Origin of the sequence: Pectobacterium nicotianae (assembly GCF_023272715.1) — a bacterium.
In the GTDB taxonomy this organism is placed as follows: Bacteria; Pseudomonadota; Gammaproteobacteria; order Enterobacterales; family Enterobacteriaceae; genus Pectobacterium; species Pectobacterium brasiliense.
The window spans coordinates 3,921,664-4,383,036 of sequence record NZ_CP096821.1 but is presented as its reverse complement, the minus strand read 5'-3'; the positions used below and the strand labels follow the sequence as shown (position 1 = coordinate 4,383,036).

The 461,373-nt window shown below is 52.6% G+C and carries 382 protein-coding genes, 8 tRNA genes, 2 other RNA genes, 1 pseudogene and 1 riboswitch (1 of these 394 only partly in view); of the genes and pseudogenes, 221 read left to right on the top strand and 172 right to left on the bottom strand.

Annotation, left to right across the window (positions count from 1 at the left end):
* Positions 1-596: 596 nt before the first annotated feature.
* The 11 genes from MYB54_RS19440 to MYB54_RS19390 all read right to left on the bottom strand — a co-directional run bounded on the left by MYB54_RS19440 (position 597) and on the right by MYB54_RS19390 (position 16,876).
* A complete protein-coding gene (locus tag MYB54_RS19440; protein ID WP_014913962.1) occupies positions 597-1,079 on the bottom strand; it encodes a coiled-coil domain-containing protein in 483 nt (160 codons plus the stop codon).
* Positions 1,080-1,089: 10 nt separating this feature from the next.
* A complete protein-coding gene (locus tag MYB54_RS19435; protein WP_014913963.1) occupies positions 1,090-1,794 on the bottom strand; it encodes a coiled-coil domain-containing protein in 705 nt (234 codons plus the stop codon).
* A gap of 22 nt (positions 1,795-1,816) precedes the next feature.
* Entirely contained in the window at positions 1,817-3,352 is a 1,536-nt protein-coding gene (locus MYB54_RS19430; protein WP_080756839.1) for an SUMF1/EgtB/PvdO family nonheme iron enzyme, read from the bottom strand.
* Complete coding sequence (locus tag MYB54_RS19425; protein ID WP_248721241.1) at positions 3,342-4,574, bottom strand: ABC transporter permease; 1,233 nt, start codon at positions 4,572-4,574, stop codon at positions 3,342-3,344. Before MYB54_RS19425 ends, MYB54_RS19430 begins: the two co-directional genes overlap by 11 nt.
* A complete protein-coding gene (locus MYB54_RS19420; RefSeq protein ID WP_205593357.1) occupies positions 4,555-5,223 on the bottom strand; it encodes an ABC transporter ATP-binding protein in 669 nt (222 codons plus the stop codon). Before MYB54_RS19420 ends, MYB54_RS19425 begins: the two co-directional genes overlap by 20 nt.
* A gap of 17 nt (positions 5,224-5,240) precedes the next feature.
* The gene (locus MYB54_RS19415; protein WP_248721240.1) at positions 5,241-7,220 is read right to left on the bottom strand and encodes a vWA domain-containing protein; all 1,980 of its coding nucleotides are present in this window, start codon (positions 7,218-7,220) and stop codon (positions 5,241-5,243) included.
* Positions 7,221-7,229: 9 nt separating this feature from the next.
* Positions 7,230-8,222, bottom strand: coding sequence for a hypothetical protein (locus tag MYB54_RS19410; RefSeq protein ID WP_248721239.1), 993 nt, complete (start codon positions 8,220-8,222; stop codon positions 7,230-7,232).
* Positions 8,223-8,228: 6 nt separating this feature from the next.
* A complete protein-coding gene (locus MYB54_RS19405) occupies positions 8,229-10,895 on the bottom strand; it encodes a putative virulence factor (protein WP_248721238.1) in 2,667 nt (888 codons plus the stop codon).
* Complete coding sequence (locus MYB54_RS19400; RefSeq protein ID WP_014913970.1) at positions 10,895-13,897, bottom strand: virulence factor SrfB; 3,003 nt, start codon at positions 13,895-13,897, stop codon at positions 10,895-10,897. The genes MYB54_RS19405 and MYB54_RS19400 overlap by 1 nt, the downstream gene beginning before the upstream one ends.
* Entirely contained in the window at positions 13,898-15,307 is a 1,410-nt protein-coding gene (locus MYB54_RS19395) for an SrfA family protein (RefSeq protein WP_248721987.1), read from the bottom strand.
* 249 nt (positions 15,308-15,556) lie between these two features.
* Complete coding sequence (locus tag MYB54_RS19390; RefSeq protein ID WP_248721237.1) at positions 15,557-16,876, bottom strand: VWA domain-containing protein; 1,320 nt, start codon at positions 16,874-16,876, stop codon at positions 15,557-15,559.
* Positions 16,877-17,258: 382 nt separating this feature from the next.
* Between MYB54_RS19390 and MYB54_RS19385 the strand changes: the two genes are divergently transcribed.
* Together MYB54_RS19385 and MYB54_RS19380 are read left to right on the top strand one after the other, a co-directional pair.
* Complete coding sequence (locus tag MYB54_RS19385; RefSeq protein ID WP_248721236.1) at positions 17,259-18,380, top strand: ribosomal protein uL16 3-hydroxylase; 1,122 nt, start codon at positions 17,259-17,261, stop codon at positions 18,378-18,380.
* Between the two features lie 177 nt (positions 18,381-18,557).
* Positions 18,558-19,718 carry a lipase family protein gene (locus tag MYB54_RS19380; RefSeq protein ID WP_205592208.1) on the top strand — a complete coding sequence of 387 codons (1,161 nt, stop codon included), beginning with the start codon at positions 18,558-18,560 and terminating at the stop codon, positions 19,716-19,718.
* A gap of 174 nt (positions 19,719-19,892) precedes the next feature.
* On the opposite strand, the gene aspA (MYB54_RS19375) is transcribed toward MYB54_RS19380, so the two are convergent.
* The 3 genes from aspA (MYB54_RS19375) to MYB54_RS19365 all read right to left on the bottom strand — a co-directional run bounded on the left by aspA (MYB54_RS19375) (position 19,893) and on the right by MYB54_RS19365 (position 23,565).
* Positions 19,893-21,332 (bottom strand): aspartate ammonia-lyase, encoded by a 1,440-nt coding sequence (gene aspA, locus MYB54_RS19375; protein WP_014913979.1) that lies wholly within the window; start codon positions 21,330-21,332, stop codon positions 19,893-19,895.
* 236 nt (positions 21,333-21,568) lie between these two features.
* Positions 21,569-22,564, bottom strand: coding sequence for a LysR family transcriptional regulator (locus MYB54_RS19370; RefSeq protein WP_014913980.1), 996 nt, complete (start codon positions 22,562-22,564; stop codon positions 21,569-21,571).
* Positions 22,565-23,229: 665 nt separating this feature from the next.
* Positions 23,230-23,565: a hypothetical protein gene (locus tag MYB54_RS19365; protein ID WP_248721235.1), complete on the bottom strand. Its 336-nt coding sequence runs from the start codon at positions 23,563-23,565 to the stop codon at positions 23,230-23,232.
* 420 nt (positions 23,566-23,985) lie between these two features.
* On the opposite strand from MYB54_RS19365, the gene MYB54_RS19360 reads away from it, so the two are divergent.
* A complete protein-coding gene (locus MYB54_RS19360) occupies positions 23,986-24,339 on the top strand; it encodes a type II toxin-antitoxin system RelE/ParE family toxin (protein WP_180789609.1) in 354 nt (117 codons plus the stop codon).
* On the opposite strand, the gene MYB54_RS19355 is transcribed toward MYB54_RS19360, so the two are convergent.
* Entirely contained in the window at positions 24,336-24,653 is a 318-nt protein-coding gene (locus MYB54_RS19355; RefSeq protein ID WP_005971176.1) for a helix-turn-helix domain-containing protein, read from the bottom strand. The two genes, MYB54_RS19360 and MYB54_RS19355, sit on opposite strands and share 4 nt — an antisense overlap.
* A gap of 93 nt (positions 24,654-24,746) precedes the next feature.
* Positions 24,747-26,327, bottom strand: coding sequence for an RNA repair transcriptional activator RtcR (gene rtcR, locus MYB54_RS19350; RefSeq protein WP_248721234.1), 1,581 nt, complete (start codon positions 26,325-26,327; stop codon positions 24,747-24,749).
* Between the two features lie 191 nt (positions 26,328-26,518).
* Between rtcR and MYB54_RS19345 the strand changes: the two genes are divergently transcribed.
* The 5 genes from MYB54_RS19345 to MYB54_RS19320 all read left to right on the top strand — a co-directional run bounded on the left by MYB54_RS19345 (position 26,519) and on the right by MYB54_RS19320 (position 31,035).
* Positions 26,519-27,754, top strand: coding sequence for an RtcB family protein (locus tag MYB54_RS19345; RefSeq protein WP_371928251.1), 1,236 nt, complete (start codon positions 26,519-26,521; stop codon positions 27,752-27,754).
* Positions 27,755-27,770: 16 nt separating this feature from the next.
* Positions 27,771-29,114, top strand: a complete 1,344-nt coding sequence (locus tag MYB54_RS19340; RefSeq protein ID WP_248721233.1) for a HEAT repeat domain-containing protein — start codon at positions 27,771-27,773, stop codon at positions 29,112-29,114.
* 79 nt (positions 29,115-29,193) lie between these two features.
* Positions 29,194-29,478: a damage-inducible protein J gene (locus MYB54_RS19335; protein WP_039510147.1), complete on the top strand. Its 285-nt coding sequence runs from the start codon at positions 29,194-29,196 to the stop codon at positions 29,476-29,478.
* Positions 29,475-29,780 carry a type II toxin-antitoxin system RelE/ParE family toxin gene (locus MYB54_RS19330; RefSeq protein ID WP_248721232.1) on the top strand — a complete coding sequence of 102 codons (306 nt, stop codon included), beginning with the start codon at positions 29,475-29,477 and terminating at the stop codon, positions 29,778-29,780. The genes MYB54_RS19335 and MYB54_RS19330 overlap by 4 nt, the downstream gene beginning before the upstream one ends.
* Before the next feature lie 157 nt (positions 29,781-29,937).
* On the top strand, positions 29,938-31,035 hold the full coding sequence (locus tag MYB54_RS19320; protein WP_205532768.1) for a DUF1615 domain-containing protein: 1,098 nt from the start codon (positions 29,938-29,940) through the stop codon (positions 31,033-31,035).
* A 48-nt stretch (positions 31,036-31,083) separates the two neighbouring features.
* On the opposite strand, the gene MYB54_RS19315 is transcribed toward MYB54_RS19320, so the two are convergent.
* From MYB54_RS19315 to rhaB, 9 genes are all read right to left on the bottom strand, one after another.
* Complete coding sequence (locus MYB54_RS19315) at positions 31,084-32,553, bottom strand: SulP family inorganic anion transporter (RefSeq protein WP_039282610.1); 1,470 nt, start codon at positions 32,551-32,553, stop codon at positions 31,084-31,086.
* Positions 32,550-33,185, bottom strand: coding sequence for a carbonic anhydrase (locus MYB54_RS19310; protein ID WP_039482049.1), 636 nt, complete (start codon positions 33,183-33,185; stop codon positions 32,550-32,552). Before MYB54_RS19310 ends, MYB54_RS19315 begins: the two co-directional genes overlap by 4 nt.
* Before the next feature lie 615 nt (positions 33,186-33,800).
* On the bottom strand, positions 33,801-35,750 hold the full coding sequence (locus MYB54_RS19305; protein WP_248721231.1) for a methyl-accepting chemotaxis protein: 1,950 nt from the start codon (positions 35,748-35,750) through the stop codon (positions 33,801-33,803).
* 437 nt (positions 35,751-36,187) lie between these two features.
* Positions 36,188-38,899, bottom strand: a complete 2,712-nt coding sequence (mgtA, locus tag MYB54_RS19300) for a magnesium-translocating P-type ATPase (protein ID WP_248721230.1) — start codon at positions 38,897-38,899, stop codon at positions 36,188-36,190.
* A gap of 500 nt (positions 38,900-39,399) precedes the next feature.
* Entirely contained in the window at positions 39,400-40,977 is a 1,578-nt protein-coding gene (locus tag MYB54_RS19295; protein ID WP_248721229.1) for a methyl-accepting chemotaxis protein, read from the bottom strand.
* Between the two features lie 555 nt (positions 40,978-41,532).
* Positions 41,533-41,847: an L-rhamnose mutarotase gene (gene rhaM / locus MYB54_RS19290; protein ID WP_010285280.1), complete on the bottom strand. Its 315-nt coding sequence runs from the start codon at positions 41,845-41,847 to the stop codon at positions 41,533-41,535.
* 105 nt (positions 41,848-41,952) lie between these two features.
* Positions 41,953-42,777, bottom strand: coding sequence for a rhamnulose-1-phosphate aldolase (gene rhaD / locus MYB54_RS19285; RefSeq protein WP_248721985.1), 825 nt, complete (start codon positions 42,775-42,777; stop codon positions 41,953-41,955).
* Positions 42,778-42,781: 4 nt separating this feature from the next.
* A complete protein-coding gene (locus MYB54_RS19280) occupies positions 42,782-44,044 on the bottom strand; it encodes an L-rhamnose isomerase (RefSeq protein WP_248721228.1) in 1,263 nt (420 codons plus the stop codon).
* Positions 44,041-45,531, bottom strand: a complete 1,491-nt coding sequence (rhaB, locus tag MYB54_RS19275) for a rhamnulokinase (protein WP_248721227.1) — start codon at positions 45,529-45,531, stop codon at positions 44,041-44,043. Before rhaB ends, MYB54_RS19280 begins: the two co-directional genes overlap by 4 nt.
* A 336-nt stretch (positions 45,532-45,867) precedes the next feature.
* Between rhaB and rhaS the strand changes: the two genes are divergently transcribed.
* From rhaS to MYB54_RS19255, 4 genes are all read left to right on the top strand, one after another.
* A complete protein-coding gene (gene rhaS / locus MYB54_RS19270) occupies positions 45,868-46,707 on the top strand; it encodes an HTH-type transcriptional activator RhaS (protein WP_014913998.1) in 840 nt (279 codons plus the stop codon).
* A 24-nt stretch (positions 46,708-46,731) separates the two neighbouring features.
* A complete protein-coding gene (locus MYB54_RS19265) occupies positions 46,732-47,586 on the top strand; it encodes a helix-turn-helix domain-containing protein (RefSeq protein WP_039279287.1) in 855 nt (284 codons plus the stop codon).
* Positions 47,587-47,647: 61 nt separating this feature from the next.
* Positions 47,648-47,938, top strand: a complete 291-nt coding sequence (locus MYB54_RS19260) for a CopG family ribbon-helix-helix protein (RefSeq protein ID WP_248721226.1) — start codon at positions 47,648-47,650, stop codon at positions 47,936-47,938.
* Complete coding sequence (locus MYB54_RS19255; RefSeq protein WP_012822278.1) at positions 47,926-48,231, top strand: type II toxin-antitoxin system RelE/ParE family toxin; 306 nt, start codon at positions 47,926-47,928, stop codon at positions 48,229-48,231. Before MYB54_RS19260 ends, MYB54_RS19255 begins: the two co-directional genes overlap by 13 nt.
* 59 nt (positions 48,232-48,290) lie before the next feature.
* Here the strand turns inward: MYB54_RS19255 and MYB54_RS19250 are convergent, their stop codons facing one another.
* The 4 genes from MYB54_RS19250 to MYB54_RS19235 are packed head-to-tail and all read right to left on the bottom strand — an operon-like array spanning position 48,291 to position 53,406.
* On the bottom strand, positions 48,291-50,000 hold the full coding sequence (locus tag MYB54_RS19250) for a dipeptide ABC transporter ATP-binding protein (RefSeq protein ID WP_248721225.1): 1,710 nt from the start codon (positions 49,998-50,000) through the stop codon (positions 48,291-48,293).
* Entirely contained in the window at positions 49,997-50,863 is an 867-nt protein-coding gene (locus MYB54_RS19245) for an ABC transporter permease (protein ID WP_248721224.1), read from the bottom strand. Before MYB54_RS19245 ends, MYB54_RS19250 begins: the two co-directional genes overlap by 4 nt.
* Entirely contained in the window at positions 50,856-51,815 is a 960-nt protein-coding gene (locus MYB54_RS19240) for an ABC transporter permease (RefSeq protein WP_043901801.1), read from the bottom strand. Before MYB54_RS19240 ends, MYB54_RS19245 begins: the two co-directional genes overlap by 8 nt.
* Positions 51,793-53,406 carry an ABC transporter substrate-binding protein gene (locus MYB54_RS19235; RefSeq protein WP_248721223.1) on the bottom strand — a complete coding sequence of 538 codons (1,614 nt, stop codon included), beginning with the start codon at positions 53,404-53,406 and terminating at the stop codon, positions 51,793-51,795. Before MYB54_RS19235 ends, MYB54_RS19240 begins: the two co-directional genes overlap by 23 nt.
* A gap of 654 nt (positions 53,407-54,060) precedes the next feature.
* Between MYB54_RS19235 and MYB54_RS19230 the strand changes: the two genes are divergently transcribed.
* Positions 54,061-54,675, top strand: a complete 615-nt coding sequence (locus MYB54_RS19230) for a YagU family protein (RefSeq protein WP_039499285.1) — start codon at positions 54,061-54,063, stop codon at positions 54,673-54,675.
* A gap of 212 nt (positions 54,676-54,887) precedes the next feature.
* On the opposite strand, the gene MYB54_RS19225 is transcribed toward MYB54_RS19230, so the two are convergent.
* The 3 genes from MYB54_RS19225 to rhaT form a co-directional block, all read right to left on the bottom strand.
* Positions 54,888-55,235, bottom strand: a complete 348-nt coding sequence (locus MYB54_RS19225; protein ID WP_248721222.1) for an immunity protein Imm33 domain-containing protein — start codon at positions 55,233-55,235, stop codon at positions 54,888-54,890.
* Between the two features lie 81 nt (positions 55,236-55,316).
* A complete protein-coding gene (locus MYB54_RS19220) occupies positions 55,317-55,739 on the bottom strand; it encodes a DUF4265 domain-containing protein (protein ID WP_248721221.1) in 423 nt (140 codons plus the stop codon).
* A 335-nt stretch (positions 55,740-56,074) separates the two neighbouring features.
* Positions 56,075-57,109 (bottom strand): L-rhamnose/proton symporter RhaT, encoded by a 1,035-nt coding sequence (rhaT, locus tag MYB54_RS19215; RefSeq protein WP_010285298.1) that lies wholly within the window; start codon positions 57,107-57,109, stop codon positions 56,075-56,077.
* Positions 57,110-57,434: 325 nt separating this feature from the next.
* On the opposite strand from rhaT, the gene MYB54_RS19210 reads away from it, so the two are divergent.
* Both MYB54_RS19210 and curA read left to right on the top strand, forming a co-directional pair.
* Positions 57,435-57,941: a TIGR00645 family protein gene (locus MYB54_RS19210; RefSeq protein WP_010285299.1), complete on the top strand. Its 507-nt coding sequence runs from the start codon at positions 57,435-57,437 to the stop codon at positions 57,939-57,941.
* A gap of 94 nt (positions 57,942-58,035) precedes the next feature.
* On the top strand, positions 58,036-59,073 hold the full coding sequence (curA, locus tag MYB54_RS19205) for an NADPH-dependent curcumin/dihydrocurcumin reductase (protein ID WP_248721220.1): 1,038 nt from the start codon (positions 58,036-58,038) through the stop codon (positions 59,071-59,073).
* A gap of 50 nt (positions 59,074-59,123) precedes the next feature.
* Here the strand turns inward: curA and MYB54_RS19200 are convergent, their stop codons facing one another.
* From MYB54_RS19200 to MYB54_RS19160, 9 genes are all read right to left on the bottom strand, one after another.
* A complete protein-coding gene (locus MYB54_RS19200; protein WP_205593390.1) occupies positions 59,124-59,426 on the bottom strand; it encodes a DUF2645 family protein in 303 nt (100 codons plus the stop codon).
* A gap of 43 nt (positions 59,427-59,469) precedes the next feature.
* On the bottom strand, positions 59,470-59,901 hold the full coding sequence (locus MYB54_RS19195; protein WP_248721219.1) for a hypothetical protein: 432 nt from the start codon (positions 59,899-59,901) through the stop codon (positions 59,470-59,472).
* A 60-nt stretch (positions 59,902-59,961) separates the two neighbouring features.
* Positions 59,962-60,279 (bottom strand): DUF2645 family protein, encoded by a 318-nt coding sequence (locus MYB54_RS19190; RefSeq protein WP_205593392.1) that lies wholly within the window; start codon positions 60,277-60,279, stop codon positions 59,962-59,964.
* Between the two features lie 28 nt (positions 60,280-60,307).
* Positions 60,308-61,054, bottom strand: coding sequence for a hypothetical protein (locus tag MYB54_RS19185; protein WP_205593393.1), 747 nt, complete (start codon positions 61,052-61,054; stop codon positions 60,308-60,310).
* A gap of 6 nt (positions 61,055-61,060) precedes the next feature.
* Positions 61,061-61,540 carry an Hcp family type VI secretion system effector gene (locus MYB54_RS19180; protein WP_039510171.1) on the bottom strand — a complete coding sequence of 160 codons (480 nt, stop codon included), beginning with the start codon at positions 61,538-61,540 and terminating at the stop codon, positions 61,061-61,063.
* A 346-nt stretch (positions 61,541-61,886) separates the two neighbouring features.
* Positions 61,887-63,098: an FAD-dependent 2-octaprenylphenol hydroxylase gene (ubiI, locus tag MYB54_RS19175; protein WP_248721218.1), complete on the bottom strand. Its 1,212-nt coding sequence runs from the start codon at positions 63,096-63,098 to the stop codon at positions 61,887-61,889.
* Between the two features lie 28 nt (positions 63,099-63,126).
* Entirely contained in the window at positions 63,127-64,305 is a 1,179-nt protein-coding gene (gene ubiH, locus MYB54_RS19170) for a 2-octaprenyl-6-methoxyphenyl hydroxylase (RefSeq protein ID WP_205592233.1), read from the bottom strand.
* Between the two features lie 24 nt (positions 64,306-64,329).
* Complete coding sequence (pepP, locus tag MYB54_RS19165) at positions 64,330-65,655, bottom strand: Xaa-Pro aminopeptidase (protein ID WP_248721217.1); 1,326 nt, start codon at positions 65,653-65,655, stop codon at positions 64,330-64,332.
* Positions 65,656-65,712: 57 nt separating this feature from the next.
* On the bottom strand, positions 65,713-66,300 hold the full coding sequence (locus MYB54_RS19160; RefSeq protein WP_039548009.1) for a YecA/YgfB family protein: 588 nt from the start codon (positions 66,298-66,300) through the stop codon (positions 65,713-65,715).
* A 192-nt stretch (positions 66,301-66,492) separates the two neighbouring features.
* On the opposite strand from MYB54_RS19160, the gene zapA reads away from it, so the two are divergent.
* From zapA to MYB54_RS19145, 3 genes are all read left to right on the top strand, one after another.
* Complete coding sequence (zapA, locus tag MYB54_RS19155) at positions 66,493-66,822, top strand: cell division protein ZapA (RefSeq protein ID WP_010284667.1); 330 nt, start codon at positions 66,493-66,495, stop codon at positions 66,820-66,822.
* 74 nt (positions 66,823-66,896) lie between these two features.
* A non-coding RNA gene (gene ssrS, locus MYB54_RS19150) (6S RNA) lies at positions 66,897-67,080 on the top strand.
* Between the two features lie 39 nt (positions 67,081-67,119).
* Complete coding sequence (locus tag MYB54_RS19145) at positions 67,120-67,767, top strand: 5-formyltetrahydrofolate cyclo-ligase (protein WP_248721216.1); 648 nt, start codon at positions 67,120-67,122, stop codon at positions 67,765-67,767.
* Here MYB54_RS19145 and nadR read toward each other — a convergent pair.
* The 3 genes from nadR to serB form a co-directional block, all read right to left on the bottom strand.
* Positions 67,764-69,017: a multifunctional transcriptional regulator/nicotinamide-nucleotide adenylyltransferase/ribosylnicotinamide kinase NadR gene (gene nadR / locus MYB54_RS19140; protein WP_014914020.1), complete on the bottom strand. Its 1,254-nt coding sequence runs from the start codon at positions 69,015-69,017 to the stop codon at positions 67,764-67,766. The genes MYB54_RS19145 and nadR overlap by 4 nt on opposite strands.
* A gap of 118 nt (positions 69,018-69,135) precedes the next feature.
* Positions 69,136-70,518, bottom strand: coding sequence for a DNA repair protein RadA (gene radA / locus MYB54_RS19135; RefSeq protein WP_014914021.1), 1,383 nt, complete (start codon positions 70,516-70,518; stop codon positions 69,136-69,138).
* Positions 70,519-70,535: 17 nt separating this feature from the next.
* Positions 70,536-71,513, bottom strand: coding sequence for a phosphoserine phosphatase (serB, locus tag MYB54_RS19130; protein WP_205536729.1), 978 nt, complete (start codon positions 71,511-71,513; stop codon positions 70,536-70,538).
* Positions 71,514-71,669: 156 nt separating this feature from the next.
* Between serB and MYB54_RS19125 the strand changes: the two genes are divergently transcribed.
* A complete protein-coding gene (locus MYB54_RS19125; RefSeq protein WP_039555514.1) occupies positions 71,670-72,368 on the top strand; it encodes a YtjB family periplasmic protein in 699 nt (232 codons plus the stop codon).
* Between the two features lie 48 nt (positions 72,369-72,416).
* Here the strand turns inward: MYB54_RS19125 and MYB54_RS19120 are convergent, their stop codons facing one another.
* Positions 72,417-73,334, bottom strand: a complete 918-nt coding sequence (locus tag MYB54_RS19120; protein ID WP_248721215.1) for a hypothetical protein — start codon at positions 73,332-73,334, stop codon at positions 72,417-72,419.
* A 291-nt stretch (positions 73,335-73,625) separates the two neighbouring features.
* On the opposite strand from MYB54_RS19120, the gene prfC reads away from it, so the two are divergent.
* From prfC to MYB54_RS19085, 7 genes are all read left to right on the top strand, one after another.
* Entirely contained in the window at positions 73,626-75,215 is a 1,590-nt protein-coding gene (prfC, locus tag MYB54_RS19115; protein ID WP_039510188.1) for a peptide chain release factor 3, read from the top strand.
* Between the two features lie 505 nt (positions 75,216-75,720).
* Positions 75,721-76,329, top strand: coding sequence for a molecular chaperone OsmY (gene osmY, locus MYB54_RS19110; RefSeq protein ID WP_014914026.1), 609 nt, complete (start codon positions 75,721-75,723; stop codon positions 76,327-76,329).
* A 153-nt stretch (positions 76,330-76,482) separates the two neighbouring features.
* Positions 76,483-76,644, top strand: coding sequence for a DUF1328 domain-containing protein (locus tag MYB54_RS19105; protein ID WP_003019081.1), 162 nt, complete (start codon positions 76,483-76,485; stop codon positions 76,642-76,644).
* 151 nt (positions 76,645-76,795) lie between these two features.
* Positions 76,796-76,984 (top strand): CsbD family protein, encoded by a 189-nt coding sequence (locus MYB54_RS19100; protein ID WP_010284712.1) that lies wholly within the window; start codon positions 76,796-76,798, stop codon positions 76,982-76,984.
* A gap of 114 nt (positions 76,985-77,098) precedes the next feature.
* Positions 77,099-77,896, top strand: a complete 798-nt coding sequence (locus tag MYB54_RS19095) for a TatD family hydrolase (RefSeq protein ID WP_039282501.1) — start codon at positions 77,099-77,101, stop codon at positions 77,894-77,896.
* Positions 77,897-78,197: 301 nt separating this feature from the next.
* Positions 78,198-79,475, top strand: a complete 1,278-nt coding sequence (locus tag MYB54_RS19090) for a NupC/NupG family nucleoside CNT transporter (RefSeq protein ID WP_248721214.1) — start codon at positions 78,198-78,200, stop codon at positions 79,473-79,475.
* Positions 79,476-79,624: 149 nt separating this feature from the next.
* A complete protein-coding gene (locus MYB54_RS19085) occupies positions 79,625-80,341 on the top strand; it encodes a 4'-phosphopantetheinyl transferase family protein (RefSeq protein WP_014914029.1) in 717 nt (238 codons plus the stop codon).
* Positions 80,342-80,375: 34 nt separating this feature from the next.
* Here MYB54_RS19085 and MYB54_RS19080 read toward each other — a convergent pair whose 3' ends face one another.
* Both MYB54_RS19080 and MYB54_RS19075 read right to left on the bottom strand, forming a co-directional pair.
* Positions 80,376-82,337, bottom strand: coding sequence for a TonB-dependent receptor domain-containing protein (locus tag MYB54_RS19080; protein WP_248721213.1), 1,962 nt, complete (start codon positions 82,335-82,337; stop codon positions 80,376-80,378).
* 222 nt (positions 82,338-82,559) lie between these two features.
* Entirely contained in the window at positions 82,560-83,807 is a 1,248-nt protein-coding gene (locus tag MYB54_RS19075; RefSeq protein ID WP_248721212.1) for an MFS transporter, read from the bottom strand.
* 342 nt (positions 83,808-84,149) lie between these two features.
* On the opposite strand from MYB54_RS19075, the gene MYB54_RS19070 reads away from it, so the two are divergent.
* The 7 genes from MYB54_RS19070 to MYB54_RS19040 are packed head-to-tail and all read left to right on the top strand — an operon-like array spanning position 84,150 to position 100,209.
* Entirely contained in the window at positions 84,150-85,346 is a 1,197-nt protein-coding gene (locus tag MYB54_RS19070; RefSeq protein ID WP_014914032.1) for an isochorismate synthase, read from the top strand.
* The gene (locus MYB54_RS19065; RefSeq protein ID WP_014914033.1) at positions 85,343-86,968 is read left to right on the top strand and encodes a (2,3-dihydroxybenzoyl)adenylate synthase; all 1,626 of its coding nucleotides are present in this window, start codon (positions 85,343-85,345) and stop codon (positions 86,966-86,968) included. The genes MYB54_RS19070 and MYB54_RS19065 overlap by 4 nt, the downstream gene beginning before the upstream one ends.
* Before the next feature lie 10 nt (positions 86,969-86,978).
* A complete protein-coding gene (locus MYB54_RS19060; protein WP_014914034.1) occupies positions 86,979-87,854 on the top strand; it encodes an isochorismatase in 876 nt (291 codons plus the stop codon).
* A complete protein-coding gene (locus MYB54_RS19055; protein WP_248721211.1) occupies positions 87,851-90,994 on the top strand; it encodes a non-ribosomal peptide synthetase in 3,144 nt (1,047 codons plus the stop codon). Before MYB54_RS19060 ends, MYB54_RS19055 begins: the two co-directional genes overlap by 4 nt.
* Before the next feature lie 5 nt (positions 90,995-90,999).
* Positions 91,000-91,770 (top strand): 2,3-dihydro-2,3-dihydroxybenzoate dehydrogenase, encoded by a 771-nt coding sequence (gene dhbA, locus MYB54_RS19050; protein ID WP_052902228.1) that lies wholly within the window; start codon positions 91,000-91,002, stop codon positions 91,768-91,770.
* Between the two features lie 22 nt (positions 91,771-91,792).
* Positions 91,793-98,110 carry a non-ribosomal peptide synthetase gene (locus MYB54_RS19045; protein WP_248721210.1) on the top strand — a complete coding sequence of 2,106 codons (6,318 nt, stop codon included), beginning with the start codon at positions 91,793-91,795 and terminating at the stop codon, positions 98,108-98,110.
* Positions 98,107-100,209 carry an amino acid adenylation domain-containing protein gene (locus MYB54_RS19040; protein ID WP_248721209.1) on the top strand — a complete coding sequence of 701 codons (2,103 nt, stop codon included), beginning with the start codon at positions 98,107-98,109 and terminating at the stop codon, positions 100,207-100,209. Before MYB54_RS19045 ends, MYB54_RS19040 begins: the two co-directional genes overlap by 4 nt.
* 391 nt (positions 100,210-100,600) lie before the next feature.
* On the opposite strand, the gene MYB54_RS19035 is transcribed toward MYB54_RS19040, so the two are convergent.
* Positions 100,601-102,682 (bottom strand): DUF4034 domain-containing protein, encoded by a 2,082-nt coding sequence (locus tag MYB54_RS19035; protein ID WP_248721208.1) that lies wholly within the window; start codon positions 102,680-102,682, stop codon positions 100,601-100,603.
* A gap of 895 nt (positions 102,683-103,577) precedes the next feature.
* On the opposite strand from MYB54_RS19035, the gene aepX reads away from it, so the two are divergent.
* The 12 genes from aepX to phnP all read left to right on the top strand — a co-directional run bounded on the left by aepX (position 103,578) and on the right by phnP (position 113,906).
* The gene (gene aepX / locus MYB54_RS19030; RefSeq protein ID WP_014914040.1) at positions 103,578-104,510 is read left to right on the top strand and encodes a phosphoenolpyruvate mutase; all 933 of its coding nucleotides are present in this window, start codon (positions 103,578-103,580) and stop codon (positions 104,508-104,510) included.
* Between the two features lie 180 nt (positions 104,511-104,690).
* Entirely contained in the window at positions 104,691-105,845 is a 1,155-nt protein-coding gene (gene aepY, locus MYB54_RS19025) for a phosphonopyruvate decarboxylase (protein WP_248721207.1), read from the top strand.
* 52 nt (positions 105,846-105,897) lie between these two features.
* A complete protein-coding gene (locus MYB54_RS19020) occupies positions 105,898-106,791 on the top strand; it encodes an NAD(P)-dependent oxidoreductase (RefSeq protein ID WP_248721206.1) in 894 nt (297 codons plus the stop codon).
* Positions 106,792-107,235 carry a phosphonate C-P lyase system protein PhnG gene (gene phnG / locus MYB54_RS19015; RefSeq protein ID WP_014914043.1) on the top strand — a complete coding sequence of 148 codons (444 nt, stop codon included), beginning with the start codon at positions 106,792-106,794 and terminating at the stop codon, positions 107,233-107,235. It abuts the gene before it with no gap.
* Between the two features lie 6 nt (positions 107,236-107,241).
* The gene (phnH, locus tag MYB54_RS19010) at positions 107,242-107,823 is read left to right on the top strand and encodes a phosphonate C-P lyase system protein PhnH (protein ID WP_039515057.1); all 582 of its coding nucleotides are present in this window, start codon (positions 107,242-107,244) and stop codon (positions 107,821-107,823) included.
* Positions 107,823-108,926: a carbon-phosphorus lyase complex subunit gene (locus MYB54_RS19005; RefSeq protein ID WP_039515059.1), complete on the top strand. Its 1,104-nt coding sequence runs from the start codon at positions 107,823-107,825 to the stop codon at positions 108,924-108,926. The genes phnH and MYB54_RS19005 overlap by 1 nt, the downstream gene beginning before the upstream one ends.
* 107 nt (positions 108,927-109,033) lie before the next feature.
* Complete coding sequence (locus MYB54_RS19000; RefSeq protein ID WP_240345666.1) at positions 109,034-109,831, top strand: alpha-D-ribose 1-methylphosphonate 5-phosphate C-P-lyase PhnJ; 798 nt, start codon at positions 109,034-109,036, stop codon at positions 109,829-109,831.
* Positions 109,828-110,616: a phosphonate C-P lyase system protein PhnK gene (phnK, locus tag MYB54_RS18995; protein ID WP_039504289.1), complete on the top strand. Its 789-nt coding sequence runs from the start codon at positions 109,828-109,830 to the stop codon at positions 110,614-110,616. Before MYB54_RS19000 ends, phnK begins: the two co-directional genes overlap by 4 nt.
* A gap of 21 nt (positions 110,617-110,637) precedes the next feature.
* Complete coding sequence (gene phnL, locus MYB54_RS18990; protein WP_014914048.1) at positions 110,638-111,384, top strand: phosphonate C-P lyase system protein PhnL; 747 nt, start codon at positions 110,638-110,640, stop codon at positions 111,382-111,384.
* The gene (gene phnM, locus MYB54_RS18985; RefSeq protein WP_248721205.1) at positions 111,374-112,510 is read left to right on the top strand and encodes an alpha-D-ribose 1-methylphosphonate 5-triphosphate diphosphatase; all 1,137 of its coding nucleotides are present in this window, start codon (positions 111,374-111,376) and stop codon (positions 112,508-112,510) included. The genes phnL and phnM overlap by 11 nt, the downstream gene beginning before the upstream one ends.
* Positions 112,511-112,512: 2 nt before the next feature.
* Positions 112,513-113,082, top strand: a complete 570-nt coding sequence (phnN, locus tag MYB54_RS18980) for a ribose 1,5-bisphosphokinase (RefSeq protein ID WP_043901802.1) — start codon at positions 112,513-112,515, stop codon at positions 113,080-113,082.
* A 71-nt stretch (positions 113,083-113,153) separates the two neighbouring features.
* Entirely contained in the window at positions 113,154-113,906 is a 753-nt protein-coding gene (gene phnP / locus MYB54_RS18975) for a phosphonate metabolism protein PhnP (RefSeq protein WP_371928299.1), read from the top strand.
* An 81-nt stretch (positions 113,907-113,987) separates the two neighbouring features.
* Here the strand turns inward: phnP and MYB54_RS18970 are convergent, their stop codons facing one another.
* Positions 113,988-114,251, bottom strand: a complete 264-nt coding sequence (locus MYB54_RS18970; protein ID WP_012773200.1) for a DUF2798 domain-containing protein — start codon at positions 114,249-114,251, stop codon at positions 113,988-113,990.
* 128 nt (positions 114,252-114,379) lie between these two features.
* Between MYB54_RS18970 and MYB54_RS18965 the strand changes: the two genes are divergently transcribed.
* A complete protein-coding gene (locus tag MYB54_RS18965) occupies positions 114,380-115,282 on the top strand; it encodes a LysR family transcriptional regulator (protein ID WP_248721204.1) in 903 nt (300 codons plus the stop codon).
* 382 nt (positions 115,283-115,664) lie between these two features.
* On the opposite strand, the gene MYB54_RS18960 is transcribed toward MYB54_RS18965, so the two are convergent.
* The gene (locus MYB54_RS18960) at positions 115,665-116,594 is read right to left on the bottom strand and encodes a nucleotidyl transferase AbiEii/AbiGii toxin family protein (protein WP_014914053.1); all 930 of its coding nucleotides are present in this window, start codon (positions 116,592-116,594) and stop codon (positions 115,665-115,667) included.
* Positions 116,581-117,363 carry a type IV toxin-antitoxin system AbiEi family antitoxin domain-containing protein gene (locus MYB54_RS18955; RefSeq protein ID WP_014914054.1) on the bottom strand — a complete coding sequence of 261 codons (783 nt, stop codon included), beginning with the start codon at positions 117,361-117,363 and terminating at the stop codon, positions 116,581-116,583. The genes MYB54_RS18960 and MYB54_RS18955 overlap by 14 nt, the downstream gene beginning before the upstream one ends.
* Before the next feature lie 177 nt (positions 117,364-117,540).
* On the opposite strand from MYB54_RS18955, the gene MYB54_RS18950 reads away from it, so the two are divergent.
* Together MYB54_RS18950 and MYB54_RS18945 are read left to right on the top strand one after the other, a co-directional pair.
* Complete coding sequence (locus tag MYB54_RS18950; RefSeq protein ID WP_187290706.1) at positions 117,541-117,678, top strand: hypothetical protein; 138 nt, start codon at positions 117,541-117,543, stop codon at positions 117,676-117,678.
* On the top strand, positions 117,675-117,884 hold the full coding sequence (locus MYB54_RS18945) for a helix-turn-helix domain-containing protein (protein WP_014914056.1): 210 nt from the start codon (positions 117,675-117,677) through the stop codon (positions 117,882-117,884). Before MYB54_RS18950 ends, MYB54_RS18945 begins: the two co-directional genes overlap by 4 nt.
* Positions 117,885-118,116: 232 nt before the next feature.
* Here MYB54_RS18945 and MYB54_RS18940 read toward each other — a convergent pair.
* Positions 118,117-118,192: transfer RNA gene (locus MYB54_RS18940), tRNA-Phe, on the bottom strand.
* A 172-nt stretch (positions 118,193-118,364) separates the two neighbouring features.
* Between MYB54_RS18940 and MYB54_RS18935 the strand changes: the two genes are divergently transcribed.
* Both MYB54_RS18935 and MYB54_RS18930 read left to right on the top strand, forming a co-directional pair.
* The gene (locus MYB54_RS18935) at positions 118,365-119,210 is read left to right on the top strand and encodes an AraC family transcriptional regulator (RefSeq protein ID WP_014914057.1); all 846 of its coding nucleotides are present in this window, start codon (positions 118,365-118,367) and stop codon (positions 119,208-119,210) included.
* Between the two features lie 35 nt (positions 119,211-119,245).
* Entirely contained in the window at positions 119,246-119,836 is a 591-nt protein-coding gene (locus tag MYB54_RS18930; RefSeq protein WP_043901803.1) for a LysE family translocator, read from the top strand.
* Here the strand turns inward: MYB54_RS18930 and MYB54_RS18925 are convergent.
* The 5 genes from MYB54_RS18925 to aspA (MYB54_RS18905) form a co-directional block, all read right to left on the bottom strand.
* Positions 119,833-120,408: a transcriptional regulator gene (locus tag MYB54_RS18925; RefSeq protein WP_014914059.1), complete on the bottom strand. Its 576-nt coding sequence runs from the start codon at positions 120,406-120,408 to the stop codon at positions 119,833-119,835. The two genes, MYB54_RS18930 and MYB54_RS18925, sit on opposite strands and share 4 nt — an antisense overlap.
* Before the next feature lie 34 nt (positions 120,409-120,442).
* The gene (locus MYB54_RS18920) at positions 120,443-122,173 is read right to left on the bottom strand and encodes a protein-disulfide reductase DsbD (protein WP_248721203.1); all 1,731 of its coding nucleotides are present in this window, start codon (positions 122,171-122,173) and stop codon (positions 120,443-120,445) included.
* Entirely contained in the window at positions 122,149-122,481 is a 333-nt protein-coding gene (cutA, locus tag MYB54_RS18915) for a divalent cation tolerance protein CutA (RefSeq protein WP_248721202.1), read from the bottom strand. Before cutA ends, MYB54_RS18920 begins: the two co-directional genes overlap by 25 nt.
* Positions 122,482-122,612: 131 nt before the next feature.
* Positions 122,613-123,914 (bottom strand): anaerobic C4-dicarboxylate transporter, encoded by a 1,302-nt coding sequence (locus tag MYB54_RS18910; RefSeq protein WP_010286407.1) that lies wholly within the window; start codon positions 123,912-123,914, stop codon positions 122,613-122,615.
* A 319-nt stretch (positions 123,915-124,233) separates the two neighbouring features.
* A complete protein-coding gene (aspA, locus tag MYB54_RS18905; RefSeq protein WP_014914062.1) occupies positions 124,234-125,673 on the bottom strand; it encodes an aspartate ammonia-lyase in 1,440 nt (479 codons plus the stop codon).
* Positions 125,674-126,199: 526 nt separating this feature from the next.
* Here aspA (MYB54_RS18905) and MYB54_RS18900 point away from each other — a divergent pair.
* From MYB54_RS18900 to ubiA, 5 genes are all read left to right on the top strand, one after another.
* Positions 126,200-126,682 (top strand): FxsA family protein, encoded by a 483-nt coding sequence (locus tag MYB54_RS18900; protein WP_010282891.1) that lies wholly within the window; start codon positions 126,200-126,202, stop codon positions 126,680-126,682.
* A 253-nt stretch (positions 126,683-126,935) separates the two neighbouring features.
* Positions 126,936-127,229, top strand: a complete 294-nt coding sequence (locus MYB54_RS18895) for a co-chaperone GroES (RefSeq protein ID WP_005971295.1) — start codon at positions 126,936-126,938, stop codon at positions 127,227-127,229.
* Positions 127,230-127,274: 45 nt separating this feature from the next.
* A complete protein-coding gene (gene groL, locus MYB54_RS18890) occupies positions 127,275-128,921 on the top strand; it encodes a chaperonin GroEL (RefSeq protein ID WP_010282899.1) in 1,647 nt (548 codons plus the stop codon).
* A 263-nt stretch (positions 128,922-129,184) separates the two neighbouring features.
* The gene (gene ubiC, locus MYB54_RS18885; RefSeq protein ID WP_039282400.1) at positions 129,185-129,694 is read left to right on the top strand and encodes a chorismate lyase; all 510 of its coding nucleotides are present in this window, start codon (positions 129,185-129,187) and stop codon (positions 129,692-129,694) included.
* A gap of 34 nt (positions 129,695-129,728) precedes the next feature.
* Positions 129,729-130,592, top strand: a complete 864-nt coding sequence (gene ubiA, locus MYB54_RS18880) for a 4-hydroxybenzoate octaprenyltransferase (protein WP_039548101.1) — start codon at positions 129,729-129,731, stop codon at positions 130,590-130,592.
* Positions 130,593-130,731: 139 nt separating this feature from the next.
* Here the strand turns inward: ubiA and plsB are convergent, their stop codons facing one another.
* Positions 130,732-133,227: a glycerol-3-phosphate 1-O-acyltransferase PlsB gene (gene plsB / locus MYB54_RS18875; protein ID WP_248721201.1), complete on the bottom strand. Its 2,496-nt coding sequence runs from the start codon at positions 133,225-133,227 to the stop codon at positions 130,732-130,734.
* 127 nt (positions 133,228-133,354) lie between these two features.
* Between plsB and MYB54_RS18870 the strand changes: the two genes are divergently transcribed.
* The 3 genes from MYB54_RS18870 (at position 133,355) to MYB54_RS18860 (ending at position 135,098) form a co-directional block, all read left to right on the top strand.
* Positions 133,355-133,720, top strand: coding sequence for a diacylglycerol kinase (locus MYB54_RS18870; protein ID WP_039282393.1), 366 nt, complete (start codon positions 133,355-133,357; stop codon positions 133,718-133,720).
* Positions 133,721-133,830: 110 nt separating this feature from the next.
* Entirely contained in the window at positions 133,831-134,439 is a 609-nt protein-coding gene (gene lexA, locus MYB54_RS18865) for a transcriptional repressor LexA (protein WP_010282910.1), read from the top strand.
* Positions 134,440-134,888: 449 nt separating this feature from the next.
* Positions 134,889-135,098, top strand: a complete 210-nt coding sequence (locus tag MYB54_RS18860; RefSeq protein WP_010298839.1) for a CsbD family protein — start codon at positions 134,889-134,891, stop codon at positions 135,096-135,098.
* 57 nt (positions 135,099-135,155) lie between these two features.
* On the opposite strand, the gene zur is transcribed toward MYB54_RS18860, so the two are convergent.
* Both zur and MYB54_RS18850 read right to left on the bottom strand, forming a co-directional pair.
* Entirely contained in the window at positions 135,156-135,665 is a 510-nt protein-coding gene (zur, locus tag MYB54_RS18855) for a zinc uptake transcriptional repressor Zur (protein ID WP_039496818.1), read from the bottom strand.
* A gap of 147 nt (positions 135,666-135,812) precedes the next feature.
* Positions 135,813-136,511 carry a pirin family protein gene (locus MYB54_RS18850; protein ID WP_014914069.1) on the bottom strand — a complete coding sequence of 233 codons (699 nt, stop codon included), beginning with the start codon at positions 136,509-136,511 and terminating at the stop codon, positions 135,813-135,815.
* Positions 136,512-136,624: 113 nt separating this feature from the next.
* Here MYB54_RS18850 and MYB54_RS18845 point away from each other — a divergent pair, with 113 nt between their 5' ends.
* Positions 136,625-137,521 carry a LysR family transcriptional regulator gene (locus MYB54_RS18845; protein ID WP_014914070.1) on the top strand — a complete coding sequence of 299 codons (897 nt, stop codon included), beginning with the start codon at positions 136,625-136,627 and terminating at the stop codon, positions 137,519-137,521.
* An 82-nt stretch (positions 137,522-137,603) separates the two neighbouring features.
* Here the strand turns inward: MYB54_RS18845 and MYB54_RS18840 are convergent, their stop codons facing one another.
* From MYB54_RS18840 to MYB54_RS18795, 10 genes are all read right to left on the bottom strand, one after another.
* A complete protein-coding gene (locus MYB54_RS18840; protein ID WP_039282382.1) occupies positions 137,604-138,599 on the bottom strand; it encodes a glutathione S-transferase family protein in 996 nt (331 codons plus the stop codon).
* Between the two features lie 108 nt (positions 138,600-138,707).
* Complete coding sequence (locus MYB54_RS18835) at positions 138,708-139,103, bottom strand: DoxX family protein (RefSeq protein WP_010282928.1); 396 nt, start codon at positions 139,101-139,103, stop codon at positions 138,708-138,710.
* A gap of 274 nt (positions 139,104-139,377) precedes the next feature.
* Complete coding sequence (locus MYB54_RS18830; protein WP_014914073.1) at positions 139,378-139,668, bottom strand: YqjK-like family protein; 291 nt, start codon at positions 139,666-139,668, stop codon at positions 139,378-139,380.
* A complete protein-coding gene (locus MYB54_RS18825; protein ID WP_039282379.1) occupies positions 139,665-140,060 on the bottom strand; it encodes a phage holin family protein in 396 nt (131 codons plus the stop codon). The genes MYB54_RS18830 and MYB54_RS18825 overlap by 4 nt, the downstream gene beginning before the upstream one ends.
* A gap of 13 nt (positions 140,061-140,073) precedes the next feature.
* The gene (locus tag MYB54_RS18820; protein WP_005971326.1) at positions 140,074-140,379 is read right to left on the bottom strand and encodes an ElaB/YgaM/YqjD family protein; all 306 of its coding nucleotides are present in this window, start codon (positions 140,377-140,379) and stop codon (positions 140,074-140,076) included.
* 174 nt (positions 140,380-140,553) lie between these two features.
* Complete coding sequence (locus tag MYB54_RS18815; protein WP_248721200.1) at positions 140,554-140,943, bottom strand: DUF1090 domain-containing protein; 390 nt, start codon at positions 140,941-140,943, stop codon at positions 140,554-140,556.
* A 5-nt stretch (positions 140,944-140,948) separates the two neighbouring features.
* Positions 140,949-141,344 (bottom strand): EnvZ/OmpR regulon moderator MzrA, encoded by a 396-nt coding sequence (gene mzrA / locus MYB54_RS18810; protein WP_039504343.1) that lies wholly within the window; start codon positions 141,342-141,344, stop codon positions 140,949-140,951.
* A 2-nt stretch (positions 141,345-141,346) separates the two neighbouring features.
* On the bottom strand, positions 141,347-142,030 hold the full coding sequence (locus MYB54_RS18805; RefSeq protein ID WP_248721199.1) for a DedA family protein: 684 nt from the start codon (positions 142,028-142,030) through the stop codon (positions 141,347-141,349).
* 501 nt (positions 142,031-142,531) lie between these two features.
* Positions 142,532-143,308 carry a transcriptional regulator ExuR gene (exuR, locus tag MYB54_RS18800; protein WP_010282953.1) on the bottom strand — a complete coding sequence of 259 codons (777 nt, stop codon included), beginning with the start codon at positions 143,306-143,308 and terminating at the stop codon, positions 142,532-142,534.
* 209 nt (positions 143,309-143,517) lie between these two features.
* On the bottom strand, positions 143,518-144,819 hold the full coding sequence (locus MYB54_RS18795) for an MFS transporter (protein ID WP_014914077.1): 1,302 nt from the start codon (positions 144,817-144,819) through the stop codon (positions 143,518-143,520).
* A gap of 414 nt (positions 144,820-145,233) precedes the next feature.
* Here MYB54_RS18795 and uxaC point away from each other — a divergent pair, with 414 nt between their 5' ends.
* The 4 genes from uxaC to MYB54_RS18775 all read left to right on the top strand — a co-directional run bounded on the left by uxaC (position 145,234) and on the right by MYB54_RS18775 (position 150,424).
* Positions 145,234-146,643, top strand: a complete 1,410-nt coding sequence (gene uxaC, locus MYB54_RS18790) for a glucuronate isomerase (RefSeq protein ID WP_104212565.1) — start codon at positions 145,234-145,236, stop codon at positions 146,641-146,643.
* Positions 146,644-146,827: 184 nt separating this feature from the next.
* On the top strand, positions 146,828-148,294 hold the full coding sequence (locus MYB54_RS18785; RefSeq protein WP_039496831.1) for a tagaturonate reductase: 1,467 nt from the start codon (positions 146,828-146,830) through the stop codon (positions 148,292-148,294).
* A gap of 19 nt (positions 148,295-148,313) precedes the next feature.
* Entirely contained in the window at positions 148,314-149,804 is a 1,491-nt protein-coding gene (locus tag MYB54_RS18780; RefSeq protein WP_014914080.1) for a UxaA family hydrolase, read from the top strand.
* Between the two features lie 89 nt (positions 149,805-149,893).
* Complete coding sequence (locus MYB54_RS18775) at positions 149,894-150,424, top strand: YgjV family protein (RefSeq protein WP_014914081.1); 531 nt, start codon at positions 149,894-149,896, stop codon at positions 150,422-150,424.
* A gap of 83 nt (positions 150,425-150,507) precedes the next feature.
* Here the strand turns inward: MYB54_RS18775 and sstT are convergent, their stop codons facing one another.
* The 3 genes from sstT to MYB54_RS18760 all read right to left on the bottom strand — a co-directional run bounded on the left by sstT (position 150,508) and on the right by MYB54_RS18760 (position 154,315).
* Entirely contained in the window at positions 150,508-151,755 is a 1,248-nt protein-coding gene (sstT, locus tag MYB54_RS18770; protein ID WP_014914082.1) for a serine/threonine transporter SstT, read from the bottom strand.
* 354 nt (positions 151,756-152,109) lie between these two features.
* The gene (locus MYB54_RS18765; protein ID WP_014914083.1) at positions 152,110-153,063 is read right to left on the bottom strand and encodes a TerC family protein; all 954 of its coding nucleotides are present in this window, start codon (positions 153,061-153,063) and stop codon (positions 152,110-152,112) included.
* A gap of 253 nt (positions 153,064-153,316) precedes the next feature.
* The gene (locus MYB54_RS18760; RefSeq protein ID WP_248721198.1) at positions 153,317-154,315 is read right to left on the bottom strand and encodes a Gfo/Idh/MocA family protein; all 999 of its coding nucleotides are present in this window, start codon (positions 154,313-154,315) and stop codon (positions 153,317-153,319) included.
* Positions 154,316-154,476: 161 nt separating this feature from the next.
* Here MYB54_RS18760 and rlmG point away from each other — a divergent pair, with 161 nt between their 5' ends.
* A complete protein-coding gene (gene rlmG, locus MYB54_RS18755; RefSeq protein WP_014914085.1) occupies positions 154,477-155,616 on the top strand; it encodes a 23S rRNA (guanine(1835)-N(2))-methyltransferase RlmG in 1,140 nt (379 codons plus the stop codon).
* A 94-nt stretch (positions 155,617-155,710) separates the two neighbouring features.
* Here the strand turns inward: rlmG and MYB54_RS18750 are convergent, their stop codons facing one another.
* Positions 155,711-157,786, bottom strand: coding sequence for an NADPH-dependent 2,4-dienoyl-CoA reductase (locus MYB54_RS18750; protein ID WP_248721197.1), 2,076 nt, complete (start codon positions 157,784-157,786; stop codon positions 155,711-155,713).
* 215 nt (positions 157,787-158,001) lie between these two features.
* Between MYB54_RS18750 and MYB54_RS18745 the strand changes: the two genes are divergently transcribed.
* The 5 genes from MYB54_RS18745 (at position 158,002) to MYB54_RS18725 (ending at position 163,425) form a co-directional block, all read left to right on the top strand.
* Positions 158,002-158,298 (top strand): hypothetical protein, encoded by a 297-nt coding sequence (locus MYB54_RS18745; RefSeq protein WP_010282972.1) that lies wholly within the window; start codon positions 158,002-158,004, stop codon positions 158,296-158,298.
* A 186-nt stretch (positions 158,299-158,484) separates the two neighbouring features.
* Entirely contained in the window at positions 158,485-158,973 is a 489-nt protein-coding gene (spy, locus tag MYB54_RS18740) for an ATP-independent periplasmic protein-refolding chaperone Spy (protein WP_014914087.1), read from the top strand.
* A 316-nt stretch (positions 158,974-159,289) separates the two neighbouring features.
* Positions 159,290-160,759 carry a GGDEF domain-containing protein gene (locus MYB54_RS18735; protein ID WP_014914088.1) on the top strand — a complete coding sequence of 490 codons (1,470 nt, stop codon included), beginning with the start codon at positions 159,290-159,292 and terminating at the stop codon, positions 160,757-160,759.
* Positions 160,760-160,829: 70 nt separating this feature from the next.
* Positions 160,830-161,192: a CopM family metallochaperone gene (gene copM, locus MYB54_RS18730; protein ID WP_100017614.1), complete on the top strand. Its 363-nt coding sequence runs from the start codon at positions 160,830-160,832 to the stop codon at positions 161,190-161,192.
* Between the two features lie 316 nt (positions 161,193-161,508).
* A complete protein-coding gene (locus MYB54_RS18725) occupies positions 161,509-163,425 on the top strand; it encodes a beta-glucoside-specific PTS transporter subunit IIABC (protein ID WP_248721196.1) in 1,917 nt (638 codons plus the stop codon).
* 54 nt (positions 163,426-163,479) lie between these two features.
* Here the strand turns inward: MYB54_RS18725 and MYB54_RS18720 are convergent, their stop codons facing one another.
* Positions 163,480-164,883, bottom strand: a complete 1,404-nt coding sequence (locus tag MYB54_RS18720; protein ID WP_248721195.1) for a glycoside hydrolase family 1 protein — start codon at positions 164,881-164,883, stop codon at positions 163,480-163,482.
* Between the two features lie 376 nt (positions 164,884-165,259).
* On the opposite strand from MYB54_RS18720, the gene MYB54_RS18715 reads away from it, so the two are divergent.
* The gene (locus MYB54_RS18715; protein WP_043901805.1) at positions 165,260-165,763 is read left to right on the top strand and encodes a DUF1543 domain-containing protein; all 504 of its coding nucleotides are present in this window, start codon (positions 165,260-165,262) and stop codon (positions 165,761-165,763) included.
* Positions 165,764-166,181: 418 nt separating this feature from the next.
* Positions 166,182-170,396, top strand: coding sequence for a sulfite reductase subunit alpha (locus tag MYB54_RS18710; RefSeq protein ID WP_248721194.1), 4,215 nt, complete (start codon positions 166,182-166,184; stop codon positions 170,394-170,396).
* Between the two features lie 84 nt (positions 170,397-170,480).
* Here MYB54_RS18710 and MYB54_RS18705 read toward each other — a convergent pair whose 3' ends face one another.
* Entirely contained in the window at positions 170,481-171,242 is a 762-nt protein-coding gene (locus MYB54_RS18705; RefSeq protein WP_014914094.1) for a type 1 glutamine amidotransferase domain-containing protein, read from the bottom strand.
* A gap of 181 nt (positions 171,243-171,423) precedes the next feature.
* On the opposite strand from MYB54_RS18705, the gene MYB54_RS18700 reads away from it, so the two are divergent.
* Together MYB54_RS18700 and MYB54_RS18695 are read left to right on the top strand one after the other, a co-directional pair.
* Positions 171,424-172,326: a LysR family transcriptional regulator gene (locus tag MYB54_RS18700; RefSeq protein ID WP_014914095.1), complete on the top strand. Its 903-nt coding sequence runs from the start codon at positions 171,424-171,426 to the stop codon at positions 172,324-172,326.
* 407 nt (positions 172,327-172,733) lie between these two features.
* Positions 172,734-174,725 carry an acyltransferase family protein gene (locus tag MYB54_RS18695; RefSeq protein ID WP_248721193.1) on the top strand — a complete coding sequence of 664 codons (1,992 nt, stop codon included), beginning with the start codon at positions 172,734-172,736 and terminating at the stop codon, positions 174,723-174,725.
* 449 nt (positions 174,726-175,174) lie between these two features.
* On the opposite strand, the gene MYB54_RS18690 is transcribed toward MYB54_RS18695, so the two are convergent.
* Positions 175,175-175,250, bottom strand: a tRNA-Ile gene (locus MYB54_RS18690).
* Positions 175,251-175,390: 140 nt separating this feature from the next.
* Between MYB54_RS18690 and mug the strand changes: the two genes are divergently transcribed.
* Positions 175,391-175,894, top strand: coding sequence for a G/U mismatch-specific DNA glycosylase (gene mug / locus MYB54_RS18685; protein ID WP_248721192.1), 504 nt, complete (start codon positions 175,391-175,393; stop codon positions 175,892-175,894).
* Positions 175,895-175,992: 98 nt separating this feature from the next.
* On the opposite strand, the gene rpoD is transcribed toward mug, so the two are convergent.
* From rpoD to rpsU, 3 genes are all read right to left on the bottom strand, one after another.
* Entirely contained in the window at positions 175,993-177,828 is a 1,836-nt protein-coding gene (gene rpoD, locus MYB54_RS18680) for an RNA polymerase sigma factor RpoD (RefSeq protein WP_014914103.1), read from the bottom strand.
* 154 nt (positions 177,829-177,982) lie between these two features.
* The gene (gene dnaG / locus MYB54_RS18675; RefSeq protein ID WP_039313001.1) at positions 177,983-179,737 is read right to left on the bottom strand and encodes a DNA primase; all 1,755 of its coding nucleotides are present in this window, start codon (positions 179,735-179,737) and stop codon (positions 177,983-177,985) included.
* A 154-nt stretch (positions 179,738-179,891) separates the two neighbouring features.
* A complete protein-coding gene (rpsU, locus tag MYB54_RS18670) occupies positions 179,892-180,107 on the bottom strand; it encodes a 30S ribosomal protein S21 (RefSeq protein ID WP_001144069.1) in 216 nt (71 codons plus the stop codon).
* A 227-nt stretch (positions 180,108-180,334) separates the two neighbouring features.
* On the opposite strand from rpsU, the gene tsaD reads away from it, so the two are divergent.
* Complete coding sequence (gene tsaD, locus MYB54_RS18665; protein WP_205593081.1) at positions 180,335-181,348, top strand: tRNA (adenosine(37)-N6)-threonylcarbamoyltransferase complex transferase subunit TsaD; 1,014 nt, start codon at positions 180,335-180,337, stop codon at positions 181,346-181,348.
* Between the two features lie 110 nt (positions 181,349-181,458).
* Here the strand turns inward: tsaD and argR are convergent, their stop codons facing one another.
* A complete protein-coding gene (gene argR / locus MYB54_RS18660; protein WP_010283010.1) occupies positions 181,459-181,929 on the bottom strand; it encodes a transcriptional regulator ArgR in 471 nt (156 codons plus the stop codon).
* Between the two features lie 469 nt (positions 181,930-182,398).
* Here argR and mdh point away from each other — a divergent pair, with 469 nt between their 5' ends.
* Positions 182,399-183,337, top strand: coding sequence for a malate dehydrogenase (gene mdh / locus MYB54_RS18655; RefSeq protein WP_014914106.1), 939 nt, complete (start codon positions 182,399-182,401; stop codon positions 183,335-183,337).
* Between the two features lie 69 nt (positions 183,338-183,406).
* On the opposite strand, the gene MYB54_RS18650 is transcribed toward mdh, so the two are convergent.
* Positions 183,407-183,670, bottom strand: a complete 264-nt coding sequence (locus MYB54_RS18650) for a helix-turn-helix domain-containing protein (protein WP_010283012.1) — start codon at positions 183,668-183,670, stop codon at positions 183,407-183,409.
* Between the two features lie 187 nt (positions 183,671-183,857).
* On the opposite strand from MYB54_RS18650, the gene MYB54_RS18645 reads away from it, so the two are divergent.
* Together MYB54_RS18645 and MYB54_RS18640 are read left to right on the top strand one after the other, a co-directional pair.
* A complete protein-coding gene (locus tag MYB54_RS18645) occupies positions 183,858-184,244 on the top strand; it encodes a DNA-binding protein (RefSeq protein ID WP_248721191.1) in 387 nt (128 codons plus the stop codon).
* Positions 184,245-184,492: 248 nt separating this feature from the next.
* Positions 184,493-184,867: a DNA-binding protein gene (locus tag MYB54_RS18640; RefSeq protein ID WP_010283015.1), complete on the top strand. Its 375-nt coding sequence runs from the start codon at positions 184,493-184,495 to the stop codon at positions 184,865-184,867.
* 78 nt (positions 184,868-184,945) lie between these two features.
* Here MYB54_RS18640 and ispB read toward each other — a convergent pair whose 3' ends face one another.
* Entirely contained in the window at positions 184,946-185,917 is a 972-nt protein-coding gene (gene ispB, locus MYB54_RS18635) for an octaprenyl diphosphate synthase (protein ID WP_248721190.1), read from the bottom strand.
* 256 nt (positions 185,918-186,173) lie between these two features.
* Here ispB and rplU point away from each other — a divergent pair, with 256 nt between their 5' ends.
* The 4 genes from rplU (at position 186,174) to cgtA (ending at position 189,246) form a co-directional block, all read left to right on the top strand.
* On the top strand, positions 186,174-186,485 hold the full coding sequence (gene rplU, locus MYB54_RS18630; protein WP_010283026.1) for a 50S ribosomal protein L21: 312 nt from the start codon (positions 186,174-186,176) through the stop codon (positions 186,483-186,485).
* 19 nt (positions 186,486-186,504) lie between these two features.
* The gene (gene rpmA / locus MYB54_RS18625) at positions 186,505-186,762 is read left to right on the top strand and encodes a 50S ribosomal protein L27 (RefSeq protein WP_005971498.1); all 258 of its coding nucleotides are present in this window, start codon (positions 186,505-186,507) and stop codon (positions 186,760-186,762) included.
* Positions 186,763-186,851: 89 nt separating this feature from the next.
* Complete coding sequence (locus MYB54_RS18620) at positions 186,852-187,814, top strand: DMT family transporter (RefSeq protein WP_010283031.1); 963 nt, start codon at positions 186,852-186,854, stop codon at positions 187,812-187,814.
* Positions 187,815-188,073: 259 nt separating this feature from the next.
* Entirely contained in the window at positions 188,074-189,246 is a 1,173-nt protein-coding gene (cgtA, locus tag MYB54_RS18615; protein ID WP_039282291.1) for an Obg family GTPase CgtA, read from the top strand.
* A 69-nt stretch (positions 189,247-189,315) separates the two neighbouring features.
* Here cgtA and dacB read toward each other — a convergent pair whose 3' ends face one another.
* Entirely contained in the window at positions 189,316-190,749 is a 1,434-nt protein-coding gene (gene dacB / locus MYB54_RS18610) for a serine-type D-Ala-D-Ala carboxypeptidase (RefSeq protein ID WP_248721189.1), read from the bottom strand.
* 268 nt (positions 190,750-191,017) lie between these two features.
* Here dacB and greA point away from each other — a divergent pair, with 268 nt between their 5' ends.
* Positions 191,018-191,494, top strand: coding sequence for a transcription elongation factor GreA (greA, locus tag MYB54_RS18605; protein ID WP_010283037.1), 477 nt, complete (start codon positions 191,018-191,020; stop codon positions 191,492-191,494).
* Positions 191,495-191,622: 128 nt separating this feature from the next.
* Here the strand turns inward: greA and yhbY are convergent, their stop codons facing one another.
* Complete coding sequence (gene yhbY / locus MYB54_RS18600; RefSeq protein WP_010283039.1) at positions 191,623-191,916, bottom strand: ribosome assembly RNA-binding protein YhbY; 294 nt, start codon at positions 191,914-191,916, stop codon at positions 191,623-191,625.
* A 143-nt stretch (positions 191,917-192,059) separates the two neighbouring features.
* Here yhbY and rlmE point away from each other — a divergent pair, with 143 nt between their 5' ends.
* From rlmE to MYB54_RS18570, 6 genes are all read left to right on the top strand, one after another.
* Positions 192,060-192,689 carry a 23S rRNA (uridine(2552)-2'-O)-methyltransferase RlmE gene (gene rlmE, locus MYB54_RS18595; protein ID WP_012773268.1) on the top strand — a complete coding sequence of 210 codons (630 nt, stop codon included), beginning with the start codon at positions 192,060-192,062 and terminating at the stop codon, positions 192,687-192,689.
* A 56-nt stretch (positions 192,690-192,745) separates the two neighbouring features.
* Positions 192,746-194,686 (top strand): ATP-dependent zinc metalloprotease FtsH, encoded by a 1,941-nt coding sequence (gene ftsH / locus MYB54_RS18590; RefSeq protein WP_010283045.1) that lies wholly within the window; start codon positions 192,746-192,748, stop codon positions 194,684-194,686.
* A gap of 117 nt (positions 194,687-194,803) precedes the next feature.
* On the top strand, positions 194,804-195,637 hold the full coding sequence (gene folP / locus MYB54_RS18585; RefSeq protein WP_110163471.1) for a dihydropteroate synthase: 834 nt from the start codon (positions 194,804-194,806) through the stop codon (positions 195,635-195,637).
* Positions 195,638-195,644: 7 nt separating this feature from the next.
* Positions 195,645-196,982, top strand: a complete 1,338-nt coding sequence (gene glmM, locus MYB54_RS18580; RefSeq protein ID WP_010302570.1) for a phosphoglucosamine mutase — start codon at positions 195,645-195,647, stop codon at positions 196,980-196,982.
* A 249-nt stretch (positions 196,983-197,231) separates the two neighbouring features.
* Positions 197,232-197,564, top strand: coding sequence for a preprotein translocase subunit SecG (gene secG, locus MYB54_RS18575; RefSeq protein ID WP_248721188.1), 333 nt, complete (start codon positions 197,232-197,234; stop codon positions 197,562-197,564).
* Positions 197,565-197,588: 24 nt separating this feature from the next.
* Positions 197,589-197,675, top strand: a tRNA-Leu gene (locus MYB54_RS18570).
* A 61-nt stretch (positions 197,676-197,736) separates the two neighbouring features.
* Here the strand turns inward: MYB54_RS18570 and MYB54_RS18565 are convergent.
* The 8 genes from MYB54_RS18565 to MYB54_RS18530 form a co-directional block, all read right to left on the bottom strand.
* Positions 197,737-198,753 (bottom strand): NADP-dependent oxidoreductase, encoded by a 1,017-nt coding sequence (locus MYB54_RS18565; RefSeq protein ID WP_039496870.1) that lies wholly within the window; start codon positions 198,751-198,753, stop codon positions 197,737-197,739.
* A 52-nt stretch (positions 198,754-198,805) separates the two neighbouring features.
* The gene (locus tag MYB54_RS18560; protein WP_205564171.1) at positions 198,806-199,432 is read right to left on the bottom strand and encodes a hypothetical protein; all 627 of its coding nucleotides are present in this window, start codon (positions 199,430-199,432) and stop codon (positions 198,806-198,808) included.
* 64 nt (positions 199,433-199,496) lie between these two features.
* The gene (locus MYB54_RS18555) at positions 199,497-203,570 is read right to left on the bottom strand and encodes a non-ribosomal peptide synthetase (protein WP_248721187.1); all 4,074 of its coding nucleotides are present in this window, start codon (positions 203,568-203,570) and stop codon (positions 199,497-199,499) included.
* Between the two features lie 77 nt (positions 203,571-203,647).
* A complete protein-coding gene (locus MYB54_RS18550) occupies positions 203,648-209,149 on the bottom strand; it encodes a type I polyketide synthase (protein WP_248721186.1) in 5,502 nt (1,833 codons plus the stop codon).
* A 141-nt stretch (positions 209,150-209,290) separates the two neighbouring features.
* Positions 209,291-209,563, bottom strand: a complete 273-nt coding sequence (locus MYB54_RS18545; protein ID WP_227527678.1) for a hypothetical protein — start codon at positions 209,561-209,563, stop codon at positions 209,291-209,293.
* A 99-nt stretch (positions 209,564-209,662) separates the two neighbouring features.
* The gene (locus MYB54_RS18540) at positions 209,663-209,935 is read right to left on the bottom strand and encodes a phosphopantetheine-binding protein (RefSeq protein ID WP_010279676.1); all 273 of its coding nucleotides are present in this window, start codon (positions 209,933-209,935) and stop codon (positions 209,663-209,665) included.
* Positions 209,936-209,945: 10 nt separating this feature from the next.
* Entirely contained in the window at positions 209,946-211,457 is a 1,512-nt protein-coding gene (locus tag MYB54_RS18535; protein ID WP_248721185.1) for an amino acid adenylation domain-containing protein, read from the bottom strand.
* Positions 211,458-211,588: 131 nt separating this feature from the next.
* Positions 211,589-212,218, bottom strand: a complete 630-nt coding sequence (locus tag MYB54_RS18530) for a DUF2589 domain-containing protein (protein ID WP_039312967.1) — start codon at positions 212,216-212,218, stop codon at positions 211,589-211,591.
* 324 nt (positions 212,219-212,542) lie between these two features.
* On the opposite strand from MYB54_RS18530, the gene MYB54_RS18525 reads away from it, so the two are divergent.
* On the top strand, positions 212,543-215,641 hold the full coding sequence (locus tag MYB54_RS18525) for a non-ribosomal peptide synthetase (RefSeq protein WP_248721184.1): 3,099 nt from the start codon (positions 212,543-212,545) through the stop codon (positions 215,639-215,641).
* 262 nt (positions 215,642-215,903) lie between these two features.
* On the opposite strand, the gene MYB54_RS18520 is transcribed toward MYB54_RS18525, so the two are convergent.
* The 3 genes from MYB54_RS18520 to MYB54_RS18510 are packed head-to-tail and all read right to left on the bottom strand — an operon-like array spanning position 215,904 to position 217,439.
* Positions 215,904-216,335 (bottom strand): hypothetical protein, encoded by a 432-nt coding sequence (locus MYB54_RS18520; RefSeq protein WP_014914123.1) that lies wholly within the window; start codon positions 216,333-216,335, stop codon positions 215,904-215,906.
* A 56-nt stretch (positions 216,336-216,391) separates the two neighbouring features.
* Positions 216,392-216,853 (bottom strand): lysozyme, encoded by a 462-nt coding sequence (locus tag MYB54_RS18515; RefSeq protein WP_039282241.1) that lies wholly within the window; start codon positions 216,851-216,853, stop codon positions 216,392-216,394.
* On the bottom strand, positions 216,846-217,439 hold the full coding sequence (locus MYB54_RS18510) for a DUF2589 domain-containing protein (protein WP_248721183.1): 594 nt from the start codon (positions 217,437-217,439) through the stop codon (positions 216,846-216,848). Before MYB54_RS18510 ends, MYB54_RS18515 begins: the two co-directional genes overlap by 8 nt.
* A 431-nt stretch (positions 217,440-217,870) precedes the next feature.
* Here MYB54_RS18510 and MYB54_RS18505 point away from each other — a divergent pair, with 431 nt between their 5' ends.
* The 12 genes from MYB54_RS18505 to MYB54_RS18455 all read left to right on the top strand — a co-directional run bounded on the left by MYB54_RS18505 (position 217,871) and on the right by MYB54_RS18455 (position 231,096).
* Positions 217,871-218,485, top strand: a complete 615-nt coding sequence (locus MYB54_RS18505) for a response regulator transcription factor (protein WP_248721182.1) — start codon at positions 217,871-217,873, stop codon at positions 218,483-218,485.
* Positions 218,486-218,795: 310 nt separating this feature from the next.
* Positions 218,796-218,872 (top strand) — tRNA-Met (locus MYB54_RS18500).
* Positions 218,873-219,090: 218 nt separating this feature from the next.
* Positions 219,091-219,543, top strand: a complete 453-nt coding sequence (gene rimP / locus MYB54_RS18495; protein WP_010279686.1) for a ribosome maturation factor RimP — start codon at positions 219,091-219,093, stop codon at positions 219,541-219,543.
* 21 nt (positions 219,544-219,564) lie between these two features.
* Entirely contained in the window at positions 219,565-221,094 is a 1,530-nt protein-coding gene (nusA, locus tag MYB54_RS18490) for a transcription termination factor NusA (RefSeq protein WP_010279687.1), read from the top strand.
* A 25-nt stretch (positions 221,095-221,119) separates the two neighbouring features.
* Positions 221,120-223,819: a translation initiation factor IF-2 gene (gene infB, locus MYB54_RS18485; protein ID WP_010300008.1), complete on the top strand. Its 2,700-nt coding sequence runs from the start codon at positions 221,120-221,122 to the stop codon at positions 223,817-223,819.
* A gap of 74 nt (positions 223,820-223,893) precedes the next feature.
* Positions 223,894-224,292 carry a 30S ribosome-binding factor RbfA gene (gene rbfA / locus MYB54_RS18480; RefSeq protein WP_010279693.1) on the top strand — a complete coding sequence of 133 codons (399 nt, stop codon included), beginning with the start codon at positions 223,894-223,896 and terminating at the stop codon, positions 224,290-224,292.
* Positions 224,292-225,236 (top strand): tRNA pseudouridine(55) synthase TruB, encoded by a 945-nt coding sequence (gene truB / locus MYB54_RS18475; protein ID WP_014914130.1) that lies wholly within the window; start codon positions 224,292-224,294, stop codon positions 225,234-225,236. The genes rbfA and truB overlap by 1 nt, the downstream gene beginning before the upstream one ends.
* Before the next feature lie 122 nt (positions 225,237-225,358).
* Positions 225,359-225,628, top strand: coding sequence for a 30S ribosomal protein S15 (gene rpsO / locus MYB54_RS18470; protein WP_010279698.1), 270 nt, complete (start codon positions 225,359-225,361; stop codon positions 225,626-225,628).
* Positions 225,629-225,877: 249 nt separating this feature from the next.
* Positions 225,878-227,998, top strand: a complete 2,121-nt coding sequence (gene pnp, locus MYB54_RS18465) for a polyribonucleotide nucleotidyltransferase (RefSeq protein ID WP_014914131.1) — start codon at positions 225,878-225,880, stop codon at positions 227,996-227,998.
* Between the two features lie 140 nt (positions 227,999-228,138).
* On the top strand, positions 228,139-229,023 hold the full coding sequence (gene nlpI, locus MYB54_RS18460) for a lipoprotein NlpI (RefSeq protein WP_010279700.1): 885 nt from the start codon (positions 228,139-228,141) through the stop codon (positions 229,021-229,023).
* Between the two features lie 104 nt (positions 229,024-229,127).
* A complete protein-coding gene (gene yrbN, locus MYB54_RS22120; protein WP_099606227.1) occupies positions 229,128-229,205 on the top strand; it encodes a protein YrbN in 78 nt (25 codons plus the stop codon).
* On the top strand, positions 229,198-231,096 hold the full coding sequence (locus tag MYB54_RS18455; protein WP_039312954.1) for a DEAD/DEAH family ATP-dependent RNA helicase: 1,899 nt from the start codon (positions 229,198-229,200) through the stop codon (positions 231,094-231,096). Before yrbN ends, MYB54_RS18455 begins: the two co-directional genes overlap by 8 nt.
* 87 nt (positions 231,097-231,183) lie before the next feature.
* On the opposite strand, the gene MYB54_RS18450 is transcribed toward MYB54_RS18455, so the two are convergent.
* The 3 genes from MYB54_RS18450 to ubiU form a co-directional block, all read right to left on the bottom strand.
* The gene (locus MYB54_RS18450) at positions 231,184-232,191 is read right to left on the bottom strand and encodes a luciferase-like monooxygenase (protein WP_014914133.1); all 1,008 of its coding nucleotides are present in this window, start codon (positions 232,189-232,191) and stop codon (positions 231,184-231,186) included.
* Positions 232,192-232,357: 166 nt separating this feature from the next.
* On the bottom strand, positions 232,358-233,236 hold the full coding sequence (locus tag MYB54_RS18445; RefSeq protein ID WP_248721181.1) for a U32 family peptidase: 879 nt from the start codon (positions 233,234-233,236) through the stop codon (positions 232,358-232,360).
* An 11-nt stretch (positions 233,237-233,247) separates the two neighbouring features.
* The gene (gene ubiU / locus MYB54_RS18440) at positions 233,248-234,243 is read right to left on the bottom strand and encodes a ubiquinone anaerobic biosynthesis protein UbiU (protein ID WP_014914135.1); all 996 of its coding nucleotides are present in this window, start codon (positions 234,241-234,243) and stop codon (positions 233,248-233,250) included.
* 356 nt (positions 234,244-234,599) lie between these two features.
* Here ubiU and ubiT point away from each other — a divergent pair, with 356 nt between their 5' ends.
* Together ubiT and MYB54_RS18430 are read left to right on the top strand one after the other, a co-directional pair.
* Positions 234,600-235,124, top strand: a complete 525-nt coding sequence (ubiT, locus tag MYB54_RS18435; protein ID WP_014914136.1) for a ubiquinone anaerobic biosynthesis accessory factor UbiT — start codon at positions 234,600-234,602, stop codon at positions 235,122-235,124.
* A complete protein-coding gene (locus MYB54_RS18430; RefSeq protein WP_014914137.1) occupies positions 235,118-235,660 on the top strand; it encodes a GNAT family N-acetyltransferase in 543 nt (180 codons plus the stop codon). Before ubiT ends, MYB54_RS18430 begins: the two co-directional genes overlap by 7 nt.
* A gap of 24 nt (positions 235,661-235,684) precedes the next feature.
* On the opposite strand, the gene MYB54_RS18425 is transcribed toward MYB54_RS18430, so the two are convergent.
* Entirely contained in the window at positions 235,685-235,984 is a 300-nt protein-coding gene (locus MYB54_RS18425) for a GIY-YIG nuclease family protein (protein ID WP_039515169.1), read from the bottom strand.
* Between the two features lie 187 nt (positions 235,985-236,171).
* Here MYB54_RS18425 and MYB54_RS18420 point away from each other — a divergent pair, with 187 nt between their 5' ends.
* The 5 genes from MYB54_RS18420 to deoD all read left to right on the top strand — a co-directional run bounded on the left by MYB54_RS18420 (position 236,172) and on the right by deoD (position 242,511).
* Positions 236,172-237,650 (top strand): amidohydrolase, encoded by a 1,479-nt coding sequence (locus tag MYB54_RS18420; RefSeq protein WP_014914138.1) that lies wholly within the window; start codon positions 236,172-236,174, stop codon positions 237,648-237,650.
* A gap of 511 nt (positions 237,651-238,161) precedes the next feature.
* Positions 238,162-238,941, top strand: coding sequence for a deoxyribose-phosphate aldolase (deoC, locus tag MYB54_RS18415; protein ID WP_014914139.1), 780 nt, complete (start codon positions 238,162-238,164; stop codon positions 238,939-238,941).
* 161 nt (positions 238,942-239,102) lie between these two features.
* A complete protein-coding gene (gene deoA, locus MYB54_RS18410; RefSeq protein ID WP_205593092.1) occupies positions 239,103-240,431 on the top strand; it encodes a thymidine phosphorylase in 1,329 nt (442 codons plus the stop codon).
* An 89-nt stretch (positions 240,432-240,520) separates the two neighbouring features.
* Positions 240,521-241,744 carry a phosphopentomutase gene (deoB, locus tag MYB54_RS18405; protein ID WP_039502140.1) on the top strand — a complete coding sequence of 408 codons (1,224 nt, stop codon included), beginning with the start codon at positions 240,521-240,523 and terminating at the stop codon, positions 241,742-241,744.
* 47 nt (positions 241,745-241,791) lie between these two features.
* The gene (deoD, locus tag MYB54_RS18400; protein WP_010300039.1) at positions 241,792-242,511 is read left to right on the top strand and encodes a purine-nucleoside phosphorylase; all 720 of its coding nucleotides are present in this window, start codon (positions 241,792-241,794) and stop codon (positions 242,509-242,511) included.
* A gap of 42 nt (positions 242,512-242,553) precedes the next feature.
* On the opposite strand, the gene MYB54_RS18395 is transcribed toward deoD, so the two are convergent.
* The 5 genes from MYB54_RS18395 to MYB54_RS18375 form a co-directional block, all read right to left on the bottom strand.
* Positions 242,554-244,302, bottom strand: coding sequence for an ABC transporter ATP-binding protein/permease (locus MYB54_RS18395; protein ID WP_248721180.1), 1,749 nt, complete (start codon positions 244,300-244,302; stop codon positions 242,554-242,556).
* A gap of 48 nt (positions 244,303-244,350) precedes the next feature.
* Complete coding sequence (locus tag MYB54_RS18390) at positions 244,351-246,846, bottom strand: TonB-dependent siderophore receptor (RefSeq protein ID WP_205594980.1); 2,496 nt, start codon at positions 246,844-246,846, stop codon at positions 244,351-244,353.
* Positions 246,847-246,981: 135 nt separating this feature from the next.
* Entirely contained in the window at positions 246,982-247,944 is a 963-nt protein-coding gene (locus MYB54_RS18385) for a FecR domain-containing protein (protein WP_248721179.1), read from the bottom strand.
* Positions 247,941-248,483 (bottom strand): sigma-70 family RNA polymerase sigma factor, encoded by a 543-nt coding sequence (locus tag MYB54_RS18380; RefSeq protein ID WP_010279756.1) that lies wholly within the window; start codon positions 248,481-248,483, stop codon positions 247,941-247,943. The genes MYB54_RS18385 and MYB54_RS18380 overlap by 4 nt, the downstream gene beginning before the upstream one ends.
* A gap of 199 nt (positions 248,484-248,682) precedes the next feature.
* Positions 248,683-249,579: a LysR substrate-binding domain-containing protein gene (locus MYB54_RS18375; protein ID WP_205593097.1), complete on the bottom strand. Its 897-nt coding sequence runs from the start codon at positions 249,577-249,579 to the stop codon at positions 248,683-248,685.
* Positions 249,580-249,679: 100 nt separating this feature from the next.
* Between MYB54_RS18375 and MYB54_RS18370 the strand changes: the two genes are divergently transcribed.
* The gene (locus tag MYB54_RS18370) at positions 249,680-249,979 is read left to right on the top strand and encodes a carboxymuconolactone decarboxylase family protein (protein ID WP_012773310.1); all 300 of its coding nucleotides are present in this window, start codon (positions 249,680-249,682) and stop codon (positions 249,977-249,979) included.
* Between the two features lie 4 nt (positions 249,980-249,983).
* The gene (locus tag MYB54_RS18365) at positions 249,984-250,373 is read left to right on the top strand and encodes a tautomerase family protein (protein ID WP_205594978.1); all 390 of its coding nucleotides are present in this window, start codon (positions 249,984-249,986) and stop codon (positions 250,371-250,373) included.
* Positions 250,374-250,512: 139 nt separating this feature from the next.
* Here the strand turns inward: MYB54_RS18365 and MYB54_RS18360 are convergent, their stop codons facing one another.
* The 3 genes from MYB54_RS18360 to MYB54_RS18350 form a co-directional block, all read right to left on the bottom strand.
* Positions 250,513-250,992, bottom strand: a complete 480-nt coding sequence (locus MYB54_RS18360; protein ID WP_039496895.1) for a discoidin domain-containing protein — start codon at positions 250,990-250,992, stop codon at positions 250,513-250,515.
* A gap of 204 nt (positions 250,993-251,196) precedes the next feature.
* Positions 251,197-251,640, bottom strand: a complete 444-nt coding sequence (gene rimI / locus MYB54_RS18355; protein WP_205593099.1) for a ribosomal protein S18-alanine N-acetyltransferase — start codon at positions 251,638-251,640, stop codon at positions 251,197-251,199.
* Positions 251,609-252,022: a DNA polymerase III subunit psi gene (locus MYB54_RS18350; RefSeq protein WP_205593100.1), complete on the bottom strand. Its 414-nt coding sequence runs from the start codon at positions 252,020-252,022 to the stop codon at positions 251,609-251,611. Before MYB54_RS18350 ends, rimI begins: the two co-directional genes overlap by 32 nt.
* Before the next feature lie 159 nt (positions 252,023-252,181).
* On the opposite strand from MYB54_RS18350, the gene rsmC reads away from it, so the two are divergent.
* Positions 252,182-253,231 carry a 16S rRNA (guanine(1207)-N(2))-methyltransferase RsmC gene (gene rsmC / locus MYB54_RS18345; RefSeq protein ID WP_094433626.1) on the top strand — a complete coding sequence of 350 codons (1,050 nt, stop codon included), beginning with the start codon at positions 252,182-252,184 and terminating at the stop codon, positions 253,229-253,231.
* 2 nt (positions 253,232-253,233) lie between these two features.
* Here the strand turns inward: rsmC and MYB54_RS18340 are convergent, their stop codons facing one another.
* Positions 253,234-254,226, bottom strand: coding sequence for an aldo/keto reductase (locus tag MYB54_RS18340; RefSeq protein WP_039462289.1), 993 nt, complete (start codon positions 254,224-254,226; stop codon positions 253,234-253,236).
* Positions 254,227-254,339: 113 nt separating this feature from the next.
* Between MYB54_RS18340 and MYB54_RS18335 the strand changes: the two genes are divergently transcribed.
* The 4 genes from MYB54_RS18335 to MYB54_RS18320 all read left to right on the top strand — a co-directional run bounded on the left by MYB54_RS18335 (position 254,340) and on the right by MYB54_RS18320 (position 255,745).
* Complete coding sequence (locus tag MYB54_RS18335) at positions 254,340-255,245, top strand: LysR family transcriptional regulator (RefSeq protein WP_039282188.1); 906 nt, start codon at positions 254,340-254,342, stop codon at positions 255,243-255,245.
* 103 nt (positions 255,246-255,348) lie between these two features.
* A tRNA-Leu gene (locus tag MYB54_RS18330) sits at positions 255,349-255,435 on the top strand.
* Between the two features lie 75 nt (positions 255,436-255,510).
* Positions 255,511-255,597: transfer RNA gene (locus MYB54_RS18325), tRNA-Leu, on the top strand.
* Between the two features lie 61 nt (positions 255,598-255,658).
* Positions 255,659-255,745: transfer RNA gene (locus tag MYB54_RS18320), tRNA-Leu, on the top strand.
* 135 nt (positions 255,746-255,880) lie between these two features.
* On the opposite strand, the gene MYB54_RS18315 is transcribed toward MYB54_RS18320, so the two are convergent.
* Positions 255,881-256,171, bottom strand: coding sequence for a DUF1435 domain-containing protein (locus MYB54_RS18315; RefSeq protein ID WP_039496905.1), 291 nt, complete (start codon positions 256,169-256,171; stop codon positions 255,881-255,883).
* A 107-nt stretch (positions 256,172-256,278) separates the two neighbouring features.
* Entirely contained in the window at positions 256,279-257,181 is a 903-nt protein-coding gene (locus MYB54_RS18310; protein WP_039502160.1) for a LysR family transcriptional regulator, read from the bottom strand.
* Between the two features lie 129 nt (positions 257,182-257,310).
* Between MYB54_RS18310 and budA the strand changes: the two genes are divergently transcribed.
* The 3 genes from budA (at position 257,311) to MYB54_RS18295 (ending at position 261,392) form a co-directional block, all read left to right on the top strand.
* Positions 257,311-258,093: an acetolactate decarboxylase gene (gene budA / locus MYB54_RS18305; protein WP_205547549.1), complete on the top strand. Its 783-nt coding sequence runs from the start codon at positions 257,311-257,313 to the stop codon at positions 258,091-258,093.
* Between the two features lie 21 nt (positions 258,094-258,114).
* On the top strand, positions 258,115-259,794 hold the full coding sequence (gene alsS, locus MYB54_RS18300; protein WP_248721178.1) for an acetolactate synthase AlsS: 1,680 nt from the start codon (positions 258,115-258,117) through the stop codon (positions 259,792-259,794).
* Positions 259,795-259,928: 134 nt separating this feature from the next.
* The gene (locus MYB54_RS18295; protein WP_248721177.1) at positions 259,929-261,392 is read left to right on the top strand and encodes an alpha/beta hydrolase; all 1,464 of its coding nucleotides are present in this window, start codon (positions 259,929-259,931) and stop codon (positions 261,390-261,392) included.
* A gap of 43 nt (positions 261,393-261,435) precedes the next feature.
* Here MYB54_RS18295 and fucO read toward each other — a convergent pair whose 3' ends face one another.
* Complete coding sequence (fucO, locus tag MYB54_RS18290) at positions 261,436-262,587, bottom strand: lactaldehyde reductase (RefSeq protein WP_104209759.1); 1,152 nt, start codon at positions 262,585-262,587, stop codon at positions 261,436-261,438.
* A 564-nt stretch (positions 262,588-263,151) separates the two neighbouring features.
* Between fucO and gcvT the strand changes: the two genes are divergently transcribed.
* The 9 genes from gcvT to MYB54_RS18245 all read left to right on the top strand — a co-directional run bounded on the left by gcvT (position 263,152) and on the right by MYB54_RS18245 (position 273,645).
* A complete protein-coding gene (gcvT, locus tag MYB54_RS18285; protein ID WP_205564183.1) occupies positions 263,152-264,267 on the top strand; it encodes a glycine cleavage system aminomethyltransferase GcvT in 1,116 nt (371 codons plus the stop codon).
* Between the two features lie 59 nt (positions 264,268-264,326).
* Entirely contained in the window at positions 264,327-264,719 is a 393-nt protein-coding gene (gene gcvH, locus MYB54_RS18280; protein WP_248721176.1) for a glycine cleavage system protein GcvH, read from the top strand.
* A gap of 118 nt (positions 264,720-264,837) precedes the next feature.
* Positions 264,838-267,711, top strand: coding sequence for an aminomethyl-transferring glycine dehydrogenase (gcvP, locus tag MYB54_RS18275; protein ID WP_248721175.1), 2,874 nt, complete (start codon positions 264,838-264,840; stop codon positions 267,709-267,711).
* Positions 267,712-267,854: 143 nt separating this feature from the next.
* A complete protein-coding gene (locus MYB54_RS18270; protein WP_248721174.1) occupies positions 267,855-268,325 on the top strand; it encodes a GNAT family N-acetyltransferase in 471 nt (156 codons plus the stop codon).
* A gap of 178 nt (positions 268,326-268,503) precedes the next feature.
* A complete protein-coding gene (locus tag MYB54_RS18265) occupies positions 268,504-269,376 on the top strand; it encodes a carbohydrate ABC transporter permease (protein ID WP_039312887.1) in 873 nt (290 codons plus the stop codon).
* The gene (locus MYB54_RS18260) at positions 269,366-270,271 is read left to right on the top strand and encodes a carbohydrate ABC transporter permease (RefSeq protein ID WP_039555572.1); all 906 of its coding nucleotides are present in this window, start codon (positions 269,366-269,368) and stop codon (positions 270,269-270,271) included. Before MYB54_RS18265 ends, MYB54_RS18260 begins: the two co-directional genes overlap by 11 nt.
* Before the next feature lie 161 nt (positions 270,272-270,432).
* Complete coding sequence (gene gpdQ, locus MYB54_RS18255) at positions 270,433-271,257, top strand: glycerophosphodiester phosphodiesterase GpdQ (protein WP_014914168.1); 825 nt, start codon at positions 270,433-270,435, stop codon at positions 271,255-271,257.
* On the top strand, positions 271,257-272,345 hold the full coding sequence (locus MYB54_RS18250; protein ID WP_248721173.1) for an ABC transporter ATP-binding protein: 1,089 nt from the start codon (positions 271,257-271,259) through the stop codon (positions 272,343-272,345). Before gpdQ ends, MYB54_RS18250 begins: the two co-directional genes overlap by 1 nt.
* Entirely contained in the window at positions 272,338-273,645 is a 1,308-nt protein-coding gene (locus tag MYB54_RS18245; protein ID WP_039502181.1) for an ABC transporter substrate-binding protein, read from the top strand. The genes MYB54_RS18250 and MYB54_RS18245 overlap by 8 nt, the downstream gene beginning before the upstream one ends.
* Positions 273,646-273,690: 45 nt before the next feature.
* On the opposite strand, the gene MYB54_RS18240 is transcribed toward MYB54_RS18245, so the two are convergent.
* From MYB54_RS18240 to MYB54_RS18225, 4 genes are all read right to left on the bottom strand, one after another.
* Positions 273,691-274,953: an MFS transporter gene (locus MYB54_RS18240; RefSeq protein WP_248721172.1), complete on the bottom strand. Its 1,263-nt coding sequence runs from the start codon at positions 274,951-274,953 to the stop codon at positions 273,691-273,693.
* 92 nt (positions 274,954-275,045) lie between these two features.
* Positions 275,046-277,190, bottom strand: a complete 2,145-nt coding sequence (locus MYB54_RS18235; RefSeq protein WP_248721171.1) for an alpha-galactosidase — start codon at positions 277,188-277,190, stop codon at positions 275,046-275,048.
* 209 nt (positions 277,191-277,399) lie between these two features.
* On the bottom strand, positions 277,400-278,404 hold the full coding sequence (locus MYB54_RS18230; protein WP_014914173.1) for a LacI family DNA-binding transcriptional regulator: 1,005 nt from the start codon (positions 278,402-278,404) through the stop codon (positions 277,400-277,402).
* Positions 278,405-278,458: 54 nt separating this feature from the next.
* The gene (locus MYB54_RS18225) at positions 278,459-279,067 is read right to left on the bottom strand and encodes an HD domain-containing protein (protein WP_014914174.1); all 609 of its coding nucleotides are present in this window, start codon (positions 279,065-279,067) and stop codon (positions 278,459-278,461) included.
* A 430-nt stretch (positions 279,068-279,497) separates the two neighbouring features.
* Here MYB54_RS18225 and trhA point away from each other — a divergent pair, with 430 nt between their 5' ends.
* Positions 279,498-280,145, top strand: coding sequence for a PAQR family membrane homeostasis protein TrhA (gene trhA, locus MYB54_RS18220; RefSeq protein WP_010279833.1), 648 nt, complete (start codon positions 279,498-279,500; stop codon positions 280,143-280,145).
* A 54-nt stretch (positions 280,146-280,199) separates the two neighbouring features.
* On the opposite strand, the gene ygfZ is transcribed toward trhA, so the two are convergent.
* Positions 280,200-281,201: a tRNA-modifying protein YgfZ gene (gene ygfZ, locus MYB54_RS18215; RefSeq protein WP_248721170.1), complete on the bottom strand. Its 1,002-nt coding sequence runs from the start codon at positions 281,199-281,201 to the stop codon at positions 280,200-280,202.
* Between the two features lie 235 nt (positions 281,202-281,436).
* Here ygfZ and sdhE point away from each other — a divergent pair, with 235 nt between their 5' ends.
* The 3 genes from sdhE to rlmF all read left to right on the top strand — a co-directional run bounded on the left by sdhE (position 281,437) and on the right by rlmF (position 283,101).
* Positions 281,437-281,703 (top strand): FAD assembly factor SdhE, encoded by a 267-nt coding sequence (sdhE, locus tag MYB54_RS18210; RefSeq protein ID WP_005971623.1) that lies wholly within the window; start codon positions 281,437-281,439, stop codon positions 281,701-281,703.
* 19 nt (positions 281,704-281,722) lie between these two features.
* Positions 281,723-282,097, top strand: a complete 375-nt coding sequence (locus MYB54_RS18205; protein ID WP_010301815.1) for a protein YgfX — start codon at positions 281,723-281,725, stop codon at positions 282,095-282,097.
* A 68-nt stretch (positions 282,098-282,165) separates the two neighbouring features.
* Entirely contained in the window at positions 282,166-283,101 is a 936-nt protein-coding gene (gene rlmF / locus MYB54_RS18200; RefSeq protein WP_039470800.1) for a 23S rRNA (adenine(1618)-N(6))-methyltransferase RlmF, read from the top strand.
* A gap of 65 nt (positions 283,102-283,166) precedes the next feature.
* On the opposite strand, the gene MYB54_RS18195 is transcribed toward rlmF, so the two are convergent.
* From MYB54_RS18195 to MYB54_RS18180, 4 genes are all read right to left on the bottom strand, one after another.
* Positions 283,167-283,490 (bottom strand): hypothetical protein, encoded by a 324-nt coding sequence (locus MYB54_RS18195; protein ID WP_205564192.1) that lies wholly within the window; start codon positions 283,488-283,490, stop codon positions 283,167-283,169.
* A gap of 28 nt (positions 283,491-283,518) precedes the next feature.
* Positions 283,519-284,037 carry a flavodoxin FldB gene (fldB, locus tag MYB54_RS18190; protein ID WP_014914178.1) on the bottom strand — a complete coding sequence of 173 codons (519 nt, stop codon included), beginning with the start codon at positions 284,035-284,037 and terminating at the stop codon, positions 283,519-283,521.
* Positions 284,038-284,375: 338 nt separating this feature from the next.
* Positions 284,376-284,762, bottom strand: coding sequence for an acyl-CoA thioesterase (locus MYB54_RS18185; RefSeq protein ID WP_039282122.1), 387 nt, complete (start codon positions 284,760-284,762; stop codon positions 284,376-284,378).
* 205 nt (positions 284,763-284,967) lie between these two features.
* Positions 284,968-286,296, bottom strand: coding sequence for an MFS transporter (locus MYB54_RS18180; protein WP_039282120.1), 1,329 nt, complete (start codon positions 286,294-286,296; stop codon positions 284,968-284,970).
* Positions 286,297-286,607: 311 nt separating this feature from the next.
* On the opposite strand from MYB54_RS18180, the gene xerD reads away from it, so the two are divergent.
* From xerD to MYB54_RS18125, 11 genes are all read left to right on the top strand, one after another.
* Positions 286,608-287,507, top strand: a complete 900-nt coding sequence (gene xerD / locus MYB54_RS18175) for a site-specific tyrosine recombinase XerD (protein WP_039510710.1) — start codon at positions 286,608-286,610, stop codon at positions 287,505-287,507.
* A 137-nt stretch (positions 287,508-287,644) separates the two neighbouring features.
* On the top strand, positions 287,645-288,361 hold the full coding sequence (gene dsbC, locus MYB54_RS18170; protein ID WP_010279866.1) for a bifunctional protein-disulfide isomerase/oxidoreductase DsbC: 717 nt from the start codon (positions 287,645-287,647) through the stop codon (positions 288,359-288,361).
* 6 nt (positions 288,362-288,367) lie between these two features.
* On the top strand, positions 288,368-290,113 hold the full coding sequence (gene recJ / locus MYB54_RS18165; RefSeq protein WP_248721169.1) for a single-stranded-DNA-specific exonuclease RecJ: 1,746 nt from the start codon (positions 288,368-288,370) through the stop codon (positions 290,111-290,113).
* Between the two features lie 237 nt (positions 290,114-290,350).
* Positions 290,351-291,449 (top strand): peptide chain release factor 2 gene (gene prfB, locus MYB54_RS18160; RefSeq protein WP_100017573.1). Its coding sequence is split into 2 segments (ribosomal slippage): positions 290,351-290,425 and positions 290,427-291,449, totalling 1,098 coding nucleotides; the frame shifts between segments, so codons are not numbered across the junction.
* A gap of 8 nt (positions 291,450-291,457) precedes the next feature.
* Positions 291,458-292,975, top strand: a complete 1,518-nt coding sequence (gene lysS, locus MYB54_RS18155) for a lysine--tRNA ligase (protein ID WP_039275538.1) — start codon at positions 291,458-291,460, stop codon at positions 292,973-292,975.
* A gap of 419 nt (positions 292,976-293,394) precedes the next feature.
* Positions 293,395-294,150, top strand: coding sequence for an AraC family transcriptional regulator (locus MYB54_RS18150; protein ID WP_100017571.1), 756 nt, complete (start codon positions 293,395-293,397; stop codon positions 294,148-294,150).
* Between the two features lie 62 nt (positions 294,151-294,212).
* On the top strand, positions 294,213-294,896 hold the full coding sequence (locus MYB54_RS18145) for a LysE family translocator (RefSeq protein ID WP_248721168.1): 684 nt from the start codon (positions 294,213-294,215) through the stop codon (positions 294,894-294,896).
* An 81-nt stretch (positions 294,897-294,977) separates the two neighbouring features.
* Positions 294,978-295,051: transfer RNA gene (locus tag MYB54_RS18140), tRNA-Gly, on the top strand.
* A gap of 339 nt (positions 295,052-295,390) precedes the next feature.
* Positions 295,391-296,080, top strand: coding sequence for a PspA/IM30 family protein (locus MYB54_RS18135; RefSeq protein WP_119870598.1), 690 nt, complete (start codon positions 295,391-295,393; stop codon positions 296,078-296,080).
* A 69-nt stretch (positions 296,081-296,149) separates the two neighbouring features.
* Positions 296,150-297,922, top strand: coding sequence for a hypothetical protein (locus MYB54_RS18130; protein WP_248721167.1), 1,773 nt, complete (start codon positions 296,150-296,152; stop codon positions 297,920-297,922).
* Between the two features lie 57 nt (positions 297,923-297,979).
* Complete coding sequence (locus MYB54_RS18125; protein ID WP_205594964.1) at positions 297,980-298,372, top strand: YybH family protein; 393 nt, start codon at positions 297,980-297,982, stop codon at positions 298,370-298,372.
* 124 nt (positions 298,373-298,496) lie between these two features.
* On the opposite strand, the gene MYB54_RS18120 is transcribed toward MYB54_RS18125, so the two are convergent.
* Positions 298,497-299,567 (bottom strand): DUF1176 domain-containing protein, encoded by a 1,071-nt coding sequence (locus MYB54_RS18120; protein ID WP_205594963.1) that lies wholly within the window; start codon positions 299,565-299,567, stop codon positions 298,497-298,499.
* A gap of 376 nt (positions 299,568-299,943) precedes the next feature.
* Here MYB54_RS18120 and lpxP point away from each other — a divergent pair, with 376 nt between their 5' ends.
* Positions 299,944-300,867, top strand: a complete 924-nt coding sequence (gene lpxP / locus MYB54_RS18115) for a kdo(2)-lipid IV(A) palmitoleoyltransferase (protein WP_014914191.1) — start codon at positions 299,944-299,946, stop codon at positions 300,865-300,867.
* A 66-nt stretch (positions 300,868-300,933) separates the two neighbouring features.
* Here the strand turns inward: lpxP and MYB54_RS18110 are convergent, their stop codons facing one another.
* Positions 300,934-302,418 carry an NCS1 family nucleobase:cation symporter-1 gene (locus tag MYB54_RS18110; RefSeq protein ID WP_014914192.1) on the bottom strand — a complete coding sequence of 495 codons (1,485 nt, stop codon included), beginning with the start codon at positions 302,416-302,418 and terminating at the stop codon, positions 300,934-300,936.
* 151 nt (positions 302,419-302,569) lie between these two features.
* On the opposite strand from MYB54_RS18110, the gene MYB54_RS18105 reads away from it, so the two are divergent.
* From MYB54_RS18105 to puuE, 3 genes are read left to right on the top strand one after another with little or no spacing between them, the layout of a single operon-like run.
* Positions 302,570-303,292 carry a GntR family transcriptional regulator gene (locus MYB54_RS18105; RefSeq protein ID WP_014914193.1) on the top strand — a complete coding sequence of 241 codons (723 nt, stop codon included), beginning with the start codon at positions 302,570-302,572 and terminating at the stop codon, positions 303,290-303,292.
* Between the two features lie 44 nt (positions 303,293-303,336).
* Positions 303,337-304,026: an aspartate/glutamate racemase family protein gene (locus tag MYB54_RS18100; RefSeq protein WP_219606038.1), complete on the top strand. Its 690-nt coding sequence runs from the start codon at positions 303,337-303,339 to the stop codon at positions 304,024-304,026.
* A 14-nt stretch (positions 304,027-304,040) separates the two neighbouring features.
* On the top strand, positions 304,041-305,000 hold the full coding sequence (gene puuE, locus MYB54_RS18095) for an allantoinase PuuE (RefSeq protein WP_248721166.1): 960 nt from the start codon (positions 304,041-304,043) through the stop codon (positions 304,998-305,000).
* Positions 305,001-305,191: 191 nt separating this feature from the next.
* Here puuE and MYB54_RS18090 read toward each other — a convergent pair whose 3' ends face one another.
* Positions 305,192-305,608 carry a hypothetical protein gene (locus tag MYB54_RS18090; protein WP_248721165.1) on the bottom strand — a complete coding sequence of 139 codons (417 nt, stop codon included), beginning with the start codon at positions 305,606-305,608 and terminating at the stop codon, positions 305,192-305,194.
* 215 nt (positions 305,609-305,823) lie between these two features.
* Here MYB54_RS18090 and MYB54_RS18085 point away from each other — a divergent pair, with 215 nt between their 5' ends.
* The 23 genes from MYB54_RS18085 to MYB54_RS17975 all read left to right on the top strand — a co-directional run bounded on the left by MYB54_RS18085 (position 305,824) and on the right by MYB54_RS17975 (position 342,490).
* Entirely contained in the window at positions 305,824-307,179 is a 1,356-nt protein-coding gene (locus MYB54_RS18085; RefSeq protein WP_014914197.1) for an NCS2 family permease, read from the top strand.
* Between the two features lie 280 nt (positions 307,180-307,459).
* Positions 307,460-309,106, top strand: a complete 1,647-nt coding sequence (locus MYB54_RS18080) for a Na+/H+ antiporter (RefSeq protein WP_014914198.1) — start codon at positions 307,460-307,462, stop codon at positions 309,104-309,106.
* 357 nt (positions 309,107-309,463) lie between these two features.
* Positions 309,464-310,174: a response regulator transcription factor gene (locus MYB54_RS18075; RefSeq protein WP_010285248.1), complete on the top strand. Its 711-nt coding sequence runs from the start codon at positions 309,464-309,466 to the stop codon at positions 310,172-310,174.
* Positions 310,152-311,651 carry a sensor histidine kinase gene (locus tag MYB54_RS18070; protein ID WP_248721164.1) on the top strand — a complete coding sequence of 500 codons (1,500 nt, stop codon included), beginning with the start codon at positions 310,152-310,154 and terminating at the stop codon, positions 311,649-311,651. The genes MYB54_RS18075 and MYB54_RS18070 overlap by 23 nt, the downstream gene beginning before the upstream one ends.
* A gap of 314 nt (positions 311,652-311,965) precedes the next feature.
* Entirely contained in the window at positions 311,966-312,187 is a 222-nt protein-coding gene (locus tag MYB54_RS18065; protein ID WP_010285252.1) for a Flp family type IVb pilin, read from the top strand.
* Positions 312,188-312,194: 7 nt separating this feature from the next.
* A complete protein-coding gene (locus MYB54_RS18060; protein WP_014914201.1) occupies positions 312,195-312,746 on the top strand; it encodes an A24 family peptidase in 552 nt (183 codons plus the stop codon).
* Positions 312,747-312,792: 46 nt separating this feature from the next.
* A complete protein-coding gene (gene cpaB / locus MYB54_RS18055; RefSeq protein ID WP_039515221.1) occupies positions 312,793-313,743 on the top strand; it encodes a Flp pilus assembly protein CpaB in 951 nt (316 codons plus the stop codon).
* Positions 313,744-313,825: 82 nt separating this feature from the next.
* On the top strand, positions 313,826-315,265 hold the full coding sequence (locus MYB54_RS18050; RefSeq protein WP_248721163.1) for a type II and III secretion system protein family protein: 1,440 nt from the start codon (positions 313,826-313,828) through the stop codon (positions 315,263-315,265).
* Positions 315,266-315,286: 21 nt separating this feature from the next.
* Positions 315,287-315,973, top strand: a complete 687-nt coding sequence (locus MYB54_RS18045) for a CpaD family pilus assembly protein (protein ID WP_180774842.1) — start codon at positions 315,287-315,289, stop codon at positions 315,971-315,973.
* 14 nt (positions 315,974-315,987) lie between these two features.
* A complete protein-coding gene (locus tag MYB54_RS18040) occupies positions 315,988-317,187 on the top strand; it encodes a CpaE/TadZ family protein (RefSeq protein ID WP_014914205.1) in 1,200 nt (399 codons plus the stop codon).
* Between the two features lie 39 nt (positions 317,188-317,226).
* Positions 317,227-318,630, top strand: a complete 1,404-nt coding sequence (locus MYB54_RS18035) for a TadA family conjugal transfer-associated ATPase (protein WP_248721162.1) — start codon at positions 317,227-317,229, stop codon at positions 318,628-318,630.
* A gap of 18 nt (positions 318,631-318,648) precedes the next feature.
* A complete protein-coding gene (locus MYB54_RS18030; RefSeq protein WP_248721161.1) occupies positions 318,649-319,629 on the top strand; it encodes a type II secretion system F family protein in 981 nt (326 codons plus the stop codon).
* Between the two features lie 14 nt (positions 319,630-319,643).
* Positions 319,644-320,603: a type II secretion system F family protein gene (locus tag MYB54_RS18025; protein ID WP_039282085.1), complete on the top strand. Its 960-nt coding sequence runs from the start codon at positions 319,644-319,646 to the stop codon at positions 320,601-320,603.
* A gap of 90 nt (positions 320,604-320,693) precedes the next feature.
* A complete protein-coding gene (locus MYB54_RS18020; RefSeq protein WP_205549792.1) occupies positions 320,694-321,545 on the top strand; it encodes a tetratricopeptide repeat protein in 852 nt (283 codons plus the stop codon).
* On the top strand, positions 321,545-322,093 hold the full coding sequence (locus tag MYB54_RS18015) for a hypothetical protein (RefSeq protein ID WP_039502239.1): 549 nt from the start codon (positions 321,545-321,547) through the stop codon (positions 322,091-322,093). Before MYB54_RS18020 ends, MYB54_RS18015 begins: the two co-directional genes overlap by 1 nt.
* The gene (locus tag MYB54_RS18010; RefSeq protein ID WP_248721160.1) at positions 322,086-322,700 is read left to right on the top strand and encodes a TadE/TadG family type IV pilus assembly protein; all 615 of its coding nucleotides are present in this window, start codon (positions 322,086-322,088) and stop codon (positions 322,698-322,700) included. The genes MYB54_RS18015 and MYB54_RS18010 overlap by 8 nt, the downstream gene beginning before the upstream one ends.
* 195 nt (positions 322,701-322,895) lie before the next feature.
* Positions 322,896-324,515, top strand: a complete 1,620-nt coding sequence (locus tag MYB54_RS18005) for a Tad domain-containing protein (protein ID WP_248721159.1) — start codon at positions 322,896-322,898, stop codon at positions 324,513-324,515.
* A 57-nt stretch (positions 324,516-324,572) separates the two neighbouring features.
* Positions 324,573-334,274, top strand: coding sequence for a beta-propeller fold lactonase family protein (locus tag MYB54_RS18000; RefSeq protein ID WP_248721158.1), 9,702 nt, complete (start codon positions 324,573-324,575; stop codon positions 334,272-334,274).
* Between the two features lie 145 nt (positions 334,275-334,419).
* Entirely contained in the window at positions 334,420-336,210 is a 1,791-nt protein-coding gene (locus tag MYB54_RS17995) for a TolC family protein (RefSeq protein ID WP_248721157.1), read from the top strand.
* On the top strand, positions 336,210-336,965 hold the full coding sequence (locus tag MYB54_RS17990; RefSeq protein ID WP_248721156.1) for an efflux RND transporter periplasmic adaptor subunit: 756 nt from the start codon (positions 336,210-336,212) through the stop codon (positions 336,963-336,965). The genes MYB54_RS17995 and MYB54_RS17990 overlap by 1 nt, the downstream gene beginning before the upstream one ends.
* The gene (locus MYB54_RS17985; RefSeq protein ID WP_180774848.1) at positions 336,962-338,317 is read left to right on the top strand and encodes an efflux RND transporter periplasmic adaptor subunit; all 1,356 of its coding nucleotides are present in this window, start codon (positions 336,962-336,964) and stop codon (positions 338,315-338,317) included. Before MYB54_RS17990 ends, MYB54_RS17985 begins: the two co-directional genes overlap by 4 nt.
* A gap of 2 nt (positions 338,318-338,319) precedes the next feature.
* Positions 338,320-340,449 (top strand): site-2 protease family protein, encoded by a 2,130-nt coding sequence (locus MYB54_RS17980; RefSeq protein WP_248721155.1) that lies wholly within the window; start codon positions 338,320-338,322, stop codon positions 340,447-340,449.
* Between the two features lie 310 nt (positions 340,450-340,759).
* Positions 340,760-342,490 (top strand): polysaccharide lyase family protein, encoded by a 1,731-nt coding sequence (locus MYB54_RS17975; RefSeq protein WP_248721154.1) that lies wholly within the window; start codon positions 340,760-340,762, stop codon positions 342,488-342,490.
* A gap of 73 nt (positions 342,491-342,563) precedes the next feature.
* Here MYB54_RS17975 and MYB54_RS17970 read toward each other — a convergent pair whose 3' ends face one another.
* From MYB54_RS17970 to acs, 4 genes are all read right to left on the bottom strand, one after another.
* Positions 342,564-343,472: an Rpn family recombination-promoting nuclease/putative transposase gene (locus MYB54_RS17970; protein ID WP_248721153.1), complete on the bottom strand. Its 909-nt coding sequence runs from the start codon at positions 343,470-343,472 to the stop codon at positions 342,564-342,566.
* Positions 343,473-343,640: 168 nt separating this feature from the next.
* Positions 343,641-345,299 (bottom strand): cation/acetate symporter ActP, encoded by a 1,659-nt coding sequence (gene actP, locus MYB54_RS17965; protein WP_010295745.1) that lies wholly within the window; start codon positions 345,297-345,299, stop codon positions 343,641-343,643.
* Positions 345,296-345,607: a DUF485 domain-containing protein gene (locus MYB54_RS17960; RefSeq protein ID WP_248721152.1), complete on the bottom strand. Its 312-nt coding sequence runs from the start codon at positions 345,605-345,607 to the stop codon at positions 345,296-345,298. The genes actP and MYB54_RS17960 overlap by 4 nt, the downstream gene beginning before the upstream one ends.
* Positions 345,608-345,732: 125 nt before the next feature.
* A complete protein-coding gene (gene acs, locus MYB54_RS17955; RefSeq protein ID WP_248721151.1) occupies positions 345,733-347,694 on the bottom strand; it encodes an acetate--CoA ligase in 1,962 nt (653 codons plus the stop codon).
* Between the two features lie 901 nt (positions 347,695-348,595).
* On the opposite strand from acs, the gene MYB54_RS17950 reads away from it, so the two are divergent.
* The 5 genes from MYB54_RS17950 to MYB54_RS17930 all read left to right on the top strand — a co-directional run bounded on the left by MYB54_RS17950 (position 348,596) and on the right by MYB54_RS17930 (position 354,919).
* On the top strand, positions 348,596-348,988 hold the full coding sequence (locus tag MYB54_RS17950) for a hypothetical protein (RefSeq protein ID WP_010282300.1): 393 nt from the start codon (positions 348,596-348,598) through the stop codon (positions 348,986-348,988).
* 724 nt (positions 348,989-349,712) lie between these two features.
* Positions 349,713-352,106 carry a TonB-dependent siderophore receptor gene (locus MYB54_RS17945; RefSeq protein ID WP_248721150.1) on the top strand — a complete coding sequence of 798 codons (2,394 nt, stop codon included), beginning with the start codon at positions 349,713-349,715 and terminating at the stop codon, positions 352,104-352,106.
* 163 nt (positions 352,107-352,269) lie between these two features.
* On the top strand, positions 352,270-352,794 hold the full coding sequence (locus tag MYB54_RS17940) for a sigma-70 family RNA polymerase sigma factor (protein ID WP_039515238.1): 525 nt from the start codon (positions 352,270-352,272) through the stop codon (positions 352,792-352,794).
* Positions 352,791-353,738 carry a FecR domain-containing protein gene (locus MYB54_RS17935; protein ID WP_039282056.1) on the top strand — a complete coding sequence of 316 codons (948 nt, stop codon included), beginning with the start codon at positions 352,791-352,793 and terminating at the stop codon, positions 353,736-353,738. The genes MYB54_RS17940 and MYB54_RS17935 overlap by 4 nt, the downstream gene beginning before the upstream one ends.
* A gap of 170 nt (positions 353,739-353,908) precedes the next feature.
* A complete protein-coding gene (locus tag MYB54_RS17930; RefSeq protein WP_010282321.1) occupies positions 353,909-354,919 on the top strand; it encodes an AI-2E family transporter in 1,011 nt (336 codons plus the stop codon).
* A gap of 136 nt (positions 354,920-355,055) precedes the next feature.
* Here MYB54_RS17930 and MYB54_RS17925 read toward each other — a convergent pair whose 3' ends face one another.
* Positions 355,056-356,582 carry an MFS transporter gene (locus MYB54_RS17925; protein ID WP_039274273.1) on the bottom strand — a complete coding sequence of 509 codons (1,527 nt, stop codon included), beginning with the start codon at positions 356,580-356,582 and terminating at the stop codon, positions 355,056-355,058.
* A 383-nt stretch (positions 356,583-356,965) separates the two neighbouring features.
* On the opposite strand from MYB54_RS17925, the gene MYB54_RS17920 reads away from it, so the two are divergent.
* Complete coding sequence (locus MYB54_RS17920; protein WP_040032715.1) at positions 356,966-357,340, top strand: hypothetical protein; 375 nt, start codon at positions 356,966-356,968, stop codon at positions 357,338-357,340.
* On the opposite strand, the gene MYB54_RS17915 is transcribed toward MYB54_RS17920, so the two are convergent.
* Entirely contained in the window at positions 357,333-358,820 is a 1,488-nt protein-coding gene (locus MYB54_RS17915) for a mannitol dehydrogenase family protein (protein WP_248721149.1), read from the bottom strand. The genes MYB54_RS17920 and MYB54_RS17915 overlap by 8 nt on opposite strands.
* 321 nt (positions 358,821-359,141) lie before the next feature.
* On the opposite strand from MYB54_RS17915, the gene MYB54_RS17910 reads away from it, so the two are divergent.
* A complete protein-coding gene (locus MYB54_RS17910; protein ID WP_014914227.1) occupies positions 359,142-360,422 on the top strand; it encodes an O-acetylhomoserine aminocarboxypropyltransferase/cysteine synthase family protein in 1,281 nt (426 codons plus the stop codon).
* 63 nt (positions 360,423-360,485) lie between these two features.
* Here MYB54_RS17910 and MYB54_RS17905 read toward each other — a convergent pair whose 3' ends face one another.
* The 4 genes from MYB54_RS17905 to nifJ form a co-directional block, all read right to left on the bottom strand.
* Positions 360,486-361,556, bottom strand: a complete 1,071-nt coding sequence (locus MYB54_RS17905; RefSeq protein ID WP_014914228.1) for a L,D-transpeptidase family protein — start codon at positions 361,554-361,556, stop codon at positions 360,486-360,488.
* 184 nt (positions 361,557-361,740) lie between these two features.
* On the bottom strand, positions 361,741-362,538 hold the full coding sequence (locus MYB54_RS17900; protein ID WP_248721148.1) for a deaminated glutathione amidase: 798 nt from the start codon (positions 362,536-362,538) through the stop codon (positions 361,741-361,743).
* Between the two features lie 21 nt (positions 362,539-362,559).
* A complete protein-coding gene (gene cybB, locus MYB54_RS17895) occupies positions 362,560-363,096 on the bottom strand; it encodes a cytochrome b561 (protein ID WP_039487812.1) in 537 nt (178 codons plus the stop codon).
* Between the two features lie 320 nt (positions 363,097-363,416).
* Positions 363,417-366,950 carry a pyruvate:ferredoxin (flavodoxin) oxidoreductase gene (nifJ, locus tag MYB54_RS17890; protein WP_248721147.1) on the bottom strand — a complete coding sequence of 1,178 codons (3,534 nt, stop codon included), beginning with the start codon at positions 366,948-366,950 and terminating at the stop codon, positions 363,417-363,419.
* A 388-nt stretch (positions 366,951-367,338) separates the two neighbouring features.
* Between nifJ and MYB54_RS17885 the strand changes: the two genes are divergently transcribed.
* Complete coding sequence (locus MYB54_RS17885) at positions 367,339-367,764, top strand: hypothetical protein (RefSeq protein WP_039282041.1); 426 nt, start codon at positions 367,339-367,341, stop codon at positions 367,762-367,764.
* A gap of 73 nt (positions 367,765-367,837) precedes the next feature.
* Here the strand turns inward: MYB54_RS17885 and MYB54_RS17880 are convergent, their stop codons facing one another.
* Complete coding sequence (locus MYB54_RS17880) at positions 367,838-368,773, bottom strand: LysR substrate-binding domain-containing protein (RefSeq protein WP_180776095.1); 936 nt, start codon at positions 368,771-368,773, stop codon at positions 367,838-367,840.
* A 122-nt stretch (positions 368,774-368,895) separates the two neighbouring features.
* Here MYB54_RS17880 and MYB54_RS17875 point away from each other — a divergent pair, with 122 nt between their 5' ends.
* Entirely contained in the window at positions 368,896-369,378 is a 483-nt protein-coding gene (locus tag MYB54_RS17875; protein WP_039274311.1) for a GNAT family N-acetyltransferase, read from the top strand.
* Between the two features lie 43 nt (positions 369,379-369,421).
* Here the strand turns inward: MYB54_RS17875 and MYB54_RS17870 are convergent, their stop codons facing one another.
* The 4 genes from MYB54_RS17870 to MYB54_RS17855 form a co-directional block, all read right to left on the bottom strand.
* On the bottom strand, positions 369,422-370,048 hold the full coding sequence (locus MYB54_RS17870) for a LysE family translocator (protein ID WP_010282349.1): 627 nt from the start codon (positions 370,046-370,048) through the stop codon (positions 369,422-369,424).
* A 226-nt stretch (positions 370,049-370,274) separates the two neighbouring features.
* Positions 370,275-370,763 (bottom strand): hypothetical protein, encoded by a 489-nt coding sequence (locus tag MYB54_RS17865; protein WP_014914236.1) that lies wholly within the window; start codon positions 370,761-370,763, stop codon positions 370,275-370,277.
* Positions 370,764-370,976: 213 nt separating this feature from the next.
* The gene (locus MYB54_RS17860) at positions 370,977-371,759 is read right to left on the bottom strand and encodes a transporter substrate-binding domain-containing protein (protein ID WP_014914237.1); all 783 of its coding nucleotides are present in this window, start codon (positions 371,757-371,759) and stop codon (positions 370,977-370,979) included.
* Between the two features lie 368 nt (positions 371,760-372,127).
* On the bottom strand, positions 372,128-372,706 hold the full coding sequence (locus MYB54_RS17855) for a hypothetical protein (RefSeq protein ID WP_180776083.1): 579 nt from the start codon (positions 372,704-372,706) through the stop codon (positions 372,128-372,130).
* 871 nt (positions 372,707-373,577) lie between these two features.
* Here MYB54_RS17855 and MYB54_RS17850 point away from each other — a divergent pair.
* Together MYB54_RS17850 and MYB54_RS17845 are read left to right on the top strand one after the other, a co-directional pair.
* A complete protein-coding gene (locus MYB54_RS17850; RefSeq protein WP_080753784.1) occupies positions 373,578-375,224 on the top strand; it encodes an AAA family ATPase in 1,647 nt (548 codons plus the stop codon).
* 1 nt (position 375,225) lies between these two features.
* A complete protein-coding gene (locus MYB54_RS17845; RefSeq protein WP_248721146.1) occupies positions 375,226-376,077 on the top strand; it encodes an HNH endonuclease in 852 nt (283 codons plus the stop codon).
* Here the strand turns inward: MYB54_RS17845 and MYB54_RS17840 are convergent.
* Positions 376,074-377,269: pseudogene (locus MYB54_RS17840) on the bottom strand (integrase domain-containing protein). The gene MYB54_RS17845 and the pseudogene MYB54_RS17840 sit on opposite strands and share 4 nt — an antisense overlap.
* 483 nt (positions 377,270-377,752) lie before the next feature.
* On the opposite strand from MYB54_RS17840, the gene abiEi reads away from it, so the two are divergent.
* The 4 genes from abiEi to MYB54_RS17820 all read left to right on the top strand — a co-directional run bounded on the left by abiEi (position 377,753) and on the right by MYB54_RS17820 (position 380,466).
* Positions 377,753-378,298, top strand: coding sequence for a type IV toxin-antitoxin system AbiEi family antitoxin (gene abiEi, locus MYB54_RS17835; protein WP_039282029.1), 546 nt, complete (start codon positions 377,753-377,755; stop codon positions 378,296-378,298).
* A complete protein-coding gene (locus MYB54_RS17830) occupies positions 378,282-379,199 on the top strand; it encodes a nucleotidyl transferase AbiEii/AbiGii toxin family protein (protein ID WP_248721145.1) in 918 nt (305 codons plus the stop codon). Before abiEi ends, MYB54_RS17830 begins: the two co-directional genes overlap by 17 nt.
* Positions 379,200-379,397: 198 nt before the next feature.
* On the top strand, positions 379,398-379,889 hold the full coding sequence (locus tag MYB54_RS17825; protein WP_248721144.1) for a YhfG family protein: 492 nt from the start codon (positions 379,398-379,400) through the stop codon (positions 379,887-379,889).
* The gene (locus tag MYB54_RS17820; RefSeq protein WP_014914242.1) at positions 379,882-380,466 is read left to right on the top strand and encodes a putative adenosine monophosphate-protein transferase Fic; all 585 of its coding nucleotides are present in this window, start codon (positions 379,882-379,884) and stop codon (positions 380,464-380,466) included. The genes MYB54_RS17825 and MYB54_RS17820 overlap by 8 nt, the downstream gene beginning before the upstream one ends.
* Before the next feature lie 363 nt (positions 380,467-380,829).
* Here the strand turns inward: MYB54_RS17820 and ssrA are convergent.
* Both ssrA and smpB read right to left on the bottom strand, forming a co-directional pair.
* Positions 380,830-381,192: a transfer-messenger RNA gene (gene ssrA, locus MYB54_RS17815) on the bottom strand.
* A 50-nt stretch (positions 381,193-381,242) separates the two neighbouring features.
* Complete coding sequence (smpB, locus tag MYB54_RS17810; RefSeq protein ID WP_039281975.1) at positions 381,243-381,725, bottom strand: SsrA-binding protein SmpB; 483 nt, start codon at positions 381,723-381,725, stop codon at positions 381,243-381,245.
* Positions 381,726-381,880: 155 nt separating this feature from the next.
* On the opposite strand from smpB, the gene MYB54_RS17805 reads away from it, so the two are divergent.
* Complete coding sequence (locus MYB54_RS17805) at positions 381,881-382,327, top strand: type II toxin-antitoxin system RatA family toxin (RefSeq protein ID WP_010282427.1); 447 nt, start codon at positions 381,881-381,883, stop codon at positions 382,325-382,327.
* Entirely contained in the window at positions 382,317-382,598 is a 282-nt protein-coding gene (locus tag MYB54_RS17800; protein WP_010282431.1) for an RnfH family protein, read from the top strand. The genes MYB54_RS17805 and MYB54_RS17800 overlap by 11 nt, the downstream gene beginning before the upstream one ends.
* A gap of 238 nt (positions 382,599-382,836) precedes the next feature.
* On the opposite strand, the gene bamE is transcribed toward MYB54_RS17800, so the two are convergent.
* The 3 genes from bamE to nadK form a co-directional block, all read right to left on the bottom strand.
* Positions 382,837-383,172, bottom strand: coding sequence for an outer membrane protein assembly factor BamE (gene bamE / locus MYB54_RS17795; RefSeq protein ID WP_010282437.1), 336 nt, complete (start codon positions 383,170-383,172; stop codon positions 382,837-382,839).
* A 153-nt stretch (positions 383,173-383,325) separates the two neighbouring features.
* Complete coding sequence (gene recN / locus MYB54_RS17790; protein ID WP_014914244.1) at positions 383,326-384,987, bottom strand: DNA repair protein RecN; 1,662 nt, start codon at positions 384,985-384,987, stop codon at positions 383,326-383,328.
* An 81-nt stretch (positions 384,988-385,068) separates the two neighbouring features.
* Positions 385,069-385,947 carry an NAD(+) kinase gene (gene nadK / locus MYB54_RS17785; RefSeq protein WP_010282445.1) on the bottom strand — a complete coding sequence of 293 codons (879 nt, stop codon included), beginning with the start codon at positions 385,945-385,947 and terminating at the stop codon, positions 385,069-385,071.
* Between the two features lie 149 nt (positions 385,948-386,096).
* Here nadK and grpE point away from each other — a divergent pair, with 149 nt between their 5' ends.
* Positions 386,097-386,684, top strand: coding sequence for a nucleotide exchange factor GrpE (gene grpE, locus MYB54_RS17780; protein WP_119872289.1), 588 nt, complete (start codon positions 386,097-386,099; stop codon positions 386,682-386,684).
* Positions 386,685-386,942: 258 nt separating this feature from the next.
* Positions 386,943-388,181, top strand: a complete 1,239-nt coding sequence (locus MYB54_RS17775; protein WP_039274980.1) for an Nramp family divalent metal transporter — start codon at positions 386,943-386,945, stop codon at positions 388,179-388,181.
* A 66-nt stretch (positions 388,182-388,247) separates the two neighbouring features.
* Here MYB54_RS17775 and MYB54_RS17770 read toward each other — a convergent pair whose 3' ends face one another.
* The 3 genes from MYB54_RS17770 to MYB54_RS17760 all read right to left on the bottom strand — a co-directional run bounded on the left by MYB54_RS17770 (position 388,248) and on the right by MYB54_RS17760 (position 390,932).
* Positions 388,248-388,451, bottom strand: coding sequence for a 2-hydroxymuconate tautomerase family protein (locus tag MYB54_RS17770; RefSeq protein WP_010282462.1), 204 nt, complete (start codon positions 388,449-388,451; stop codon positions 388,248-388,250).
* 19 nt (positions 388,452-388,470) lie between these two features.
* A complete protein-coding gene (locus MYB54_RS17765; RefSeq protein ID WP_248721143.1) occupies positions 388,471-389,631 on the bottom strand; it encodes an MFS transporter in 1,161 nt (386 codons plus the stop codon).
* 203 nt (positions 389,632-389,834) lie between these two features.
* A complete protein-coding gene (locus MYB54_RS17760; RefSeq protein WP_039502304.1) occupies positions 389,835-390,932 on the bottom strand; it encodes a glycerol dehydrogenase in 1,098 nt (365 codons plus the stop codon).
* Between the two features lie 400 nt (positions 390,933-391,332).
* On the opposite strand from MYB54_RS17760, the gene nudK reads away from it, so the two are divergent.
* The 6 genes from nudK (at position 391,333) to MYB54_RS17730 (ending at position 398,176) form a co-directional block, all read left to right on the top strand.
* Entirely contained in the window at positions 391,333-391,914 is a 582-nt protein-coding gene (gene nudK, locus MYB54_RS17755; RefSeq protein ID WP_014914249.1) for a GDP-mannose pyrophosphatase NudK, read from the top strand.
* A 382-nt stretch (positions 391,915-392,296) separates the two neighbouring features.
* On the top strand, positions 392,297-393,562 hold the full coding sequence (locus tag MYB54_RS17750) for an ABC transporter substrate-binding protein (RefSeq protein WP_014914250.1): 1,266 nt from the start codon (positions 392,297-392,299) through the stop codon (positions 393,560-393,562).
* A 63-nt stretch (positions 393,563-393,625) separates the two neighbouring features.
* Positions 393,626-394,507: a carbohydrate ABC transporter permease gene (locus MYB54_RS17745; protein ID WP_039274971.1), complete on the top strand. Its 882-nt coding sequence runs from the start codon at positions 393,626-393,628 to the stop codon at positions 394,505-394,507.
* A 1-nt stretch (position 394,508) separates the two neighbouring features.
* Positions 394,509-395,321, top strand: coding sequence for a carbohydrate ABC transporter permease (locus tag MYB54_RS17740; protein WP_014914251.1), 813 nt, complete (start codon positions 394,509-394,511; stop codon positions 395,319-395,321).
* A gap of 36 nt (positions 395,322-395,357) precedes the next feature.
* The gene (locus MYB54_RS17735; protein WP_040032735.1) at positions 395,358-396,443 is read left to right on the top strand and encodes an ABC transporter ATP-binding protein; all 1,086 of its coding nucleotides are present in this window, start codon (positions 395,358-395,360) and stop codon (positions 396,441-396,443) included.
* 209 nt (positions 396,444-396,652) lie between these two features.
* A complete protein-coding gene (locus MYB54_RS17730; RefSeq protein WP_248721142.1) occupies positions 396,653-398,176 on the top strand; it encodes a glycosyl hydrolase 53 family protein in 1,524 nt (507 codons plus the stop codon).
* A gap of 70 nt (positions 398,177-398,246) precedes the next feature.
* Here the strand turns inward: MYB54_RS17730 and MYB54_RS17725 are convergent, their stop codons facing one another.
* From MYB54_RS17725 to rpiB, 7 genes are all read right to left on the bottom strand, one after another.
* Entirely contained in the window at positions 398,247-399,284 is a 1,038-nt protein-coding gene (locus MYB54_RS17725) for a LacI family DNA-binding transcriptional regulator (RefSeq protein WP_248721141.1), read from the bottom strand.
* A 227-nt stretch (positions 399,285-399,511) separates the two neighbouring features.
* On the bottom strand, positions 399,512-400,381 hold the full coding sequence (licT, locus tag MYB54_RS17720; RefSeq protein ID WP_010282486.1) for a BglG family transcription antiterminator LicT: 870 nt from the start codon (positions 400,379-400,381) through the stop codon (positions 399,512-399,514).
* A 147-nt stretch (positions 400,382-400,528) separates the two neighbouring features.
* Entirely contained in the window at positions 400,529-401,956 is a 1,428-nt protein-coding gene (locus MYB54_RS17715; protein WP_205564230.1) for a glycoside hydrolase family 1 protein, read from the bottom strand.
* A gap of 58 nt (positions 401,957-402,014) precedes the next feature.
* Positions 402,015-403,919: a beta-glucoside-specific PTS transporter subunit IIABC gene (locus MYB54_RS17710; RefSeq protein ID WP_248721140.1), complete on the bottom strand. Its 1,905-nt coding sequence runs from the start codon at positions 403,917-403,919 to the stop codon at positions 402,015-402,017.
* Between the two features lie 314 nt (positions 403,920-404,233).
* Positions 404,234-406,228, bottom strand: a complete 1,995-nt coding sequence (gene tkt / locus MYB54_RS17705; protein WP_248721139.1) for a transketolase — start codon at positions 406,226-406,228, stop codon at positions 404,234-404,236.
* A gap of 15 nt (positions 406,229-406,243) precedes the next feature.
* The gene (gene tal, locus MYB54_RS17700) at positions 406,244-407,194 is read right to left on the bottom strand and encodes a transaldolase (RefSeq protein WP_014914260.1); all 951 of its coding nucleotides are present in this window, start codon (positions 407,192-407,194) and stop codon (positions 406,244-406,246) included.
* A gap of 214 nt (positions 407,195-407,408) precedes the next feature.
* Positions 407,409-407,867 carry a ribose 5-phosphate isomerase B gene (gene rpiB, locus MYB54_RS17695; protein ID WP_014914261.1) on the bottom strand — a complete coding sequence of 153 codons (459 nt, stop codon included), beginning with the start codon at positions 407,865-407,867 and terminating at the stop codon, positions 407,409-407,411.
* A gap of 543 nt (positions 407,868-408,410) precedes the next feature.
* Between rpiB and MYB54_RS17690 the strand changes: the two genes are divergently transcribed.
* From MYB54_RS17690 to mtr, 8 genes are all read left to right on the top strand, one after another.
* Complete coding sequence (locus MYB54_RS17690; RefSeq protein ID WP_014914262.1) at positions 408,411-409,793, top strand: MFS transporter; 1,383 nt, start codon at positions 408,411-408,413, stop codon at positions 409,791-409,793.
* A gap of 1 nt (position 409,794) precedes the next feature.
* On the top strand, positions 409,795-411,567 hold the full coding sequence (lerK, locus tag MYB54_RS17685) for an L-erythrulose kinase (protein ID WP_014914263.1): 1,773 nt from the start codon (positions 409,795-409,797) through the stop codon (positions 411,565-411,567).
* On the top strand, positions 411,564-412,343 hold the full coding sequence (gene lerI / locus MYB54_RS17680) for an L-erythrulose-1-phosphate isomerase (protein ID WP_014914264.1): 780 nt from the start codon (positions 411,564-411,566) through the stop codon (positions 412,341-412,343). Before lerK ends, lerI begins: the two co-directional genes overlap by 4 nt.
* Positions 412,344-412,359: 16 nt before the next feature.
* Entirely contained in the window at positions 412,360-413,187 is an 828-nt protein-coding gene (locus MYB54_RS17675; RefSeq protein ID WP_014914265.1) for a sugar phosphate isomerase/epimerase family protein, read from the top strand.
* A gap of 27 nt (positions 413,188-413,214) precedes the next feature.
* Complete coding sequence (locus tag MYB54_RS17670) at positions 413,215-414,072, top strand: phosphogluconate dehydrogenase C-terminal domain-containing protein (RefSeq protein WP_010284305.1); 858 nt, start codon at positions 413,215-413,217, stop codon at positions 414,070-414,072.
* 199 nt (positions 414,073-414,271) lie between these two features.
* Complete coding sequence (locus MYB54_RS17665) at positions 414,272-415,234, top strand: sugar-binding transcriptional regulator (protein WP_010284307.1); 963 nt, start codon at positions 414,272-414,274, stop codon at positions 415,232-415,234.
* A gap of 258 nt (positions 415,235-415,492) precedes the next feature.
* Positions 415,493-417,772 (top strand): NADP-dependent oxaloacetate-decarboxylating malate dehydrogenase, encoded by a 2,280-nt coding sequence (maeB, locus tag MYB54_RS17660; RefSeq protein WP_014914266.1) that lies wholly within the window; start codon positions 415,493-415,495, stop codon positions 417,770-417,772.
* A gap of 194 nt (positions 417,773-417,966) precedes the next feature.
* Positions 417,967-419,241 carry a tryptophan permease gene (mtr, locus tag MYB54_RS17655; protein ID WP_248721138.1) on the top strand — a complete coding sequence of 425 codons (1,275 nt, stop codon included), beginning with the start codon at positions 417,967-417,969 and terminating at the stop codon, positions 419,239-419,241.
* 69 nt (positions 419,242-419,310) lie between these two features.
* On the opposite strand, the gene MYB54_RS17650 is transcribed toward mtr, so the two are convergent.
* Positions 419,311-419,763, bottom strand: a complete 453-nt coding sequence (locus tag MYB54_RS17650) for a YaiI/YqxD family protein (protein ID WP_010307164.1) — start codon at positions 419,761-419,763, stop codon at positions 419,311-419,313.
* A gap of 3 nt (positions 419,764-419,766) precedes the next feature.
* Entirely contained in the window at positions 419,767-420,699 is a 933-nt protein-coding gene (hemF, locus tag MYB54_RS17645; RefSeq protein ID WP_248721137.1) for an oxygen-dependent coproporphyrinogen oxidase, read from the bottom strand.
* Between the two features lie 181 nt (positions 420,700-420,880).
* On the opposite strand from hemF, the gene MYB54_RS17640 reads away from it, so the two are divergent.
* The 11 genes from MYB54_RS17640 to cysM all read left to right on the top strand — a co-directional run bounded on the left by MYB54_RS17640 (position 420,881) and on the right by cysM (position 435,806).
* Positions 420,881-421,306 (top strand): GNAT family acetyltransferase, encoded by a 426-nt coding sequence (locus tag MYB54_RS17640; RefSeq protein ID WP_039274944.1) that lies wholly within the window; start codon positions 420,881-420,883, stop codon positions 421,304-421,306.
* 335 nt (positions 421,307-421,641) lie between these two features.
* Positions 421,642-422,613: a TonB family protein gene (locus MYB54_RS17635; RefSeq protein ID WP_248721136.1), complete on the top strand. Its 972-nt coding sequence runs from the start codon at positions 421,642-421,644 to the stop codon at positions 422,611-422,613.
* A gap of 70 nt (positions 422,614-422,683) precedes the next feature.
* Positions 422,684-425,281, top strand: coding sequence for a TonB-dependent receptor plug domain-containing protein (locus MYB54_RS17630; RefSeq protein WP_014914270.1), 2,598 nt, complete (start codon positions 422,684-422,686; stop codon positions 425,279-425,281).
* A gap of 105 nt (positions 425,282-425,386) precedes the next feature.
* The gene (locus MYB54_RS17625) at positions 425,387-428,161 is read left to right on the top strand and encodes a M16 family metallopeptidase (RefSeq protein ID WP_248721135.1); all 2,775 of its coding nucleotides are present in this window, start codon (positions 425,387-425,389) and stop codon (positions 428,159-428,161) included.
* The gene (locus MYB54_RS17620; protein ID WP_039283731.1) at positions 428,158-429,831 is read left to right on the top strand and encodes an ABC transporter ATP-binding protein/permease; all 1,674 of its coding nucleotides are present in this window, start codon (positions 428,158-428,160) and stop codon (positions 429,829-429,831) included. The genes MYB54_RS17625 and MYB54_RS17620 overlap by 4 nt, the downstream gene beginning before the upstream one ends.
* Positions 429,832-430,019: 188 nt before the next feature.
* Positions 430,020-430,619, top strand: coding sequence for an RpoE-regulated lipoprotein (locus MYB54_RS17615; protein ID WP_248721134.1), 600 nt, complete (start codon positions 430,020-430,022; stop codon positions 430,617-430,619).
* A gap of 171 nt (positions 430,620-430,790) precedes the next feature.
* On the top strand, positions 430,791-431,690 hold the full coding sequence (locus MYB54_RS17610) for a Dyp-type peroxidase (protein ID WP_014914274.1): 900 nt from the start codon (positions 430,791-430,793) through the stop codon (positions 431,688-431,690).
* 429 nt (positions 431,691-432,119) lie between these two features.
* Positions 432,120-433,148, top strand: a complete 1,029-nt coding sequence (locus MYB54_RS17605) for a sulfate ABC transporter substrate-binding protein (RefSeq protein WP_104213398.1) — start codon at positions 432,120-432,122, stop codon at positions 433,146-433,148.
* Positions 433,148-434,002 (top strand): sulfate/thiosulfate ABC transporter permease CysT, encoded by an 855-nt coding sequence (gene cysT, locus MYB54_RS17600; RefSeq protein WP_039461993.1) that lies wholly within the window; start codon positions 433,148-433,150, stop codon positions 434,000-434,002. Before MYB54_RS17605 ends, cysT begins: the two co-directional genes overlap by 1 nt.
* On the top strand, positions 434,002-434,868 hold the full coding sequence (gene cysW, locus MYB54_RS17595) for a sulfate/thiosulfate ABC transporter permease CysW (protein WP_039274929.1): 867 nt from the start codon (positions 434,002-434,004) through the stop codon (positions 434,866-434,868). The genes cysT and cysW overlap by 1 nt, the downstream gene beginning before the upstream one ends.
* Positions 434,869-434,924: 56 nt before the next feature.
* Positions 434,925-435,806 (top strand): cysteine synthase CysM, encoded by an 882-nt coding sequence (cysM, locus tag MYB54_RS17590; protein WP_248721133.1) that lies wholly within the window; start codon positions 434,925-434,927, stop codon positions 435,804-435,806.
* A 3-nt stretch (positions 435,807-435,809) separates the two neighbouring features.
* On the opposite strand, the gene MYB54_RS17585 is transcribed toward cysM, so the two are convergent.
* Together MYB54_RS17585 and MYB54_RS17580 are read right to left on the bottom strand one after the other, a co-directional pair.
* The gene (locus MYB54_RS17585) at positions 435,810-437,762 is read right to left on the bottom strand and encodes a MacB family efflux pump subunit (RefSeq protein WP_248721132.1); all 1,953 of its coding nucleotides are present in this window, start codon (positions 437,760-437,762) and stop codon (positions 435,810-435,812) included.
* 3 nt (positions 437,763-437,765) lie between these two features.
* Positions 437,766-438,965: an efflux RND transporter periplasmic adaptor subunit gene (locus tag MYB54_RS17580; RefSeq protein ID WP_039312621.1), complete on the bottom strand. Its 1,200-nt coding sequence runs from the start codon at positions 438,963-438,965 to the stop codon at positions 437,766-437,768.
* Between the two features lie 250 nt (positions 438,966-439,215).
* Here MYB54_RS17580 and MYB54_RS17575 point away from each other — a divergent pair, with 250 nt between their 5' ends.
* Both MYB54_RS17575 and MYB54_RS17570 read left to right on the top strand, forming a co-directional pair.
* The gene (locus MYB54_RS17575) at positions 439,216-439,896 is read left to right on the top strand and encodes a response regulator transcription factor (protein ID WP_248721131.1); all 681 of its coding nucleotides are present in this window, start codon (positions 439,216-439,218) and stop codon (positions 439,894-439,896) included.
* The gene (locus MYB54_RS17570; RefSeq protein WP_248721130.1) at positions 439,896-441,263 is read left to right on the top strand and encodes an ATP-binding protein; all 1,368 of its coding nucleotides are present in this window, start codon (positions 439,896-439,898) and stop codon (positions 441,261-441,263) included. Before MYB54_RS17575 ends, MYB54_RS17570 begins: the two co-directional genes overlap by 1 nt.
* A 65-nt stretch (positions 441,264-441,328) precedes the next feature.
* On the opposite strand, the gene crr is transcribed toward MYB54_RS17570, so the two are convergent.
* From crr to cysZ, 5 genes are all read right to left on the bottom strand, one after another.
* Positions 441,329-441,838, bottom strand: a complete 510-nt coding sequence (crr, locus tag MYB54_RS17565; protein WP_010284368.1) for a PTS glucose transporter subunit IIA — start codon at positions 441,836-441,838, stop codon at positions 441,329-441,331.
* A gap of 148 nt (positions 441,839-441,986) precedes the next feature.
* Positions 441,987-443,714, bottom strand: a complete 1,728-nt coding sequence (gene ptsI, locus MYB54_RS17560; RefSeq protein ID WP_039557011.1) for a phosphoenolpyruvate-protein phosphotransferase PtsI — start codon at positions 443,712-443,714, stop codon at positions 441,987-441,989.
* 45 nt (positions 443,715-443,759) lie between these two features.
* Positions 443,760-444,017: a phosphocarrier protein Hpr gene (ptsH, locus tag MYB54_RS17555; protein WP_005971891.1), complete on the bottom strand. Its 258-nt coding sequence runs from the start codon at positions 444,015-444,017 to the stop codon at positions 443,760-443,762.
* A 432-nt stretch (positions 444,018-444,449) separates the two neighbouring features.
* Complete coding sequence (gene cysK / locus MYB54_RS17550) at positions 444,450-445,418, bottom strand: cysteine synthase A (protein ID WP_010284383.1); 969 nt, start codon at positions 445,416-445,418, stop codon at positions 444,450-444,452.
* Positions 445,419-445,580: 162 nt separating this feature from the next.
* Complete coding sequence (gene cysZ / locus MYB54_RS17545; RefSeq protein ID WP_014914285.1) at positions 445,581-446,411, bottom strand: sulfate transporter CysZ; 831 nt, start codon at positions 446,409-446,411, stop codon at positions 445,581-445,583.
* 203 nt (positions 446,412-446,614) lie between these two features.
* Here cysZ and zipA point away from each other — a divergent pair, with 203 nt between their 5' ends.
* Both zipA and yjeH read left to right on the top strand, forming a co-directional pair.
* Complete coding sequence (gene zipA / locus MYB54_RS17540) at positions 446,615-447,673, top strand: cell division protein ZipA (RefSeq protein ID WP_187290685.1); 1,059 nt, start codon at positions 446,615-446,617, stop codon at positions 447,671-447,673.
* A 112-nt stretch (positions 447,674-447,785) separates the two neighbouring features.
* Positions 447,786-449,039: an L-methionine/branched-chain amino acid transporter gene (yjeH, locus tag MYB54_RS17535; protein WP_014914287.1), complete on the top strand. Its 1,254-nt coding sequence runs from the start codon at positions 447,786-447,788 to the stop codon at positions 449,037-449,039.
* A gap of 108 nt (positions 449,040-449,147) precedes the next feature.
* On the opposite strand, the gene ubiK is transcribed toward yjeH, so the two are convergent.
* Positions 449,148-449,429: a ubiquinone biosynthesis accessory factor UbiK gene (gene ubiK, locus MYB54_RS17530; RefSeq protein WP_010284391.1), complete on the bottom strand. Its 282-nt coding sequence runs from the start codon at positions 449,427-449,429 to the stop codon at positions 449,148-449,150.
* Between the two features lie 201 nt (positions 449,430-449,630).
* Positions 449,631-449,807, top strand: a riboswitch (FMN riboswitch).
* Positions 449,808-449,934: 127 nt separating this feature from the next.
* On the opposite strand from ubiK, the gene ribB reads away from it, so the two are divergent.
* The gene (gene ribB / locus MYB54_RS17525; RefSeq protein WP_010284392.1) at positions 449,935-450,588 is read left to right on the top strand and encodes a 3,4-dihydroxy-2-butanone-4-phosphate synthase; all 654 of its coding nucleotides are present in this window, start codon (positions 449,935-449,937) and stop codon (positions 450,586-450,588) included.
* Between the two features lie 89 nt (positions 450,589-450,677).
* Here ribB and tehB read toward each other — a convergent pair whose 3' ends face one another.
* The 3 genes from tehB to norV all read right to left on the bottom strand — a co-directional run bounded on the left by tehB (position 450,678) and on the right by norV (position 454,333).
* Complete coding sequence (tehB, locus tag MYB54_RS17520) at positions 450,678-451,538, bottom strand: SAM-dependent methyltransferase TehB (protein WP_014914289.1); 861 nt, start codon at positions 451,536-451,538, stop codon at positions 450,678-450,680.
* Positions 451,539-451,656: 118 nt separating this feature from the next.
* On the bottom strand, positions 451,657-452,793 hold the full coding sequence (gene norW, locus MYB54_RS17515; protein ID WP_248721984.1) for an NADH:flavorubredoxin reductase NorW: 1,137 nt from the start codon (positions 452,791-452,793) through the stop codon (positions 451,657-451,659).
* Between the two features lie 10 nt (positions 452,794-452,803).
* A complete protein-coding gene (gene norV, locus MYB54_RS17510) occupies positions 452,804-454,333 on the bottom strand; it encodes an anaerobic nitric oxide reductase flavorubredoxin (RefSeq protein WP_248721129.1) in 1,530 nt (509 codons plus the stop codon).
* A 165-nt stretch (positions 454,334-454,498) separates the two neighbouring features.
* On the opposite strand from norV, the gene norR reads away from it, so the two are divergent.
* A complete protein-coding gene (norR, locus tag MYB54_RS17505; RefSeq protein WP_248721128.1) occupies positions 454,499-456,037 on the top strand; it encodes a nitric oxide reductase transcriptional regulator NorR in 1,539 nt (512 codons plus the stop codon).
* A gap of 210 nt (positions 456,038-456,247) precedes the next feature.
* On the opposite strand, the gene fumA is transcribed toward norR, so the two are convergent.
* On the bottom strand, positions 456,248-457,891 hold the full coding sequence (fumA, locus tag MYB54_RS17500; protein ID WP_039272718.1) for a class I fumarate hydratase FumA: 1,644 nt from the start codon (positions 457,889-457,891) through the stop codon (positions 456,248-456,250).
* A 493-nt stretch (positions 457,892-458,384) separates the two neighbouring features.
* The gene (locus tag MYB54_RS17495) at positions 458,385-459,263 is read right to left on the bottom strand and encodes a LysR family transcriptional regulator (protein WP_039272720.1); all 879 of its coding nucleotides are present in this window, start codon (positions 459,261-459,263) and stop codon (positions 458,385-458,387) included.
* Positions 459,264-459,403: 140 nt separating this feature from the next.
* Here MYB54_RS17495 and MYB54_RS17490 point away from each other — a divergent pair, with 140 nt between their 5' ends.
* A complete protein-coding gene (locus MYB54_RS17490; RefSeq protein WP_248721127.1) occupies positions 459,404-459,874 on the top strand; it encodes a multidrug/biocide efflux PACE transporter in 471 nt (156 codons plus the stop codon).
* Between the two features lie 9 nt (positions 459,875-459,883).
* On the opposite strand, the gene MYB54_RS17485 is transcribed toward MYB54_RS17490, so the two are convergent.
* Together MYB54_RS17485 and MYB54_RS17480 are read right to left on the bottom strand one after the other, a co-directional pair.
* Positions 459,884-460,546 (bottom strand): DNA-3-methyladenine glycosylase family protein, encoded by a 663-nt coding sequence (locus tag MYB54_RS17485; protein ID WP_039461960.1) that lies wholly within the window; start codon positions 460,544-460,546, stop codon positions 459,884-459,886.
* A 180-nt stretch (positions 460,547-460,726) separates the two neighbouring features.
* On the bottom strand, positions 460,727-461,373 hold the 3' portion of the coding sequence (locus MYB54_RS17480) for an L-threonylcarbamoyladenylate synthase (RefSeq protein ID WP_014914299.1). Its footprint extends 133 nt past the window's final position; the window shows 647 of its 780 coding nt (coding positions 134-780); its start codon lies beyond the right edge, outside the window; its stop codon occupies positions 460,727-460,729.

The following is a 461,373-nucleotide window of genomic DNA, read 5'->3' as shown; positions in this document are numbered from 1 at the left end:
GTTTTGTGCAAAATCTTTTTATTTTGGCTGAGTCATTATCATTATGTGTGTTCGGTTAGGATCCGTTGCACGGAATCGAATCCGGACGGATGATAATAAATATCATTTACAGGGTGTTTGCCTATCTCATTGATATATGGCTAAAAATCACTTGGGGGCACAAAAGGGGGCATAAATTATTTATTTTTTAATTTTATTGTTGATATTCAATATCTTATTTCTATACATGAGTCCGGCCTTCGCACCATTAGTATGAAAATTAAGTCACCTCAGGGTGGCTTTTTTTATGTCTGAAATCGTCCAGTAACCTCCATATGTATTTGTAATATAAATATTTTAATTTCATCCCCCTCCTGCGATTTTTTGAAAACTAACGCGATGTCTATAAGACGAAAGTGCTGAATGGTCGTTTAACGCGGTCCAGGAACATGCTCCTTCGACGGGATGTTTCCGACCAGATATTCCGAAGTCAACTGGACGAGTGTGCCAGAGTACTCCCATTCCGGTATGAAATCGGGTGCGGTGTTTCGAATCCTTGGGGAATGATATCAGGGGAAAAATCGGCCCGTAGACCTGACGGTCTACAGGCGTTTGGTTTACTGCGATGCTAACATGTTTTGAAGCGCAGTAAGCTGCCCTTGTAATTTCTGCAGTTCCATCTGTTTTTGCATTTCTGATTCGGAAGGGCGGTTTTGTGCCTCTTTCATGCTTTTTTCCAGTGCGGCGATCTCTTTTTGTGCCGTTGCGCGCCCTGCATTCTTTTTCTTCAGCTGTGCCACCAGATTATTCATCGAACGCTGTAACTCTTGTTGCGACTTACGTTTAGTGGCAACACTGGCATTACTTTGCGCCTTTTCCTGCTCAATAGCGGCATACACGGCATTGAACTCTTTATTCAATTCCTGTTCATGTTGCAGCGTCTGCTGTTTCTCTGTAACCCGTTGATCCCACGTTCCAGAATAGTTGCAGTTAAATTTAGTGACGATACTGACGTCACCGGTTGTCGGGTCACAGCTCTGCGGGTTGGTAACGCATCCAGCTAGCAGGAGTGTGGTGAATACTGGCAATAAAACGCGCATGGGAATTTCCTTAGCTAACTTTCAGGGCGGTACGCTGGTTATAAAGGCTATCCAGCTCGCTCTGTAATGAACCGATTTTGTCACGCATCTGGGCAATTTCTGTATCTAATTTTTTGGTGTTATCGCCGGACTTTTGCATATCTGTTGAGACGTCCTGCCACTGCTTCTCATGTTTTTTCATATCGGTAATCGTGTTACGCAAATAGGCGATGTTTGCATCTATCCCTTTGATCTGTTTTTGCATTTCCTCTTTTTTCACCGATTTTGTCGCAATTTCCTTCTCTATTTTGGCAATGGTTTGCTTATCACTGGCGATGACCGACTTCGCCACATCAGATGCGCCTTGAATTCGGGTGTTTTCAGCCTGGATATCTTTAATCGATGCATTTAACTGCTCTTCCTGAGTGGCGTATTTTTTACGCTGGTTATCCAGGTAAGCATTGGTGCCAACACCGATACCACAGCCAGCCACGGCTGCCGCCGCCATACACAATGTTTTATGTTCGGTGTCGCTGACTGCACAAGCCAGCATTCCTATCGCCGCACCGGCGGCACAAGCCTGCAACCCTGATTTGTTAAAGAACTCCATATCCTCGCTCTTCGACAGACGTGGATCGACGCCGCTACCCCCCAGGCTTGATGAATTTTGGCAGCCAGCCAGAAGTACAATTAATCCCGCGATTGTTGCTGTGCGTAATGCTTTAAACGTTACCATCACCTACTCTCCTTCATATTTATTAGTTATTGTTTTTGCATGCGTTAAGCCACGCATCCCGTGCCACTTTGCCATCCTTCCAGTACCCCTGAAGGTTTTTCCAATAGGTATCCAGATATCCGTTTAGATTAGTTTTGCCACGTGCCGCCATTAGCTGCTGTACGATGGCGATCTGTGGTTCGATAAGAGATTTGTTATAGGTCGAACCGATGTCCACTAGCGTGTCAGCGTAATAGCTGGTGATAAAATCGAGGGCTTTCTGATGCTGCCCTAACTGTTCCTGACGAAGAGAGCAGTTAGCATCTAGCTGATTACCCGCTGCGCAGGTTTTTGCATTGAGCTGATTAAGGCGATCAAGAAATTCGCCGTCATCTTTCATCTTTGTGCATAAAAATGCGCCTAACTGTAGTGATGTTCTTATAGCTTGATCGCGCTGTTCATCTCGCAACTGGCTGTTGGCGCGCAGTTCACCACGTAGTTGTTCCAGCTGTTTCTTTAGCACCTCATCTTGCACTTTGGCGGAAATTTCATTGAGATTTTGCAACGAGCCTGTCGCGCCTCCATCACTTGTGGTGCTTTTTTCCGTGCCGAGGGCCTGCCACTCTTTTTCAATTTCTTTGACACGATCGCGGGATGTGAGCGTTGTTGATACCAAAACCAGCCTCATGCCTGTCGTTTTACTGCCGTTCTCTCCCTTGGCGTCGTAATAGGGCTCTTCACCGCGCAGCGAGCTACGAATATCGCTCTGTACCGTTAAAATGCTTCCTCCGCGCACGATATAGCCACCGGCTTTACCATGTAAGCGGTCGAGCTTGTTAAGGCGAAAGGGTTCGAACATTATCTCGGCAGCATTGCCAAGCATATCGTGCAATCCGAGTGGGTTAGGCTGTAACAAGCCCGTTGGCTGGAGTTTCCCATTTGCTGATTGCGCGCCAGCGAACCAGGCATAGCCATTCATGCCTTCTGGCATTGGGAAATGCTGGTCGCGGAATTCTGATGATGACACTGATTGCCCGCCTCGGGCGGCAAATTCCCACTCGGTTTCGGTAGGTAAGCGGAGAAAGCCAGGTTGTCCGTCGTCTTTAGGCAAACTCGCCAGCTTCTCTTTCCGTAACCAGAGGTTGTAACGGTTAGCAAGGGACATCGCATCCATCCAGCCAATATTCACTTTTGGCAGACGGCCCTTTATATCTGGCGTCGGGCACTCGCCAGAGAGCGCCAAATACTGTAAATCGCTCAGCTCATACTTCGCCATCAAGTAGTAGCGGCTCTGTCCTTTTTTTTCAGGGAAACTGCCTGCGATATGCTCCTGACGGGCTTGCTCGACATATCCCCATTCATCACCTTCCTGTCCGACAACAATCCCGTAGTCATCCAGCAGGTTATTTTGCGGAATAATCACTTTCCTAAACGCCATCGCGCCATCGCAGGGGAGAGGGAGGATGACATCATCTGCCAGCGGTTTCGGGTTCCAGAATTTCTCATCCCAGGTTGCCTGCGCGGCGCAGGTATATCCCATACCCATCATAACCAGGCCCAGCACCAGTTTAAATTTCACGTAGACTCTCCGCAGGTTCGATTTTCAGCGCACGCAGCGCACCGATGGCGGCAACGCTTAACGCCACCGCCAGTACGCACAACAGTGCAGTAATAAAATGAATGGGATCGAGGTGGCAAACGAACATATGATCGGGAAGGGATGTGCCAAGCAGACGATTAAACAATTCGCTTCCCAATAGATAAATCGCTAACGCGATACTGAATGCCACACCCGTAAGGCAAAGCGCCTGGATCACGATAAATAGGGTGATTGCCTGACGGCGAAAACCGAGAAGGCGCAGTACGGCCATGTCGGTGCGTTTACGGTCGATATTGGCGATAAAAGCGCCGATCAGTGAGGCGATACAGCCGGAAGCCGAGATCCATGCGATGACCGCGAAAATGAGACCCAGTACGCGATCGATGGCGCGCACAGATTCGATCTGTGCCGCCTGAGTGACCGATTCGATATGCTGCGCTTCCAGCCAACGAGCCAGTGGTGCCACATCATCTAGCGTGCTGGCATAGAGTCGCGCTCGGGCAAAGCGTAGGCGCTGCCGTGGTGGCTCTCCATCGCTTACTTCAAGTAAAGAAACCTGAAAACCATCACGGTAATCTTCCAACGCGACCAGAAGCGGCAGGGAGATAAACGCAGCAGGACGAGTGAATTTGGCCTCATCAAGTACCCCACTGACAAATAGCTCAATGCTCGCACGCTGGTTCTGCCCTTCAAGATTGCGGTTGACCCGCAGGTGGAAGCGCCCCCCAACCTGAACCGCAAGGCGGCGTGCCGCACTGGCGCTTAATACCACTTGCGTATCTTGCTGTAGCGGAGGAATGCCCTGTAGTAACGGGTCGCCTTCTCCGGTGGGGATCACCTCAGCATTCGCGGCAAAATGCTGACTGTCGCGCACCAAATCTGCCTGCGTGTTCAAAGAGCGAGTGAGAGGAACAGTAAAACCGACTTCTGGGCGCTGTGCTAATTGTTCCAGCCAGGCGAGGTCGTAGTTGCCATTCCCGGTCATACGCACTTCCCGCGTGCGAGGATCGTCCAGCAGGTCATGGCGTAGCTGGTTGACGATGCCGTTCTTCAGGCCAAACAGTAATAATAATGGTGCGATGACTGCAATCAGCGAAAAGACAATACATAGCGTCACTTTGCGATCGTGCAATAAATCGCGCAGCGCCATACGCAGCAAAAGCATGCGAGCGGGTTGAAATTCAGGCAGGGAGGAAGACACTTTGCCCCTCCGTTACCGATGCTTTGTAACAGCGCAGGCCCAAATCCGCCACTCGCTGCCAGTCATGGCTGACAATAATGACGGCCATGTCTAGCGTTCGAACCATCTCAATCATCAGTGCAAAGAGCCGTTCTGCATTGTCGGGATCCAACGCCGCCGTTGGTTCATCGGCCAGAAGTAAACGTGGTCGGTGGGCAATCGCCCGAATAAACGCCACGCGTTGGCGCTCGCCAATCGAGAGTTGAGAAGGCATCTTGCCGAGTAATGCACGGATGCCTAATCGATCGATGGCGGTATCCAACCACTCTGCGTGAGTGGTCATCCCTACCAATTGTCGAGTCAGGTGGATGTTTTCCGCAACGGAAAACCACGGTAACAACCCGCCATGTTGAAGCATAAATCCCAACGTACGTGCCCGGATAGTGGATAACTGGACTTCATTTTCCGCCAATAGCGGCGTAGCGATATCCAGTTCGCCCAGCCGATACTCCTTGAGGCGTGCTGGACGCAGGAGTGTCCCCATCATTTCCAACAGCGTGCTTTTTCCACATCCACTGGGCCCGACAAGGGCGGCGATATCGCCACGAGACAGCACGAATTCAGGTAATGATACCTGGTAGCCATTTGCTCCGCCTCGGCGGATGTCCATATCGCAGATCCGTATCATTAGGGCAGATTTTCTAGAGGAACCGGGTAGACGTTATCCCGAGGGTCGCTGCCAGGTGCCAGTGCGATCCAGCGGTCAACATCCTGATTGTAGCGTTGGTAGTAGCTGAGTTTGGTGTTCAGGCGGCGAATAAACCGTTCCTGTTCGAGGCCATCCCAGCTTTTCCAGGTTTCTTCATCCAGGCTCAACACCTCACTCAGGTAGGGGAGGCTGTCGATGTATTCGCCCAGAAGCCCCATCTCACCAAGGCGGGTGGCACTCTTGCTTTTTGCCTGGTTCGGATCATTTCCCATGGTTGCTGCCAGCGAACGCAGACTGGCAAACATATCATCCGGCGAAATCATCCCTTCATTAGCCGCGTTGATGATTTTTTTCATCACATCGCTTAAATCGCTCAGTTCGCTCTTAGTGAGCAGTACCCGGACTTCTGTGGCTGGAATATTTTGTTTCACCAGATCGCGGTCGCTAATCCACGACTTAAATACGGGTGGCACCTGCGTCCCCTGTTTTTCGCCAAGGTAGGCAAGACGCATCGCATTGCTCAATTTTTCTGCATCGCTTAACAGTGGATTCGTTTGCTTGCCCGCGTATTCTGGGCTGGCACCGAGCGCACTGCCCACGGTATTCTCGCCACTCCAGGCTGTTTTTATCTGCCCGGTAATGGCGTTAGCCAGCCCATCGACCATTTTGCCAAAGTTGTTCACGTCACCAGAATCGATAGGGTAATACAAAGGCTTATGCAGAAAGGGGTTCAGCGTCAGATCCTGATATTGAGCTTCTGCCGAGGCGTGGTTTTTCTTTCCATTTGGGGCTTTCAGATGCATGGCGTAAAGTGCCACGCCACGGTACGCGGCTTCCTGACGCACCTGAGCAGCATCGAGTGACGTTGAGGATAAGCTATCTGACCCCTCAAGTGCCCCGGCATCGGTAATCAGTACGACATAACGGGCACCAAACTGGGTCCAGTCCACTTGGTCCAGCGCCATCATTACGCCACCGTAAGCATCTTCATCCATTTTGCTGCTTGATACCGTGGCCTGCTTAAGGTCATGCACTTTGGCGAGAAAGTCTTTACCGCTTTTCACCGTGTTGGGGTCAACATACATTTTGCTGTCGTACTCCAGACCCGGCACGACTTTGACGCTGGAGCGGTATGCGACCAAGCCAAACTTCACCTTATCCTGTAGCTGTTCTTTCTCAATGCGTTGATAAATCTTATCGATAGCCTCTTTAGTGCGTTCAATATAAGGCCCCATGGAAATGGTGGAATCGATCACGAACACCACTGACGCAGAGAAGCCTTTCATCATATTCTTTTCGTTCTGCCCATTTTTTTCGTCCGACGGGGAACCACCCGCCCCCGTTGTTGCATTGGCTTTTTCGCTAACCGATGCGACATTCAGGACACGAACCTGGAAGCCGGTGTCGGTGAAAATATCATCCGAACCGAGTACTGGCAGAAGATAGAAATTTTTAAGTTGATCAACCATGTAATCTGGCTCTCTGGCCAGAACTTGCGGTACGGGCTGATTATGCTTCAAACGTGTCAGAAGCGGATCCAACATGGCAGAGGGCTTCTTGCTATTAAGAATGGCTTCAACGTCACTCTTATCGCGGAAGAACAGCATCGGATGGCGGCCTGATGGGTTGGTAAAGGCCAGCGTCAGCTGCATCTTCCAATCCACGGTACAAGATGATTTCATCCAACCGGAAACGCGCCCTAAGCTATCCGGCCCTACCTGTAACCATTCATCCTGCCCATTTTGGCTGCGTTGATAAACGTAGAAACGGCTAAACGCAGGCTGCTCTTTGCCTGAATCGCCCATTTTATCCGCTAACTCACAGCCTGGATAAGTCAGCACGCGTTGGTACAGCGTGCGTTTTCCTTCCTGCAGCAGTGGCTTTTGATCGGCAGAGAGTGCTGGGAAGCTAAAGGCGGCGGCACAAAATAGGCCACTGAACCAGTGAACATAATTCATTCTTTTATCCTATTTTTTCAGCGCGGCTAAGCGGGCTTTAGCATCGTTGTTTTGCGGATCTTTATTGACGATGGTTTCGTACCAGTAGGCTGCTGTCTGTGCATCAGGGCTGAAACAACCACCGGCTTTCGCCGTTTGCGGATCGTATTCCTGGGCGTAGCGCATTGCCATTTGCGTATCTCCCGACTGCGCTTTGTAAGCGTATAAACGTTGGGCAATGTCGCAACGCTTACCTGCTTTGGCTTTGCTAATAACGTCAATCAGTTGAGCACTGCTCGGTTGGCTGCGCAGGCAACCTTTGACAAATTCCAGTTCATCGCTGTTTTTCATCTGATCATCACCGCAAGGCCCACTAACTTTGGCGACGGAGGGCGCGGTAGTGGTTGCCGCAGCAGGCGTTGGGCTGCGAGTAAACCACCACGCTGCGGCGGCAAGCAATATTAGGATGAGGATCACGATGGCGATCAGCACACCCGTTTTACCGGACTTGGGCTTATCGCTGGATGCATCGGTTCGTACCTGAGGTTGCGGTACGGGCGCAGGAGGCTCCGGAGTGGGTTCTGGATTAGGTTCTGGCTGTGGTTCAGGGATGGAAATTTCCTGAACGGGCGCTTCTTCCACTGGCTGGACAGTCGCTAATGGATTATTTTCACCGCTTGCCTGAGAACTCAGTAGACCATCGGTGATGGTGAGTACGCCAACATCACTTGTGGCGATATCTTTAACCGTAATCCTGTAAGCAGCTTGGCGATTTGCCAGCAGCGGGTCGAGAAACGTGGGTCCAACCTGCACGCCAGGTACATCGTCGTACTGTGCCAGAGGCGATAGGGTTAAAAAGACTTCACCGCTACTCCACTGCCCGTTGTTACCGAGATAAAGATGGTCCTGATTACGTAACACCGAGATCGTGACACCTTCCTCAGCCCCTTTCCATGCCCGTAACAGCAGCAGTGCATAGCCAGGCTGGACAGGTGTTAAGGGTTTTAGTTCTGGTTTGATCACGTCAGGTTACTCCTGTGCAGTTTTAATACGGTGAATGATTGCGCCGAGTTTTTCATTTTGTGCCACGCTGATCTCCCGACCCACTGAATGGCCTGCGTTCTCGGCGATCAACGCTTCCAGACCGATCAGCCAATCGATAATAAAAATGGCACTGTAGTTAAGCTGTTGCGGTGTCAGACATGTGAGACGCTCGTCATCCATCCACTGTACGCTGTCGCATTGCGTCGGGCGGGTGAAAATGGCCTGATCCGGCATGTTGGGGCGAACGGGGCGTTTTGCCTCGGGGACAGTCAAATAACCAAGCCAGGTGACAAAATTGCTCATCACGTGCAGTACGCGTGATACCTGACGTTCGACCATACGCTCGCGGCGAACACCTGCCTGCTCGGTGTTGGCCATTACGCCAACCAGCGCATCTTCTAGCTTCAGCCGTAATAAACCCGTGATCAGTTCATCTACCAATTGCACGATGATTGGCCTTGGCAGATTGATATAGTTCAACATTGCTGGCGTTTCTGGCAGGTCGCGCAGATGGTTAATCCAAAGCTGTAATGCCTGGCGAGCAAAGGTGGTTTCATGACTATGCACTGCCGCTACGGGGGTATCGAGACCAAAGGCATCGTCAACGCCGATATCAAAAAAGTCGGCCTCTTCCTCAGCAACGTCCTCCGTTTCCACCGAAATTTGCTGCAGGTAAAGCTCCTGTAGGGATCGCCGTGTGGGGACAAGACGTGCTAACAGCTCACCGTGCATGCCATTACGTTTTTTCAATGCGGCGAGAATCTCTTGAGCGATGAGATTTTTTTTCGCAACTTCTTCTTCACCTTCGGGCTGATACCATTTCCCTAATCCCCTTTCTACCAGTTCATCGCGCATATCCTGTAACTGCTCTGCAATGCGCTCCATCTTCACTTCTGGGCGAGCGACTTGAGAGAGGTAATCGGCCATCCGGCGCATCCCCCCGTCATTCAGGTTGAGCATGGCGTCCCAGGCGGCTTCCGGGTTGGCGATATAGCGCGTAACGGCACCATCCTCCAGGAAGGTTTTTCGCATCAGCGCCAGCTGCGCTTTGCTTTCTTCGCGGATGGCGTTTTCTTTCTCGTTCTCTATGTGGATGAACGGGGTTATCTGGCCAGGTTTACGTACTAGAAACGTGTTATTGAATGCCTGTCCCGGCTGCCACTCCTGCAGCCATTGATATTTACCAAAGCGTTCCGTTATCGCCATTTTGATCATCCCTCCAAGTCCCCAGGACTGACGAAGAATGGCTTCGTCATGGGATAGCCCTTGGCTGATGCGCAAATCAAACATGGTGAGCGCCCATATTAAACCGGGCAATCGGCGTCCGCGTGCCTCTGGGTCTGCGCCCTGCGTATAGTTGATCCACTCATTCAGTACATCACCAACTTCTTTTACATCAGACTGTTTGGTAGACGCGGTGCAAACAACTAATACGTTCATGTCCTGATTTTCAGTATATCGCTCAAAGAGATAGGCGACTTTCCCGCGAAGGATTAACTGCGCAAGCGGGTTACTGTCTTCACTTTTCACTTCCCGACGTATGTCATCCATCGACTCAACGCCCAGACGACCGCGATAACCAGGGAAATCGAGTAGATCCACCGATTCAAAGAGAGATTCACGAGGAGGCGCGAGCAGCGGAATATGCAGCTCAACCGTCAGAACGGCCAACTCTGCCAGAGAGATGTCAACGGACGTACCCGCTTGGCCATCCTTCACAGGCGTGACTTCAATACGGACATCAGGTTCTTTATTCAGACGTTCCAGCATATCAACGTTCATAATGCTGTCGTGCTGAACGAGTAAGCCATCTTTTTCCTGTACTAGCGCGTGTAGCGGAGCCCAAACTTCATGCGCGCCGCCCACGCGTTGCAACGTCTGCGCAAACTGGGTGTAGGCTTCGGTTAGCTCCGGTATTTCGCCCCATAGAACAGAAAAAAGCAGCCCGCGATCGTTCGGCGTCAGCCAGGGGGCCAGCACAATCGCCTGAGGCCAATAATGCAATGCCAAACGGCTTTGGCTCTTTCCTGCATGACGACTGAGGTAGTCCCACAGCGATACAACATCATCTTCTGTTACGCCAGGAACCCGAGAGGAACAGCGGCGCTTTGACAGTGCGGTCAGCAGGTTATGGGTTCGCTTTTCATCATACTGCCAGTTAAATTTTTCCTGATTAAAATCATAGATAAAAGCATTCGCCAGGATTTTCCCCATCTCTACTTCACTGAAGAGGAGAAGGGAAACGTGTTTATGTTCAGGCGTGTTAGCGGTGCGTCTGCTGAAACGCGTGACTAATCCCGTGGCTTCTTTCCCTCCACCTGGTGGATTGATGTGCTTCAGGAAATCAAGCTGTTTACCGGCAAGCTCTGTCTCCAAATTACCGTTTTCGCCTGCCGCCAGTGCGGAGATCAAATAGGATTTACCTGCTTGTGATAAACCAAAGAAGCCCACCGTCATCGGTTTCGCCGCCGCCTGCGCCAGCCTGCGGGCTTTGTTACGGCTGCGACGTAGGCTAAGCGTCAGGTGATCGGCTTCCTTATCCAGATTCTGAGCGTCTTCACGTACGGCCGCGATCCAGTCAATCGCCTGCTCTGCGCCAGCTTCAACATTGTGCCAGCCCTGAATAATTTGCTTGGAATTGATGGTATTCATTAGCTTTTAACGCTCCCGCTATCCAGCCAGTAATGGGTTTCTCCCATACCGTTACCGACCATAGTGTTCAATTGGAATGCCACATCTTTTCGGCTGTAGTTACGGCGTGCATTCTCCATCTCCAACGATTCAATGCGGAATCTTTCTGGACTGACGGCCTCTTCACCATTGCGGGGGCGTCCTTGCTCGGCCAGCAACTGCAGACGCATAACCGCATCGCCTGCGAGTTCACTGGCAAGATTGGGGTTGGTTATCTTCAAGGTGTACAGTGCCGATGCAGGCCAGCGCTCATTATCAAGCTGTCGGAAACCAATACGGACTTCACCACGGGACTCAAACCCTTGGGTTTGATTAAGCTGGAAGTTATCGGCATCCAGATCGATATCGCGGTAAAAGACGTTACTGTCTTTAATGACATTGTTACCGTCCAGCATGCCCAGATAGCGAATGGTGGAATAGGGCACAAAATTTGCTGTACGGAAGTAAAAATTATTCAGCCTGGAGTTTTCTGCCAGCAGACAGAGCATGGCTCCCACGACGGCGGTAGATTTGGGATCATCAATGCATCCCTTTTTGTTAAACGGATACCAGCCGCCAGTTTCATACCCATGTAGTGGAAGAACGCGTGACGGTGGCACGGGCTGTAGCTGGCGGATCAGTGCTTGAATACCGGGCAAGCGTGATGGACGACCGGTCAGCAACAAGATATCGCAGTTGTAATGCCACAGGACTTCACATAGCGCACGTAGGCTGTGACAAATGTTCATCCGCCCGCTACGCGGATTGATAAATTCGTTGTGCAGTTGGGATAAATCGACTTCTAACGGAACATCAAGGATCGAGAACGGGAGACTGTTATCAGACTGTCCAGAGCGAACAGCATCGTTCACATAGTCCTGCACTTTTTGCGTCGGTACGTTTATCTCCAGTAGTTCACGGAACGTGTAACTCAGAAGCTCACGTCCTTCATCCGGCTGATATTCTTCGTAGCGATGTAAAATCGCCAATGCCAACGGCGCGAAAATTTGCAACGTCAATTGCTGGCGCAATACCTGCTTGCCTGCCTCAATCGATTCGCTGCCAAACAGTTGTGACATGATTGATTCGGACGCAATATCGCTGTGTCCTACTTTCATCATCGCGGCTTTTACCGCTGGCTGCAGATAAAGGCGGATGACATCGAGCAGAATATCGTCTCCCGCGACTTTAAACCCTTCACGGAATAGCTGTTTGGGGATGATGCGTACGTTAATACCCTGGCCTTCATCCAGGGTATAGCGGGAAATCACCAGGTCTGTCGTTCCTCCACCAATATCGATCGAGGCCACTTTCAGGCTGCGTTTTTCCGTTCCTGATATCTGGTTATCTGGGCGACGGGTGGCGGAAAAAAATTCGTCGGTGCGCCCACCAAAATAATTTTGCGTCTCGTTATACAGGTAGACAAGTTGCCCACAGGTAGCCTCATCCCATTTGACATGTACGCCCGGGTGGGGATGCTTCAATTGCTGCGGATCGTTGCCTTCATATTCCATCGCTTCCCAGCCGAGAGATTTCCACACCAGACGAATCGCATCGTGCATGCTTTGTTCGAAAATGGCGCGCTCGGGTTTCGGCATGGCTGGTGGTACGGTCATAATGACATTACGCAACCGACGTGGCGTGCTGGCATGGTTCATTTTCAACCGTTGTGCTGGGCTGTTAATTTGCATTAGCGCCTGACTCAGCACTTCTGACAGCATCATGGTCATTAGCGAACTGCGGCTGTAGATCGGTGAAAATACGGGCATCCGCTCATCTTCGGGGACGCGGATTAATAATTTGCCCTGATCGTTAAGCATGTAGAGCAAGGGAGCGGCAGTCGCCAGCGGTTCACGATCTGATTTCACGAAGGCCTGACTGAATCGCCAGCCTGGCGAATAGGATTGATCGTCCCAGAGGTATCGCTTCGGACTGGAAATGCCCGTTGAGCCTTCGGTACCAAGACGTTGGGCCGCCATGCGAAATGCTTCACCGCCAACTCGACCGATTGTCGGCCAGGTAAAGGCATCGCTACGCCCACTCTTTAGAGAGAAATCCTGCTTACCAAATTCCGCCTGAGCAAACTCCAGACGGCTGTCAAACGGTTCATTATAGACATATTGGGGTTGACTGAGATCGCGCAACTGCAACTGGTAGAGTTGTGATAATCCCTTGTTATCATCACGATGCTCTTCAATAAGGATGCCGCAGCTTCGTGAGTTACCAATATCTAGCACCAAATCGACCGGGATTGCCGTATCGCGAATTTTGACGTCGTTAACCTGTACTTCCGGGATGTGAATGGTGTCGGCCAGTACACTGAGAAGATTCAGGTAATGCGCCTGATGTTCTTTAAGCGCCAGTTTTTCTTCATTGTCTTCATAGTGTTGGCGTAACCGCTCCTGAGCCTGAGTGGTGTAGACATCTTTCAACCACTCCTCTACCCATTGTTGGGAAAGAAAGTCGCCCATTTCGTGCACGTGTTTGGCCAACGCAAAACCCGCGCCAGAACGCACGTCATCCTCACTGGGAGCCAGATACTGGGTATTGGTGCGATCGGGGAAAATTTTGGTGTCAAAAGTCAGGATGGCACGCCAGGTGTTGCCTTTATCGTCCGGCTCGGCCAGTTCATGAAATTGAACGCGGGCCCAGTTTGCTGGCCCTTGTGAAAAGGCGCGTGGCGGGTTGAAACGGAAAAAGGGGAGAGGGAACCAGATTCCCTGATACAGCCGCAATGAGTCTTCAATTGCCAGAGAATACTCGGACTCGACGGAACGTGGCGCTTCGTTATCCTGCGTCGGAATGTGGTATCTATCTTCGCGCTCGTTATAGGCCAGTCGCAGAATAGGGCCGTCACCTTGTTGGCGTAGAAATTCACCGTACTCTTTGCGTGGAGGTAGCGTAAAAGCAAAATCAAGAAATTGGATCCCGCTGTCACGAATGAGTTTGACCTGTTTTTTAAAATCAGTGAGTTCAGCCAGCATTTAGTTACTTGCCTCCTGCTTCATCGAGATAGGGAAAAGAGTATTGGCATCGTAACGGCCTTTACAATCCGCGATATTTTTCGCGCCAGGCGTGCAGAGGATTTCTGGCATCTGATAAACCGATCCATCGGTGCACTGGGCTTCACCTTGGTTATTAATGGTGAGCTGACCTGAACGCGTCAGTGCATTAATTACCCCTTTGCAAGAGACGCCATCACCACGCACCATCCGTACTTCACCTTTGCCACCTTTGATCTGGTAGCTTAGGCTCAGAGGCTTACCCGTGCGCCCATCCTGAATACCCGCGCCGGCATGCCAGCGTCCGTTCAGAAAAGCCGTATTGCCTTGTGCAAGTGCCTCCTGTGGCAGGCTCAGCGGCGTTTGAGTTCCTGTCGTCGTATTTACGGCTCCGGAAGCGGCCGAAAGAGAGGGATCAAGTGCGGCAGTTGGAGCCTGTGTCGGTGGTGTACCTTCCGATAGTGTACCTTCCGATAGTGTACCTTCTGATAATGGTGTTCCTAACTGAGGGATATTTAGCTTCCCGGAGTCAGTATTGGCAGATATCGCTGTAGATATTTCGCCACTGACTGAACTGATACTGGATGCTGTCATGGTCAGGCTTGTGCCTTCCATCGTCGTGGAAGCCGCTGGCAGTTCAGGTTTATTCAGGTTTATTGCCGGTAACTCGGGTCCCTTCATGCTGAAGCTGGGGAGGGGAATCGTGATGCCCGGAACACAACCGCGCAGCAGAAGCAGCGCCAGTAATAGAAGCAGCAGCAATGGTAGTAACCAGTACAGCCAGACAGGTAGCCGCCGCCGTGCATTGTGCCGAGCAGGGGGAGTCGAGGCGTTAATGCCAGCATCCGTCGTAGCAGAGGGCATGCTTACCGTAGCGGCTGTGGTTGTAGCCGGAATGGTTGTAGCCGGAATTAATGGTGCCGCAGTACGTAAGCAGTCCAGCGGGTCGAGTCTGGATTGCTGCTGAGCGTTCACGAATCCCCAGAAACTGATCACAGGTTTTCCAGCCACGAGCCAGACGTGCTGCTGATCGGGAAACTGTAACGCTTTTTCCAATAATTGGCCGAATAACCGCTGTTCTGGTTGAGTATTTCTACGCTGCTCTTCGCTTAGCTGGCGTAATGCTGCCTGACTGACTTCTAGCTGGCTTAGCGCGGCCTGACGTTCACTGTCGGTAGCGGCAGACCATGGAATGATGTCACCCGAAAATGGCGCATACCAATCGATGCGATTGCCATGCTCATTGATTTGGGGGATAGCGAGGGTATCCGCTATAACGTGCTGTTTTCGCAAACGCAGTGTTTCACGAAGTTGCAGTGCTGAAATATGCACCGCTTGTCCGTTTTCGCCCATGGACTGATATTTATCGAGCTTATCACTACACAGAAACATCTCTTTCACGTTTGCAGGCCTTTGCTTGTGTTAATAAAAAAGTAAAAAGACGCGATATAATCTTTTCGAGATCGTTAAAAATGCCGCGTACGAGTAAGTTGATTAGCCTCTACGCTAAAAGCTATCGATGTTTCATTGGTATCGTTCAGGTAGAACACATCTATCCCACTGATTGGAATAGATGTGTTCTTTGGCACTGAATTGTTTTCTTTGCGACGACGCTTCCGTTGCTATGAGGACTCAGCCCTGCTATTCACACCCTTCAGGAATATACTCTTTCATGGCCTTATTCATGATATTGCTGAACTCCTGAGTATTGTTCACGGCAAAAACACTACCGCCAGTATTGGCGGCAATGCAATTTCCTGCGCCTGTACTGAGGATATCAACAACATTGATTTGTAGCCGAGGTTTGCTTTTTTTCAGTTGTTTAGCGACTGCACACGGATCGCCGCCACAGGTTTCCTCTCCATCGGTGACGAGCAGGATGATCGCATCACGATTGACACCATCGACCAGTTTACCAGCATGTACCAATGCTTCTGCCAGAGCCGTTTTGCCTAGCGGTTCAATGCGATTGATCCGGTTTTTCAATTCTGTACGCCGCGATGGCGGGAATGGCCCTGAGACGCTGACCTGACGGCAATCGGCTGCGGCTACCAGACTGATATTCATGTCGTTGGGTAATTTATCAATAATATTACTTGTTGAACGGCGTGCGAGGCTGATCCGGCGCGGTTCACGTTCAACATTCCCGAGGAGTGTCAAGCTTGCCACCCAAAGATCTATCTCATCCTGCGTGGCATCCATACTGACTGCCATTGAACCGGATGCATCAAGAACAACCACCACTTCTGGAGCCTGCTGAACGGTACGCTGTGCCGGACAAAGTGCCTTAGTGGATAGCGGAGGTGTTGGCGGTATGACTTTTTTGGGTGGCACGGGTTTTTGGGGTTGTACAGGTTCCGCCGGTGTTAACGGTTCGGGTGGTTGTTCGGGTTCTGCTTGCTTAACAGGCTCTGTTGGCGTGACAGGTTCTGCCTGCTTAACAGGTTCCGTTGGTGTGACGGGTTCTGCTTGTTGTACCGGTTCCGTCGGCGTCACTGGCAGGCAGCCGCGCAATAAGAACAGAGCCAATACGACCAGCAATAACAGCAGCAATAGCCACGGCCACCAGATACGGCGAGGTGTGACTACTGGGGGAGCTATCGTCACTGGCGGGGGCGACAGCTCCGTCATGACAGGCTGACCACCAATCACCCAAATGCTTGAATCAGCAGGTTGCTGGCTGGCAAAAGTCAGCAGCCGCAGCACATCTTCAGGTACACGACTGTCTTGAGCTAATCTATCCTTTAACTCACTGATTATTTGCTGTTTTTGTTTTAACAGCGCTTCTGCTCGCCCCCTTTCTGGTGCGGGCAGATCCGTCAACCGAATCGGCTGACCATTCATCTCGCTATACCATTCGATAGCACCGTCATCGGCCTGTACTGGGCGTGCAAATATATTTCTATGGGCCAGCGATAAATGTGGTTCAACGGCGGAAAGCATCGCGGAATAGCATGTCATCTGCCATTGTAAGTTCGATGATTGTTCAACAGTCCTTGTTATTCTTATCATTTGGGCAGCAACGCTATCGATGTAAGTAGATTGATCTGATTGAAAATGAAAGCCAATATAGCTTATATAAAGGATGTTAATAAGATTAATCTTACTTGGCAACCTCTAAAATTTGAGATAAGTCAATCCAATACACCATTGTTTGCTTAAGCTTACAAACGCTGTTGCATCGGGTTATTTGCTGCATTTTCTGGCTGGTGAGCGACGCAATGTTTCGCCACTACTCTACTTTTTACCCCGCTGAACACCCGCCCATTGACCAATGACAAGGTAGCGCTGGTAGCCCCTTCTTTATAATCAGGCCCGTTTCTCTTCTCACTGGTGTGGACGCATGGCTTACCAACTTAACTTTAATTGGCCTGAATTCTTAGAAAAATACTGGCAAAAACAACCTGTTGTATTGAAGAATGCTTTCCCGAATTTCGTCGATCCGATTACGCCGGATGAGCTGGCGGGTCTGGCGATGGAGCCGGAGGTCGATAGCCGTTTGGTCAGCCATAAAAATGGTCAGTGGCAGGCCAGCAACGGGCCGTTTGAGCATTTTGATAATCTGGGTGAAACCGGCTGGTCGCTGCTGGCTCAGGCGGTGAACCACTGGCATGCGCCGTCTGCTGAACTCGTGAGCCCGTTCCGCGTGTTGCCGGACTGGCGTTTAGATGACCTGATGATCTCCTTTTCCGTACCGGGCGGCGGCGTGGGTCCGCATATCGATCAGTACGATGTCTTCATCATTCAGGGGATGGGCAGCCGCCGCTGGCGTGTGGGTGACAAGCTGCCGATGCGTCAGTTTTGCTCGCATCCTGCGTTGCTGCATGTCGATCCTTTCCCACCGATCATTGATGAGGATCTTGAGCCGGGCGATATTCTCTATATTCCACCAGGCTTCCCGCACGATGGCTTCACGCATGAAACCGCACTTAACTACTCCGTGGGGTTCCGTGGACCGAACGGCAGAGACTTAATCAGCAGCTTTGCTGACTATGTGCTGGAGAACGATCTTGGCGGTGAGCACTATAGCGACCCTGATTTGACCTGTCGGGAACATCCGGGGCGGGTTGAGGACTATGAGTTTGACCGTCTGCGCGAGATGATGATCGACGTGATCAATCAGCCAGAAGCGCTGAAAGCGTGGTTCGGTCGCTTTGTGACGACGCCGCGCCACGAGCTGGATATCGCGCCGGCAGAACCGCCCTACAAGCCGGATGAGGTTGTGTGGGCGCTGATGGACGGCGGTGTGTTGACGCGTCTGAGTGGACTGCGCGTTCTTGAAGTCGGCGGTAGCTACTTCATCAACAGTGAACGGCTGGACACGGTCGATCCGAAAGCGGCGGATGCACTGTGCCGTTACACCGTTCTCGGTAAAAAAGAGCTGGGTGCGGCGCTGAAAAATCCGGCATTTGTGGTTGAATTAACCGGCCTGGTTAATCAGGGTTACTGGTTCTTCGACGAATAACACGCTTCTTAGTTGCGGCCTCCGAGAGCATTCTTGCATGGTGTGGTTTGAGGCCGCGTCCTATCGTATGAAGGGTCTTCTATTGCTAGCAATTAGTGATTTATTGAATTAATTGGTAATGGATAACTGAGCTATCTTCTAGGGGAATGTGAAATTCAATCACCCTGGAGAGATGTCATGTTCTATTTTCCTCAGATGCTGCGAAAACTCCTGACGTTATTTCTCATTATATCCGTTGGTATGATCCCTCTGCTTTCCTCGGCGGAAACAACGTCTCCTGGCTCGTTAGTAGAAAAAACGACGCTGGATGCGAAAAATGGCTTACAGGAGGCGGCAGAACAGTATCTGATTCGATACCGTTCGTTGAGTGGCGTGGATGGAAAAAGCCCACGGGAAGATACCGCTGCCGTTTTCATCCCGAAAGGCGAAACGCCAAAAGGGGGCTGGCCTGTCGTGGTATGGACGCATGGGACGGTGGGCGTGCAAACAACCTGTGCCCCTTCTCTTAATCCGCATTCAGGGCGTGATGGGCAGTATCTGAATACGTGGCTGTCGCTGGGGTTTGCCATCGTGGCACCAGACTATGCGGGGCTCGGGTCTGCTGGTTTGCATCACTACCTCAATGCGCGGGGAGAAGCGTGGAGCGTGTTGGACAGCGTGAAAGCTGCGCTTAGTGCATTCCCGCTACGCAATCAGTTGACCCTTGTGGGGCAGTCGCAAGGGGCACACGCGGCCTTTGCGAGTGCAGGCTACCAGCCTGACTATGCGCCGGATCTGCATATTGTCTCAACGGTGCTGACTGGCGTACCTTATTTTGACGATAAGACCTCTGCCGCGGCAATTTTTGCCGGGGATGCAGGGGTGAAAGAGGGCGGCGATCCTAAGATTCCCTATGCGATGTACATCTATCTGTCCGCTGCCGATACGACAAAAGGGCTGAATGTTGATGATTATTTTACGCCGAAAGCCGCTGCTGATGTGTCCGCCGCGCGTGAAATGTGTATCGACGAGTTAACGAAAAAAGTGATGAATGATGGCCTGAATGCGGGCAATAGCCTGAAGCCTGCAACACAGGGATTACTGGAAAGTCAGACGCCAAGTTTGCGCTATAGCACCCTAAAAATCGCCCATCCGGTATTCATTGGAACCGGCACGCAGGATATTGATGTGCCCACCATTATGCAGCGCGTATTCGCGCGTGACGTGGCTAAAGCAGGAACGTCGGTTGAGATGCATGAATATAAGGGGCTAGATCACACTGGAACCATGAATGTTTCACTGCGGGACTCGGTTCCTTTCGTACTGAGAAATTTGCACGCTGATGCGAAAAAACACTAAGCGACATCTTATGCCAACGCCGTGCTGCGACCGCCGGTTAGGATCGGAGGGGCAATAAGCCTTGGCATATCTGATCGCAAATATGCAAGCAGACAATCAATACTGGCGTACTGCAAATAATGCGCAAGAAAAAGCCCGAAGTTTCCTTCGGGCTAGCGCGACGGAAAACGAAAATTAAACGGCTTCGTTTTCGTCAGTGTAGCGTTTGGCTTTGTAGGCCGGGTGCATCAGATTCTGGATGGAGAAAATATCGTCCAGCTGTTCTTCGGTCAGCAGGCCGCGTTCCAGCACCACTTCACGCACGCTCTTACCTGTTTCGGCACAGATTTTCCCGACGATATCGCCGTTGTGGTGGCCGATGAACGGGTTCAGGTAGGTCACGATACCGATAGAGTTGAAGACGTAAGCTTCACATACTTCTTTGTTAGCGGTGATGCCGTCAACGCATTTTTCCAGCAGGTTGTAGCAGGCGCTGGACAGAATCTGGATGGATTCGAACATCGCTTGGCCGATAACCGGTTCCATAACGTTCAACTGCAACTGACCCGCTTCTGCCGCCATGGTGACACAGGTATCGTTGCCGATGACTTTGAAGCAGACCTGATTGACTACTTCTGGTACCACTGGGTTAACTTTGGCTGGCATGATGGACGAGCCCGCCTGCAGTTCCGGCAGGTTGATTTCATTCAGGCCAGTGCGCGGGCCGGAGGACAGCAGGCGCAGGTCGTTACAGATCTTCGACATTTTAACTGCGACGCGTTTCAGGGCGCTGTGCATCATCACGTAAGCGCCACAGTCGGAGGTCGCTTCGATCAGGTCTTCAGCCGGTACGCAAGGCAGACCGCTGACTTTTGCCAGATGTTGAACGGCCAGCTTCTGGTACTCATCCGGCGTGTTCAGTCGTGTACCGATGGCGGTTGCGCCCAGGTTCACTTCCAGCAGCAGCTCGGCGGTGCGCAGCAGGTTACGGTTTTCTTCTTTCAGCAGTACGTTGAACGCGTGGAATTCCTGACCGAGAGTCATCGGTACGGCGTCCTGTAACTGGGTACGGCCCATTTTCAGGATGTTTTCGAACTCTTTCGCTTTGCGCTCAAAGCCATCGCTCAACTGGGTAATCGCTTCGACCAGTTTCAGGATGGAAGTGTACACCGCGATACGGAAGCCGGTTGGGTAAGCATCGTTGGTCGACTGGCATTTGTTCAAGTGGTCGTTCGGGTTCAGGTATTGGTATTCACCTTTCTGGTGACCCATCAATTCCAGACCGATATTCGCCAGCACTTCGTTGGTATTCATGTTGACTGACGTACCCGCACCGCCCTGATAGACATCGACAGGGAATTGGTCCAGGCATTTACCGTTATTCAGCACTTCATCACAGGCTTGCAGAATGGTATCGGCAATTTTACGTGGGATGGTTTGCAGTTCTTTATTCGCCAGCGCAGCCGCTTTTTTTACCATTACCATAGCGCGGACAAATTCTGGAATATCGCTGATGGTGCTATTGCTGATATAAAAGTTCTCAATCGCACGCAGCGTATGGATACCATAATAGGCATCAGCAGGGACTTCACGGGTACCTAACAGGTCTTCTTCAATACGGATATTCGTTGACATGGTTCTTCTTCCTTTTTCTTGTTCGATGTACATAGCATCGTTTTCAATATTAAGACTATGATTTTTTTAGGGTTTGTCTTTCCTGTTTTTTGATTTTCAGGTAACACGAACCCATCACGATTTGTATAAAATCATGACTAAAAAGCGTTCTCGGGGAGACGAACATTGAATTAGCATCGTTAAATGGCTAGTGGTGGATATGTTCCTCCATTTTCTGTCTCCCAATCATAAATAGGTTATTCGGTATTATCCGGGTTGATCTCAACCAGCTTTTCTATTCCGCGGTTCAGCGTTTTCAATTTTGGAATAAATACGGTTTTAATAATGTCATGTGTGACATCACACGCTTCTTCAAAGAACGCGCTGTATTCATCACGGTGGCCGACAATATACAGCGAGCGCTTGATATTCAGCTGTTCCGGCATATGCGTTAGCACCTCACGGGAGTGTGCAACGGATTGCAGGAAACTGAGCGGAGTGGTTACCGCCCAACCGATACCTGCCGCCACCATCGACGTTAAGGTATCCGCATTATCAAATTCGAGCATGTTTGGTACGCGGACATCGATGCGTCGCAAGTAACGCTCAATCTGCATGCCAATCTGCGAGTTCCGGTTAAAGCGTACCAGCGGTAGTGCGGCGGAAAGCTCACGGATGTCCTCAACCGTTTTAATGCGTTTGCGGTAATCCGGCGGCGTGATAATGAAATAGCCTTCGGAAAACAGCTGGTGACGCACCACGCTATCGCTGTCGATCAGTGGGTCGCTGGTGACGATCAAATCCAGCTCGCGTCGCATTAACGCTTCACCCTGCTGCGGGCTGAGCCCGGTACGAATCAGCAACTGCGATGAACTCTTCATCAAACTCTTGGTAAACACCGAACCGCAGGTGATAGCAAACGAATCCACCAGGCCGATACGCAAGTCAGGTTTAATCCCTTTTCCCGCTTCCAACACCTGCGCCTTCAGGTTCGCAATCTCCTCCGTCAGGATTTCTCCCCGGTTTTTCAACGCAATGCCGTAAGGCGTCAGGACAAAGGGGCGACGAGCCCGGTTTACCAATTTGACGCCGAAATCTTCTTCCAATAACCGGATCGTTTGTGAAATGGCAGAAGGTGTCAGACCGAGCCGCGTCGCGGCTGCCGTCATGCTTCCTGCTTCCGCCATCGTCACAAAAACATAGACGGCGTACATATCGATCGATTTATTGGCGGACACTGTGCGTTTAACCATGTGAGTTTGCCTACGCTGCAAGGTGAATGTCGTCGAAATATGAAGCGTTAGTCTATCTCATCTCGTTGACTACGACCTCGCTAACTGATGTCAGAATAGTCGGCTAACTTCAGAAAAAATACAGGTTGCATCACTGATTAATTTTTTCTTATTTCTAGCTTTAGCGGATCTGAAGATGAAATGAATGACACGGTGTGGCTGCTAGAGCACCGATTGTATTCTCCCCCTTGTTAGTGTTGTTTTTATACATAAATACAGGGGATTGCGGATTTTGCTGTTATCCGGCGTAAAAAATTATGCTGAGGAGATAGCTGGCTTCGGATGAGCCGCAGGACGCGGCGAAAGCTTGCGCCACGTCGGACAAAAACGTCAGAGACGTTTTTGAACAGCACTCGTGCTGGCCCGAAGGGCGAGCCCCATTTATGGGGCGAGTAAACGTGTCGCAAGCGGTCCGCTAAGTCAGATACCGACGAAGATACCGCGTCAGCGGCATAATTTCCGCCGAAAGCCTGGGGTCACGGGGCGAGCGGCGTGTGAGCCGTCCCGTGTCGGGCGCGTGCTACGAAGTCGCATGAAAATGACGTCATTATCGCGCACGAAACTACCTCAACGGCAGCATAAAAATGTGGCTAAGACTCAACCTGAGTAGTCATAACGTATTGTTTTTACTGTGTGGTAAGAGGTACGCCACTCACTGCCGTTACTGTACGAACGTGGCGTTCAGCCTGTTCACACATTTCCAGCAGTGCCGGAATCAGGTGCGCGGTGGCGTTGAGACAGGCGCCGAGCTGACTGAGGCTTTCTTGCGGCAGTTCCACGTCGTTTTGTAGTGTGTCGCCGAGGTAATGCAGGCCGTGGCACAGGCCTTCAACTGATTCGGCGGCAATCGCGCCGAGGTCGCAGAGCTGAACGTCATCTAACTGCGCGAAAGGCAGGCTGGCGATCAGATCGCGGAAAATGGTAATGGTGCTGTCAGCGGGTGTGGCGTGAGTGTCCGTCATGGTCATTTTTTCCTTGAGATAATTAAGTCCGCCACCACACAAGGTTCCAAACTTGGGGGGTGACACAGACAGGATTGGAACCCCGGCTCTCAAGAAGACCGGTCAACCTTGCGGTTGCCCTGCCTGCGTCACCATAAAGAGTGTGCACGCAGCCCCTGAAAAAACAAAGCGTTTTTCAGTCTTGAGAGGTTCGGGGTTCCAAGCCCGGCTGCGGATGTTGCCGCAGCACAGAGACTCTATTCCAACGGCGGAAAACGTGGAATAGGGTGGATGGATTTACAGTGGAATTACAGCGTGTTTTGGAATGAAGGTCGCAGAAGTCGATTTGGTTTTGGAAATGAGCAGGATTGTTCTTTTATTTTAATTGGCTGTAGTAAAGGATATTTCGGTGTTTGCGGGAAATAGTGACAGGGGATTGTCTTGAAAAAGTTCGCATTTGTTAACGATGCTGCTGAAAGGGAATATCGATCGCTTCCTGCTGATATACAGGATGAATTTGGAAAAGACTTGCGCCTCATTCAGTATGGGCAAGATCCTAAATTGCCAATTGATTTCCTCGATGGGGTTGGTATCGGCGTTATCGAACTAAAGATAAACGGTAGTCCTGCATATCGATGTGTCTATGTTGCCAAATATCTTGATACCGTAGTGGTTTTGCATTCTTTTAAGAAAACGACCAACGGCGTTGATCGTAAAGCTAAGGAGGTGGCCGAACAACGGCTAAAAGCGCTTATGGCTGATGTCAGGGAGACTGAACGCTGTAAAAAACGTTAGCCTGCTGATTCGATTTCAGTTATCGCGATTGATGCCTGATGTAGGCTTGGCATCGACATCTTCGCGCGGAAACCGAGTGCATCCAGCATGTCGAACATGGCGTCAATAGTGAAAAGCTCAATCTTGGCATTTTTCAGTTCTGAAACGCGCGACTGGCTGATACCCAGTTTTTCCGCTGCTTCTTTTTGTGTCCAGCCTTTCTCTTTGATTAAATTAGTGATCATGATCGATAAATCCATTTTCATTGCCATCTTGCTGGCAATTTCAGCGTCATGCGTTACATGAAACGGACTTTCGTAGAATTTTAGCGCCATAATGCTTACCTCCTTATCTCAGTAAATGAAATATCTAATATTTTAGATATTTCGTCAAGTTTACTGGATGGAAAGTGTCCTGTTGATTTTGTGTTACCTGTCCCGTTTCAACTCCTCCCAGCTCAGCCCAAAACGCGCCAGATATTTACGCAGTCGGTCAGCGTCGTTGGGCTTCTGTTTTTGCTGGCGTGAGACGGCGAACAGCTGGCGGCCGGCTTCGGAGAGCGAATTGGCGGTACGACAGACGTCGAGCACGGTTTCAAGCTGGCGCTGTTCGAAGAGGTCGATGTTGGCGAGTTCTGGCGGTAGCGCGGTTGTCGGGGCATCGCTTTGCCAATTGGCCCGCAGGCGCGTGATTTCTTCCTCTACCAGTGCCACGGTGATGCGTCCTTGTTCTGCCAGCGTCGCCATGCGGGCGATGGAAGAGCCGAGTTCGCGGAAGTTGCCGCGCCACGCGGCCTGCGATGAGCAGGCAAACGTGAGATAGCGCTGCCGTGCGTCTTTATCGAAGCGGATCTGCGTTTGGTGATCGCGTGTGAAGCGCTGGAGTTCGTAGTCAATATTCGGTTCGATATCTTCTCGACGTTCCGCCAAGCCCGGCAGGGGAAAGGTCCACATGTTGATACGGGCGTAGAGATCTTCACGAAATTTTCCCTGTGCGATCCACTCGTGCAGGTTGCGGTGTGTGCCAGCGATGAGTTGGAAATCGCTGCTGACTTCTTTATCTGACCCAAATGGTAAAAAATGTTTTTCTTCAATGGCTTTGAGCAGCATGGCTTGTTCATCGAGCCCGAGTTCGGCGATCTCATCCAGAAACAGCATCCCGCCGTCCACTTCACGTAGCAGTCCGGTTCTCGCCTGCAACGCACCGGTAAACGCCCCTTTTACGTGGCCGAACAGTGTCGACATCGCGTTATCGCCACGCAGCGTGGCGCAGTTAACCGCGACAAATCGACCGCTGACCAGATGGCGGGACTGGCGTAGCTGATAGATACGCTGTGCCAGAAAGGATTTCCCCGCACCGGTTGGTCCGGTTAAGAGCATCGGCGCGGTGGAGCGCAGCGCGACGCGTTCAATCTGGTCGATCAGCGCGTTGAACGTGTTGTTGCGCGTTTCGATGCCCGATTTCAGGAACGAGACGGAGCGCTCCTGCTCATGCTGAAAGCGGCTGGTGAGAGTCGCGTAGCGGCTGAGATCCAGATCGATAACGGCATAGATGCCCTGCGGTGCGGGGCGATCCGCTTTCTCCCCCGGGGCGGTTTGCAGCAGCTTGGCGGGTAGATAGCGGGCTTCGGTCAGCAGGAACCAGCAAATCTGTACGACGTGAGTACCCGTGGTGATATGAACGAAATACTCTTCGTTCTCGGTATCGAACGGGTAGCGGCTTGCAAAGTCCAGAAAAGCGCTGTAGACCTCTTCCAGATTCCACGGATCGCGCAGCTCAACGGCCTGAAGCGTGACCCGCGTGGCGGGTGACACCACGGCGATATCCTCCGCCACCTGTTGTGCCATTCCTTCGTTGCGTGACTGGTGCAGCAGTTCCAGGCGGTCGACCGGAAAATCTGGCTGCTGGCACAGGCCGACGGTGGGCCGCCATTTGGTCCAGCGATTCTCCCGTTTACCTCGTTTGTCCAACGTGGTACCCAGCACACCAATGACGACGCGACGCTTCATGATATACCTTTATATAAATTATTATCCTATAGGATAAATTTACCTGTTCTTTTGTTTCGTTGCTAGTTTGCATGATTTGTTTTTTAACTATTAATTATCAATTGGTTATATTTTTATTTTGTTGTTTTCAGAAAACTGGCACGCCTTTGGCAATACCTATAGCGAATAATGACAAACAAAGAGAATGAAAAATGGAAGAAATGAAAACGCAGGATTACGACATGATGTCGCCCGTGAATAGCGCACCGGTAAAAATGTGGACGCAGGGCGTGCCTGTGGAACCAGAAGCCCGTGATCAACTGCTGAATACGGCCAAAATGCCGTTCATTTTTAAACATCTGGCGGTGATGCCGGATGTGCATCTGGGAAAAGGATCGACGATTGGTAGCGTGATCCCCACGCGTGGCGCGATTATCCCGGCGGCGGTCGGCGTGGATATCGGTTGCGGAATGATTGCGGTGCGTACGTCACTGGTTGCCAGCGACCTGCCGGATAATCTGCTGGGGCTGCGTAGCGCGATTGAACAGGCGGTGCCGCATGGACGTAGCGTAACGCGTTCCAAGCGTGATGTCGGTTCCTGGCAGAACCCGCCGCAGACGGTGGATGCGCACTGGTCACTGCTGGAACCGCGTTTTAAACGTTTGACGGATAAATATCCGAAGTTGCTGAAAACCAACAACTATCAGCATCTGGGGACGTTAGGAACGGGTAACCACTTTATTGAAATCTGTCTGGATGAAGTGGATCGCGTGTGGGTGATGTTGCACAGCGGGTCACGTGGTGTGGGGAACGCGATTGGGTCGCTGTTCATCAAGCTGGCGCAGGAAGATATGCAGCAGCACATTGCGAATCTGCCGGACCGTAATCTGGCGTATTTCGAGGAAGGTAGCCTGCACTTTGACGATTACATTGAAGCGGTTGAGTGGGCGCAGGATTTTGCTCGTCATAACCGTGAAGTGATGATGTCGCATACGCTGGCGGCGCTGTCCCGAATTGTGACGAAGCCGTTTACCACCCAGCAGGAAGGCGTGAACTGCCACCATAACTATGTGCAGCGTGAAACGCACTTTGGTGAATCGGTGCTGATCACCCGTAAAGGAGCGGTGTCGGCGCAGAAAGGTCAGATGGGGATCATTCCGGGGTCGATGGGGGCGAAGAGCTTTATTGTACGTGGGTTGGGGAACGAAGAGAGCTTCTGTTCCTGTAGCCACGGCGCGGGGAGAACCATGAGCCGTACCGCCGCGAAAAAACGCTTCACCGTGGAAGACCAGATTCGCGCGACCGCACACGTCGAGTGCAGAAAAGACAGCGACGTTATCGATGAAATCCCGATGGCGTACAAAGATATCGATAAGGTGATGGCGGCACAGTCATCGCTGGTGGAAATTGTGCACACGCTGCGTCAGGTAGTGTGTGTGAAAGGATAAGAAGAGGGCAGGGAATATGGCATCGTACGATTTACTCCTGCACCAGTTAGAAAAGCTGGTGGCCTCACCAGATAACTATTATCGGCCCGCGCAGGCTGATGCACTGGGGTCAGCGTCACACCTGATAACGCTCACGCGTCACTATAACGGGCATATTCGGCAGCGTGCGGTGCTGTGTCTGGGCTTCATGGACGAGATCTCGGCATTACCAGCGCTGATTGAACGGGTGAACGATTGGGCTGAACCGGTGCGCCGCGCGGCTAAACAGAGCGTGCGGCTGCTGTTAACGTCTGATAACACCGCGTCTTTTGTCGCCAACTTGCCTGCCATTTTCTGGTTGTTGCAGTGCCAGCGGGAAGATCATCAGCCGCTGGTGGATGAAATCGTGAGCTTTCTTTCTGAGGAGGCGCACGCGCCGTCGCTATTCGCGGGGTTGTGTTCGGAAGACAAAACTGTTGCCCGACTATCATTGGATATTCTGGCTGAGCGTGAGCGGTTCCCGTTGAAGCAGATCTTTGAGCAGGCAATGTTGCATCACGATCCGTTAGTCAGAGCGAACGCGGCGCGGTATCTGCTAAGTGCGGACAAGGACGTCGATCGCGATGTGTTGACCATTCTGTTGAAAGACTCGTTCGCCCCCATCAAGCAGGTGGCGTTGCAGTACGTGATAGACAATGCGTTCCCCGTGTCTGAGTCTCAACTGATTGCTTTACTGTTTGATAAGAATGCATTGGTGCGTCAGCGAGCCTCAGCGTTACTGCGCGAACGAAACGACGATCCGGTTGCGCATTATCTTGCTGCACTGGATCGGGCGAGTACCGTTACCGTGCGCAAAACCACGCTCTGGGGGCTGGATGAGCATCGCTATGACGGCATTGTGGCGCTGGCAGAGCGCAATCTGGACGAACGTTATCCCAGCCTTTACTACAGTGCGTTGCGCATTCTTATTCTGCGTACGGGTGACGATGCACGTGAGCGGCTGCTGGATTCTCTGCGCAATCCTTCGATTGCTATTACGAAGGTGGCACGGAAGCTGTTTTACCAGCAGAAAATTTATCTGTCGCTGTCTGAACTTCAATGTTGTCTGGACCGCGCGTCTTCCAGAGAACACGTTGAGGCGTACTACTTTCTAGCGCATAAGCTGAATAAATGGGATTGGCTGGTGTTCCTGCTGGATAACACTAAGTCAGAGAATACGGCACTCACGCAGACTGGCGTGGCGTACTGGGTACAGCGGTTCAACCGTTCGGGCATGTTACCAAATACCCGACAGCAGGCGCGTCTGCGGACGCTGCTTGATGAAAACCCACACGTCATCTCGCGCGACAGCCCCTATGTCGCCCTGTTTTTGTATCGTTGATTTTCGTATGAAAAAAGAACAGGAAAAAGTGGAGAGGATCGCGTAGAGTGACAACACAACTGACACCACGGAGGCGGAAATGAGTACCATCCATTTCAGAATCGATGAAGAAACCAAGCAACTGGCGATGCAGGCTGCTGAACGTCATCAAGTGAGCCTGACGGAGTTGATGCGACAACGAGCAGAGGAATTGGCAGAAGAAGAGCGTCAGTATCAGCGCAACGCGGGTGATGAATGGCTGGAAGCGCAGATTCAGGACGCGTTTTCTCGTTATGATGCGGGTGAAGGTGAGTTCGTCAGTAATGAAGACGTCAGCCAGAGAATGGATGCATTGAAAGCGCGGGCGGCGCGGGGTGAGCTGTGATATTTAAGGTCCGGTGGGAGAAGCGGGCACTGGCAGATCGCGAAGGAATATACCGCTATCTGTATAAAGAGGCGGGGTTGGATGTTGCGAATGCGGCGGATGAAAAGTTTATCTCATCGGTATCGTTGCTCGAAGCCACGCCAGAAGCCGGTCTTGATATCGGAAAATCGGGGGAACGGCGGAAATTGGTCCTGACGCGATTCCCCTTCATTATTATTTATGCACTCAAGCGAAAGATAAACGAAGTGCATATCCTGCGTATATTACATACCTCCCGCAAGCTATCGGCATCTTACCGATAACCTCTTTACCCCTGCGCCAAAAAAATATGCTCACGATGGAATGCCATCTGTGACAGGTTGGGCGGGTAGGCATAATGCATGTGCTTGCCTTCGGCTGGATAATTGGTGCGGGCTGCGCTAACGTTCTGACAGCCTTCCCATCATGATGCGAGAGACTATGTCCCGTTCTTCTATTCCCTTGTTTCGTCCCCTGTGCGCGTTGGCTCTGCTGGTGCTCGCGGGCTGTGCCAGCAAGACTGCGACGACACCGGAATCGCGGCCTGCTGATGTCCGTGCTCAGCTACTCAAGCTGTTGCCGGACAACGTGAAAGATCGTCAGGGCTGGGCGACCGACATCGCCACGGCGTTCACCACGCAGGGACTCGATCCCAGCAATGAAAATCTGTGTTCGGTACTGGCTGTAACCGAGCAGGAATCGACGTTTAATGCCGATCCGCAGGTGCCGAATTTGTCGAAAATCGCCTGGCAGGAGATTGACCGCCGTGCTGAGAAAGTTCATGTACCGGCGTTTCTGGTACGTACCGCACTGCTCATCAAATCACCGAACGGAAAAAGCTACAGCGAGCGGCTCGATAAAGTGCGTACAGAAAAAGAGCTCAGCGCGATCTTTGATGATTTCATCGACATGGTGCCGATGGGGCAGACGTTGTTCGGTCGGCTGAATCCGGTGCATACCGGCGGGCCGATGCAGGTGAGCATCGCGTTTGCGGAAGCTAACGCGAAGGGCTATCCGTATACCGTGGATGGCACGATTCGTCAGGAGGTGTTTAGCCGTCGTGGCGGGATGTACTTTGGCATCAAACACCTGCTGGGCTATCCGGCGAATTATCCGCAGTCGCTATACCGATTCGCGGATTTTAACGCGGGATGGTATGCCAGCCGAAATGCAGCGTTCCAGCGTGCTGTTAGCCGTCTGACGGGGATCAAGCTGGCGCTAGACGGTGACTTAATCAACTACGGTTCGGATAAAGCCAGTGCTACGGAGCTGGCGGTTCGCGCGTTGGGGAAGCGGTTGGACATGAGTGACAGCGCCATTCGTCGCGCGCTGGAGAAGGGTAATAGCCTCGATTTTGAAGACACCAGCCTGTATGAGCGCGTCTTTGCGCTGGCGGATAAATCGGGTACGAAGGCGCCGCGCGCCATCCTGCCGGGAATCACGCTGGAAAGCCCGAAAATCACGCGCAAACTCACCACAGCGTGGTTTGCCCAACGGGTCGATGATCGTCGCCAGCGGTGTTTGGTAAGAGCTAAATAGGCAAACGCCCCCACCGAGGGCGTTGCCGTTATTATGGTGAGTCGTGCGTCAAACCGGCCACTGGCTGAGTTTGATGCCGCGTTCTTGCGCATTCTCGCGGAAATCTTCCAGCATCGTGCGGACATCGGGGTCGATGTAGTCGGCGTTGTCGTGTTCCACAATCACGACGCTGTTGGCGGGGATCTTGTTGAGCAAGCCTTGCAGACGTGGGTTGTGTACAAACGTCAGGTTCTGCTGAAAGCTCAGGACAAAGTGATCGCCGTAGCGTGTGAGCTGCATTGCGTTGCGGTGGCTTTTGTAAATGCTGAAGGCCAACTGGGTCACGATGCCAATCCCGATGCCTGCCAGCATCCCAAACACAATGATCCCGACAACAGTCGCGGCGAAAGGCACGAACTGTTGTAAACCCTGACGCCACAGCAGCAGGAACTGTTGCGGAGAAGCCAACTTATAGCCGGTATACAGCAGCACGGCTGCCAGGCTGGCAAGCGGAATGACGTTGAGCAAGTCGGTCATAAACAGGCCGCAAAGCAGTAGCAGCACACCGTGTAGCAGGATGGAAAATTTGGTACGCGCGCCGGCATTGACGTTGACGGAGCTGCGTACGATCACGGCAGTAATCGGCAATCCGCCCAGAAAACCACTGAGCAGGTTCCCGATACCTTGCGCGCGCATCTCTTTATCCGGCGAAGGCGCAGGGTGCTGCGGACGAATTTTCTTCAGCGCTTCCTGACTTAACAAGGTTTCCAGGCTAGCCACCAGCGCCAGCGTTACCGCGACGACATAAACCGCCGGGTTCTTCCATGCCTGCCAGTCAGGACGCGTCATCTCCCCCATCAACTGTTCCAGACTGCCAAATTCCGGCAGGACAATACGCGGCAGGTTATCGACCATTTCGGAGGACAAGCGCTCACCGTAGACGGTAAAGAGTCCGCCAAAGAGCACGGCGACCAGCGGGCCGGGAAGCCAGCTAAATGCGCTGATTTTCTGCACGGGCTTGGTGGTCCAGAGCCAAAGAATTGCCAGCCCGACCAGACAGACGGTCAGCGCGCTGGCGGAGAATCCCGGTTCGGAGGCGTCGAAGAGCGATTTCAGGCTGTCCTCTCCATCCGAACCGAAGGCGAGTGGGATTTGCTGAATAATCAGCAGGATGCCGATAGCAGACAGCATGCCTTTAATCACGGTGCCGGGGATGAGCGTAATGAAACGCCCGGCGCGCAGCAGGCCCATAATGCATTGCAGCACGCCTGCGAGCATGATCGCCAATAGCAATGCCGAAAACGATCCCAGGCTGGCGATAGAGCCGGAGACGATAGTAACCAGACCGGCGGCAGGGCCGCTGACGGCGTAGCGAGATGGACTGAATAGGGTGACGACGATACCGCCGACGACGCCGGTCAACAGACCGACAAAAGGAGGAAGACCGCTGGCCTGCGCGATACCGAGGCTCAGCGGCAGAGCAACAAGGAAGACGACGAGCCCCGCGGGGATATCGTGTCGGAGTGTGCTCAGATTCATGGGGATGCCTCCTGTTTCTGGGCGTGACGGTGGATGAGTTCTTTTAGGTGACCGCTATGCAGGTCGTAGACGCAGCCGAAAACATCAAGCTCGACGCCATTGCGCCAGGCTTTCTGTACCGGTTCACAGGCGATCAGGTGGGCGAACTGTGCCAGCACGTTGGCTTCCACCAGTTGATTCTGGCGCGTACTTTCATCGGCATCGCTATCTTGCGAGGCAGCAATATGCGGCGAAAGTGCCTGACGTAGATCCGTGATGCGGCGGGAAAGGGCGGAATCCTCCTGAGCGAGTCCCATGTCGGGTAGGTTCACTGCCGCCTGAACACCGCCACAGCCATAGTGGCCACAGAGCACGATGCGGGAAACATGCAGGTATTCGAGGGCATATTGCAGCACGCTCATGAAATTATCGTCGTCTGCCACCACCATATTCGCGATATTGCGGTGAACAAAAAGCTCGCCGGGGGCAGAACCCGTCAGCACTTCGGCAGGAACACGACTGTCTGAACAGCCGATCCAGAGTGAGTGGGGCGTCTGGCCCTGCGTGTGCTTTCTGAAATAGTGGGGATGGCGCTGGCGACGCAACGTAGCCCAACTACGGTTTTTGGCTAATAGGGGTTTTAATGTTGTCAAAGTAAACTCTCTCTTTAGAAAACACAGGAATATTCCCGCCCAGTTGGGAAGGAAAACGGAATCATTAATTATTAGCCTTCACTTAATTAAGGTGGGCATAATTAAATTTAGTTCTGGTGTTTTCTAAATTGTGACGTTTATTGAGAATTTTCTTATATTTTAATTTTTTATTTATATAAATGAATGATTATTTAATTTATTTAAAAACAATGCCTTGTGATTTATTTCCTTATGATAAGAAAAAACTATTTTACTTAACCTTCTTTGAGGCTAGGTATTTAATGTTGCATCGATATTGCAATTTACATCCTTATTGCCAGGCCTTTTTATATAAAGTAATGCGTTATCGACATCCACTTTAATTAGTTAATTAAAGTGACGAGGGTACCAATTATAATTATGTTTGGAAATATAAAATAGATTTTACCTCTATTAACCCAATATAAAGTGTGGAAATAAATAGAAGAGATAGAGAGGAAATATAAAGGAGAGATAGAGGGGGAAGTGATGAGGGATATATCGTCTAAATAATGAAGTGGAGCCGGGCTACATCGCCCGGCTAAAAGGACAGCAGATATCTGCTGTCGGTCACCTCAGTTCGAGTGTCTTAATGCGCTACCTTGCTAACAGCGCTTGCCGCAAAGGCTGCTGCGGTGCGTTGTCGTTAACCTTGAAGCGGCTGACCAGCGATTCCATTTTAATCGCCTGTTCATCCAGTAACTGGCTGGCAACGGAAGCCTGAGAAACCAGCGTCGCATTCTGCTGCGTGACCATCTCTAGCTGGCTGAGCGCTTCATTAATTTGCGCGATGCCCAGCGATTGCTCATCGGCGGCGACCGCGATTTCATTCACCAGATCGCGCACTTTACGGGTGCCGGCGACGATATCGTTAATCCCCCGGTTCGATTGGTTCACCAGCTTTGTTCCTTCGCTGACGCTGGCAATGCTGTCGGCGATGAGCGCGCGGATTTTGCCTGCTTCGTCGGCACTGCGCTGCGACAGCTGACGTACTTCCGCCGCGACGACAGAGAACCCGCGGCCATGCTGCCCCGCTCGTGCGGCCTCAACCGCCGCGTTCAGCGCCAGCAGGTTGGTCTGAAAGGCAATCGCATCAATGGCGGAAACCACCGCGTTCACGCGCTGGCTGGCGTCCTGAATTCTTTCCATCGCACCGCTGGCCGATTCGGTAATGGTGCCGACACGATGAGCCTGATCGTCCACCTCGGTGGTCAACTGACGCGCCTGTCCGGCAAAGTCGGCGGTTTGTTTTACCGTAACGGTAATCTCTTCCATGCTGCTGGCGGTTTGTACCAGCGAAGCGGATTGCTCTTCGGTACGCTGCGCCAGATCCTGATTGCCGTTGGCGATCTCGCTGCTGGCTTGTCCGATTGTTTGCGAGCTGCGCTTAATACTCACCACCATATCGGCGATGTTTTCCAGTGAGGCGTTGTACGCCTGATTCAGCTGCGACAGTTCGTCGGTTCCCGGCACGCGCAGGCGGCGCGTAAGATCCCCACCCATCTCGCGAATGGTCGTCAGCGTTTGTTGAAGCTGCTCGTTGATGCTGCGCATGACCATGGAAGCAAGACCGAGTGCCATGAGCAGAGAAACCAGCGCACCGACCAGATAGCTAATCCAGGACTGACGGGCATTGGCGGCTAAGGTATTCACCTGTGCCGTCAGGTCGTTGGTGGCGAGCTGTTCAACCTTTTTCAACTCATCGATTTTTGCCGTTTGTTGGTTAAACCACTGGCTGGCATCGATACCAAAATTGCCGCCAGGAGAAGCGATGGCCTTATTACGCATCTGAAGTGCGCTTTGTGCAGAAGGATTGTTGAGGGCCTGCTCAAAAGCCTTACGCAGCTCGGGATTGGCGAACATATTATAGGCCGTGGTATAGGCCTCTCCTCGGCCAACCATCTGGTTCAGACGTTCGAACATACCGGCAGCAAAGCTATTGGCAGAGAACGTGTTGGAGAGCACGGCGCGTTCAAGTCCGGCCTGCTCTTTGACGTTCAGCAGGTTGTAGTAGGCAGCCAGCCGCTGGGCGATACCGCCATCGCTGACCAGATGAGTCATATCCCCGACGATATTCAGCAGATAGCTGACGGAATCGGAATAGTAGCCGATGGCTTGGGCAACGGGTATCGATATGCTATCGACACTGCGGCGATGCTCTCCGAGCTGTTGCATTTTCTGCGAGACGCGCCCGAGTTCTTCGCTGACGGCATCCCCAAGCTCGGCGCGGCTCAGGTTTGCGGCGGTTTGCTCAAGCACCTGCTGTGCCCGATCGGTGGCTTGCCGCTGCGTGGTAAGCTCCGGGCCAAAATTTTTCCCCTGACTGCCAAAATAGCCTGCGCTCAAGCCGCGCTCACGCTGTAACTGGTGAGCGTACTCGCCTGCATCGCGCGCCAGCGTGATGAGCTTCTCCATACGGATCATTTCATTTTCTGTACTACGGCGTTCCACCACACCCGAAAAACTGAACCAGAGGAGGGCAAGGATGGGCGGGAGAAGGGCAAGAATGAACTTACTACGGATCGAGATGTGATGAAGGGATTTCATAGGTGTGCTCCATAGCCTGCAAGTCGTCCGTTCCTGACATGTGCAGTTTGCAAAAGTAGACAGGGGTTTATTTTAGTTTCGGCCTAATAGGGGAATGGTTTAGCGCTGACCCCATGATTCCCTTAAAAAAACCATGCCTATTTTGCTTACCACCCCATTAATAAGAATATATTGCTTATTATTTAATTGTTTATATCTTTTTCTCTGTTTTTTTTGCGACAAGATCGTTAACTTATACTACATCTAAGGTGGTATGTATTTTTGCCACTGTATCGGTATTTTTACAGTCTAGATGACGGTAAGCAGCATTGTGACGTTAATCAGTGAAATCAGGGTAAGAAAGAAGACAACGATCCTGAATGCATGGCGAGAAGGTTTCATAGCGGCTCCTGATTTGGCGGGCGACAGCGCACCCGCCGGAAGAGGTGAAGAAGGGATCAGAACCACTGGCCGAAGCGGCGAATATAGGCGCGTTTGACCAGTTGAGCGACGGTGCAGTAGCCAATCAGCGTGGCAGCCAGCCACGGGAAATATTCCCACGGCAGCGGCTGTAAACCGACCAGCGGCCCCAGCGGGGAGAACGGCAGATAGATACCCAGCGCCATCACCAGCCCGGTCATCAGCATCACTGGCAACGCAGCTGTACTCTGAATGAACGGGATCTTCTGGGTACGCAGCATGTGGACCACCAGCGTTTGTGATAGCAACCCCTCAACGAACCAGCCTGACTGAAACAGGGCCTGATGCTCAACGCTGTTAGCGGCAAATACGAACCACATCAGCGCGTAGGTGGTGATGTCAAAAATCGATGATGTCGGCCCGATACACAGCATGAAGCGACCGATATTTTTGGCATCCCATTTGCGCGGTTTACGCAGGAATTCCTTATCCATTTTGTCCCACGGCAGCGACAGCTGAGAGATGTCGTACATCAGGTTCTGAATCAGCAGATGGATCGCCAGCATCGGCAGGAACGGAATAAAGGCGCTGGCGACCAGCACTGAAAATACGTTACCGAAGTTGGAGCTGGCGGTCATGTTCAGGTATTTGATGATATTCCCGAACGTCTCGCGCCCTTTGATGACGCCTTCTTCCAGCACCATCAGGTTCTTTTCCAGCAGAATGATATCGGCCGATTCTTTGGCGATATCCGTGCCGGTATCGACAGAAATCCCGATATCCGCATCGCGCAGGGCGGGGGCATCGTTGATACCGTCGCCCAAAAAGCCGACCGTATGGTTATTCCCTTGCAGCGCTTTCAGCACGCGAGATTTTTGTAGCGGCGTCAGTCGGGCAAAAATGGTGCGCTGCTCTACCAGCACGCCGAGCTGTTCATCGCTGAGCGCATCGATAGCGTTGCCTTCCAGCACCTCGCCCGGTTCCAGCCCGACATCGCGGCAGATCTTGCTGGTAATAATCGCGTTATCGCCCGTCAGAACTTTCACCGTCACACCGTTTTCATGCAGGGCGCGAATGGCGGCAGAGGCGCTTTCTTTCGGCGGATCGAGGAACGTCAGCAGGCCGCAAATTGTCAGGTCGCGTTCATCCTCGGCGCTCAGCGGCAGCGTGCTGCCCACCGGACTCAGTTCACGGGTGCCGATCATCAGCACGCGGAATCCTTGCTGGTTGTAGTTCTCCGCCAGCGTTTTCAGCGTACTGCGGCGCTCGTCGTCCAGTTCATACCGCTGCCCGTTTTCACTCACGTGCGTGGCGACAGCCAGCATTTCTTCTACCGCGCCTTTGCAAATCAGGCGTTGCTGGTTGTGTTCATCGGCAACGATGATGGACAGACGGCGGCGAATGAAATCAAACGGTAGCTCATCGATTTTGCGATAGCGACCCAGTGCGGCGATGGCCGGATTATGACGACCAAAATGCATGATGGCCTGATCCATCAGGTTTTTCATGCCGCTCTGGTGCGCGCTGTTGAGCCAGGCGAGCTGGAGTACGCTCGCGTCGACCTGACCCTGCGTATTCAGATGATGTTCAAGGATGATGCGATCCTGCGTCAGCGTGCCGGTTTTGTCGGTGCACAGGACGTCCATCGCGCCAAAGTTCTGAATCGCGTTCAGCCGCTTGACCACCACTTTACGCCGCGCCATGGCAATCGCGCCTTTTGCCAGATTGGAAGAGACAATCATCGGCAGCATTTCCGGCGTCAGGCCGACAGCGACCGCCAGCGCAAACAGGCTAGCCTCCATCCAGTCGCCTTTGGTGAGGCCGTTAATTAGCAGCACGACAGGCACCATTACAATCATAAAGCGGATCAGCAGCCAGCTTACGCTGTTAACGCCGCGATCGAAGGCGGTTTGGGAACGGGTGCCGACAATCGATTTTGCCAACGAGCCAAAGTAGGTGTGGCTACCCGTCGCCACGACGATGGCCGTTGCCGTACCGCTGGAAATGTTGGTTCCCATCAGACAAATGTTGGAGAGCGCCAGCAGATCGCTTTCGCCGCCGCAGCCTGCGGGCTGACAGCCTTTGGCGCTGATATCGCTGAAGACGTCGTATTTTTCGATCGGCAGCGATTCACCGGTCAGGACGGCCTGACTGACGAACAGATCGCGTGATTCCACCAGCCGAACATCCGCTGGCACCATATCGCCGGCGGAAAGCGTCAGAATATCGCCGGGAACCAACTGCTGAAGCGGAATTTCCTGCATGACGGCGGTGGCGCTGGAGTGAGGGCGGCGCAGCACGGTGGCCGTTGTCCGCACCATCGATTTCAGTGCTTCGGCGGCTTTATTGGTTCGAAACTCCTGCCAAAAGCGCAGCAGGCCGCTCAGGCTCACCATCACCAGAATGATGATCACACCAGTGAGCGACGTCTCTTCATTATGGCGCAGCGGTAGCCAGTAATCGGTGAAAAAGCTGATCGCGGCCAGCGCCATCAGTACGTAAATAAACGGGTTATTAAACGCGGCGGCCAACTGCACCAGCGCGTGCGGCGCTTTTTCATGGGCGACGCGGTTTTCGCCATAGGTTTGCTGGCGCTCAATGACGTCATCATGGCTTAAGCCGTGCAGATGCGTATTCAGGTTAGCCAGTGTTTGATCGAGGCTGTTTTGCGCCTCGCGGGCAATCGCAAAGGTGGCCGTGGGGGTCTTACGGGCGCGGCGATACCCCGTTTGCGTGATCATATCGGTCATGATGCTGCTCTCTTAATGTTGCCTGTCCGCCGCGCACGGGCGCGCATCCCGGATAAAGGGACGTAAAGCGGAAAAAAATGAAGGTATTAAGGGAGGTAAACGGCGCAGACGGAGAGAACAGAGAGGTCGGGGAAGAAGACGGTCCTTATTCTAACAGATGCGGTTTACCGGGCCATCGAGGGTGCTCGTCCATGTTGTCTCCTTATCGCCGTGCGGCGAGATGTAAAAATAGTCGTCAGCTGACGAAACCGAGTGCGTAGAAATAGATTGCGCAGAAACCTGATACGCAGAAAACGGGTACGTAAAAACACAGCACGTAGTGTAGTGGTGCAACTATAACCCCGTTTGCCTAAACCAGACGTCAACGTTTGTTCATGAAGCAAACAGGGTGAGTTAGCCGTTATTAGAAACAATAGTTATCAGAAACAAGAGAGCTCAGAAACAAGAGAGCTCAGAAATAGGTGGCTGCCCCGCCGGGTTGCTGGCGGGGCAGAGGAGAATTAATGAATTCTCAGCATGTGATCCTGATTAACTTTGAAGAAACGAACCGCATCACGCAGCTGTGCACCCTGTTCCGTCATGGCATGTGCTGCCGTGGCGGATTGTTCAACCAGCGCGGCGTTCTGCTGAGTGACCCGATCCATTTGTTCTACCGCCACGCTAATTTCTTTGATGCCGATATGCTGCTCGTTGGAGGCCTGAGAAATCTCCGCCACGATATCTGTGACCTTTTTCACCGACAGCACAATCTCCGACATCGCCTGGCTGGCTTTGTCTGCCCGCGCGGAACCGTCGGTAATCTTCTCGACGGTGCCTTCGATCAGCGTTTTGATTTCTTTGGCGGCGTTGGCGCTCTTCTGTGCCAGCGTCCGGACTTCGCCTGCTACGACGGCAAAGCCTTTCCCTTCGCTGCCCGCTCTTGCCGCTTCTACTGCGGCGTTCAGTGCAAGGATATTGGTCTGGAAGGCAATTCCTTCGATCACGGCGATAATATCGACAATCTTCTGCGAACTGTCGGAGATCTCATGCATACGCTTGAGCATGTCGTCCACGATAAGCCCGCCCTGAGAAGCCGTTTCGGAGGTTTGCTGCGCCAGTTGGCTGGCTTCTTTGGCGTTATCCGCATTCTGGCGTACGGTGTGCGTCAGCTGCTGCATATTAGCCGATGCCTGAATCAGCGAAGCCGCCTGCTCTTCGGTACGCTGCGACAGATCGCTGTTGCCCTGAGCAATCTCGTTGGACGCCAGCGAGATGGATTCACTGCCGCTCATGATGGTATGTACGATGCTCATCAACTGCTGGTTCATGTAGTTGATGGAGGCCAGCAGGCTGCTGTTGTCCCCTTGGCGCAGCTGGATTTGCGCCGTCAAATTACCGGAGGCAATCTCCGTCATGATTTCCTGAGCGTAATGCGGGTCGCCGCCGAGCTGGCGCGAAATATTACGTGAGATAACGGTCGCGATAATGGCCGTCGTCAGCAGGGCGAGCAGCAGCAATCCCCAGACATAGTACTGTGACGTCCGATAAGTCGAATCGGCACTGGCAACGATATCTTTTGCCGTCGCCACTTCCATATCTACCAGTCGGGCCAGATCTTTCATTAGCTGACTACGATATTTGGAAGAGCTTGCCCCGCTGATTTTACTCGCTTCAGCCAGATCGCCCCGATTGACGGTATCAACCAGCGTGGCGTTGACCGCGTTAAAGCCGGAGAAATTTTCGCCAATGACCTTAATCAGCGCTTTTTTATCCTCGCTGTTAGCTACGGTTTGGTAGTTCTTAAATGCAGCAAGAAAGGCATCGGCATTTTGCAGTAATTCTTTGCGATGACCTTCGCGCTCTTCAGGCGTTTTGGAGTCGATATATTGTATTTGCTGCAAACGCGTTTCAGACAACGCGCCGCGCATTTCCAGGCTATATCGCACGCCGGGCAGGCTGCTGCTGCTTAATCCATCAATACGGTTATTATTAACGCTAAGCTGAAGTAGTGAAACCACACCTAATAACAACATCATGGCTATCAGGACGGAAAAACCGAGTAATAACTTAGAGAACACTGTGAGTTGGGAAAATTTCATCGTTATTCTTATTGATTATAGAGAGAAGGTAGTAGTGATAACGGCAAAGAAAATAAGATCTTTATAATACCTAATTCGATAAAGAGAGGTTGGTGAATAAACGGAACTTAATAATAATCAGATTCATTATGGCGACACTAAATTCTGTTTATTTTTAAACTGGCAATGGATTATTTTTAAATGAAGGGCGGTTGTTAAGGATTGTTTTAATAAATGTTTTTATTTTTAATGTGAAAGATGGATATTTCACAAATAGGAAAAATAAAATGTGACTGCCATCAATAATCGATAATTATTTATACCCGTCATACTTCAAGTTGCATGTGCGTTGGCTGCGTTCAGTCACCCGAATCACTTACTCAAGTAAGCTCATCGGGATTCCTTCGCTTGCCGCCTTCCTGAAACTTGAATTATTTAGGGTATGTAACTTAAAAATAATAGGTAACGGGATTCATTAATTAAATGACACATTATTTCTTTTTTATAGCTTCAACAATAATGACACAGCGGTAATGTTATTACCGCTACACGATGATGCGTGGTTCAGAGAATGCGTTAGTCCAGATAGAACACCGGTTCCAGCGCATCGCTAACCGGGCTGTTATCAGGGTTGGCGGGCATGACGTCGCTCATGTGTTTCCACCAGCGCTGGCAGACGTCCGTTTGTGCAATCGCTTCCCAGCGTGCTTCGGATTCGACCTCGACATAGCCGAACAGCAGATTGCGCTGCTTATCCAGAAAAATGCTGTAGTGGTGTGCACCGTGATTCTTAAGCACCTCGGCCAGTTCCGGCCAGATAGGATTGTGGCGACGCTGATATTCATCGTGGCTGTCAGGAAAAACTGACATCACAAAAGCCTTACGCAACATGGATGAATCCCCCGTAGTCGTTGGCAGAACGCCACGGCGGTGAGGCCGTGGCGAGTTGAGGCTGAAGGTAATGTTATGCTGAAAGTAGTTTATGCTTAAAATCTGCTACACGCGCAGCGCGGCTTCCATTGGCGTGACGCCGAAACGTTTACCCAACGCGATCAGCTCTTCGGTTGAGATCGTCTGTTTCTTACCGCCCATCGATATCACTTTCACCATCACTTCGGCGGATTTCTCGGCGGTATCGATCAGGCCGAAAGCTTCATCCAGCGTCGGGCCAGTGCCGAAGATACCGTGGAAAGGCCACAGCACCAGCGAATGGCGCTTCATTTGTTCGGAGGTGGCATCGCCAATGGCATCGGTGCCCGGCACCATCCACGGCACAATCCCCACGCCATCCGGGAAGACGACCAGACACTCCGTGCTGCCTTCCCACAGTTCACGGGTGAACTTAGCGGTATCCAGCTCCAGCACATAGCTCAAGGCAATTAGATTGGTCGCGTGGCAGTGCATGATAACGCGGTCGCGTCCGTGAGTGACGCCCATACGGACAATGTGCGACTGGAAATGCGAAGCCAGTTCAGAAGTCGGCAGGCCGCCGTTGGTGAGCCCCCAGAAAATGCGGTAGCCTTTACCGTCGCTATCGACCTGCAACACCACCAGTGAATCTGCCGGATCCAACCGCACGTTGCGGAAGAATTTGCCGGAGCCGGTGACGATAAACCAGCAGTCAGCCAGCGCAGGCATCGGCTGCGAAAGGGCTTCATGACGCGGCTGCGGGTAGAAATCGCTTTCATAAGGCGTCACATCCTCAGCCGTCAGGCGCAGGCTGACGTTACCGCCGTTACGTTCGTCCCAGCCTTTGAGCCACATGTCGCTGGTGGCTTTAATCATTCCCTGTACAAACCAGGAAGAGAGAATTGCTTGCATAATCTTACCCTTGACGTTGAGTGAGGATGGTTTCTTCATACTGACGCACCTGTTGCAGCCATTCGCTGCCCGGGATGACGTCATGACGCTGGCAGTAGTGTTCCCACACGGCCTGCCACGGCAGCGATTTTTGCTCTTCCAGCAGGGCCAGACGCGCGGTGTAATCGCCGTTTTGTTCCAGTGTGCGCAGCGTTTCCGTGGGTTCCAGCAGCGCGCGCAACAGGGCTTTCTTCATATTGCGGGTGCCGATGACCCAGGCGGCGATGCGGTTGATCGAGGCATCAAAGAAATCGAGTCCGATATGCACGCGGTTGAGCAGTTTATGGCGCACAATTTCGTGTGCGATGGCCTGCGTTTCATCATCCAGCAGTACCACATGGTCGCTGTCCCAGCGTACCGGACGGCTGACGTGCAGCAGCAGACGCGGAACGTACAGAATCGCACTGGAGATCTTGTCGGAAATCACTTCGGTCGGGTGGAAGTGTCCGGCATCCAAACAGAGCGCGGTGCCGCGGCTGGCCGCGTAGCCGAGGCAGAATTCGCTGGAGCCGACGGTGAAACTTTCCGCGCCGATCCCGAACAGCTTGCTTTCCACCGCGTCGATATGATGTGCCTGATCGAGCGGCTCGGCGATGACCTCATCCAGTGCGCTGAGCAGCCGCTGGCGGAACGCCAGACGATCGATGGTCAAATCTTTCATACCGTCCGGCACCCAGATGTTCATTACAGACGGCGTGCCGAGCTCGCGTCCGAAGTAGGCGGAAATCCGGCGGCTGGCCTGACAGTGTTCAATCCAGAAGCGGCGTACTTTTTCGTCCGGGTGCGACAGGGTAAAGCCGTCCTCGCTCAACGGATGAGAAAAGCAGGTCGGGTTAAAATCCAGCCCAAGCTGGTGGCGCTTGGCCCATTCAACCCAGGTGCTGAAATGCTCGGGGGCAATCTCGTTGCGGGCGACGGGCTGGGCAGATTCCAGATAGATGGCGTGCAGGTTCAGCCGTTTGGGACCGGGGATCAGCGCAAAGGCCTGTTCCAGATCGGCACGCAGTTCATCCGGCGTGCTCGCTTTGCCGGGGTAGTTGCCGGTGGCCTGAATACCGCCGGTGAGTGGCCCGCCGGTGTTCTCGAATCCGGCCACATCGTCGCCCTGCCAGCAGTGCATTGACACCGGAATCTGGTCGAGCTGTTCCAGCACGGCCTCTACGTCAATATTCATGCTGGCGTAGCGCGCTTTTGCCAGTTGCCAGGCGGTTTCAATTGGTGTGCTCATTGCGTAGTCTCCTTTTTGCCCTGTGGGGCGGTTTCTGGCTGGCTGAGCGCCTGAAAACGACGCCAGTGCCCGGCAAAATCACTCTCCGCACGCGGGGTATAGCGATGCAGAGGGAAGTTATGAGTCAGCATGTGCCGGAATGCGGCAAGGTCGGTGACGGCGTCCAGCGCCATCAGTTGGCAGCCGATATTGCCAAGCGTCGAGGCCTCGACCGGCCCGGCCAGAACCGGAATCTGGCACACATCGGCGCACAGCTGGTTCAGGAAGGCGTTCTGGCTGCCGCCGCCGACAATATGCAACTGGCGGATTGGCGCGTGGCGCAGTTCGCCCAGTTCCAGTACCACCTGTCGGTAGAGCAGCGCGAGGCTGTCGAAGATGCAGCGTGCCAGTTCGGCATCGCTTTGGGGCACGGGCTGGCCGTGCTCACGGCAATAGTCGCGGATCGCCTGATGCATGGACGGCGGATTGATAAAGCGATCGTCATTCGGGTTAATCAGACTGACAAAAGCGGGCAGAGCGGCGGCGGACTGAATCAGCGCGCCTAAATCCTTGATGTCACGCTCCTGACAAACGCGCTGTAGCAGCCACAGCCCCATGATGTTTTTCAGTACCCGATAGGTGCCATCCACGCCACCTTCGTTGGTGATATTGGCGGCCAGCGCCTGCGGGCTGTTAAACGGCGTGTCGCTCTCGATACCCATTAGTGACCAGGTGCCGGAACTGAGGTAGGCGCTGTCGCGGCTCAGCAACGGTGCGCCGACCACCGCGCTGGCGGTGTCGTGCGTGGCGACAGCGGTGACGGGAATCTGCTGTCCGCTTGGCGCTGTCCAGTTCCCTACAGCGTGTCCCGGCTGCACCGGATCGCTCAACCAGCGGCGCGGGATGCCCAGATAGTCCAGCAGTTCGCTGTCCCAGGTTTTCTGCTCCAGATTAAGCAGTTGGGTCGTGCTGGCATTGGTGTATTCGCAGACCAGACTTCCGGTGAGACGATAGTGAAAATAGTCGGGAATCATCAGTAGGTGTGCCACCTGATTCAGATCGTCAGATGATGTGTCACACAGTGCTTTAAGCTGGTACAGCGTATTAAACGGCAGGAACTGAATGCCGGTGCGCTGATAGATCGCCTCACGCCCCAGCTCGGCGGTGACGGTAGCCATCACGCCGTCGGTGCGGTGGTCGCGATAGGAATAGGGTAGGCCAACACGCTGCCCGTCCTTATCCAGCAGCACATAGTCCACGCCCCAGCTGTCTATCCCGATGCTATCGGGGGTGATACCCATGGCATCGATTTGGTGTAATCCGGTGAGGATGTCGCCTTCCAGCGCGGCCAGATCCCACTGGTGATGGTTGTCCTGAAACACCAGCGTATTGCTGAAACGGTGAATTTCTTTCAGCGTCAGATGCTGCGTTGCGGTGTGCAAGGTTGCCAGCATGACCCGACCACTGGATGCACCTAAATCCACCGCCACGATATTCTTCACCGCCATAGCCGCACTCCTTACTTGTTGGATGTGTTGCAGTGTAAGGAGCGGTAACAGAAGACACCTTCCTATGAGTGCCATCTACAACAGGCGGCTGGCAAAATGACAAAGCTGACCGTGAAAGGGCTCACAATCTGGGAAATTATTCAGGGAATAACCATGAAAAAATCAGGGAAAAAGCGGTGTGATCCTTGCCACACTTCAATCAATTAGGCGGTGCGATCTTAAAAAAAGAGCAGTCAGATGGCGTGTGGGCGACGGTATTTGAAGGCCGGTTTTGTGGCTTCTGACTACCCTTTTTCAAAGGCTGCACTTTTGCCAGAGGCTGAATGGAGAACTGAAATGACGTTACTTCGTGGTGATGATTTTTTTACTTCGCGTGCCGTAACGGTTGCGGTGGAGCCGCGTACCCCACAAGCGGCGTTTCCTGAGCATTATCATGATTTCTGGGAAATCGTGCTGGTGGAGCAGGGTGCTGGCGTCCATGTGTTTAACGATCAGCCCTACGCTCTGTGCAGCGGTTCGGTATTCTTCGTTCGCGATAACGATCGGCATCTGTTTGAAGATGTCGAAGGGCTGTGCCTGACCAACATGCTGTACCGCTCGCCGCGCGGATTCCGCTTCCTTTCCGATATCGCTGCCTTTTTACCGTATGGCCCGAACGGCGAGTGGCAAGGGCAATGGCAGGTGAATGCGGCGGGGATGCAGCAGTTGAAACAGTCGATGAACAGTCTGGCGGAGCTGGCGCAGAGCGATGCACCGGAAGCGATTGCCGCCAGCGAGAGCCTGTTTCTGCACATTCTGGTACAACTGCGCCAACACTGTTTCCAGACGCAGGCCAACGGCTCCGAGCGTCAGGGGGTACAGGCGTTGCTGGGTTGGCTGCAAAACAACTACAGCGAAGAGGTAAACTGGGGCAGTCTGGCCGATCAGTTCTCGCTGCCGCTGCGAACGCTGCACCGTCAGCTCAAACAACACACCGGTATGACGCCACAACGCTATCTGAATCGGTTAAGATTACTGGAGGCTCGTCGGCGGTTGCAGCAGAGTGATGATTCCATCACCACTATTGCGCACGCCTGTGGATTTAGCGACAGCAATCACTTCTCGACGCAATTCCGCAAGGCATTCTCGCAGGCACCTAAGTCACTGCGCCATCAGGCGTTTTCTCGTGAAGAGTAGGTAACGGCAACTGCGGGTGAGGGAATGACGACAGTAATACGGGGTTTGAAATTACAGACTGAAGACTATTTCCTCACCGACAAGAATGCCGTGATGGTTGCCGAACGGCATCCACAGCCTGTGTTTCCGCTACACCATCATGATTTCGACGAACTGGTGATTGTCTGGCGTGGCAATGGCCTGCACCTCTGGAATGATGTGCCTTACCGCATTACTCGCGGCGATATGTTCTATGTCTCCGCGAACGATCGCCACAGCTATGAATCCGTCCACGGGCTCGAACTGGACAACATTCTCTATATTCGCAATCGCCTGACGCTATCTGCCGACTGGCAAGCGTTACTGCCGGGCGGGGAGCTGCCACAAAGCCAGCGCCACTGGTGTTTAGGCTCGGAAGGCATGGATACCCTCCGCGAGAAGGTGGATGCGTTGAGGCAGGAGTGTATGAAGTCGGATGCGCTGTCGCTGCAACTGAGTGAAGCGCTGCTGCTGCAGATTGCGCTGCTGGCGGCGCGCTATCGCCACACGCCGGATAGCCCACAGCTGGCCGATGCGCATCAGTTGGATATGTTGATGAATGCGCTGCGTGCCAGTATCGCAGCACCGTTCCGCTTTGAAGCCTTTTGCGAACAGCACCACTTCAGCGCCCGCAGCTTGCGTTCGCGCTTTAAAGAACAAACCGGCATGAGCGTGCCGCACTACCTGCGCCAGCTGCGGCTATGCAAGGCGATGGAGCTGCTGCGTTATGACCTGCAAACCATCGGCGACGTTGCCGCGTTGTGCGGTTTTGAAGACAGCAACTACTTCTCTGTGGTGTTCCATCAGGCGTTCGGCGTTTCACCCAGCGCCTACCGCCAGCGCTTCCTGAATGTGGAGTGACACCCGCATCATTCAGGGTTAATATCATTGGTGACACCAGTGATATTAATCGGAGCACATCATGGCTGACACGCCACGCCAAACCACGACGCTGCGCATCGATCAGGACATTAAAGAACGACTGAAAACGTTGGCCGATGACCGCCATAGCTCAGCCCATGCGCTAATGCTGGAAGCCATCACCGAATACGTGAAGCGTGAAGAAAAACGCAGTCAGTACCGTAAAGAGGCGCTGGCCGCGTGGGAGGAATACCAGAGCACTGGCGAGCACATCACCGCCGATGAGACGGTCACCTGGTTAGAATCCTGGGGTTCTGGGAGTGAACAGGATGCGCCTGCATGCCACAAGTGATTGTTTCAGAACGCGCAAGACGTGATTTGCAGCGTCTGCAGGATTTTCTAAAAAACAAAAATGCGCTGGCTGCGAAAAAGGCCGCTGAAGTTTTGATTCGGGGCATTCGTCAGTTAGAAGCGCTGCCGAATATCGGGCGACCCGTTGAACATCTCCCTCTTGAATATCAGGAACTGGTGATCGAATTCGGCAGCAGCGGGTACGTGATGCTTTACCGCCATGATGAACTGACTGACAGAGTAGTGATCCTGACCGTCAAGCATCAAAAAGAAGCCGGTTACCAAAACCCTTAATCCTGTCCTCTGAGATTACCCATTCGCCAAATTCAGCGTGCCACTACACGCCAACAGCGCTACTCCGCCACCGTTGAAAGCAGCAGGCGCGTGTAAGGGTGCTGCGGCTGATTGAAGATCTGCTCGACCGGCCCCGTTTCTACGATATCCCCGTCTTTCATGACCGCGATGCGATGGCTCATATGCTGTACCACGCCTAGATCGTGGGAGATGAACAGCATCGTCAGCCCCAGTTGGCGTTGCAACGCCACTAGCAAATCCAGCACCTGCGCCTGTGTGGTGACGTCCAGCGCCGAGACCGGTTCGTCGCAGATCAGAATCTCGGGTTCTGAAGCCAGCGCCTGTGCGATCGAGACGCGCTGGCGTTGCCCGCCAGACAGCGCTCTGGGACGACGGCTCAGCAAGTCGGGCGTCAAGCCGACATACTCCAGTAGTGTCAGAATGCGCCGCTGTTTCTCATCATCGCTCAAATCGCGACGCAGGCGCAGCGGCTGGTTCAGGATCTGGGCGACGGTAAATTGTGGATCGAACGAACTGAGCGGATCCTGCGTGATCGTCTGAATGCGTGCGCGCAGCGGTCGGCGCTCGCGTTCCGTTAACGTGCTCCAGGCATTGTCCGCGAGTCGGACTTCACCGCTGTCCGGCTTTTGCAGCGCCAGAATGACTTTGCCCAGCGTGGTTTTCCCCGAACCGGATTCCCCAACGATGCCCAACGTTTCGCCGCGCTTGATCTGGAGAGAAACCTGATTGACGGCCTGCATCCGACTGCCGTCAGGGCGCTTGAACGACACCGCAATCCGATCCGCCGTGAGTGCAATGGCGTCGCCGGTGTTGGTGTGATTGGCTGCCAAAGAAGCGGGTGACGGTGCAATGCCGCTCTGTAAAGGGTCAGCACCAGCCAGCCACTTTCCACGGGTAGACGCGGTCGGGATCGCCGCCAGCAGCTTGCGGGTGTAGGGATGCGTCGGCGCGGACAGGATCTGCTTCGCCTCACCGCCTTCTACCAGCGCTCCTTGCTGCATCACGATGACGCGATCCGCTACCTCTGCGACAACGGCGAGATCGTGGGTGATCAGTAAAACGCCGTGCCCAGCCTGCGCTAATGCGGTGAAGACTTTCAGCACCTGCTTTTGCACCGTGGCGTCCAGCGCGGTGGTGGGTTCATCAGCAATCAGCAGCTGTGGGCCCGCCGCCAACGCGGAAGCGATAAGCGCACGCTGACGTAGCCCGCCGGACAGTTCATGCGGATACTGCGCTGCGCGATTCTCTGGATCGGGAATGCCCGCCTTCGTCAGGAGTTCGGCGACGCGTGCGGGAATCTGCTGGCGAGGCAACAGGCGATGGGTCAGAATCGGTTCGGCGACTTCCTGCCCGATCTTGCGCAGCGGATCGAGAGACACCAGCGCATCCTGCAAAACAAAGCCGATTTCACGGCCACGAATCGCCCGCCAGTCGCGGTCGGTCAGATAGCGTAAATCACACAGGCTACCATCATGGCGCGTGAGCTCAATCGCGTTTGCCTGTACGTCAACGTTTTCACCGGCCAGACCCACCAGCGTGCGGGCGGTGACGGATTTCCCCGAACCCGATTCGCCGACCAGCGCCAGAATTTCTCCGGCATTCACCTGAAAAGAAAGGTTTTTAACCGAACGAACGGGGCCGAAAGGACTGGGAAATGTGACGCTCAGGCCGTCTACGCGCAGCAGCGGCGTTTTTGCGGACGTTTCTGAAGATGAATGAGAGGGGTGAGAATGTGTGTTCAGGCTCATCGTGCCTCTCCTTTTGCCAAAATGGCTTGTAAACGACGTCCCAGCAGCGTGATGGAAATCACCGACAGCGCGACGACACTGGCGGGCAGCAGGCTGACCCACGGTGCGATATCAAGGAAGTTGCGTCCGTCAGCCAGTAGCGCGCCCCATTCGGCGGTCGGTGGGACGACGCCCAATCCGAGAAAGCTCAGCGCCGAGGCGGACAGCACCGCGTGGCCGACGCCAATGGTGGCGACAATCAGCAGCGGGCGCAGCGTATTGGGAATGATGTGGCGGAAGACGATATACAGCGGGTGTTCACCCAACGCAATCGCATGTTCAACGTAGCCGGATAGCCTGACTTGCAGTACCTGAGAACGAATCAAACGCGCATAGCCAGCAATCCCCGCCAGACCAACGGCCAGCATAGTGTTTTCCGGTCCGCGTCCCAGGACGGCGATCACCAGCAACGCCAACAGCAGATCGGGAAACGCCAGCATGATGTCCAGCAGACGTACCAGAACCTGCCGGATGCGCAGCGGTGCGAGCACCGACAGCGTGCCAAACAGCACGCCGCCGAAGCAGGCGATCAGCATCGCGCCGACGCCAATCCCCAGCGACAGCGAGGTGCCGTGAACGATGCGGGAAAAAATGTCACGTCCCAGCTGATCGGTGCCGAACCAGTAAGTGCTATTCGGCGACTGGAATACCGCGCCCATATCCATTTCGTCGGCGGTACGGCTGGTAAATAGCGAGGGGAAAAAGACCGCCAGCGCCAGCAGGAAAACGATAGCCGCAGGCAGCAACGTCGGCGTGCTCAGCCACGGGCTGCGATAGGTTTTTCTTGAGGGTGTCTGCGTGAAGGGCATCGGTTCACTACTCATGGGCGCTCGCCTTCTTGCGTAAGCGGGGATCGATAATGAGGTACAGCGCATCTACCAGCAGGTTGATAACGACGAACAGGAACGCGGACAGCATGACGACGCCCAGCACCAGCGGCATGTCGCGGTTTTCAATCGCGCTCAGCGTGACCTGCCCGATACCCGCGCGGCCAAAGACGGTTTCGGTCAGCACGGAGCCGCCGAGTACGCTTGCCAGCAGCGTGCCGGTCAGCGTTGAGGCGGCCAGCGCCGCATGGCGTAAACCGTGGCGGAAGCGTAGCCGAATTTCACTGACGCCGCGCGTGCGCACGGTGAGCGAGAACGGCTGGGAGAGTGCATCTTCCAGACCGTCGCGCAGCACCTGACTCAAAATAGCGGCAATCGGTAGGCTCAGCGTGATGACTGGCAGCACTAGCGACATGACGCCATCGTTACCCGTGACCGGAAACCATTGCAGACGAAAGCTGAACAGGCTTAGCAGAACGATACCAATCCAGTAGACCGGCGTGCTAAGCAGCGTGAGTTCCAGCCAGGACACACTGGTACGCATTACACCATAGCGACCTGCGGTCAGCAGTGCGCTGGTGATGGCAAGGAGCAGCGCCAGAATCAGGCCGCCGAGCGCCAGCGGTAGCGTTTCATGCATCGCATCGCTAATCACGCTGCCGACTGGCAGGCGATAAAGATAGCTGACACCAAAATCACCCTGTAGCGCCTGTCCGCAGTAGCGCAGATATTGCACCCACAGCGGCTGGTCGAGTCCAAATTGTTTGATGAGCACGGCGCGATAGGCTTCATCCACCACGTTATCGCCGCCGCTAAGAATGGCGACCGGATCGCCGGGGATCAGTTTGACAGCAATAAACGTCAATGTGGCTGCGCCCCAGAGCACAGCCAGAATAGTGAAAAGACGTTTACCTATCGCGTACAGATTAACGTTTAATCCAGACATCATAGAAGTTCGGTTTTGCGTTGGTGGCCCAGCTTATGCCCTGTACCTGTTTGGACAGGCCGAGTTGGTAGGCAGGAATATACAGCGGAACAACATACGCCTGATCGATGACCTCACGCTGTATTTCGCTATAGAGCTGTTTACGTTCTGCTTCGCCCGCGCCGATGGCTTTTCTCAGCTTGTCATTCAGCACGCTGATACGCGTAAAGTTGTTGCCGTTCGGTGGTGCATAGGCTGAATCGAAGACGGTACGCAGAATATCCGGCTCTGCACGCACGAAGAAGTTAGAAGCGATATCGTACTCGTTGGCATTGGTGCGCGTGGTGAATTCACCCGCATCAACCGGCGTCAGTTTGACTTCGAAGCCTGCCTGCTTCACCTGATATTGCACCGCCTGGAACAGCGCGACATCCGCAGCTTCAACGTTGGTTGAGGCGTAAACGAAGCTGACGCTCAGGCGTTGGCCATCTTTGGTTCGGAAGCCTTCGCCGTCTTTCTGTTTCCAGCCTGAGTTATCCAGCAGTTCGTTGGCTTTTTTCACATCAAAGCCCCAGCGGGATGCAACGCTCGGATCGTAGTACAGCGTGGCCGGGCCGAGCACGTTATCGGCGGCTTTCAGCGTACCGAAGAAGGCGACTTTCACCGCCGCGTTGGTATCCACTGCACTCTGGAATGCCTTACGCACCGCGACATCCTGGAAAGGGCCTTTGGTGGTGTTGAGATAGAGTACACGGTTAACGCCCGGGTTCTCATAGGTGATCACTTCCAGCTTCGGATTGCGCTTCACCGTCGGGAAATTAGCCGGTGGTACGGCGTCAATCGCCTGAATCTGACCGCTGCTCAGTGCGCCGAGGCGAACCGACGCTTCCGGCAGATATTTGAACACCAGACCGTCCAGATAGGCTGGTCCCGTGTGCTTGGCATAACCCGGTCCCCAGTTGTAATCAGGACGCTTCGTCAGCTTGCTGCCGCTGCCTTTCACAAAGGAATCGAGAATAAACGGACCGGAACCCACCACGGTGGTGCTAGTGTTTGGTGTTTTCTTCAGGTAAGTCGGTGATTGAATGCCCAGATACGGCAGGCTCAGGCCTTGTAACAGCGCCGCAAACGGTGAGCTGTAGTGGAGCACAATCGTATAATCATCCGGCGTTGAGATCTTATCGATAGGACCTAACAACGATTTTGCGTAGCTGGAGGTGGTTTTCGGATCGAGAATACGTTCGATGTTGTATTTCACCGCTTCCGCATCCAGCTTGGTGCCGTCGCTGAACGTCACGTCCTTGCGCAGGTGGAAGGTGTACTCGGTGTTGTTGTCGTTAATTTTCCAGCTTTCCGCCAGCCAGGGCGTAAAGCGGTTATCTTCCGCCTGTCCTACCAGTGAATCCACCACGTTACGCGCAATCAGCGCGGTAACGCCGTAGGCCGTAATGTGTGGGTCGATAATCGGCGTATCGCTGCCCAATCCAACATTCAGAATACCGCCAGACACCGGTTTTTCTCCGGTTTCCGCCGCGTACGCGCCGGGGTTGAATGCAAACAGTAACGAGAGTAACCCTGCGGCGAGAGTCGTAACTTGCGGATGATTTTTTTCCATTCCCTGTGTCCCTTACCAATGACATGAGGCCATACACGGCGGTCTTTTCGCTACTCTAAAGGGTGGCCTTATGCATGTAAAAGAATAAAAATTGATTTTCAATTCCATAAAAATATATATGCGAAAGGTTGTTACGCCTCTGCGACAGGGGGGATTGCCTATCGCTACACGGGCGTGAGGAACATCAGCGCCCGGATTGGTTCGGCATTGATTAATAAACAAGCGAGAATGAAGCGTGCTAGATTTTTCATCCCCTCGAACTGCCGAAAATGAATATCAGCTTTTTTTGAGGTGAGGAAATATTCTGAGTGAGAGGAATGCAGGGCGAGAGGATGAGTGACTGAACTGTTATTCTTTCACAAAAAAATAACCAGGTTATTTCTTATTGATAATATTATTGGTGAATTATTATTCTTTCGCATCATTTGGGATATACATTTTAGACATGTTAGAGAATCTGGTTTTTCAATGATTGAATAAAAGTTTCACAAAAAATAAACGTGTGATTTATTCTTTTTATTTTTATAAAATTTAAAACTGCGTTCCTAATAACAAAATAACCTAGAGAGATTGTTCGATATATCAATTAACCTCTTTATAAGTACATGATGTCTATGTAAGACTATAACCTTTAATGGTTAGATTGGTAAAAAAATGAACTTCTTTGAACAAACATCTCCCTCCCGGAGACGCTATGGATTAGCTGCTTTTATTGGTTTGATTGCAGGTATTGTTTCATCTTTCGTTAAGTGGGGCGCAGAAAACCCGCTTCCTCCACGTAGTCCTACTGATATGTTTACCGGTGCTTGTGCACCAGAATCACTGATTAGAGCGGCCGAGAAAATTGATTGCTCTCGTAATTTTCTTAACCCTCCCTACATCTTTTTACGCGATTGGCTTGGGGTTGTTGACCCTAATGCGGCGGTTTATACCTTTGCCGGCCACGTATTCAATTGGGTGGGTGTGACGCATATTATTTTCTCTATTGTTTTCGCTGTAGGTTACTGCGTTGTTGCAGAAGTATTTCCTAAAATAAAATTATGGCAAGGTCTGTTGGCTGGTGCGCTGGCTCAATTATTTGTCCATATGATTTCTTTCCCATTGATGGGGCTTACGCCATCTCTGTTTGTTCTCCCTTGGTATGAGCATGTATCAGAAATCGTAGGCCATCTCATTTGGTTCTGGTCTATTGAGATTATTCGCCGTGATTTACGTAATCGAATGACTCACGAACCTGATCCTGAGATTCCTTTGAGTGCTTCACGATAGGCTGTGATTTTATTTTAGATAATGTGAAATAGTGCGATGCTTATTATTTAAGTATCGCACTATTAATAAATCAACTGCTTCTAATAAATCAACGGTTTCGATCTTACCCACGAACAATTTTCTCCATGAACAATAGCCTCTCGCACCGTATGACGACGAGAAAGGCATTCAACGGGGAAACGATGGATTTAGGCAGAGGCAGAAAACGTCATCTATTCTGTTTCGTCCGTCCAAACGTCTTCATATCCTGCTCGATCGATAATGAATTTCGTCCCTTCGGGTAAAAAGAGATACGGTACGACTTCAGGCAGCGTGTCCGCTAAATGACTGGTGTGAAGAGCCTGATAAAAACCGCTCTCGGATGAATGCTCGCCACAGTGGATAAACCAGCTTATCGTGCCGTTTTCTGGCAATGTGATTCGGGTTCCGTAAATGGGCGAGCGTTGTAAGGTATCTAAAGCAATCGCGACCATGTCTTCTGGAGGATGCTGCGGTAATTGGTACTTATCGCAGGTCTGTTTCTGTCGCGCATTGGGTAGGGTTCGATCTGCATTTTGCATGGTTAAGTCCGCTGTCGCTTTTCGTGCATGCCGGAATGTTCGAAAATACGTTATTTCACCTGAGGGGCTAGCCGTGGGCACCTAGCTATCCAGCCACCAATTTAAAAGCGTTTCGTCTTCATCGTCGTCAATGTTCTTATAAATATTCGCAAAGTACCATTCGATGCCTGTTTTTTCGCGAAAGGCGTCGAAAACGTCGGCAATCTTATCCATCCCATTTCTTGCCGGAACGGCCAATGTCAGATTTCCCTGAAATACGCCGTCTAATGTTCCGTTCAACTGGCTAACCACATCATTCTCTAAACAGGTGATGTTTTCAGGGGAGATCTCATCGGCATAAATATGAATGCAAAAATTGCCGCCTCTTTTTAACACTTCCGGGTGCGCATGCTTGTCTTTAATGCGGAAAATATCTCCACGCGCCAGGTTTAATGCAAGGCTGGGAGAAGACAGCAATTCGTAAGTGTCCTTCTCGATTTCCCGGACAGGTAACTCTTCAAACACGGGCTTATCGTCATGTGCGACATAGACATTAACTAACATAGGTTCAGTGATTACCAATACTTGAGTCAGTGAAGTAAAACGCTATCCCGATGTTAGCCCAAAATACGCTGTCGTATCTTGTTTTCCGTACGTCTGGGAAGCGCGTTATTCTCATCTTTCACCGGTATTTCACTCTACGAGGGCAAATACAGCAGCAGAAATGGCGTTTTTACCAGGGCAGGATATAGAGAGGAATACACATCAACGGCTCAACGTATTTTTCCGCCAGTTGATTGACGCTATTGTCATCGCGTTCGGTACTCGCTTTGATGATACCGAACGCGATGATAGGGCGCTTACGCGGCCATGCCTAACCCGACGATATTCGCTGCCAGAATAATGACCACGCAGCCGAGAACCAGCATACGTACTGGTTTTTGCCCCACGGCCTTCCACTCCTTAAACAGTAACCCGACGATGCCGCCGCACAATACGTAGAAACTCATGTGCAGCATCCAACTGATGTAGGTGTAATCGGCTGGGATATTGGCGTGTCCCCAGGCATAAAAGAAGAACTGCAAATACCACATGACGCCGCCCAGAATGGCGAAGAGTGCGTTGGCAATCAGCAACGGTTTGGCTTGTGCCAGATCGGCTTTTAATGAAATTCCCTTGCAGGTCGCCAAACGGATGAAACAGAAGCCTAGGTTGACGATGGCACCGCCGCCCATAATCACCACGTAGCTGGGAAGTGCGACATACAGTGCACTGATCCCCAGCTCTTGTGCTGCGGTGTGCATGGGTTTCGCAGCATCCATCGCAAAGGACATTCCTGCGGAGAAGATGCCGCACATCACGGCCAGAATCAGCCCTTTTTTCAGGTTGAATTCCTCGGCGCGAATACCGAGCGCACGCTCTTTCAGTAAACCGGCATAGCTGACAATCGCGACGCCAATGACCGCGACCAGCACGCCCAGTAGCGTCATGCGTCCGCCTGCCGAGCCAAACAGAATGGAGAACTTGCCTTGCAGGACGGGCGTCATCAGCGTGCCGATAATCAGCGTCACGCCGATAGCGATACCGATGCCCATCGACATGCCAAGGTAGCGCATCGTCAGGCCGTAGTTGATATTGCCGATCCCCCACATCGCGCCGAAGAGAAAGACGGGGAGTAGGGTCGCCATATCGAATGAACCGTAATAACGCCAAAAATCAGGCAGTAACCACCAACTGATGCACCAGGGCAGGATAATCCACGAGAAAAATCCGCCCAGTGACCACATGGTTTCCCACGACCAGTTTTTGACCTGCTTAAATGGTGCATAGAAGCAGGCCGCGCTGGCCGCTCCGATGAAGTGCCAGAAAATACCAAGGAAAATAGGATCGCTCATGCGTAACCCCTTGTTTTATTTTGTGGTAAGCCTGTATTCGGCTCTGAATGTAGAGTGCAGTGTATGATTGCTGCCAGACCTGCTGGCGCTAGACAGTGTAGGAAGGTGAAAAAGGGTGAACCTTCAGATGCGTGCCACGAGCGACAGGAGGACGGCATCGGTTTGAAGGTGGGGGCCGGTCCGATCACAAAACGCGGAAATCATCGTTGAGGGCAAGACAGGGCAGAGCATTCTGTAAATGGTGCATTCTGCTCAAGAATTGATTAACACCACAGCAGGACTTTTCGCTATTATTTCCCTCTTTTCCACCCGCATATAGTGAGTTATGGAACGTTTTATTGAGAATCTGATGTACTCATCGCGCTGGCTGCTTGCCCCCGTTTATCTCGGGCTATCGCTGGGATTGTTGGCGCTGGCGATCAAGTTTTTCCAGGAGGTGTTCCACGTCCTGCCTAATATCCTGGATATCGCTGAAGCAGATTTGGTGCTGGTGCTGCTGTCACTCATCGATATGACGCTGGTCGGCGGATTGCTGGTGATGGTGATGTTGTCCGGTTACGAGAACTTTGTCTCGGCGCTGGATATCTCCAAAGGCAGAGAAAAGCTGAACTGGCTCGGTAAGATGGACTCCGGCTCGCTGAAAAATAAAGTTGCCGCCTCGATTGTCGCTATCTCGTCGATCCATCTGCTGCGCGTGTTCATGGATGCCCGTAATATCCCGGATAACAAGCTGATGTGGTACGTGATTATCCATTTGACGTTTGTGCTGTCTGCACTGGTCATGGGGTATCTGGATCGCATGTCGCGTTACGAAAAAAGCAAAACGGCATAATGAACGCCGCACGGTTTGCGTAGCCAGATGAAAGAACAGATCCTATTGTTAACGAAGTGATTTTATCAACACGCTTTGTTTAACGGAGGATATTATGCCGCAAACCGATCAAATTAACCGCCGTGTGGTTCTGGCTCAGCGCCCGCACGGCGCGCCAACACAAGAGACTTTCCGTCTGGAACAGCAGCCTATCCCACCGGTCGATTCAGGACATATCCTGCTGCGTACGGTGTTTCTCTCCCTTGACCCTTATATGCGTGGCCGCATGAGCGACGCCCCTTCTTATGCTAAACCCGTCGAACTGAATGACGTGATGGTCGGCGGGACAATCAGCCGCGTGGTGGAATCAAAACACCCAGATTATCAGACCGGCGATTGGGTGCTGTCCTTCAGCGGTTGGCAGGATTATGCGATTTCCGACGGCAAAGGATTAACCAATCTGGGTCAGTCGCCTACAAATCCTTCCTACGCGTTGGGCGTGCTGGGTATGCCGGGCTTCACTGCGTATATGGGGCTAACGGATATCGGCCAGCCTAAAGCGGGTGAAACGCTGGTGGTGGCTGCCGCGACTGGCCCGGTTGGTGCGACGGTTGGGCAGCTCGGGAAATTGAAAGGCTGTCGGGTTGTTGGCGTGGCGGGGGGCGCGGAAAAATGTCGCTATGCGGTTGAAGTACTGGGATTTGATGCTTGCCTCGACCACCGGGCGGATGATTTTGCTGAACAACTGAAACAAGCCTGTCCAAAGGGAATCGATATCTACTTTGAAAACGTCGGCGGGAAAGTCTTTGACGCCGTGCTGCCGCTGCTGAATACCTCGGCGCGTATTCCGGTGTGCGGATTAGTCTCTGGCTACAATGCTACTGGGTTGCCTGATGGCCCAGACCGCTTACCGCTACTGGCGGGGACTATCCTGAAAAAGCGTATCCGTATGCAGGGATTCATCATTTTTGATGATTATGGTCATCGCTTCGATGAGTTCTGGAAGGATGTGTCGCCGTGGGTGGAAGAAGGTAAGATCAAATATCGCGAAGAGATCGTCGACGGGTTGGAAAACGCCCCCGAAGCCTTTATCGGCCTGCTACATGGCCGCAACTTCGGTAAATTAGTGGTCAGAGTTGGACCCGATGCCTAATACACCAGACTCGCCGCTGCGGCGGCGAGTTTTGCACTCGACAGAATGTGTTACCAGTACGGGCAGATAGTCACACGTGTATAGAAACTGCCTGAGTAATACATGAGAATAACAAGGTAAGTAATTATTCTTGGTGGTGTTCGTTTAACCAAAAGAAAAGGTATAGACAAAGGGATGATAATGAAATTTGAAAAACTATCAGAATAACTTCTCGGGTTTTCACAAAAATTTTTAAGTGAGCTGTCACCAAATAGCCATTCATATTCGATTGTAGAAAAAGCATGGATTAAAAAAAGACACAAGGCAGAATAAGAATAAAAATAGATGTTATCGATGTGATTTTTTTTTAACATGCTTTCAAATTCCTTTTTGAATTCTGATGAAAAATTAATCTTACTATTTAATAAATGAGATATCAATCGTTCTGTTTTTATCATCTTGCATTAAATTAACCTCATCATGTCCTTTTATCCATACTTCACTTATATTTCCGTAACTCCATGGGATGCTTTTGGATTTTTTAAATCCAAGCGTCTCTATGTATTTTACCAATTCAGTTTTACGCTCAGGCATTGGGTTATAAAAAACTACGCCATTGGTTAATCGCCGCGTGCCATCTGGTGAGTAATAGTAAAATTCGTAGTTGTCAGAAATAATAGATATGTCTTTTACTTCATCTAGAGTTAAAGTATAATGTGTAAAATGATCATCTTTTTTATAGTGGTAACTTTCTTCGTAGAAGAATCCTGCGAAAATAATAAATATGCCAATTGAGATAAATAGTAAAAATATTGCTTTTATAAAGTCACTGTATTTAAATTTCAACATATTATTGTCTTTTTTATTCAATTCGTCAATTTTATTGGTTTATAGTTTATTCAAAATAGACTAATTTGGACAAAGACTGATTCGTGTATAGAAACGGTATGAGTGATACATAAGTATCGCAAGATAGGTGATTATTCTTAGTATGTTTCGTTCAATCAGAAGGCGATTAGCCAGAAAAAAGGGTATAGATAAAGGAACAATGATAAAACTGAAAGAACCATCAGTATCGCCTTCTGGAACCTCACAGAAATCTGCAACTGAGTCACCATCTATCATCCATTCATACTCAGTGGTAGAAAAAGCATTGATCCAAAAAAGGCATAAAGCGGAATAGGCATAAAAATAAACATGATAGAGGTATTTTTTTGCTCGTGACATTGATATTTCTCCTGGCTGCATGTTTATGCTACGGCCTTTGCATAACAGTTGTACTGCTATAAAGCAATTTTGTTACTTTTTCGCGATGACTTAACATTCTTCTACCATATGACGTCCAGTCCCTTACATCTACCAAACTTTTTTCTGCATTTATCGAACGAATAAAATCACTGTGACTGCGTTCAATGCCTCTATTATAGCGTGAACCAGCAAGAATAAACTGCTCGTCTGTTAGGTTCAACGTGTCAGCACCAGGGTAGTCGTAATTGATTAACTCATAAAGATGGCGTGCGACCATCGTAAGATTGAAATTATCTTTATTTAGACAAATGGAGATGTACGTTGCTTCAGCATTTTTCAATTCACTGGGATTCTTGCCGAAAATTTCGGCAACCACCCTAATTTGCATAGCGATAATACCTATTGATGTTTTCTCTGGAGGCGGTATGATTTTTTCCATTCCTGACCAACCACCGTAAGAATAAACCACCTGTCTGCCAAATAATGTTGGATATTTGAAATAATCAACCATACCTCCGGCTTCGGAACGAGCAACCAAAGCAAGGAGCGTTGCTGGTATTTTATATTGTCGAGCAATATCTTTTATTTTCTCTTTATGGAAAATAATATAACTATCCTTGTATTTATTTAAATAATCATCACCGCCAAATGTTTTCCACCAAACGAAGTCAATAGGCGACCAACGTGGGTAGTTCTTTCCCCAATCAGAAAAACTAAGGTCGCATTCGTTGATAATATCATTGAATTTATTCATGGTTTATCAGTACATATTCTCAGTTAATATGCTGTATCCCGATGTCCCTGCAATATTGTGCTGGCAGGTAATGCTTTCATAACGCAGACTCAGGGTTTCAAATGGCTGCATGTCGTTATGTGTCAATGAGTTGGGGTTTTGATTAGAGAGGTTGACAATAGACGCATCTCTCAATGTGATTGTCATGTAGTTCTCTTGGGTCCCGCTGGCGGAGGTGCGGTAATACCTCAATTCAACTTCCATTAGCTCATTGTTGGCGATGCTGGTGAGCAAGAGCGGTGTGGATTTATCAACGACTTTGGTTACGGAAAAGGGGTGATGATTGACGTGTCGATCTCTTGATAAGTCGTAATTTGTGGCATAAACAAAAATTTCATCTTCGTGACCAGAGATATGTTTATTTCCTACAGAGTCGATACTTAAACACCCTTCAGAGATCAGTCCCTGAATTTTTCCGGTGATCTTCATGAAAATAGAATTAGCCATTCGTGTAACTCCCTGTTAAAAAATCCTTGTTAGAGACGTTATAACGTAAATCTTTATTAAATAAAAGAAGAACTCGGCTATTTAATAAGAAATAGGATTCCTGCCAGGAAGATATCCTTTCCAAAATACCATAATTGATTGTTTTAAATTACAATTAGTTGTGCGGGGCGGTTTTTTATTACTCTGCTAATTATGTTTTGATGATGGCTTTATTATATAAACAAAAAATAATGATCGATTAAATAACAAAGGAGATGGCTAAAGAAATTAGTGATTTAATTAAGATGAAAACGTTATTGATAATTCGCCGCTTAGGCGGCGAGCTTTATTATCTATTCTGGTTTTATTATTTTCCGATGCTAAGCCAGTCTGGCAGATCGTGTAAACCCATTGCCTGACGTACCAGCGTGGGTTTAATGCCGGGCAATTTATCCGCCAGCACCAGACCGACATCACGCAGCAGCTTTTTCGCCGGATTATCGCCGTTAAACAGCTCGCGGAACCCCTGCATGCTGGCGAGCATCACTGCGGCGCTGTGTTTGCGGCGGCGTTCATAGCGTCGCAGATAAAGGTGTTGGCCGATGTCTTTGCCCTGCGCCTGTAAGCGCTTCACTTCCGCAATCAGTTCGGCGACATCCATGAAACCCAGATTGACGCCTTGCCCCGCCAGCGGATGAATGGTGTGCGCTGCGTCGCCGACCAGCACCAGCCGGTGTGCCGCGAAGCTGCGAGCGTAGCGGCCGGTCAGTGGGAAAGTCTGGCGTTCGCTTTCTAGTTCACATAGCCCCAGGCGCATATCAAACGCCATAGCGACCTGACGATTGAATTCTTCTGCTGGCAGGCTTTGCATTGCCTGAGCCTGCTCCGGTGAAAGCGACCAGACAATTGAACAAAGGTGAGGCTCGTCCAGCGGCAAGAACGCCAGAATACCGTCACCGTGAAACGTCTGACGCGCAACGGATTGATGAGGGTGTTCAGTTCGAATATTGGCGACCAGCGCGTGATGGCCGTAGTCCCAAAAGGTCAGCGGAATATCCGCATGCTGGCGCAGCCACGAATGCGCACCGTCCGCAGCGACCACTAGCCGGGCGGTCAGCATGCTGTCGTCCTGCAACGTAATAAAGGCTTCGTTCTCGCCCCAGGCGACCTGTTTTAACGAGGCGGGGGAGAGTAGGGTTATATCGCTTAACTGTGAGGCGCGTTGCCACAGCACCTGCTGAATTACCGGATTTTCAATGATATGCCCAAGGTGGGAAAAGCCGAATTCTTCACCGCTAAAGCTGATTTTGCCGAAGCTGTCTTTGTCCCATACCTGCATATCGTTGTAAGGGCTGACGCGTTGCGCCACGAGATTTTCCCAGACGCCGATATGGCGCAAGAGGCATTCGCTGGCGGCATTGATGGCGGAGACGCGCAGGGCATGGTCTTTCCCGAGCGGCTGAGGTTCGGTCGCCTGTTTCTCCAGCACGGCGATACGCAGGCCACTGCTCTGTAAGCCGCAGGCTAGCGCCAGACCGACCATACCGCCACCGGCAATAACCACGTCGAATGATTGCATTTCCGTCTTTTCCTGTTGGCGAGCTTAATTAACGTTCTACCCAGCCTAGCGTGCGACGAGCAAAGGCGTCGCGCATCAGCGGCAGGTTATTCATGGCGATCAGACCCAGATTACGGCTGATTGTCAGCGCGGCATAGCGGTTAGCGAACAGCCTGACCAGTCCATCGGTGATCGCCACCGTGCTGTGTTGATCGGGTGTGCGCCGTTGTTGATAGCGGTTGAGTACCGTGTACTGGCCGATATCCTGCTGGTTTTTTGCCGCATCGACGAGGGTTTCCGCCAGCGACATCACATCGCGAATCCCCAGATTAAAGCCTTGTCCGGCAATCGGGTGCAGCGTTTGTGCCGCATTACCCACCAGCGCCAGCCGATGGCTAATATGCTGGCTGGCCGTGAGTAAGCGCAGCGGATAGCTGTGGCGTTCGCCGATATGGGTGAACTGCCCCAGACGCCAGCCGAAAGCCTGCTGTAGCTGTTGGCGAAATTCGGCTTCGCTCCACCCATCTACCTCATGTTGACGGTGTTTGTCATGGCACCAGACAAGCGAGCAGCGCCCGTTGCTCATCGGCAAGAGCGCCAGCGGGCCGTGCGGGGTAAATCGCTCGAACGCGCGGCCGCGATGGGGTTCGGCAGTTGTCACATTGGCGATGGTCGCGATCTGATCATAGTCATGCTGCTGCCATTGAATGCCGCAGGACTGCGACAGCATGGAGCGCGAACCGTCCGCGGCGACCAGTAATTGACCCGTTAGCTCAGTGCCGTCGTCCAGCGTTAGCGTCGCATTATCCTGCGTCCGCGTGACGGCCACGACTTTGGCTGGGCAGTGCAGACGCACGCCCGGTGCCTGTTGCAGCAGGGAAAACAGGCGTTGTCCGACGTCGTGCAGTTCAACCACATGGCCTAATGCCTGAACGTGATAGTCCGAGGCCTTCAGGTTCACCACGCTGGCGTGCCCGCGTTCGCTGACGTGAATGTCGGTTATCGCCGTTGCATTACCCGACAGCGCTTGCCAGATGCCCAGCGCTGCGAGCTGCTGACGTGTGCCATCAGACAGCGCGAGGGCGCGTGCGTCAAAACCCGGATGTTCCTTGTCGAGTGGCGAGTGTGCCTCGATCAGGTCAACCGGGATTGCGCCCTGCGAAAGCTGCGATATTGCCAGCGCCAGCGTTGCGCCCGCCATCCCGCCACCGACAATCATGACCGCCATGCTGTTGTCCTTTGAAAGGGCTGCTTAGTGTTGTTTATCATGCCGTTGCGCCATGAGCGCTTCGATGGCATCAGCGTCTTTGATTACGCCAGCCGTCAGGTTTTCATTGCCGTTTTCGGTGATCACGATGTTATCTTCGATACGCACACCGATTCCACGGTACTGCTGTGGTACTTTGGCATCAGGCGCGATGTAAAGACCCGGCTCGATGGTCAGTACCATACCCGGTTCAAGCGGGCGGCCCCGATCGGTGGTGCCGTAATTGCCTACATCGTGTACGTCCAGACCCAGCCAGTGACTGAGGCCGTGCATGAAGAACTGGCGATGTGCCTGCTCGGCAATCAGCTCTTCCACTTCACCTTTTAGCACGCCGAGCTTGATAAGCCCGCTGACCATGATGCGCACCACTTCTTCGTTCACTTCACGGATGCTGCGACCCGGACCAAACAGCTCCAGCGCGCGCAGCTGTGAGCGCAGCACGATGTCGTAAATGGCACGCTGCGGCGCGGTAAATTTACCGTTCACGGGGAAGGTGCGGGTAATGTCGCCAGCATAGCTTTTGTATTCACAGCCAGCGTCAATCAGCACCAGATCGCCGTCGCGCATTTGTGTTTCATTTTCGGTGTAATGCAGGATACAGGCGTTTTCGCCGCTGCCGACGATGGTGTTGTAAGAAGGATAGCGAGCGCCGTGACGGGTAAATTCGTGGTGAATTTCGCCTTCAAGCTGATATTCATACATGCCGGGGCGACATTTCTGCATGGCTCGCGTGTGGGCCAATGCGGTAATTTCACAGGCGCGGCGCATTACGCTGATTTCTTCCGGTGATTTAAACAGGCGCATTTCATGAACCCATTGGCGCCAGTCGGTCAGTGTAGCAGGGGCAGCAAAACCCTGACGGGTGCCGTTGCGCAGGGTGTCCAGCGCGGCGAAGACCAGCTTGTCGGCATAATCGTACTGCCCTTGCGCGTGGTACACCACGTCCAGTCCATTCAATAAGAGATGCAGCTGTGCGCCGATTTCGCCAAACGGCAGGGCGCGGTCAACGCCGAGTTTGGCGGGTGCCGCTTCCTGACCGAGACGACGACCAAACCAGATTTCGGCCGTCAGATCGCGTACGCGGTTGAAGATCACGCTGTGATGATGTTTGGCATCGCTTTTTACCAGTAGCAGCACGGCTTCCGGTTCGTTGAAGCCGGTGAAATACCAGAAATCGCTATTTTGACGATAAGGATAGTCACTGTCGGCATTGCGCTGCGCTTCCGGCGCAGAAAAAATAATCGCCGCGCTGCCCGGTGCCATTTTTTCCAACAGTACCTGACGACGACGAAGAAATTCTTGTGGATTCATCACCTGCTCCTGAAAGTAGTCCGTGCGGTTACCTTTCCCTTCTGCCTTGCATAACAATCAATGCAGCGTCGGTTTTTGCTGCTCGGGCGCAGTCACAACGCGCTGGCTGGTAAACTCGGTATGACACAAAATGGCAGAAACGCGAACATACTCAATCACTTCTTCCAGCGATTGCTCCAGCTCTTCCTGATCTTCATCTTCGTCGTAGCCAAGCTGTGCGATGTTGCGTAAATCTTCGATGGCTTCTTTCAGCTCACCTTTGGCTTTGTTCAACTGCGGTTGAGCCACGCCCAGCCCAAGCAGGAAGTGGTTGACCCAGCCCGCCAGCGCGTCAGCGCGATCGAAAACGCTCACGCTATCCAGCGAATCGTCCGGCAGGAAAAGCTGGAACAGAAAACCATCATCTTCCAGCGCTTCACGCGTAGCCTGGTACAGGTCCTGAAGCGGCTGCGACAGCGTCTGGGTAAACGCCATGCCTTCATTAGTCAGTTCAAAAACCAGCGTTCTCCAGCTATCGTCATGGTTTCCACCACACAGCATCCCACTGATCAAACCGTGCATTTCTGCTGCGGTCAGCGCGACTTGCTGTTGGTGAAGCAGTTGGTCAAGGCCTTCATAGGCGGGAAACGTATTCTCTATAGACATGCGGATTCGTCATCGTTGGCTGGATTGGTTCGTGCTATGCTACCACCAAGCTCCCTTTCGATACCAGAAAGGGCTTGTATCTTAGATCTCGGCTATATATAGTTGCGCCCGCTTTAACGAGCCCGATGTAACGGGTAATGCTCATGCTATGCGGCACGCAGGCGCAAGAACGACAAAAGGCAGGAAGGTGGTATGTCTGCACAACCAGTAGATATTCAAATTTTTGGCCGTTCGTTAAGAGTGAATTGCCCGCCAGAACAACAGGATGCGTTGAATCAGGCTGCGGAAGATCTTAACCAGCGGTTGCAAGATCTTAAAGTTCGCACTAGAGTCACAAACACTGAGCAACTGGTGTTTATTGCCGCGCTGAACGTGTGCCATGAGCTGGCGCAGGAACGGGGTAAGACGCGTGATTATGCGTCGAATATGGAACAGCGTATTCGTATGTTGCAGCAGACCATCGAACAGGCGTTGCTGGAGCAGGGCAAGATCACCGAACGTCAGGGTGCACAATTTGAATAACGTCGTATTTTGACAAAAGTACGGTGTTTTTACGCGATAAGACGTGCTAAGGTTTATCGCGAGTAACGAATAAAATTTCTCTGAGATGTTTGTCAGCGGGCCAGTCCCCTGAGCCGATATTTCATACCAACAGAATGTAATGCTCTGCGGTTGGTGAGCACGCTCGGTTCGTCCGAGAAGCCTTAAGACTGCGACGTTATGTTCACCTTGAACCAAGGGTTCAAGGGTTACAGCCTGCGGCGGCATCTCGGAGATTCCCTTTCTTTTATCATTCTTGACCCGTGGCGAATGCAGCCCATGTCATCTTCTGATTCATCTTCATCGGCACTTCCCGATACCTCACTCTCTTCTACGGCAGCATCGCGTCAGCAAATTCGTCAGGCTGTGCGGCAGAATCGGCGTTTACTGACGTCAGAGCAGCAGTCGCGTTTTGCGCAACAGGCGTGTGAGCGCGTCATGGCGCATCCGAAAATCATACAGGCAGATAGCGTGGCGGTATTTCTGTCATTTGATGGCGAGCTGGATACGAACCCGCTGATTCAACAGCTGTGGCGGCAGGAGAAACGCGTTTATTTGCCGGTTCTGCATCCGTTTCGCACCGGGCATCTGCTGTTCCTGCGCTATGCGCCGGACACTGAGCTGGTACGCAATCGTCTGAAGATTATGGAGCCGCGCCTGGATGTGCGTCAGGTGCTGCCGTTACCGCTGTTAGACATCCTGCTGACGCCGCTGGTGGCGTTTGATCATCTGGGGCAGCGGCTGGGTATGGGGGGCGGGTTTTACGACCGTACGTTGCAGTATCGCAACCAGATGTCGCGTGGGCCTTACCCGATCGGTCTGGCCCACGATTGTCAGCAGGTGGATGCACTGCCAGTGGAAAGCTGGGATATTCCGCTGCCGGAAATCATTACCCCCTCCCGCCATTGGCAGTGGGACACGCGCTAGCTTTTGAGCGGTTCAGGCGAGCGATCGTGACCCAGCATCTGCTGTACCAATTCCACGCAGTGCAGGAAACGCGAATCGTAGTCCGACTCTTTGATGTAAACGTACGGGATATTATTGTTAGCCAGCATCGTTTTCAGCAGATCCTGGAACTCCGAGCGGGCGGCGGTGGTACCTAAGCTACGCAGCCCGTCGGCCACCCACGGCGTGTTGTTTTCCAGCAAAATCACCAGATCGAAGCGGTATTCATCGATCAGCGCCTGAACGAACGGGTGCTCACGGCCCTCGTATTTCTTGCAGAACGCCTGCGTGGTGACAAAATCGGTGTCGATAAAGGCCACTTTATTGGCATATTTCACTGCAAAATCAATGTACTGTGCCTGACCCAGCGCTATCTTGTCGTAGTCGGAATACTGCAACGCCATCTCGTCGCCGCCCAGATGGGAGAACACGTAATCGCGGCCATATTCCCAGGCGCTGGTGGTGTTGAAGATATTCGCCAGTTTGTTCACCAGCGTGGATTTACCGCTGGATTCGCCGCCAAGAATGGCCACGGTACGCACAAAGAACGGCTTCACTTCGGTCGGGATATAGTCCCAGTAGCGGAAGGGATCGTGACGAATCTGCGAACCGCTGATGTTCATAAAGGAGCGCTGCGGGTCGATCAGGACGGCCTCGATGCCCAGTTGCTCACGGTATTGTGCGGCATCCTGCTCTTCGCTGGTGTAGACGAAATTCGGCGTGATGCTTTTTTCCTGCATAAACGCCTGAATTCCTTTGCTCCACACATCCCAGCCGTGCGGGTAAGGCTCCATTCCTTGCTCATTGAAGGCGTGAATATGAATATTTTTCTGATATTTAAAGGTCTGCAATAGCCAGCGCAGGCGGTCGCTGACGGTGGGCTGCTGTGACATCGAGCTGTTCTCAAACAGCAGGCGGTCGCGCGGTTCGTCGTAACCTAAAATCACATGCAGTTCATCGACCTGGCTACAGGCTCGTTGAATCAGATAAATGTGGCCAGTGTGTAGCGGATAGAACTTACCGAAGACGACACCAATGCTCTTTTCGTAGCGCGGGAATTCCAGTTCAAGAAAGCGATGCAGCGCTTCCAGCTTCTGGGCGCTAGGGCTTTTGATTTTGGCATTAAGTAATTGACTGAGATAGCCTTTGGTCATATCGGTCGCGTCAGCAACCTGCTGTAGGGTGCAACCCTTCTGCCGGATAGCGGATTTCAGGTAATCAAATGATGACATGGTGCAGCACTCTTGTTTAGCTTACTAAACAAAATACCACAGAACAGGGCAACATCCGCTACTCTTTCCCCCTGTTTAGTTCAGGATGAAAGGGGACGGATGGCCTTCTGAGGCTTGTTTAGAGATCGTCGAGGATCGCCAGCGCGTCGGCCAGCTTTTTCACGCCGAACACCTGCATGCTGGCAGGGACTTTCTTCGGCATATTGGCATGAGGAACGATGGCGCGTTTGAAGCCGTGCTTGGCGGCTTCGGTAATCCGCTCTTGGCCGCTCGGAACCGGGCGGATTTCGCCCGCCAGACCGACTTCACCGAAGATGACAAGATCCTGCGGCAACGGGCGGTCACGGAAGCTGGAAACCAGCGATAGCAGCAGCGCTAGGTCGGCGCTGGTTTCGGTGACTTTAACGCCGCCGACGACATTCACGAATACATCCTGATCGGACATCTGCAAGCCGCCATGGCGATGTAATACCGCCAGCAGGATCGCCAGGCGATTTTGCTCCAGCCCGACCGCCACGCGACGCGGGTTGGCCATCATCGATTGATCCACCAGCGCCTGAATTTCGACCAGCAGCGGACGCGTACCTTCCCACACCACCATGACTGAACTGCCGGACGTGATTTCGTCACCGCGGCTGAGGAAAATTGCCGACGGATTGCTGATCTCGCGTAGACCCTGTTCCGTCATCGCGAACACGCCCAGCTCGTTAACGGCGCCGAAACGGTTTTTATGGCTGCGCAGGGTGCGGAAGCGGGAATCGGCATCGCCATCCAGCAGCACGGAGCAGTCGATGCAGTGTTCCAACACTTTCGGCCCAGCGAGTGAACCGTCTTTGGTGACGTGGCCGACCATCACGATAGCGACGCCGCGCGTTTTTGCAAAGCGCGTCAGGTAGGCGGCGGTTTCACGCACCTGCGCCACGCTGCCGGGTGACGATTGAATATCCGCGAGATGCATCACCTGAATGGAGTCGATCACCATCAGCTTCGGCTGTTCCTGCTCGGCAATCAGGCAAATCTGTTCGATGCTGGTTTCCGACAGCATATTGAGGTTTTGGGTCGGCAGGTTGAGACGATGCGCCCGCATCGCAACCTGCTGCAAGGATTCTTCCCCGGTGACGTACAGGGTTTTCATGTTCTCTGACAGCTTGCAGAGCGTTTGCAGCAGTAAGGTACTTTTACCCGCGCCAGGGTTACCGCCGATCAGAATCGCGCTGCCCGGAACGACGCCGCCGCCCAGAACGCGGTCAAACTCCTGAAAACCGGTGGAAAAGCGCGGCAGGGCTTCAAGACTGATTTCCGAGAGCTTTTGTACCCGGCTGACGCCAGCGCTTTCGCCCGCATAACCGGTGAGACGGTCGGAACGTGATGTTGACGCCGAGGCCAGACGGACTTCGGTAATGGTGTTCCAGGCATGGCAGGCGCTGCACTGCCCTTGCCAGCGCGGGTAGTCAGCCCCGCATTCATTACATACAAACGCCCGTTTGACGGCTTTTGCCACGTCTCACCTCCCACTGATTAACGCTTTTCGTGTCTCATACTGCCGCTCAGGATGCACAGCACGCCGGTCAGATCGGCATGACGGATGGTTACCGCAGACTGCTCATTGACCTTCGGTTTGGCGTGATAGGCAATGCCTAAGCTGGCTGCCTTGATCATCGGCAGATCGTTCGCGCCGTCACCAATCGCAACGGTCTGATGCATTGGGATTTCCAGCTTTTCCGCCAGCTGTTGCAGCGTGGTCGCTTTATATTTTGCATCGACAATCGTGCCGATGACATCGCCGGTCAGCTTGCCGTCTTGCATGCCTAATTCGTTGGCAACGGCGGCGACCAGACCTAATTCATCACGCAAATAATCAGCAAAGTAGGTAAACCCGCCTGATGCAATCGCGACGTGCCAGCCTGCTTCCTGAAGCTGGCTAACCATATTACGCAGGCCCGGCATCAGTGGCAGCGTTTTACGCACCGTCTGTAAGATATTGGCGTCGGCACCTTTTAATGTTCCTACGCGCTGGCGCAGGCTGGCCGCGAAATCCAGCTCGCCACGCATCGCGCGTTCGGTGACTTCAGCGACCAGTTCACCTGTGCCCGCCAGTTTGGCGATTTCATCAATACATTCGATCTGAATCGCGGTGGAATCCATGTCCATCACCAATAAACCCGGCGAACGCAGCGTTGGCGCGTTACGCATGGCCGCGACATCGATGCCCAGTTCGTGGGCCAGCTTGGTTGCACGCGGCGTCAGCGTGCCGGCTAAACGCACGACCTGATAATCGCCCACGTTCCAGGCGCTCACGATCACCATCGCGCTCCCCAGCTTACGCTGGTAGCGGGAAATCAGGTTCTTATCGAGAACGTCGCTGTAGATCAACCAGCCGGTGTCGCCAGCGCGGTAGTCAAGCGGCATCACTTCGTCACCGCTTAGTGATAGTGGCAGTCCCGGCCAACAGTTGATCTCATCAGGGAGATCACGATAGGTCAGACTATTCGACATGGGGTAAATCCTCTGCTGGCAGTAGTGCGATAAAGTCGTGCGATAAAGAGGGATGCGGCGTCGACCAAACATATCCCTCCAAAAACTGGGCAACAAGCTATCCTATCGTCGGCGCTTCTGGCAACATGAAAGTATCCAAATCGTGTAAGGATTATCATGGTTCGCGCCCGGGTGAAATTTCGTCTACACCGCACGGCAATTGTGCTGATTTGCCTCGCTCTGCTAGTGGTATTAATGCAAGGTGCGTCCTATTTCAGTTTGAGCCACCAGATGGCGCGATCTGAACAGGTTGAAGATCTGGCGCGTACGCTTTCCAGACAGGTGGCTTACAGCCTTTCGCCGTTGATGGGCAGCGTGGACGATAATAGTCAAAAAATTAATACCATCCTCACACAGCTTACCGATCACAGCCGCATTCTGGATGCCGGCGTGTATCAGCAGGACGGCTCGCTGGTGGCGCATATCGGTGAGCAGGTGCAACTGAGAGACAGGCTGGCGCTGGATGGCAATCGGGTCGGTAGCTACTTTAATCACCAGCTGGTGCAGCCGATTGAGGGAAAAGAAGGGCCGATCGGCTTCCTGCGGATTACCTTAGATACGCATGTACTGGCGACCGAAGCCAGACAGGTCGATAACACCACCAATATTTTGCGTCTGATGATTTTGCTTTCATTGGCTATTGGCATCATTCTGACCCGCACGCTCTTGCAGAATCGCCGTACCCGCTGGCAGCAGTCGCCTTACCTTCTCACGGCGAGTACGCCAGTGAAAGAAGAAGGGGATGAGGCAGAGAGCGATACGCGGTCGAACGACGGGACGGTAGTGAAAAAGGACGAGGAAGAGAAAGGCCTCTGACACGCAATGGCTCCCGTACAAACCGAGCGTTTGTACGGGGAGTGTGTGCTATTTCAACTGCTGCTGAAACTGGAACCAGTGAGACTGAAATTTGCTGATGACGGAGAGATGATCGTTTTGGGTATAGCGGTCAGACGCCGTTGCAGAGATATAGTTACGAAAGCTGTCAAACAGCGAATTAGCAGGTGTCGAGGCTGCAAGAGAAAAGATTTGCTGCCGTTGAACCTGCGTGGCCGATGTGCCTTCCGCATTTTTTTGCAATTCCAGAAACGTGGAGCTGGCCTTATCGGTGTCTCCCGCGTCGACGCTGCGCTGATACTCATCTTGTAGGATGTTTTTTTCCAGATTACTCAGCGCGTCAGACTGGTGTTTGATGAAATCCTGAATATCTTTATCGGCTTTCTGGTGAGCGCTGCTATCCACATAGCGGTTTTTCAGTTCTTCCAGCTTTGCGGCTTTTAGCGTGATTTCGATGCTATCAGTGGTATAGCTCCATGTTGTCACATCAGATGGTTTCGACAGTGCTTGATGAACCAGACCGACAAACTCTTCTTTACTGATGCCGCTGTCTTCTTTGAGGTTATTTGACCAGAGCTCAAGCGCCATTTCGTTTGTGCCGATGGGATCAACCGATAGATTGATATTCGGGTTGGGACCGGAGACGTTTCTTTGCCGCGCGAGATCGCGGATCTGGGCCTCTGTCCGCTGCGCATTTTCATCTATCTTGGTCACGTCAGGATGTAGGGGCTTGCCGGCATTTTCTTTCAATCGAGCCATCGCTTCCGCAGAAATTTTTATATTGTTGGGGAAGGTGACGGTTTTTCCGGTAATAGGATCGATGATGCGTGTGATGTCGCTGCTGGCCGTAGTGGACTCTGTTGTCGTGGATTGTGCTGTAGTCGATGATGTCGCGGTGCTTTGGGCCTGAGAATTGCTATAACCCGTATTATTTACAGACAAGCTCATACTCTCTCCTTAAGTGCGATCAAATGGTTAAATATTGACCCAAATATTATCGGCAAAGATAAATGATAACTTTATAAATGATTTATGGCGTAATTGTTGATGGTGGTATCAGAACGGTGACGGCGAGCATGATATCTCCGCGCTGTTTATACCATCACCGATTGTGTCTGCACGTTAAATCAGGGAAAATGCTCGGCTACAGTTTATTTCCGCTTTGCCTGACGATCTGACATCGGTGTGTTGTTGACTTGATGCTGACGCCGGGTGGCTAACAAAAGAAACCTGAAAATCATGTCTCCAAGTGAATACGCCCGCGAAGTCTCCAAAAGAAGAACGTTCGCTATCATTTCTCACCCCGATGCCGGTAAAACCACGATTACCGAAAAGGTCCTGCTGTTCGGACAGGCGATCCAGACTGCCGGTACGGTAAAAGGGCGTGGTTCGAACCAGCATGCGAAATCCGACTGGATGGAGATGGAAAAGCAGCGTGGTATCTCCATCACCACGTCCGTGATGCAGTTTCCCTACCGTGATTGCCTGGTGAATCTGCTGGATACCCCAGGGCACGAAGACTTCTCCGAAGATACCTATCGCACGCTGACGGCGGTGGACTGCTGCCTGATGGTGATCGATGCCGCAAAAGGCGTCGAAGATCGTACGCGTAAGCTGATGGAAGTCACTCGTCTGCGCGATACCCCGATTCTGACGTTCATGAACAAACTTGACCGTGACATCCGCGATCCGATGGAAGTGCTGGATGAAGTCGAGAGCGAGCTTAAGATTGCCTGTGCGCCAATTACCTGGCCGATTGGCTGCGGCAAACTGTTCAAAGGCGTGTACCACCTTTATAAAGACGAAACCTATCTGTATCAGACCGGTAAAGGCCATACGATTCAGGAAGTGCGCATCGTTAAAGGGCTGGATAACCCGGAACTGGATACTGCCGTTGGCGAAGAGCTGGCTGCACAGCTGCGTGACGAGCTGGAGCTGGTGAAAGGAGCATCGCACGAATTTGAACTGGACGCGTTTCTGGCTGGTGAACTGACGCCAGTCTTCTTTGGTACGGCACTGGGTAACTTCGGCGTTGACCACATGCTGGACGGCTTAGTCGCCTGGGCTCCTGCGCCGATGCCGCGTAAAACGGATACCCGTGAAGTAACGGCGGCGGAAGAGAAATTCACCGGCTTTGTGTTCAAGATTCAGGCCAATATGGACCCGAAACACCGTGACCGCGTGGCGTTTATGCGCGTGGTGTCCGGGAGATATGAAAAGAGCATGAAGCTGCGTCAGGTGCGTACGGGCAAAGACGTGGTGATTTCAGATGCGCTGACCTTTATGGCGGGCGACCGTTCCCACATTGAAGAAGCCTACCCCGGCGATATCATCGGGTTACATAACCACGGCACTATCCAGATTGGCGATACGTTTACACAGGGTGAAGACATGAAATTCACCGGTATCCCCAACTTTGCGCCGGAACTGTTCCGTCGTATCCGCCTGCGTGACCCGCTCAAGCAGAAACAGCTGCTTAAAGGGCTGGTACAGCTGTCTGAGGAAGGCGCGGTGCAGGTCTTCCGTCCACTGACCAACAACGACCTGATCGTTGGGGCTGTCGGTGTGCTGCAGTTTGATGTGGTCGTTGCCCGTCTGAAAACGGAATACAACGTTGAGGCGATTTACGAGTCGGTGAACGTTTCTACCGCGCGCTGGGTTGAGTGCAGCGATGTGAAGAAATTCGAAGAATTTAAGCGTAAGAACGAACTGCATCTGGCACTCGATGGCGGGGATAATCTGGCCTATGTCGCTCCGACGATGGTGAACCTGAACCTGACGCGGGAACGCTATCCAGAAGTGACGTTCCACCAAACGCGCGAGCATTAATTTTAATCGGTGGCGCTACGGTTTCATGAAAATTATCGTGACTGTGGCGTTTACATCGTGACCACATTGTTAAAATAATCATCACCCGGTTATGCTTGGCTTTAAGCCAAAAGTGCCGGGTGTTTTTATTTTTAAATGTATTTAAAAACAATGTATTACCCTGCTTTTTCCCCTGCTGTGATTTCTCGCTTCAGTGCAACAGACAAATCTGAATTGCTGCGCATATTCCCTTGCTCCCCTGTGATTTTCCATTCTGTAGGCTATAGTTAACAGCGTGTTAACTGATTTAGCTTGTTCAACTGTTAGTGCAATTTAAGTTGGTTCATTATTTTGATTTGTTTCGCCTTTGCAATTCAATACTCTGATTTTTTTATGCAAGTAGAGGGAATCATCGGAGTATTGATAACGTCATTATCACCTTGATTTGCTGATGACGGTGCAGGCGTTAACGTGACCCAAATCGGTTATTTCGGGTTTATAGAAGAGCATAAGAAGGAAGACATCGATGAAAAAGACCAAATTGACACAATCGCTGATCGTAGTTGCTCTGGGTTCTATTCTGGCTGGCGGTGCCATGGCTGAGGAAACGTTAGGGCAGAAAGTAGAACGTATCGCGGACACAACTGGTGCAAAAATCGATAGCTCCGCCAATAAAGCATCTGACTACGTCAGTGACAGCGCGATCACAGCAAAAGTGAAGAGTGCGTTGTTGGAAGACAAATCGATTACCAGCAGCGACATTTCCGTTGAAACATCAAATGGCGTCGTCACGCTGAGCGGCTTTGTCGGTAGTCAGGAATTGAGCACCCGTGCGGTGCAAATCGCTACGCAGGTTGAGGGCGTCCAGTCCGTCAGCGATAAACTGCAGGTGAAAGATTCCCAATCACAATCGGTTGGCGCTTATGCCGATGATGCTGTGATTACCAGCACGATTAAAGCCAAACTGCTGGCAGATGACATTGTTCCGTCCCGTAAAGTGAAAGTCGAAACGCAGGCTGGCGTCGTGCAGCTGAGCGGCGAGGTGGACAGCAAAGCGCAGTCCGATCGGGCTGAAAGTATTGCGAAGGCCGTTGACGGCGTGAAAAGCGTCAAGAACGACCTGGCAGTGAAATAACCGTCGCCATACCGTACAGGGTTATCCGTAATCGCGGATAACCCTACCTAATCCGCACAATAAAACACCACTTGTGGATACGCAGTCAGGACGCATGAAGCGCGTCAGGATGACCACCATGATTTTTCATTTTTTGTCTGGTAAGGAGAGCGTATGTTTCGTTGGGGCATTATATTTTTAGTTATCGCACTGATCGCGGCAGCACTGGGCTTCGGCGGATTGGCCGGTACAGCAGCTGGCGCGGCGAAAATCGTCTTTGTGGTCGGTATTATTCTGTTTCTGGTTAGCTTGTTCACGGGTCGAAAACGGCCGTAGCACAGCACCTTCTTTCATTCTTTCTCCACAGAAAGAAATGTCATACAGAGCACACAGCCGCGCCACGCGGCTGTCATATTTTACCGGCACACTATCTTCTAATACGACCCGCGTATTTGCTGCATTTCGACAGTTTATCAGGAGGGTTATGATGAATAGCGATATCGTTGTTGGCAAATGGAAACAGTGGAAAGGGAATTTCCTGGCACTGTGGGCTGATTGGTTTGACAGCGACTGTGCCTGGCTGGAAGGGAGTAATGATTACCTGTCCGGCGTCTTGCAAGAGGGTTACGGAAAAGCGCACGAAGAGGTATCCTCAGAGAAAACCACGCTACACTGAGGCCTCACCGCAACGACAAGTCCGATTCTGCCATGAGGCTTTGGCAGGGTATTACTTGGGCGTAGATTAGGTCGCCTCATCTTGACGGGCCTAATCTTGACGGAGAGAAGCAACGTGCTTTCTGAACGACACCGCTTTATCGATACCCACTGCCATTTCGATTTCCCCTTATTCTATGATGATGCACCGGAAAGCCTGCGTCTGGCGCAAGACGCTGGGGTTGAGCGCATCATTATTCCGGCTGTGGCTTCTCAGCATTTTGAGCGCGTGTTGACGCTCGCTCGCACCTACTCTCCACTTTATGCCGCACTGGGTCTTCACCCGCTGTATATCGCTGAACATCAGGAAAGCGACCTGCTCCGTCTGGAAGAGGAACTGCGTCAGTTGCCTGTAACGCTGGTGGCGGTGGGGGAGATTGGGTTGGATCTCTATATGCCGGAACCGCAGTTTGAGCGGCAGCTTACCTTTCTTGAGGCTCAGCTTCGGCTGGCGAAAAAATACGATCTCCCGACGATCCTGCACTCGCGACGCAGCCACGACAGGCTGGCGCAATTGCTCCGCCGTATCGACGTGCCGCGTACTGGCGTAGTTCATGGGTTTGCAGGCAGTCTGGCGCAGGCGCAGGCCTTTATCCGGCTGGGCTATTACATCGGCGTGGGGGGAACCATTACCTATGACAGAGCGAACAAAACGCGTCAGGCGATCGCGCGGCTGCCGTTAGATCGGCTGCTGCTGGAAACTGACGCGCCCGATATGCCGATGAGTGGCTATCAGGGGCAACCCAACCGACCCGAGCGCATTTCGTGCGCGTTTCAAACGCTTTGTGAGTTACGTGCAGAACCGCCTGAAGAGATTGCTGAGGCGCTGTGGCAGAATTCGTTCAGGCTGTTTGGGCGGCTTACCCCGACATAACACTGCTACCGTTATGCTGAAACTCTTCCCCTAAAGCGGAAGCCTGTTTGCTTTCGCTTTTCTTTATTTCTGTGCAACAACAGACAGAACAGCCATTTCGATTTCATATACCAACCATAAAATTGTGATGAGGATCACTTTTTGGTGTTTTGGACTGTTCGATGTTGTATGTATTTGTGACATAAATTAGCGACCTTTACGGGCCTATCTCTATAATCGGCTCGCCAGCGCGTGCTTACCGCTCTGGCGACACGATTTTTATTATGCTCTCACTTTTTTCACGCGTTATAGGGAACTGCACATGCAACTCGTTATGAGTCTCATCGGCATGATTGTTCTGATACTGTGCGCGGTTATGCTGTCCAATAACCGTAAAGCTATCAGATTGCGCACCGTAGCCGGTGCTTTCATTCTTCAGGTCGGTATCGGTGCACTGGTGCTGTATGTACCCGTAGGCCGCAAGATTCTTGAAGGTTTGACGGGCGGTGTAGCAAACGTTATCGCCTACGGAAATCAAGGCGTTTCGTTCATGTTTGGCGGTTTGGTATCCGACAAAATGTTCGAAGTATTTGGCGGTGGTGGGTTTGTTTTCGCACTCCGCGTATTGCCGATTATCGTCTTTTTCTCTTCCCTTATCGCCGTGTTGTACTACATGGGCATTATGCAGTTGGTCATCAAGGTACTCGGTGGCGGATTGCAGAAACTGTTGGGAACCTCCCGTACTGAATCGCTCTCTGCGACGGCCAATATCTTTGTCGGCCAAACGGAAGCGCCGCTGGTGGTTCGTCCGTATATTGCCAACATGACGCAGTCAGAGCTGTTTGCGGTAATGTGCGGCGGGTTGGCGTCGATTGCAGGTGCGGTGATGGCGGGCTATGCCCAGATGGGCGTGCCGTTGGAATACCTGATTGCGGCCTCCTTTATGGCTGCGCCGGGTGGGTTACTGTTCGCCAAACTGATGGTGCCGGAAACGGAAAAAACGCACGACCATGATGAGATGGTTGGCTTTGTTGATGAAGACGATCGCCCGGCTAACGTCATTGATGCCGCGGCAAGCGGTGCGGCTTCTGGTATGCAACTGGCGCTGAATGTGGGCGCGATGTTGCTGGCGTTTATCGCCTTGATCGCCGTGTTGAACGGTATTCTGGGCGGTATCGGCGGCTGGTTTGACTATCCGCAGCTGTCACTGGAACTGATTCTGGGCTGGTGCTTTGCGCCTGTCGCGTTCCTGATTGGTATTCCGTGGAGTGAAGCAACTGTGGCGGGCTCGTTTATTGGGCAGAAGCTGATCGTCAACGAGTTCGTTGCTTACATGAATTTCAGTGAATATTTGAAAGCGGATAATGTGGTGCAGGCCGCGGGTTTGCAGGTTCTGTCGGATCATACCAAAGCTGTGATTTCGTTCGCGCTGTGCGGCTTTGCTAACCTTTCGTCTATTGCTATCCTTATTGGAGGTTTGGGCAGTATGGCACCGACTCGGCGTCAGGATATTGCCCGCTTTGGTTTGAAAGCGGTTGCGGCAGGTACGCTTTCTAACCTGATGAGCGCCTGCATCGCAGGGTTCTTCTTGGCCCTGTAAATGTAACCAGGCATTCTTGCAGTAGCGAGATGATGGGCGGCGAAAGTCGCCCATTGTTCGTTTAAGTCCCTACATTTTTCAGGGATTAAACGTGGCCTATGCAGCATTTACCGAATGCGGGTGCGATATGCTTGCCTGAGTGGAGCAACATGCTTTCTGCTTTTATTGATGATGTTGAATGGATTACTTTTCCACGGGCAACGGACGGTGCCGCCTACCCAGGTATTACTGCTCGCTGCCATTTCCATTTGTCTGCCTACGACGACGCGCTTTTTGCCGAGGCGAACATTCCTTTCTCCGACGCGCTAGAACGCGCCGTACCGAAACGCCGCGCCGAATTTCTGGCTGGGCGCTGTGTCGCCAAACACGTGTTAAATAAGCTGGAACACCCTGATTTTGTTCTGCATAGCGGGGAAGACCGCTCGCCGCAGTGGCCGGGTAATATTGCCGGTTCGCTGAGCCATAACAAAGACAGCGTACTCTGCGCTGCACATTTACGGAGCGACGCCCTATCGTGCGTGGGGGTGGATATCGAAGGATTTATGTCCGACGAACGTGCGCAATCGCTGTGGCCCGGCATCATTGGTGACGAAGAATTCCAATGGTTTCAAGAGCGGGAAGAAGCATTTAGCTGTTTGCTGACGATCAGCTTCTCAGCGAAGGAGAGCCTGTTTAAGGCGCTTTACCCGCAGGTCAGGCACTATTTCGATTTTCTGGATGCCAGACTCGTGGCGCTGGATATCACCAAACGCGAGTTTGAGCTGGAACTGCTGACCGATCTGACGCCGACGTTTTACGCCGGACGCCGTTTTAAAGGCGCATATCTGTTAAGAGAGTACGACGTCACCACGTTTCTCTGCTGCTAAAAAAGCCCGCGTTAGCGGGCTAGAGCAATTGGCATCAGAACTTATAGCTCACGCCGCCGTACACCGTACGTCCAGACAGGAAGTAGTCGTTGTTGGTAGCAACGTAATCCCGTTTTTCGTTGGTTAGGTTCGTGAGGCCCAGTTTCAGGTCTACGTTTTTAACCGGCGTATAGGTGGCACCGATATCCACGGTATTAAAGCCGCGTGTCTTGCTGGCTTCCTTATCAAACAGATACTGGTTACCCGTGTACTGATAGGACACGTAGGCTGATAAGTTATCCAGCGCCTGCCAGTTCAGCTGCGTGTTAACCGTATTTTTCGGGGTTTGCTTCAGGCGCATTTTGGTTGTGCGGTCTTCGGCATCCACAATAGTCCAGTTAGTGGTCCAGTTCAGGTCATCTGTTACATCGACCCAGAATGAGGTTTCAATCCCCTGAATTCTTGCCTTATTCACATTGATGTAGCTTATTCTTGTCATTCCAGGCAGTCGTGTTTCTGTCTGGATCATATCTTTTATGTCGTTGTTAAACAGAGTAACGCCTGCCCCGAAGCGTTCTGCTTCATAGGCGGTACCAAGTTCATAACTTATCGCAGTCTCTGGTTTAATATCGGGATTTCCGACTTTCTGGCAACCACCACGGCAGTCAACTATTGAGTAACCTCTTGTTGATTGTGCAAGCGTTGGTGCCTTGTAGGCTTTGCTAACACCACCTTTTATTACCCAGTTATCCGTCAGACTGTAGGTTGCATAAGCACGTGGGCTAAACTCGGTTCCATAGACTTCATGCTGGTCGGCACGGCCTGCAAAAGTTAATGCCAGATCGCCGAGTTTAAATTCGTCTTGTAGGAAAATAGCCCCCTGACTGACATCAACGCCCCCACCTGGTAAATTCATCGTGTGTTTTAGAGATGTAAGACGATACTCACCACCGCCTGTCAGCAAATGATCACCCAGATAGCCGGAAATTTGGCCATCAATAGTGTGGTTATCTTGTGTCGTATCGGCTCTGCCGCCTTTGAGCTCTGAGTTATCCATCAGCTCTACGTTTTCATAGTAGTAACGCAGTCGCGTATCGACATTCTCCCAACTGCCGTTATGCGTTAATCCTAAGCCAAGGCGATCCATTTTTTGGATATTACGTTTTGCTACACCATAGTTGTTCCAGGCTACATCCCGATTATCTTTGGTGTAGGTCACATCAAAATCTAGGCTTTGCCGATCGTCAATTAGCCAGCTCAGATTCCCTAACAAATTGAGGTTATCGCGCTCTTCAAGCGCATCGGTATTAGGATTTTTCGATAACTCGGTACGCCAGGCATCACGTTTGCCGCCATCAATAATGAGGCTGCCCAGCAACGTATTCTCTATCAATGGGCCGCTGACGTAGCCGCTTAGGCGGTTGTGGTCGCCGCCGGAACCTTCAGTCGGTGCTTCAAAGTTATAGCCGATCTCGCCCGTGGCTTTATCTCCCGGCTGGCGCAGGATCACGTTTACTACACCGCCTAGCGCGTCGGCTCCGTACAGAGAAGACATGGGACCACGGATGACTTCAACGCGATCGATGGCGGAAACGGGGAGGGAAGCAAGATCAAAATCGTTAGCGTAGTCGCTGATCAATGCTTCGCGTGAGTTAACTCGACGACCATTGATCAGCAGTAATGTGTAGTCCGCTTTCATTCCACGGATCTTGATTTCGTTACGGCCATAGGTAGATGACGGATTGATATTAATCCCCGGCAGCTTTTTCACCGCGTCGGAAACGTTATTCACCGACATCTTTTCCAGCTCGGCGCGGGTGATGACAGAAACGCTGGCGGGGGCGCTTAGCGTGGTGTGTTTCGTCTGCGTTGCTGTCACGACGATTTTTTCATCTGCCGCGTTTTCTGCCTGTACGAGAGCAGGCAGTGCCAGTAACCCGGTCACCAGCAGGGCGCGATACACCTTGCTGTGTGGGAAATGATGATATGAAAAACGATTTTCCGGTTTTAGCTGCATGTCAAAGACCCCATCAAAGAGTGGAAAAATATCCCCGTAAATAGCGTGTTGTGTTGCGTATATTGCCGACCCACTCGTACGTGAATCGATCGGTTTATTGCCCTGTATACCCGTCATACTTCAAGTTGCATGTGCGTTGGCTACGTTCACTCACCCGAATCACTTACCTGAGTAAGCTCATCGGGATTCCTTCTCTTGCCGCCTTCCTGAAACTCGAATTATTTAGGGTATTGTCTGTGCCGTTTGGCGTGCGGCCATCTTTCGGCTGCGTTCAGCCAACTGCGGAATTAAGCGCATGGTCAGCAGCATGGCGGCCAGCGCAAATACGGCGCTGGCGATAGCAAGCTGTGAGAAGCCGTCAATTTTTCCCTCGGCAGAGGTGCTCAGATAAGCGGCAGAGGCGACGCTGGCAAGCCCAGACGCCACGTTGGCCGCGGTTCCCTGATAGGACATGAAGGCGGCGCGCTGATGCGGTAGCGGAATACCTGCGGTAATCGCCAGCGTGCTGCTGGAGCGGGCTGCGCTGAGCGCCATGAACAGGGTGAACACCAGATACAGGGAAAGTGAAAAAGGCAAAACGAAACCGCAGAGAATGACAACGGCCAGCAGCAGCGTCGTCACCACGATCGTCCGGCTGGCATAGCCTCGATCCAGCAGATTGCCGCATAGCTGCATGGTCACCATGCTTGCCAGCCCGCCGCAGAGATAGAGCAGGGAAATATCATCCCGTGGGAAAGCCAGATTGAACTGAAAGTAGTTGGAAAAATGGGGGATCAGCAGGAAATGCCCGAACATTTGCAGCGACATGATCGTCAGCCCCAACAGGAAAAGGGGCGATGCCAGCAGGTCATGTAATACCGAAGCGGGCGCTGTCGTGGGTGATGAACCTTGCTGAACCCGATGCGTCGGCGGCATGGAAGGAAAAAACCACAGCACTAACAGCGCCAGTAGCAGGCCGCCGAGGCCGAAAATATAAAACGGTGCTTGCCAGTTAATACGGTGAGCCAGCTCCAGCGACAGCGGCATGATGACAATTGCCGCGAGTGAAAAACTCATGCCGACATACGCCAACTGCTTGCCGCGCTCGTTGGCTGGCACAATATCGACAACTGCCGCCATCAGGACGCCAGATGCCGGCCCGGCCACGCAGCCTGCCAGAATAAACAGCAGTAAAAGATGGGTTTGACTGGTGGCAAACATGCAGGTGGTCGTCAAACCGAAGCGCAGGGTTAGCAGCACGATCAGAGCATGTTTACGGTTAAATCTGTCCAGATAGGGAGCGGCGAGGAAGCCGACGATGGCAGAGGCAAACGTTGCGCCGCCGCTAATGTAGCCAATGTTCTTGGCATCCATCGACAGTGCGCTGATGAAATCGGGGCCTAGCGGCATCACCATCATCAGGCTACCGAGGGAAAGCATGTTAATTAGCAACGCCAGATGCACAACAGATCGGGTGTGCGGGCGGTACATGCTTTCATCCATGACAGGCTCACATTTAGACACAGTTAGTAAAATATTTGCGCAGTCTAGCGCAGCTTAATTTTTCTGACAATGAATGATAAGTATTTTCATTATCATCTGTGATGTGGGTTTTATAATCAATACATTCCTGTTGCTAACCATTATCCATTCTGAAACATGCACAAAAAATTGATTAACATCAATTTAACCCCTAATTACTGGGAGTGAATTACCATTCTGTGGAAGGATTGACCGAACACGTTACTTCAGTGTAATTTAACTGCGCTTAATATAAATGATAATGATTTTAATAATCATTGGTATTTAATTTGCGAGCGCAGGAGCTGTCTTGTGGATACACTGATTACAGAAACTGAAGCATCTAGCGGACTCACCTATTCGGAACAGACCGCTTTTTTATATGCATCGGAACACCGAAGCCTGTCTACTTCTGGCTTATTTGAACGTATTTCTTCCCCTGTTTGTGTTCCGGGCTCGCACGATGACAGGCTTAGCCCTGCAATCGCGCAGGCATTCCAGCGAGCGCGTCAGGCAGGGCAGTCGCTGCCTATTGTTGTAGGGGCGATTCCCTTTGATACCACGCAACCGTCTTGTCTCTATATCCCTGATAGTTATACCGTTACGACGAAATCTGAACTCGTCAGCCGTGCCCGTAAGCACACGGCGGCGGGCCCTACCGCGTTAACGTTAAACAGCGTCCCGGACGAATGTCAGTTCAAGTCCATCGTGGCAGAGGCCGTTGAGCGCTTCCGCCGTGGTGAACTGAGCAAAGCGGTGCTGTCACGTATTCTGGACATCGAGCTGGCGAGCCCCGTTAAGGCGCAAACGATCCTCAATAACCTGATGGTGCAGAACGCCGGTGGATACCACTTCTCACTGCCGCTGCCGGATGGTTCGGTATTGCTGGGTGCAAGCCCGGAACTGCTGCTGCGTAAGCAGGGGAATGTCATTGTCTCTAATCCGCTGGCGGGATCGGCGCGACGAATGAACGATGAACATCTGGATTACCTGAACAGCCAGCGTCTGCTGAAATCGGGTAAAGACAAGCACGAGCACAAGCTGGTGGTGGACGACATCCGCCAACGCCTGATGCCGCTGTGTGCGTCGTTAACGATTCCATCGGTACCTTCGCTGATGCACACCGCTTCCATGTGGCACCTGTCTACCGCTATCCGCGGTGAACTGGCGAACCCAGAGATGACGGCGCTTCAGGTCGCCTGCCAGCTCCATCCGACCCCCGCACTGTGCGGCTTCCCCACGCAGGAAGCGCGCCAGTTGATCGCCGAGCTGGAACCGCACGATCGTGGCGTATTCAGCGGCATCGTCGGTTGGTGTGATGCCAACGGCGATGGTGAGTGGGCGATAGCGATTCGCTGCGGCACCATCAAACACAACAAAGTCCGCCTGTTTGCCGGCGCGGGGATTGTTGAGGCGTCCGTCCCCGAGGATGAATGGGCTGAAACCGCCGCCAAATTAAACACGATGCTGAATGCGTTTGGGCTTAACTCAGGTGTGGATGGACTATGAGCATTGAATTTACGCCCTGGCCAGAGGAACTGGCGCAGCGTTATCGCGACAAGGGATACTGGATCGGTCTGCCGTTAACGGATGCCTGGGAGCGCCATCTGGCGACGCAGCCTGACGCCGTTGCGGTGGTGTGTGGCGAGCGGCAATGGAGCTATCGCGAGCTGGATCGGCAATCTTCCGCGCTGGCATCGCGCCTGACGGAAAGCGGCCTGCGCTGCGGCGACACCGCGCTGGTGCAGTTACCGAACGTGGCCGAATTTTACCTGACCTTTTTTGCGTTGCTGAAAATGGGCGTCGCGCCGGTTAACGCGCTGTTCAGCCATAACAAGCTGGAGCTGCTGTCGTACGCCACGCAGATCGAACCACGTTTACTGATCGCTTCGGCCGAACATCCACTGTTCGGCAACGGTGAGTTTCTGGATCGGCTACAGACGCAGGTTCCCCGCCTGCAAACGGTGGTGATGCTCGGCGACAGCCCGCTGGGGCACAGTTTGTCAGACTGGTTGCAGCCGTGCGCGTCGACCAGCCAGTATCAGCCTTCTGCGTCGGGGCAGGTCGCTTTCTTCCAGCTTTCTGGTGGCAGTACCGGTACGCCGAAGCTGATTCCCCGCACTCATGACGATTATTACTACAGCGTGCGCCGCAGCGTGGAAATTTGCGAGCTGACGCCTCAAACCCGCTACCTTTGTGCCTTGCCTGCGCCGCATAACTTCCCGCTAAGTTCGCCCGGTTCGCTCGGCGTGTTTTACGCCGGTGGACGCGTCGTGCTGGCGCCCGATCCGGGGGCGATGACCTGCTTCCCGCTGATCGAACGCCATCAGATCGATATTACCTCGCTGGTGCCGCCCGCTGCCGCGCTGTGGATCCAGGCGGCCGAACAGTTTGGTGACGCACTGCGTAGCCTGAAAATCTTGCAGGTGGGTGGTGCAAAGCTGAGTGAAACCGTCGCCCGTCGTATTCCGGCGGTATTGGGCTGTCAGCTACAGCAGGTGCTCGGCATGGCGGAAGGGCTGGTGAATTACACCCGACTGGACGACAGCGACGAGCACATTTTCACGACGCAAGGCTATCCGATGAGCCCGGACGATGAAGTGAAAGTGTTGGATATCGACGGTAATCCGGTGCCGAGAGGCGAGGCGGGGCTGCTGGCGACACGCGGCCCGTATACCTTCCGCGGCTATTACCGCAGCCCGGAACACAATGCCCGCGCCTTCGACAGTGAAGGCTTCTACCACTCGGGCGATGTGGTGCAGATGACCGAAGATGGCTATTTGCGCGTGGTCGGGCGGGAGAAAGATCAGATTAACCGAGGCGGTGAAAAGATTGCCGCGGAAGAGATCGAAAACCTGTTGCTCAAGCATGACGGCATTCTCCATGCCGCGCTGGTGTCCATGCCCGATCCGGTCATGGGCGAAAAGAGCTGCGCTTTTCTGGTGGTCAGCGATCCCTCGCTGAAAGCCATCACGTTAAGAAAATATCTTCGCAATCAGGGTATTGCTGAATTCAAACTGCCGGACCGCTTCGAGATGATCGACACCTTGCCTGTTACGCCGGTCGGCAAGATTGATAAGAAATTGCTTCGTCAGCGCATCCAGACCCAACTTAGCACTCAAAATAAATAAGGATTTTGTGATGGCAATCCCTTCTATTGCTTCTTATCCCCTGCCGCGCGCACAGGATTTCCCTGAGAACAAGGTTTCCTGGGCGTTTGAACCTGAGCGCGCGGTGCTGCTGATTCACGACATGCAGGACTATTTCGTGAATTTCTATGGCGCGGATAGCCCGCTGGCGCAGCAGTTGATCGAGAACATCGTGGCGTTGCGAACCTACTGCAAAGCACAGGGGATTCCGGTGGTGTATACCGCGCAGCCGAACGCACAAAGCGCGGCCGACCGGGCGCTGCTGAACGACATGTGGGGCGCAGGGCTGAATAATCATCCTGAAAAACAGCGCGTCGTGAGTGCGCTGGCACCGGATGAGCACGACACGGTGCTGGTGAAGTGGCGCTATAGCGCATTCCACCGCTCACCGCTGGAACCGATGATGAAAGAGATGGGTAAAGATCAGCTGATTATCTGCGGCGTTTACGGGCATATCGGCTGCATGATTACCGCGACGGATGCCTTCATGCGCGACATCAAGCCGTTCATGGTCGGCGATGCAGTGGCGGATTTCTCACTTCAGGAACACCAGATGGCGCTGAAGTACGTGGCGACGCGCGCCGGACGGGTGGTTAGCACGGCAGAACTCACAGGAGCAAAAATGGCACAGGCACTGACGAAACAAGGACTGAGAGCGCACCTGCTGACCTTGATCGACGAAGAAGACGATCAGTTCGATGAAGATGAAAACCTGATCGACTACGGTCTGGATTCGGTGCGGATGATGTCGCTGCTGACCGAATGGCGTAATCAGGGCGTAACGCTGAGCTTTGTCGATCTGGCGCGTAACCCTAGTCTGAATGCCTGGTGGGCGCTGATCGAAAAACAGCAGGGAGCCGCATCATGAAGCCGTTGAGCGTTGCGCAGCGCGGACTGTGGTTAGGTCATGCCCTGAACGATGATAAGGCGACGTTCAACACGGCGGAGTGCATCGCGTTTGATGGCAAGGTCGATATTGAAGCCATGCTGAGCGCGATCCGTCAGGCGGTCATGGAGTGCGAGTGCCTGTATTGCCAGTTTGTTGAGGTCGAGGGTGAACATACCGGCCAGCCGGAAATCGGCTTTGTGGCTTCACAACTGCCGGTGCCGATTGGCGTGCTGCCGATTATTGAACTGTTGCCTGCGCCGATGAAGGATGAAGAGCAGACGATACGCCAGTGGGCGCGTGAGGAAATCGCCCAGCCGCTGGATCTGCTGAACGGATTACCCTGTCGCTTTGCGCTGTTGTGCGGTGAAAAACGTGATTTTCTCTACAGCTGCGTGCACCACATTGCGCTGGACGGCTTTGGCACGACGATGCTGTTTCAACGCATCGCCCAGATCTATACCGCACTGACGGCGGGGCAACCCGTGGCGGTGGCGGAGTTCGGCCCGTTCAGCGAGGTATTGGAAGAAGAACAGCAGCGTGATGCCAGCGGGCAGACGACGCAGGCGCGGGATTTCTGGCTGGAAACGCTGAACGCGATGCCGGAACCGGCCAGTTTCAGCGAGAAGAAAGCACCGATTGCAGCGCGTTTTTTGCGCCAGAGCAGCGTGTTGCCGACGGATATCTGGCAGCCACTGACCGCACTGTGTGAAGGCAATAAAATCAGCTGGCCGGATCTGTTTCTGGCGATGCTGGCGACACACCTCAAGCTGGTGTCCGGCAGCGACAGACTGACGTTCGGCATGATGGTGATGAACCGTATCGGTTCCGCCTCGCTGACGGTGCCGAGCATGCAGATGAATATCGTGCCGCTGTGCATTCAGGTCGATGAGCAGGCGGACTTTGTCACACTGGCACAGCAGGTTGCCCGCACCAAACGCACGCTGCGTCGTCATCAGCATTATCGCTATGAGCATTTACGTCGCGATCTGAACCGCGTCGGCGGTGAACAACGGCTCTTCGGCCCGCTGATCAATATCATGCCGTTCGATCATCCGCTCAACTACGGATCGCTGTCGTCCAGCACGCTGAATCTCAGCGCCGGACCGGTAGAAGATCTGACGATCGAGATCCACTTCAAACCCGATGGCACACCGGTATTGGATTTTGATGCCAACCCGGCCTGTTACAGCGCAGAAGCGCTTGCCAGCCTGCAAGAAACGCTGTTCGCGCTGCTTCAACGCTGGCTGGCACAGCCGCAGCAGACCAGCGGCGAGCTACTGGGGGGCTGGCTGCGTGAAGAGCGCGAACTGGCACTGATCACCAGCCGCGAACCTGAACCTTTTGTCGAACCGGTTCTGACGGCGATTGCCAAGCAGGCGCGTAAAAACCCGCATCATCCAGCGCTGACGCAGCGCGACCGGCAGTACAGCTATCAGCAACTGTTGGATCTGAGCGGTCAGGCCGCTGCGGCGCTGCATGAGCGCGGCGTTCAGCCCGGTGAGCGCATCGGCATTATGCTGAACCGCAGCCCGGAAACCATCATTTGCCTGCTGGCCGTGATGCAGTGTGGCGCGGTGTATGTGCCGCTCGATCCTGAACAGCCGCACGAACGTCAGCAGCACATCATCCAGATTGCCGGGCTACGCACAATTGTGACGCAGGCGGACTACCAGCATCGGCTGGCATCGGTCTTTTCCGGCGAGATCGTTCTGGCGGGGCATCTTCTGTCATCCAGCGCACAGGCTGCCGCGCTGCCGCCTGTGGAAGCGAGAGACGGGCAGATTGCCTATGTCATGTTCACCTCGGGATCGACCGGATTACCGAAGGGCGTGGAGATCGGCGCCAGCGCGTTAGATCACTTCACGGCGGCGGCATGCCAGCGCTACGGCCTGCGTGCGGCGGATCGCGTGCTGCAATTCGCTCCGTTCAATTTTGATGCCAGCATCGAAGAAATTTTTGCCACGCTGACCAGCGGTGCGACGCTGGTGCTGCGCACCGATGAGATGCTGGAGTCGATTCCGACCTTTGTCGAGCAGGTCGAAGAGCAGGCGATTACGTTGCTCGATCTGCCGACCGCATTCTGGAACGAATGGGTGGTGGGGCTGAAAACCGGCACGCTGACCATGCCTTCCGCACTGCGTGCCATCATCATCGGCGGTGAAGCGGTGTACCCCGAACAGCTGGCGCAGTGGCAACGCCATGCGCCGGATACGCTGCGCTTAATTAACACCTATGGCCCAACCGAAACCACGGTGGTGGCGACCAGCTGCGATCTGCAAACGCAGTCTGCCGATGTAGCGCAGCTTCCTATCGGTCTGCCGTTGGCGGGTGTCAACGCGCTGATTCTGGCGGCGGGCGACCGCCCTGCGGCAGAAGGGGAACTGGTGCTGTTAGGGCCAACGCTGGCGGCGGGTTACATCGGTACAGAACACACGGCGTTTACGCAAATAGCGGTGGGCGATCAGGAGCTTCCGGCTTACCGCACGGGTGACAGAGTCCGGCTGGAAAAAGGGCAGCTGCTGTACCTCGGGCGCATGGACAACGAATTTAAAATCAGCGGCTACCGGATTCAGCCAGGGGAAGTCGAAGCCCATCTGCTGGCGCAGCCGGACGTTGATGAAGCCTGCGTGCAGGGCATTGTTTACCCCAACGGCGTGCGGCGTCTGGTAGCATTTGTCGCCACGAAAGCCGGTGAGATTGATGCGCGTGCGCTGAAACAGCGTCTGGGCAGCGTACTGCCGCCAGCAATGATCCCGACCGATTATCGCGCCTTCCGCCAGTTGCCGAAAACTGGCTCCAACAAGGTCGATCGCAAGCGTCTATTAGCGGAATACCGCGACGAAGCACCGGCACAGGCGTTAGCCAGCGAAACCGAGAATCGGGTTAGTGCCATCTGGCAGCAGATCCTCGGCGTGTCGGGGATCCAATCGCGGGATAACTTCTTCGAACTGGGCGGACAGTCGTTGCAGACCATTCAGATCGTCAACCGTCTGGCCGCCGAATTTTCCGTCAGCATCAAGGTGTCTGATGTGTTCGATCATCCCCAGCTCAGCGACTTCTGCCGCTATCTCGACGACCGGCTGTCACAGGATGAAAACAGCGTGGAAATGGTGTGGTAGGGAAAATGATGAACAAGGCACAACCTCTTCAGTTTGATTTCAGCGGCCAGACCGTCTGGGTCACCGGTGCGGCGAGCGGCATTGGCGAAAGCATTGCCCGCCAGTTTGTCGCACTGGGCGCGAACGTGATCGGCTTCGACCGCGCATTCCGACATTACGATCATCCGTTTACTTGCGTGACGCTGGATATCAGCGAACCGGACAGCGTAGCGGCGGTCTGTCGCCAGCAGTTAGCAGAAACAGGGCTCGACGTTTTTGTTAATGCTGCCGGGATTCTGCGTCTGGGCGACATCGACGCGCTGAGCGTGGACGACTGGCACCAGTGCATTAACGTCAACGCCTCTGGCGCGTTTTACCTGCTAAACGCTCTGGTTCCGCATTTCAAGCAGCAGCGCCGTGGCGCGATTGTCTGCGTCGGCTCCAATGCCGCGCATGTTCCCCGTCTACAGATGGCGGCGTACTGCGCTTCAAAAGCGGCGCTCACCAGCCTGTCCCATTGTGCTGGTCTGGAGCTGGCACCTTACGGCGTGCGCTGCAATCTGGTGTCGCCGGGATCGACGGATACGCCGATGCAGCGCGGCATGTGGCACAGCGCCGATGCCGAACAGCGCACTATCGCGGGCTTTCCTGACCAGTACAAACTGGGGATTCCGCTGGGCAAGATTGCTCAGCCGGAAGAGATTGCCAATACCGTGGTTTTTCTGGCTTCCGATCTGGCCAGCCACATCACCATGCAGGACGTGGTGGTGGATGGCGGGGCAACGCTGACGGCCTGATTTGCTGAGAGAGTGACAAGTCATGAAAGATATCGTAACGCTGTTAAAGCAGCTGGAACGGCAGGGCGTTCGTCTGGCGTTGAATGCACAGGGACAGCTGATTTCGCAGTCCAACAAAGACGCGATCACGGCAGACATTGGGCGCACGATTAAGGAAAACAAAGACGCCATTGTGCGCTGCCTGACGGCGCAGCAGGCGTTTGAGCGACCCATCACGCCGCAAAATGCCACGTCTGGCCCGCTGTCGTCATCGCAAAGCGGACTGTGGTTTATCGAGCAGTACGAAGAGCAGTCACACCTCTACAATATGCCGGTCTATTTTCGCCTGACCGGCACGCTGGATGTGGCTGCGCTGGAGTTTGCCTTTGACGCGCTGGCGCAGCGCCATGCCAGCCTGCGCACCCGCTTTGTGGTCAATGAACAGGGCAAGGGTGAACAGCGTATCGATGCCTATCAACCGTTTGTGATACAGCATGATGACTTCTCACTGCTGCCGGAAGCCGAGCGGGAAGCGCGCTTGCAGCAGCAGGTAAAAGCGGAAATCAGTCGCCCGTTCGATCTCACGGCGGGCGATCTCACCCGCGTGCGGCTGGTGAAAATGAGCGAGCGGGTGCATGTTCTGATGATCACCCAGCACCATATTATTTCCGACGGCTGGTCGGTGAAGAATATGTTTGCGGACTTCAAACCGGCTTTTCTGGCCTGTCAAAACCGCCAGCCTCATCCCGTCGAGCCGACCCAACTTAACTATATCGATTACGCACACTGGTTCAATTCTGCGTCGTTTCTGGATTACCACAACGAATTCAAACCGTTCTGGGTTGAGCGGCTGACGGGGATTCCTGAGGTGCACAGCCTGCCGCTGGATAAACCGCGTCCGGCACACCAGAACAGCGGCGGTGAAGTGATCTTCTCCGCGATCAACAACGATCTGTGGGATAAGTTTAAGCGCCTGTGCCAGCGCTACAATACGTCTAACTTCATTGGCCTGCATGCGGTGTTCTCCCTGATGCTGGCGCGGATCAGCGACGAGAAAGATATCGTCATTGGTTCACCGCTGGCCTACCGCGAGCGGCCGGATATCGAAGATGTCGTCGGCTTCTTCGTTAACACCATCGTGCTGCGCACCCAGTTGCAGGATCAACAGAGCTTTGTCGATTACCTGCAATATTGCCGCGAGCAGGATCTGTCAGCGTTCGATCACCAACTCTACCGTTTTGAAGCGCTAAGCGAGGCGATCGGCTCCGATCGCACCACCGCGATCAACCCGATCTTCCAGGTGATGCTGGTGTATCAGGCCAAAGTGGATTTCAACGATCTGATCCCCGGTTGTGATGCAGCGGAAGAAACGTCGCCGGTGCTACCTGCCAAGACCGATATTTCGGTCAAGGTGACAGAGCTGATGGGGGAAGTGCGGCTGGACTGGCTGTTTGCCACTGCGCTGTTTGAGCGTCAGACGATCCAGTATTACGCCGACCGCTTTATCCGGCTGATTGAGGCCGTGGTTGAGGCACCGGAAACCGATGTCTGGCATCTGCCGCTGATGGAAGCGGAGCGCTTTGTCTCCGTGCTGGCGGAGAGTCAGCAGCTGCCGCGTAGCTATCCGCAGCCGCAGCTGACGGTAACCGACGTGATTGAAGCCATCGTCCAGCGCGATCCCCAGCAGCTGGCGATAGCTTTTGACGGCGAACAGCGCACCGATACGCTGACGTACGCTGAACTGAACAGGCAGTCGAATCAGCTGGCGCACTGGCTGCACCGTCAGGGGCTGGGCGAACAGTCGCTGGTTGGTGTGCTGGCGAAGCGCGATCGCTATTTTGTCATTGCGCTGCTGGCCGTCTGGAAAGCGGGCGCTGCCTATGTGCCGCTGGATCCCGACTATCCGCCGGAGCGGCTGCGCCACATCATTACCGATGCCAATCTTGCCGTCATTCTCGGCGGCGATGGGCAGCAGCTGGCACAGTGGTCTGCCGAACAGTGCATCGATCTGACCGATCCTACGGTTGTCGCGCAGTGGCACCATCTGCCGGGCGATGAACCGCCAGCCATTCCGCGCCATGCACAGCAGCTGGCACAGGTGATCTACACCTCGGGATCGACCGGTCTGCCGAAGGGCGTCATGATCGAACACGGTTCGCTGATCAATCTGCTGGACGATCATCGCGAACGTATCGATTTCACACCGCAAAGCACCATGTTCAACTGCATGTCGCTCTCGTTTGACGCCGGTAACATGACGACGCTGCTGCCGCTGAGCAGCGGTGGCACGCTGGCGTTTGGCGAACCCAACGATCGGGCGATTGTGCAGGCCGAACAGGCGGGTGCGACGCATCTGATCCTGCCGACGGCGCTGATGTCGATTCTCGATCCACAGCACGTTAACGGCATTCAGGCAATTGGCATGGGCGGTGAAGCCTGTCCGAACGCCGTGGTGGAAAACTGGGCTGATAAGGTCGCGCTGTACAACATGTACGGACCGACGGAGTGTACCGTTACCGCGTTGAGCACCCGCCTGCGTAAAGGTCAGCCTGTGACCATCGGGAAACCCATCGCCCATATTCAGGCGCTGATTCTGGACGCAGCAGGACAGCTGTGTCCGGCGGGCGTGCCGGGTGAACTGTGTCTTGCGGGACTTGGGCTGGCGCGCGGTTACCTCAATCAGCCGCAGATGACCGCCAGCCGCTTTGAACACATCACGCTGAATGACGTGAACAACACCGAACAGAGCACGGCGACGCTGCGTATTTATCGCACGGGTGATAAGGCCAGACTGCTGAACAACGGCGACTATGAATACTGTGGCCGTATTGATGAGCAGATTAAGCTGCGCGGCTACCGCATTGAGCCGGGTGAAATTGAGGCACAGCTGGCGGCGGTATGTCCGTCGCTGAAGCAGGTGAAAGTCGTTGTGGCACAGGTCGGGAACCGTCCGGCGCTGGTCGCTTATGCCACGGTGAAAGCCGGCTGCGGCACGCCGGAACCTGCCGCGGTGCTGATTGATGTCGCGAAACACCTGCCGGAATACATGGTGCCGTTCCGACTGATTCTGCTGGAAGACATGCCGCTGACGCCGAACGGCAAGCTGGATACGAAACAGCTGCCGCCGGTGCTGGAGGCAAGTGAAGGCGACGGTGAAGCCGATAATCCGCTGGAAGCGGACGTACTGGCGATTTGGCGCAGCGTGCTGAATACGCCGCTGGGCGTTGAGGATGATTTCTTCCGCTTAGGCGGTGATTCCATCCTTAGTATTCAACTGACGACGCGCTTGCGCAGCGCGGGCTATGTCTGCACGGTAAAAGACGTTTTCGAAGCAAAAAGCGTGCGGCGTTTGTGTCGCGTGCTGGCACAAAATGATCGTGACACAGGTGTTGTGGCGGAGCAGGGCACGCTGGAAGGCGAATTCGCGCTGCTGCCGATTCAGCGCTGGTTTATGGAACAGCCGCTGGCACGTCCTGAGCACTGGAATCAGGCGGCGATGATCCAACTGCCGGACGTGGATACCGAACGCCTTACCACGATGTTGCAGGCGCTGATGGCGCAGCATGACGCGCTGCGTCTGGCCTGTGATGCTGACGGGCAACGCTATCTGATGGATGTGCCTTGCCCTGCGGTGTCAACGCTGGATTATCGCCAGCTCGGTGACGACGGCCTGCAACAGGCGTTTACCGCATTGCAGAGTGAATTCGATCCTGCGCAGGGAAGGACGATGGCCGCCGCACTGGTACGTCACCATCCGCAGGCGGACACGGCTGTGTTCCTCGCTTTCCACCATCTGGTGATTGATGCCGTCTCCTGGCGCATTCTGGTCGACGATCTGGAACGGCTGTACCTCGGTGAACCGCTGCTGCCGAAAACGTCGAGCTATCGCCAGTGGGGTGCCGCGCTGCATAGCTATGCTACGCAGCATGCGGAACAGCTGACGTACTGGCAGGTGCAGGAAAACGGCGTGGATCAGACGGCGCTGATGGCGGCGAAAGATCCGCAGGGCCTGGCCAGCGCTGCGATTCTGACGCTGGACGCGGAAACCACAGGCCAACTGGTGAGCGAGGCTAACCGTGCCTTTAATACCGACGTCAGCGATTTGCTGCTGGCGGCGCTGACCCGCACGCTAAACGATCTCGGCTGGGGCGATAAAGCCCGCATCATGCTGGAAGGGCACGGTCGCGAGGCGATTGATCCGACGCTGGATGTCAGCCGCACGGTAGGGTGGTTTACCAGCACCTATCCGGTGTGTCTGCAAGATCGGTCCGACTGGGCTTCCCTGATTAAATCCAGCAAGGAACAGCTGCGTCAGGTGCCGGATAAAGGCGTCGGGTTTAACCCGCTGCGCTACCATCACCCGGAGGGCGGTTCGCTGACGCTGTCGCCGATTGTGTTCAACTATCTCGGGCTGTCGGTTCAGGCGGCTGGCGTGTGGCGTCCGGTGGATGTCGCACCGGGAGGCTGCGTTTCGCCAGAGAATAAACCGGAGGAGGTTATCAGTCTCCACGGTGGAATTGCGGGCGGACAGCTGACGCTGCGTCAGGTGGGTTGCCTTAACCAGCGCGACAGTGAACGTCTGATGGCGCAGTTCACGGAGAATCTGCGTGCGCTGACGGCAGCCTGCCTGACACAGCTACATCACGGCACTGCCTTTACCCCCAGCGACTTCCCGGCGGTGACGCTGAGCCAGACACAGCTCGATAGCCTGTCGCAGCGTTATGACATCGACACGCTATTGCCGCTGTCATCGCTCCAGCAGTCGATGCTGTATCACCGTCTACGCTGTCCGCAGGACGATGCTTATCATCTGCAAACGCCGATTCGCTACGCGCAGGCGCTGGATGTGGAAGGCTATCGTCAGGCATGGCAGCGTCAGATTCAGCGTTTCCCGGCGCTGCGTGCCGCGCTGGAAAGCGAGTATGCCAGCGTGCAGGTGATTGTGACGCAGGCAGACCTGCCTTTCTACTATCAGGATGTCGCGCAGGAGGCCGATCCACTGGCTGTCATCGAACGCTATCGCCAGCAGGATTTACGCACCGGATTTAACTTGTCGCAGCCGCCGCTGTTGCGCATTGCCTGTTTCCGTTTGGGTGAACAGGATTATCGGGTGCTCCTGAGCTGTCACCACAGCGTGATTGATGGCTGGAGCGGCCCGCAGTTGCTGGGCGCGGTACACCGTGATTATCAGACATTTATGCACGGCGAAACATCCGCGATTCAGGTGGATCGTGCTTATGTGGATTATGCGCGGCATGCCGTGGCGCAGCAGTCCGCTGTTGAGGCTTTCTGGCAGCAGCGGCAGCCGCTGTTGGCGCACACGAACGATGTCGCGATGCTGTTTGCGGCGGCGGGGAAACGTGCCGATCTCAGCCAGCATCTGACGCAGGTTGAACCGCAGGTCACCGGCGTCAGCCTGAACGAGCAGGATCAGGCTGCACTCATCGCTTTTGCCCGCGAGGTGGGCGTTACGCACAGCATTATCGCGCAATACGCCTGGCACCGGCTGCTGGCGCGGTCGACCGGCGATGCGGTCAGCATTGTCGGAAACGTGCTGTCGGGCAGGGAAAGCCCGGTGGAGGACGTGGCGAACAGCGTGGGTCTGTACATCAACAGCCTGCCGTTGGCGCTGAGCTGGCAGCAGCCGGTATCGCTGCAACAGCATCTGGTGCAGTTGCAGAATGAGCTGATGGCGATGAACCAGCATGCTACGCAGTCGCTGATTGCGCTGACGGCCGGACGCTCGCGTTTGTTCAACAGCCTGTTTATTTATGAAAACTATCCCGGAGCGAAAGCAGAACAGGGCCAGCGTGCTGACGATCCGCATCGGCTATCTCCCGAGTTCTCAGCCGCCTATGAAAAAGTCGAGATGCCGCTGAATCTGGTGGTGCGTGAGCAGGCGGGCTGCATGCTGCTGCGCTTCGAGTTTGACGCTGATGTGCTGGACAGTGCGCAGGCGCGTCGGGTGCTGATGCGCTGGCATGATGAAGTGGTCGCGCTAATCAATAGCTCACCGCAGCAGCCAGCCGAGATTATCGGCCATGAGAAAGCGACAGGCTCGGTGGTTGCGCAGAAAACGGTGGCAGATAGCGGTATTAGCCAGCCGGATACGCCATCAGCCCAGTCGCTGCTGCGCGTGTGGGCGCAGGTGCTACATCTCGGTGAATCCGGCCTCTGGTCGCAGACGCTGTGTGAAAGCGGTGTCGATTCGCTGCAGCGTATTGCGCTGGCACAGGCATTGAGTCGTGCGTTAGCGCAGCCGGTGAGCGTGGCGTTATTACAACGCTACCCGTCACCGCAGGCACTGAGCGGGTATCTGGCACAGTCGAGGGTTACCGCCAATGAGGAAACGCTGTCATGACAGGGAACGATGAAGCAGTGGGGAATCCGCTGGCGGATATCCAACAGCCCACGGCCTTTGGGCAGCGGGCGGGGGCCGCGAACGGTGAACAGCGGCACAGCAGTGAATTGGTTAAGCACTATCCCACGTCGCTGGTGAGCGCGGCGTGGAGCTGGCTGCTGTACAAATACAGCGGTGAAGAACAGGTGTGTGCGGCGCTCGTCACGGACGATCTTCCTGACAACGTAAGGCCGCTGATCGCCAATTTTCAACAGCGCGATCGTCTCGTCAACGAGTGGATCGCCGCCGTGGGATCGTCGTGCGATCCGCAGTCCACATCAGAGATGCTGGCAGCAGATAACCAGCATGCGCTGTTTAGCAGCCTGCTGATCGTGGGGGAGAGGGTATCGTTACCTGCCGTAGTTCAGAATATGGCGCTCATCGTGCAGGTTCAGCACGATCGAGTCATTCTGACCGCACCCGATGGGCAGTTCGACAATCGGCAGCTACAGCGTATGGCCTGCGATCTCACGCAGCTACTTGATGGCCTGCTGGCACAGCGCTGGGAGCGGCTGGCGCAGATTCGCTTCAGCCCGCAGGTGGCACCGCTACCGCACAGGGCGACAACGCTCGCATTGCACGATGAACTGCTGACACGTCTTACTGAGGAAGCTCGTCAGGATCGTGTGGCGATCGCCTTTCAGGAACGCGAAATTCGCTATCGGGAACTGCTGCAACGCGTGGCGCTGATTCAACAGGCGCTGGCGGCGCAAGGGGTGATGGCCGGTCAGCGCGTGGGGCTGCATCTTAGCCGTCAGCCTGACACCGTAGCGGCGCTGCTGGCCTGCCTGTTTTCTCAGGTGACGTTTGTGCCGCTGGAGCCGGATTTTCCGGGCGAGCGTCTACAGGCGATTCAGCAGGAAGCGGCGCTGGCAGCGGTCTTGCAGGACGGCTATACCGGTGGTTCGCTGGCGTTTGACTGTCCGATACTGAACCTGTGTGATTTACCGTATGCCGCCAGCGATTCCACGGCGAGCGTACAGCTGGCGCGGACCGGTGGGCCGGAAACCGCGGCCTACATGATGTTTACCTCCGGTTCGACGGGGAAACCAAAGGGCGTGGTGATTGGTCAGCGGGCGCTGCAAACCTTTATTCATGCCAGCGTAGATCGGCTGGCTTTAACGGATAACACCAACTGGCTGCTGATTACCACGCTGGCGTTTGATATCTCCATGCTGGAAGTGTTTGCGCCGCTGTGGGTTGGTGGCGTGCAGCATCTGACTACGCATGAGGAATACAAAGATCCGCAGGCGGTCGCGGCGTATTTGCAGGCTAGGCCTCAGATCAACGTATTGCAGGCCACGCCCGCGTTTTGGCGCATGATGTTCAAGGCGGGCTGGCAGGGCAAACCCGATCTGGTGGCGCTGTGCGGCGGTGAAGCGCTGGATCTGCGACTGGCGCAGCGTCTGGTCAGCCGTTGTAAGACGCTGTGGAATTGCTATGGGCCAACCGAAGCGACAATTTGGTCGCAGATGGCGCAGATTGACGGCGCCGCGTTGGAGAACCAGCACACGGTCGCGCTGGGCAACACGCTGGCGGGCTACCAGCATTTGGTGATCGATGACGATCGTCATCCGCTGTCGGAAGGGATGGTCGGCGAACTGTGCATTCTCGGTGAAGCGCTGAGCAGTGGATACTGGCAGCGTGACGATCTGACGCAGGATCGTTTTATTCAGCAGCCGGAGTCTGGACAGCGAATGTACCGTACCGGCGATAAAGTCCGGCTGCTGGCGGACGATCGTTATCAGTACCTTGGCCGCTTTGACGATCAGGTGAAATTACGGGGATTTCGCATCGAGTTAGGGGAGATCGAGGCGCAATTGAAGCGGATCGAGCAGGTGCAGGATGCGGCCGTCAAACTTCAGGGTGAAGGGGATGAGGCGGTGCTGGTCGGCTACGTGGAATATAAACCCGGCTCGGAGATAACTAAACTGGCACTGCGCAAACAGCTGCATCAGTTCTTACCGGCTTACATGGTGCCGGGGCGCATTGTGGTGCTCGACAAGCTGCCCAAAACTGGCAGCGGTAAGGTCGATCGCAAGCGGCTGACGGATGTCTGACGGTAAGTAGGGCAGCGGTGCTGCCCTTTCACCGCGATAAGCGGTTTCCTAATACACCAATAATTAGGGAGCGAAATCGGAGTTGGCCGTTATCTGGCGTAAAAAATTATGCTGAGGCGATAGCAGGCTTAGGATGAGCCGCATGGACGCGGCTCAAGCTTGCGCCACGCCGGGAGCGTGTCGCAAGCGGTCCGTTAAGCCTGATACCGACGAAGGCATCGCGCAGCGACATAATTTAGCCAAAAGCCAGGGTTCACAGGGCGACGGCGACTGAGCCGCCCTGTGTCGGGCGCGTGCTACGAGGTAGCATGAAAATGACGGTATTGTGGCGCACGAAACTGTCTCTGCGTTCACATAAAATGTGACTAAGAGACAGCACGATGGGGGAAGCCTACTGGTGCTCCTGACGGGCGTCATCGCCAAACGTGATTGCACGTCCACGCGCATCCATTTTTGCTTTGTCGCGGTTGAAGCCCATTTTGGCGCGAACGCCGCCCAGCATGCCGCTGCGTTGATAGATTTCGTTCGCCCGATCGTGGTTGTATTGGCTATCAGGCGTGATTTCCAACGCGCGGTCGATCCACACTTTGGCCAGATAGCTATTCTGGGCGACGCCCGCGCCGGTACGGAAAGCATGAGCATAGTAACCCGCCGCATAGTCGCGGTTGGCATCATCTTCGTCGTTCCATAATTCGGGCAGGACGACATCTACACAGACGGCCTGATCTTCTGGGATGTTGCTAAACAACAAGAGTGAACTTAGCTCTCTCGCCGAACGTTGCCAGACGGTTCTGCCTAGATTAGGGCTACGCAGTACGCTAAACAGCAGTGTGCTGGCACGCTGGTACTGTTCCGGTGTCAGCGTGTCATTTTCATTGATCAGATTATAGGCAACGTTGTACATGCTAACGACATGGCCTTTCTCCGCCGACACTTCCTTCCAATAGCGTGATTTTTCGTGATCTTCATAAGGTGAAGGGTCGCGGCCGTGCATACGTGATAGATAACCGGAGTAGAGGTCACCGAGTGATGCCATTGAGGAGACTTCCCCCCAGCTCGCGGCTTCGTGTAAAAGAAAGACCCCTGCCTCTTCGGAAACGGATTCGAACAAGTTAGCGGCCGCCTGACCGAAGTTTGTATCTGATTTCATGAAGCGGCAACGTGCGAGCAGCGCATCGCTATCAAATTGGCCTTTTGCGATACCGTAGAAGCCAAATTTACTGGCGAGCGCGGCGATAGCGGTCTCATACGCTGAATCCGCCCACGCCTGACAGCGTTCCAGAAATTTTGGCATCAAATTGAAGCGGTCTTCGATACCGGCAAAGTTCACACAGCTGATTAAGGTGTCGAGTGCTCCCTCATCAGGGTGTGATTCAGGAAGATCAACCTGCCAGGCTTCAACCATCAGGTCATAGGCCTGTTGCATATCGACCTTATTCCAGTGGATCTCGCCATCTTCTTCAGTTCGCGCATATGTGCTGAGGAAGCTGGCATATTTGCGCAGGACTTTAGCCCGAACATCCACATCAAGTTCAAGCGTCAGCAGCCAGTCGAAGGTTTTTCGGCAGTACGCCACGTTTTCTGTGTCCTGAGCATCGGGCAAGAGCACGTCATAGCCAAGGTAGTCCCAACACTGTGTAACACGTAGGCTGTTACGTTCGGGCTCTGTCAGCGCTTCACACAGTGGTCCATCAATAAATTGCGTCATTGCCTCATGGCTACCGCCCCAGCGTGGATACAGGAAGTAAACGCACTCTTTGCGAATCGCTAAGTCCTGGGGACGAGTGGCTAAGGTGACGCGCAGCCAGTAGTGCATGGGCTCTTCCCATTCGTGTTCCTCTCTGGCTGGTAGCAAAGTGGGTAGAGCAACAGGAAGCTCAACAAGTTCTTGCGCACCTTCATTACGCAGGTGCTGTAGACCCGCTTCCCAAAGTTCGGGCTCAACTTGCGCCTGACGCTGTGCGTAGGTCAGAGGCTCACCGCCTTGCAGTAGGACACCCAGCCACTGTGGTTCGCCTAAATAGCAGGTTAGACGAAACAGACGTGAAAAGGTCAGGGCAGGTCGCTGATGTAGCGCACTGGCGCGCAGGTAAGCCGCGACGCCCAGATCGCGAGCCAGTTCCGCTCCCATCCAGCGATCGTCTTCTACATACTCTCCGCCATTTGAGGTACGAATCCGCGCGGCGGCGTTCTCCCAATATTGCCCGGTGAGATGATGCGCGTGATAGCTCTCAGGGTGGGCGGCAACCCATGCCTGCAAGTGCGGCAGGGTATCGGCATCAGATACCGCTGGGTCAAAGAGCGAATTTACGTGCCAGAGATAGGTATAAGGCAGATTAGGGCCGTCCAGCCAAATCTGGTGTTCTTGCTCCAGCAGGGTATCAAGCGCATCGAATTGATGCGTCGCGAACATCTCGCGCAGCTGCGCGCGGCGCTTCACCAATGCGGTGAGTGAGTCAGAAATTAATGTCATAGCGTAAATTCTTAGCCTGTTGTTGAGTCATCATGCCGACAACATCGCGCGTGATCAGCGGCATGTGCAGGCAAGATTTCGGGGGATTACTGTGTTGTATCTACTTGATAATGATTACAGTTATACCAACAAACTGGTGTTCAGACAGTGTTATTTACATAAATGTAAACAACCGTTTAAAACGGTGTAAATGGGGAAGGGGGTAAGAGGCATGCTTTGATATCGTGTCACACCGCAATCGTGAAACAGAAATCAAATTGTCATAAGTTCATGATAACATGAAAATATTGTCGATTTCTCATCCTAATGGTTTACCTGCGAGTGATAGGCTCAGCGATGAGCATGCATAAGAGTTCGACTTCCTTTCTCTCTCCCCATGATGTAGCCGCTGTGTATCGAATTAAATAACCAAAAAAAACTAAATTTCTAGTTTTTTAGTATGAATAAAGTCATGTGTGTTAAGCAATGTCCTGTTTTATTAATTTTATTCTCGTTCAAATCGATTCCATTTCAATAAGGTAGGTGAAATTAAAAAATAAACAAAAAATTTTCAACCCTATTGAAGAGTTGTTTTCAATGAATAGAATCAAGTTGTTGGTATATTTAATTTAAATAAATATACCCGTCATACTTCAAGTTACATGTGCGTTGGCTTCATTCGGTCACCCGAATCACTTACTTGAGTAAGCTCATCGGGATTCCCTTACTTGCCGAATTACAAGGCTTATAAATAAGCCTTGCCCTAGCGGGCCAACGCTTTGCGTTGTTCAAACGTTAACGTTTGTCCTGAAACTCGAATTATTTAGGGTATATAACGTTGCATGGTTTTGTGATTGTTGTGCTTGGTTTACTAGGGAAAGTATACCCCCAACTCTATGGTACATAGGAGATAACCATGTCTATCATTTTATCGAATCATACCCCAACGGATTCCTATAAGGGGTGCACGCCGGGTTCACGCCGTAGTGCGCTCCGTGAATTATTACAGCAGCAAAAAGGCATTCGTGTGATGGAGGCTCACAGTCCGCTTTCTGCTTTATTAATAGAACAAGCCGCTTATGAAGATGGCGATATTCATTATCAATTTGATGCATTTTGGTCGAGTTCACTCACGGATTCGACCTTGCGTGGAAAACCCGATACCGAGCTGGTTGATATCAGCCATCGTTTCCATGCCATTACGGAAATATTTGATGTCACCACTCGCCCGTTAATTTTTGATGGCGATACCGGCGGACAAACGGAGCATTTGGCACACCGCATCCGGGCTGCCGAAAATCTGGGTATTTCCGCCATGATTATCGAAGATAAAACGGGTCTGAAGAAGAACTCTTTATTTGGCAACGATGTAAAGCAAACGCAGGCTTCTATAGAAGATTTCTGCGAAAAAATTACCACGGCCAAAAAAGCACAGCTGACGCCCGAATTTATGCTGATCGCGCGTATTGAGAGCCTGATTCTGGACGTCGGCATGGAGGATGCACTAAACCGCGCCCTGCATTATGCTGATGCCGGTGCCGATGGCATTATGATTCATAGTCGGCATAAGAACCCTTCTGAAATTTTAACGTTCGCCAGACAATTCCGCGAACATTACCCACATTTACCGTTGGTTTGTGTTCCAACTAGTTTTAACGATATTACTTTCGATCAGTTGATTGATGGCGGATTCAATATCGTTATTTACGCCAACCATATGCTACGTGCGGCTTATCCTGCCATGAAATCCATTCTGCCAGAAATCCTCAAGCATGGTCGAACGCTGGAAGTTGAGGATAAATGCATGTCGATAAAAGACATTCTGGATCTGATACCCGGCACGCGATAACGCCCTCTATTAGGGTGTCAGTATAATTATTTTATAACGCTATTATTTAGCGCTGTAGGCTTATTGCTGTTATTGAAGCAACGCCATTATATTGCCCCTAATTATCCGTGCCACATAATGAAAAAACCAAGGCGTTATCATCGCTATTAAATACAGCGTGATGCGCAGGGGAGGTTTATTGTGATTGACCCGAATAAGCTTATCGAATTTCTTGTTCAACGTGGCGTGCATTTTTTCAGTGGCGTCCCAGATTCATTATTAAAAGCATTTTGTCTGGCGATTGGAAGTAATAACGGGGGGCTTGCCCACCGTATCGCGAGTAATGAAGGTTGCGCGGTGGGCATGGCGATGGGGCATTATCTGTCGACGCGAACGCTGCCCGTGGTTTATATGCAAAACTCGGGGTTGGGCAATGCGATCAATCCCCTCTGCTCTCTGGCTACGCCGGATGTTTATGGCATTCCACTGTTACTCATTATTGGCTGGCGTGGTGAAGTCGATGAGAGTGGTAAACAACTGCACGATGAGCCGCAGCATGTCATGCAGGGGCGAGTCACGCTGCCTCAGCTCAATGTGCTTGATATACCGCATATCGTGCTGGATAGCTATAACACGCCGCCGTGGGATGACATTCAGGCGTTGCTCCAGCGTGCGCATGATGAACACCGTCCTGTAGCGCTGGTGGTGAGAAAAAATACCTTTTCCTCGCCAGCGGCATCCGCCAACCCAACGGCTGAATCGGCGCTGATGCGGCGAGAAGCCATCGTCGCAGCCTGCCTGAACGTGCTGCCGTCTCATCTCCCTATCGTCAGTACCACGGGCATGTTGTCCCGTGAACTCTATGAGCTGCGTGAACAGCGCGGGGAAGGGCATCAGCGAGATTTTCTGACCGTCGGTGGCATGGGCCTTGCCAGCCAGATCGCACTGGGCCTGTGTGATGCGCAACCGCAGCGGAAAGTCGTGTGTCTGGATGGCGATGGGGCGTTGCTGATGCACATGGGCGGACTGACGAACACCGCTCAGGCCAGCAACCTGATACATATCGTTATCAACAACGGTGCCCATGACTCCGTGGGAGGACAACCTACGGCGGCGTCCCGCTTACCGCTGGCCCCTATCGCTGCCGCCAGTGGCTATGGCGCTACGTACTACGCTGAGACGGAAGAGGCCTTACAGGCTGCACTGCAACAGGCGTTGCAGGCGCAATGTAGTCAATTCATTGAGGTGCAATGCCGCGTGGGTCATCGCAGCGATCTGGGGCGGCCTGCGACCTCTCCCGCGCAAAATCGCGATGCCTTTATGCACTTTCTTAATACACCTCCTCAACTCTCTTGATGAGCGGCAATACCTGAGTATTGCCCACCCCTTAGCGACAAGGATTGCCGATATGACTCATTCTGTTTCTTTAGTTGGCGTTGGTGTATTAGGAAAAGCGATCTCGCTCAGACTATTACAGCGGCATTTTTCGCTTCGCGTGTTCAACCGGACTCACCGCAAAGCGAACGAGGTGGCTGCCGAAGGTGCTCAAGCCATCCCCGAACTGCACCAGCTGTTCACGCAGGAAAAACAAATTGTGCTCATCTGCCTGAAGGATGCGGAGGCGATACGTGACGTTTTTCAGTCGGAGGAGGTTATACAGAAGCTGACCCGCTATCGTCCTGTATTACTCAATATCAGCACGATAGGGCCGGAAGAGAGCCGCTGGATGGAGGCCTTTTTTCACCGACACGGCGCGCATTATGTGGAATGTCCGGTGTCGGGCGGGCCGGAAGGCGCACGGCAGGGCAAACTTGCCGCCTGGGTCGGGCCTTGTGCGGATGACGTTGCCAGCGCGGTTAACGACGTCATCACCAGCCTGTCGGATCGCTATGTGCTGATGGCAAGTAATCACAGCGCACAGACCATGAAGGTGATTAATAACTATTGTGAGGCGGTGCATCTGCTGGTGGCGGCGGAAGCGCTATTGCTGGCGGAAGGCCACGACATCGCCCCGGAGGTGCTGGCAAACGCGCTGACGCTGGGGCGCGGACGCTCGACCTATATGGAAGTGATGCTGGATCGCTATCTGAACCCGCGTGAAGCCGTGTCTGTTCCGTTATCCATTCGCCTGAAAGATCTCGATCTGGCACTGACGCTTTTCCAGCGCTCGACGATTCAAAGCGAATTCTTCGATACGGCGCGCCAGTGCTATCAAAATACGGCGGATCTCTCGGCCGAGCCTCAGGATCAAACTGCCTGCTTTTCTTATCTCTCACGGACTTTGCCAGCGGGGAGGGACTAGATGTCAGAGCTAACACAGCGACAACGCTGGATGTCGATTCTCGCTCACAGCGATCCTGCCGCGCTGGAAGCACACTGGGACACGCTGCATTTTCCAACGGACTACCAGCTCTTACGCCCGACGCAGATCGGTTTGATCCAGCTGCAAGGGAGAATGGAGGTCGACGGCCCGCGCTTTATTGTGGGTGACATGACGGTGACCCGCGCGGCGGTGCAACTGGAAGATGGAACATGCGGCTACAGCTATATCGCGGGCAGAAACAAGCCGCATGCCGAGCTGTGCGCCTGGATCGATGCACTCCTGCAAACCCGATCCTCTTTCCATGAAATCTGGGAGCGCATCATCACACCGTTAGCAGACCAACAGCGTGCGCGTCGTGAGCAGCAACAGCACGACGTCGCGGCCAGCCGGGTGAATTTCTTTACTTTGGTCAGGGGGGAATGATTTGTCATGACAACGATGACGGGCTTCGCCCACCCCGTATTTGGCACACAGCTCTGCTTTCGCAAAATCGTGAAGGCCATGAGCGAGCCGGGTTCTCTGGTCACGGTTCCGAATGTCTCCGGTCTGGAATCGATGTCGTCCGCCACGGCAGCCACGCTGCTTACGCTGACCAGCCACACCACGCCGCTGTTTATCGATCCCAAGATCGGTAACCCGCTGCTGCTGCGTACGCTCTGCCTGCATACGAACGTGCCGATCGCCACGAGGCTCGACGAGGCTGACTTTGTGCTGCTGAGTGGAAACCGTTTTTCTTATGACCTGATGGCGCTCTCCTGCGGCAGCGAAGCCGAACCCGAAAAATCCACCACCGTTATTGTCGAAGTGGAGGGGATGCATGACGGGCCTTGCCTAAAACTGACGGGGCCGGGTATCAAGACACATCGCATTATCTCCCCCCGTCTGCCCGGTAGCGTCAGGGACTACCTGTGCAACCGCCCCCATGCCTTCCCGACAGGACTGGATTTTCTCTTTACGTCTGGGAAAAAGCTCTTTGCGATCCCCAGAAGTACCCACGTGGAGGAATGCTAATGTACGTTGCCGTCAAAGGTGGGGAAAAGGCCATTGAGGCCGCCCACCAGCTACAAGCCTGCCGCCGCCGCGGGTGCACGGATGTACCAGAATTAGACTGTTCACAAATAGAACAGCAGCTTAATTTAGCCGTCGATCGCGTCATGACCGAAGGCAATATTTACGACCGCCAACTCGCTGCGCTGGCCATTAAACAGGCCAGTGGCGATCTGGTGGAAAGTATCTTTCTCTTACGAGCCTACCGTTCCACGCTGCCACGCTGGGGAATTAGTCAGCCGCTTAATACGCCGGATATGCGCCTTGAACGCCGCGTGTCGGCCATTTTCAAAGATTTACCGGGTGGGCAGCTACTCGGTCCGACCTATGACTATACCCATCGCCTGCTGGATTTCTCGCTGCTGGCCGACGGTGAGGATCCTGTCGCGCCGCAGCCTGACGCCGTTGATGAGGATGACGCGATGCGTGAACACATTCCTCACGCGTTTCAGTTCCTTTCTCAGCAGGGTTTCGCACCTGAACGAGACAACAGTGACGATCGCGATCCGCCAGATATCACGATGGATCCACCGAGCTACCCCGGCACGCGGGCATCGCGTCTCCAGCAGCTGTTTCGCGGTGACGAGGGGTTTCTTCTCTCGCTTGGGTATTCCACCCAGCGCGGCTATGGCCGCAACCATCCGTTTGTCGGAGAGATCCGCACGGGCTATATCACTGTGAGCATCGTCGCCGAAGAGGTGGGCTTTGCCATCGATATTGGCGAGATCTTGCTGACCGAATGCGAAACCGTGAACGGCTTTGTGAAACCCGCCAACGACGCGCCGCATTTTACCCGTGGCTACGGGCTGGCATTCGGCCGCTCGGAACGTAAAGCCATCACGGTGGCGTTAGCCGATCGCGCCCTTCAGGCTGCCGATTATCAAGAGGAAATTCGCGGCCCGGCTCAGGATGAGGAGTTCGTTCTTTCTCATGCTGACAATGTGGAGGCGGCAGGATTTGTCTCGCATCTGAAGCTGCCGCATTACGTCGATTTCCAGTCAGAGCTGGAGCTATTAAAACGACTACGTGAGGAATACCTCGCGTCTGTGCCAAGGAGTAACGCGTGATGGGCCAGACAACGATCTCCCGCCAGAAAGACAGCCAGCCAGAAACGGAATGTCACGGTTCAGATACGGAATACAACTATGCCTATTTGGATGAAAGCACGAAGGGCATGATACGGCGTGCGATCCTGAAAGCGATCGCCATCCCTGGGCATCAGGTGCCATTCGGCAGCCGGGAAATGCCTATGCCTTACGGCTGGGGCACCGGCGGCATTCAAATCACCGCCAGCATTATCGGGCCGGATGATACGCTTAAAGTGATCGATCAGGGATCCGACGATACGACCAATGCGGTATCGATCCGCGCCTTTTTCCGCAAGGTGGCACAGGTATCAACCACGGAAAAAACCCATGAAGCGACGCTGATCCAAACGCGGCACCGTATTCCTGAAACGCCGCTGAAAGAGGATCAGATCCTGATCTTTCAGGTGCCGATCCCTGAGCCGCTGCGCTTTATTGAACCGCGCGAAACCGAGACGTGCAAAATGCATGCGCTGGAGGAATACGGCGTGATGCAGGTGAAGCTCTATGAAGACATTGCGCGCTTTGGACACATCGCTACGACCTACGCTTATCCGGTGAAGGTGAACCATCGCTACGTGATGGATCCGTCACCCATCCCGAAATTCGACAACCCGAAGATGGACATGATGCCCGCGTTGCAACTTTTTGGTGCCGGGCGTGAGAAGCGGGTCTATGCCGTTCCGCCCTATACCTCGGTGGAAAGCCTCGATTTCGACGATCATCCTTTCACAATCCAACAGTGGGACAAGCCGTGTGAGCTGTGTGGTGCACGCGACAGCTTCCTTGATGAAGTGGTGATGGACGATGACGGCACGCGTATGTTCGTCTGTTCCGACACCGACTATTGCCAGCAGCGCCAAAACCAGGGAGGAGAACCGTCATGACGACAGCGCATCACGCATCCGACAGCCCGCTGCTCGATGTGCGACACCTCACGCACCTGTATGCGCCGGAAAAAGGCTTCCGCGACGTGTCATTTCAGCTGTGGCCGGGGGAGGTTTTAGGGATTGTCGGCGAATCGGGGTCAGGAAAGACCACGCTGCTGAACGCGATCTCTGCACGGTTGGCCCCGCAGGAAGGTGAGGTGATCTATCGCAACGCCGGGCAGCAGGCGCTCTCGATCTATGACATCAGCGAACGGCAGCGGCGCGCGCTGGTGCGCACCGAGTGGGGGATTGTCTGGCAGCATCCGCTGGCGGGATTACGCCCCACGGTGTCTGCGGGTGGCAATATCGGCGAGCGGCTCATGGCTATCGGTAATCGGCATTATGGCGATATCCGCAGCAAAGCGGCGCAGTGGATGGAAAACGTCGAGCTGCCCGAAAACCGTCTGGACGATCTGCCGACCACGTTTTCCGGCGGGATGCAGCAACGCCTGCAGATCGCACGTAATCTGGTGACGGCACCGCGACTGATCTTTATGGATGAACCCACCGGCGGGTTAGATGTATCGGTACAGGCGCGACTGCTCGATCTGCTCAGAACGCTGGTGGTGGAGATGCAGCTCTCCGTCGTCATCGTGACGCACGATCTTGGCGTCGCCCGCTTGCTGTCGCACCGTCTGCTGGTGATGCAGCGTGGGCGGGTCGTCGAGCAGGGATTGACGGACAGGGTGCTGGACGATCCGAGCCATCCTTACACCCAACTGCTCGTTTCTTCCATTCTGTAAATCCAGACAAAAGGACGCTTGATGGATACGCAATTACGCATCGAGAACGTTGATAAAACGTTCGTGTTATATAACCAGCAGGGCACACGATTGCCGGTTTTCCATGACATCAGCCTGTCCGTGAAAGGCGGTGAATGTGTGGCGCTGCACGGGCATTCAGGCAGTGGCAAATCCACGCTACTGCGTTCCCTGTACGGCAACTATCAGCCTGATGGCGGGCACATTTGGGTACGCCATCGCGAACGCTGGGTCGATATCGTCAACGCGGACGCCCGCCATGTGCTGGAAATCCGTCGTGAAACCGTGGGCTGGGTCAGCCAGTTTCTGCGCGTCATCCCACGCATTAGCACGCTGAACGTGGTCATCCAGCCTTTGCTGGAACGCGGTATGTCTCGTCAGGAAAGCGAGATTCGTGCCGGTGAACTGCTGACGCATCTGAACGTCCCTGAACGGCTTTGGTCGCTCGCGCCCGCTACCTTTTCCGGCGGTGAACAGCAGCGCATCAATATTGCTCGCGGGTTTATTGGTGATTACCCGATTTTGCTGTTAGACGAACCGACAGCGTCGCTGGATGCCAAAAACCGACTGGCTGTCACACAGCTCATTAACAATGCGAAAGACAAAGGGTGTGCCATCGTCGGTATCTTTCACGATGACGAAGTGCGTCAGGAGGTTGCCGATCGCCTGTATACGATGTCAGTGAACGCCATGTCGATGAACACGCTGCCGATAGCTTCCAACGCTCAGGAGACCGCAAATGATCATTAATAACGTCAATATGGTGCTCTCACGGGAAATCATTCATGGCTCACTGGAAGTGCGCAACGGCGTGATCCACCACATCAGCGACAGACCCAGCCGTCATCCCGGTGCGCTGGATGGCGAACAGGCCTGGCTCCTGCCGGGGCTTGTCGAGCTACATACGGATAATCTCGATAAGTGTTTTACGCCGCGCCCCGGCGTTAACTGGCCTGCTGAAGCGGCGATGCGCAATCACGACGCGTTGATTATCTCCAGCGGGATCACCACCGTGCTGGATGCCGTCGCGGTGGGGGACGTGCGCGATGGTGGGCATCGGCTTGAGAACCTGCGGCGCATGACGGATGCGGTATTGCACAGCCAGCAGCACGGCACCAATCGGGCGGATCATCATTTGCATCTGCGCTGTGAACTGCCGCATCAGGATACCTTTCCCCTCTTTGAGCAACTGGCGGATATTCCGCTGGTCGCGCTCGCGTCATTGATGGATCACTCTCCGGGACAGCGGCAATTTTCCTCTCAGGAGAAATATCATCAGTATTACAAAGGCAAGTATCACCTCAATGATGAACAAATGGCCGCGTTTGAGGAGGAGCAACTAGCCGGTTCACGCCGTTGGTCGCAGCCGAACCGCGAGGCCATTGTCCGTCTTTGTCACGACAGAGGCATCACTCTGGCCAGCCATGACGATGCGACGCCGGAACATATCAGCGAAGCGCATCAGCATCGCGTCGCCATTGCCGAATTCCCTACCACCGAGATCGCGGCGCAGCAGGCACATGGCGTTGGCATGAATGTGCTCATGGGTGCGCCGAATGTTATCTGCGGCGGCTCACATTCCGGCAATGTGTCGGCACATCATCTGGCGACGCTGGGCGTGCTCCACATCCTCTCTTCGGACTATTATCCGGCCAGCCTGCTGGAGGCGGCGTTCATGATTGCAGAGGATGAACGCAATGATTACGACTTGCCGCGAGCGATGGCGCTGGTCAGCCACAACCCCGCTCAGGCGCTGCAATTTGACGATCGCGGCTGTATTGAAGAAGGGCGACGAGCCGACCTGCTGCTCGTCAAACGGCACGCGCCGCAGATGAAGCTGATGCGCGTGTGGCGTCAGGGCGTGCGGGTATTCTGATCATGCCGAAACTCATCTACCTCATTGGGCCTTCCGGCGCAGGCAAAGACAGCCTGCTGCGGGCGATTCGTCAACTGGCGCTGCCCCGACTGCTGGTGGCGCACCGGTACATTACCCGTCCCGCTGAAATTCAGGGAGAGAACCATATTGCGCTGACCCCAGAGGAATTCGCGAACCGTCAGCAGCTTGGTCTCTTCGCGCTCTATTGGCAGGCGCATCAGTGCCATTATGGTATCGGGATAGAGATTGATGACTGGCTACAGCGGGGGAATGACGTCATCGTGAATGGCTCGCGGGCTTACCTGACTCAGGCGCGTGAACGCTATGGCAACACGCTGTTTCCGATATGTTTGACTGTCTCGACATCGGCACTGCGAGAGCGGCTACGCGCCAGAGGACGGGAAAGTGAACAGCAAATTGCCACGCGTTTGCAGCGGGCGGAAGAAGAACAAAGCCGCTTAGCAAACGATTGTGTTTTATTGAATAACGACGGCGATCTGCAACGCACCTTATCCACCTTTCGGTCGCTGCTGCCGTTCGACTGCGCTTGTGAGACGCGCAGCGAACGATAGGCCGAGTGGCAAACGCACCGGAGAGCAGGAGAAAACCGATGGCAGCAAATATGGCAGCAAATAGTGACGGGATTGTTTTTCACTTTCTGGGAACTGGCGGCGCACAGCAGGTTCCCGCCTTTGGCTGCGAATGTGAGATTTGTCAGCAGGCGCAACGCGATGAAAAAAAACGGCGTCGTGCCTGTAGCGCGGCAATCACAACACAAAACCGGATCATCCTGATTGATGCCGGATTGCCCGAACTCGCGCCGTATCTGCTTCCCTATCCGATCCGGCATATTTTGTTGACCCACTATCACATGGATCACGTTCAGGGATTATTTCCCCTGCGCTGGGGCTATGGCGATCCCATTCCGGTCTTTGGCCCCCCGGATGAAGCGGGCTGCGACGATCTCTTTAAGCACCCTGGGATTCTGCATTTTCAGCCGCCTCTGATACCTTTCCAGCCCTTCGAACTGGACGGCATCAGGTTCACGCCAGTTCCCCTAATCCATTCCAAATTAACCTACGGTTACCTCATCCAGACACCGACGCAGACGCTGGCCTACCTGACCGACACCATCGGCCTACCGCCCGAAACCGCTCAATTTCTCTCCGTCCACACGCTGGACTATGCGATTGTCGACTGCAGCCACCCTCCCCAAACGACGCCACCACGTAACCACAATGACATCACCCATGCGCTGGAAATTTTTACTCAGCTAAACCCCAAACAGCTGTACCTGACCCACATCGGCCACGAACTGGATCGCTGGCTCCAAACGCAAACGCTGCTGCCTGAGAACGTTCAGGCGGCGTATGACGGGCTGGTGTTGGGGTTGTAGGGTTGGGGGGATCGTCGGGCGAGGCTTGTGAGCGGACTCGCAAGCCTTAATGTGGGAGAACGCAATAGCGTATTAAATGACTCAGTGACCGTGAACAGTCAATCCTACCAACCGTGTAACAATAGGACGGACAATCAGTATGCAAACAAAAGCGGCTGGCATGGCAACCTGATAGGCATTCATCACATTTTCCATGTAATGTGGCCCCATTCCAAATTCGGCCAGAATGATGACCAGACACATCAGAAATGCCATGATGGTCGCCATATAAAGAGCAAATACGTAGGGTAAAGTGTGCTTCGGTAAGCGGAATCGCGGGGTATTTTTAGCAACAGCATTAGTCATCAAGTTATCCTGGTTAACAACGGTGAGTGAAACGGCTGCTAACCTATCAAGCTAACCAAGACGGCAGTAGAGCCGTTATGCTTTAATCATTATTAAATAAAAGTAACGAATCAAGCGTTGGGGATAATATGGATGTGTTAGGGCTGATTAGCAATTTTATCCGTGTGGTGGAGAACGGCAGCATTGCCGCTGCGGCACGAGCTAAAGGTATGAGCCCGGCGGCGGTAAGCCAGAGCCTTTCCCGGCTTGAGACACATTTGGGCGTGCGCCTGATATCGCGCACCACTCGTAGCATGACATTAACCGAAAACGGTAAACGTTATTTCGAGAAAGTACGTCATATTCCACATGACATTGAGCTCGCCTCGCAGGCTGCTGCGAGTGAAACCAAACTGCAAGGTCCGCTTTGCATCGCGACGACTGCCGCGTTTGGTCGGTACGTTATCGCTCCACTGATGCCTGCTTTCAAAGAATCTTTCCCCGATATTGATATCGAACTGATTAGTACCGATCGCAACGTCAACCATCGGTTGGAAGGCGTTGACGTCAGTATCCGCATCGAGGCACAGCTAAACGATCAACTGATTGCCAGAAAAATCGCATCGCTGCCATTTATCTTCTGCGCGGCCCAGGCCTATCTGGATCGTGCGGGTACCCCTCAGACTCCCGAAGAACTCAGCCAGCACGCCTGTCTGGTTTTCCGCTATCCCACAGATGGGCGTTTTCTTCCCTGGACATTTATGGTCAATGGGCAACCTGTTAACGTGAAGCTCAACCCCAAATTCATCAGTGATGATATTGATATTATTGCAAAAATAGCAGAAAACGGAGGCGGTGTTACCCGTTTGGCAAGCTTTGTTGCCCAACCGTTGATAGACAGTGGTCAACTCACGCCTTTGTTCTGCTCAGACCGCAGTAACGGTAACCACGTAGAGTCTTTACCGATGAATATTTATGCCTGTGTCAATGAACGTTCGGCACTGAATTCAAAGGTAAGGGCATTTATTGCGTTTTTAGAAGCTGAGATTTAAGGCGATGGCGCAGCGATTTTCTGCGTAAATACCGTTAAATGTAGGCTCAGTGCTAGGCTGGTTTCTTTGAATTAGTGGTGCTGGATTCGGGGTTATACTTACTGTTAATTATTGGTTTTTTCACAAGAAAATGGTGTTTTAGCGGCCTGTAGTGTCGTTATGTGTGGGGTAGTTCCACACATAACGCTCGTAACTCCACGTATAGCGGGGCTAACAATCTACATTTTGGAACGGGTGTTTCGAGATAATGCATCGAAATCATTGTGATAAATATATTGATTTAACTGATATTTTTTATTGTTTTTTGAGATGTTTCTAGGCGTCAGTTGAGATAACTAAACATCATGGCTCAATTCAATCTCTTTAAGCTTCTGAGTCCAGGCTAAAAATGTTGTTCCAGAACCTTCTCAAGCTTACCTACTGCCGCGCTAAATTTGGCCGGATTTTTAGCATGTAAAGCCGATAAATTACGCTGTTTCCAGCGAATGGCGGGAAGATGTTGAATATCAGGATAGCGATACAGCGACCAGTCAGGGTTGTTTTGCTTATAGCTGAGTAAGAATTGCCGGTCCTGAGCGGTAAAATGAGATTTCAACGCCTGCGGCAGTAGAGTCGCTACTGATAACAGCGATTCCAGTGAGGTTTCCTGCTGCGTCATACCTGAAAATTCCTGTGCGTATAGTGTGGCGATCCGCGATGTGTCCCAATTCGGTGCCAGCAGTTCGGCAATAGGGCGAGGATGTCCTGCCAGATAGCAAAGAAAACCATCAAAAATCTCACGCGTCATGCACGGTTTTTCCAGCATATTCAGTACATCAAATAGATCGCGCGGATGCTGGCGGTCAAGCGCAGCGCAGATTTTACCGCCGTAAAGATCTGCCAGAGAGACAACGCTCATGGTGGTGAAGCCGTATTCCATTTCCACTTGCTCACATACCGGCATTTCTGCTGGGGGCAACAGCAGCCCACGCCAGACTGGGCTGACTTCAATCTTTATCTGCGCATCAGCGGTATTAACGATGATGCGTTTTTCATCGGCTTTATTCTCCTGCTGGATCGCAGTGATCCCCTGTCTGCCGTTCAGCGATTCCGTAATACGCATCAATGCATCGTCAATACCGATTAGATCGGTATCACGATCTATGAAGGTTTGATAAACCAGATCGATATCTACCGATAGACGAGGAAAATCCTGCACAAATAAATTAATTGCTGTGCCGCCTTTCAGCGCGAAGCAGGGCTCCTTCGCCACATACGGCAGGGAGGTCATTAACAGCTTGACCTGTCGGGCATAAATATCACGCTGATCCATCTTCGACTCCTTCCGATTTAAACTCCCTGGGAACAGTGATCTGGTAATCCGGTTCCAGCCAGCCGCCGGGGATAATTTGCCGCTTTCCAGCGCCTGTTTCTATACCACTTTTATCGAGATACTGAAAATAAGGATGTCCATTGCGCTGGGCAAGGTAGAGCATCACCCGGTTGGTTTTTACCGAATGGCTGGCTGAGAGTAGCGCCTGTAATTTACGCGGGCTGAGAAGGTTTAGCCCCTGAAACAATGCATCTGCATGCTCAAACGATATTTGTGCGGGAACGCCGCTGGCGATTTCGTATGCGGCAAGTTCTGGCACGCTGCCAGTCAGCCGCCGATCGCCGATTCTCAGTTCTGTCGTGAATGGCATCACATCAACTGACAGGCCTGATGTATAGAGCACGACAAAGGTGGCGGATGGTTTAAAGGCGGTGAACCATCCCGGTAGCTTTATATAAGCCGGGAGCGTGAGCCAAATTTGAGGTTTGCCCAGTTCGGTATAATGGGAATAGCCCTGTAGCGCAAGGCTGGTCAGCCCTGCTACCCGCACAGGTTTTTCCCATTGAGTTTGCAGGCAGTAAACCGCATCCACCCAGTCTGGTTCACGACCCGTCCGGCAGTAAACGCCATGAGCGATCCGCCTGAGCCAACCGTTTTGGACATAGACGTAAGAGAGCTTACGGTCTATGCCGTTGCGGGTAAGCCATGACTGTAGCAACACCTGACCGGGCAGGGTGTTTTGCATCAGCCAGTTTAGATAATTTGTCAAATGTCGCCTCTGAATAGACAATTTTGAAAATTATTAAACTATCTTAGGTTCATCCGTTCTGCATAACAAGATTGAGTTTAATTATTTCATGATATGTCGCCTTTAAATCGACATATTATTAAAAATATAAACCTTGGATGGTAACGGGTACCCTCAGCTCAACTGATGGTGGGCTACGTGTTACCGCAAAATATGGCGCGGACGTTGACCGTGCTGTTGGGGGAACTGGTTCGCCATTTTGCCGTAGGGCTGAAAGCACCGCGCTGGGTTCGTACTGCGGACGGCGTGAAGTTTATTGATGAGGTGGCCGAATGAATCAACAAGACTGGCATCCCGCCGATATTATTGCGGCGCTGAAAAAGCGGGGAACATCGCTGGCGGCGGTTTCGCGTAACGCTGGGTTAGCGTCTTCCACGCTGGCAAATGCGCTGAAAAGGCACTGGCCCAAAGGGGAACGGCTGATTGCGGAAACGTTAGGTTCATCACCTGAACAAGTATGGCCGTCACGCTATAACACATAGCCGAACCCACTTCAGAACCCAATCCCCATAAGCAAAAAACCAGCCGTTAGGCTGGTTTCTTTAAATTAGTGGTGCCCGGACTCGGACAAACGCCGGAGGCGTTGAACAGCGTGCTTGTCGCGCTGGCCCTGAAAGGGTGAGTCGCTTGCGACGAATAATCGAACGGTGTTCGATGAAGAGTCCACACGCCATAAACGAAAAACCCCCGCCAAAGGCGAGGGTTAAGAATTAGTGGTGCCCGGACTCGGAATCGAACCAAGGACACGAGGATTTTCAATCCTCTGCTCTACCGACTGAGCTATCCGGGCAACGGGGCGCATTAAACCTTAATCCCGTATGATCGTCAACCCTATTTAGGGAAAAGCTGTTCAACTGCTTAACTTTACGGCAATCTGATCGGGTAGGCGTCGATTTTGCACAAATCTTCCAGAATTGATGCCTATGAACGGGTAATGCTGATAGCGAAAAGAGGGGAGCGAGATGGCGAACGACTGGCTTGAGCTACGTCAGCATGCAGATACGGGAATTGAGACGATCAAGGCGCATTTTGAAGGGCACGCCTACGATCCGCACTGGCACGACAGCTACCTTGTGGGGGTGACGCTTTCCGGTACGCAGCAGTTTCACTGTCGCCGTGAGCGACACCGGAGTCGTCCGGGTGACGCTTTCTTGCTGGAACCGGGTGAAATCCACGACGGTGACGCGCCGGTAGATGGCGGGTTTACCTATCTGACGTTCTACCTCGATGAACAGTGGCTGACCAATGCGCTGCACGGCTTATATGCGTCCACGCCAAGAAATTACTCGCTTCATTTTGCGCAAACACTCACGCGTGATCCACATCTGGTTCGTTCGATTGGCGACACGTTCGTCACGCTTCACAACGATGAAATGAAAATTGTGCAGCAGAGCGCCATGGATAACCTGCTCTCACAGATTACCGCACATTGTCACTGGCGAAAAAGGTTACCCTCGCAGCTGCAAAGCACGGCGGTGGCCCATCGCGCACGCGATTATCTTTATGCGCATCTGGGCGAAAATATCGGTCTGTCTGACCTCGCGCGGGAGACGGGCACCGATCGCTTCACGCTGACACGTTGCTTTAAACGTGAATTTCATCTGGCTCCGCACGCTTGGTTGATCCAACTGCGTTTAGCGAAAGCACGGCAGTTATTGGCATGCGGCGATCAGCCTGCCGACGTGGCTGCGACCTTAGGTTTCTCCGATCAAAGCCATCTTGGTCGTTGGTTTCAGCGGGCGTATCGGATCTCGCCCGCCCATTACCGTCGGTTGTGCACAAACCTTCCAGACGTTTCCAGAAAATAGCGGCACAGTCAGGGCTCTTCAAAAAGGAGTGTCCTGTGAGTTTGATGCCGTTTCTGCTGTTTGCATTTGTCGCCTCGATAACGCCGGGGCCAACAAATATCCTGATTTTAACCAATAGCCAGCGCCATGGCGTGAGAAACACGCTACCTGCGGTGGTCGGTGCCTGTGTGGCAGCAAGCGCTATCGTCCTGATTTCCGGTGCTGGCGCGGGAGAGATGCTGCGTCAGTATCCGGTGGTTCGTCAGGTGATGAGCTGGGCGGGTGTGCTGTGGCTAAGCTGGATGAGCTGGCAGTTATTCAGGGCACCTGCGACTAATCTCTCTGGCGAATCACACAACCGGTTTACGGCTCGTGCTGCGGCGTTGTTACAGGTGATTAACCCGAAAACGTGGATGATGGCATTGGCTGTCGTGAGTTTGTTCGCCCCAGCGGGGGAGCATGCATTGCGGGAGATCTCGATAATGGCGCTGTGGTTTTTGATTATCTCGATGGCCTGTTTGGTGTGCTGGGCAGGGCTGGGGAAGGCCGTAAACAGGGTGTTTCGCACCACCGTTGCAATGGTGCGCTTTCAGCGCCTGATGGCGCTGTGTCTGTTCATTTCCGCCTGGGCAGGCATGCTCGCTTAGGTCAACGCGCCGTTTTTGCGGCACAGCGCAAAGCGTAAGACATCTTCTGCCAGCCGCTGCGCGGTGGCGATGCTGGCGGCCTGATGCTTGACCAGCAGGTTGCTCAGGCAGCCTTCCAGAATCAATTCCATCTGCTGTGCCACCATCTCAGGATCGTCGGTTTCCAGCTCTTCCAGCAAATCGCGGGTGTACTGGTAAGACGCCAGCTTCTGCTGTTCCGCAATCTGGTGGATAGGGTGATTGATATCAGGGAAGAAGCTGCACGCCGCAATAAACAAGCAGCCCGGATAACGCTGTTTGTTCACCGACTCGTGCAGTACCTGATAGCGTGCCAGCAGCTTTTGCTCGATGCTTTTCTCGTCGTCCAGGAGAAGCTGACGCCGCCAGGTATCGACCTGCTGGCTATGGTGGCGCAGGCCGTCGTACAGCAGTGCCTCGCGATCCGGCCAGAATGGCGTCAGTTCCTCTACCGGAACGCCTAGCCTCTCCGCCAGCATATCCAGCGTCGTCATGGCAAAGCCGTGCTGCTCCAGCAGAGTAAGCGCATGTTCAAGAACATCTTCCCGTTGCATTAGGTCTCCTCCAGAAGCACATATAACGTGTTGTTTATGGGCTGAATTTCTGTAAATGTGCCTGAAATTGTTCAGCATTCATAAAACCGGTGACGCGCGAGCCGGGGATCTCTTTCCCCTGAGCGTCAAAGAATACGATGGTCGGCAGCCCTAAAACTTGTAGCTTTTTCAGCAGCGCGTTTTGTTCTTCGCGGTTAGCGGTGACGTCCGCCTGTAGCAGCGTGATGCGCGACAGATGGTTTTGCACCGCCGGGTCGCTGAACGTGTATTTCTCGAACTCTTTGCAGGCAACGCACCAGTCAGCGTAAAGATCGAGCATAACAGGCTGAGCGCTCTTTGCCAGCGCACTGTTGAGATCGGCAATATTGGCGACAGGGGCGAAGTTCAGTGCTGAGGTATGCGCTTGCGCCACGCCAGCCGGAGGAAATGCCCAGTCTTGCAGCGGCTTGGCGCTGATCACCACGCCTGCCAGCAGCAGTAGCTGTACGCCACGCATCCAGCCTTTGCTGCTGCGCAGCGTCAGCATGAGCGCCCAGCCGAAGAAGGCGATGCCGAGTGCACTCCACAGCCGCATTCCCCATGTCTCGCCCAGAATGCGTTCAAGCAGGAAGACGGGGAGCGCCAGAATAATGAAACCAAACGCTTCCTTAACGTACTGCATCCACGGGCCGCTGCGCGGCAGCAGTTTGTTGCCGAACAGCGTGACCAGAATGAGCGGTAAACCCATGCCAAGCGCGTAGAGATAAAGTGTGCCGCCACCTGCCAGCATGTTGCCGCTCTGGGCGATGTAAAGCAGGATGGCGCTGAGCGGCGCGGTGGTGCAAGGGGAACAAATTAACCCAGCCAGCGCGCCCATGCAGAATACGCCAGTAACGGAGCCGCCTTGCTGACGGTTGCTCCACTCTGTCAATCGGGTCTGTACCGATGACGGGAGCTGGAGCGTATACAGGCCAAACATGGACAGCGCGAGTGCGGCAAACATCACCGACAGGCCAATCAAAATATAGGGATGCTGGAGCGCGGCCTGAAAGCGTAAGCCGGCGGCGGCGACAACCAGCCCGAGCAGCGTGTAGGTCAGCGCCATGCCCTGAACGTAGGTCATCGACAGCAGTAGCGTTCGGCGCGGCGTCAGCTGTTCTTTTCTGCCCAGCACCAGACTGGCAATCAGCGGGTACATCGGCAGGACGCAAGGTGTGAAGGCGACGCCGATACCAATCAACAGCGCCCACCACGGCGAGAACGGCATCGGCGTGGTCTGTGGCGGTGGCGTTTGGGCTGATGCGGTATTCGATGTGTCTGTGCCTGAGTTAGCCAGCACCTGACTGAGAGGAACAACGCGCGTTTCCGGCGGATAGCAGAAACCAGCATCGGCGCAGCCTTGATAGGTGACTTTAACGGTCGCGCCGCTCTCGGCCTGTTGAATGGGAACCGTTAGCGCCAGCCGATCCCGCAGGATAAAGACTTGACCGAAGAATTCGTCGTTATGGCTTTCACCCTGTGGCAGTTCCACCTTGCCAAGCGTGGCACCGTTCCCTTCGATCTTGATTTGCGCGCGGTACAGGTAGTAATCGGGATGGATATCCCAGCGCAGGTTGAGTTGGTTATCCTGCTGCTGAAACTCAAAGGCGAAAGCACTATCGACCGGCAGAAACCGTGACGTCGTGCTGTTGCCAAACAGTTTCTGACCGAAAGAAGAGGCGGCCACATTCGGTGTGCCGAAAGCCGTCCATAACAGGAAAATCAGCGTAAAGATGCGTTGAGCCATGTCAGATAATCGCTATCGCCCCCGGATACCGGCAGAACTAACAGCTCCGGCGTATCGTAAGGGTGTTGTTGTTTCAGGTGAGTCAGCAGGGCTTGCTGATGTGAGGTATCGCTTTTTATCAGCATTTGTACTTCTGATTGCTGTTCGAGCTTGCCTTCCCAGTAGTAGAGCGAACGTGCGCCGGGCAGCAGGGTGACGCAGACGGCGAGTCGCGTTTCCAACAGCGAGTCGGCAAGCCGTTGCGCGCAGGCGTCGTCAGGTGCGGTACATAATATGACGACAGCATCGCAAAGCGGGCGGTCAGACATCACATCCTCCGTGTCAGATGAACAAATTCCAGACAACCAGAGCTACACTATACCTTGCTTTATTGTTTGAAGGGAATGCGGCGGATCGACGAGTTAAGTCGATCCGCGAAGTGCTGCCTGAAAGGCAATTTTTAGATCAGGATGCTGCCGAGGATGAAACCAAATATCACCGATAGCGTAATCGCCATCACGCCCGGAATCAGGAAGGAGTGGTTAAACACAAACTTGCCGATGCGCGTTGAGCCGGTGTCGTCCATCTCTACGGCGGCTAACAGCGTCGGATAAGTTGGTAGCACGAACAGCGCGGAAACGGCAGCAAAAGACGCCACGGCCGTGACCGGAGACACGCCCAGCAGCAGCGCAGCAGGCATCAGTGCTTTTGCTGTTGCCGCCTGCGAGTAAAGCAGCGTGGCAGCGAAGAACAGCACGACGGCCAGCATCCACGGGTAGCTTTGCAGCAGTGCACCAGCGGTATCCTGAATATCGGAAATGTGCGCTTTAACAAAGGTATCGCCCAGCCAGGCCACGCCCATCACGCAGATACAGGCGCTCATGCCGGACTTAAACGTGCTGGCAGAGAGGATGCGCGCGGTGTCGATTTTGCAGGTGATGCAAATCAGCGTGGCGATCGTCAGCATAAAGACCACAATCGCTTCGTTACGTGGCAGAACCGGATTCTGAATCAGCCCAACCGTGCCGCTGATCGCCGTGGCATACAGCACGACAGCGACGATGCCGATCAGAAACAGCATCACGGAAAGTTTGGCGCCCGGTTTGATCTCATGCTGGCTATTGCCGCGCAGCGTGGTTTCACCTTTTTTCAGACGTTCCTGATAAATCGGATCGTCTTTCAGCTCTTTGCCCAGGAAGTTGGTCACAATTGCCGTCAGCAGGATTGCGGCGAGCGTGGTTGGAATACAAATGCCCAACAGCAGCAGATAGCTGACGCCGTGCGGCTCAAGAATACCGGCGACAAACACCACCGCCGCCGAGATCGGCGAGGCAGTAATGGCGATTTGCGAGGCAACGACGGCAATCGAAAGCGGACGAGAAGGGCGAATACCCTGCTCTTTGGCGACTTCGGCGATAACCGGCAGGGTGGAAAACGCGGTGTGTCCAGTCCCAGCCAGAATCGTCATGAAGTAGGTGACCAGCGGCGCGAGAAAGGTGACGTATTTCGGGTGTTTACGCAGCAGTTTCTCCGCCAGACTGACCAGATAATCCATTCCGCCCGCCACCTGCATTGCGGCGATGGCGGCGATAACGGCCATGATAATTTCAATGACATCAAAAGGGATTACGCCGGGCTTTATCTGAAACCCCAGCGTAAGAACAAGCACTCCCAGGCCACCGGCGAAACCAATGCCGATGCCTCCCAGTCGTGCCCCCAAATAGATGGCGAGCAGAACGATCAGTAACTCAAGACCAAGCATGACTATGCTCCTTAATTAATAAAAAAATTCAATCTACTCGTCATACTTCAAGCTGCTTGTGCGTTGGCAATACTCGACTCATCACGGAGTCTCGCCCTGAAGGGCCGCCGCAAGCGGCGTTCAAATCGGCTAAGCCGATTTGTCCTTACTCACCCCAGTCACTTACTCGTGTAAGCTCCTGGGGATTCATGCGGTTGCCGCCTTCACGCAACTCGAATTATTTAGAGTACATAACTTATTCTTATGGCCGTAGACGGCAAAAAATAAAGGCACGGCGTTCTTCGTGAACGGACGTGCCTGTTGGTATTAGGTGTTGGTGTTAGGGAAGCTCGTTTTCATCGGTGTAGCGTTTGGCTTTGTACGCCGGATGCATCAGGTTCTGGATGGAGAAAATGTCATCCAGTTCGGCTTCCGTCAGCAGGCCACGCTCCAGGACAACTTCACGCACGCTTTTCCCCGTTTCCGCGCAGATTCTGCCGACGATATCGCCGTTGTGGTGGCCGATGAACGGGTTCAGGTACGTCACAATTCCGATGGAATTGAAGACATAGGCTTCACAGACGCTCTTATTGGCGGTGATGCCGTTGACGCATTTCTCCAACAGGTTGTAGCAGGCGTTGGTCAGAATGTGGGTCGATTCAAACATTGCCTGACCGATGACCGGCTCCATCACGTTTAGCTGTAATTGCCCGGCTTCTGACGCCATCGTGACGCAGGTGTCGTTACCGATGACCTTGAAGCACACCTGATTGACGACTTCCGGCACGACCGGATTCACCTTGGCGGGCATGATCGAGGAACCCGCTTGTAGCTCCGGCAGGTTGATTTCATTCAGGCCTGCACGAGGGCCGGAAGAGAGCAGACGCAGGTCATTACAGATCTTTGACAGCTTCACGGCCAGACGCTTCAGCGAACTGTGTACCATCACATAGGCACCGCAGTCTGACGTGGCTTCGATCAAATCTTCTGCTGGCACACAGGGCAGACCGCTGACTTCCGCCAGACGCTGCACCGCCAGTTGCTGATAGCCGTCTGGCGTGTTCAGGCGCGTACCAATTGCGGTCGCGCCCAAATTGACCTCAAGCAGCAGTTCCGACGTGCGCAGCAGATTTTTGATTTCTTCCTGCAACAGCACGTTAAACGCATGAAATTCCTGGCCGAGCGTCATCGGTACGGCGTCCTGCAACTGGGTGCGGCCCATTTTCAGCACGTCTTCAAATTCTTTGGCTTTGCGCTCGAACCCATCGCTCAACTTCGCTATCGCCTCCGTCAGCTTCAGGACGGACGCGTAGACCGCGATACGAAATCCGGTGGGGTAGGCGTCATTGGTGGACTGGCATTTGTTCAGGTGATCGTTGGGGTTCAGATACTGGTATTCGCCTTTCTGGTGGCCCATTAACTCCAGACCAATATTGGCTAATACTTCGTTGGTATTCATATTGACCGACGTGCCAGCGCCCCCTTGATAGACATCGACCGGGAACTGATCCATGCATTTGCCGTTATTCAGCACTTCATCGCAGGCGCGGATGATGACGTCGGCGATTTTTTTCGGGATAGTTTGCAGCTCTCTGTTAGCCAAGGCCGCGGCTTTCTTCACCATGACCATACCGCGCACGAACTCGGGTATGTCACTGATTTTATTGTTACTGATGTAGAAATTCTCGACGGCGCGCAGCGTGTGAACGCCATAATACGCGTCTGCGGGAACTTCTCGGGTGCCTAACAGGTCTTCTTCAATACGGATGTTTTCTGACATGAGAGTGCTTATCCTGTTGTGCGACTAGTGATGCAACTAGACGTTGTGGGCTGGTGTGTCGGGCGGCGTTATCTTGGGAAACTGTTATTTCAGAAAAACAGCTATTTCAGAAAATACAGTGTAGCCTCGGATAAACCGTCTTATCGCGGCAATAGTCTCGGGATGTTTGACCAACCAGGTATCCATTGCCGTGAGGATATGTCGTTACGACAGCGAAAAACAGGTGTTTAGATCACTATACTGGCGTTCTCTACCACGACGGTAAATGAACTGTGACTGTAGTCACGAGTCACTATTTTAGAACAATAATCGTAGGGCGGCGGCTTGAAAATGCGCAAAGCCGTACCCATTTCAGTAAATCATGATGTGCCGGATCGCAGAGCAGGCGCGCATTTTACCTAATCCATTGGTAGTAAATCCGATGGGTGGTAAAGCGTACTGGGTTTTCAATAGCGATGGCTTAACACGTTCTGATTAACAGACGTTTTTATTAAAACAGTACGCGTAAAACACACAGGAGTACCGGGTGCGCTGGTTACCGTTATTACTTATTTTTCTTTTGGCTTACATCGAGATATCGCTGTTTATTCAGGTGGCTGAGGTGCTTGGCGTCGCCATGACGCTGTTGCTGGTTGTCTTCACGTCCTGCGTGGGCGTCTCGCTGGTGCGTAATCAGGGGATGAAAACGCTGGTGCAGATGCAGCAGAAAATGGCGGCAGGTGAAAGCCCGGCGGCCGAGATGGTAAAAAGCGTTTCACTGGTGCTGGCGGGCTTCCTGCTCCTGATTCCGGGCTTCCTGACTGACTTTTTGGGGTTGTTGTTACTGCTGCCGCCGGTGCAAAAAAGGCTGACGCTCAAACTGATGCCCCACTTGCATGTCTGGCGTTCTGGTCCCGGAGCTGGCCCTGGTGCGTCGTCTTCCGGCGGTAACACCTTTGAAGGTGAATATCAGCGCAAGGATGGTGGGCGCGCAAATATTGAACACCGTGACGATAGTGACAACCGTTAACGTCAAGACGAACTGAAAAGCAGATAAGGATTATCATATTGATAATCCTTATTTTTTATCAGAATTCAGCGACAGGCAGACGCCTAACGCAAAAAAAATGAATTTTTTCCCTTGAAGGGTGGTGAAACGCCCCCACTTAGAACACCACAAGGCCGATTATGAAAAGCATAATCGTTATGAAACATAGTTGTTATGAAGACATAGTCGGCGTTTATCCTAAACCGATATGGACTTTCTCAAAGGAGAGCTATCAATGAATATTCGTCCATTGCATGACCGCGTGATCGTCAAGCGCAAAGAAGTTGAGTCAAAATCTGCTGGCGGTATCGTACTGACTGGTTCCGCTGCTGGTAAATCTACCCGCGGTGAAGTTCTGGCCGTAGGTCACGGACGTATCCTGGAAAATGGCGAAGTGAAGCCGCTGGATGTGAAAGTTGGCGACATCGTTATTTTCAATGATGGCTATGGCGTGAAAGCAGAGAAGATTGATAACGAAGAAGTGTTGATCATGTCTGAAAGCGACATTCTGGCAATTGTTGAAGCGTAATTGCGCGTAATCATCTGAACTGAAAGAATTTGAGGGAAATAGACCATGGCAGCTAAAGACGTAAAATTCGGTAATGACGCTCGCGTGAAAATGCTGCGCGGCGTAAATGTACTGGCTGATGCAGTGAAGGTTACCCTGGGCCCGAAAGGCCGTAATGTCGTGTTGGATAAATCCTTCGGTGCACCGACCATTACTAAAGACGGCGTATCTGTTGCGCGTGAAATCGAGCTGGAAGACAAGTTCGAGAACATGGGCGCACAGATGGTGAAAGAAGTTGCCTCTAAAGCGAATGACGCAGCAGGCGACGGCACCACGACCGCAACCGTATTGGCGCAGGCTATCATCACTGAAGGCCTGAAAGCTGTTGCAGCGGGCATGAACCCGATGGATCTGAAGCGCGGTATCGATAAAGCCGTTATCGCCGCTGTTGAAGAGCTGAAAGCACTGTCTGTACCGTGCTCTGACTCTAAAGCTATCGCTCAGGTTGGTACCATCTCTGCTAACTCCGACGAAACCGTAGGCAAAATGATTGCCGAAGCTATGGACAAAGTCGGTAAAGAAGGTGTGATCACCGTTGAAGAAGGTACCGGTCTGCAAGACGAGCTGGACGTGGTTGAAGGTATGCAGTTCGACCGTGGCTACCTGTCTCCGTACTTCATCAACAAGCCGGAAACCGGTGCTGTAGAACTGGAAAGCCCGTTCATTCTGCTGGCTGACAAAAAAATCTCCAACATCCGCGAAATGCTGCCAGTACTGGAAGCGGTAGCGAAAGCCGGCAAACCGCTGGTTATCGTTGCTGAAGATGTTGAAGGCGAAGCGCTGGCAACGCTGGTGGTTAACACCATGCGTGGCATCGTGAAAGTTGCTGCGGTGAAAGCGCCGGGCTTCGGCGACCGTCGTAAAGCAATGCTGCAAGATATCGCGACGCTGACTGGCGGTACTGTTATCTCTGAAGAGATCGGTCTGGAGCTGGAAAAAGCGACGCTGGAAGATCTGGGTCAGGCAAAACGCGTTGTGATCAACAAAGACACCACTACCATCATCGATGGTACGGGTGAAGAAGCTGCGATCCAGGGCCGTGTTGCTCAGATCCGTCAGCAGGTTGAAGAAGCAACGTCTGATTACGACAAAGAAAAACTGCAGGAGCGTGTGGCTAAACTGGCTGGCGGCGTAGCCGTTATCAAAGTTGGCGCAGCAACTGAAGTTGAAATGAAAGAGAAGAAAGCACGCGTTGAAGATGCTCTGGCTGCGACTCGCGCCGCGGTAGAAGAAGGCGTGGTTGCGGGTGGTGGTGTTGCGCTGGTTCGCGTTGCAGCTAAACTGGCTTCTCTGACTGCTCAAAACGAAGACCAGAACGTGGGTATCAAAGTTGCGCTGCGCGCGATGGAAGCTCCACTGCGTCAGATCGTTTCCAACGCTGGCGAAGAGCCATCTGTGGTTGCGAACAGCGTTAAAGCAGGCGAAGGTAACTACGGTTACAACGCAGCAACTGAAGAATACGGCAACATGATCGACTTCGGTATCCTGGATCCAACCAAAGTCACCCGTTCTGCGCTGCAGTTCGCGGCTTCCGTTGCTGGTCTGATGATCACCACCGAATGTATGGTTACCGACCTGCCGAAAAGCGATGCACCTGACTTAGGTGGCGCTGGTGGTATGGGCGGCATGGGTGGTATGGGCGGCATGATGTAATGTGACACCTTGTTGCCGGAAGCCATTTTCTGGTGACAGGAGTCAGGTTACAGAAGCTCGTCTTTCTGTCCTTCAAAGAGCACTATCTGGTCGCGAGACTGGGTGGTGCTTTTTTTATGCACTGCATTGCTGAAATGTTGCCGTATCGTTGATGAATGCGTTTATCGCGTGTTATCGGGGGAAGCATTCTGCGCTACAATGGCGAAGTTACTTTATTTACGAATACCTTTTTATTCAAAACAACCCTGTTCGGAGTAGGGACAATGTCTGACGATGCGTCTACGCTTCTGCGCTCTATTTCCTGGTTTACTGAGCCCCCTTCGGTATTACCTGAGCACATTGGTGACTGGCTGATGGAAACCGGCTCCATGACGCGGCGACTTGAAAAATATTGTGCCCAACTGAAGACCATCCTGTGCAGTGAGAAATTCATTACGCCACAGGCGCTGGGCGAAGAACGCGAACAGCTGCCGTACAGTGAACGTTACTGGCTGCGTGAAGTGGTGCTGTATGGTGACGATCGTCCCTGGCTTTTTGGCCGTACCATTGTTCCGCAACAGACGCTCGACGGCACGGATTCAGCCCTGACGAAAATAGGCAATCAGCCGCTAGGCCGTTACTTGTTTGGGCAAAAGGCGCTGACGCGTGACTATATTCATACCGGATGCAGTGAAGGCTTATGGGCGCGGCGTTCCCGTCTGTGTGTCTCGGGTTATCCGTTACTGTTGACCGAGCTTTTCTTACCGGAATCACCGATTTATTTCAGCCGGTGATGAAGGTTGGCAGGTAATTTGAGGAGATAAATCCTTGGAAAGAAGTGTTACAGCAGGGAAATGGCTGGCTTATTGTCGCTTGATGCGAATTGATAAACCGATAGGTTCTCTGTTGCTGCTGTGGCCAACGCTATGGGCGCTGTGGCTAGCGGGAGGCGGGGCACCTGCACCGTGGACGCTGTTTGTTTTTGTCGCTGGCGTTTTCTTGATGCGTGCGGCGGGCTGCGTCATCAATGATTATGCCGATCGCCATTTTGACGGCCATGTAAAACGTACCGCTTCTCGCCCATTGCCCAGCGGTGAGGTGAGCGAACGAGCGGCCAAGGTGCTGTTTGTCGTGCTGGTCTTGTTGGCGTTTGGCCTGGTGCTGACGCTGAATAAGATGACGATCTGGCTGTCCGTTGCGGGGCTGGTTCTGGCGTGGGTCTACCCGTTCATGAAACGGGTCAGCCATCTTCCTCAGTTTGTGCTGGGCGCGGCGTTTGGCTGGTCAATCCCGATGGCTTACGCGGCGGTGAGTGAAAGCCTGCCAGCGAGCTGCTGGATGATGTTTGTCGCGTATATTTGCTGGACGGTCGCCTACGATACCCAATATGCGATGGTGGATCGTGATGACGACCTGAAGATCGGCGTGAAATCTACCGCGATCCTATTTGGCCGGTTTGACAATATTATCATTGGGTTGCTGCAGTTCAGTATGCTGGCGTTGCTGCTGGCGTTGGGCATCACCACCGGATTAGGAATGCCATACACTATTTCGCTGCTGGTGGCTGCGGGGATGTTTGTTTACCAGCAAACCCTGACCGCTGGGCGCGAGCGTGATGCCTGTTTCAAAGCCTTTCACAATAATAAATACGCGGGTATGGCGATATTCATTGGCGTACTGTTTGGCCTATAGGGCTAACCGACAGAGACAAAAAAAGCAGCGATTTCTCGCTGCTTTTTTTATGATGGAATGCTCAGAAGTGCTTGTCATGCCAAACGTATTCACGGCTTGATGGCGGCGCGTCGTCCGCCATTTTCCCGTGATTGTCCGGTTAATCCTGCTTTGTCTCTTCGAGCTTTTCTACCGGCTGACTATTGGTTTCCACCTGACTGGCGGCTTCCATTTCAGCGGATGAGCTGGCGCTTTCGATAGTCAACCGCACTTCCGGGGTGATCAGATCGCCGAGGATATTGTAGATTGCCACGATATCGCCTTGTGCCGCTTCCGCACTGTCGGTGATATATCCTTCTGTACGTAAGGTCGCGACCAGCGTTGAGAACACCGCTTTATCAAAGAATTCCGGCGCGTTGATACCGTGCAGGACGGACAGACGCTGCGCCATGTTCCGGCTTTCTTTCTCCAGCGTTCCACGGTTGATCCCTGGGTTCGCACACAGTAAAGACAGCGTGATTGCATAGCGTTGCAGCGTTTCACGCACGCCTGCTGACAGCAGTTGCAGCGTACGGATGCGCGGCGGATTGATGGCTAATTGACCGTCACGGCTGCACAGTAGCTCTTGTCGAATCAGTTCATTAGCCAACGTCTCCAGCACGTCCGGCAACTGCTCTTTGGAATAGTGCAGGAACAGCTCAGCTTGCAGCAGCGGATAGATCAGCGCGATTTGCCGTACTACTTCGGCAAGCGTAATCCGGCGATGGTGGATGACGATGCTGGCGATCAGCGACGGCAAGACCAACAGGTGCTGGATGTTATTGCGGTAGTACGTCATCAGTACCGCCTGCTCGCGCGGCAGAATGATGATATCGCCAATGCTATCCTTCTCGACTTCAAACTTGTTCATGCCCAGCGCGTGTTCCAGCAGTTCATCCGCTGTCTTCTTCGGTGCCGTAATATCTTTGTGATAAGGCACCTGGCGCAGCAGCTGGAGGTAGCAATCCAGCTGTTCGTGCATTTGTTCACGCGTCAGCGAGCGCTGGCGCGAGGCTAACAAGGCCGTAGAGCACAGGTTCATCGCATTTGCTGCCGCAGAATTGTTGATGCGCACCATGATATCCATAGAGATATCCTGCACCGTCGGCGTTAGCCAGCTCGGGCGCTGTGCTTCAATCGGATCAATCGCGTCACGCCATTGCGGAACATGCTGGTTCAGATAGGTTGTCAGCGGGAGAGGTTCACCGAAGTTCACGTATCCCTGGCCGAGATTACGCAGTTTGCGTAAACCGCGCACCATCTGCATAAAGCCTTCTTTTTCCTTCACTGCACCGCGCAGCTCTTTCGCATAGGTGCCGACTTCCATCACATGCTCGTAACCGACATAAATCGGTACCAGCGTGATAGGGCGTGTACCGCCTCTCAGCATGGCCTGAATGGTCATCGCCAGCGTACCGGTTTTCGGCTCTAACAGACGGCCTGTGCGTGAACGTCCGCCTTCCATGAAGTATTCAACCGAATAACCGCGGGCAAACAGCTCACCCAGATATTCACGGAAAATCGTGGAATACAGTTTGTTGCCTTTGAAGGTACGGCGAATAAAGAACGCGCCAAGACGGCGGAAGATCGGCCCTGCTGGCCAGAAATTCAGGTTGATGCCGGCGGCGATATGCGGCGGCACTAAGCCTTGATGGTACAGGACGTAGGATAGCAGCAGATAATCCATGTGGCTGCGGTGGCAGGGCACGTAGACAATGCCGTGACCATCCTGCGCCAACTGGCGAACGCGTTCGGCGTTGTGGACGTTAATCCCCTGATAAAGGCGGTTCCACGTCCAGCTTAATACGCGATCCGATAGACGCACGGCTTCGTAGGAGAAGTCAGCGGCGATTTCTTCCATCAGCGCAATAGCGTTCTGCTGCGCTTTCTCAGTAGAAATCTTCTTACTGCGCGCCTCGTCGTCCACGGCTTTCTTGATCGCTTTGGAATCCAGCAGCTTGTTAAATAGCTCCTGACGCACCGGTAAACGTGGTCCAACTGCCGCCAAACGTTGGCGGGAGAAGTGCATACGTGCGACACGCGCCAGTTTGTGGGCTATGGTTTTGTCAGTACCATGCTCGGTCGCCATATAGCGTAGCGATACCGGGCTGGAGAAGCGGACAAAGCTGTCGCGGCCTAGCCACAGGACGGCGAAGAATTTCTCGATACCGTTGAGCAAGCGCAGGTGTGGTGCGGCCTGAGCGTGGCCTTCCCGACCCGGAGAACGCCCAAACATCACAGAAACCGGCACCATCTGTACGTCTAAATCTGGATTGGCACGATGCAAATCCAGGTAGTCGTGGAACAGCTTGACGGATTTCTGTTTGGGAACGTAATAGCGGAAGACGCGCGGCCCGTCATTGATAAAGACGTGGCTAGGCAGTTCGACGCCATTGAATTCGAACGACTGCGAGGGATCGGGTAGCCCCAATGCCAGGCATTTCGCTCGTAGCGTCAAGAGATCCGCCTGAGAGTTATAAGGCAGAACATAGAGTATAGGACGTGAGGGGTCTAACCCCAGCTCGACCACCGGATCTGCGGGAATAACTTTGCTCTTCACCAGCAGTTTCAGTGGGAGATTCAATAATTTATAGTAAATTTTACGCCAACCTGACATAACAACATGGAGCCTCTTGTTAGCAATGCGCCGCAAGGATACCAGAAACTGCGCCGGAGATCTGTGGTGATGAGACAACGTAAGCGCGTTAAAATGCGAACTATTTTGCATAAATAGAGGAGGATAAATGAATAAAGCAACGGGGATGACCCGGATTATTAAGGCGACCGGTTATTCCTTTAAGGGGCTGAAGCAGGCGTGGCAGCATGAGGCGGCATTTCGTCAGGAAACGATACTGACCCTTGTCGGCGTCATTATCGCGTGTTTACTGCCGGTTACGCTGGTCGAAAAACTGCTGCTGATTGGGTCTGTGGTACTGATTATGCTGTTTGAGCTGGCCAATAGCGCCATTGAAGCCGTGGTCGATCGCATTGGTCTCGAGCACCACGAATTATCCGGTCGGGCGAAAGATATTGGCTCGGCGGCTGTCTTTGTTGCCATCTTGTTAGCCGCTGTCGTCTGGGGCAGCATCCTCTGGCAACATTTTGCCTGACGGCGCGCATAAATGAGTAAAAGTCAGGAGCTTTACCGATATCTCCATTCCCAATTGTGGCTTACCTGTATATACTCACAGCAAGACTGTATAAACAACCAGGGGGCGGAATGAAAGTATTAACAGCAAGGCAGCAGCAGGTTTATGACCTGATCCGCGATCATATTGCGCAGACCGGAATGCCGCCAACGCGCGCGGAAATTGCTCAACAGCTGGGGTTTCGCTCTCCCAATGCGGCTGAAGAACATCTTAAAGCGCTGGCGCGCAAAGGCGTGATTGAGATTGTATCGGGCGCGTCTCGTGGTATTCGTCTACTGATGGAAGAAGAGACAGGTATTCCTCTGGTTGGTCGCGTGGCCGCAGGTGAACCGCTGCTGGCACAGGAACATATCGAGTGTCACTATCAGGTTGACCCTGCGATGTTCAAACCCAGCGCTGATTTTTTGCTGCGGGTGAGCGGCATGTCGATGAAAGATATCGGTATTATGGATGGCGATTTACTGGCCGTGCATAAAACAGAAGATGTGCGTAACGGTCAGATTGTCGTCGCGCGTATTGACGATGAAGTGACGGTGAAGCGCTTGAAAAAGCAGGGCAATACGGTACACCTCCTCGCTGAAAATGAAGAGTTTGCCCCGATTGTTGTCGATCTACGTCAGCAAAGCTTTTCGATAGAAGGCTTGGCGGTTGGCGTGATTCGTAACAGCGACTGGAGCTAACCATTCGCAGAGATGCACTGCTCGTCCGTCTGGGTCAGTGCATCATGTTCAGTCTGTTAATCTGCTAACCATATATATTTAGTTACATTTCGCGCGCGTTTTCTATGATCCCCATTATCCTTCTGTTTTTTCACTGCTTTTTTCGGTGATCTTCCCTTTCTTAACGTTCATTCCAGTCACAGATTCCTGATATTTCATGTTAAGTGAAATATTCGACTATAATTTTTATCAAGGTAAGCATTTTTATCTTGATTGATCGTTTGTCGATTGATCATTAGCCATCACATTTAGATAGCCCGGTAATCAAGGGAAACAGTGGCGAAGAGCACCGTCATGGTTCACATAGTTATGATGCTGCTTACTGAATAAAACTATTTATCTGAAACTGACGCATGAGTCGTTAGTCACGATTCGTTTATGCGCAATGCACCTAAGGTACGGAGATTCTTATGAATAAAGACCAAGCCAGCGGTAACTGGAAACAGTTTAAAGGTAAAGCGAAAGAGCAATGGGGCAAATTAACGGATGACGATCTGACGGTCATCGAAGGTAAACGTGACCAACTGGTGGGGAGAATCCAGGAACGCTACGGGTACGCAAAAGAAGCGGCAGAGAAAGAAGTGAAACACTGGGAAGAGCACCACAAATATCACTGGTAGCTATCACGGGTAACAAAGGTGATGTCTCTCTCCACAGAAAAAACGATAGCCCTTGGGCTATCGTTTTTTAATCGGAACACTATGGTCGTGATCGCAATGATCCGGCTGCTTGCATGATGCAACTTCCTGACAGCCTCCGCACAACCCGTGTGCTTCCACCACGCTGTGACGCAGCGTAAATCCCGACTGTTGAGCCAGACTACGCAGCGTTTCTTCCACGCCTTCGGTTTGACGTTCTGTGACTTGCCCACAGCGGTCGCAGATGAAAAGGGCGGACGTGTGGCTGTGGTCTTCGATATGGTGACACAGCACATAGCTGTTGTTGGATTCGACGCGATGAATGAAACCTTGTTCCAGCAGAAAATCCAGCGCGCGATAGACGGTCGGCGGTTTCGCCTGAGGTTCAGAAACGCGCAGCAGATCCAGCAGGTCATAAGCACTGATAGCACCGGACTGCTGTGCCATAAGGCGTAAAACCTCTAACCGCTGCGGCGTGAGACGCACAGCGCGCTGCTGACAAATCTGTTCAGCCTGGGCAAGAAGTTTGTCCTGTTTGGTTGAATCCATTGTCATATCACCCTGACGCATTGAGGAACAAGACGGATATCTTACCACGACTGAATAAAAACGCCGAACTGGCGGCGTTTTCCTGCGAAAACCACTTCCTGTAAAAACAACGAACAGAAGCCCCTGCAAAAACAACGGACAGAAGCGTTACACGACCAGATCGATGAGCAGTGCCCGCAAAGGCGACTCTGCCTGTAGCGTCAACGCCGTTTCTTCCTTAATGAAGGCTCCGTCGCCACAGTGCAGTGTTTCACTGTTCTGATTGCCTTTTACCGCCATTGAACCGTGAATCAGCTGGAGGTAGGCCTGATTCCCCTGTAGCGCGATTGTGCTTTGCTCATTCTGCTGGAGGTCGACATGGTGAACCCAAACCTGCTGGCGCAGTTGCAGGCTATTGTGTTCACCTTCCGGTGAGGCAAGCAGCGTATGGTTCACTGAACTCAACCCCATGCGCTGCAACGGGCTGTTCTCGCGGGTCTGGCAGGCATTCAGCCATAATTGCAGCCGCGTCAGCGGTTTGTTGGCGTTGGTATTATGTTCGCTATAGCTGACGTTTGGCTGCGTAGAGAGCAGCAGCACATCTCCGGCTTTGGCCTGAATGTGGCCGCCGTTGCTGTCGCGGTATTCTGCTTCGCCCTGAAGAATAATGTTCAGAATATCAACCCGTGGGTAGGTTCGTGGCTGGAATGATGCCCCCGGTGCCAATACTTCCTGATTGAGCACGCGCAGAGACGCGTAGCCCAGCAGCTGTGGGTCAAAATAGTGACCAAAAGAAAAGGTATAGCGCGCCTGCAACCAGCCATAGTCGGCCTGGCCGCATTGCCCCGCTGCTCTTCGTGTGATCATAATTGTTATCCCCCCAGAGAATTATTTATTGAACTGATAGTAATTGTGTGGACGTTGGATTGTTAGCTAGTTAATCTGGTGGGTATGTTCAAAATTCCTGAATGAGTACGAAGATGGCGAAAGAACGAGCATTGACGCTGGAAGCTTTGAGGGTGATGGATGCGATCGATCGCCGTGGCAGCTTTGCCGCTGCGGCAGACGAGCTGGGTAGGGTGCCTTCGGCACTGAGTTATACCATGCAGAAACTGGAAGAAGAGTTAGATGTGGTGCTGTTCGATCGTTCCGGGCATCGTACTAAATTCACGAATGTCGGGCGGATGCTGCTGGAACGCGGACGTATCCTGCTGGAAGCTGCAGATAAGCTCACGACGGACGCAGAAGCGCTGGCGCGCGGTTGGGAAACGCATCTGACGATTGTGACGGAAGCGCTGATTCCGACTCAGCGAATTTTCCCGTTAATCGATAAACTGGCGCTCAAAGCCAATACGCAGGTATCGATTCTGACGGAAGTGCTGGCGGGGGCGTGGGAGCGTCTTGAGCAAGGGCGTGCCGATATTGTGATTGCGCCAGACATGCATTTTCGCGCGTCTTCCGAAATGAATACCCGCAAGCTGTATACGATGAATAACGTTTATGTCGCCAGCCCAGATCATCCGATTCATCAGGAGCCTGAACCGCTGTCGGATGCAACTCGGGTAAAATACCGTGGGATTGCGGTGGCAGATACCGCGCGCGAACGCCCGGTACTGACCGTGCAGCTGTTGGATAAACAGCAACGTCTGACGGTGAGTTCGCTGGATGATAAACGGCGTGCGCTGCTGGCGGGATTAGGCGTCGCGACTATGCCTTACCCGATGGTTGCACAAGATATTGCCGAAGGGCGTTTGCTGGTGATTGGGCCTGAGCATCAGATGGAAAGCCAGATCATTATGGCCTGGCGGCGAGACAGCATGGGCGAGGCAAAGTCCTGGTTCCTGCGTGAAATTCCGAAACTGCTGAACCAGCCCTAAATCCCGCGCTTTTCGCGGCAAGGTGTGGTTCCGCACCTTGCCGCTCTATTTCACTACTGCTCAGCGAAAATCGACAACAACCCTAGTATAAATCGACAAACGTCTTATCGCGCTGGTGAGGTTGGTTCAGATCTTGTTCTGGACCCAGCGAAATCACGCCATGCGGATTAATCGTGCCGTGGCTACGATAGTAGTGGTGACGAATGTGCGCCATATCGACGGTATCGGCGATGCCGGGCATCTGATAAATATCACGCAGAAAACCGAACAGATTTGGATAATCGCTCAGGCGATATTTATCGCATTTAAAATGCGTGTGATAGACCGGATCGAAACGGATCAACGTCGTCCACAGCCGCAGGTCGGCTTCGGTTAACTGTTCACCTGTCAGATAGCGCTGTTTTGCCAGAATGCTTTCCAGATCGGAGAGCGCGGTGAAAACGGCCGTAGCAGATTCATCATAGGCTGACTGGCTTGTCGCAAAACCAGCTTTGTACACACCGTTATTGACCTTGTCGTAAATCCAGCCGTTCAATTCGTCAATCTGAGCGCGTAGCGCTTCTGGGTAATAATCTCCCGCCGTTGCTCCCACGCCATCAAAAGCGCTATTCAGCATGCGGATGATATCGGCAGATTCGTTACTGACAATGGTGTGCTGCTCAGTATCCCACAGGACAGGTACGGTCACCCGACCGCTGTAGTCTGGCATGGCGTGCAGGTAGAGCTGGTAGAGGAATTCGTGCTGATAGAGTGAGTCACCCGTCGCGGCTTCAAAATCGGTACCGAACGTCCAGCCATGATCGAGCATGAGTGGATGAACCACCGAAACGGCGATGTGATCTTCTAACCCTTTCAACTGTCGCATGAGCAGCGTGCGGTGCGCCCACGGGCAGGCAAGCGAAACATAGAGATGATAACGGCCGGACTGGGCAGGAAAGCCACCTTTGCCGGTGAGGCCGGGTGCGCCATCGGGCGTTACCCAGTTGCGGAATGCGGACTCTGAACGCTTAAAATGGCCGCCGGTAGATTTGGTTTCATACCAGGTATCGTGCCATACGCCGTCAACCAGTTGTCCCATAAATCCTCCCGTTAGTGAGTGATGATAAAACAACGGCAAGCCTTGTATGCTTGCCGTCTCATTCGGTATTCGACTATTAAGTGTAGTACAGGCCGGAAAAGGCTCGTCTTACCACTTTTTGCCCAGCAGGCGGTCGATACTAAATGCGCCTGGGCCTGTTACAGCCAGCAGGAGGTAGCCGCCAGCGATGGTCAGGTTTTTCATGAACATCAGTTGGTTCATGCCTTCCGCAAAGTTAGAGTGGAAAATCAGTGCAGTCAGCAGCGTAAAGCCCGCAGTGAACAGCGCGACGGTACGCGTCAGCAGACCGAACAGAACAGCCAGACCACCACCCAGTTCCAGCAGAATGGTCAGCGGCAGCAGGAAGGACGGCACGCCCATCGCCTGCATATATTGTTGTGTGCCTGCATAGGCATCACCCAGCTTACCGTAACCTGCAACGATAAACAGAATTGGCATTAAGATACGTGCAACCAGCAGTGCAGTACTTTCTAAATTTTTCATCATCTCTCCAATTAATTTTGTTGTGGGCTATATTGCCCTGTTTTGTTTGTTGTAGCAGGTGTGGTCTGAAAACTTGGCCCGCCATCAGGTTATGGGCAGATAGTATAGAGAGATGATTTGCGCTTCCAGCGAGTATAATTGTTGCTTTATTTCAGAAAAATTGATGTTCAGTGAATTGTGCAAGAACGCGCGGTAATGACATGAGCGCGTTAGGTAAAAGTCAGATGAAAAATGTCTTATAGATAAGGCAGATAAGCCGAGATGATAGGAAGGATTACGGACGTGGTTCAAACGTTTTGCGAACGAGTCTGACTGTGCCCCACAGCCCGACGAGGCGGCGTCCCCAGCGAATCATGCGGCTGGGATGGCGCACGCCATAGAGCGCCACGAGGCTGGAACCCACGATCCAGTATTTACGCCACTGCATCAGGCTTTGCCAGCCGCGATCATAACGGGCGGTGGTATCCAGCCAGTGCTTCTTGCCTGCTGATAAATCCAGCCGCTGCTGCTGTATCTGGCGCAGTAGCTGGGTTTTTTCTCTGTCTCGCTGTTGACGCTGGTTCATTTGGGATCGTCCTCCAGCAGCGATCTGTCGGTCGCCAGCTCCTTACGCGTCGCTTTGAGCAAGGTGGAACGACGTACCTTCACGAGTGTCCATATACCGCCTATCAGCGCCAGTCCGAGCAATGTGGCGGTAATACACCCCAGCGCAAAGAGGCGATATTGTGGATCGATGCCCCAGATGATCAGCGCGATCAGGCTCATAATGCCAAAAGCGGCAAAAAGCAGCGTCAGGCCGACCATAATCAGCAACTGAATCAGATTGGCTTTCTCTTCCTCTAATTCAATTACGGCTAGTCGAACGCGGCTTTCCACCATGCTGACAATAATGGAGATGATGCGCTGAGCAGAAGCCATGACCCCGCTTGCGGGGCCTTGTTGTGATTTATCCGTCATAGCAATCCGCTAATTAGCGACGAGACAGCAGGACGCCAAGCACGACACCGACTGCTGCGCCAATGCCGACACCGGTCCACGGATTCTGGCGTACATAATCGTCCGCAGATTCAACCGCTTCTTTGGTTTGGGAGGCGATGCGCTCACCGGTATCGCTCAGGCGACTGCGGGTTTCTTTCAGCGCGCTTTCTGCCTTATTACGCAGCTTGTCGAGTTCCGCTTTAGATTTATCGCTGGAGGTGCTTAATACTTCTTCCAGCGTGTCCGCCAGTGATTTCAATTCGGCGCGTAGGTACTCAGAATTTTGATCTTTAGCCATATTAATAACCCTTCATGTTATAAACCTGAACGTTAACTATAGCTTAAGCTGAGATTTATGCTGCCCTAAACGGTACGGACAATTCTGATAACTCGCTGTAAATTTTAGCGATTTGGTTTTTGAATACAAAATGAACAGTGGTCGTGTGTTTTTTAGGGGCAATGTGGTGATGGGCTATTGCGATGTACCACGTTCTGCGGCGCGCAATTCCTGCTCGGCTTCAGCCAGCTTTCTTTCGCGCTTGAGGGTCTTCTCGGCGTCATCCCCTTTCTGGCGGCTTTCGTTCAGTTCCTGCTGCCGTTCAGCGACGTCTTTGCGTTTTTCTGCAATTTCTTCCTGACGTTTCTCTGCTAATCCGGCATCCGTGCAGTGGGTTTTCACGCCGTCCAATGCCTTCTCTAACCCGTTGATGCGATTCTGATTGCCGTGCTTACGCGCTTCATCGATTTGGCGCTGAATCTCTTGCGCTTTCTGCTGACAGGTCTCTACCTGATTGGCGGTATTCGCCAGTGCATGGCCGGAAAGCAGGACGGATAAGGCAATAATGGATGGAGATAGTTTCATCTTCGTTACCCCAGTTTGGATTGTTTCTGTGTCAGTTTCTGCTGCCAGAACGGTGTCGGGGTTGTCACTTGCTGCGCGGTAATCGTGACTTTAGGTAGAGACAAACGTAGGACATCTCTGGCAGCGATACTCTGTTCTGGCGAGGCCAGACGGACGATCAGGCTATCTTGCTCTGGCGTAATGCTTTTGATCGCAATCCCTTTTTCGTTGAGACGCTGATACACGTAAAAGCCATCTGGCAACGCGGCACCGTCATAAGGCTTGATGTGTAGCATAGCATCGTCCTGGGAGCGGCGTAGTGACTGGGACTGCGTCAATGCAATCATCGGTAGAGCAAGCAATAGCAGTATACGGCCTGCTTTCCTGGAGAAGAGCTTAGAGAATAACCCGCTGATTGACACGGTTAGCTCCCTTTTTCTGTGTTATCTGCTTTAGCGTCACGTTTTTTACGCCACAGGACAAAGAGCGATCCAAACAGGCCGATAAACAGCAGCACCAGCGGCAACATCATCAGGCAGAACATCAGCTCGTCTTCATATTTCAGGAAGACCGTTGTTTTTCCTAAGGCGAAGCCCAGCGTAACCAGAATAAATACCCACAGGAACCCGCTCATCCAGTTAAAGAACTGAAAGCGCGCGTTATTCAGGCCAGACAAGCCTGCGATGGTAGGGAGTAACGTTCTGACAAAAGCCAAAAAACGGCCAACTAAGAGTGCGGACAAACCATGACGGTGGAAGAGCTGGTGAGCGCGCTGGTGATAGTGCGCGGGCAAATGTGATAGCCAGCCCTGAACCACTCCCGTATTGCCAAGCCACCTCCCTTGAATATAGCTGGCCCAACAGCCAAGGCTGGCGGCCGTCGTCAGGAGGAATATCGTAAAAGGGTAATTCATTGTGCCCTTGGCAACGAGGACGCCGACTAAAATGAGCAGGCTATCGCCGGGCAGGAAAGCGGCGGGGAGCAGGCCATTTTCCAGAAAGATAATCAGAAACAGTAATATGTAGATGGTCCATACCAGCTTCGGGTCGGCTAAAATATCGAAATCCTGATGCCAGAGTGCGTTTAACAGTTCTTTGATTAATTCCATCCGGTATTCCTAATACTGCTGTTGCATTTTAGCCTTGGCGACAATCACGCTTCTGGACATGATAAGAGTGAATACAGTGCTAATCCCGTCATACGTCAAGTTGCCTGAAACTCGACGTATTTAGGGTATATCAGGGCACAGGATTATGATTTTTTGATGATCTCTGTTTTTCTGCCTGATAGTGGAGCTGGCGTCTGACTTGATGCTCGCTTTTCGCTGCGAACCCGATAAACAGGCTGCCTGGGGATTGTTTGGTCTTGGCAGACTTTGCATCCAAAGCGACGGATTAAGCGTAAGAAAGACGCGTTAACTGTAACAAAATAGGTGTTACTGAGACAGAAAAATATTACGACAACTGGGGCGGTTTGGGGGGATTTTTCGAAGAAGAGTGGGGATTTCTGCGATATTTTACACTCGCTGACAGAAATCAACGTTTTCTGACTTTTTCCCTTTGGTGCAAAATTTTCCCCCTTCGCTCAAAACAAGGGGGAGGATGCCTATTTAGGACTTGCCCGTGTGTATCTGGTCGAGGTGGACGACTGGATTCTCGGCGAACATATAGCGGTCGACGTTGAATTCGAAATCATCCGTCGTGGCACGAAATAGCATCTGTTTGGTATTTTCCAGATGTTGCCACATCGCGAGTTTGGCCGCGTAAGGATCTTTGCGAATCAGTGCCTTAAGGATGCGGTCGTGCTCTTCGCACCAGCTTTCAATCGACTTGTCGTCAATGTGCTCATGCAGTTTGCGCCAGTAAGGATTATGAATCCGTTGGCTCCACATTTTCTCGACGATGGTTGCCATCGCAGAGTTCTGTGTTGCCAGCGCGACCTGAACGTGGAATTTGAGATCCCACTGAGAATCACGAAAGCGATCTTCTTGCCGCGCGTATTCCTGAATCTCCATCAGTTGGATGATGTCCTGACGGGTCACCTGCGTGGCCGCAAATTCGGCAATGTTGCTCTCAATAAGCTGGCGAGCCTGAAGCAGCTCAAATGGACCCGCCGCGACAAATTCACTATCGCCGCTATTAATGAACGGATTCTTCTGCTGGTTGGAAATAACGTGAATGCCTGAACCCTTGCGTACTTCAACGTACCCTTCGACTTCCAGCATAATAATCGCTTCACGTACCACGGTGCGGCTGACGTTCATTTCTTCCGAAATATAGCGTTCTGCCGGTAATTTTTCGCCAACCTGGTACATACCGCTTTCAATGCGTTGTTTTAATTCTGCGGCTAACTGCTGGTATAGCCGGCGGGGTTCAGTGAGTGCCATGATGATGTCTACTCTCGATAGATGACGGTCCATGTGCCACGTCAGGGCCTGAGTGTCTATCTCGTTAATCTTTCAGGGATGATTTGTTATACCACTTAATCATAGCAGCAACCAATGTTGTGGTCACAGTTATCGCGGTGTGTTATCGGAGGGAGGTGGCTCACCCAGTCGCAGATCATACCGGATGAGCCAGGATAATGCAGGAATTATCAGTGCTGGTTGGCTTCTTTCAACGTTTCCGCCGTGGCGGCGACTTCTGATGCGGGTTGGTTTTTCAACACCGTCCAGATGACGACAGCCCCTAACAGATCGAAGACGGCCAGTGCAGCAAACAGCGGGCTGAAGCCCAGCGTATCGGCCAGCGCACCGACAACCAGCGCAAACATGGTACTTGCCATCCAGGCCGCCATCCCGGTTAAACCGTTCGCGGTAGCCACTTCATTACGACCAAATACGTCAGATGACAGGGTAATCAGCGCGCCGGACAATGACTGGTGCGCGAAACCACCGACGCACAGCAGGGCGATGGCGACGTAAGGGCTGGAGAACAGCCCGATCATGCCCGGTGCGATCATCAGTACTGCGCCCATCGTGACCACCAGCTTGCGGGAAACGATCAGGTTCACTTTGAAATATTTCTGGAACAGCATCGGCAGATAGCCACCCAGAATGCAGCCGATATCGGCGAACAGCATCGGCATCCAGGCGAACATGGCGATTTCTTTCAGGTTAAAGCCGTAGGCTTTAAACATGAACAGCGGGATCCACGCATTGAACGTTCCCCAGGCGGGTTCAGCCAGAAAACGCGGCAGCGCGATGCCCCAGAATTGACGGTTACGCAGGATCTGCCAGGCGGACATCTTCTTCGCGTTATTGGTTTGGTGCTGTGCTTCCTGCCCGCTAAGAATGTAGTCACGCTCTTCGTCGCTGAGTTTCTTCTGATCTTTCGGATGCTTATAGAAGATAAGCCAGCAGATAGCCCAGATCAGGCTTAGCGCACCGGTAATGATGAAAGCCATTTCCCAACTGTGTGCCACTATCGCCCACACGACCAGCGGTGGCGCGATCATGGCGCCGATGGATGACCCCACGTTGAAGTAACCTACCGCAACAGAGCGTTCTTTTGCCGGGAACCATTCGCTACTGGCTTTCAGGCCAGCAGGGATCATGGCCGCTTCTGCCATACCGACCGCGCCACGGGCGATCGCTAAACCCCCCCAGCTATTTGCCAGCGCGGTGCCCATACAGAAGATGGCCCACAGAATGGCGAACATGGCATAGCCAATTTTTGTGCCAAGCAAATCCAGTACATAGCCGGCGATGGGCTGCATAATGGTATAACAAGCTGAGTAGGCAGCAACGATGTAAGAATATTGCTGTGTAGTGATGTGCAACTGATCCTGTAACGTCGGTGCGGCGACAGAAATTGCATTACGCGTCAGATATCCCAGCACGGTGCCAATGGTCACCAGGCCGATCATATACCAGCGTAATCCTTTGATTTTACGCATTTACTTTCTCTCCGAGTCAATAAAAACACAGTGATGGCTCTTGAGTGGCGTCACGGTGTGATGTGTCTTGTGATGTTGTGCGACACGTTTTGTTGTTGTGCTGAACAAGAAAACCCTTCTCTTTGTGAGATAGCGATTGAATCCCTGCTTAAGGCAGCGCTACAATAATTTGTCATACAACTTTAAAAGTTGAGTGATATCACAAAACCATTATTTTTATATGGAATAGCGGATTCCTCGCTTAAACCGAGAGAGACAAGCCGTTTACGGCGATAAATGCTGAGTTATTGTACTGTTTGTTACATTTTTGCGATCATGACCTCACAAATACTGTGAGATATCGCGCATAATTGGTGTGATATCTTTTAACGGTCAACTAATTTGGTGCACAAGAAGCACGGTAAGGAAGAGAACATGCCCCAGTTTCTGAGTGAAGATTTTCTGTTAGACAGTGAATTTGCCCGTCGCCTTTATCATGAGTATGCCGTCGACCAGCCGATATTTGACTATCACTGCCATTTGCCGCCTGAGCAGATCGCGGAAAACTATCGCTTCAAAAATTTGTATGACATCTGGCTGAAAGGCGATCACTACAAGTGGCGTGCGATGCGCACCAACGGCGTGCCTGAGCGTTTATGCACGGGTGATGCCAGCGATTGGGAAAAATTTGAAGCCTGGGCTGCTACCGTGCCGCACACCATCGGCAACCCGCTCTACCACTGGACACACCTGGAACTGCGTCGTCCATTCGGCATCACCGGCACGCTGCTGTCGCCGAGCACGGCAAAAGACATTTGGGATCGCTGCAATACCATGCTGGAGCGCGATGACTTTACCGCGCGCGGCATCATGCAGCAGATGAACGTGAAAATGGTGGGTACGACAGACGATCCGATTGACGATCTGCGCCATCATAAAACCGTTGCTCAGGATTCAAGCTTCTCTATCAAAGTGTTGCCGAGCTGGCGTCCGGATAAAGCGTTCAACATTGAGCTGGCAACCTTCAACGACTACATGGCGAAACTGGGTGAAGTCTCCGACACCGACATTCGTCGTTTCAGCGATCTGCAAACTGCGCTGACCAAGCGTCTGGATCACTTCGCCGCGCACGGCTGTAAAGTATCTGACCACGCGCTGGATGTGGTGATGTTTGCCGAAGCGGATGACGCCACGCTGGATAACATTCTGGCGCGTCGCCTTGCTGGTGAAACGCTGAGTGAACATGAAGTGGCACAGTTCAAGACTGGTGTACTGGTCTGGCTGGGTGCGGAATATGCGCGTCGCGGCTGGGTTCAGCAGTACCACATTGGCGCACTGCGCAACAACAACCTGCGTCAGTTCAAACTGCTGGGGCCGGATGTAGGCTTCGATTCCATCAATGACCGTCCGCTGGCTCAGGAACTGTCTCGCCTGCTCAGCAAGCAGAATGAAGAAAACCTGCTGCCGAAAACCATCCTTTACTGCCTGAATCCGCGTGATAACGAAGTGCTCGGCACCATGATCGGTAACTTCCAGGGCGAAGGGATGCCGGGCAAGATGCAGTTCGGTTCCGGCTGGTGGTTCAACGATCAGAAGGACGGCATGCAGCGCCAGATGACTCAGCTCGCACAGCTTGGTCTGCTGAGCCGCTTCGTCGGTATGCTGACCGATAGCCGTAGCTTCCTGTCTTACACCCGCCATGAATATTTCCGCCGCATCCTGTGCCAGATGATTGGCCGCTGGGTGGAAGATGGCGAAGCGCCAGCCGACCTGCCGTTGCTGGGCGAAATGGTGAAAAACATCTGTTTCGATAACGCTAAAAACTATTTTGCCATCGAGCTGTAATTCCACCGCATCGGTGTGAGTTGCACGAGGGACGCGGCAGTTAAGCCGCGGCTCTCGGTGTCTCGGTCTTTTGTCATCGGCACCGGTGGTGATTCGGTGCGGGTGAATATGAATATAGGGCAAGGATGACGGTGGTCGATCGGTCGTGCCCTGAATGTGAGATTTGTCCTAAGGTAGCCTGTTAATGCAAACGTTAAATCGTCGTAACTTCCCCGGTCGTCAACACCCGGATCGGGTCATCCAGTTTGGTGAAGGCAACTTCCTGCGCGCCTTCGTTGACTGGCAGTTGGATTTGCTGAATGAGCACACCGATCTGGATGCGGGGATTGTCGTGGTTCGCCCGATTGATTCTGATTTCCCGCCCGCGCTGGACACGCAGGATGGGCTGTACACCACGATTATCCGTGGCTTGAACGAGCAGGGCGAGGCGGTGCGTGAACCCCGACTGATCCGTTCGGTAAACCGTGAAATTAATGTGTACCGTCAGTTCGATGAGTATCTGGCGCTGGCGCACGATCCGAATATCCGCTTCGTTTTCTCTAATACCACCGAAGCGGGTATCAGCTATCACGCAGAAGATCGCCTCAGCGACGCGCCGCCTGTCAGCTTCCCGGCGAAATTAACCCGTCTGCTGTATGAACGTTTCTCTCACTTTGATGGCGCAGCGGATAAAGGCTGGGTGCTGCTGCCGTGCGAGCTGATTGATTACAACGGCGTGGCGCTGAAAGAGCTGGTGCTGCGCTACGCCGCACAGTGGAAACTGACGCCAACGTTTACCGCCTGGCTGAACGATCACAACACCTTCTGCTCGACGCTGGTGGACCGCATTGTGACGGGTTACCCGCGTGCCGAAGTGGAAGCGCTACAGCAGGAAATGGGCTATCAGGATACCTTTTGGGATACGGCAGAACACTTCTACCTGTTCGTGATTCAGGGGCCACAGTGGCTGGCGGAAGAATTGCGTCTGAACAAACTGGATCTGAACGTCCGTATCGTTGATGACATCAAGCCGTACAAAGAACGTAAAGTCGCGATTCTCAACGGTGCTCATACCGCGCTGGTGCCAGTGGCATTCCTGGCGGGTCTGGATACCGTTGGCGAATCGATGAATGATGCGCTGATTGGCAAATTCGTAGAAAAGACCATTGCCGAAGAGATTGTGCCGGTATTGGATTTGCCGCATGACGAACTGACGTCGTTTGCTCAGGCTGTGCTCAGCCGCTTCCGTAACCCGTTCATTCAGCATCAGCTGTTATCTATCTCACTGAATGGCATGACCAAATTCCGCACCCGTATTCTGCCGCAGTTGCTGACCTACCGTGAGCGTCACGGTGAGCTGCCTGCTCGCTTGACGTTTGCGCTGGCGGCCTTGATTGCCTTCTATCGCGGCGAGCGCAGCGGTGAAGGCGATGCGTTACAAACCTATCCATTGCAGGACGATGCACACTGGCTGGAGCGTTATTCCACGCTGTGGGCGGGCGTAAAAGAGAACACCGTCAGCCTGGCTGAGCTGGTGAATGTTGTACTGCGCGATGCCGATCACTGGGAACAGGATTTAACACAGGTTCCTGGCCTGGCTGCGCAGGTGACTGAACAGTTACAAACCATCGTTGAGCGCGGTATGCGCGCAGCTGTGGAAGGTTATTGCTAATCAGCAAGAAGGGTTATCCATGCAAAGTATTATAAAAATTCATTCTCTGGACAATGTGGCTGTCGCCCTGCGTGATGTCGAGCAAGGCGAAACGGTGTCGGTGGATAGCCATACGGTGACACTTCAGCAACCTGTCGTGCGCGGACATAAGTTCGCGCTGGAAACCATCGCACCGGGAGAAATGATTACCAAGTATGGCCTGCCGATCGGCCATGCGTTGGTGTCTATTGCTCCCGGAGAACACATCCATTCCCAGAATGCGAAAACCAATCTGAGCGATCTGGATGAATATCAGTATCAGCCTGAGTTCCTCGAACTGCCTCCACAAATGGGCGATCGGGACGTGCAGCTCTATCGTCGCAAAAATGGTGATGTGGGTATCCGTAATGAGCTGTGGATCCTGCCAACCGTTGGCTGCGTGAACGGGATTGCACGTCAGATTCAGCAGCGTTTCCTGAAAGAAACCAACGATGCAGAAGGGATCGACGGCGTTTACCTGTTCAGCCATACCTTTGGCTGTTCACAACTCGGTCAGGATCACGAAAACACCCGTACGATGCTGCAAAACATGGTGCGTCACCCGAATGCGGGGGCGGTACTGGTGATCGGCCTGGGCTGTGAGAACAATCAGGTTGACGCATTCCGCACGACGCTGGGTGATTTTGATTCCGATCGCGTGACGTTCATGGTGTGCCAGCAGCAGGATGATGAAGTCGAAGCGGGTCTGGAACGGCTGCATACGCTGTATGAGGCGATGCGCCATGACAAACGCGAACCGGGTAAGTTGAGCGAGCTGAAGTTTGGTCTGGAATGCGGCGGTTCCGATGGGCTGTCTGGTATTACTGCCAACCCGCTGTTAGGCCGTTTCTCTGACTATCTGATTGCTAACGGCGGTACCACTGTGCTGACCGAAGTGCCGGAAATGTTCGGTGCGGAACGTATTCTGATGAGTCGCTGCCGTGATGAAGCGACGTTTGAGAAAACCGTGCACATGGTGAACGACTTCAAACAGTACTTCATCGCGCACGACCAGCCGATTTACGAGAACCCCTCGCCGGGTAACAAAGCGGGCGGGATCACCACGCTGGAAGAGAAATCACTGGGCTGTACGCAAAAAGCTGGACAGAGCAAAGTGGTGGACGTGCTGAAATATGGTGAGCGCTTACATACCCCAGGGCTCAACCTGCTCAGCGCACCGGGGAATGATGCCGTCGCAACCAGCGCGTTGGCGGGAGCCGGTTGCCATATGGTGCTGTTTAGTACCGGACGCGGCACACCTTACGGCGGATTTGTTCCTACCGTAAAACTGGCGACCAACAGCGAGCTGGCGAAGAAGAAACCGCACTGGATTGATTTCGATGCGGGGCGTCTGATTCATGACATGCCGATGGATGAGCTACTGAGCCAGTTTGTCGAGCTGATTGTCGAGATTGCTGACGGCAAGCGGACGAAGAATGAAGTGAACGACTTCCGCGAATTAGCCATATTTAAGAGCGGCGTGACGTTGTAAATATTATCCATTCCAATTAAAATAAAACGGCGTTTCATTTTTATAATGGCGCCGTTTTTTTTCGCCACAACTTTTTAGAGGCAGGGATCATGACACATTATTGGATTGCCCAGTCTGTTGGTGTACTGGCATTTCTGGTCGGTATCACCATGTTTTTCAACCGTAACGATCAAAAATTCAAAATACAGCTCTCGGCATACAGCGCCGTTATTGGCCTGCATTTCTTCCTGATGGGGGCAAATGCGGCAGGTGCCAGCGCATTGTTGAACTCGGCACGTACGCTAATCTCACTGAAAACGCACAACATCCTCGTGATGTTTGTCTTTATCTCACTGACGCTGCTCTTTGGTTTGTCGGGCATGAACCATGCGATGGAACTGCTGCCGATAGCGGGCACGGTCGCCAGTACCTGGGCGCTGTTCCGGACGTCTGGGTTGACGACGCGCTGCGTGATGTGGTGCTCAACCGCCTGCTGGGTCGCGCATAATATTTGGCTGGGCTCGATTGGTGGGTCGCTGATCGAAGGCAGTTTTCTGCTGATGAACGGCTTTAATATCATCCGCTTCTGGCGCATGCAGCAGCGCGGCATCGACCCGTTCAGTGTAGAGAATAAAGCGTAATTTCAGGTGTTTCTCGTAATCTAACGCCGTTCGTTTTGACGCGAACGGCGTTAGAGGAAAGGGGATAATCAATCCCTAATCCGTTACAGCAGATTCAAACGCTCTTTTTCCGCCAGTTTGGCGTCTTCCGCGTGACACACGGCGGCGATGAACATCACGTCCGTCGAGGAGTTCACTGCGGTTTCTGCCGAGTCCTGCAATACACCAATGATGAAACCAACCGCAACTACCTGCATGGCGATATCGTTGGAAATACCGAACATGCTGCATGCCAGTGGAATCAACAGCAGTGAACCGCCCGCCACGCCCGAGGCACCACAGGCACACAGTGAAGCCACGACGCTTAGCAGCAGCGCGGTCGGCACGTCAATCTGAATACCCAGCGTATGGGCGGCAGCCAGCGTCAGCACCGTGATGGTAATTGCCGCGCCTGCCATATTGATGGTGGCCCCCAGCGGGATGGCGACAGAGTAGGTGTCTTCATCCAGATTCAGTTTGCGGCACAGTTCCATATTCACTGGAATGTTGGCGGCGGAGCTGCGGGTAAAGAAGGCGGTCACGCCGCTTTCACGCAGGCAGCGCAGCACCAGCGGATAAGGGTTGCTGCGAATCTTCCAGTAGACGATCAGCGGGTTGACCACCAGCGCGACCAGCAGCATGCCGCCGATCAACACCATCAGCAGATGAGCATAGCCCCACAGTGCGCCGAAGCCGGTTTCCGCCAGCGTTGAGGCGACCAGACCGAAAATCCCCAGCGGTGCGAAACGAATCACGACGCGCACAATCATGGTGACCGCGTTGGAAGCATCGTTAATCATGTTCTTCGTGCTGTCCGAACCGTGGCGGAATGCAATGCCCAGACCAACGGCCCAGACCAGAATACCGATGTAATTTGCATTCAGCAGCGCGTGAATCGGGTTGGCGATGACGCTCATCAACAGCCCTTCCAGCACTTCGACAATACCTGATGGTGGCGTGATGTCGGCGGCCTGCGCGTTGAGCGCCAGCGTGGAAGGGAAGAGGACGCTTAGCACGACGGCAATCAGCGCCGCCGAGAAGGTGCCGATGAGGTAAAGAAACAGAACCGGGCGGATATTGGTTTTCTGCCCTTGCTGGTGGTTGGCGATAGACGCCATGACTAGTACTAATACCAGAATGGGGGCGACGGCTTTCAATGCGCCGACGAACAGCGTTCCCAATAAGCCAGCCGCCAGCGCGGCCGGCGTGGACAGTGAAGCCAGAATAATACCGGCTGCAAGCCCCAGAAGAATCTGTTTAACCAGGCTGCCGTGGGTAATGTACTGCAAAAAACGAGAGTGTTGAGTTTCCATAATTTTGACGGGATAACCGTTCCGCTAAGTAGTTGTTTGTACGGAGCTGACACCTCTGGCTTGTGCCGGGTGGCTTTGTCTTTTCGTAACGAAGTGTGTTTGCGTGTATCAGTATATGAAAATTTATTTTTGAGAAAAGCAATGATGTGGTTTTTTATGACGGACATCCTTGTCCGTCACCCTTCGGGCCGTTGCTGTGCAACGTTGAAAAACGTTTCCGGCGTTTTTTTATGACGGACATCTGTGTCCGTCACCCTACGGGTCGTTGCGTAGCGCATATGTAGGAACGGAAACAATCGAATGAGGAAAGCGAACGCCGCACGGGCGAAACCGTGCGGCGAGAGGGGGGAAGCGTTAACGCCCGGCGCGTTTGTTCACCCAGACGTTGATCAGCATGGTGATGACCAGAATGCTGGCAACGACGCTCAGAGAAACAGCCACCGGAATATGGAAAATGTCGATGAGCATCATCTTAGTACCGATGAAGATCAGGATGACGGCCAGACCATATTTCAATAGCGAGAAGCGTTCAGCCACGCCAGCCAGCAGGAAGTACATCGCACGCAGGCCGAGAATAGCGAACAGATTCGACGTCAGCACGATAAAGGGATCGGTCGTGACGGCGAAAATAGCAGGGATACTGTCTACGGCGAAAATCACGTCGCTGATTTCAACCATAATCAGCACCAGAAACAGCGGCGTGGCATACAGGATGCCGTTACGACGGACGAAGAATTTTTCATTCTCGATACTATCCGTCATGCGCAGACGACTGCGTAGCCAGCGCACCAGCGGTTTGTCGCCGATCGCTCCGCCATCTTCTTTCGCCAGCGCCATTTTAAGGCCGGTGAACAGTAGGAATGCACCGAACACGTAGAGCAGCCACTGGAACTGCGTGACCAGCCAACTGCCGCCAAACACCATCAGCGTTCTGAGAACGATGGCACCCAGCACGCCGTAAATCAGCACGCGGCGTTGGTATTGCGGGGGAACGGCGAAGTAGCCGAAGAGCATCAGCCAGACGAAGACGTTATCGACGGCAAGCGCTTTCTCGATCAAATAGCCGGTCAGGAAGGCGAGCGACTGGGCGTTGGCCACCTCGCGACCCATCGTGCCATCCAGATACCACCAGAAACCGGCGTTGAACAGCAGAGAGAGCGTGACCCAGATGATAGACCAGACGGCAGCCTGTTTGAACGTCATTACCGTCGACCCTTTACGCCCTTGATAGAGCAGGTCGATGGCCAGCATCACTATAACAATGGCAGCGAAGCTGCCCCATAACCATGGCGTGCCGATGGTGTGCATAGCAAGATCCTTAAATAGAAACAAAAACGGCCAACATCGGAAGGACGCTGGCCGCTTGTTATTAAAGCTGCAGATGCACCTCGCCTTCCGGCAAGGTCTCACTTACAACATTAATGAAGCTGTCTCATCAAGGTTGCCCGGTAACCGGATGCGTAAAGCATCGTAATGACGATTGACCGGCGGAAAAGTTACTCCCCTTTGCCTGACAGAAGATAGGTGAAAAGATGATCCTGGTCAAATAATTATCGCTGTCTTACTCCGCATTTCCCGGCGTCGCGGCATCGGCAGGAAATACGACACCCGTTTGGCGGCGAATTTCCGTCAGCAGCCCCGCGACGGTACGCGAACGTGCCAGTTCCGCATGGTTAATGTCGTTATCGTTGACCAGCGTGGCAAAGACCTCGGCTTCGTACAGCATGCTGTTGATATGCTGCGGCTGGCTGAGATCCACCTGCTTGCCTTCACGCGGGATGAATTTCACGTTATGGCATTCGGATACTTTTTCAATCACCAGCGACCCGTCTTCCCCCTGAATTTCGCTGGGGATAGTGGAATGGCTGACTTTGGAATGGACGATGGTCACATCGAAATCGCCGTAATTCAGGACGATGCTGCCATGTGCGTCTACGCCGCTTTCCAGCAGTGTCGCGCTGGCCTGCGTGGTACACGGCTCTCCCCACAGCGCTACGGCGAACGCCAGACAGTAGTAGCCGATATCCATGATGGAACCGTTGGAGAACGCCGGATTGAACGTGTTGGGGTTCTCACCTGCCAGATAGAGCGGGTAGCGCGAGGAATATTGGCAGTAATTCAGCACCACTTTACGCAGTCTGCCGACTTTTGGCAGCGCCTGCTGGATCACGCTAAAGTTGGGTAGGCTGGCAGTTTTGAAGGCTTCAAAGAGTACGACCTGATTTTCTCTGGCACAGGCGATCATTTGTTCGACTTCATAGCGGTTGGAAGCCAGCGGTTTTTCGCAGATGACGTGCTTGCCGTGGCTCAGGAAAAGCAGCGCCTGTTCGCAATGCAGGGAATTAGGACTGGCCAGATACACGGCGTCGATAAGATCGGATTTCGCCATGGCTTCCAGTGAATCAAACAGCGTATCCACCATGTAATCAGTTTGAAACGGCTGCGCTTTTTCTGCCGTACGTGAATAGATAGCGGTGAGCTTCAGTTTGCCGGTTTCATGTGCGGCATCAACAAACTGACGGGTGATCCAACTGGTTCCTACAATGGCGAAGCGAATCATAAGCGTTTGGTATCCTGAAGGCATTTGTGATGACTATGCAGATTATCACGGTGAAATGACAAGGCAACGTCAATCATTTCCGGTTCTGGCAGAGAAAAGCATTTACTGACGGGCTATTTTAAGGGATAAACAGCGCAAATTTTATGATGCAGGAGAGGCTAATGAGCCAACTCGAATTGGAAACGTGCAACCTGACGTTGGTGCGTTACCCTCAGGTCGCTGAAAACTCGGCGCTACAGGCATGGGATGCCGCAGATGAATATCTGCTGCGTGAACTGGCTAGCATGGAAATCGCGCCGGGCCCGCGCCTGATTTTCAATGATACGTTTGGTGCGCTGGCCTGCGGTTTACAGGCGCAATCGCCCGTTAGTATCAGCGACTCTTACCTGAGCCAACTGGCGACGCGACATAATCTGGAACTGAACGGTTATGCTGTCGATGCGGTAACCCTGTTGGATAGCATGGCGGAACTACCGGATGCGCCCGCGCTGGTGGTGATAAAAATACCGAAAACGATCGCGCTGCTGGAACACCAGTTGAGAATGTTGCGCAAGGTCGTTACGCCACAAACGCGTATCATCGCCGGGGCGAAAGCACGGGATATTCATACCTCTACGCTGCAGCTGTTTGAACGCGTGATGGGGCCGACGAAAACCTCGCTGGCCTGGAAAAAGGCGCGTCTGGTTCACTGTGAGTGGGCGGAACTAAAAGTCAGTGAGCAGCCACTTACTACTGAGTGGGAGCTGGATGGTTACGGCTATCGCATTCAAAACCTGGCTAACGTGTATTCGCGTAATGGGCTGGATATCGGTGCCCGTTTCTTTATGCAGCATTTGCCGGAACAGATAGACGGTAAGATCATCGATCTCGGCTGTGGCAACGGCGTCATTGGGCTGGCGGCGCTAAAAGCTAACCCGGAGGCCACCGTCGGCTTCTTTGATGAATCCTACATGGCAGTGGCATCGAGCCAGACGAACGTTGAGGTTAACTGCCCGCAGGATGTTGAGCGCTGTAGCTTCGTGGTGAACCACGGATTGGCTCGCGTTAAGCGTGATACGTTGCAGGCCGTATTGTGTAATCCGCCATTCCACCAGCAGCAGGCCGTGACGGACGAAATCGCCTGGCAGATGTTTATGGATGCCCGCCGCTGCCTTCAGGTCGGCGGAGAACTGCGCATCGTGGGGAATCGCCATCTGGATTATTTCCACAAGCTGAAGCGCCTATTCGGTAACTGTGAAACCCTCGCTAGCAACACGAAGTTCGCGGTACTGCGCGCGGTGAAAACGGGGTCGTCCCGCTAAGCGGCTCCTGCTTCGTGAGGCTAACTCAGCCTCACGAAGCGGAATCTGTTTCGCAAAACTGACTTTTCTCCACGAACTCAATGTGTCCCACGAATTACAATATTAACGCCAGCCGGGTGGCCTGCTCGATCGCTCTGCGTGCGTCTAATTCCTGCGCCACATCGGCACCGCCAATCAGGTGAACGTGACATCCGGCAGCCAGTAAGGGGTCATACAGCTTACGGTTAGGTTCCTGACCGGCACAGATAATGATGTTATCCACTGGCAGACAGCGCATTTGCTGGTTGTGGATAATGTGCAGCCCCTCATCATCAATATGATCATATTCCACGCCGCCCAGCAGTGTTACACCGTGGCGCAGCAACGTGGTGCGATGTATCCAGCCTGTCGTTTTCCCCAGATTTTCACCGGGCTTACCCGCCTTCCGCTGTAATAACGTAATGTCCCGCTGGTGGGGAAGTGCGTCAGGCTGTTGAGGTAGCAGGCCGCCCCGATGCTGCAACTGCTTATCGATACCCCATTCCGCATAAAAGTCGTCATGTCCTGCCTGAGAAGACTGGGGGTTAAGACGATGGCTGTCGTTAGGAGGACTATTATTGTTCAAAAGATAGTGCGTATTGTTTAAAAGATAGTGCGCGGTATCGAAACCGATGCCGCCTGCGCCGATAATGGCAACACGCTTGCCGACCGGCTTTTTGTCGCGCAGCACGTCCAGATAGCTCAACACGCTAGGGTGATCGATACCTGCAATCGCGGGAATACGTGGCACGATGCCACAGGCCAAAATCACGTCATCAAAACCGAGTAAATCAGCGGCGGTTGCCTGCGTGCTCAGGCGCAGCGTGACGCCGAGCAGCTCTAACTGCCGACGGTAGTAGCGCAGCGTTTCATAAAATTCGGCTTTGCCGGGTATCTGTTTGGCAATATTGAACTGGCCGCCGATATAAGAAGAAGATTCGAACAGCGTAACCTGATGGCCGCGTGCGGCGGCGTTGACGGCAAAAGCCATACCAGCAGGCCCCGCGCCGACTACCGCAAAGCGTTTACCGACTCTGGCGGGCTGGATCGGCAGTTCGGTTTCGTGGCAGGCGCGCGGGTTGACCAGGCAGGACGTGACCTTGCCGGCAAAAATCTGATCGAGGCAGGCCTGATTGCAGCCGATACAGGTATTGATTTCATCTGCACGTCCCGACTGCGCTTTTGCCACCAGTTCCGCATCGGCGAGAAAAGGACGCGCCATCGACACCATGTCAGCACAGCCTTCGGCTAAAAGCTGTTCTGCGACGCCGGGATCGTTGATGCGGTTGGTGGTAATCAGCGGGATGCGGACTTTCCCCATTAGCTTTTGCGTTACCCAGCCGAAGGCTCCGCGTGGCACCAGCGTGGCGATAGTCGGAATCCGCGCTTCATGCCAGCCGATACCAGTATTGATGAGGGTGGCGCCTGCCTGCTCAATTGCCTGCGCCAGTTGCACAATTTCTTGCCAGCTTGAACCTTCTTCTATCAGGTCGAGCATCGATAAACGGTAAATCAGGATGAAGTCCGGCCCTGTTCGTTCCCGCACGGCGCGAACAATCTCAAGTGCGAAGCGGCTACGGCGCTGGAAATCGCCGCCCCATTCATCATCGCGATGGTTGGTGTGCGTGACCAGAAACTGATTAATCAGGTAGCCTTCTGATCCCATAATTTCCACGCCGTCGTAACCCGCCTGCTGCGCCAGTGCGGCGCAACGGGCAAAGTCGTCGATGGTTTGCACAATATCCTGCGTGCTCATTTCTCGTGGTGCAAAGCGGTTAATCGGTGCTTGAATGGCCGATGGTGCGACCGGATCGGGCTGATAGCTGTAGCGTCCGGCATGGAGAATTTGCAGTGCGATTTTCCCGCCCGCGTCGTGTACCGCCTGCGTCAGTACCTGATGATGCGCGAGCTGCGCCTCGTCATGCAGAGTCGCGCCGCCTTTGGCAACGGCACCTTTGGCGTTTGGCGCAATGCCGCCTGTGACAATCAGGCCTACGCCGCCCTGCGCCCGCTCACGGTAAAATGCCGCCAGCCTTTCGGTGCCGTCTGGATGTTCTTCCAGACCGGTATGCATGGATCCCATCACCACGCGGTTCTTTAACGTTGTGAAGCCAAGATCGAGTGGGGAAAGCAGCGTGGGGTAGGCAGTCATTGCACTCTCCGGTGAAGTTAACTGGTCTGATGAGTCATGGTGTTCAATCTAGCCGTAATTGAGAGAGTTGTGAAATTTATGTTTATTTATTGTGATTGATGTCATTGCGAACCTTGGGGAGAAGCGCGTGCAGACAAGGGATCGTGCATTGGAGTGTTTGTTGTCGGGGGCGTGTGACATTATAATCCGCGAGTTTATTGTGCAAAGGTATCGTTATGCGGGTGGAAGAGTTGGAATATCGGCTGGATAGCGCGCTTCGGGCGTTAGAGCAAAGCGTTCAACGTCAGCAACAGACGTGGCGGCAGGAACATCAGTCCCTCCAGCAGCAGTTGCTTCAGGCGAAAGAGCGTGACGCTTACCTTTGTGCGCAGATTGAACGGCTCTCCGCACAGCTGAGCTCGATGGATAGCTCGCCGGAGCGTAATCCGCTGATTCAGAAAATGAAGGTTGTTCATGCCCATCTTGATGTGTTGGCACAAGAAGCCAGCGCCTTTAGGCGTTCACTGCGGTAACGCGTTAACGCAATCCTTCCGCTTCCTTACACAATTCCTCCTCATTCTCCATAATTGCCGCAAATGTGGAGCCGACACTTGCAGAGATTTACCCTTGCTCTAATTAACTGAAGGTGTCGGGCCTATACTTTCTCTCGTAGCACGGCACTCGCCGTCGACAAGTCAATTCAGAGAGAGGAATAGAATATGCGTAAACTCACTGCAATGCTGGTTGCTTCTTCCTTGGCATTGGGCGCGGCAGGTATCGCGCATGCTAATGACGCACCGAAAGGTCCCGGCCCGGAACACAAGATGATGATGAAAGAAGGGCGGGAGCATCGTGGCATGATGGGGCCGGATGCGATGTTTAAGGAGCTGAATTTGACGGAAGCGCAGAAGCAGCAAATTAAAGACATCATGAAAGAGTCCCGCGAGAAAATGCACAAAGCGATGCAGGACGATCGTCGTGATATGCATAGCCTGGTTGCATCCGATACGTTTGATGCCGCAAAAGCACAGGCACAGTTGGATAAAGCCGACGCCGCGCACAAGGCCAGAATGCTTAACGGACTGGAAACCAAGAACAAAATTTACAACGTTCTGACGCCAGAGCAGAAAAAGCAGTACAACGACAATTTTGAAAAACGACTGACTCAACCGCCAAAACCTGACGGCAAGCCTGTTCCTGCGGAATAACGCGTCCGCTCGGAAATAAATATACTCTAAATAATTCGAGTTTCAGGCAGGCGGCAAGAGAAGGAATCCCGATGAGCTTACTCAGGTAAGTGATTCGGGTGAGTGAACGCGGCCAACGCACATGCAACTTGAAGTATGACGAGTATAAGTCAACAAGACCACCGGATTGATGTATTACCTCACGGGTAATGCCTCGGTCCGGTGGTTTTTTATTTATTTTCCCGCCGCCATCGCACTGTGAGTAGGGAAATGATTAATGCTATTCTCACGCGGAGACAGCAGGTGAAATGATCGGATAGCGGGCGGTAAAGGACAGATGAATCACGATTTGACGTTAAAAACTATAAAATTCATGCCGCTGCTGTTTCTGACTACTCTCATCGTGAGCTGTATGGGATTTCGGTTTCGGGTGTTGGATGAGCTGTCGCTGTTTTGGCCCGCCAACATTCTGGTGTTTTGCCTCATGATCAGTTTCAGAGCCAGAAGAGGGGCGATAACAGGTAAAGCGCTTTTTATCTGTAGCGGTTTTTTGGTGAGTTATGCCGCGATGCTATCGGCTGCGTTACTGATGGACAATAACTCACCGTTAAAAACCAAGGTGCTGTTATGTTTGTGCAATATGGTTTTTGTGGTGACAGCCTGGTGCGCGTTTTGCCTGATGTGTCGGTTTACCGGAAAGTGGTCGACATTTGAAAAATTCACCAAGTATTACGTCTATATTATTTTTGCTTCGACGTTTGTCGGCGCGTTCTTATCTGGCGTGGCGTATGGGGTTTATGCGTATGTCTACGATACGGGAAACCGCTATGCCGAGTTTATGGACTGGTTCAGTGAGCAACTAGGAACCGGTATTATCCTCGCGTTCTTTTTCCTGCGGGGTAAAGACATCCTGCGCGCGTTACGGAATATTCCGTTGTGCCCTAAGAACATCAGAGAAAATATCTTTCCCTTTCTGGTCTTCATCATTTTCTTATTAGTGAGCCTCTTTTTCCTGGATGCCAGCCTGATTACGCTGTCCGTTATTCCACTCACGCTGTGTGCGTTCAATTACTCTTTTCCGATCATGTCGTTGCTCTGTGCGATTACCGGCGTGATACTGAATTATCTCTATATTAATCAAGTCGGTATACTCATTGACTCGAATTCCGAAGCATACATTAATTCGTTTCTCACTACGGCGCGCCTGAATATCGCGATGTTAATTATGGCGATGTTAAGCGTCTCTCATTTTGTCTCGATGAACCGGCGGCTGATTAAAATCATCGAAAGCAGCAGCCTGAAGGATGCGCTCACCAACACTTTCAATCGTCGCGCTTTTCTCAGCATGTTGAACGGGCGGCAGGGCGTGCTGATGAATAAGAAAAAGCGCCAATTAACGCTGCTGTTTTTGGATATCGATTATTTTAAGCAGGTCAATGATACCTACGGTCATGCCTGTGGCGATGAACTGATCGCCAGCTTTGCCCGTATGCTGAGTGCTACGATTCGTCCGAGCGACATCCTTTGTCGCTGGGGTGGGGAGGAGTTCGTCATTGCGGCTTATGACCTGACGGCTGAGCAATCCGAAGCCATGGCTGAAGCGCTGCGGCGTCTTACGGAATCCACGGCGTTGACGCTGTCCGACGGCCGGAAAATCCATTTTACGACCAGTATTGGCGTTGCCATGTTTCCCCAACATGAAGGCGGCAATATTTACGATCTGATCGGGCTGGCGGACGAGCAGTTGTATAAAGCGAAAGCGCAGGGGCGTAATCGCGTCTGTATGCGCCTGGTCGAAGAGGTCTGACTCTTCCCTTGACCTTCCCCTTACTGGAACGTCTACCCTCAAAGTTACTGTGACTGATTGAGGGGTTGTGATGAAGAAAGTCCATTTGTTATTAACGGCAGCGTTGCTGGCTCCGTTTATTTCGTTCGCGGCCGACAGCGCGCATAGCGGCCACGGTGCTGCGAACGACGCGTCGCCCTCCCAGCAGGCGTATAAGAAAGGGATGGATGCGATGCATAGCGATATGATGGAAGGGATGCAGTCCAGCGACCCTGATATTGCCTTTGCCAAAGGGATGATTGCACATCACCGTGGCGCGATTGATATGGCAAAAACGGAGCTGCAATACGGCAAAGACCCGGAGTTGCGTAAGCTGGCGGAAGAGATTATCAAAGCCCAGCAGCCGGAGATCGACCAAATGGAAGCCTGGTTGAAGAAGCAGAACAAGCCGTAAATTTACCTATGGCGCCTCTTCTGAGAGGCGTCATTTTGTTTTTATCAGGCCGTGGAGCGGGCGGCTTCGCACGATTGATGAAAATTTAGTGACTGTTTTCACAGAATAAAACGTAGAGATAGCTTTCTCCGCGTGAACTTGTTAGAAAACAGGAAAGGACGTCACCAGAATTTTCTGGGCGAGACCTGGATAAAGCAGCGTATAGCACGCTGCTTTATCCAGGTTTTTTTTTGCTTATTTTCCAGCTGGCCAGCGGATAACAAGCGGGATGACGTGTATCAGGCAGTTGCAGCCATTGACGAAACGGGAAGTCATTATGAATAGCAAAGTGCTCGCTGAAAATATTCTGAGGTTGGTCGGAGGAGAGACGAACGTTTCGACTCTGGTGCATTGTGCAACACGCTTGCGCTTTAAGATTGTCGATCACGGTAAAGTCGATGTGGCTGCGCTTGAGGCGCTGGAAGGCGTTATTACGGTTATCAACGCATCAGGACAATTGCAGGTGGTGATCGGGAACCGCGTGCCGGAGGTATATCGCGCGTTTGGTGCGATCTCCAAATTGCTGGAAGACGGCGACGGGAAACGTCAGACGGCAGAAAGCGAAGCATCAACGTCTGCGATGGGGCGGCTGATCGATCTGGTTGCCGGGATCTTTACCCCCTTGCTGGGGGCGATGGCGGCGGCAGGTGTGCTAAAAGGGGCGCTGGCTATCGTCATTGCGCTCGGCTGGCTTAATACCAAAGAAAGCACCTATGTCATCCTGCATGCGGCGTCCGACAGCCTGTTTTACTTCCTGCCGATGCTGCTGGCGATTACCTCCGCGCGTAAATTCGAAACCAATATTTTTGTGGCGGTGTCGATTGCTGGTGCGTTGGTTTACCCGACGATTCAGGGGCTATTTGATGCCGGTCAGCCCGTGACGTTCTTCGGCCTGCCCGTTGTGATGATGAAATACACCTCCTCGGTGATTCCGATTATCTTCAGCGTGTGGCTGATGTCGTATATCGAGCGCTTCCTGAATCGCCATATCCACGAAAGCGTACGCAATATTCTGACGCCGTTCTTCCTGTTGGTGCTGATGGTGCCGCTCACGCTGATGACCATCGGGCCGATTGGTATTTCGGCCAGTAAGCTGATTGCGTCGGTGTTTGTCAGTATCTATAGCTTCAACCCGATTATTGCCGGGGCGCTGATTGCGGCGGCATGGCAGATTTTAGTGATCTTCGGTGTGCACTGGGGCTTCGTGACCGTCTTTATTAATGACCTTTCGGTCATGGGACACAGCTACCTCAAAGCGGCATCCAGCCCGTCGGTCTTCGCTCAGTCTGGTGCGCTGTTGGGCGTCATGGTGCGTACCAAAGATAAAAAGCTCAAAGCGCTGGCGGGCAGCACCTTTATCGCCTCGCTGTTTGGCATTACGGAACCTGGCGTTTACGGCGTCACGCTGAAGCTGAAGAAACCGTTTATCTGTGCGGTGATCGCAGCTGCACTGGGGGGCGCGATCGTCGGTTACGCGAAAAGCTCGGCGATCTCCATGGGAATGCCCGGCTTGCTGACGCTGCCGATTTTCTACGGCGAGGGCTTTATCGGGTTCCTCATCGGTTGTGCGATTGCTTTCGTGGCCAGTTTTGTACTGACGGTTATCGTTGGGTTTGATGAACCGACGCAGCCTGCCGAGAGTACGCCGGCTCCCACGCATTCACCCACCACGACACCGGCTGCGCCAGTATCGCGCCAGCAGGCCAATGCTGTGCCTCTACCGCTGAAAGACGCACCGGAGACGGCGGAACAACTGGGGTCGCCAGCAAAAGGTGAACTGATCTTGCTGGAGGAGGTAAATGACAAGGTGTTCTCTTCCGGCGTCGTCGGGCAGGGGGTCGCCATTCTGCCGCAAGAAGGTCGTATTTATTCGCCGGTGGACGGCATGATTGCCAGCACGTTCGCCAGCGGCCATGCCGTCGGTATTCTCTCGCAAAAGGGTGCGGAGATTCTGATTCATGTCGGCATCAACACGGTACAGCTGGAAGGTCAGCATTATCAGATGCACGTTGCAGAAGGCGATAAAGTGACAAAAGGCCAACTGCTGCTGGAGTTCGATCTGGACGCGATCCAGAAGGCGGGCTACGACACGGTGACGCCGATGGTGATCACGAATGCGGAAGAATATCGCGTATTCAGCCTCGGTGCGGCACGTCAGCAGCAGGCCGGAGAGACGGTTATTGCGCTGGTGTAATGCAATTAATCAGACGGCGCTGTGTGAATACGCCGTCTGATTTTCTCTATCATCTTATGTTCTATAGGGTTGCAGCGATTTTCCGTTGCTGTTAATCACATCCTGATACCAGTAGAAGCTGTCTTTGCGCCGACGCTCCAGCGTGCCTTTGCCGTCATCATCGCGATCCACATGAATAAAGCCGTAGCGTTTTGACATCTGCGCCGTCCCCGCGCTGACCAGATCGATTGGTCCCCAACTGGTGTAGCCCAGCAGTTCGACGCCATCGTCGATGGCTTCACGTACCTGAATCAGATGGCGACGCAGGTAATCAATGCGGTAACTGTCGTGAATGCTGCCGTCCTCTTCCACCACGTCGCGTGCACCCAGACCGTTTTCCACGATGAACAGCGGCTTCTGATAGCGGTCATACAGCTCGTTCAGCAGGAAGCGCAGGCCTTCGGGGTCGATCTGCCAGCCCCATTCGGAGGCCTCAAGGTGTGGGTTAGGAATCAGACGGATGATATTGCCGCGTGAGGACTGATATTTCTCCGGCTCGAAGGTCGCGCAGCCGCTCATGTAATAGCTGAAGGAGACAAAGTCTACGGTGTGGCTCAGATCGTCTTTATCCTGCGCGGTAATGGTAAGTTCGATGCCATTTTCCCGGAAATAGCGCTGGATCCAAGCCGGATAGGTGCCGCGTACCTGCACATCGCCGAAGAACAGCCATTCACGGTTCTTACTCTGCGCTTCCAGTACATCTTTCGGATGGCAGGTCATGGGGTAGCGTACCGCGCCCAATAGCATGTTGCCGATTTTGGCATCCGGGATGATGTCGTGACAGGCTTTTACCGCGCGTGCGCTGGCAACCAGTTGGTGGTGAATGGCCTGATAAATCTCTTGCTTCGAAGGCTCGCCACTCAGCCCGATGCCCGTAAAGGGTGAATGCAGCGCCATATTGATTTCATTGAAGGTCAGCCAGTGCTTCACCTTGTCTTTGTAGCGGCTGAAAACGGTACGGGCGTACTTCTCAAAATGGTCGATGACGGCACGGTTGCCCCAGCCCCCCAGCTTTTTCACCAGCCCGTAAGGCATTTCATAGTGCGACAGCGTAATCAGCGGCTGAATCTGGTGTTTTGCCATTTCATCGAACAGGCGATCGTAGAAGGCCAGACCGGCTTCACAAGGTTCCGCTTCATCACCTTCTGGGTAAATGCGCGTCCAGGCAATCGAGGTGCGTAACACCTTAAAACCCATTTCGGCAAACAGCTGAATATCCTGCGGGTATTGATGATAAAAATCGATGGCCTGATCTTTGATGCAGCTAATGCTCTCATCGCGTTCCGTCACCGGACCATGCACGCCTTTTAGCTGAAGATCGGAGGTCGACACACCTTTACCGTCTTCATTCCATGCGCCTTCAACCTGGTTTGCTGCGACTGAACCGCCCCATAAAAATCCGTCGGGGAATGCTTTCATGGTATTTCTCCTTATCGTTTTCTACATCATTACGCTGCGTCGGGCTGTGGCTCCGCGCTGGGAACCGCCGGATGACAGGCAAAAAAAAACTTGGGCAGAAGAGAGTATCACTACTCACCTCTGCCCAAGTCTCGCCCGCCATTGGCGGTAACGTCTTGTTAGAACACTATACAATCCTGAATCTCTGCGGCAATGCCCCCGTCTGGTTATGTGACGCGAGTCACGGCATCTCTGCTGGTACCACATCGGCACAAGACAGAATGCGATATCGGAAAAGCTAGGATATTTTCTGGTCTTATCGTTGTGTATAAAAGAATATAACGATTGCGGGGTAATACAGTCCTATGGCTGATGTCATCTATGAGGAGAAAATAGCGTGCATCTTTATATGTTTTACCTGGGAGGGAACGCTGGGAAGTCCAATATCGAAGTCCATGATATCCAGTTTGTAGCGGCTGAGAAGCCAGAGGATGCCTGGCCTGCACTGCGGGAGGCGTGGTTTGGCGACCCTGATAAAGTGCATATTGATGGCTATGCGCGTTTGACATGGGCTGATGGTTATACCGTTACCCTTTCGGATACGCGACCAACGGACGACAATCGGCTCTTTTTTGTCAACGCGGGTGCTTATCACCCGTCAACGCTGGCGGAACTGCATGCGTTCGATTTATTTGTGGCGAAGAGCGCACAAGAAGCAAAAGCGAAAGGATTGGCATCACTCCTTAATGGCGCGCTGCATCAGCATAAGGACAACCTTAAGGATGTCGATGACTGTCTGCTACTTGAAAAAATCGACGGTTTGTATATCCATCTGACACCTTGTGCAACCGGCGTTCCCTTCACACCAGAATGGCAGGGCTACCAGCCGATCGGTCTCTGATTTCGGTATCCTGCGCTCCCGAATTAAGCCAGTAGAACACGTTGACGTGGTATACCGGCTTTTCTTCATCGACATACATAACGGAAGGATCAGATGAACCAGAAGTGAGCGGCGGTCTCTGGTCCTGCACCACCGTGATGCAGCTACGCTGCACGGCATTCCCTCGTTTCCCCCTCTCTCTCGCTATATCTGGCCGTGCATAACGGTGGCACGCAACTTGCTTCTCAAGCATATAGCGATTCCGCAGGTTTGCCTCAACGGTGAGTACAACCTCGGTCAGGACAACGGCGTCCACATCATCATGCTTTTCGCATTACGGCGAGAGCAGGGGGATGTGGACGTTTTTTTATGTCTGGATTCGTCAGGTTAAGCCTTTCTTTTACGAGGTTGTAACACGTCGGTCCGATGGGAGTCAGTCATGAATGCCAAATCCTCAGCGTGTGTAAAAAGTGTTTGCCCTTACTGTGGGGTCGGTTGCGGTGTGGTGATGGAAGTAAAAGATAATCGCGTGATCAAGGTGTCAGGCGACAAGACGCATCCCACCAACTTTGGTCGACTGTGTACTAAGGGAAATACGAGTGGGCAGGCTCTTGCTGAATCAGGACGGTTGGAGTACGCCTACCTGCGTGCGGATCGTCAGCACGAATCGGTCAGGGTTGATATGGGGAAGGCCATCAAGGAAACCGCGCGGCGGTTACGGGCGATCATTGATACTCACGGTCCTGATGCGGTGTCGCTTTACGTCTCCGGCCAGATGTCGCTGGAATCCCAATATCTGGCGAATAAGCTTGCTAAGGGCTTCATCGGGACGAATAACATTGAGTCGAACTCACGCCTGTGTATGGCCAGTGCGGGGAGCGGCTACAAGCTTTCTCTGGGGTCGGATGGGCCGCCGGGCTCCTATCAGGATTTTGAACATGCCGATGTCTTTTTTGTCATTGGTGCGAACATGGCCGACTGCCACCCCATCCTTTTCCTGCGGATGATGGATCGCGTTAAAGCAGGCGCTAAGCTCATCGTGGTTGACCCACGCCGCAATACCACGGCGGACAAAGCGAATCTGTTCCTGCAAATTAAGCCCGGTACGGATTTGGCGCTACTTAACGGCCTACTGTATCTGCTTGTCCAGAATGGGCACACCGATCCTGCATTTATCGCCGAGTTCACCGAAGGGTGGGAGGCGATGCCTGAGTTCCTTGACGACTATCGCCCAGAGACGGTGGCGGAGATAACCGGGCTACCAGAGGCCGACATCCGCAAGGCGGCGGAATGGATTGGTACCGCGCCGGAGTGGATGAGTTGCTGGACGATGGGGCTTAACCAAAGCACGCACGGCACCTGGAATACCAATGCGATCTGTAACCTGCATTTAGCCACAGGCGCTATTTGCCGCCCCGGCAGCGGCCCATTTTCTCTGACGGGGCAGCCCAATGCGATGGGCGGGCGTGAAATGGGCTATATGGGGATGGGATTACCGGGGCAGCGTTCGGTGCTGGTGGAGAAAGATCGCGCGGCTATTGAGGCCCTCTGGAACGTCCCTGCTGGCACGTTGCGCACCGATCTGGTCGGGGGCACCGTCGCCATGTTTGAAGACATGATGGCGGGCAAGATCAAGGCGTGTTGGATTATCTGCACCAATCCGGTCGCCACGGTCCCCAATCGTCAGAACGTGATTGCAGGGCTGCAAGCTGCTGAGCTGGTTATCACACAAGATGCGTTTCTCGATACCGAGACTAACCGTTATGCCGATATTTTGCTGCCCGGTGCGCTGTGGGCTGAAGCGGAAGGCGTGATGATCAACTCCGAGAGAAATTTGACGCTAATGCAAAAGGCCGTTGAACCGCCCGGCGAAGCGATGGCCGACTGGCAAATTATTGCTAACGTGGCCTGCGAGATGGGCTATTCGCAGGGATTTAGCTACAGTTCGGCCTCTGAGGTGTTTGAAGAAATCAAGCAATTCTGGAACCCGAAAACCGGCTATGACATCCGTGGTGCCAGCTATGAGCGCTTACGGCAGGCTCCTTTGCAGTGGCCCTGTCCCCCTGATGATAAGCAAGATCGTCACCCCATTCGCTATCTTAATGACGGTTTGAGCCAGACGCGTAAAGACCTACCAGACGGCACGCGGCCGCGTCTTGTTTTTGCGACCGAAAGCGGTAAAGGGGTATTCCTGCCTCGACCGCATATGCCACCTGCCGAAATGCCGGATGGTGATTTTCAGTTCGTGTTGAATACGGGTCGCTTACAGCACCAGTGGCACACGATGACGAAAACCGGAAAGATTCCAACGCTTAACAAGCTCAACCCAGGACCCTTTATCGAAGTGCATCCCGAAGATGCCATCGCGCTTGGCATTCAAGATAAGGATTGCGTGGAAGTCCGTTCACGTCGAGGGCGTGCAGTCCTTCCTGCCATCGTTACTGACCGAGTACGTCCCGGCAACTGCTTTGCACCGTTCCACTGGAATGATGTCTTTGGTGACGATCTGGCGATTAACGCGGTCACCAGTGACGCCATTGACCCGATTTCCCAGCAGCCTGAATTCAAGTTTTCTGCGGTGGCGCTGGCGCGGATCGCTGAACCATCAGCGCTTATTTCTCCAGAGCGGGAGAGCCGTTCTGCTGCTGTTCCTGTATCGGAACACGCTGAGGCGGGTACGCCGAATAACGACATCAAGGAACTCGACATGAAACACATTGATGCGCTGGCCACGCTGCTTGGTCTTGATGCGCCTCCGGCGATGACGCTGAGTACGCACGAACAGCATTATCTGCAAGGTTATATTGCGGCTTTGCGTACCGACGCATCACGATTAGCTGGTGGCATACCCGTGCTGCCTGCCACAGCACCATTGGAACCTTCAAGACGTCTGATGCTCGACGGAATGCTAGCGGGGCTTTTTGCTCGCACCTGGCTGCCTGATGGCGGCATCGCTTCGCGACCCATGTCCTCTCCTGTGATCGCGGGAGGGACATCGCCGTCACCTGTTTTGATTTTATGGGCATCATCGACTGGCAATGCGGAAGGCTTTGCAGCACAGTGCGCCGAACGTCTGAAAACGGAGGGACATGTCGTCACGTTGTCCGAGATGGATAGCATCAAGAGTGTAGATCTGCCTGCAACGCCGCGCGTGCTCTTTATCGCCAGCACGTTTGGCGACGGCGATCCTCCTGATAATGGTATGAATTTATGGACGGCATTGCAGGCGGAGGCGGCCCCCAGACTGGCTGACGTGACGTTCGCCGTGCTGGCATTGGGTGATTCAAACTACGACCAGTTTTGCGGCTTTGGCCGTCGGCTCGATGCACGGCTGGAGGCTCTGGGTGCGAAGCGTTTATTAGCACGAGTCGACTGCGAGCCTGACTATCAGGATACGGCAACAGCCTGGCTGGACAGTATGGTTAACGTTCTTGCGGGAGCACCTGTGCCAGCGGCAAGTCACATTGCTACCACTGCGACAGCGGTACTGGCTGATGAGGATGAAGAGCGTGTGCTGGCGCCTGCCGTGGTAGCGGCTCCCACCTTCAGCAGGAATGCACCTCTGCCAGCACGCCTTGCCATCAATCAACTGCTTAATGCACCGGGCACGGAAAAAGAGACCCGGCAATTCGCCTTTGATATTTCAGGCTGCGATATGCATTACGAGGCTGGTGATGCGCTCGGCATCTGGCCAACTAACAGCCCCGAACTGGTGAGCGATATGCTCTCTGCACTCACACTCGCGCCTTCTACTATCGTGGCTGTCAAAGATAAGGGGAAGATGACGCTTGCCGAGGCATTATCTCAGCATGTCGAGATTGCCCGTATCACGCCGGAGATCTTGCAGTTTGTTCGTGAACGTTCGGGTCATCCTATTCTTGTCGATCTGTTGAAAGAAGAACGCAAGGAGGAGCTCAAACAGTGGCTGTGGGGACGGCAGATTATCGATTTACTACGATCGTTTCCGATTCAGGTTCAGGCTGACGAATGGTTGGCCGTGCTCAAGCGGATTCAGCCGCGCTTATACTCGATCTCGTCCAGCCCGAAAGTCACCCCACATCAGATCCACCTGACTGTCTCGACGGTGCGCTATAGCATGGATGGCAAACAACGTGGTGGTGTGTGTTCAACCTTTCTGGCTGACCGAGCAGCAGAGGTGCCCATTTTCATCCAAAAGTCAGCCCATTTTCGCATACCGAAACACGCTGGTATGCCAATCATCATGGTGGGTGCAGGCACGGGCATCGCACCTTTCCGAGCTTTTCTGCAAGAGCGACGAGCGATGAAGGCCCAAGGTAAGAATTGGCTTTTTTTTGGTGAGCAGCGCGCCGCGACCGATTTCTACTATCGTGATGAACTGGAGGAGATTCAGCGCGATGGTTACCTGCACCGATTGGATACGGCCTTTTCGCGTGACCAAAGCGAGAAAATTTATGTGCAGCACCGTATGTGCGAACAGGGCGCTGAATTGTGGCATTGGCTAGAGGAGGGGGCGTATTTCTACGTGTGTGGCGATGCCAGTCGCATGGCTAAGGATGTTGATTTAGCGCTCCGGCAAGTGGTACAGGTTCATGGCGTAATGAGCAATGACGAAGCGGCAGCCTATGTTGCCAAAATGGCGCAGGACAAACGCTATGTACGCGACGTGTACTGATTTCCCCGCTGTACTCGTGGGGCTGGGGCTTTCTGTTGACGCGGCGTTAGGCGTTTTATCACCTAACGCCGTGATTTCATGACGTTACTTCGCTTTCAGTGCTTTGACGACGGCTTCGCCCAGCGCTTGAGCGGATGCCGGGTTTTGGCCGGTGATCAATCGCCCATCAACGACGACTTTATTTTCAAAGATTGGGGCTTCTTCAAATGTTGCGCCATCCTTTTTCAGTGCCGCTTCAAGTTCAAACGGAACGATCTTGTCGTAATTACGGGACACTTCTTCTTCCGCGGTAAAACCGGTAAGGCGACGGCCTTTAATCAACAGTTCACCATTGCTGAGCTTCACATTCAGCAAGCCTGCCGGACCGTGGCAAACGGCACTGATGATGTCATTTTTCTCGTACATGGTACGCACGATGTTGATCAACTCAGGATTGTTGGCGAAATCCCACATTGGTCCATGTCCTCCAACCAGCAGGATCGCGCTATATTTCGCGGGATCAACCTTTGCCAGGGGGATTGAATTAGCCAGTTTGTTGCGGTGTTCCGGGTTAGTCCAGAAATCTAGGCTTGCCCGATCTTTGAGATCGAATCCGTCAAACGGAGGCATCCCGCCCTTGGGGCTCGCAATATCGTAATCCAGCCCAGCTTTGTCAAAAACCTCGACCGGATGAGTGAGTTCTGGGAACCAGAAACCGCCAACGAGATCGGGGGTTTTTTTATCCAGACTGGAGACGACGATTAATACCTTCTCTTCTTTCAAATTGGCCTGGGCGAAAACAGGGGAGGCTGCGGCAAACACAGCCATCGCGGCGATAAGACCAGCACAGCGCTTGATGATTGACATAAAAAACTCCTTTCAGCAGGTGGTGATGGTCGCCACTATATCCGTGATAATTGGCTGAAAACAGACGGTAAAAACGGAACGTATTGTTTAAAAAATCGATGTAATCACTTTATATTGCCGTGATAAATTATCGTAAAATGCGTTTTATGATCCCTGTGTTGCATGACGATGAGGAACCCTGATGGGGCAATCCGATAGTTTTGATGGACTGGCAGAATTTCTGGCTATAGCGAAACGCTTGAGCATTCGCAAAGCCGCGCTCGATCTGGGTAAGACACCGGGAGCGGTGAGCCTGTCGCTCCAGAAACTGGAGCATCGCCTCGGCGTGCTACTTTTCCACCGCACGACGCGTAAGATGGCATTGACGGAAGCGGGGGAAGAGCTGCTGCTGAGAATCGGGCCTGCGGCACACGTTATCGCAACAGGTTTTGAAGATGTGGCTCAATCGGCAAAAAAACCATCGGGGACGTTGAAGCTGATCGTCGAGCGATTAGCATTGCCCCATGTTATCGAGCCGCTCATCCCTGCATTTCGTCAGGCGTGGCCGAATTTGAATATCGATATCACGGTGAGTAATCGTCACGATAACTTCGTCTCTGGAGGCTATGATGCCGGCATCATGATCGGTTCATATATCGAACAGGATATGATTGCAGTACGGCTCTCCCCACCATTCAAGTGGGCGGTATTCGGTTCGCCGGACTATTTCAAAGCGAACGGTAAGCCTAAAGCGACGCGCGATCTGGAGCATCACGAATGTATTCGCTTTCGTCGCCCTGAAAAGGGAGATATTTATCGGTGGGAGTTTGTCGAAAATAAAGAAACTGTAAGAGTTGAGCCAGCCGGTACAATTACCGTGAACGATGGCGAGCTCATGCGTAGCCTCGCGGTCAGGAGCGTTGGGCTTATTTACTCATCCACTTTTCATACTTCACGCGAACTGGCAAACGGCACGCTGGAAGCCGCGTTACTCGATCTCTCACCCGGAAATGACGGCCTCTTTCTTTATTTCTCAAGAGCCGCGAGGAATCAACCGAAATTGCGTGCGTTTATCGACGTGTGTTCGCAGATAATTAAGACGTGAATGCGTCTACCCTAATAGTTTCGCTGTGAAAATAACTCTGTAAAGCCCTCCTTTTCAGCGGCATGTACGCCAACAGCGGTAAACATCACAATACCGCTCAACACGCAGGTTAAAATCTTACTCATGAGCCCCTGTCACGGTATTTGTCGTGATTCACGCTATTTTTATAGTGTATTTATCTTAAAGATAAAGTGATAACAGCACATCAGAAAACGATAGGTGCAATGAACGTGGTATTTGTCGGGCATTCTGCGGGGGTAAAGTATCTGAATTACTGTTTAGCGTAACGGTTAGATAGGGTAAAAGTTGTTGCCGTTGGTCATCTGAGAGTATAATTTTTACCACTTTTTTACACTCTATCCGGCTAAAATTCTTTGACAAGTTTTGCCGAGCGTGAACTTAGCCTAATGACAACATCGAATTCTCATCTTTCACACCCAAAATACCGCCCCGACATTGACGGGCTAAGAGCCGTTGCTGTTCTTTCTGTTGTGGCTTTCCACGCCTTTCCTGATTGGATGAAAGGTGGTTTTATTGGTGTTGATATCTTTTTTGTTATCTCCGGTTTTTTGATTTCCACCATTATTTTCGAGAATTTAGATAAGGGAACATTCAGCTTTTCTGAGTTCTATGCACGCCGTATCAAGCGGATATTTCCCGCCTTGCTACTGGTCTTGACTGTTTCTATTGTATTTGGCTGGTTTGCTTTACTTGCTGATGAGTATAAGCAATTAGGTAAGCATACCATGGCGGGGGTTGGATTTGTTTCCAACTTAGTGCTATGGGGCGAATCTGGCTATTTTGATAATGCCGCAGAAACTAAACCACTTTTGCACTTGTGGAGCTTAGGTATAGAGGAACAATTCTATTTTCTCTGGCCTTTGCTGTGTTGTCTTTTCTGGAGAATGAATTTTCGCCGAATTGCGTTATTACTGAGTTGTATTTTGGCTTCTTTTGTTCTGAATATTTATATGATAAGGAGCGATGGAGTCGCAACGTTTTACTCTCCATTGACCCGATTCTGGGAACTGTTGTTCGGTAGTTTATTGGCGTTTATCGTTCTTTATCACAAGAGCTTTGTCGATAAGTTTCAAAAAAATCAGTTTGTGATAAATGGCTTCTCACTATTTGGTTTTTTGATCTTGGGTTTTGGCTTTTTATCCATCAATAAAGATGCATACTTTCCTGGCTTTTGGGCTCTGATTCCCGTTATTGGTGCTGTTTTAATCATTTTTGCTGGCCCTAATGCGGTGCTCAATCGTTTGTTTTTGAGCAATAAGATCGTGGTGTGGTTTGGTTTAATCAGTTTCCCTTTGTACCTGTGGCATTGGCCGTTATTGACCTTTTTGAGAATTGTCGAAAGAGGCACGCCAGATCGTTTTTTGCGATTAGCCGCTGTCTTTTTATCGATCTTATTGGCCTGGCTTACGTATAAATTTGTTGAAGGGAAAATAAGAAAATCAAAGGGATATAGATTTGTTGGTACGTTGGTTCTTTTAAGTGTTGTACTATTTTTATCTGGTTCTGCTGTTTTTTATAAAGATGGATTTGCAGAACGCAAGGCTGTGACAACGAGTGATTTTACCAAAGAGGTCCAGTATCAGTTTATGGGACCAATATGGGCCTATACAAAGAATGAGACTTGCCTGTCTGAATACCCTTATAAAGATCAGAATAATCTAGCTTGGTGGTTCTGCATGAAGAGTGGAACTAATCCGCCAACGATTCTTCTTTTGGGCAATAGCTACGCAAACCAGCTCTATCCTGGGTTCGCTAAAAATGAAAAATTGAAGCACCAGACTATCCTTTCGATAGGAACGTGTGGGGTTGGTTTTGATAACTCTGGTGACGATCCGAGAAGCCCTTGCTATGGTTCCAGGATAACCGATCAAGCAAAATTTATTGATGACATTATCAAGAGAACACCATCCATAAAATTTGTCATTTTAGACGGTTTGTCACGACAGCCATCTAGCGATGAGATTGCCAGAGTGATTCAACGCATCGACTTCCTTGAAAAACAGGGTGTGAAGGTCATTATTTTTACGCCACACATAAGACCGGGTTTTCATCCAAAGGCCTGCTTTAAATCGCCCCTTAAACAGCATCCAAAGGATTGCTTGGTTTCCTCTGATGTTCGGAGTTCCATTCTGAAAGATTTCAGCCCACTGCTCGTGGCGGTTAATAAAACCCACCCCGGCGTGCTTGTTTTTGAACAGAATGATGTCTTCTGCGATAGAAAGGACGGTAAATGTTCTTATGTTAAGAATGGCCTTCCATTATATCGTGACGAGGGTCATACCTCAGAATATGCTTCACTGCTGCTTCAGGATTACTTTACTAAGTGGGCATCGAGTCATGTTCCATCGATTCTCGACTCAGCACCCGCTGACAATTAAGAGTGTGAGTACATCTATTTTAGTTTCACACTTTTCTTGAGGTAGTCAGCTTTTCGGCTGGTATTTTCCCGTACCAGCCTATTCAGATATTCACGGGGCGCTTGCTGTTATAGTCATACAGTGAGCATCCCGTGGTTCATTTGATTTTATTCCCCGTTCTGAACAGGTAAAAAACCCGTCTTTCTGTCTGGTATTTCCGATTAAAACCCTTCGATAAAATATTCCGGCTGACTCGATTTGATAAACCTCAAGCTACGCTATTGAGATGGTAATGGTCGATATTGCTAATACTATGATGTGTTTCTCTCAATCGAGAAGCAGGCGAGTTAATACTAGGTGAGTCATGGGTGAGGTAAAGCGCGGTGATGGTGTTTGCTAACCACTCATCCTGTTTGAAAACACTCTGGAAAAAGCAAAGGAGCTGCGCTATTAACGCAACTCCTTAAATTTGGTGGCCCCTGCTGGACTTGAACCAGCGACCAAGCGATTATGAGTCGCCTGCTCTAACCACTGAGCTAAGGGGCCGAATGGGCGATGATTATACGGTAATGTGCAGGGGGAGGTCTATAGCCTATCTGCCGGGTGGTGGTTTTATACTCAAGATAGCTTGTTGTTATTCTTATCAGAATTTACGATGGCTGTAGTCAACGGAAGTAGGGAAAGACATGATTACCGATATTCTGGCTATGAATCTTCAGGTTGTTTTCTGTGGCATCAACCCTGGGCTGTCGACGGCCCATCACGGTTATCACTTTGCGAATCCCAGTAATCGCTTCTGGAAAGTGATTTATCAGGCAGGCTTTACTGAACGTTTGCTGACACCCGCGGAAGAACAGCATCTGCTGGATACCGGATGCGGCATCACCATGCTGGTGGAGCGCCCAACGGTTGAAGCCACCGAACTGGGGCGAGACGAGCTGCTGCAAGGCGGCAATGCGATTGTCGAGAAGATGACGTACTATCAGCCGCGTGCGCTGGCGGTGTTAGGGAAGCAGGCGTTCAGTCAGGCGTTTGGTATCAAGAAGGTTTCGTGGGGGCGTCAGGAGCAGCGTATTGGCGAGACGCAGGTTTGGGTACTGCCGAACCCTAGTGGGCTGAACCGTGCGACGCTGGAGTCGCTGGTGGCGTCGTATCAGGAACTGCATCAAGCGTTGCAGAATAAGGCGTGAAACCAATCTGAGCGTTTTTGACGGGCAAAAAATAACCCCGGCGGACCGGGGCTATTTATCATGCAGTTATCTGAAGTGTGGATTAGCTAAGGAGTGAATTAATCATCCAGGAAGCTACGCAGCACTTCGGAACGGCTTGGGTGACGCAGTTTACGCAGTGCTTTCGCTTCGATCTGACGAATACGTTCACGCGTAACGTCAAACTGTTTGCCCACTTCTTCCAGCGTATGGTCGGTGTTCATATCGATACCGAAACGCATGCGCAGGACTTTCGCTTCACGCGCGGTCAGGCCAGCCAGTACGTCGTGTGTCGCAGAACGCAGGCTTTCCGATGTGGCGGAATCCAGCGGCAGCTCCAGAGTCGTATCTTCGATGAAATCGCCCAAATGTGAATCTTCATCATCACCAATCGGGGTTTCCATTGAAATCGGCTCTTTCGCGATTTTCAGCACTTTACGGATTTTGTCTTCCGGCATCAACATACGCTCAGCCAGCTCTTCCGGCGTCGGCTCACGACCCATTTCCTGCAACATCTGACGAGAGATACGGTTCAGTTTGTTGATCGTCTCAATCATGTGTACCGGAATACGGATGGTACGCGCCTGATCGGCGATAGAACGGGTGATCGCCTGACGGATCCACCAGGTCGCATAGGTCGAGAATTTATAGCCACGGCGATACTCAAACTTATCTACCGCTTTCATCAGACCGATGTTACCTTCCTGAATCAGGTCGAGGAACTGCAAACCACGGTTGGTGTATTTCTTCGCGATAGAAATAACCAGACGCAGGTTAGCTTCCACCATTTCTTTCTTGGCACGACGCGCTTTCGCTTCACCAATCGACATACGGCGGTTGATGTCTTTAACCTGCTCGATCGTCAGGCCAGTTTCTTCTTCGATCTGCTGCAGTTTTTGCAGGCTGCGGGTGACGTCTTCTTCAACATCATTCAGCTTTTCAGACCATGGTTTGCCCATGGCGACTGCTGCGGCAAACCATGTGTTGTTGGTTTCATTGCCAGTGAACATCGTGACGAAGTTTTTCTTCGGCATTTTGCACTGTTCAACACACAGCTTAATGATCAAACGTTCCTGAGTACGAACGCGATCCATCATGGAACGCATGCTGTTAACCAGGAAATCAAACTGTTTTGGCACCAGACGGAACTGTTTGAAGACTTCGGACAGATTCAGGATTTCCTGTGCTGCCAGCGCATGGCTACGACCGTGGGCTTTGATAACCTGACGGGTCGTTTCATATTGCTCACGCAACTCGGTGAACTTCTCACGCGCCAGCTCAGGATCGATGCTGTTGTCGTCTTCTTCTTCCTCGTCGTCTTCTTCCTCGTCATCATCGTCCATTTCTTCGCTCGAAAGCTCAGAACCAACGTGAGTCGCGGTAGGCGCAATGTCCTCTTCCGCATTAGGATCGACGAAGCCAGTAATCAGGTCGGACAGGCGGCTTTCGCCCGCTTCGACGCGGTCATACTGTTCCAACAGGTAAGTAATGGCTTCAGGATACTCCGCAACAGAGCACTGAACCTGGTTGATACCGTCTTCAATACGCTTGGCGATATCGATCTCGCCTTCGCGCGTCAACAGTTCAACGGTACCCATTTCACGCATGTACATGCGAACCGGGTCGGTGGTGCGACCAATTTCCGATTCAACACTGGATAGAACCTGCGCAGCAGCCTCTGCCGCATCTTCATCGGCATCATTGGTGTTTTCGGCCAGCAACAGATCGTCTGCATCCGGTGCTTCTTCCATCACCTGGATGCCCATGTCGTTAATCATCTGGATGATATCTTCGATCTGATCCGAGTCGATGATATCTTCCGGCAGATGGTCATTGACCTCAGCATAGGTCAGGTAGCCTTGCTCCTTACCACGGGTGACAAGCAGCTTCAGCTGTGACTGCGGGTTTTGCTCCATAAGACGGTATCCACACTTCAGAGTATTTGGGTTGGTGTCGGTCAGCGTAGTTCGCTAACAATAGCATTAGGGGTATTTTTCTTATCGCCGCGGCCCCTGTAGCGGCTCTTTGCAGGGCTCAACCCTGCTATTTATCGGCAATTAAGCCTCTGTATCAGTGTTTTCTGGTCAACGCCAGTTGCAACGACCAAAGCTCTTTTTTTTCTTTGGCGTTGAGCCCATGCGTTCTGTCACGGGCAATCAATGTTTCTTGTCGCTGTTTCAACAGCTGATCGTAGAGCTCTGCCAGACTGATTCTGAACTTCTCGTCGAGCTCTTCCTCTACGATCATATGGTTCCATGAAGCCATAGTTTCAAGCTGTTTGCGGTACTTGCTGTCGCGATATTTTTCCAACAGCAGACCCATGTTCATCCCAGGGCTGGCATTGCAGGTTTTCACCAAGTCCTGAAACAGGGATAAACCAGCCACTTTGTCTTCTTCAATGCCTTCCAGCGCGAGGTCAGGCACCTCTGCTGCCAGTCTTGGATTTTGTACTAAAAGCCCTATAAGTATACGCATAGTTGTGACTTTTAGTTGCGGCGGCTGGTAGGATTGAGCCTGCTCTGCCACTTTTGGGAGCAGTCTGTCCAACTGGCTGTCGTCCAAAATGCCTAGCTTGTTGCCGAGCTGCTGGCGCAAATACAGCCGCAGCGTTTCTCCCGGTACCTGGCCTATCAGCGGCAGTGCCAGTGTGCTGAGCTTGGTACGGCCATCGGGTGAACTCATGTCCACCTGCTGTTGCAGCGTCTCAAACAGAAACTGCGACAGCGGTAGGGCCTGTTCCATGCGCTGTTCAAAAGCGACTTTGCCTTCTTGACGCACCAGCGTGTCGGGATCTTCACCGTCTGGCAGGAACATAAAGCGTAGCTGGCGACCATCGTTCAAATAGGGTAGCGCAGTTTCCAGCGCGCGCCATGCCGCTTCACGTCCGGCACGGTCTCCGTCGTAACAACACACCACCAGATCGGTGGCGCGAAATAGTAACTGAATGTGATCGGCGGTCGTGGAGGTACCCAGCGATGCCACCGCATAATCAATACCAAATTGCGCCAGCGCCACCACATCCATATAACCTTCAACAACCAGCAGTCGTTTGAGTTCTGGGTGATTTTGCTGCGCCTCATACAGGCCGTACAACTGGCGACCTTTATGAAAAATTTCTGTTTCCGGCGAGTTAAGGTACTTTGGTGTACCGTCGCCTAATACGCGTCCGCCGAAGGCAATGACTCGTCCCCGTTTGTCGCGGATGGGGAACATCACACGTTCGCGGAAGCGGTCATACGTTCTGCCCTGATCGTTAGTCACCAGCATGCCGGCATCGTTCAATGTGCTGCGGTCGTCATTATTGCGGCCAAAGCGCTTTAAAACGTTATCCCAGCCGGGCGGGGCGAAGCCAATCGCAAAATGGCTGATCACTTCTGCACTTAAACCGCGCTGTTGCAGATACTGCAACGCTGGCGTACCGACTGATTGGCTTAGTGCTTGTTGATAGAACCCACTGAGCTGTCCCATCAATTCGTACAGACTTTGCCGTTGGTGACGCTCTAACTGGGTTGGGCCAGTGCCGGTTTCATAAGGCACTTCGAGGCCGTATTGAGTGGCAAGTTCTTCAATGGTTTCAACGAATTCTAGACGATCGTAATTCATCAAAAAGTCTATGGCGTTGCCGTGTGCGCCACAGCCAAAACAGTGATAGAACTGTTTGTCACCGTTTACGGTGAATGAGGGGGTTTTCTCGTGATGGAACGGGCAGCACGCATGATAGTTTTTGCCCTGCTTTTTCAGTTTGACGCGCGCGTCAATGAGATCGACGATGTCGGTGCGAGCCAGCAGGTCATTAATAAATACGCGTGGGATTCGTCCAGCCATAAGCCCCTGGTGTATACCCTTCTGTAAGATGGTTACATTGGATATAGCTTATAAACGACAACAAGCCGCGCTTCCTTTCGGAAAGCACGGCCTTACGTATGCAACTGCTAAGTCTGCGGATTAATCACGCGTTGGAGGGAAACCCTCCTGAAAATTAATACAGACGAGTGCGGCGTGCGTTTTCTCGAGCCAATTTCTTCGCGTGACGTTTCACTGCAGAAGCTTTAGCGCGCTTACGTTCGGTCGTTGGTTTTTCATAAAACTCACGACGACGAACTTCAGCCAGAACGCCTGCTTTTTCACAGGAACGTTTGAAGCGACGCAGAGCTACGTCGAACGGCTCGTTTTCACGTACTTTAATTACCGGCATGTGCCTCTCACCTCAATAAATTCGGTTTGCCGCTGGCCTTGTGCCAGCCTTTTCAAAATGGTGCGGAATTCTACTGCAAACGTGACGCCTTTGTAAAGCATTGCGGTGATCATAAAACACCCAACCGCGGCCAGAGCAGAAATCAGGCCGCTTATGGTAGACTATCCACAGTTTGAAGCAAGCGGCATTCAACGGGCGCTTGTATCGTCATCAAAGTAGGAACAGCAATGCGCGTATTGGGTATCGAAACATCCTGTGATGAAACCGGCGTGGCCATTTATGACACAGAGACCGGTTTGCTCGCTAATCAGTTATACAGTCAGGTCAAATTACATGCTGATTACGGCGGCGTAGTGCCTGAGCTCGCCTCACGCGATCACGTGCGTAAAACGGTTCCGTTAATTCAGGCGGCGCTGCGCGAAGCTGGGCTACAGGCTGACGATATCGATGGCGTGGCTTACACCGCTGGCCCAGGTTTGGTCGGCGCACTATTGGTGGGCGCGACGATTGGTAGGTCATTGGCATTCGCGTGGGGTGTGCCGGCGATTCCTGTGCATCACATGGAAGGGCATTTGCTGGCACCGATGTTGGAAGATAATCCGCCAGCGTTTCCCTTCGTAGCGCTGCTGGTTTCTGGTGGCCATACGCAGCTTATCAGCGTGACGGGTATTGGTGAATATCGCCTGCTGGGCGAGTCGATTGATGACGCGGCGGGTGAAGCGTTTGATAAAACGGCGAAATTGCTGGGATTAGATTATCCCGGCGGTCCAATGCTGTCGAAAATGGCGCAGGCGGGGGATTCCCAGCGCTTCACGTTTCCGCGCCCGATGACCGATCGGCCGGGGCTGGATTTCAGCTTCTCCGGGCTAAAAACGTTTGCGGCTAATACGATTCGTAGCAACGGCGATGACGATCAAACGCGTGCCGATATTGCACGTGCCTTTGAAGATGCCGTAGTAGATACGCTGGCGATAAAATGTCGTCGCGCGCTGGATGAGACGGGCTTTAAACGACTGGTCATGGCGGGGGGCGTGAGTGCAAACCGGACGCTGCGCCAGCGCTTAGGGGAAGTGATGGTGAAACGCGGTGGTGAAGTGTTTTATGCACGCCCCGAATTCTGCACAGATAACGGCGCGATGATTGCTTATGCGGGCAGTGTACGTCTGGTTCATGGCGCGAGCCCGACGCTGGGCGTATCCGTTCGGCCACGTTGGCCATTGGCTGAATTGCCTGCGGTGTGAGGCGTTAAACGCAATAGTCGCTACGTGTAGCGGGTCTACACGTAGCGAAAAACGTAGTAAAAAATACCTAGCAAAGAGCGAATGACAAAAAGCGGCAGCGGACGAGCGGGTTACAGCTCTTGTTCGAATAGCACCAGAATAGCTTCGTAAAGCTGTTTGACGCTGAAGCCTCTTGCCGGGGTGGTAAAGATGGTGTCATCCCCTGCGATGGTGCCGAGAATACCTTCTGACTTCCCAAGTGAGTCCAGCAGGCGAGCAATGAGCTGTGCGGCTCCAGGGCTGGTATGGATCACGACAACGGCATCATTGTAATCTACGTCCAGCACAAGGTTCTTCAGCGGGCTGGATGTCGTCGGAACGCCAAGTTCAGCGGGGAGACAATACACCATCTCCATTTTGGCATTGCGCGTGCGCACGGCACCAAATTTCGTTAGCATGCGTGACACTTTGGATTGATTGATATTTTCAAATCCTTCGTCTTGCAATGCCTGAACAATTTCACTTTGAGAACTGAACTTCTCTTCCTTTAACAGCGCTTTGAACGCTTTAACGAGGTCTTCTTGTTTTGTCGAATTTCGCATTCTGCACCGGATTAATTGTTATGGTTAATCTTCCTATTATGCAGTTGTGTGAATTTTTATGCAATTAAGTCGCGTATAATTCCAGTCCCTTTCATCAGATATGCGTTAGTCGCTGTTTTCAAAAAAAATCGACTCTCGGGTAGTCCGAAAAATGCGTCCTGCGTCACATAAAAGTAAATCAAATGTTATCAGAATGATGTTGTTTGGACGCCATCGATCGGTGTAATGTAGCGCACAGGTTAATCGCACGTGAATGAACACCGCGTTATAGCTCAATAGCTTATTAACTTTACTTACCTTTCAAACGAATGGTTGTTTTTGATTTATTATTAGAGACATAGCGTATTTTTTGTCTCTCATGTCATTTGTAGAAAGATAAGTAGGTTGCTCGTATCCCCATTTTTATATTCTGTTTATAACCAAATGAATTCACGGCACTTTTTTATTTTATGATAATAAGGAGTTTAGGATGAAAGTTGCAGTTCTCGGAGCAGCAGGTGGTATCGGTCAGGCACTCGCACTCCTCCTCAAAACCCAGCTTCCTTCAGGTTCAGAACTATCCCTTTACGATATCGCCCCAGTAACGCCGGGTGTTGCCGTCGATCTGAGCCACATTCCTACAGCAGTGAAGATCAAAGGCTATAGCGGTGAAGATGCTAAACCAGCGCTTGTTGGTGCAGATATCGTGCTGATCTCCGCAGGTGTGGCACGTAAACCTGGTATGGATCGTTCCGATCTGTTCAACGTCAATGCTGGCATTGTGCGTAATCTGGTTGAGCAAATTGCGGTTACTTGCCCGAAAGCCTGTATCGGTATCATCACCAACCCGGTGAATACGACTGTTGCCATTGCAGCCGAAGTGCTGAAAAAAGCGGGCGTATACGACAAAAACAAACTGTTCGGCGTCACCACGCTGGATATCATCCGTTCCAACACATTCGTTGCTGAGCTGAAAGGCAAACAGCCGCAGGATATTAATGTGCCTGTTATCGGCGGACACTCTGGTGTGACGATCCTGCCTCTGCTGTCTCAGGTTCCTGGTATCAGCTTCAGCGAGCAGGAAGTGGCCGATCTGACCAAGCGTATCCAGAATGCGGGCACCGAGGTTGTTGAAGCCAAAGCCGGTGGCGGATCGGCTACGTTGTCGATGGGCCAGGCTGCGGCACGTTTTGGTCTGTCTCTGGTTCGTGCGCTGCAAGGCGAAAGCGGTGTGGTGGAATGTGCATACGTTGAAAGTGATGGCAAATATGCTCGCTTCTTCGCTCAACCGATTCTGTTAGGCAAAGACGGCGTCGCCGAGCGTAAAGACATCGGCACACTAAGCGCTTTTGAGCAAAATGCGCTTAACAGCATGCTGGATACGCTGAAGCAGGATATTGAGCTAGGCGAGACGTTCATCAAGAATTAATCATTGAGATTCTTGTAATACGTGACGTTGAATAAAAAGCCGGAGATTGATATCTCCGGCTTTTCTTTTTTAATCGGGACGGATGAGTCTTTTTCTGTCGATAAGCTCATTGGTTTCTGGGTTGTAGTACCGGCTGGGCCAAATCTCTGAGGGGTGAATACCCAGCGCATCGGCAATAAGCCATTCCCCCTTGGGCCAAGGGCGTGAGAGCGCATTGGCTAACGTCGATGAGCTTAATCCGGCCGCTCGCGATACCGCCGCCAGCGTCGTGTTTTTCTTGCGCAGTGCAGCAATGATATCAGCGGGATGCCAGTCTTGTTTCCTTAAAATCATAATCCTTCCCTTATTTGCTATAAGACGACTGTCGATTAGTGGTATAAATAACGGATGTTAGTTATATGCCGAACTAACATGACATTATTATTTGGAAATAATATAGCATTAATTTTCCTTAAAATTCTCAATTAATTTCCAAATAAGCGCGTTTTTGTTAGGGATGGCACTATCAGGATGAAAGGCAATGAGAAAAGAGTGGTTTGCTACCAGCGAATTGGTTGGAGTCGGCGGCCTTCCGAAATCAAGACAAGGATTAAATAAGCGCGCCCGCGAGGATGGATGGGAGAAGCGTCGCCGTAAAGGCGTCCAGGGAAGAGGAGTGGAGTACTCAATTCACAGCTTGCCGGATACGGTAAAGAAATCCCTATTACTCGAAACCGAGCCTTCCGCCTACTCGGCGAAACAGCCTGCGGCACTGGCCGTATGGATGCAAATTTACCAGCAACTATCTGAAAAAGAACGAGATGATCTAATCGCTCATATTCTGCGAGTCGGGGTGTCCTCCACGCTGAGCCAGTTGGGTATTACGCCATCAGATGAGGAGCCAATCTCATCAATGGAAATTGACTGAGCTACCGGGGGCGATCTCTTAGATTGCTGACGTTGGTGCTAAAAAGGAACCTGTATTTTCTTTCGCTTTACCGTATTGCTTCTGGCCGCGATGTTTCGGCATCGCGCTGGATTTAATCATTTCTTTATTACTTAGGTGTGTCGGTAACGCGTAAAAGTTAGCGGTTTAGGTAATTATAGTCTATTATATGGAAACTTTTGGGCGAGTTGACGTAATGCCTGTTCAAAACAAACAAGGGAGTGACGAGTATGGACAAAGAATGGTTTGCAACAAGTGAGCTGGTTGGCGTAGGTGGATTGCCTAAGTCGCCGCAGGGGTTGAACAAGCGGGCGCGAGACGACGGTTGGGAAAAGCGCAGGCGGAAAGGGGTTCAAGGGCGCGGTGTCGAATATTCTATTCGCAGTTTGCCGAATGAGGTCAGGAACTCTCTGCTCGTAAAAGAGAATCCGCCAACTGAATATTATCGTATCGATAATGAGCCGACCCTGCTGTCATCGTGGGTGCATATTTTCCATCAACTTTCCGTTGATGAACGAACCCGGCTGATTAATTTCATCTTGCGTGAAGGGACAATAGCGATGTTGTCTCGGCTGGATGATGTCACAATCGACCAGACTGCCTAAGTCTGGTGAACGAGTAGCGCTGCAAGGCAGCGCTACTTATGAATCAACGATCTTATCAGGTAAGAACCTTACACCACGTTAGAAATCGCGCTGTACGGCTAAATGGGCAAGGCCTTCGAGCGCCATACGGTATGGTGTTTCCGGCAGTTGCTGTAGTGCGCTAATTGCCTTATCTGCCTCTTCTTCGGCACGCTGACGCGTATAATCAAGTGAACCGCATTGCTGCATGGCGGAAAGAACCGGTTCCAGCAGATGACGCCCGTTTCCTTCTTCAATGGCCTTGCGAATCAGCGAGCTCTGTTCTGCATTTCCATGACGCATCACATGCAGTAACGGCAGCGTTGGCTTGCCTTCATTGAGGTCATCGCCCGTGTTTTTACCCAGCGTTTTGCCGTCTGCGCTGTAATCGAGCAGATCGTCAATTAACTGGAACGCGGTGCCCAGGTAGCGGCCATAGTCCTGAAGCGCTTTTTCTTGCTCTGGCGTCGCGCCAGCAAGAATGGATGAGGATTGCGCTGCGGCTTCAAATAAACGCGCCGTTTTACTGTAAATGACGCGCATGTAGCTTTCTTCAGTGATATCCGGGTCGTTACAGTTCATTAGCTGCAAGACTTCGCCTTCAGCAATCACGTTCACCGCTTCTGACATCAGCGCCAGCACACGTAACGATTCGAGGCTGGTCATCATCTGGAAGGCGCGGGTATAGATGAAATCCCCAACCAACACGCTTGCTGCGTTGCCAAAGGCGGCATTTGCTGTCGCTTTACCCCGGCGCATGTCGGACTCGTCTACCACATCATCATGTAGCAGCGTTGCGGTGTGGATAAATTCGATCAGTGCGGCGACAGTGACATGCTTATCACCGTTATAGTCGAGGGCTCTGGCTGCAAGTACCGCAATCATCGGGCGTATACGCTTTCCACCACCGCTGATGATGTAATGTCCAAGCTGGTTTATCAAAACGACGTCGGAATTCAGCTGTTCAAGAATGACGTTATTAACAGCCGCCATATCCTGTGCAGTCAATGCTGTAATTTGTTCTAGATTCATGGTTTGTGCCAACGTATGTCTTCAACACTGCCGTAAGATTGCTGTTGCATATCGGCAAGACGGAACTTATTGCGCCGATTGTACTTGAAAAATGAGAGAGATAAACGGCAGTTGATACGTTGTATTCTTTTTCTTCACATCCGTTGATTATGCACTTGTCATCCTCAGTATTTTTGCGTAGAATTCGCGCCCTATTATGAATATTTATAGCGCGCTCTGAAACCTATTAACGGGTGCGCGGAAAGCGGAGTTTTATATGTACGCAGTTTTCCAAAGTGGTGGTAAACAACACCGAGTAAGCGAAGGTCAAACCGTTCGCTTGGAAAAGCTGGACATCGCAACTGGTGAAGCCGTTGAGTTTGACCAAGTTCTGATGGTTGCCAACGGTGAAGAAATCAAAATCGGCGTTCCTTTCGTCGATGGCGGTAAAATCAAAGCTGAAGTTGTTGCTCATGGTCGTGGCGAAAAGGTGAAGATCGTTAAGTTCCGTCGCCGTAAACACTACCGTAAGCAAGCAGGCCACCGTCAGTGGTTCACTGACGTGAAAATTACCGGCATCAGCGCTTAAGATTAGGAGAGCGGATTAAATGGCACACAAGAAAGCTGGCGGTTCAACCCGTAACGGTCGTGACTCTAACGCACAACGTCTTGGCGTAAAACGTTTTGGCGGCGAAAGTGTTCTGGCTGGCAACATCATCGTTCGTCAACGTGGTACTAAATTCCACGCAGGAACTAACGTTGGCTGCGGGAAAGACCATACTCTGTTTGCTTTGACTGATGGTAAAGTTCAGTTTGAAGTTAAAGGCCCGAAAAACCGTAAATTTATCAGCATCGTTGCTGAATAATTTTTCGCATTAGGTCTTACGGATTTAAGCCCCGCAATTCTTTGCGGGGCTTTTTACATTCTGATTCTGAGTAAACCATCTGGATAAGTATGAATACTAAACAACAGACGGGTATCGGTCTGTGTCTGGCGCTGACTACGGCTGTTTGCTGGGGGGCGTTACCGATAGCCATGAAACAGGTTCTGGTAGTGATGGAACCTTATACGATTGTTTGGTATCGCTTTTTTATCGCGTCGATTGGACTCGGCATTATTCTGTCATCCCGTAAGACGTTGCCGCCAATGCGGGTTTTCCGGCATCGGCGTTGGTGGGTTCTGCTACTGATTGCGACGGCTGGACTGCTGGGTAACTTTGTTTTCTTTAGCTCGTCTCTGCAATATCTGAGCCCGACAGCGTCTCAGGTTATCGGGCAACTTTCCCCTGTAGGTATGATGTTCGCCAGCGTACTTATCCTAAAGGAAAAGATGCGCGGCACGCAGGTCATTGGCGCGATCATGCTGATTTGCGGTCTGATCCTGTTCTTTAATACCAGCCTGATTGAGATTTTTACCCGACTGACCGATTACACGCTGGGTGTGCTGCTGGGTGTTTGCGCCTCGGCAGTATGGGTATCCTATGGCGTAGCGCAGAAAGTTCTATTGCGACGCCTGACATCGCAGCAGATTCTGTTTCTGTTATATGTGCTGTGCGTCGTCTTTATCACGCCTTTTGCCAAGCTTGAGGTTATTTTTCAACTGAGCAACTGGCAGCTTATTTGCCTGCTATTTTGCGGTGCGAATACGTTGATTGGCTATGGCGCGCTGGCGGAGGCAATGGCCCGCTGGCAGGCATCACAGGTTAGTGCGGTCATTACGTTGACGCCGTTGTTTACGCTGCTGTTTTCCGATCTATTGGCATTAGGATGGCCGACTTTCTTTGCTGCACCAGTACTGAATTGGGTCGGTTATGTGGGTGCTTTTGTCGTTGTTGCTGGCGCTATGTTTTCCGCTATCGGGCATCGCCTCTTACCCGGCAAGAAAGAGCCCGTGCCGCCATTGATGGTGCAGAAGTAGCCGAAAAAAAAGCCTATTGCAGCGGTCACGGCCGCCTTTTGACATTCTGCATGTGTTGTTTATTTTTAATACAGATGAAATTATTGGAGCAGGCAGGTACAATCCGCTCCTTTGCTGGAATGTGTTCTGGTGCGTCAGTTTTTTAATGGTGAGTAGAAATATGCTACATGCCGTAAAATCAAAAAGTTACGCCAAGAAGAACCAATAACAAGCCTAAAACACGTAGATATTCTCTATTGGTTTTTTGCGGAGAGAATCAATGAAGTTTGTAGATGAAGCCACAATTCTCGTTGTGGCAGGCGATGGCGGTAACGGTTGTGTCAGCTTTCGCCGTGAAAAATATATTCCCAACGGCGGTCCTGACGGTGGTGACGGCGGCGATGGCGGTGACGTTTATCTGCTGGCAGACGAAAACCTGAACACGCTGATCGACTATCGTTTTGAAAAATCCTTCCGCGCTGAGCGTGGACAAAACGGGCAAAGCCGTGACTGTACGGGTAAACGCGGCAAAGATATTACGATTAAAGTGCCTGTCGGTACCCGTGTTCTGGATCAGGGAACCGGCGAAGTTCTGGGCGATATGACGCGCCATCAGCAGAGCCTGATGGTGGCGAAAGGCGGCTGGCATGGTTTAGGTAACACGCGTTTTAAATCGTCCGTCAACCGTGCTCCGCGTCAGAAGACCAGCGGTACGAAAGGTGAAGAGCGTGAGCTGACGCTGGAACTACTGTTGCTGGCTGACGTGGGCATGCTTGGCCTGCCTAACGCAGGTAAATCGACCTTTATCCGCGCAGTATCAGCAGCAAAGCCGAAAGTAGCGGATTATCCGTTTACTACGTTAGTACCAAGCCTTGGCGTTGTCCGTATGGATAGCGAGCAGAGCTTTGTTGTGGCGGATATCCCTGGTTTGATTGAAGGCGCATCTGAAGGCGCTGGGTTAGGGATTCGTTTCCTGAAACACCTTGAACGCTGCCGCGTACTGTTGCATCTGGTTGATTTAGCACCGATTGATGAGTCAGATCCAATTGAAAATGCCAAAATCATTATCAACGAGTTAGAGCAGTATGGCGCGGGTTTGGCAGAAAAACCGCGTTGGCTGGTTTTCAACAAGGTTGATTTGATCGACAAGGCTGAAGCGGAAAAACGTGCCAAAGAGATTGCGGCTGCGCTTGGCTGGGATGATAAATACTATCTGATCTCTGCAGCGAACCGTGAAGGCGTCAACCCACTTTGCTGGGATGTGATGAACTTCCTGAAAGCCAATCCGAAAGTAACGGCGATTGCCGAAAGCGCACCGGAAAAAGTGGAGTTCATGTGGGATGATTATCACCGCGAACAGCTGGCTGAAATAGAAAAAGAAGCCGAAGAAGAGTGGGATGATGACTGGGACGATGAAGATGATGAAGGTGTTGAGATCATCTATCAAAAGTAATGCGTTCTTCTGTTAGTCAGGTCTTACATACGCGGGCTTACCCCATCAGGGTAAGCCCGCGTTGTTCTTTTAATTGCTCTGATAAATATCTTTATAGAGGCGGCTTTCAAATCTCACCAGAGGGACGCGACGTGCGCGCTGGTCTTCTGGCGGCACGGCATAGCCAGACAGGAACTGGACGAATGCCATACGCTGGCCGCTCGCGGTAGTAATGAAGCCTGCCAGATTGTATACGCCCTGCAATGCCCCGGTTTTAGCCGAAACCTTGCCATCCACGCCAGCTTCATGCAGGCCGCCACGATAACGCAGCGTGCCGTCATAGCCGGAAAGCGGAAGCATCGTGATGTAATTCAGTTCATTATCGTGCTGTGCGATGTACTGCAAGACCTGCATCATCGTTTCCGGTGAAATCAGGTTATGGCGCGACAGGCCTGAACCATCGACAACAATGCTGTTTCCTAAATCTACACCCGCCTTCTGACGCAGAATTTGTCGCACGGCATCTGCACCCGCGCGCCACGTACCCGGCACGCTAAAACGCTCATGGCCAATAGTACGAAAGACCGTATCGGCAATCATATTGTCTGATTTTTTCAACATGATAGTGAGCAGGTCGTGCAACGGCGCTGATTGTGTCTGAGCCAGTACGCTTCCTGCCGGACCAGGCTGCGTCTGGCGACGAAGGCTGCCTTTAATACGGATATCAGCCTGCTGTAGCTCATCTTTAACGATAGCGCCGGCATAGCTGGCCCCGTCCTGAATCGCGAATGCCAGCGGAAGCGGTTCTGTGCGCTGAACCAGACAGCCGGTAAGCGTAAAGCGATTTAATTCCCCAGGGACGACATCCAATTCGCAGTATTGGGCATCGGCTGAACCTTTAGCCAGCGTGCGGACTTCGCTGAACATTTGCACCGGATAATAGGATGCAACGCGGATAAACGCATTATCACCCGCTTTAGGCGCACTGTAGAGTGAGACGGAGAAGCAGTTGCGATCGACAATCGCGGCACCCGGCGGGGCGCTGAAACACTGTGTCATATCGTTCCAGGGCCAGCCCGGCGCTTTATCGTGACTGGCGAACACTGAGGTGTCGATCAGCACGTCCCCCGCGATTTCCTGTATCCCGCGCTTTCTTAATTCTTGCACCATATTCCGTATTTGCTGGCGCTTAAGCGTAGGATCGCCGCTAAACCGTACGATGAGATTACCGTTCAGAATACCGCTGGTAACAGGCCCGTGGCTTTCCATCGTGGTGATGAACCGATAATCTGGACCTAATTGCAGTAATGCAGCTAATGCGGTTATCACCTTTTGCGTACTGGCTGGAAGCGCCATTTGCTGGCTATTGAAGGCCATACTGGGTGTTGTTGCGCCAACTTTTTGTACCAATAGCGCCAAATTGGCACCGTCTGGTAAATATTGGCGATGGGCCTCAACAGAAGCTGCATTGGCATGCAGAACAAAAGCGCAGGCAAGTCCGGTAACAATCGATGAAAAACGCATAATCTCAGCTAATAACGGGGTAACGTGTGGTCATACTACGGCGCAACAAGGTCTAAAGTAAACGATGACCCTCATTGAACTCTGGGGTAAAATACGTATCAAAATGCAAAACAGCTGCTAGCCTGGAAATTTTGTTCCGGGGCTGGTTGCTTTTGTTTTATGTCCAGTGAGGGCTGGCACGTTGCAGAGACTCCGTCGCCTTTGATTTTTAGCGCGTCAGGATGACGATTATTTGAGTCTTACGGACTTTTTTAGAGGTATAGACAATATGAAACAATTTCCGATGACGTTGCGTGGTGCTGAAAAATTGCGCGAAGAGCTTGACCACCTGAAATCTGTGCGTCGACCTGAGATTATTGCGGCGATTGCCGAAGCGCGTGAGCACGGCGATCTGAAAGAGAATGCAGAATATCATGCCGCACGCGAGCAGCAGGGCTTCTGTGAAGGACGTATTCAAGACATTGAAGCTAAATTATCTAACGCACAGGTTATCGATGTTACGAAGATGACTGCGAACGGGCGTGTTATTTTTGGTTCCACCGTGACGGTGATGAATCTGGATAACGATGAAGAGCAAACTTATCGGATTGTTGGTGATGACGAAGCAGATTTTAAACAGAATCTGATCTCGGTAAATTCGCCCATCGCGCGTGGTCTGATCGGCAAAGAGCAAGATGACGTTGTGGTTATCCGTACGCCGGGCGGCGACGTGGAATATGAGATCCTGAAGGTCGAATATCTGTAAACTTTGCCGTATTGTTGATTAAAACAGCAAAAATTGTAAAGAAAAGAAAAAGGCCGCTTGCGGCCTTTTCTCTAACCGAGAGGCATGGCACCTTTCCGTTAAAACCGAGTATCCAGAAATAAAAAGTGTTATCGTGGTAACACAATTTTACGTTCTTTCGCAGGACGGTAAAGCACCAACGTATGGCCGATAACCTGAACGTTAGCGGCACCCGTTTCACGAACAATCGCTTCAACAATCAAGGCTTTGGTTTCGCGGTCTTCTGTCGCTACTTTTATCTTGATCAGTTCGTGATGTGCCAATGCTTGTTCGATCTCAGCCAAAACACCTTCGGTGAGACCGTTATTGCCCAGCATGACAACCGGTTTTAGCGGATGTGCCAAGCCTTTCAGGTGTTGTTTTTGTTTATTACTTAGGTTCATTGTCTTTTTTACTTAGGTTGGGATTGAAAACGGGTCATTCTACCGCCATCTCATGATTATAACCAATTTGACTGTTCTGATTGGTAATATGTGAGAAGTTTCTCCCCACCACGAGCGTGTTACTGAGAATAGTTGGAAAATCGATGGCGAATAAAAAGCGTTCTGCAAGTTCCAGTCGCTGGTTGCAGGAACACTTTAGCGATAAATATGTGCAGCAGGCCCAGAAAAAAGGGCTGCGCTCGCGTGCTTGGTTTAAACTTGACGAAATACAGCAGAGCGACAAACTGTTTAAACCCGGTATGACAGTTGTGGATTTAGGCGCTGCGCCGGGCGGCTGGTCACAGTATGTGGTCACGCAAATTGGTGGAAATGGTCGAATTATCGCGTGTGATATTTTGCCGATGGATCCGATTGTTGGCGTCGATTTCCTGCAAGGGGACTTTCGTGATGAACTGGTCCTTAAAGCCTTGCTCGAAAGGGTTGGCGATAGCAAAGTTCAGGTGGTGATGTCTGACATGGCCCCTAACATGAGTGGTACACCAGCCGTTGATATTCCGAAGTCGATGTATCTGGTTGAATTAGCACTTGGTATGTGTCGGGATGTATTAGCGCCAGGCGGAAGTTTCCTGGTGAAAGTGTTTCAGGGAGAAGGCTTTGATGAATACCTGCGGGAAATTCGCTCCCTGTTTACGAAAGTGAAAATTCGTAAACCAGACGCCTCACGTGCCCGGTCTCGTGAAGTGTATATTGTAGCGACAGGGCGGAAACTGTAGTACCCTAACGCTGTTTTTTAACACAGTTGTAATATGAGGTTAATCCCTTGAGTGACATGGCGAAAAACCTAATTCTCTGGTTAGTCATCGCAGTGGTGCTGATGTCTGTTTTCCAGAGCTTTGGGCCCAGCGAGTCGAATGGCCGTAGGGTGGATTATTCAACCTTCTTGACTGAAGTGAATCAGGATCAGGTCCGTGAAGCACGTATTAACGGGCGTGAGATCAGTGTTATCAAAAAAGACAGCAACAGATACACGACTTACATTCCTGTCAATGACCCCAAGCTACTGGATAACCTGCTAACGAAGAACGTGAAAGTCGTTGGTGAGCCGCCGGAAGAACCGAGCTTGCTGGCTTCTATCTTTATTTCTTGGTTCCCGATGCTGTTACTGATTGGCGTCTGGATCTTCTTCATGCGTCAAATGCAAGGCGGCGGCGGTAAAGGCGCTATGTCCTTCGGCAAGAGCAAAGCGCGCATGCTGACTGAAGATCAGATCAAGACGACGTTTGCTGATGTAGCGGGTTGTGACGAAGCGAAGGAAGAGGTGAGCGAACTGGTTGAGTACCTGCGCGAACCTAGCCGTTTCCAGAAACTGGGCGGTAAAATTCCTAAAGGCATTCTGATGGTCGGCCCGCCGGGAACCGGTAAAACGTTGCTGGCAAAAGCGATTGCCGGTGAAGCGAAAGTGCCTTTCTTTACGATTTCCGGTTCTGACTTCGTTGAAATGTTTGTCGGTGTCGGTGCTTCTCGTGTCCGTGACATGTTCGAACAGGCGAAGAAAGCCGCGCCTTGTATCATCTTTATCGATGAAATCGACGCCGTTGGCCGTCAGCGTGGCGCAGGTCTGGGCGGTGGTCACGATGAACGTGAACAAACGCTGAACCAGATGCTGGTTGAGATGGACGGCTTTGAAGGCAACGAGGGCATTATTGTCATCGCCGCAACTAACCGCCCTGATGTTCTTGACCCTGCGTTGCTGCGTCCAGGTCGTTTTGACCGTCAGGTTGTGGTTGGCCTGCCAGATGTTCGCGGCCGTGAGCAGATTCTGAAAGTTCACATGCGTCGCGTACCGCTGTCTCCAGATATCGATGCGTCAGTGATTGCACGTGGTACGCCAGGCTTCTCTGGTGCGGATTTGGCTAACCTGGTTAACGAAGCCGCATTGTTCTCCGCTCGTGGCAACAAACGCGTTGTTTCGATGGTCGAGTTCGAGAAAGCGAAAGACAAAATCATGATGGGTGCAGAGCGCCGTTCCATGGTAATGACTGAAAAGCAGAAAGAATCGACGGCGTATCATGAAGCGGGGCATGCGATCATTGGTCGCCTGGTGCCTGAACACGATCCGGTTCATAAAGTGACGATCATTCCGCGTGGTCGTGCGCTGGGTGTGACGTTCTTCCTGCCTGAAGGCGATGCGATCAGCGCCAGCCGTCAGAAGCTGGAAAGCCAGATCTCTACGCTGTACGGTGGTCGACTGGCCGAAGAAATTATTTATGGCGTGGAACATGTCTCTACGGGCGCGTCTAACGACATCAAAGTGGCAACCTCGATTGCACGTAACATGGTGACGCAGTGGGGCTTCTCTGAAAAACTCGGTCCGTTGCTCTATGCGGAAGAAGACGGTGAGGTATTCCTCGGTCGTTCCGTGGCAAAAGCCAAGCACATGTCAGATGAAACCGCGCGTATTATCGATCAGGAAGTAAAATCGCTGATTGAACGTAACTATGTGCGTGCTCGTGAGCTGTTGATGGCAAACATGGATATTCTTCACTCAATGAAAGATGCGTTGATGAAGTATGAAACCATTGATGCGCCGCAGATCGATGACCTGATGGGACGTAAGAAAGAAGTACGTCCGCCAGCAGGTTGGGAAGAGTCTCGTTCTGACAACGATTCTGGTAACGGTGGCGGTACACCTAAAGCCCCTACGCCAGTGGATGAGCCGCAGACACCTAATCCTGGTAATACGATGTCTGAGCAAGTGGACGACAAATAATCCGCCTGCGATTCACATCTGTAACTTACGAAACCCCAGCTCAGGCTGGGGTTTTTTACTGGGAGTGTTCTTCGAACCACATTTCATGCTAACTACACCAGACTGCGGAGGTAAATCATGCAACTGGTCGCCAGAGACTCAACGCTGGATCTTTCCTGCCCACACATCATGGGCATTCTTAACGTCACGCCGGACTCTTTTTCCGATGGTGGTAAACACAACAAGCTTGATGCGGCATTACTGCACGTTCAGGAGATGGTTAATGCTGGTGCGACCCTGATTGATATTGGCGGTGAATCGACGCGTCCCGGTGCGGCTGAAGTGAGTACGGAAGAAGAGCTAGACCGTGTGGTACCCGTGGTTGAAGCGATTGCTAAACGCTTTGACGTCTGGATCTCGGTCGATACCTCAAAGCCGGAAGTGATGACAGCATCGGCGCAGGCGGGAGCGCATCTGATTAATGATATTCGCGCTTTGCAAGAGCCTGGAGCTCTGGAGGCGGCGGCGGCAACAGGTTTGCCAGTATGCCTGATGCATATGCAGGGTATGCCGAGAACTATGCAGCACAAACCGCATTATGATGACCTGATGCAGGACATTGGCGATTTCTTGCAGCAGCAGATTGATCGCTGTGTGAGCGCCAATATTCCGAAAAGTAAGCTATTGCTGGATCCTGGGTTCGGATTCGGTAAGAATCTTGCCCATAACTATGCGCTTCTGGCTCGTCTGAGCGAGTTACATCGTTTTGAACTGCCTCTTCTGGTTGGCATGTCGAGGAAATCCATGATTGGACAGATCCTCAATGTGCCGCCTGCGCAGCGGGTTCATGGCAGCATCGCCTGCGCAGTGATTGCGGCGATGCAGGGAGCACAGATTATTCGCGTGCACGATGTTAAAGAAACGGCTGATGCCATGCGCATTGTTGAGGCCACCCTTTCTGCGAAGGAATAAAAACGAGATGAGTAACCGCAAATATTTTGGTACCGATGGCGTACGTGGCAAGGTTGGTGATACGCCGATTACCCCTGATTTTGTGCTTAAACTGGGTTGGGCCGCAGGGAAAGTTCTCGCGCGGCATGGTTCTCGTAAGATTATCATCGGCAAAGATACCCGTATTTCTGGCTATATGCTGGAGTCTGCGCTGGAAGCCGGGCTGGCAGCTGCGGGTTTGTCGGCTTCTTTTACCGGTCCAATGCCTACGCCTGCGGTTGCTTATCTAACCCGTACGTTCCGTGCTGAAGCGGGTATCGTGATTTCTGCTTCTCACAACCCGTATTACGACAACGGTATTAAATTCTTCTCCATTGACGGCACCAAGCTGCCGGATGACGTAGAAGAAGCGATCGAGGCTGAGCTGGAAAAGCCGCTGACGTGTGTTGAGTCGGCTGAATTAGGCAAAGCCAGCCGCATTGTTGACGCAGCTGGACGCTACATCGAATTTTGTAAGGGAACGTTCCCGAGCGAACTGAGCCTTAACGGTTTAAAGATTGTCGTCGATTGTGCCAATGGCGCTACCTATCATATCGCCCCTAGCGTATTGCGCGAGCTTGGCGCTAAAGTCATCGCCATTGGCTGTGAGCCTGATGGGATGAACATCAATGAAGAATGCGGGGCGACGGACGTCAGACAGCTACAGGCACGCGTACTGGCTGAGAAAGCGGACGTTGGGCTGGCGTTTGACGGCGATGGCGATCGGCTCATCATGGTCGACCATTTAGGTAACAAGGTTGATGGTGACCAGATCCTGTATATCATCGCCCGCGAAGGTCTACGCCAGGGGCAACTGCGCGGTGGCGCGGTGGGTACGCTGATGAGTAACATGGGGCTTGAGGTGGCGTTAAAGCAGCTGGGTATCCCGTTTGCTCGTGCCAAAGTGGGCGACCGCTATGTATTAGAAATGATGCAGGCAAAAGGGTGGCGCATCGGGGCAGAAAACTCCGGCCATGTGATCCTGCTGGACAAAACCACGACGGGTGACGGTGTGATTGCCGGTTTGCAAGTCCTTACCGCGATAGTGAAAAACCATATGAGCCTGCATGATTTATGCAGCGGTATGAAGCTGTTTCCACAGATTCTGGTCAATGTGCGGTTTACAGGCGAACACGATCCGCTGGAAGACAAAAACGTGCAGCAGATTACGCAGGATGTGGAAAAAGAATTGGCCGGACGCGGGCGGGTATTGCTGCGTAAATCCGGTACTGAGCCACTCATTCGCGTTATGGTTGAGGGTGAACACGAAGAGACGGTCATCGCGTTGGCGAATCGTATTGCCGATGCGGTAAAAGCCGCTGGCTGAGGGCGTTTTTGATTCGCCAATCAGGGAGATAAGGCTTTCGATAGGTCTCTTGCGTCGAAAGCCGCTGTTTTTTTCTGCAATCAGCCTGTGGTGACCAAATTACCCTTGCGTACGCTACATCCTTTGGTTAGTATTCAGACCCGCTTGATAAGGGATGTTCTACATCCTGCTTCGCGGAATGACACGCGGTTTACCGCCAGAATATAGCATCTCCATGAATCATGGGGAAAACGGTTAACGGGTACGACTATGTACGAAGCTCTATTAGTAATTTTCCTGTTAGTATCGATCGGGCTGGTTGCCTTGATCATGCTGCAGCAGGGTAAAGGTGCTGATATGGGAGCGTCGTTCGGAGCAGGTGCTTCTGCCACTTTGTTCGGTTCGAGCGGCTCTGGTAATTTCATGACCCGCATGACGGCGATACTGGCGACCCTGTTCTTCATTATCAGTCTCATTCTGGGCAACTTAAGTTCGCTGCAGAAAAGAGGCGGTGCATGGGATAACCTGAGCCAGCCAGAAAAAGCCGAGCAGACGACAACGCCTGCTACGCCTTCAACGCCGGCGAGTGACATTCCGAAGTAAGCGTTTTAAAGCAGTAATTGTGATGCCGTGGTGGTGGAATTGGTAGACACGCTACCTTGAGGTGGTAGTGCCCGATTGGGCTTACGGGTTCAAGTCCCGTCCTCGGTACCAACATAAAAAATAGACGTCAATCGACGTCTATTTTTTTGTCTTTAATTTACGTCCCAACGCCTTACAGGCGCACCAGCTGCTTGCCAAAGTGTTTGCTGTCTAATAAGTCGATAAAGGCTTGAGGCGCATTCTCTATTCCCTCAATAATGTTCTCTCGATATTTTAACTGCCCTTTCTCCACGGCATCCAATAGCCAGATATTTGCTTCCGCATAGTCTTTAAACCATTCCGTCACAAGAAAAAAGCGGCTTAGCGGGGCGTCGGGCAGAGAAGAGAAAAATGCTACCGTGCTGGATGCGTCAACGTCAGGATCCTGATTGTATTGTGCCGCACTGCCACAGACGGGGACTCTTGCGCCTTCGTTAAGCAGTTTGGCAACAAAAAGTGAAATCCTGCCGCCAACGTTTTCAAAATAGATATCAATTCCGTCAGGGCAGGCGGCCCGCAAGGCGTGATTTAAGTCATCTTCTTTATAGTTAACACAAGCATCAAAGCCTAATGTCTCAACGACATAGCGACATTTCTCTTCGCTTCCTGCCAGACCGACAACCCGGCATCCAGCCTGTTTACCTAACTGACCGACGACGGAACCTACGCCCCCTGATGCGGCGGATACCACCAGCGTTTCTCCCGCTTTAGGTTTGGCAATTTTGTTCATGCCAAAATAAGCGGAACGTCCCGGTGTGCCTACCACGCCGAGAAAAATAGAGGGTGACAGAGCCGTTGGCGGCAGGCGATGCGTAATAAAATCCTGAGGCGTGCCGACATAGTATTTCTGCCAGCCTGAAAAGGTGAACACGCAATCTCCAACCTTAAAGTGTGGGTTCTTCGTTGCCACGACGTAGCCTACCGTTTCACCTTGAATCACTTCCCCCTGTTTGATTGGGCTCACATAGGCTGTGTTCTTGTTAAGCCGTGGGCGTGTATAAAGGTCAATGGATAGCCATTTGTTTTCAACCAGATATTCGCCGGGCTGTAGTGCATTGATATGGCGTTCTTCGAGCCTGAAATCCTCTAACTGTGCGGGGCCATCAGGATGACGATTCAGTACAATCAGCTTGTTTTCTAACGGGTTCATAATATTCCCTATATTTAGCATTCATGATGTTATGCACTACCTGCAGCGCTGATCAGGCAGCGTTATCGTGTGCGAGTGAGGACCAGCGATACTTTGGCCATCGGAAACTGAAGATCACCAGCAGTAGCGTAAGAGGCCATCCGCTGATGAGGACAAGCGTATCCATCGGCAAACCAGGCTGGCGGGAAAGGAGGTAGATAATGATGGCTTTCACCAGGTAAACCAGAATCCAGACCAGTGATACCTCGTTCCAGACGCGGACGTACTGCGGTGTGCCATAAACGGGGAGTGTCTTCAGCGCTGGCGTGGCTTGTTCCGCCAATGTTTGTATGACCGGATGCCCCTTGATGCTGTAAATGGTAAAAATAATCACGGTTGAAATTGCGCCGCTGACCGACAAAAAGACGCTCTCTTGATGGATATCGAACAAGATGACGCCTTCCAGATAAAGGTAGTGGCTAAGCCCCGATACCAAGATGAGAGCAATGATTGGCAGGTAACCTTGCCAACGGCTGATGAGTTGCAGTACACCGGAATAGATCGCGGTTATTAACAGCGCGACGCCAGCCCCCCATTGTAAAAATGCGATGTTATACATAACGACCGGTATGATGATGGTCAGAAGCGCATCGCGCGATACCAGATATCGCCAAACGGTTAACGACGGGGGATGGCCCATGTTTTCTCCTCACTTACGTCATAAAGTCGCCGTTCTGCGTTTGAAACCGCAGACGGCGAATGTGTTATTGCCATACTTTTTTGAGCTGTTCGGCTATGCGGGAAATGTGCGGTGCGTTCATCATTGAGATATGATCGCCGGACGTCGGCAGTACCGTCAGGCAACCTGAAGTGAGGCGACGCCACCCCAGCCCCGACTCTGGCAGGCGGATACGGCCGGGTAAAATATCTTCTGCCTCGACGACCAGCACATCACCTGAGTAGATCTCGCCACGGTAAGCGTCCGTCGCATAGATATGGGTTTGCAGGATGTTGATAAAGTCCTGAAATTCTCCAGGCCCAATCGACTCAGGCACCAGTCCCACACGTTTAAATTCGGCCAGAAAGCGCGACGTTCGTTGCGCATTGCTCATGTCTGCAAGCGACTGTTCCGAAAGATCGAAAGATGCACCGGTAAACAAAGCCACTTTATGCGCAAAATACGCCAGACGCTCCGCCTCGTTCATGTCTGCTGAGCCATCAATGTTGATCTCTGGAGCAGGCTGGTCCAACACTAACACCGTCGGTGTTATGCCTTTTTTCGCGAGCTGCTGCGCCATTTCAAAAGCGATAGTTGCACCGAGAGACCATCCTCCGAGTACCAGACGGGAGTGATGAACGATGTCGCCAGCTTCTGAGAGATAGAAAGCGGCAAGCGCTTTGATATCGGCGTTATAAGGCTGGTTAATGCTGAAATCGGGTACCTGAATGCCATAGATCGGATAGCGCTCGCCCAATTCACGCGCCAGCCCGGAATAACACAGCACGTTACCGCCAGCGGGATGGATCAGAAGCAAAGTAGGGTTATCTTCAGGCTGCCCACGATTGATCGTTACCCTTGCGGCTTGAGTCTGCGATCCCTTGTCTTCAATCACGCGGGCCAACTCGGCAATGCTGCTGTTTTCGAACAACTGCCCCAGAGACAGGGATGTCCCAAAGTGCTGATTAACGCTCAGGATGAGCTTTAATGCGCTGAGAGAATTCCCACCAAGGGTAAAGAAGCTCTCCTGCGTATCAATCGTCTCGCTTTGTAAAATGTCGCGATAAATTTCATGCAGGTCGTGTTCACGCTGATTTTCCGGGGCATGGAATGCTACGCGCTTTTCTACTGAGGGTTGGGGTAACGCGGCATAATTTATCTTACCGCTGGCGGTTAATGGCATCGTGTCTAGCCATACCCAGCGTTCTGGCTGCATATAGTCTGGCAGTTTTTTTTGCAGCGCCGTTTTCACTGTGGCCTGACTGGGTTCATCAATGCCGCACAAGTACGCGGTTAAGACAGTTTCGCCGTGGGGCAGCGTGTTTTGTTTAATAGCAACGTGGGTCGCATTAGCAACCTGTTGTAATGCCTGTTCGATCTCCGTCAGCTCAACACGGTAGCCGCGCACTTTAACCTGACGATCCAAACGCCCCATAAATTCAAGATTGCCATCAGGCAGGAAACGGCCTTTGTCACCGCTGCGATAAAGCCGCTCGCCCTCAAGGTAAGGGTGAGGAATAAAGCGTGCGTTATTTTGATCTGGCAGGCCGATGTACCCTTCTGCGACATGCGAACCGCCCAGATAAATTTCCCCTGGTAATCCAGCCGGAACGAGCTGGTGATAAGGATCGAGCAGCAGAACATGGCTATCAGACAGAGGTTTACCGATAGGCAAATAGTCGCCTGAAAGAAGACTGAGATCGTCCGGCACCGGATAGGTGGTGACGCCGACGGTGCATTCGGTTGGCCCATAATGATTGAGGATGCGGCAAGACGTTCGGAACTCGCGTATACGCTTGATGAGTGACAGAGGAACGCGTTCTCCGCCGATAACCAATAACTGGCGAGGCAACAACGCTTCAGCCTGCGGTGACGTCAATAACGTCGCTAAATGCGACGGCGTAATCTTTATGCAATCGACCGGGTATTGCGCCAGATAAGCGAACAGCTCCTGTGGGGAGCGGAGTAATTCCGTGCTGATCACGTCTAACTGACCCTGATGAATCAGCGCGGGGAACAGTACCGTGTGTGCCAAATCGGTGGTGAAGGATGAAAACATGCCGTAGCGGGCATCGTGCGGCAGGTTGAGCACGGGCCGAATGGCCTGACAGTAGTGGCTAAGCTGCGAGTGTTTGACACGAACGCCTTTCGGTTTGCCGGTACTGCCCGAGGTATAAATGATGTAAGCCGGACCATCCGTAGCCTGTGGCTGCGATGGGTTGCTTACCGGCATCATGCTGCGATTTTGTCTGACGTAGAGGCAGGGGAGCCCGTTACCGGGTGCCTGTTCGTCGATGATGACACAGCGGGCGGTGGAATTTTGCAGGATGAACTCAACCTGTTGTTCAGGGAGATCGATATCGATGGGAACATAGCATCCGCCTGCTTTTAACACGGCCAGAATCGCGACGACGTAATACTCGCTTTTCGGCATGAACAGCGCGACACACTCGCCATGAGCAATGCCGTCTTTCTGGAGCTGATGAGCCAGCTGGTTTGCCCGTTCATTGAGCTGAGCATAGCTGAACGTGCGGCCTTCACAGCGAACCGCGATGGCATCGGGATGTTGCTGTGCCTGTTGTTCAAACTGCTGATGAACCGCTGGCGGGAATGTGTTAGCGGTCGGGCGGCATTGTGCGATTGTCGCGCGGCGTTCTTCGTGGCTTAACAGTGAGATATCCCGAACGGTTAACTGCGGCTGGGTGATTAAGGTTTCAAGAACGGTCCGCAGATCGTGCAGCATGCGCTGGATGGTGCTGCTGGAAAATAATGCGCTGCTGTAGTTCATGGTGAACAGCAGGCCGTCGCTATCCTTGTCTTCTTCTACCCATAAATTCAGATCCAGTTTTGCGGTGCCGTAATCCACTTTTAACGGCTTATATTTGAACCCGCCATGGCTGCTGTGAAAATGGGGGAAGACCTGATACGTCAAGATTGCCTGAAAGATGGGATTGATCTGGGGATTACGCACATAGGTAATCTCGTCCAGAATATAATTGAACGGCACATCCTGGTATCTCAAGGTTTCTTCACACTCGGCGCGCGCGCCCTCAATCAGGGAGGCGACACTGGCATGAGGATCGATATCAAAACGTAATGGCAGGGTATTCATGAATAGCCCCATCATGTTTTGCGTGGCAGGTAAATTTCGGTTGGCAAACGGTGCGCCGATGATGATTTCCTGCTGCCCGCTGTATTTATGCAGCAGGAGCTGGTATGCCGTGAGGATAACGTGGAATTGTGTCGCCTGATGCTGTGTCGCACAGGTTTGTAAGCGTTGGCAGAAAGCCGCATCAAAGAACTGGCTGGCGATTCCCCCAGTGGTGCTCATTTTGGCTGGACGTGGGTAATCCGTCGCCAGATCTAACTGCCCTGTGATGCCATCCAGCTTCTTCGCCCAGTAGGCCAGCCCGGTCTGGTATTGGCCCTCGGTATACCACCGATCTTCCGCCAGTGCATAATCGGTGAACTGGAGCGTTTTTTCGCTGGGTAATGTCCCGCCCTGTAGCAGACGAAAGTAGTTTTCCATGAGCATCTTGAAGAACACATTGACCGTCCACCCGTCGGAAATAATATGATGGAATGTCAGGAACAGCACATAGTCATATTGATGGGTTTTGACCATATGGAGATAAACCAAGGGGCCATTCTCCAGATCAAAAACAATATTCCCTTTCGCCTTGGCCGTCTCCGAGACATATTTTTCAATGTCCTCTTCGCTGAATGCGGAGATATCTTCAAAGCTGAACGTGAAAGACATGTCGTCAGCAACGCACTGGCACACGTCGTTATCGACCAACCGGAATGTCGTACGCAGAATGTCATGTTGTTGCATCAGATAGTCGAGCGTTTGCTGTACTCGCTGCGGCTCCATGTCGTGCTCGATCCTGCAGGCAAGCACATAGGGATTATTGTAGACCTGACTATCGTCAAGATATTGGGAGAGCATCCAGATGCGCTTTTGCGCGCTGGTCATGGGGAAATGTACTCTGCCGGGTGTCGCGTGCGGAACAATGGCTTTGCCTGAGGCTGCGTTGCCTGTTTTCTTCTTTTCTCTTGCCAGCTTTTTGAGTTCATCCAGGCTAAGCGAAGTCAGTTTTGCGGTGGGAAGCTGCGTCATTATCGAGTCTCATTTTGTGACATTCGGTTTTACATTAGCGGCCGCCTTCGAGATGCATACTGAAGGCGGCCGTTCCCTTATTCCTGCAATAAGGCTTCCAGCTCGGTAAGGATCAGCGTTGCTAACCCTTTCACGGTCTGGTTCTGGTAAAACAGATCAACGCGAATATCGATTTCAAATATGCCGGAAACGGTAGAAACGACCTGTACTGCCAGCAGCGAGTTACCGCCCAGTTCAGTAAAGCTGTCGTTAACCCCGATCCCCGAGATCCCCAGAATGGACTGCCAGACTTTGACGATCTCCTTCTCGATATCGTTTTCTGGCGCAACGTAATCCACTGAGAGGGCCGGTCGGGCATACCCTTCCGTTGCTTCGCTATCCTGCAAGATGAATTCCGGCGTTTCCTGTTCAGGAATTGACTCATAAATGAGCTGATCCAGATCGCTGGTGACGACGACTAACTGTTCAAATTCCAGATGTGCGAGCTGGCGTTTTATTGCATCCAGCCCTTCTGGCAACAGAATGTCTTTATCTGCCAGATTCACTTTTACTGCTGCTGTAGCTGCCGCTGATGTGTTTTCTGACGTAGCAAGCTGATTGCCCATCGTCATCTTCATCAACGTGTAGTTTTCCAGGATCAGCAGTGGAACGCCCTCTGGTGAAAGGAACGTGATATCCATGACGATGGCGTTATCCTGCGGCTGATAAGCCTGCTTGAGCCTGGCGTGGACGTAGCACTCTTGCCCCAGTGGCGATAAGAAGGTCATCTTGCCATAGCTGATAGGCAGGAAATTCTCCTGTGTAATCAATGACAGGCAGGAGATGGCTGTAGCATCAATCACTGCGGGATGGTACGAGTAGCGGGTAAGATCGTGCGTATACTCGCTTCCCAGCACTTTGTGGATCAGCCATTCGTTATGGCCCTGAACAATCTCGCGGTGGTTGTTCCAGCGCTGGCTAAACGACAGGAAATTCTCGCCCGTGTTGGCATTACCCAGCTCGGTGATAAACGGCGCGTAGGGAACCTGCGTGGTGCAGCGCTGTTTGATGGCGTCAATCGATTGTGGCGTGAGGTCAGCCGTTGGAGCGCCGTGGCCTATGCTTCCGAACGCGTGTTCTTGCCATGCCAGCTCAAGCACGCCCCGAGTCTTGAGGCTGAACTTATAGCCTTTCCCCTCTGGCGTGGTGAATAGCCTCATCTGACGCGGCCAGGCATCGGTATAGATCACCGGCTTGGTCAGCATCAGGTTCTTGACCTGAAGGCTTTCCTGAGGCTTAAAGCACGTCATGAATTCATGCAGTAGCGATAAGATTGTCGCCCCGACCAGTGAAGGTTGTTTCGCAAGGCGGTGCTCATCGATAACCCAGTCCTGCGTGGTGAGATTGACCTGATAGCTTTCCTGCGTGCCTTCACGTTCCAGGTGCGTCAGCAGGTCGCCTTTGGTTTCCTCAACGGCAGCCAGCTTGCTGTTTTTCTTCTCCTGCAGCTGTTTGCCCCAACGGACGGCCATTCCCACATCGCCCCATTTTCCCCAGTTCAGCGAGACGGTGCGCCCACGACGATGCTGGTTGCGATAATGCGCAAAGGCATCCATAAACGCGTTACCCGAGCAGTAATCGATGCGGGCTTCGTCACCGACAATGGAGGTAATAGAAGAGAATAAAATAAAGAAGTCAGGCTGTTTGTCCTGCAGCAGCTCATCTAGAATGAGCGATCCTGCCACTTTGGGATCGAGCACGTTGGCGCAATCGGCGTCATTCTTCAGCGCAATGATACCGCCGCCAGCCACGCCTGCCGTATGGAACACGCCATCGACCTGCGGGAACGCGGATAGCATCTCGCGCATACCGTGATAGTCATTCACGTCGACCTGTGCCAGATGTATCGTGTTGCCACGGGCCTCCAGACGTAAAATGCTCGCCAGTTTTTCACTGATAGGATCGTCAACCGGATGCTGTTGGATCCAGGCTTGCCACTCTTCACGCGGCGGTAACGCTGCGCGGTAAGTCAGGATGATCGCCGCATTACTGTTTTCAGACAGGTGGTTGGCGAGCAGTATCCCCAATCCGCCGAGGCCACCAGTGATGAGGTAGACGCCGTCGTCTTTCAATTCCGCAGGTAAACCGAGGGCATCCTGCTTCAGATGCACGGCCTGATAACTTTCTTCCCAGCGCTGGTTTCCGCGGTAAGCCACCAGATTGCCGTGTGTGGCGATATGGCTTTCTGCAATCAGGCTGTGGGCAAACTCATCAAGCTGTTCGGCGTTTTGTTTAAGATCGATATCCACCAGATGGCATTGCACTTCAGGATATTCGTGATAGAACACGCGCGAAGGCCCAACCAGTAACGCATTCTCTGGTGACGCGATGCGCTCACCCATCACGCTGAACGTGTTGCTGGTGGCGAAGGTCACATGCAGATCGTCCAGCAAATTCTCGTTCACCAGCGCCTGCTGAAGATAGAGGGCAGGGTAGAACGTGTTCAGCGGTGAGGAGAGATAAGTGTGGTCAAGCGGCTGGACCTGTTCCGCTGCCGTCAGGTTCCATAAATACAGGATACGTGATGGGCGTAATCCTTGTTCTGTCAGGCTTTTCAGCAGCCGGACATAGTCGGCACGCGAGGATGCATCGAGGGTGTATCGGCCTTCGGAAAGCGCTTCCTGATACTGCGTTCCCGGGCTGACGAAAAAGACCTTATGCCCGTCCTTTTCCAGCAGTTGTTTCGCACGTTCGGCGATACCCAGCGTATCCGTCAGCAGCAGCCAGCAGGTGTTCTCGGCTTCAACGCGTTTGCCCGCCATATATTTCGCCGGAATGGTTTTCTTCCAGGTCGGCATATAAAACCAATCGCCGATGTCCGCCTGTTTCCGCTTTTTAGCCTTAACGGATTGCTCACTCTGCATGTCATTACTGGTTGACGACAGGGCTGGCAGGGCGAAGCGTTTACGCTCGAAAGGGTAGCCCGGCAGCGGGATACGGCGACGGTGCTGCTCTGGATGATGCTGATGCCAGGGAACGTTTACGCCGCTTGCCCAGAGCGCACCGAGCGTCGACAGGAGATGCTCGCCGGATAAGGCCACGTCTTTCGCCGTTGGCAGGGAGGCATAAATCAACGCGCCGTCTTCTGCGCTGAAATGCTGCTTGGCGGACGATTCCAGCGAACGTCCCGGTCCGACTTCAAGGAACACGAAATCGTGATGTTCTTCAGCCATCAACGTTTTGAAGGCGTGAGAGAACAGCACCGGATTACGTACGTGACGCACCCAGTAGTCGCTGTTCTTCGCCAGCGCTTCCGTCACCCATTCGCCGTTAACGGTAGAAACAAATGGGATCTGCGGCGCGTGCAGCGTGATGCTATCAATGACCTTTTTGAAGGCAGGCAGCATGGGTTCCATCATGTGCGAGTGGAAAGCATGCGAAGTATCCAGATGTTTGCAGAAGATATTGCTGTCTTCCAACTGCTGTTGGAAACGCGCGACATCGTTTGAAGCGCCGGCGATGACGCATAATCCAGGGTAGTTAACCGCCGCAATTTCCAGTTTGCTACCGTGAAGTTTAGCCTTCAGGCTCTCTTCATCGAGCAGGACGGCAAGCATATCTCCTGCGGGTAATGCCTGTACCATCTTGCCCCGCATCGCGACGGCTTTCAGTGCATCTTCCAGTGAGAACACGCCGGACAGGCAGGCTGCCACGTATTCCCCCACGCTGTGACCGATCATGACATCCGGCTGAATGCCCCATGACATCCACAATTTTGCCAGACTGTACTCGATCACGAACAGGGACGGCTGGGTAAACTGGGTTTCATTGATGCGGGACTCGGCGATATTATCGCCGTCCTGAAAGATAATCGACGTCAGATTGACGTCCAGAATTGGCTCCAGATAGTCACAGCATTGATCCAGGCTCGCGCGGAAAACATCGTAGGTGTCGTACAGTTCACGCGCCATATTGACGTACTGATTGCCCTGTCCCGGGAACATAAACACGACGGATTTTTGGTTTTTTCCCTGCTGCGTCACCACCAGTGAAGGCTGATCCAGCTTGGCCAGCAGTGAATCGCGATCCTTCCCGATAATAGCCGTGCTGTGAGAGAACTTTTGTCTCCCAACCTGCAAGGTGTAGGCGATATCTGCCAGATTGGCATCGTCATGCGCATTGAGATAGTCACGCAGGCGATGTTTCATGTCTTCCAGCGCCGTGCGGCTTTTCGCGGAGAAAGGCAAAACCAGCAGGCTGTTGTCATGGGTATCGCCCGCTTTTAGCGACGGTGCGGCTTCCAGAATGACACAGGCATTGGTGCCACCGACGCCAAAAGAGTTCACCAGCGCACGATGCGGTGTTTCTGACGGTTCCAGCTCACTGAGTTCGGTGTTCATGATGAACGGGCTGGTTTCAAATTCAATGTTAGGGTTTGGCGATTCGAAATGGAGCGAGGCTGGCAGTTTGCCGGTTTCCAGCGCCAGTGACGCTTTGATGAGGCTGGCCATGCCTGACGCCGCGTCCGTATGGCCGATGTTGGTTTTCACCGATCCCAGACGGCAATATTGGGTTTTATCCGTGTATTCCTGAAACGTCTGTGTGAGCGAGGTGAATTCGATGGGATCGCCCAGCGCCGTCGCGGTGCCGTGAGCTTCAACAAAGTTGATCGTGGCGGGATCGAGTTGCGCATTGGCGATCGCCTGTTTGGCAACGGCGATTTGCCCGTCGATGCTCGGTGCGGTAAAACCGGCTTTCAGGTTACCGTCGTTATTCACTGCGCCGCCTTTCAGTACGGCATAAATATGGTCGCCGTCGCGTACGGCGTCATTCAGTCGTTTCAGTAATACGACGCCAGCACCGCGACTGAACACTGTGCCGTTGGCTCGCGAGTCGAAGGCATAGCAGCGGCCATCAGCGGATTCCATGCCGCCTTGCATGTAGGGGTAACCCCGGCGTTCTGGCGTGTCCACGGAAACACCACCCGCGACGATCAGATCGCTTTCCCCGTTCAGCAGGCTGTTCATACCCATCACGACGGCGACCATCGCGGTTGAACAGGCGGTCTGTACGTTAACGCTCGGCCCTTTGAGGTTGAGCTTGTAAGACACTCGGGTCGTTACGTAGTCTTTATCATTGTTGGTGACAACCGACGCACCGCTGGCGTACTTCTGCACTTCAGGATGGGCATTCACTTTACTCAAATGCCAGGCGGTTCCTGTTCCGCCGAATATGCCCACTTTTCCAGGGTAGGTGGCAGGGACGTAGCCAGCATCTTCAAACGCGTGCCAGCAGCATTCCAAAAAGACACGATGCTGTGGATCCATAATTTCGGCATCGCGGGGCGTAATATCAAAAAAATTAGCGTCAAAGTGCTGTGCGTTACCCAGAATCCCCCGACGGCGAATATAGTTGGGCGAGGCGATCATCTCTTCTTCAATGCCTGACTCCCTCAGTTCTTCTTCACTGAATGTGCTGATCGTCTCCACGCCGTCCAACAGGTTTTGCCAAAATATTGCGGTATCTTCTGCACCGGGAAAGCGAGCCGACATTCCTACAATGGCAATATCCTTATCGCGGAACTGTTCTTGCTGTTTCATTTCATTACCTCACCGTGAATATATTCGCCTCCTATTTCACGGCGCAGGCCGCTAACCTTCTCTCTCCGAATACTATCCAGAGGAAGAAAGGTCGACGTCCTACGCCGTGAATATAGAAGGGACAGCTACATTAAAAGTTAATTACTTTTTGCTACCTGCAAAGCCAGCAGTAACCCGGCTGATGAGGCTTTGCAGGTTAGAGGCCGACGGGTGTTGCAGTGATGCTTTGATTGAAACAGGAATGGCTGGAATAGACTTCGCACGCCAGTATTTCTTGGTGTTAGGAAGAATTTTCTGGCCAATCGCATAGTAGTGAGCGGGCTTGGATGAATTTTGGTGACTCAGAACAAATTTAATTGCCGAAGCCACTTTCGCTTTGACTGCCGAGGCAGCGTTCAATTGATTTGCAGACATGGTATTACCACCTATTATCAGTGAAATAAGGATGATGAAACACATTGCCCATTGTTGGGCGGTTATTCCCCTGGAGTATCAATACGCTTTTTGGCGTAATTACTTCTTGCTGCTTGATTTCCCAGCGTGTACTTCGCTAATACGTTTGCTTAGCATCTGTACCGTTGGGTATTGGAATAAATCAACAATAGAGATAGGTGACTCCATTTTGTTTTTTATTTCGCGATAAACCTTGGACATCAGCAGGGAATTGCCTCCTGCATCGAAGAAGTTCTCTTGAATAGAGACTTTTGGATTATTGAGTACGGTCCGCCAGATAGAAATAATATTTTTCTCTATCTCGGAAGGTAATATTGCTTTGTCGTTTGACATTTTTTCACCATTAGTTATTTACGCAGGAACACAGCTTGGATTTATCAATTTTTCCATTGGGGTGCGTTGGCATTTTTTCCAACGCAACGAAATGAGAGGGCACCATGAAAAAAGGCAGCGTCTTGGCAAGGTGCGCTTTTATCTCTTGAATATCGATGTGCTTTTGATGCCGTAATACATAAAATGCTGAGAGTGATGGCGCTGCGTTTTCCGAGCGCTTGTCGAGAATAACGGCAGCATGGTTAATTTGCGGCAGCGCCTGTATGTGCGTTTCTATTTCCGCCAGCTCAATACGGTGTCCGCGCAATTTAACCTGACTGTCTATTCGGCCAATGAACTCCAGAACGCCATCGACACGCTGCCTAACCCAGTCGCCGGTTTTATACATTTTCTGCCCGGTCTGATGGCTAAACGTGTCATCAACAAATCGCTCCTGCGTCAGCTTTTCCGCATGCAGATAGCCTTTTGCCAGAATATCCCCTGCCAGATAAAGTTCACCGCTTTCTCCCAGTGCGACAGGCTGTTGCGCCTCATCTAATACATAAACGATGGCGTGAGGGATGGGCTTGCCAATCGGAGCAATTTTTTCTTCTGCTCCCGGCTGGCAGAGCCAATGGCAGGCAAAGATTGTTGCCTCTGTCGGGCCGTAGAGATTGTGGATCTTTCCCGGATATTGCAGGGAGAGATCGTTGACCAGCGTTTGATCGAGCGCTTCGCCACCAGAAAAGATATGGCATAGAGAGGTGCAGCGAGATAGCACCTCCGCATCCACAATGACGCGCAGTGCCGTCGGTACGAACTGTGCGACCGTGACCTGATGACGGTGTATAAATTCAGCCAGCAGCTGCGGATCGTACTTGGCATCCTCGGTAATGACCGCACAGCTTGCGCCGGCGATCAGCGGCCAGAAAATTTCCCACACTGAGACATCAAAGCTGAACGTGGACTGGTTAAGGACCACATCGTCGTGCTGTAGCACGAAGGCGCTTTGCATCCACGCCAGATAATTGACCACCGTCCTGTGGCTGACCATGACGCCCTTTGGCGTGCCGGTGGAGCCGGAGGTGTACATCACATAACAAAGCTGTTCTTCACTGACCGAGGGAAGCGTGTGAGTAGCCTGAACGCTCAGATCGATCTGGTTGATGTCAACGATCTCACGATGGCTTGGTGCCAGCGTAAGCGCGTGGGCATTGTCGGTAATGACCAGACGCGCATCGGCATGATTGACCATGTAATCCAGACGCTCGTGTGGATAGTAAGGATCAAGCGGTAAATAGCAGGCTCCGGTTTTCAATACGCCGAGCAGGCTGACGATCAGGTTCGGGCTTTTATTCAAATAAATACCGACAACATCCTTCGGCTTTACGCCCCGCTGCAATAGATCGCTCGCCATTGCGTTTGCCCGCTGATCCAATTGCCGGTAGGTCAACGTTTCTGTATCGCTTCTCAGGGCGATGGCGTCCGGCGTTTGATGCCGCTGCTGTTCAAATAAGGTGTGGAGCACTCTTGCCGATGCCATGGTCTGATCCTCTGGTGATGCCAGGGGTCACGCCGGGCATCCTTTTACGCGTTATGCAGGTACGGCACACATGCACTATGCCGCTGAGTAATTGCCGCTGAGTAATATTGCTGCTGAACAATATGCTTTGATTATGATGACGCTTCTTGTTGCTCCGCAGGTGCTGGTGGTGCGGCGTTTTCCGCTACCTGCGGTGCGCTTTTCTCTGCGGGAATACTGGGTCTGATTGCAGCATCGGTCAGAAAATCGATGACGCGCATGAGCGCTTCAGGCGCGGGTTGACGTTTTACCTGCGTGTGAATGCTGTACTTGGCACGCGTGTCCGTCGCTCGGGTCTGCGCTGACTTGTGTGATACCCGACCGGCCATTTTGACTTTGAATGGCCCCCATCCCAGTGACGCCGCCAGATTGCCGTCTTCTCCGGTATCATCTGATGAAGATTCACTCTGTGTGACTTCAAGCTCGAAATCGATCGTCCCTTCTTCAATAGAAATAATCGGATGGGTAATCGCGGCAATGAGCGGTATGCGCATCGTTTTTGTCACGGCACCTTTTGCGACTCCGCTTTCATCAATAAGCGTTTCGTCGTAGTCGAATTGGATGGCGACCGCTTTATTATTCTGAATGCATACGGATAATAAAAAATCCGTATAGGCTTTGCTGGCTTGGACCTGTGCGTTAATCATTGCTTGTAATGGCCCGCTAATCATATTTTCCAGCGGTAGCGCATTAATAACAGAACCGATAAATTGTGAATCCATCGGAGCCTCCAATTATCTGCGGATAGGGTGTGATGCACTGTCAATAAAAATAGCAAAGGGAAGGGGAAATAATACCCGTCAGGGTACGGGGAGACTTTCGTATTCTGGCATAGTCCTTTTGGGATATAGGCAATACTGTCTTTTATTTGTTAAACCCATACTCAGGCATGCGCGTTATTTCATGTGTCTTTCCTGGTATTAGCATGACGAACCCATCATTACGTGTTCTTATTTTTACAGCATTAAATTTTCACCGCGTGAGATACCGGAAGTCGCGTTATAACCATTCCCGAAAAAAGCATCCTTTTACAATATGGAAGGAAAATGATGAAGAATAGAAAAACGGTCTTTGAAATTATCTCTGAATGGTCACTGAAAAGTCCCGATAAAACGGCGGTGGAATTTAATGGCGACAGGCTGAATTATCAACAACTAGAATCTCAGTCGTGCCGTTTGGCAGATTATTTGTTATCATATTATCCAGATAATAAACGGGGCAGAATTGCCGTTTATCTGGAACCTGGTGTGATGATGCCTGTGGTCTTGCTGGCTATTTTAAAAGCAGGACATACCTATGTTCCGCTCTCGCATTTTCATCCGTCAGAAAGAATTATGCAGATCCTTGATGATTCTTCGACATTTTTACTTATTTCCACGCGAGCGATGTTAAATAAAACGGCTATCGATAAGGTTTTTCCCTCTACGCTGGTAGTAGAGGATATCCATTATCCTGCGTCGCCAGTGACGACGCTGCCACCCGTTTGCGAAAACGATCTTGCTTATATTCTCTATACCTCCGGTTCTACAGGTAAACCAAAAGGGGTGGCCATTGAGCACCGGAACCTGAGTTATTACCTGAACTGGTTTAATGAGGATGTGTGGCCAGAGACCCGTGCGACGCTCCCTCTGACATCGACACTCAGCTTTGCCGCTGCCGTGACACAGCTTTATGCGCCTTTATTGCGCGGCGACACCCTGTTTATTTTGCCTGCTGACAGCTTGAATGAGCCGGAGGTTTTATTACGCTGGCATCAGCAACATCCCGACGGCGCCATTTACTGCGTGCCGACCGTTTGGGATGAGCTGTTGCGCTATCAGGCATCTTCTTCTCACGCGTGGGCATTACCTAAAACGGTTTTTCTCTCCGGCGAGCCTGTCTCTTTTGATTTAAAAGAGCGTACGTTCCAGCAGATTCCTGATGTCAGGCTCTTTAATCTGTATGGCCCGACGGAAACGACGGCCAACTGCTCATTTGCTGAATTAAAGCCGGGGAAAAATGTGACGCTCGGTAAGGCACTGCGTGGCAGCGAAATTATGATCGTGGATGAGAGTCTACGTCCCGTGGCTGAAGGGGAAGAAGGCGAAATTTGTGCATTCGGTGAAGGTGTCGCCCGTGGCTATATTAACCGCGATGAATTAACGCAGCAGCGTTTCTTCACCCATGTTCGAGCCGATAAACGCTCCTGGGGGCACCGTACCGGCGATCTAGGGAAAATGACGCCAGAAGGGGAGATCCTGTATCTGGGACGTATCGATCGCCAGATTAAGATTAATGGCATTCGTATCGAGCCTGAAGAAGTCGAAATTGTGTTACGTCAGCATGGCGATATCGACAAGGCGCTGGTGCGGCCGATTCAGGAAAACGGGCGTCAGCGTCTGGTCGCCTATCTGGTGAGCCGTAACCCGTCGCTTGCCACGAACGATCTGCGCCGCTTCTTGCAGGATAAACTGCCGCGAGCGATGCATCCGTCCCACTTTATTATGCTGGAAACCCTGCCCAAATTGCCTAACGGGAAATTGGATGTGAGCCGGCTTCCAGAGCCTTGTCCGCAGCGCCCTGAGTTGGGATATCCGGTTAAAACCGCAGGTAATGAGCTGGAACAGGAACTGATCGATATCTGGCAAGAGGTGCTTGGCTTTCGTGAACTCGGAGCCAACGATAACTTTTTCGATTTAGGGGGCGATTCGCTTCAGGCGATGAAAGCCCGACTACTGATTAGAAAAAGGCTATTTAGTGAAATTGATTACCCGTTATTTTTCAACAACGCGACGCCCCATCTGCTGGCTTTCATCGTCCCTTACTATGTGAACGATGACGAGCCTGCGTTTAACGAGAACAACGCGGATATCGAGGTACTCGCCCCCTCATCGCAGCAGCGCTATTTTCTGACGCTGGACCAGCTCAGTCCGGAGCCGTCGGCCTATCAATTGGCTTTCCGTCTGACGATAAAGGGCCCACTGGATGAGTCTGCCGTAGAGTGGAGTATTCGGCGTATTCTGGAAGGTAATCCGGTGCTGCGAACCCGCTTCGATCTGGATCGGTTACAGTGCCTTGAAGGGGATTATCCGATCGAGGCGATCCCGATTGAACAGCTGACGGCATTCTCTCCCGATGGGGGAAGGAATACGCTGAGCGACCGACGACTGCTGGAGCTGATCAGTACGCCGGAAATGGATGTAGAGCACTCGCCGCTCATCTGTTTTCATCTGATTTCGCTGACAACACAACGGCATATTCTGCTGGGACGTGTACACCATACGGTATTCGATCATGATGCCATTGGTTTGTTCTTCCATCAGTTTGTTGATTACGTCCGTGCTTATAGCGCCGGCGATCGCAGCTATCGAATAGGCAGTGAAAAACGTTATCTGCACTATCGGCAGCAGCAACGGCGCACCAAAGATCAATGCTATCTGAGAGAGCGGCAGTTCTGGCTGGACAAGATGGAGGATTACCTGGCAGCAGGAGCCGATGCGACGGCATTCCCGCTCAGTGACAGCCTGGACGGAGAAAATTATTGGTGCATTTTGTCAGATACGCTGACGCAGGCGATAAAGCACTATGCCCAACAGCATCGCACGACGCCGTTTGTTTGCATGCTGACCGCTTTTACCCAACTGCTCAAAACGACAAACTATCGTCATGTTCCCATCGGTATTCCGGTGTCGAACCGTATGTTGACGGAAAACGCCACCACAATAGGCTGTTTCGTTAACATGGTGGCTTACTACGATGATGCGCCGGCTCAGGAATCTTTCAGCACGCTTTTGACCCGCAGCCAGAATAAGATCCATGCGATTTTGGACAATCAGACGTTGCCTTATGATGTGTTAATGGCCGATGTCCGGGCTAAAGGATGGTCTGATAAGCTGCGTTTTCCTGTGAGTTTTAACTATCTGACGGCCATGCCGCCAGCCGTACAGATTAATGAAACTGCCTATCAGATTACGGATATTGCTAATCATCAGGCTCGGCTGGATTTAACGCTCTCTGTTTATGACGATGAGGCTCTGGCGCTGTGTTTTAATTATCAGCAGGCGGCTTTTAACGCGGCAGAGATTGCTGCGCTGTCCCATCAGTACCACCAAATTCTGATGGATGTCGTACAGCCAAATACGGCTCTCTTGTGCAGTAACCTGTAGAGAACGCTAACGAAGGTGTCCCGAATTGAGACACCTTCGTTGAGGAACCCCGCATATAGGATTGGCTTTATTGGCAAAGCATTGACTGGGGGGATGAACATATCAGGAAAGGGAAAGCAGTAGCAGGAAGGCAACGAGGTGCCTTCCTGCCATATCGACGACGTGCGGTTGAAAACCCTCATTCTTAGGAACGCTTGCCTTCAAGAACGCTCACTCTCAAGAACGTTTGCTCTCAAGAGCATTGACCTTTAAGAACAATCTCTTAAGGGTCTGGTGGGGTTTTGTCATCGGGCGTTTTTTTCTGGGCCTCATTAATCAAATGAACGCCTTTTCTGGCCTGTTTTATTTCCGATGCGACATCCAGAATATCGTTATTCTCTCGATAGCTGAAGAAATTTGCCAGCAGCGTAACCAGCCCTACGCTAATAGCGCCAACCAAATAGCCTAATCCTATTGCGTTCTCCATTTTACTAATATTAACGTGCAGCAATTCGGCGATAATCCCTACCAGTGAGAAAGCAGCTGAAATGCTGATGATGATAATGATTAATGCGGCAATGAACTTGTCGTAATTATTCAGTTTCTGCGGTCGCCAAAAAAAAGAAATACTGAGGCCGCCGAATAATCCTGCAACTGATGCAATAATATCACTGATCAGAATGTCATAAATGATAGGGAGTTGTGATGTATCCATAATATATCCACGATGATTTACTCTGTGAAATAGCGTTTTTTAACTTCTGTTGACTATTAATTTGGTGTGATGGCTTGTAGGAAAAGGGCTTTCTCTGCTTCTCTACGGCGAAGGAGTCCTTCCACGACTTGCTCACCATCTTTGTCCCAGCGTGGGAATTGATCAGCTGCGCCGGCATAGTCACCTTGGTTAAGCAGGCGTAATAATGTCGACGTCTTCAGACTATTGACCCCCAGGTTGTAGGTAAATGATGTTAATGCACCAAATTGATTTCCGTTGAGATCAACGTTCACATAATGCTGAACACCCGTTTCCGCCGTTTTTAAGTCCTGCCGTAACAATAAATCCGCTTCCTGGAGGGTAATTCCATTATCAAAATTTTCATTTGGCAGTATTAAATGTCCATATCCAATCGTCCATTTACCTGCGGTGTCACGATACTTTGTTAATTTAAGACCTTCAAAACTCTTAATCAGAGAGAGACCCGCTTCATTGATCGTGTCTGGAATATTAGCCATTGTTTTTTTCCTCTTGCGTTATTCGGGGGAGAACGAGATTGGTGTATTCATCAATTAACCGCATGATACTTTCTGGAGGATCCAGCGCAGTGAATTGCATTTCTATATCGACGTGCTGACTATTTCTGCCTTTTTTGTTTTTGCCTGAAGGCGACATGCTGACGTGAAAATTAGTGATGTTATGATCGTCTAAAGATGAGGTGATTTTGTCCTGGCTGACCGCATCGGTTCTCACCGTCATTCGCACTTTCATTTTTTCCAGCATCAAGCCCCTTGGGGTAGAAAGCGCAACCAGTGGTAGTTCGACGTGGTGCCGGGGATCGAGTTGAATCGCAACCGTCTTCGGGGTTAACACGCCATCAGCGTCACGTGCAAAAAAAGGTTCGAGAGTCTGTTGATATTGATGAGCGATAAATTGATTGGCGGCGGTGGCAGCATGCTGCATACCGCGAGCAATGTCTGCTAGCGTCATTGCCTTTGATGACGCCATGCTATCGTTCTGTGTGACATGGGGATTTTTCCCTTGGGCATTATCACCCTTGTCTGTTTTTTTATTTTCCCCCGTTATCCAGCTCTTAAACGACATACGTTCTCCTTATCTTATTCTTCAGACAATAGACATGAATAGCCTGGGGTTAAATAAATGATAATTTGAGAAAACGTTAACAGCTAATAAGGGTGGTGCGTATCAGTCATTGTGTTAGAGATATAATGTAATATGACATAGGCCATTTCCCTCTCTTTTATTTTTCCTGTTTTAAATTGGCAATAAATATTTATTGTGTTTATGAAATCATTACGCTCTTAGGTCTTATTTTGAGATAATATTTCATTGCTAAGAGTATTCCTCTTTGGGGCGGTTTTCTGAAATTATCATGTCAGTATGCACGAATAAATATGGCTCAGTCTATAAGGTAAACGGCATATGCCAAATGGCGTGACATCATATCTTTCAAGATAGGCTAAAACTTCTTAGAGGGCATTTTTAATAAAATAAAGGTAAATGGAGATTGCACAGTGAATGTTGTTATTATTGACAAGTCCCCTGTTTTCATTCAGGGGTTATCTGTTGGGCTGAATGATTTTATGCACGATGCCAATATTGTTGGCGTAAAAGACATTGACGATGTATGGCCTTTCCTTGAAGAGATGAACAACGCTTTTATTTTACTCAATTGTAATAAAGAAAGTGGCGAGTACAGTTCTTTCCTGGAAGCACTGCATGAGAAATATATTAACGTCAGTGTAATTATTATGGTTGATGCGATTGAAAGACATATTTTGAATAACTATCTGAAACACCATGTGATGGGCGTAATTCTTAAAACATCGCCAGTTGATTCTATTGCCCAAGCATTAAAAACGGTGTCGATGGGTATGGTCTGTTTGCCGGATGATGGGGTGATTTATGAGGGGTGGAGTGTCGATAACAGTGTAAAAGGCAAACTCAGTGAAAGGCAGCATGAAGTTCTGCAACTGATTGCGTCAGGGGCTTCTAATAAACAAATCAGTCGAACATTAAACATCAGTGCAGGCACCGTGAAGTCACACCTGGAGTCGATTTTCAGGCGGCTTAATGTGCGTAACAGAACACAAGCTGCGATCGTACTATTAGAAGAAGAACGAAGATAAATTCTATCCTATTATATTATTCAGTTATTGTTTGATTTTTAAGCATCAGGGAATCCCCCACAGCGTCACCTCTTTCCGCTATTTCTGGCGTCCGTGCCTTTTTGCAACGGTTGGCCCGCTTTGCAGCTAGCGTGACGACACAAGATCTGCTTCCTACAGTGGAATGCCCATCATCGCGATGGCCGCTTCTACGCCCTTTATGGTTCTTGACAAAAAAACGTATTACACGTATAAAAATCGCCTTCGAACCAATCCTATGGATGACTTGCATTTATGCAGTTGTCAGCGTAGTATTTGCCACGATTTCGGACGCGGGGTGGAGCAGCTTGGTAGCTCGTCGGGCTCATAACCCGAAGGTCGTCGGTTCAAATCCGGCCCCCGCAACCACTTAACTTCCAGTAAAGTGTTTTTTCAAATACGTTCTTCACTCAATTTCTATCTCTTTTTGCAGTGATTTTTGAAAAAATCCTTCACCGAAAGTTATGCCGCGCTGGTTAGCGGTATTAGGGTCCAGTTGCATAAAGCCCCGATTTTTCGGGGTTTTTTGTTATTTGGCAACAAACAACTGGGCTATTAGGCCCTTTTTTTATGTCTTGGGGGTGGACTTGTCCACATTAGAGCAAAAATTAACAGAGATGATTTCAGCACCCGTTGCCGCATTAGGCTACGAATTGGTTGGGATTGAGTTCATCCGCAGTCGCCAATCGACGCTGCGTATCTATATTGATAGTGAAGATGGGATCACTGTTGATGATTGTGCTGATGTCAGCCACCAGGTCAGTGCGGTATTGGACGTAGAAGATCCAATCACTGTCGCCTATAACCTGGAGGTGTCGTCTCCAGGGCTTGAGCGTCCCTTATTCACGGCAGCACATTATCTGCATTTCGTCGGTGAAGAGGTCACAGTGGTGCTGCGTATGGCAGTCCAGAATCGCCGTAAATGGTTGGGTGTGATCAAAGCTGTTGACGGCGAAATGATCACCATAACAGTGGAAGGCAAAGATGAAGTATTCGCGCTGAGCAACATTCAGAAAGCGAATCTTGTACCCCACTTTTAAAGTTTGGATGAGGCAACTAGGATGAACAAAGAGATTCTGGCTGTTGTTGAAGCAGTTTCCAATGAGAAAGCCCTTCCGCGCGAGAAGATTTTTGAAGCGCTGGAAACCGCGCTGGCGACAGCGACCAAGAAAAAATATGAGCAGGAAATTGATGTCCGCGTCAGTATCGATCGCAAAACGGGCGATTTTGATACCTTCCGTCGTTGGTTAGTGGTGAATGAAGTCACTCAGCCAACCCGCGAAATTACGCTTGAAGCGGCACAGTTTGAAGATCCTGCTCTTGATGTCGGCGGTTACGTTGAAGATCAAATCGAATCCGTAACGTTTGACCGCATTACGACGCAAACGGCAAAACAGGTTATCGTACAGAAAGTTCGTGAAGCAGAACGTGCGATGGTTGTTGATCAGTTCCGTGAGCAAGAAGGCGAGATTATCACCGGTGTCGTGAAGAAGGTGAACCGTGATAATATTTCGCTTGAAGTCAGACCAATCGATGGCTCTAACACCAGTGCAGAAGCGGTAATTGGCCGTGAAGATATGCTGCCTCGTGAAAATTTCCGCCCTGGCGACCGTATTCGTGGCGTGCTGTACTCTGTTCGTCCCGAAGCTCGCGGTGCTCAACTGTTTGTCAGTCGTTCCCGTCCGGAAATGCTGGTTGAACTCTTCCGCATTGAAGTGCCAGAAATCGGTGAAGAAGTTATCGAGATTAAGGCAGCGGCCCGCGATCCGGGTTCACGTGCAAAAATTGCAGTGAAGACGAATGACAAACGTATCGATCCCGTCGGTGCTTGTGTCGGTATGCGCGGTGCACGTGTGCAGGCTGTTTCCAGCGAGCTGGGCGGCGAGCGTATTGATATCATTCTGTGGGATGATAATCCTGCGCAGTTTGTCATCAATGCCATGGCACCTGCCGATGTGGTATCGATCGTGGTTGATGAAGATACCTGCACGATGGATATCGCTGTTGAGTCGAGCAATCTGGCTCAGGCGATTGGTCGAAACGGGCAGAACGTACGTTTGGCTTCCCAACTGTTGAAACAGCATCGTTCAGACGATCGTTGGGAACTGAACGTGATGACAGTGGAAGATCTTCAAGCCAAGCATCAGGCTGAAGCACATGCTGCAATCGACGTCTTTACCAAGCACCTTGATATTGATGACGAGTTTGCCACCGTGCTGGTTGAAGAAGGTTTCTCCTCCCTTGAAGAACTGGCTTACGTGCCAATCAAGGAACTGTTGGCCATCGAAGGCCTTGATGAAGAAACCGTTGAAGCATTGCGTGAGCGTGCGAAAGCCGCATTAACAACGCTGGCACTGGCGCATGAAGAAAGCCGAGGTGACGGTCAACCTGCTGAAGACTTGCTTGGCTTGCCTGGGCTGTCGCGTGAGTTGGCATTCAAGCTTGCTGCGATCGGTGTTTGTACGCTGGAAGATCTTGCTGAACAGGGTGTTGACGACCTGACAGATATTGAAGAGCTCAATGATGAGCAAGCGGGCGAATTGATTATGGCCGCACGTAATATCTGTTGGTTTGGCGACGACAACGAATAACGAACTGTAGCAGGAAAGGAACAGCATGACAGATGTAACCGTAAAATCGTTGGCCGCAGAGATTCAGACTCCGGTTGACCGCCTGATACAGCAGTTTGCTGATGCGGGAATGACCAAGTCTGCATCAGACTCTGTGACCCAGCATGAAAAAGAAACGTTATTGGCGCATCTGAACCGCGATCGCGGTAATGCACCGAGTAAATTGACGCTGCAACGCAAAACGCGCAGCACGTTAAATGTCCCTAGCACTGGCGGAAAAAGTAAGTCGGTGCAGATCGAAGTCCGCAAGACACGCACTTATGTAAAACGCGATCCGATTGATGCCCAACAGGCTGAAGAGGAAGAGCAGGCACGGCGTGAAGCGGAAGAACAGGCACAACGTGCCGCTGAAGAGCAGGCTAAACGCGAGGCCGATCTGCGCGAAGCTGCTGAGAAAGCGAAGCGTGCTGCCGACGAGCAAGCCAAACGTGAGGCCGCTGAAAAAGCTAAGCGTGATGTAGCGGAAAAAGAAAAAGTGACGAATCAACAAAACGAAAATATGACCAAGCCGGCTCAGTCTGAGAAAGCGAAACGTGAAGCGGAAGCTGCCGAACTTAAGCGTAAAGCAGAAGAAACTGCACGTCTTAAGGTTGAAGAAGAAGCGCGTCGTATTGCTGAAGAAGCTCGCCGTATGGCTGAAGAAAATGCCGGGCGTTGGGAAGCGGAAAGCGCTAAACCTGAAGAATCTGCCGATTATCATGTGACGACTTCTCATCATGCCCGCGAAGCGGAAGATGAAAACGACCGTCAGGTTGAAGGCGAGCGCCGTACCCGTACTCGCGCAGCCAAAGTCACCAAGCAGAAGAAAGGGAATCGCCAGTCTGAGTCCAAGGCTGACCGTGAAGAAGCGCGTGCTGTTACCCGTGGTGGTAAAGGTAAACGTAAGCCAAGTACATTGCAGCAGAGCTTCAATAAGCCTGCTCAGGCAGTGAACCGTGATGTGATCATCGGCGAAACGGTTACCGTTGCTGAACTGGCTAACAAAATGGCGGTTAAAGGCTCTCAGGTCATCAAAACGATGATGAAACTGGGCGCAATGGCAACCATCAACCAGGTCATCGACCAGGAAACCGCGCAACTCGTCGCGGAAGAGATGGGCCATAAAGTTATCCTGCGTCGTGAAAACGAGCTGGAAGAAGCGGTAATGAGCGACCGTGATACGGGTGTTGCGGCTGAATCCCGCGCGCCAGTCGTGACCATCATGGGCCACGTTGACCACGGTAAAACCTCACTGCTTGACTATATTCGTTCAACCAAGGTAGCAGCAGGTGAAGCGGGTGGGATTACCCAGCACATCGGTGCTTACCACGTTGAAACCGACAACGGTATGATCACGTTCCTGGATACGCCGGGACACGCCGCGTTTACCGCAATGCGTGCTCGTGGTGCTCAGGCAACGGATATCGTGGTACTGGTTGTCGCAGCGGATGATGGCGTGATGCCTCAGACCATCGAAGCGATCCAGCATGCGAAAGCAGCTCAGGTTCCGGTTGTTGTTGCAGTCAACAAAATCGATAAACCTGACTCTGATCCAGATCGTGTGAAAACTGAACTGTCTCAGTACGGCATCATGCCGGAAGAGTGGGGCGGCGAATCTCAGTTTGTCCACGTATCTGCTAAAGCCGGTACCGGTATCGACGAACTGCTGGATGCGATTCTGTTGCAGGCCGAAGTTCTGGAACTGAAAGCGGTCCGTAGCGGCATGGCGAACGGTGTCGTGATCGAATCCTTCTTGGATAAAGGTCGTGGCCCGGTTGCAACCGTACTGGTTCGTGAAGGTACGCTGAATAAAGGCGATATCGTTCTGTGCGGCTTCGAATATGGCCGTGTTCGTGCGATGCGTGATGAATTAGGCCGTGAAATCACGTCCGCAGGTCCTTCTATTCCGGTAGAAATTCTCGGTATGTCCGGTGTGCCTGCTGCAGGTGACGAAGCGACGGTTGTTCGTGACGAGAAGAAAGCGCGTGAAGTTGCCTTGTATCGTCAGGGTAAATTCCGTGAAGTTAAACTGGCTCGTCAGCAGAAATCTAAACTGGAAAACATGTTTGCCAACATGACAGAAGGTGAAGTTTCTGAGCTGAACATCGTTCTGAAATCTGACGTTCAGGGTTCTTGTGAAGCAATTTCCGATTCACTGCAGAAACTGTCTACTGATGAAGTGAAAGTGAAGATCGTCGGTTCCGGTGTGGGCGGTATCACAGAAACGGACGCCACGCTGGCAGCGGCATCGAATGCGATTATCCTTGGCTTTAACGTTCGTGCAGATGCATCAGCTCGCCGCGTCGTTGAAGCGGAAAGTCTGGATCTGCGTTATTACTCCGTCATCTATGATTTGATCGACGAAGTGAAACAGGCGATGAGCGGTATGTTGGCGCCTGAATATAAGCAAGAGATCATCGGTCTGGCCGAAGTGCGTGACGTCTTTAAATCACCGAAATTTGGCGCTATCGCCGGTTGTATGGTGACGGAAGGTATCGTTAAGCGTCACAACAAGATCCGTGTACTGCGTGACAACGTGGTGATCTATGAAGGCGAGTTGGAATCTCTGCGCCGCTTCAAAGATGACGTTAACGAAGTCCGTAACGGCATGGAATGTGGTATCGGCGTGAAGAACTACAACGACGTTCGCCCTGGCGATATGATCGAAGTCTTTGAAACGATTGAGATCAAACGTACGATCGCGTAATCCGTTTTCAGCGACGACGTAAGTGATTCGTAAGGGGGGCCTAGTGCCCCCCGATTTTTACTGGAGAATTTATCATGGCAAAAGAATTCAGCCGCACCCAGCGCGTTGCGCAGGAAATGCAAAAAGAAATCGCCATTATCATTCAGCGTGAAGTGAAAGATCCGCGTATCGGCATGGCGACTGTATCTGGTGTGGAAGTGTCCCGCGATCTGGCGTATGCCAAGGTTTTTGTGACCTTCCTGAATGATAACGAACCAGAGCAAGTTCAAACGGCAATCAAAGCACTGCAGGATGCGTCTGGTTTTATCCGTACCCTGGTTGGCAAAGCGATGCGCCTGCGTGTTGTCCCGGCACTGACATTCTCCTACGACAACTCGTTGGTTGAAGGGATGAGAATGTCCAATCTGGTGACCAATGTGATCAAAAACGATACGGAACGTCGTTCTGTTACGGGCGAAGATCAGGAGGATTAATGAGTCGTCCTCGTCGCCGTGGCCGTGATATACACGGCGTATTGCTATTAGATAAGCCGCAGGGCGTGTCGTCTAATGATGTTTTGCAGAAGGTAAAACGGATTTTTAACGCCAACAGAGCGGGCCATACGGGGGCGTTGGATCCATTAGCCACCGGTATGTTGCCGATTTGCCTTGGGGAAGCGACGAAATTTTCCCAGTATCTGCTGGATTCTGATAAACGCTACCGTGTTATTGCCCGACTTGGGCAACGGACTGACACTTCTGATGCCGATGGCAACGTGATTGAAGAGCGTGCGATTGGTTTTTCTGCTACCGATCTGGAGCAGGCGCTGGAAGGTTTTCGTGGTACCACGCAGCAAGTGCCGTCCATGTACTCGGCGCTGAAGTATCAGGGGCGTAAGCTGTATGAGTATGCGCGTCAGGGGCTGACGGTTCCACGTGAAGCGCGTGAAATCACCGTGTACGAACTGCAATTCATTCGCTGGGAAGGTGATGAGCTAGAGCTGGAGATTCACTGTTCGAAAGGCACGTACATCCGTACCATTATTGACGATCTGGGCGAAAAGTTGGGCTGTGGCGCGCATGTGATTTACCTGCGTCGTTTACAGGTTGCCACTTATCCTACCGAAAGAATGGTGACGCTGGAGCAGCTAGCGGCTTTGTCCGAGCAGGCCCAAACACAAGAGCTCCCACTTTCGCAGAATCTCGATCCGCTGCTTATGCCGATGGAAAGCCCAGTCATTGACTTTCCTGAGGTAAATTTGACGCCGGTTGTCGCGGGTTATTTGAAGCTGGGGCAAGCGGTTCAGGCAGCGAATGTGCCCTCGAACGGCATGGTGAGAATCACCGAAGGTGACGAACACAAATTTATCGGAATGGGCGAAATCGATAGCGATGGCCGCGTTGCGCCACGTCGTCTGGTTGTTGAGTTTCCGGTGTAAACCCGCCTGTTGCTGCCTTGCTATCGCAGAACGCTGAGGGTAGAATAGCGCGGCTTGACTATTGGGTGGCTGAATTAGAGATCGGCGCCTGTTTTTTTATCTATAATGTTTGGAGTATTACAATGTCTCTAAGTGTTGAAGCTAAAGCTAAAATCGTAGCAGACTTCGGTCGTGGCACTAACGATAGTGGTTCTACTGAAGTTCAGGTTGCTTTGCTGACTGCGCAGATCAACCATCTGCAAGGCCACTTTTCTGAGCACAAAAAAGATCACCACAGCCGTCGTGGTCTGCTGCGTATGGTTTCTCAGCGTCGTAAGCTGCTGGACTACCTGAAGCGTAAAGATGTAGCACGTTACACCAGCCTGATCGAGCGTCTGGGTCTGCGTCGCTAAGTCTTCTGAGTTTCAGTGGGAAGGGGCCTCTTTTGGCCCCTTTCTTCTAGGAAGCGTTAGCAAAACAGAGTAGTGTATTGTTGTTAATATGATCTTTCATTACAGAGGTTCGCGCGGCTAATGAGAGGCTTTATCTGCATAAGCAAGATAAGGGTTGTCATTAGTCGTGAGGATGTAGTGTAAAGGTCGGGAGTTCACTGGCGCGTTTATCTTGAATACGTGTAGCGCGCCCCAGCTAAGGATATTATTTTGCTGAATCCGATCGTCCGTAAGTTCCAATATGGTCAGCATACCGTCACGTTAGAGACAGGTATGATGGCACGCCAGGCTACCGCCGCTGTGATGGTAAGCATGGATGACACCGCAGTATTCGTTACTGTGGTCGGCGCGAAAAACGCCAAACCCGGCCAAAGTTTCTTCCCATTAACGGTTAACTATCAGGAGCGTACTTACGCTGCTGGGCGTTTCCCTGGTGGTTTTTTCCGTCGCGAAGGCCGTCCAAGCGAAGGCGAAACGCTGATTTCTCGCTTGATCGACCGCCCAATCCGCCCTCTGTTCCCAGAAGGTTTCCTGAATGAAGTTCAGGTGATTGCGACCGTCGTTTCTGTTAACCCACAGGTTAGCCCTGACATCGTTGCCATGATTGGTGCCTCTGCGGCGTTGAGCCTGTCTGGTATTCCATTCAGCGGCCCTATCGGCGCTGCGCGCGTCGGTTACCTGAACGATCAGTATGTCCTGAACCCAACGATGGATGAGCTGAAAGAAAGCCGTCTGGATCTGGTGGTTGCAGGTACGGAAGGCGCGGTTCTGATGGTGGAATCCGAAGCCGACATTCTGAGTGAAGATCAGATGCTGGGTGCTGTGGTGTTTGGTCACGAGCAACAGCAGATCGTTATCCAGAACATTAACGCTCTGGTTGCTGAAGCAGGCAAACCGAAGTGGGAATGGCATGCGCCAGAAGTTAACGTTTCTTTAGAGCAGCGTGTACAGGCTTTGTCTGAAGCACGTCTGGGTGACGCTTACCGCATCACTGAAAAACAAGAGCGTTATGCACAAGTTGACGTCATCAAAGCTGATGTTGTTGCCGCTCTGCAAGCCGAAGACGAAACGCTGAATGCGGGCGATATCCAGGAAATTCTGGGTAACGTTGAGAAAAATGTCGTACGTAGCCGCGTGCTGGCTGGCGAACCGCGTATCGATGGCCGTGAAAAAGACATGATTCGTGGTCTGGATGTACGTACTGGCGTGCTGCCGCGTACTCATGGTTCCGCACTGTTCACCCGTGGTGAAACGCAGGCGTTGGTTACGGCAACGTTGGGGACTGAGCGTGATGCGCAGAATATTGACGAACTGACCGGTGAACGTACCGATCGCTTCCTGCTGCACTACAACTTCCCTCCGTACTCTGTCGGTGAAACCGGTATGGTCGGTTCGCCTAAGCGTCGTGAGATCGGTCACGGTCGTCTGGCTAAGCGTGGCGTGTTGGCAGTTATGCCGAAGGCGAACGAATTCCCGTACACCGTGCGTGTGGTGTCTGAAATCACGGAATCCAACGGTTCTTCTTCCATGGCGTCTGTCTGCGGTGCTTCTCTGGCACTGATGGATGCGGGCGTGCCAATCAAATCAGCCGTTGCGGGTATCGCGATGGGTCTGGTTAAAGAAGGCGACAATTTTGTTGTTCTGTCTGACATTCTGGGTGACGAAGACCACCTGGGCGATATGGACTTCAAAGTTGCTGGTAGCCGTGAAGGTATCACCGCGCTGCAGATGGATATCAAGATCGAAGGGATTACCCGTGAGATCATGCAGGTTGCTTTGAATCAGGCCAAAGGTGCACGTTTGCACATTCTAGGCGTGATGGAGCAGGCGATCAGCACACCACGTGGCGATATCTCTGAATTCGCACCGCGTATTCACACCATCAAGATCAGTACTGATAAGATTAAAGATGTAATCGGTAAAGGTGGTTCTGTGATTCGTGCGCTGACGGAAGAAACAGGCACGACTATTGAAATTGAAGACGATGGTACTGTGAAGATCGCTTCAACCGACGGCGAAAAAGCGAAACATGCGATTCGTCGTATTGAAGAGATCACTGCCGAAATCGAAGTCGGCCGCGTGTATCAGGGTAAAGTTACCCGCATCGTTGATTTTGGTGCTTTCGTCGCTATTGGCGGCGGCAAAGAAGGCCTGGTGCATATTTCTCAGATCGCCGATAAGCGCGTAGAGAAAGTGACTGACTACCTGCAAATGGGTCAGGAAGTGCCGGTCAAGGTTCTGGAAGTTGATCGCCAGGGCCGCGTGCGCTTAAGCATCAAAGAAGCAACTGCGCAAACTCAGGAAGCGGCAGCCCCGTCTTCTGAGGAATAACGACTGTTAGATAACGGTCTTATGGCACCTTGCCTGATTATCATGGCAAGGTGCTGCGTGTATCGTAAGGGAATGGATGTCCTTGCGTTGAGCGGTCCGGGACAGGATGTTCATCCAATGTTTGTCTTCGGGAGTGGGAAATGAAGCCTTTCTTGCGCTGGTGTTATGTTGCAACAGCACTCATGCTGGCAGGATGCAGCAACACGGATTGGCGTAAAGACGCAGTATTGGCGATTCCGTTACAGCCTACTTTGCAGCAGGAAGTGATCCTGGCACGCATGGAACAAATCCTTGCAAGCCGGGCATTAACCGATGATGAGCGAGCACAGCTATTATATGAGCGCGGAGTGCTGTATGATAGTCTCGGGTTACGGGCATTGGCGCGGAATGATTTTTCACAAGCGCTGACGATCCGCCCTGATATTCCAGAAGTTTTTAACTATTTGGGTATCTATTTAACGCAGGCAGGCAATTTTGATGCTGCCTATGAAGCGTTTGATTCTGTACTAGAGCTTGATCCAACTTACAATTACGCGCGTTTAAACCGGGGCATCGCTTTGTATTATGGCGGTCGCTACCTGTTAGCGCAGGATGATCTGCTGGCGTTTTATCGAGACGATCCGAATGATCCTTTCCGTTCGTTGTGGCTGTATCTTGTGGAGCGAGAAATCAATCCAGAGACGGCCAAAATTGCGTTGAAGAAACGCTATGACGACGCCAAGAAAGGGCCTTGGGGATGGAATATTGTCGAATTCTATCTGGGCAGTATCAGTGAAAAAACACTGATGCAGCGTTTACAGGTAGAAGCTACGGATAACACTTCGCTCGCTGAGCATCTCAGTGAAACTGACTTCTATTTAGGTAAGCACTACCTAAGTCTGGGGGACAAGAACACCGCCTTGGCGCTGTTCAAGCTGACGGTTGCCAACAACGTTCATAACTTTGTTGAGCACCGCTATGCATTGTTGGAATTGGCGCTATTAGGCCAAGAGCAAGACGACCTATCAGGATCGGACCAGCAATAGCTGACGAACACTTAATCAGCCTGAAAAACTTCGGTTATCACCTTCACGGGTGAGGGCTTTTTTGTTCGCTTTTTAATCCAATTTGAGCCGGTTCACACTTTTCAATGAAAATGACTGAAAATTTTCACGACGAGTTATGTAGACTGGCCGCCATGTTTAATGAGGCACGTGTACATGACTGATTTAGTAACTTCTTTTGCCGATTTGGGGCTGAACACCTCTATCCTTAATGCCCTGACTGATTTGGGCTATGAAAAACCGTCTCCGATTCAGGCGGAATGTATTCCTCACCTGCTGAATGGTCGCGATGTGCTGGGTATGGCACAGACCGGTAGCGGTAAAACAGCAGCGTTCTCTCTGCCATTACTGAACAATCTGAAACCTGAACTTAAAGCACCACAGATTCTGGTGCTGGCACCGACCCGCGAGCTGGCGGTGCAGGTAGCAGAGGCCTGCAATGATTTCTCCAAACATATGCACGGCGTGAATGTTGTCGCACTGTACGGCGGCCAGCGCTATGACGTGCAACTGCGCGCTTTGCGTGGTGGTGCACAGATCGTTGTGGGTACGCCAGGCCGTCTGCTGGATCACCTGAAACGCGGTACGCTGGATCTGTCCAACCTGAGTGGTTTGGTGCTGGACGAAGCTGATGAAATGCTGCGTATGGGCTTCATCGAAGATGTTGAAAACATCATGGCTCAGATCCCTGCTGAACATCAGACTGCGCTGTTCTCTGCGACCATGCCTGAAGCGATTCGTCGCATTACGCGCCGTTTCATGAAAGATCCACAAGAAGTTCGCATTCAATCAAGCATTACTACGCGCCCAGACATCAGCCAGAGCTACTGGACGGTGCAGGGTATGCGTAAAAATGAAGCGCTGGTACGTTTCCTGGAAGCGGAAGATTTTGATGCGGCGATTATTTTCGTTCGTACCAAAAACGCGACGCTGGAAGTGGCCGAAGCCCTGGAGCGTAGCGGTTACAACAGCGCCGCGCTGAACGGTGACATGAATCAGGCGCTGCGTGAGCAAACGCTGGAGCGTCTGAAAGATGGTCGTCTGGATATCCTGATCGCGACCGACGTTGCGGCGCGTGGTCTGGACGTTGAGCGTATCAGCCTGGTAGTGAACTACGATATCCCGATGGATGCCGAGTCTTACGTCCACCGTATTGGTCGTACCGGTCGTGCAGGTCGTGCGGGCCGCGCTCTGCTGTTCGTCGAAAACCGTGAACGTCGCCTGCTGCGCAACGTTGAACGCACAATGAAGCTGACCATTCCTGAAGTGGAATTGCCAAATGCAGAATTGCTGGGTCAACGCCGTCTGGCTAAATTCGCCGCTAAAGTACAGCAACAGCTGGAAAGCAGCGATCTGGACATGTACCGTGCACTGCTGACAAAACTGCAACCACAGGAAGAGCTGGATGTCGAAACGCTGGCTGCTGCGCTGCTGAAAATGGCGCAGGGCGAACGTCCTCTGATTCTGCCGCCAGATCCGGTATTCCGTCCTCGTCGCGAATTCCGCGATCGTGATGAGTCTCGCAGTGATTCACGTGGCGATCGTCGTCGTGATCCTCGCGATTCTCGTGACAGCCGTGACGGTGACCGTCCACAGCGTCGTGAGCGTCGTGATGCTGGCGAGATGGAACTGTATCGCATTGAAGTGGGTCGTGATGACGGCGTTGAAGTGCGCCACATTGTTGGTGCTATCGCCAACGAAGGTGATATCAGCAGCCGCTACATCGGTAACATCAAGCTGTTCGCGTCTCACTCGACGATTGAACTGCCGAAAGGTATGCCGGGCGACCTGTTATCACATTTCACCCGTACGCGTATTCTGAACAAACCAATGAATATGCAGTTGATGGGTGATGCAGTTGCACAGCCAGAACGTCGTGGCGGTGGTCGTCCTGGTGGCGAACGTCGTGATGGCGCAGCACCACGTCGCTCTTTCGGCGGTGGTGAACGCCGTGAAGGTAACGGTAACGGCGGTGAGCGTCGTGAGCGTTCTTTCAACCGTGATAGCCGTGACGGTGCTTCACGCGCTCCACGTCGTCGTCCTGCTGACGCATAAGCTACGATTTTTTAAAAATCTACTGCAATACAAAACGACCCTGAACGGGTCGTTTTTTTTGGTCACAACAAACTCACTCGTTCGATATTACAGCGTCTGCCGTACATCCATTGCGATTTCAAACGATCGCAGTCGCGCCTGATGATCAAAGATTTGACCGTTGATCATCACTTCATCCGCCTGCGTTTCACGTAAAAGGCTCTGCAATCCATGACGAACTTTCGCGCTATCGCCAACAATCGACAGCCGCAGTGCTTGCTCCGCACCAAACTGTTCGGCAGGTGAGCCGACCGTGTCGATGTTTTCTACCGGCGCGGGCAGCGGGCCTGGCGTACCACGGCGCAGATTGATGAACTGCTGCTGCATCGAGGTGAAGAGGAAACGCGCGTCCCGATCGCTATCGGCCGCCACCACATTGACGCAAACCATCGCGTAGGGCTTGGCGTGGGTGGCTGAAGGGATGAAGTGTTCGCGATAGAGACGGAATGCTTCCAGCAACATATCGGGCGCGAAATGCGCGGCGAAGGCAAAAGGTAGCCCCAGTCTCGCGGCCAGCTGTGCGCTATACAGACTCGAACCTAATAGCCAGATCGGAACGTGTAAGCCTTGTCCCGGGACGGCCTGGACTCCCTGACCCGGCTGTGCATCGGCGAAATAGCGTTGCAATTCCTGCACATCGCGTGGGAAATCTTCGATATCGGCATTAAGGTGGCGACGCAGCGCCATCATGGTGCGCTGATCGGTGCCGGGCGCACGGCCTAATCCCAAATCGATACGGCCAGGATACAGCGATTCCAGCGTACCGAACTGCTCGGCGATGACGAGCGGTGAGTGGTTCGGTAGCATCACGCCGCCGGAACCGAGACGAATGCGCTGTGTTCCCGAAGCAAGATAGCCGAGAAGCACGGAAGTTGCTGCGCTGGCGATACCCGTCATGCTGTGGTGTTCCGCCAGCCAATAGCGGTGATAGCCCCATTTTTCTGTATGCTGCGCCAGATCCAGCGAGCGATGGAAGGCGTCACGCGCTGTCGCACCTTGCGGAATCGGCGCAAGATCGAGGACGGAAAACACGGTGGGTTGAGAAGACATAGACATAATATGGCTCACTTTGTTGTTCACTGACTCCACCCATTTGGTGGATGCTTAACGCCGTCAGTCAATGATGAAAGTCAGATCAGTATGCGGGAATGTCGCGGTTATACGTAGTTCAAAGGTGCGCTTAGGAAGGAAAGGGCGGCTGGCCGCCCTGAAAGGAAATGCGTTATTGAACGAGTTCAAGGCCAGCGACGCGACGCCAGTAGCCGTTGCAATCCGCCTGATTTTCCAGCGTTAATGGCGCATTGCCTTGTTCGTTGGCGCGAAATTTATCCAGCATCGCCGGCGTGCTGATATCGTTCGGGGACAGCCGGACGATATCGACCAGATCCTGCATTGATGTCAGTTCGTTGCCGAGGTTGTAGCAATAGCCGCTTTGCGTCTGAATGCCGTTGAGGACAAACACCTGCTGGTTCTCCTGTGACAGCATTTTTCTGCCTTGTGGATAGCTGAGGCAGCAGGTTTCGCATTCATCCTTCGGCCGATCTTCTGAACGAGCGGTAAAGCAGCGGGCGGAATAGGCTAGCGGTAAATGACCATAGCTGAGCACTTCTACTTCAAACTGATGGCGAAAGCCAAGCTTGTCACACTGATTCAGTAAGTTTTGCAGCCAGTCTCGGGATAGCTCAACTGGCATGCACCAGCGCACCATGCCTTGTTTATGCAGGACTCGCAGCGTGTACGCGTTGTAGCAGTTGAGCGCGTGTCCGGCGACAAACGGCAGATTGCGTTCGGCGGCGATGTTAACTGCGCCCAGATCGTTTGCTTCCAGCAAGAACTCGCCGTTCTCCACGTAGCGTTTTAGCTCGGTAAGTTCAGACGGCGCTTGTAAGAGCGCCAGCGTAGAGATCACCACCTGCTTTCCGCTGTTGGCGACCTCACGAGCAACGTTGAACCAGTCTGCCACCTTCATCAGGCGGCGCTTGCTGCACACCGTTTCGCCGAGATAAATGATATCGGCGCTGCTGTTCACCGCGGCCTGATAAAACGCCTCAACATCCTCTTTAGGCCAATAGTAGAGAATATTCCCTAATGCGTATTTCATGTGTTCTCCTGCTACTGCCATTTGCGGTGATAAGCGCCGAGCGTGGTTTGTGTGCCTTCAGCCACTGCACCTAACGCATCCATCCAGGCCTGAGTGGGAACGAATGTCTCAGGATTGGCGCGGCAGCGATCGATAGCCTGTCGCCATACCTGCGTAATCTGGCTGACGTAGGCCGGGCTGCGCTGGCGGCCCTCTATCTTCACGGAAGCAATATTGGCAGCCATCAGTTCAGGCAGCAGTTCCAGTGTGTTCAGGCTGGTTGGCTCTTCCAGTGCATGGTAGCGCTGCCCATCGACTAAATAACGCCCTTTGCACAACGTGGGATAACCGGCGTTTTCATCATCCTGATAGCGGTCGATCAGGATATTGTTCAGGCGTGATTCCATGCCGTTTTCCGTCTGCTGCCAGCGTACAAATCGCGCCGGCGAGCAGGCACCTACGGTATTCGGTGATTCACCAGTCAGATAAGAAGAGAGATAGCAGCGGCCTTCCGCCATGATGCACAGGCTGCCGAAGGCGAACACTTCGAGCGGCACGGGGCTGGTGCGGGCGATTTGCTTCACCTGATGGATGGACAATACGCGCGGCAGTACGATGCGTGAGACATCGAAATGGCGATGATAGAAACGGATCGCTTCGGTGTTTGTCGCGGAAGCCTGAACCGACACGTGACGCTCAATGTGAGGATAGCGTTCGGTAGCATATTCCAGCATGGCGAGATCGGCGAGGATCAGCACGTCGGCCCCGATCTGCGCAGCCATATCCACAGCGCGTTGCCAGCGCTGATAACCGTCCGGATGCGCAAACGTATTGATGGCGATATGCAGCTTACGCCGATGACGATGCACGTACTCGCGCGCTTCCTGTAGCTTCTTGTCGGTAAAGTTAAGCCCGGCAAAATGACGTGCGTTGGTGTCATCTTTCAGGCCGATATAGACCGCATCTGCGCCATTATCGATGGCAGCTTTCAGTGCCGGCAGGTTGCCAGCGGGGCAAAGCAGTTCCATACACAATCCTTCATTAATCCCTTCGGGGCCGTAGCTGCTCGGTACGATCAATGATGTTCAGACTGACGCTCGCGTTTATGACGGGCATTCTGCCTCTCACCCTTGCGGGTTGTCGTAAGCGATTTTTTATCAGTCGATGAATGTTGTTAACGATTGGGAATCTTAATTAACCAAATCGGTAAGGACTTTGATTTAAGGCAGTTTATGGTGCTAATCGTCGCGCAAGGACAAAATCTGTTGGGCATAATCGGATAACCGACTAAATTATTGACATAGACCTCTGCCGCGTGCGGTGGATGTGGCAAAATGCTTGCAGATTATCTGAACAGTCAGATTGCTTTAAGAGGAGTACGCCAGTGTTGGAAAAACTACGAGCGCAGATTGTGCGTCAAGGGCCGAGCTTATTAGGTAAGCCACTCAAGTTCACTCCCTTTGCGCTACAGCGTCAGGTTTTGGAACAGATGTTGGGCTGGCAGTTCCGTCAGGCGCTGGAAGAGGGCGATCTGGCATTTCTCGAAAGCCGCTGGCTGAAAATTGAGGTGCGTGATGTCGGCTTGCAGTGGTTTATGACGCTGCGTGATGGTCGTCTGGTGGTGAGCGACGCTGAGATGCCGGATGTCAGCTTCAGTGCAGATGCGAACGATCTGATTTTGATCGCCGCGCGTAAAGAAGATCCCGATACACTCTTTTTCCAGCGTCGTCTGCGCATTGAGGGTGATACCGAGTTAGGTTTGTATGTGAAGAACCTGATGGACGCTATTGAGCTGGAAGCCATGCCTGCGCCGCTACGCATTGGCCTGCTGCAACTGGCGAACTTTGTTGAAGCCGGCTTACAGGAGGGCGCAGTGCAACCAGCGAATCACGCGCCAGTATCATGCTAGTTCGGGTGGAAATTCCCGTTGATGCCGCAGGGATCGACAACTTATTGCGCCGTGCTTTTCCAACGGGCGCGGAAGCGGATCTGGTTCATCAACTGCGTGAAGATGGCTTATTGACGCTCGGCGTTGTGGCGACTGACGATGAAGGTGGCGTGGTGGGCTACGCGGCATTCAGCCCGGTGTTGATCGACGGTGAGGATCGCCAGTGGGTGGCGCTTGCGCCGTTGGCGGTAGATGACAGCCTGCGCCGACAGGGCGTAGGGGAAAAGCTGGTCTACGAAGGGCTGGATGCACTGAATGAGTTTGGCTACACCGCTGTCGTGGTCTTGGGTAACCCCGCGTACTACTCCCGTTTTGGCTTTGTTCCGGCGGTAGAACAGCAGCTACATTGTCGCTGGCCAGACAGCGAATCGGCTTTTCAGGTCTATCCGCTGGCAGATAATCATGTTGTCGGTGAGGGGAGTCCTGAGGGCGAAAGTGGGTTTGAAAGTGCAAGCGGGCTGGTGGAGTACGCTGAACCGTTTAACCGCTTTCTCTAACGCGACTCGCTAACCGATAGCGCATCAATACATCGTATCTGAAATACATAGCGTCCTGGGCTGGTCTTGTACCAGCCTTTCTTTTTGGTTTTTGCTCAACTGTTTAATGCGATATTCCAGTTTGAGTGCGTCTGAGCGATTGCCCACCCGACAGTGAAACACCAGCGTTAACTCGCCTTTTCCCCGCAGCGCCTTTGCCCCTTTTCCCGTTTGATGCTGATTCAGGCGGCGGCTGACATCCGTTGTGATACCCGTGTACAGCGCCCCAGCGACCGTGCGCAGTATGTACAGATACCAGAGGGAGTCTTCGGCGTGTTCGGTCATGGTGTTGTCTGTGAATTATTTTTTGAAAAAGCGGCTCTGCACAGCTAAACATAAATAGCACTTCACACCAATGGTATTTCAAACAATTAGCATTTCAAAACACTAGCATTTCAAAGAACGGGCATGACATTACATCAATAGCCGTTATTCACCGACGTGCATTTCTTTTACGGATAGGGAAAAACGTATGACACTGAAACGATATATACCGCCCGCGCTGGCCGTGGCGTTCTCTTCTTGTTTCCTCCCACTGGGCTATGCCGCTGAACTGGCAGAGAAAGATCGGGAAACGATTGTGAACGCCGTCACGAATTACTCGGGCCAGATGACGACCGTTGCTCAGCAGATATGGTCAAAACCCGAACTGGGCTATTTGGAAACCAACACCTCCCAACTGCTACAGAATGAGTTGAAAGCCGCTGGGTTCAGCGTTGAAGCGGGTGTCGCGGGCATCCCAACCGCGTTTGTGGCGACGGCGGGGAAACCCGGCGGGCCGGTTATCGGTATTCTGGCCGAGATGGACGCGCTGCCGGGCTTCTCTCAGGCCGCGACGCCGGAGCGTTCGCCGGTTGCGGGTATTGAGGCCGGGCATGCCTGCGGGCATCACCTGTTTGGTGCGGGATCGGTGGGCGCGGCGATTGCGCTGAAACAGTGGCTGGAAGCAACGGGTAAACCGGGGCAAATTCGAGTATACGGCACGCCAGCGGAGGAAGGCGGTTCCGGTAAAGTCTATATGACGCGTGAGGGGCTGTTTAAGGATGTGGATGTGATGCTGCACTGGCATCCCGGCGATGAGAATTCTGCCTCGCAGGACTATTCGCTGGCGAACGTGAACGGTAAGTTCCGTTTCTATGGCCGCTCTGCACATGCCGCGATGGCACCAGAGAAAGGGCGTTCCGCGCTGGACGGTGTGGAGGCGCTGAATTTTATGGTGAACGCGATGCGGGAACATGTGCCGCAGGAAACGCGCATTCACTATGTGATTACCGATGGCGGTAAAGCGCCGAACGTGGTGCCGGACTTTGCCGAAGTTTACTACTACGTGCGTCATCCCGATCCGGCCGTGGTCGCCAGCGTGACCGATCGCATCCGTAAAGCGGCGGAAGGCGCGGCGCTGGGAACCGAAACGCGTTATGAATTTGAAATTCTCGGCGGCGTGTACAGCCTGTTGCCGAATGACGTGTTGGGAAAAGTGATGGATGACAGCCTCAGAAGCGTCGGGGCACCGCAGTGGGATAAGGCGGATACGGATTTTGCCACCGCGCTACAGAAAACGTTGGATCAAGCCAAACTGCCGCCGCTTTCCAGTGCCAGTCAGGTCGCGCCGTACCATTTTGGTGAAACGGGTTATGCGTCGACCGATGTGGGCGATGTCAGTTGGGTAGTGCCGACGGTCGGGCTGGGAACGGCGACCTGGGTGCCGGGTGTACCTGCGCACAGCTGGCAGGCGGTGGCATCCGGCGGCATGGCTATTGGCTATAAAGGCATGGATGTTGCAGCCAAAACGCTGGCCGTCACAGGAGCGAAGCTACTGAGCGATCCCGCATTAATTCAACAGGCGAAAGCGGAGTTCGACAAGAGTCGTGGCGAGAACTTCCACTATAAGCCGCTGCTGGGCGATCGGAAACCCGCGCTGGATTACCGTAAACCTTCCGCAGGGAAATAATTTTCCTGCACTGCCAGCGGTTTCTCCCTGTGGTTAGAGAGAAACCGCTATGCTTACTCCATGACTTCAATCAGAAGCATCGGGCGATCTGCGACTGTGTGCTGCGGTCTCTTTATTCCTTTATGAAGGGGGAGATGGCCGACAAGGCTGTCACGGTTAATTCATCGGGTGAACCTTATCCAGGGAAGTATATGTGATAAAAATCACATATAATTACTATCTATTGCATTTCTCTTACATCAAGTGTGAATGAATGCACAAAATAGTCCGGCATGGCGTGTTCCAATGTCTAATAAATAGGTTTCTTTCGATGTCATTCTTTCGGTGTTGAAATAATCACAGAATGAAGGGTAGAGGAAGGCTGATTGCGGTGAGAAGGATCTCGGTGCCGCTACAGGTTGTTTCGCCTGGGCGCTATCTTCAAGGAACCAAGTCCGCTCGCCAAACGTGCTGGTTTTGCACCAGTTAATGTTCAGGGCCGGTTAGACCGGCTGACGAGTTGGAGTGTTGTATGACCAAGCTGACCACGGCCGCGCAACGCGCGCTGGCGCTGATGGATTTAACCACGCTGAATGAGGATGATACGGATGAAAAAGTGACGGCACTCTGCCGTCAGGCAAACAGCCCGGCCGGAAAAACGGCTGCTATCTGTATCTATCCACGTTTTATCCCTCTGGCGAAAAAGATCCTGCGTGAGCAGGGTACGCCGGATATCCGCATCGCAACGGTGACCAACTTCCCTCATGGCAATGATGATGTGGCAATTGCGGTTGCAGAAACCAAAGCTGCAATCGCCTACGGTGCTGATGAAGTTGATGTCGTATTCCCTTACCGCGCACTGATCGCAGGCAACGCGCAAATCGGTTTTGAGCTGGTTCAGGCATGTAAAGCGGTGTGTCAGGATGCTCACGTGCTGCTGAAGGTGATCATCGAGACGGGCGAGCTGAAACAGGAAGCGCTGATCCGTCAGGCGAGCGAGATTGCCATTGATGCGGGTGCCGATTTCATTAAAACCTCGACCGGTAAAGTGCCGGTGAACGCGACGCCAGAAAGTGCGGCGATCATGCTGAAGACGATCCGCGATAAAGGTGTGGGCGAGCGCGTTGGCTTTAAAGCGGCCGGCGGTGTGCGTAACGCGGAAGATGCCGCCATCTACCTGCAACTGGCGGACGATATCATGGGCGCGGAATGGGCGACTGCACAGCATTTTCGCTTTGGCGCGTCCAGTCTGCTGGCGAGCCTGCTGACCACGCTTGGCCACGGAACCGCGGCTCCACAGGGCGGCTACTAAGCACGCGTACAGGTGCACTATTTTATTTGTGACAACGCCATTCTTGACAACATATTGTTTATAAAAGCATTTGTATTCATGGTCGCGTTGGATTACCACAGCAAATGTGATCGCAGCAACAGGCTGCGGAACCACATCAGAATTCATCAGGAGTACAGACCTTGTTTCTGATTCAAGAAATTATTCGTAAGAAGCGTGACGGAAAAGCTCTGAGCGAAGAAGAGATCCGCTTCTTTATCAACGGTATTCGTGACAATACCGTCTCCGAAGGCCAGATTGCGGCGCTGGCGATGACCATCTATTTTCACGATATGTCGATGGACGAGCGCGTGGCGCTGACGCTGGCAATGCGTGACTCCGGCACGGTGCTGGACTGGAAGAGTCTGAACCTGAACGGTCCGCTGGTGGATAAACACTCTACCGGTGGCGTCGGGGATGTGACTTCGCTGATGCTGGGGCCGATGGTCGCCGCCTGCGGGGGCTATGTCCCGATGATCTCCGGACGCGGCTTAGGGCATACCGGCGGCACGTTGGATAAGCTCGAAGCGATTCCGGGGCTGGATATTTTCCCGAACGATGAAGATTTTCGCCGCATCATCCAACAGGTTGGCGTCGCGATCATTGGGCAGACCTCCTCACTGGCTCCGGCGGATAAACGCTTTTATGCCACGCGTGACATTACCGCCACGGTCGATTCTATCCCGCTAATCACCGCGTCAATTCTGGCGAAGAAACTGGCTGAAGGGCTGGATGCGCTGGTGATGGACGTCAAAGTGGGGTCGGGGGCGTTTATGCCGACCTATGAACTGTCCGAGCAGTTGGCGCAGGCGATTGTCGGCGTAGCGAATAACGCGGGATGCCGCACCAGCGCATTGCTGACGGACATGAATCAGGTGCTGGCCTCTAGCGCTGGTAACGCGCTGGAAGTGCGGGAAGCCGTGCGTTTCCTGACGGGAGAGAGCCGCAATCCGCGCCTGTATGATGTTACTATGGCGCTATGTGGTGAGATGCTGCTGGCGGGCGGACTGGCAAGTTCGGCGGACGACGCACATTCACGTCTGCAAGCCGTGTTGGATAACGGCAAAGCTGCTGAAGTCTTTGGTCGCATGGTCGCCGCACAGCGTGGTCCGGGCGATTTTGTCGAACACTACGATCGTTATTTGCCGGTGGCGACATTAAGTAAGCCGGTCTTCGCGACGTGTGAAGGCATTGTGACCGCAATGGATACCCGCGCGCTAGGCATGGCTGTCGTCTCGCTGGGCGGCGGACGCCGTCAGGCCACGGATACGATCGATTACAGCGTCGGTCTGGATAGCATGATCAGTCTGGGTGAGCGTGTTGATGCGCAGCGCCCGCTGGCGGTGATCCACGCCAACACGGAAGCGCAGTGGCAGCAGGCGGCGAATGAAGTTCGTGCTGCGATCCAACTGGGCGACACCGCGCCAGAAAAGACCCCGATGGTCTATCGTCGAGTGAGCGCAGAAGCGTGATCGCACAGGGCTGGTTAGTGGTCGTCTTGAATTGATTTTCCCCTGCCTGTCGGCAGGGCGTTAGCGCAGAGCTGCGCAGGAGAAAAAGAATGAAACGTGCATATATTATGGTTCTCGACTCGTTTGGGATCGGCAGCAGTGCTGATGCAGAACGTTTTGGCGATGTCGGTTCGGATACGCTGGGCCATATCGCTCAGGCGTGTGCCGCGGGGACGGCGGATAAAGGGCGCAGCGGCAAGCTGCATTTGCCGAACCTGAGCCGTCTGGGGCTGGGTAAAGCCGCCGAGGCCTCAACGGGAACGTTCCCGCCTGGGTTGGATGAAAACGCGGACATCATCGGTGCTTACGCGCACGCCAGCGAAATCTCCTCGGGCAAAGATACGCCGTCTGGTCACTGGGAAATTGCCGGTGTGCCTGTCCTGTTCGACTGGGGCTATTTTAAAGATGAAGAAAACAGTTTTCCGCAGGAACTGCTGGAAAAACTGGTGAAACGCGCCAATCTGCCGGGCTATCTGGGCAACTGTCACTCTTCCGGTACGGTGATTCTGGATCAGTTGGCTGAAGAGCACATGAAAACCGGCAAGCCGATTTTCTACACCTCTGCGGATTCCGTGTTCCAGATTGCCTGCCATGAAGAAACGTTCGGTCTGGATAAACTGTACGAGCTGTGTGAGATTGCCCGCGAAGAGCTGACCGAAGGCGGCTACAACATCGGGCGGGTGATCGCACGTCCATTTATCGGCGACAAACCCGGCAACTTCGAGCGTACCGGCAACCGTCACGATCTGGCTGTTGAACCACCTGCGCCGACCATCCTGAAAAAGATGGTGGATGAAAAAGGTGGCGAAGTGGTTTCCGTCGGTAAGATTGCGGATATCTACGCGCAGGTCGGTATCACGAAGAAAGTGAAGGCTACCGGCATCGATGCGCTGTTTGATGCCACGCTGAAAGAAATGGATAGCGCGGGCGACAACACCATCGTGTTTACCAACTTTGTTGATTTCGATTCCGCCTACGGCCACCGCCGCGATATTCCGGGCTACGCTGCCGCGCTGGAGCTGTTTGACCGCCGCTTGCCAGAAATGCTGTCCCGTGTGAAGGGGGATGACATCCTGATTCTGACGGCCGACCACGGCTGTGACCCGAGCTGGCACGGCACCGATCACACTCGTGAGAACGTCCCGGTGTTGATCTATGGGCCGAACGTGAAACCGGGGTCATACGGCCACCGTGAAACCTTCGCTGATATCGGGCAGACGGTCGCGGCCTACTTTGGCCTGTCGCCTATGGACTACGGCAAATCGATACTGTAAAACACACCGTTTTTTACGTGAAACTTGATTAATTAAGGAATAAACGCATGGCTACGCCACATATTAATGCAGAAATGGGTGATTTCGCGGACGTTGTACTGATGCCGGGCGACCCGCTGCGCGCTAAGTACATTGCAGAAACCTTTCTGGATGATGCCCGCGAAGTGAACAACGTGCGTGGCATGTTAGGGTTCACGGGGACTTACAAAGGCCGTAAAATTTCGGTCATGGGTCACGGTATGGGCATCCCATCCTGCTCAATCTATGCAAAGGAACTGATCACCGAATTCGGCGTGAAGAAGATCATTCGCGTGGGTTCCTGCGGCGCGGTACGTGAAGATGTCAAACTGCGCGACGTGGTGATCGGTATGGGCGCCTGTACGGATTCCAAAGTGAACCGTATGCGTTTCAAAGATCACGACTACGCGGCGATTGCCGATTTCGACATGGTGCGTAATGCCGTTGATGCTGCCAAAGCACGCGATGTTTCTGTCCGTGTCGGTAACATCTTCTCCGCCGATCTGTTCTACACGCCAGATCCGCAGATGTTCGACGTGATGGAAAAATACGGCATTCTGGGTGTGGAAATGGAAGCGGCCGGTATCTACGGCGTAGCGGCTGAGTTCGGTGCTAAAGCGCTGGCCATCTGTACCGTTTCCGACCACATCCGTACTGGTGCGCAGACCACGTCAGAAGAGCGTCAAAACACCTTCAACGAAATGATCGAAATCGCGCTGGAATCCGTTCTGCTGGGCGATAACGAGTAATATCACATCAGCCCGGACGTTCGCTCCGGGCTGTTTTTCCTTTCACATCTTTCCGTAAGCAACCTGCTGATTGTCCGCCGCTGGCGGCGCAATAGAAGGCTCGTCTGTGTGATTCTCTGTTTGCGCTTTCTTCTCTGCTTCGAGCGGCGTTAACCGTACCTGATATTTGAAACTGGCCAGTACGGCAGGCTGGTGGCTGACGGCCAAAACAATGGTTTGTGGCAGCGTAATCCTGATGTGCTCTAGCAGTTGAAGCGCCGCCGCGTCATCGAGCTGGCTGGTGGCTTCATCCAGACAAAGCAGCGTCGGGCGCAGCAGTAGTGCACGCGCGAACGACAGACGCTGCTGTTCGCCGCCCGATAGTTCCCGACTCCAGTTCGCTTTGTCGTCCAGACGAGGAATCAACGCGGCCAGCCCGGTTTGTTCCAGCACCGCAATCAGCTGTGCAGTATCCGCTAACTGCGCCTGCGGATAACACAGCACCTGACGCAGCGTATCCTGCGGTAGATAGGCCTTTTGCGGCAAAAACAGCGTGCGGCCTGCGGGGAAATGCCACTCTCCTTGTGAAACAGGCCACAGCCCTGCCAGCGCCCGCAGTAGCGTGGTTTTTCCCGTGCCGCTGGCTGCGTTAAGCGTCGCCCATTCGCCAGCCTGAAGCGTGAGCGTCAGCGGGGCGAAATACGGTGAACCATCGGGGCGCGGTACGGACAGCGCGTTGATATGCAGAGTATGGCCTTCATGACGCGGTGCCTCTGGCGTCGGCAGCTGCTGTAAGCGATGCTGGAATTCCCACAGTCGCTCAATGGTGGAAGACCACTGAACCAGCTGGCGATAGGCATCGATAAACCAGCCAAAGGCATCCAACACATAACCGAAGGCGGATCGCGCCTGCATAATCGCCCCGAGGCTAATCTGACGTGCGAGAAACAGTGGCAGGGTAGCGAACACCGGAATAATCAGGCTGAAGCGGAAATAGCTGGTCGTAAAGCTCTCTAGCCGGAATTCCCGCGTCATTAAACGCTGCCAGTTTTGCACGATGGGCTGGAAATACTGCCGCATCCGCTGCTGCTCGGCGTCACTTCCTTGGTAGAAGGCAATCTGCTCGCTGTTATCCCGCACCCGCAGCAGCGTGGCGCGATAGTCGGCCTCTGTTCGCTGACGTTCAATATTCAGCTTGTGCAGGCGGTGCCCTAGCAAGTGCGTCACCACGCTGGCTAGTGCGGCATAAACCAGCGCGATCCACACCAGATAGCCGTGTATCGTGATGGTGTAGTCGGCTAGCGTGAAAGTATGGACGCCGGAAAGCTGCCAGAGAATGGCGATGAAAGAGAAAAAACGAGCGGTGTTTTTCAGCAACGAGAGCAGGAGTTCGAGGCTTTGTTCTATCAGCAGGCGAATATCTTCCGCGATGCGCTGATCGGGGTTATCCAGCCCTGAGTTGAGCTGATAGTGGGCGTGATTGCGCAGCCAATCCTGCTCATACTGGTGCGTCATGGTATCGCGCCAGCGGATAATCAGCTGTTTCTTGAGCCAGTTGCCGCAGATGATGACCAGCACGAACAGCAGCGTGTAGGCCAGATAGCGCACGGCCATATCGTAGACTGACGCGTGCTGAAAATAGTCTGCCAGCGCGTCGTAAAAATCCCGGCTCCAGTTATTGTACTGCACGCTGATCCACACGACGGAGAGCGTCAGGCTCATAATCAGCAACAGTAATAACCACAGCAACGTGGCACGTGTAGTCAGCCAGAAAGGCGCGACCAGTGAATAAAAGCGTCTAAGCGTTTGCATAATGGATGGGGCGATGGCCTGCCAGCAGAGGCTGGCAGGCGTGTTCGCTTAGAAATTCCACTTCGCTGTCAGCATGAAATTACGCGGATCGCCGTAATAGTTGTTGCCGCTAAGATGGCGGTTATTCAGGTTTAAGAAGTAGGTTTTATCCGTCAGATTATTACCTACCAAATTGAAGCTCAGGTTTTTGCTGTGTTGATAACGGATATTGGCGTTAAACAGGGTGTAACCGCCCTGATGCAGGCCATAAGCCCGGTTCGGGTAGGTTTGCGTCTCGGTCTGTGCCGTCATACCCGCGCCAATCGTCCATTGGTTCAACTCACCCGGCAGATTGTATGAGGTGTAGAGCTTGAACATATGCTTCGGCGTGCGCGGGCTGAACTGTGCGGCTCTTTCGCTTGCGCTTCCTTCAAGATATTTACTGTTGGTCAGGGTATAACCGGCCTGAATCTGCCAGCCTTCGGCCAGTTTGCCCGTGATATCGAACTCGACACCCTGGCTGCGTACTTCGCCTTGAGCCTGGGAGCAGCTTGTCCCGATCAGGCAAACTGAGCTATCCGCGACGGCCATCGCGCGATTCGCCTGAATGATGCGGAACAGCGCCAGCGAGGTATTCAGATCGCCATCAAAGAACTCGCCCTTCACGCCGGTTTCATAGTTGGTGCCGGTAATGGCGGGCAGCAGCTTACCGTTGCGATCTTTCTCGCTCTGCGGTTTGTAGATCTCGGCGTAGCTCAGATACCAGGTGTAATTATCGGCGAAGTCCCACAGCAGGCCGCCGTAAGGTACGAACTCATTACTGGCATGCAGGCTGCTGAGTGAGGACGTATTGCGGAAATGATTAGTGAAATATTCGTCGTAACTGTAGGCGCTGTAGCGGCCGCCCAGAATCAGTTTCCAGTCATCCGCCAGCTCGAATCTGGCCGTGGCGAACGCACCGCGCTGGTACAAATTAAAGCGGTCGTTGTAGTGATTGCTGTAGAGACTCGTATTTGACCAGTCTGGTTCTGCCAGCGAATTCGGCTGCCAGTTGAAGATATTCACGGTGCTGGTGTTGTTGATGCGGATGTGGTTGTTATCGAAGTTCTCTTTCTGATAATCACCGCCCACCACCAGTTCATGGTTGCGTCCCAGCAGCTCGAACGGACCGTTCAGGCTCAGGTTGTAACCCCACTGTTCGGCCTTATTGTCATAACGCAGGTTATTGTTCAGCGAAGAATTTCCCGTTGCCGGATTAACGCCGCTTGTGCCATTCATGATGCCGATATAGCTGCTGTCCGCGCGGGAATGGATATAATTCAGTGCAGTTTTCAGCGTCCAGTCGTTATCGAAGTGGTGCTCCAGTTCGACAAACGGGTTAATTTTTTCAAACTCGATGCGGTTCCAGCTTGCGCCCAGATAGGTGGAACGCGGTAGATTCAGGCTGCTTTTATTGGTGGCGAACGGGATGCCGTACACATCAGGCACGCCTCGGGTCTTTTGCCAGTTGATGCCACCGGTGACCGTGGTGGATGGCGTCAGATCGTAGGCCAGCGTGCCGAACAGCACTTTTCTTTCACTGTGTTCGTAATCTTTAAAGCTCTGCCTATCCTGATAGACGCCAACGAGACGGCCGCGCAGGCTGGCATCGTCGTTCAGCGGCCCGGAGACATCGAGCTCGCTGCGGTAATTATCCCAACTGCCCGCGCCAACGCTGCCGGATGCCTGAAAGTTGTGGGTAGGCTGTTTGCGCACCAGATTAACGGTGCCGCCGGGTTCGCCATTGCCTTGTGACAGGCCAGATGCCCCGCGCAGGATCTCGACGCGATCATAAATCGCCAGATCGGGCGATTCGCTGGAGGTCTGAACTGCGCCCATATTGGAGACGCTGTTCTGGCTGGAGAAGTTCACCCCGTCTTCCTTGATATTATCCATCACGAAAGCGCGCGATTCGTATTTCACCTGATAGCTATTCTGATTGACCACGTTAATGCCGGTGGTTTGCTTCATCGCCTCATCCAGCGAGGTCATATTCTGATCGTCCATGCGCTGGCGTGTGACGACGCTCACCGACTGCGGCGTTTCTCGTGGCGACAGGTTCAGCTGTGTCGCGGTGTTCATGCTGCGCGTGGTGTAGGACTGGGTGCCTTCGGTTACGCCGTGGCGGTTGACGCCCGCGACGACCAGCATTTCATCCCCCTGCGGTATTCTCTGTAAGCGCCAGACTCCGTTAGGCTGCGGAATCACCTGAAGTCCGCTTCCGGCGAGCAGCGCCGAAAATCCGCCGTCGACGCTGTAATTCCCTTGCAGAGATGACCCCGTTTTCCCTGTTGCCAACTGTGCATCGCCGACCAGATAAACGCCCGACTGGGTGGCAAATTGGTTTAGCTGCTGGTTAAGCGGCCCGGCAGAGATGGAATAGGTTTTGGTTGCCGCCGCGACTGCTGTTTCTGCTGCGGTGGCGGTGGAATGCACGAACAATGGTGCGCCGCACAGCAACAGATGAACGGCCATTGCCAGTTTGGAAGGAGTGCGCTGTGTAGAGAAAAATGGAATCAATGCCATGAAAATTCGCCTTCTGACCCAGAGTAAAAATTGGTGGTTTTACTGTGAATCGAACGACAGTGGAAAAAGGGGAACTCAAAAGAGAAAATTTTTTGGCTGTATCCCCAAAAACGGTAGCCAAAAAAGAGGGCGATATCAGCGCGGTTCGACGGTCACCCACCACGGAAAACGGCGATGGATGCGGACCGGGAAGGCCTGCGCCAGCATGTTCAGTGCCATGTCGGTATCGGTTAAAGGGAAGGTGCCCATCACGCGTAAATCCGCGATGGCAGGCTGGCACGCCAGATAGCCGTGGCGGTAGCGGGACAGCTGCGCCACGACGTCCCCCAGCGGCATGTTATCCGCCTGGAGCACGCCGTGTGACCAATCGGCATCGTTCTGCGGGTTGGGCACGATGTTACCCTGACCGTCGGCATTAAAGCGCAGGTGATAGCCCGCGCTGACCCGACGTGCGGCGGTGGCGTACTTGGCGCTGACGTCGACCGCGTGTTGGTAAACGGTTAGCGTGGTGACATCCGGTTCCTGCGCAATGCTGAAGCGTGTGCCCAGCGCCTGCAAGCGTCCTTGCGCGGTGGTGACGAAGAAAGGGCGAGCATCTGCGGCGGTATCAATCAGAATATCCCCCGCCAGCAGGGCAATTTCCCGACGCTGGTCGCTGTAGCGGATATCAATCGCGCTGGCGGTGTTCAGCCACAGTCGGGTGTTGTCCGGTAAGGTCAGCGATTTGATTTCTCCTACCGCACTGTGATGATCGGCCGTCATCGCCAGCAGCGAGCCTTTTAACGGCGTGTGACGGTAAGTCAGCCAGGACAGCAGAGAACCGGTGCTGAGCAATGCGGTGAGCTTGAGTGCACGGCGGCGAGTCATCGGTGCAGACTTGTGCAGCAGCGTATTCAGCGCGGGTTGTTGACTGTCGCCACGCAGCGGCTGGAAACGTTGGCTGACCGTTTGCACGAATTCCCAGGCCTGGCGATGTTCCTCGCTTTCGTCCATCCAGCGCTGCCAGTGGCGGTAGTGCTCATCGTCAGGTTCCCGATCGCACAACTGGGCGTACCATTGCGATGCCTGCTGCAAGGCGATAAAGCTGGGCTTATTCATGAATGAACGGCCTGACCGTCCGCGTCTATCTCCGCTTCCAGCAGTACACAGTGCAGCATGGCCTGCGCCATGTATTTTTTCACCATACGTTCGGAAACGCCCAGCGCCGTAGCAATTTCCCGATAGGGCAATCCCTGAACCTGCGCCATGATAAAGGCTGCACGCACCTTCTCCGGCAGCGCACGCAGCATGGCATCAACCTGATATAGCGTTTCGAGAATGATGTTACTGTCTTCCGCCGACAGGGCAACCGGCTCCGGCTGTTCGGCTAATGAGGTGAGCCAGACGCGCTCAATTTCCCGTTTGCGCCAGAGGTCGACGCACATGCCCTGCGCCATCACGCTCAGGTAAGCCCGCGCGCCTGCGTGGCTGTCGAACTGGCGTGGTTTCAGCAACAGCCGTAAAAATACATCCTGCGCCAGATCGGCCGCATCACACAGATTCCCCAGCCGTTTGCGCAATAGCCCTTGCAGCCAGCCGTGATGCTGACAATAGAGCTGATGCAGATCTGCTGAGGTATCAATATTGGCTGATGACATGTCTGGTGCCTGAAACGGAGCGATAGGAGGTCAAATTTCAGGCGCATATTAGTTGAGAATGATTTTTATTTCAATGCTAAGGAAAATGTGGGTACTGATGGCTAGGAGACACTCGACATGCCAATACACAATATCCCACCAGCATAGTGCTAACAGGGGGATCGTTTAGTTAAAATCAGTAGACTGACCTTTAGGTTGATCATGGCGACTCAAGCTTCACATTTAACAGCGCCTTTTCCATCAGTTGCCCCAGCATTGCCAGCGCGTTGTGAATCGCTTGGTTCTCAGTCCCTTGCTCCAGTGTAATGCCGAGACTCCCGGGTGATGGCAAAATACTTCCCATTATGTGGAGATTGCTGGGTATCCCGATTCGAGTTCGCACGGTAATACCCAGTCCGGCCTGCACTGCTGCCCAGATACCGCTCAGGCTATGGCTGATAAACACCACTTTCCACGCTATACCAGCCCGGTCTAAGCAGGTTGTGGCACGTGAACGCATCAGGCACGGGCTTTCAAGCATCACTAACGGCAAGGGTTCCCCCCGCGCGAGTAGTGTGTTGATGTCTAAATCTGGATGCTTTATCCACTCCAACTGGCACTGGTCGATCAGTCGGCCTTCGCGCGTGATATTCTCCGGCTGCCACAGTAATGCCATATCAAGTGCGTTGTTATCAAGCGCGGTGAGCAGCACCTGGTTACGATCTACTCGCGCAATAATCCGCAGCCCCGGATGGTGGCGTTTGAACTCGCCCAAAATACCAGGCATCAGCGACTCGCCAAAATCTTCCTGCATGCCAATGCGGATTTCCCCCTGCAATAGTTCACCTTTCACCGCTCGCTGCGCCTCATCATTCAACGCCAATAGGCGACGGGCATAGCCTATCAATATCTCGCCTGTATGGGTCAACACCAGGTGACGGCCCTGCTTTACCACCAGTTTGGCACCGCATTGTTGTTCCAATTTTTTTAGTTGGGCGCTTATCGCCGAGGTTGAGCGGCAAAGTCGTGTCGCTGCCAGTGCAAAGCTGCCGCACTCCATACCCGTCACAAAACTGCGTAGCGCATCGAGGTCAAGCGTCAGAGAAAGTTTGTCCATTATCGTCCTGAAATTTGGGATGGTTGTTTGAAAATAATTTGATTTTCGGGATGAAACTATCGCGCCAGAATTGTTCTACTGTCAATACGGAGAAAATACCATGGCGAAATCGCTTGATCGTGAAACTTTGGCTCGCGTCGCACCGAAACTGGCCGAACTGAGCATAGACACACTGTTTAATGATATTTGGAAACGTGAAACGCTTTCCCCGCGCGAGCGTAGCCTGATCACACTGGGAGCCCTGACGGCACAAGGGCGCGTGCAACAGCTTCCTTGGCATATCAACTTCGCACAGCAGAATGGGTTAACCCGTGAAGAGATCGTTGAGGTTTTCACACATTTGGCATTTTACGCAGGCTGGCCAGCGGCAGTTTCCGCCCTCGGTTGTTTGGAGGAATAAGGAAATGCCTTTCACTCGTATCACCCTGCGTCAGGGTTATCGTGACGCACAGATAAGTCAGATCTCCGATATTCTGCAACAAAGTCTGATAGATGAGTTTGCTGTCCCGCCTGCCGATCGTTTTCAGATATTTGAAACGCTGCCAGCCGGCCAGCGCATATTTGACAGACGTTATAAAAGTGCCGGACGTAGCGAAGATTTTATTCTGTTCCATATTTTTGCGGGAAAACCCAGAACCCGTGAGCAAAAGCGAAACTTCTTCCGCATGCTAAGCGAACGACTGCATGGCGCGCTGAATATTCATCCGGATGATGTGATGGTGATAATCCAGTTCAACACTGCCGATGAATGGAGTTTCAGCAATGGGCAGATGTTGTCGGAGGAGAGATTATGATTGTGATGCAATACCGTTCCACTCTGCTAGCTCCCAACTAAGCAAAAAAGCTGCTATCGCATAATGAAATAGCAGCTTTTACCAACCTGTTCTCTTAACTGGCCAATATGAGACCCAAGCTCCAGGTCATCCCGACACGTTACTTAATGGCCTGAGCCGGAACCTGTGCAGCGCTGTTAAAGCTGATCTCGTTGATGGCGCTCCATTTGTTCACATCGGTGCCAAACGTATCCAGCTTGAAGAATTTCGCTTTAACGGCAGGGAAGGTGAATTTTTCACCGTCTTTGGCATTGCTGGAGGTGACCAGATTCTCAGCCAGCTTTTTCCAGGTTTTCCCGTCGGTGGAGTAGGACACGGAGAACTTCAGTTTGCGCTCATCCGCTTTGAAAGGAACCAGAACAAAGTTCTCAACCGATTGTTCTTTATCCAGTTCTAACTGAACCCAGCTCTCACCGTTTGCCGCCCAGCGGGTTTTTACATCGCCATCGGCAATGTTGGCCGGTTTGTGGCCCTTGTCTGAATCATAAGCGGAGGCTGTCACCGCCGTTACTTGTACCGCGTAAGCGGAAAGAGAGAATAAGCCGCACAGAAGCGTCGTAGCCAGAGTGTATTTTTTCATATTATTCCTCGTAGATAACGGATAAACCATGGCATGCCTGCAAACCAGAAACATGAAATGGAACCTTATTGTGATAAAAAAGAAACGAGGTTTTATTTGTAGCGATCACGTTGCGGGGATTTTTCTGTCAGGAAAAAAGGCAGAGCGGGACGGGGCGCACATTATGGCACCCCCGAGTAGCGAGTGCCGTAGTAGATAAAGAGGTTAGCCGAGTGGCAGCGCCATGAGAATGGCGTCTTCCCGACCTTGTGCCGTGGGGTAGTAATCGCGGCGCACGGAGACTTCGTTAAATCCCAGATTTTCATACAGCGCGATGGCTCGCGCGTTTGACTCGCGGACTTCCAGCCACAGCGTCAGAATGCCGCGTCGCTCCATTTCGTCGATCAGGTGTTCTAAGAGTTGGCGACCCAACCCCTGACGCTGATGATCGGGATGCACCGCGATGTTGAACAATGTCGCTTCATCCAGCACGACCTGCGTGATGGCGTAAGCGGCAAGCTGCCCGTCATGTTCCAGTTTCAGGTTGAAATAGCGCTCACCCTGATTGCTGATAAACGTCTTTTCCGACCAGGGAAAGGCGTGGCTGACTTGTTCAATTTTGAAGGCTTGTGCCAGGTCAACTGGCGTCAGGGAAGATATCGTGTTCATGTTCACAGATCTGTTGCCATAGCGCCCGTTTGGCGTTGGCATTTTGATAAAGTTCGGAAAGCAGAGGGCTGGAAAGCTGAACTCCCTGTAGCGCAATAGGTTCCGCGATGCCCAACCGCCAGCTATGGCAGCGTGCATCGGCGGGCAGCATGTCGATCTGCTGTGGCGTCAGGCGATAGGCTTGCGCAGGCGTGAGCGCCAGACTGTGCAGCACGTCAGTTAGCAGCGGTTCATCATCGGCCAGCGGCTCGGCGGAGACGATCACCAGACGCACCTGCTCGGGCAGACTGACGGCGATTTCGCCTTGCAGCACCGTCGGGCGACGCAATGTCCACTGCGTAATCCCCAGTTGCTGTAGCAGCCTGTCACGTCTTGATTCCATGCGTTATCCTGTCTGGCGTGCGAGAAAATGATTCGTGCCTATGCTAACAAACCCCGTCAGACTGCGCCAACGTCGGTGCGGTTATTTCCTCTCCGCTCTGCAACTTCGGGGACGAAGCGTATATAATCCCCCGCTCAATGATTAAGGAGCCGTAGCCCGATGTCCGCATTAACCCCCGCCAGTGAAGTCATACTGCGCCATAGTGACGAATTTCTTTCACGCCGAGTTCTGTTTGCCGGTGATTTGCAGGATACCCTGCCCGCGCAATTTGAGGCGGCGTCGGTGCGTGTCCATTGCAACCAATATCACCACTGGCAACAGATGGCAAAGCCACTTGGGGATAATGCTCAATATGGTCTGGTGGCGGATGCGGCGCTGGTGGCGGATAGCGACACGCTGATTTATTACTGGCCGAAGAGCAAACAGGAAGCGGAATTCCAACTGCGTAACCTGCTGTCCCTGATGCCGGTCGGTGCGGAAATCTTCGTTGTCGGAGAAAACCGCAGCGGCGTGCGCAGCGCGGAACCCGTGCTCTCTGACTTTGTTGAGTTGGCAAAAATCGACAGCGCGCGCCGCTGTGGGCTTTACCACGGTCGGATCGACAAGCAGGCCAGCTTCACGCTGGATGACTGGTGGGACGAGTATGTGACGGACGGCGTGACCGTCAAAACGCTTCCGGGCGTCTTCAGTCGTGATGACCTGGATCCGGGTAGCCGACTGCTGCTGTCTACGTTTGAGCCGCATATGAAAGGCAAAGTGCTGGATATCGCCTGCGGTGCGGGCGTGCTGGCATCGGTACTGGCGAAACAGTCGCCGAAAATCCGCCTGACGTTGAGTGATGTCAGCGCAGCCGCTATCGAATCCAGCAAGGCAACGCTGGCGGCGAATGCGTTGGAAGGCGAGGTGATTGCGAGTAACGTCTATTCCGACATTAACGGTCGTTTCGATATGATCGTGTCTAATCCGCCGTTCCATGACGGCTTGCAGACCAGCCTGCAAGCCGCGGAAATGCTGATTCGTGGTGCGGTGACCCATTTACCGATTGGCGGACAGTTACGCATCGTCGCTAACGCCTTTCTGCCTTATCCGGCGCTGTTAGATGCCGCCTTTGGTAGCCATGAAGTGCTGGCGCAGACCGGACGCTTTAAAGTGTATCAGGCCACTGTGGGTCGTCCGCCGCGCACAGGCAGCAAAGGTCGCCGTCGGTAATCTTACTGATTCAAGGCTGCCATGCTCTCCTTGCCGTAGCGTTCACCTGCTGCGGCATCGGGCGGGAAGATGGCATCAATGGCGGCCAGTTCCTCTTTCGTCAGAGTGACATCCAGCGCCGCGACGTTTTCTTCCAGATAGCGGCGGCGTTTAGTACCCGGAATCGGCACGATATGTTCACCCTGTGCCAATACCCACGCCAGTGCCAGCTGTGAGGGCGTAACCTGCTTTTCCTGCGCCAGTTGGTTAATTTTCTCTACCAACTGCAGATTTTTGCCGAAGTTTTCCCCCGAAAAGCGTGGATTGGTACGACGGAAATCGTCGGCAGCCAGATCGTCCGGGCTGCGAATCGCACCGGTCAGAAAGCCACGTCCCAGCGGGCTGTAAGGCACAAATCCGATACCCAGACGCTCACAGGTGGGCAGAATTTCGGCTTCCATATCGCGGGTCCATAGTGAGTATTCGCTCTGTAACGCCGTAATAGGGTGCACGCGATGCGCACGTTCCAGCGTGGTGGCGGAGGCTTCACTCAGGCCGATGTAACGAATCTTGCCTTCCTGAACCAGCTCGGCCAGCGTGCCGACCGTCTCTTCAATGGGAACGGTTGGATCAATGCGGTGCTGATAGTAAAGATCGATAACGTCTGTGCCGAGTCGCGTCAGGCTGCCTTCCACCGCGCGGCGGATGTAGTCCGGTTTACCGCAGACGCCGCGTGCGTTGGGGTTTGCCGGATCGCGGATGATGCCGAATTTGGTCGCCAGAAAGACCTGCTCACGCTTGCCTTTTATCGCTTTGCCGAGCAGCAGTTCGTTGGTGTGGGGGCCATACATATCGGCGGTATCCAGCAGCGTGACACCCAGTTCCAGTGCGCGATGCAACGTGGCAATGGATTCTTTTTCATCCTGCGCCGTGGAGTAGAAATCACTCATTCCCATGCAGCCTAGCCCAATCGCCGACACCTGTGGGCCGTTCGCGCCTAATTTGCGTTGTTGCATTGTCATCATCCTCATCTCGTTGGCAGTGCAAGCAGTCTGGTTGTTTATCTAACAAAGATAAATACCGCTTTTTATGCAACACTATTCAAAAATAACTAACAATGGTGGCGGCGATGGATCACATTCAGGCGATGCGGGTTTTTGTACGTATTGTCGAACTGGGCAGCTTCAGCCGCGCGGCGGAGCGACTGACGCTGCCACGCGCGACGGTGAGCAACACCATCAAACAGCTTGAAGCACGGCTGGGGGTACGTTTGCTGCAACGCACGACCCGTCAGGTGCAGATCACCGATGAAGGGCGCGTTTATTATGAACGCTGTCTGCAATTGCTGGCGGAAATTGAAGAGATCGACACGCTGTTCACGCAGCAAAAGCAGCAGCCTGTTGGCAAAGTGCGGGTGGATATGCCGCACTCGCTGGCGCGGGAGATTGTCGTTCCGGCGCTGGGCGAGTTCTACGCGCGCTATCCGCAGGTGACGCTGATGCTGAGCGCCAACGATGCGGCGATTAATGTGCTGCGTGAAGGCGTTGACTGTGTGCTGCGTGCCTGGCAGACGGACGACGAAACGTTGGCGACCCGCCATTTGCCGTCAATGCCGCAGATTACCTGTGCGTCGGCCGACTATCTGGCGCGATACGGCGTGCCGCGTTCGCTCGATGAGTTGTCGGGGCATCAGATGGTCGGCTATTTCTCTTTGCGTACCGAACACCGTTATCCGTTGGAATTCATGTCGGGTGATGAGTGCATTACGCGTATGTTGCCCGGTGCGTTGCAGGTTAATGGCACTGATGCCTACATCGCCAGCGCGCGTGCCGGACTGGGGATTATTCAGGCACCGCGTCGCGGCCTACGCCCGTTTCTGGAAAGCGGAGAACTGGTGGAGATCCTGCCGGAAATGCCGCCGCCCGCGATGCCACTTTACGTGATGTATGCGCCTGGTCGCTTTCTCGCGCCACGGATTCGGGTGTTTATCGAATGGCTCGATGAGCTCTTTACGCGCAACGCCGCAGCGAGATGATGATTTTTGCAGCAAACCCCGCATTCCAGAGGAAATAATCATTGACGTGAACGCGAAAACCTCTAGAATTCGCCCCCGTAGTGATATTGCGTAAAGCAGTGTTGCGAAGGTGGCGGAATTGGTAGACGCGCTAGCTTCAGGTGTTAGTGTTCTTACGGACGTGAGGGTTCAAGTCCCTCTCTTCGCACCAACATCACTACAGCGGTTCTGGTTTGTCGAACCGAAGCAGTAATCAGTGTTACATGATAGATTGCATGACAGAATTGCGAAGGTGGCGGAATTGGTAGACGCGCTAGCTTCAGGTGTTAGTGTTCTTACGGACGTGAGGGTTCAAGTCCCTCTCTTCGCACCATGTCGTGATAGATTTAGCGTGTAAGATAGGTTTGCTGCATAAGACAAACAACGTTCTCAGTGCGAAGGTGGCGGAATTGGTAGACGCGCTAGCTTCAGGTGTTAGTGTCCTTACGGACGTGAGGGTTCAAGTCCCTCTCTTCGCACCACAGATTTATTCTGTATCTTCCTGATTTTCATCTCTGTTTATTCTCTTTTATCCCGTTTCTGGCTATAGCGCTTTTCTGCGTTCATTTACCCATCTAGCTTTGTGTACCCTTTCTTTTTTCTTTATCCACGAGCACTTACAGCGTCGTGAGATTAAACGTGACGGACAGCGCCGCCAAACCGCCAGCCAGTGCAATGCAGGATGGCAGCAGTAAATAGTGGCGTAAACGTTGATGGAACAGCATAACAAGCGTCGCCAGCAGGGCGATGGCGATAATCACTTTCAGGTGCGTCAGATTCAGGTTAAGCAGCGCCAATAGCGGCATGATGGCACAAGGCAGCAGCACGCCCCAGGCACTGGACAGATGCTTCCCCATACACCAGCTCACACTCCATAGCCCGCAGGCTGTGATCATTGCTGTCAGCATTTTTCCACCCGTCAAAAAATGATAATGATAACTAATATCATATAAGAATTTATATCAATTACTAGCTTTTTGACGAGCAGATTGTTGGAATTTTCTACCTAGGTGCGTTAATCGGGATGTTGGGTACTTAAATGCTGGCGTATCAGGTGGATCATATTCACGATAGCGGGCGATCGCTCATGTTTGCGCCAGATAGCCGCAATTTGTGTATGGACTTCGGGCATACCGATATCATGATAGGTCACATTATCCGCCTTAATACAGGCGAGAGATTCCGGCACAAGCGTGATGCCGAAGCCTGCGGCGACCATCCCGATGGTGGCTGTTAACTGCGGAGCAAAGGGGCTAGGTCTGGGGCCATAGCCTGACAGATAGCAGGTGCGGATAATCATATCGTGCAACCCCGGACACACCTCGCGCGGGAAAATAATCAGCGGCTCCTGACGCAGTTCGCTGAGTGAAACTTGCGTTTTATGGCTAAGCACGTGTCCTGCGGGTAACACCAGTTTCATCGGTTCTTCGGCCAAAATTTCCCCGTTAATCTCATCACTGAGATCGCAGGGTAAGCGCAGAAATGCGATGTCGATATTACGTTCTTGCAGCGCAGTGATGAGCGCAGCCGGATTTTCCTCCTTTGGTAGCGGCTGAACGTGTGGATGCTGCTGACAGTAACGATGCAGCAGCGCAAGCACGGTTGGATGGAACATGGCCGACGGCGAAAACCCCACGTTCAGGCTCCCTTTCTCACCCCGCGCAATGCTTCTTGTCCGCGCGATGGCCGAATCGGTCAACTGCAAAATCTGACGAGCATCCTCATACAGCGCTTGTCCCGCTTCCGTCATTTCTACGCCGCGCGTCAGTCGCTTGAACAGCGGTGTACCGATCTCCTGCTCGAATTTCTTGATCTGCTGGCTGAGGGGCGGTTGTGACATCCCCAGATTTTCCGCCGCACGCGTGAAATGCTTAGCTTGTGCAACGGCGACAAAATAGCGCAGATAACGTAGCTCCATTTACGTAACTCCATATGTTTCCGATCTTGAAATGACCTTCATTGCATATTGGAATTTTGTCCTCTTCCGCGTCAATCTTTATCTAAATATTAATAATGTTTAAGTAAGTGGTGCGGTGAGAAGGAAGGTATGAAAACGAATATCGTTGATCAATCCTGTGAAGAAGCCTTTGCTAGCTACGCCTATGACTTTCGGCGACAGCATGCAGACAGCGTTATTTATCAAACCTCATTAATGAGTGGACTAATAAATGGCGTATACGAAGGTAGCCGAACGATGGCTGAATTACTGGAGCATGGTGACTTTGGATTAGGAACATTTAATAGTTTGGATGGGGAACTGGTTGCCTTGAATAGCCAGATTTTCCAGCTGTTATCCGACGGCAGTGCGCGGGCAGCGAAGCCGGAGCAGAAAACGCCGTTTGCGGTCATGACGTTCTTTCGTCCGACAGAAACGATCCGTTTTGATCGCTGGACCTCGCGTGAAGACGTGCATCGCCAGATCGATGAGATAGTGGGAACGGATAACCTGTTCTGCGCCTTGCGCATTGACGGGAATTTTCGCTGCGTTGAAACCCGTACCGTCCCCCGGCAGTGCCGACCTTATAAACCGATGCAGGAAGCGGTTGAAGGGCAACCGACATTTCATTTTGAACACCGTAGCGGCAGCGTTATTGGTTTTCGTAGTCCAGCTTACACTCAGGGAATTAATGTCGCGGGTTACCACGAACATTTCATTACTGACGATCGCCAGGGCGGCGGCCATATTCTGAATTATGACGTCGGCCACGGCACGTTGACGTTTGGCGTGATTGCCAAACTGATCATCGATCTGCCTCAGGATCGGGAATTTCTCAATGCCGACCTGTCCTCAGAAAACCTCAACAGCGTCATCAAGTCAGTAGAGAGCTAGTCATTTCATCGGAGTCATGTCATGGAAAAGTCCACCGAACAGCAAAGCTGGAGTAGCGGAGCCGAGCTGATTGTAAAACACCTGGAAGCGCAGGGCGTGAAGCATATTTTTGGTATTCCCGGCGCAAAAATCGATCGCGTGTTTGATGAGCTGGAAGACTCGACGATCCAAACGATCCCTGTACGGCATGAGGCGAACGGCGCGTTTATGGCAGCGGCGATAGGGCGTCTCACGGGGAAGGCGGGGGTGACGCTGGTGACGTCCGGTCCCGGCTGTTCGAATTTAGTGACCGGGCTGGCAACGGCGACCGCAGAGGGAGATGCCGTTGTGGCGCTGGGCGGGGCGGTTAAGCGGGCGGATAAACTCAAGCTGACGCACCAGAGTCTGGACACCGTTAGCCTGTTTCAGCCGGTCAGTAAATTCAGTGCGGAAATCACAGCGTCTTCTGCCATATCGGAAGTGCTGGCGAATGCGTTCCGGGCAGCGGAGAGCGGGCGTCCGGGGGCGGCGTTTGTCAGCCTGCCGCAGGATATCGTCAATGAACCGGTTATTAGTCCAGTGCTGGCGTGTCCGAATTTGCCGCTGCTAAATGGCGCGCCACATAGTGATGTTGCCGAGGCCGCCAAGCGGCTACGGCAGGCTAAAAATCCGGTGCTGCTGCTCGGATTAATGGCTAGCCAGCAGGAAAATGCACAGGCGCTGCGTCGTTTCCTTCACCATAGCAAACTGCCTGTGACCAGCACGTATCAGGCTGCTGGCGTGATCGATCAGCAGCAGTTCGATCACTTTGCCGGACGTGTCGGATTATTCAACAATCAGGCTGGCGATAAGCTACTGCAACAGGCGGACGTGATCGTGACCGTGGGTTACAGCCCGATTGAGTACGATCCGGTTTTGTGGAATAGCGGTAAGGCGACGCTGATCCACATCGATGTGCTGCGGGCGGAGATCGACAGCGCGTATCGTCCCGATATTGAGCTGCTGGGGAATATCGCGATGACGGTGGACACGCTGAATGCCTGCATCAGCGAGCCGTTTATCTTGTCTGCTGATACACAGTTCGTATTGCAGGATCGTCAACGCCAGCGTCACGATCTCAGTACGCGCGCGATCGACATGGCGGGGTTTGCGATCCACCCTCTGCGTCTGGTGCGGGCGATGCAGGATATCGTGAACGAGGATGTCACGCTGTGTGTGGATATGGGGAGTTTTCACATCTGGCTGGCGCGTTACCTGTATAGCTTCCGGGCGCGACAGATTCTGATGACCAACGGCCAGCAGACGATGGGCGTGGCGCTACCGTGGGCGATCGCCGCATCGCTGGTGCAACCCGGCAAAAAAGTGGTGTCCGTCTCCGGCGACGGCGGGTTTATGCAGTCCAGTATGGAGCTGGAAACGGCGGTGAGACTGAAAAGCAATCTCCTGCATATCATCTGGGTGGACAACGGCTACAACATGGTAGAAATCCAGCAACTGCACAAATATCACCGCCCGGCGGGCGTGTCGTTTGGGCCGATTGATTTTAAAGCGTATGCGGAAGCATTCGGCGCAAAAGGGTTTGCGGTTGAATCTGCGGATGAACTGGTTAGCAAACTCCGTCAGGCGATGGACGTTGACGGCCCCGCCGTCATTGCGATCCCGGTTGATTATTCCGACAACCACTGGCTGATGGAGAATCTGAATATTAGCGTGCTGATCTAACCGTTAAATGGGTTACCCGCCCGTGCGATATCGGGCGGTTTTGTGTAGCGTTTCTCTGAATAATACAGTGTGTAGCCGTATGGTTTTATTTAGAATCATCGGCATGGTCACACGGTAACGGGAAGGGAAACACCATGCTGAAATCTGTACGGCGACTCATCAGACGCGGCCTTATCGTCATCGGCATTATCGCGATGACGCTGTTGGCTATTCGTGTTTATGATACGCAAAGTGGGCCGCCGCTTGCGCCTTGGCACACCTATGTGCCGGATGAATTGTCGGTTGATGTGCTGGATAAAAGCGACTGGTCTGCGTATTTAAAGCAGGAAGCGCTCATCTTTCAGCAGGTCAATCAACATGTCACGCAGGAACTGGATGAGGATGAACAGCGTCCGGTTAACCGCTATTTTTCGGGTAGCCCGGTTTATCCTGGGAAATTCCAGCATGACTGGAACCGATCCTATGAACTATCGCCAGAAGGGGAACTGAAAGGCGCGGTGGTGATGTTGCACGGCCTGACCGATTCCCCCTACAGTTTGCGACATATCGCGGAACGCTACCGTCAGCGTGGTTTTTTCGTTGTTGGAATTCGTCTGCCTGCGCACGGGACGGTGCCGGGGGCGCTGACCGATGTGCAATGGGAAGATTGGTTGGCAGCCACGCGTCTGGCGGTACGTGAGGCGACATCGCACCTGACGGTACAACAGGGCCAAAGGCTGCCGCTACATATCGTCGGTTTTTCCAACGGCGGGGCGCTGGCGCTGAAGTACACGCTGGATACGTTGGATAATCCTGCGCTGGCGCGTCCCGATCGGCTTATCCTTATTTCCCCTATGATCGGCATCACCAGCTATGCCCGCTTTGCGGGGCTGGCAGGGCTACCGGCTATCTTTCCGGCCTTTGCCAAGTCTGCCTGGTTAGGCATCTTGCCGGAATTTAATCCCTTCAAGTACAACTCATTTCCGGTAAATGGTGCGCGGCAATCTTGGTTGTTAACCCATGAGCTTCAGAGTCAGTTAAGCCGGAAAGCGCAAGCGAATACGTTGGTTGATTTACCGCCAGTACTGACGTTCCAATCGGTGATGGATTTCACCGTTAGCACGCGTGCGGTCATTACGGCGTTCTATAACTTGCTGCCAGCGAACGGGAGTCAGTTGGTTCTCTTTGATGTCAATCGTACCGTCAATTTTGGCCCGCTTCTGCGTGAATCGACGAATGGTGCTGTCAGCCAGCTGTTGCCCGCGACACCACGCCATTATGATACAACGGTGATTTCTAACGCTGCGCCGAACAGTTCTCATGCCGTGGCGTTTGATGTTGCAGCGGGGACGATGCAGGAACAGACTCGCGAGCTGGGGATGGACTATCCATCGGATGTGTATTCGTTATCGCACGTCTCGCTGCCGTTCCCAGATTCGGATTCGCTGTATGGCCGTTTCTCACAGAATCCCACCGAGTTTGGATTACCGCTGGGAAGAATTACCCCCAGAGGAGAGCGTTCCGCGCTGGTGGTCGATCTGGATACGCTGCTGCGCCTGTCTTCGAACCCGTTTTATCCCTACCTGATTCAGCGTATTGAAGAGAAGATCCCACGATAGCGAATACCACCCGCGGTGCGTTGCGGGTGGTGCTAAGCGTACTTCAATAAATCGACCGATACAGCGCTTTAATCTCATCGATATTTGTATCGCGTGGATTGCCGCCGGTGCAGACATCGTCAAAGGCGGCCTGTGCCAGTGCCGGGATATCCTCTTCTCTTACTCCGACATCACGCAGTCTCGGTGGAATATCCACATCGTGGGAAAGCTGCCGCACGGCGTTAATCGCAGCTTCCCGCACGTGGGCTATCGTCATCTCAGCCGCGCCTTTTACCCCCATTGCCACGGCGATGTCTCGGAATTTTTCACCCGTATAATCCGCGTTGTAGGCCATGATATGCGGCAGCAGGATCGCGTTAGCAACGCCGTGCGGCGTGTTGTAAAACGCGCCGAGCGGATGCGCCATGCCGTGTACCAGCCCAAGTCCGACGTTCGAGAACCCCATGCCAGCGATGTATTGTCCCAGCGCCATCTCTTCCACGCCTTTTGGTTTCCCGGCGACGGAATCGCGCAGTGAACGGCTGATAATCTCAATGGCCTTCAGATGCAGCGTATCGGTCAGTTCCCAGGCGGCTTTGGTGGTGAAGCCTTCAATGGCGTGTGTCAGGGCGTCAATCCCCGTAGCGGCTTTCAGCGAGGCAGGCATGCTCATCATCATGTCGGGATCGACGATGGCGACAATCGGGATGTCGTGCGGATCGACGCACACGAATTTGCGGCGTTTTTCTTCATCGGTGATGACGTAGTTGATGGTGACTTCTGCGGCCGTGCCGGAGGTGGTCGGGATCGCGATAATCGGGACGGCAGCGCGTCGGGTGGCGGCAACGCCTTCCAGACTGCGGACATCGGCGAATTCAGGGTTATTGATAATAATCCCGATAGCCTTACAGGTATCCTGCGGTGAACCGCCGCCAACCGCGATCAGATAATCGGCCTGTGATGCCTTGAAGCGCTCGACGCCCCTTTCCACCACGGCAATGGTTGGATTGGGAATCACCTCATCGTAGATCTCGTAGGGTAAGCCTGCCGCATCCAGTTTCGCCGTGACGTTGGTCGCGACGCCAAATTTAACCAAATCCTTGTCCGTCACCAGCAGCGCTTTTTTGAACCCCCGTCGTTTCACTTCATCGACAATGTGGGCAATCGCGCCCGTGCCAAAGTAGGACGTTTCGTTAAGGATCATTCTGTTAGCCATCATCTATCTCCTAATCACGTTTGATTTTGATAAAGCGAAAAATGCATGTCGCGCAATTCCTTGCTATTAGTGTGGGATAATTGGGGTCTCAGCGCCTTCCGTCAGGTGCCATGTCATCTTGTTTGCTGGCACTGAGGTAAAGACGCCTGAGAAACGGTTCACAGAATCGGATGATGATGATGGTGGAAGGTAGGGAGTCAGGTTGGGAGTCGTTGTTGGTTTTTGATTGAAAAAATCTAATTTAGGTTTGTTTTTATCATTACATTATCTAATCCGAACGGTGTTTTCAGTTGGGTGGCAATGCCTGCATTAGCCAGTTTTAATGTCATTAATTTGTGGTTTTCGCTGATTTAAATAATTTACATGCTTATTTTTGTTAATTATTAAGAATATTACGCTGCTTTGTTTTTTGTGGGCGGCTCGACTTTCTTTGTCTTCTATATAATTTATCTTATGTCTGAGAGAGTGGTTTAACCTGCGCGTCGGTGGTAAGTTCAGTCATAAGATATCGTTTGCGCAGTGTGTTTTATCGCCTGAACGCCATGCGCTGAAGAGGGATGAAGAATGGCAAAGCAGACCCCGTTGTACCAACAACATCTGGCCGATGGCGCCAAAATGGTGGATTTTCACGGCTGGATGATGCCGCTGCATTACGGTTCCCAACTGGATGAGCACCACATTGTGCGTCGGGAAGCCGGCATTTTTGATGTTTCCCACATGACCATCGTCGATTTGCACGGCGTGAGAACGCGTGAATTCCTGCGCTATCTGCTGGCGAATGATGTCGCCAAACTCACACAGCCGGGCAAAGCGCTGTATACCGGCATGCTGAATGCCTCCGGCGGCGTCATCGACGATCTGATCGTTTATTTTCTCACGGAAGACCATTTCCGGCTGGTCGTGAACTCCGCGACTCGCGAGAAAGATCTCGCCTGGATCGGGCAGCACGCTGCACCGTTCGGGGTTGAAATCCGTGAGCGCGACGATCTGGCGCTGGTCGCGGTGCAAGGTCCGCAGGCGCAGGAAAAAGTACAAGAAATCCTGAAGGCAAAAGACCTGAGTGATGCAGACGTGACTGCTGTTGCCAGCATGAAGCCGTTTTTTGGCAAGCAGGCGGGCGATTTCTTTGTTGCCACAACAGGTTATACGGGCGAAGCCGGTTATGAAATCGCGCTGCCGAATGAGCAGGTGGTCGATTTCTGGCAACAACTGCTGGCAGTTGGCGTGAAGCCATGCGGACTGGGCGCACGCGATACGCTGCGGCTGGAAGCGGGGATGAACCTGTACGGTCAGGATATGGATGAAGGCATTTCGCCGCTGGCCGCCAATATGGGCTGGACAATCGCCTGGCAGCCGGAGGATCGCGAGTTTATCGGGCGTGAGGCATTAACGCATCAGCGTGAAAAAGGGACCGATCAACTGGTTGGTTTAGTGCTGACGGAAAAAGGCGTATTGCGCAATGATTTACCTGTGCGCTTTACTGATAGTGATGGCGTGGTGCGAGAAGGGGTCATCACCAGCGGATCGTTCTCGCCGACGCTTGGCGTGAGCATCGCGCTGGCGCGTGTTCCGGTGGGGATTGGTGAGCAGGCGATTGTGCAGATTCGTAACCGCGAACTGCCTGTCCACGTCACCAAACCCGGCTTTGTCCGCGCCGGAAAAGCCATCGTTCAGTATTGATAGCGGCTTGCCTGTAAAGATAAGCGCACGGGATTAACGACTTTAGGAAAGGGGATGCAATGAGCAACGTACCAGTAGAATTAAAATACACCAGGTCGCACGAATGGTTGCTGCACGAGGGCGACGGTATCTACAGCGTGGGCATTACCGAACACGCGCAGGAGCTTCTGGGTGACATGGTCTTTATCGATTTACCGGAAGTGGGCACGGTCGTCGCCGCAGGTGATGACTGCGCGGTGGCAGAGTCGGTAAAAGCGGCGTCGGATATTTATGCGCCCATCAGCGGTGAGATCGTGGAAGTTAACGAAGATCTGGAAACCGCCCCTGAGCTGGTCAACAGCGCGCCTTATACCGATGGTTGGCTGTTCCGCATCAGAATTTCTGATGAGTCTGATTTGGACGAATTGCTTGATGCCGAAGGCTATCAGGCGTCGTTAGAAGAAGACGAGTAGTTATCGCGCCCCCGGTTTTGCTGAACCGGGGGCGTTTTGTTTTATTCGCCCGCGTCGTCTTTCAACGCGGCAGCGATCACGATTGATGCAGGCACGATTGATCCAGGAAATTACTGTAATGACCCAGACACTCAGTCAACTCGAACATGACGGCGCGTTTATCGAGCGCCATATCGGTCCTTCCGTCAGCCAACAGCAGCATATGCTGTCGGTGGTCGGCGCGACGTCGCTGGATGCGCTGATCCGCCAGATTGTCCCGGTGGACATTCAATTGCCTAGTCCGCCAGCGGTGGGAGAAGCGGTGACGGAACATGAGGCGCTAGCTGAGCTGAAGGCCATTGCAGGACGCAATCAACGTTATAAAAGCTACATCGGCATGGGCTACAGCGCGGTGCTGATGCCGCCGGTGATTTTACGCAACCTGCTGGAAAACCCAGGCTGGTACACCGCCTATACGCCGTATCAGCCGGAAGTCTCTCAGGGGCGTCTTGAAGCGCTGCTGAATTTCCAGCAGGTCACACAGGATTTAACTGGTCTGGATTTGGCCTCTGCCTCGCTGCTGGATGAAGCAACCGCAGCGGCGGAAGCGATGGCAATGGCGAAGCGCATCAGCAAGCTCAAACAGGCCGAACGTTTCTTCGTTGCTGACGACGTGCATCCGCAAACGCTGGACGTGGTGCGTACCCGTGCGGAAACCTTCGGTTTTGAGATTGTCGTCGGTAAGGCGCAAGACGCGTTGAAAGACGATGCAGTGTTTGGCGTTCTGCTGCAACAGGCTGGGACAACGGGCGAACTGCACGATTACAGCGACCTGATGGCGGCACTAAAAGCGCGTAAGGTCGTCAGCTGCGTGGCGTCGGACATCATGGCGCTGGTATTGCTGGCTGCGCCGGGCAAGCAGGGCGCGGATATCGTCTTTGGTTCAGCACAGCGCTTTGGCGTGCCGATGGGCTACGGTGGGCCACACGCGGCGTTCTTCGCCTGCCGTGATGAACATAAACGTGCTATGCCGGGACGTATTATCGGCGTGTCGCGCGATGCGGCAGGCAACACCGCGCTGCGCATGGCGATGCAGACGCGTGAGCAGCACATTCGCCGCGAGAAGGCGAATTCCAATATTTGTACCTCGCAGGTGTTGCTGGCCAACATTGCGGGGATGTATGCGGTATTCCACGGGCCGGAAGGGCTCAAACGTATTGCTGGGCGCATCCACCGTCTGACCGATATTCTGGCGGCGGGATTAACGCAGGGCGGGCTGCTGCTGCGTCATCGCAGCTGGTTCGACACGCTGACGATTGAGGTTGCGGACAAGGACGCGGTGCTGAGCCGGGCATTAAGTTTTGGCATTAACCTACGCAGCGATTTGGCAAGCGCCGTGGGCATCACGCTGGATGAAGCGACCACGCGTGAAGACGTTTTGGCGCTGTTTGCGGTGCTGTTAGGTGACGATCACGGGTTGGATATCGACGCACTTGATGCGGCCATCGGCCAGAAAGCGGCAACGATCCCCGCCGGGCTGGTTCGCCATGACGCGATCCTGTCGCATCCGGTGTTCAACCGTTATCACAGCGAAACCGAGATGATGCGTTACCTGCATCGTCTGGCGCGTAAGGATCTGGCGCTGAATCAGGCGATGATCCCCCTTGGTTCCTGCACCATGAAGCTCAACGCGGCGGCGGAAATGTTGCCGATTACCTGGCCGGAGTTTGCTGAACTGCATCCGTTCTGCCCGCCGGAACAGGCGCTGGGCTATCGTCAAATGATTGAACAGCTATCAAGCTGGCTGGTACAGCTGACCGGCTATGACGCGATTTGTATGCAGCCCAATTCGGGTGCGCAGGGCGAATACGCGGGGCTGCTGGCGATCCGTCGCTATCATGAAAGCCGCAATGAAGCCGGCCGTCATCTCTGTCTGATCCCGAGTTCCGCCCACGGTACGAACCCGGCATCGGCGCAGATGGCGGGGATGGACGTGGTGGTGGTCGCCTGTGACAAGCAAGGCAATATCGATCTGCACGATCTGCGTGAGAAAGCGCAGGCGGCGGGCGAACAGCTTTCCTGCATCATGGTGACCTATCCATCCACTCACGGCGTCTATGAAGAGACGATCCGCGAAGTGTGCCAGATCGTGCATCAATATGGCGGTCAGGTGTATCTGGACGGCGCGAACATGAATGCGCAGGTCGGCATCACGACGCCGGGCTACATTGGCGCTGATGTCTCGCACCTGAACCTGCATAAAACCTTCTGTATTCCGCACGGTGGCGGTGGGCCGGGCATGGGGCCGATTGGTGTGAAAGCGCATCTGGCACCGTTTGTACCGGGTCATCAGGTGGTAAAAATCGAGGGTGTGCTGACGGAACAAGGCGCGGTCTCTGCGGCACCGTTCGGCAGTGCTTCTATCCTGCCGATTAGCTGGATGTATATCCGCATGATGGGCGCGGAAGGGCTGAAACAGGCTAGTCAGATGGCGATCCTGAACGCCAACTATATCGCGACGCGCTTGCAGCAGGCGTATCCGGTACTCTACACCGGCCGTGACGGTCGCGTGGCGCACGAGTGTATTCTGGATATTCGTCCGCTCAAGGAAAGCACGGGCATCAGTGAAATGGATATCGCCAAGCGTCTGATCGACTACGGTTTCCATGCACCGACCATGTCATTCCCGGTCGCGGGCACGCTGATGGTGGAACCAACGGAATCGGAAAGTCAGGTAGAGATCGATCGCTTTATTGACGCGATGTTGGCGATCCGCGCCGAAATCAACCGTGTCGCGCAGGGCGAATGGCCGCTGGATGACAATCCGCTGGTTAACGCACCGCATACGCAGGCGGAGCTGGTGGCTGACTGGACGCACCCGTACAGCCGTGAGCTGGCGGTCTTCCCGGCAGGCAGCGAACACAAATACTGGCCGAGCGTGAAGCGTCTGGACGACGTTTACGGCGACCGTAACCTGTTCTGCTCGTGTGTGCCGATGAGCGATTATGCGTAATTAACTGCGATCGTTAAGATTGTTACTGCCAGTGATAGGCGGACACTGAGTTATCGCATCAACGATAGTTTCAGATACCGCCTTGTATCATCTAATCAGTTAGGCATAAGCAGTGGATAGAGATAGCCCAAAATGGAGAAAAGATGAAAGTCAGACTTGCAGAACCTGATGAAGCAGAAGAATGTTGGGAGATCAGGAATCAGGCTATCCGCCATGGATGCAAGAGCAGCTATGAAGCGACAATTATTGCTGCATGGACACCAGAATCTATGCCGGAGGGATACAAGCGAGCTATTGCTACTAACCCTTTCTTTGTTGTTGTGGGTTTAGATAACAGACTGGTTGCTACGGGCTTTCTTGATATTTCTTGTCGCAGTGTTGAGGCTATTTTTACCTTGCCTGAGTATGTTGGGAGAGGATTGGGTGGAATGATTCTTGACGCTATAAAGCATGAAGCACGCACACGTGGTTATGAGCAATTAACATTATCCTCAACCCCTAATGCTCACTCTTTCTATCAAAAGCATGGTTTTTTGTTTCAGCAGGAAAGCTTATATCAATCCACTCTTACTGGGAGTGAGATGCGCTGTATAGATATGGTTTTCAAATTATAGTATTGGCTGCTCTGCGGCTTGTATGGTGCCAGCTCATCGTTGTACTGAATTTAACACCTCAACTTAGCCAGCGAATTATTTACTTTCGAAAACAAACTGTCATTAAACTGACGCCCCACTGACACGCTAGCGTTCTAGGGTAAGGCCTCTGTGTTTCACACTGAACGGCCTTTGAGTTATGCGTGCAAAATGCTTTCCCTATCTTGTGCTGTTGCCGACGCTGGTTTTTTTGCTTGCCTTCACCTATTTCCCTCTGTTGCGCTCGGTCATCGACAGCCTGTATGACACCCGGCTGAATGCCGATACGCCGCTGTTCGTCGGGATGGATAATTTTGTGCGTCTGGTGCAGGACGCCGTGTTCTGGCAGGCCCTGCTGAACAACGTGCTGTATATCCTGATGACGGTGGTGCCCGGTGTGCTGCTGGCGCTGTTGCTGGCAGTGCTGCTGTGGGAAAACACGCGGGTTAACCGCTGGCTGCGTACCGCTTTCTTCTTTCCGATGATTATTCCGCTGGTGAGCGCCGCGACGCTGTGGCTATTCATCTTTATGCCGGGGCTGGGGCTGCTGGATTACTATCTGGCGAAAGTGTTTGGCCCGATGAACAACAACTATCTCGGCATGAGTGACAGCGCGCTGGTGGCGGTGAGCGTCATTGGTATCTGGAAATTCGCCGGCTACTACATGCTGTTTTTTCTCGCTGGTCTGCAAGCCATTTCAGCCTCTGCACGCGAGGCGGCACTGATGGAAGGGGCTTCACGGCGTCAGGTGTTTTTCTACGTCACGCTGCCGCTGCTGCGACCAACCATCGCTTTTGTGGTCACCATCGCCTTTATCTACGCCATTACCCAGATCGACCATGTTGCCGTGATGACGCGCGGCGGGCCGAATAACGCAACGACCGTGCTGCTCTATTACATTCAGGATCTGGCGAATGATACGCACGATCTGGGTAAAGCCTCTGCGGCTACCTTCCTGACGCTGGCGATGCTGTTCGCCTTTTCCATTATGAATCTGAAAGTGCTGGAGAAAGGGGCGCATTATGAGCGTTGATCACCCGAATGTTGAGAACCTAAGTGTTGACGCTCGGCATGTTGCAAACCGCAGCGTTGCCAATCGCCATCCGCTTCGCATCACGACGCGCTTCACGCTGCCGCTGTTGCTGATGTGCGCCGCGTTACTGTGGGTCAGCCCGTTTATCTGGATGCTGTCTGCTTCCGTCAGCACCAGCAGCTTTGGCGTGGATATGGCCTCGCTGCTGCCGCGTCTCCCGCTGACGCTCGATAACTTCCGCGATGCGTGGGACAGCGCCGACTGGTTACGGCTTTACACCAACACGCTGATCTTTGCGGTCGGCACGTTTCTGGTACAGCTGGTGACGATCACCACGGCGGGCTACATCTTTGCCTATCACGAATTTCGCGGCAAAACGCTGCTGTTCTACCTGCTGCTGATTCAGATGATGATCATGCCTGTCGTCATGATGGTGCCGAACATGATGACGCTCAAACAGCTCGGCCTGCTTAACACTCTGACTGGCGTGATGATGCCGTATTTCGCCTCGGCGTTTGGCGTGTTTTTGATGCGTCAGGCGTTTCTCAATATCGCCAAAGAGATCGAAGAGGCCGCGTTGATGGAAGGCTGCCGCTGGTGGCAGGTGGTGTTTCACGTCCTGATTCCGATGACCTGGCCGTCAATTCTGGCTTTCGCTACGGTCAGCATTACCTACCACTGGAACGAATACCTCTGGCCGCTGATGGTGCTCAATGACCCCGACAAACAGGTGCTGACCATCGGGCTGGTCTCGTTCGCCATGGGCGCAGAGTCCGGCGGGCAGTGGGGATTGATCTGCGCGGGCACGCTGCTGGTGTGCTTGCCGCTGATGGTGGCTTTTGTGGTGTTCCAGAAGCAGTTCCTGAGCAGCTTCGGCTTCTCGGGCATTAAGTGAATCGCGAATGGGTTAATGCGGGTTAATTAAGCATGGTTTTTAGGAGAAACGCGGGGATGAGGTTCCCGTAGGGATGCCTCGCCCCGTGGTCGCTCCGTGTATCTCGATCCTTAAACGATCGGCGTTCGCCAACGGGCGAAATAACGATAGAGGTGGTGGTTATGTTGCTGGCACAGATTTCCGATCTGCATTTTCGCAGTGAGGGGCGCAAGCTCTATGAATTTATTGATATTAACGGGGAAAACGCCAAAGTCATTAACCAGCTAAACGCGCTGAGCGAGCGGCCGGACGCGGTGGTGATTAGCGGCGACATCGTCAACTGCGGAAGCCCGCAGGAGTATCAGGTGGCACAGCGCGTGTTGCAGATGCTGGATTACCCGATGTACGTGATTCCGGGCAATCATGATGACAAGCAGCATTTCCTCAACGCGATGCGCCCGCTTTGCCCGCAGTTAGGCGATGATCCCGAGAACATCCGCTATGCGGTGGATGACTTCCCGATGCGCCTGCTGTTCATCGACACCAGTCTGGCCGGGCAGGCGAAAGGCTGGCTGACACCGTCCACGCTGGGCTGGCTGGAGCAGCAATTACAGGATCATTCAACGCGCGAAACGGCGATCTTCATGCACCATCCACCGCTCCCGCTGGGATCGGCGCACATGGATCGGATCGCCTGCGAAAACGGGAGCGAACTGCTGACGCTGATCGAGCGTTTCCCGCAGCTGACGCGGATCTTCTGTGGGCATACGCACCGCCTGATTATGACGCAGCATCGGCAGGCGATTATTGCCACCGTGCCGGGCACCGTCCATCAGGTGCCGTATTTCTACTATGACGATACGTCGTACTACAACCTGGAGCCTGCCAGCGTGGTCATGCACCGCTACGTGCCAGTCACTGGGCTGGTGAGCTACAGCCAGTCGATTGCCTCGTACCCTGGGCCTTACCTCTACGATCCGCGTATCAGCTGTCCGGTGGATGCGTAATGGCCGTGATTCAGTTACGTAATATCAGTAAACGCTTCGAGCACATGCAGGCGCTGGCGTCGCTGTCGCTGGATATCGCTGACGGTGAGTTTCTGGTGCTGGTCGGGCCGTCTGGCTGCGGAAAAAGTACACTGCTGCGTATGCTGGCCGGTCTGGAAGACGTGAGCGATGGGCAAATCCTGCTGGGTGACGATGACATTACGACGTGGAGCCCGAAGCAGCGCAATTTCTCGATGATCTTCCAGAACTACGCGCTGTTTCCGCACCTGACGGTCGAGCAGAACATCACTTTCGGGATGCGGATGCGCGGTGAGCCGAAAGCGGAGTATCCACAGCGCGTGCAGCGCGTTGCCAGCCTGCTGCAGCTTGAACCGCTACTGAAACGCAAACCGGGAAAACTGTCCGGTGGTCAGCGCCAGCGCGTAGCAATGGCGCGGGCGATCGTGCGCGATCCGCACTTGTTTTTGATGGATGAGCCGCTGTCGAATCTGGATGCCCGCCTGCGCAGCGATGTGCGGGACGGCATTATGGATCTACACCGGCAGTTGAAAACAACCACCGTTTACGTCACGCACGATCAGATCGAGGCGATGACGATGGCGGACAGAATCGCCGTGCTGGATCGCGGCGTGCTGCAACAGGTTGGTACGCCGGAACAGCTGTATTCGCACCCCGCAAATGTCTTTGTCGCCGGATTTATCGGCACGCCCGCAATGAATATGGTGACGCTGCCTTGTGCTGATGGGCAGGCATTTCTACAGGCATTGTCTGTGGCGCTGCCCGCCAGTGAAGAAACGCGTTCATTAACCCGTGTACTGCTCGGGATCCGCCCTGAGCATATTACTGAACACGCCGCGTCAGACGGCGACTTGTCATTGTCGGGAACGGTGAAGCAACGGGAGCTATTTGGCGCGGAGTATCTGATTCATGTGGATACGCCGTTGGGGAATATTCGCTACCGTCGGCCAAATCGCGATGGCGTGCCGGATGTCGGCGCCTCCATTGTGCTTCATTTTTCACCGCAGGATTGTCATTGGTTTTCCGGGCAAACCGCCCGTAATTTATCCCAGGAGAAAAGAAATGCGTAAGCCCCGTATGATGGCGCTGGCAATCGCCTTGCTGATGTCTGGCCCTGCGCTGGCGAAAGAGAGTATCGATTTTATGTTTCCCGCACCGGTTGATGGCAAGCTGACGATGGAAATGACGCGCATCATCAAGGAGTACAACCAATCGCAGGATCAGGTGGAAGTGCGTGGGATCTTCACCGGCAATTACGACACAACCAAGGTGAAAGCGGAAGCGGCCGCCAAAGCGGGCGATCCGCCGGCGCTGGTAATTATGTCGGCAAACTTCACTGCCGATTTGGTCATCAAAGATGAAATTCTGCCGATGGACGAGCTGTTCAAATACGGCAACGAAAAGGCCACGCCTTTCCTGACTAAAAACTTCTGGCCCGCGCTGCATCAGAACGCGCAGGTGATGGGCGTGACTTACGCGATCCCGTTCCACAACTCGACGCCGATCCTTTATTACAACGAAGACATGCTGAAGAAAGCGGGATTCAACGAACCGCCGAAAAACTGGGATGAAGTGATTGCGGTAGCGAAGAAGCTGACCGATCCGGCGAAAGGGCAGTGGGGCATCATGATTCCGTCCACGAACGATGACTACGGCGGCTGGATGCTGTCTGCGCTAACGCGTGCCAACGGCGGGGCGTATTACAATGCCGACTATCCGGGCGAAGTGTATTACAACACGGCATCAACCAAAGGCGCGCTCCAGTTCTGGCGCGACTTAGTGTATCGCGACAAAGTGATGCCCGCTGGCGTACTGAATTCCAAACAGATCAGCGCCGCATTTTTCTCCGGCAAGCTGGGTATGACGATGCTGAGTACCGGCGCGTTGGGCTTTATGCGTGAAAACACCAAAGATTTCCAGCTTGGCGTAGCGATGATGCCGGAAAAAGAGCGTCGTGGCGTGACCATCGGCGGAGCAAGTCTGGTGAGCTTCAAAGGGATTTCTGAAGAACAGAAGAAAGCGGCCTGGCAGTTTATGAACTATCTGGTCAGCCCGGAAGTGAGCGGAAACTGGAGTCGTTTTACTGGCTACTTCGCCCCGCGCATGGCGGCCTACGATCTGCCGGAAATGAAGGACTATCTGGCGAAAGATCCGCGTGCGGCCATTGCGCTGTCACAGCTGCAATACGCCCATCCGTGGTACGCCACCTATGAAACGGTTGCGGTGCGTAAAGCGATGGAAAACCAGCTGGCGGCGCTGCTAAACGATCCGGCGAAAAAGGTCGATGACGCGGCAGCTGCCGCACAAAAAGAGGCGGACGGCATCATGAAGCCTTATGTGGATAAAACCGCGCTGCGGGATGTGAAATAGTCACATCGCGCCCCACGGCTTAACCGCCAACGGGGCGCGATAATGTTAATGCGCGGTCTGAGAACGCATACTCGCCGAGCTGCGTGACGATGACAGCGTAAAGGCGGAAATTGCAGTGAAGGTAAGTGCGATGCCGCCCAAAATAAGGTAAGTCTGGTTGAAGCCAATTCGGTCGTACAGGTTGCCCGCCGCGGAGGAGAGGAATATCGCCATAAACTGCTTGGCGAACTGGAAGCCCACCAGATAAATCGTGGCCGACAGGCGCGAATCAAACGTATTGGCGATGTATTTGAAAACCCCGATAAGCAGCAGCGGTACTTCGAAGGCATGCAGCATTTTCAATATGATCACCTCCGTGACGGACGTGGCACAGGCCGATCCCAAAATCCTGATCGACATAATCGTTCCCGCCACCAGCAGCGCATTTTTAGCGCCGATCCGGTTAATAAGCCACGGCGTACAGAACATCACCAGCGCATTTGCGGCTTCCCCCGCGGTGGTGACAAAACCAAATATCTGGTTGCCCTGTTCCTGCGAGCTAAAGAACGATTTAAAGAAGTTAGCGAATTGCTGATCGTAGACGTCATAAATGCAGGCGACGCCGACCACATACAGCACCAGCAGCCAGAACTGACGGTTAGCCAGCAAACCTAACGCCAGCTTCACACTAAAAGGCGAGGCGTTAGCCCCGAGCGAGTCCATGACGGCGGCGGTTGGGTTGCTTTCCGTCTTCGCCAGACACAGCAGCACGATCAAGATAATCGCCGAGCCGGATCCCATCCAGAACACGATATCGGGGTTAATGTTAAACAGCATACCTGCCGTTGAGGCGCAAATTCCCCAGCCAAAACAGCCAAACATGCGCGCCTTGCCGTACTCAAAGTGGTGCTGTCGGCTAATGCGCTCAATGTAGGCTTCAATGGCTCCGGCTCCCGCACTGAAAGAGAACCCGATATACAGGCCACCGACTAACGCACCCAGTATCACGTTGATTTTTAATAGCGGAGCGAAGACATACAGAAAGAAAGGAGCAAAAAAGAGTAACAGCACAGAGATCACCCAGAGCAGGTGCTTCTTCATCCCTAATTTGTCGGACAGGATACCGAGGAACGGCTGAAACAGGATTGCGAACAAGGACAGGAAGGAAAACACGATACCGGTATCGGTTTTGTTAAGCCCGATAACGTCCGCCAGCCAGATCGGTAAAAACGGAAAGCACGTGGCCATGATAAAAAAATAAAGAAAGAAGAACGCGCCGAAAATCCAGAAGTTACGGTTGTTTTTGTAGTAGCACGAGGTAGTAGGCATCTGTATTTCCCTCTGGAGGGTAGACGTTATCATGACGCGGGACAATGCTGTCCCGCGCGGTCGTGTTGTGTATTGGTAATGCAAAGAAAAGGTTATTTACTGACGGTATCCGGCACCGCGGAAAGCCCGATCAGAATGGCGGTCTCCGGCGTCAGGACGGGGAGGGCAAGACCGGCCTGCATCAGCCAGTCGCCGGAAACCACGATTGGCTGACGTAACCACGGTGGAAGCTCACGCATAGTGCCGCCGCCTTCACGCACCGTTTTGATTTCCGGACCATCCAGCAGCGTGACTTCATAGCGAGTGTCGGGCTGTAGACCGGGGAAGCGGAGCGTACCCGCCAGCGAATAAGCCGGCATGCGTAGCTGAGCTACCTGGAAAACGGCATGCTGCCGATCGTTGCTCACCACACCGGTGACCTGCACCGTATCGTCCGGCATCTCGACCCGCCAGGTGGTGCCGCTGTGCAGCAGCGGGCGCAGCGTTTTATGTAGCTGGATGTAATGGCGATAGCCTTCCAGCTCGTCGTCATCGGCCTTCACCGGATCCAGCTCGATGCCCATATGGCCGAACAGGGCGGTCAGGCCGCGAAAGGCGATGTTATGACGCCGATAGGTAGCGTGGCAGCGAGCATGCCCGATGTGTTGCCCCATGACTTCTGGTGGAAAGAAGTAGCTCATGCCGCGTTGGATAGTCTGGCGCTCCAGCGCGTCGTTGTTATCTGACACCCAGAAGCGCTGGGTACGCTCTAGCACGCCGTAGTCGATGCGGCCGCCGCCGGAGGCGCAGGATTCAAATTCGATATGGGGAAAACGCTGGCGCAGGGTATCGAGCAGACGATAGAACTGTCGGGTTTGCGCATCGGCGGCCAGACGCCCTTCATGGCCGGGTTGTACCAGTTCGCGGTTCATATCCCACTTCACATAATCGACCGGGTGCTCATCCAGTAGCCAGCTCAGCCGCTCCAGCAGATACGCGAAGGCCTCGGGCTGGTTTAAATTCAGCACGTACTGATAGCGGCCTGTTGGCTGTGTGTAGCCGGGCAATTGCAGCACCCAGTCAGGATGGGCGCGGAACAGGTCGGAATCGGGGTTGATCATCTCCGGTTCGACCCAAATGCCGAACTCCATCCCCAGGGCTTTGACATGCTCAATCACCGGCATCAGTCCGTTAGGGTATTTTTCCTCGTCCAGATACCAATCGCCGAGCGCGGCTTGGTCGTGGTGACGCCCACGGAACCAGCCGTCATCGATAATGAAGCGCTCCACGCCGGCGTCGGCGGCCTTGCTCGCCATCTGCATGATGTACTCGGGGGAGTGATCGAAATAGATCCCTTCCCACGTATTGAGGTGTACCGGGCGTGGTTTATCGTCGCTGAATTGGATCAGGGACTGACGTAAGAAGGTGTGATAGCGCTGACTCATGCCGTTTAAACCGGCATCGGAGAAGGCGGCGTAGACCCACGGCGTCGTGAGGGATTCCGACTGCGCCAGCGTGATTTCACCCGGCAGATACAGGGCTTCCGCCTGGACGACGCGACGGCCATCCGTTTTGATATCGGCACGCAGGCGGTGATTGCCGCTCCAGCCTAAATGCACGCCCCATACGGCACCATGCTGTTCGCTGAACGCGGACTCGCCGAGGATAAAGGCGGGGAAATATTCATGGGAGCTTCTTCCCCGACGGCTTTCCTGAATAAAACCGCCGTGCTGCAACGTGAGGCGGTGAGCCTGAAACTCACGCAGCCAGCGGCCGTGGAACGCCATGACGTCGTTCGCCCGTTCCGGGACGGGCAGCGTGACGGCGAGGCGCTGTACTTGCCAGGCATCCGCACGCAGATTCTCTAGCGTGTGGCGCAGTTGCAGGACGTCGGTCTGCGGATCCAGACGCAGTTCGCTGATCAGGCGAAGCCCGGCCTGTGCATCTTCCGCCGTGATGGTGAGCGTATTGTCCTGAACCTCAGCCTGCGTCGTCGTGAAGATCGGCGCAGCGTCATAGCCTGAACGGTGCCCCTCAATACCCGGCGAACCGAACTGACCACGCCCGTATTCCATCGCCAGCGTCAGAGGAAGATCCACATCCAGACGACCATTAGCGACGGGGCGTTGCAGAGAAACGATATCTTCTGGTGAAAAACCGCGCAGCCGTGGCCCCCAGTAAAGAATTTCTGCCGCTGGGGCGCAGCGTACGATGACATCGCACTGTGCGCTGGTTAATTGAACAATATCACGCATCATGAGGAGGATTCCAAATTACGAATAGTGGATCTCAGTGAAAACTTAAACGTTTAAGTCATCAACTTAAACGTTTAAGAAATGTGATGTTGTTAAAATAATCGTTAGAAAATGGAAAAAGGTTGCGATGAGGATGTGAAGATCATCTTGCTGACGGTTGGTGTAGCAAACCAACCGATGACTTTATTAAACGTGGTCGATAACGGAATAGATTAGGCGGGAAAGCTCGTGTTACCGAGGCGTAACGTTGGCTGCCATAACACCTGCAAGTTTTCTACGGCTTCGCCCGCGATCAGCGCCTGCATCATGCTGGCAATCTGTTCGCCAACCTGCTCGCGAGTTGCCTGTTCGATGGCGGTCACGGTGATGTCGGTCAGGCTGTCTTGCGGCAGGCCGTCATACATCACTAATGCGATGGGGTGTGAACCGGAAAGCCGCCCCGCCTGCTGCAATGCCGCAACGGCACCGTCGCCGTGGACGTTGCCATCCATCACCATCGCGGTGGGCGGCTCAGACAGCGCCAGAAGGTCGAGCATGGCCTGATAGCCCGCGCGGCGCGTGGGATTCACACAGCGCAGATAGGCGTCGTGAAACGGCAGGTCGTGGCGTTGCAGGGCATCGCGATAGCCCTGACGACGCTGCATGATAAATGCCTGCGGGTGATCTTCGCTTAACATGGCGATACGGCGATGCCCAAGCGCGATCAGGTGTTCGGTTGCTAACGCCATGCCTGCGCGGTTGTCAAAATCGAACCAGGCGTAAGGGTGAGGGAGCTGGCTGCGCCCCAGCGCCAGAAACGGGACGTTATTATGTTGCAGTAAGGTCAGTCGTGCATCCTGCTCGCATGTATGTGCCACGATCAGCGCATCGATACGGCGGCTGGCGATCAACCGGGCGGCACCCTGACAGGCGTCTTGCTCGTCAGCCAGCAGGAGAAAATCGACCTCATGCTGTGCCAGTTTGCGGCTGATCGCGCCAATCATCTCGAAAAAGATATCGTTACTCAGGGAAGAGGCGTAGGGATAGACCAGCCCGACGGCGTTGCTTTTGCCCATTTTGAGGCGGCGTGCGTGCGTATTGGGGCGATAGCCAATACGCGCCGCTTCTTCCTGAATACGCTGGCGCGTGGCGTCGGAGATATCCCGATGGCCGTTCAGCGCACGACTCACCGCCGCCACGGACAAACCCAGGTTATTTGCGATTGTTTTTAAAGACATCACCCTCTCCTGACGTGCATGCCCGGCGACGGGGCGTCTAGCGAGAAAACCGAATTATAGCAACCAGCCCTTGGCTTTGGCGTCTTCCAGATGTTGCTGGAGGTATTGCCACAGTTCCGGGTTGATCGTGGCGATGAACTCGGCGCGGTCAAGAACCTGTTCCAGACGGATACCGTTTTCTACCCAGCTTTGGCCGCCGTTAGACAGGTTCATCAGCATCGGCATGACGCGGTCAAGCACCAGAGCGAACTGGGCGCTGGGGGTTTCATTCGCTTCGTATTCTTCCCACAGATCGTGGAATTGCTGACGCTGTGGCTCGGGCAGCAGGCCGAAAATACGGGCGGCGGCGGCGACTTCCTGATCGTGAATCGCCAGACGAGCGGAAAGATCGTAAACGAGCACATCGCCTGCATCGATTTCGACGATGTCGTGAATCAGCGCCATTTGGATCACGCGCTGGATATCTACGCCTTCACCGGCATAAGGCGCCAGCGCCATGGCCGCGACGGCAAAGTGCCAGCTGTGTTCGGCAGAATCTTCGTGACGTTCGCTGCCGATAATTTTGTTACGGCGCTGCACGCTTTTTAATTTATCGATTTCTATCAGAAAGCCGAAGACATCGGTCATGGAGCCGAAATTCAGAGTAGATGGGGCAGATGACATGAAAAACTTACCTCTTGCAGTGAACACGATGCAGTAAAAATCATGCAGTGAAACGATATGTAGTGAAAACCAAAACGACATGTAGTGAAAACTACAGGAAGGCGCTGTGAGCGTCAGAACCGGATGACCGTTAATGCGAATAGCCGGTAAAAACGGCAGAGCCCTTCAAAAAATAGGGAGATATCAACGTCGATCATTGTAGGGGATGTCGCCCGAGATTGACATGAATGATTACACGCTAAGTGAGAGAGAAAGCCGAAAGTCAGGTGAGTGTAAATATTTTAGCTTACACGTGTACACTGAAACTATTCTCAGTTAATCTGCTCAAAGGTTAAACACCTGCGTCTGCGTCCCCTGCGTGAAAAGGGGAAAGGCAAGGTGGATAACGTCAGCACACGACGTGTACTGTTGAATACTGCGGAATCGATTGATGTCAAAAAATGAACAAATGCCGGATTACTCTCTGGCAGAGGAAATTGCGAACAGCATAAGCCACGGAATCGGTGTGATTTTCGGGATTGTGGGGTTGGTTTTATTGCTGGTGCAGGCGGTCAACAATGATGCTGGCAGCGTGGCGATTACCAGCTACAGCCTCTATGGCGGCAGCATTATCCTGCTATTTTTGGCATCGACGTTGTATCACGCGATTCCGTCTCAGCGTATTAAGCCGTGGCTGAAGAAATTTGACCACTGCGCCATCTATCTGTTGATTGCCGGAACCTATACGCCGTTTTTGCTGGTAGGGCTGAATTCACCGCTGGCGCACGGCCTGATGGTCGTCATCTGGAGCATGGCGCTGCTGGGCGTGATCTTCAAACTGGCGTTTGCTCACCGTTTTGAAGTGCTGTCGTTAATTACCTATCTGGTGATGGGCTGGCTATCGCTGGTGGTGATTTATCAGATGGTGATGAAGCTGGCGGCGGGGAGCGTGACGCTGCTGGCGGTGGGCGGCGTGGTGTACACGCTGGGAGTGATTTTCTACGCCTGCAAGCGCATTCCCTATAATCACGCGATTTGGCATGGATTTGTTTTAGGCGGCAGCGTTTGCCACTTTCTGGCGATTTATCTTTATATTTAAGCCTGTATAAAGCGCATGAGCCAGTTTGGCTCATGCGCGGTATCACTCGTCGAATTAATCCGTTATCTCATACGGCAGCGGCTGAACCGTGAGCTGGCTTTCGGCATCGTCACGAACGCGCAAAACGTTTTCTGCGGTGAGATCGTTATTTAGCACTGCCTGAACCCACACGTCACCGTTCTGCAATTGGCTGGCTGCCAACACCGTACCGGTACGACGCCAGTTCTCACCGAGCTGCAATTCGAGATCGTCCCCCGCCTGCGGTGCCTTATTCGCCTTACCCGCCAGCCAATAAAGCGCACGCTTGTTGGCCCCGCGATATTTTGCCCGAGCGACCATTTCCTGGCCGGTATAGCACCCTTTGCTGAAACTAATCCCATTTAATGCCTGTAAATTAGTCGCTTGCGGGATGAACTGCGCACTGTTTGCGCTGTCAATGATGGGCTGACCTGCTTCAATATCCAGCGTCAGCCATTGACAGCTGTCATTCAGGCTGACTTTATCGCCGAGCTGTTCAAGCAGCGATGCACTGTGCTCAGGAGACAGTACCAGCAAGAAACGTTCTGCAGGATGGGCGAAATGCAGTAAGGTAGCCCCTTCGTGCTGCACAACAGGGTGTTCAGCATCTGGAAGCTGGCTAAATACAGAGGCCAGCTGTTCGCGGATACCGGCACCCGCCGCGCCCAGCAGAATGGCGTTGTCGTCCGGTGCGATGGTTGTTTTCGAGAAAACGGCGTATTTTTTCAGTTCGTTAAGCTGGGCGTCGCGTAGATTACGGCGTTCAATAAAAGCAAAGCCTTCGCCGTGATGGAACAGACGCAGGTTGCTCCACATTTTTCCTTTTGCGTCGCAGTGGGCGCAAAGGATGTGCCCATCGTCAGGCAGCGCGCCGACATCCGCGGTGACCTGCCCCTGAAGATATTTGACGGTGTCCGGCCCGACCATCGTGACCAGCGCCCAGTCATCCAGAGAGATGAGCGTAGCGGCCAGTTGAGCGGAAGCAAACGGGGGTTGTGATGCAAAAGGGCGTTGATGAGCCGTATGTTGATTAACCATATAGTACAATCCTGCGCTAAGGGCGATACCCGAATGACCTAATGGTAAAAGAGCGCTCAGGGTTTGCAAGTGGTTATTCACGCTGCGTTATTGCAGAGCACATCCTGATGCTGATGAGCGCACTCGGCGCGGCGCACACCAGTAAACTATGTCAAAATGTTACTATTAGTTGATACCCGCTACCGGAATCAGAGTACACTAGCGGCAAGCAGCGATAACAAGGTGGACATGAAATATGGAAATCGATAATAAATCACGCATTCATTGGGCATGCCGCCGTGGTATGCGCGAATTGGATATCGCGATCATGCCGTTTTTTGAGCATGACTATGACACACTTAATGACACTGATAAGCGCACGTTTGTACGCTTGTTACAAAGCGACGATCCCGATTTATTCAACTGGCTGATGAACCACGGTGAACCGGAGGACGGAGAGCTGAAACGCATGATTTCCCTTATTCAGACGCGAAATAAAGATCGTGGCCCAGTGGCGATGTGACCTTCGCGTTTCCTGGCGCATGCAACTGTTATCATTGGTTGTGCATGGCCTATTAGTATTGCTCATTCTGCTGGCACCGTGGCCGGACGGCTATGCGTGGCTATGGCTATGCCTGGTCACGATGGTGATGTTCGGTTTTATCCGTAGCCAACGGAATATTAAATCCCGACAGGGGGAAATCGTTCTGCTCAGCGAAACGACCCTGAACTGGCGGCAGCAGGAATGGCAGATCGTTAAACGACCGTGGCTGCTGAAAAATGGCGTATTACTGTCATTGCAAGCGGTTAACGGTAAAGACAAGCAACAGCTGTGGCTGGCATCGGACAGCATGGGCGACGATGAATGGCGTCACTTGCGTCAAATTCTTTTGCAGCAGAAACACTGGGCAAGATAGCAGCACGTTGGACATGTTTTTATTCGGTCATCGTTTGGCCGTGCTTTGAAATTGATTGGATATAACTGATGACTAAGCCCGCAGTGCAAAAAAATGGTCTGCACCCTCGTAATCGCCACCGCGACCGTTATGATTTTCCCGCGCTCAAACAGAGCTACCCTGCGCTGATCCCGTTTGTAAAGGTGAATGCCTACGGTGATGAGTCCGTGGACTTTGCCAATCCTGAGGCGGTGAAAACGCTGAATCAGGCGCTGTTGCAGCATTTTTATCAGATTGAGCACTGGACGATTCCAGAGGGCTTTCTGTGCCCGCCAATTCCTGGTCGTGCCGATTATATCCATCATCTGGCTGACTTGCTGGCGGAAGATAACCGTTCGGTGGTGCCGCGCGATGCGTCCGTGCTGGATGTCGGCTGTGGTGCCAACTGCATCTATCCGCTGATTGGACATCGCGAGTACGGCTGGCGTTTTACTGGCAGCGAGATCAATCCGCAAGCGATGAAAGCAGCCAATGAGACGATTGAGGCGAACCCCGGCTTGAATCGGTCGATTCGCCTGCGTCGTCAGAAGAACAGCAAAGCGATACTGGCAGGGATTATTCACAAGAACGACACGTTTGATGCCGTCATGTGTAATCCGCCGTTCCATGCGTCTGCGGAGGATGCTCGTCAGGGATCGCAGCGCAAACTGCATAATCTGGGGCTGGATAAGCGCTCACCGCTGAATTTTGGCGGGCAGCAGGATGAGCTGTGGTGTGAAGGTGGCGAGTCCGCTTTTATTGGTCAGATGATCAAAGAAAGCGCGGGTTTCGCCCGTCAGTGCCTGTGGTTTACGTCGCTGGTGTCGCGCAAAGAGAACCTGCCGGAGATTTATCGTGCGCTGGAAGCGGTCGACGTAGAAAAAGTCAGAACGATAGATATGGCGCAAGGCCAGAAGCAAAGCCGTTTTGTCGCGTGGAGTTTCCTTGATACCGCGGCGCGTACCCGCTGGTTACAAAAGCGTTAAGCCACTTCAACGTCTACAAATATCAATATTCGCGGATACCGGTCACAACGGTATCCGCGAACGTGTTACTCGACGGTAATCGTATCCGGTTCCTGTTGGGTCACCTTCAACGACGTGCCCTGAATCGCCATAAACACCGCTTCCCGTCGGGTCAGGTAGCCTGTGACGGGATGGGGTTTAATCGCGCCAGTCAACGTGGTATCGGTGATGATGCCACAGCCTGTTGCGTGCGCGATTTGCTGTGCTGTCTCGTCAAACCTTGAGAAATCGATCGCGTAATACTGCGGCACATCGCATTTCCCGCCCAGATTTCTGGAGTATTCCTTTGTGCCTGTTTGAGCACAACCGGCAAGCAATAATCCTGCGACCGCTATGAGTAACATTTTCATCGTGCTTACCTCTGTTGAGTCGTACTGTTTACAGTAATGACGCCATTTCTTGCAGGATCTGTTCGCACCACTGTTCCAGTCGTTCATCGCTGAGATCGTATTGGTTCACTTCGTCCAGCGCCAGCCCGACAAAGTGTTTGCCGTCGGCAGTCAGCGGTTTCGGGCTGGTGAATTCGTAGCCCTCTATCGGCCAGTATCCAACGAATGTGACACCCAGCGGCAGCAGTTGGTCATGCAGCATGCCCAGCGCATCAAGGAACCATTCGCTATAGCCAAGCTGGTCGCCCATACCGTAGAGCGCGACGACTTTGCCTTTGAGGTTTAGCGTCGCTAGCTGGCCCCAGATGTTCTCCCAGTCTTCCTGAATCTCACCGAAATCCCAAGTGGGGATGCCGAGAATCAACGTACTGTAATCTTCCATACGTTGAGGGTCGACATCCTTAAGGTTGTGCAGATCCACCAGTTCTTCGCCCAGAATGTCGCGAATTTTTTCCGCCGCCATTTCGGTGTAGCAGGTGCTTGAGCCGTAAAACAGACCGATTTTCATACTATCTATAAGTCCATGATTTAATTATTTTCTACAATCAATGCATTGATTCAGTCTCTGTGCAGCGATGCCACTGCCTAAAAGCGGCAAGTCCATAACTCATGTGCAGCAGAAAACAGGTAATGGGTGCCATATTCGATGATATTGAGGTCTTTTACAATCGCTGGTGACACTCGCGGTGCAGAGCGATTGGCTTAAATTGAGGGGGAAGGAAGCGGATTGGGGGATGATTTCAGAGGGAAGAGCGTATCTCATTACAGCATTCAGGATCTCTGCATTAGCACGCCCGCGTCTATATCGAGAGTGCTAACGAAGATAACTCATGACAGCACGAACGCTTACAGTGCTAACGCATTAACTACTGCTTCCGGCATTGATGGGCGACCATTTGTCAGGCAAGTCGCGACAAACGTGGCTTCTGCGTAAGGGACGCCACCAACCTTGATTTGCTGAACGAAATTGACACGATTACGTTTCTCGTTCTTTTCCAACTGACAGGTCACTTCTAATTGATCGCCTTTTTGCAGGCTTTTACGAAAGCGCAGAGTGTACTCCAGTACCATGTAAATCTTTCCCTGCTTGAACTCTTCTTCAATATCAATGCCCAGCGCTTCTTTCATAAAGGCATGTCGCGTCCACTCCATGTAAAACGGGTAGTAGAGGCCGTCGACGACGCCCTGAAAGTCGATATGACTGTCCTCGACTTCATAATGTTTTGAAAACATTTTTGCATCCTAATTTGATTGTTGTACCGAACGGATTTGTTACATCAACAGGCCTGTTGGTATACCTCACTTAATTAGCGTGGTAAATGCGAAAATGTATCAAAGTGATAATAACAAGATGTGATGATTTGGGGTGGTAACGGGTTGGTGCTGGCGTGAAAAAAAGAAAAGTGTAGTGAGGGCCGTAGCCCTCACTGAAGGGATATTATCCCAGAGACTGGTGACGCGTTTCCTTGGTCGCCAGCAGCGCGATCAGCGTCAGCGACGCCATGGCTGCCAGATAAACACCAACGTAGAACAGGCCATAGTTAGCCGTCAACCACGCCGCGATATACGGTGCGACCGATGCACCCAGAATCGACGAAACGTTATATGAGAATGACGCGCCGGTGTAGCGCACTTCCGTCGGGAACAGCTCCGGCAGCAGCGCACCCATCGGGCCGAATGTCAGTCCCATGATGCTCAGACCCAGCACCAGGAAGCCCATTACCAGCGCCTGATTACCTGAACCGAGCATATAAGGGAACAGCATGGCGAAGACGATCATGAGGCAAGTGATAGTAATCATGGTCTTACGGCGGCCAAAAGCATCCGCCAGATAGCCAGCAACCGGCACCATCAGACCAAAGCCGATCACCGCGATCATCAGCATCAACAGGAAACTGTTACGCGAGAAGCCAAGCCCTTTAGGTTCTGGCGCCGTACCGTACGTCATGGAGTACACGGTCATGATGTAGAACAGCGTGTAGGTCGCCAGCATGATGAAGGTGCCGAGAATCGTGACCTTCATATGCTTGCTGAGCAGCGTGCCCAGCGGCATACGTACCTGCTTACCGGCTTTGACCGCTTTGGTAAAGACGGGAGCTTCATGCAGAGAGATACGGACATACAGGCCAACCAGCACCAGCGCGGCAGACGCGACGAACGGCACGCGCCAGCCCCAGGTCATGAACTGCTCTTCCGTCAGTAGCCAGGACAACAGCAGGAAGGTGCCGTTAGCGAAGAAGAAGCCAATCGGCGCGCCAAGCTGGGGGAACGACCCATACAGCGCACGTTTATGGGACGGGGCATTTTCGGTCGCCAGCAGCGCCGCGCCGCCCCATTCACCGCCCAGACCCAGCCCCTGGCCGAAGCGTGCCAGTGCCAGCAGAATCGGGGCAAAAATACCAATGGTTTCGTAGGTCGGTAACAGCCCAATCAGAACGGTTGAAATCCCCATGGTCAGCAGAGAAGCGACCAATGTGACTTTACGTCCGACGCGGTCGCCAAAGTGACCGAAGACTGCCGAGCCAATCGGGCGAGCCACAAAGGCAATCGCAAAGGTTGCCAACGACTGTAGCGTGGCGGCAGTCGGATCGCCCTGTGGGAAGAAAATGTGCGGGAAAATCAGCACCGCGGCAGTGGCATAGATATAAAAATCGAAAAATTCGATAGCGGTGCCAATTAATGACGCAACAATCACTTTATTGCGTGAGTTTACGGGTGGCGCTTCCGCTTCGGCATCGAGAGTGGGAGTGATGGTGGTGGCTTGCATAATGTTTCTTTATTTTAACAACACGAACGGCCATTCTACGCACAGAAAAATCGGCTTTTCAACGTTGATTAAGTAAGGTCAATGCCAGTAGACATGCGGTTTCAAGGAGCCTGTTCCGCTATATTGACGATACATAAAATATAATGTGCCACGGCCTTATTTTTGCCGGAGAATGTTATGGCGATGTTGATGTTCACGGAATATGTGAGATCGCACACAATTCTGTTTGCGAGAGAATGCGGACTTGATGAAGGTGTAAAGTCGCCGCTTCATCGGCATAATATTGCCAATCAGTGAAGAAGGACACAGCGATGCAAGAACACGATCTGGCGCTTATCGAACAGTTTCTCGATGCGCTGTGGCTGGAAAGAAATCTGGCAGAGAATACGCTGGCCTCTTATCGGCTGGATCTGCGAACGCTGGCAGAGTGGCTTGCGCATCATGACAACGATTTGTTGCAGGCACAGTCGCTCGATCTTCAGGCGTTTCTCGCTGACAGAGTTGAGGGGGGCTACAAGGCCACCAGCTCGGCTCGCTTGCTGAGCGCGATGCGCCGCTTCTTTCAGTACCTTTATCGGGAAAAGCGTCGCAGCGACGATCCGAGTGCGGTGCTGTCATCGCCAAAACTGCCGCAGCGTCTACCCAAAGATTTGAGCGAGGCGCAGGTTGATACGTTGCTCAACGCCCCAAGTATTGAACAACCGCTGGAATTACGCGATAAGGCCATGCTTGAGGTATTGTATGCGACGGGGCTGCGTGTTTCCGAGCTGGTCAGTTTGACGATGAGCGATGTCAGCCTGCGGCAGGGCGTGGTACGCGTGCTGGGGAAAGGTAATAAAGAACGGCTGGTGCCGCTGGGTGAAGAAGCGGTGTACTGGATCGAGTATTATCTGGAACATGGTCGTCCGTGGCTGCTGAATGGGCAGACGCTGGATGTGCTGTTTCCCAGCAATCGCGCACGGCAAATGACGCGCCAGACGTTCTGGCACCGCATCAAGCATTATGCGGTGCTGGCGTCCATCGACAGCGAGAAGCTCTCGCCGCACGTCTTGCGTCACGCGTTTGCAACCCATTTATTGAACCACGGCGCGGATTTACGGGTCGTACAGATGCTCTTGGGGCACAGCGATCTTTCCACGACGCAGATTTACACCCATGTTGCGACGGAGCGGCTGAAACAGCTGCATCAGCAGCACCATCCGCGCGCATAGGGATAACATAACCAATCGAGTCACTATCAGAGTAACAGGATGTTATCTGGCTGACGGGACACCCCGTTCACTATCACAGCGCATGGGTACAATGCTATTTTGCTACGGACCATGCTGCGAAAAACAGGATTGATGAAATGAAAAAAGGGTTATTACTGCTTTCTTTGCTGGTGGCGACGGCGACCAATTTTGCGCACGCTGATGATGCCGCGATCAAGCAGACGTTAACGCGTCTGGACATGCAGGGGGCGGAAATCCTGCCTTCGCCGATGGCGGGCATGAAAACCGTCATTACCGATAGCGGCGTGCTGTACATCAGCGAAGACGGCAAGCATTTGCTGCAAGGCCCGCTTTATGACGTGAGCGGTACCATGCCGGTTAACACGACCAATAAGATCCTGATCGGAAAGCTGGATGCGCTACAGGAACAGATGATTGTGTATAAAGCCGCGCAGGAAAAACACGTTATCACCGTGTTCACCGATATCACCTGCGGCTATTGCCACAAACTGCATGAACAGATGAAAGACTACAACGCGCTAGGTATTACCGTGCGCTATCTGGCCTTCCCGCGTCAGGGTATGAAATCGCCGGCAGCAAAAGATATGCAGTCCATCTGGTGCGTGGCCGATCGCAATAAAGCGTTTGATAGCGCGATGAAGGGCGACGCGATCTCGGCAGCAACGTGTAAAACCGATATCGCCGCGCATTACCAACTGGGTATCCAGTTTGGCGTGCAGGGCACCCCTGCCATTGTGCTGCAAGACGGTATGGTCGTACCGGGATATCAAGGGCCAAAAGAAATGCTGGCGATGCTGGAAGCACATAAAGCCTCGAAAAAAACCGGCGGTTGATGCTACGTGGATATGATTACCCAACTCCGCCGGCGTCCGCTGGTGGAGGACATTGATTTACCTGACACCGTTCCGCCTTTGCTGCGCCGCCTTTATGCGCAGCGCGGCGTGAAAGGTGCGCAAGAGCTGGAACGTAGCCTGAGTGGTTTACTCAATTACCGTTTGCTCAGCGGCATTGATAAAGCGATTGACCTGCTGCAACAGGCGCTAGCTGAAAAGCGCTGCATCGTCATCGTTGGTGACTTTGATGCCGATGGTGCCACCAGCACGGCGCTCACCGTATTAGCGCTGCGCAGTATGGGCGGCGTGAACGTGAAATATCTGGTGCCGAACCGTTTTGAAAACGGCTATGGGCTAAGCCCGGAAGTGGTGGCGCAGGCTGCCGCGCTGGGTGCTGAAGTGATTGTGACCGTGGATAACGGGATCTCTTCTCACGCGGGTGTCGAGGATGCGCACCGGCGCGGTATCACGGTGCTGGTCACCGATCACCACCTGCCGGGCGAAATCTTGCCTGACGCCGATGCCATGATTAATCCCAATTTGCCTGACTGCCAGTTTCCCTCCAAGGCGCTGGCTGGCGTAGGTGTCGCGTTTTACCTGATGATGGCCCTGTTCGTGCGCCTGCGTGATAGCAACTGGTTTACGCAACAGGGGCTGACGAAGCCGAATCTCACCGAATTACTGGATCTGGTCGCATTGGGCACGGTGGCTGACGTGGTGCCGCTGGATGCCAATAACCGAATTCTGGTCGCTCAGGGGCTGAATCGCATTCGTGCGGGCGAGTGTCGTCCGGGCATTCGGGCGCTGTTGGAAGTGGCGAACCGCGATGCCAGCCAACTGGTCGCCAGCGATTTAGGCTTTGCGTTAGGCCCACGGCTGAATGCTGCCGGACGGCTGGATGATATGACGGTCGGCGTTGAGCTGTTATTGAGTGACGATATTACTCAGGCGCGCATGCTGGCTAATGATTTAGATGCGTTGAATCAGGATCGTCGGGAGATCGAACAGGGGATGCAGGTTGAAGCGCTGCGCCTGTGCGAATCGCTGGAGCGCACCCGTACTGAGTTGCCTTATGGGCTGGCGATGTACCACCCGGAGTGGCATCAGGGCGTTGTCGGTATTTTGGCGTCGCGTATTAAAGAGCGTTTTCATCGTCCGGTGATTGCCTTTGCACCGGCTGGCGACGGTATGCTGAAAGGGTCAGGGCGTTCCATTTCCGGCCTGCATCTGCGTGATGCGCTGGAGCGGCTGGATACGCTGTATCCCGGCATGATGGATAAGTTTGGCGGACACGCGATGGCGGCAGGATTATCGCTGCATGAAGACCGCTTTGAGGATTTTCGTCAGCGCTTCGGCGAACTGGTCGGTGAATGGCTCGATCCGTCTCAGCTTGAAGGCGTCGTTTGGTCTGATGGCGAACTGATGCTGCCGGAACTGGATCTGCTCTCAACGGCAGAAATGCTGCGCTACGCGGGGCCGTGGGGACAGGCGTTCCCTGAACCGACGTTCGATGGCTGCTTCCGCATTCTGCAACCCCGCCTACTCAAAGAGCGCCATTTGAAAGCGATGTTTGAACCGATCGGTGCAACAGGGCAGGTGCCGCTGCTAGATGGTATCGCGTTCAATATCGATACCACCATCTGGCCAGATCCCAGTATTAAAGAAGTGGAAATGGTGTACCGGCTGGATATTAACGAGTTTCGTGGTAAACGCTCGGTGCAATTGATGATCCAACATCTGTGGCCGCGCTGATACCCGTTATACTTCAAGCTGCTTGTGCGTTGGCTGCCCTTACTCACCCCAGTCACTTACCTGAGTAAGCTCCTGGGGATTCGAGCGGTTGCCGCCTTCACGCAGCCCGAATTATCTAGGGTATAGCGTGAACCGAATACGGCGGGCAGAAAGTCTATAAAATAGGCCTTTTATCCGCTAGAATGGCGGGTTACACCATTCCGTTGTCAACGACTTAACGTAAGAATATAAAAAATCATGTTTGAAATTAATCCGGTAAAAAACCGCATTCAGGATCTGTCTGAACGTAGTGCCGTTCTTAGGGGGTATCTTTGACTATGATGCCAAGAAAGAACGCCTCGAAGAAGTAAACGCCGAGCTGGAACAGCCTGATGTCTGGAATGAGCCTGAACGCGCTCAGGCATTGGGAAAAGAACGTTCCTCGCTGGAAGCTATCGTCGACACCATCGATCAATTGACTCAGGGTCTGGAAGATGTGAACGGCCTGCTTGAGCTCGCGGTGGAAGAAGACGACGAAGAAACGTTCAATGACACCACGGTAGAACTGGACGCGCTGGAAAATAAATTAGGCCAGCTCGAGTTCCGTCGCATGTTCTCCGGCCAGTACGACAGTGCGGATTGCTACCTGGATATTCAGGCGGGTTCTGGCGGTACGGAAGCGCAGGACTGGGCCAGCATGCTGGTGCGTATGTACCTGCGTTGGGCGGAAGCCAAAGGGTTTAAAACCGAAATTATTGAAGAGTCAGACGGTGACGTGGCTGGTACGAAATCCGCCACCATCAAGATCATCGGTGACTATGCGTTTGGCTGGCTGCGTACCGAAACCGGTGTACACCGTCTGGTGCGTAAGAGCCCGTTCGATTCCGGCGGCCGCCGTCACACCTCATTCAGCTCCGCGTTTGTCTACCCGGAAGTTGAGGACGATATCGATATCGAAATCAATCCGGCCGACCTGCGTATTGATGTGTACCGCGCATCCGGTGCGGGTGGTCAGCACGTTAACCGGACAGAGTCCGCGGTGCGTATTACCCACATTCCGACCAACATTGTCACGCAGTGTCAGAATGACCGTTCCCAGCATAAAAACAAAGATCAGGCGATGAAACAGCTGAAAGCGAAGCTGTACGAGTTTGAGATGCAAAAGAAAAATGCTGAGAAACAGGCGATGGAAGACAACAAATCTGATATCGGCTGGGGCAGCCAGATTCGTTCCTATGTTCTGGATGATTCGCGCATCAAAGATTTACGTACCGGAGTGGAAACACGTAACACTCAGGCGGTACTGGATGGCGATCTGGACAAATTTATTGAAGCAAGTTTAAAAGCGGGGTTATAAGAATTCACATGGCTGAATCACAATCACAGGGTGCCGATCAGGCGCAAGATCTGAATAACGAATTAAAAACGCGTCGTGAGAAGCTGGTGGCGCTGCGTGAAACCGGGATCGCATTCCCGAATGATTTCCGCCGTGACAGCACGTCCGATCGTCTGCACGCTGAGTTCGATGCCAAAGAGAACGAAGAGCTGGAAGAACTGGGCGTTGAAGTGACTGTCGCGGGCCGTATGATGACCCGTCGCATCATGGGTAAAGCTTCTTTCGTGACCTTGCAGGACGTCGGTGGCCGTATTCAGCTGTATGTTTCCCGCGACGATCTGGCGGAAGGCATCTATAACGAACAATTCAAGAAGTGGGATCTGGGCGATATTCTGGGCGCGCGCGGCAAGCTGTTCAAAACCAAGACTGGCGAGCTGTCCATCCACTGTACCGAACTGCGTCTGCTGACCAAAGCGCTGCGTCCGCTGCCGGATAAATTCCACGGTCTGGCCGATCAGGAAACGCGTTATCGTCAACGTTATCTGGATCTGATCGCTAACGACGAATCTCGCAATACCTTCCGTATTCGTTCCAAAGTGATGGCGGCGATCCGTAGCTTCATGGTCGATCACGGCTTCATGGAAGTCGAAACGCCGATGATGCAGGTGATCCCCGGCGGTGCGTCTGCCCGTCCGTTTATCACGCACCATAACGCGCTGGACATCGACATGTACCTGCGCATCGCGCCGGAACTGTATCTGAAGCGTCTGGTTGTGGGTGGTTTTGAACGTGTGTTCGAGATCAACCGTAACTTCCGTAACGAAGGCGTTTCCCCGCGTCACAACCCTGAATTCACCATGATGGAACTTTATATGGCGTATGCCGATTATAAAGACCTGATTGTGTTGACGGAGAACCTGTTCCGTACGCTGACGCAGGACGTGCTGGGCTCGACGACGGTGCAATACGGCGACCAGACATTCGACTTCGGTAAGCCGTTCGAGAAGCTGACGATGCGTGAAGCGATCTGCAAATACCGTCCTGAAACCAACGTTGCCGATCTGGACGATCTGGAGAAAGCGACCGCGATCGCCCAGTCTCTGGGGATCAAGATCGAGAAAAGCTGGGGTCTGGGCCGCATCGTGACCGAGATCTTCGAAGAAACGGCAGAAAGCAGCCTGATCCAGCCGACCTTCATCACCGAATATCCGGCTGAAGTGTCACCGCTGGCGCGTCGTAACGATCAGAACCCAGAAATCACCGATCGCTTTGAGTTCTTCATCGGCGGCCGTGAAATTGGTAACGGCTTCTCCGAGCTGAATGACGCCGAAGATCAGGCAGAACGTTTTGCTCAGCAGGTGAACGCTAAAGATGCAGGCGATGACGAAGCGATGTTCTACGACGAAGACTACGTGACTGCACTGGAGCACGGCCTGCCGCCAACAGCGGGTCTGGGTATCGGTATCGACCGTATGGTGATGTTGTTCACTAACAGCCACACCATCCGCGACGTGATCCTGTTCCCGGCAATGCGTCCGCAGAAATAAGACACAGGACGTAAAAAATAACTCTGACGTTGTCGTCATACTTTATTGAACCGGTGCAATTGCACCGGTTTTTTTATTATTGGCAAAGGTCGTCGAGCGGTAATAACGGATAGATCGTAAAGACGCTGTGAACACCTCCCTGTGCGCTCGGCTTGCGCGGATATGAATCTCATCCTGAGATTCACCCTTGCAGGGCCGTCGCTAGCGACGTTCAAAAACGTTCCTGACGTTTTTGTCCCTGGCGCAAACGCTTTACTCTTCTATTCCGTTACTACCGTTTTTTTTCGGCGAATGGGTTTACTAACTATCTGGCACGACATAACCGCGTTTTATCTCCGCATTTTGCCGTCATTCTGTGATTGTCGCCCAACGGGGGAAGATGCTATTTTCAGGCATTCATTCACTGCCGGAACACCCTCATGATGACGTACCGCGATGCCTGGTTCGAACTGGCGCTGTTAACTAATGGCCGCAGTTTTCCACGGCATACGCACGACGAGTTTGTCATCAGCGCCAATCTCAGCGGGCTGGAAACGGTCTGGCTGGATGGAGAGACCTTTGTTGCCACCAACGATATGGTGACGACCTACAATCCCAATCAGCTACAAGGTAGCGACAACGCGTTTGACCGCTGGCAGTGCGCATCCTTGTACGTTCACCCACAGGCATTCGAACATTATTTCCACCAAACCTTTCGGTTCTCACGGGGCTGGAATCCGTCAGCGCAGTTGGCGTCTGAGTTAAAACAGCTCGTCACGTCTGATTTGGACGACAGCACGCGTCAGGAGCGTATTATCCTGCTGCTGGCGGGGTTGATGGAAAATCAGCATCATGTCCCGTCTCAGGGACAGGTCAAAGAAGCAGAGCGGATCACGCGGATTAAAGACGGGTTGCTGAACGATCTTAGCGATGTCCCCACGCTCGACCAGCTCGCGCAGCAGGAAAACCTGTCAGTCGCACATCTGGTACGCTCGTTTAATCAGGCAGTCGGACTACCGCCGCTGGCGTGGCTGATGCAGCGACGCATGTGTAAAGCGCGGGAGCTGCTGCGGCAGGGCGCTGCGATTAGTCAGGTTGCGGGCGATGTCGGGTTTGCCGATCAGGCGCATTTCACCAAGGCTTTCAATCGTTATAACGCCATGACGCCGGGGCAATTCCGCCGTATCAATTTTTGACAATACAGCGTTTCCCTTCGACTCTACACTCGCCTTATTGCTTAACGCTCGAAGGGAATACCATGCTGTTAGTTGTCTTCACGGGGATGCTGCTATCCCTGTCGCTCTGTCTCGATCTGGGAATGGTCAATACCGCGATTATTAACCGTGGGCTGCGGCACGGCGCGCGCTCGGCGTTTTATATCGGGCTGGGTTCCTGTTTCGGCGATCTGTTTTATGCCACGCTGTCAGTGCTGGGTCTGGCGGTGGTGTTTAACCTGACGTCCGTCCGCTGGGTGTTATGGATTGGCGGCGGGCTGATTCTGATCTGGATGACGTTCAGCATGGCGCGCGCGGCATGGCGTGACTATCAGGTTAAACGCTTCGCCGACCTGTCTGCGACAGCGAATACGGCGGATTTTACTGCGCCCCCAGCCCGCTATACCGAGTTTTTCAGCGGCGTCGGTATGGCGCTGGCGTCACCGACGGCGTTACTGTGGTTCGCTGCGATTGGTGGCACGATTATCGCGCAGTCTACCGATGGCTCTGCTTTCATGATCGGCCTGTTTCTTCTCGGCTTTTTCGTCGGCGGCGTGCTGTGGACGTTCTTCCTTGCCGCGTTGGTGAAGTACGGTCAGCGTCTGCTGAAAGAACGGATCTCATTCTATTGCAGCCTGATTTCTGCGCTACTATTTGCCTACTTTGCCTGGCACGTCATTTCCAATGGCTATGAGACGCTGTTTCTACCGCTCTCCACAGCCGCATAACCGGCTAAAACATCAGCACTTTGCCGGGTTTTTTACTTGCTCGGCAACGGCATAGCGCTATAATGCCAGTCGCTTCTGCGTGCGAGTGTAGTTCAATGGTAGAACGGCAGCTTCCCAAGCTGCATACGAGGGTTCGATTCCCTTCACTCGCTCCAAGTTCTCTTCTCTCAATGTCCATCAAATCCAGCAATCACAAGGCTTCACGCTACTTCTCAGTCGTTTAGGGAAATAACGCGTCTATGACCGGACATCGGCTCACTCTGAGTATTCAGGCAATGGGACTAATGCCAGTGTTAGACAAATTGTATGAACGTCGATCCACCTGGAAATGTCGCAACGCTTTGAAAATATAAAGTTTATTTCTAATAATTTGTTTATATTTTACAAAATATCTTATAAATTATAGGAGAGAATTTTATTTAAAGGATTAGCGCTGATTTTTTAAGTGCCAGGTAAGTTTAATACTAATAATTTTAAACAAGGAGAGGTGTTGCATGAGTCTTTTATCTAAAATAATGACACAAATTAAGGGCTTACTTCATGATTCCGTAGATAAGGCATCTGATGACGGCCGTACTGCACGCCAGCTTATTCGTGATGTCGGTGAGAATGAAGAAAAAATCAAAGGGGCTTTAGTCGAAGCCAGATCTCAAGCGATTATTGCTAAACAGAAAGTCGAAGATAAACAATCTGCAATTGCTCTGTCGAAAAAACGAGCGGCAAAGGCTATTGAGTTGGACAAGGAAGATTTGGCAAGAACTATTCTTTTTGAAAAAAGACAGCAGGAAAGTGATTTGGTCGTGCTTCAAAACCAACAAGCTAAATTTGATAATATTGTAGTTACATTAACTTCACGCTTTAATGACATTCAGAAAAAACGCTCTGAAATGGAAAGAAAGGCAGATAGTATCGACTTGCGTTCTAAAGTTGCTGCGGCAACTGAAGAAGCTACAAAATTACTTGATGTAGGTAATTTTTCTTCTTATGACAGCGCTTCTAAAGTATTTGACCGTTTAGAAGATAATATTGCAAAAAAAGAGGCAAGATCGCAGGCTCGTGGTGAGTTTATTGATGCAGAGAAAGATAAGCAAGACGAGTTGGCTTCTCTTGATAGACATGGTCTTGATGAGTCAATTGAAGATGAGTTAGCGGCATTACGTGCTATGAATAAAAAGCAAGAATAAAATAATAGTCATCTTCGAAGGTATAGGAATATACCTTCCGTTTTTTTCCAGTAAGAGATAAGAGGTTATATGAAAAGTGTCAGTTACTCTATTATTAAAAGTCTTCTTTTTTCGGTAGCTATTCTTTTTTTTATGGGAGTGACAAGTGGAACTGATTTTTCACCACAAAAAGCCATTGCTGCTCAAAAGCAAGAGGTGCCTAAACCAAGTGAAATAAAAGCAGCTGTTAATAGTGGTAATTGGATATTAGCTCATACTCTTATCAAAAAAGTAGTGGTAGCTCATCCAGATAAACCTCAGTCTTGGTATATGAGGTCTCAGATTGAAGAGCGATTAATTCCAAGTGGAAAAGCTACACCACAAGACGCGTTAGCTTCTTTAAATAAGGCGATGGAGTTAGACCCTACTTATTCTTTTGGTACTTCTTATGAGAATGTAACAGAACTGCATGATAGATTAACGACGAAGGTTAATGTTTCTGAAGGTAAACTTCAAGTATTTACTCCAGATAACGACCCTATTCTTAACAAGAGTAAGGTTATTACACCATCAGAAACAGAACCTTTAGTGACTCAAGAGATAAATAGGTTAAGTGATAATAAGAAATTAGAAAACATTATTTCAGCTTCAGAAGTGGTCGAAGAAGCTGAAGGCGATTCTTCAAATATTACCGAGTATCTTGTTGTTATATTTATCGCCCTTTTCCTCTGTTGTTGTGTCTATTCCTCATTTAAAGAAGAGAAGGAGGGGCTTAATAAAGCGAAAGAAAAAGAATTAAAAAGAATTAAATCATTGAGCTTGGCTACACAATTAGATGATATGTTATCTAAGGATATTTCATATATCGAACTGGATTTGCCTCGTGAGTTCGATAGCGAAAGCATTATTATTAAATATAAAGAGAGAAAACAAGAGCTTGTTTCTATAATGGAAGCGCTTTTGGATAAAGGTCGGCAAAGCATTGCAGACGAAATTACTAAATTAGATGAGTTATCAGAGTGTCATGTTACTGAACGGAATATGATAAAGCAGGCTGTTGAAAAAACTAAATTCCATATGAATGGTGTTGAAAGTAAGCATGGTAAAGAGCTATTTGAAAAAATAGAAAAAACGTGTTTGACGTTTTTATGTGATAGGCTTAAAAAGATTGATGATGTTATTAATGAATCACCAGGGAACTATAGTTCCATGTTGAGGATTTCATTAAAGAATGTTTCTCATTCCTTTGTCGAAATTCAAAAAGATAATAATGAGATTTGGATGAGAGCAACTGATGTTAATGTTTATTATGATAATGTGGTTTCTGAAAGAATTGCTGATAAATTAAAGGCAATAATTATGGGGTTTTATTTCTTTGAGGGGCTTTTTGAGAAAGAAAAGCAAATCTATCGAGATAAAATGGAAGCCCAGCGTAGAGCGTTAATTGAAGAGGATTTGCGGATCAACAGGGAGATGGAAGCGAGCGCAGCACATAAGAGAGAACAAGAAATTCGTGAGCAAGAAAGGATGATGGAAGATGAGGAACGTCGTAATAATCCACCAAGGACGATATATCACAATCGATCAAGTAATAATGGTGGAGGTTTTCTTTCGGGGTTTATCGCAGGTAGTATTTTGAATAGTGGTAATAATAAGTCTAATAACGGCAATTCTACTAATAGCGGTACTACTAGTTCTAGTAAAAATAGTGGTAGCAATAATCGTTCATCATCTGATTCTATCTTTGATTTTGGAAAGAGCGATAGTGGGAAGAGTAATAGTGGATTTGATTTTGGTAAAAGCAGTAAAAGCAGTGGTGGTTTTGATTTTGGTAGTAACAAAAATAATGATGATAAATGGTAAGTTTGAAATTATTCATACTATGAAATTTTCTGTGCCACGTTACTGAGGTCAATGCTTATGAAACCGCATCCGATACGCGAAATTATTGAAGCCTGTGATAAAGCAATCTCTGAGCACAATTTTGATGCTCTGATGAGTTATTACGCTGAGGATGCGGCACTGGTTATCAAGCCAGGCATGGTTGCGAGAGGCAAAGATGATATAAGAAAAGCATTTGTCGCTATTGCCGATTATTTTAAAAACCAACTCGTTGTTGAACAAGGAAATATGCAGGTCATTGAGGGCGGTGGAGATGCTTTAGTTATCATGGAAACCGTTCTTCATTATCCAGATGAGCAGGGGAGTATTGTCACCACCACGCGACGAGCGACCTACGTGTTCAGGAAAGACGCTGATGGGAACTGGCGTTGCACGATTGATAACTCCTATGGAACGACACTTCTTGACTGATTCTGTTGAGCTAATGCAGGCGCGGTTATTCTGACGCGCTTTACTCTGATTGTATTAACGTGGCGGCGCTAACATGTCCGCTACTATGATTGAATTTGAGGCCAGCGAGTGGCCTCAATTCCTTTTATTTACCCGGTTTCACCACCGTCGTCGTCCAGTAGGGTAAATCCCAGGTGCCGCCCAGGCGGATCATACGGCATGAGCCTGTGAACGATGCACTGCTCTGCTGGAATGCTTTGCCATCCCATATCCATGCGTTATAGCTCATGCAGTCCGCGAGTCCGCGCCCTTTATGCGCAGAGGTAATTTCACCGTTTTCGTAATCTGTGCCATCTGTCGTCACGAGCTGTGGCTGAGTCTGCATGGCGTTATCGATGACCCAGTAGGCGTAGCCTTCGTTATAAGCCGCGCGCCAGCAAAGGGTGCTGAGCAGGGACATACTGTCATTGAGTGGTGTGAGTTCAATCGGTTCTGCTGCTCTGTCATCCTGTGGTAGAAAGTCATAGCAGTTATCTTCCTTTAGCGTCTTGAGCAGTTTTTTCTGGATAGCCGACTGTTCCGCGTCCGTCAGAGTCCGCGATGCCTCCTGCTTAGTGATTGCTGCGTAGATAACGGGGGCAGTTACAGCAGATAACTCACTGCTTTTATTTCCTTTTTTGGTGATGGCATCCGTTGTCCCGATGCGACCTTGTTTCTCATCCATTTTTAGCAGTACCGCGTAGGCACCCGCCCCAGACAGTTCGGAAACGACGCCATTGTGATGAAACGCCACTTTCCCGCTTCCTTTTAGTGCCTGTAGGACGAGGGGAACCTGTGTCTCATTGAGCTGCCAGAGGTTGTCTCCGGTTGAGATGAGTCGTCCTTTATCCACGCCGTCAATGGTTAGCGTGAGTGTGGTGCTTTTAGGAATTGCCTGGTATACCTCTGCGAGTATAACGTCGGCCGTTATTGGCGTATTTTGCCCGGCATGACGTGTGAGAAGCAGTGAGACACCGGGAATATCTTCCTCTTCTCCTGTGTACTTCTCTTCTGGCGAGTAGCCGGCAGCCCGACACGTTAGCGTGTTATCACAAACCACTTCCCAGTCTTTATGAAAGAAAGTGCTATCAGCGAAGGTTGTGGCAAACGCCAGAACAGGAATCCCCGTGATCAGTATGGTTAGCATAGAGAGGCGGGCAGGGAGAGAAAAAGTCATTTTCCATCAAGTCCTTGATTACGTTTTGGCTTGCTGCTGGCCTATTTTCGCTGCCAGAAAGCCAGTCACTTTTTTGGTATATACCAAGATGTTAGCGTTAGACGGCGTGATATTGCGAATATTTCTTGTCCGACCACTCCTTTATTAAAGGTGAATCGGGTATGATGCCGCTGCCGTTAACCGTTCATCGGCTGCTCAAAATCCCCTCTGTGTTATCAGCATGTTTATTCTGCTTTTTAACCTCACGCGTGATAACGGCCAGAAACAGTTTTCCACACAGTTGAAACGATCCCTATAAAAAAGTGTCATGATAGATGTAGCGCGATGAGAACGACTCTTTATGCGGTACGCTGTTAATCACTTAAAGACGAGTATCATGAAGATTAAGCAAACATTTACCAGGGCATTACTCCACCCGCGCTATTGGACAACTTGGTTTGGTCTTGGCGTGCTGTTTTTATTAGTTCAACTCCCTTATCCGCTGCTGATGAAACTCGGGAGCAGTGCAGGTCGTCTATCTCGTATCTTTCTTAAACGCCGGGTGTCGATTGCCCGACGCAATCTTGAATTGTGCTTCCCTACGATCTCCAACGATGAAAGAGAAGCGATGATCGACAATAACTTCGCTTCGCTCGGGATGGCATTAGTCGAAACCGGTATGGCCTGGTTCTGGTCCGATCGCCGCGTGCGCCAGTGGTTTGATGTTTCAGGGCTGGAGCATTTACAGCACGCGACCGCAAAAGGTCAGGGCGTAATGGTGATTGGTATTCACTTTATGTCGCTTGAGCTGGGCGGTAGGGCGATGGGGCTGTGTCGACCGATGATGGCGATGTACCGTCCGCACAATAATAAAGCGATGGAAATGGTACAAACCTGGGGACGGTCTCGTTCCAACAAAGCGATGATCGACCGTAAAGATCTGCGTGGCATGGTGCAAGCGCTAAAACGGGGTGAAGCGGTATGGTTCGCTCCCGATCAGGACTACGGCCCTAAAGGCAGCGTTTTTGCCCCGTTCTTTGCGGTGAAAAATGCGGCAACCACGAGCGGCACGTACACGATTAGCCGTCTCGCAAAACCGGCGATGATGACGACAGTGCTGATTCGCAAGCCCAATGCCTTGGGTTATCAACTGGTGATTCAGCCTGAATTACAGGATTATCCTTATCACGATGAACAGGCTGCGGCGTGTTACATGAATAAGGTGATTGAGAAAGAAATCATGCGTGCACCCGAACAGTACCTCTGGCTGCACCGTCGCTTTAAAACCCGCCCGGCAGGGGAAGTGTCCCTCTATGCCTGATGAGAACTGCGCCTGATGCGAAGTGCCGCACCGGTTTTCATGCGGTGCGGCACTGCTGATGGTGCTTTATTCTTTTTCTAACAGTAGCCCGCGTGGAGCGAAGGATTTTTTCATCGCGCCAACGCATTCGCGGCGTGCCAGATAGCGGTAGCAGCCAGCAGCAAGGAATGCGCCGATAAACCAGCTGAAGTTGGCCGCATCGCGCCACTGTGGCGTGAAGGTGATAATCAGCCCAATAGTCACCGCGGGAATTAACGCCATTATCGCATTCGGATTAAAGCCGTTTCGATACCAGTACTTCCCTTTTGGCGTCGCGTCGAACAGATCGTCCACATAAACTTTCCCTCCTTTGATGACATAGAAATCCATCAGCAGAATGCCGAACAGCGGGCCGATAAAGGCACCGAGTACGTCGAGCGTGTAGTGAATCAGCTCTGGCGAGTTGAAGAGATTCCACGGCGTGAGCAGTACGGATCCGACTGCGGCGATCATACCGCCCGTGCGGAAGCTGATACGCTGCGGCGAACAGTTGGAAAAATCAAACGCTGATGAGACGAAGTTAGCAACGATATTGATCCCTATGGTGGCGATAATCATAGTCAGCACGCCAAGCGCGACGGCAAAGCCGCTGTCAATATGCGAGACGGTTTCAATCGGGTCGGTAATCATGCGGCCGAATAATGACTGTGTTCCTGAAACGATCACCACGGTGATAATAGAGAACAGCAGAAAATTGAACGGCAGACCCCAACGGTTGCCCCGACGGATTTCCTGCATGCTTTTACCGTAGCGAGAAAAGTCACCGAAATTCAGCAGCGGGCCGGAAAAGTAGGAAACGACCAGCGCAGTGGCGGTGAGCATTTGCCAAAGTTGTTCGCTGGTTGTAAGTGTTTTGCTGGTCAGCGTAAAAGAAATATTCTCCCATCCGGTCTGGTAAACAATCCAGATCGCAAGCGCCGTCATCACCACATAAACCGCCGGGCCTGCAAAATCGATAAAGCGTTTAATCGCGTTCATGCCATGCCAGAACACGAGAGCCTGCAGGAACCACATGATGCCAAAGCAGATCCATCCCAGTGCTGACAGGCCGAGCCAGTGACTCTGTGTCAGTGGGGAGAGCGCAGGATAAAACTTCAGCAGAACCAGCATGAGTGCATGCGCGGCCAGATATGTCTGAATGCCGTACCAGGCAAAAGCGATGAGGCCACGAATGACGGCGGGAATATTTGCGCCGAAGACACCGAATGCCTGACGGCAAATCACTGCATAAGGAACGCCGCTCATCTGGCTGGGCTTCGCGACCAAATTTGCACAGACCTGCACAATGCAGATGCCCACAAGCAGGCACAGCAACACCTGCCAGCTTGCCAGCCCCAGCGCGAAAAAGCTGGCTGCAACCACGTATCCGCCCATGCTGTGCACATCTGACATCCAGAATGAAAAGATATTGTACCAAGACCAGGTTTGGGTACGTGTCGGTGCCAGATCCTCATTGCAGAGTTTTGGACTGTACGCGTTGCTACCATTACCTGTAATCATTTTTTCTGGCATGGAATCTGCTCCTTTTACCCTAGTCGTGAAATGAATGACGTTATGTATGTAAAAAAGGAGTTGCATTAATCAGGCCAAAATTAATTTCTTGTATACATATTTTATGTTTTTTGTGTACGATTTGATGAGAATGTGACAACGAGAAGAGCGAATGAACTACACTTACGGACTGGGAAATGAGCAGTTTTTGCAGCAAAAAGATGATGTTATCTATCAGGCTCTGCTCAACGCTATCGTCGAACACCAATTACTGCCGGGCACCAAATTGCCGGAGGAAGCGCTGGCAGAGGTGTTTGATGTGAGCCGAACGGGAATTAGAAAAGTCTTACAACGTCTTGCTATGGTGCAGATGGTGACGTTAACGCCCAAACGTGGTGCGCAGGTGTCGACCCCCTCCGTTGAAGAAGCGCAGGAAATTTTCCAGACTCGCCGCTTTATTGAGTGTGCCAATCTGTCTGAAGTGGTGCTGCACTGCCAGTCTCCTCACTTGACGGCGTTAGAGCGGCTGATCGCGGCAGAGCAGCAGGCACACGCAGACCAAAACGGTGCGGAAGCGATCCGCCTGTCTGCTGCATTCCATATTCAACTCCAGGCGATCTCTGGCAATACCGTGCTAACAGGAATCGTGTCGCAGCTGACGTTGCGCTCATCACTGGTTATCGCGGCCTATGGCACGCCGTGGCAGCAGGGGTGCCGATGCCACGATCACCACGATCTGCTGGCGTTACTACGGGACAAAAATGTCTCAGGGTTAGCGGAAGCGATGACGCAGCATTTTGATGACATTGTTGCCAGCCTGCGTTTTGACCGGGATGACAACGTGGAGCCGGATTTCCGCCGACTGTTCGGCCATATTAAGGAGAAGCTCGCGTGAAACCTTGCGTAATTCAGGTGATTAACCCCAATACCAGCCTTGCCATGACCGAAACGATCGGTGCCGCGGCTCGCGCTGTGGCATCGCCAGGAACGGAGATTGTCGCGGTGTGTCCTTCTCAGGGCGCGCCGTCTATTGAGGGACATTTTGACGAAGCGATAGCCGCGATTGGCGTGTTGGAACAGGTGAAGCTGGGGAAAGCGCAGGGCGTTGACGGGCACATTATTGCCTGCTTTGGCGACCCAGGCCTGCTCGCGGCCCGTGAAGTGGCCAGCAAGCCGGTCATCGGCATCGCCGAAGCTGCCATGCATATGGCGACGCTGGTGGCAACGCGTTTCTCGATTGTTACCACATTACCGCGCACCGTCATCATCGCCCGCCATTTACTACAGCGCTATGGCTTTGAACATCACTGTGCTGCGCTGCACGCGATCGATCTGCCGGTGCTTGCGCTGGAACAGGATAGCGGGATCGCACAGAACAAGGTGCGTGAATATTGTATACAGTCTCTGCGTCAGGATGGCGTGGGAGCGATTGTACTTGGGTGTGGTGGAATGGCCGATCTGGCGCAGGAACTGACGCAAGAACTGTCGATTCCTGTGATCGACGGCGTCAGTGCTGCCGTCAAGCTGATTGAGTCATTGTCGGCACTGGGATTGACGACCAGTAAACAGGGCGATCTGGATTACCCGATTGCCAAGCCGCTGAGCGGCATGTTTAGTACGCTGCGTTAAAAAAGGGAAAGGACATGATCACAGCACCTGCTGCAATGATGTACGGCATTGAGAGCGATTATCCGCGTGACCTGATTGGATATGCGGGACAGCCCCCGCATGCTAACTGGCCTGAAAATGCACGCATTGCCGTGCAGTTTGTATTGAACTACGAGGAAGGTGCGGAAAATAACGTCTTACATGGTGACGCCGGGTCCGAGCAATTTCTGTCCGATATTATTGGTGCGGCGAGTTATGCCGATCGTCATATGTCGATGGATTCGCTGTATGAATATGGATCACGTGCCGGTTTTTGGCGTATCCATAATGAGTTTCAGCGTCGCGGGTTACCGTTGACGGTATTCGGTGTCGCAATGGCATTGGCGCGCAACCCCGCCGTGGTCGAGGCGATCAAGTTGGCTAATTATGACGTAGTGAGCCACGGCTGGCGCTGGATTCATTACCAGCATATGGATATCGACACCGAACGCGAGCACATGCATAAAGCCATTACTGTGCTGACGACGTTATTTGGTCAGGCTCCGCTTGGCTGGTACACCGGCCGCGACAGTCCTAATACCCGCCAGTTGGTCGTCGATAACGGCAACTTTTGGTACGACAGCGACTACTACGGTGACGATCTGCCATTCTGGATGCCAGTCAAAAAAAGCAATGGTGAGGTGCAGCCGCATCTGATCGTGCCGTATACGCTGGATGCTAATGATATGCGTTTTGCCTCACCACAGGGGTTTAACAGCGGAGATCAGTTTTTCACCTATCTGAAAGACAGTTTTGATGTGCTCTACGAGGAAGGTGAAACCGCACCTAAAATGCTATCCATCGGGATGCACTGTCGTTTGCTAGGGCGCCCAGGCCGTTTTCGTGCGTTACAGCGTTTTCTGGATTACGTTCAACAGCATGAGCGAGTATGGATTTGCCGCCGTCAGGATATCGCCGAGCATTGGCGTCAGCATCATCCGTATGTCGCGCCGTAAAACACAGAGAATACCGGAAACAAAAATGGCTACCGGATGGCAGCCATTTTAGGGTGGTTAACGTACTTGAGTACGATTAACGGAAGATAGCGTGGGGGTTAACACCGCGATAGGTTTTGCCCAACGCTTTTAATATTTGATTGATTTTGCGGACAACGCGCATCTTTTTTATCCCCACGATTCTTAAATAATTATTGGTTGAAAGTACCAAAGTTGATGTTGATGTTTTCAAACATAGCGATGATTTTGTTCAGCAGTTTCATGGTCATTTCCTCGTTGTTAGTTGATTTGTTTTCTGTGATGCTGTTCACGTTTTTAAGAATACTCGCACTGATACGGGTGGTCAACTTTTTTGTGATGCGAATCACAAAAAAATGAACGATCAGTTTGTGAGGAGTAAACCGCTGTTTTGATTTCCGTCTAAGAACCCTTTCTGCTTTTTCTTCATACTGACCCATTTTCTGCGGGTGGCCTGATTGAGCATTACCTGTACTGGCTGTGCGCTTCGTTATCGGACAGATGACGTGAGATAGGTAAATTGTCTCGATTAGCAGTTGAAATAAGCGCGGGTGAAGCGGGATAATCACGCGCTTCACATTGCCTGACACCGTCTTATCCAGCTTGCTTTAGTTCAGCCTGTTTTTGATACAGCAGTGTCTTGATATAGCAACGTTTTCCAGCTTTGCATCCAGCGAGTTAATCGTTTGCGTGCGGGGTTATACGGTTCATGATGCGCCAGCGATGCTGGTGCGTTCGCGGAACAAGGCCGCGGGAACCGTCAGAATCGATCTTAAATAATAATGGCATTTCAGGGGATACCACCATGTCAAACACCACCCGTCAGGCAGGCTCGCAAGGCTCGCTTGATGCTTTTTTCAAAATTACACAGCGCGGCAGTAACGTGCGTCAGGAAGTGTTAGCTGGCCTGACGACGTTCCTGGCGATGGTTTACTCCGTGATTGTGGTGCCGAGTATGCTGGGCAAGGCCGGCTTCCCGCCGGCAGCCGTGTTCGTTGCAACCTGTCTGGTTGCCGGGCTGGGGTCGCTGCTGATGGGATTGTGGGCCAATCTGCCGATGGCGATTGGTTGTGCGATTTCGCTGACGGCATTCACCGCGTTCAGTCTGGTGCTGGGGCAACAAATCAGCATTCCTGTAGCGCTGGGTGCGATTTTCCTGATGGGGGTGCTGTTCACCATCATTTCCGTCACGGGTATCCGCTCCTGGATCTTGCGTAATCTGCCGATGGGCGTGGCGCATGGTACGGGGATTGGTATCGGTCTGTTCCTGCTGATTATTGCCGCCAACGGTGTCGGTCTGGTGGTAAAAAACCCGATTGACGGCCTGCCAGTCGCGCTGGGTGATTTCACTTCTTTCCCTGTCATTATGTCCCTGCTGGGGCTGGCGGCGACTATCGGTTTAGAGAAGCGTCGCGTACCGGGCGGTATTCTTCTGGTTATCATCGCGATCTCTATTCTGGGGCTGATTTTTGACCCGAATGTAAAATACGCTGGCTTCTTTGCGCTGCCGAGCCTGACGGCGGCTGACGGTTCGTCGCTGATCTTCAGTCTGGATATCATGGGCGCATTGCAGCCGATGGTTCTGCCGAGCGTGCTGGCGCTGGTGATGACCGCCGTGTTCGATGCCACGGGTACGATCCGCGCGGTAGCCGGACAGGCGAACCTGCTGGATAAAGACGGACAAATCATCAACGGTGGTAAAGCCCTGACCGCAGACTCCGTGAGCAGCATTTTCTCCAGTCTGGTCGGAACGTCTCCGGCAGCGGTTTACATCGAATCCGCAGCGGGTACGGCAGCCGGTGGTAAAACGGGCTTAACGGCAACCGTTGTCGGTGTCCTGTTCCTGCTGCTGCTGTTTGTGTCTCCGTTAGCGTATCTGGTGCCTGGCTATGCCACAGCCCCCGCGCTGATGTACGTCGGCCTGCTGATGCTGGGCAACGTCTCCAAACTGAACTTTGATGACTTCGTCGATGCCATGTCCGGTTTGGTATGTGCCGTATTCATCGTGCTGACCTGTAACATCGTGACCGGTATCATGCTGGGCTTTGGCGCGCTGGTATTAGGCCGCATTTTCTCCGGCGAATGGCGTAAACTGAACATCGGCACCGTGGTGATTGCTGTCGCGCTGGTGGTGTTCTACGCTGGCGGCTGGGCGCTGTAATCCTTTCCAACAGACCTTCTGGCGCCGTCCAAAAGGTCTGTCATTCCTCGTCTTTCCTTCCTCTTTCCCTTCCTTATCGTTTCCGACGCCAAACGCGATTTTATGTGCCTTTTTATTGGCTTTGGGTTGATGTTACTTGTGTGATAATCAGAGAAGTAATTACTTTTCTTCTTCACCCAGAAATCCATTTTCATACCGAGCTAAATGCGTTAAATATGGAAGAGCAGTTTGCTCGCTAACAGGCAGAATTTTTTGATTTAGGAGTACGTCTAAGGAAAGCATGGAAATATTTTTTACGATTCTTATTTTGACCCTGGTTGTATCCCTGTCCGGGGTCGTTACCCGCATTTTACCTTTTCAAATCCCTCTGCCTTTAATGCAAATCGCGCTTGGTGCCATCCTTGCCTGGCCCCAGTTTGGTTTGCACGTTGATTTCAATCCCGAGCTGTTTATGGTGCTCTTCATTCCGCCGCTGCTGTTTGCCGACGGCTGGAAAACGCCGACGCGTGAGTTCCTGAGGCATGGCCGGGAAATTATTGGTCTGGCGCTGGTTCTGGTGCTGATTACCGTGGTGGGCATCGGCTATTTCATCTACTGGATGGTGCCGGGCATGCCGCTGATTGCGGCCTTTGCGCTGGCCGCCGTGCTGTCGCCGACGGATGCCGTCGCGCTGTCTGGCATCGTCGGTGAAGATCGTATTCCGAAAAAGCTGATGGGCATTTTGCAGGGCGAAGCGTTGATGAACGATGCGTCCGGTCTGGTGTCGCTGAAATTTGCTGTCGCGATTGCGATGGGTACGATGGTGTTTACGGTTTCCGGTGCGACGCTGGAATTCATGCAGGTTGCGTTGGGCGGGCTACTGGCGGGCGTCGGCGTGACCTGGCTATTCGGTAAATCGCTGCGCGCTATCAGCCGCTGGAGCGGTGATGATGCCGCGACGCAGATCGTGCTGCTGTTGCTGCTACCTTTCGCCTCGTATCTGATTGCCGAACACATCGGTGTGTCGGGCATTTTGGCGGCGGTGGCGGCGGGGATGACCATCGGGCAATCGGGCGTCATTCGTAGCGCGCCGCTGACGATGCGGCTGCGTGCGAACGGCGTGTGGTCGATGTTGGAGTTTGTGTTTAACGGCATGGTGTTCATCATGTTGGGCCTGCAATTGCCGGACATCCTGGAAACCTCGGTAACGCAGGCAGAGCTGGATCCAACGGTTGAAACCTGGATGCTGTTTACCGATATCGTGATTATCTATGGTGCGCTGCTGCTGCTGCGTTTCTGCTGGCTGTGGGTGATGAAAACATACAGCACGCACATCCAGAAAAAGCGCCCGATGATCTTTGCCGAGTTTTCCACGCGCGAGCTGTGGATTGCGTCCTTTGCCGGCGTGCGAGGGGCGATTACGCTGGCGGGCGTGCTATCCATTCCGCTGCTGCTGACGGATGGCACCGCGTTCCCATCACGCTATCAGCTGGTGTTTATCGCTACGGGCGTTATTTTGTTTTCTCTGTTGTGTGGCGTGCTGGCGTTGCCGTTTCTGCTGCGTGGTGTGGTGGTCGCGGACAAAGCCGCGCATGCCAAAGAAATCCGCATGGCACGCATGGCGGTGGCAGAAGTGGCGATCAAAAGTATGCACAAAATGGAGGAGCGTCTGGCCGCCGATCGAGAGGAAAACATTGATGAGCAGGTGCTGAAAGAAGTCAGCGCGCGCGTCATTGGTAATCTGCGCCGACGGCTCATTGATAAAGACGATCCTGAAAATGGCCTGCTGATTGAGAATCTGGAGCGGCGTTTTCGTCTGACCGCGCTGAATTCCGAACGTGCGGAGCTGTATCACCTGCGTGCCACGCAGCAAATCAGCAATGAGACGTTGCAAAAAATGCTGCGCGACCTCGATCTGATGGAAGCGCTTCTGATCGAAAATGAGTAAGACGCGGTGAGACGATCCCCGTTACCGCGTTGATTTCTTTCTCTTCTCTTTTCTTCCTCTGCATCCCCATGGCGTAAGCGATGGGGATGTTTTTTATGCGCCCAGCCTAAGAACGACGTCAGGCGATTGTAAACTGCTTGTCACTAAATGATAATGATTGTTATTATCCGTAGGACTTTTCTCATAAGTGAAAAGTAGAGCAGTAAAAAAACAGAAAACTAAAAAACCAGAAGCACAAAACGGCCCGCACGGTATCAACATCGTGTGGGGTGAATGGCTGTTTGAAGGACCAGATAAAATAAACGGACATTAACCCTGAATTAATTATGTAATAAGCCACGTTTATAGGGGAACATTATGCGTGTATTAGTGGTTGATGATGATTCTGTGCTGTGCCATTGGCTGGGGTCTAAATTACATTCCCACGGCCATTCTTGCCGAATGGTGCACGATGGCGCACACGCATTAAAAGCGATCAAGGATGAAGTTTATGATGTCGTTCTGTTAGACAGAATGTTACCCATCATGGATGGATTTACGGTATTACGTGAATTACAAGGCTCACGTCATCCGCCTATTATGTTGCTCTCGGCGCTGGATCGTGATGTCGATCGGGTGATGGGTTTAGAGCTTGGTGCGGAGGATTATCTCGGCAAGCCTTTTAATTTTAATGAGCTTAGATTACGTCTGGATATTATGGCGCGGCGCGGTAAACGCCATGTCGATAATCCTTCTATGCTGACCTTTGAAGACCTGCAGCTTGACCGTATGCAGCGCGTTGCATGGCGCGGTGGTAAGCGCATCGACCTGACCGATAAAGAGATCAAGTTGCTGATTATATTGATGGAAAATCCGGGGCAGGCGATTACGCGTACGATGCTGTTAGAGCGCGTATGGGGTTATAATTTTGATCCGCAGACCAATCTGATCGACGTTCATATGTCAAAACTGCGGGCAAAAATTGATAAAGGCTTCCCGCGTCCATTAATTAAAACGCTAAGAGCGATGGGCTACGCATTAGGCGCGGTAGATAAGGACAAAACCGATGTTGGCAGCCACGCTGAATAAAATAAAAATAAAGAAGCTCGGGCAGCGCTGGCAGGTAAAAATAAAACACTGGCAATTACTGGGGGCAAGCCAATATCCCGGCTTTTTGTGCACCTCTAATTTTCGCCAGGCAATAACCATTGTTTTTCTGTTCTTATTGATGATGCTGATGTGTATTGTCGGCTTCAGTTCATTAAGTGAAACGCTGATTAGAACGCATGTCCGCGAAGTTATTCTGGGTAATATTTACGACTATTCGATGCAGTCGCGTTTAACGAATGCCGATAGCCTGATTACGCAATTACGGCAGGATAATCGCGCGAAAGGGGATGAATTACCGCTGTTTCTGGTGATGGATAAACACGGTGATATTCTGTATCACAATCATCCATTAAGAGCGCATCCACTCCCTCCCCATTCTGCAAACTCACACCCTCTGGAAATGCGGCAGCATACCGATTGCCAGATGGATGTCAGCTGTCTTAAAGCCGAAATCTCCAGCTCTGACGACCCGGATCTGATCGGTTTGTCCGTGATGTTGGATGACGGGGGCGTGCTGTTTACCGCTTACAACATTCGGCCCATGTTAGAGAGGGTGAGGACCATCCCGCTCGTGGCGGGGGCGGGACTGTTTGTCGTGCTGCTTTTCTGCCTGTTTGTCAGCCGCCATTTCAGCTTACGCAGCTTGCGCAGCGTGGAGAAAATCCGTGCGGCGCTGCATCGCTACAGCAGCGGTGAACAACAGGTGCGTATGCCGCTGTCGCCTTACGACGATGATTTTGACAGCCTGAGTGCCGATATTAACCAGAATCTGGAACGCATTGAGCGCCTGATGGAGCAGGTGCGCAGTACCTCCAGCCATGTTGCGCATGAACTGCGTACGCCGCTGACGCATCTGCAAAATCGCCTGTTCAATCTGACAGAGCGGGCAGGGCTGGATAACGACATTCGTGATGAGTTGAATCTGGCGGTGGACGAGGTGCATAAAATCCTCGGGCTATTCCGTACCGTGATGCGCATCGGTGAAATCGAAAGTGGGCGCTGTGTGCACCAGTTTGAGAACATTGAAGCGCGCCAACTGCTGGAAGAAATTGCCGAATATTATCAGCCGCTGGCGGAAGAGCGCGGCTGTCGCCTGAAGATTGAAATTAAAGCCGGAATTCAGCTCTTTGGCGACCGGGCGCTGTTGTTTCAGGCATTGGCCAATCTGGTAGAGAACGCGCTGAAATACGCGGCGCAGGGAAAATACATCACGTTGAGCGTGACGCTGTACCGTGGCTGGATCGCCCTGAGCGTTGCTGACCGCGGTCCGGGTATTCCGCCGGCGCTGCATGCTAAAGCGTTACAACGCTTTCAGCGGCTGGATACCTGGTTTCAGTCTGGCTACGGGCTGGGATTATCTCTGGTTCAGGCAATTACCGACCTGCACGGTGGCAAACTCTATCTGGACTCCTCAGAGCCGGGACTGAACGTTTATCTGTGCCTTAATCGCTGCTAATCCTCTTTTTTCCTCGATGAATACGACGCGTGGTAAGTGGGTTTTCTCTGCTTACCACGACGATTTTCTCTTGATTGTTTATGAATATCCCTGCAAAAAACATGAATATTTATTAATTTTTCCTGCAATGTAAAGTGTGTTAATTATTGATTTATATTGATAATTTTTTGTATGGAAAGATTAACGAATATTAATGTTCTACTGCTTGCGGCTCTTGATAATAAGTCTCATTATTAATCTTATTATCATCATGGCTCCCCCCGAATTTCCGAGTAGGCCATGATTTCTTTGCCTGCGGATTAGAGAGTCTTCCCATGAAAAATATGAAAGCGAAACTGCGTTCTTTCCTGCGTGACGAGAGCGGTGTAACGGCAATCGAATACGGCATTCTTGCAGCGGCGATGGCGGCAGCTATCGGCGCTATTTTCGGCGGTGACGGTATCTTCGTGAAAGCGCTGAATGAGAAATTCAGCCAAATCGCCGATCAAATCACCGGTACGGGCACCAGCGGCGGTACATCCGGCGCAGCGAAATAAGTACGAGATGGCGGATTACGCGCACTGGCCGCAGACGGTACTGCTGATGGGGTGCCTGCTGTGGTGTATCAGTACCGACCTGTTAGTACGCAAAATTACGAATCAGGCGGTACTGATTTTATTGCTGGGCTGGCTGTTTTTCAGCGCTTCACATGTCCTGCAATCCGGCGCGTTAGATATGTTGGCACTACAGAAAACGCTCTGGGCGCTGCCAGGCGCGGCGGCAGTACTGGTTGTGGGATTTTTGCTTTTCCTCACCGGCAGATTAGGCGCCGGGGATGTCAAGCTGATGAGTGTGCTGTGCCTGTGGGTTGGGCAAGGACACCAGATCGTTTTCGTCATGGTGACGGCGCTGGCTGGCGGTGTTCTGGCGCTTAGCTTGCCGCTGCTGAATACCGTACCCACAGCGGTGGCGATGGGCATTCAAACCACCAACCGGATATTCAAGAGTCGGTTGCCTATGCCACCCGCGTTGCCCGCCGATCTTTCTCAAGGCATACCTTACGGCGTCGCCATTGCGTTCGGCGCGATGTATGTCCTGATTTTTCCCTTGTTTTAATTCTGTCGCAGCTTTAAGACACACACGCTAGGGTAGGCAAGTTGAAATGAAAGTGAACTCTACATACGTACTGTCAGGCGCACTCGTGCTGGCAGGCATTGTTGCGCTGATGGTGCGTAGCCATCTCTCTTCTGAACCCCCTGCGCCGCCTCCGGCAGTGGTTAAAGCGCCGGAACCGATCGCTGTTCTGGTCGCGGCGAAAGATCTTCACCCTGGTGATTTCATTGATTCCGCATCACTGCGCTGGCAAACCACTGATGAATCAGTTTCCCGTTCGTTTAACTTCGTTCGCGGCCAGGATAGCCAGTCTCTGCTATTTGGCGCAACGCTGCGTGAAACCATCGCGGAAGGTGCGCCACTGACCAGTAACGTATTGGTTAAGCCGAATGAGCCGGGTTTTGTCGCTGCCGTACTGCGTAAAGGCATGCGTGCCATTTCCGTTCCGACCAGTGCGGTTGCCAGCAATGCCGGATTAGTGACGGCGGGCGACCGTGTCGACATCATCCTCAGTATGAAAAGAGACGATCAGGCAGAGCTGCCGCCAAGTCGTCTCCAGCCCATTGTTATGCCGCTTTTGGCTTCGCAGACCATCGTGCGCGACTTGCGTGTATTGGCGCTGAATGAACGAACCGATGCACCGATCTACCCACGTACGGATGTCAGTGCGGAAGACGGTAGCGGGCTGGGTGCCACGGCGAAAAGCCGTGAATCTGCCACGGCAGGCACCCGTTCGCGAACGGCGACTTACCAAACCGTCACGTTGGAAGTGACCCCGCAGCAGGCCGAAGTGCTGGCTGTTGCCAAAGAGCTGGGCATGCTGCACTTGGCGCTGCGCAGCGCCACGCCGGATGAAGCGGCCGATCCGCTGACGGGGCGTCCACTTGTGACGACCGTGCCACAGGCGACGGACATCTACGGTGCGTTTTCCAGCGGGGGTCATAAGGTCAAAACGTATCGTGCTGAGCAAAAAGACGTGGTGACGTTCCCCTCCCGATAGAACGAGTACGCAATCTGACAGCCTGCGGGGAGAGCCGCGAGCTGCTCATGGAAAAATGAAGCCCATTACGGAAATTAAGTAAATGACGATGTTTTCGCTGTTTTTGAAATCGGACTTTCGGGGTACGTGCAAACGATTGCTGGCCGCTGGCCTGTTTAATGCGGTATTGCCTGTCACGCTGACGACGATGATGTTGCCTGCAACCACGCTGGCGGCTGGGGTATCGGTAGCGCCGGTAACCGATGAGGTGCACCTGACTGTGAATCAGGGACGGTTACTGCATCTTGATGCGCTGCCGGACAGCGTGCTGGTGGCCGATCCGAGTATTGCCAGTTTCGAATTGCCTTCACCGGGTAACCTGTTTGTCTACGCCAAAAACGTCGGTACTACCACGCTCTACGCGATGGATGAAAATGGCAATGTGATCAACGCCATTCGTCTGGTATCCGAGCATGATTTGAAAGCGCTGGGTGAGCGCATGAAGCGTGAATTCCCCGGTGCGGATATCCAACTGGAAGCCTCGATTCCCAGCGGTGTGATTGTGCGCGGTAGCGTCGATACCCCGCAGGATGCCAAACGCGTCATTGACAGCATACAGACTTACATCAAGTCATCTGTAGGCGGTGGTCAGGGCGGCGGTGGAGGCGGTGGCGAAAGACTGCCGGGCTCCAGCGAAACGTCCGGTAACGTAGTGAACCAGCTAAAAATCAAAACGCCTTCGCAAATCAATATTCAGGTGCGCGTGGTGGAAGTGTCCCGCAAGTTAACCAGCGAACTGGGCTTCAACTGGGCGGCATCACTGAGCACTGGCAGCGGCAACATGACCGCAGGCAGCGGATCGCGTCTTAATCTGTTCAACGCCACGACCGGGAGATTTGCTAACCCAACGGATGCGGGCTTCCTGAACTTCGGCCGTTCCAGACTGAGTGGCTTGTTAACCGCGATGAACCAGCAGGGCATGGCGACCGTGTTGGCTGAACCCAACCTGACGGCGATGTCAGGGGAAACCGCTGCGTTTGCCGCAGGGGGCGAAGTGCCAATCGTCCTGATCACCAACAACAGCGTCAGTATCGATTACAAATCCTACGGTGTGATTCTGCGCATGACGCCAACTCTGCTGTCTGCTAATCGCATCAGCCTGCACATTGCACCGGAAGTCAGTGAGCTAACCGACGTCGGTTCCGTACAGCTGGAAGGTGGATCGCGCATTCCGGCCTTAACCGTACGCCGTGCGGATACCACGGTAGAGCTAGCCAGCGGACAGAGTTTTGCACTGGCGGGGATGCTGCGCAGCGCCGGTAGCCAGACGATCAACGGCGTGCCGGGATTAAGCAGCGTTCCGATGTTTGGCCGCCTGTTTGAAAGCGAAGCTACCAGTCAGGAAGAAACGGAATTGGTGATTATCGCGACCGCCTATGTCGTTGAGCCGGTTAACGCGGGCGATCTTCAGACGCCGGGACAAGGCGTGAAAATGCTGGATTCGTCCATGCCGCGCTCTGCATCTATCGGCTATCTCTACTGAGTCCGCGAGGGGCAATAAAACATGAAAACGATCAACAACAGTTACCCTCAGCTTCGCCCACTGCACATGCGTGTGGCGGTGCTTACCGCCGTTGTTCTGCTGGCGGGATGTGGATGGAATAAGCCGATTAACGACGTCCGTATGCAGCGCTTCGATCAGCCTGGGCTTCAACCGATTGCCGTCCAGCCTTCATCGGTATCAGTACCGTTACTGGTTGCACCGAACGGGCGCGGGTTCCTTCCTGAATCCCTGAAACAGCTGAATATCATGCTGAAGGATCAGGGACGGCTATCCGCACAGACGCTGACGCTTATCCCGCACAGCACAAGCGGTGAGCAGATGGCAGGACGACTGGCTACCGTGCTGAAAAACGCCGGTGCTAATCCACAGAATGTGAAGCAGATGCGCCGTTCTACGGCGAGTGGACAGAATGGCGATCTGGAAGTGATCTCCGAGGCGCTGGTGGTCAAAACCACCCGCTGCACGATCAACGACCCCAATCAGCTGATGGTGAAGCCCTATGAGGCAATTGGTTCTCTCGGCTGCGCCACGCAAAACAATCTGGCGATGATGGTCGCCGAACCACGCGATCTGATTCAGGCCAAAGCGCTGGATAGTGCGGATGGCGTGGCGGCGGTCAATAGCATCGAACGCTATCACAAAGATGAAGTGAAAGAGCTCATCGACATTAACTTTGAAGAAGATTAAGGGCGTGACATTCCATGAGTGAAATTACCCCTAACGATGGTGAAGAACTGGCGTTACCGCTGGTGGCGTTTGCCAATGACGTACGCGACGTAGCCGATATCGGCGATCTCTTTACTCGCCTGAAACAGCCGGATGTACCGGTGATGTCCGGCGGTATCGCTGCGGCGCGTCAATGGTGTGAACTGAATGTCCCGCCGCGCATTTTGCTGGTGGATCTGGAAGGGGCGCACTGGCCGCTTCCGGCACTCGAAGAGCTGCTGAGCGTCTGCGGCCCCACCAGTCAGGTGATTGCGACGGGCAAAGAACAGGATGTCGGCTTGTACCGCGCCCTGCTTCAGGCGGGCGTGGTGGATTATCTGGTGAAGCCGTTCACGCTGGATCTGCTGGCGGCAACGCTGGCGAAGTGTGAAGGCCAACAGGCCGGACCGGAATATGCCCGCATGGGCAGGACGATTGCGGTCGTCAGCGCCAGCGGCGGAAGTGGTGCCAGTACCGTGGCGATGGGGCTGAGCCGCCTGCTGTCCGGCGAGCGTCATTTGCCTGTGGCACTGGTGGATTTTGACCGTCGTAACGGCGACCAACTGCTGTTGCAGGGGCAAACCGATGACGCGGGTTTGGCGGCGGTGTTGGGAACGCAGGAACTGGATACCCGACTGCTGCAACGCGCCATGCTGCGCGTGGATACCCGTCTGCACCTGCTGGCACAGAAGCCAGAGCTGGGAGAATTGGCCCCGGTTGACGTCGATAACGTGCTGAATCTTGGCGGTGCGCTGTGCCGCATGTTCAATCAGGTGATTTGGGATCTGCCCAGTAGCTACCCGACCGGTGCACTCGACGTGCTGACCTACGCGGATCTGCGCATCATCGTGACGGAATTGACGCTTCAGGATGCGCGTAATGTACGGCGCGTGCTGAATGAGATCGGCGACGAAAGCGAAGGACAGCGTCTGTTGCTGGTACATAACCAGAGCCGTTTTGCTACGACCGCGCCGTTAAGCCGCGATCAGTTCGAACAATTTACCGGCCGGAAGATTGATGTCGTGCTGCCGAATGCGGGTCACGCGCTGTCACAGAGCCTGACGCTCGGCGCACTGAATCTGGCCGCGGCACCCGCTTTCCAGCAGGGATTACGCCAATTGGTCGATCTGGCCTGCGGCGTACGTGCCAGACCGGCGGAAAAACGCTGGTTCTCGCGTTGGTTAAAACGCGCCTGATGATGTTCAGCGTTCACCGTTTTTCAAAGGGTTACGGACATGTTGATTCGTAAGAATAACCTGCAAAAAAGTGAAGCAGGAAAAAGCACGCCTCAGCCTGCGCCTGCTGCCAATGTGGCAGAACTGAAAACGCGCCCGGCTGCGGAGAACCGCACACAGCCTGCGGCGAATACCTCTTCTGGAGCGGCACCGGCTGCCCGCCAGACGGACAACCGAAACAGCCAGCGTCGGATTATCCGCGCACAGCTCTACGATCAGATCGACGCGGGTAAAGCGGCGATGATGGGACGCGACAAGCTGCTGGTGCAGATCGAAACGGTGATCCGCCGCATCTGTGATGAGCAGCGCTTGCAGCTTTCTCGCCAGGAAGAGGAAGCCATCGCCACCGAAATGCTGGATGAGATGACTGGGATCGGGCCGATCCAACCGCTGCTGTCGGATGACACGGTCAACGATATTCTGGTCAACGGTGCCGGTCAGGTGTTTGTCGAGCGTTTTGGCAAGCTGGAACTGTCGCCGATTACCTTCATTGATGAAGAGCATGTGTTTAACACCGCGCAGCGTATTGCCGCTGCGGTGGGGCGTCGTATCGACGAAGCCAGCCCGATGGTAGATGCGCGTCTGCCGGACGGTAGCCGCGTCAACGTTATCACCTATCCGCTGGCGATCGACGGCACCACGATCTCGATCCGTAAGTTTATGCGTCGCAACCTGTCGCTGGAAATGCTGGCAGAGCGCCGCTGCATGTCCTATGCGATGGCGGATGTCCTGAACAAAGCGATGCAGGCGCGCGTTAACGTGATTGTCTCGGGCGGAACGGGGGCGGGTAAAACCACCTTACTGAATGCGCTGTCGCAGAAGATCGGCAGTACCGATCGCATCATCACCATCGAAGATGCCGCCGAGCTGCAATTGCAGCAGGAGCACGTGGTGCGGCTGGAAACGCGTCCGGTCAGCGCCGAAGGCACGGGCCGCGTCGATCAGCGCGATCTGATGCGTAACGCCCTGCGTATGCGCCCTGACCGCATCATTCTGGGTGAGGTGCGCGGCGGCGAAAGTTTTGACATGTTGCAGGCGATGAACACCGGTCACGACGGTTCGCTGTGTACGGTGCACGCCAATACCTCGCGCGATGCGATACAGCGTCTGGAAAACATGGTGATGATGGCGAACATGCAGCTGCCGCTGATGGCGATCCGCCGTCAGATCGCCAGTGCGGTTCACCTGATCGTGCAGATCGAACGTATGCGCGACGGCATGCGCCGCGTGGTATCCATCACCGAAGTGTGTGGCATGGAGAACGAAGTCATTCAGCTTCAGGATCTGTTCAGCTTCAACATTCAGGGGATGGATGGACAGGGTCTGTTGACCGGTGAATATGTTCAGCACATTCAGCGTCCGCAGTTCTACAGCGATAAAGCGCATCTGTTTGATGCGCAATGACGGGCTGAGGAGACGCCGATGAGTGATTTACGCCTGAATCTGATCACGCTGCTGGTATTTTGCAGCGTGCTGATGCTGTTTCTGGCGGTCAACGCCTGGAAAAAGTCACGGCAGCAGCGCATGCAGCGCGAACAACGCTGGCAGCAGATTTTGAACGAGGTCAGCCCGTCGGCTGCCACCGTAGCGTCTGATTCCATTCTGCGTGACGAAATCAGAACGCCGCTGATGGGTGTCCCAGTTATTGGGCGCTGGCTGGCGATCCTCTGGGCGCAGATGACGTTCATCGGCTGGAAAAAGAACCTGCTCCAGCGCTCTCTTTCGCTGGCGGCGGTGAGCTTGATTCTCGGCATGATTCTGGGACAACGGACCCTGCTGCCGCTCACAATGGGGCTGATATTTACGCTGATGCTGTTTATCAGCATCGGCATGCTGCTATTCCGTTCGACGCTGCAAAAACACCTGAAAGCGCTGCGCGAAAGCCTGCCGGAAGCCATTGATGCCATTACCCGCAGCTGCCGTGCCGGTGTACCGGTGGCGAATACCTTCTCAATTGTCGCGGAGCACCTGACCGGGCCGCTGGCGAATGAATTCAAGACGATCGATCACTGGCTGCGGCTGGGGATTCCGCTGCGTCAGGTGATCCAGGCCTCGGCTACACGGGTGCCGATGTCCGAATACCGTTTCTTCGTGGTGATTTTGATCATCAATCAGGAAGCGGGTGGGCGACTGGGGGAAACGCTGGAGCGTCTGTCCGCTACGCTGCGTGAACGTCGTGAATTGCAACTGAAAGTGCAATCCAAAACGTCGGAAGCGCGGGCATCCGCCAAGATTGTCGCCGCACTGTTCCCCGGCTGTCTGGCCTATCTGTACATGAAGTCACCGGAGGATTTCAGTTTCTTATTCTCCGATCCGGTAGGAACGACGGTACTGATTTACGCCTTGTGCAGCGTCTCGGTCGGTATGTTGATCACGCACGTGATGGTTAAACGGATAGGGTAAAGGGAGAGCTACTCATGACTGTTTTTGACGATCCCTTACTGCTGCTGGCGCTTGTGCTGATGGTGGCGGGAATCTATCTGGCCCGTACACAACATAAAATCCAACAATACAAACAGCTGGAAGTCCGCATGCGCGGGCATTTACCCAGCGCCTCTATAGAGGCGGCCTCTCAGGAAAACATCCTGAGAGGCCAGGGAACTGCATTATCCCCCCTGTTGGAAAAGCTGTTACAGCCTCTCGCCACCCAGGGCGAGCGCCTTTCAGGATCGGATCGCGATCGCCGCAATCTGCGCCGCCTGCTGGATCTCGCCGGGCTCCGCCGCAACGAAGCGGTGGGCTGGCTGGTGATGGGAAAATTTGCTGCCGGGGCGCTGCTCGCTATCGCGCTGGTGTGGGGATGGTTGCCACCCGCTGACCGCGCAGGCCTGACGGGCGTCGCGGCGGGGCTGATTGGCTTCTTTGTCGGTTCGATGGTGCCGGAATGGTGGTTGAAATGGCGTGCGGCAAGCCGGGGCGAAAAACTGGCGCGTGCGGTGCCGGATGCGCTGGATCTGATGGTGGTTTGCGCCGAAGCCGGTCTGCCTATCGGACGCGTATTGCAGGTGGTATCGAAAGAGCTGGGGCTGTCTTCACCAGAAATGGCGGATGAACTGCACTACACCGCCGCCGAATTACAGATCCTGTCGGATCGTACGCTGGCGATGAAGCATCTGGCGGAGCGAACCCGCGTCAGCGAGATCGAAAGTATGGTGGCGACGCTGATTCAGGCGGAGCGCTACGGTACGCCGTTGTCTCAGGCGCTGCGCACGATTGCGGATGAAAGCCGCAAGACGCTGATTCTGAGTCTGGAAGAGAAGGCCGGTAAATTGCCTGCGCAGCTGAGCGTGCCGCTGATGGCGCTGATCCTGCCACCGATTATCGCCATTATGGCGTCGCCTGCACTGGTACGCGTGGTCCGCCTGCTGGCGCAATAGCATTTTATTTACAACACATTGATTTTTAAAACATCGATTCCCGGTATGTGCCGGAAATCACAACGGTTACAACCGATGGAGTTATCGAAGATGGTCGATCTGGTAGCAAAACTTAAGCGCGGCGCGCCTATGCTGGCACTGCTGATTGTCAGTACCGTGCTGGCGGGATGCAGCAGCTCGATGGCGATTAAAGGCAGTAAAGATGAAGGCCTGCGTTTGGCACGTCTGCTGCGCGATCAGGGCCGTGTTGAAGCGGCGACAGAAGTGTATGCACGCCTCGACAGCCGCGATGCGCTGAAAGGCGCAGAGATGTTGGAGTATGCCAGCGTGGCGGCTCTGGCACGTTCACCGCAGCAAACGCTGGAGCTGTACGGACGAGCACGTCAGGCACTGGGCGGCGATACCAACAAAATGACGCCGGAAGAAGCGCTGGCGGTGTGTCTGGGAATGGGTCGTGCGCAGCTGGCATTAGGACGTAATGCGATGGCGCAAACCGACTTTACCTGCGCGCTGAAAGCACAGCCGAACGACGCGGGTGCACTCAATGGCATGGGCGTGGTGATGGATGCCTCTGGCAAACACGCCGAAGCGCGTCAGTTGTTTGAAAAAGCGTTGCAGATAAACCCGGCAGATGTCGCGGCACTCAACAATCTGGCGCTCTCATGGCTGGCAAGCGGCAACGCGGACAAAGCCATTTCGCTGCTGCGTTCGGTGGATGACAGCAACGCGACGGGCAGATTGAATCTGGCACTGGCCTACCTCTCTGGCGGCAGAGACGATGAGGCGCGTTCGGCGCTGGCGACCATTGCACAGCCGCAGCGTATTGATGGCCTGATTGACGAGCTGAATCAGCGTTTACAGCAGATGCAGCAGGATAAATCCCGTGGTGAAGCGCTGCTGTTATCCAGCCGTCAACGCCTGCAATTGAGTACGCCTGAGTAATGGCGTGGCTTCGTAATCTCGGCCCGTGGCGTGATGAACGTATCGTGCCGCGCCATGAACGCCACTGGCGCAGCACGCGCGGTGTGATCGCGACAGAAGTGGCGTTTCTGGTGCCGGTGGTGCTGGTCGGGGTAATGATGCTGTTTGAACTGGCACGTATCGGGCTGGTGATCGCCGCTGGCAGCGCCGCGCTGGATAAAGCCGTGCAGGCTTTCCGCCTCGATAATCTCGCATCGGACAGCGCGGAACAGATGGGAACCCGTCTAAAGGCGCGCATGGTTGAAGCGGGATACGGCTACCTCAAGGAAGACGATTTAACCGTCAGCGTGTTGCATTTCGACAATCTGAGCCAGCTTGGCGGGCTGACGAACGGCAATGGCAATCAGGACAACCCGAACGGCGAGGAAACGACAACGCTGCCGGTGTGGTCCGTGACGGTGCAGATTAAAAAGGCGTTTATTACGCCGCTGCCGGAGGTGTTAACGCTGGGTGACACCTTCCGCTATCAGTACAAACATGTGTTTGGGACGGAACTGCGCAATGACTGATCGTTTACTGAAAACCAGTCGTTTACTGAGCGGGATACGCCGCTTCTGGTTTTCTCGCCGTGCTTCTACTGCGGTAGAAACGGCGTTAGCGTTCCCGATTGTGTTGGCGATTGGCTCGCTTTGTGCGGATATCTACACCGTCGGGCTTGAACGTACGCGTATGGAACAGCGTGCGGGCGCTATCGCATCAATATTAGCGATGCAGCAGAAGTTGGATGAGAACGGCCTGCAAGGGCTGCTCGATACGGTGTTGCCAACGGAAGGTTTAGGTAATTACCAGCTGTTAATCAGCAACGTGCGCCAGACTGGTGAGCTGCACTGGCAGTTGAGCAGGGGCACGGCAGAGGCACTGTGTGCGGAAAGTGAAACCCTGCCGGAAGAAGAATACCTCCCTGAACTACCTGAAAGGGACCGTGAAGAGGGCAGCAAAAATATCTCCATGATTGTGGTCGAGATCTGCCGTCAGGGGAAAGATGTGAGCCTGCTGGGTGGCCTGTCGCTGGGCGGCCTACTGCATACATCGTCAGTCAACCGGGTCGCTGTCGACGTGGTTGAACTGGACGAGGTACTCAGAAAAGAGGCTGGTCTGGAAGAAAAAGATCAATAGCGACGGATTTTATACCGGACATTTTTATACCGGACATAGAAGCGGCAAATAGACCGCAAACGGCAGCGAGCTTCTCGTTACCGGAATAATGAAACACTTAAAAATCTATAGGCATATGAGCAATGTCGTTTTTATTTTCCCGTTTTATGGGCGGGTTGAGTACGCGCTGAATCCAGGAATACAGGATAGGAAGGAATGAAAAAAACCTTACAGAACAGAAGAGTAAAAAAAGACGCTACCGGAATTACTCTGTTCTGGCGTGAACGCCTGTCTGCCTTTATTCAGGAGGAAAAGGGCGCGGGCACCGGATTCTATGCACTGGGGGCGATGGCGTTATTGGTGACGGCGGCTTTTATCGTGGATACCTCCACGGCAACCGGTGATGCCACGCAGATCAAGCGCGCGACGGATGCTGCTGCGTTGGCCGTCGGGCATCAGGCGACCATAAATGGCGAAGAATACAGCCAGGAAGAGACCAATAAGCTGGCGTATGACTACGTCAAAAATAATCTGGGGATGAATAAGGCCCTGAGTGAAAAACTGGAGGTGGGCGATGTGGCCGTCACGGAAGGGCGCAACAGCGAGACGCGTAAAACCTATACCGTTACCGTCGCCTTCGAAACCAAGCCCAGTTTGCTGAGCCTCGGGGCGAGGAAGCAGGAAGTTTTCTCGACCGCCGAAGTCATCAACCGGCCGACCGAAGTTGCGTTTGTCATGCCAGTGACGGGGGATATGAGTGAGGGAGATATCCGTTCGCTGAAAAGCGTTAGCCGCAGTTTCGTCGAGCGCATGCTGAGTAGCGCAGACGGCAAACGTGACAACCTGTGGCTATCGCTGGTGCCGTATAGCCAGTCGGTGAGCGTGTACGACGCGGCAGACGCCAACCGCATTCGGCGCTGGTCTGCACCGGGGGCGCTGAATCCGCCAGAGCTGCGTTCGCTGTTTGCCAGCGGCGTGGTCAGTAGCATGGCCGACCGCCGCTTCCCTGATCGTCGTGCCAACCTGCTGTGCATGTATCGCGGGCTGGGGCGGGAAGAAAATTTCTTCTGGGATGAACCCCCTGTCGGCCAATTCAAGGTCTATTACCGCCACGATTTGCCGCAAAACGGCAGTCCCGGTGCACCTCCTATCTCCTGGCGTGGCCCTAACCCTGATTTCGATGATACCGATGCGGTGGATACTCGCTGGATCGTGGCAGACAGAGGGTGCCCGAATGCCGCGCTGATGCCGCTGACCAATGAAGAAAGCAAGCTGAATCAGCGTATCGAACAGTTTTCTGCCCGCTTCAACGTGAACTACGCCATCGGGATGTCATGGGCGGGTGCGGCGTTGTCGCCCAACATGCGCGGTTCAGACGGCTGGGGTGATGCCACGCTGCCGCTGGATTTCAATCTGGACGGCAACGGTGACGGGCAAAAGGTGATCGTGATGTTGGCTAACACGATTGGTAACTGGTTCGACACCGATGGCTACAACTTCAACCGCAATGCATTCAGTGGCCAAACCGGCACGGATCCCGCTCGTACCTTTGCCGCGCAGCGCTTCCGCGATCTGTGTTCCAGCTTCCGCGCGCGCAACATCAAATTCTATTTTGTCGGTATTCGCCCCGGCGACCCAGAAGATTTTGGCCGCAACCTGTTCGACGCCGAAGCGACGCCAGGACTGCTGATTTGTACCGAGGGTGAGAAACGGATGAGCTTTATCGATGGTGCAGGCTTCGGTGCTGAGGGCGTTGAGGATCAATTGATCCGGCGTCTGGATCGTATTGCCGGCCAGATCGAAACCGAGGGCGGCTATGTTCGGCTGGTTGAATGACCGCTGAAGGCAGCCAGGAATGACGCGATTTGCCCCTTTATTACAGGACATAACACGATGACTTTTTCCCGCTCAAAATCTGGTTCAGGCTTAACGCGCACGCCGCGTCAGGCGTGGGTACTGGAACCGCGCATGATGTTTGATGCCGCTGCTGTGGCAACGGTGGCGGATGTAGCCGCGCAGGTTGTGGTGGCAACGGATACCGCACCGGGTGTTGATGCGACACCCACCAAGGCGACAGTCACGATTACCGATACCAGTGACAGCTTCCCGGCGGTCGATCTGTTTAGCGATGTTAGCGTGTCGGCAGGTAAAGACGGGCAGGAACTGAAAGATCTAGTGATTACCGTTAACCGCACGGGCGCGAATCAGGCATTAGTCATTGATGGCACTGAAATTACATTAGAGTCTGGTAATGGGGCAAAAACGACTGTTGGTGCTGGTCAATATAGCTATACCGTTGCTGTCAGTGGCGCGACGACAACCGTCACCGTTAGCATTGCTTCATCTGAAGCGTTTGAACCGACTGACGTCGCTAAGCTGATCGACGGCATTGCCTATAAACCATTAGACAACACTGTGGCTGGCGGTGATGTTGTGGTGACGCTGAAAAGCCTGAGCGATGAGGGCGGCGATGATACCGATACTGCCGATCTGAATATTCACGCTACCGTTACCATCGACAGCAAGATCAATGTGGCACCCGTGGTATCCGCATCGGATGCGCCTGAACTGGCTGAACTCATTATTGTTCCGGGTATGGAGTCGCCACAGGACGTGCGCTATTCCAGTACTGGCGATTATGCCTACTCCATCGGAAGTGATGGCACGCTGGGGGTCTTTACCGTAGGCGAGCACGGCAAACTGACGTTGAGCCAAACGCTGAGCGGGATCAGCGCGCTCAAGGATGTGAAAGAGGTCGTGCTGAGTGCGGACAACCGTTCTCTGTACGCTGTCAGCGGTAATAGCAATATCGTTGCGCTGAGCCTCGATAGCAATGGGCAAGTGGTTCGCCTCAGCGGCAGTGCCGAGCAACCGGAGTATACCCGGACGATTGCGGCGCAAAACGGCAATATTACCGGACTGGCCGTCTCCGGTGATGGTACCCAGGTTTATATCGCCACGCAGTGGAATGGCATGGTCATCTTTACTCGCGATGCGACGACGGGTGACCTGACGTTCCTTCAGCGCGTGAATGACAGCGGAATTGATCGTAGCGGCATTGTGGCGAGCAGTGGTAACTATGTTGTCACGATTGGAATGGGGGCGAAGCATACGCTATCGATTTTCCAACGGGGCGAGGACGGAACATTAACGTCTGTCGCCACGCTGGAAACGTCTGGGGAAGGTTATGGCGCGGTAGATTATCAACTGGCGATCTCGAAGGATCAGCAGTTCATCTACATTGCCGATCCTGACAGCGGCGAAATTAGCGTCTATCAACTGCGTGACGGAACTGATGGGAAAACGTTGGTTCACACTGACACGAAAACTCTGGAAGGCGTCAATGCACTCTATCTTAACGCCGACGGTAGCCAGCTCTATGCCTTGAGCAGCGAAGGTGCATTACAGATTTATAGCGTAAACGTGTCGACAGGGGCGCTACGTGAAAGCGGCCAGATTAAGGATATTGGCGACACGCGCGGCATGGTGTTATCGCCCGATGGACAATCACTTCTGATTGCCGGCGAGACCATTCAGCGCTTTAGCGCATTACGCACTTATCTCTACGGCAGTGACTTACCGTTTGCCGATCATATCGCACTTTCCGATAGCAATCTGGATGTGTTAAACGGCGGTGCAGGCAATTATAACGGCGCTGTGGTGACTATCGGCCGTGAAGCGCCTTCCGCAGACGATCAATTCGGCTTCAGTACAGGTAACAACCTGACGCTGCAAGATGGAAAAATTCTGCAATCAGGCACAGAGATTGGGACGTTCACGCAGAATCAAGGCGTGCTCAGCGTGACGTTTACCGCTGATGTGACGAAAGAAACTGCTAATAACGTCCTGAAGCAGATTACCTATCGCAACGTCGGTAGCCAGAGCTCTGCCGAAACAGTGATGTTGGCGGTGACGGCGAATGATGGCGAGTTGAACAGCACGGTGACCACTGTCGCGCTATTGCTGACCGCTAATAGTGCGCCGACGCTGGTTAGTCAGGGCGGAAATAACCTGACGCTGGATACGCGCGGTGGCTCCGTCACGCTGTTCAAAGATACCGCGATTAACACCGGGGAAGCCGGACAGGCGCTGACAAAACTGTCGATCGGGATTGATGGTCTAAACAACCCGCATCAGGAATACCTGACGATGGATGGTACGGTTATCGATCTGAGTAAGGACAGCGCGGGCACGACGGTGAGCGGCTACCAGTATACCTACACCTATAACGCCCTGAGTGGTGAGTCTTCACTGGTGCTGAGCAGCGTTCAGGGCATCAGCAGCATGGCGATGATGAAGCTGATTGATGGCTTGAGCTACTCGGCTGGCAAAGAGAGCACCAGCGCCAACGGCGTGCGTACCATTACGCTAACCGAGTTGCAGGATAACGGCGGCACCGCCAATGGCGGAAGTGATACCGCGACGCTGACGATATCTGGCAGCGTTAATCTGGCCTTAAACGATGCGCCGGCGATCGAGGCGACCTACTCCCCTGATGCCACGTTGTTTTACAACGCAGGGACGCTAAGCGGCTACAACGAACGTGTCTCGGCGATCAGCGTCTCTCAAGATGGTAAAACCCTGCTGGTCACCGGCAGCGAAGGGGACAATAACAGCGGCAAGACCTATCTGCGCGTTTATGCCCGTGATGCAGAAACCGGTAAATTGACGTTGTTACAAAGCTTCACGCAGGGCGAACAGGACGATCCGTCCACCCCTGCGATTGAAGTTAACGGCCTGAATACCATCACCACGCTGGTGCAATCGAAAGATGGCACCAGCGTGTATGTGGCGGGAGGCAGCGGAAGCGCCTACTCGCTGGTGCAGTTTACCCGTGATGCCACAACGGGACAGCTGAGCTATGTCGGCGTGGTTGCCACGCAGGGCATGAATGGCGTCAGCGGCCTGGATGCGGCAGTTTCCGAGATCGTGCTGTCCGAAGATGGCACTTCGCTGTACACCATTAACGGCGTGACGCCGACGGATGGATCAACCACTAAAAACGCCGTTGTTTTCTTCTCGCGTGATACCACCTCCGGTGCGCTGACGTTTGTCGGCTCGCTGATTGGCAGCGACACCATTCCGGTGAGAAGTCCGAGCGGCATTGTGCTGTCCAGCGATGGCACATCGGCTTATATCTCTAATCTGGGGAATAACAGCATTACCGTACTGTCGCGCGATGCAGAGACGGGCGCCCTGGACTACGTCACCACGATCAATAAAAGTACCATAGCGGCTGATACGAACAGCGCGGAGATTCCGAAGGACGATCGTTACCTCAATGGTTTGCAGGATATCGTTATCTCACCGGATAACCGTTTTGTGTACGTGTCATCAAACTCGCAGGGCACTGTTTCAATTTTCAGCCGTGATGTGGACACCGGGGCGCTGACCTACGCCGGGACGTTGAATCTGTATAGTGCAGGCCATATTCCTGCGAACGCACTGGCGTTACGTGAACTGGTGATGTCCGAAGACGGTTCGGCGCTGTATGTTGCGGCGTTCGGCAGTAAGTCACTGTTGGTGTTTGGTCGCGATAGCGATTCCGGTGCGTTAACGTATCGTAATAGCGTTGAACTCTCGGTTAACACCGTCAACCATCTTGCCGTCAGCGCAGATGGAAAGAATATTTATGCCGGGGTCAGTACGTTCTTTGCCGGGCTGAACGTGCTCACGGCGGCCGCACATGCACCTTATAGTCAGACGGCGGACATGCCGTTTGCTACGAGCGTCACGTTGTCAGATCCGGAGCTGGATGCTGCCGATGACTACGAGGGTGCGACGATTACCGTTAGCCGTAACGGCGACGCATCGGCAAATGACCACTTTGCTTTCCAGGACGGGGACGATCTTACGCTGGCCGGCAGCAGTATTCAGTATCAGGGCGCGACCATTGCCACCTTCAATGTGAGTGAAGGCGCGGTGACGATTGTCTTTACCGAGAGCGTCACTAAAACGGTCGTCAATCAGGTTCTGCATCAGGTGACCTACCGTAACGAGGGCGACACGGCGGGGTCGTCAATCCCGCTGAAAGTCACCTTTAGCGATGGTGCTAAGGAGACCAGCCTGCTATTGACGCTGGTGCCGAATAAGCCACCCGTGGTGGATAACGTAGAGTACGTTCCGCCATCTGCGACGGCGGGACAATCGTATACCGCAGAACTGCCAGAAAACCTGTTCCGCGATCCTGAAAATGGCGCGCTGACGCTGCAGGTCAACGGTCTTCCTGCTGGGTTAACCTTCGATCCTGACACGCGTACGATCTCCGGTACGCCAGCGCTCAATGGCGCAGGATCCTTTGCTATTACCGTGGTGGCGAGTGATGCTTCGGGCGAACAGTCCGAGCAGACGCTGACGCTGAGTATTGCATCCGATCCTGCGCAAGTCCCAACTATCGGCGGTGAATCCAGCGCCCTGCAGAATATCGGCACCCTTGATGGTTATGACTCCAATAGCTATGTGGATGTGCTTAACGGAGTGAAAGACAGCGAACTCTCTGCGGATGGCAAAACGCTCTATGTTGTGAGTTCACCAGAGAGTGGTTCGGCAGTGCTGAGCGTCTTTGTACGCGATGCGGAAGGTAAATTTACCCTGTCGAAGACCTTCTTTAACTATCGATCCGTTTATAACGAAGAGACGGAACAAAACGATGAGGTTGTGGACCATGCTGGATTGGCGGGCGCATCAGACGTCACCCTGTCCTCCGATGGACAATACCTGTATGTGATCGGCAGTGAAGGCAACGCGGTGACAATCTTCCACGTTGGCAGCGACGGTGAACTGACGCAAGCAGGCGTTCTGGATCAGGCGGAGTTGGGCGGGCGTTCGCTGGATGTGCGTTCCCAGATTGTTTCTCAAGGTGATTACCTCTATGTGACGGCTGCCCAGCCCAACAGCAATATAGACGACAGCCGCAGCGTGCTGGTATTTAAGCGCGGGACGGACGGTACCCTGACGGCGGTTGCTCAGGCCGCCGATAATCTGATTGGGGCGAGCCGTCTTGTGCTTGATCCAACCGGACGCTACCTGTTTGTTTCCGGTTCCGGCAGCACAGTCGGCGTCACGGCTTTCAGCGTTGATGAACAAGGGGCGCTGGCTCAGGTCGGCCAGATTAGCGGAACGAGCGAGTATTATATCAACGGGCTGGCGCTGTCGCCCGATGGAAAAACGCTGTATGCGATTCATGCTGATGTGGGCAATTACACGCTCAATACGATAGCGGTGGGCGCCAACGGGTTGCTCACGCTGGTATCGACGGAGCCGTTTGCCGATGACGGAGGCGACTCGGGTGAAGCGTTGGCAAGCAACCTGGTGGTTTCCGCTGATGGTACCGCGCTATTTGTGATCGGGAAGAACATCACTATTTTCTCCCGCGCTGAAGATGGCAGCCTGACGCTGAAACAGACGATTAGCAGCGGCTGGGATAGCTCACTCGGTATCAGTTTCTCGTCGTTGCAAAACATAGCGTTGAGTGCAGATGGCAAGCTGCTGTACTTGGTTGGTGGCGATAAGGTTCATGTGCTGAATGTCGGTACGGCTGGCGCAACCTATACCGAAGGCAATGATGCTACGGTGCTGCTGCCATCAGGCCGCCTGTCCGATCCGCAGTTAGATGCGTTAAATAACGGTGTGGGTGACTATAACGGTGCCACCATCACGGTGGGCCGACAGGAAGGTGGGCAACCGGAAGATACCTTCGGCCTAAAGGCGGATAATGGTTTAACGCTTGATGGCGACACTATCCTAAAAGGTGGCACCGCGATCGCCACCTTTACGCAGGTTGATGGTGTGCTGACGGTGACCTTTACGGCATCGGTAACCCAAGCCGATGCGCAGAACGTGCTGCGCCAGATCACCTATCACAATACCAGTCAGGATCCTGAACACGCGGGTTCGTCGCCAGCATTCACCTTCAGCATGAATGACGGCGACAATAACACCACTAGCATGGATATCACCGTCAATCTCATCGGTGTGAACGATCCGTCAACGTTGACGACGACGGTGCTCAACCCACAGATTCCGGGCAACGGCGAGTTCGTTAAGCTGTTTAAAGATACCCATGTCGACACCATCGAGAGTGGGCAGACCATTTGGCAAGTGGTGCTGACATTTGATGTGTCAGGGCCAAATGAGACGATCAGCGTCGATGGCAGCACGATCGTGCTCGAAAAATCCAACGGGACGCCGCGTACTGCCAGCGGTTTACAATATTCCGTTGATGTTAAGGACGGTAAAGCGACGGTTCTCCTGTATGTCGGGAGAGACGCGAGTGGAACCGCTGCGATTATTGACAGCATCGGCTACAACTATCTGGGCAGCAACCCGAGCGGGGAACGCCACGTTACCCTGATGATTAAGGAAAATAATTATAACGGCAGCGCACCAGAAACCACGTTGGATCAGGCGATTACGCTGACGCTGGTGCCTGAGGCAGAAACCAATACTGCACCGGTTATCACGATTCCGGGCACGACGCCGACGTACACCGAGCGTGCCGATCCTATTATGCTGGCACCAGACGCAACGGTGTCTGATGCGCAGATGGACAAGCTCAACGGCGGCAAGGGTAACTACGACGGCGCGACGCTGAAGATTACGCTGGGTGACGGTAAAACGGCGTTGGATAAGCTGGGCTTCAGTGCTGATAACGGCCTGACGTTATCAGGCGAAACGCTTCAGAAAGATGGCGTCACCATCGGTCAGGTCAGTAATCAGGATGGTGTGCTGACGATTCGCTTCAATGCGAATGCAGGCACGATCCCGACCACGGAAGATGTGCAAAATACGCTGCGCCAGATTACCTACGCCAGCGACAGCCGCACGCCTGCCGCACAGGTTGCCGTGACGGTGACGCTGTCCGATCGCTATCTGGAGTCTCAGGTTACGGCCTTGTCGGTGGCGATTACCGCTATTAACGACACGCCTGTTGTGGCAAACGATCCGGTACTCTCTGCCGATGAGCTGCGTCTGGTGAATACGTACACCGCGATTAGCGGGCTGGGCACGGTGACGGCTGCCGCCCGCACGACAGACGGTCTGGCCGTGTATGTCAGTGATGATAAAGGCGCGATTGCCTTATTCCAGCGTGATGCGAACAGCGGCGAATTAACCTATGTGCGTACCTTCGCCGCCGCAGAAGGCGTGACCGGAATAAGCCAGCTACAGGTTTCCGCCGAGGGTAACAGTGTGTATGCGTTGCGTGCCGACGGCAACGCGATTGTCTGGTTTAGCCGGGATGCGAACGGTGAGTTGACCCATAAGGCCACGATAGCAAGCGATTATGATATTGATAATGGCAACCTGAATAATATCAAAGGGATTGCGTTGTCTGATGATGGGAAGAATCTTTATCTCATCAATAGCTACAGCGACCAGTTAGCCTATTTCAGCCGTGACACCGCAACAGGGGCGTTAACCTATGTTGAGGCGCTGGGCGGCGATATGAATAATCCGCCTTATCTGTGGGCCCCGACCAGTATTCTCAGCCGCGGCAATCTGTTGTTTGTTACCACGGCAATCAACGACACCTCGACGGTGATTGTTTATCAGCGCGACGACAGCGGCAAACTGACGCCATTGGGACATGTCCGCGACTTTACCGACGCGACAGGTAATACCGTACAACTCTCAGGGCTGGAGCAGATAACGGTCAGCGCCGATGGACATAGCATCTTTGCCGCCAATGCAGGGCAGATTGACGCCTTCTCGCTGGATACCGCTACGGGCACCTTCACACATATTGCTCGCGTCGCGGCAGAAGGCACGGTGAGTGATATTGCCCTTTCTGCGGATGCGCGGGTGCTGTACGTCACGCAAAGCGACGGTGCGCTCACTCGCTATGTGTTGAACGACCAAACGCTGACAAAAATCGATACGCTGAAAAACGCAGGTACGAGCTTCGCTCATCTGCTGCCGGTTGACGGTGGTCTGATTGCGCTTGGCAACGGTGTGTCGGTGCTGGATGAAGTCTCTCGTCTGCCGGTTTATCGCGTCGATGGCCCGGCAATTATCGTTGCACCGTCTATCGTCCTCAGCGATGCGGAACTGGATGCCCTGAACGGCGGTGCGGGAAATTATCAGGGGGCTTCAATCACGCTACAGCGTGGTGAAACGGCATCAGCCGGCGATCGCTTCGATTTTACCGCGGGCAACGGTTTCGCCTTAGCGAATGGCGTCATTAGCAAAGACGGGCAAGCGGTAGCCACCTTCACGCAGGCGGACGGCAAGCTCACCGTGACCTTCACGGCTGCCATTTCCCGTGCGGATGCGACAGCGCTGGCACGCCAAATTAGCTGGGCGACGAGCGCCCCGCTGACGGGGAATGCGACATCGCTGACGCTGGTGCTCAATGACGGCGCAGCTGATTCTGCTGCGCAGGCGCTCGGCGTTACGCTGTCGAGAGAGGTGAACCTGCCGCCGGTGGGTCATGCTGAGCAGTTCACTCCGCCATCGGCGCAGGCGGGCACCCGCTGGTCTTATACCTTACCGGGTACGCTATTTACCGATCCTGAAAATAATGCGCTGACGTTTACTGTTAATGATGCGCAACTGCCAGACGGCGTGCGCTTTGATAGTGCAACACGGACGTTCAGCGGCACACCGTCAGCAGCCGGTGTGTTCAACCTGACAATTACCGCCACGGACAGCGCAGGCAACGCGACGGCAATGAATGTGGCGCTGACGGTCAATGCTGCTTCAACGCCAGTCGACCCCGGCACACCAACAGAGCCAGTCAATCCTGATAACACCGCAACAGCGGCACCGGTGATTCTGGTGCAGCAGGGCGTGAGCCTGCCTGTTGATTCGAGCGAAAGAGAGCGCGACCAGCCGCTGGGGGCGATTGTCGCCGATCTGTCTCGCCCGGAAGCGCAGCCACTACCGAACAACATCGTTACCGAACCTGTGCGTCAGCGCGATGCCGACACGGCACGTCAGTCGGATGCCCCTTGGGTGCTCGATCCGGTGATGTCATCGCTGATGCCAACGCTGGAGCAGGTCAACTTCTCTTCGCGTGCTGAAGCGTCTATGCGCGACAACGCCGCACTGCGCCCGACGGATTCCAACCTGTTCCTGAGCGTGCGCGGTCAGACAACGGCGCTGGAGTCGGCTTTCAGCAGCGTGCAGGGGGCGTTACAGCCGGATGCCTCCGGCGCGCTCGCCTTTAGCCTGCCGCAGCGCATGTTCAGCGTGCGTGAAGGCAATGCCACGCTGACGCTGCAATTGGCGAACGGGCGTCCGCTGCCTGCGTGGGTGCAGTTCGATGCCCGCAACGGCGTGGTGCGTATTACCGATGCTAGCGCGGTGCAGGTTAATCAGATCCAACTGGCGCTGAAAGCGCAGGCTGCAGACGGCACCAGCCGGATCGTACCGATTACGCTGCAAACCGGGCAGGGCGATGGCGCAGAGATGGCAACTGACCGTGGCGCGATGCAACTGCCTGTCCACTCTGATGCACTCCCTGCAGAAAACCGCGATGCAGAGCGGTTAGCGCCTGCGGGGAAAACCGCCTTTACCGAACAGCTGCGTCAGCATCAGCCTGAACAGGATGCGCTGCTGGCGGCGCTCAGTGAGCTGAGCAGTCTGCGCGCGTAACCAAGCGCAAACCTGGTAAAGCGCAGATCGAATACCGAGACGAGATTTTATTACTTAACCACTAACCCGGGCGCTTGCAGGCGGAAACCACTCCACCGCCTGCAAGATGAAGGGAACAGACAAATAGAAGATGGGGAGAACCCGGGTGAATCAGCACATAGCGCATTTCTGGGATAGCCAGCAACACGACAGTCAGCAGCAGAACGTTCAACACGAGGCTAGACCACGCACCGCGGGTTCCCGGGCGTTACGGATCGCGGTAGCCCTGGCTTGTCTGGGTCTGGCTGGCTGTGCCGTCAAACCTGAGCCGGTTACGATCGAACAACAGGTTGCACAGGCGCTGAGCGACAGAACGCAGATGTTCGCCAATCAGGAGCCGGTGCGCGGCACGATTACGCTGGATGAAGCGATTGCCCGTGCGCTGAAATATAACCTGCAACAGCGGGTCGCACTGCTGGAACAGGCGATGGAAGATGACCTGTTGGGCGTACAGAATCTGGACATGCTGTTACCGAAACTGACCGCCCGCGCTGGCCTGCAAACCCGTGATAACGTCGCCGGTTCCAGCAGCGAAAATATCGCAACAGGGCAACCGTCATTGGTGCCATCCACCAGTCAGGATCAGACCCAGCGTACCGCCGATCTGACGATGAGCTGGAACGTGCTGGACTTCGGTATCAGCTATTTCAACGCCAAAGTGCAGGCGAACAAATCGCTGGCGGCGGAAGAGCGCCGTCGTCGCGTGGTCGCGGATATTACCCGTCAGGTGCGAACGGCCTACTGGGAGGCGGCAACGGCACAGCGCTTGCAGCCGGAAGTGACGACCGCGCTGACGCAGGCGCGTCAGGCGCTGGAATATGCGCGTCAGACCGAACAACAGCGTCTGCTGGCACCGGTTGAGGCACTGCGTTTCCAGAAAAACATGCTGGAGATGGTGCGTCAGTTAGAGATTGTCGACAGCGATCTGGTGGTGGCGAAATCCCGTCTGGCCGCGTTGATGAACCTGCCGCCGTCAAGCAAATACGATGTCGTCGTACCGAGCGAAAGCAGTCTGGTCGCACCGAAGATGGCCTACTCGCTCGACGATCTGGAAAACTTCTCGATGGTTAAACGCCCGGAAGTGCGCGAAGAGAGCTATCTGGCACGCAATAGCGTACTGGAAACCCGTAAATCACTGCTGCGTCTGCTGCCGGGCGTGTCCCTGTTTGCCGGTATCAACGGCGACAGCAACAGCTATCTGGTCAATCACCAGTGGGCGAACGCAGGCGTTCAGGTCAGCGGCAACCTGCTGAACGTTCTGTCATGGTCATCGGTGAAACGCGCCGGACAGGCGAATGAAGATCTGGCGGAAGTTCGTCGTCAGGCGCTGCGCATGGCGGTGCTGACGCAGGTGAACGTCGCCTGGCAGGAATACCAGCAGAGTACGCAGATGTTTGGCCGCTATCAGGAACTGGCGCGGATTCAGCGCGGTATCCTCAACCAGACCACACTCAGCGTACAGCATCGTGCCGAAACGCAAATGGAACAGGTGCGCGTCAGCACGGAAACCATTCTGACGACCCGCGCGCGTGACCGCAGCTTTGCCGATGTGCAGAACGCGCTCGGCGCGGTGTATCAGGCTGCCGGGCTGGATGTACTGCCGGATAACGTGAGCGATGTCAGTCTGGCGGCGCTGAGCAGCTCGATTGCCCGCACCACGGGTAACCTTGAAAAAGGTGGCGTCGCGGTACCGCGTCTGTCTCTGGCAACACCGGCTACGCCTGCCACCACGACGGCGTCGACTAAAACAGCGTCTACCCCATCCTCTGCGCCTGCGGTGAAGCCAATTGCCTCGTCGACGACGGCACCGTCGGCTAGCGCGGGTAAGCCCTATCGCGTGGTGAACACGGATATGTGGGATAACCTGCAATCTCTACAGGCGGGAGGTTCGCGTTAATGGCTTTTGGCATGATGCGTCCGCTGTTGCTGGTCAGTGCGTTAGGTCTGCCCCTGTTGGGGCAGGCTGCGACGACGGGAGACATTCGCGTACAGCTTAGCGCGCAGCGCTATACCGTGTTATCCAGCGAAATTGCCGGGAAAGTGACGGATATTGCGGTGAAAGAGGGTGAACACTTCAAGCAGGGCGATACGCTGGTGACGTTTGACTGCACCGTGCTGCGCGAGAAGCTGAATTATTCAAACGCCGCAGAGAATGCCGCGCGTAAAAAGCTGGCGATTGCCGATCGGCTGGATAAGCTCAATTCGATCAGCCTGTCGGATGTCGATCAGGCGCGATCGTCGGTGTCGATGGCGCAGGCCGAAAGCGGTGTCAATCGCGCCATGCTGCAACGCTGTGTGATTAAAGCGCCGTTCTCTGGTCGCGTGACGGAAACCAAGGTGAAGCGTTGGGAATCCGTGCCGGAAGGCAAAGAGCTGTTAGCGATTTATGATGACAGCGCGTTTGAGCTGGAAATGATCGTGCCGTCGCGCTGGCTGGTGTGGTTAAAGCAGGGCAGCACCTTTCAGGTCGTGCTGGATGAAACCGGTCTGAGCTATCCGGCGGAAATCAGCCGACTCTCTTCGGCGATCGATCCGGTTAGTCAGTCGGTAAAAGTTTTTGGCCGCATTGCCCAGTCTACCGCCGGATTGCTGCCGGGCATGAGCGGCGTGGCGCAAATCGTACCGCCTGATGCCGGTAGCGTGTCACCATGACCGAACGGAACACGACGGTAGCACAAACTGAACAGGATACCCGGCTGGCACTGCTGGCCGAGCTGTTGCAGCTGCAAAGCCGTGCCAGAGCGCGTGAGACGCTGGATGAGCTGGCGTTTTTCATCGTCAACGAGACGCACAATGTCGTGAAGTATCGGCAGGCGCTGCTATGGGACTGCGATAAACGGCGCTTGCAGGCTGCTTCTGGGCTGGCCTCGCTCGATCACAACGCGCCGTTTTGTACCGAATTTAGCCGCCTGTGCCGCCAGTGGCAGGAAGAAGGGCGTCAAACGCAGGCGCTGCAATGCCGTGAGCTGCCTGCCGATGACCAAATTTTGTGGCAGGAACATCTGCCGGAATTTTTACTCTGGCTGCCGCTGCGTTTACCGCAGGGCGATACGCCGCTGGTGCTGGTGTTAGCGCGGGATAGTGCGTGGCTGCCTGCCGAGATCGTGCTGCTGGAAAAACTGGCAGATGCCTATGCGCACGCCTGGTCGAGCCTGTGCAAAGTTCGCCGTCGTCCGTCGAAAACGCCGCCTGCCAGACGCCGTTTGATCGTTGCTGCGATCGTGGCGCTGGTGCTGATCTTGTTGATCCCGGTTCGCCAGTCGGTGCTGGCTCCGGCAGAGATTGTCGCGCATCGTCCGGTGATGGTGCGTGCGCCTGTGGCGGGTGTGGTGGATAACATACTGGTTCGCCCTAATCAGACTGTCAGCGCTAATCAGCCGCTGGTGCGACTGGACGTGCGCGAACTGGAAAACCGGCTGGAATCGGCCCGACAGGCTTTTGCTACTGCCGATGCTCAGTATCGTCAGGCACAGCAGCAAGCGCTGTTCGATGCTAACAGCAAAGCCAGCCTGGCCGTGCTGCAAAGCCGCCGCGAGCAGGCGCAGAGCGAGATGGATTTTCTGCAACGTCAGCAGGAACGCATGCAGCTCGCTTCCCCGCGTGACGGCGTGGCGATTTTTGACGATAGCAGCGACTGGATTGGTCGCTCGGTGGCGGTGGGAGAACGCATCATGATGATTGCCGATCCACATGATGTTGAGCTGGAGATCCAACTGCCTGCGGCGGATGCGATTGCGCTGGAAAATGGTGCGGACGTGCGCCTGTTCCTCAATGTTGCGCCGAATTCGGCACAGGACGCGCGGCTTGAACAGATTGGCTATCGCGCCGCACCGACGCCGGATAATGTGATGGCCTATCGGCTACGAGCCCGTTTTACGCAGGATGACCCGCAGCTGCGCGTGGGCCTGAAGGGGACCGCCAAGCTGTACGGGAAACGCACGGTATTGTTCGTTTACCTACTGCGTAAACCGCTGGCATCCCTGCGCGTCTGGCTGGGCGTCTAACGATGGCCGGAGGTGCGACGCCAGCCGCTGGGCTTAGCCCGTTACGCGATGAACTGATCCTGCACGCTGGACCGGCTAACCGCGACGGATCGCCCAGTTGGACGCTGGAAGATCCGCTGCGTGGTCTCTATTTTCGTATCGGCTGGGCAGAAATGGCGATGCTATCGCGCTGGTCGATGGGGAACGCGGCGCAGATCGTGGCCGACGTTAACCAAACTTCTGCACTGACGCTCGATGACAGCGATGTGCAGTACTTTAATCGCTTCTTGCAGGCGAACAGCCTGACGCGCGTTTCCGGCGATGAGGCGCTGGCGCAGTTTTCTCGTCAGGTGGAACAGTCACGCGTTTCGATTTGGCGCAAACTGCTGAAGAACTACCTGTTTTTTCGCATCCCCTTATGGCACCCCGATCGCTTTCTGGGCGCAACGCTGCCGTGGGTCGAACCGTTTTTCAGCCGGACTTTCCTCAAACTGACACTGCTGGTGGCCGTGCTGGGGCTCTTCCTCGCCGGACGTCAGTGGGAAACGTTCAAGCATACCTTTCTGCATTTCTTCACGCTGGAAGGCGCAGCGCTGGCGGGGCTGACGCTGTGCTTTACCAAGATTCTGCATGAGTTCGGCCACGCCTACACCTGCAAGCGTTTTGGTGCGCGGGTCGCGACGATGGGCGTCGCGTTTCTGGTGATGATGCCGGTGCTGTACACCGATACGTCCGGCTCGTGGAAGCTCACCCGCCGTCGGCAGCGGATGGCGATTGGCGCAGCGGGCATGATGACCGAGCTGGTGCTGGCGGCGTGGGCGACGCTGGCATGGAGCTTCTTGCCGGACGGCATGCTGCGCAGCGCCGCGTTTATGCTGGCGACGACGACCTGGATCATGACGCTGGCGATTAACCTCAGCCCGCTGATGCGATTCGACGGCTATTTCCTGCTGTCCGATGGATTGCAGATGCCGAATCTGCAAAATCGTGGCTTCGCTATCGGCCGCTGGCAGATGCGGGAATGGCTGTTCGGCTTAGGCGATGCGCCGCCGGAGCACTTTCCACGCTGGCTGCAACGCACGCTGGTGGGCTATGCCTTTGCGGTGTGGATATACCGTTTCTTCCTGTTTACCGGTATCGCGATTCTGGTTTACCACATGACGTTCAAACTGCTGGGGATGCTGCTTTTCGCGATTGAAATCGGCTACTTCGTGGTGATGCCAGTGGTAAATGAAGTGCGCGAATGGAGTAAACGCCGTAAGGATTATCGTATGAACCGTAATATGACGACAACGCTGGTTGTGAGCGCCGTGGTTCTGCTCTTGCTGATGATTCCCTGGCAGCGCGGCGTGTATGCACCGGCGCTGCTGCGGGCGGAACAGCAAAGCAGCCTGTATATGCCCGTGCCCGCGATGATTCAGCGCATTGACGTGAAGGTCGGCCAGCCTGTGCAAGCGGGACAAACGCTGTTTACGCTGTCGTCTGACGCGCTGGCGCACGAACAGAAACAGCTAGAGCGACAAATTGCCACGCTGAATTGGCAAAGCACCTTTCAGGTATTCAACAAGGAAGCGGCTGGCGATCACCAGCGGGTAAAGCAGGAGCACGAAGCAGCGCTGCAAAAGTTACAGGTCTTGCAGCGTCAGTCTGAGCAACTGACGGTGCGTGCGCCGATAGACGGCGTGGTGGCAGACATGACAACGCCTCTGGAAACCGGTGAGTGGCTGGGGCAGGGCGAATGGCTGGCGGTTGTCACCAAGCCAACCGGCGGGCTGGTAGAAGCATTTGTATCGGAAAAAGACTGGCAGCGGCTTCGCACGGGCGCAAAGGGGACGTTTTATTTACAGGATGTGAGCCGCTCGTCGCTGCCGCTCACCATTGTGGAGATTGCCAGCACGGCAACCCGCGATCTGAATGCCGCGCCGGAACTGGCATCGATTTATGGCGGAGATATTGCCACGCTGAGCGATTCACAACGCAAGCTGCATCCTGAACAGGCCGTTTATCGCGTGCTGCTCAGTCTGCCCGACGATTATCGTGCTCAGCCGCAGGTGCTGCGCGGCACGGTGGTGATGGACGGTGAGGCGCAAAGCCTGTTGATTCGCGGCTGGAAAGTGGTATCCGCCGTACTGATTCGCGAGCTGTCATTCTGATCAGTTTTGATTTCTGCGATGTCGATCCTGACTTTCTTCCCGCTATTGCCAGATTCTTGTTTGTGCTGGCAGTGGTGTGAAGGAGAGGGAGGATCTCCTCGATTATGTTGTTCCTGTTATCTCTATTCTATCTGTTTAAAATATTTGGCTTTTTACACTAGTGGTAAGGCTGTTACGTGACATCGAGATACACGGGGCTACCACGGTGCGAGGTGTCCCTGCGGGAACCTCATCACCGTGTTTCCCCTAATATCTGACATTGGCCGTTACCTGAACCACTGTGATCCGACTGAACACAAGAGGGCTGACTGTGAAGCGATCTGTCTTGTTGTTGGTGGGGGCCATGCTGGCACCCTATAGCTATAGCGCGCAGGATAATGCGGTGTCGTTATCCGTTTCTGGTTTGAATACCGTGCTGGATAACGGCTTGCTGAAGGTCGCGTTCGGGGAGGATGGCAGCGCGGTGAGCATGGTGACGGGAGGCAAAAATATCGTCACCAACCTGTCCGGCGCGGCGCGTGACCCAAGCAAAACGCGTAGCGCCTACCTCGATTACTATATTAACGATACTCATGCTAAAGGCGTCAACGATTTTGTCCCCGAGCGGGTAGAGGTGCTGCGCAACGATCGTGATATGGCGCATGTCGCCTATATCGACGATCGAGACGGGCTGTTACGGCTTGAATATCACCTGATTATGCGTCGCGGTGTTAGCGGGCTTTATAGCTATGTCGTTGCTGAAAATAGCGGAACTCAGGACGTTAAAGTCAGTGAACTACGTAACGTCTATCGCTTCGATCCCGCCCGGTTAGATCATCTCTACAATGGCGATCGTCAGGGTAAACCGCTGCTCTACAGTCAGCTTGAAGCGTCGCCGAAGGTGCAGGATGAAACCTGGCGATTGCCGGATGGCAGCATTTATTCCAAATATGATTTCGCCGGTTACATGCGTGCCGCGCCTTTCTGGGGCGTTTTCGGTAACGGCGTGGGCGCATGGCTGATTCATGGCAATCGAGAGTATTTCTCCGGCGATGCGCTCAAGCAGGATCTGCTGGTGCATCAGGATGCGATCATCCTGAACTACATGACGGGTTCGCATTTCGGCACGCCGGATATGGTCGCTCCACCAGGCTGGAAAAAATTCTACGGTCCGTGGCTGCTGTATATCAATCAGGGCGATACCGGACACATGTTGGCGGATGCTCAGCGTCAGGCGCTGACGGAAACTGTCAGTTGGCCGTACAACTGGGTGGACGATTCTCGCTATGCGCGCGAGCGCACGCAGGTGAGTGGGCGCGTTGCCAGCCAGCAGCCCGTAACCGTCGTGCTTTCGTCATCGCTGGATGAACCGTTTGATGTGCAAACTCGCGGCTATTCGTATCAGGCAACCACCGATGCTCAGGGGAATTTTGCGATTCCCCATGTCCGTCCGGGCAATTACCATCTGGCAGTATACGCAAACAGCGGTACACAGCCGGGAATATTGGCAGAACAAACGCTGTCCGTTTCCGGTGATAAGCAAGTGCTGCCTGTGATTGCCCTGCCTAAAGCCGAGCCGGTTGTGTGGGCGATTGGGCAAGCCAATCGGCAGGCGAGCGAATTCCGCTTTGGCAATGAGGCACGTAATACCCGTTGGCAGCATGAGGTTCCGGCAAACCTGACGTTCGATATTGGCCGCAGCGACTATCAGCGTGACTGGTATTACGCGCAAACCAAACCGGGAAAATGGGATATCCGTTTTGCCCTGCAACCTGAGAAGAAAACCTATTTCCTGAACATCGCGTTGGCGGCCGCGAGCAACAGCGGCATGAGTGAACCGACCATGCCACAGCTGGCGGTAGCGGTGAACGGCACCACGTTGGAAACGTTGACTTACGCAAATGACAAAACCATTTATCGCGGTGCGCTACAGAGCGGTCGTTATCACATCGCCCGTATCCCTGTGTCATCCCGCTTTCTGAAAAACGGCAACAACACAATCACGCTGCAATTAAAAGGCGGCAGCGTGATGTATGACGTGGTGACCTTAAGCGAGGAATAAACCCCGTTTTAACAAGGTGAAGCGCTGGGTTCCGCAGAACGGTGGGCAGGGATGGATAGCCCACGATAAAAAATTACTTCTGCTCGCTGCGGAGCAACTGCGTCATCTCTTCATCGGACAGTTGGGTAACGCGCTGAACTAGCTCCTGCTCCATCTTGTTTTGCAGTAACTGGCGGGCGATGTTTAGCGCGCTAGATTTCATCCCTTCTTGCATACCTGCCTGCATCCCCTGCTCAAATCCCCTTTGGTGTAATTGTTGTGCAATGGTCATTGTGTCCTCCTTATGCGTTGACAGGGGCTCAGCCACTGAATCAATGAACCTGTCTATGCCAGACGTGTTGCCCACTGTCGCGACGTACAGTAATAATGCGTGCCGCAGTGGCAAAGACAGATTCCAGTGTTCAAATAATAGCCCGATGTCGTGCGCCAATTCCAGCATATCCCGTGTTCTGATGTGTTTCTGCACGAGTTCCAGCAGTGCGGCACGGCGGTGCGTTTTGATCTCTTCATCTGGAATAACGGTCAGGTCTATCAGCGGAAAGGCATGATGGTAAACCTGTGCTGCCAGCGGTGGATCGGTGAAATGATCCAGCCACTGCATACTATACGGATAAGGACTACGCTTGCCGTGATAGAACAGGAGTGGAATAACCACGGGTAACGACTGATGACCCTGTGATAAATGCTGCTGCATTGCATCAAGGCAATAGCGCAATAACCGGAAAGCCATGAGCTTGTCGGGGCGACTTTGATGCTCTATGACGCAATAGATATACCCAGAACCAGAGCGAGTTTGCAGTGAGTACAACATGTCTGAAAGACGTGAGCGTAATGTGTTTTCGATAAACGATGCAGACTCCAACTGCAATGTACTGAAATCGCACTGTTGCTGAATAGCGGGTGGTAAATGGGCGGCAAGAAAATCTCTGGCGATATCAATATCACTCAAAAACTGTTTGAAGATGGCGTCGTGAGGTTGCATCGCATCCTTTCCCTGTGATGTTTATGCAAACACCCTAGCGGAACGTTCAGGGAAGAACAGAAGGCCGATAACTATCGTGAAGCCGCCCCGCAAAAATCTTTCAATAGCGCGAAGCGTTGGATGTCAGAGAAGAGCTGGCCCGCATTTCGCGGGCCAGAGAGAGGAAGGTTAGTGGGAACTGCCTTTTGATGCACCTACGCCGGTTTGTGAGCGGACAAACTGTGCATGGAAGCGTGCGCGTTCCTGTTGTCCGGCTTCGGAACGATCGGTGATGGAGAAGAACCAGATACCGATAAACGCCACCAGCATGGAGAACAGCGCTGGATAGTCGTAGGGGTAAATAGGCGTAGCGTGACCGAGGATTTTCACCCAGATCGTCGGCCCCAATATCATCAAAATGACGGCGGTCAACAGACCCGCCCAACCGCCGATCATTGCGCCGCGCGTGGTGAGCTTCGACCAATACATGGAGATGATAATAATCGGGAAGTTACAGCTCGCGGCGATGGAGAACGCTAACCCGACCATAAAGGCAATGTTCTGGTTCTCAAACAGGATACCGAGCGAAATCGCCACCACGCCCAGCACCAGTACGGTGATTTTCGAGACTTTCAGCTCATCACGCTCCGTCGCTTTCCCTTTCTTGATCACGTTAGAGTAAAGGTCGTGGGACACGGCAGAGGCACCCGCCAGCGTCAGACCCGCGACGACGGCCAAAATGGTGGCAAAGGCCACGGCGGAGATAAAGCCGAGGAAGAAGTCACCGCCGACCGCATCGGCCAGATGCACGGCCGCCATGTTATTCCCACCGATAAGCGCACCCGTTGCGTCCTTAAACGCAGGATTCGCGCTGACCAGCAGGATGGCACCAAAACCGATGATGAAGGTCAGGAAGTAGAAATAACCCATGAACCCCGTGGCGTAGAACACGCTCTTTCGTGCTTCTTTCGCATCGCTGACGGTGAAGAAACGCATCAGGATATGCGGAAGACCGGCTGTACCGAACATCAGACCTAGCCCAAGGGACAACGCGGATATCGGGTCAGAAACCAGTCCGCCGGGGCTCATGATCGACGCGCCTTTTGGGTGAACCGCCATCGCCTGTTTGAACAGGGTATCAAAGCTGAAGCCTACGGATTTCATGACCATGACAGCCATGAAGGTGGCACCGAACAGCAGCAGGACGGCTTTAATAATCTGCACCCATGTGGTGGCGAGCATGCCGCCAAACATCACGTACATCACCATCAGAATACCGACCAGCACCACGGCAATGTGGTAATTGAGGCCGAACAGCAGTTCGATGAGTTTCCCCGCGCCCACCATCTGTGCGATGAGGTACAGCGCCACCACCACCAGCGAACCACAGGCGGAGAGGCTGCGGATCGGGCGCTGTTGTAAACGGTAGGAGGCGACGTCAGCAAAGGTATAACGCCCAAGGTTACGTAGCCGCTCTGCGATCAGAAACAGAATAATGGGCCAGCCAACCAAAAAGCCGAGTGAGTAAATCAGGCCGTCGTAGCCGGAGGTATAGACCAGCGCAGAAATACCGAGGAAGGATGCAGCGGACATGTAGTCGCCCGCAATCGCCAGCCCGTTCTGGAAGCCGGTAATGTTGCCGCCCGCCGTATAGTAATCACTACGCGAGCGGGTTTTCTTCGACGCCCAGTAGGTGATATACAACGTGCCGCCGACGAACAGCAGAAACATCACGATGGCCTGAATATTCAACGGCTGGCGCTGGACATCCCCCGTGAGGGCATCCGCTGCCCACGCAAGCACTGGCAGCGTTAAAAGCCCGAACAGCATCATAAAGCGTATTTTCATTGCTTTACCTCATCCAGTAACTGCTTGGTCAGACGATCAAATTCACCGTTAGCGCGATACACATAGACGCCGGTCAGAATGAAGGAAATCGCAATCAATCCCACACCAATCGGAATGCCGCGGGTAATGCTGGAGCCTGGAGCGATCGGCGTTCCCAGCCAGCCAGGCGCAAAGGCGATCAGCAGAATAAAGCCGACGTAAAGCACCAGCATGATGAGTGAAAGAAAAGCGGCAAAACGCTGTCGCTTGTTGACCAGTTCTCTGAATAAGGGGTTACTTTCAATCCGTTGATAAATGGCACCATTCATCGTAAGTCTCCAGTAATCTGTAGGGTTGAGTGCTACCGCGACGTCACCATCTGATTTATCGCCACCCACATTCCCGCAAGCCACATCATGGCTTACGGGAATGAAGAGAGTGGTGGGGTAGAGGGTTATTGAGAGGCGGTACTCATAGCCTGCTTTTCTTCGAGCAGTTTTTCGACGACGCCAGGATCGGCCAGCGTTGAGGTATCCCCCAAATTGCTGGTGTCACCGGCGGCGATCTTACGCAAAATACGACGCATGATTTTGCCGGAACGCGTTTTTGGTAAAGAGTCAGTCCAGTGCAGGATGTCTGGTGTAGCAATCGGACCGATTTCCTTACGCACCCAGTTGCGGACTTCTGTATACAGCTCGCTGGACGGCTCTTCGCCGTGGTTCAGCGTGATATAGGCGTAAATAGCCTGCCCTTTCATATGGTGCGGAATGCCGACCACGGCCGCTTCGGCAATCTTGGGATGGGCAACGAGCGCTGATTCGATTTCCGCCGTCCCCAGACGGTGCCCGGAAACGTTCAGCACGTCGTCAACGCGACCCGTGATCCAGTAATAGCCATCTTCGTCACGGCGCGCGCCGTCACCGCTGAAGTACATGCCTTTAAAGGTAGAGAAATAGGTTTGCTCAAAGCGGTCGTGATCGCCAAACAGGGTTCGAGCCTGACCCGGCCAGGAATCTACGATGACCAGATTGCCTTCAGCGGTGCCTTCTTGCGGGTTGCCGAGGTTATCGACAAGTGCAGGCTGTACACCGAAGAACGGGCGTGTCGCGGAACCGGCTTTCGCTTCAATCGCGCCCGGCAGCGGGGTGATCATGAAGCCGCCCGTCTCCGTCTGCCACCAGGTATCGACGATAGGGCATTTGCCATTGCCGATTTTGTTGAAATACCATTCCCAGGCTTCTGGGTTGATCGGCTCACCGACGGAACCCATGATCCGAAGGGATTCACGCGATGTGCCCTCGATCGCTTTATCACCTTCAGCCATCAGCGCGCGGATCGCGGTGGGAGCGGTATAGAGGATGTTGACCTTATGCTTATCGACCACTTGCGCCATGCGGCTGGCGTCCGGCCACGTTGGTACTCCTTCGAACATCAGCGTAATCGCACCGCATGCCAGTGGGCCATAAAGCAGGTAACTGTGCCCCGTGACCCAGCCAACGTCCGCCGTACACCAGTAAATGTCGTCGGGGTGATAGTCGAATACATACTTGAAGGTCAGCGCAGCATAAACCAGATAACCGCCAGTGGTGTGCAACACACCTTTGGGTTTACCGGTCGAACCTGACGTATAAAGAATAAAGAGCGGATCTTCCGCATTCATCTCTTCTGGTGGACAATGATCGTCTGCTTTTTCAACCAGATCGTGCCACCACAGATCGCGCCCGTCCTGCCATTCACCGATCTTACCCGTACGGCGGAAAACGATAACGCTGGAAATGGTGGTGACGTTCGGGTTCTTTAACGCCTCATCAATATTCTTCTTCAGCGGAATCACTCGTCCGGCGCGTACACCCTCATCGGCAGTGATGACCAATTTGGCGCTGGAGTCGATGATACGCCCGGAAATCGCTTCGGGAGAGAAGCCCCCGAAGATCACCGAATGAATCGCCCCGACTCTGGCGCAGGCCAGCATTGCCACCGCTGCTTCCGGCACCATTGGCATATAAATAGCAACAACATCGCCTTTTTTGATGCCCTGCGACTTCAGCACATTGGCGAAGCGGCACACGGACTGATGCAGTTCACGGTAGGTGACTTTTTTACTTTCTGTCGCGTCATCACCTTCCCAGATGATGGCGGTTTGATCGCCACGCTCGGCCAGATGACGATCCAGGCAGTTTGCTGCCACATTGAGTGTACCGTCTTCAAACCAGCGGATACTGATGTGGCCGGGGTCGAATGAGGTGTTCTTGATCGTTTTATAGGGTTTGATCCAATCGACGATCTTTCCTTGCTCGCCCCAAAAGGCGTCGGGGTCGTCAACGGACAGCTGATACATATTTTTGTATTGCTGGGCATTTATCAGTGCATTTTCCGCAATTGAAGCGGGAATAGCGTGTTTATTATGTTGTGTCATAGCGCTTCTCCTTAAACATGTTAATGCTATGTCAAATAATGGTTAATTCTAGTTAACCAGTTATCTTTGTTTCTTTTTTGCGCGATTGATCACGCAATGCAGGAAAAGCAGTGGGGCATTACTTAAAAGATAGTCTTTTGGTGCAGAAAACAGGCAACTTTTTCGTGGTAGTCAAAATGCAGTAAGTGATGTATGTCACAATATGACTGCCAGCAGAATTATCAGTGCTGTTATAATGTCATTAACGATCAATTCATTGTTTTCAATAGATTATATCTATTGTTATCAAGTTTTTGATCGCCCTTTACGATCAAAAGGCATAAAGATCCCGCTTATTCAGCCGATAGTAAAAATCCTGTTCAGAGTATATTCCTACGTAGGCCAGCTATTTAGCGCGTTCAACTATGGCTGATGTGTTGAAATTTTGTTCCAGTTGTTAATTATATGTAGACTATTAATGAAATAGATTTATCTGATTATCAACGGGCAGATAAGTGTGAATAATCTACACTTTAGGTAGGTTGCACAGCACAGATGTGGAACCTCTTAAAAAGCGTAAAGATGCCGTGTGCTAGCCGCTGAAAAAAGAAAAATGAAGTGTTATTTTTTGTGTCTGATTCAGAAATATCCGGTTTCCAAAAATAAATAACATAGATATACCCAACATCACTGACGCTGAGTAAGGCGGCAGCTGTTTGAGCCCCGGTAGCCTGAGAACGTGTAAACAGTTCCGGTTAGCGAAATTCACTATTTTCATTAAGTGATTTTCTGGGGTGGGGAAGAACACTATTAGTCCGGAAACCTTTTAAATTCCGGTAGGTTGATTGCTTATCAATGGTGCGCCGTGGCGTCATGGCGCGCTGTGAGATATCTTTTTACATAGCATGATGCAGAGGAAACAATGAGTCTGATATTTGGCCGGAATGAGATTTTAGGCATGCTTTCTCAACCAGTTCAGAATGATAGACGTGCAGTGGCGGTGATTGACGAGAAATGTAAGGTCGTCTGTGCGAATTCTGCCTTCAACGCCCATTTTGGATTGCGTGCTGAAATGAATACGCCCGTCTCAATTGATGATGTACTACCCATCAACGTGAAGTTTGCCTATCACGATTTTATGACGAATTCCAACATGTTGAGTACGCGCGTGGTCTCGGATTTGTTGTCTGATGGCTTTACCAAAAAGCAGCTCAGTACGCTGTCTTTTTCGAAGCTGAACGTTGAAAATCGAGTGCTTTCTCTGCTGATCCTAAATCAGGATGCGGTTGAGCCTTCGACGAATTTAGCGTCATAAGCTTGAATAATCGGAGATTATCTGGCCGGAAGACTAGAGATGTGTATTTTCCAGTGGAAAATAATGACAAAAGAAAAATTATTATTAGTAACGCTGCTGCGGCTGACTTAGCATCGTTTCCTCAACAAGTAATCGATTTCTCTAATAGTCGCTGACGGCCAGTAGAACGATAACGTCGAGCCAGTTTTTCGTGAATGAAGAATGAAGGGCACTCTTTATTAACGACGACGATGTTAAAATTAAGAAAAATAGAGAGTTAACTATTTTATTGCATATAATATGCTTGTTCAAAATAAACAGCGAAACGTTTCGATATCATCCAGCCTTTCCTCTTGTCTATTCACACCGCCTCCTGTCTGTTCATAAATTATTCCCTTAGACATCTTGGGTTATTAAACGCTGGCAATAAGCTCTGTAAATTTTCTTTATTTTTAGCGTGTTGAATCCTAAAGGATGACAAATGAATAAGTAGACTATCGTCTAATTATTGATGCAGCTTAGCTGATATAGCGCTTATCGCCGATAGCACGTTTTCATAAAAATCGACGTCAGTTTTTTATTAATCACCGTATCGGTTTACCAATAGCGGCAACGTATTTTCCCTAATATTTCTGATTGATAACGGGTTGCTTTAATTATTTTTCGATTTTTGGTTCCCCTTTTTACTCTCTCAATTGGCATAGCTTCTGAAAACAAGCATTTCTTATGCGATAGGGGATAAATAATGGTTAAATTCCGTACCCACCTATTGGCGCGTACTTTACGTGCTGGGGTACTTGGGGCATCGTTTGCCTCAGTGCTGCCAATGGCGGCGGCCTATGCTGCGTCTGCGGCGCCTGTCCAGCAATATGCGGTGTCGTCGGGCCCGCTCAATCAGGTGCTCAATCAATTTGCCCAGCAGGCTGGCGTATTGTTGTCTTACGATCCGGCTGTCGTGGCGGGTAAGCGCGGTGCGGGGTTGCAGGGGAACTACAGCGTTGAGCAGGGTTTCCAGCAGATCCTCAGCAATAGCGGCCTAAGCGCACAGTACAGTGCCGATGGTAGCGTGACGCTAGTGCAGCGCACGGCGAGTGATCCCGTTCCCGTTTCTGCACCTGTTACCGCTAAAAACGATCGGATCGTCGTTACTGCTCCACCGAATACGGCAATGAAGCTGGATGTGCCGATTTCAGAGACGCCACGTGCGGTGGCGGTTGTGACGGAGAAGCAGATCGAAGAGCGCGGTGCGCAAAAGATCGATCAGGCGCTGCGCTATAGCAGCGGTATTCTCGCGACGCCATACGGGCCGGACAATAAAGCCGAATGGGTGACGATTCGTGGATTTAGCGATCAGTCACGGTTCCAGAATGGTCTGGCGACGCTGAATGAAGACGGGTTCTACGGCCAGCAGATTGAGCCGTTCGGCGTCGAGCGTATCGAAGTCCTGAAAGGCCCCGCCTCCGTTCTGTACGGGCAAAACCCGCCGGGCGGTCTGGTTAACGTCATCAGCAAACGACCAACGCGTTTGCCGCAGGGGAAAGTCGAGCTGGAATACGGCTCTAACGATTATCGCCATCTGGCTGTCGATAGCGCAGGTCCGTTAAATGATGACGGCTCGGTGCTGTATCGGGTTGTTGCGCTAGCGCGTGATACCTCGGGTGAGATGGATTTCTCGAAGAGCAAGCGCCTTTATCTGGCACCGAGCGTCACGTTCCTCGGAGAAGACACGGAATTGACCGTGTTAGCCAGCTACATGGATACGAAATCCGACACGACCAACGGCTTTAAGCTGCCGTACGGTACATTACATGGCACGCCGTTTGGCAAAGTCGGCTATAAAACGTCGCTGGGCGAACCGGGGATGAACCGCCACGACAGCCGACAGTTCAACTTAGGTTATGAGTTCACGCATCATTTCAACGATACCTGGACGTTCCACCAGAATGTGAATTATGCCTATCTGAATTTGGATCTGCGCAATGCTTATGCGCTCGGGATGTATACCGATCCGGTAACGAATGTTGTCAGCGATCGATTAGCCAATCGTGGGCTGACCTACCGTGACGGTTTTGCGCAAAACTGGGCTACCGATAACCGTCTCGTTGGCGAATGGCAGTGGGAAGATATTGAAAATACTCTGCTGCTTGGGTTCGACTACCGCCGTGCCAATACGCAAAGCCGTGATGGGAATCTGTACTCCTTTGGCCAACCTATCGATATTTTTAACCCGGTTTACGGCAACTACACGTCACCAGATAGCCAACTGTTCGCTCACCGCTCTGGCCGCCATCAGACGGGCTATTATGTCCAGAACCAGATTAAGTATGACGAGCGTCTGATCTTCTTGCTGGGTGGACGTTATGACGTGGCGAAGTCTCGCGACCGTAATTTTTCATCAGGCGCGGATACTCGCACCGACGATACCAAATTTACCAAGACTGCTGGGGTAATGTACCTGTTTGATAACGGTATTTCCCCTTACGTCAGCTACTCGGAATCGTTCTTGCCGGTGTCGGGTCGTGATGGTTACGAACGTCCTTATGTACCGGAAGAAGGCCAGCAGACGGAAGTTGGCGTGAAATATACGCCAGAAGGCTTTAACGGCTATGCTTCTGCTGCCCTGTTTAATCTGGAACAGAAAAACGTTAAAACGACGGATCCTAAAAACCCTAATCTGACTATTCAGGCGGGGGAAGCGCGTTCACGCGGCCTTGAATTGGAATTGAGCGGTGAGGTTTACACCGGTCTGACGCTGACGGCAAATTACACATACAATGAAGTGGAAACGACCAAATCCGGTTCTGTCGGTGAAGTGGGTAAACGGCTACCGGGACTGCCTGAACAGATCGTGTCTGGCTGGGCGACTTATGCCTTTAACGGCAAGCTGGAAGGATTAAGTATTGGCAGCGGTGTGCGCTATGTGGGCAGCTCTTACGGTGACATCGCCAATTCAGCGGACATGAAGGTTCCTGCTTATACGCTGTGGGATGCGATGATCGCCTATGATTTCAGCAAAGACTGGCGCTTGCAGGTTAATGCAACCAACCTGACAAACCGTGAGTATGTCAGCGCCTGTAACTATTGGTGCTACTACGGTGAAGGCCGTAACGTTAGCGCGAATGTCAGCTATCGCTGGTAATCCTCCTTCTCGACTCTCACTGAAAGAAGCCCTCGGGCTTCTTTCTTTTTGCATGCAACGCCCTTCTTTTTCACGTAATCGGCATGATAACCGCGAATAGTCGTTGACTTTGTTGTTAATGATAATGAAAATCATTTCATTGCTGTCACATTGAGCGAATACCGTGAAGAGTCCCGCCGCTGTCTGCCCCAATCAGCCTGAAACCTTAACTGTTCAGCAGATTTATCATGACCATCATGCCTGGTTACAGGCGTGGCTGCGTCGGCGTTTGGGGTGTTCACAGCAGGCTGCGGATCTGGCTCAGGATACGTTTCTACGTTTGATCTGCCAACATCAGGCCGAACGTATTCGTGAACCGCGTGCCTGGCTGACGACGGTTGCCCACGGGCTGGTGGTGAATCACTGGCGACGTAAAGACATCGAGAATGCCTATCTTCAGGTGCTGGCGGAGCAGGAGTTTACTTTTTCACCCTCGCTGGAACAGCAGGCTATGGTGGTTGATGCGCTGATGGTCATTGACCAAATGCTGGCGACGCTGCCGGGCAAAGTGCGTCAGGCATTCTTGCTCGTGCATCTTGATGGCCTGACCTATCGGCAGGTTGCTGAACAATTAGCCGTTTCCGAGCGGATGGTGAAAAAATATATGGCACAGGCAATGCTGAATTGTCTATTGTGTCAGGACTTATGATTTCCTCTATTACTTCTTCTATTCCGAAAGATGTTCTTCATGCCGCCTCTGAGTGGTATGCCACGCTGTATGACGAAGACTGCTCCGAACACGAGCGTCAGGCATGGCAGCGATGGTTACATCAGGATGACACCCATCGGCTTGCCTGGCAGCAGGTTGAACAGATTCACGCCCGCTTCCATGCGGTAGACAGCCAATTAGCCTCTTCGGTGCTGAGCAAGCGGGGTGGGGAACGTCGGCGCATGCTCAAACTGTTGGCGATTGCCAGCCTTACCGGAGGCGTGGGCTTTAGCCTGCCGTGGGAAAGCTATGCGGCGGATTACCACACGGGAACGGGCGAAACGCGTGAGCTCAACATCGAAACGGGGATGACCGTCTGGCTCAATACGGATTCGGCATTGAATCAGCAGGGCAACCCTGCGTTGTCTCAGCCGCTGACGTTTCAATTGCTCAAAGGTGAATTGATGTTGGACAACCGAACGGCCCATGCTGCTCGGTTGACCACGCCCCATGGCGATCTCGCTGCTTCTGCACATTCCTGCCAATTAGCGCTGCGCTATACGTCCGCCCACAGCGTCCTCTCCGTTTTTAGCGGTGAGGTCTTGCTACAAACGGCGGTACCCGCTGCGCAGCGCGTGACGGCAGGGCAGCAGGTTATCTTTACCCGTGACAGGAGCAGTGAACCCGCGCCCGTTGAGAATTTCCGCCAGAGCTGGCGCAAAGGGCAACTGGTCGCGGATAACATGCCGTTAGGACAGCTTGTTAATGAAATTGCCCGCTATCACCACGGTTATTTTCATGTTGATTCTGCGGTGACGATGCTACGGATTTCGGGCGTTTTTCCGCTACATGAAACCGATCGCCTGCTTGACGCCATTGCGCGGACGCTGCCCGTGAAGGTGACCCGGCGTTTTTCCTGGTGGGTGGATATTCGTCCGAGCTAAAACACGGCTGGTATTTCGTTGGTAAAACACCAAAAATATCCCTCGTTTGTTATCACTCGCAGAGTAGACGTCAATCTGGCGCATATATATCAATCTGTTGGTACTGAAAAAGGCGTAACATACTCCACAAAGAGTACCCTCAGCGTTGCCTCTTCATACGGGATGTCATCATGCAGTTACTGAATCTGAAACAAGCTCGCCTGTTGAGCTTTTTCTTTATTATGGGTGGCCTGCTTATATTGCTGCCTTTACGCCTGCTGGCCTGCTTTATCGCCGGTTTTTTGGTGTATGAAATTGTGAATTTACTGACGCCCTATTTTCAACGGGTCATCAGCGGTAAGCGTGCCCGCTGGATTGTGGTCGCGGTGATCAGCACGTTGGTCGTCAGCCTGTTGAGCCTATTGTTTGGCAGCCTGGTCGGGCTGTTGATGCAGGAAATGAAGGATACGGCGGCCTTCAATGTGCGCATTGGCTATATCCTCAATGATATTCAGCAGCAGATCGTCCACTACTTACCAGGGTATCTGCCAGTCAGTATTGAAGAGCTCCAGCACGAGCTGCTGCAATGGGTTCAGGCGCATATTGTGATGTTGCAGAACATGGGGAAAAGTTTTCTACATGGCTTTGTGACGATGCTGATTGGTATGGTGCTTGGCGCGATTGTCTCGCTTTATAACGTCGATAAAGATACGGAAAAACCGTTACTCAAAGCGGAGTTACTCCGTCGGGTTTCTCTGCTGTCGGCTTCGTTCCGCAACATCGTTTTCGCTCAGGTGAAAATCTCTGCGGTTAACACGGTGCTGTCTGCCATTTTCATTCTTGGCGCTCTGCCGCTGTGTGGTGTCCATCTGCCGTTTGCCAAAACTCTGGTGGTGCTTACCTTCGTTTTCGGCCTGCTGCCCGTGATTGGTAACCTGATCTCCAATTCGATCGTTTTCCTGTCTGGCTTATCGCTTTCATTGCCGATTGCGCTGGTCGCGCTGGTGTATTTGATGCTGATTCACAAGTTCGAGTACTTCCTGAATGCCCAAATCGTTGGGACGAGGATCAAAGCGCACGCGTGGGAAATCCTGCTGGCGATGTTGGTGTTTGAAGCTGCGTTTGGCTTGTCCGGTGTAATTGCAGCCCCGATATATTACGCTTACCTGAAAAGTGAATTGAAAGAAGCTTCGTTGATTTAATCCCGCCCGAGCGGTTAATCAAAACACGACGCTCTAACACGACGCGCTAAATGAATCAGCCCAATACGAGATTGGGCTGATTGTTTTTACCTGATACCTGTCTTCAATAAACGTTTGTATAAACGAACGTCTTCAATTAATGCTGTGCAGTGGCAACCTGCGGTTTAGCCTCTTCTGACTGAACGCCTAATGGGTTGTTACCCCAGCACTTCTCATATTCCCAGCCTGTCAGCTCTTCTGCGACAGCACGAGCATGAGCCGGGACATCGGCAATCGCGCCGCCCGCTTTGATACGTGCAATCTCTTCCAACAGAATGGCGTGGTTCTTACGATCCAGCTTCATCTGCGTGGTGTAGTAAATCGCAACCAGCGCAAGACCGATAACACCCAGCGAGAACACGCCAACAATCGCCTGTACGGCAGTTTCTGGCTGCACTGACTGCCCGGAGACAAAGCCGAATTGGCTCAGCGTCCAGCCCATCGCGAAGACAATCACAGAGCGAACCATTTTACCGGCAAACGTCATGGCTCCGGCGTAAATCCCTTCACGACGACGCCCGGTCAGAACTTCATCCACATCGGCCAGGAAGGTATAAACCGTCCAGGGAATGTAGTAGATCCCCCCCGTGCTCAGGCCAAATACGGCGGTAATCGCGAACAGAACAAAGATGGTCATGTCTTCTGACCAGTTAGCGAAATAGAGCGCGGCATACGCCATCACGCTGACAATCACCACCATCAGAGCCAAACGGAATGGCCGAGCAAAGCCCATTTTGACGCAGATACCGATGAAGGCTGCGGTAGAAATGAGCTGCATAATCGAGCTGAAGCTATTGAGGTGTGATACCAGCGCCGTATTCTGCTTCAGACCAAAGACGATGAAGTAGGTGAACGCGGAAGCGAAAAGCCACTCAGCGCCAAAGCCAAACAGATACATTCCCAGATGCTTGCGGAAAATACGCAGACGGAAGGTGGAAACCATATCCACGCTCAGCTTTTTCATTGCTTGCCACAGGCTGGACGTACTTTCACGGACGATTTCATTGACCGGGCGTTCCCAGGATGTCATATACAGTGCGATCATCGCCGCACACATAATGGCACCGTAGACCAGACCGGTGTAGAAGAATGGCGTTGCTGAATCTTTACCGTAGATGGCAATAAACTGCCCAGGAATGAACGCTGCCAGGAAGTTGGCGATTTTACCGAAAATGGCTTTAGAACCTGTCAGTTTAGAGCGCAGTTTAAAGTCAGAGGTCATCTCGGTAGCCAGCGTCTCATACGGCACCATGATCGAGGTGTAAATCAGCTCGAACAGCACGTACGTCGCCAGATAGTACCAGAAGCCAAAGCCTTCAACCCATAGCATGGGGTAGACCAGTACCAGCGGGACACCCAGCAAAATAAAGAAGCGGCGGCGGCCAAATCGGCGACCAACCCGGGTGTTGTAGAAGTTATCGCTGATGTATCCCATGATGGGGTTACTGATCGCATCGATGATGCTGGCAACGGAGAAGATAGCGGCAGCCTGAACCAATGTTAACCCACAGAATGTGGTGTAAAAGTACATCAGCCATGCGCCGCTGATAGCAAGCGCGCCACTGCCAAGCAGGTTCGCGCTGCCGTAGCAGAACGTGTGTTTAAAAGAGATTGGTTTATTCATGATCAGCCTAATTACAAAGATGAAACAATATTTCAGTTCTATTGAACTATCATTTCTTTATCATTTGCTCTATTGAAAAGAAAGTAAACTGGCGATCACGCTTTAGCGCGCTTTTAATGACGATCTGTCAGACAGATCATGAAATAAGATATTTTAATTTGCTTTTTATAATTTTTTGATCGTTCATTTGTGTTCTTAATTTACAAAATATGTAGATTTATTACGGAAAAGCGGCGCGCGTGCAGATTGGTGACGAAGTGATAGTGGGCGCTACCCCACAAATCGATAGCGTGATGTGAAATAACGCATTGACCGCAGAGAGGAAATGTCGTCATCATCCCGCCCAGTTTACTTTATCGTATTCCCTCATCAGGAGCCGTAACGTGAGTCATTTGCTGGTCTATGCCATTATTTATGTGATTTTTATTGCCGTGGTTGGGTTGTTTGCTTTTCAGGCGTGGTTGCCTTCGTCCGCACCGCGTGGGCTGAGAGATCGTGCAGGTATTTTGGTCGGGGTATTGCGTTGCGTTACGCTGTTTCTCGTCGTTTCCGCACTACAAATTCTGTTTCCCAATTCGCTGTTGGACAAGCTCGTTTGGTTGGTTGCCGTGGCGATGTTAGTGATCGCGGTCATCGGTGGGGGAATGAGCTGGTCAGCGCTGCCGTGGCTGGATGAAACAAAGGGGAAAAGTCGCACTCTGGTGCTGGGTGTCCAGAGTGCGTTATACCTTGCGCTGCTTGGATTTATCGTTATTTAAAGTCTTGTACCAGTGCGGCCACGGTGTTCTTTGCGCCGTGATCGCGCAGCTTCAGATAAGCCTGTGCGATAGCGTTGAAGACATCGTGGTTTGCTGACAGATCCTCGCCGAAAATAGAACGAATATTAAGAAACGCGCTGACCCGCTCGGCGCTATCTGACGTTTCCTCAACAACCTGTCTGAGTTTATCAGCCAGCGGATCGCGGATCTCGATAGGGTTGCCTGCATCATCTTTCCCGCTGACATAACGCATCCAGCCAGCGATCCCTAATGCCAGACAGCGATAGTCTCCTCCATTACGCACGTGCCAGCGAAGCGATTCCAGCATGCGCTGGGGCAGCTTTTGTGAACCATCCATCGCGATTTGCCAGGTTCGATGCTTGAGCGCGGGGTTGGAAAAACGAGTAAGCAGCTGAACGGCGTAGTCTTTCAGGTCGATATCCACCACGCTGAGCGTCGGTGCCTGCTCCAGCAGCATGAGATGAGACACGGCACGGCGATAGTTCTCGTCATTCATACAGTCGCTGACGTGATCATAGCCGGCGAGATAGCCCAGATAGGCTAGAAACGAGTGGCTGCCGTTCAGCATGCGCAGTTTCATTTCTTCAAACGGCAGTACGTCATGCACCAGCTGCACGCCCGCTTTCTCCCACTCTGGACGTCCGGCAGTGAAATGATCTTCGATCACCCATTGAATAAAGGGTTCACAGGCTATCGCACAGGGATCGGCGACGCCAAGGTGATCGGCAATTTCCTGCAACGCTTCTGGCGTCGCGGCAGGGACAATGCGATCCACCATCGTATTCGGGAAAGAAACCTTAGCCTCGATCCAATCGATCAGGCTCTGATCGTTGAGCCCCGCCGATTCCAGCACGGCGGCTTTGGCCGTTTTGCCATTTTCCGGCACGTTATCGCATGAGAGGATGGTGAACGGCGCAATCCCGCGTTCGTGACGCAAGCGCAGTGCTTCCGCCAGCAACCCCGGCACTGAGGCTGGATGACGAGGATCGATGAGATCCTGCTGAATCAGCTTGTTGGTCCGATCCAGCTTGCCGCTCGTCCCGTCCATGCAATAGCCTTTTTCGGTAATCGTCAGGGAAACGATGGCGGTTTCGGGTGCGGCGAGTTTCTCAATAATGGCGGCAATGCCTTCTACTTTTGCATGTAATGATTCACACACGGCACCGACGACAATCGGCTGATTGCCCGTCGCCGCTTTTTCCAACACGGTAAACAGATGATCCTGTTGGCGCAGCGCCGTGATCATGGTGTCGTCGCTGAACAGCACGACTTCACAAATTCCCCAGTCTCCTCCCACCATATTCAGCACGCGATCGGTGAGCAGTGCCTGATGAGCGCGATGGAAAGCACCAAAACCGATATGGACGATGCGTGGCTTCAGCGCCTTACGATCGTAGTGGGGGAATTGGACGCTAGCAGGCAATTCGCAGGTAGCGATATTTTTTATTTTATCAGTCATTTATTGCGCTTCGGGTGGGGGGATTTATAACGTTAAAAGTAGCTGTGATTTGCAGGCGGTGCAATACGTGACGCGCAGATAGGTTACGGTGCGCACGTTTTTTTCTCTGCGCAAATTTTATCGCTTTTTCAGATTCGGTTCAGCAGTGGAGCTCGGTTTTGTGAGGAGGCTTCAGCGTAATAATGTAACGCTGAAATTTAGTCTTGTTTTTACTAACTTATCTCCATTTCTTCTACATCATCAAGTGCGTTTCCCGATCGCTGTCTGCTATTTTGTCTGGATATTTTCCTCACTCCAACGATCAACAAAAAGGCCCGTAAGATGAAACTTGAATCCCTCGCGCTACATCATGGTTATGAATCTGAAGCGACAACGAAGTCCGCAGCCGTGCCGATTTACCAGACGACCTCTTACACATTTGACGACACGCAGCACGGCGCCGATCTGTTTGATCTGAAGGTGGCGGGCAATATCTATAGCCGTATCATGAACCCGACGAATGCGGTGCTGGAGCAGCGGCTGGCGGCCATTGAGGGCGGCATCGGCGCGTTGGTGCTTTCCTCCGGTATGGCGGCAATTACTTATTCACTCCAGGCGCTCACGCAGGTTGGGGACAATATCGTCAGCACCAGCCAGCTATATGGCGGCACCTATAACCTGTTTGCCCACACTCTGCCGCGTCAGGGGGTTGAAGTACGAATGGCCTCTTTTGATGATTTTACGACGCTGGAATCGCTGATTGATGAGCGCACCCGCGCTGTTTTTTGTGAATCTATCGGGAATCCGGCAGGAAATATCGTCGATATTGCCAAAATCGCGGAGATTGCGCATCGCCATGGCGTCCCTGTGATTGTTGATAACACAGTGGCAACGCCCGTGCTGTGCCGGCCTTTTGAGCACGGTGCAGATATTGTCGTCCATTCACTGACTAAATACATTGGCGGTCATGGCACCACAATCGGCGGCGCGATTATCGATTCCGGCAAGTTTGACTGGGTCGCGAACAAAGCGCGTTTCCCGTTACTGAATGAGCCCGACCCGTCTTACCACGGTGTGGTGTATACCGACGCTTTCGGTCCTGCGGCTTATATTGGGCGCTGCCGCGTGGTGCCGCTGCGCAATACCGGTGCAGCGCTTCCTCCTCATAGCACGTTCTTGCTGTTGCAGGGGCTGGAAACTCTCAGCCTGCGCATCGAACGCCATTGCAGCAATGCGGAAGCGCTGGCGGGCTACCTGAATCAGCATCCGCTGGTTACCTGGGTCAACTATGGCGCGTTGCCGGATAGTCCTTATAAAGCAAACTGCGACAAAATTACCTCGGGTAAAGCGTCTGGGATTATCAGCTTTGGCATTAAAGGCGGGAAAGCATCAGGGGGGCATTTTATTGATGCGCTGAAGATGATTTTACGACTGGTGAATATTGGCGATGCCAAATCGCTTGCGTGTCATCCGGCAAGTACCACGCATCGGCAGTTGAATGCGGAAGAGCTGGCGAAAGCGGGAGTGAGTGAGGATCTGGTCAGAATTTCGGTCGGTATTGAGCACATTGACGACATCATCGCTGATGTGGCGCAGGCGCTGGAAGCTTCACAGAAAAAGTAAACGGTAGGGGAATGAAAGAAACGCGTTGGAAACCTGAATGAGTTTCCAACGCGTCATAGGCGATTATGAACGGCTAGCGTCGGTCACTGCAGCAGTCGGCTGTGATTCCGCCGGTGCGGCATTTTGCTCCGCATTAAGGCTATCTTGCGGCTGTGCTTCTGGTGCAACAGGTGCCGCAACAGATTCAACCGGAATGGCTGGCGTGGCTTGCTCGATCAGACCATTGATTTTGGTCGGCATACCAGAACGTCTCTGGATTGCCTGATCGACTTCGCTGGTGTTCACGCTGGCGTCGGCCAGAACTTTGCTCACTTTTGGCGTCATGCTGATCGGTGCAGGAGAATCGGAATGGAATTCTTCTACCGTGCGGGACAGCGGATTGTGAACTTCAACATAGCGTGAACCATCTGGCTCAACGGTGGCTTTCACTGGCTCATTGATGAACTGAACGCGAGTACCGACCGGAACGTTGTTGAACAGATACTTGATATCATCGGCACGCAGCCGGACGCAGCCGTGGCTTACGCGCAGACCAATACCGAAGTTGGCGTTGGTGCCGTGGATCGCGTACAGGTTACCGATGTACAGCGCATACAGCCCCATTGGGTTATCTGGGCCAGCTGGGAAAACTTTTTGCAGGGTTTCACCGCGTGCCGCATATTCTGCGTGCATCTTCGCGGTTGGTGTCCAGGTTGGGCCCGCTTTCTTGCGCTGAACAGACGTTGTCCAGTTAATCGGCGTATCTTTACCTAACTCACCAATGCCGATTGGCAGCACGACCACGGTCTTGGAGCCTTTCGGATAGTAGTACAGACGCATTTCTGCGCTGTTGATGACAATGCCTTCACGCGGTGCATCTGGCAGAATCAACTGATGAGGAATGACCATTTTGCTGCCGGGAATCGGCAGGTAAACGTCCGCATCTGGGTTGGCTTCCATCATGTTGCTCAGGCCCATTTGGAACTGTGCTGCAAAATGTTCCAACGGCTGTGTGCTATCTTCCGGTACGGTGATTTCGATATTCTCGCCTACCAGTCGGCTGTTAGCCGCAGGCAGAGGATAAACAACGGCAAAAGCGGCCTGGCTGAATGCGGCGGCTGCAAGAACTAAAGTAAAGATCGCGCGAATACTCATTTTCGTTTCTTTATTTGAGTGGTAAATGCACCCCCCGAATCAGGAGGCTGGTCTGCTAGGGTCGCCATGACGACCGGATGCGCATTATATGTGCAGAATGGCCTCTGAGGGAAACAACATGTGTAACTAATCACACTTTTTGGCGCACGAATGAGAAAGAAAGCAGCGTAGAGTGAACCTCGACTCAATTTTCCCCGTCTAACGTGGGTTTTTGAAAGCGGCGATTAGCCAGTACCGGGAGAATCTGACGGGCATACGCCAGTCGTTCTGGGCCAATGTCGGCATAGATGAGAGCCGGTGTTTCCGGCGCCTGAACCACGACAACGCCTAAAGGATCGACCACCATGCTGTTGCCGATATTCTTGACGCCGCATTCGCCAACGGCGACGAGATAGGTCGTGTTCTCCAGTGCTCTGGCGCGCACCAATAATTCCCAATGCGCCTCTTTCAGCGGCCCCTTAATCCAGGCAGAAGGGAGAACGAGTACGTCTGCGCCGTCCAGCACCAGACGGCGTGCAAGCTCAGGGAAGCGGATGTCATAGCAGGTCATCAGTCCGACATTTAACCCGGCGATAGTCAACAGCGGCGGAACCTCTTCGCCTGCCAGTACGTTTTCCGATTCCTGTACGGAAAACGCATCGTACAGATGCAGCTTCCGGTATTGAGCAACGATCTCGCCGTTGCGCAGTGCCAGCAGCGTGTTCCAGACTTTCCCTTCGCCATTCGGGATATGCACACACAGCATGGTCGTCAGATTGCTGTCTTTGCTGGCTTCCAGCAGATGCGAGATAAACGGGCCATCAAGCGGTTGAGCAGCAGTGAGCACCATGTTGGGATTGGTGATGTCGCGAGCCAGCACGCCTTCGGGCAGCACCAGCAGGTCGGCACCGTTTTGCTGTGCTGACGACATAAACTCAGTGATGGTCGTGGCGTTTTGCTGCCACTCGCGGTCAACGGCGAATTGTCCCAGTGCGACTTTCATGCTTGCTCCTTCGTGACCCGATTAATCGCGCTTGGCTGGCATCATGCGCAGCAGCGTGTTGTCTTTCATAACATAGTGGTGGAACAGGGCGGCGGCGGTATGTGCGGCAATGAGCCAGTAGCCTAACGGTGCCAGCGTTTCATGCCAGCCAATCAGCGTTTCAGCCAGGTCGAAATTCGGCGTCGCGGCTGTTGGCATGCCGATACCAAAAAGCATCCAGTCCCGACCGCTGTAATAGCGCGAAGCAACGCCCAGTATCGGCAGCGTGATAAACAGCAGGTAAATAACGGCGTGGGTAAGCGAACCCAGCGCACTTTGCCAGCGAGGCGGCTGTGGCGTAATGGCGGGCGAAGTATGCCGATGGCGCAAGAACAGGCGAGCCAGCATGAGAACCAGTATGGCTACGCCGCAGCTAAAGTGCGTCACCATCATCACGGTGCGCAGCAGCGAACCGCGTTCAGCAAATCCGCGTAGCTCGATGGTGGCATAAGTCACAACGAGCAACAGAAAAACCAGCCAGTGCAATGCAATCTGCGATGGTGCGAACTTTCCTTTCATGTTTCGTCCTCTGCGACGTTGAGAGCGGTTTGACACCGTAACGAGCGAATAATCTCATAAAGTATAAGGTAACTTGCGTCTTGTCAGCCCCTCTTTACCGTGCCTGACAAACTGGACTATCCGCGCTGGATTCTTCTGTATTCAACCCCGTCTGGACAGGGGAAAACGCAACGGCTCGTAAGGGGGGCGGCCATGGATGGCACGCCATAAAAAGTTTCCGGGAGAAATTTTTAACGTTGCATCAGCAACGGCCCGTAAGGGTGGCGGCCATGGATGGCACGCCATAAAAAACCGGCCGAAGCCGGTTTGGGGAGGAATAATTATTCCTGTGGGTTTTTCTCTGCCTTGCCGGCCATCATCGTCAGGAAGTCAAAGCGGCGACGCAGATCCAGTTCCGCTTCTTCATAGAGCTGCGCGGTTTCTTCCGGCATCATGCTATTCAGGCGGCGGAAGCGTTGCTCTTTCATCAGCGTTTCGCTCAGGCTGCTTGATGGCGGACGAGAATCGGTGACCAGCGCGGCTTTCCCTTCTTCGGCACGACGTGGGTCGAAGCGGTAGAGCGGCCAGAAGCCCGTTGCCGTCAATTGACGCATCTGATCGTGGCTGAATGCCAGATCGTAGCCGTGCTCTTCACACGGGCTGTACGCGATAATCAGCGATGGGCCTGGCCAGGCTTCGGCTTCCTGAATCGCTTTCACCGTCTGGTTCAGCTGTGCGCCCAGTGAGATCTGCGCAACATACACGTGACCGTACATCATGACGTTGATGCCGAGATCTTTACGCGCTTTGCGTTTGCCTTTCTCGCCAAACTTGGTGACTGCACCCAGCGGTGTCGCCTTGGACTGCTGACCGCCGGTGTTGGAGTAGCACTGCGTATCCAGCACCAGCACGTTGACGTTTTCGCTCAGGCTCATGACGTGATCCAGCCCGCCGTAGCCGATGTCGTACGCCCAGCCGTCACCACCGATAAGCCAGATAGATTTGTCGACAAAGTGGTCGGCTTCGCTCGCCAGCACCTTGGCATCGTTATCATTGATGGTTGTCAGCAATCCACGTAGCTGTTCAATCTGCTGACGGCGCAGGTCGGGCACGATGGACTCTTCCTGCAACGCATTAACCAGATCTGGCGGCAATTGCGGTGCCAGCTTGTTTAGCAGGCGCACGGCACGTTGGCGGTGCTGATCGACGCTCAGGCGGAAGCCCAGGCCGAATTCAGCGTTATCCTCGAACAGTGAGTTAGCCCAGGCCGGACCGCGGCCGTTGGCATCCGTAGTCCACGGCGTGGTAGGCAGGTTACCGCCATAAATCGATGAACAGCCCGTTGCATTCGCGACCAGCAGACGATCGCCATAGAGCTGCGTCAGCAGCTTGATGTACGGCGTTTCGCCACAACCGGAACAGGCTCCAGAGTACTCGAACAGCGGCGAAATCAGCTGAGAAGTGCGGATATCGATACGTTCCAGCGTGGATTTGTCGATTTCCGGCAATTGCAGGAAGAAATCGAAGTTCTCTTTCTCCGCCGTCAGATTATCCAGACGGGATTCCATATTGATGGCTTTAATTTCTGGGTTCTGCCGGTCTTTGGCCGGACAAACTTCCACGCACAGGTTACAGCCGGTGCAGTCTTCCGGGGCAACCTGCAACACGTATTTCTGGCCGCGCATGTCGCGGGCTTTCACATCCAGCGATTGCAGTGAAGCAGGTGCATTTTCCATCGCGTCGGGCTGGACGACTTTGGCGCGAATAGCCGAGTGCGGGCAGGCAGCGACGCAGTGGTTACACTGTGTACAAAGCTGCGGCTGCCATAACGGAATCTCTTCCGCGATATTGCGTTTTTCCCACTTAGTGGTGCCAGTCGGCCAGGTGCCATCGGGTGGCAGGGCGGAGACGGGCAGCGTATCACCCAGGCCAGCCAGCATCGCGGCCGTGACGGTTTTGACGAAATCGGGTGCGGCGTCGGAAACCACCGGTGGGCGCTGCGGGCTGTCTGGGTTGACGGCTTCCCGCGGCACTTCTGCCAGCGCTTCTAATGTGGCGCTCAGCGCCTGCCAGTTACGCTCAACCAGCTCCTGACCTTTACTGCCGTAGCTCTTGGCGATGGCGGTACGCAGTTTTTCTACCGCCACATCAGCTGGCAGAATCTGTGACAGGTGGAAGAACGCCATCTGCATGACGGTATTAATGCGCGCGCCCAGATGACACTCGCGGGCAATCTTGGCGGCGTTGATGCAGTACACGCGAGCGTTGCGCTGATTCAGCCCTGCCTGCACTTCCTGCGGCAAACGGTGCCACAGATCGTCGCTGCTATACGGCGAGTTGATCAGGAAAACGCCGCCGGGCTTCAGCCGTTCGACCATGCTGTACTTATCGATAAACTGCCACTGATGACAGGCAACGAAATCGGCCTGATCGATCAGGTAGGCTGAGTTGATCGGATGCGGGCCCACACGCATGTGGGAAACGGTCAGGCTACCGGCCTTTTTCGAGTCATAGACAAAGTAGCCCTGCACAAACATCGGCGTGGTTTCACCGACAATTTTGATCGCATTCTTGGTCGCAGAAACGGTACCGTCACTGCCCAGACCGTAGAACAGGGCTTCGAGCGATGCGCTACTTGGAAAATGCTGTTCCGGCAGTGGCAAAGACAGATTGGTGACATCGTCATAAATCCCGACAGTAAAGCGCGGTCGTGGGTTAGCAAGTGCTAACTCATTAAAGATCGCCTGTATGCACTGTGGGGTAAATTCTTTGGAAGATAGCCCGTACCGGCCACCAATCACGCGTGGCATAAGTGAACGCTCACCAGCGGAGAACGCTTCGGCTAGCGCGGTCATCACATCGAGATACAGCGGTTCTGCCAGCGCACCCGGCTCTTTTGTGCGATCCAACACCGCGATGCTCTTCGCCGTTTGCGGAATGACGGCCAGCAGATGTTTGGCGGAGAACGGACGATACAGGCGGATTTTCACTACACCGGCTTTTTCGCCGCGCATCAACAGCGTATCGACGACTTCTTCGCAGGTGCCGACGCCGGATCCCATCAGGACGACGATTTTGGTCGCTTCCGGGTGACCGTAATATTCAAACGGCTGGTACTGGCGTCCTGTCGCGGCGGCGAAATCGTTCATCGCCTGCTCAACGTGCTCATAGCCTGCGTCATACCAGCGGTTGGTGGCTTCGCGCGCCTGGAAGAAGGTATCCGGGTTAGAGGCGGTACCACGAATCACCGGGCGTTCCGGTGTGAGCGCTCGCTCACGGTGTGCATCAATCGATTTCTGTGGCAGAAGCTGGCGGATTACGTCATCGCTCAGCGGCTCAATCTTATTAATTTCGTGTGAAGTGCGGAAACCGTCGAAGAAATGGATAAACGGCAGACGGCTGTTCAGGCTGGCGATTTGTGAAATCAGCGCAAAGTCCTGCGCTTCCTGCACATTGCTGGCGCACAGCATGGCACAACCGGTTTGGCGCACGGCCATGACATCCGAGTGATCGCAGAAGATAGAAAGCGCATGCGTCGCAACCGTACGAGCTGCGACGTGCAGGACGAACGGGGTTAGTTCACCGGCCAGCTTATACAGCGTGGGGATCATCAGCAGCAGACCCTGCGATGAGGTGAACGTGGTGGCGAGTGTGCCCGTCTGCAATGCGCCGTGGACGGTAGCGATCGCGCCGCCCTCCGATTGCATTTCAACAACGCGGGGCGTATCTCCCCATATATTCAGCCCGCCGTCGCTCGACCAGGCGGCCGCGTGTTCAGCCATGCTGGAACTAGGGGTGATGGGATAGATGGCGATGACTTCATTGGTTCGCCAGGCCACGGAGGCGACTGCGTTATTACCGTCGGTGGTGATCATGACTTATAGCCTTCTTGCTCACTAAGCCTTTCATTTTACATGGTCTTTTCGGGCGATGAAAATGATTGGGCATAAACGAAAATACGATTTTTATCGGAGGATTATCGCATTTCAGGAAAAAAGAGGGTGGAACGATGTAAACGGAGTTGTATCAAACTGTGTTTTATCCCCGTCATACTTCAAGCGATCTTTCTACGCGCGGTGTTCGTATGAAGGAGAGCCCGCGTTTCCTAAAGTTGCGTATATCATACACCTCAGAGCGGGTTGATGTCTTTTTGTACCTATTGAAGGGTATCGCCGTATGATTTTGTTTGCTCATTACTGCCATGACAGGTAGCGTGCTTATACTAAAATAACATCTGTAATCAATGTATGAAGGAACCGAACGATGGCAAATGATGAAATAAAAAATAAATTGGTTTCCGTACTGGCTTCACAACAGGCGCAGGGAAAAACGCCAGAACAGGCCGTCGAACATATTCTTCAGGCATTGGGTGGACGAGCCGGTGATGTGTCCCGTATTTCGGTTTTGACGTCGACATTAATCGCCGATGTGCTTTATACCGTGTATCAGGAGACAATCACGTACCAGCAGATTGCGGTGATTTTACGCAAACTGTGTTACGCCGCTCGCGACATTGCCGTTGCATCACACGCCATCTATCCCCAACTCACCGTTCAGGAAATCGGCCAGCTCTTACAGAGCCCGGAGATTTATCCGACGATCGATCGCGCCGCATTGCTTGATGCGCTGACCTACGCCAACTTTTCCAAAGCGGAAAGTGAGCAGGTTGCTGACGCTCTCGGCATTTAATACCAGAACAATGTGCTACCGGAACAGAACTGAAAATCAGACAGTCAGGCTTGTGATTTTCCTATCGCCGCAATCAGTTCGTTATGGGATGTGCCACCAGCCTGTGTAACAGACTTTTAATCCACTGACTGGCTTCCGAACGGCTATTGCGGCGATGACTGTATATCTTCACGCGATAGGGTGGCACGGTGAAAGGCAAGGCGTGAATCCGCAACGGCAGGAATTGCGCAAAGATTGTCGCGACGTTGCGGGGTAATGCCATGATCAGCGTTGAATCAGCGATGATAAACGGCGCACTCATCATGGAAGGCGTCTTCAGTGCGATATGACGCTTTTTGTTGAGCTTATCCAGCGCGTAGTCAATCACCCCGCGGGACTCATTCCAGGGCGTCACGACAAGATGCCGGGCGGCGAGGTAATCATCCAGCGTAAGCGCCCTGCCTGACAGATAATCCGCGGCGGTGATGATGACATAGCTGTCTTCAATCCAGTCTATCTCCTCAATTTCCCTGTTTTCCAATTGCGTCATGTCGGTGAACCCTAAAGCAAAGTCGATTTTCCCTGCCAGCAAGTCCGTAATCGCGACCTTCTGCGGCGAATAAACCAGATTGAATTTGATATGGGGTGCCAGCTTTTCCATGTGCGCCATCAGGGTAGGAAACACCGAAAACGCGGTGTAATCGGTGATGGAAAAGGTGAAACTTTCCGTGCTGCGAGCGGGATTAAAGCGTGGGCGCGGCGTCAGACCTTGCGTCAGCAGCGCCAGACTTTCCGCTATCGGCTCTGCAATATCGTCCGCCACTACGGTCGGATGCATGGTGTTGCCAACCCGAAAAAACAGTTCATCGGAAAACGTATTGCGCAAGCGCGTCAGCGCGTGGCTGACTGCTGATGCGCTCATCGCCAGCTCTTTTGCCGCTGCGGCGACGGATCGATGCTGGTACACGCTGTTAAATACCACCAGTAAATTTAAATCGATACGCCGTAAATCCAGATGCATGATGTTCATCAGTCGCTGTAGAGAATGCAGTTCATACAGTATTTTTAATCCGGTAGCATGGCAAGCCTTGGTCATAGTTAGCGTTGGAAAAATTAGCACCGGAGAAGAAAGACTTTATGAACCCAGCCTTTATGAATATAGCCATCCGCCCCGCGCAGAAATCAGATGCGAGCGTGATTCTGGATTTAATTATCGAGCTTGCTGTGTACGAGAAAGCGCGCCACGAAGTGCTGGCCTCGCTTGAGGATATTGAGCGCTCGTTATTTGGTGAGGGCGCGACGGCTGAAACGCTGATTTGCGAGATTGATGGCAAGCCTGTCGGCTATGCGATTTTCTTCATGAGCTACTCAACCTGGCTGGGGAAATACGGCATCTATCTGGAAGATCTCTACATTGCGCAGGCGTATCGTAATGCGGGAGCGGGCAAAGCGCTGCTGAAACAGGTTGCGCGTCTTGCACAGGAAAGACAGTGCGGACGGTTGGAGTGGAGCGTGCTGGACTGGAACCAACCCGCGATCGATTTCTATAAGAGCATTGGCGCGAAGCCGCAGGATGAGTGGGTCCGCTATCGGATGGACGAGAAGGGGATCGCTGATTTTGTCACGGCATCGTAATGGTGTTGCTCCTGCTGACCTGACGGCAGCAGGAGCCAGTCAATTAACGCGTTGACGCTGCCAATGTTGTGCCTGCCAGAATAAAGATCCCGCCCGTCGAGCGGTTAAACAGTTTGATGCGGCGCGGATTGGAGAAAAGGCCCGATAAACGACGGCCGGTGCAGGCATAGATGAACATGATGCTGAAATCGAAGACCGCCCAGGTCACAGCAAGAATAATGAGCTGCAAAGCGTGCGGGGCGCTGGTATCGATAAAATTTGGGAAGAGCGCAGCGAAAAACAGCAGATCTTTCGGATTACTGATCCCGACCAGAAAGCCTTTGCGGAATAGCGGAAACCATCCCGGAGCCGAGGCTTCCTGTGTGTCCTGCTCCGCGGTGCTCATATCCTTAGAGCGCCATGATGCGATGCCCAACCAGATGAGATAAACCGCACCAACAATTTTTAATGCGATGAATGCGGTGGTTGACGCAGCGAGAATGGCACCTAACCCCAGTGCTGAACAGGACATCAATATCATTGCCGCGCTGACGCCGCCGAGTACGGTTGCGGTTGCGCGTGAAGCGCCGTAGCGTAAACCGTGCGACATGCTGATCAAGGCTGATGGGCCCGGAATGGCAATCAGGGCGATGATGATGCCTGTATAAGCCAGCCAGAGGTGAAGGCTCATGATTTCTCCTGCGTGTAGTTCACTGTGAAAGCGTGATTGAGAGCGGTGATGTGAAGCGAGATATATTCACATATATATCGCTATTTTCCAACGCGTGATAGTAACAGAAAAGGGGCTAATGGCGCTCGCCCTCTTTATCAACATTCTGTTGCTGACATTGGGGAGCACAGCCGGTTGGATATGGGAATCGAGCAGTGGGGAATCCACGGTTACGCCATCTTAAACATTAGTTCTTAAACAGAACTTTTTGCTCATAGCCGTTTTCTTCTATTACTTGGTACGTATTGCCTGACGGAGTGCTTAGCATTGTGCTCACTTGTGTCAACCCACAGCTTTCTTGATAGCTGACTTGATATTGCAACTGGTCAAAGAAATCTCGCAGCAATGGCCTGATTTTCTCGGTGGCAAATTGATGGGGGCTTTGTAGATAGAAAGACGAGATGTCTAATTGTTCCGTCATTCCAACATTGAAATCGATAATGAAATAGGTGTCGGAGAGTGAATCTGAACGATATACCCAAATGTCTCCCTGACCGCAGGCTACATCATCAATGTAGTGATCGTACAGTTTGCACAGATCCACATCAATATCTAACTGGCTTAAAACAGCCTGCATAATTGCATTGGGAACAGCAATGTCGTCATCGTTTGGGTAAGTGACGAGATCACAAATGCAGGTGCTAATTGAAAAAACGGTTACTGGTATAGTCTGCATTTTCCGACCTTGGTTAATGTGTTCGCTTGTAGTTACAGGCGAACGATTTCCATCTTAATACCCGTTATATTTCAGGGTATGTAGCTTATCTCAATTGACCTTAGCATGCTTATCTTTCACCCGTAAACTTCCGTTTCAGCAAAATCTCCCCGGCCTTCTGGTGGCTAGGGAGAGCGGTTGAGCATGAAAATAATCAGTAAACCGCGCCTGACATTATTCCTTCACGCTTAAATCGATATCGCCAAAATAGCGTTTCTGTATTTTTGCATATATGCCTTTTTGAACGATATCTTTCAGCCCCTGATTGATGAGCTGTTTTGTTTCCGTATCGTCTTTGCGTATACCGTATGCAGAACCGAGGCTAAATAAATCCGCATCGGTGACTTCCTCTCCTTTTAGCTCAAAATCTTTACCCTGTGGGGTTTTTAAAAATCCAAACGCGACGGCAACCGACGGACACAGTGCGCCTTCCACTCTTCCTGATTGTAAATCCTCATAAATGGCTTCCTGATCGGGATAGTTTTTAACAATCACCCCGGCAGGTAGCCAATATTTATTGGCGTAGGCTTCCTGAATGGTACCTTGCTGTACCGCGATATTTTTCCCGCGCAGCAGCTCAGCCTGGGGAAGAAGATTGGATTCTTTCCTTGCGACAAGTTTGGTGGGAACGTGGAAAACATAGTCACTGAAAGCTATCGATTCTTTTCTCTTGCGTGTCACGCCAAGTGGCGCAATGACGTCTATTTTTTTGGCGAGAAGGGCGGCAATCTGGGAATCAAATGTGTTGACGATATAGTCACATTTTGCATTTACCGATTCACAGATGGCATCGGTTACCTCGATTTCAAATCCCGACGGATTACCATTTTTATCCATGCTCTGAAAAGGGGGATACGTTAAATCGACGCCGATACGCAGTATGTCCGATTTAGCAAATGCAAAGGGTGAAATAGCAAAAATGGCAACGATCTTCAGGAGAGATAATTTTCTGAACATAGCAGTAACACCTCTTTTTAGTCGTATAAAATGAATATCAACATTCCGGTATTCGTATTATCACCAGTGATAGGACGTAAATTGGATCGCACATCGTCATCCAGCCCACGTTTGAAAAACTGACGTTAATTTACACTTGAAATTATAACCAATTGTTATTATTTGCTTTCGGAATGTAAGATTGCGCTATCGGTGATGTCCAAGCGTGTAAACAGGAAATATATTCCAGTAGATGATTTCATTTTGGCGGGGTGCTGATGTTCATTGCAGACCGAAAATCGACCTGAGCGAGTTTCCGATATTTTAATTTATTAACCTTACTAAATGTACCAATAATACGGTGGAATTGGCGACCTTGAAGGTGAGCGCTACTTGTAGGTAAACCGATAATCGACAATATACGTGCCGAGTTCATTGACCCGCGCGGTGATCCATAACTCATCCATTCCTTGCCTTCTTTTTTTGAACAGCATTTCTTTGTTGGTGCATAGCTGTTTAAATTGCCCTGTATGGACATCTTTAACCCATATGCCGGCTTCGCAACGACTACTTTTTCCTGTGGATGGCCCAGGAAAAACAATTTTATAGTCGGATGTGTAACTAATCACCTCATCGGGGAACAGATAAACATACACGTCAAAAATATTCACGATGGAAAGAAATCCCAGCACGAAGCCTCCGAAAAACATTTCGAGCATGTGCTTTATTTTCTTCTTTACCGACCGAGAATAGATCGCCCGGCCAGCAAAGATAAGCCCCAACACGATCCCAAACGTAAGGTAGATAGTGAGTTCCGGAAATGTCTCGATCAGTACCGTGCGACGTGACAGCTGTGAAGCCCAAAGCATGTACCAGAAAATAGATAGCATGATGGATAAGACGAGGAGAGTAACGAGAAAATCCTTCGACAATAAATAGGTTATCGCTTTTTTATAAAGACGGTGCATCTATCCATGACCTGTATCAATAGCGTGTTTTGTTGGTATTTTACATGACTTGATGGCTTAAAGGATCAATAGGATTACTTGTTGTGGTTCGGGCATTTGATCTAGTTAGGTAAACCTGCCCGTATGCTGAGTTCATGTTAGGCAGTACGGCCAATGAGAATCCAATAATCAATATCGCCCGCTATGCAGAAAAAATATAAGGATCATTCGGTTTCAGCTCTGTGTAATTGATTAGCCAGATTATAATTTCATTGTCACTAATACCCGGGATTTTTTGTGAGCTTTTTTCTCTGACTAGTGATTTTTTGATCCTGCATGCATACGGTGTATGGAATTGCATGTAATATTTACTCTCGAATCTATCCTACGGCACCAGTATTGGCGCGGCCTGAGTGTCTCCATGCAATTGCATGAAAAGCGCTACATAAAGCGGGCAGGCGTGGCGGGGATAGCATTCGCGCGCCAGCGATAAAGTGTTTATTTATTTTTTATTTAATTTTGTGGCCTGAGTGGGTCGCTGTGCCGCGCTGATTCTCGTGAGTGTTGGTGGGTTAGTGTGATGCTATTCGAGAGCGTGACGGGCTTCTGAGTCTGCCAGTTGAGAGGTAAGAAAAAACCACCTAAAAGGCGGCGAAAATCAGCTATTCCGGCGTTCATCGTATCGCTTCTGAAGCTGCTATTTTCCTGACGTATTATTCGGGCCTATGCGGCCATTGCCTCGCAATGCAACTGCATTAAACCGACACACAAAGCGGGAAGGCGAGGCGGGGAGAGCATTGCGTGGGTATACAAATATAAGTAGTTGCAATTTTAGACTCAAAACGGTAGATCATTTGAACTAAACGTCGAATCATTGGGAAAAAAGTACTATATGAAGATATATGTTACTCCTCATTCAAGAAAAGACTCGCCAACTAATAGTGCAGAATATGAAATCATGTTGCAGCGGGATGATTGGAATGATTATAGTTATATTACTAAATATCATCTTTATTTAACGAAGAAACTGACTGGTTCTGATGAAATAGAATATGTTGGTGCCGTCAAAATAATAAAAAAAGGACAGGTGGCTGATTATTCATACATGGTAGAGCTTGGTGAACTACCACCTTTAAGTTCAGAATATTGTTCTGTTGGGCAATCCTTAGATTACTACACAAGGCTCTCTAAACTTAATAATGAAGTTAGAAATGCAATTCTAATGTCTTTACGCGATATCAATCTATTTGATTATGAATCGGAGGGTTTTAAAGATGAAAATGTCTGGGCCTCTTCGGTAATGAGGGATTTAAAAGATGATGATGATATATTTCTTTTGCCAAAATACATTTTAGAACACAACTTTTCATCTATTCCAAGTATTGATGTGAAGTTTGAGTTCTCTCATGAGAGAATGTTAACTTCTTTGAAGTTAGATTTTGATTCTAAACAATATGGTTATTTTAATTATCAAAAGTTACCATGCCGTATGGCTGTAATAGTCGGGCGTAACGGTACAGGTAAAAGCACAACATTAGCGCGATTATCTAAAGTAGCATTCTCATCGACTCAAGATAGAAAGAAAGACATTATAAGCAGTATCGGGGAAATCTATCCGGAAGGACTCGGGTTTCCTAAAATAATTAATTTGTCTTATAGTGCATTTGATAGTTTCCAGATTCCCGGTGTAACTTATAAAGAAAAAGTTCAACTAAAGAATGATATAGCAAAAGGAAAAGGGCGATATATTTATTGTGGTGTAAGGGATGTATGTGCGGAGTTGGAACTTGAACTACAACAGTATAGTGATACTGACATAGAGGAAATATATATTTCCTCAGAGCGTCAAGAGAGAACCATTTTAAAACCCTTAGAGATTCTAAGTAAAGAATTTAATGATGCATATATTAAAATTCAGCAAGATGAATGTAAAAATAAAACATTGCAAAGTGTATTATCAAAGTTAAAGGAAGAGGCATCTATCTCGACTATTGTAGATGACATGCTTGAAGATAGTTTTTCAGAAAACCCCGCAGCTTATTTTTATAATTTAAGCACAGGGCATAAGTTTGTTTTACATTCAATGTTGCATATAATTTTATATGCCGAAAAACGTTGTTTTGTATTCTTTGATGAGCCTGAGACTCATCTTCATCCACCACTTCTGGCTGTTCTTATGAGCGCCTTGAGAATCATACTTAATAAGGTTGATGCTTTTGCTATTGTAGCCACGCACTCACCTGTCGTTGTACAGGAAACACTTAGTAAGAACGTGAATGTTATAACTAGAAGTGGGAGCTTAATAGACTTTCAGAGGCCTGAGATTGAGACTTTTGGCGAAAATATTGGTTCTATAACATCGGCTGTATTTTCACTGACATCGCAGGTGACAGATTATCATGACGAACTTGATAAACTTATAGAAAATTATAAGGAACATGATAATGCAATTGAATTTATAGAGTCTTGTTTTGACCAAGGGTTAAGTATTCAAGCTCGATCTTACATACTGTCTAAGTTAGCGACTAAGGTGGAATGATATGTGGAAATTATCCCTACCTCATGACAATGGAAGACTAGATGAGCTATCCACAGCGTTGACATATAAAAATGGTTCACCTAAGTATACTTTACTTCAAGGAGAACAGGAGGAAATAGAAAAAATATATGATTTTTATCACGAAAATAGAGGCTTGCCACATAAGTTTTTGGAAGGACAAAGGATCAGTGCAGCTTCAAAAGATGCTTTAAAAGCATGTTATGCTGAAGTTCAAGAAAATGGCCGTTTGTCTGATTTGAGAGCGCGTTTATTCTTAAGTGCTAAAAAATGTCCATTATGTGGTATTGAAGCAACTACTGATTTAGATCATTATCTACCAGAGTCTAAATATCATTGTTTATCCATATACGCAAAAAACTTAATTCCTACTTGTCATAAATGCAATAATAAAAAAAGAACAGCAGTTGTAAATAATGGGGTGGGTTTTTTACATTTATATTACTTTGAAGAACCTACAGAGGTTTTTTTTATTGCAAATACAGCCATGAATGATTCAGCTCTTAAAATATCATTTTCTATTGAGCAAATACCTTGTTTCAGTCAGGGTGTTTATGATTCTTTATGTTTTCAAATAGAACGTATTAACTTGAATGATAGGTTGGTGGCTGAAGCGAATGATTTTTTAGGTAGTATGTTTGTGTCGTTTGAGATGACATTTGACTCTTCTGGAAAAGAAGGGTTGAGAGCATTATTAAAGCGTACAAGAGATAACTATACTCAACGGTTTGGGTTGAATCATTGGAAAAGAGCGTTAATTGATAGCTTGTCAATGAATGAGGAGTTCCTAAATGGGGGATTTAGAATAGCTTTAGGAACCCCTGTGGAGGACTAAGGATTTGTGTGGGGTAAAACATATTTACCCCACCACTCCATTAGTTCAACTCTTTGCGTTAGATAAATTGATCTATTATATGCCCGTCTTACTTCATTTTTGTCTACATGAGCTAGAGCACTTTCAATTATATCAGAATTAAAACCTTGTTCATTCATTGCTGTACTAGCAATCGAACGCAATCCATGCGCAACAAGCTTACCTCCATAACCAATTCGCTTAAGAGCTGCATTTGCTGTTTGGCTATTCATAGGCAACTTTGGATCATTTCTATTAGGGAAAATAAATTCACAGTGGCCACTAATTGACTTCATTGCTTCCTGAATCTCTAGTGCTTGAAGTGATAAAGGAACAATGTGCTCACGCTTGGCTTTCATTCGTTTGGCTGGAATTGTCCAGAGCTTTGCACTGAGATCGATCTCTGCCCATCTAGCACCAGAAGTCTCTGATGGTCGTACAAGAGTAAGGGGCTGCCACTCAATCAGACAGTGAGTCGGTACAGACAGATTTGACATAACCAAAGACCTCATCAACTTTGACAATTCTTCTGGCCGCAACGTAGGCATGTTTTGCTTTTTGGGTTTCTCAAAAGCCATACCTACTCCTGATACAGGATTAGCGTCAATTAGACCGGTATTAACTGAGCAAATCGTGATTTCGTTAATACGCTGTACTAATCGGCGTACGGTCTCTAGTGCACCACGCCGCCTTGATTGGTTCCAGCGCCTCAACAATCGTTCTGGCTTTAATTTCCTGAACAGGCATGGTACCGATTGTCGGAAACAGATCCTTATCTAAAGAACGTCAAATATCTTTCGCATAGTCTTCTGTGACGCTCTTGCTTTTAATCTGGAACCAGTTGCCACAGTTGAGAAAATGCTGTCTAACTCAATCTGGCGTTGTTCTGACGCTTGTTCCTGCTGCTGTTGAGGATCTATGCCTTGTGCGAGCGTAATTAAATGCTGGTCACGTATCTGACGAGCTGCTGCGAGCGTAAGGGCAGGATATAAGCCGAAACTCAAATTGGTTCGGCTACCACCGATTGGACGTTGGTAGCGGAAGCGCTAGAATTTTTACCAGTTGTTTTGACGAGTAGGAATAGGCCACCACCATCATGCAGGGTGAAGTCTTTTTCGCGGGGTTTAGCTTTAAAGATTTCGTTGTTAGTGAGAGGGTGTGTGATGCGCGCCATGTTTGGATCTCTTCAATAATTGGTACACGTTTAATGGACCACAGTATGTCGTGTACCTAAACGTGTACCAATTATCTCCGGATTTAGCTGGATGCTCTTGGACTATTACAGACATAAAAAAGCCGCTGAACCTTGCGGCTAGCGGCTTTTTCACGTTTCCGGCCTTATCTGGTAATAACCGGAATCTAAATTGGGCTGGGGGAATCTGAATATTTCACGTAACATAATGATATTGATGTTTTAAGTGTGAGTTAAGACTTTATTGGTATACCTAAACGTATACCAATGCAGAAAAGTGATAGATTTTTTTGCTAACGTTCTCACCCTATGAATCCCACCTTTTTGTTACCTCAATCTATGATAATCTTTTGATAAGTACACGTGAATGTCACTTTTTAGTGGTTTTGGCGTAGACTTGACGGATTGTTTCTATTCAAGTATATGTGCATAACACAATTATGTGGTTTTCATGTGGACTTATGAATGGACAGGATCACTGCTATTGAGCGTTTAAATGCTTTCGATAAGCAAGGGCGTTATGTCTTCACCTCCCGCGATTTAGCCAAGATTTTCCATGAAGATACGCCCAGAGCGTTTAATGCCGGGCTAAATCGTTTAGTCAAAGATGGCATTCTTACCCGTGCGATTCGCGGTGTGTACGTTTATAACCATGCCAAAAGCAAAGATGCCTATACGCTTGAGCGCATCGTTTTAGCGCTACGCCGTGGTGAATATAACTATCTTAGCCTCGAATCTGCCTTGTCTGAATATGGCGTGATTTCTCAAATACCGATTGACCGGATCACGGTGATGACCACCGGACGTTCCGAAGAACATAAAACGCCTTTTGGGGTGATTGAATTTACCCATACCAAGCGGCCACCAGAGCAGATTTTGCAGGATACCTATTTTGGCAATTCCCCGTTACGGCAAGCAACGAAGAAAACTGCCGTGAGGGATTTACGCCGCGTTGGGCGTAATACCCACCTGATTGACGAATCGGAGCTATATCATGAATCAGAAAGTTAACTTTGCCGAATTGGTCAGCAAAGCGGTGGAATCAGCCGAGCTTGAAGGTTTGCGCAATGTGGTGGAGAAGGAGCTTTTGCACTACGACATCCTCTATTGTTTGGATAATGGGCGCTTGCTAGAGCAGCTTACTTTTCAGGGAGGGACATCGTTAAGGCTGTGTCATGGCGCAAACCGCTTCAGTGAAGATTTGGATTTTGCCGGCGGTGTCGCGTTTTCTGGCGCAGACCTGAAGAACATGAAAGCCTGTATTGAAGATTATCTGGGGAATCGGTACGGCCTTGAGGTCAAAGTGAAAGAGCCACATGAACTGCGGAATGAACCCGGTTATGAGGACGTTCGCATCGACAAATGGCAGGTATCCGTGACCACTGCACCGGAAAAACGCGATATGCCAAGGCAACGGATCAAGATTGAGATCGCCAATATACCGGCTTATACCCGAACGCCGATGACGTTAAAACGTAACTATGAGGTTTTACCCGATGGTTATTCCGATACGCTGCTCATGTGTGAAACGCTGAATGAAGTGATGTGCGACAAACTGGTTTCGCTTGTCGCCACTACCAAATATATCCGCTATCGTGACCTTTGGGACTTGCCGTGGCTGATCCAACAAAACGCGACTTATGATATCGATCTGATTCGTAAGAAAATACAGGATTACCGCATCCCTAATTATGATGATCTACTGGCACAGCGCATACAGAGCATCGATCAGGTTGTGGGGGATGGTCGCTTTAGCGCTGAAATGCGGCGATTCCTGCCACAAGCAGTATTTGATAGAACGTTAGGGCGTGAGGCTTTTAGCCAATATTTAAGCAGCGAATTAAAAGCACTCTTAAGTGCGTTACAGCAAGCGTTAAAAGGAGAGGGCGGGAAAGTGCCGTTCGTCATGTAAGTGTCAGTAGCCAAAATAAAAAGATTTTTCACAAAACTGTTCACTCTCTTCATCTTTCATTTTTTATCTTTATTTTTAAGTGGTTAACAGTGAACGAGCAGGCGACAAGTCACTCATCACCCATGCAGGTAAGATACTGCCAGGCTGCAATTGTGGTAATCTTTATCGCATATATATGCGGATTAAAGGTGAAAGCACATGCGCTATGAAATGGCGGTACTCGCGGCTCTGGTACAAGAGGATTCCCCTAATACGCACTCTATCGTAACCGCTACAGGTATCTCTGAAAGAAAAGTACAGGAAGTGTTAAACACGCTCCAGTCAACGATGGATATCAGCATTACTCGTGTAAAAAGTGGCAAACGGCAAGCCCTGTCTATCTCGTCATGGGGGGTGTTCGGTGACGGGGAACGGCTGGTTGAGAAACTGAAAAATACCGATCTGTTGATATTCAAACAACATCGTAAAATCACCACCAAAGCGTTGCCAGACAAAACGCGCTCCTCGCGCATGGTGACGCTGGAAGAAAAGCGTGATTACTACAACCAGGTGAAACTCAAAAACTATCGTGACAGTATGCGCCTTGAGGGATTCAATATTGAAGATACACCACTTCCCGCTGACAAACAGGAAAGGGAAGCGCTGAGAAAAAACCTGATTGCCAAGTATAAAGCGGGTGGTTATGTCTGATAAATACGGCTCAGGGCAAGATCCTTATACCTACCCTGATAGCGATGTTCTGATAAATAAACTCTGCATCAACGATGACAGTAAATTCGACGATGCGGAACGTCAACTATCCGAGCTGGCCGTTCTTGATATTGAATTTGAAGAACCGCCTTACGATTTACATTATTGGTGTGGGCTGCACGGGAAAATATTTGGGGATTTATTCGATTGGGCAGGAGAAATACGGCGTATCGATATTTCTAAAGGTCAAACACGTTTCTGCACCGTATCCCGTATCGAAATTGAAGCCAATAAAATTTTTACACGGCTATCCAATGATAACTTTTTACAAGGCCTTGAACGTCCAGCGCTAATAACTCAGTTAGCAGAATATTATTCAGATTTGAATGTAATTCACCCGTTTCGGGAAGGCAATGGACGTTCTCAGCGTTTACTGTTCGAGCATATGATTATCAATTGTGGCTATGGTGTCTCTTTCGAAAATATCGGCGTTCAGGAATGGTTAGCGGCTAACGTGGCCGGATACCACGGCAATACTCAACCATTAGTCGATATTTTTGAGAAAAGTATTCTCTGACATCCCAATAAAAAGATTTTTCACAAAACTGTTCACCCTCTTCATTCTGGGGTTTTGCTATTACTAATCAATGTATTAATGGGTAATGAGTTGGTAATGAGTGACTCATCATCGATTGCGGTCTTTTCGTTTCTGGCTTCTACCTCGCCGACTCACATTTGGGCAGCCAGTCAGCGTCTGATTCGTCTTTCAACTCAAGATTGGTCTGTATGCTCAGTTTGCGTATACCTAAACGTATACCAATAGTCACCGGATTCAGGCGAATATCGTCGGACTATTACAGACATAAAAAAGCCGCTGAACCTTGCGGTTAGCGGCTTTTTCACGTTTCCGGCCTTATCTGGTAATAACCGGAATCTAAATTGGTGGAGCTGGGGGGATTTGAACCCCCGTCCGGAACCACTCTACCGTCGGTACTACATGCTTAGTCTATCTTTACATTCGCTTGCCAGCTGCGAATAGACACGCCACTAACAAACTAGCCTGATTAGATTTAGTGCTTCAACCCCAGGCAAGGCATCCACACGATCTCTTTTGGGTTTGACCTCTCTTGATCCCCGTCCTAAGAGCGGAGGCTAGGGAGAGAGGGCTAAAAGCAGGTTATTAAGCTGCTAAAGCGTAGGTTTCGTCGTTTGCGACTATTTTTTTGCGGCTTTTTACGAGGCAAACCGCCCCTCGGCATGCACCTTGGGCTTTGCAAATCCCGTCGAATCCAGAATCAGCCCCCAAGAAACTGTCGCCAGTATACCAGAACTTACCGTTGTTAAGCCAGTGGCTTAGCGATTGGCGTTCTTCATGATACGGGCTTTGTCTAACTTCCATTCACGTTCTTTGATGTCATCACGCTTGTCGTGATCTTTTTTACCTTTCGCCACGCCGATTTTGACTTTGCTCCAGGCATTTTTCCAATACATGGACAGTGCGACGACCGTGTAGCCATCGCGACTGACGCGGCCAAACAGCGAATCCAGCTCGCGCTTGTTGAGCAGGAGTTTGCGCGTGCGCGTGGGATCGCACACAACGTGTGATGAAGCCACATTCAGCGGCGTGATCGTTGCGCCAAACAGGTAAGCTTCACCGTTCATGAAGGTGACATAGCTGTCGCTGAGGTTTGCTTTGCCTGCGCGCAGTGATTTGACTTCCCATCCTTGCAGCGCAAGGCCGGCCTCAAATTCTTCCTCAATGAAGTATTCGTGACGGGCGCGCTTGTTCTGCGCAATGGTGGCGGAACCGGGTTTGTATGCTTTTTTCTTTGTCATAGTGCCGTCATTATACTGGATGTCATTGGGAATGAAATCCCCGCCGTGCGTCCGTGTCGTGGTTAATGATATCGTGCGATAAGCTTCGCAGAATTTTTGTCTGTCGGGCTATCAGTGCTATTATTTTGCGCGTTTTATGAATCACGGAAAATAGTATGCCAAAGATAAGTCGTTCCGCACTGGTGCCGTTCAGCGCTGAACAGATGTACAAGCTGGTGAATGATGTCGCTTCCTACTCCGCGTTTTTACCGGGCTGTACGGGGAGCCGCGTGCTCTCCTCCTCAGAAGGGGAGATGACCGCCGCAGTGGACGTTTCCAAAGCAGGTATCAGCAAGACCTTTACCACCCGTAATACGCTGACGCACAACCAGAATATCAATATGCAGCTGGTCGATGGCCCATTCCGTCAGCTGGGTGGCGACTGGCACTTTACGCCGCTGAGCGCCGATGCCTGTAAAGTCGAGCTGCATCTGGAATTTGAATTCACCAATGCCTTGATTGAACTCGCTTTTGGCAAAGTATTCAAGGAGCTGGCGGGAAATATGGTCCAGGCTTTCACGCAGCGAGCAAAAGAGGTCTACAGTGTCCGCAATGCAGGTTGATGTGGTCTACGCGTTGCCGGAACGCCAGTATCTACGCACGGTGAAGCTGGAAGAAGGCAGTACGGTTGAGCAGGCGATTGTGGCATCGGGCCTGCTGGAACTGCGCCATGATATCGATTTGCAGGTGAATAAAGTCGGTATTTACAGCCGCGCGGCGAAGCTGGCCGATGTGGTGCAGGAGGGGGATCGTGTAGAAATTTATCGTCCGCTGATTGCCGATCCGAAAGAACTACGTCGTCAGCGCGCAGAACGTGCTAAGAGCAAATCCTGAACGATGTCGTTGAACGGCACATGACGTTTTCCTGAGCGTCCTTATCGAAATGCCCTTACAAAAAAACACAGGCAAACCTGAAGTGTTCAGATTTGCCTGCTGTTATACCCGTCATACATCAAGCCGCGTGTGTGCTGGCTTCCTTCACGTACTCCGCCCATTGTTGGCTTCGTTTTAACGCGTCGCCTCTGGCTGCCAGAATCGTTCATCCTGATTCAGCCGAACGGCATTGAAAGCATTAATCCAGCGCGGGCTTGTTGTTGATGTTGGTTAACACGCCACTGCCGCTGAAGGTCAGCGTCAGCGTCTGCTGTTTTACCGATTCATGGCCAGGCTGCTGGCGGAAGATGTAAAACCAGGTATCGCTGCCAAACGGATCCTGCATCATAGGTGTACCCAGCGTATAAGCGACCTGTTGTTTGGTCATGCCGGTGTGAATTTTCGCAACGTCAGCCGGTGCCAGATAGTTTCCCTGATTGATGTCCGGCCGATAGACCACCTTTTCCAGTGTGGAACAACCGGCAGTCAGCATAACAACCACCGCGGCGACGACAGTCAGCGTTTTACAGCGCATAGTGATTACATTCCTTAAGGGCATAGGTTGCCGATGATAATAGACCTTGCAGGACTTGGAAACCTGCAAGGCGATTGTATGACCTCAGGAAGGTAAAAAAGTTGAGCTTTTTTACCGGTGATGCACCTTTCTCGCCCTTGTCGGCAGCATATTTTAGGCTGCCAGCAGTTCTTTGGCATTTGCCAGCGTATTTTTGGTGACGGCGCTGCCGCCTAAGAGGCGTGCCAGTTCTTGTAGCCGAGCACGTTTATCCAACGGTTGCATCAGCGTTTCCGTTTCTGCACCGTCCGTTTGTTTACTCACGAAGAAGTGCTGATGACCGCAGCCCGCGACCTGTGGCAGGTGCGTCACGCACATAACCTGTGTAGATTCGCCGAGCTGGCGCAGCATTCTGCCGACGATGGCGGCGGTTGGTCCGCTAATACCTACATCGACTTCATCGAAGATCATCGCTGGTGTGTCCATTTTCTGCGCGGTGATCACCTGAATAATCAGTGCGATACGCGATAACTCACCGCCCGAGGCTACTTTTGCCAGCGTCTGATGCGGCTGGCCGGGGTTCGTCGTCACGCGGAATTCGATACTGTCGGCACCGGTGGCCGTCAGGTTGTCTGGCGTAAATTTCACATCAATGGTGAAGTGGCCGTGTGGCATTGCCAGTTCACGCATATTGGTGGTGATGAGCTGTGCCAGTTCGCTGGCGTGGTGCTGACGGCGCACGTGCAGCTGTTCTGCAAGGTGCAATGCCTGCTGATGGTATTCGCCGACGGAAGCGTTAAGCGCGTCGTGGTCGCTTTCCTGCTGTTCCAGCTGTTGCTGTTCTTCCAATAGCTGCTGATGGAACGCGGGGAGCGCTTCTGGAGCAACATGGTGCTTGCGTGCCAGCGCGAGCTGGCGCGACAGGCGTTGTTCCAGTTCATACAGCCGAATCGGATCGAGATCCATCTGCTCGCTGTAGTGGCGCAGCTCATCGCTGGCTTCGCTAAGTTGAATGCCGGCTTCTTCGAGCATGGACAGCACGCCAGACAGTTTGTCATCCATGCTGATGAGTTCGCCAAGCTGATGTTTTACGCTGTGCAGCATGCTGATGATGTTCTGCTCGTCGTCTTCGCTAAGCAGTTGCATAGCTTGTTGGCTCATCGTCAGTAGCTGACCGCTATTCGCCAGACGCTTATATTCAACGTCAATCTGCTCATATTCACCGGGCTGTGGGGCGAATTCGTTTAGCTCTTTTAATTGGTATTGCAGCAGTTCCCGGCGGGCTTCGCGCTCAATGGCCGCCTGTTGCAGCTGCGCCAGCGCGCGGCAACTTTGGTGCCACTGATGCCAAACCTGCTGCATAGCAACCAGCAGCTTTGGTTCATCGGCATAGGCATCCAGCAGGTGTTTTTGATGATCGGGGCGCAGCAGTAGCTGATGAGCATGCTGACCGTGCACCTGAATCAGATGCTGGCCGAGTTCACGCAGTTGAGACAGCGGCACGGCGGTGCCGTTAATAAAGCCGCGTGAACGACCATCGGCGCTAATGACGCGGCGTAGCAGACACTCGTTGCTGTCATCCAACTGGTTTTCTTCCAGCCACTGACGTGCCGTCGGGGTATCCGCCAGCGCAAAGCGGGCGCAAATGTCGGCGCGGGCAGCGCCCGGCCTGACCATGCTGGCGTCAGAACGATTTCCCAGACATAAACCGAGGGCATCAATCGCAATTGATTTCCCCGCACCGGTTTCCCCGGTGATTACGCTCATTCCTGACTGAAAATCGATTTCTAATTCGCGCACGATGGCGAAGTTACTGATAGTGAGTTGCGCCAGCATGATAAACCCCTGTATGTAATCACATGTGATTGCATACAGTATAAACTGGTTTTATATACAGTAAAGTGGCTGGGTAAAATTTTAGAATAATTTTTTTGACCAGCCGAGTTTAGAACTTAGAGTGTTGAAATAGCTGTAATTTTTTGGGTGAATCAGATTCAGGTAATGTTCGCTGCGGCGAATGAGGACTTCTTCGCCTTCCTGTACCGGTAACGCAATCTGGCTGTCGCAGCTGATTTCCAGGTCATTGGTAATGCAAGAAAATTTCAGCCGAATCGTGCTGCTGCTGTTGATGACCAGCGGGCGGGCAGACAGCGTATGCGGGAACATGGGCACCAGCGCAATCGCATCCAGCGACGGCGTCAGAATCGGGCCGCCAGCGGAAAGGGAATAGGCGGTGGAGCCGGTGGGCGTGGCGATAATCAGGCCGTCTGAACGCTGGGAGAAGGCGAATTTGTCATCAATATAAACTTCAAATTCAATCATATGCGCGACTTTCCCGGGGTGCAGCACCACTTCGTTAATGGCGGTACTGATGCTGTCCTGCTGGTTTGCGCGGCAAACGTGCGCTTCCAACATGAAACGCTGTTCGCTCAAATAATGGCCGTCGAGAACGTCAGAAAGCTGCTGCTGCGCCTGATCAGGATCGAGATCGGTCAGAAAACCGAGGTTGCCACGGTTCACACCGATCACCTTGATGTCATAGCGCGACAGCACGCGCGCTGCGCCGAGCATGTTGCCATCACCGCCAACGACAACCGCCAAATCCGCCTGCTGGCCGATGTCGGCAAGGCTCGCTGTCGGTGCGTCTTTTAGATTCAACTCACGGGCGATCTGCTGCTCGATCAGAACCGAGTAACCTTTGTCGGTGAGCCAGTGATAGAGCATCTCATGCGTTGCCAGCGCCGTTGGGTGGCGCGGATGGCCGACAATGCCAATACAATTAAACGGCCTGTTCATTGTAAGCGGTGTGTTCATTGCTGTTTTTGTCCTCAGCGTGGTGTATCGGCAGCGGCGGGAACCAATATATGACGGGTTCCCTTGAATCCCCGATTTTGATCCCCATAATAAGCAACTAGCGAGATTAATGCTAAACCGCGGAGAATTTCATGAGTAGTAAAGAACAGAAAACGCCTGACGAGCAAGTCCTGGATCAAAAGGAAGCAGCAAAAGGGCAGCAAGCGGATGCCGCGCCAGAGACGGCAGACGTAGCTGACCCGCGTGATGCGCGCATCGCAGAACTGGAAACTCAGTTGAGCGAACTGCAACAGCGTGAACGTGACAATATGCTTCGCGTCCGTGCTGAAGCCGATAACATTCGCCGCCGTGCGGAAATGGATGTTGAGAAAGCGCACAAATTTGCGGTAGAGAAATTTGCCAGCGAAATGCTGCCGGTTATCGACAACCTGGAACGTGCGCTGGATACGGCGGATAAATCCAACGAATCACTGGCTGCGATGATTGAAGGTATTGAACTGACGCTGAAATCGTTGTTGGATGCTGTACGCAAGTTTGGCATCGAAGTTGTGGGTGATGTGGGCGTACCGTTTAACCCAGAAGTGCATCAGGCAATGACGATGTTACCTTCGGCCGATCACCAGCCGAACCATGTCATGATGGTCATGCAAAAAGGCTATACGCTGAACGGTCGTTTGCTACGTCCGGCGATGGTCGCGGTATCAAAAGCACAAGACTGATTCTGTCTGCTTTTACGCACCATCGGCTTTTTACGTACCATAGTGACAGCGTATCTTCATTCCAAACCCCGTGCCCTGCATGGGGTTTTTTGTTTATATTTTGTTAAGATTTGTTTGATAAAAAAGATGTTTTTTAGGTTTTGAATGACTCATCATCATTAACTATCAAAAGAATTGGTATTACCACTCTAAATGCACTTGATAATCATTATCGTTTTTGTGAGAGTAATAAAACACCAGTGTTAGAAGGGTCATACTATGCCGGGTAGCCGTGTTATTGAATCAACAAGCCGCACATCGAGGAAGGTCAAACTGTCTTTGATGGGCCCGGCGTTTATCGCGGCGATTGGTTATATCGATCCGGGTAACTTTGCCACTAATATCCAGTCTGGCGCGGCCTATGGCTATACGCTGCTGTGGGTGGTGGTGTGGGCGAACCTGATGGCGATGCTGATCCAACTGCTGTCCGCCAAATTGGGGATCGCAACGGGTAAGAATCTGGCGGAACATATCCGCGATCGCTTTCCGCGTCCGGCCGTTTGGGCGTATTGGGTGCAAGCCGAAATTATTGCGATGGCGACCGATCTGGCCGAATTTATCGGTGCGGCGATTGGTTTCAAACTGCTCTTGGGCGTGTCGCTGCTGGAAGGCGCGATCCTCACCGCCATTGCAACCTTCCTGATTTTAATGCTGCAACAGCGCGGGCAGAAGCCGCTGGAGATGGTCATCGGCGGCCTGCTGCTGTTTGTTGCCGCGGCGTATATTGTCGAGTTGGTCTTCTCTCAGCCTGAGCTGTCCGCGTTAGCCAAAGGGATGGCGATTCCTAGTCTGCCAACCTCCGATGCCGTGCTGCTGGCCGCAGGCGTGTTGGGGGCGACCATTATGCCGCATGTGATTTATCTGCATTCTTCCCTGACACAGCATGAAGGTAGCCATACCCGTGCCGAGCGTTATTCGGCGACGAAAGTCGATGTCGCAATTGCGATGACCATCGCTGGATTCGTCAACCTGGCCATGATGGCGACGGCAGCGGCGGCGTTCCATTTCAGTGGTAATCAGGATATTGCCGATCTGGATAAAGCCTACCTCACGCTGGAGCCGCTGCTGGGTAAAGCCGCCGCGGTCATTTTCGGTCTGAGCCTGGTGGCTGCTGGCCTGTCCTCTACCGTCGTTGGCACGCTGGCGGGCCAAGTGGTGATGCAGGGATTCGTGCGTTTCCATATCCCACTTTGGGTGCGCCGCACCGTGACGATGCTGCCGTCGTTTATCGTGATTCTGTCCGGTATGGATCCGACGCGGGTGCTGGTGCTGAGTCAGGTGGTGCTGAGCTTCGGGATTGCGCTGGCGCTGGTTCCCTTGCTGTCCTTCACCGGCAACCGTGAACTGATGGGGTCGATGGTTAACGGCAAATGGGTTCAGCGCATCGGGCAACTTATTGTCGTACTGGTAGTTTCTCTCAATATGTATCTGCTGATTGATACGATGTTGGGGATATAAAGCGGGTGCCACCGATTGTTACGTCAGAATAGCGTGGCACCTTTCCACTCTTTATCACCAGCTTTCTTACTTGCTGGCCTTCCTCAACTCCGTCACCGGCACGCCGCCGATTCCCCAGTTGTCCGTTTCGACCTCATCAATTACCACCACGGTGGTTTTGGGGTTTTTGTTTAGCACATCGACCAGCAGTTGGGTCACGCCTTCAATCAATTGACGCTTTTGTTCAGCGGTGACGCCTTCATTGGTGATTTTGATGTTGACGTATGGCATGGATTCTCCGGGATGATGGTTATGGCTGACGGTAGGGAAAACAGAGCCCTGCCGCGATAAAAAGTGCTGCTGCGCTACACAGGATCGCTGGCGCGACAGCGTGGGTATTCGTCAGGGCGCTGGTGAGCAGTGGGCCAAGAATCTGGCCGATGCCGTAAGTGAGCGTCACCAGCCCAAGCAGGTTGATGCCGTGCGGTGCGCGTAGCCGCTTGGCTAAGGGCATCACCAGCGAGGTCGTTCCCATAAAAGTAGCACCAAAGCCGATACAGCTGAATATCAATGCCACGGGGGAGTGGCTGAACAGCGTCAACAGGACGCAGCTTCCCTGAATGAGCAGGTTTGCTGTCAGGCAGGATAACGTTCCCCAGCGGCTGGCAGCCCATAGCCAGAAAAAACAGCCAGGAATCACCGCCAGCCCAACCAGCGACCATAAATGCAGGGACAAACGCGGCATGTCCAGTGCGGTCACCATCAACGGCAGATAGGTAGCGATGATGATGTACCCGAAGCCCGCGAGGCCGTACAGCAGTGCAAGCCGTCGCCAGCCAAGTAGAGGCGGTTCATCAGCATTGACCATCGGTTGACGTGCGACGGTGGATTGATGCGGTGAAAGGATAAGTAGGGCGAACATAAGTAGTACGGCGATCAAAGCCGCACCCCACCACAATGGCTCGGCGGTGAGGGCGTAATGCCGTCCGATGACGATGTATTCATTGCCCAACACGATCCCCACGCCAACCCCGGCATAGAGCGAGGCGATAACGAGAGGATTCCTTGTGTGGTGCAAAATAGTCAAAGAACCGAAGATCATCATCGCTGCGCTGGCGATCCCAGCGAGGAAGCGAACGATCATGACCAGCGTCGTATCGGTGGTCAGAGCCATCGCGAAGAGCAAAACGCCGGTTGCGGCCGCTGCGGCAAACAGCAGGAACATGGGTTGAGCGGTTGAAGCGCGGCGGCTAAAAGAGAAAAACAGGCTACCGAACAGATAGCCGGCGTAGTTCGCGCTGGCAATATAGGACAGTTGACCGAAGGTGAAGCGACCTTCCTCCAGCATCACAGGCAGCATCGGCGTATACAAAAAGCGCCCTAGTCCCATTCCTAACGCCAGCACGATCGTCCCGAAAAGGGCAAGAACCAGCGTATCCGATTGGGCGATATAGCGAGGACGTTCCGTCATTCGATGGCTCAGGGGTGAGAGAGTATGTCGTTATCCTGCCCGTTTTCTCGTCAAATGAAAGTGAATAGTAATGAGCAGGTTGGTGACGCAGAAAGAACGTTCTTTGGCAGGAAAACGACGGAGAGATACGTGCAACGGATATATCAAGCCCGACTCCGCTGGAGCGATCTCGCGGGAGTCGGGCTTTTTTACCGCGGCTGCGGTTAAGCGATGGTTTTACTGAACGCATCGACGGCAACAATCGCGTGGGCGACGTCTTCGGCCGTTAGCCTGCTGTCCAGATTTTTCAACGTATCGGCGTCACTGCACGCCAGTTCACCCACTTTGATCAGATTCTCAAACGGCTCATTTTCCAGATGCAGATCTTTTAACAAGGTCGGCATGTTGATGGCGCGGTAGAAGCGGATGTAGTGGGCGATTTCCTCATCAGGCCGCTGCTCCAGCACCATATGCGTTAACGTGCCGTAGGCAACTTTTTCTCCGTGTGTGAGGTGGTGGATATCGCCTTTGATCGCGGTAAATCCGTTGTGGATGGCGTGCGCGCCAGCCAGCCCGCCGTTCTCAAAGCCCAGACCGGAAAGCAGCGTGTTGGCTTCAACCACGGATTCTACCGCCGGTGTGACCACGCCTTTTTCCACGGCTTTATAGGCGCTGTAGCCATAGGTTAGCAGCGTTGTTTCGCAGGTTTCGGCAATTGCCATGCCCGCCAGCGTGGGTTTACCGCCCACCATGGAGAGGGCGTGAGAGCGCTGAACGGCCTGTGCTTCGACAAACGTGGCCAGGCCATCGGCAATGCCGGAGGCGAACAGACGCGCGGGTGCCTGCGCACACACGGCGGTATCGACCAGCACCAGATCGGGGTTCTTATTGTAAAAGCGGTAGGATTCAAACACGCCGTCATCGGTATAGATGACGGACAGCGCGCTGCACGGTGCATCCGTTGAGGCCACGGTTGGGACGATAGCGACGTTGTGTTTTAGCTCATCGGCGACGGCTTTTGCCGTATCCAGCGTTTTGCCGCCACCTAATCCAACGACGATATTCGTCCCTGCGTCACGCGCCAGCTTGGCAAGACGGGTGATTTCGTTGCTGGAAGCCTCACCGTTAAAACGCTCGTAATGGTGTCCGATGCTCGCCTGTTTGAGTGAGGCATCGACGCGCTGGCCGATGATGTCCCACACCGTGCTGTCCGCCATCAGAAACGCTTTCGCACCCAGCGGCTTGAGCTGTTCGCCCAGTAGATCCAGCACGCCGCGACCCTGAACATATTTTCCAGGTGAAGAGAAAATGAAATGACTCATGTTATCTACCTCGATGATGTTATTGGAGAAGTGATGCGGTATTGAATCCGCGTAAATCATGGAAGGCGGTTGCGATAAGCGCGTTATGACGAACTGACGGTGGTTATAGGGCGACGAAAACGCAGCGACTTCCCGGAACGTGAGTTACTGAAGATTCAGTATAGACAATGCACACAGGCTGGCTGAAAAGTACGGCCGGGTTGCCGAGGATTTCGTGTTATGTAAATCATGTGGTTAGCGTTTATTGAACGAGATGTTTCCGTTTGGCTTACGTTGCACAGCCCGTTTATGCTGGGGCTAAAAGGGGATATGATGAATTTGCACCGTTATAATGAAAACGATTGTAACGAAGCGTTATCACCAAAAAATCCCTTCAGTCATCGAGCATCGAGGTGTTTGCATGTCGTCTCCCATTGATATCGTCGAAAAGAAGCTGCTATCCGATAATTGGTATATTCTGAATAAATATACATTTGATTTAAAAAGAAATAATGGCGGCGTCGTTCGCCAGGTTCGTGAGGTTTATGACCGTGGTGATGGCGCGACGATTCTGCTGTACAACCGGGCGAAAGGCACGGTGATTCTGACACGACAATTCCGTATTCCTACCTACGTCAACGGCAACGAAAGCGGCATGCTGCTGGAAACCTGCGCGGGTTTGCTGGACGACCATTCGCCCGAAGAATGTATCCGTAACGAGGCCATCGAAGAAACCGGCTATGCGATCGGCAACGTGGAAAAGCTGTTCTATGCCTACATGTCGCCGGGCAGCGTGACGGAGCGTGTGTACTTTTTCGCTGCTGAATACGATGAGTCGCAGAGGGATAATCTGGGCGGTGGTGTGGAAGATGAAGATATCGAGGTGCTGGAACTGCCGTTCAGCGAAGTCGTCGCGATGATGAACGATGGCCGAATTAAAGACGGCAAGACCATCATGCTGCTACAGCACGCGATCATCCGCGGCTGGTTTGCCAAGGCATAGGCATATTTTGCGGCACACGGGTATCCCCATGTGCCGCTTGATTTTCTGTGGTAACGCTTTCATTTTTGCGTAATTCCACGGTGAAGGGGGGATTATGGTTAATATGAGCTGATTAACCTTTTTACACTGTTATTTTTTGTTTTATTTTCAATGGTATGTGGTGGTTTTTGTTTTTGTTTTCATCATTTTTATGGGCTGGTATGGGCTTTATAGGAGGAAATTTTTCCTAAATTTTTTGTATTTAGATCGAATATTTAGTCATTTTTCTCCCTGTTGTGTGACCCGTATCACCGGATGAAAGAATGTAAGCGGTGTAACTCGTTGCTTCATTATGCAGTAACTCATATTCTCTCTTTACAAAAAGTAAAGAAGGACTGCTCTGATGAAGATCAAGAATAAAGTATCTACCCTATTTGCAGTTTCATTCCTCACGCTGGGCTTATCGAGTCATAGCCTGGCTGCTGAAGTCACCGTGTGGGCCTGGGATCCTAACTTCAATGTCGCGGCAATGCATGAGGCATCGTCGATATATAAAAAAGCCGATCCAAGTTTTAGTCTGAAAGTGATCGACTCAGGTAAAGAAGATATTGAGCAGAAATTAAATACCATGTTGGCTTCAGGGGTTAAAAACTCGCTTCCTGATATTGTGCTTATTGAAGATTATAATGCTCAGAAATATCTTCAGGCTTATCCTGACTCGTTTATCCCATTACAGGATGCTATCGATTATAGCCAGTTTGCACCTTATAAAACGAAAGTGATGACGGTAGGGGATAAGGTATACGGTGTTCCTTTTGATTCCGGCGTGGCGGGAATGTTCTATCGACTCGATTATCTGGAGGCTGCCGGATATAAAGAGAGTGATATGGTGAATATTACCTGGGATAAATATATTGAAATCGGTAAGCAGGTAAAAGCGAAAACCGGTGTTGATATGCTGACCTACGATATGAATGATGTGGTTCTCCCTCATATTATGATGCAGTCCGGTGGAGAATGGTTCTTCGATAATCAAGGGCAACTCAACCTCACCAAAAACAATGCACTGAAAGAAACGTTAAAAACGATTAAAGCGATTAATGACGCGAAAATTGCACGTCCTATCTCAGGCTGGTCGAGCTTCGTCGGGAGTTTTAATGCCGGAAAATCGGCGAGTGTGGTTTCTGGTGTATGGGTGATTGGCTCCATTAAAAGTGCTGAAGATCAGAAAGGAAAATGGCGTGTTGCGCCGATCCCACGGCTGAACCTCGACAAAGCGGTACATGCTTCCAATCAGGGGGGATCGAGCTGGTATGTCTTAAAAGGTGGCAAAAATACTAAACAGGCGATTGAATTTTTGCAGAAAACCTTTGCGGCAGATAGCAATATGTATCAAACCCTTTTGGTTGATCGCGGTGCGCTCGCCACCTTCCTTCCCGCCACTTCCGGCCCTGCTTACGCGGTACACGATCCGTTCTTTGGCGGGCAACCCGTGTTTGCTGATTTCTCTAAATGGGTGACTGAAATTCCACAGGTTTCCTATGGAATGTATACCCAGGAAGTGGATAACGCCATTGCTGCTGAAATACCTGCATTACTGAAAGGCGATTCTGTTGATGACGTTTTAAAACGCGCCGAAGCGACATTAAAAAATCAGATTATGCAGTAGCGAGTGTGAGCTTGAGGGCGGCAAGCCCTCAAGTATTTCTCTCCAGAAATCGATGGTGTGATAATGATGTATAAACCTAAAATGAATAGGCTTTATAACATCAACGGCTGGGCTTTTGTCGCTACCGCTGTTGGGTTAATTGCCTTAATGACGATATACCCTATTTTCAAATCACTTTGGCTTTCTTTTCAGTCTGGCCGTGGTGTGGTGACACAATTTGTTGGCCTGGGAAATATCATTCGTTTATTCAGTGATCCTATGTTCAAAACGGCACTTTGGAATACCTTAACGTTTCTGGTAATCCAAGTTCCCATTATGATTCTATTATCACTGGCTATTTCTTCTTGTTTGAACTCGTCTCAGCTTAAATATCGTCAATGGTTTAGAATAGCGATTTTTTTACCCTGTGTAACCTCACTGGTGGCCTACTCCATTCTTTTCAAGAGTATGTTTGAACTGGATGGCGTGATTAATTCATTCTTGCTGTTTATTCATGTTATTGACGATCCGATTCCGTGGTTATCCGATCCTTTCTGGGCGAAAGTGACCATCATTATTGCCATTACATGGCGTTGGACGGGATATAACATGATATTTTATCTTTCAGCTATGCAGAATATTGATAAATCGATTTATGAGGCCGCCCGAGTCGATGGTGTCAGCCCAATTAAGCAGTTTTTCTTCATCACCATACCTTTATTGAAACCGGTTATTCTTTTTACCAGTGTGACATCAACCATTGGCACATTACAGCTGTTTGATGAAGTCATGAATATCACGAATGGTGGCCCAGCAAATGCGACGCTGACGTTATCGCTTTATATTTATAATCTGTCATTCAAATTTGTACCGAACTTTGGCTATGCGGCAACGGTTTCATACGTGATTGTTGTTTTTTCAGCAATACTTGCGCTGATTCAGTTTAAAGCAGCACGGAAGGGATAATATGAGAAAAAGTAAAATTAACAGCATACTGATGCATATTTTTCTCGTGCTGATGAGCATTTTCTCGCTTTTCCCATTCTATTGGATGGTGGTATCGAGCACGAATAGCACCAGCCAAATCAACATGGGGAAATTCACGTTTGGCGATCAATTACTGGTCAACTTTACCAATCTGACGAGTCAGGTGGATCTGGCATTAGTGTTTTGGAATACCTCAAAGATTGCGTTGATTAGCACGGTATCGACGCTGGTGGTGTGCTCTATCGCGGGTTATGCCTTTGAGATTTATTCCAGCAAGAATCGTGAACGTGTCTATGTGGCGCTATTAACGACGATGATGATCCCGTTTGCGGCATTAATGATCCCGCTTTTCACCATGTTTGGTAAGGCTGGCTTACTGGATACGCATTTTGCCGTTGTCATGCCGACGGTGGCCGGAGCCTTTATTATTTTCTACTTTAGGCAATGTACGAAAACGTTTCCGAGAGAGTTGATCGATGCTGCGCGCGTGGAAAGCGTCGCGGAGTGGAAAATTTTTCTGTATGTCTACGTACCGATTATGCGAGCCAGCTATTCCGCTGCATTTATCATTGTTTTTATGACGTCATGGAATGCCTTTCTCTGGCCGCTTATTGTCCTCCAGTCTAATGAATTAAAGACGATTAATCTGGTGTTATCCAGCTTTGCTTCTGCCTATTCTCCAGACTTCGGGCTTATTATGGTGGGAACAGTCATCTCTACTCTTCCTAGCTTACTTATCTTCTTCGCCATGCAAAAGCAATTTATCGCCAGCATGACGGGCGCAGTGAAGTAATACGCGCGCAATGGCAAATTAAGTTTGAGGTTCAACATGGCTGATATTTTATTAAAAAATATAGTGAAGCGTTACGATAAGACTGAAACCATCCATCGTATTAATCTTGAGATTAATTCAGGCGAATTTGTGGTCTTCGTCGGCCCGTCGGGGTGTGGTAAATCGACGTTGCTGAGAATGATCGCAGGATTGGAAGATATCACGGATGGCGAAATTCATATTGATAACCGTTTAGTTAACCATTTCGATCCCGCAGAGCGGGGGATTGCGATGGTGTTCCAGTCTTACGCGCTGTACCCGCATATGACGGTGGCTGAAAATATGGGGTTTGGGTTGAGAATGAACGGGCACCCCAAAGCTGAAGTCGAAAAAATGGTGCGCAAGGCCGCGATGACGCTCCAGCTAGAAGCACTGTTAGACCGCACACCGAAACAGTTGTCTGGCGGTCAGCGTCAGCGTGTTGCGATTGGGCGTGCCATTGTGCGCGATCCTAAAGTGTTCTTATTCGATGAGCCCTTATCGAACCTCGATGCCGAATTACGCGTGGAAATGCGTTTACAGATTGCCCGGCTTCATCAGGAAATGCGTAACACCATGGTTTATGTGACGCACGATCAAGTCGAAGCGATGACGCTGGCGGATAAAATTGTGGTGTTAAACAAGGGATATATTGAGCAGGTTGGGACACCGATGGCGCTCTACCATAAGCCAGAAAATCTTTTTGTCGCTGGTTTTATCGGTTCGCCGAATATGAATTTTCTACCTGGCGAAGTGCTACAGGTTGAAGGGAGCAACGTGAGTATCTTGATCAATAAACTCAATACACTTTCCGTTAATCTTGCTAACCACGGGTTGTGCGCCGATCAGAAAATTACCGTGGGTATTCGCCCTGAACACCTGAGTATTGACCCGAACGGTGGGGACGTCAGCTTGTCGATCACGAGTGAGGTCACGGAAAGGTTGGGCAATGCGACCTATATTTTTGGTGCGTATTCTGGCGTTAATAATTTCAAGGTTCATTTGTCGGGTGATAATAGTATTGTGCCTTACTCAACGATTCCGCTGACGTGCCGTAGTGAACATCTGCACTTTTTTGATGAAAATGGAAAACGGATTAATTAAAAATAAAATGTCTGTCATGACGAGGATAACGCCATAGAAAACGTCATGTTAAATAAGTGAAAAAATTAGAAAATAGCTAAGCAGCCATTAATGGCTGCTTGGTTTATTCTGTGAAATTTATTTTTACCAGTATCCCCTCTATTTTTAATCTGTACCTGGGTATTTATGTAATAAATACCCTTTAAGCGTGTTACCTCAAGGAGAAATGAATGAAAAAGAATAATTATTCAGGAATCATCTCTATATTGTTAATGCTGTTTATAGGGTTCATGTCAGCCAATCTGGCGAAAGCAGCGCAGCCGTTTGCTTATGGCGCGGATATTGGCTGGGTAAAACAATTAGAAGATCGAGGGGTAAGCTGGCGTGATGATGCAGGAACGCCGCGCGATGTATTACAGATATTGCGCGATCACGGCATAAACGCTGTGCGGCTGCGTATTTTCGTTAATCCCGACCCCAGCGCGCTATGGCATAAAGATAATACGACCTGGACGATGCTTGGCTATACGGATAAAACCCGCGTGGTGGATGCCGCGCAGCGCGCCAAAGTGATGGGAATGCGCGTCATGGTGGATTTCCACTACAGTGATGTTTTCGCGGATCCGGGTCATCAAATAAAGCCAGCGGCGTGGGCGAACTACAATCTGAGTCAATTAACGACGGCCGTTTATAATCACACTCATGAAGTGATGACTGCGTTGGTATCCGCTGGCGTGACGCCGGAATGGGTGCAGGTCGGCAACGAAATGAACCCGGGAATTTTACTCCCGGAAGGCAGTACCAGCCGGTTTGCCAATCTAACGCAGCTACTGAATGCGGGCTATGATGCGGTTAAAGCGGTCAGCCCTTCCTCTAAGGTGATCAGCCATCTGGCGCATGGGAATAATAATTCAAACTCTCGCTGGTTTTTTGACAATTTCCTCACCACGCACGGTGGGAAAACCGATGTGATTGGCTTTTCGTTCTATCCCTACTGGGAAGGGAAAAACTATTGGGAGCTCACTGGTGCTCTGGCGAGCAATCTCAATGATATGGCGAGCCGATATGGTAAGGAAGTCATGGTCGTTGAAGTCGGCGGTTTGGAAACCAACCCGACAGACAGTTACTGGACGATTAGGGATACGATTAATCTTGTTAAAGCGGTGCCGGGAAATAAAGGAATTGGGGTTTTTTATTGGGAACCTGCGGGTAATGCAAAGGTGTTACCGGACGGCTACGCGTTAGGCGCGACGACGCAAGTTTCAACCAATGTATTGCAATTTACCCGAGCGCTGGACGCGTTTGCCGAATCACAAATCAATTTCATCAACGGAACCCGTTATAAGATCGCTAATCGACATAGTGGTAAATCGCTTAATGTTGTGAGCGGTTCGCGTGAAGACGGCGCATGGGTTGAACAATACAGTGACGGCAACTGGGACAGCCAGCGTTTTTATTTTAATGCGATTGGCAATGGTTATTTCAATCTGGTGAATGTGAATAGCGGAAAGTACATTGATGTTAATTTCAGTGCCAATGAGGATGGTGCGCAAATTCTCCAAATGTATAACACCGGCCATTTTAGCCAGCAATGGCTGATTTTAGATGCTGGCGATGGCTATTATAAAATCATGAATAGGAACAGTGGGAAGCTTTTGGATGTTAACAGCCGTTCAACAGAGAACGGTGCATCCGGTATTCAATGGCATGATAATGGGGGATGGAATCAGCTGTGGAAAATAACCGCTAATTGACGTTCTCTGGCCGCGTAGCTTGCTTACGTGGCCGCTTTATTGGTAAGGATAGGAAAGATAAGTGCACGTATTATAAAAGGGCATCGTTGAGTGTGAAGCTTTCGCGCCAAACCATCTCATAACCAATCTGTACGTGTTTTTTATAATAGCGTCCTGCCACCAATTCTAAAAACAGATCGACGGCGGCTTCGCCCATTTCAGTGGGGTAAAGTCGCATTGTGGTCAAACTGGGATTGAGATGTTGTGCTGTGGGGATGTCATTCATCCCAATCACTTTTATTTGCTTAGGAATGGCAATACCTTTCTCTTGAATCGCCCGGTACACGCCAATAGCGATAATGTCTGTCGCCGCGAACACGACATCAGGCCACTCTTTTTGTTGCAGCAACTCATTCATCGCCTGATAGCCGGACTCAATACAGAATAACTGACTGACCTTGCATCGCGACTCGTCGTAGATATTGTGTTTTTGCGTTATCTCCTGAAATACATGCAACCGGCTTTCATTGTTCCCTATAAATGCGGGGCGCTGAGCGCCGCTATTCACAATGTAATGTAATACTTCGCGTGCGGCCGCTTCCCGATCAAAAAGCACGGCGTCACATTGTTTATCGAGAGGGGCCGAGTCGATAAAAATCAGGTTTTTATTTAATGAATAAATTAAGGCGATGTCGCTATCGCTAAAGTGACCTACGCAAATGATCGCCTGCGCCTGAGCTAAAGTCTGGCTATTGGATGATAAATTGGTGGTGAATAGATTGCGTAACGAAATATTAAAATGGTGGCAGCGGTTTTCAATGCCAATACGCATTGCGGTGAAATAAGGGTCGTTAAGTTCTTCTGAGGGCGTAAGAAAGTGGACGACGGCGAGATTTAATACGTTTTCATTATCCATTTTGAAATGAGAGCGGACAACAAGCGAGTTCTCTAACCTTTTTTTCTGCTGCTTACGTTGTGTAGGCGATAAATAGGCCAACTCATGGGCGATTTTCTTGATGAGTTGGCGCTTTTCTTTGGTTATGGACAGGCTGGGATCGTTATTAAGTACGCGAGAAACGGTCGAGGCTGCCACCCCAGCTTTTTGAGCGATATCTGTAATCGTTGCCACAAAAAATTTTCCATAATTTGCTTATGAAAATGATAGTAGCCAATGCCTTATTGATTGAACATGCCCAGTACCCAAAAATGCGATGAAACTTTCAGTAATCGCCGTGTCACCCGCATGGGGTGTTCCTTGTCCAAATGGACTATCAGGGATGGGGTCTTGCGCGTGTTGCACTTGTGAGGTCATCAGAACGAGGATGTGCAGCAGCGGCAGGAAAACCGCTGATCAATTTATCGCCGATTGGGCGCACTTTCCTGTTCTGGGGTGATACGGACGATATGAATAATCAGGTACAGCATTTCATCGTTAGAAATGTCGATGTTCAGCAGGTTGTGAATATAGTCTTTGATCAGTCTGCTGCATTTATAGGCATCAGGATATTCTTTGGTGACCTGCTCAAAAATAAAGTCATCGTTTGAATGAATCAGGCTATTTTCCAACAGACGCTGAATAAAGAATTGCATGTGCGTCAGGAAGCGTGAGTAGTTAATGGATTCTTTATCAATCACGATATGGAAGTTGTACTGAATGATATTAAAGATATCTTTCAGCATTTTGACCGACTGGAGCGTGTTCTCCATATTCTGGACGTCGGTTTGGGCGTTGACCAAATGGAAGGCGATATTGCCCGCTTCCTCTTCGGGTAATTCCAGATTCATTTGCTGGTTAATGTCGTTGAGTGCCCGCGAGGCTATCGCAAACTCCTGCGGGTAAAATCGTTTTACTTCATACAGCAGACGGTTTTGTATGCTGATGCCTTTGCGATAGCGCTCAATCGCAAAGCTGATATGGTCGATCAGCGTAAAAAAGACCTGTTCGCTCAGGCGACCATGAAGTTGTCGGTTCGCATCATCAATAATCTTATTCACGATGTGAACATATTCTTCCCCGACGTGCTCAATCAGGCGAGCAAATTCGCGTGGCGATGTGCCGTCCTTGAGAATAAAGGTCTTCTCAATTTTGGTCGGATCGAGGATATCGCCGGTTTTGCTGTTAAAACCGATCCCTTTTCCCATGACAATGATTTCGTTGTTATCTGCATCGGAAGATAACACCAGGCTATTGTTCAGTATTTTTATTGCTTTTATCGGTTCAGCCATCATGCGTTTCTTGAGTGATATCAGTGGGAGCGTCAGTAAAATAATAACCCATTTCTTCTCTTTCATGTTGCGGGGCGTTTGCCCGCAACATGAGTGATTCAGAGTGAGCTTATCCCTGTTTTAACAGCGTGTACTGGGGCGTCAGTATTAGGATTCCCCAGGAAATAGCCGCGCGCCATTTGATGCGATGACGCCCTGATACCAGTAAAAACTTTTCTTTTTGATGCGGCGCAGATCTTTCAGATCGAACTCATCGCGGTTCACATAGATAAACCCGTAGCGTTTACCGTAGCCCTGATGGGTGCTGACCACATCGATCGCCGACCACGGACAATAGCCAATAAGATCAACACCATCGCTGATGGCGAGCTGCATCTGTTCAATATGACGGGCAATAAAATCGATGCGATATTGATCGTCGATCGTCCCGTCGGCCTCAAGCTTATCCGGCGCACCCATGCCGTTTTCCGTAATCAGGATTGGCAGATGATAGCGCTCGTAGGTTTTACGCAGCGTTAAACGCAAACCAATGGGATCGATCACCCAGCCATAAGGCGTTTTATCGACGTGCGGATTGTCCGCCGCGCGATAGACACCGGGTTCACCCAGCATGATTTGCTGATCGCCCGCGCGGGCGCTGATATCCGATGCATCGCCTTTACTGGCGGCAATGGTGGCGGTGGAGTAGTAGTTAATCGCCACGTAGTCGGGTTTGCCTGACTGTAGGATGTCGTCATCGCCGGGCAATGTTTCCGGCGCGAGGCCGCGATCTTCCAGATAACGCCAGGCCAGCGCGTTGTAGCGGCCGTGCACCGCGACATCCAGAAAGCTCCAGCAGCGCAGCGTTTCCCAGTTGTGCGCGGCGATGGCATCTTCTGGCTTGCTGGTGGCCTGGTACATGGAGGTGGTGTTGATCGCCGGGCCAATCAAACCGTTGGGCGCGAGTTCGTGGCACAACGCCATGACCTGCGCCTGTGCCAGCATCATGTGATGGTTCTGCTGGTACAGCACTTTTTTGGATGGCAAAACGCCACCTTCCGGCAGGCCAATCGCGCCGGGGTGCAGAATCATGGTGTTCTGCTCATTAATCGTCAGCCAGTATTTCACCTTGTCGCCGAAATGCGTAAACAGCGTGCGGGCGTAGTGAACAAAGGCGTCAATCGTGGCGCGGTTCTGCCAGCCGCCCTGTGCTTCCAGACAATAAGGCAAATCGAAATGGTAGAGCGTGACGACCGGTTCGATACCGTGCGCGTTCAGTTCATCAATCAGGCTGTTGTAAAACGCGATGCCCAGCGGATTTACTGCACCGGTGCCGTCGGGAAGAATACGCGTCCAGGCAATGGAGAAGCGATAGGCCTTTAACCCGAGCTCCGCAAACAGCTGCACGTCTTCTTTAAAGCGATGGTAGTGATCGCTGGCCACGGTGAAGTCGGCGGTGTTTTCCGGGTGCAGGCATTTATCAATGATCGACGGGCTTTTCCCCTCGGCCTGCCAGCCTCCTTCGACCTGATAAGCCGAGGTCGAAGCTCCCCACAGGAAGCCCGCAGGGAAGTGTTTTTGCTGTTGGTAATGCATATTTTCTCTCACATCCGGGAAGAGGCATCGGGCAGGGCGCCCAATGCCTCTATGGGGATTAGGCGTTCACTTTAATGATGGTGTCCAGTGGTGCGATCGGCTGTGGTGCGGTACAGACGACGCTGGCGTAGTCATCGCTGTTGATGATCACCACTGGTGTAATCGGGTCGTAGCCCAGACGCATGATTTCATGCAGATCGAAGCTAATTAGCCTATCGCCCGCGCTAACCCGGTCACCCGGTTTGATATGACCGGTAAAGTGCTTGCCGTTGAGATTCACCGTGTCGAGGCCGACATGAATCAGTAATTCCAGACCGTTATCTGTCCGGATACCGACGGCATGTTTAGACTCAAGGAACGTGATGATTTCGCCACTAACCGGCGCGACGACTTCGCCCTTGTCAGGAATAATCGCCACGCCTTGTCCCAGTAAACCCTGTGAGAATACGTCATCGTTGATGTCACTCAGTGCGACCAGCTTGCCGGACAAGGGACTCATAATCGCTTGCTGTTCCGCGTGACTTTCCGTCGCCTGTGGTTTTTTGGCGGTCTCTGTTTCCGAGGTAGACGGACCATTGGTGGTTGGTGTGGTCTCGGTTTCATCCACCGGATCGTCGAATCCCATGATCCAGGTGAGCGCAAACGTGACGACAATCGCAATGGCGCAGGTGATCAGCGCATGGACGATGTTCATCGGGTTTTCACCAATAAAGGCGGGCAGCGCCGCGAGACCCGGTGAGACGAAGGCATAGCGAACCAGCCCGGCCAACCCGGCATAGATCCCCGCACAGCCCCCTCCGATCATGGCGGCAATCAGCGGTTTCTTCAGTTTCAGCGTCACCCCGTACAGAGAAGGCTCGGTGATGCCCAGCAGAGCGGTGAAGCCTGCGGAAGAAGCCAGCTGTTTTAAATTCTTGTTCTTGGTTTTAAACGCGACGCACAGCGTGGCCGCACCCTGCGCGATGTTGGAGGCCAGCATGCCGGGCCCGTTGATCATCTCGAAGCCGTTGCGAGTCAGCTGCGAGGTAGCAATCGGTGTCATCGCCCAAGCGGTGCCGGTGATCACCAAAAACGGTTGCAGACCGCCCATCAGCATCGGAATAAGCCAGCTCGCTTTTCTGTCAATGATCGCCGCACCGCTGGCGACCAGGTCGTTGAGGAAAATCCCGAAAGGCCCAATCACCACCAGCGCGAGCGGCGCGGTAAACAGCAGCACGATCATCGGCTTAGTGAAAAACTTGATCATCGAGGGCGAGATCTTTTCGGCAAACTGCTCGATGTAAGACATGATCCATACGGTCAGAATGATCGGTAATACCGATCCGGCATAGTCCGCCAGCCGCACCGGGATACCGATAAAGCTGATGGGGCCGCCGGAGGCCAGTAGCTGAGCCAGATTCGGGTGCAGCAGTGCGCCCGCAATCGTCATCGCCAGAATCGGGTTACAGGCGAACTTGATGGAGGCACCGTAAGCCAGCAGCACAGGCAGGAAGAAGAAGGCGGCATCGGAGATAGTGTCCAGCAGGCGATAGGTCGTGCTGTCGGCGGAAATTAACCCCGTCAGCTTGAGGATCGCCAGCAGGGCTTTAATCATCCCTGCGCCGGTAATCGCCGGGATAACGGGCGTGAAGGTGGTGGAAATCACGCTGATGATTTGCGAGAAAATGCCGCCTTTTTTCTGCGGTTCTTTACTGCTGGCAGTGCGCTGGCCGTTCATCTCGCCAATCTCGTTCAAAATCGCGCGATAGGTGATTTGGACATCGTTGCCAATGACCACCTGGAACTGACCGCCGCGATCGACCACGCTGATGACGCCGGGGAGTTTGGCAATCGCGTCTGCCTGTACGGCATCGCTGTCGTTGAACTCAAAGCGTAAGCGGGTGGCGCAGTGGGTCAGCTTGCTGACGTTCTGCTTGCCGCCGCTTAACGCGAGGATGTCGACGCCAAGTTTTTGATAATTCATTTTTTGATAATCCATAGCTTTACCCTGTGTTGACGCCAATTAGGCCAAAAAAAAAGACCAAAATAAAAATGCACCTCTAAAAAAGAGGAAATGCATTTTTACTTTGGTCTTGCCTGCCGAAGCAGTAGCACGCCGCGATAAAAATAGGCTGGTGCAACTTATGGTGTTGCGCCGCAATATCAGCATGTGGCGCTGGAGTCATGCAATGTGCTCAGATGAATTAATTGATCTGGATCACAAACAATGTGGCTGCTTGCGATCCTTTTGCGCACGGTATCGCAGTTTTATCGCATCAATTTTACCGCGTTGCCGCTTTACTTCAGCAGCGCCTGCGCTTTTTCAACGACGTTATCGACGGTGAAGCCAAACACTTCGAACAGCAGCTCAGCCGGAGCCGATTCACCGAAGCTCGTCATGCCGACAATCGCGCCGTTCAGGCCGACGTACTTGAACCAGTAGTCCGCGATACCCGCTTCAATTGCTACACGTGCCGATACCGCTTTCGGCAGCACCGCTTCACGATAGGCCGCATCCTGCTTGTCGAACGCATCCGTAGACGGCATCGACACCACGCGCACCTTGCGGCCTGCGGCAGTCAGTTTGTCATACGCGCCGACAGCCAGTTCAACTTCAGAACCGGTGGCAATCAGGATCAGCTCAGGTTGACCCTCGCTGTCTTTCAGCACGTAGCCACCTTTCGCCACGTTTGCCAGCTGCTCAGCGGTACGTGACTGCTGTGCCAGATTCTGACGGGACAGGATCAGCGACGTCGGGCCGTCCTGACGCTCAATGGCGTATTTCCACGCCACCGCCGTTTCCACCTGATCTGCCGGACGCCAGTTGCTCATGTTCGGCGTCACGCGCAGGCTGGCCAGCTGTTCAACCGGCTGGTGCGTCGGGCCGTCTTCGCCCAGACCGATGGAGTCGTGGGTGTAAACGTAGATGCTGCGGATTTTCATCAGCGCGGCCATACGCACGGCATTACGCGCGTATTCCACAAACATCAGGAAGGTCGCGGTGTAGGGTACAAAACCACCGTGCAGCGCAATCCCGTTGGCAATCGCCGTCATACCGAATTCGCGTACGCCGTAGTGGATATAGTTCCCCGCGTGGTCTTTATCCAGCGAAACCGAACCGGACCAGATGGTCAGGTTGCTCGGTGCCAGGTCAGCAGAGCCGCCCAGGAATTCGGGCAGCAGTTTGCCGTAGGCTTCCAGCGCGTTCTGTGACGCTTTGCGGCTGGCGATTTTCGCCGGATTCGCCTGCAAATCGTCGATAAATTTCTGTGCGTCCGCCTGCCAGTTGGCCGGTAGTTCACCGCCGGTGCGGCGTTTGAACTCGGCAGCCAGCTCAGGGTACGCGCTGGCGTAGGCGGCAAACGCCTCATCCCAGGCCGCTTCCTTACGCTGACCGGCCGGTTTCGCATCCCAGGCGGCATAGATATCAGCCGGGATCTCAAACGGCGCGTGCGCCCAGCCCAGCTGTTCGCGGGACGCTGCCACTTCTGCATCGCCCAGCGGTGCACCGTGGGAGTCGTGCGTACCAGCCTTGTTCGGTGAGCCGAAGCCAATCACGGTTTTGCACATCAGCAGCGACGGCTTGTCGGTTACCAGTTGGGCTTCACCGATAGCGCGTTTGATGGCGTCCGCATCGTGACCGTCCACGCCGCGCACCACGTGCCAGCCGTAGGCTTCAAAGCGGGCGGCAGTATCGTCGGTAAACCAGCCTTCAACGTGACCATCGATGGAGATACCGTTGTCATCATAAAACGCGGTCAGTTTGCCGAGCTTCATGGTGCCGGCCAGCGAGCAGACTTCGTGAGAAATCCCTTCCATCATGCAGCCGTCGCCCAGGAACGCGTAGGTGTGGTGGTCGACAATCTCATGACCCGGGCGGTTGAACTGCGCGGCCAGCGTGCGCTCGGCAATCGCCATACCCACTGCGTTGGCAATCCCCTGACCCAGCGGGCCGGTGGTGGTTTCAACGCCGGCGGTGTAGCCGTATTCCGGGTGACCCGGCGTTTTGGAATGCAGCTGGCGGAAGTTTTTCAGTTCTTCAATCGGCAGGTCATAGCCGGAGAGATGGAGCAGGCTGTAAATCAGCATGGACGCGTGGCCGTTGGACAGCACGAAGCGGTCACGGTTGGCCCAGTTAGGGTTGGCCGGATTATGGTTAAGATAATCGCGCCACAGGACTTCGGCGATATCGGCCATGCCCATCGGTGCGCCCGGGTGACCGGATTTGGCTTTCTGCACCCCATCCATGCTCAGCGCGCGGATAGCATTGGCAAATTCTTTACGAGAGGACATGCTTGACTCCAAAAGTTACAGCTTGGCCGCCAGCAGCGTTTCCAGCTTTTGTTGATCGGCAGCGAACAGACGAATGCCTTCCGCCAGTTTATCGACGGCCATCGGATCCTGATGGTGCTCCCAGCGGAATTCAGCTTCAGAGAGCGGAGAGGGATGATGGAACCCTTCGGTTGACGGTGTCTGCTGTCGTTCAACCGGCGCATTGCTGTTTTTCAACTGTTCCAGCAGCGCAGGGGAGATCGTCAGGCGATCGCATCCGGCCAGCGCCAGAATCTGTTCCACTTTGCGGAAGCTGGCGCCCATGATCACGGTTTGGTAACGGTGGCGTTTGTAGTAGTCATAGATATTACGCACGGAGATCACGCCGGGATCGTTGTCTGCCTGATAGTCGCTGGTGGGCTGCTTTTCCTGATACCAGTCATAAATCCGGCCGACAAACGGGGAGATCAGAAAGACGCCCGCTTCGGCGCAGGCGCGCGCCTGCGCAAATGAGAACAGCAGCGTCAGGTTACAGTTGATCCCTTCTTTTTCCAGCTCTTCGGCGGCGCGAATCCCTTCCCAGGTGGCGGCGAGTTTAATCAGAATACGTGAACGCGGAATGTCTTTTTCCTGATACATCCCAATCAGTTTACGGGCTTTGGCGACGCACATCCCGCGATCGAACGAGAGGCGGGCATCCACTTCGGTGGAGATGCGCCCCGGAATACTTTTCAGCACTTCTGCGCCGATGTTCACTGCCAGTCGGTCACTGGCGTTGATGAGCCGCGTTTCCGAGCTACCGCCTTGCTGATTCGCATAGGCAATTGCGTCATCAAACAGCGGTTGGTATTGAGGCAGAGTGGCGGCTTTCAAAATCAAGGACGGGTTCGTGGTGGCATCTTGCGGTGAAAATTGACGAATGGAGTCGATATCGCCGCTATCGGCGACCACCACGGTAAATTGTTTAAGGGCTTCGAGTTGGTTCATGAAGGAGCTCCTTGATGTAAATAGAGAAATGGCATGCGCAAAACAGAGCCAACACACTGCACCATGAGGTCGTGGAATAACATGCGCTTTTTCCGATTGCTGCGGTTGGGCTTTCTCGACTAGAGCACTATTTTGCTGCACGGAAAGTCGGCTGAGCGAACAGTAAGACGGACGGCCAGTCAGTCTGGGGATAACTGCGGGCCGTCAGACAGGATTACCGATGATTTTCCTGATGCTCGTAGTAGCTGATTTTCTCGACTTTTGGTGCGGATCCACCGCCTTCAAACTCGGCATCCAGCCAGGCACCGACAATCTCTTTTGCCAGTTCGGGGCCGATAACCCGCGCACCAAGCGCGATTACCTGCGCATCGTTACTTTTTCTGGCCCGCTGGGCGGAATAGGTGTCGTGGCACTGAGCGGCACGAATGCCATTGACCTTGTTCGCCACGATACACATACCGATCCCGGTGCCGCACAGCAGGATCCCACGCTGGTGCTTACCGTCTTTAATCGCGTGCGCCAGCGTGTAGGCAACATCGGGATAGATCGGGTTTTCTCCTGTGGGATCGTAGCTGTAGTCGGTCACCGTCAGCCCTTTCTGCTGTAAATAATCAGTAATCGTGTTTTTCAGATCAATCGCGGCGCTGTCTGCACCAATTGCAATCGAGAGCATATCTATCTCCTGCCTGGCTGAGGGTCAAAGTGAGCCTGATATGTCGCTTTCGCTAAGTTGTTTATAAAAAACATTAATAAACAGACGCTAACGAGAATCTCTCTGCCTGATTCCGTACATTTCCGGCCTTTTCATGGCTAAACATATACCGCTTCTTTCAAATGTTCAATGTGTGATTATTTGTTTTTTGTTTTCTCGGAGAGGATGAGGTAATTAAAAGAGTGATCTTGGTCACTTTTACGGCTTTTAAGGCGCTATTTTACCTTTTTGATACATATTTAGATCATGCTCACAATTTTTAAACAGAGAGATAGGCAAAAGACTGGGGCAAATATATCGTTCATATGTTCACAGCGTGTGTTAATGATCTAAATCTTTAGAGGGCATAACAATGTGTCAGACCTGTATGCAAACCATAAAAAAGACAACGAACAACAAAGGTCACACCGGGTATCGAATGACGAAAGAGGATGAAATGCAGGAACAGCCTGGCGTAGAGGCAATGACAGGGAAGGGGTTGGCTATCGGTAGTAAGGGGGCTGTATGAGTAAAGTATCGGCTGCTGCAACGGCGGGGCAATCTGCCACAAAACCATCCACCACAACACCATCTGCTGTAGAGCAATCGGCCATTCGCAAGATCTCCTGGCGTTTGGTGCCTTTCGTCGGCTTGATGTTTTTCATTAACTTCCTCGATCGTACGGCTATTTCGTTCGCGGGACCGAATGGCATGAACACCGATCTTGCGCTCACCGTGGCGCAGTTCGGACTGGCTTCTGGCATTTTCTTCATTGGTTATATTCTGCTGGAAGTCCCAAGTAATCTGGCGTTGCACCGTTTCGGCGCGCGCAAATGGCTGTCACGCATTATGGTGTCGTGGGGCATCGTGTCACTGCTGTTTACCTGGGTAAGCAGTATTGAAGGGTTGTATATCCTACGTTTCCTGTTGGGGATTGCGGAGGCGGGCTTTTTCCCTGGTGCGATCTTGTTCCTCAGCATGTGGGTGCCTGCCCGCTATCGCAGCAGAATTCTGTCACTGTTCTATCTGGCACAGCCGCTGACGGTGGTGTTAGGTGCGCCGCTGGCTGCCTGGCTGATTGAGCAGCACGGCCTGTTCGGCCTGTCCGGTTGGCGGGTGATGTTCCTCGGTGTATCTGTTCCGGCCATTATCGTCGGTATCATTACCTGGTTCTATCTGGTGGATCGTCCGGCCGATGCCAAGTGGCTTAACGCCGATGAGAAACGTTGGCTGGTCAGTGAACTGGAAAGCGAACATGCCACTAAAAATCACAGCAAACACCCTAGCGTGATGACCGTGATGTTCAATAAACGCGTCTGGGTACTGTGCCTGATTTACTTCGGTTTTATTTACGGCCTCTACGCGCTGGCGTTCTTCCTGCCCACGATTATCGCGGGTTTCCAACAGCAGTTCGGCACGACGTTCAACGTCATGGATAAAGGGCTAATTACGGCTATCCCTTACTTGCCTGCGGCCATCGTGATGTATTTCTGGTCGCGTGATGCAACGCGCCGCGGTTGTCGTTCATGGCACATCGCCATCCCTGCTTTGACCGGTGCGATCAGCATTCCGCTGGCGCTGTTTATGGAATCCCCGACGGCGACCATTGCGGTGATTACCGTAACGGCCTGCTCCATCTTTGCTGCGCTACCTAATTTCTGGACATTGCCGACCCAGTTCCTGACGGGAGCGTCAGCAGCGGCGGCCATCGCACTCATCAATACTATTGGCAATGTTGCCGGATTTTCAGCGGGATACATCACCGGTGCGGTGCGGGGTGTAACGGGAACCTACGTGCTGCCCATGATGATTGTCGGCGGGCTGATGCTGCTCTCCGCCGTGTTGATTGTCCTGCTCAGCCGTTCGGATCGGGTATCGAAGGCCGTATCAGCCACACAGGAGCATTAATATGACGTATTTGTTCAACCAACCTTCCGCCTTTGCCCGGGAGCTGACCGAAGGCTTTGTGGCGGCGCATGCTGACAAAGTGCGTCAGGTACCAGGCGGTGTGGTCAGAAGCACTCGCAGTCGTGAAGGTGGGGTCGCCATTGTGGTCGGGGGTGGCTCCGGCCACTACCCGGCGTTTGCCGGACTGGTCGGGCAGGGGCTGGCGCACGGCGCGGCGATGGGCAACCTGTTTGCTTCGCCATCAGCCCAGCAGATCTGTAGCGTTGCCCGAGCGGCACACAATGGTGGTGGCGTACTGCTGACGTTCGGTAACTATGCGGGCGATGTGCTTCATTTCGGACAGGCTAAGGCGCGTCTGAATGCGGAAGGTATCCCGTGTGAGCTGCTGGCGGTTACCGATGATATTTCCAGCGCGCCACTGAACGAATGGCAAAAGCGTCGTGGGGTAGCGGGCGATCTGATGGTCTTTAAGGCTGCCTCTGCGGCGGCGGAAGCGGGCTACGATTTGGCTGCCGTACTTGAGGTTGCCGAGCGCGCCAACCAGCGCACCCGCTCGCTCGGCGTGGCCTTCTCTGGCTGTACCCTGCCGGGCGCGGAACACCCGTTGTTCACCGTTCCTGAAGGAATGATGGCGGTAGGCATGGGGATTCACGGCGAGCCAGGTATCCGTGATGTCCCTATTTCAACCGCTGATGAACTGGCTGAGCTGTTGGTCAGTTCACTGTTGAAAGAGGTACCGCAAGGCATCACGACGCTCTCCGGACAGCGGATTAGCGTGGTACTCAACGGCCTCGGCGGGGTGAAATACGAAGAATTGTTTGTGGTTTATCGCCGCGTTTCACAACTGCTGGTTGAACAGGGGCTGACGGTGGTCGAGCCGGAAGTCGGTGAGCTGGTAACTAGCTTTGATATGGCGGGTCTATCGCTCACGTTGTTCTGGCTCGATGAGGAACTGGAGCGTTTCTGGCGTGCGCCTGCTGATGCACCGGCATTCCGTAAAGGCAGTATGTCTCCCGCCGAACCGCTGGCTGAGCGGACATTCACGGCAGAACTCGATGTGATCCCAGCCGCGACGGCGGCATCGAAAGCCACGGCACACTGTGTTGCGGCGGCGTTGAACGCGGCGCGTGACATTGTACTGGCTAACGTCACCGAGTTGGGCCGTATCGATGCCATTGCCGGGGATGGCGATCACGGCATTGGCATGGAGCGTGGGGTGATTGCCGCAGCGGAAAAGGCCGCGGAGATGCTGGAGCGGCAGGCAGGCGCTGGCACATTATTGCAACGTGCGGCAGATGCCTGGGCCGATCGCGCAGGAGGAACGTCTGGCGCAATCTGGGGTGTCGCGTTGAATGCGCTGGGAACGGTGTTGGGTGATGAACAACGTCCTGACGGTCGTCGCGTGGCTGACGGTATACGTCAGGCCAAAGAGAGCGTGATGCATTTCGGTAAAGCGAAACCGGGGGATAAAACGCTGGTGGATGCGCTCATCCCCTTTAGTTTGGCACTGACGCAACGAGTCGAAGCGGGAATGCGCTTGCCAGAAGCCTGGCAGCAGGCTGCACAGTGTGCCCAACAGGCTGCTGACGACACGGCACAGCTGTTACCCAAAATAGGTCGCGCTCGCCCGCTGGCAGAAAAAAGTCTGGGCACGCCCGATGCGGGGGCAATATCGCTAGCCATGATCCTTGAGGCGGTGTCGGCCGTGTTGAACAGCGATACGACGCCGACTCCTTCGCATCAGACGGCGACGCAAGCGGAGAGTGAGCGATGAGTTCGCGCAAATTAACGCTGGGCGTCAGCCTGAAAATGTATTTCGGCTATCAGCAGACACTCGACTGGTGCCAGAAAATCCATGAGATAGCCGAACAGCATCCGCTGGCATCACTGCCCTCGGCCCGGCTGTTTGTGCTGCCCGCCTTCCCGACGTTAGCGCCCGTAGTGCAGCGCTTTGCCCAGTCATCCATTCATGTCGGTGCACAAGATCTGCACTGGGCGGATAACGGAGCCTTCACCGGAGAAGTGAGCGGCACCATGCTGCATGAAATGGGGTGTCGCTATGTCGAAATCGGGCATGCCGAGCGTCGTCGCTATTTTGGCGAAACGGATGAGCATTTCGCGCTGAAAACGGCGGCGGCCTGGCGTAATGGGCTAACGCCGGTGCTGTGCGTGGGCGAGGAGAAACGTGGCTCGACGCAGCAAGCCATCGACACCTGTCAGGCTCAATTAGACGCGGCACTGAATCTGGCCCAGAAGCAAGAGCTGACGGGCGATTTGGTACTGGCGTATGAGCCGCAGTGGGCGATTGGTAGTACGGAGCCCGCCCCAACAGCGTACATCAGCGAGGTCTGTCAGGCATTAAAACAGCATTTTCCAACACAGGCAGGCGTGCGTGAGGGGCGAATTATTTATGGCGGCAGTGCCGGGCCGGGATTGCTGAGTCAGCTTGGTGACGCCGCTGATGGCCTGTTTTTGGGGCGTTTTGCCCATGACCCGTCTGCGTTTAACGCCATTATGGATGAAGCCTTCATGCTCTGTTTGCAGGCGTAAGTGAGAGGAAATAAATATGGCAATTGGATTAAGTACCTATGCGTTCTTCTGGCGAGCCTCTTCCCGCGTGCCGAATCCGCTGAGGTTGGAAGCCATGCTGGAGCAAACCGCAGAGTCTGGTGCGGGCGTTTTCCAGATTTGTGATTACGCGGCGGTGGAAGCACTCTCGCCTGCCGAGTTGGAAAAATTGCGGCAGCGCGCGGTCGATCTCGGTATTCAACTGGAACTGGGAACACGAGGGCTCGCCACGGATCACTTGACACGCTATCTCACGATGGCGCGCGCGCTGGATGTCCGTTTTATCCGCACCATGTTCAACACAGCAACACATAAGCCGACACAAGACGAGGCGCTTGCCTTGCTGCGCCGCGTGCTGCCTGAGTTTGAGCAGCACAACATCCAACTGGGATTGGAAACTTATGAGCAGGTAAGAACGCGCGACGTGCTGGCGGTCGTTGACGCCATCGACAGTCCGGCACTGGGAATTTGTCTCGATCCTGGCAACTGTGTTGCCGCCCTGGAATATCCGCGTGAGGTGATTGAACTAACGGCCTCGCGGGTAGTTAACCTGCACATCAAAGATTTTGCGTTTGCCCGTCAGGAAGGTTGGGTGGGCTTTACCTATTCCGGCTGTCTGCTGGGAACTGGCCTGCTGGATTACGACGCGCTTCACCAGATCGTTCGTCCGAACGAACGAAACATTAATCAGATCGTCGAGCATTGGCTGCCGTGGCAGGCCAATGCGGAAGAAACGTGCCGTCTGGAAGACGCCTGGACGCGCCATAGCCTGAATTATCTCTACACGCGCAATCCCGATGCGAACCGTTCATCACACATTCTTTGAATATCCCAAATCCGAGGAGTAACAATCATGGCTGCTGAATTAAAAACCATTACTGTACTGGGCGCTGGCGGTAAAATGGGCATGCGTATCTCTGCCAATTTCCAGAAAAGTGACTATCAGGTGTTTTACTGCGAGAACTCACCGCGTGCGCAGGAGCAAGTGGTTGCCGCGGGCAGAGAATTGTCCGTTGCTGAGCAGGTGATTCCTGAAAGCGATGTGGTGATTCTGGCCGTTCCTGATATTGCTTTGAAAGTGGTCTCTGAACTTGTTGTCCCGCAGATGAAAAGCAACGCGGTGCTGCTGACGCTGGACCCGGCAGCGGCCTATGCCAATCTTATCGCCAAGCGTGATGATATCGATTACGCCGTTGCCCATCCGTGCCATCCTTCCGTATTTCTGGATCGCTTCACGCCGGAAGAACATGCCGATGCATTTGGCGGCGTGGCCGCGCCACAGCACGTTGCCGCCTCTTATGAGGCGGGCAGTGACGAGCAGAAGGCCACCTTAGCGCGCGTGGTTAAAGTGATGTATGGCCCGGTGATTGACGTGCACTGGGTGACGGTAAAACAGCTGGCCTATCTGGAACCGACGCTGGTTGAAACCGTAGCCTGTATGGTTGGCACGTTGATGAAAGAAGCGCTGGATGAAACCATCAACACAATTGGTGTGCCGGAGGCCGCAGCGAAAGCTATGCTTTATGGACACATTCAGATCGCGCTGGCGGTGGCTTTCCGCAGCACGAATCCGTTCTCGGATGCGTGTATGATCGCGATTGAATACGGTAAAGAGAACATCATCAAGCCGGATTGGAAGAAAATTTTCGACGAGAAAGAGCTCGATCTGGTGATTGCCAAAATGCTGAAGATTGATGCCATTCAGCGGTAATGTGTCACGTTGCCGGAGTCAGCCTTTTTGTCTGGCTCCGGCGCTTCTGCCTCTGTCCGTTTGCGCCACCATCAGGGATAATCTCGCTGGGCTTGAGCCTCTTCTCCCAGCGTGTAACAATTATTCATTGCGACGGTTTTCATCTGTAGACACAGCGTCTGTATAAACCGATCCCCTTGTGTAAGGAAAATGTGACCAGATGGAAAAACAATCAGGATCTCAGGAAAGCGAACTTCTGACTGAAATCGCCGTTGCTTATTATCAGGACGAAATTACTCAGGAAGAGATCGCCAAGAAATTCGGTATTTCGCGCATCAAAGTCGGGCGTTTGCTGAAACGAGCGAAAGAAGAAGGCATTGTTGAAATTACCGTGCGCTATCATCCGGTCTTCAGCACGCGTCTTGAACAGCAAATGCTGGAGCGCTTTTCGATCAAGCGTGCGCTGATTGCACTCGACCATCAGGATGAAGAAGAGCAGCGTCGGCAGGTTGCGGCACTGGTTTCCAACTATCTGGCGCTGTCGTTGAAAGACGATACCGTGGTCGCCGTTGGACAGGGACGTAATGTGGCGGCGGTCGCCGACCATGTGAGCAACGTGACGGAACGTAACTGCCGCTTTATCTGCGGTATCGGCGGAACACACCGTCCCGGTGATGCGATTAACGCCGACCATATCAGCCGCCGTCTGGCAAAGAAATTTGGTGGCAGCAGCGAAACGCTGTATTCACCCGCTTATGTCGAAAACCGGGCGCTCAAAGAAGCCTTCATGCAGAACGGCACCATTAAGGAAACGCTGGATCGGGCGCGCAAGGCCGATATCGCGCTGGTGGGCATTGGGGATATGAATGAGAACAGCTACATGGTTAAACTCGGCTGGTTCACCCCGCATGAAATTATTGATGCCAGCCTCAATCAGGGCGTGATTGGGGATATCGCCGGATATGACTTCTTTAACGCGCAGGGTCAGCATGTGGATACGGTGATGAACGAACGGGTGATTGGCGTGAGTATTGAAGAGCTACACAAAATCCCTTGCGTGATTGCGATTGCTTCTGAAAATACCAAAGCCTTAGCGATTCTTGGCGCGCTGCGCACCGGAGCCATCGATATTATCGCCACCAGTGCAGGCAACATTCGTACTATTCTGAATATGACGCAGTAACCTCTCTTTCTCTGTTGCGTGGTGTGTTTGCATCACGCGACGATCTTCCCGTTTTCTCTGAATTTCTCTCAATTATCCCGTTTGGTGTATCCGACTCCGGCTGCAAATCGAACAAAAAACCGTCAAATAAAATAACTATATTAACCAGCATTCCCCCTCAGTTTTTGCCATCCTCGGTAGTTTAGCCATACGCAAACACTATACTGGGTACTCTTGACCCTACAGACACAACACAACAAAACCGAAAAGGTACATAAGATGGATGAACAGCTAAAGCAAAGTGCCCTTGATTTCCACCAGTATCCGATACCCGGCAAAATTCAGGTTTCCCCGACTAAGCCGCTGGCAACACAGCGCGATCTGGCGCTGGCGTATTCTCCCGGCGTTGCGGCTCCCTGTCTGGAAATTGCGGCAGATCCGCTGGCTGCCTACAAATACACCGCGCGCGGCAATCTGGTCGCCGTGATCTCTAACGGAACGGCCGTTCTTGGTCTCGGCAATATCGGCGCACTGGCCGGTAAACCAGTAATGGAAGGCAAAGGCGTTCTGTTCAAAAAATTCTCCGGCATTGATGTTTTCGATATCGAAGTCGACGAGCTGGATCCAGACAAGCTGATCGATGTGATCGCTGCGCTGGAGCCGACGTTCGGCGGTATCAATCTGGAAGACATCAAAGCGCCTGAGTGCTTCTACATCGAGAAGAAGCTGCGTGAGCGCATGAAGATTCCCGTCTTCCATGACGATCAGCACGGCACGGCGATCATCTGTACCGCTGCGGTTCTGAACGGCCTGCGCGTAGTAGAAAAAAATATCTCTGATGTGCGTCTGGTGGTGTCCGGTGCGGGCGCGGCGTCTATCGCCTGTCTGAACCTGCTGGTGGCGCTGGGTCTACAAAAGCACAACATCGTGGTGTGTGATTCGCGCGGCGTGATTTTCCACGGTCGTGACGAAAATATGGAAGAGACCAAAGCGGCGTATGCGGTGGAAGATAACGGTGCCCGTAAGCTGGCGGACGTGATCCCAGATGCAGATATCTTCCTCGGTTGCTCCGGTCCTGGCGTGCTGACGCCGGAAATGGTGAAAACCATGGCTCCGCGTCCGCTGATCATGGCGTTGGCAAACCCGGAGCCAGAAATTCTGCCGCCGCTGGCGAAGGAAGTGCGCCCGGATGCGATTATTTGTACTGGCCGTTCTGACTACCCGAATCAGGTGAACAACGTGCTGTGCTTCCCGTTCATCTTCCGTGGCGCGCTGGATGTGGGTGCGACCACGATTAACGAAGAGATGAAGCTGGCTTGCGTACACGCGATTGCCGATCTGGCGCTGGCAGAGCAAAGTGAAGTGGTGGCATCTGCTTACGGCGATCAGGAGCTGTCATTCGGCCCGGATTACCTGATCCCGAAACCGTTCGATCCGCGTTTGATCATCAAGATCGCACCGGCGGTAGCGAAGGCAGCGATGGATTCCGGCGTGGCGACGCGTCCGATCGAAGATTTCGATGCCTACATCGAAAAACTGACCCAGTTCGTCTACAAAACCAACCTGTTCATGAAGCCGATCTTCGCGCAGGCGCGTCAGCAGCCGAAACGCGTGGTATTCGCGGAAGGTGAAGATGCGCGCGTGCTGCACGCCACGCAGGAGCTGGTGACGCTGGGTCTGGCGTTCCCGATTCTGATTGGTCGTCCGAGCGTCATTGAAATGCGTCTGCAAAAGCTGGGACTACAGCTGACCATCGGTAAAGATTTCGAAGTGGTCAATAACGAATCGGATCCGCGCTTCAAAGAATACTGGAGCGAGTATTTCGAACTGATGAAGCGTCGCGGCGTATCGCAGGAAAAAGCGCAGCGCGCGGTGATCGGTAACCCAACGCTGATCGGGGCCATCATGGTTCACCGTGGCGAAGCGGATGCGCTGATTTGCGGCACGATTGGCACCTATGAAGAACATTTCGACGTGGTTGAGAAAGTGTTCGGCTATCGCGAAGGCGTGCAGGCTGCGGGGGCGATGAACGCGCTGCTGCTGCCAAGCGGCAACACCTTTATCGCCGACACCTACGTCAACGCGGATCCGACGCCGGAACAGTTGGCAGAAATCACGCTGATGGCGGCAGAAAGCGTACGCCGTTTCGGTATCGAGCCGAAAGTCGCGCTGCTGTCGCATTCCAGCTTCGGCACTTCGGATTCTCCGACGGCGCAGAAGATGCGTGCCACGCTGGCGCTGGTCAACAAGCTGGCACCGGAGCTGGAGATCGATGGCGAGATGCACGGCGATGCCGCGCTGGTGGAAGCCATCCGCCGCGAGCAGATGCCTGACAGCCCGCTGAAAGGTTCGGCCAACATCCTGATCATGCCGAACATGGAGTCTGCGCGTATCAGCTATAACCTGCTGCGCGTGTCGTCTTCAGAAGGTGTGACGGTAGGGCCGGTACTGATGGGGATCTCGAAACCAGCCCACATCCTGACGCCGATTGCCTCGGTACGCCGGATCGTGAACATGGTGGCGCTGGCGGTCGTGGAAGCACAAACTCAGCCGCTGTAAGTCATTTTCTGTCATACAGACAAACCCAGCCAGAAGTCGGCTGGGTTTTTTATTTATCGCAATTTATCGACCAAATAGTCGCCTGACTAAGATGAATCAATGGAATAATTTTGGTTTTATGCCATGATCCCGCCTCGTCTTTAGGGGGCGACTCCCCCGGACTTGATAAAAAAACCAACGAGCGACTATCGGTTATGGCAACACGCGCAGTGAAAGAGAACACAGTAGAAAAAAGCGGTACAGGAAAGCGTCTTCCTTCGCTGTTTGGCGGGTCGATGATTATTGCAGGAACGATTATTGGCGCCGGGATGTTTTCCCTGCCGGTGGTGATGTCGGGGGCCTGGTTTTTCTGGTCATTTGCCGTGCTGGTGTTTACCTGGTTTTGTATGTATCACTCGGGCTTGATGATACTGGAAGCCAACCTTAATTATCCGACCGGCTCCAGCTTCGATACGCTGACTAAAGATCTGTTGGGCAAGCGTTGGAATGTCATTAACGGCATATCGATCGCCTTTGTCCTCTATATCCTGACTTACGCCTACATTTCGGCGAGTGGTTCCATTATCCATCACACGCTTGCTGAGATGTCGATTGATTTCTCTGCACGCATTGGTGGCTTCCTGTTTGCGCTGTTTGTCGCGTTGACCGTGTGGTGGAGCACCGCCGCAGTGAGCCGTATGACCGCTTTTTTTCTGGCAGCAAAGGTACTGACCTTTTTCATGACGTTCGGCAGCCTGCTGTGGAATGTGAAGCCAACGGTATTGTTGAATGTGGCGGAGCCGGCACCCAGTTATCTGCCTTATGTGCTGATGACGCTGCCATTCTGCCTGGCGTCTTTCGGTTTTCATGGCAACGTCCCCAGCCTGGTGAAGCACTACGGCCGTGAACCGCAGATCATCAAGCGCTGCTTGTTTATTGGCAGTTTGCTGGCGCTGGTGATGTATGCCATCTGGCTGATTGGTACGATGGGAAACATTGCCCGTCCTGACTTTATCGGGATTGCGGAGCGGGGCGGTAATATTGATGTGCTGGTGCAGGCGTTGGGTGGGGTGTTGAACAGCCCTTATCTGGACGTGTTGCTCACCGTCTTTTCCAACTTTGCCGTCGCCTGTTCGTTTCTCGGCGTGACGCTGGGGCTGTTTGATTATCTGGCAGATTTGCTGAAGTTTGACGATAGCCGAATGGGAAGAGCCAAAACAGCGCTGGTGACCTTTCTGCCGCCGGTCATCGGTGGCCTGCTATATCCGAACGGCTTTATTTATGCGATTGGCTTTGCCGGGCTGGCCGCTACGGTGTGGGCGGTGATTACGCCTGCGTTGCTGGCTCGCGCGTCGCGCGTCCGCTTCGGTAGCCCGCTGTTTCGTGTGCGGGGCGGTAATGCGATGATTGCGTTGGTGCTGCTATTTGGTATCGGCACCGCGCTGATACACATTCTTTCCAGCCTCGATCTGCTGCCAGTGTATCGCTAAGTCAGTATCGCCATCCTGTTTTGCCTGTTAAAAGAGCAGCAAACGCGGGATGGCGAGAACTTCAGGCCATTATGGCTTTTTTGACTGCTGCAACCACTTGTCCAGCTCATTAGCAAACTGCTGACGGTCCCGCTGGTTTAATGCGCTGGGGCCACCGGTTTGTATCCCGCTGGCTCGCATGGTATCCATGAAGTCCCGCATGTTCAGCCGTTCCCGAATGGTATCCGGCGTATAACGCTCTCCGCGCGGATTCAACGCGATGCCGCCTTTTTCTATCACTTCCGATGCCAGCGGAATATCCGCAGTGATCACCAGATCGCCAGCTTCAACGCGTTGCACGATCTCATTGTCGGCGACGTCAAATCCCGCCGAGACGCGCAGCGTGCGAATAAAGCGCGACGGCGGTACTTTTATGGTCTGGTTAGCAACCAGCGTGACCTGTGTTTGTGTGCGATCCGCCGCGCGAAATAGCACTTCTTTGATGACGTTAGGACAGGCGTCGGCATCGACCCAAATCTGCATGACTTATGCTTCCTTGTTGTGCGTGTGATTTTCTGCCAGCCAGTCTTTGGCCTGTAAAAAATCTTGATACAGCAGGGCTTCCGGGCTACCCGGTTCAGTCTGATGCTGGTATTCCCAGCGTGCCAGCGGTGGCATGGACATCAAAATTGATTCGGTGCGTCCACCGCTTTGCAGACCAAACAGCGTACCGCGATCCCAAATCAGGTTAAATTCCACATAGCGGCCACGACGATAGAGCTGGAACTCGCGCTCGCGTTCTCCCCAAGGCAGATCTTTACGCCGTTCAACGATGGGCAGATAGCCATCAAGGAAGCCGTTACCGACGGCGCGAATGAAGGCAAAGCTGGTAGCAAAATCGGGCTCGTTGAGATCGTCGAAAAAGAGTCCGCCGACACCGCGCGCTTCGTTACGGTGTTTCAGGAAGAAGTAATCGTCGCACCACTTTTTATAGCGCGGGTACACATCGTCACCGAACGGCTGGCACAGGTCGTGAGCGGTCTGGTGCCAGTGTACTGCGTCCTCTTTGAAACCATAATAGGGCGTAAGATCGAAGCCGCCGCCAAACCACCAAACCGGTTCTTCTCCCGGTTTCTCGGCGATGAACAGGCGCACATTGGCGTGGCTGGTGGGGATATAAGGGCTCAGCGGATGAATTACCAGCGACACGCCCATTGCCTGAAAGCTGCGGCCTGCCAGATCCGAACGATGGGTGCTGGCTGAAGGCGGTAACGACTTACCGATAATATGAGAAAAATTTACGCCCGCGCGTTCAAAGATGCGTCCGCCGGACAGCACGCGACTGCACCCGCCGCCGCCTTCGGCACGTAGCCATTCATCTTTAGCGAAATCAGCTTCGCCATCGATCGCTGCAAGCTGCTGGCAGATATCTTCTTGTAAGCTAAGCAAAAAATGTTTTACCGCATTGACGTCAGACATAGTGGGCATCTCGTTTCTTTGGCGCTGGGGCACAATAATAAAGGCGGGCAGTATACCATCAATAAAATCGATCCCCGGTCACCTGTTGTGTGATTCCTGACGGCGGCGCGCAATTTGAGATTGCGTCTGATAAAAATCACGCGATAATCACGATTTACCTTATTGCAAAATGGCGACTGTGATGGAAATCCGCATATTCAGGCAGGATGACTTTGAAGCCGTGATCACCCTCTGGGAACGCTGTGATTTGCTGCGCCCGTGGAACGATCCTGAAATGGACATCGAACGTAAGCTCAATCACGATCCCGATCTGTTTCTGGTCGCAGAGGTGAACGGTGAACTCGTGGGATCGGTGATGGGCGGTTACGACGGCCATCGTGGATCGGCATATTATCTGGGCGTACATCCTGATTTTCGCGGACGCGGCATTGCGAATGCGTTGATTAGCCGTCTGGAGAAAAAGCTCATTGCCCGCGGCTGCCCGAAGATTCACCTGATGGTGCGTGAAGACAATGATGCTGTCATCGGCATGTATGAAAAGCTCGACTATGAGATCGTTGACTGCATCACGCTGGGAAAACGCCTGATTGAAGATCGGGAATATTGATCGCTATTGCGTTGATGCTAAACCGTTATCCCTGCACCGCCTCTCCCCCGAGTTATCCCCTTTAGTAAAAGTGCGCCTCTGTTAGCGCACTTTTTTCATTTAACCTCAATGCGTTACTGTGATTTGTAATGATATTGCCTGCAGTTTGTTAGACTTTGTGGGTAACAGTTTTCATTTGTAAAACGATTCTCATTTGTATTATTATTTATTAATGTTGTCCGATCGGCCTTGACATGTTTTTTCGTGTTCCGATCTTGCTTACATTTTATCGCCTGGAAGATTGTGATTGCACGACTGACACCAGGAAGTTGAAGTTTAAGAGATGGAGTTGGATAGTGAGTCGTGAAAATCTTCAGGGGGCTTTGCTGGGTGCGAACCGCACTGGCCGCAGCGTATTGCTGGGTTCTCGTCCTCTTGCTCATTCCTATCCAACCGCAGCGCTGACCGCCGATGTGCCTAACTGGCGTTCTCTGGCATTCTTTGTTTTGTCCTGCGTAGCGCATGCGGCGCTGGCGCTTTTCTTTCTATTGCACTCTTCCCCGAAAGAAAGCATTGAAGATATGGCGGGAAATGCAGGCGGAAGCATGCAGGTCACGATGATGGCTGCGGCAATGACGCAGCAGGCTGATTCATCCCCTCCTACAGCAGAATCTTCCGATCCTCCCGTTGTGGCGACGCAAACCGTTTCTTTAGAACAACCTATTTCCCCCCCGTTACCAGAACACTCCAACCCGGTTATTAAACAACCTGTCATTGAGCGCAAGCCTGTCACACCCGTTGCGGAAAAGAAGCCGCCCGTGCGTGAGAGAAAGCAGCCTGAAAAGAAACCTGAGAACAAACCAAAAGAACAACAGCAGGTGACGCAGCAGCAGACAGAGAAAAAGAGTGAGTCTCCCGTAGCGACAAGCCAAACCGGCGATGCGCCTTCACCAATGCAAGCCTCTGCTGGTATGCCGGGGAGTGCAGCAACCGCTAAGGCTGGAGAAAGCGATAGCGGTCAGGCTGCGCGTGGTGCAGGGAAAAGTAATAGTCAAAATTTCAAAGCGCTGCATCGTCGCGTGAATTATCCCTCTCGGGCAAAAGCGCTGGGTGTGGAAGGAAAAGTGCGCGTCAAATTCGATATTACCGGCAGTGGTACGGTCACTAACGTACAGATTCTGTCTGAAACGCCAGACGGCGTATTTGGCGATGATGTGGTGAAAGACATGGCGCGCTGGCGCTATCGCACGGAGGCTCCGGTGGATAATCAGATCGTTTCCATCGTTTTCAAACTGAATGGACACATTCGGGTTGACGACCAGCAATAAATATTACACGTGGAATTTACAATAATATTTTATTTTTCAAATAATTATGCTTATTGGGGATTTTGAATAAATGAATAAGAACGTCTATTTAATGATGCTTTTGTCATTATTATCAGGGCCTGCACTCGCACAGCAAAATGATACCTCTGCCGATGAAAATCAGCAGAAAAACAAGACAGAAACCGAAGAAGAACAGCAGGGTGATTCCTCTTCGGAAAACGGCGAAGATACGATTTTAGTCCGCTCAACCCCGACCAGCCAGTCGATGGGGACGCAGATTCTGAATGCTGAGCAGATTAAAAAAATGCCAACCGGAAACGGATCGGTAACGGAGTTATTAAAGAATAACCCCGCTGTGCAGTTCTCGAACACGGCGAATAGCAGCAATACGCCGGGTGAACTCGCCCCAGAAAACGTCTCGTTCCACGGCGAGAAGTTTTATAACAATAACTTTATGATCGATGGGTTATCGAACAATAGTAATATTAACCCTGGTGCTAATAAGGGAGTGCTAGATGGCGATCCAGATGGTTACAACCCGACAGATTTACCCGCTGGCGGCACACAATCGTTCTGGATTAACTCGGAGCTGATTGAATCGCTGGAAGTGTTTGATAGCAACGTGTCCGCTAAGTACGGTGACTTTACCGGCGGTGTGGTAGATGCCAAGCTCATGGATCCCAAGTTAGATAAAGCATCCGGCAAGATCTCTTATCGCACTTCGCGTGATAGTTGGACCAGTTATCACGTTGATTCTAGTATTAGCGAAGAGTTCTATTCAGGTACTAACCTCTACTACCAGCCAAAATTTAAGAAGCAGTTCTATTCAGCTACCTTTAATCAGCCGTTGAGCGATAAAGCGGGCTTTATTTTTGCCTATAACCGCCAGCAGTCAGATATTCCCTATTATCAGCAGTATTTACAGACGTGGAAAGATCAGGAGCGGAGCAGTGAAACCTACCTGTTAAAAGGTACCTATCTGACGGACAACGGCGATATTGTTCGCATGACGGGAATGTATTCCCCGCATGAATCTAAATATTACAAAAAGAATATAAAGAACGGTGCATTTACCAATACCGGTGGCGGTTATCGCTTCAATATGGAGTGGGATCACAATGCCACTTGGGGGAAAGTGACCAGTCTGGCTGGGTACCAGTTTGAACAAAACAAGATTGAACATGAATCTAACGAATTTATTACTTGGATCAACAATGCGCCTTCGTTAGGTTTTGTCTCCCCGTCACTTGACTGGCAATCATCAGTTAGAAATTCACAGATTGGTGGATATGGCAGATTCGCCACAGAAAAAAATACCACCACCTTCAAGCAGGACTACGAACTCAACCCTGCTTTCTTGTTGGGAATGACCCATCAGGTTGATTTCGGCTGGCAGGCTGACTTTTCGAATGCACAGTATCGTCGTTTTCAGGATGCCTATACGAGTAATGCTGTGGCTCGGGTGACTAATGTCAATCCCAACGTAGTGTGCCTACCTGGTGATTCAATGTGTATTCCCGGTGAGCAATTTGCAGGTACCCGTACACTCTTTCCTGCCCGTTCCGTGCAAACCAGCTATAGCAGTTATGCAGTCTATCTGCAGGACAGTATGAGCTACGGTCGCCTTGAAGTGACCCCGGGCGTGCGTGTTACTTACGACGACTTCCTGGAAAATCTGAATTTTGCTCCGCGTTTCGCCGCTTCTTATGATGTCTTTGGCGATCGTTCAACACGCGTATTCGGTGGGGCCAACCGCTATTATGCATCGAATATACTGTCCTATAAGCTACGTCAGGGTATTGGTTCGAGTGTCCAGCAAAGTCGCACGTCATCGACTGCGCCGTGGACATCCAGCCCAGCAAGGATAATGGGCAACAACTATGATGTTTCTGATTTAAAAACGCCTTATAGCGATGAAGTAACACTGGGGTTATCACAGCGCGTGATGAATACCGTGTGGACGGCCAAATGGGTCAACCGTCAGGGCAAAGATCAGTTTGGTGCTGAATCAATGACCGTTGCTGGGCAACGTTACCGTGTGATGAATAATGACGGCCAGACAGAGGGAAATACATTTTCTCTGGAAGTACAGCCAATCAGTCCGCATCGCTTTAGCTTTGCTGAAGTGAACTGGACATTAGGTGCCGGTATTGCGAAAAATAAAGCTAATTCGATTTTTTACTACGATGATCTGAATAATGACGAACAGCGGGTGATTGTTGACGGTAAGCTGATGTACAGGGGCGAGATGGATGCAATGGATTTCAATACCCCTTGGACTGCCTTCCTGAACGTGGATACTTACTTCCCAGCGATTCGTCTTAACTGGGGCCAGCGCGTGGGCTATACCTCCGGCTACAAAGGCTATCTGACTGCGTCATCACAGACAGTGTGCCCTGGCGGTAGTCCTGCCTGTGACGTGGACCCTAGCTTTTCAGGGAGTGTTGCGGAACATGTTTCAACTCAATACAGCGACTTTATCTCCTACGACTGGCGTTTATCTTATTCGCAGCCTGTCTACAAAAATCAGACGCTGGACATCACGTTGGATGTACTGAATGTGCTTGATAATGTGGTAGAAACTAGTCAGAAATCGAGTTTCAATACCGCCATTGTCACCTACAAACCCGGCCGTCAGTTCTGGCTTGGTGTCGCTTACACCTGGTAAATCCTATGCCCCGTCATTCGTCACATTCTGACGAATGACGGGGCATTTTGCATTGATGCATTCAGAAATTGCCTTGCAGGCAAAAATAAAAACGAAAAGGTTGTTATGAACTGGAAGAAATGTTGCTGGTTATCGCTAACGGCTGTTGGCCTGTTAGCGGGGAGTCTGGTGAGTCAGGCCGAAGAAATCAAAAGTCCGCTGCCGGTTTTTAAAGAAGGGACGCTGGCGAATGGATTTCGCTACACCCTCGTGCCGCTGGAAGGGCAGAAATCGCGGGTCGATATTCGCCTGATTGTTGATGTCGGCTCGATCGATGAGAAAGACAATGAATCCGGCGTGGCGCATATCGTGGAGCACATGGTGTTCCGCGCCAGCGAGGCGTTTCCTCAAGGCGTAGGTACCGAACTGCACAAGCAGGGGTGGATTCGCGGTCAGAGCTATAACGCGGTGACCAACTACGAGCGCACCATGTATATGATGAGCCCGCCGAAAGGGAATCGCGATCTGGGCACGACGCTACAGGTGCTGAGCCAGATGACGGGTCATGCCAAGCTGCTGCAAAACGATCTCGACGATGAGCGCAAAATTATTCTGGAAGAGTGGCGTGGCAAACTGGGCGTAGCGGAACGCATGAACCAGCAGCGCGTACAGGCGATTCGCCATGATTCTCGTTATCCTTCCCGCCCGACGATTGGCACCGAAGCGTCGATTAACGACACGCCAGCCAGCGTACTGCGGGATTTCTATCAACGCTGGTATCACCCGTCGAATATGCGTTTGATGATTATTGGTGATATCACGCCTGCGGATGCAGAACGCGAAATTCAACGCTATTTTGCGCCGTTGCCAAATGTGGCTGTGCCAGCCCGTGATTACTACGAGCCGCTGTTGAAACCGCAGCTCAACGTCGCGCGCTTACAGGATAGCCAAAGTGGCAGCAGCCAGGTGTCATTTGTCTATCGTTTCAATGACAAAGACACATTCGGTCAACCTGAGTATCGCCACCGCTTGCTTACGCAAATCACGATGTCTGCGTTACTGCGCCAGGTTCGTCGACAACAGGCGGAGCTGCCGCAAGACGCCAGTAGCCTGGTCGTGCGTAAATCGGATATTGGGAAAACCACGGCAGCGCTGGGCTTCTTTGCGAATGTGATGCCGGGTGGCCATGACGCGGCGATGTCTGCCGTACTGAAAGAAATTGAGCGGTTTAAACGCTATCCGTTAAACGAGCAGGATATTACAGAGATCACCTCTGACATTCGTGAAGTCGCGCAGCGTATGGCTAACAAGCAGGAAGTACGCGAGTTCTCCGATTGGGTTCAGCAGTTGACCATTGTCTGGCAGCAGGATCGTCCTTATGTCGGTAGCCAGCAGCGCGGTAAAGACGCGCTGGAAGCACTGGATACCATCACGGCAGAAGACGTGAACCACCATTTGCAGCGCTGGTTAGCGTCACCGGATACGTTGGTACAGTTTAGCGTGCCGGGCGCGACGCCGTTCACGTTGCCGACGCCGGATGCGATTCGTAAGTTACAGGCACAGTGGGCAGCCGCGACGCTGGCACCGTTACAGGTAGAAAAAGAGAAAGTCATCCCTGAACTGCCAGCTGTAACGCAAAGTGGCAAACGCACGGCGGTGAAGACCTTCGCCGCGCAGAAGGTCGAGCAGTGGCAGTTGAGCAATGGTGACCGCGTAGTATGGCTGCGTGCGCCAGAGGCGGGTAAAAAAGTCTACTTCACAGCCGTGAGCGACGCGGGATATTTATCGACGTCGACCAATCCGTGGCAGGTACAGCTGGCAAGCCAATTAGTCAACCAAAGCGGACCGGCAACATGGAGCGGTGAAGCGCTCAGTAACTGGAAAAAGGAAAAAGCGCTGTCTTTGGGCATCGCTCAGGAAGCGGATCAACTGACGGTAAGCGGGAATGCGCCAACGGGTGAATTAGCAAACCTGTTAGCGTTATACCGTGAGCTGAATGTAGCTCCAGGTATCGATCCTGACGTGATGAAAGAGAGCATGATGGGTCTGGCGCGTCAAAAAGCCAATGACGATCAATCGGTTTCAGGAAAACGGGCCAGTGATATCGCCAAATTGCGTTTTGGTGCGCCAGCCTGGCAGCAGCCTGAAATTGCTGAGTTGAAGCAAATTTCAGCGCCGGCGCTGCTTTCACAGTGGCATAAAGCGGTGTTTGCCCCGGTCACCTACTATCTGGTGGCGGATATGCCAGCGGCACAGATTTTGCCGCAGGTTGAACGCTATCTAGCGACGATCCCGCGTCAGCCTGCTGGTGAAGTGAAATCACATCTGGCGCTGCCGGGTAAACGTGAAGCGACATCGGCCATCAGTATCGAACCGCGTGCTGATATCCGCACCTGGAGCTTCACGCCGCATACGTGGACGCCACAGGCCGCCGTGCAGGTGAGCGTTGCCCGTAATCTGGCGAATAAGTACCTCAAAACCAGCCTGCGTGATGATGCGTTAGGTATTTACCGCATGCGTCTCGATAGCGAACTGGAAGATAAAAGACAGCGTATTGAAACGGAAGTGAGCTTCTCCAGCGCGCCTGAACGTGCGCAGGAGTTGTGGACGCTGGCTGAGAAAGCCTTTGCTGAACTACCGACGAAGATCACTCAGCAGGATGTCGATGAGCAGAAAGCGCAGTTCATCCGTGCAGAAAAAGGGCGTCAGAGCGATCTCACAACGATAGAGCGCCGTCTGATCCTGAGCTACCGCCACTATAACGACCCACGTTATCTGAGCAGCGTATCCAAACTGGCTGACAGCATCACGCTGGAAGAGGTACGGGCAATGTCGGCGAAGCTGTATAACCCGGATAACCGTGTGCTTTACATCACCTTGCCGCAAGAGGTGAAAGAGTGAAAAAGATAGCGGCACAGTTTGTCGATCTCTGCCGCCCTTTTTGGCGGGGAAAACAAGGCTTATTAGCTCTGTTACTTCTTGTTGCTGCCATCAGTATGGGATGGACCATCGTCTATCTCAACGTATTGCTCAATGATTGGAGTAAAACGTTTTACGATGCGCTAGGAACGTTTGATAGCAGCTTGCTGCTCTCTCTCATGAAAGAGTACGGCATCTATATCCTGATTTATATCGTGGTATTTGTGCATCAGGACTGGTTCACTCGCTGGCTGATCATTCGTTGGCGCAGTGCCATGACGGAAGAGTTAGTGAATAGCTGGTTGGCAAAGCGAGCGTTTTATCGGATGTCGATAGTGGGAAAAATCGATAACCCCGATCAACGTATCGCTGAGGATATCAGCTTATTTGTTGATAAGACGGTGAGTCTGGTGGCGTCATTTTTGGTTGTGACTGCCCAGTTGTCATCTTTCGTCATCATTCTCTGGGAACTGTCGGGAGTACAGCGCTTTACGCTGTTCGGTGAGGAGTGGGTAATCAAAGGTTACCTGGTCTGGGCCGTCATTATCTATACCGTGTTCGGCACCTTGATTACGCATCTGATCGGTAAACGGCTGCACGGTATTAACTATGAGAAGCAACGTGCTGAAGCGAATTTTCGTGCGTCTTTGCTGCGTAAGCATGATAACGCGGAGCAAATTGCACTATATGGTGGCGAACAGCAGGAAAAAAGCCATCTTAAGCGTCAATTTTCTGCGATTGTCTCTAACTGGTGGCGTTCAATGAATGCGGAACGTAATCTGGGCTTTTTCACCACGGGTTACATGCGTATTAGCTTGATCGTCCCTATTTTTGCTGCATTACCGGCCTTTCTCAGCAAAACGGTAACGCTAGGTGGGTTGATGCAAATCCGCGGAGCGTTTGCTCAGGTGCATGGTGCGTTGAGCTGGTTTATTCGCATGTATCGCGAATTCATGGAGCTTTCCGCGAGCATGGAACGTCTGAGCCAGTTCAAACAGGAAATCAAACGCCATCAGTCTGAAGATGAAGTGGTTCCGGTCGGTGAACGTCTGCAACTGGATCAGCTTTCTTTCACCACGCCGCAGGGTTCTCCGCTGCTGCAAAAGGTGGACCTGAGCTGTGAAGCGGGTAGCTGGAGTAAGTTTTCTGGCCGCAGCGGGCTGGGAAAATCCACGCTGCTGCGTACGTTAAGCGGTCTGTGGCCGTATTACGATGGCCGCTGGCAATCGCTGGAAGGCCGCAGCCTGCTGTTACCGCAGCAAAGCTATCTGGGGCAGGGGACGCTGGCAGAGATTCTCTGCTATCCGCACCCGGCACTGGCTGACAGCGAGATGCTGCGTCAGACGCTCGATAGCGTCGGGCTGGGCGCGTGGCGCGATCGTCTGGATGAGCAACTGAACTGGGATCGGGTGTTCTCCGGCGGGGAGCGGCAGCGTGTCGCCTTTGCCCGCGCGCTGATTGCTAAACCCGATACGCTCTATCTGGATGAAGCGACGAGCAATCTGGATCATGACGCCGCCAGACAGCTTCTGGCACTGGTCAAGCTGGCGTTGCCAGCGTGTACCGTGGTGGCGATTACGCACCAGACGGAGCTGGACGATCTGTTCACGCACCGTTATGACTTAACGGATTTTGCCTCACAGCGTAGTTGATGTTCTTCGCAGGCCTTCCGGCTCTCGGGAGGTCTGCGGTTCTGGTAGGTTTCTTTTCGTATGCCCCCTATAATCTTCCGCAGGATTATCCCGTCTTTTACGGCACTTTTCGTTGCTTGCAGACTCCAACCCCCATCTTGCTATGGTGGCTGACGATGGAAGCCGTTCAATCTTGAGGAGTACATGCCATGAATTTTCGCCCGCTGGGTTTATCGCTGGTGCTGGGTTTACCGCTGTTGCTGACCGGATGCAGCACGCTTTCCAATTTCTCATGGTCGAGCCTGTCGCCGTTTAACTGGTTCGGCAGCTCGCTGGAGGTTACCGATGCGGGTGTCGGCGGCATTAATGCCGGTACGCCACTGTCCGAAGGGGCGCTACAGAGCGCGCTGGATGGCAGTTATCAACTGCGTAGCGGAATGGGGACGTCCAACGGTCAGCTGGTCGCGTTTTATCAGGCGCTGGATAGCAAAGAGGTGAAAATGATCATCAGCGGCCAGCCGAAGGGCAGCGTGCGCAAAGTTGAGGTCATGGATCCGGCGATTGGCAGCGCAGGTGGCGTGAAAATTGGTGATGCTTTTAGCACTACCTACAGCAAAGCGTTTGAATCCTGCCAGTTGGGGCAAGGTGATGATGCGCAGAGCGTAGAATGTGCCGCCCCGCAGAGTACGCATATCAGCTACGTCTATTCCGGCGAATGGAGCGGCCCGGAAGGCTTGATGCCGCCCGACGATATCCTGAAAACCTGGAAAGTGAGCAAAATCGTGTGGCACGCGCAGGCGCGCAACTAAGCTAAGTTACGTCTCGTAACGGGCTAATTTGTTTTTACGCAAGGTAAAAGTCAGGCGGCTTCCGGTATGATACCTGTGCCGCCTGATATCTTTTTCGGCAGCCATATTCGCCATAATGACCGTAATAAACCATAACAACAAAAGAAAAAACTGACGCTTGAGGAAGCAGAAATGACACCAATTCAAAGCGGTATTTTATTGGAACACCGCCGTTTTGCCATTTTTATGGAAGCGATGATTCAGGGAGAGTTTGATGCTATCCGGCAGGGATGCAAAAAATTCTGTCAGACGTTACAAGAGTTACAGCAGCAGTATCCTGATGCGGGATTGGGCGCTGTGCTGGCATTTGGCAACGACGTTTGGCGCGATCTGGATTGCAACCACGGCGCAGCGGAGCTGAAACCGTTCACACCGCTGGGTAACGGGCTTGCTCCAGCCACGCAGCGCGATCTACTGATTCACATCCAATCACTCCGTCATGATGTTAATTTTACGCTGGCACAGGCGGCGCTGGCCGCGTTTGGCAGCGCGATCCGTATCGAAGAAGAGACGCACGGTTTCCGTTGGGTGGAAGATCGTGATTTAAGCGGCTTTGTCGACGGCACGGAAAACCCGCAGGGCGATGCCCGTCACGCCGTGGCGATTATCCCTGAGGGCCAGCCGGATGCAGGCGGCAGCTACGTGTTTACCCAGCGTTGGGAACACAATCTGAAGCAGCTACAGCGTTTTAGCGTGGAACAGCAGGAACAAATGATCGGGCGTACGAAGCAGGATAACGAAGAACTGTCCTCCGATGAACGCCCTGTAACGTCGCATCTTAGCCGCGTAGATTTAAAGGAAGACGGCAAGGGGCTGAAAATTCTGCGCCAGAGCCTGCCTTATGGCACCGCGAGCGGGAAAAACGGACTCTACTTTGTCGCTTACTGTGCGCGTTTGCATAACATTGAGCAGCAGTTGCTGAGCATGTTCGGCGATCGTGACGGCAAACGTGACGACATGCTGCGCTTTACGCGCGCCGTCAGCGGCAGCTACTTCTTTGCGCCTTCTCTGGATCAGCTTTTATCGCTGTAAGCTCTGACGCATTTTCCGGATGCCTGCACCTGTGCAGGCATCCGTTCTGTGAGTTTTCCCTTTTTCCACTTTCCTTTATCGGGCTATCTGGCCGCACTTTCCTTTTCCCTCCCGCTTTTTCCTCTCGTCTCGCTCGTTTTGTGGTTATGTACTTTAGCGCTTAAAAATCCCGAAATGATATATATAAAGGTTATATGTTAACCGTCACTTCCCCCTACACTGATTGACGCTATACCCGTCATACTTCAAGCTGCCTGTGCGTTGGCTGCCCTTACTCACCCCAGTCACTTACCTGAGTAAGCTCCCGGGGATTCGCTCGGTTGCCGCCTTCACGCAACTCGAATTATTTAGGGTATATACAAAAACGGCTATGTAACGGCTCCGACAACAAAGCCTACCGAATAGGCTCTAACTCTGACAGGACATAAGATGAATCAAGTACAGGTGAAAGGCTGGCTGGTGAAAGGTTCTCTGGCGCTGTCATTACTGCTGGGCGGGCAGAGCGCTGTCTCTGCTACCGAGCTGCTGAACAGCTCTTATGATGTGTCGCGTGAGCTCTTTGTGGCGCTCAATCCCGGCTTTGAAAAACAGTGGTTGTCGCAGCACCCTAACGATCCGCTGACGATCAAACAGTCGCATGCCGGTTCGTCTAAACAGGCGTTGGCTATTCTGCAAGGCCTGAAGGCCGATGTCGTGACCTACAATCAGGTGACGGACGTTCAGATCCTGCACGACCGCGGGCAGTTGATTCCCGCAGATTGGCAGACGCGTTTACCGAATCACAGCTCTCCGTTTTACTCCACCATGGCCTTCCTGGTTCGCAAAGGTAATCCTAAAGGGATTCACGACTGGAACGATCTGGTGCGTGATGACGTTAAATTGATTTTCCCGAATCCGAAAACCTCCGGCAATGCCCGTTATACCTACCTTGCAGCCTGGGGCGCGACCAGCAAAGCCAACGGTGGCGACGAGGCCAAAACGCGCGCGTGGATAACGCGTTTTCTGGCGAACGTCGAAGTCTTTGATACCGGTGGCCGTGGCGCAACGACCACGTTTGTGGAACGCCAGTTGGGCGATGTACTGATCAGCTTTGAATCCGAGGTGAATAACATCCGCAACCAGTACGGTGTCGAGAACTACGAGGTGATCGTCCCGAAGGTCAACATACTGGCAGAATTCCCCGTGGCGTGGATTGATAAGAATGTGGAGAAGAACGGCACTGAACAGGCGGCAAAAGCCTATCTGAATTACCTCTATACGCCAGAAGCACAGAAAGTGATCACCGATTTTTACTACCGTGTGAATAACCCTGAACTGGCGCAAACGCTAAAATCTCGTTTCCCAGAGACCACCTTATTTCGGGTAGAGGATCAGTTTGGATCTTGGCCACAGGTGATGAAAACCCACTTCGATACCGGTGGTGAACTGGACAAACTGTTGGCGGCTGGTCGTCAGTAATGGCTTTGAGGTCTGGTAACTTCTTTTCTGGTTCAGGTAAACGGGTGCTGCCGGGGTTCGCGCTGAGTTTGGGCAGCAGCCTGTTGTTCGTCTGTCTGATTCTTTTACTACCCTTAAGTGCGCTGGTCATGCAGCTCTCAGAAATGAGTCTGGCGCAGTACTGGGCGGTGATCTCCAACCCGCAGGTGGTGGCGGCCTACAAAGTAACACTCCTGGCGGCGGGGCTGGCGACGATATTTAATGCGGGATTCGGCCTGTTAATGGCGTGGATTCTGACTCGTTATCGCTTTCCCGGCCGAGCCTTGCTGGATGGATTGATGGACTTACCCTTTGCGCTCCCGACTGCGGTGGCGGGGCTGACGCTGGCTGCGCTGTTTTCAACGACCGGCTGGTACGGCGCATGGCTGGCCGAATTCGGCATCAAGGTATCCTATACCTGGCTGGGCATTACGGTTGCGATGGCGTTCACCAGCATTCCTTTTGTCGTGCGCACCGTCCAACCGGTGTTGGAAGATCTGGGGCCTGAATACGAAGAGGCGGCGCAAACGCTGGGCGCGAATCGCTGGCAGTGTTTTCGCTACGTCATTTTACCGGAGTTAACCCCGGCACTCTTAACAGGCACCGCGCTGTCGTTTGCCCGCAGTCTGGGCGAGTTCGGCGCCGTGATCTTTATTGCGGGTAACATTGCCTGGCAGACGGAAGTCGTTTCGCTGATGATCTTTATCCGCTTGCAGGAGTTTGATTTTCCTGCCGCCAGTGCGATTGCCTCCGTCGTGTTAGCAGCATCCTTATTGATCCTGTTTGGCGTCAACGTGCTGCAACGCCGTTTTGGTCAACGGACCCGGAGCGTGTAATGGCAGAGATACCGACTGTGACGTCACGGCGTCAACCTCATCCGGTTCGGCAGGAACGTAACTGGGCGAGAACCGCGTTGATTGCACTGGGCGTGATATTATCGCTCATCATGCTGGTCATCCCTTTGGTGTCAATTTTTGCCGCTGCGCTATCGCACGGACTGGGGGGCGTCTGGCGTAATCTGAGCGACCCTGACATGCTGCATGCCATTGGCCTCACGCTGCTGGTGGTCGCGATTGTCGTACCGGTGAATCTGGTGTTTGGTACGCTGCTGGCGTGGCTGGTCACGCGCTTTCAGTTTCCGGGGCGGCAACTGCTGCTCACGTTGATCGATATTCCTTTTGCTGTTTCTCCGGTGGTAGCGGGTTTGCTGTATCTGCTTTTTTACAGCACCAACGGCCCGGTTGGCGGTTGGCTGGATGAGCAGGGGATACAGCTGATGTTTGCCTGGCCGGGCATTGTGCTGGTGACGATATTTGTGACCTGTCCGTTCATGGTCAGGGAGCTGGTTCCGGTAATGATGAGCCAGGGCAGTCAGGAAGAAGAAGCGGCGGTGCTGCTCGGTGCGTCGGGCTGGCAGGTGTTCTATCGGGTGACGCTACCGAATATTCGCTGGGCGCTGCTGTATGGTGTGGTGCTAACGAATGCCCGAGCGATTGGTGAGTTTGGCGCCGTGTCCGTGGTGTCAGGCTCGATTCGCGGTGAAACCTACACTCTGCCGCTACAGGTCGAATTGCTGCATCAGGATTATAACAGCGTGGGGGCGTTTACCGCGGCGGCGCTGTTAACCGTGATGGCGATACTGACGTTGTTCATCAAAAGCGCCTTGCAGTGGCGTGTGAAGCGGCAAATGAATAAACGCTAACTTTACTCTTTTCTATCACTCGCGCCGCATGCGCGAGGCTTTTTAGGACTCAACTTGTGACAACGCTTGAGCAGTGTATTGGCAATACCCCGCTGGTGAAATTGCAGCGCCTGACGCAGGGGTTAAACAGTGAAATCTGGCTGAAGCTGGAAGGAAATAACCCCGCCGGATCGGTAAAAGATCGGGCCGCATATTCCATGATCCAGCAGGCGGAGAATCGCGGTGACATCGTTCCCGGTGACCGGCTCATTGAGGCGACCAGCGGGAACACCGGCATTGCGCTGGCGATGATTGCGGCGGTAAAAGGCTATCGTCTGCGCCTGCTGATGCCGGACAACATGAGCTATGAACGCCAGACCGCGATGCGTGCGTATGGCGCGGAGCTGGTTTTGGTCAATCGCAAGCTGGGGATGGAAGGGGCACGGGATCGCGCAAAACAGATGGTGCTGGCGGGAGAAGGGAAAACGCTCGATCAGTTCAATAACCCGGACAATTCGCTGGCACACTTTCTGACGACTGGCCCGGAGATCTGGCAGCAGACGGCAGGTAAGGTGACTCACTTTATCTCCAGCATGGGAACGACCGGCACGATTTCCGGCGTCAGCCGCTATCTTAAGCTGCAGAACCCAGCGATTTGCACGGTGGGATTACAGCCTGCGGAAGGCAGCCACATTCCCGGTATTCGCCGCTGGACGCCGGACTATATGCCAGGGATTTTTCGTGCCGATCTGGTCGATCGCATTCTGGATATGACGCAGGTGGACGCCGAGAATACGTTACGCCAACTGGCGCGTCAGGAAGGCATCTTCTGCGGCGTCAGTTCCGGTGGCGCTGTGGCTGGCGCACTGCGGCTTGCGGCAGAAAACCCCGGCAGCGTGATTGTGGCAATCGCCTGCGATCGTGGCGATCGGTATCTGTCCACCGGGGTATTTGACTGACGACTATTCCCGCTCCAGCGCGTGAATCGGTTCCATCCGTGCGGCTCGTCGTGCGGGGAAGAAGCCGAAGATAATGCCGATCAGGCTGGAGCACAGGAACGCGGCAATAATCGAGGAACTGGAATAGATCATCGCGAAATTACTGCTGAACTGGGCGAATAGCACGCCGATAGCCAGCGACAGCCCCACGCCGATGATGCCGCCGAACAGGCAAACCAGTACCGCTTCGATCAAAAACTGCTGCATGATATCGCTGGTGCGTGCGCCAACCGCCATACGGACGCCGATCTCCCGGGTTCGCTCCGTGACGGAAACCAGCATGATGTTCATCACGCCGATCCCGCCGACCAGCAGCGAGATCAAGGCAATCATCGACACCAGCAGCGTGAGCGTGGTGGTGGTTTTCTCGATCATCTGACGGATGCTGTCCGTGTTCATGATAAAGAAATCTTTCGTACCGTGCCGCTGCGTCAGCAGGGCGGTGATGCTTTTCTCCGCGACGTTCATATCCACATTGTCTTTCACCCGCACCGTGATGCTTTTCAGGTACGACTGTCCGACCATGCGCTTCATCACCGTGGTGTACGGCACCCAGACATTCAGGTTTTCATCGCTACCGAAGCCTCCCTGATTCTTACTGACGACGCCGATAATCCGCACGGGCAGCGAGCCTAGCAAAATCACTTGTCCAATGGGATCTTCGCCGTGAGGAAAGAGCTTGTTAAGCGTATTTTTATCAATCACGGCGTCCTGCTTCAGTTCATCGACGCTACTGCGCGGGAAAAGCACGCCGCGTTGCAGGGTGTAGCCACGCACGGTGAAGAACTGCTCGCCAACCCCGGAAATGCTGGCGGAAACGGCAATGTTGCCGTAGCGCATCGTTACGCTGGTGGAAATAGAAGGCGTAACGCTATGCACGTAGGGCTGCTGCGTCAGCGGCTGGATATCACTGGCCCGCAGCGTCTGGATGGCGCTGGCATCCATGTCGCCGAAGTCTTTGCCAGGGAAAATTTCCAGCGTGCTGGTGCCCATCGAATTGATATCGGCCAGCACCTGTTCCTGTGAGCCTTTTCCCAGCGCGACCACCGAGACGACAGACGCGATACCGATGATGATGCCGAGCATGGTCAGGAAGGTGCGCATCCGCTGGGCGTTCATCGCCAGCAGCGCCATTTTAAACGCGTCGATAAAGCGATCTTTGAACTGATTCAGAGCGGACGTCGCCGGAGAGCTGGTGGCTTCCGTTGACGGCACGGCGGCCTCTTCGGGGCGCGTTTGTCGGTCGGCAATCACTTCGCCATCGCGCAGTTCGATGATGCGCTGAGCGTGTTCGGCAATCGTCATATCGTGGGTGACGATCACGACGGTATTGCCCTGCCTGTGCAGATCGCGAAGTATGCTCAGAACCTCGTTGCCGCTGTGGGTGTCCAGCGCACCGGTTGGCTCATCCGCCAGAATAATGCCGCCGCCGTTCATCAGCGCCCGTGCGATACTCACGCGCTGCTGCTGGCCGCCGGAAAGCTGGCTGGGCCGATAGTGGAGGCGACTTTCCAGTCCTAGCCGAGTAAGCAGCTCTGCCGCCCGTTGACGGCGCGCCAGCCGGCTTTTTCCGGCATAAATGGCTGGCACTTCAACATTCCCCAGAGCGCTGAGATCGCCGAGCAGGTGATAGCGCTGGAAAATAAAGCCGAAATGCTCGCGGCGCAGTTCCGCGAGCTGGTCGTTATCCAGTTCGCCAACGGCGCGTCCTGCCACCTGATAATCACCAGAGGACGGTTTATCCAGACAGCCGAGAATATTCATCAGCGTCGATTTTCCTGACCCAGACGCCCCGACGATCGCCACCATTTCTCCCTGATTGATGGTCAGGTTGATGTCTTTGAGGACGGTGACGTCCTGTTCGCCGTTGGAAAAGCGGCGGGTAATACCGGTCAGCTTAAGTAAGGATGTGGACATACGTTACATCCCCATCGGTGGGCCAGGATGCGTAGACGCGACATCGCCGGACGATGGGCTGACAACGACCTGTTCCCCCACGCTGAGCCCCGAATGAATCTGGGTGCGCACGTTATCGTTGAGGCCAAGCGTCACCAGACGCGATTCAACCTTCTTGTTCGCATTCACGACCTGCACGTACCACATGCCGTCACGCGAGGTTAACGCCGTCGCGGGAACAACAATGGCGTTTTTCACTGAAGACAGCAGAATATACACCTGCGCCGTCATGGAAATGCGCAAGACGCCATCAGGGTTTTTCACATCGAACAGGCCGTTGTAATAGATTGCGGTACTGGATGATGAACTGGAACTGCTGCTTGAACTGGATGAGGTTGTGGTCGAGTCCGTGTTGATGGAGTCTGGCGCTGGTTCAATTGAGCTCAGCGTGGCTTCGTAACGGTTATTCGGTTCGCCCAGAATACTGAACCACACGGGCATGCCGGTTTTCACCTTGACGACGTCGGCCTCTGAGATTTTCACCTTGATGGTCATGGTGTCCAGATTGGCGACTTTGGCGATGGTCGGCGTCGTCTGAATCGCGTTGACCGTTTGCCCCGCTTCAACCGGAATGGCCACCACGGTACCGTCCATCGGTGAACGAATTTGGGTGTATCCCAGATTAACCTTGGCGGTGTTGACGGTAATCTGTGCCTGAATGATTTGGGCGTCCAACGCGTCGATATTGGCTCTGGTAGCATCCAGCGTCGCTTTTGCGCTGTCGTAGTCGGCCTGTGCCCCAACGCCACGTTTCATCAACATTTGCTGACGCTGCCAGCTTAATTCGTTATTACGCAGTTCCGCCAGTTTGGCCGCTCGCTGTGCCTGAATGTTTTTTAACGCGGCCTCACCGTTTTTTAGCGTGTCCTGCTGAGTGAGGTCATCAATCTCAGCGATCAATTGTCCCTTTTTCACTTTATCACCCAGTTCGACGTGCAGCGCTTTGATTTGCCCCGAGGCTTGTGCACCGACGCTGACCTGCTTCTGTGCCTCAATTTTACCGTCAGCGAGCACGGTCTGTTCGAGATCCGCAATCTCGGCGGCGGTGGTAAGCGCATTGGGTGCTGGCGATGGCTTATTGAAAAACAGATGAAGAACTACAGCAGCAGCGATAAGGCCAAGCGCGATCGTCGTACGGCGTCGTGTAAAAAATCGTGATTGCATCAGGGGAAGTCGTCCTTAATTCATGCATCTGAACGGGAATAAATAACGCAGGTGAGTAATTTACCCCGAGTCCGTAAAGGTAGCGGTAATCTTTGCTGAAAGAAATGGTAAGGATTAAGTAAATCTGGCTGCGAATATTCACGCCAGGCCTGAGAATACATCATCTATACCCATCATACTTCAAGCTGCTTGTGCGTTTCCTTCCCGCAACTCGAATACGTAGGGTATACCCGATTAATGAGGACAGGATATGAATATTTTACTGGTCGATGACGACGTAGAGCTGGGCGATATGCTCTGTGAGTATCTGAATGCGGAAGGGTTTTCAACCTCGCGGGTGCTGACGGGCAAAGAGGGCGTCGATGGCGCGATATCGGGGGATTACACCGCGATTATTCTGGATGTCATGCTGCCCGATATGAGCGGGATTGACGTGCTGCGCCAGATCAGAAAAACCCAGCAGTTGCCCGTCATTATGCTGACGGCGAGAGGCGACAACATCGACAGAGTTATCGGTCTGGAAATGGGCGCGGATGACTATATGCCTAAACCTTGTTACCCGCGCGAGCTGGTGGCAAGACTACGGGCGGTACTACGTCGTTATGACGATCAGCCGAGCACAAAGCGCGACGAGAGCCTTGCCGCCAGCGGCGATCTGGTGTTGAACCCTGCCACGCGCATCAGCGAATGGCGTGGGAAGCCGTTTGATCTGACGGCGTCTGAGTTTAATTTGCTGGAGCTGCTGTTGCGTTCCCCGGAGCGGGTGGTGTCAAAAGATGAGCTGTCCGAAAAATGTCTGGGGCGTCGCCGTGAAGCGTATGACCGCAGCGTGGACGTGCACATCAGCAATATTCGTCAAAAGCTTGGCGTCTTGCCTGGCAACACCATGACGATTGAAACCGTGCGCAGCGTGGGATACCGGATTCGCTGATGATGATTCGTGGACGACTTTTCTGGAAGATACTGCTCGGGTTCTGGCTGACGTTTCTCGTCATGTCTCAACTGCTGTGGCTGGCTTTTTCTTTTTACGGCGAGCGACATAAGCCGTTGGAAGAGATCGTGGTGTCGCGCATTGCGACAATGCAAACGGAGATGGTGGCGGCTGCGCTGCAACATGGCGGCTTGGGTGAACTGAACGATGTGATGTCGCTGCTGCCGCAGCAAGAGCAGCAATACATTTCCGTCACGGAATCGCCGCTGCCGCTGTCCGATCAGGAGTTGGTTTCTGGCTCGCAGAACGCGTTGCTCGATGAGGCTTTTGCGCCGGATAAACGTGGCATGCCGCGTGCCACGCACATTATCAAGCAGGTCAACGGCCCAGCCGGAAAGTGGTATCAGATTCGCTATGACGCCGAGCTGCTGCGCAGTGAATTTCGTCCCCCTCGGCCAGTCGAATTTCTCAACGTGCCCGTGCCGTTTATCATCATTGCGGGGTTTGGTGGCCTGTTGTTCAGCTCGGTGCTGGCATGGAGCCTGGCTCGTCCGCTAAGTCAGATTCGTGCGGGGTTTGATCAGGTTGCGCAGGGCGATCTGAACGTGCGTCTGCTACCGGTGATGCATAAACGTCATGATGAAATCAGCGATGTCGCGCGTGATTTTGATTCGATGGTTGAACGACTGGACAGTCTGGCCAGCGCGCGTGAACAGCTGCTGCATGATGTCTCCCATGAGCTGCGCTCCCCGCTGGCGCGTTTGCAGCTCGCTATCGGGTTGATACGACAGAATCCCGACAATATAGAGAGTTCCTTGCAGCGTATTGAGCGTGAAGCTTTGCTGATGGATAAGATGATTGGCGAACTGCTGACGCTATCGCGCACGGAGCATTCTGGTATTGAGGAAGCCTATTTCGATTTGCTGGGGCTGGTGACTGCCGTGGTCAATGATGCGCGCTACGAAGCGCAAGTCACCGGCGTTGAAATCCTGCTGACGGCCGATGAGGACGAAGACTACACGACTAAAGGCAATGCGGAGCTGATGCGCAGGGCGGTCGATAATGTGATGCGCAACGCGCTACGTTTTTCTGCTCCCACGCAGCAGGTTTCCGTGTCGCTCATTGGCAATGAACATGAGTGGACGATTCAGGTCGCCGATCAGGGACCCGGCGTGGAGAAAAGTAAGCTTTCCAGCATCTTCGATCCTTTCATTCGTGTTGATTCGCCGCTGTCTGGCAAAGGCTATGGGCTGGGGCTGGCGATTACCCGTAAAGTCGTACTGGCGCACGGCGGGCATATTGAGGCGGATAATGGTGAGCAGTGCGGGTTAGTGATTCGCCTGTGCGTGCCGCGCTGGAAAGCCTGAAACGAAAACGGCACCATCCGGGTGCCGTCTCGTGCAAACGTAGTAAACCATCCGTAGAAGGCGGCTTACTTTTTGATACGGATAACCGGAGTTTCACCGACAACAACCGTACCACTCAGTTTGGTCAATTCCTTGATTTCATCCATGTTGGAAATAACCACTGGTGTCAGAGTAGACTTCGCTTTTTCTTCCAGCAGAGCCAGGTCAAACTCAATAACGAGATCGCCTTTCTTCACGCGCTGGCCTTCTTCAGCGATGCGCTTGAAGCCTTCGCCTTTCAATTCAACGGTATCAATACCAAAGTGCACAAACAGCTCAATGCCGCTGTCAGACTCGATGGAAAACGCATGGTTGGTTTCAAAAATCTTACCGATGGTGCCGTCTACCGGTGCGACAATCTTGTTGCCAGTTGGTTTGATGGCAATACCGTCACCGACGATTTTCTCTGCAAATACGACATCAGGAACGTCTTCAATATTGACGATTTCGCCGGACAGCGGGGCAATGATTTCGATGCTGCCAGTGTCTTTTTTGTCGTCAGAAACCAGAGACTTCAATTTATCGAACAAACCCATGATTCTCTCCTAAGCATTAATATTGGGCCAGCGTATACCCTAATCTTTCAAGTTGGTGTGGCATTGGTTTTCTTCGCTACCCCGACTGCGAATCTATCGCCTGTCGGGGTGCTGATTGCCACCTTGAAACCTATTAGGTAAAGCAGAATCAGCAGAGCGTTTTTTCTTTAATAAAGCGGCTCACCAGATTGCTTAACTCTTGTGCTGTCGGTTGAGCGAGTGCTTGTTCCGCCAGCGCCTTCGCATCTTCGTAATTCGCATTACGGATGATTTTCTTGATGCTCGGGATAGAGATCGCACTCATGCTGAATTCGTCCAGACCCATTCCCAATAACAGTAGTGTAGCACGTTCGTCACCGGCGAGCTCACCACACATCCCTGTCCACTTGCCTTCGGCATGAGACGCGTCGATGACCTGTTTGATCAGAGTCAGGACAGCAGGGGACATCGGGTTATAGAGATGAGAAATCAGCTCATTACCGCGATCAACTGCCAGAGTATACTGGGTTAAGTCATTTGTCCCAATACTAAAGAAGTCGACTTCTTTGGCTAAATGTGGCGCGATAGCGGCGGCGGCAGGTGTTTCAACCATCACGCCGACTTCAATGCTTTCGTCGAAGGCTTTACCTTCTTCTCTCAGCTGTGCTTTCAGTATCTCCAGTTCGGCTTTCAGCTCACGCACTTCTTCCACGGAAATAATCATCGGGAACATGATACGCAGCTTGCCAAATTTTGATGCGCGCAGAATGGCACGCAGCTGGGCATGCAGGATTTCTTTACGATCCAGACAGATACGGATAGCACGCCAGCCAAGGAACGGGTTCTCTTCCTTCGGCAGGTTCATGTATGGCAGATCTTTGTCGCCACCGATATCCATGGTACGGACGATAACAGCCTGAGCGCCAACGGCTTCGGCAACCGCCTTATACGCCTGGAACTGCTCTTCTTCGGTAGGCAGCGAGTCACGATCCATGAACAGGAATTCGGTACGATACAGGCCGACACCTTCTGCGCCGTTACGCTCAGCACCCGCGACATCACGCACGGTACCGATGTTGGCACAGACTTCAACCTGATGACCGTCCAGCGTGATGGCCGGCAGATCTTTCAGCTTAGCCAGCTCATACTTTTCAGCGTGATATTGCTGCTGAACCGCTTTTAATTCTTCAATTTTATCCGCAGTCGGATTTTGATAGATCTGGTTGTTTACGGCATCCAGGATCAGATAGTCGCCGTTTTTAACCTGCTGGGTCACGTTGGTCGTGCCGACGATCGCAGGCAGTTCCAGCGAACGGGCCATAATGGACGTGTGGGACGTGCGGCCACCGAGGTCGGTGATAAAGCCCAGCACTTTGTCCAGATTCAGCTGCGCGGTTTCTGACGGTGTCAGGTCCGTTGCAACCAGAATGACTTCATCCTGAATATCGCCCAGATCGACGATAGGCATATTGAGAATATTTCTGAGCAAACGCTTCCCGATATCACGCATGTCTGCGGCGCGTTCTTTCAGATATTCATCATCAAGCTCTTCCAGTGCTTTAGCCTGGTTTTCGATGACGGAAAACGCAGCGGCGTCGGCGGAAGCATGTTCATCTTTAATCAGGGCTATGATTTCCTGCTCGAACTCTTCATCTTCCAGCAACATGATGTGGCCTTCGAAGATGGCTTCTTTCTCTGCGCCCAGCGTCTCGCCCGCTTTCTTCTTGATAGCTTCCAACTGTGCGGATGCTTTGGAACGGCCAGTCAGAAAACGTTCAATTTCCTGCTCTACCTGATCCGCAGAGATTTTTTTCCGGTTGATGAGAATTTCATCTTCTTTCAGTAACAGTGCCTTACCAAAAGCAATACCCGGTGATACTAATATGCCTGAAATCATAACCCTACCTTACTCGATTCTGGTGTTCACTAAAAAACTCGTCGGTTACTCGAGCTCAGCCATCAGCTTGACCAGGTGTTCAACCGCTTTTTGTTCGTCTTCGCCTTCCGCAGCGATAGTAACCACAGTTCCTTGTGTTAAGCCGAGTGTTTGTAATTTGAACAGGCTCTTGGCGCTAGCGCTCTTGCCGTTGGACGTCACGGTGATTTCTGAGGTGAAGCCTTTGGCTTCTTTGACGAACTGAGCAGCAGGACGAGTGTGCAGGCCATTTGGTGCGGTGATAGTCACTTCTTGCTGGAACATGCTTTTTTCCCCAACTTATGGATTAGATTAATGTTGTGGAACTAAAGTCTAGTTGATTCACTGAACTTTAGCCTGTTTGGTTAGCTCCTGATTTATGTTACAGGGGCGGGCCACGATGCGACAAGAAAACCGTCAAACGTATTTCCTGAATAAAATACCATCAAACACCGCAGCTTCCGCTACCCATTATCTTAACCTCAGTCGCAAAACGGCGATGTGGGCTATCGTGCGCAGGGGAAAAGCATGTGACGGGGCGTGGTATTTGTCGGATATTAATTTCACGCATCAAAATAATTGTTCGGTTAAATACTAAACCTGATGTAGAAAAGCAATCCACATGTGGTGGAAAGTTTGAACTGTGCCACAAAAAAGCACCTAAATAGGTGCTTTTTTAACACATTGGTCACTTGTTGTTCGAGTGTGACCGGGAGGTTATTGTTGCAGTTCCTGCTCGGTGAACAGGTCGGCAAAGAGTGCTGTGCTGAGGTAGCGTTCGCCGGAAGAAGGCAGAATAACGACGATAGTTTTATCTTCAAATTCTTTTTCTTTGAGCAAGTTCAGCGCTGCGGCAACGGCGGCACCGGAAGAAATACCCGCCAGAATGCCTTCTTCTTCCATCAAACGGCGCGCGGTGCTGATCGCTTCTTCGTTCGTCACTTTCTCTACGCGGTCAATCAGTTTCAGATCCAGGTTACCCGGAATGAAACCCGCGCCGATGCCCTGAATCTTGTGCGGGCCTGGCTTCAACTCTTCGCCTGCCAGCGCCTGAGTGATGACGGGTGAATCGGTAGGTTCAACCGCCACGCTGGTGATGGCTTTGCCTTTGGTGTTCTTGATGTAGCGGCTGACACCGGTCAGCGTACCGCCAGTACCGACGCCAGAGATAAAGACATCAACCTGACCATCGGTATCTTCCCAGATTTCTGGGCCGGTGGTTTTCTCGTGAATTTCCGGGTTAGCAGGGTTGCTGAACTGCTGTAGCAGCAGATAACGCTGCGGATCGCTGGCAACAATCTCTTCTGCCTTGGCGATGGCACCTTTCATGCCTTTCGCGCCTTCTGTCAGCACCAGGTTAGCACCCAGCGCTTTCAGCAGCTTACGACGCTCGATGCTCATGGTTTCCGGCATGGTGAGCGTGAGTTTGTAACCGCGAGCTGCGGCGACATAGGCCAGGGCAATCCCTGTGTTTCCGCTGGTCGGTTCAACCAACTCAACACCTGGTTTGAGAACGCCGCGTTTTTCTGCATCCCAAATCAGGTTGGAGCCGATACGGCATTTTACGCTGAAGCTGGGGTTGCGGGATTCCACTTTAGCCAGAATGCGTCCGTTGCCGATACGGTTCAGGCGAACCAGCGGCGTATGGCCGATTGTGAAAGAATTGTCTTCGTAGATCTTGCTCATAGCCTGTCCTTATAACTGTATGAAATTTTTGCGAACGTAGAGAGAATACTCGTTCACACTTTTCAGTGAAGTAAAGAATTGCTATATCGTTATGTTCTTAAGAAATATCTTTTCATTACAATAGAAAGCACTGGCCGTTATCAGCCAGTGCTTGCTGTCTTTTTATGGCGCTTTTTTCGGCAGGGTTGCTGATAGAGAGCGATAGCGATCCACCCACAGCTGCGTTGCGCCGCATACTGCAACGGGCATGATGACCAGATTCAAAAAAGGCACCAGCGTAAACAGGCTGACCAGAGCGCCAAACTGCATATTGGCGACTTTATGGCGACGTAATGCCTGACGCATCGTGGCAAAGCCCACTTTGTGGTTATCAAAAGGATAATCGCAGTATTGAATCGCCAGCATCCACGCACTGAACAGGAACCACAGTACCGGCGCGACAGTTTGTCCAATGCCGGGAATGAAATAGAGCAGCAGTAGCACAATCGCGCGTGGCAGGTAATACGCCAGTTTTTGGATTTCGCGCTTCATGATGCGTGGGACATCTTTGGCGATGCCGAGTATGCCGCTGTCCGGCAGCGTCTGGCCGGTGAGTTTTGCTTCCAACTGCTCCGCCAATAAGCCGTTAAACGGTGCGGCGATAAAATTGGCGATCGTGCTAAATAGGTAGCTGAATACCAGCAAAATGGAGAGCACGGCAAGTGGCCAAATGAGGTAGCTGAGCCATTGCAGCCAGCTCGGAATATGGCTCATGATCTGCGGAATCCAGTCGTTCAACTGGGTGAAAAGCCACCAGAAAGCCCCGCCCATCAGTATGATGTTCATCAGTAAGGGCAGAATAACGAAACGCCGGATGCCCGGCAGTGAGATCAGGCGCCATCCGGCAAGAAAATAGTGTATGCCGCTACGAATCTGGCCAGTGGTATTGCTGTAAGGCGATTTTTCGGAGGATGATGATTTTTCTGGAAACATGGTGCCGATAGACTCAGTCATTTGTTTGTTGAGGCATCATATCGGGATGATCTTATGCTGACTAGCCCGCATTTGGATGAAAAAACAGCAAAAAAGTGCGTTGTATCTATCTTTATTGTCATAAAGTACCGTGCAGGCTTGCACTTGTGTACTCAGGCAAATAGAGTTAGTAGTATAGGTATTTGCCGTGGTGGCAATGTTTTGTTGGAACAATTGGGATAGCAATGATGCAGGACTTGCGTCTGATATTAATCGTTGTTGGCGCGATCGCTATAATAGCGCTTTTACTGCACGGCTTGTGGACTAGCCGTAAAGAACGCTCGTCCCTTTTTCGTGACCGCCCAGCTAAACGTGTAAAGAAAGCGCGTGATGAAACGCCGCTTGACGATCTGGATGAAGGCGTTGGCGAAGTTCGCGTGAAGGGTGCCCGCCCGCAGCAGAGTGAGCCTTCATTTGGCAGCGCTTCACTTGATAACTCATCATTTGATAACGCGTCATTTGATAATCCTCCATTTAATAACCCTTCACTTAATAACAACAGTGCACGTGAAGACGTTCGTTCAGAGGCGAAATCGCCGTTCGAGCATTTGTCTCCCGTGTCTTCTTACGATCCTCTGCTGGATGAAGCTACGCCGGTAGATTCTCCACGTGCGCAGGTACGTGGCGATACTCACCCGCAGGTTGTCGCACCTAGAGAAACCCCGATTTCTGAACCGAGCGGTAACGCTCCGCGTGAGTCGTTTGCGTATGATGCACCAGCATCGGCTCCACAGCAGCCTGTTGCACATTCTCTGCATGAAAAAGTTCAGCCCGCGCCTGCACAGCCTCAGCAACCTGTTGAGCCAGTTGAACCCGCAGCGGCAAAAGAAGCGGTTCTGGTGTTGCACGTTGTGGCGCATCAGGGCGGTGTCATTGGCGGCGAACTGCTGCTGCAAAGCCTGCTTCAGGCCGGTTTCCAGTTTGGTGAAATGAACATTTTCCATCGCCATGTGAATCCTGCTGGCGCAGGGCCGGTGTTGTTCAGTCTGGCCAATATGGTTAAGCCCGGTTCGTTTAATGTCGATGCCATGTCCGAGTTCTCGACGCCCGGCGTGTCCATTTTCATGATGGTGCCGTCTTATGGCGATGCCAGCCAAAACTTTAAACTGATGTTACAGTCTGCACAGCGCATTGCTGACGATGTTGGCGGTGTGGTGCAGGATGATGAACGTCGTATGATGACGCCGCAGAAGGTTGAATCCTACAAAGCCCGCATTCGCGATGTGCTGAAAGCCAACGCGTGAAAGCATAACGTGTGTGAATGCAGTGGGTGAGAAAGAAGCCTCCGTTAAGGGAGGCTTTTTTTATTCTTCGATCGTGGCGTGGTGTAGAAAGGCAAGAAAAGGGTGAAATGCTGTGAGTGAAGCAAAAGGATTAAAACAAGAGCTTGGGCTGATTCAGGGCGTGGGGTTGCTGTCTACTTCTCTGCTGGGGACTGGGGTGTTTGCGGTTCCCGCGCTGGTCGCACAACTGGCACAGCAAGACAGCCTATGGGCGTGGCCGATCTTGATCCTGCTTGTTTTTCCTATCGCCATTGGCTTTGCCGCGCTGGGGCAACGTTTTCCTAATGCGGGCGGGGCCGCGCACTTTGTTAACCTCGCTTTTGGGCCGCGTATGGCACGGGTGACCGGCTGGCTATTCCTGTCCGTTATTCCGCTGGGGCTGCCTGCTGCCTTGCAGATTGCCGCCGGATTCTGGCAGGCGGCATTTGGCTGGAGCGATCTGGGGCTGCTCTGCGTACAGCTGCTGACGCTAGGCGGTATCTGGCTGCTTGGCTTGCGCAGTGCGGGATCCAGCGCCAACATTCAGATCGTCATTGCGATGCTGGTGGTGGGGTTGGTTGCCGCAATCTGGTGGCAGGGTGATATCACGCCCGCGCATATTCCCTGGCCGTCGGTGAGTGAGCTGTCATGGTCTAACACCTTCGGCGCGCTGGCTGTGATGTTCTGGTGCTTCGTTGGCCTTGAGGCTTTTGCCCATATGGCGACGGAATTTCGGGCACCGGAACGTGATTTTCCACGGGCTTTACTGATCGGCATGCTGGTCGCGGGGGCGGTTTATTGGGGATGTACGGTGGCCGTGCTGCATTTTAAGGCTTACGGTGAAGGGATTGCCGCAACCGCCTCACTGCCGGGTATTGTCGTGCAGCTGTTTGGCGAACACGCGCTGTGGATTGCCTGCTTTGTCGGGTATCTGGCTTGCTTTGCCAGCGTGAATATCTACACGCAGGGATTTGCCCGTTTAGTCTGGTCGCAGGCATCGAAAGGAAGCGCATTAGCGAAGCTGTCTCCAGGGCAGGCACCGGTGAATGCGCTGTCAGTTGTAGTGGCCTGCTGCCTGGTGTGTTGCCTGTTGATTTACTGGCTCAGGCTGCCGCTGGATATGCTGATTGTGTATGCGAACGGCATCTTTGTGTTGATTTATCTGCTGTGTATGCTGGCCGGATGGCGTTTGCTGAAAGGGCGGGCGCGCGTGATGGCTGCAATCGGGGGCCTGCTCTGCTGTGCGCTGTTGCTGATGATCGGCTGGAAATCGCTGTATGCGTTAATCATGCTGGCTGTGCTGTGGCTGTTCCTGCCGCGTAAGCAGGTCGAACTGATTTCCCACTGAGTCGTTTATTCTGAATTCCGTGACGTGAAATCTGGGTTTCGGGTAGGCGGGATAGGGAATTGAGCAACGCCCTGATGAGGGCGCTGCATCGCGATGATGACGGGGGGATTAGTCGTTTTCCGGCGCTGCGGCAGGCTTTTCTTCCGCAGACAGTTTCGCTTCCAGCTCGGTCATACGCTGTTCCAGACGGGCAATCTTCTCGCGCGTGCGGAGCAGAACCTGCGTCTGAATATCGAACTCTTCACGGTTCACCAAATCCAATCGGGTCAGCTGTGCCTGCAAGACCTGACGAATCTTTTTCTCCACATCATCACCCAATTCCCGGATACCTTTTGGCATAGATTCATGCACTTGACGGGCGATTTGCTCAATCTTCTTTGGGTCAATCATGTCGCTTTCCTGATTAGGTTATGTAAGTTATTACTATAGCAAGTGTAATGGGTATAAATGAAATCTGACATCTGCTTTGCACATATTCAGCATGGTTTTACTGTAATTCAGAATAGTTTTACTGTAATCCAGCATACGTTTTGCCCTATTTCCTGTGGCGGATCAATTGCCCTATCGAGGTATTAGCGTTATAGTAAACCCGCTTATTCTCAGGGCGGGGTGTAATTCCCCACCGGCGGTAAACCAGTACACATACTGGAAGCCCGCGAGCGCTCTCGCTGTTTTCTCCGATTTAATTATCGATTTTGCAGCGTGGGGTCAGCAGATCCGGTGTAATTCCGGGGCCGACGGTTAAAGTCCGGATGGGAGAGAGTAACGGTATCTGTCGGGCTATATGCCCGCTCGCGTTATTTTTGTTAACTATTACTATGCAACCAGTAGTAGTGGTTACTCCTCAAGCTCGCCCTGATTCTGGTAATCCATAATAACATTGAGGTTTTTTACCATGAATCAGACATTACTTTCTGAATTTGGCAATCCTACCGAACGCGTAGAACGCGCACTTGATGCATTGCGTCATGGCCGCGGCGTGCTGGTGTTGGATGATGAAGATCGTGAAAACGAAGGTGACATGATCTTTTCCGCTGAAAATATGACCGTTGAACAAATGGCGCTGACGATTCGTCACGGCAGTGGCATTGTGTGCCTGTGCCTGACTGAAGAGCGTCGCCAGCAGCTGGAATTGCCGATGATGGTGGAGAAGAACTCCAGCCATTACCAAACGGCATTCACCGTGACGATCGAAGCCGCCGAAGGCGTGACGACGGGCGTTTCTGCTGCCGACCGCCTGACCACCATTCGTGCCGCGATTGCTGATAACGCCAAGCCGAGCGATCTGAATCGCCCTGGTCACGTATTTCCGCTGCGCGCCCAACCGGGTGGCGTGTTAACGCGCGGTGGTCACACTGAAGCGACGGTTGACCTGATGACGCTGGCGGGCCTGAAGCCGTCTGGTGTTCTGTGTGAACTGACGAACGATGATGGTTCAATGGCGCACGCGCCGGAAGTGATCACGTTTGCCAAACAGCACGATATGCCGGTGCTGACGATTGAAGATCTGGTGGCTTACCGTATTGCGGCAGAGCGCAAAGCCAGCTGATTCACGCAGCGCATAGAGAAATAAGAAGGGCCGAGTAATCGGCCCTTTTGTATTTTATGGCGTTAGGTTTTTTAACGGCTAACCGGTGCTTACGGCTTTCTTGCCAGCAGCGTGGCGAAGCGCAGCTTGATGCGGTTACCCTGCGCATCGGTCTTGTGTAGCTCGCCCATATCCTCGTTGTATTTGAGGATCTCCCAATCGGCGTAATAGTTCTTCAGCTCGTTTTCTTTAAAGGTGAACGAGAAAGGCATCGGGCACGGACAATCTTCCGTCGACATCGCGGCGATAATCAGGTTATAGCCACCGTTAACGGTGCTGTCCTGCATATTGCTGATGATGTGCGGAATACGATCGCGTTCCAAAAACATCAGCACGACGGTCGACAGGATAAAATCGTACTGCTCTTTGATTTCCGCCAGGTTGATGTTGTAAACGCCCGCCCGGATGTTTTCCAGCGCTTCGCTCTTGATGATGTTATTCAGCGAATCAATGCTTTGCTCGTGCTTATCACAGGCCGTGACGTCAAACCCGCGCAGGTTCAGGTACAGTGAGTTACGCCCACCGCCGCAGCCTAAATCCAGCGTTTTGCCCGGTTTGATGTGCTGCACGGCGTTGATCACTTCGGAATGGGTACGCGTCAGACCGTATTTCTTATGGTAAAAATCTTCCGCGGAGCAGAAAAAGCTGAGCTGACATTCGAGATCGTCAGAAAACGAGACGATGCGGTGCCACGCCTGTGGCTCAACAAACGGCGGCTGGTTCTGCTCGGAGAAGTGGAACGTCTCCAGCGTCTCGCCGTCTTCGGTCAGCATGGAGAAGGTCATTTCCCCTTTCAACACGGTCAGTTTTGCCCAGGTGCCTTCCTGCGTGTTGTGCTTTTCCTGAAACGCGGCAGGCAGCGTCTGGCTGTTCCACTGCGGCATCTTCTTATAACAAATGAGATCTTGCATTGTTACCTCGGTCTGTAAATTCTAAAAGCGATAGCCGTATTCTATTAATCCGCACGCAGGCTGACCAGAAAATATGTATTTTAAATGCATTATTTATTTTGCTGTCTCAGGCCGTAGTTTAACTCACCGTGGAAAGCTGTCGCAGCAGTGGAAATGCTTCTTTCATCCGCTCACCACCGACCACAAAGGCGCGTAGCACCTGCTGACTATCCAGCGCTTTCGCCACCATCCCCTGTTCGTTCCATTCCTGCTGCCAGTGCAAATCACCGCTGGTGGTATCGCCTGCCATCTGTAAGGGAAATAGCGGCGTCTTGATTTTAACCAGCATCGGCGGCAGCGTTAGCATCTCGTTGGCCCCCAGCAGGTTTTTCGCCAGCGTAATCGCGCTGAGCTGAATCGGCTGAAGGAAGGGCAGGAGTTTACCGCCAATCTCTGCGCAGTCGCCCAACGCATAAATCAGTGGATCGGTGGTCTGTAACTGCGCATTGGTCTGGATACCTTTCTGCACCGTTAACCCCGCTGCTTTTGCCAGTTGCGTGTTGGCCTGCAAGCCGATAGCGGAGAGGATTTCGTCTACTTCGATAGATCGACCATCGGTAAATGTGGCCTGTACGCCGGTTTCGGTTTTCTCCAACTGTTGCAGGGTCGTGTTCAGCAACAGCGAAACGCTCTGCTGCGTTAGCGTGAACTGTAGGCGCGCGCTGACTTCAGGCGGCATCAACGCGGGTAGAATGCTACTGGCGCAGTCAACCAGCGTGACTTGTTTTCCGGCACGACCCAAATCCATCGTCAGTTCGGTACCAATGAGTCCGGCACCGAGCACCAGTACGCGTTCGGCCTGCCAGAGCCGACTTTCGTGGGTACGATATTCCTGCTGACTATTGAGCGTCAGCATATGTTCGCGCCCCGGAATCGGCGGCACCATCGCGCTGGCACCGGTCGCGAACACCAGCTTGTGGTAATCATAGCGGTCCGCGCCACAGACGACCTGTTGCGCATGGCGGTCAATGGCGGTGACGCGCGTATTGGCCAGCAGCGCAATGCGGTTTTCTTCGGCAAACGCGGTTGCCGACATCTTGGTCAGATCGTCGGCGTGCTGTTGCAGGCTCATCACATGGCTCAGATCCGGCTTGTTGTACTCATCGCCGCTGTCGGCAGTAATCAGGCGGATAGGGCAGTGTGCATCCAGCTTGCGTAGCTGCCGGATGAGCTGGCGGGCGGCAAAGCCCGCGCCAATAATCACGATATCTTTCATCATCCTCTCCTTAGCGAATCGGATTGAAAACGTCTTTGCCCAACCCACATTCCGGGCAGAGGAAGCTGTCTGGTACGTCCGACCACATGGTGCCAGGGGTGACATCCTGCATCGGCTCACCGAGCGCCGGATCGTAGATCCACTGGCAGACGCTGCACTGCATACAGCCGTTTTCTGACTGTGCCGCTGGCTGTGCGGTTGCCTGTGGCGCAGCGACTTCATTGCATCCGCAGGCGCTCTCGGCTGGGGCGCTCACATTCTGCGGGGCGATGGTGGTTTGCGGTGCCGCAGCGGTCTGTTTTACGGGCGAGATGACGCGACGGGCAGGCGTATTATCCAGAGGATGCAGTGCCCACTGACGCGCGATTTCACGGCCGTGTTCGCGACAAATTTCCAGCGCGGAACCGTCAGGACGCCATTTGGTTTTCAGCGCCAGCGTGGTTTCGAAACCAGCGTCCATCAGACGGGTTTGAACGCGGTCTACCGCGCCGCCGTTCCAGCCGTAGCTGCCGAACGCCGAGGCTTTCTTGTTTTGGAAACGCAGACCGGTGATCTCTTCCAGCATGGCGGCGACCTTCGGCATCATCACGTTATTCATGGTGGATGAGCCGACTAACACGCCTTTCGAGCGGAAGACCTGTGTCAGGATCTCGTTCTTGTCGTGACGGGCGACGTTATAAATTTTTACCGCTACGCCGGGATCGACATCGTTGATACCTTGCGCAATTGCGTCGGCCATCATGCGGGTGTTATTGGACATGGTGTCGTAAAACAGCGTGATGCGATCTTCCTGATAGCTGTCTGCCCACTTCAGATACAGGTGAATGATCTGGGCAGGATCGTCGCGCCATACCACGCCGTGCGAGGTTGCAACCATCGACAGCGGCAGGTTAAAGCCCAGCACTTCGTGGATCTTGGCGGTCACCAGGCGGCTGAATGGCGTCAGAATATTGGCGAAATAGCGTTGGCACTGCTCGAACAGTTCAGTCTGATCCACTTCATCATTGAACAGGTGCTCATCGCAGTAGTGCTGGCCGAACGCATCGTTACTGAACAGCACGGCGTCCTCGGTCATGTAGGTCATCATACTGTCCGGCCAGTGCAGCATCGGCGTTTCGATAAAGATCAGCTGCTTACCATTGCCGATATCCAGTGTGTCGCCGGTTTTGACCGTGTGGAAATTCCACTCAGGGTGATGATGGTGACCGGTAATGGAATCGATCGCATTGTGGGTGCAGTAAATCGGCGTGTTGGGAATACGCGCCATCAGCTCAGTCAGCGCCCCAGCGTGATCCTCCTCGGCGTGGTTGATCACGATGTAGTCAATCGTGTTCAGATCCACTTCCGCCATCAGGTTTTGCACAAACTCACGGCTGAATTTGTGATCGACGGTATCGATCAGCACAGTTTTTTCTTCACGGATCAGGTAGCTGTTGTAGCTGCTGCCTTGCAGCGTCTTGTATTCGGTGCCGTGAAAATCACGGACTTCCCAGTCGCGTTGTCCAACCCAGTGGATATTGTTCTTTACGTGAATCGTCATGTTCTGAAACCTCAATAGTCGTATACGGGAATATGCTGTAGAGATTGCAGGAAGCGTGCCAGTTTTTAACTTATTGATTCATAACGTTTTAATAAATACTGATTGTCAAAATGACATACTTTATCTATTGTCTTAATGACACAGGTTCTGTCATTAGGACACACCATGACGCTCTCTATTAACGCCCTTGCCCGTATCGCTATCGAACTGCAAATGGGGCTATCGAATCAGGATCGTTTCCAGCGCTTAATCAACAGCCTGCGCCAGCTGCTGCGCTGTGATGCCTCGGCGCTGTTGCGTTACGAGAATCAGCTGTTCCGCCCGTTGGCGATCGACGGTCTGGCACCGGATGTACTGGGGCGACGCTTTCGCCTGTCCGATCATCCCCGTCTGGAGGCGATTGCCCGCGCGGGTGACGTGGTGCGCTTTCCGGCGGATAGCCAGCTTCCCGATCCCTATGACGGGCTGATCCCTAGTCAGGAAGATCTTAAGGTGCACGCCTGCGTCGGCCTGCCGCTGTTTGCCAATCAAAACCTGATTGGGGCACTGACCGTGGACGGTATGGATCCCTGTCAGTTCGACCATTTTAGCGATGAAGAACTGCGGCTGGTGGGGGCGATGGCGGCAGCAGCGCTAAGTAACGCGCTGCTGATGGAGCGTCTTGAGCGGCAGTTGCCCGCGCCGGTCCGTGCTGAAAGTCCGGCGGCGGAAAGCGTCGAAGAAATGGTTGGACTGTCGGAACCGATGCAGCGCTTGAAGAAAGAAGTCGATATTGTCGCGGGCTCCGATCTGAACGTGCTGATCATGGGGGAAACCGGCGTTGGTAAAGAGCTGGTGGCGCGTGCAATCCATCGTGGTTCCAGCCGCGCAAGTCATCCTCTGGTGTACCTGAACTGCGCCGCACTGCCGGAGTCGGTCGCGGAGAGTGAGCTGTTTGGTCATGTGAAGGGGGCGTTTACCGGTGCGATCCACCATCGAACCGGCAAGTTTGAAATGGCGGATAACGGCACGCTGTTTCTGGATGAGATTGGCGAACTGTCGCTGACGCTACAGGCGAAGCTGCTGCGGGTATTGCAGTATGGCGATCTCCAGCGCGTGGGGGATGACAGCAGCCTGAAAGTGAACGTGCGCGTGCTGGCGGCGACTAACCGCGATCTGCGGCAGGCGGTGCTGGATGGCGCTTTCCGTGCCGATTTGTTCCACCGTCTGAGCGTGTTCCCGCTGTCTGTACCCCCGCTGCGTGAGCGCAGTCAGGATGTGGCGTTGTTGGCGGGATTCTTCTGCGAGCGCAGCCGCGTGCAACTGGGGCTGGCACGGCTGGCGCTGACGGCAGACGCGGGTGCGCTACTGGAACAATACGACTGGCCGGGGAATGTGCGCGAGCTGGAACACGCTATTTATCGTGCCACCGTGTTGGCGAGAGCAGGGCAGGAATCGGGCGAAGTACTGTTAGGCCCTGAGCATTTCAATCTTGAACTTCCCTCCGAGCCTGTTCATACCGCCGCAGGCGCGTCGGGCGCTATCGACACCGCACCCGCGTATTTCATCAACGGCGGCCTGCGGGAGGCAACGGACGATTATCAGCGTCGGATCATCCAACAAACGCTGGCACGCCATGAGGGCAACTGGTCATCCTGCTCCAGAGAACTGGAAATGGACAGCGGCAACCTGCACCGTCTGGCGAAGCGGTTGGGCATCAAATAAAAAACGCCCCGAAAATTGGGGCGCTGTAGACCGTAGACAAACCTATTTACCGAACGAAAACGGGAGTAACGGAATAGAAGAGTAAAGCGTTTGCGCCATGGATGGCGCAAGCCGAGCGCACATGGACGTGTTTACAGCGACTTTACGATCTATCCGTTACTCCCGCTCGGCTGACGTTAGCTGCTAACCTCTAATCACGGTTGGAGTGAGTTAACCGCATTTCACGCACTTGGCGCTCTGAATCACCTGGAAGAAATCGTTGCCTTTATCATCGACCAGAATAAAAGCTGGGAAATCTTCGACTTCGATTTTCCAGATGGCTTCCATTCCCAGCTCCGGGTATTCCACGCAGGTTAGGCTCTTGATGCTGTTCTGCGCCAGAATCGCTGCCGGGCCGCCGATGCTGCCGAGGTAGAAGCCGCCGTGTTTATGGCACGCGTCGGTTACCTGCTGGCTGCGGTTGCCTTTTGCCAGCATGATCATGCTGCCGCCGTTGGCCTGCAATAAATCGACGTAGGAATCCATACGACCAGCGGTCGTTGGGCCTAACGAGCCGGACGGGTAGCCTTCTGGCGTTTTTGCCGGGCCTGCGTAGTAAATCGGGTGATCTTTGATGTACTGCGGCAAGCCTTCGCCGTTATCCAGACGTTCTTTCAGCTTGGCGTGAGCAATGTCACGTCCCACGATGATGGTACCGGTCAGGGAAAGACGGGTGGATACCGGATACTGCGACAGCGTTTTCAGGATCTCGGCCATCGGACGGTTCAGATCGATTTTAACCGCATCGCCTTCGCCCGTTTCACGCAGATGTTCAGGAATGTATTTGCCCGGATTCTGCTCTAACTGCTCCAGCCAGACGCCCTTACGGTTGATCTTGCCTTTGATGTTACGGTCAGCGGAACAGGACACGCCCATACCGACTGGGCAAGATGCGCCGTGGCGCGGCAGACGGATAATCCGCACGTCGTGCGCAAAATATTTACCGCCGAACTGCGCGCCCAGACCCAGATCGCGCGCGGCTTCCAGAATTTCCTGTTCCAGCGCAACATCGCGGAATGCCTGACCGTGCTCGTTGCCTTCGGTCGGCAGTTCGTCGTAGTACTTGGTCGACGCCAGCTTAACGGTTTTCAGCGTGGTTTCTGCCGAGGTACCGCCAATCACAAACGCGATGTGGTACGGCGGACAGGCCGCGGTGCCCAGCGAGCGCATTTTCTCGATCAGGAAGCTTTTCAGTTTACCCGGCGTCAGCAGCGCTTTGGTTTCCTGATACAGATAAGTCTTGTTGGCAGAACCGCCGCCTTTGGTGACGAACAGGAATTTATAGTCTTCGCCTTCGGTACTGTAGAGGTCAATCTGTGCGGGCAGGTTGGTGCCGGTGTTAACCTCTTTGTACATATCCAGCGCGGCGTTCTGCGAGTAGCGCAGGTTGTCTTCAACGAATGTGTTGTACACGCCCTGAGACAGCGCTTCGGCATCATTACCGCCAGTCCAGACGTTCTGGCCTTTTTTACCGACGATGATCGCCGTACCGGTATCCTGACAGGTCGGCAGAATACCCTTGGCGGAAATTTCGGAGTTGCGTAGGAATTGCAGGGCAACGTATTTATCGTTTTCGCTGGCTTCCGGATCGCTAAGAATATCGGCAACTTGTTGCTGGTGAGCGGGGCGGAGCATGAAAGAGGCATCGTGGAAGGCTTGCTGGGCCAGAAGGGTCAACGCAGCTGGCTCGATCTTCAGGATATCCTGACCTTCAAACTGTGCGACAGAGACAAAGTCGCTGCTCAGCAGGCGATATTCGGTGTCATCTTTACTGAGTGGAAACGGATCTTGATAATAGAAGGGTTTATTCGACATTTTTTTCTCACTTGCAATTGCATCAATTAGTAAATTTTCACCTTATAGGATTCAGAATCTTATTATTAAGGCGTATTACCGCAGCACTACAGGGATGTCTCGAATACAAAAGTAGTAATCACCATAATAGTATGGTTTTTTGTCGGGAAGTACCACTTTGGTACATCACAATAATAATGATGTGCGTGTTATTTTTTTCCCTGTAGCAGACGCATGGAACGGTTGCGCGGCATAGGTTTCCTGTGTGCGGACGCCACGGGAAACGGCACGCGATTTAACGTGAAAATATTCCTCTTTTAATTGGCTTAATTAAGTAAAGTAAACGGTGAGATTAAAAATAATAACCACTTCATCTTTAATGTTATTCGTTGGCGATATAAAGAAACCGTTATTGGCTTTTTATCGCGTCATGAAAAAAACAGACCGATCACAAAAGCCACGGTGCGGTGGCCGATGTGATGACAGATGTAATGTTGCCAATCCAGTGACGGAGTTATGGCGGCGTAGTTTCTTGTTGGGCAAGGAGATTATCGATCATCCACAGGCCTGCTGGGCCAGGTGGATGGGGCTTGGACCAGACAACGTCCACGTCAATCCACTGCGGCCAGCCTGCCACAGGCAGCTCCACCAGTTTCTGTTGGTCGTATTGCGCCACCAGCCAGCGTGGCAGAATGCTCCAGCCGTGCCCCTGCTGTGCCATTTCCAGTAGCATCAGGTAGGACGGCGCAGACCAGACGATCCCTTCCGGTTGCAGCCGATCGCTGCGTTTATAGGTATTGAGATAGAGCTGGCGGACGGTCGCTAGCTGGCTGCGCGTCACGGTTTTTTCCGTTGTCAGCGGATGCGCTGCCGACACGAAGATGGCCATGTCGGTCTTAATCTGCAAACGCGCGGCGGCAATATCGGGCGGGTAATCTGTCTGGGCGCGCACTAGCCCGACATGCGCACGGTTCATTTGCAGCAGATCGATCACGTCATCACCTTCCGCAATCAGGCATTCAAACTCAATATCAGGAAAATGCTGGGCGAAACGTTGAAGCACGAGTTCGTAGTGAGGCGCTTGCCAGATATCGGACAGCACAAACGTCAGACGGGGTTCAATATGGTCGGCCAGACGGATCGCCAGCCCATCCAGCTCTTCGCTGGCGGATAAGATCGCCTGTACGTGGGAAAGCACTTTTCTGCCCGCCAGCGTGAGCACCGGCTGGTGACCGGATCGATCAAATAACGTCAGCCCCAGATCGGCTTCCAGATTGGCGATGGCCGCGCTGATGGTGGACTGACTTTTATGCAAGCGCCGTGCGGCGGCGGAAAACGAGCCCGCATCAACGGTAGTAACAAAAGCCAGCAGGGATTCCGGTGAATATCGCATCGTACCTCTATCGTTTTTATCGATGGAATCTAACTGTACTCTACCACCTTATGCGATGAAAATAAGGCCGTAATACGATGCCATCCATGGTCATGGCGAAAATTGACCAGCAACGTGCAATAAATAAAAGTGAATGTGTTATGCAGAACAAAACCAGCAAAACCTTACGTGAACGTGTATACCATGCGGTGGGCTTTGAACTGATCGCGTTGTCGATCTGTGCGCCAGCGGGCGCCTGGCTGCTGAATAAGCCGCTCTTCGATATGGGGGCACTGGCCATCATGCTGTCCAGCGTCGCGATGATCTGGAACATGATCTACAACTCGATATTCGATCGCCTGTGGCCTGCGGACCGTGTTAAGCGTCGGCTGCCGATTCGTATCGCTCACGCCCTGGGGTTTGAAGGCGGCTTTATCCTGATTGGTTTGCCGCTGGCGGCGTGGATGCTGAACGTCACGCTGTGGCAGGCGCTGATGGTAGAGATCGGCTTCTTCCTGTTCTTCCTGCCGTACACCGTGGTGTATAACTGGGCCTACGATACGCTGCGGGAGCGTATTATGAATCGCCGTCGTCATGTTCAGCAGGTATCGACCAGTTCTCGCCTGCGGTAATGCTGCGCGTTACCGGTGTGTCAGCTTAAAGCTCTGATACGCCGGTAGTTCAAGCGCTCGCCATAAATACCAGGATGCCACCGTGCGATAAGGCTGACAGTGCAGGCTCAGTGCCTGCAAATCGCGCGGTTTCGGCATGTCCTGCAAATCATAAACGTAGCGTAACCCCTGCCGAATACCGAGATCGTCGAGCGGCATGATGTCGGTGCGTTCCAGCGAATAAATCAAAAACATTTCGACCGTCCAGCGTCCGATCCCCTTGAGCGACGTCAACTGCTGAATAAGCGTGTCGTCATCCCTCTCTGCGGCCTGTTCGAGACTGGGCACGAGGCCGCTCAGCGCACCCTGTGCGATGCCGTGCAGCGTATCCGCTTTGCGGGCGGAAAAACCGCACTGCCGTAGCGTGTCGGTGGAGCAGGCCAGTATCTGTTCCGGGGTGGGAAAGACATCGCCATGTACCCGCAGGAGTTTTGCGACCATCGCATCTCCGGCACGCGTCGTTAGCTGCTGATAGGCAACGGCACGCATCAGCGCCTCATAGGGTTCCCGATGTGGCGCGGTCTGATGGCGACAGTCGCCAATCTGTTCGATCAGGCTGGCCCAGCGCGCATTGATGGCGCTGAGATGGGTTTTGGCCTGCTGCGTGAAATCCAACGGCGGATGGGATGGCATAAACGGCTTCCGTGATGAGAATGCAAAGGGCAGAAAACGAGCATAGGAGATTGCCGCATGGCGCGCCATGTGGAAAGGGCTATTCGGATGAAAAAGCAAGACGTGGCGAGGGGGATTACACACTGTCGTAGGATCTGTCAGGACGGATATTTCAGCGGCAGGTTATGCCGCTGTTACGCGTTAATAATACTCGCCGTGCCGATAGTCCCAGGTGGTGAAGGTATCAGACAGTAGCGACATCACCTTGTCCACATCCAGCCCCTTGCGTATCAGCGCTGGGCACGGATATACGCTCCGTCTTCCTTTCTGTTCCGGTATCAACTGACCGTCTGTATCCACCATCGACACCATCACGCCTTGCTCATAGCGTGTGTCATGGGACTTATTCGGCTGGATAGATTTCACGTAATCGTCGGCTTCGATAATCAGATCGGCAAAGGCACTGATCCGTTCACCGATACCTTCTACCTCGCCTCGGTTTCCTTTGCCTGATGGATTGGCTGAACTGGCAAAGGTTAATTTGCCGTACTTTTCCCACAGCTCCTGCGTGAGGATTTCGCTCGGTGTACCGAACTTAATCACGAAACAGCTGGTTTTGCGATCGTCCATCATCAGCGCTTTCGAGCCGTCTTTGGGGATACGCACTAATGCGCTGTCGTGCCAGGGAAGGATGCAGCCCAGCAGTACGTCGGCATCCCAATGGCGTTGATATAACTGCTCGATTTCTGGGTTTAGCTGCGCCAGCGCTTTTAACTGCGCGATGGATCCACACAGTACGACGCCCGGCTTGCTTCGGTTGCGCTGTTTGGCATCAAATTTTCGTTCCA

Excerpts from the sequence above, each read along its gene's own strand:
- norR (WP_248721128.1), top strand. The coding sequence starts at position 454,499 with ATGACGCTCTCTATTAACGCCCTTGCCCGTATCGCTATCGAACTGCAA.
- MYB54_RS17925 (WP_039274273.1), bottom strand. The coding sequence starts at position 356,582 with ATGAATAAACCAATCTCTTTTAAACACACGTTCTGCTACGGCAGCGCG.
- MYB54_RS17915 (WP_248721149.1), bottom strand. The coding sequence starts at position 358,820 with ATGACTGATAAAATAAAAAATATCGCTACCTGCGAATTGCCTGCTAGC.
- MYB54_RS17945 (WP_248721150.1), top strand. The coding sequence starts at position 349,713 with ATGGTTAAATTCCGTACCCACCTATTGGCGCGTACTTTACGTGCTGGG.
- rsmC (WP_094433626.1), top strand. The coding sequence starts at position 252,182 with ATGTCCGCATTAACCCCCGCCAGTGAAGTCATACTGCGCCATAGTGAC.
- MYB54_RS18620 (WP_010283031.1), top strand. The coding sequence starts at position 186,852 with ATGAATACTAAACAACAGACGGGTATCGGTCTGTGTCTGGCGCTGACT.
- MYB54_RS18550 (WP_248721186.1), bottom strand. The coding sequence starts at position 209,149 with ATGAAACAGCAAGAACAGTTCCGCGATAAGGATATTGCCATTGTAGGA.
- MYB54_RS19125 (WP_039555514.1), top strand. The coding sequence starts at position 71,670 with ATGGTTCGCGCCCGGGTGAAATTTCGTCTACACCGCACGGCAATTGTG.
- dsbC (WP_010279866.1), top strand. The coding sequence starts at position 287,645 with ATGAAAAAAGGGTTATTACTGCTTTCTTTGCTGGTGGCGACGGCGACC.
- exuR (WP_010282953.1), bottom strand. The coding sequence starts at position 143,308 with ATGGCACTCACTGAACCCCGCCGGCTATACCAGCAGTTAGCCGCAGAA.
- MYB54_RS18525 (WP_248721184.1), top strand. The coding sequence starts at position 212,543 with ATGATGAAGAATAGAAAAACGGTCTTTGAAATTATCTCTGAATGGTCA.
- MYB54_RS17665 (WP_010284307.1), top strand. The coding sequence starts at position 414,272 with ATGGAAAAACAATCAGGATCTCAGGAAAGCGAACTTCTGACTGAAATC.
- MYB54_RS18700 (WP_014914095.1), top strand. The coding sequence starts at position 171,424 with ATGGGGCAATCCGATAGTTTTGATGGACTGGCAGAATTTCTGGCTATA.
- MYB54_RS18240 (WP_248721172.1), bottom strand. The coding sequence starts at position 274,953 with ATGCCTACTACCTCGTGCTACTACAAAAACAACCGTAACTTCTGGATT.
- MYB54_RS19385 (WP_248721236.1), top strand. The coding sequence starts at position 17,259 with ATGGCTTACCAACTTAACTTTAATTGGCCTGAATTCTTAGAAAAATAC.
- MYB54_RS17830 (WP_248721145.1), top strand. The coding sequence starts at position 378,282 with ATGAATCAGAAAGTTAACTTTGCCGAATTGGTCAGCAAAGCGGTGGAA.
- ubiK (WP_010284391.1), bottom strand. The coding sequence starts at position 449,429 with ATGATTGACCCAAAGAAGATTGAGCAAATCGCCCGTCAAGTGCATGAA.
- MYB54_RS18125 (WP_205594964.1), top strand. The coding sequence starts at position 297,980 with ATGAAACCGCATCCGATACGCGAAATTATTGAAGCCTGTGATAAAGCA.
- MYB54_RS18705 (WP_014914094.1), bottom strand. The coding sequence starts at position 171,242 with ATGTCAATCATCAAGCGCTGTGCTGGTCTTATCGCCGCGATGGCTGTG.
- MYB54_RS19315 (WP_039282610.1), bottom strand. The coding sequence starts at position 32,553 with ATGAATCTGAGCACACTCCGACACGATATCCCCGCGGGGCTCGTCGTC.
- MYB54_RS19440 (WP_014913962.1), bottom strand. The coding sequence starts at position 1,079 with ATGCGCGTTTTATTGCCAGTATTCACCACACTCCTGCTAGCTGGATGC.
- MYB54_RS17735 (WP_040032735.1), top strand. The coding sequence starts at position 395,358 with ATGGCTGATATTTTATTAAAAAATATAGTGAAGCGTTACGATAAGACT.
- MYB54_RS18450 (WP_014914133.1), bottom strand. The coding sequence starts at position 232,191 with ATGTCTATGTCTTCTCAACCCACCGTGTTTTCCGTCCTCGATCTTGCG.
- MYB54_RS17575 (WP_248721131.1), top strand. The coding sequence starts at position 439,216 with ATGAATATTTTACTGGTCGATGACGACGTAGAGCTGGGCGATATGCTC.
- MYB54_RS19245 (WP_248721224.1), bottom strand. The coding sequence starts at position 50,863 with ATGAGTAGTGAACCGATGCCCTTCACGCAGACACCCTCAAGAAAAACC.
- MYB54_RS18970 (WP_012773200.1), bottom strand. The coding sequence starts at position 114,251 with ATGACTAATGCTGTTGCTAAAAATACCCCGCGATTCCGCTTACCGAAG.
- MYB54_RS17930 (WP_010282321.1), top strand. The coding sequence starts at position 353,909 with ATGCAGTTACTGAATCTGAAACAAGCTCGCCTGTTGAGCTTTTTCTTT.
- MYB54_RS17570 (WP_248721130.1), top strand. The coding sequence starts at position 439,896 with ATGATGATTCGTGGACGACTTTTCTGGAAGATACTGCTCGGGTTCTGG.
- MYB54_RS18310 (WP_039502160.1), bottom strand. The coding sequence starts at position 257,181 with ATGGAGCTACGTTATCTGCGCTATTTTGTCGCCGTTGCACAAGCTAAG.
- MYB54_RS18710 (WP_248721194.1), top strand. The coding sequence starts at position 166,182 with ATGAATGCCAAATCCTCAGCGTGTGTAAAAAGTGTTTGCCCTTACTGT.
- MYB54_RS19180 (WP_039510171.1), bottom strand. The coding sequence starts at position 61,540 with ATGGCTAATTCTATTTTCATGAAGATCACCGGAAAAATTCAGGGACTG.
- MYB54_RS18180 (WP_039282120.1), bottom strand. The coding sequence starts at position 286,296 with ATGCAAGCCACCACCATCACTCCCACTCTCGATGCCGAAGCGGAAGCG.
- nifJ (WP_248721147.1), bottom strand. The coding sequence starts at position 366,950 with ATGATCACCACCGACGGTAATAACGCAGTCGCCTCCGTGGCCTGGCGA.
- MYB54_RS19250 (WP_248721225.1), bottom strand. The coding sequence starts at position 50,000 with ATGAGCCTGAACACACATTCTCACCCCTCTCATTCATCTTCAGAAACG.
- MYB54_RS18145 (WP_248721168.1), top strand. The coding sequence starts at position 294,213 with ATGCTGTTAGTTGTCTTCACGGGGATGCTGCTATCCCTGTCGCTCTGT.
- MYB54_RS18395 (WP_248721180.1), bottom strand. The coding sequence starts at position 244,302 with ATGCAAACGCTTAGACGCTTTTATTCACTGGTCGCGCCTTTCTGGCTG.
- ptsH (WP_005971891.1), bottom strand. The coding sequence starts at position 444,017 with ATGTTCCAGCAAGAAGTGACTATCACCGCACCAAATGGCCTGCACACT.
- MYB54_RS17900 (WP_248721148.1), bottom strand. The coding sequence starts at position 362,538 with ATGAAAGTCGCACTGGGACAATTCGCCGTTGACCGCGAGTGGCAGCAA.
- MYB54_RS19225 (WP_248721222.1), bottom strand. The coding sequence starts at position 55,235 with ATGCAAAATGCAGATCGAACCCTACCCAATGCGCGACAGAAACAGACC.
- MYB54_RS17805 (WP_010282427.1), top strand. The coding sequence starts at position 381,881 with ATGCCAAAGATAAGTCGTTCCGCACTGGTGCCGTTCAGCGCTGAACAG.
- ispB (WP_248721190.1), bottom strand. The coding sequence starts at position 185,917 with ATGAATCTAGAACAAATTACAGCATTGACTGCACAGGATATGGCGGCT.
- MYB54_RS17495 (WP_039272720.1), bottom strand. The coding sequence starts at position 459,263 with ATGCGATATTCACCGGAATCCCTGCTGGCTTTTGTTACTACCGTTGAT.
- MYB54_RS18025 (WP_039282085.1), top strand. The coding sequence starts at position 319,644 with ATGACTGTTTTTGACGATCCCTTACTGCTGCTGGCGCTTGTGCTGATG.
- osmY (WP_014914026.1), top strand. The coding sequence starts at position 75,721 with ATGAAAAAGACCAAATTGACACAATCGCTGATCGTAGTTGCTCTGGGT.
- nadR (WP_014914020.1), bottom strand. The coding sequence starts at position 69,017 with ATGTCATCATTTGATTACCTGAAATCCGCTATCCGGCAGAAGGGTTGC.
- MYB54_RS17775 (WP_039274980.1), top strand. The coding sequence starts at position 386,943 with ATGCCGGGTAGCCGTGTTATTGAATCAACAAGCCGCACATCGAGGAAG.
- cybB (WP_039487812.1), bottom strand. The coding sequence starts at position 363,096 with ATGAAAGGAAAGTTCGCACCATCGCAGATTGCATTGCACTGGCTGGTT.
- lpxP (WP_014914191.1), top strand. The coding sequence starts at position 299,944 with ATGAAGATTAAGCAAACATTTACCAGGGCATTACTCCACCCGCGCTAT.
- dhbA (WP_052902228.1), top strand. The coding sequence starts at position 91,000 with ATGATGAACAAGGCACAACCTCTTCAGTTTGATTTCAGCGGCCAGACC.
- tal (WP_014914260.1), bottom strand. The coding sequence starts at position 407,194 with ATGAACCAACTCGAAGCCCTTAAACAATTTACCGTGGTGGTCGCCGAT.
- nadK (WP_010282445.1), bottom strand. The coding sequence starts at position 385,947 with ATGAACAGGCCGTTTAATTGTATTGGCATTGTCGGCCATCCGCGCCAC.
- dacB (WP_248721189.1), bottom strand. The coding sequence starts at position 190,749 with ATGCGTTTTTCATCGATTGTTACCGGACTTGCCTGCGCTTTTGTTCTG.
- MYB54_RS17585 (WP_248721132.1), bottom strand. The coding sequence starts at position 437,762 with ATGTCCACATCCTTACTTAAGCTGACCGGTATTACCCGCCGCTTTTCC.
- MYB54_RS17935 (WP_039282056.1), top strand. The coding sequence starts at position 352,791 with ATGATTTCCTCTATTACTTCTTCTATTCCGAAAGATGTTCTTCATGCC.
- MYB54_RS17650 (WP_010307164.1), bottom strand. The coding sequence starts at position 419,763 with ATGCAGATTTGGGTCGATGCCGACGCCTGTCCTAACGTCATCAAAGAA.
- aspA (WP_014914062.1), bottom strand. The coding sequence starts at position 125,673 with ATGTCAGAAAACATCCGTATTGAAGAAGACCTGTTAGGCACCCGAGAA.
- rplU (WP_010283026.1), top strand. The coding sequence starts at position 186,174 with ATGTACGCAGTTTTCCAAAGTGGTGGTAAACAACACCGAGTAAGCGAA.
- gcvP (WP_248721175.1), top strand. The coding sequence starts at position 264,838 with ATGACCCAGACACTCAGTCAACTCGAACATGACGGCGCGTTTATCGAG.
- MYB54_RS19160 (WP_039548009.1), bottom strand. The coding sequence starts at position 66,300 with ATGTCTATAGAGAATACGTTTCCCGCCTATGAAGGCCTTGACCAACTG.
- ribB (WP_010284392.1), top strand. The coding sequence starts at position 449,935 with ATGAATCAGACATTACTTTCTGAATTTGGCAATCCTACCGAACGCGTA.
- cysZ (WP_014914285.1), bottom strand. The coding sequence starts at position 446,411 with ATGACTGAGTCTATCGGCACCATGTTTCCAGAAAAATCATCATCCTCC.
- MYB54_RS18825 (WP_039282379.1), bottom strand. The coding sequence starts at position 140,060 with ATGACGGATAAATCACAACAAGGCCCCGCAAGCGGGGTCATGGCTTCT.
- lerI (WP_014914264.1), top strand. The coding sequence starts at position 411,564 with ATGAGTTCGCGCAAATTAACGCTGGGCGTCAGCCTGAAAATGTATTTC.
- hemF (WP_248721137.1), bottom strand. The coding sequence starts at position 420,699 with ATGTCTGACGTCAATGCGGTAAAACATTTTTTGCTTAGCTTACAAGAA.
- MYB54_RS18510 (WP_248721183.1), bottom strand. The coding sequence starts at position 217,439 with ATGTCGTTTAAGAGCTGGATAACGGGGGAAAATAAAAAAACAGACAAG.
- MYB54_RS19340 (WP_248721233.1), top strand. The coding sequence starts at position 27,771 with ATGGCATCGTACGATTTACTCCTGCACCAGTTAGAAAAGCTGGTGGCC.
- MYB54_RS19005 (WP_039515059.1), top strand. The coding sequence starts at position 107,823 with ATGTACGTTGCCGTCAAAGGTGGGGAAAAGGCCATTGAGGCCGCCCAC.
- MYB54_RS17825 (WP_248721144.1), top strand. The coding sequence starts at position 379,398 with ATGCGCTATGAAATGGCGGTACTCGCGGCTCTGGTACAAGAGGATTCC.
- deoD (WP_010300039.1), top strand. The coding sequence starts at position 241,792 with ATGGCTACGCCACATATTAATGCAGAAATGGGTGATTTCGCGGACGTT.
- MYB54_RS18365 (WP_205594978.1), top strand. The coding sequence starts at position 249,984 with ATGCCTTTCACTCGTATCACCCTGCGTCAGGGTTATCGTGACGCACAG.
- MYB54_RS19390 (WP_248721237.1), bottom strand. The coding sequence starts at position 16,876 with ATGACATGCTATTCCGCGATGCTTTCCGCCGTTGAACCACATTTATCG.
- MYB54_RS18520 (WP_014914123.1), bottom strand. The coding sequence starts at position 216,335 with ATGGATACATCACAACTCCCTATCATTTATGACATTCTGATCAGTGAT.
- MYB54_RS17850 (WP_080753784.1), top strand. The coding sequence starts at position 373,578 with ATGAAGATATATGTTACTCCTCATTCAAGAAAAGACTCGCCAACTAAT.
- MYB54_RS19230 (WP_039499285.1), top strand. The coding sequence starts at position 54,061 with ATGAACTTCTTTGAACAAACATCTCCCTCCCGGAGACGCTATGGATTA.
- secG (WP_248721188.1), top strand. The coding sequence starts at position 197,232 with ATGTACGAAGCTCTATTAGTAATTTTCCTGTTAGTATCGATCGGGCTG.
- lerK (WP_014914263.1), top strand. The coding sequence starts at position 409,795 with ATGACGTATTTGTTCAACCAACCTTCCGCCTTTGCCCGGGAGCTGACC.
- MYB54_RS17630 (WP_014914270.1), top strand. The coding sequence starts at position 422,684 with ATGAATAAGAACGTCTATTTAATGATGCTTTTGTCATTATTATCAGGG.
- MYB54_RS18195 (WP_205564192.1), bottom strand. The coding sequence starts at position 283,490 with ATGAAAATGTTACTCATAGCGGTCGCAGGATTATTGCTTGCCGGTTGT.
- MYB54_RS17640 (WP_039274944.1), top strand. The coding sequence starts at position 420,881 with ATGGAAATCCGCATATTCAGGCAGGATGACTTTGAAGCCGTGATCACC.
- MYB54_RS17760 (WP_039502304.1), bottom strand. The coding sequence starts at position 390,932 with ATGAGTCATTTCATTTTCTCTTCACCTGGAAAATATGTTCAGGGTCGC.
- MYB54_RS17960 (WP_248721152.1), bottom strand. The coding sequence starts at position 345,607 with ATGAATGGTGCCATTTATCAACGGATTGAAAGTAACCCCTTATTCAGA.
- MYB54_RS18420 (WP_014914138.1), top strand. The coding sequence starts at position 236,172 with ATGACACTGAAACGATATATACCGCCCGCGCTGGCCGTGGCGTTCTCT.
- phnG (WP_014914043.1), top strand. The coding sequence starts at position 106,792 with ATGTCAGAGCTAACACAGCGACAACGCTGGATGTCGATTCTCGCTCAC.
- MYB54_RS18530 (WP_039312967.1), bottom strand. The coding sequence starts at position 212,218 with ATGGATTCACAATTTATCGGTTCTGTTATTAATGCGCTACCGCTGGAA.
- acs (WP_248721151.1), bottom strand. The coding sequence starts at position 347,694 with ATGACACAACATAATAAACACGCTATTCCCGCTTCAATTGCGGAAAAT.
- rtcR (WP_248721234.1), bottom strand. The coding sequence starts at position 26,327 with ATGAAGCGTCGCGTCGTCATTGGTGTGCTGGGTACCACGTTGGACAAA.
- MYB54_RS18805 (WP_248721199.1), bottom strand. The coding sequence starts at position 142,030 with ATGGAATTAATCAAAGAACTGTTAAACGCACTCTGGCATCAGGATTTC.
- MYB54_RS19105 (WP_003019081.1), top strand. The coding sequence starts at position 76,483 with ATGTTTCGTTGGGGCATTATATTTTTAGTTATCGCACTGATCGCGGCA.
- MYB54_RS18845 (WP_014914070.1), top strand. The coding sequence starts at position 136,625 with ATGGCGAAAGAACGAGCATTGACGCTGGAAGCTTTGAGGGTGATGGAT.
- MYB54_RS18005 (WP_248721159.1), top strand. The coding sequence starts at position 322,896 with ATGAAAAAAACCTTACAGAACAGAAGAGTAAAAAAAGACGCTACCGGA.
- MYB54_RS19380 (WP_205592208.1), top strand. The coding sequence starts at position 18,558 with ATGTTCTATTTTCCTCAGATGCTGCGAAAACTCCTGACGTTATTTCTC.
- ftsH (WP_010283045.1), top strand. The coding sequence starts at position 192,746 with ATGGCGAAAAACCTAATTCTCTGGTTAGTCATCGCAGTGGTGCTGATG.
- MYB54_RS17865 (WP_014914236.1), bottom strand. The coding sequence starts at position 370,763 with ATGCAGACTATACCAGTAACCGTTTTTTCAATTAGCACCTGCATTTGT.
- MYB54_RS18925 (WP_014914059.1), bottom strand. The coding sequence starts at position 120,408 with ATGCAACGGGAAGATGTTCTTGAACATGCGCTTACTCTGCTGGAGCAG.
- MYB54_RS17710 (WP_248721140.1), bottom strand. The coding sequence starts at position 403,919 with ATGAATTATCAAAAACTTGGCGTCGACATCCTCGCGTTAAGCGGCGGC.
- MYB54_RS17750 (WP_014914250.1), top strand. The coding sequence starts at position 392,297 with ATGAAGATCAAGAATAAAGTATCTACCCTATTTGCAGTTTCATTCCTC.
- MYB54_RS18335 (WP_039282188.1), top strand. The coding sequence starts at position 254,340 with ATGGATCACATTCAGGCGATGCGGGTTTTTGTACGTATTGTCGAACTG.
- MYB54_RS18020 (WP_205549792.1), top strand. The coding sequence starts at position 320,694 with ATGGTCGATCTGGTAGCAAAACTTAAGCGCGGCGCGCCTATGCTGGCA.
- grpE (WP_119872289.1), top strand. The coding sequence starts at position 386,097 with ATGAGTAGTAAAGAACAGAAAACGCCTGACGAGCAAGTCCTGGATCAA.
- abiEi (WP_039282029.1), top strand. The coding sequence starts at position 377,753 with ATGGACAGGATCACTGCTATTGAGCGTTTAAATGCTTTCGATAAGCAA.
- MYB54_RS18340 (WP_039462289.1), bottom strand. The coding sequence starts at position 254,226 with ATGCAACAACGCAAATTAGGCGCGAACGGCCCACAGGTGTCGGCGATT.
- uxaC (WP_104212565.1), top strand. The coding sequence starts at position 145,234 with ATGCCCCAGTTTCTGAGTGAAGATTTTCTGTTAGACAGTGAATTTGCC.
- MYB54_RS18370 (WP_012773310.1), top strand. The coding sequence starts at position 249,680 with ATGGCGAAATCGCTTGATCGTGAAACTTTGGCTCGCGTCGCACCGAAA.
- MYB54_RS17970 (WP_248721153.1), bottom strand. The coding sequence starts at position 343,472 with ATGCAACCTCACGACGCCATCTTCAAACAGTTTTTGAGTGATATTGAT.
- tsaD (WP_205593081.1), top strand. The coding sequence starts at position 180,335 with ATGCGCGTATTGGGTATCGAAACATCCTGTGATGAAACCGGCGTGGCC.
- MYB54_RS18035 (WP_248721162.1), top strand. The coding sequence starts at position 317,227 with ATGTTGATTCGTAAGAATAACCTGCAAAAAAGTGAAGCAGGAAAAAGC.
- puuE (WP_248721166.1), top strand. The coding sequence starts at position 304,041 with ATGATCACAGCACCTGCTGCAATGATGTACGGCATTGAGAGCGATTAT.
- budA (WP_205547549.1), top strand. The coding sequence starts at position 257,311 with ATGAAAACGAATATCGTTGATCAATCCTGTGAAGAAGCCTTTGCTAGC.
- MYB54_RS18040 (WP_014914205.1), top strand. The coding sequence starts at position 315,988 with ATGAGTGAAATTACCCCTAACGATGGTGAAGAACTGGCGTTACCGCTG.
- ptsI (WP_039557011.1), bottom strand. The coding sequence starts at position 443,714 with ATGATTTCAGGCATATTAGTATCACCGGGTATTGCTTTTGGTAAGGCA.
- MYB54_RS18720 (WP_248721195.1), bottom strand. The coding sequence starts at position 164,883 with ATGAAAGCATTCCCCGACGGATTTTTATGGGGCGGTTCAGTCGCAGCA.
- MYB54_RS18745 (WP_010282972.1), top strand. The coding sequence starts at position 158,002 with ATGCGGGTGGAAGAGTTGGAATATCGGCTGGATAGCGCGCTTCGGGCG.
- argR (WP_010283010.1), bottom strand. The coding sequence starts at position 181,929 with ATGCGAAATTCGACAAAACAAGAAGACCTCGTTAAAGCGTTCAAAGCG.
- MYB54_RS18695 (WP_248721193.1), top strand. The coding sequence starts at position 172,734 with ATGACAACATCGAATTCTCATCTTTCACACCCAAAATACCGCCCCGAC.
- MYB54_RS18250 (WP_248721173.1), top strand. The coding sequence starts at position 271,257 with ATGGCCGTGATTCAGTTACGTAATATCAGTAAACGCTTCGAGCACATG.
- MYB54_RS18100 (WP_219606038.1), top strand. The coding sequence starts at position 303,337 with ATGACCGAAACGATCGGTGCCGCGGCTCGCGCTGTGGCATCGCCAGGA.
- rhaT (WP_010285298.1), bottom strand. The coding sequence starts at position 57,109 with ATGAGCGATCCTATTTTCCTTGGTATTTTCTGGCACTTCATCGGAGCG.
- MYB54_RS17745 (WP_039274971.1), top strand. The coding sequence starts at position 393,626 with ATGATGTATAAACCTAAAATGAATAGGCTTTATAACATCAACGGCTGG.
- MYB54_RS17980 (WP_248721155.1), top strand. The coding sequence starts at position 338,320 with ATGGCCGGAGGTGCGACGCCAGCCGCTGGGCTTAGCCCGTTACGCGAT.
- MYB54_RS18270 (WP_248721174.1), top strand. The coding sequence starts at position 267,855 with ATGAAAGTCAGACTTGCAGAACCTGATGAAGCAGAAGAATGTTGGGAG.
- MYB54_RS18965 (WP_248721204.1), top strand. The coding sequence starts at position 114,380 with ATGGATGTGTTAGGGCTGATTAGCAATTTTATCCGTGTGGTGGAGAAC.
- phnL (WP_014914048.1), top strand. The coding sequence starts at position 110,638 with ATGGATACGCAATTACGCATCGAGAACGTTGATAAAACGTTCGTGTTA.
- MYB54_RS19055 (WP_248721211.1), top strand. The coding sequence starts at position 87,851 with ATGAAGCCGTTGAGCGTTGCGCAGCGCGGACTGTGGTTAGGTCATGCC.
- MYB54_RS18540 (WP_010279676.1), bottom strand. The coding sequence starts at position 209,935 with ATGTCAAACGACAAAGCAATATTACCTTCCGAGATAGAGAAAAATATT.
- MYB54_RS18185 (WP_039282122.1), bottom strand. The coding sequence starts at position 284,762 with ATGTTTTCAAAACATTATGAAGTCGAGGACAGTCATATCGACTTTCAG.
- rhaB (WP_248721227.1), bottom strand. The coding sequence starts at position 45,531 with ATGGCGGTGAAGAATATCGTGGCGGTGGATTTAGGTGCATCCAGTGGT.
- MYB54_RS18820 (WP_005971326.1), bottom strand. The coding sequence starts at position 140,379 with ATGGCTAAAGATCAAAATTCTGAGTACCTACGCGCCGAATTGAAATCA.
- recN (WP_014914244.1), bottom strand. The coding sequence starts at position 384,987 with ATGCTGGCGCAACTCACTATCAGTAACTTCGCCATCGTGCGCGAATTA.
- MYB54_RS18920 (WP_248721203.1), bottom strand. The coding sequence starts at position 122,173 with ATGGCTCAACGCATCTTTACGCTGATTTTCCTGTTATGGACGGCTTTC.
- gcvT (WP_205564183.1), top strand. The coding sequence starts at position 263,152 with ATGGCAAAGCAGACCCCGTTGTACCAACAACATCTGGCCGATGGCGCC.
- MYB54_RS19120 (WP_248721215.1), bottom strand. The coding sequence starts at position 73,334 with ATGAGCTTGTCTGTAAATAATACGGGTTATAGCAATTCTCAGGCCCAA.
- MYB54_RS18830 (WP_014914073.1), bottom strand. The coding sequence starts at position 139,668 with ATGAACCAGCGTCAACAGCGAGACAGAGAAAAAACCCAGCTACTGCGC.
- MYB54_RS17740 (WP_014914251.1), top strand. The coding sequence starts at position 394,509 with ATGAGAAAAAGTAAAATTAACAGCATACTGATGCATATTTTTCTCGTG.
- rpmA (WP_005971498.1), top strand. The coding sequence starts at position 186,505 with ATGGCACACAAGAAAGCTGGCGGTTCAACCCGTAACGGTCGTGACTCT.
- cysK (WP_010284383.1), bottom strand. The coding sequence starts at position 445,418 with ATGAGCAAGATCTACGAAGACAATTCTTTCACAATCGGCCATACGCCG.
- MYB54_RS18765 (WP_014914083.1), bottom strand. The coding sequence starts at position 153,063 with ATGCACACCATCGGCACGCCATGGTTATGGGGCAGCTTCGCTGCCATT.
- MYB54_RS17730 (WP_248721142.1), top strand. The coding sequence starts at position 396,653 with ATGAAAAAGAATAATTATTCAGGAATCATCTCTATATTGTTAATGCTG.
- MYB54_RS18455 (WP_039312954.1), top strand. The coding sequence starts at position 229,198 with ATGACTGATTTAGTAACTTCTTTTGCCGATTTGGGGCTGAACACCTCT.
- MYB54_RS17985 (WP_180774848.1), top strand. The coding sequence starts at position 336,962 with ATGACCGAACGGAACACGACGGTAGCACAAACTGAACAGGATACCCGG.
- deoC (WP_014914139.1), top strand. The coding sequence starts at position 238,162 with ATGACCAAGCTGACCACGGCCGCGCAACGCGCGCTGGCGCTGATGGAT.
- MYB54_RS18105 (WP_014914193.1), top strand. The coding sequence starts at position 302,570 with ATGAACTACACTTACGGACTGGGAAATGAGCAGTTTTTGCAGCAAAAA.
- MYB54_RS18225 (WP_014914174.1), bottom strand. The coding sequence starts at position 279,067 with ATGTCATCTGCCCCATCTACTCTGAATTTCGGCTCCATGACCGATGTC.
- cgtA (WP_039282291.1), top strand. The coding sequence starts at position 188,074 with ATGAAGTTTGTAGATGAAGCCACAATTCTCGTTGTGGCAGGCGATGGC.
- MYB54_RS17675 (WP_014914265.1), top strand. The coding sequence starts at position 412,360 with ATGGCAATTGGATTAAGTACCTATGCGTTCTTCTGGCGAGCCTCTTCC.
- MYB54_RS19265 (WP_039279287.1), top strand. The coding sequence starts at position 46,732 with ATGACGACAGTAATACGGGGTTTGAAATTACAGACTGAAGACTATTTC.
- MYB54_RS19415 (WP_248721240.1), bottom strand. The coding sequence starts at position 7,220 with ATGAATTATGTTCACTGGTTCAGTGGCCTATTTTGTGCCGCCGCCTTT.
- zur (WP_039496818.1), bottom strand. The coding sequence starts at position 135,665 with ATGGATTCAACCAAACAGGACAAACTTCTTGCCCAGGCTGAACAGATT.
- MYB54_RS17820 (WP_014914242.1), top strand. The coding sequence starts at position 379,882 with ATGTCTGATAAATACGGCTCAGGGCAAGATCCTTATACCTACCCTGAT.
- MYB54_RS17905 (WP_014914228.1), bottom strand. The coding sequence starts at position 361,556 with ATGAGTATTCGCGCGATCTTTACTTTAGTTCTTGCAGCCGCCGCATTC.
- MYB54_RS18850 (WP_014914069.1), bottom strand. The coding sequence starts at position 136,511 with ATGATCACACGAAGAGCAGCGGGGCAATGCGGCCAGGCCGACTATGGC.
- ubiC (WP_039282400.1), top strand. The coding sequence starts at position 129,185 with ATGTCTGACGATGCGTCTACGCTTCTGCGCTCTATTTCCTGGTTTACT.
- nudK (WP_014914249.1), top strand. The coding sequence starts at position 391,333 with ATGTCGTCTCCCATTGATATCGTCGAAAAGAAGCTGCTATCCGATAAT.
- gpdQ (WP_014914168.1), top strand. The coding sequence starts at position 270,433 with ATGTTGCTGGCACAGATTTCCGATCTGCATTTTCGCAGTGAGGGGCGC.
- MYB54_RS18230 (WP_014914173.1), bottom strand. The coding sequence starts at position 278,404 with ATGTCTTTAAAAACAATCGCAAATAACCTGGGTTTGTCCGTGGCGGCG.
- MYB54_RS19405 (WP_248721238.1), bottom strand. The coding sequence starts at position 10,895 with ATGAATACCATCAATTCCAAGCAAATTATTCAGGGCTGGCACAATGTT.
- MYB54_RS18360 (WP_039496895.1), bottom strand. The coding sequence starts at position 250,992 with ATGAAAAAATACACTCTGGCTACGACGCTTCTGTGCGGCTTATTCTCT.
- MYB54_RS19260 (WP_248721226.1), top strand. The coding sequence starts at position 47,648 with ATGGCTGACACGCCACGCCAAACCACGACGCTGCGCATCGATCAGGAC.
- MYB54_RS19090 (WP_248721214.1), top strand. The coding sequence starts at position 78,198 with ATGCAACTCGTTATGAGTCTCATCGGCATGATTGTTCTGATACTGTGC.
- MYB54_RS18235 (WP_248721171.1), bottom strand. The coding sequence starts at position 277,190 with ATGATGCGTGATATTGTTCAATTAACCAGCGCACAGTGCGATGTCATC.
- MYB54_RS19235 (WP_248721223.1), bottom strand. The coding sequence starts at position 53,406 with ATGGAAAAAAATCATCCGCAAGTTACGACTCTCGCCGCAGGGTTACTC.
- MYB54_RS18735 (WP_014914088.1), top strand. The coding sequence starts at position 159,290 with ATGAATCACGATTTGACGTTAAAAACTATAAAATTCATGCCGCTGCTG.
- MYB54_RS18000 (WP_248721158.1), top strand. The coding sequence starts at position 324,573 with ATGACTTTTTCCCGCTCAAAATCTGGTTCAGGCTTAACGCGCACGCCG.
- MYB54_RS18815 (WP_248721200.1), bottom strand. The coding sequence starts at position 140,943 with ATGAAACTATCTCCATCCATTATTGCCTTATCCGTCCTGCTTTCCGGC.
- sdhE (WP_005971623.1), top strand. The coding sequence starts at position 281,437 with ATGGAAATCGATAATAAATCACGCATTCATTGGGCATGCCGCCGTGGT.
- MYB54_RS18205 (WP_010301815.1), top strand. The coding sequence starts at position 281,723 with ATGCAACTGTTATCATTGGTTGTGCATGGCCTATTAGTATTGCTCATT.
- MYB54_RS18390 (WP_205594980.1), bottom strand. The coding sequence starts at position 246,846 with ATGGCATTGATTCCATTTTTCTCTACACAGCGCACTCCTTCCAAACTG.
- zipA (WP_187290685.1), top strand. The coding sequence starts at position 446,615 with ATGATGCAGGACTTGCGTCTGATATTAATCGTTGTTGGCGCGATCGCT.
- serB (WP_205536729.1), bottom strand. The coding sequence starts at position 71,513 with ATGTCGAATAGTCTGACCTATCGTGATCTCCCTGATGAGATCAACTGT.
- cysW (WP_039274929.1), top strand. The coding sequence starts at position 434,002 with ATGGCAGAGATACCGACTGTGACGTCACGGCGTCAACCTCATCCGGTT.
- licT (WP_010282486.1), bottom strand. The coding sequence starts at position 400,381 with ATGGCTGAACCGATAAAAGCAATAAAAATACTGAACAATAGCCTGGTG.
- fucO (WP_104209759.1), bottom strand. The coding sequence starts at position 262,587 with ATGGCTAACAGAATGATCCTTAACGAAACGTCCTACTTTGGCACGGGC.
- MYB54_RS18150 (WP_100017571.1), top strand. The coding sequence starts at position 293,395 with ATGATGACGTACCGCGATGCCTGGTTCGAACTGGCGCTGTTAACTAAT.
- gcvH (WP_248721176.1), top strand. The coding sequence starts at position 264,327 with ATGAGCAACGTACCAGTAGAATTAAAATACACCAGGTCGCACGAATGG.
- trhA (WP_010279833.1), top strand. The coding sequence starts at position 279,498 with ATGTCAAAAAATGAACAAATGCCGGATTACTCTCTGGCAGAGGAAATT.
- aepX (WP_014914040.1), top strand. The coding sequence starts at position 103,578 with ATGTCTATCATTTTATCGAATCATACCCCAACGGATTCCTATAAGGGG.
- MYB54_RS17605 (WP_104213398.1), top strand. The coding sequence starts at position 432,120 with ATGAATCAAGTACAGGTGAAAGGCTGGCTGGTGAAAGGTTCTCTGGCG.
- ubiI (WP_248721218.1), bottom strand. The coding sequence starts at position 63,098 with ATGCAATCATTCGACGTGGTTATTGCCGGTGGCGGTATGGTCGGTCTG.
- cpaB (WP_039515221.1), top strand. The coding sequence starts at position 312,793 with ATGAAAGTGAACTCTACATACGTACTGTCAGGCGCACTCGTGCTGGCA.
- infB (WP_010300008.1), top strand. The coding sequence starts at position 221,120 with ATGACAGATGTAACCGTAAAATCGTTGGCCGCAGAGATTCAGACTCCG.
- actP (WP_010295745.1), bottom strand. The coding sequence starts at position 345,299 with ATGAAAATACGCTTTATGATGCTGTTCGGGCTTTTAACGCTGCCAGTG.
- greA (WP_010283037.1), top strand. The coding sequence starts at position 191,018 with ATGAAACAATTTCCGATGACGTTGCGTGGTGCTGAAAAATTGCGCGAA.
- MYB54_RS18960 (WP_014914053.1), bottom strand. The coding sequence starts at position 116,594 with ATGGATCAGCGTGATATTTATGCCCGACAGGTCAAGCTGTTAATGACC.
- rpiB (WP_014914261.1), bottom strand. The coding sequence starts at position 407,867 with ATGCTCTCGATTGCAATTGGTGCAGACAGCGCCGCGATTGATCTGAAA.
- groL (WP_010282899.1), top strand. The coding sequence starts at position 127,275 with ATGGCAGCTAAAGACGTAAAATTCGGTAATGACGCTCGCGTGAAAATG.
- MYB54_RS18080 (WP_014914198.1), top strand. The coding sequence starts at position 307,460 with ATGGAAATATTTTTTACGATTCTTATTTTGACCCTGGTTGTATCCCTG.
- rpsO (WP_010279698.1), top strand. The coding sequence starts at position 225,359 with ATGTCTCTAAGTGTTGAAGCTAAAGCTAAAATCGTAGCAGACTTCGGT.
- MYB54_RS17610 (WP_014914274.1), top strand. The coding sequence starts at position 430,791 with ATGACACCAATTCAAAGCGGTATTTTATTGGAACACCGCCGTTTTGCC.
- MYB54_RS18060 (WP_014914201.1), top strand. The coding sequence starts at position 312,195 with ATGGCGGATTACGCGCACTGGCCGCAGACGGTACTGCTGATGGGGTGC.
- bamE (WP_010282437.1), bottom strand. The coding sequence starts at position 383,172 with ATGCGCTGTAAAACGCTGACTGTCGTCGCCGCGGTGGTTGTTATGCTG.
- MYB54_RS17870 (WP_010282349.1), bottom strand. The coding sequence starts at position 370,048 with ATGAGCCTTCACCTCTGGCTGGCTTATACAGGCATCATCATCGCCCTG.
- MYB54_RS17800 (WP_010282431.1), top strand. The coding sequence starts at position 382,317 with ATGCAGGTTGATGTGGTCTACGCGTTGCCGGAACGCCAGTATCTACGC.
- MYB54_RS17880 (WP_180776095.1), bottom strand. The coding sequence starts at position 368,773 with ATGAACATCATGCATCTGGATTTACGGCGTATCGATTTAAATTTACTG.
- MYB54_RS18135 (WP_119870598.1), top strand. The coding sequence starts at position 295,391 with ATGAGTCTTTTATCTAAAATAATGACACAAATTAAGGGCTTACTTCAT.
- MYB54_RS18795 (WP_014914077.1), bottom strand. The coding sequence starts at position 144,819 with ATGCGTAAAATCAAAGGATTACGCTGGTATATGATCGGCCTGGTGACC.
- truB (WP_014914130.1), top strand. The coding sequence starts at position 224,292 with ATGAGTCGTCCTCGTCGCCGTGGCCGTGATATACACGGCGTATTGCTA.
- MYB54_RS19420 (WP_205593357.1), bottom strand. The coding sequence starts at position 5,223 with ATGGACATCCGCCGAGGCGGAGCAAATGGCTACCAGGTATCATTACCT.
- cutA (WP_248721202.1), bottom strand. The coding sequence starts at position 122,481 with ATGTCTGACCGCCCGCTTTGCGATGCTGTCGTCATATTATGTACCGCA.
- mtr (WP_248721138.1), top strand. The coding sequence starts at position 417,967 with ATGGCAACACGCGCAGTGAAAGAGAACACAGTAGAAAAAAGCGGTACA.
- MYB54_RS18650 (WP_010283012.1), bottom strand. The coding sequence starts at position 183,670 with ATGATTTTAAGGAAACAAGACTGGCATCCCGCTGATATCATTGCTGCA.
- MYB54_RS19045 (WP_248721210.1), top strand. The coding sequence starts at position 91,793 with ATGAAAGATATCGTAACGCTGTTAAAGCAGCTGGAACGGCAGGGCGTT.
- aspA (WP_014913979.1), bottom strand. The coding sequence starts at position 21,332 with ATGTCAACGAATATCCGTATTGAAGAAGACCTGTTAGGTACCCGTGAA.
- rpsU (WP_001144069.1), bottom strand. The coding sequence starts at position 180,107 with ATGCCGGTAATTAAAGTACGTGAAAACGAGCCGTTCGACGTAGCTCTG.
- folP (WP_110163471.1), top strand. The coding sequence starts at position 194,804 with ATGCAACTGGTCGCCAGAGACTCAACGCTGGATCTTTCCTGCCCACAC.
- MYB54_RS19075 (WP_248721212.1), bottom strand. The coding sequence starts at position 83,807 with ATGTACCGCCCGCACACCCGATCTGTTGTGCATCTGGCGTTGCTAATT.
- MYB54_RS17580 (WP_039312621.1), bottom strand. The coding sequence starts at position 438,965 with ATGCAATCACGATTTTTTACACGACGCCGTACGACGATCGCGCTTGGC.
- xerD (WP_039510710.1), top strand. The coding sequence starts at position 286,608 with ATGCAAGAACACGATCTGGCGCTTATCGAACAGTTTCTCGATGCGCTG.
- MYB54_RS18015 (WP_039502239.1), top strand. The coding sequence starts at position 321,545 with ATGGCGTGGCTTCGTAATCTCGGCCCGTGGCGTGATGAACGTATCGTG.
- spy (WP_014914087.1), top strand. The coding sequence starts at position 158,485 with ATGCGTAAACTCACTGCAATGCTGGTTGCTTCTTCCTTGGCATTGGGC.
- glmM (WP_010302570.1), top strand. The coding sequence starts at position 195,645 with ATGAGTAACCGCAAATATTTTGGTACCGATGGCGTACGTGGCAAGGTT.
- MYB54_RS19145 (WP_248721216.1), top strand. The coding sequence starts at position 67,120 with ATGTCATCTTCTGATTCATCTTCATCGGCACTTCCCGATACCTCACTC.
- MYB54_RS18130 (WP_248721167.1), top strand. The coding sequence starts at position 296,150 with ATGAAAAGTGTCAGTTACTCTATTATTAAAAGTCTTCTTTTTTCGGTA.
- MYB54_RS19085 (WP_014914029.1), top strand. The coding sequence starts at position 79,625 with ATGCTTTCTGCTTTTATTGATGATGTTGAATGGATTACTTTTCCACGG.
- MYB54_RS18640 (WP_010283015.1), top strand. The coding sequence starts at position 184,493 with ATGGACAAAGAATGGTTTGCAACAAGTGAGCTGGTTGGCGTAGGTGGA.
- rbfA (WP_010279693.1), top strand. The coding sequence starts at position 223,894 with ATGGCAAAAGAATTCAGCCGCACCCAGCGCGTTGCGCAGGAAATGCAA.
- MYB54_RS19370 (WP_014913980.1), bottom strand. The coding sequence starts at position 22,564 with ATGGTTAAACGCACAGTGTCCGCCAATAAATCGATCGATATGTACGCC.
- MYB54_RS17855 (WP_180776083.1), bottom strand. The coding sequence starts at position 372,706 with ATGCACCGTCTTTATAAAAAAGCGATAACCTATTTATTGTCGAAGGAT.
- MYB54_RS17770 (WP_010282462.1), bottom strand. The coding sequence starts at position 388,451 with ATGCCATACGTCAACATCAAAATCACCAATGAAGGCGTCACCGCTGAA.
- MYB54_RS17875 (WP_039274311.1), top strand. The coding sequence starts at position 368,896 with ATGAATATAGCCATCCGCCCCGCGCAGAAATCAGATGCGAGCGTGATT.
- MYB54_RS17715 (WP_205564230.1), bottom strand. The coding sequence starts at position 401,956 with ATGCATTACCAACAGCAAAAACACTTCCCTGCGGGCTTCCTGTGGGGA.
- mug (WP_248721192.1), top strand. The coding sequence starts at position 175,391 with ATGATTACCGATATTCTGGCTATGAATCTTCAGGTTGTTTTCTGTGGC.
- MYB54_RS18045 (WP_180774842.1), top strand. The coding sequence starts at position 315,287 with ATGAAAACGATCAACAACAGTTACCCTCAGCTTCGCCCACTGCACATG.
- MYB54_RS19335 (WP_039510147.1), top strand. The coding sequence starts at position 29,194 with ATGAGTACCATCCATTTCAGAATCGATGAAGAAACCAAGCAACTGGCG.
- MYB54_RS18110 (WP_014914192.1), bottom strand. The coding sequence starts at position 302,418 with ATGCCAGAAAAAATGATTACAGGTAATGGTAGCAACGCGTACAGTCCA.
- MYB54_RS17910 (WP_014914227.1), top strand. The coding sequence starts at position 359,142 with ATGAAACTTGAATCCCTCGCGCTACATCATGGTTATGAATCTGAAGCG.
- MYB54_RS18120 (WP_205594963.1), bottom strand. The coding sequence starts at position 299,567 with ATGACTTTTTCTCTCCCTGCCCGCCTCTCTATGCTAACCATACTGATC.
- MYB54_RS18425 (WP_039515169.1), bottom strand. The coding sequence starts at position 235,984 with ATGACCGAACACGCCGAAGACTCCCTCTGGTATCTGTACATACTGCGC.
- MYB54_RS17485 (WP_039461960.1), bottom strand. The coding sequence starts at position 460,546 with ATGCCATCCCATCCGCCGTTGGATTTCACGCAGCAGGCCAAAACCCAT.
- MYB54_RS18245 (WP_039502181.1), top strand. The coding sequence starts at position 272,338 with ATGCGTAAGCCCCGTATGATGGCGCTGGCAATCGCCTTGCTGATGTCT.
- MYB54_RS17990 (WP_248721156.1), top strand. The coding sequence starts at position 336,210 with ATGGCTTTTGGCATGATGCGTCCGCTGTTGCTGGTCAGTGCGTTAGGT.
- MYB54_RS19020 (WP_248721206.1), top strand. The coding sequence starts at position 105,898 with ATGACTCATTCTGTTTCTTTAGTTGGCGTTGGTGTATTAGGAAAAGCG.
- MYB54_RS19355 (WP_005971176.1), bottom strand. The coding sequence starts at position 24,653 with ATGGCGCTAAAATTCTACGAAAGTCCGTTTCATGTAACGCATGACGCT.
- MYB54_RS18835 (WP_010282928.1), bottom strand. The coding sequence starts at position 139,103 with ATGAAAAATTTAGAAAGTACTGCACTGCTGGTTGCACGTATCTTAATG.
- MYB54_RS18725 (WP_248721196.1), top strand. The coding sequence starts at position 161,509 with ATGAATAGCAAAGTGCTCGCTGAAAATATTCTGAGGTTGGTCGGAGGA.
- MYB54_RS19400 (WP_014913970.1), bottom strand. The coding sequence starts at position 13,897 with ATGCTGGCTGAACTCACTGATTTTAAAAAACAGGTCAAACTCATTCGT.
- MYB54_RS19280 (WP_248721228.1), bottom strand. The coding sequence starts at position 44,044 with ATGAGCACACCAATTGAAACCGCCTGGCAACTGGCAAAAGCGCGCTAC.
- MYB54_RS19040 (WP_248721209.1), top strand. The coding sequence starts at position 98,107 with ATGACAGGGAACGATGAAGCAGTGGGGAATCCGCTGGCGGATATCCAA.
- ubiU (WP_014914135.1), bottom strand. The coding sequence starts at position 234,243 with ATGGAACTGCTTTGCCCCGCTGGCAACCTGCCGGCACTGAAAGCTGCC.
- MYB54_RS19295 (WP_248721229.1), bottom strand. The coding sequence starts at position 40,977 with ATGAAATTTTCCCAACTCACAGTGTTCTCTAAGTTATTACTCGGTTTT.
- MYB54_RS18260 (WP_039555572.1), top strand. The coding sequence starts at position 269,366 with ATGAGCGTTGATCACCCGAATGTTGAGAACCTAAGTGTTGACGCTCGG.
- phnH (WP_039515057.1), top strand. The coding sequence starts at position 107,242 with ATGACAACGATGACGGGCTTCGCCCACCCCGTATTTGGCACACAGCTC.
- alsS (WP_248721178.1), top strand. The coding sequence starts at position 258,115 with ATGGAAAAGTCCACCGAACAGCAAAGCTGGAGTAGCGGAGCCGAGCTG.
- MYB54_RS19435 (WP_014913963.1), bottom strand. The coding sequence starts at position 1,794 with ATGGTAACGTTTAAAGCATTACGCACAGCAACAATCGCGGGATTAATT.
- MYB54_RS18775 (WP_014914081.1), top strand. The coding sequence starts at position 149,894 with ATGACACATTATTGGATTGCCCAGTCTGTTGGTGTACTGGCATTTCTG.
- MYB54_RS17860 (WP_014914237.1), bottom strand. The coding sequence starts at position 371,759 with ATGTTCAGAAAATTATCTCTCCTGAAGATCGTTGCCATTTTTGCTATT.
- MYB54_RS18785 (WP_039496831.1), top strand. The coding sequence starts at position 146,828 with ATGCAAACGTTAAATCGTCGTAACTTCCCCGGTCGTCAACACCCGGAT.
- MYB54_RS17950 (WP_010282300.1), top strand. The coding sequence starts at position 348,596 with ATGAGTCTGATATTTGGCCGGAATGAGATTTTAGGCATGCTTTCTCAA.
- MYB54_RS18780 (WP_014914080.1), top strand. The coding sequence starts at position 148,314 with ATGCAAAGTATTATAAAAATTCATTCTCTGGACAATGTGGCTGTCGCC.
- MYB54_RS17670 (WP_010284305.1), top strand. The coding sequence starts at position 413,215 with ATGGCTGCTGAATTAAAAACCATTACTGTACTGGGCGCTGGCGGTAAA.
- MYB54_RS19345 (WP_371928251.1), top strand. The coding sequence starts at position 26,519 with ATGGAAGAAATGAAAACGCAGGATTACGACATGATGTCGCCCGTGAAT.
- MYB54_RS19195 (WP_248721219.1), bottom strand. The coding sequence starts at position 59,901 with ATGTTGAAATTTAAATACAGTGACTTTATAAAAGCAATATTTTTACTA.
- maeB (WP_014914266.1), top strand. The coding sequence starts at position 415,493 with ATGGATGAACAGCTAAAGCAAAGTGCCCTTGATTTCCACCAGTATCCG.
- fumA (WP_039272718.1), bottom strand. The coding sequence starts at position 457,891 with ATGTCGAATAAACCCTTCTATTATCAAGATCCGTTTCCACTCAGTAAA.
- MYB54_RS18565 (WP_039496870.1), bottom strand. The coding sequence starts at position 198,753 with ATGAACCCGTTAGAAAACAAGCTGATTGTACTGAATCGTCATCCTGAT.
- MYB54_RS17845 (WP_248721146.1), top strand. The coding sequence starts at position 375,226 with ATGTGGAAATTATCCCTACCTCATGACAATGGAAGACTAGATGAGCTA.
- cysT (WP_039461993.1), top strand. The coding sequence starts at position 433,148 with ATGGCTTTGAGGTCTGGTAACTTCTTTTCTGGTTCAGGTAAACGGGTG.
- MYB54_RS19065 (WP_014914033.1), top strand. The coding sequence starts at position 85,343 with ATGAGCATTGAATTTACGCCCTGGCCAGAGGAACTGGCGCAGCGTTAT.
- MYB54_RS18375 (WP_205593097.1), bottom strand. The coding sequence starts at position 249,579 with ATGGACAAACTTTCTCTGACGCTTGACCTCGATGCGCTACGCAGTTTT.
- ygfZ (WP_248721170.1), bottom strand. The coding sequence starts at position 281,201 with ATGGTTAATCAACATACGGCTCATCAACGCCCTTTTGCATCACAACCC.
- MYB54_RS19000 (WP_240345666.1), top strand. The coding sequence starts at position 109,034 with ATGATACGGCGTGCGATCCTGAAAGCGATCGCCATCCCTGGGCATCAG.
- MYB54_RS19035 (WP_248721208.1), bottom strand. The coding sequence starts at position 102,682 with ATGACATTAATTTCTGACTCACTCACCGCATTGGTGAAGCGCCGCGCG.
- MYB54_RS19255 (WP_012822278.1), top strand. The coding sequence starts at position 47,926 with ATGCCACAAGTGATTGTTTCAGAACGCGCAAGACGTGATTTGCAGCGT.
- MYB54_RS19185 (WP_205593393.1), bottom strand. The coding sequence starts at position 61,054 with ATGAATAAATTCAATGATATTATCAACGAATGCGACCTTAGTTTTTCT.
- rhaD (WP_248721985.1), bottom strand. The coding sequence starts at position 42,777 with ATGCAAGCAATTCTCTCTTCCTGGTTTGTACAGGGAATGATTAAAGCC.
- MYB54_RS18085 (WP_014914197.1), top strand. The coding sequence starts at position 305,824 with ATGTCAAACACCACCCGTCAGGCAGGCTCGCAAGGCTCGCTTGATGCT.
- crr (WP_010284368.1), bottom strand. The coding sequence starts at position 441,838 with ATGGGTTTGTTCGATAAATTGAAGTCTCTGGTTTCTGACGACAAAAAA.
- nusA (WP_010279687.1), top strand. The coding sequence starts at position 219,565 with ATGAACAAAGAGATTCTGGCTGTTGTTGAAGCAGTTTCCAATGAGAAA.
- dnaG (WP_039313001.1), bottom strand. The coding sequence starts at position 179,737 with ATGGCTGGACGAATCCCACGCGTATTTATTAATGACCTGCTGGCTCGC.
- lexA (WP_010282910.1), top strand. The coding sequence starts at position 133,831 with ATGAAAGTATTAACAGCAAGGCAGCAGCAGGTTTATGACCTGATCCGC.
- tkt (WP_248721139.1), bottom strand. The coding sequence starts at position 406,228 with ATGTCCTCTCGTAAAGAATTTGCCAATGCTATCCGCGCGCTGAGCATG.
- MYB54_RS18265 (WP_039312887.1), top strand. The coding sequence starts at position 268,504 with ATGCGTGCAAAATGCTTTCCCTATCTTGTGCTGTTGCCGACGCTGGTT.
- MYB54_RS17615 (WP_248721134.1), top strand. The coding sequence starts at position 430,020 with ATGAATTTTCGCCCGCTGGGTTTATCGCTGGTGCTGGGTTTACCGCTG.
- norW (WP_248721984.1), bottom strand. The coding sequence starts at position 452,793 with ATGAAAGATATCGTGATTATTGGCGCGGGCTTTGCCGCCCGCCAGCTC.
- MYB54_RS18070 (WP_248721164.1), top strand. The coding sequence starts at position 310,152 with ATGTTGGCAGCCACGCTGAATAAAATAAAAATAAAGAAGCTCGGGCAG.
- MYB54_RS17690 (WP_014914262.1), top strand. The coding sequence starts at position 408,411 with ATGAGTAAAGTATCGGCTGCTGCAACGGCGGGGCAATCTGCCACAAAA.
- MYB54_RS18935 (WP_014914057.1), top strand. The coding sequence starts at position 118,365 with ATGGCGAACGACTGGCTTGAGCTACGTCAGCATGCAGATACGGGAATT.
- MYB54_RS18560 (WP_205564171.1), bottom strand. The coding sequence starts at position 199,432 with ATGGGCCATCCCCCGTCGTTAACCGTTTGGCGATATCTGGTATCGCGC.
- MYB54_RS19395 (WP_248721987.1), bottom strand. The coding sequence starts at position 15,307 with ATGTTTCTGTGTAGTGATAAGCTCGATAAATATCAGTCCATGGGCGAA.
- rlmE (WP_012773268.1), top strand. The coding sequence starts at position 192,060 with ATGGCGAATAAAAAGCGTTCTGCAAGTTCCAGTCGCTGGTTGCAGGAA.
- MYB54_RS18515 (WP_039282241.1), bottom strand. The coding sequence starts at position 216,853 with ATGGCTAATATTCCAGACACGATCAATGAAGCGGGTCTCTCTCTGATT.
- MYB54_RS19240 (WP_043901801.1), bottom strand. The coding sequence starts at position 51,815 with ATGATGTCTGGATTAAACGTTAATCTGTACGCGATAGGTAAACGTCTT.
- curA (WP_248721220.1), top strand. The coding sequence starts at position 58,036 with ATGCCGCAAACCGATCAAATTAACCGCCGTGTGGTTCTGGCTCAGCGC.
- phnM (WP_248721205.1), top strand. The coding sequence starts at position 111,374 with ATGATCATTAATAACGTCAATATGGTGCTCTCACGGGAAATCATTCAT.
- MYB54_RS18910 (WP_010286407.1), bottom strand. The coding sequence starts at position 123,914 with ATGCTTGGTCTTGAGTTACTGATCGTTCTGCTCGCCATCTATTTGGGG.
- tehB (WP_014914289.1), bottom strand. The coding sequence starts at position 451,538 with ATGCAAGATCTCATTTGTTATAAGAAGATGCCGCAGTGGAACAGCCAG.
- nlpI (WP_010279700.1), top strand. The coding sequence starts at position 228,139 with ATGAAGCCTTTCTTGCGCTGGTGTTATGTTGCAACAGCACTCATGCTG.
- MYB54_RS18860 (WP_010298839.1), top strand. The coding sequence starts at position 134,889 with ATGAATAAAGACCAAGCCAGCGGTAACTGGAAACAGTTTAAAGGTAAA.
- ubiH (WP_205592233.1), bottom strand. The coding sequence starts at position 64,305 with ATGGCGGTCATGATTGTCGGTGGCGGGATGGCGGGCGCAACGCTGGCG.
- MYB54_RS18840 (WP_039282382.1), bottom strand. The coding sequence starts at position 138,599 with ATGGGACAACTGGTTGACGGCGTATGGCACGATACCTGGTATGAAACC.
- lysS (WP_039275538.1), top strand. The coding sequence starts at position 291,458 with ATGGCTGAATCACAATCACAGGGTGCCGATCAGGCGCAAGATCTGAAT.
- MYB54_RS18295 (WP_248721177.1), top strand. The coding sequence starts at position 259,929 with ATGCTGAAATCTGTACGGCGACTCATCAGACGCGGCCTTATCGTCATC.
- MYB54_RS18380 (WP_010279756.1), bottom strand. The coding sequence starts at position 248,483 with ATGTCATCAGCCAATATTGATACCTCAGCAGATCTGCATCAGCTCTAT.
- MYB54_RS19320 (WP_205532768.1), top strand. The coding sequence starts at position 29,938 with ATGTCCCGTTCTTCTATTCCCTTGTTTCGTCCCCTGTGCGCGTTGGCT.
- MYB54_RS19080 (WP_248721213.1), bottom strand. The coding sequence starts at position 82,337 with ATGCAGCTAAAACCGGAAAATCGTTTTTCATATCATCATTTCCCACAC.
- MYB54_RS18895 (WP_005971295.1), top strand. The coding sequence starts at position 126,936 with ATGAATATTCGTCCATTGCATGACCGCGTGATCGTCAAGCGCAAAGAA.
- yhbY (WP_010283039.1), bottom strand. The coding sequence starts at position 191,916 with ATGAACCTAAGTAATAAACAAAAACAACACCTGAAAGGCTTGGCACAT.
- MYB54_RS18030 (WP_248721161.1), top strand. The coding sequence starts at position 318,649 with ATGAGTGATTTACGCCTGAATCTGATCACGCTGCTGGTATTTTGCAGC.
- smpB (WP_039281975.1), bottom strand. The coding sequence starts at position 381,725 with ATGACAAAGAAAAAAGCATACAAACCCGGTTCCGCCACCATTGCGCAG.
- rhaS (WP_014913998.1), top strand. The coding sequence starts at position 45,868 with ATGACGTTACTTCGTGGTGATGATTTTTTTACTTCGCGTGCCGTAACG.
- deoB (WP_039502140.1), top strand. The coding sequence starts at position 240,521 with ATGAAACGTGCATATATTATGGTTCTCGACTCGTTTGGGATCGGCAGC.
- MYB54_RS18385 (WP_248721179.1), bottom strand. The coding sequence starts at position 247,944 with ATGAATAAGCCCAGCTTTATCGCCTTGCAGCAGGCATCGCAATGGTAC.
- MYB54_RS18050 (WP_248721163.1), top strand. The coding sequence starts at position 313,826 with ATGACGATGTTTTCGCTGTTTTTGAAATCGGACTTTCGGGGTACGTGC.
- MYB54_RS19210 (WP_010285299.1), top strand. The coding sequence starts at position 57,435 with ATGGAACGTTTTATTGAGAATCTGATGTACTCATCGCGCTGGCTGCTT.
- MYB54_RS18315 (WP_039496905.1), bottom strand. The coding sequence starts at position 256,171 with ATGCTGACAGCAATGATCACAGCCTGCGGGCTATGGAGTGTGAGCTGG.
- rlmF (WP_039470800.1), top strand. The coding sequence starts at position 282,166 with ATGACTAAGCCCGCAGTGCAAAAAAATGGTCTGCACCCTCGTAATCGC.
- MYB54_RS19190 (WP_205593392.1), bottom strand. The coding sequence starts at position 60,279 with ATGTCACGAGCAAAAAAATACCTCTATCATGTTTATTTTTATGCCTAT.
- zapA (WP_010284667.1), top strand. The coding sequence starts at position 66,493 with ATGTCTGCACAACCAGTAGATATTCAAATTTTTGGCCGTTCGTTAAGA.
- MYB54_RS18750 (WP_248721197.1), bottom strand. The coding sequence starts at position 157,786 with ATGACTGCCTACCCCACGCTGCTTTCCCCACTCGATCTTGGCTTCACA.
- MYB54_RS18870 (WP_039282393.1), top strand. The coding sequence starts at position 133,355 with ATGAATAAAGCAACGGGGATGACCCGGATTATTAAGGCGACCGGTTAT.
- MYB54_RS18445 (WP_248721181.1), bottom strand. The coding sequence starts at position 233,236 with ATGAAATACGCATTAGGGAATATTCTCTACTATTGGCCTAAAGAGGAT.
- MYB54_RS17625 (WP_248721135.1), top strand. The coding sequence starts at position 425,387 with ATGAACTGGAAGAAATGTTGCTGGTTATCGCTAACGGCTGTTGGCCTG.
- fldB (WP_014914178.1), bottom strand. The coding sequence starts at position 284,037 with ATGAAAATCGGTCTGTTTTACGGCTCAAGCACCTGCTACACCGAAATG.
- mgtA (WP_248721230.1), bottom strand. The coding sequence starts at position 38,899 with ATGACCGATATGATCACGCAAACGGGGTATCGCCGCGCCCGTAAGACC.
- norV (WP_248721129.1), bottom strand. The coding sequence starts at position 454,333 with ATGACGATTCACGTAAAGAACAATATCCACTGGGTTGGACAACGCGAC.
- MYB54_RS19060 (WP_014914034.1), top strand. The coding sequence starts at position 86,979 with ATGGCAATCCCTTCTATTGCTTCTTATCCCCTGCCGCGCGCACAGGAT.
- MYB54_RS18010 (WP_248721160.1), top strand. The coding sequence starts at position 322,086 with ATGACTGATCGTTTACTGAAAACCAGTCGTTTACTGAGCGGGATACGC.
- rimI (WP_205593099.1), bottom strand. The coding sequence starts at position 251,640 with ATGAACACGATATCTTCCCTGACGCCAGTTGACCTGGCACAAGCCTTC.
- MYB54_RS17885 (WP_039282041.1), top strand. The coding sequence starts at position 367,339 with ATGGCAAATGATGAAATAAAAAATAAATTGGTTTCCGTACTGGCTTCA.
- MYB54_RS19365 (WP_248721235.1), bottom strand. The coding sequence starts at position 23,565 with ATGACGGACACTCACGCCACACCCGCTGACAGCACCATTACCATTTTC.
- rlmG (WP_014914085.1), top strand. The coding sequence starts at position 154,477 with ATGAGCCAACTCGAATTGGAAACGTGCAACCTGACGTTGGTGCGTTAC.
- phnN (WP_043901802.1), top strand. The coding sequence starts at position 112,513 with ATGCCGAAACTCATCTACCTCATTGGGCCTTCCGGCGCAGGCAAAGAC.
- MYB54_RS19100 (WP_010284712.1), top strand. The coding sequence starts at position 76,796 with ATGAATAGCGATATCGTTGTTGGCAAATGGAAACAGTGGAAAGGGAAT.
- MYB54_RS19305 (WP_248721231.1), bottom strand. The coding sequence starts at position 35,750 with ATGAAATCCCTTCATCACATCTCGATCCGTAGTAAGTTCATTCTTGCC.
- yrbN (WP_099606227.1), top strand. The coding sequence starts at position 229,128 with ATGAAAATGACTGAAAATTTTCACGACGAGTTATGTAGACTGGCCGCC.
- sstT (WP_014914082.1), bottom strand. The coding sequence starts at position 151,755 with ATGGAAACTCAACACTCTCGTTTTTTGCAGTACATTACCCACGGCAGC.
- mdh (WP_014914106.1), top strand. The coding sequence starts at position 182,399 with ATGAAAGTTGCAGTTCTCGGAGCAGCAGGTGGTATCGGTCAGGCACTC.
- MYB54_RS18430 (WP_014914137.1), top strand. The coding sequence starts at position 235,118 with ATGCTAGTTCGGGTGGAAATTCCCGTTGATGCCGCAGGGATCGACAAC.
- MYB54_RS18760 (WP_248721198.1), bottom strand. The coding sequence starts at position 154,315 with ATGATTCGCTTCGCCATTGTAGGAACCAGTTGGATCACCCGTCAGTTT.
- MYB54_RS17490 (WP_248721127.1), top strand. The coding sequence starts at position 459,404 with ATGCAGAACAAAACCAGCAAAACCTTACGTGAACGTGTATACCATGCG.
- MYB54_RS18545 (WP_227527678.1), bottom strand. The coding sequence starts at position 209,563 with ATGTCTGCAAATCAATTGAACGCTGCCTCGGCAGTCAAAGCGAAAGTG.
- MYB54_RS18555 (WP_248721187.1), bottom strand. The coding sequence starts at position 203,570 with ATGACGCAGCTTCCCACCGCAAAACTGACTTCGCTTAGCCTGGATGAA.
- plsB (WP_248721201.1), bottom strand. The coding sequence starts at position 133,227 with ATGTCAGGTTGGCGTAAAATTTACTATAAATTATTGAATCTCCCACTG.
- rhaM (WP_010285280.1), bottom strand. The coding sequence starts at position 41,847 with ATGTTGCGTAAGGCTTTTGTGATGTCAGTTTTTCCTGACAGCCACGAT.
- MYB54_RS18535 (WP_248721185.1), bottom strand. The coding sequence starts at position 211,457 with ATGGCATCGGCAAGAGTGCTCCACACCTTATTTGAACAGCAGCGGCAT.
- MYB54_RS17765 (WP_248721143.1), bottom strand. The coding sequence starts at position 389,631 with ATGACGGAACGTCCTCGCTATATCGCCCAATCGGATACGCTGGTTCTT.
- MYB54_RS18645 (WP_248721191.1), top strand. The coding sequence starts at position 183,858 with ATGAGAAAAGAGTGGTTTGCTACCAGCGAATTGGTTGGAGTCGGCGGC.
- MYB54_RS18945 (WP_014914056.1), top strand. The coding sequence starts at position 117,675 with ATGAATCAACAAGACTGGCATCCCGCCGATATTATTGCGGCGCTGAAA.
- prfC (WP_039510188.1), top strand. The coding sequence starts at position 73,626 with ATGTCTCCAAGTGAATACGCCCGCGAAGTCTCCAAAAGAAGAACGTTC.
- rpoD (WP_014914103.1), bottom strand. The coding sequence starts at position 177,828 with ATGGAGCAAAACCCGCAGTCACAGCTGAAGCTGCTTGTCACCCGTGGT.
- phnK (WP_039504289.1), top strand. The coding sequence starts at position 109,828 with ATGACGACAGCGCATCACGCATCCGACAGCCCGCTGCTCGATGTGCGA.
- copM (WP_100017614.1), top strand. The coding sequence starts at position 160,830 with ATGAAGAAAGTCCATTTGTTATTAACGGCAGCGTTGCTGGCTCCGTTT.
- MYB54_RS18065 (WP_010285252.1), top strand. The coding sequence starts at position 311,966 with ATGAAAAATATGAAAGCGAAACTGCGTTCTTTCCTGCGTGACGAGAGC.
- pepP (WP_248721217.1), bottom strand. The coding sequence starts at position 65,655 with ATGAATCCACAAGAATTTCTTCGTCGTCGTCAGGTACTGTTGGAAAAA.
- MYB54_RS18350 (WP_205593100.1), bottom strand. The coding sequence starts at position 252,022 with ATGGAATCAAGACGTGACAGGCTGCTACAGCAACTGGGGATTACGCAG.
- MYB54_RS19200 (WP_205593390.1), bottom strand. The coding sequence starts at position 59,426 with ATGTTAAAAAAAAATCACATCGATAACATCTATTTTTATTCTTATTCT.
- MYB54_RS18075 (WP_010285248.1), top strand. The coding sequence starts at position 309,464 with ATGCGTGTATTAGTGGTTGATGATGATTCTGTGCTGTGCCATTGGCTG.